Source organism: Arthrobacter sp. JB02-1C, assembly GCF_057748045.1.
The window spans coordinates 506,491-956,606 of sequence record NZ_CM173235.1; the positions used below are offsets into that span (position 1 = coordinate 506,491).

Consider the following 450,116-nt stretch of genomic DNA (forward strand, 5'->3'; position numbering starts at 1 on the left):
GTAGTACTCCACCGGCTGGTTGGCCAGCTGTTCCTCGGTCATCTCGGGGATGATTTCGGTGACGTAGGCGCCGTAGCGGCCGTTCTTGGCCACCACGGTGTGTCCGGTGTGCGGATCCTGGCCCAGCACCCGCTCCTCAGGGGCAGCCGTTTCCATCAGTTCGATCGCCTTGGCGGCCGTGAGCTCGTCCGGGGCCAGGTCCTCGGGCACGTTGGCCCGGGCAGACTCGACCACCTCACCGGTTTTCGGGTCAACGGTCGCGACGGAGCTTTCCAGGTACGGGCCGAACTTGCCCACCCGCAGGGTGATCCCGTCTGCGACCGGGATGGAGTTGATCTCCCGGGCATCGATCTCGCCCAGGTTGTTGACGATGCTCAGCAGCCCGGGCTCGGAGTCGGCGCCAAAGTAGAAGTGCTTGAGCCAGGCCGGTCCGGCCGCCTCACCGTTGGCGATCTTGTCCAGGTCCGCTTCCATGTCCGCGGTGAACTCGTAGTCCACGTAGTCATGGAAGTGCTGCTCCAGCAGCCGGATCACGGAGAACGCAATCCAGCTCGGTACCAGCGCCGAGCCCTGTTTCCGGACATAGCCGCGGTCCTGGATGGTGGAAATGGTGGAGGCGTACGTCGACGGCCGGCCGATGCCCTTCTTTTCCAGCTCGGCGGTCAGCGACGCTTCGGTATAGCGCGGCGGCGGCGACGTTTCGTGCCCGACGGCGGTGATCTCCGAGGCGGTCAGCGCATCGTCCTTGGCGACGTTCGGCAGCCGGCGGGCATCGTCGGAGTCGTCGTCCCCGCGGCTTTCGTCCTTACCTTCTTCGTACGCCGCAAGGAACCCGGGGAAGGTGATGACGGTGCCGGAGGCGGAGAACTCGGCGTCGCGGCCGGCGGCGGCCCCGCCCACGGTGACGGCACCGAGCCTGATGGTCGCGGTGGAGCCCTTGGCGTCGGCCATCTGGGAGGCCACGGTGCGCTTCCAGATCAGTTCGTAGAGGCGGAATTCGTCGCCGGAGAGCTGCTTCGCGACCTGCGCCGGGGTGCGGAAGGAGTCACCGGCGGGCCGGATGGCCTCGTGCGCCTCCTGCGCGTTGGCTGCCTTGCCGGAGTAGACGCGCGGCGAGGCCGGGACGTACTCCGGGCCGTACAGCTCGGAAGCCTGGCGCCGGGCCGCGGTGACGGCCTCGTTGCTGAGCGCGGACGAGTCCGTACGCATATAGGTGATGTAGCCGTTTTCGTAGAGCCGCTGCGCCACCTGCATGGTGCTCTTGGAGGAGAAACGCAGCTTACGGCCGGCCTCCTGCTGCAGCGTGGAGGTGGTGAACGGCGCCGCAGGACGGCGGGTGTACGGCTTGGTGTCGACCGAGCGGACCCGGAAGTCCGCGTCCTGCAGGCCGGCAGCCAGGGCCGTGGCGAGTTCTTCGTCCAGGTGCACGACGCCGCGCGAGGTGAGCGCGCCGTCGTCGTTGAAGTCCCGGCCGCTGGCGACCTTGGAACCGTCGACGGCGGCCAGCTTGGCCTTGAAAGAGCCGGAATCCGCGCCGAACTGGCCGGTCAGATCCCAGTAGGAGGCCGACTTGAAGGCCATCCGTTCGCGTTCGCGGTCCACGACCATCCGGGTCACGACGGACTGCACCCGGCCGGCCGACAGGCCGCGGGCCACCTTGCGCCACAGCACCGGCGAGATCTCGTAGCCGTACAGGCGGTCCAGCACCCGGCGGGTTTCCTGCGCATCCACCAGGTCCTGGTCCACGTCGCGCAGGTTGTCCATGGCGCGGTGGATGGCTTCCTTGGTGATTTCCCCGAAGGTCATCCGATACACCGGAACCTTCGGCTTGAGGACCTCCAGCAGGTGCCACGCGATGGCCTCGCCCTCGCGGTCCCCATCGGTTGCGAGGTAGAGCGCGTCAGCGTCTTTGAGTGCGGCCTTGAGTTCGGTGACTTTTTTCTTCTTGTCCGGGGAGACGACGTAGTACGGCTTGAAGTCGTTTTCGATGTCGACGGCGAACTTGCCCAACGGCGTTTTCTTCAGATCTGCAGGGAGCTCCGAGGGCTGCGGAAGGTCGCGGATGTGACCGATCGAGGCCTCAACGATGAAACCCTCGCCGAGGTACTTGGCGATGGTCTTGCTCTTGGCGGGAGACTCCACAATCACGAGTTTCTTGCCGGTGGGGGCCTTGCTTGGCACGGTGCTCCTACAGAAAATGATGGTTCGGGCAGATGCGCCCATACCCGCCTAGTTCACCATATTTTGCTGGATCCCGCGCATCCGGGCCCCGAAAACCCTGCGGCTCCGCCGTTCGTTTTGGCTGCTGCTGCCACCGCTGCCGATCTGGAAAGACGCTTTTGGTCATCGTACATTCGTTGCATCGAGCAACCCCTCCCGGTGCTACCTCCACCCAGCAGCCGGCGGCGGATGCTTTGCTTCTCGGGGGTGTTGCCTGCGGCCGCCACTCCCTTTGCGGGGCATTTGTTCCCGGGCTGGTGCCAGCGCCCAGGAGCACCGCCGGGTAGCGCACCGGGCCCGGGTATTTTTGGGCGAGGGACCCTGTACGGCGGGTCCGCTTGCTGATACACCTTGACGCGGGCAACGATCCGTCGGCCGGGCCCGGCCGGAATGGGAGGACGACCATGGTGGACCGCATTGCCGAGATCTGGGGCGCGAGGACCCCTTATCAGCGGGACGGGCTGTGGCCGGTGCGGGTCGACCAGGCCATGGCCGAAGGCGTTCCCGAGTCCGACGTGGACCGCTGGGTGCAGTCCGCGTGCGTGCTCTGCAGCAACGGCTGCGCCTGCGACATCGCGGTCAAGGACGGCGCGATGGTCGGCATCCGCGGCCGCGCCGGAGATCTGGTGAACCACGGGCGGCTGGGACCGAAGGGACTGTTCGCCAGCTGGCAGGGTGTTGCGCACCGGGACCGGCTCACGCGGCCGATGATCCGGGTGGACGGCCGGCTGGTCGAATGCGACTGGGACACGGCCATGACCCGGATCACCGAACGGAGCCGTGAGTTGCTGCGGGAGCGCGGTCCCCTGAGCCACGGGTTCTACACCAGCGGGCAGCTCTTTTTGGAGGAATACTATGCCTTGGCCATCATCGGCAAAGCGGGCGTCGGGACCCCGCATATGGATGGCAACACCCGCCTGTGCACCGCCACCGCAGCAGCGGCGCTGAAGGAAACCTTCGGCGCCGACGGCCAGCCCGGGTCGTACACGGACATCGACAGCTGCGACGCGATCTTCCTGTACGGACACAACATGGCCGAAACCCAGACCGTGCTGTGGTCCAGGGTGCTGGACCGCCTTGCCGGACCGGACCGGCCGAAGGTGGTCTGCATCGACCCGCGGGAGACGGAGGTGGCCCGGTACGCGGACGTCCACCTCGCCGTCCGGCCCGGGACCAACCTCGCCCTGATGAATGCCCTGGTCCACGAGGTCCTGGCGAACCGCTGGCTGGACGAGGAGTACCTGAAGGCGCACACGGTGGGCCTTGAACAGCTCCGGGCGACCGTCCAGCCGTGGACCGCGGAGGCCGCCGCCGGGGTCTGCGACGTCAGCGCGGCGGACATCAGGGAGGCGGCCCGCATCTTCGGGACGTCGGGGCGGGTGCTGTCCACCGTGCTGCAGGGTTTTTACCAGTCCGCGCAGGCCACCGCCGCCTCCTGCCAGGTCAACAACCTGCACCTGTTGCGCGGGCTGATCGGCCAGCCGGGCTGCGGAATCCTGCAGATGAACGGGCAGCCGACGGCGCAGAACAACCGTGAGTGTGGCGCGGACGGCGATCTTCCCGGCTTCCGGAACTGGGAGAACCCGGAACACATCCAGGAACTGGCTGACCTCTGGGATGTCGATCCGCTGACCATCCCGCACTGGGCGGCGCCGACGCACGCGATGCAGATTTTCCGCTACGCCGAGCAGGGCTCCATCGAGTTCCTCTGGATTTCGGCGACCAACCCGGCCGTTTCGATGCCGGACCTCCCCCGGATCCGCGGCATCCTGGCCAAGCCGGAACTCTTCGTGGTGGTGCAGGACCTGTACCTGACGGAGACAGCGCTGGCCGCCGACGTCGTCTTGCCCGCTGCGGGCTGGGGCGAGAAGACCGGCACCTTCACCAACGTCAACCGCACCGTCCATCTCTCGGACAAAGCGGTGGAACCCCCCGGGGAGGCGCGCAGCGACCTGGACATTTTCCTGGATTACTCACAGCGGATGGGCTTCACGACCCTGGAGGGCGGCCCGCTGCTGGACTGGACCGGCCCCGAGGACGGCTTCAACGCCTGGCGCGAATGCTCCCGCGGGCGGCCCTGCGACTACAGCGGCATGAGCTATGACCGGCTGCGCGGCGGCAGCGGCATCCCGTGGCCCTGCAATGAGCAGAACCCGGACGGACGGGTCCGGCTCTATGCCGACGGGGTTTTCCCCACCGACCCGGACTACTGCGAAAGCTACGGGCACGATCTGCTGACCGGCGCCAGCGTGGGCGCGGAAGCCTTCCGCGCCGGCGTCCCGGCCGGCCGGGCGATCCTCAAAACCGCCGATTACTCCCCGCCGCATGAGGAACCGGACGGCCGCTACCCGCTGCGTTACACCACGGGACGGACGGCCTACCATTTCCACACCCGCACCAAGACCGGCAGGTCCCGTCCCCTGACGCGGGCCGCGCCGAGCGCCTGGGTGGAACTCGCGCCGGTCGACGCCGAACGGCTGGGCATCGCCGAAGGCGACCTGGTCCGGGTCACCTCACGGCGGGGCCGGATCGAGGTCCCGGCGCGCGTCAGCGACATCCGCGCCGGCACCGTCTTCGCCCCGTTCCACTACGGCTACTGGGACGGGAACGGCACGCCCGGGGAGCACCCCACGGCCGCCAACGAACTCACCCTCACCGAATGGGACCCGGTGTCCAAACAGCCGGTGTTCAAGAACGCCGCCGTGCAGGTGGAAAAGATCGCCGACGGCGCCGGCCCGGCCCCGGCGCCGACCACAACGGCGTCCCGTCCGGCCCGGTCGCGCACGACGGCGGTCCCGCCCACCCGGGGCGGCAGCGCCGCTGAAGCGACGGAACGTCTCGATGCGGCGCCACCTCCCCGTTTTCCCGAGGCAATCAACGCCGGCGCGGCCGCCGGCAACGGACAGGAGCATCGGGCATGAATCTGAGCATCTACCTGGGTATGCTGCACCAGGCCGAGGTCACCTTGGCGGCGTCGTTCCGGCAGGTGGCAGACGGCCACGGCGCCGAACCGGACGTGCATTTCCTCTGCCATACCCTGGCGCTGCAGTGCGAGGAGCACAGCAGGCTGCTGCTTCCAGTGGTCCAGCGCTACGGCGAGGACCCTTCCGACAACGAACCCGAACGGCTGCATGCCGAGGGGCTGTCCAGCACCCGGCAGGGCCCGGTGGGGCTGCTGCGGGACCTGCAGGACCTGTATCTGCTGGCGAGCCTGGTCGACGTGACCTGGACCATGGTCAAGCAGGCGGGCTCAGCCCTGCGCGACCGCGAACTCCTGGCCGTGGTCTCCCGGTGCGACGGCGAAACCGCTGTGCAGTTGCGCTGGCTGCAGACCCGGATGAAGCAGGCCGCGCCGCAGGCCCTGGTCGTGGCGCGCTAGACGGATTGACAGCTAGGCACTCCCGCCGTCGCCACCGGCGTCGTCTTGGATCCGTTGGCGTTGCCGTTCGATTTCTTTTTCGCCTTCGTTCTCGGCGTCATACAGCTTGGCGTTGCTGACCTGGAGCTCAAGCATAAGGGCGTCGAGCTTCAGGTGCAGGGCAGCGGTGTCCCGGTTCTGCGTGTTCTGGATGATGAACACCATCAGAAACGTGACAATGGTGGTTCCGGTGTTGATCACCAACTGCCAGGTGTCCGAGAACCCCAGCACCGGCCCGGTGCACGCCCAGATGATCAGCGCGGCCACCGCCGCGATGAAAACCCAGGCGTGGCCGAGGACCTTCGCTGTCCGGGTGGTGAACCGGGTGAAGATGTCGGGCCGGTCGTCGTTAGCTTTTCCGGGTCGCGTCACTTCCTGCCTGCTTTCCTTCATGCCGGACCCGCTGGCTCATCAGGAGCCCGCTTGGTCAAACGCCCGCTTGGCCGCAGCCTGGGCATCGGCGAGGGCCTTGTCCGGGGCTTTGGTGCCCAGCAGCGCCGAGGCAACCGCGTTGTTCAGTTCCGTCTTGATCGTCTGGCCGGCGGGTGACGCTCCGAGGCTCTTCCCGGACGGAAGAACGTCGTAGTAGGTCTGGATGGCCTTGTCGAACCCCTCGTTGCCGCTGGGCTTGACGTACTTGTCGCGGATAATTTTGTCAGCGGAGGGGGAACCGGTAAAGAGGCCGGTGTTGATCCCGCCCGGCGTGCCCGCAATCTTGTCGGCCCGGGCCGCGCCTGCCGCGGACCAGGCGTCGTCGGTCACCAGCGAGGTCATCCAGGCGCACGCGGCGTCGGCATTCTTGGCTCCGGCGGGGATCACGAACGACGTGCCTCCGGCGACGGTCAGCGGCTTGCCGTCCTTGCCCTTGAACGGCGTCGCCGAAATGTTGAGGGTCTGCGAGTAGGGGGCCAGGACGTTCACATACCACTGGGCATTGACCTGCGCGCCGACCTGGTTCTTCACGAACTGGTTTTGCTTCCCGAACGTGTCGAACGAATCCGAGAAGCTCTTGGCCTTGGCATAGCCGCCCTGGGCGTCGTAGATCTGCTTCAAAAAGGACAAGGCCCCGACGTTGGCCGGGTCGTCAAGGGCCGGAGCGCCTTTGTCGTCCATCAACCGGCCGCCCTGGCCCAGGATCCATAGCTCGGCCTGGCCGCCGGCGACCGGGTCAAACCCGAGGGTCGCCGGATTCCCGCCGTCGGCCTTGGAAGCCTTGGCCACGGCCGCAAGCAGCTTGGCCTGGTCCGAAGTGTCGATATCCGCCGGGGACACGCCTGCCGGCTGCAGGACGTTCTGGTTGAGGATGATGGCTGCCGGCTGGTAAAACTGCGGAACGGCCCACACCTTGTCCTGATACCTCACCTGCTGGGTGACCGCCGGGTAGAACTGCTTGGCGGGATCCATGTCATGGGCCTTGAAGCAGCCGTCCAACGGCTTGATCAGCCCCTGGGCGGCGTAGGTGGCGACAAAAGCCCGGTCCATTTGCACCACATCCGGCACCTCACCGCTGGCAGCCCGGGTGGTGAACTTCTGCGCGTCGAAAGGCGTCTGGTCCATCGTGACTTTGACGCCGGAAAGCTGTGACTGGGCGTACTGCAGGCGGGCCTTGCCGACGTCGTCGGCGTTGTCGAAGGCCCAGGCGGTCATGGTCCCGCTCGCATCCTTCTTGAAATCCGCCGTCGCGGCGGGGCTGGCAGCGCCGCCCCCGCAGGCCGTGAGCCCTAGTACCGCCAAGGCCAGGACCGCAACACTCTTCTCCCGGACGCGCATCCGCATTCTCCCTTTCCCCAATGACTCCGTGGTCCGCAGGCCCTCGGCCAATCGCACTTTAACTGTCAAACTGTAAGTAAGCTTGCTAAATCGAAAGCTAGCCGAAGCCGTGGGGGGAAAGCAAGGGCGCGCCGGACCAGGCGCACCCCGTCCTGCGGCAGGCTACGCTGCAACTGTCGCAACGATCGGGGGCCCGAGTGGGAGTCAAGTCTTCAGGAAACGCCTCGCGCGGACCGGGCGCCAGGAAACGGCCCGCCCGGAACAAGTACAACCGGCGTGAAGCGCTGGCCGGCTACCTGTTCATCTCCCCCTGGATCATCGGCTTCGTCGTGTTCATGCTCGGCGCGATGGCGTACAGCCTGGTTATCTCGTTTAGCCGCTACAACCTTGCGACGAACGTTGCCCGGCCGGCGGGCACGACGAACTACCAGCTCCTTTTCGCGGACCCCAAGGTGGCATCGTCATTGGCCAACACGCTGTTCTACGCGGTGATGGCCGTGCCCCTGGAGATCTGTGTGGCCCTGGGCCTCGCACTCCTGCTCAACCGGGTAGGACGGGGAGCCGGCTTCTTCCGCACGGTGTACTACCTTCCCAAGATGACGCCGTCGGTTGCGACCGCCGCGGTGTTCCTGCTGCTGCTGAACGGCAACACCGGTGCGATCAATCAGGCGCTGGGATTCTTCGGCATTTCCGGTCCGCAGTGGCTGATTGATCCGGCGTGGGTGAAACCCTCGATTGTCCTGATGACTCTCTGGGGCGTCAGCGGCACCATGGTCATTTTCCTCGCGGCACTCAAGAGCGTGCCGAAGGAGCTTTACGAGGTCGCCTCCCTTGACGGCGCCGGCCCCGTCCGCAAGTTCTTTTACATCACGGTCCCGATGATTTCCGGCGCCTTGTTCTTCAACGTGATCGTGCTGACGATCGCAGCGCTGCAGGTCTTCGACCAGGCCTACCTGCTCTTCTGGCGGGACCAGACGAGCACGTCTCCCGAAGCGTCATTGTTTTACGGCATCTACCTGTTCCAGCAGGCGTTCCGCGAGTTCAACTTCGGCTTCGCCGCGGCCATGGCCTGGGTCCTGTTCGTCTTGATCCTGCTGATCAGCCTGGTCCAGGTCAGGGTAGGAAACCGGTTCGTCTACTACGAGGGGGACAAACGCTGATGGCAACCACTGGCACCCAAGCTGCCGGCGCCGCATCGCCAGGCGCCCACCAGCAGGCACCCGAATCGGAAAACCAGCCCGCCAGCGCCCGGCGGCGGCGAGCTTCCCTGCCGCCCCGGGCAAAGGCCGCCTGCGTGGTGCTGTGGACGGCGTTGATTGCCGTCAGCGCCGCGTTTCTCTACCCGCTGGTGTGGCTCATTGCCGCCAGCCTTAAGCCGCGCTCCGAGGTCTTTGACAACGCACTGATCCCCCGCACCTTTACGCCGCAGAACTACCTGCAGGTGTGGGACCAGCTGCCGCTGGTGCACTGGGTGACAAACAGCTTCCTGATCGCCGTACTGGCGGCGTCGCTGGTGACCGTCTCCAGCGCCATGGTGGCGTTCGGCTTCGCCTATTTCCGGTTTCCCGGGAGGAATATTCTCTTCGGACTTGTCCTGGCCACGATGATGCTGCCCGGCGCAGTGACCATGGTCCCGCAATACCTGATCTGGAAGAACCTGGGGGTGCTCGGGACCTGGATCCCCCTGTTCGGGATGAACCTGTTCGGTTCAGCGTTCTACATCTTTTTGCAACGGCAGTTCTTTCTCGGGCTGCCCCGGGAACTGTTCGAGGCGGCGCGCATCGACGGCGCCAGCTACTTCGGACTCTTCCGGCGGATCGCCCTGCCGCTGTCGATCCCTTCGCTGGTGGTGATCTTCATCTTCGAGTTCCAGGCCAGCTGGAACAACCTGCAGTCCGCCCTGATCTATCTGAACGCCGGATCGGTGGAAGGCTTTACGGCACCTCTCGGCATCGCCTATGCCATGACGAAGTACAGCCCCACCAACGGCGGCCAGGGCGACTACCAGTACGTGATGGTCGCCACCCTGCTCATCACCCTGCCGATGCTCATCCTGTTCGCCTTCGGACAACGGCACTTCATCGAGGGGGTCGCCACGGAAGGGCGTAAAGGCTGACCGACGCCTCCGATCCCCTCTGGCCAGCGACGGCGTCTCCCGATACAGTAAGCCTACTGATGATTTTCATCCAGCCGGTTCTGTCCCAAACCAAAAGGAGACATCTATGAGCACCAACGTTGAAAAGCGCATCCTGGTCAACGTCCCCGTGAGTGTGGCCTATAACCAGTGGACCCAGTTCGAGGACTTCCCGCAGTTCATGGGCGGCGTGAAAAGCGTGAAGCAGCTCAGCGACGACCGCCTCGAATGGACCGCAGAAATCGCTGGCGTCCGGCGGCAGTGGCAGGCCAGGATTGTGGAACAGGTCCCCGACCAGAAGGTGTCCTGGGCGGCCACCGAGGGCGCGACAAATGCCGGCGCCGTGACTTTTGAAGACCTGGGCGGCGGCCAGACCTCAGTACAGCTGACACTCGAATACGAGCCCGAGGGAATGGTGGAAAAGGTCGGCGACAAGCTGAACGTGGTGGAGAAACAGGCGGAGAACGACCTCAACCGCTTCAAGGAGTTCATCGAGGACGCCGGCTACGCATCCGGAGCATGGCGCGGAACCGTCGGCGAAGGCTCCGCCAACGGCTCGCCGGGCGTTGACGACGCCGCGGCATCACGGGGCGACAGCGGAAAGGCGGGCGTCTCCGGGAAGCTGATAGCCGGCGTCGGGGTGGCCGCCGCGGCGGCCGTCGGGCTCGCCGCTGCCTCCGGCCGCAAGGACGACACCGACGCCGCGCCCGCAGGCCCGGTCCAAACCCCTCCGGTAACGCCCCGCACGACGCCTCCGACGACCATTCCACCCACCGGCACCGCGGGAAGCGTCTTCCCCGGCGAAGGGCTCGAGCAGGGCCGCGGACCGGGCGCGAGCGGGACCGTCCCCGCCGGCTCCGCCGCCGACCGGCCCGATGCTGCTCCCTTCGACCAGACGAATGGCCTGGTTGACACCGAAGGCGACTCGGACGGGACCGCCGCGAGCGACACCGCCAGCGCGGCAGAGCGCGAGGCAGGTACCAAGCGCGTTTCCGACACCCTGCCTCCGGCCGGCGGAAGCCTCGGCCAGCACTAGGCAAAAAATTCATAAGTATGCTTGCCAAGAATGTACTAAGCATGCTTATGGTTAATCCGGAGGCCCCGCAGTAAAGCCTTCATTCCATCGCAGAATCAGATTGCAACTCCAAGGAGACACCATGATCGCCAAGGAACACATCGACGAGCTGCTGAACCGCAACGGCCACATTCTTTCCACCGACGGCGACAAGATCGGGTCCATCGGACAGGTCTACGCCGACGACGAGACCGGCCAGCCCAGCTGGGTGACCGCCAAGACCGGCCTGTTCGGGACATCGGAAAGCTTTGTCCCGCTGGAAGGCGCCCAGGTCCGGGGAGACGACCTCGTCGTCCCCTACCCCAAGAACCTGGTTAAGGACGCGCCGCGGGTGGACGTGGACGGCCACCTGGAACCGTCGGAGGAGGACCGCCTCTACCAGCACTACCAGCTCGGCGGCGGCGTCCGGACGTACACGGAGGCCACCGACGACCGTGACAGGGGGGTGGCCGACTCCGGCCGCACGGACAGCCGGACGGCGGCCGGCACCACCTCCGGCCGTGACACCGTCGGGCATGACACCTCCGGCCCCACCACGGACGACGCCATGACCCGCTCCGAGGAACGCCTCAACGTGGGCACCGAAAAGCAGGAGGTGGGCCGGGCCCGGCTGCGCAAGTACGTGACCACCGAAAACGTCACCCAGACTGTCCCGGTGCAGCGCGAGGAAGTCCGGCTTGAGCGCGAACCCATCACCGAAGGCAACCGGGGCCAGGCCATGTCCGGACAGGACATCAGCGAGGAGGAACACGAGGTGGTCCTGCACGAGGAACGCCCCGTCGTGGACAAGGAGACCGTGCCGGTCGAACGCGTCCGCCTCGGCACGGAAACCGTCACCGACGAGGCGACCGTCGAGGAGGAAGTCCGCAAGGAACACATCGACACGGACGACGCCGGGGGCACCCGCCGCTAGGCCGCTCGCGGCGGGACAGCCGCGAACCCTGGACAAGGGCCGGGGCGGGGACGCAATCCCCGCCCCGGCCTTTCCGTGCCATATTTCCGCCCGGCGCTGGTCCCGCACGGCGTTCTGTCCGCCACCCGCGGCGGGCAGCGCGGGCCGCCCCACACCTTAGCCGGCAGCTCCCGGGCCCCGGTCGTCCGGGATCAGGGACCACATGGTGGCCACCCGCTGGGCACCTTCCGGGATGCGGTCCGGATCCTCGAGTTCGTAGTCCTTGAGCAGGTCGAACAGCCGCTCGTTCAGTTCTGCTCGCTGCGCCGGCGTCAGGTACAACAGATTGCTCGCCAGCACGACCGAGGACGGCGCTTCGCCGGCCTCCCCGCGCTGGCGCCGCTCATCCCTGCTTCGGGCGTAGGCCCTGACCCGCCGGCGGTAGGCGTCCAACTCAAGGTCCAGCACCGCAAACTCCGGACTGGCCGCCCCGCCCCCGGAATTGATGGCGAAATCGGTACCGGCAGCCTTCCACCGGCGCTCCCTGGCATCCCCCGCGGTGGCGGCCGGCACCACAATGCCCCACTTCTGCAAGGCCCGCAGGTGATAGCTCATGGCGCTCGGCGTCAGGCCGGTCTGGGCGGCCAACTCGGTGGCAGTGCGGCTGACCTGGGTCGAATACAGCTCCGAGATGACCTCCAGCCGCGCGGCGTGCGCCAGCGCCCGGATCGCCTTGGGATCGGTGATCTCCACCTTTTGTTCCAGCCGGCCCCGGCGCCGTGGGGAAGCCGGAGCCGCGTCCGGCGTCGGGTTGTCTGCATTCACGGTTCCAGTCTAGCCGCGGGACCCAAACTATGAAAGAAATGCTTGACACTGGGCGGACAGGCCGTTAACTTCCCTATTATGAAGCATTCATTTCATAGCTCGTCCGGTTCCGCGGCCGGTTTCCCGCTCTGGCGCCAGCGCGACTTCCTGCTCGCCAGCAGCTCCCGCTTCCTCGGCACCGCGGGGATGGGCGCCGTCGTTGTGAGCGTGATGCTGCGCCTGCAGGAGGAGTCCCCGGACGCCGCGGGGCCGTGGCTTGTGGCCGCCTACCTGCTGTGTTCGGCCTTGCCGCTGGTTCTGCTTGCGCCGTGGGCCGGCCGGCTGGCCGACACCCGCGATTCGCGCACGCTTGCGACGGCGGCTTCGGCCGTGAGCGCACTGGCCGTCACGGGTATGGGGCTGGGCCTGCACTTTCTCGACAACCCGGTTCCGGCGCTGTTCGCCATGACGTTCCTGCTCGACGCGGCGCAGGCCGTGGCGGGTCCGGTCTGGCAGGCCCTGCTTCCGCGGATTGTCGGGGAGGAGCGGACGCCGCGGGCGATGGGCACCATGCAGGCCACCATCATGATCGCCGGAATGGCCGGTCCTGCCGCCGGCGGCGTGCTGACCGGGTGGGGCGGCTCCGGGCTGGTGTTCGGCGCCGCCGGCGGCTGCTACCTGGCCATGGGCGTCGGGGCCAAGCTGATCCGGGCCCGCCGCGGAACGGCCGCCGAACGGGCGGGCCGCGAGGCACCGCAGCTGCTGGACGGGCTCCGGCTGATCCGGCGGGACAGCCTGGTGTGGGCGTTGGTGCTCGGCGCCCTGTTCTTTATCGTGCTGGGCGAGGCCACCAATGTGCTGGAAGTCTTTCTGGCCAGGCAGGAACTGGGCGCCACCGAGGCCGAGTACGGACTGCTGGCGGCGGCCTTCGGACTGGGCATGGCGGCCGGCGCTGCCCTCGCGGGCCGGCTCAGCACGTCCGCGGCCCGGCTGCAGGTGCTCTGCGCTTCGATGGTCCTGACCTCGGCGTTCCTGGCGGTCATGGCGCTGGTCCCCAACGTGGGCTGGCTGTTTGTGGCCTACACCGCGCTGGGCCTCGCCTGCGGGTCCCTTAACGCGTGCTTTGGCGCGATCGTCATGTTGCGGATCCCCGAAGGCAGCCGCGGCCAGGGGATGGCCATCATCGGGGGCATGACGCGTGCTGTCTCCATTGCCGCGCTGGCTCTGGGCGGATTGCTGGGCGCCCTGTTGCCGGTCCGGGTGGGCTTCCTGCTCACGGGCGCCGGCGGCGTGCTCGTGGCCCTGGCGTTCGCCGCGCGGATGCTGCCCCGTTTTGCCCGAAGAGGCCTCCAGACCCTTCCCGAAGCGTGTGCGGTACTCCCGGGTTCAGGCGGGGAGCAGGAAACCGTCGCGCACCAGGTTGCCGACGTCGTCAAGCAGCACCCGGCGGAAACTGCCGCCGTCGTAGCCATCGAAGCCGCCCAACAGGGCATCAAGGGCCCCGATGATCTGCCCGACGGTGAGCTCGCCGTCGCAGGCTGAGACGAACCCGGCCAGCTCCGTGCTCAGCAGGTTCGTGCGCCGCAGCCCGGCGCCCTGGCGGAGCAGGATGACGCCGGGGTGCTCGGCACCGGGCCGCTGGTGGCGCTCTTCGGTGACGTCGTCGGCGACGAGCAAGTGTGCGGCTTCCAGGTCGTGGGCCGCCAGCCAGTCCGCCCGCTCGACGGCGGCGGCCAGGTGCGGCCCGACGGGTTGTTCGATGGGATAGGTGATTTCCTCGAAGCGGGAGATTACCGGGGCGGCGCCGTGGGCAGGCCGCCGGAGCCAGATCATGCCGAAGCCGATGCCGTCCACGTTCCGGGCAGCAAAGTCGTCCAGGTAGGCGGCGTACGAGTCGCGGTAGAGCTGCCGGTCACGGGCCTCGGAGGCGTCCTGCAGCCAGGTCTCGGCGTACTGTTCCGGGCCGACCTGTTCGCGCTGGATAAACCACACGTCGGTGCCAGGGGCCGCCCAGCTCCGCGGCCGGTCCGACCAGCCGGTGCCGGCGGGAATTTCCCAGTTGCCCAACAGCTGGGCGGTCCCGCCCGGTGCCAGGACCGAGGGCAGGTCCCGGACCAGGGCGGCGACGATGTCGTCGCCCGGCAGGCCGCCGTCCCGGTAGGTGAACCGGTCTGCGCCGTTCTCCCCCGCCCCTGTCCGCGGGGTAATGACGAACGGCGGGTTGGAGACCACCAGTTCGAACTCCTCCCCGGCCACGGGGGCCAGCAACGAGCCCTGCCGCAGGGTCACCCGCGAGGCCAGGTCGTCAGGATCCAGTTCCAGCGCCGCGGCGTTGAGCAGCAGGTTGAAGCGGGTGAACGCGAGCGCCCGGGCGGAGATGTCGGTGGCGGTGACATGCTCGGCGTGGTGCAGCAGGTGGAAGGTCTGGATGCCGCAGCCGGTGCCGAGGTCCAGGGCCCGCGCCACGTGCCGCCGCGCGGTGACCTGGACCAGGGTGGTGGATGCCTGGCCGATGCCCAGGACGTGGTCGCGGCGCAGCACCCCCGGGCGCTGGTGTGCTGCCAGGTCGCTGGCGACCCAGAGGTCGGCGCCCCCGCTGACGGTTCCGTCGTCTGCCTCTGCCGGGTCCCAGCCGTAGGGACGCAGGTCGGCTTTGGCCCGGATAAGTCCCTCGTCCGGCTCGACAAGTCCCAGCCGGAGCAGCCCCTGCGCCCCGAGCCGGGGCATGGCGGCGTCAACGGTCCCGGACTCCTGCGGCTCGGCCAGCAGCCAGAGCCGGACGACGGCGGCGAGCGCGGCGGTCGCCGCCCCGCGGCCTGCTGCCTCGGTGACGATCAGCGCGGGAACCAGCTGGTCCCGGGCCAGGGCTGCGTGGGCGGCATCGCCGAGCAACTCCGCGACGCCGTCGACCGTGTAGTGAATGGCAGCCAGATCAGCGGCGAGCGCCTCCAACAGGGCGGGCAGGTCGCTGCGCGGGGCGTCCGGGGTGTTGCCGGCAGTAAAAAGCGTCGAGGGAGTCACCGGACAAGTTTAGGGCGCCCGGCGCCGGCCCCGGGTGTCAGCGCAGCCGGCGCGCGTAGGCGAGCAGCGCGTCCCGGACGAAGACGGCCCCGCGCTCGCCGCCGTAGTTCGCCGCGAAGCGCGGGTCCGCCACATACATCTTGCCGAGTCCGACCAGATAGTCCGGGAGCTGGGCCCCGCCGGAAGCTGCCGGGGTGCCCGGGATGCCGGCCAGCCATTCGGCGTGCCGCCGCGCGAGGTCCTGCGCTTCCGGGCTGTCCGGCGAGGCGCCCGCCTCCGCCGCTGCGCGCCAGTCTGCGGCGAGTTGCCGGGAGCGTACCGTCCAGGCCTCCCGGTCAGCCGTGCTCATGCCCCGCCACCAGGTGTCGCCCTGGGCATAGGCGTCCTTGCCCCAGCGTTCCTGCACCTCGTCCTTGTAGTGGGTGTGGTCGAAGCCGTCGAACATGTTTTCCGCCATGATTTCCTTCCCTTCCTGTACCGCTTCGATGGTCCGTTGGACCGACGCAATCTGCCGGGCCAGCCTGTCCTGTTCCTGCTGCAGCCACTCAAGGTGGCCGGCCAGCGCCTTTTCAGCCCTGCGCTCGTGCTCCAGCACCTCGGCGACGACGGGCAGCCCCAGCCCCAGCTCCCGCAGCAGCAGGATGCGCTGAAGCCGCAGCAGGGCCGGCTGGTCGTAGTACCGGTAGCCGTTGGCTCCGGTGCGGCTGGGCTTGAGCAGTCCGACGCTGTCGTAGTGGCGGAGGGTCCGGCTGGTGGTGCCGGCGATTTTCCCGATCTGCTGTACGGACCATTCCATCTGGCCCCTCCTTCTGGCTGCTGGCATCCGGCTGCTGGCACCGTTTGTGGGCCGCTGTCTTGAGCATAAAGCTTGACGTTGCGTCAAGGTCAAGGCGTCCTGCTGGTCCGTGGCGGCTGTGGCGCCCCCGTGCTTCCGGGAGGGAACGCGCCGGCAGGCGTAGCATGGACGGATGCAGAAGCAACAGCGATTTATCAGCCCTCGGCCGCTTCCCGGCCGCACGGGCTTCATGTTGCGCGCCTAACTGCCGCCGGGGTCCGTCCGGCGCAGCGGCTGAGGGTGATCTCCCCTCCCGCCCTGGATATTAAGGACCCCCGCCATGAAGACGTACCTTGCCTTGCCCGAGTTGAACGCTGCCCTCACCCTGAGGGACCTCTCCGATCCCGCCCAGGGACCACATGCCGTCCAGCTGTTGTTGGATGAAGTGGTCGGCGGCCTGACCCGGCTCTGGGACCTTCCCGTCTCGACGCACCGCAACAGCCCGCTGGTAGCCACCGCCGACAACTATGACCGCCTGGGCTATTCGGCCGACGACGTGACCCGGGACTCGCGCTACTCCCGCCATGTGAGTCCCACGGTGATGCTGCGCAGCCACACCTCGGCCGGAGTGCCGGCGCTGCTGGACACCCTTCGCGGGGAACTCGGCTACTACGACCGGCTGCACGTGCTGCCGGGCCTGGTGTACCGGCGCGACGCGGTGGACCGGACCCACACCGGCGCACCGCACCAGCTGGATGTGTGGCGGCTGAAGGCCCGGGGGCTCCTCGGTCCCGCCGATCTGGACGCCATGATGGCAGCGGTCGTGGAGGCCGTTCTGCCCGCCGCGCAGTATCCGGACGTGCAGTGGCGGGCGACACCGGCACGGCACAGCTACACGGCACTCGGTCAGCAGCTGGACGTCCTGGTCACCGGCCCCGGCGGCGGCCAGGAGTGGCTTGAACTGGCCGAGTGCGGGCTCGTGGCGGCACAGCTCCTGCGAGCTTCCGGCCTGGACCCACGGCGCTGGGGCGGCCTCGCGCTCGGCCTCGGCCTGGACCGTGCCCTGATGCTGCGCAAGGGGATCGGCGACATCCGGCTGCTGCGCGCGGAGCATCCGGAGATCCAGGCGCAGTTGCAGGACCTCCAGCCCTACCGGCCGGTCTCGGCCATGCCTGAGGTACGGCGCGATCTGTCGTTGGTCCTTGGCTCGGCAGCGGACGCGGACGGTGAGCTGCTGGGCGACCAGGCCCGGACGGCGCTCGGAGCCGACGCCGAGCTGCTGGCCTCCCTCGAGGTCCGCGCCGTGACCGCGGCGGCGGCACTCCCGCCCGCCGCCGCCGGGCGCCTCGGGCTTCGGCCGGGCCAGGTGAATGCTCTGGTGCGGCTGGTCCTGCAGCCGCTGGACCGGACGCTGACCGACGCCGAGGCGAACCGGCTGCGGGACCGCGTCTATCTGGCGCTGCACCGGGAAAAGGTGCTGGAGCTGGCTGCCGGTTGACCGCGGAGCATGTCCAGCGGCGGGGTGGGTCCTGGGGCGGAGCACCCGGTAGGTTGGAGGCATGCTTTTCGCCTTCCCGCTGCAGCCCCGCCGGCACGCCGCCCGGCACCTCTTCGGCGCCGCCGTGGGCGCCGCCGTCGTGATTGCCGCCTCGGCCTGCTCTGCCGGCGGTTCCATCGAATCCACCGATGTGGACGCCTGGAAGGCGACCGCGTTGCCGTCCCGGAGCGGGACCGTCCTGGCGGACGCCGGCAAGATCCTCAACCGCGACCCGGTCAGCAAGGACGCTCCGGTTTCCGCCGGCAGCTACACCCTGACGATGACCTGCGACGGCGGGGGCAAGGAATTCTTCGACGTCGTCCTCGACGGCAAGCGCCTGACCGAAGCCGGCGCTGCGTGCAACGGAAGCCGCGAAACGGCACGCATCACGGTTCCGGCCGCAGGCAAACTGACGATCAGCGCCTCCAGCGTGGACGCCCCGCTTATCTTTGCCTATCAGCTGGTGCCCGCCACCTGAACCGTGCCGGCGGCCGCTGCCAGTAGGCTCTGGGCATGGTTGCTCGTTGGGGAACGCGAAGGGTCCGCTCGGTGCTGGCGTTGGCGCTGCTGGCAGCGGCGCTGTCCGGCTGTGAAGTCGCGGACGACGTCGGGCCGCCGGCTGCACTGCGAAGCCCGGCAGCCGCGCCGTCGGCCAGCAGGGCGCCGCTGCCGTCCTTCGATCCGGACGTAGCGGCCAAGGAATCCCGGAACCGCGCTGAAGTTGAGCGGGTTCTTGGAGCACCGCCGTCTGCACTGGTCAGCGGAAGCGGCGGCGGGATCGGAGGGATCGGCGGGACCGGCCTCCGTTCGTCCTTCGGCGGCCTGGATAAGGGCAGCTACGCCGTGACGGTCGCCTGCGCCGGAACGCCGAGCGCCTTCCTGGTGGTTTCCCAGGACGGCCAGCGGGACGGCGGCCGCACGGAGCTCAATTTCGAATGCGGACAGGCCGTCGAGGCCGTGGTGGACCTCGAACCCTGGCGGGCCACAGTGTCGATCTTCCCCAGTACCCGAAACCCCGGCCTAGGCGCCGCGGCGGGCTTCCGGCTGGAGCGCCGTCCGCCGCCGTAGAACCGGCGCGGACCGGCGCCGGAGCGTGCTGTCCTGCCGGGGTGCTGGTCCGGCAGGGAAGGCAGGCTTAAAGTCGGAGTATGCCCACCGCGCAGGCATCCCGGCTGCGCCGGTCACGCGGCGCAGCAGCCGCCGCGCTGGCCGCCGGTTTGGTGTGCGCTGCGGGGCTCTGCGCGTGCGAGTACCAGTACGACGACGGCCGGTCCGCCAGCACGGTGCCCTCCCCCACCGCGAGCTTTAGCGACGCCGCGCTTCCTTCGGATCCGCGCCTTAGCCAGCCGGTGAGCGGGGAGGCACTGAGCCGCTGGGTCACCGAGGCGTTGCCGGACACCCAGGGCCAGGTGTTTCACGCCGGCTCCGGGTTGCTGGGCGCCGCGGCGTCGCGCACCGAGAGCACGACGCAATTGCCGAGCGGCACGTACGCCCTCACGCTGGCCTGCCGGAGTACGCGGCGGGTGTCCTTTACCGTCGGTGACGGGAACAGCGCGCTGGTGGACTTGAGCCTGCTGTGCGGAGCCTCGCGGGTCAACGTGGTGCAGCTCGCCAAGGACACGGTGCTATCGGTCCGGATCGACTCGGTGGCGCCGGCCGATTTCGCCTACCGCGTGGTCCGGCTTTAGCCCGGCTGCCTTCTCAGCCGGCGCAGCCGCCAGGGCAGCGAAGCGTCGCCGGGTCGGAGGCACAGTCGGCGCAGTACAGGGTGAGTGTGCGGCAGCTGGGGTTCGAACAGTTCTCGAACTTGCTGGTGGGCGCCGCGCACCGGACGCACCGTCCGATGGTGGCCGCGTCCTCGCTGAACTCGAGATGCATCCGTTTATCGAACACGTACAGCGAGCCCTCCCACAGGCCCTGGTCCTTGAAGGTTTCGCCGTAGCGGACAATCCCGCCGTCGAGCTGGTAGACCTCCTTGAAGCCGCGGTTGACCATCAGGCTCGAAAGCACTTCGCAGCGGACGCCCCCGGTGCAGTAGGTCACGACCGGTTTGTCCTTCAGCGCGTCGTACTTGCCCGATTCGAGTTCCCTGATGAAGTCGTGGGTGGTCGCGACGTCGGGCACCACGGCGCCCTTGAACCTGCCGATCTGGGCCTCGAAACCGTTGCGCCCGTCGAAGAACACGACCTCGTCGCCGGCCTGCTCCTTCTGCGCGACCAGCCGGTGCAACTCCTCCGGGGCCAGATGCGTCCCGCCGCCGACGACGCCGTTCTCGTCCACTTTCAGCTCGCCGGGGGCGCCGAACGAGACGATTTCGTCGCGGACCTTGACGCTGAGGCGGGGGAAGTCCGCCGCCCCGCCGTCGGACCATTTCACATCGATGCCGCGGAAGCCCTGGTACTCGCGGGTGGTCTTCACGTACTGCTTGACGGCGCCGATCTCGCCGCCGACGGTCGCGTTGATGCCGTCCTTGGAAATAATGATCCGGCCCGTCAGGCCGAGCTTTTCGCAGAGCGCCCGCTGCCAGAGCCGGACGGCCTCCGGGTCCGGGAGCGGGGTAAAGCCGTAAAAGAGCACGATTCGATTCAAAGCCACGTCTTTAAGCCTACTGGGCGGGGCAAAACCTGCCTGCGGAACGGGCCTCTGTTGCTTGCGCCGGGGCTGGAATACGCTCGTCTCATGAGTCTTGACGCCATGGTTGGAGACACCGCGCATCTCCTCGAGCTTTGGGTTGCCGGGTGGGCTGGTTGCCGGGGTTATGAGACGCGCCGGGAGGGCCGCTTTCCGGCGGTCCTGCGGGCGGACACGACCCACGAATGGGAATATTTCGCCCATGATCCCTCGGATGCCGAATTCGCCGCACTGGCGGCCAAGACGGCCGAGGCGCCTGCCCGGATACTGACGATCCTCACCAACGACGCCGCCCGCTACACCGCCCTGGCGGAGCGGAGCGGGCTGAAGGTCACCTCGGCGTCGCAGACCATGATGGTCGTGGATATGGAAACCCAGGACTCCGAGGACCCCTGGCTGCCCGACGATGACCTGCGGTGGGTTCCTTCCGGCGCGGGCGGGTCCCATCAGGCCGTCGTGTACTCCGGGGAAGAGGTTGCCGCCAGCGGGCAGGTCTTCGTCGCCGATCACACGGCGGTGTTCGACAAGATCGTGACTGAGCCAGGCTTCCAGCGGCGGGGCCTGGGCAGCTTCATCATGCGGGCATTGGCCGCCCAGACCTTCGAGCACGACGTCGACGCCGGGCTGCTGCTGGCGTCGCTGGACGGCCAGCAGCTTTACTCGCACCTGGGCTGGACCACGGTGTGCCACGTGCTGATGCTTTCCTCCTCGGACGAGGGCGCCGACCTGTCCGTGGAGTGAGGCGGACCCGGCCTGCCCGGGGGGCGGCGTGCCCGGTGCCCGGCGGCGATTTGAGCCCGGGTGAAACAATGTTGAAGTGAATCCACACGAGTCCCTGATCCCGTTGCTGGGCCGCGGCCCGGAGCCGGAACAGTTGCGGCACGTCCGGATTATCCCGGCCCGTCAGGCCGTCAATGAGCCATGGCCGGCCTGGGTCCACCCGGATCTGACCCAGGCATACGGGGCACTCGGCATCCACGAGCCCTACCGCCACCAGGTGCAGGCGGCCGACCTGGCGCACGGGGGCGAACACGTAGTGATCGCCACCGGCACCGCCTCGGGCAAATCCCTGGCCTACCAGCTTCCGGCGCTGGACGCGGTCCACCGCTCCGAGCTGCGGGTGGCGGCCGATCCCGGCAAGATCCACGACGACGGCGCCGTCGCCCTGTACCTGTCACCGACCAAGGCCTTGGCTGCCGACCAGCTGGCCGCCATCCGGGCGCTGCAGCTCCCCACAATCCGCGCTGAAACCTATGACGGCGACACCGACCCCGCGTCCCGGCGCTGGATCCGGGACCACGCCAACGTCATCCTCGCCAACCCGGACATGCTGCACTTCGGCATCTTGCCGAACCACGCATGGTGGGCCCGGTTCTTCCGCCGGCTCCGCTACGTCATCGTCGACGAGGCGCACAGCTACCGTGGCGTGTTCGGCTCGCACGTGGCCAACCTGATGCGCCGGCTGCGACGGATCTGCGCCTACTACAGCCCCGCGGGCGGCCCCGGACCGGTATTCATTGCCGCCTCCGCCACGGCCTCGGACCCCGGAACCTCCTTCGGCCGGCTCATCGGCGCCCCGGTCCGGGCGGTGGCCGAGGACTGCTCGCCGCACGGCGCCACGACAGTGGCTTTCTGGGAGCCCGCCCTGACGGAACTCCGGGGCGAAAATGGGGCCAAGGAGCGGCGGACCGCCGTCGCCGAGACCTCGGACCTGCTGGCCAACCTGGTGTCCTCCCGGGTCCGGACCATCGCGTTCATCAAGTCCCGCCGCGGCGCCGAAACGATCGCGTCCATCACCAAACGCCTCCTCGACGAGGTGGATCCCAGCCTGCCGCAACGGGTGGCGGCCTACCGCTCCGGGTACCTGCCGGAGGAACGCCGGGCGCTGGAACGGGCGCTGCGCTCGGGCGAGCTGCTGGGCGTCTCCAGCACCTCCGCCCTGGAACTGGGCATCGACATCTCCGGCCTCGACGCGGTCCTGGTCGCCGGCTGGCCGGGGACCCGCGCATCCTTGTTCCAGCAGATCGGCCGCGCCGGGCGGGCCGGGCAGGACGCCGTCGCCGCCTTCGTAGCCAGCGACGATCCGCTGGACACCTATCTGGTCAACCACCCGGAAGCGATTTTCGACGTCTCGGTGGAGGCCACCGTCTTCGACCCGTCAAACCCGTATGTCCTGGGCCCGCACCTGTGTGCCGCCGCGGCGGAACTGCCGCTCGGCTACGCCGAACTGGACCTGTTCGGCGCCACGGCGGAGAAACTCCTGGCCCGGCTGGTGGCGCAGGGCTACCTCCGCAAGCGCCCGGCGGGCTGGTTCTGGACCCACCCGCAAAGCGCAGCCGCGATGGTGAACCTCCGGGCCGACGGCGGCGGACCGGTCAGCATTGTGGACGCGGACACCGGTTCGCTGCTTGGCACGATGGATTCTCCCCAGACCCACTACCAGGCCCACACCGGTGCAGTTTATGTCCACCAGGGTGAGAGCTACGTCGTCGAAGACCTGAACGAAGACGAGCACTGCGTCGTGGTGCGGCGGGCCAACCCGGACTACTACACGACCGCCCGCGACGTGACCCAGATCGAGGTGCGGGAGACGCTCCGCACGACCCAGTGGGGAGACGTGGCAGTGCATTTCGGCGACGTCAAGGTAACCACTCAGGTGGTCTCCTTCCAGCGCAAGGCGCTGATTTCGAACGAGATCCTCGGCGAGGAACCGTTGGAGCTGGGCGCCCGTGAGCTGTTCACCAAGGCGGTCTGGTTCGTGATGGACAACCGGTCCCTCACAGGTGCCGGCCTGATCGAGGCACAGTTTCCCGGCGCACTGCACGCGGCCGAGCACGCCGCCATCGGGTTGCTCCCGCTCGTGGCCTCCAGCGACCGCTGGGACATCGGAGGCGTCTCCACCGCCATCCACGCCGACACCGGGGTGCCAACGATCTTCGTGTACGACGGCCATCCCGGCGGTGCCGGCTTCGCCGAACGCGGTTATGACAAGGCCAAGGTGTGGCTCTCTGCGACCCGCGATGCCATCAGTGCCTGCGAGTGCGAGTCAGGCTGCCCGTCCTGCGTGCAGTCCCCCAAATGCGGCAACAAGAACAACCCGCTGGACAAGGATGCGGCGGTCCTGCTGATCGAGGTGCTGTTGACCGACGCCACGGACGCCATGGGCAGTTCCGCCGTCGGGCCCGGCGGCGCGGCCGGGCCAGCGCCGGCCGGGCCAGCGCCGGAACCCGCCACTGGCCGGAGCGCGGGGCAGGTGGCCGGCCAGGCGGCGGAGCGGCCGGCTAGTCCGGCGGCTAGTCGGGCGGGCCACTAATCGGGCGCCCCAACGGGTCCCTTTCCCCACCGTTCCAGGGCGCAAGACAGCTATGCCGGCGGAGGTCCGGCGCGGGCCCGGCCCGATGCCGTGCCGAAGACAGCCCGGAACTGTAGTTCCGTCTCGACCTGGACGGTGTCCCCGGATTCGATCAAACAGCCCACCAGCCGGGCACCGTGTCGGCCGGCGACCTCGGCGGCGACCGTGCAGGGCTCACCCGGGGTAAGCCCTCGGGCGCTGTCCGCCGCGGCGAGCGCCGCCAGGTCCGCGGCCGTCGCGGCCTTCGCCGCCATCACTGCGCCCTGGCCGAGGGCCACTACGGCGGTCATCGCCAGCAGCAGCACCAGGCCTAAGCCCAGCGCGAGGACGGTGCCGGCACCGAGCTCCGGGTTGGGCGCGCACTCCACGCTCCGCGCCGGCTTCGCGGCCCCCTGCTGCTCCGCGGTGCGCACCGACAAGCCGTCCACAGCCGCCCTGACGCGCCGCTCCGTCATCACGCCGCCAGTTCGAGGGCCCGGAAGGTCGTCCGGGGAGCGCTTACTGCCGCGGCCCCGGCGGCCTCGCTGCGGGCCCAGGCCCGCGCCGTGAGGGACCACGGGATGACTGAACCTACAGACCCTTCGACGCTTCCGGTCACCGTCACGCTGAGCCAGCCCCCGTCCGCTGTCACGGCGGCCCGCGCCGAATCCCCCGCGAGCTGCCTGACGATACCGGCCACCGTGGCAGCGTCCTCGCCGCGGGCGAGCGCTCTGGCGCCCGCCCGGGCGGCTTCTTCGAGCCGGAGTTGCGTCAGCCCCGCCGCGGAGCCGGCCAGCAGCAGGCCGAGGACCAGCAGGACCGCGGGCAACGCGACCGCAAACTCGGCCGTCACAGCGCCCCGGCTCCGCCCACGACGCCCGCGACGGAGAGCCTGCGCTCCGTGGTTGGCTGGCCGGCAGGCTGGGTGGAGTCCCGTGCGCCGCAGGAGGCGGGAGCCGGTGCGGCAACCCACGGGACCGATCGGCCCGCGGATCATGGCATCGCCAGGGCAGTGCGGATCACGTTCAACAGGAATCCCCGGACCTCCTCGCTGCGCATGATCAGCACCAGCAGGCCGGCAAATCCGACCGCGGCCAATGTGGCGATGGCATATTCGGCCGTCGCCATTCCGGCTTCGGAGACTCGCCGCCGTCCCTCGGCCGCTGCCGGCGCCCGAACGGGTGGGTCCTGCCGGGCGCCCGGATAGAGCTCGTGGACGTCCGCGTCGGCCCCGGCGCCAGGGATGTCAAGGCCGGGCGAGGCGTTGGGGTGATGTGTCATTGGTGATCCTCTCAGGAGTCGCCGGCGCAGTCACCGGCTGTTTCCAATCTGCGTCTCCGCGTCGGGGCGGGTAAGTCGGCTCCCGGGCCAAGTGGAAAAACCCGGGTGTGGAGGACGAGTCGGGCCGGTCAGGAGCTGAGGGGAAGCATGGCGAGCAATACCGGCACGATCCCCAGGCAGACAAAAGCCGGCAACGAACAGAGACCCAGCGGAACCACGAGTTTCACGCCCAGGGCGGCGGCGCGCCGTTCGGCGGCGCGGAAGTGTTCACGGCGCAATCGGGCGGCCTGGGCGTACAGGATGGCCGACGACGGCACCCCGGTCAGCGCAGCGAACCCGAGGGCATCGCGGAGCGCCAGCACCTCCTCGGGTGCGTCCGCGGCGTTCCGCCACGCGGTGTCCCAGTCGGCGCCAATCGCCAGGGCGGACACGACCGGGCCCAGCCGGCGCGCGAGGTCAGGTGCCACATCCGACGACACCAGCTCCAGGGCCCGGCCCAGCCCGGCGCCGGCATCCAGCATGGCGCCCATCAGTTCGAGCAACAGCGCCGGGTCCCGCAGTCCGGCGTTCGGGTCCGGCCCCGGTCCGCCGCGGCCGCATTCCCCGGGCTGGCCCCCGGAGTTCGATCCGCCGGGACCTGCGCAGCTGAGCCGAACCCAGCGCCGACGCGCGCGGCCCGGGCCTGCGAGCGCGATGAGCACGGCAACTGCCAGCAACGCCACCACGCCGAGGCTGCCCGGCTGCACGTTCACCGTTGCTGGCCGGCAGCCGACCGGATAAGCCGTGTAGACCAGATCCGGGCCACGACGGTGAGGGCGATCCCGGTAACCAACGACGCTAATCCGAACGGGCTGCCGAGCAGGACTGCCCAGGGGTCCGCACCGAGCAGCAGCCCGAGCCCCAGGCCCAGAAAGGGCAGCCAGGTCAGGATCCGGGCCGTGGCCCGTGGCCCGGCGAGCGCTGTCTGCCGGGCGTCTGCGGCGTCGTCCTCCGATTCCAGATGGGCGGCAAAGCGCGTGAGGACGTCGGCGAGCGGACAGCCGCTGGATTCGGCCACGTCGAAGCACGCCGCCAACTCCACCCAGACCGCCCGTTCCCGCCGATCACGGCTGCCGGCTGCGCGCCCGCCCGACCCTGGCTTGCCGGGCGTGGCGGCGCTGCTCCGAATGGCCGCGGCCACCGGGGAGCCCCGAAGCGCCGCGGCCCGCGCGGCGGTGAGGATCTCCTGTGACGCAGGGCCCAGGCATCCGCGACGCCCGGCATGGCGGAGCCTGGCCGCACGACGGAGCCTGGCCGCACGAAGGGGCGAACGGGGCGGGACGGGCGGCTGCTGCGGCCGGCCCGCGTACAGCAGCCACACTTCCTCCCACAGCCGGGCCGGTGAGCGGCCGCCCGTCAACAGCGCCGCCAACTGGTGCACCAGCACGGTCATGGAGATTTCCGGTCCGGCACGGTTGCCGAACCACACCGGGAGTCCCGGAAAGCGGCCCGTCCGCCGGAAACCAGCCGGCTGCTGGCGGCCCGGGGCCGGCCGGCGTGAAAGCAACCGGCGAAGCCTGCGGGCCGAGCCGCCCGACGGATCCAAGGCCAGGCACAGGGCCAGCGCCAGAAGACAGGCAACAACCGCGGTCATGGCGGACCATCCCCGGTGGCCGGCAGGCCGGCTCCGGCGGCGCCGGGCAGGGCAACCGGGTCAATGCCCAGCCGGGCCGCCAGCTCCGGCCAGGCGGGGCCGGCCCGGGTCTCGCCGCTGGCGGTTTCCAGCGCCGCTGCCACAGCCAGCCCGGCCCCGCTCCCCCTGAAGACACCGATCGCTGCCACCCGCCGGCCCAGCCTGCTGCGTTCCAGATGCACCACGGCATCCAGCGCGCTGGCCGCCTGAAGGCGGACGGCGTCCGGGCTCATGCCGGCAAGCGCCCCCAGCGCCGTCAGGCGGGCAGGGACCGCGGCAGCAGCGTTGGCATGGATGGTCCCCCCGGCCCCGGCATGTCCGGTATTCATCGCGGAAAGCAGCTCACGGACCTCGGCGCCGCGACACTCCCCCACGACCAGCCGGTCGGGGCGCATCCGCAGTGCCTGCCGCACCAGTTCGCCCAGGTCCACGGTGCCGCCGCCCTCGAGGTTGCTGTGACGCGATTCGAGGGAGACCACATGCGGATGAACCGGGTTAAGCTCCGAGGCGTCTTCGATGAGCACGAGCCGCTCTGCCGGCTGGCACAGGCCCAGCAGGGTGGCGAGCAGCGTGGTCTTCCCCGAGCCGGTCGCGCCGCTGACCAGAAAATTCAAGCGGCAGGCGATCATCCGCGCCAGGACCTCCCCGACAAACCTGCCGAACATGCCGCTGCGGCCCAGCTCGTCCAGCGAGAACACGGATGCCCTCCTGATCCGAACGCTCAACAGCGTGCCGGCAGTGGAGATTGGCGGCAGCACGGCATGGACCCGGTAGCCGCCGTCGAGCCGGACGTCCACGCAGGGCGAGCCGTCGTCCAGCCGTCGGCCGCCGGCTGCAACAAGGCGGGCCGCCAGCGCCCGGACCTGCGCCTCGCCGGCGAACATGACGGGGGCGCGTTCCAGCCCGCGGCCCCGGTCCAGCCACACGGACTCGGGGCCGTTGACGAAGATGTCCGTGACCAGCGGGTCCCTGGTTAACGGCTGCAGCGGTCCCAGTCCGTTCAATTCGGCGCTGATGCTGTCCACCGCTGCCAGCGCGCCGGCGGTGCCCAATACCCTTCCGGTTGCCTGCACGGCCGCCGCGACCCGGGAAGCGGTCACGGGACCCGCCTCGGCCATGACCGAGGCTCGGACGGCCTCGAGCAGCCGCGCATCCACCCGCTGCTGGGGGCCGCGCAGCTGCCGCCGGGGCCGCGGGCTGTCGGCCGCCGCCGTCTCCCGCGGCTCCGGTGCTGCCGGCGGGCTCACGGGTAAGCGTCCACGCTGAAGTCAAGGACGGCGTCGGTGAAGCGCTGCACGGGGCGGCCCCGGGCGGTGTCGAGCAGGCGGCCGAGTTCGGTAGCCGCGGACGTGCCGCGCACCTCAGGCAGGATGGCCTGCACCGGCAATCCCACGGCGTCGGAGATGAGCTGCACGTCCAGCGCGGCGCCGGGCTTCGCCCTGATCACCAGGGCAGTGTCCACCGGCGGGAGCTCCGTCACCAGGCGGGCGGACGCCACGGCGGCACGGAGCTGGGCCGGCAGAACGACGAGGACGCGGTCGCATTCCCAGGCGAAGGCACGCACGGCATCGCATCCGCGGCCGATGTCCAGCACCACCAGCTCGTAGCAGCGCCGTGCCGCGTCGAGCACCCCGGCAACGGTTGCCGGGTCGATGCCCCTGGCACGCTCCCGGTTGCCGGGCCAGGACAGGAAGGAGAAGCCGCCGGCTTCCGGCAGGGCCTCATGGAGCTGATCGGGGTCAATGCTGCCGCTGGCTTCGGCGAGGTCCGGCCAGCGCAGCCCCGGCACATCTTCGGCAGCCAGGGACAGTTCGAGGCCGCCGCCCCACGGGTCACCGTCGACCAGGAGCACCCGGGCACCGAGTGCTGCCGCCGCGCGGGCCAGCCAGACCGCGCCGGTGCTGGCTCCGGCCCCGCCACAGCCGCCGACCACCCCGAGGACGTGTCCGCCGGGATCGGGTGCCTGTGAGCGGCTGAGGTACTCCGCCAGCCATGGGCCCCCGTCCGGGAGGACAGCCACGCGTTCAGCTCCCAGGGCGGCGGCCAGCTGCCACAGGCTGCCACCTTCACCGCTGAGGCCGACGAGGACAGCGGGAGCACGGCGCCGGGGTGGCAGTTCCCGGACGTCACTGCCCAACAGCACGGTGCCGGCGGAATCCCAGTATGGGGCCGCCTCCGCCGCATCCTGCGTCACTTTCAGCTGCCGCCCGGCGGCGGCGGCGATCCGCTCCACCTCATTCCGCAGGAGCTCAGAGCCGCTGACCAGGAGCGTTTCCGTGGCGCTGCCGGGAAGCCACGGCCCTGGCGCCGAATGGGACGGCCCGGCTGACGGCCCGTCGAATCCGGGGGCGGCGGGTTCAGGTAGCTGGTGCCGGCTCATGGCCCCAGTCTGCGCGGGTCCGGCGCCGTCCGGGGCCCTGGCGCACAGCTATGTGGACAACCGCCGACCGCTGCCGGCAACTGCCGGCCGGTCGGCAGGGCAGAATTGAGGCTATGCATCTGCTGCTCGCCGCCCACCCCGACGGCGCAGTCCTGCAACGGCTCACCCGCGGCGGCGCCCCCGATCCCGCCGCGCCCACCCCGCGCATCGTCAGCAAGGCCGAATTGCCCGGCGTCGTGCGTGCGCTGGAACAGGGCCACCCGCGCTGGATCTGGCGCCGCACTCAGGACTGGTACCCGGACCTGCTCGCCGCAGGCGTAGAACTCGAGCGCTGTTACGACCTGACCCTGTGCGGCGCGATTCTGGCGCACTCGGAGTTCACCGCGCATACTCACTACGCGCGCAATGCCGAGAAGCTGACCCAGGACGACGACGTCGAGCAGCCGCCGCGGGCGCTGCGGCCGCCGCCTCCCCCAGCTGACCAGGGCGCGTTGTTCGGTGACCCCGGCGCGTCCGCGGCGCCCCGGCTCTCAGCCGAGGACCTCCGCGCCGAATACGCGGCCCAGCAAGGCGCTTTGGCCGACGCCGACCCCGGCGCCAGGCGGCAGCGGCAGCGCCTCCAGCTCCTGCTCGCCGCCGAATCCGCGGGGGCGATGATCGCCGTCGAGATGCAGCACGCGGGTGTGCCGTGGCGCGAGGAGCTCCATGAACAGATCCTCGCGGACCAGCTCGGCCCGCGGCCGCCGCACGGACACCGGCCCGCGAAACTGGAAGCCCTCACCAGCGACTTGCGCCTGCTGCTGCAGGCCCCGGCGCTGAACCCGGATTCCCCGCAGGAGTTGATGCGTGCGCTGCACCGCAACGGCATTGAAGTAAAGTCCACCCGCCAGTGGGAGCTGAAGGAGTCCCGCCACCCGGCGATCGAGCCGCTGCTGGCGTACAAGAAACTCGCCAGGCTTCACGCCGCCAACGGGTGGGCATGGCTGGATGCCTGGGTCCGGGACGGCCGGTTCCAACCGGAGTATGTGGTGGGCGGCGTGGTGTCCGGGCGCTGGGCCTCACGCGGCGGCGGGGCGCTGCAGATTCCGCGCCAGATCCGCGGCGCTGTGCACGCCGATCCGGGCCACAAGCTGATCGTCGCAGACGCGTCCCAGCTGGAACCGCGGGTGTTGGTGGCGTTGGCGCAGGATTCACGGATGGCCGAGGCCGCCCGTGACAAGGACCTCTACGCCGGCATCGCCGCGCAAGGCTTCGGCGGCGACCGGGCCAAAGCCAAAATGGCGCTGCTGGGTGCCATTTACGGCGCCACCACCGGCGAATCGGGCCGGTTGATGCCCCAGCTGGCCCGCACCTATCCGCGCGCCGTCGGGTTTGTCGAGCAGGCCGCCCGCGCCGGCGAGGCCGGGGCAATAGTCACCTCCCGGCTGGGCCGGAGCAGCCCGCCGCCGTCGGAGCGGTGGCGGCAAAGCCAGCGTTCCGCCTCCGCGGAGGAACAACGCCGGGCCGACGCGCTGGCCCGGTCACGCGGAAGGTTTACCCGGAACTTCGTGGTGCAGGGCTCCGCCGCCGACTGGGCCGCGTGCTGGCTGGCGGAACTGCGACGTCGGCTGCGGACCCTGCGGGCCGCGGGTTCGCCGGCCGGTGAGCTGGTCTTCTTCCTGCACGATGAAGTCATGGTCCACTGCCCGGATGATGCCGTTGCCGCCTGCCGTCAGGCCATTGAGGAATCCGCAGCCGCCGCCAAGGAACTGCTGTTCGGCACGATCCCGGTGGACTTCCCCGTGAGCATCGCCGTCGTCGACTCCTATGACAACGCGAAATAAACCACCCGGACCGGGTGCGGCACGACCGCTGTGGACACCACTGTGGACACCGGGGGTAATGTACCCGCCAGTAGCGTTGCCGCCGCAGAACTAGCCCCGATACGCTCAACACGCCCCGGCCGCGCGGTCCGCGTCGGCGGGGCAAGAGGCACTGAGGCAAGGAACTGGGGAGGCAGCAAAGTGGCTGGCGTATTCGAGATTGCAGCAACTGAGGACGAGTCGTACTTCTTTAAGCTGACTGCACCGGACGGGACAGTTCTTGCTGTTTCACCACCGTTTAATTCGGTCCGCGGCGCGGCCGCAGGCATCACCGCGGTACGGGAAAACGCCGCGACCGGGCTGGTGGTTGACCGGTCCCGGCACTGAGCCCCACGCGGGTTACGCGTCGATGTCGTGGAGCCGGCTGCGGTCCCACGGCACGGCCCAGCCCAGCTGTTCGAACAACTGGTTGAGAATCATCCCGGTGAACCCCCAGACCACGACGCCGTTTACCGTGAAAGCCGGACTCTGGAACGTCTGTCCGGCGCGGCTCACGGTGGCCATGACCCGGTTGTCCGGGTCCAGCAGGTCCCGGACGGGGACCCGGAACACCTGGGCGGATTCCCCGTAATCCACCACCCGGACCGGTGACTGGGCGGCCCACCAGCCAAGCACGGGGGTTACCAGGAAGTTCCCGCGCGGCAACGCCAGCTCGGGCATGACCCCCAATACCTCCACCCCGGCGGGATCCAGGCCGGTTTCCTCCTCGGCCTCCCGCAGCGCGGCCTCGGTGGCCGACTCGCCCGGGTCAATGCCGCCGCCTGGGAACGCCACCTGGCCCGGGTGGTCATCCAGGGTCTGGGCGCGCTGCAGCAACAGCACGTCCAGATCGGCCGGTGCCAGCAGTTTCACCGACGTTGCCGGGACGTCGTCCAGTGACCCGAACAGCATCAACACCGCCGCCCGGCGCACCCGCGCTCCCGGCTCAACGACGAGTTCACGCCAGCGCGGATCCGGCTCGGGCGCGGTGCCGGCCAGCACTGCGGCGGCGTGGTCAATCAGGTCCTGGCGGGCGGTCATTGTGGCCTTCTTTGGGATTCCATCCGGATTTCCGCGGCGCGGTGGGTTTCCGCGAGGAGCTTCGCGAGCAGTTCCTCCTGGCCGGGGGCAAGTTCGTACTTCAGCAGCTTCCGGGCCCGCTGCGGGTCGGTTTCGCCGGCGCCGTAGCTGGGACACCAGTTCGCCACCGCGCACGCGCCGCAGGCAGGCTTGCGGGAGTGGCAGACGCGGCGGCCGTGGAACACCACCCGGTGCGAGAGCATCGTCCAGTCCCTCGGTTCGAAGAGTTCGGCGACGTCCGCCTCCACCCGGACCGGATCCTCCGACTCGGTCCACCCGAAGCGCCGTGCCAGCCGGCCAAAGTGGGTGTCCACCGTGATGCCGGGGATGCCGAACGCGTTGCCGAGCACAACGTTCGCGGTCTTTCGGCCCACCCCGGGCAGCTTCACCAGGTCTTCAAGCCGGCCCGGAACCACGCCATCGTAGTCGTCGACGAGCTTGGTGCACAGCGCCATCAGGTTGCGCGATTTAGCGCGGAAGAACCCGGTGGGTTTGATGATGGCTTCCAGGTCGGCCGGCTCGGCTTCGGCCATGCTCCGCGCATCCGGATACCGGGCGAACAGCAGCGGCGTGATCTGGTTGACCAGCACATCCGTGGTCTGCGCGGACAGCACCGTAGCCACCACCAGCTCGAACGGGTTGCGGAAGTCCAGCTCGGCGTGCGCATAAGGGTATTGCTCGGCCAGCGCCCGGTTGATCCGGCGGGCGCGGCGCTTGAGCCCCAGCGGTGATTCCCCCGTCCGGGCCGTCAGCCCGGAACCAGACGCCGGGTCCACGCTCCCGGGTTCGATGGCCACGGTCCTGCTAGCCGCGTTCGACGTTGCTGAGGTCCCGCAGGACGCCGACGCGGCCGTCGGTGTGCTGGACCAGGAACTCGTGGCCGCGGTCTTCCAGCGCCAGGACCCAGCCGCCGGGCTCGACGACGAACGCCGGGGCGCCGGTGCGCTCGTCCACCGCGGTGCGGGGCTGCGGGACAGCGAACCAGAAGGCCTCATACGCCGGCTGTGACGCTTCGGGCCGGCTCGCCGGGTCCACCGTGGCGCCGATCGGCTCCGCCGAACGCACCTGCGAGGTGAGGGCGGTGGGCAACTCCTGGCGCGCGGCCGGCGCTCCGGCAGCGGTCGGCACAACCGGGGCCGCCTGGGTTTCTTCGGGACCGGCAGCAGCCGGCACGACCGGGGCCGCCTGCGTTTCTTCAGGACCGGCAGCGGCCGGCGCGGCTGACGGGTGCGCCGCGCCCGGGGCGGCGGCGGCCGGGGGGACGACTCCCTGCGCCTGGGTAGCGGGCTCTTCAGCCGAGGGCCGGGCGCCGCCGACGCCGGCAGCGGCACCTGCCGCCGAAGCACCGGCGGCGCTCGCTCCGGCGGGGGCATTGCCTACCGCTGTGGCGCCGGCGCCCTTGTGGGCACCTGCGAATTCATGACTGGCCGGAACGTGTTCCGCCGCAGCGCCGGACTTGCCGGGAACCATGCGTTTGGCCCAGCCGGCGAGCGTGCTGTTCCCGGTCTTGGCAGCCGCCGGACCACCGGTGGCCTGCTGAGTCTTGGGGACTTTGGGGGCACGCGGCCTGCGCAGCGGGGCGGCAGCTTCCCGGGCGACGACGTGCGCCGGGGTCTCCGCGCGGTGCAGGAAGTCGCCGGCGAGGGCGGGGATCAGCCGCGCGAGCACGGTAGCGGTGAAGAGTCCCGCCGCCCCGAGCAGGGCCAGCAGCAAGCTCGGCACGAAGGCGCCGGCGGCCGCGAGGAAGAAAAAGGCGAGGCTGAAGGACGCCACGACGGAGGCGAACTGGTCAATGGAGAGCGACCCGATCCGGATCCTGGTGCCGGGGCTGACGCGGCGCGCCACAAAGAGGGCCGCCACGATCAGCGGCAGCACGATTCCCAGTCCCAGGAAGAAGAGGCTGCCCAGGTTCCACAAGTTGTACTGGATGGCGAACATCGGGATCAGGGAGGCGACGAAGAGGAGCAGCGTCGAGCCAAAGACGGTGAGGTCCCGGACGGTGAATGAACCCAGGACGGCTTCGTTGTTCTTGATGTTTGGCTTGTCGACCGTAAAGCGCGGCTCGGCGCCCTGCGCGCTGCCCTGCGGGGCGCCGGCCGGTCCTTCGCCACGGAAGGGCGCGCGGAGCTGCCCATTGCCTTGTTCGTTCATTCTGTTCTCCTTAGCGTGGCCGCACTCCGAACTGCGCTGCCTGGCGGCGGCGCACACGGGACGGCCAGCAGTCCTGCCGCGCCCTTCGGATGTCACAACTTCATCTCAGCCTAGTCACCTGCCGGGGCGATCACTAGCTGGCCCGCCGTCACTCCAGCACCAGCGGCGGCTGCTTTCGCCCTCCGCGTAAAACCGGCTGTGCGGGCTTGGGTTGGATGCCGTGGCAGCTTCCGTGGTGCGTGCCGGGATCCCCAGCTGCGGGCCCGTGGCGTGCCGGGCGAGGTAGCCCTCGCAGCCGCCGGCGTCGGGCAGCGGATCTGCCATTCGTCGCTTAACACAGACCGTTCACTGCGGCCCCGTGTGACGGGGCGCACGTTCTGTCGGACCTGCGCGTTAGGGTGTATTCCGGAACAGCTCTTTGCGGTAGACCCGTGACCAGCCGCTGTCCGGTGCCGTGCAGGCGGGCCGGAACGGCGGCCGCAGCGGGCCGTCCGCGCAGCACGGATCGATGAATGATGAGGTCACCCATGTCCCAGCAGGCCCCCGGCTCCGCCCCGACCACGCCCTCGCAGGGCGATGCGTTCGAAAATCTGTCGCAGGAGAACCGCAGGTTCGCCCCCTCGGCAGAGTTCGCCGCAAACGCCGTCGTCACCGCCGCCGACTACGCGGAGGCGGACGCGGACCGGCCAGCCTTCTGGGCCAAGCAGGCGCGCGGACTGCTCAGCTGGGACAAGGACTTCAGCCAGACGCTGGACTGGACGAATCCACCGTTCGCCAAATGGTTTGTCGGCGGGGAGCTTAACGCGGCGTACAACGCGCTGGACCGGCACGTGGAGGCCGGGAACGGGGAACGGGTCGCGATCTATTTCGAAGGCGAGCCCGGCGACACCCGCACCTACACGTATGCCCAGCTCACTGAGGAGGTCAAGAAGGCGGCCAACGCCTTCGAATCCCTCGGCGTCGCCAAGGGCGACCGGGTGGCCGTGTACCTACCAATGATCCCCGAGGCGGTCATCACCCTGCTGGCCTGCGCCCGGATCGGCGCCGTCCACTCCGTGGTGTTCGGCGGCTTCTCCGCCGACGCGCTCCGCTCCCGGATCGACGACGCCGAAGCCAAACTGGTGGTCACCGCCGACGGCACCTACCGCCGCGGCAAACCCAGCGCACTCAAGCCCGCCGTGGACGAGGCCCTGGCCCACGACGGGCACACCGTGCAGAACGTTGTGGTGGTCAAGCGCAACGGCCAGGACGTCGACTGGCACGAGGGCCGCGACCACTGGTGGTCCGACACCGTCGATGCGGCCTCCGCGGAGCACACCGCCGTCGGGCACGACGCCGAGCACCCCCTGTTCATCCTTTACACGTCCGGCACCACGGGCCGGCCCAAGGGCATCCTGCACAGCACCGGCGGCTACCTCACCCAGACCGCCTACACCCACCGGGCGGTCTTCGACCTGCACCCCGAAACCGACGTCTACTGGTGCACGGCCGACGTCGGCTGGGTCACCGGCCACTCCTACGTCGCCTACGCCCCGCTGCTCAACGGCGCGACCCAGGTGATGTATGAGGGCACACCGGACTTCCCGCACCAGGGCCGCTGGTGGGAGATCGTGGAAAAGTACAAGGTCTCCATCCTTTACACCGCCCCCACCGCCATCCGCACCTTCATGAAGTGGGGCAAGGAGATCCCGGCCAAGTCGGACCTGTCCTCGATCCGAGTCCTCGGCTCGGTAGGGGAACCGATCAACCCGGAGGCATGGATGTGGTACCGGGAGGTCATCGGCTCCAACGCCGGGCCGCACGGCGAGAAGAAGGAGCACCCGGCGCCCATCGTGGACACCTGGTGGCAGACCGAAACCGGCGCGCAGATGATCGCGCCGCTGCCCGGCGTGACCGCGACCAAACCCGGCTCCGCGCAGGTCCCGCTTCCCGGCATCGCCGTCGACGTGGTGGATGAGGCCGGCGAATCGGTGCCCAACGGCCACGGCGGTTTCCTGGTCATCCGGGAACCGTGGCCTGCGATGCTGCGCGGCATCTGGGGCGACCCGGAGCGCTTCAAGGAAACGTACTGGTCGCGGTTCGACAACATGTATTTCGCGGGCGACGGCGCCAAAAAAGACGAGGACGGCGACGTCTGGCTGCTCGGCCGGGTAGATGACGTCATGAACATTTCCGGGCACCGGCTCTCCACCGCGGAGATCGAATCCGCACTGGTGTCCCACCCCGCGGTAGCGGAGGCCGCCGTCGTCGGGGCCGCGGACGAGACCACCGGGCAGGCCGTCGTGGCGTTCGTGATCCTGCGCGGCGACGCGACGGATTCAGGCGACGCCATGGTCCAGGAACTGCGCGCCCACGTGGGCAAGGAGATCGGGCCGATCGCAAAACCCAAGACCATCCTGATCGTCCCGGAGCTGCCGAAAACCCGCTCCGGCAAGATCATGCGCCGGCTACTCAAGGACGTCGCGGAGGGCCGCGAGGTGGGTGACGCCACCACCCTGGCGGACAACACCGTGATGACCCAGATCGCGCAGTCGCTCCGGAAGTAGGCGGCACCCCCCGGCCCGGGTGCGGGCCGGGGGCTGCCGTGACGCGATACATTGGCTGGCATGAGCGAAGTCACCCCCGCGGGCGCCCCCCGCGCCACCATCCTGGTTCTGAACGGACCGAACCTGAACCTGCTGGGCACGCGGGAGCCAGAAAAGTACGGCACGGCGACGCTGGCGGACGTCGAACAGCTTGCCAAGGACGCCGGCACGGCGTACGGAGTCGACGTCGAGTGCTTCCAGTCCAACCATGAGGGCGCCCTGGTGGAGGCCATCCACGCAGCCCGTGGAAAAGCCGCCGGCATCGTGCTGAATGCGGGCGCCTACACGCACACCTCGGTGGCCATCCGGGATGCGATCACCGCGGTGCAGCTGCCCACTGTCGAGGTTCACATCACCAACGTGCACGCCCGCGAAGGGTTCCGGCACCACTCCTATCTCTCCGACGTCAGCGCCGCGGTGATCGCCGGCGCCGGAATCCTGGGCTACCGCTTTGCGGTCGAATACCTCGCCGAACGGCAGGCCGCCAAGGCCTGAGGCCTTCCTGGGCCACGGAATCCGTTACTTCTTGATGCACTGCCCCGGTGAAACGGCACTGCTCAGCCCGGCGGCTTGCGCCGCCACCGGTCCAAGGTCGCTCATGGTGATGGCGAAGCCGAGCGAGGCTTCCGAAGTGGACTTGGCGAAGACCACTCCGGCGACCTGGCCGTCCGTGGTCAGGAGCGGGCCGCCGGAATTTCCGGGCTGCACGTCGCCGGCCAGCCGGTAGACGTCCTCCGCCGCGGCGTTGTTGCCGTAAATGTCCGGCACCAGGACGGTAGCAATGTCCCGGACGGTGGCGGGTTTGGACTGGAACGGTCCGCCATGCGGATAGCCGGCAAACGCCGCCGGGCTGCCCGGGGGAAGATTGGCGCTCAGCGGCAACGGCGCGGACGGCAGCCCGCCGACGGCCAGGACTGCCAGGTCGTGGCGGCTGTCGAAGTAAACAACCCGGCCCGGGAGCGCGCCGCCGCCCGGGACCTCCACGACCGGCTCGGGCACCCCGGCGACCACGTGGGCGTTGGTCACCACGCGGCCGGGCGCAACCACGAATCCGGTTCCGGTCTGGTTTTGCCCGCACTGGTAGGCCGTGCCGGCGATTTTCAACACCGAGGTGGCTGCCTTGTTGAGCGCGGGGGTGTCGGTGCTGGCGTTCGGAACCGGAACCGGCTGGCCGCCGATGCCCTCGAACAGGGTCGGGATCCCATCGCCGATGACGGCAGAGCGCAGCTGCGCCATGGAGGTCTTCAACGGCTTGGGTGTCACCCCGTCGATGAAGCCGATGACCCTGGAATCGGCCAGCTGCTGGGACACGAACGGAACGCCGAGGGCGCTGATGCTGAACGCCAGCATGGACATGACGAGGGCGGAAACGGCGACGTTGACGCCGCCGCCCGCCACCCGGTCCACCAGGCGGAGCGGGCTGATCTTGACCACGCTGCGGAGCCGCCGCCCGATCGCGGTGCCGAGGCCGTGCCCGAGCATCATGAGCACGACGGCCGTGGCGATGATCGCGGTGAGCCGCCAGGTGGGGTCTCCGACCAGTTTGCTGACGAGCGGCACGGACAGGAACGCGGCCACGGCACCGGCGGCGAATCCGGCCAGGCCACCGAGGGTCACGAGGAAGCCGTTGCGCAGGCCGTAGATCAGGTAGGACAGCAACGTCAAAATCAGCGCCAGGTCCAAAATGGTCAAGCCGAACACGGGGCTCCTTAAGACTCGTAAGACCCACATTCTACCGGCGCACTCCGACAGTTGTCCGTGAGTCCCGGCTGCGGGCGGCACTCCCGGCCGGGGCAGACTCCCGGCCGGGGGCGTGCTATGGGGCGTGCGGTGGGCGTGCTTCGGGGCGTGCTACGGGGCGTGCGGTGGGCGTCGCGGACCGGTGTGCCACGATGGTGCTGCGGCGGCGTTTGGCGCGGCTGGGTGCCAACTACGTCACAGAAGCGGCAAAATTCTGAAACAATGGCTGGAGCGCCCCAGCCGACACAGCAAGTCAGGAGTTTTCATGGATATCGAGGTATTGCGCCGCGCACCCCTTTTCGCCACGCTCGACGACGAGGCCTTCCGTCTGTTGACGGACGAACTCACCGAGGTGGACCTCTCACGCGGAGCCTCGGTTTTCCGGGAAGGCGACCAGGGTGACCAGCTGTACTTCATCGTCTCCGGCAAGGTGAAGCTCGGCCGCACGTCCCCCGACGGCCGCGAGTCCCTGCTCGCCATCCTGGGCCCGGGCGAACTCTTCGGCGAAATGGCCCTGTTCGATCCCAGCCCGCGCACGGCAACGGCCACCGCCGTCTCCGAAACCCGCCTGGCGGGGCTCAAGAACGAGAGCCTGAACGCGCTCCTGCGGACCCGTCCGGAGGTCTCCGCGCAGCTGCTGCAGGCCCTCGCCCGCCGCCTGCGCCGCACCAACGACTCACTCTCCGACCTGGTCTTCTCCGACGTTCCCGGTCGTGTCGCGAAGGCGCTGCTGGATCTGGCCGACCGCTTCGGCCGCCCGGCGACCGACGGCGTCCTCGTTGCCCACGAGCTGACCCAGGAAGAACTGGCGCAACTGGTCGGCGCCTCCCGGGAGACCGTCAACAAGGCCCTGGCCGAGTTCGTCCAGCGCGGCTGGCTCCGGCTCGAGGCGCGCGCCGTCGTGATCCTCGACATGCAGCGCCTCCGCCAGCGCTCCCGCTAAGCATCTGCGCAACGCAGCAGAGGCCGGCCCGTGGCAACGGGGCGGCCTCTGGCGGTTAAGCGGGTCTGCGCGGGCAAGGCACGAGTGGACATGCCCACCCTGCGGGCAGGGGCGTGGACATATAACCATCCTGTCCACCGGTCCGCGCCAGCGTTGGACATGTCCCCACTCCCGCAGGGCCAGAGACGAGTGGACATGCCCAGCGTGCGGGCAGGGGCGTGGACATATAACCATCCTGTCCACCGGTCCGCGCCAGCGTTGGACATGTCCCGACTCCCGCAGGGCCAGAGACGAGCATGCCCAGCCTGCAAAAAGCCCGAGCAGCATGCCCAGCCTGCGGAACGCCCGAGCAGCATGTCCAGCGGCCAAACGCGTGGCGCGTGGCAAACGGCCGGTGCAGGCGCGGTCCAGGTGCCGTGTCAGGCCTTGCCGACCCCGCGCGGGGGTTCGCCGACGACGGTGTTGGCCGCTTCGACGGCGAGCATGAGTTTGCCGTCCTGTTCCAGGAGCATCGGCTGATAGGCATGGGCGGTGCGGTTGTGGCTGAGGTAGGCGATGCACCCGTTGGCTGCGGCCATCTTCTCCAGCATGATCTCCGAGCCCGGGACCAGGAGTTGGCCGAGGGTCCGGCCCACGGTATTCGGCTGGCCCACCTCGTCGCCGAGGGCGGTGCTGTCCCGTTCGGCGACCACCTTGCGGACGCAGACCCAGCGCGCCCAGAGGCCCTTGCTGGCCAGCAGGGATGGCTGCTGGTTCACCGGGACTGTCGCGGCGAAATAGCGGGTGTTGAACCGGCGGTGCGAGAAGTCCGGGCTGAGCCAGTTCACCAGCGGCTTGAGCAGGTCGGTCCGCAACGACAGCCCGCGCTTGGTGAGCACGTCGATGAAGGAAACTTCCTGGCCGGCCACCGCTTCCCGTGCCCGCATCCATTCGGCAGTGGAGTTCGCCTCCACCGTCGCGGACAGGTCCGGACCTGCCAGCAGGACGCCGGTTTCCTCGAAGAGTTCGCGGATCGCCCCAACGACGTGCCGGCGCGCCAGCCCGACGTCGGCGGTGCCCATCTTCTCGGCCCACTGCTGCGGGCTGGGACCCAGCCAGCCGACGGCGCCGTCGTCGGATGGTTCCACTGAACCGCCCGGGAAGGCCAGCACCCCCAACGGGGAGGTGCCCGGCCGGTAGCCCAGCCAGGTCTCAAGCCCGGTAGGCGAGTCCCGGAGCAGCACCACGGAGGAGGCATAGCGGGGTGCCCGGGGCGTCCGCTCGCCGTTTTCAAGCCAGCTGCGGGCTGCTCCCTCGAGATCCGGGGGGAGCACAAACAAGCGTCGTGCGAGGTGCGGCAAGGGAAACTACCAGGCCTTTAGGTAAATTCAGCGATCAGTTCGACCTCGACCGGCGAGTCGAGCGGCAGCACCGAGACGCCCACGGCGGACCGCGCGTGCTGGCCGGCGTCGCCGAGAACCTTGCCCAGCAGCTCCGAGGCGCCATTGATGACACCGGGCTGCCCGGTGAAGGAGGGATCGGAGGAAACGAAACCCACCACCTTCACGATCCGGGTGATGCGGTCGAGGTCGCCAATGACGCTCTTGACGGCGGCCAGCGCGTTCACAGCGCAGACCTCGGCGTAGCGTTTGGCGTCTTCGGGGGAAACGGTGGGTTCATCGGTGGCGGCCTCGGAGCCGGACGAAACCTTGCCGGTGGCCTCCAGCTGGCCCCCAATGAAAGGCAACTGGCCGGAGGTGTAGACGTGGTTGCCGGAGACCACGGCCGGAACGTAGGCGGCCACCGGAGCGGCAACGGCCGGAAGGGTCAGGCCAAGTTCTGCGAGGCGCTGTTCGACGGCGGACGACGCGCCGGAGGCGGCACTGTTTTTGCCCGCGACCGCGGTGTCCCCGGCCCGCTCGGAGGGGGCCGTTGATGCCGCCGGGGCGGCCGTTTCGGGGGTGCTCATGACTGGTTCTTCTCCCGCTTCAAGTAGGCAACGAGGCCGTTCCCGTCGGGGCCCTTGACGACCTGCACCAGTTCCCAGCCGTCGTCACCCCACTGATCCAGAATCTGCTTCGTCGCGTGGATAATGAGCGGAATCGTGGCGTACTCCCATTTGGTCATGAAGTAAAGCCTAGTCCTTGCCGGTAAAGTGGAAAACATGGCGACTGGCAAGAACCCTTTATTCGACACGGCCACCACTCTCGGAAAGATCATTCTCTTCCTTGGCGTGAGCGCTATTTGTGGTGTCCTCGTCGCGGGCCTGCTGGTCCCGGCAGCTGCCCTGTCGGGCAACACGGCCAGCGGCTCGATCAAGTTCTTTGAAACCCTGCCGGCCGAGCTGCAGGTCGATCCGCCGAGCCAGTCCACCACCGTCCTCGCCTCCGACGGCAGCGTCATCGCCAGCGTCTACTCGGAGAACCGCACCCGCGTGGCGCTGGACCAGATGTCGCCGTTCATCAAGGACGCGGTGATCTCCATCGAGGACAGCCGCTTCTACGAGCACGGCGGCGTGGACACCACCGGCATCCTGCGCGCACTGGTCAGCACCGCGCGCGGTAACAAGCAGGGCGCGTCGACCATCACGCAGCAGTACGTCAACAACGTCATCAACTCCTCGCTGGAGTCCGAAGGCAAGAGCGACCAGATCCTGCTCAACGGTGTCAACAAGGGCGTCGGGGACAAGCTCCGCGAGATGAAACTCGCGATCGCGCTGGAGAAGAAGTTCAGCAAGGAGCAGATCCTCGAGGGTTACCTGAACATCGTCTTCTTCAACCGGGACGCGTACGGCATTGAAGCGGCCTCGAAGTTCTTCTTCAGCACCAGCGCCAAGGACCTCAGCCTCCCGCAGGCCGCCCTGCTGGCCGGGCTCGTGAACAGCCCGTCCTTCTACGACCCGATCACGCATCCGGACAACGCCAAGGTGCGGCGCGACCTGGTGCTCAGGGCAATGCTGAACCAGGGCAAAATCAAGCAGGCCGACTACGACGCCGCGGTCGCCACCCCGGTGGAGACCAAGGTCACCCAGCCCAAGCAGGGCTGCGCCAACGCCGCCATGGCGCCGTATTTCTGCGACTACGTGCTGCACCTGCTGCAGAACAACCCCGCCTACGGCGCCGACCCCGACGCCCGGCAGCGGAAGATCTTCCGCGGCGGCTTGACCATTAAGACCACCCTGGACCCGAAGGCCCAGGCCGTGGCCCAGGAGCAAGTCAACGCGTCCGCCGGAGCCAACCCGGACAAGTGGGGCGCCGCCCTGGTCTCGGTCGAGCCCGGCACCGGCAAGATCACCAACATGGCGCAGAACACGTCTTTTCTGGCCGCCGATGGCAAGTTCAACACCGAAGTAAACTTCAGCGTCGACCAGCTCGATGCCAAGGGCAATGACCTCGGCGGCCTCGGCGGCGCCCAGCCCGGTTCAACCATGAAGCCGTTCACGTTCGCGGAGTGGCTGAACGAGGGCAAGTCGATGAACACGATCCTTGACGGGTCAGTGCGTCGGTACCCCTTGAACTTCCCCTGGCGGAACTCCTGCGGTGTGACCACGGGAGCGTACAGCACCCCCGAGCACAATGCGCAGCTCGGTGCCGCGGAAGACCTGCAGAACGCCGAAGAGACCTGGTACCGTCCGCTATCTGTGCTCGAAGGCCTCTACAACTCGATCAACACCATCACCTTCGCGTCCGCCGCCCAACTTGACTTTTGCGGCATCCAGAAGACGGTTGATGCAGTAGGGCTGCACTCCGGCCTGCCGGCTAAAGACGCGGAGCAGAAGATCATTCTGGACGCGAACGGAAACATCGCGGACCCGCACCCGAAGATCAACATGTTCACCACGGCGAACCTGCTGGGCTCCACCCAGACCTCACCGCTGACCATGGCCAGCGCCTTCGCGACGTTCGCGAACGACGGCAAATACTGCGAGCCGATCGCCATCACCTCGGTGACGGACGCCACCGGGGCGCAACTGCCCGCCCAGAACACCAACTGCCGGGACGCGATCAAGCCCGAGGTTGCGCGCGGCGTCAATTACGCGCTGCAGGAAGTCCTCAACCGTGGGTCGGGCGCGCTCATCCAGCCCCGGATTTCCACCCGGACCAGCTTCCCGATCGCGGCCAAGACCGGTACCTCGAACAACAACGGCTCCACCTGGGTGGTGGGCCACACGACCGGCCTGGCGACCGCGTCCTGGTTCGGCGACGCGCTGGGCGACCAGAGCCGTGCGGGCCAGAACGTCACCATCAACGGCCAGTTCTACAAGGGCATCGACGGCTACATGATTGCCGGCCCGCAGTGGTCCAATTTCATGGCGCAGGTCGCCCCGGCGTATGGTACCAACCCGTTCCCGGCCCCGCCCTCGAATATGGTTTCCGGACCTTACACCGCGCCGCGGGCGACGACGCAGGCCACGGCGCCTGCCGCGCCTGCCGCGCCTCCCGCCCCCGCTCCCGCCCCGCCACCGGCCCCGAGCGACAAGCCCGCACCGCCACCGGCCCCGAGCAACAAGCCTGCACCGGTCCCGAGCACCACTCCGGGCCAGGGATAGCGCATGGCCGCAATCAACGTACTGGCAAGCCGCGCCCGGAGCATCGGGCGCGGCTTCGCCGTCGGCACCGCCGTCGGAGCCGCCGCAGGAGCCGCCGCAACTGGCTATGGTCTGTGGGAAATGAACCAATTCACGCTGCGGGAAGAGACCGTGCCGGTCCTGCCGCCGGGCTTCGGGCCGTTGCGGGTGCTGCACCTCAGTGACATCCATTTTGTTCCGGGCCAACGGCGCAAGGCCGCGTGGCTCCGGTCGCTGGCCGAGCTGCGGCCGGACCTGGTGGTCAACACCGGGGACAACCTCAGCCACCCCAAGGCCGTGGACCCGGTGCTCGAGGCCCTGCAGCCGCTGCTGGAGTTCCCCGGCGTCTTCGTCCCCGGATCGAACGACTACTACGCCCCCACGCTCAAGAACCCGGCGTCCTACTTCCTTGGTCCTTCCAAGCGGCCGGCAAGCCCGGTGGAGCTGGATTGGCCGCGGCTGCGTTCCGGCTTCGGCATGGCCGGCTGGGTGGACCTCACCAACCGCTGCCAGTCCCTTGCCTTCAAGGGTCTGCGGGTGGATTTCTCCGGCGTGGACGATCCGCACCTGGGCCTCGAACGGTATGCCGGCTGGCCCCGCGGCACCCGCGGGCAGGACTCCGTACCGCACCTTCGGATCGCCGTTGCCCACGCCCCCTACCAGCGGGTGCTGGACCACTTCACCGAGGACGGCGCGGACCTGCTGCTGGCCGGCCACACCCACGGCGGACAGATCTGCGTCCCCGGCTACGGCGCCCTCGTATCCAACTGCGACCTCCCCACCTGGCGCGCCAGGGGGCTGCACGACTGGGAAAGCGACGGGCGGACGACGCCGGTCAACGTCTCCGGCGGCATCGGCACCTCACGCTTCGCCCCGGTGCGGATCGCCTGCAGGCCCGAGGCTGTTCTGCTCACCCTCACCGCCCGCGCCTAGTACGGGGCGGCCGGCCGGGGCCCCGCACGTGTGAAGCTGGTCACTCGATGGCATAGGGTAGTTGCTACAGGAAACTACCCCCAGTTGCGTGAACCCTTTCGCAGTTGCATCGAAGAAGCAGGCATGGCCAAGCAGACCTCGTTTTTCTCCTCCGTCAGCCGTCTCTATCCCCACGTCAGGCCGATTTTGCCCCGGCTCATCATGGGCCTGCTGTGCGCACTGTTCGCCAGCGTCGTCGCCCTGGCCGTTCCCCAGGTGCTGCGGGTGCTGATCAACAGCTGGCTGACCCCCGGCGGCAACGGCCAAGCCGTGTGGGTGGCGTCCGGGGTGATCCTGCTGCTGGGCATCGCCGAGGCAGGGTTCGTGGCGCTGCGGCGCCAGTTCGTCATCAACCCGGCCACCACCGTGGAGAACCGGATGCGGGTCTCGCTCTATGGCCACCTGCAGGACCTGACGGTTTCCTTCCACGACCGCTGGGGGTCCGGTCAGCTGCTCTCGCGTGCCATGACCGACCTGAATTTTCTCCGCCGCTGGATGGCGTTCGGCGCGATCATGCTGGTGGTCACCACGCTGACCGTGGTGATCGGCGTCGTCGTGATGTTTTCCATGAGCTGGCAGCTGGCGCTGATCTTCCTGGCCGCCGCCGTACCGATCATGCTGTACGGTTTCCGCTTCCGCACCCGGTTCAGCAAGGTGGCCCGGCGCAGCCAGGACCAGGCCGGTGACCTCGCAACGACGGTTGAGGAATCCGTGCACGGCATCCGCGTGCTGAAGGCCTTCGGCCGCAGCCAGGAGGCGCTGGAGAACTTCAACGAGCAGGCCCAGGAACTTCGGCTCACGGAGATCGCCAAGGCGCGGCACCTGGCCGTTTTCAGTATGGTCGTCACGCTGCTGCCCGAGCTGGCCCTCGGAGCCGGGCTGGTTGCCGGCGTCCTGCTCACGGCCGACGGGCAACTCAGCATCGGCGCCCTGGTGGCGTTCTTCGCCACCGCCGCCGTGATCGCCGCACCGGTGGAAGCCTGCGGGCTGCTGCTCGCCATGGCGCTCACCGCGAAGTCCGCGGTTGACCGCCACTTCGAAGTGATGGATGCCGTCAATACCATTACGAGCCCGGATCGGCCGCGCCGGCCGGGACCGGTCGAGGGTGCCTTGAGCTTCCACAATGCCAGCTTCGGCTATGAGGACGCCCCGGAGAAGCCGATCCTCCGGGACATCAGCCTCGACGTCCTGCCGGGCGAGACCATGGCCTTGGTGGGTATCACGGGCAGCGGCAAAAGCGCCCTGCTGCAGCTGGTGCCGCGGTTGTTCGACGTCACGGCGGGTTCGGTCACGATCGACGGGGTGGACCTGCGCGACTTCGACCTGGCGGAACTCCGCAGCATCGTCGCGGTGGCCTTCGAGGACACCACGCTGTTTTCAAGTTCCGTCCGGGACAACGTGTTGCTGGGCGTGCCCCCCGATGAACCTGCAGAGCAGCGGGAACAGATCCTCACGGAGGCGCTGGAGACCGCCCAGGCCCACTTCGTGTACTCCCTGCCGGCTGGCCTGGACACCCTGATCGGCGAGGAGGGCCTGAGCCTGTCGGGCGGCCAGCGGCAGCGCATCGCCCTGGCCCGCGCCGTGGCGGCCCGGCCTAAAGTGCTGGTCCTGGATGATCCGCTCTCCGCCCTGGACGTGAACACGGAGGAACTCGTCGAGGCCCGGCTTCGGGAGGTGCTGGCCGATACCACCACCCTGATCGTGGCCCACCGGCCGTCCACCGTGGCCCTGGCCGACCGGGTGGCTTTGCTGGAAGACGGCCGGATCGCCGCCGTCGGCACGCACACCCACCTGCTCGCCACGAACAGCCACTACCGCTACGTGATCGCCAGCCTGGACCCGGAGCCCCGGGATCTGGACTCCGAATTGTCCGGCCTCGGCGCCGAGGAGATGTCCCAATGAGTACCGCAACCTTCGGCACCGCCAATGAGGACAACGCGCACCTGTCCAAGGCGGAGAGCAAGGCGGTCCGGCGCCGCTCCCTGGCGCTGCTGGGTTCGCTGATCCGTCCCGTCCGGCTGCGCTTCTGGCTGACCATCGCCGCCGTCGTGCTGTCCCAGGCCGCCCGGGTGGCCGGGCCTGCCCTGATCGCGTTCGGGATCGACCGGGCCCTGCCCGCCCTGCGCTCCGGCGACAGCATCCCCCTCGTGCTGGCCGGCAGCGCCTACCTCGCCGCGGCCGTCGCCACGGCATGGCTTACCGCCCTGTACGTGACCTCGACGGCGCGCCTGAGCCAGGCGATGCTGCTGGACCTGCGCGTCCGGGTCTTCCGCCAGACCCAGCGGCTGAGCCTGGAGTTCCACGAGAACTACACCTCCGGCCGCATCATCGCCCGGCAGACCTCGGACCTGGAGGCCCTGCGGGACCTCCTCGACTCAGGGGTCAGCTCGCTGGCCTCCGGACTGCTATTCATGCTGTTCACCGCCATCACGGTCTTCGCCCTGGACTGGCGCAGCGGGCTGCTGGTGCTGGCCGCCGGCGTGCCGATGTATGCCCTGTCGCGCTGGTACCAGAAGCACTCGCAGATTGCGTTCCGGGAATCCCGGGTGGTCTCGGCCCGGCTGATTGTGCACTTCATCGAAACCATGACCGGCATCCGCGCGGTCAAGGCCTTCCGCAAGGAGCGCCAGAACGCCGGGCGGTTCGCGGAACTCTCGGAGGAGTACCGCAAGGTCACGGTCCGGTCGATCAACCTCAACGGCATCTTCCAGCCCGGACTCGTCCTGATCGGCAACGTGTGCGTCGCCGTCGTGCTGCTTTTCGGCGGCTTCCGGGTGCTCAGCGGTGATCTGGCGGTGGGCGTGCTGCTGGCCCTGATTCTCTCCGCCAAGCGCTTCTTCCAACCGGTGGACCAGATGGCCATGTTCTACAACTCCTTCCAAAGCGCGCAGGCTGCGCTGGAAAAGGTTTCCGGGCTGCTGGAGGAAGTTCCCACCGTCCGACCGCCCGCCAGCCCGGTGGCACTGCCGGAAGCCACCGGCCGGATCAATTTCGAGCAGGTCGAGTTCCGTTACGGCGACGGCCCGGTCATCATCCCGCCCCTGGACCTGCACATCCCGGCCGGCCAGACGGTCGCCCTGGTAGGCCAGACCGGTGCGGGGAAGTCCACGCTGGCCAAGTTGATCGCCCGGTTCTACGACGTCTCCGCCGGCTCCCTGACGCTCGACGGCGTGGACCTGCGGCAACTCTCGACGGCGGACCTGCGCCGGAACATCGTCATGGTCACCCAGGAAGCGTTCCTCTTCAGCGGCTCCGTCGCCGAAAACATCGCCCTCGGCCGCCCGGACGCAACCCGGCAGGAGATCGAAGACGCCGCCAGGGCCGTGGGCGCCGACGGTTTTATCAGCGCCCTGCCGGAGGGTTATGACACCGACGTCAACAAGCGCGGCGGCCGGGTCTCCGCCGGGCAACGGCAGCTGATCAGCTTCGCGCGCGCCTTCCTGGCCCGGCCGGCCGTCCTGATCCTCGACGAGGCCACGTCCTCCCTGGACATTCCCTCCGAGCGCCTGGTCCAGGCCGGGCTCGCGCGTCTGCTCCGCGGCCACGGCGGGGTGGCCGACGGCGCCCGCAGGGTGACCGACGGCGCCGACAGCGGCCCCGGAGCCGACGGGACCGCCACGCACAGCCGCACGGCGCTGATCATCGCGCACCGGCTCTCCACAGTGGAAACCGCCGACCGGGTGCTGGTGGTCCATGACGGGCGCGTGGTGGAGGATGGCACACCTGCGGAACTGATCGGCGGCGGCGGCCGCTTCGCCAGGCTGCACGGGGCGTGGAAGGAATCGCTGGTCTGAGCTCCCCGGGGGCCGGTTCGGCCCCGGGCCCGAATTCGCATCCGGGGCCGGAATCGGATACTCTTGTGAAGTTGCTTTTGAAGTAACGGATCGGGATGTGGCGCAGCTTGGTAGCGCGCGTCGTTCGGGACGACGAGGTCGCAGGTTCAAATCCTGTCATCCCGACCAGTCAAAAGAGGGCCCTCCATTCGGAGGGCCCTCTTTTTTGTCCCCCGCCTCAATCGGGAAACGCAGCGGGTTATAGGACAAAACGTGTGTAAATCCCGGGTGTGTCACGGGCGTCCTGCCCAGCCTGTTCGGGCCCAGAGGCCTTCTTCTGCGGTAGCGGCATTGCCGTATTCCGCGGGTCCGTGGGGTTGTTCGACGGCGGTCTGAGCCGGTGGGCGTGCGGGGGTGTGGTGCGCCGGTCGGATGAGCCGGGCCGGCGGGACCGGGCTTTCGCTGTGGAGGTAGAGGTACCACTCGATGGCTCGTTTTTGGTGTTCTTCGCTCATGCCGCGGTGGGCCCGCAGCAGCAGACGGAGCTGGGCGTTGGTGCCGCCTTCGATCCGGTTGGTCGTGGCAGCGATTTCAAGGCCCGCGAACTCGGTACGCAGGTAGGTGAACAGCGTCCCGGCCTGGCTGAGCCGCTCCAGGAGGCGGTAGGCCTTCCGGAGCCGGTCATGGGTGAACCACCAGGTCTGATTCGCCCGCACCCACGCCGGGGCGATGGTGTTGCCATTGCGATAGGTCCGGGCTTTGACCAGATGCCCGTAGGTCTGGTGCCAGTCGTTCAGGCCGCCCAGCCACGCCGCCGCTTCCGCCCCGGTTGTGATCCTTGTCAGAGCCCGCCCCAGCCGCAGCAGCGCCTTGCCCGCCTCGGTCCTGGGACGGCCGGTCAGGTAGGTGCGGACGTTGCGCTGGACGTGGACGAGGCAACGCTGGACCGCGGTCGCGGACCAGCACTCAGACAGGGCTGCGGCGATCCCCGAACCACCGTCGGTGATCACCACGGTCGGGGCCGGGAAGCGTCCCAGCAACGCAGCCCACGCGGCCTTTTTCTCGGTGTCACACCACTGCCAGCCCAACACGTAATCGCCGCTGACGGCGATCAGGCAGCACCACGAGCCCACGTAGATCCCGTCGACCTGGATCTGGTCATGGACCTCGCCCGTGACCGGGATTTGCGGGGCGATGTTCCAGCACCACGCCGTGCGGCGCCGGAAAGACCGGGCCGTTCCGAACGAGTCCACCAGCGACTGGCTCCCGGTGCCCAGCAACCAGCCGAGAAACGCGTCCAGCTCCGCCCGCCGGCTCACGTCAGGACGCGCCCCCGACCGGCTCCCACCGCAGCCCAGACACCGGTAACGCTGCTTTCCGGCAGCCGTTTTCCCGTTCCGAACCAGCGCACGACCACAAATCAAACACTCAAGAGATATGCAAGCACCCCAGCCACCTTAAGCTCCAAAAGCTTAGCTACCCCTGATTTCCCCCGCCGTCGCTGGGAAGCGGGCCCCGGCCATACACACGTTTTGTCCTATAACCCAACGCAGCAGCCCCGGGACTCGTGGCCGGATCCCGGGGCTGCTGCGGATTGCGGTTGCTTCTGGCTACATCGGGTCGGGCCAGTTTCCGATATTGGTCGAGTAGGTCATGGGGTCCGGCCAGTTGCCGATCGCGGACAGGCTGCCCTGGCCCGAGCCCATCGGATCCGGCCAGTTTCCAATCGCCTGGCTGCCGGTACCCATGGGATCCGGCCAGTTACCGATGGCGCTTACTGACAGCACTGCGGGAGCCGCAGCGGAGAACGCCAACGCCCCAGCCAGGGCGACAGACGCGGCAATCTTCTTCAACATGTGGGTTTCCTCAATACGAGTCGGAAATACGAGTCGGATAGTTACAAAGCCAGCACGAGCCCTTGTTGACATACATTGTAAAATTACTTGCACAGACAGTGTCAAGCATTTAGTACAAAGACTGTCCGGAATGAGGAGGAAGCCGTGGGGAACGGATTCGGGGAGAAACTCCGGGCGGAGCGGCTGGAGCGCGGCCTCACGCAGGCGGAACTGGGACGGGACAAGTACTCGCCCAGTTACATCTCGCTGCTCGAAACCGGCCGCCGCGAACCGACCGCGGACGTCATTGAGGAGCTGGCCAGGCGGCTCGAACTGGCCCCCAAGGCCCTCGAAGCGTGGAGCCAGCCCGTGTCCGTCAGCGACGCCGAATACGTCCTGGCCGGACTGTACGCACGGCAGGCGTGGGACCTGCGCGACTACCCGCTGGCCGCCAGCCACGCCGCCACCGCGGCGCAGATCGCGCTGGAAGGAAAAAACACCAGCGCCTGGTGGAACATGACCTACATGCAGGCCGAGTGCCTGATGAAGCAGGGCCAGCTCAAGGAGTGCCAGGACCTGGTGCAGCGGCTGCTGGACCACCCGATGGCCGCCGAGTCGGCCGGCCTCGGCGTGCGTGCCCGGCAGATGCTGGCCGCGGTGTGCCACGGCCAGGGCCAGCTGGCGGTCGCCGTCGAACACGCCCAGGAGGCGGTGCGGCTCTGCGACCAGTTGCCCCAGGGATCCACGCTGATCATCGGCGCGCTGCGGGCGCTGATCGGGGCGCTGGCCGAAAGCGGCCGGCTGGACGAAGCCTGGCAGTACTGCCAGGAAATGAATGCGCAAATGGACGACCAGTCGATGTCCCAGCTCGCCGGCGAGGTCGCCTGGGTGATCGGGAACGTGGCCTTCATGCGCCACGACTACGCCGAGGGCATCAAATACCACGAGAAGGCGGCCACGCTGCTCTCCCCCGCGCATGACATCGACCTTTGGGCCCGGTTCAACAAGGCGTCCGCGGCCGTCCGCCTCTCGTCCGGCATCGTGGAACCGGAGACCCTGTCCTCGATCGAGCGCGCCGAACTGGCACTTTCGATCGTGGGCGGCAACAAGACCGACTACCTGGAAGTCGCCTTCATCCGGGCCCGCTGGCTGTACCTCACCGGCGACATCGTCGGGGCCGTGCAGAAGCTGCGCGAAATCCACAGCGAACGCGACGCACTGGCCAAACACGTGGCCGGCGAGGTCGCCCTGCTGCTGGGCAAGGCGCTCAAGGCAGCCGGCGAAGCCGAGGAAGCACTCGTCTACCTGGCTGAGGCCCAGCAGGAGTTCAGCGCGGCGGGCGCCTCGGACCGGGTCCAGCAGGCGATGGACGCCGTGCTGGAGATCCGGCTGGCCCAGCGCCGCGCCGAAGCCGCCGCCACGGGCAGTTAGGCGAAAGCGCGCCCGGTCAGCAGCTCGTAGGCCTCCACGTAGCGGCTCCGGGTGCGGTCGACGACGTCGGCCGGCAGGGGCGGCGGCGGCGTGTCCGAGGAACGGTCCCAGCCGGACGCCGCGGAGGTGAGCCAGTCGCGGACGTACTGCTTATCGTAGGACGGCTGCGCCCGGCCGGGCTCGTAGGTGCCCGCGTCCCAGAAGCGGGAGGAGTCCGGGGTCAGCACCTCATCGCCGAGGGTGATCACGCCCGTGGCCGTGTCGAGGCCGAATTCCACCTTCGTGTCGGCCAGGATGATGCCGCGGCCGCGGGCGACTTCCTCGGCCTTGGTGTAGATCTGCAGCGTCAGTTCACGCAACCGGTCGGCGATATCCTCACCCACCAGGTCCACGACGGCGTCGTAGGTGATGTTTTCGTCGTGGTCGCCGACGTCGGCTTTGGCGGACGGCGTGAAGATGGCCTGGTCGAGCCGGGACCCGTCCACCAGCCCGGCCGGCAACGGGATGCTGCACACCGTGCCGGACTGCCGGTATTCTTCCAGCCCGGAGCCGGTCAGGTAACCGCGGGCGATGCATTCCACCGGGAACATCTCGAGTTTCTTGCAGATCATGGCACGGCCCTCGACGGCGGCGGGAACCCCGCCGTCGACGGTGGCGGCAAGGACGTGGTGCTCGACGCCGAGCTGTTCGAACCACCAGAGGCTCAACTGGGTGAGGATGCGACCCTTGTCGGGGATCTCGCTCGCCAGGACGTGGTCGTAGGCGCTGATCCGGTCGCTGGCCACCACCAGGACGCACTCGTGGCCGAGGCGTTCGGTGACGGCCGAATCCGACGGGATGTACAGGTCCCGGACCTTGCCCGAGTACACGTGGGTCCACCCGGGGAGGTCCTGCGCCGGGGTGGCGAGGCCGCCCGGGCGCCTTGCTGCTTCGTTTCCGGGCATGTTCACGCCTTTCCCTTGGCGCCGGCCGCGGCGGCCGGCCCGGAGACCCGGATTTCGCCGCGCGCCGCTTTGCCGGCAATGTCGGTGCGGAACTGCGCCCCGTCAAGCTGGACGAGTTCGACGCCGTCGTACGCCCGTTCGCGGGCTTCGACGAGGTCGGAGCCGAGTGCCACCACGGCCAGGACGCGGCCGCCGGCGGACACCACCTTGCCTTCGCCGTCGAGCCGGGTGCCGGCGTGGACCACATGGACGCCTTCGACGGCTTCGACCTTCTTAAGGCCTCGGATCCGGTCCCCGGTCCGTGGCGTGCCGGGGTAATTTTCGGCGGCGACGACGACGGCGACCGCGGACTCCCGGGCCCAGCGCAGCGGCTGGACCTTGTCCAGGCCGCCCTTCGCGGCGGCCATCAGCAGTCCGCCCAGCGGCGTCTTGAGCCGGGCGAGGACGGCCTGGGTCTCCGGGTCACCGAAACGCACGTTGAACTCAATGACGCGGGTACCGCGGGAGGTCAGGGCGAGCCCGACGAAGAGCACTCCGACGAAGGGCGTGCCGCGGTGGGCCATCTGGTTCACGGTGGGCTGCGCCACCCGGTCGATGACCTCCTGGAGCAGCCCTTCCGGCGCCCAGTCCAGCGGCGTGTAGGCGCCCATGCCCCCGGTGTTGGGGCCCTCGTCGTTATCGAAGATCCGTTTGAAATCCTGGGCCGGGGACAGCGCCAGGGTGGTGGTGCCGTCGCACAGGACAAACACGGACACCTCAGGCCCGTCGAGGAATTCCTCGATCAGCACCGTGCCGCCGGCGTCGAAGCAGGCCTGCGCGTGCGCCAGCGCCTCGTCGCGGTTGCCGGTGACCACCACGCCCTTGCCGGCAGCCAGCCCGTCGTCTTTCACCACGTAGGGGGCGCCGAAGGTGTCCAGCGCGTCTGCGGCTTCCTCGGCGTTGGACGCCACCCGGGCCATCGCGGTCGGCACTCCCGCCTCGGCCATGACTTCCTTGGCGAAGGCCTTGGAGGCCTCCAGCTGTGCGGCGGCCTTGCTTGGCCCGAAGACCGGGATCCCGGCCTCGCGGACCGCGTCGGACACGCCGGCGGCGAGCGGCGCCTCGGGGCCCACGACCACCAGGTCGACGGCGAGCCGGGTGGCCAGGGCGGCGACGGCGTCGGGGTCGTTCGTGTCGACGGCGTAGGTGGGGACCAGCTTGGCGATGCCCGCGTTGCCCGGGGCCGCGTGGACCTCGGAAACGTTCGGGTCGGCGAGCAGGGAACGGACAATGGCGTGTTCTCGGCCGCCGGGGCCGATGACGAGTACCTTCACAGTTCCCAAGGGTACTTTGTGGACCCGGCAGGCTCATAAGCCGTGACCCCCGCGGGACATGCCCAGTCCTGGCCGCCCGTTCCACGCCATCCCCGCGGGACATGCCCAGTCTTGGCCGCGGCCACTGGACATAGGGCCCAGATGCCCAGTCCTGGCCGCGGCCACTGGACATAGCGCCCACATGCCCGGTCCGACCCGCGGGACATGCCCAGTCCTGGCCGCGGCCACTGGACATAGCGCCCACATGCCCGGTCCGACCCGCGGGACATGCCCAGTCCTGGCCGCGGCCACTGGACATAGTGCCCACATGCCCATCCGTGCCACCCAGGGGAGCGCATGTCCACCTCGCCGGACAATCCCAACACCCCGCCGCTCCGAAGACCGGGTATGAAGACGCTCAGCACACAGAAGCCCGGCAGCAGCCCGCAGCACCGGAATCAGGCTGCGGGCCGGTCCGGTTCCACAGCCCTGGCCGCGCTGGCCGGGGTGGTCTCGGCCGGCGTCGTCCTGTCCGTCGCGGAACTGATCGGCGCATTCTTCACTACGCGAGCCACCCCGCTGATCGCCTTGGGTTCCACCTTCATTGACTTCACGCCGCTATGGATGAAGAACTTTGCCGTTGAAACGTTCGGCACCAATGACAAGGCCGCGCTGTTCGTCGGGATGGCTGTCACTATCCTGCTCCTCGCCTGCGTGCTGGGCATCGCGGCGTACCGAAAATGGGCGCTGGGCGTGGCCGGGGTGCTGCTGATGGGCGCCGTCATCATCGCGAGCGTGGTGACCCGGGCCGGCGTGAAACCCTACGACGCCATCCCTTCCCTCATCGGCACGGTGGCCGGGCTCATCGTGCTCCGGCTCCTGACCACCAGGCTCTGGCGGCTGCGGACGTGGCCGGATGCCGCGGCGTGGCCGGATGCCACGGCGGACCGCGGCGCCAAGGAACCGGACCGCCCCGCCACCACCCGGCGCGCCTTCTTCACCGCCACCGGCATCACCGCCGTCGCTGCCGGCGCGGCCGCCACCGGCGGACGGCTGCTGAGCGCCGCCCGCAGCAACGTGGCCCAGGCCCGGGAGGCCCTGAAACTGCCGGCTCCGGCCAGGGCTGCCGCCGCGGTACCGGCCGGCGTGCAGTCCCAGGCTGCGGGGGTCACCCCATGGCTGACGCCGAACAAGGACTTCTACCGGATCGACACGGCGCTCAGCGTGCCGGAGATCAACGCCCCCGACTGGGAGCTGCGGGTTCACGGCCTGGTCGAACAGGAGCTGCGGCTTAGCTTCCAGGACCTGCTGGACGCGAAGCTGATCGAAGCCCATGTCTCGCTGACCTGCGTGTCCAACCCCGTCGGCGGCAACCTGGCCGGCAACGCCAAGTGGCTGGGCATGCCCCTCCGGGACGTGCTCAGGATGGCCCGGCCAAAGCAGGGTGCGGACATGGTGCTCTCCACCTCGATCGACGGTTTCAGCGCCTCCACCCCGCTCGAGGTACTCCAGGATGACCGGGACGCGATGCTGGCGATCGGTATGAACGGCGAGCCCCTGCCGCTCGAGCACGGCTACCCGGTGCGGATGGTGGTGCCCGGGCTGTACGGCTTCGTCTCGGCCACCAAATGGGTGGTGGACCTGGAGGTGACCCGGTTTGCGGACCACAAGGCCTACTGGACGCAGCGGGGGTGGTCCGAGCGGGGCCCGATCAAGACGATGGCCAGGGTGGAGGTGCCCAGGTCGTTCGCCAGGGTCCCCGCGGGACGGGTCGCGGTCGGTGGCACGGCCTGGGCGCAGACCCGCGGCATCACCAAGGTGGAGGTCCAGATCGACAACGGCCCGTGGACCGAAGCGGTGCTTTCCGCGGAGGCGTCCGTGGTGACCTGGCGGCAGTGGTCCTTCGACTGGACCGCCACCCCGGGCCCGCACTACATCAAGGCGCGCGCCACCGACCGGACGGGCGAAGTGCAGACGGACAAGCGGGCGGATCCGGTGCCGGACGGCGCCTCGGGCTGGCAGTCGGTCATGGTGACCGTGGAGTAACCGGGCTGGACGGGGACGGCACCATAGACTTGCAGCATGCCCCTGAACCCGCACGCCACCTTCACCGTTGAGTCCGCCGTCGAGCTCGCAGTCGTTGAACGCAGCGGCTTCGTTGAGTCCCGGCACATCGGCTCCGCCGTCGTGCTGTCCGCGGACGGCCAGGTTGTTACCGAACTTGGCGACATCAGCACTCCCATCTTTGCGCGTTCCACGCTCAAGCCGCTGCAGGCCCTGGCCTCGATGCAGTCCGGCGTGCCGCTGCGCGGCGCCCAGGCGGCGATCGCCTGCGGCAGCCACGTCGGCTCACTGGACCACATGGACGTGGTGGAAGGCATGCTCAAGGCCGCCGGCGTCAAGGAAGACCAGCTGCAGTGCCCCGCGGCCTGGCCCGAGGATGAGACGGCGCGGACCTGGCTGGTGCAGACCGAGCGCGGCAAGACCCGGCTGGCCTTCAACTGTTCGGGCAAGCACGCCGCCTTCCTCTGGGCCTGCACCGAAAACGGCTGGGATACGCACAGCTACCTGGAACCAAATCACCCGCTGCAGCAACGGATCCGCTCCGTGATCGAGGAGTACTGCGGTGAGCCGATCGCGCACCTCGGAATCGACGGCTGCGGGGCCCCGGTCGCCGCCGTCTCGCTCACCGGACTGGCCCGCGCCTTCTCCCGGCTCGCGAAGGCGCCCGGGGACAAGAATTCAAACGCCCGCGCCGCCACGATCGCCACGTCCATGCTGGACTACCCGTGGGCCGTGCAGGGCCGCGGCCAGGCCAACACGATCGTCATGGACGAGCTCGGCATCATCGCGAAAGTCGGGGCTGAAGGGGTGCTGGTGATGGCCACCCCGCAGGGCGTGTCGGTGGCGATCAAGGTCCTCGACGGCAACATCCGGGCCACCACCCTGGTGGGCCTGACCCTGCTCGCCGCCGCCGGCGCCGTGGAGATCCCGGAGGTCTCCAGCGTGCTCGAAAAGGTCGTCGAGCCGGTACTCGGGGGCGGCCGTCCGGTCGGCAAGATCCGCCTGGGCCGCGCCGTGTCGGCGCTGCTGGACTAGGCCGTGGCTGTCTCCCGCCGGCGGATCCCGCTGGAGGAGGGTGCCGCGGCGCTGGCGGCCTGGCGCGAGGCCACCGCGCCCGCGACGGCATCCCCGGGCCCGCCCGCGACGGCATCCCTGGAGGCGGCCTCAACGGTGCCGGCAGCCCAGACCGCGGCACCGGTGTCCCGGAGCACCCTCGCGACGGCGGTGCGCTACACCCTGGAGGAGGTCACCGCCCGGGCTCCCGGGAACTCGGTGGAGGTCCGGGTGCCCCCGTTCGGGGTGACCCAGTGCGTCGAGGGCCCGCGGCACACCCGCGGCACCCCGCCCAACGTGATCGAGTGCGACGCCGCCACCTGGCTGGCGATGGTCAGCGGCCGGCTCAGCTGGGCGGACGCAGTCGAGGCCGGCCGGGTGGCGGCTTCGGGGCTCCGCGCGGACCTGTCCCGGCTGCTGCCGCTCTAGCCAGGGGCCGCCTGGCCGCCCACGTTACTCAGCCGCGGCCGATAAAAGGCATCCCCGCGGCGGTGATCACCAGCGAACCCACGCTCGCGGACGCCGGCATGCCGGCCATCAGCACCACGGCGCGCGCGGCGTCCTCCACCGGGAAGGTCGGCTCGACCCGGCGGCTGCCGTCGGCCTGGAGCGCCCCCTCGCCGACACCGAGCGCGGTCATCAGTTCCGTCGCCGTGTTCCCGATGTCGATCTGGCCGCAGCTGATCCCGAAGCCGCGGCCGTCCAGGTCGATGCTCTTGGTCAGTCCGGTGATCGCGTGTTTCGTGACCGTGTAGGCGACGGTGCGTGGCCGGGGTGAGTGCGCCGCGATGGACCCGTTGTTGATGATCCGGCCGCCTTGCGGCGATTGTGCCTTCATGGCCCGGACCGCGGCGGCGGCGCACAGCAGGGAGCCGGTCACGTTGACCGCCAGGGTGGCATCCCAGTCTGCGACACTGATTTCGTCGACCGAGGCAGCCGGGCCGACGACGCCGGCGTTGTTGAACAGCACGTCCACCCGCTCCCAATGCTCAAGCACCACGGCGAAAAGCCGCTCGACGTCGTCGGCCTGGCTGACGTCGCAGGTCACCGCGAGCGCCTGCGCATGGCCGGCGCCGGTCTCCAGCAGGGGCGCCTCCCGCCTGCCGACCAGCACCACACGGTAGCCCTCCGCCAGCATGAGCCGGGCCACGGCCCGGCCGATCCCGGAGCCTGCTCCGGTCACGACGGCGACCCGGCCGGGGCGGTGCTGGTGCTGGTGCTGGTGAGTCATGGGGGCTCCTGATGTGCGGACGGCGGTGCGGTCCCGCCAGCCTATGCCTGGTCGGGCTGCCGCGGCAGGATGCGCGAAACATTAACCCACAACAGCCGCCGGGAGGCGCTGCGCACGCCCTTCCGGCGACGTACAGTGAAGCGTGGCAACCACCGCCGGTGAGGCCTTGCTGGCCTACCTTGAGCAGCAGTTCAGCGAACTGTGCCGCCACGCTGCCGGCGTCCGCGCCGGGCAGGCCGAAGAGGTCCACCTGATGCGCGTCGCCGCCCGCCGGCTCCGGTCATTACTGGCCTCCGGCCGCCCGCTGTTCGAAGCCGACGCCGTCGAACCGGTCCGGGCCGAGTTGCGCTGGCTCTCCGGATTGCTCGGTGCCGCCCGGGACCCCGGCGTGGTCCGCGACCGGCTCAGCCCGCTGCTCGAGCACGAGCCCGAATCGCTGCGCTTTGGTCCGGCCGCGGAGCAGTTCGATGCCGAGCTTGGAGCGCTGGCGGAGGCCGGGATGGCGGCGGCCCGGGAGGCGCTGCAGGGCGGGCGCTACGCCCGGCTGCTGGCGGACGCCCGGCAGTTGCTTGCCGAGCCGCCGCTCTCGGCCAAAGCCGCCACGGCCCCAGGAGCGCGGATCGCGAAACTGACGGCCAAGGACGACCGCCGGCTGCACCGCGCCGTTGATGCCCTGCCCCCGGCGGGCGGGGACGCCGGCGCCGCGCACGACGCCGGCCTGCACGAGGTCCGCAAGGCCGCCAAACGACTGCGCTACTCGGCCGAACTGGCCGCAGTGACCGGCCGGGATGGCACCGCGCGGGCCGGAAAACGGCGCCGCCGCGCCAGAAAAGCGGCCAAGGCCGCGGGCAAGATCCAGCGCCTGCTCGGACAGCACCAGGACAGCGTCGTGGCCCGGGCCCGGCTCGCGGACCTGGCCCGCCGGACGCCGGACGGCGGCGCCGGCTTCAGCTTCGGCCGGCTCCACGCCAAGGAAGAGGCCCTGGCGGCCGACGTGGAACGCAACTTCCTCAAACTCTGGAAGAAGCGGTTCCGCGGCCGCTAGGCCTGCCCGCCGCTAAACGGGTCCGCAGGCCCCGTGCCGTCAGGGCTTGAGCACCACTTTGATGCAGCCGTCCTGCTTCTTCTGGAACTTCTCGTACATGGCCGGGGCCTCATCGAGGCTGGCCCGATGGGTCACCAGGTCCATCACGCCCAGCGGGTCGGCGTCGGCCTCCACCAGCGGCATCAGGTCCTCGGTCCAGCGCCGCACGTTGCACTGGCCCATCCGCAGCTGGATCTGCTTGTCGAACATGTGCATCAGCGGCATCGGTGAGGCCGAGCCGCCGTAGACGCCGCTAAGCGAGACGGTGCCGCCCCGGCGGACCGCGTCCAGTGCGGTGTGCAGCGCGGAGAGCCGGTCAACGCCCACGGTTTCGAAGGCCTTCTGCGCCAACTTATCCGGCAGCAGTCCGGCCGCGTGCTGCGCGAACGACGCCACCGGTGAATCGTGCGCTTCCATGCCGACGGCGTCCACCACCGAGTCGGCCCCCCGGCCCTCGGTCATCGAGCGCAGCTCGTCGGCGGTGTTCTTGGAAAAGTCCAGGGTCTCGACGCCGTGCCGCTCCGCCATGGCCCGGCGCTCGGGTACGGGGTCCACGCCGATCACGCGCAGGCCGAAGTGCTTCCCGATCCGGGAGGCGAACTGCCCCACCGGGCCCAGTCCGAGGACCGCCAGCGTGCCGCCGTCGGGCACGTCCGCGTATTTCACGCCCTGCCAGGCGGTCGGGAGGATGTCCGAGAGGAAGAGGTAGCGCTCGTCCGGGAGTTCGGAGCCAACCTTGATCGGCCCATAGTCCGCGTGCGGCACGCGCAGGTATTCTGCCTGGCCGCCGGGCACCGAGCCGTACAGTTCGGAGAAGCCGAAGAGCGCAGCTCCGGTTCCCTTTTCCTTGACCTGCGTGGTCTCACACTGGGACTGCAACCCGTGGCTGCACATGAAGCAGTGCCCGCAGGAGATGTTGAACGGGATCACCACCCGGTCCCCCTTTGCCAGGTTGGTGACCGCGCTGCCGACCTCCACCACGGTGCCCATCGGCTCGTGGCCGATGATGTCGCCCTTGTGCATGTAGGGGCTGAGGACCTCGTAGAGATGCAGGTCGGAACCGCAGATGGCCGTGGACGTGATCCGGACGATCGCGTCGGTGGGGTTCTGGATGACCGGGTCGGGGACTTCTTCGACGCCGATGGAGCGTTTGCCCTGCCAGGTAAGTGCCTTCACGTGGATGCCTTTCGATGGTGGACGGAAATCTCGGGTGCCCGGGACCTGGACACGGAACGCCGGGAGGCGCGCCGCTGCCCGGGAGGTCAGTGGCCGTGGACGCGGGCGGCGAGCCTCCCGATGGCGCTGCCGGCCAGGTTCTGCAGCAGTGCGCGCGGGCTGTCGTAGACCTCGGCGGCGCCGGCGGCGCGGAGTTCCGCCTCGCTGGTGCCGCCGCAGGTCAGGCCGATCGTCGGCATATCCAGGGCACCGGCGGCCATGACGTCCCAGACGGCGTCGCCGACGTAGACGGCGTTGTCGGCGGGAACGTCGACGGCCTTGAGCGCAGCGATGAGGATGTCCGGCGCCGGTTTGCTTTCCTTCGCGTCGGCCGAGCTGGTGGCCGCGTGGATGTAAGCGTCCGCGCCGATGGCGCCCCTGAGCATCTCCAGGTCCCGGTCCCGGGCGGAGGAGGCGAGGGCGACGGCAAGCCCGCTGTCGAAGCACTGGGCCAGGAGTTCCCGCGCACCGTCGAGCCGGCGCAGGGCGGGCCAAAAGGTAGAGAACACGGCCGCGTGGGAGGTCATGATGTCCGGGTCCGCGGCCGTGTCGCGGTCCTGCGGCAGGAGGTGGTCCAGGACCCGGTCCCCGCCCATGCCCACCGCACGGTGGATGCTCGCCATCGGCACGTCGTAGCCGGCCTGCCGGAACGCCTGCCACCAGGCAAGGGTGTGGAGGTAGGACGAATCGACCAGCGTACCGTCGACGTCGAAGAGAACGGCCGCCCGGTGCTGCCCGGCGGAGGGCGTGTCAGTTGTGGGCACGGGTGCGCTTCACCGCCGCCAGGGTTCCTCCGGTCAACGATGAGCCGCGTCCCGCGCCACCGCCGGTCCGCCGCTTGGCCAGTGCGGTCACGACTGCTGACTGGCTCTCGCCGCTGCGGTCCCGGACCAGTCCGGTCCCGGCGATTTCGCGGGTCTGTGCGATGCCTGCAACGGCTGCCCGCTTGGTCGGAAACGTCACGGAGACAGCCATCAGGCTACCCACCGCGTCCATCATCCGGATCCGGTAGCCGCCGTCGGGCGCGTCCACGAGCTCGAAATATCCAGCCATCGCATACTCCTTCAATCCACACCCCAAACGGGGGTGTTAGTAAGTATACTTATCTATGCGCTGGATAAAAGTCCTGGCCCGCCAGTAACAGTCCAGTCAGGAACAGTCCAGTCAGGAACAGTCCAGTCACCGTCCAGTGCCGGGGCCGGGACCGGCCCGTGGCGGCCGCCAGTCCCGGGCGGAGTGCCCGGTTCAACCGTCGGCCTCGAGTTTCAGCGCGCTGTGTACCAACGCAAAATGGCTGAACGCCTGCGGCACGTTGCCCAGTTGCCGCGCCTCCTCGACGCCCCATTCCTCGCTGAGGAGACCGACGTCGTTGCGCAGCGCGAGCAGCCGGTCAAACAGCTCCCGCGCTTCCCGGCGCCGGCCGGCGCCGAGCAGGGCGTCGACGAGCCAGAAGGAACACGCCAGGAAGACCCCCTCGTCGCCCGGGACGCCGTCGTCGCTTTGATCCTGCCGGTAGCGGAGCAAGAAACCGTCCTGGTTGAGCTCGCGCTGTACGGCGTCGATGGTGCCGACCACCCGGGGGTCGTCCGGGGGCAGGAAGCCCACCCGCGGGATGAGCAGCAGGCTGGCGTCGAGTTCGGGGCGGCCGTAGGACTGCACGAAGGTATTGCGTTCCGCGTCGAACCCGTGGGCCATGACCTCGGCATGGATGGTGTCCCGGAGAGTTTCCCAGCGGTCGGCCGGGCCGGGCAGGCCGAAGTCCCGGACGCCCTTGACCATCCGGTCCGCAGCGACCCAGGCCATCACCTTCGAGTGGGTGAAGTGCCGCCGCGGACCACGCATCTCCCAGAGCCCGTTGTCCGGTGCGGTCCAGGCGGTCTCCAGATGCTCCATCAAGGCGATCTGGACGTCCCAGGACTCGTCTTTTTGCCGCAGCAGCGAGGTCCGGGTGAGGGCCAGGCCGTCCAGGACTTCCCCCCATACGTCCAGCTGGAGTTGCCCGGCGGCGGCGTTTCCGATCCGCACCGGCGTTGACCCCTCGTAACCGGGCAGCCAGTCCAGGGTCATCTCCGGCAGCCTGCGCTCTCCGTGCAGCCCGTACATGATCTGCAGGTCGGCGGGGTCCCCGGCCACCGCGCGCAGCAGCCAGTGCCGCCAGGCCGCCGCTTCCCCGGAGTATCCGGAGGCGAGCAGGGCCTGCAGGGTCAGGGTCGCGTCCCGCAGCCAGCAGTAGCGGTAGTCCCAGTTCCGTTGGCCGCCGAGTTCCTCCGGCAGGGACGTGGTCACAGCCGCCACAATGCCGCCGGTCGGGGCGAAAGTGAGGGCCTTGAGGGTGATCAGCGAGCGCAGCACGGCGTCGCGGTAGGGACCCGTGACCCGGCATTGGGACGACCACTGCCGCCAGAACGCCTCCGAGTCTTTGAGGACCTGCTCGGGGTCCACCGAACGCGGGCGGGCCAGGTGGCTGGGCGACCAGGTCAGCACGAACGGGAGGCGCTGGCCGGCGGTGACGGTGAAATCACTGGTGGTCTCCATGTGTTCACCGCGCAGCGGGACATCCGTGACAAGGTAGGCCGCATCCGGGCCGGCGACGGCGTGGATCCCGTGCTTGTCGTGCCTGACCCAGGGCACAACATGCCCGTAGTCAAACCGCAGGACCAGTTCGCCGCGCATCCGGACGGTGCCGCGGAGCCCGACGACGATCCGTACGATGTCCGCGGCCCCGTCCCGCGGCGTCATGAAGTCGATGACCCTGACCGCGCCGTCGGGGGTTTCCCAGTCCGATTCGAGGATCAGCGTGTCGGGACGGTAGCGGCGCCGGGTGCACTCGCCGCCGGTGGCCGGGGCCAGCAGCCAGCGCCCGGCGTCCGGGCCGCCCAGCAGGGAACTGAAGCACGCCGGCGAATCGAAGCGCGGCAGGCAGAGCCAATCGATGGAGCCTTCCGTGCTGACCAACGCGGCGGTGTGCAGGTCGCCGACCAGTGCATAATCCTCGATCCGAGCCATGCGTCCTACAGTGCCATATGACGCACCGCCGCACGAGGACGCCGCGGCAGGCTAGGATCCCATCATGCCGGAACAGGACGCGGGGGCGGCGCCAGCATCGCCGCAGGGAGCTGAACCGCAGCAGACCCGGCGCGGCGTGGCACAGATCGGCACGAGCGGCTGGAGCTACGACCACTGGGAGAACGTGCTGTACCCGCCCGGACTCCCGGCCCGGGACCGGCTGGCCCGCTACGTGTCCCGGTTCAGCACGGTGGAGCTGAATGCGAGCTTCTACCGGTGGCCGCGCGAAAGCTCCTTCGCCAGTTGGCGGCAGCGCCTCCCGGACGGCTTCACGATGTCCGTCAAGGCCCCGCGCGGACTCACCCATGGCAAGAAACTCTACGAACCGGAGGTGTGGATCGAGCGGATTGCCCGGGGCTGGCACGAACTGGCGGACAAACGCGCCGTGCTGCTCGTTCAACTTCCGCCGGACCTGGCCCGCGACGATGCCCGGCTGGACTACTTCCTGGCCCGGCTGCCGGACTGGATCCGGGTGAGCGTGGAGTTCCGGCATGCCAGCTGGGACCACCCGGCGGTGTTTGACGTGCTGGAACGGCACGGCGCCGCGTACTGCATCATGAGCGGCGCAGACCTGCCCTGCATCCTGCGGGCCACCGCACCGTTTGTCTACGTCCGGCTGCACGGCCCGGACCGGAACCAGCTGTACGCCGGCTCCTACTCCGATCACGATCTGGGCTGGTGGGCGGACCGGATCCGCGAGTGGCAGGGCAACGGCCAGGACGTCTACGCGTATTTCAACAACGACGGCGGCGGCAACGCCGTGCGCAACGCCTTCACCCTGCGCGGATTCCTCGACGGTCGGTGACCGGCCGGGCAGCCGCCGGCGGTGCCACGACGCGGGCCCCGTGGGGCTACCGTGCGGCCGCCGGGGGCCGCTGCGGGAGAGCCGTGGGGCCGCTGTGGGAGAGTGGAGCTATGGAATTGGCGTCGCAGCAACCAGCCCACGAACCGCCTCCGACCGGGAAGGTCTCGGGTGGCAGGGCCTTCCGGCTGGCGCATCTGGTCTCCGACACGGTCAACCACCTGCGGCTGAAGGCTGCGAGGAGCTGGAAGTTCGGTCCGCAGACCATCGCCTACCAGGGCTACGGCTCCACGGAGTGGGTCCGCGTGCTGGGCCGGGTGGTGCTCACCAGCAGGGCCGCCCCCGGGAGCCGGGCGGAGCAGGCAGCCCAGAACGGAAACCAGAATGTCCGCGGCTGGCGCGCTTTTACCTCAGTCCCGATCCAGTTCGCCGAGGTGGACATTGAAATCGGCGGCACCACCACCCGGGTAAGCGCGGACCGGGGCGGCGTTATCGACACCATCGTTCCGGTATCCCTGGCACCCGGCTGGCACACCGCCGTGCTGCGCGCCGAGGGCACGGAGCCGGCCGAGGCGATGATCTTCGTGATCGCCCCGGACACCGAACTCGGCATCGTCTCCGATATCGATGACACGATCATGGTCACGGCCCTCCCCCGGCCGTTCCTGGCCCTGTGGAACACCTTCGTGCTCAACGAACGGGCCAGGATGGCCACCCCGGGCATGGCCGTGTTGCTGGACCGGCTGCTCGTGGAGCACCCCGAGGCGCCGGTCATTTACCTGTCCACCGGTCCCTGGAATGCGGCGCCGACGCTGGCGCGCTTCATCGCGCGCAACATGTACCCTTCCGGCACGCTGCTGTTGACCGACTGGGGCCTGACCAACGACCGCTGGTTCCGCAGCGGCCAGGAGCACAAGCGCCGCAACCTTGAACTGCTGGCCCAGGAGTTCCCCAACATGCGCTGGCTGCTCTTTGGCGACAACGGCCAGCATGATGAGGCGATCTATTCGGAGTTCGCGAAGCAGCACGGCAACAGGGTTGCCGCGATCGGCATCCGCCAGCTCTCCGCCGGCGAGGCCGTGCTGGCCGGCGGCCATTCCGAAAACGGCGACCACACCGGCTCGGCCGTCCCCTGGGTCTACTCGCCCGACGGCGCGGGCCTGGCCAAGCGGCTGCGGGAACTGGACATCCTCTAGCCGGCGGGGGCCGCGGCGTCGGCGCTTCCCGCCTCGTGCTCCGGCTCGGCCACGGCTTCGGCGCTGCCGGTGTCCGCCGCGGACTCCGGCCGGTTGCGGGCCGCCAGGAGTTCCCGGAGCCAGTGGAAGGACGCCTTCGGGGTGCGGACCATTGTGTCCCGGTCGACGTGCAGGAGGCCGAACTGCTGCTTGTAGCCGGCGGACCACTCGAAGTTGTCCAGCAGCGACCACACGTAGTAGCCGCGCAGGTCAATCGATTCGGCCGCGCCGCCGGGCGAGGTCGCCGCCAGGGCGGCTTCGAGATGTTCAGCCAGGTAGCGCACCCGGCGCTCATCGGGAACGATCAGGCGGCCCTCGGCGTCGTGGATCTCCAGGTCCTCGAAACTCGCCCCGCCCTCGGTGATGTAGACCGGCGGCAGGTCCGGGTACCGTTCCGCCATTTCCGCGAGTGCCACTGCCATGTAGTCAGGCTTGATCGGCCAGCCATAGGCGGTGATCTCGGTGTCGGGGAAGCTTTGAATGTGGAACGGGGTGCCGGCTCCGCCGTTCAGGTCGTTCCCCATTGCCTCGGCCATCCCTTCAGGGACGGTACCGTCCCCCGGACCGGCACCGACCCGGGTGGGCATGTAGTAGTTCAACCCGTAGAAATCCACCGGCTGCGAGATGAGGTCCATATCCTCGCTGGACGGGCTGAACGAGGAGAAGAACGTGGCGGCGCGGACGGCATCCGGGTATTTCCCCAGCAGCACGGGGTCCGCGTACAGGCGGTTCTGGGCCACATCCATAAGCCCGGCGCTGACCTTGTCCAACGGGTTGATCGAGGCCGGCACCATCGGGGAGTAGACGTTGGTGAGTCCGACGTCCCCCGGGACCTTGGCTGCGCGTAGCGCCTGCAGTGCAAGCCCGTGGCCCAGCAACTGGTGATGGACGCTCGGCAGGGCCTTGAGCATGTGCGCCTTCCCGGGCGAATGCAGGCCCAGCATGTAGCCGTTGGCGCTGACCGTGGCTGGTTCGTTGATGGTCACCCAGCGCGCCACCCGGTCGCCGTAGGCCGCTGCCGCGATGGCGGCGAACTCGCCCAGCCGGTAGGCGGTGTCCCGGTTCATCCAGCCGCCGGCCTCGTCCAGCTCCAGCGGGGTGTCCCAGTGGTAGAGGGTGGCCATCGGGGCAATGCCGTTGGCGAGCAACAAGTCGATCAGCCGGTCGTAGAAGTCCAGCCCCTTAGGGTTCACCGGCCCGCTTCCGCCGGGCTGGATGCGCGGCCAGGACAACGAGAACCGGTAGGAATCGACCCCCAGCTCCTTCATCAGTGCCACATCTTCGGGCATCCGGTGGTAGTGGTCGCAGGCTATCGCCGGGCTGTGGCCGTTCACGATCGAGCCCGGCTTGGCCGCGAAGACGTCCCATCCGGAGGGTCCCCGCCCGTCTTCGTCCAGCGCTCCCTCAATCTGGAAAGCGGCGGTGGCCACCCCCACGGTGAAGCCGGCGGGCAGCAGGGCGGCCAATTCGTGGGCCGAAGCGTTCATGTAGCGGATCCCCTATGCAGTTAGTGGCAGTTGGTCGATTTTAGGCTGTGGCAGGGTGCCGCGCCACAATCGGCGCGCTGCCGCGCCGAACGCAGCCGTGGCACAGCGTCAGGGCGCCAACGGTTCCGGCCCGAACAGGAACTCCTTCGCGTGCGCCACCGCCTTCTTGAAGGCATCGTTTCGGAGGGTCAGGAGTTGTTCCGCGTCACCCTGCGCGGGTTCCAGGTAGCCGGTGAACCCGGGCCTGAGCACCCAGATGTCGCCGGCCGGCGGCAGATAGAAGACGCCGAAGGACCGCTGTTGGCTTTCATCGTCGGACCAGATGGGCACCACAGCCAGGGCCGCCCCGGTGTCGACGTTGATCCACTGGGCCCGGGGAAGCGGCAGTTCGTGGGCTTCGGGGTCAAGGAACGGCGCGGTGCCCGCGCCCCATCGCTGCTCGAACCTCTCGTGGAACGCCGGGATCAGATGCGAATCGTAACGCCGCCATCCGCTCATGGCCTGCCTCTTTCTCTTCCTGCTTCACTGTGAACTCCGCTCAGGGCGCGCACCGGGCTGCCTCACTCCGGGCCGCGCTCCCAGCGGACCGGGGTCACGCGCAGAACCGGCTGCCGGCCGCGGTGCAGCCGAACCGGGATGTCCCGTCCCACGGCCGCGGCGGGCCCGGGCTGGCGATGCGCCAAAGCCGGGTCGTAGGCCGCACGCGACTGCGGATTCCTGAGCACCGCGAAGGACTCGAGGATGCGCCCCACCGCCTCCCCGTCCGGGACGCCGCCGGCGGATGCACCCGGCACGCCGTCGGCGGACGCGTCAAGATCAGGGTGGTGGCGCCGCATCAGGGCACGGAAGGAGCGCTGGATCTCCGCCGGTGTGGCGTCCGGCGTGACCTGCAGCGCAGCGTAAAAGCCCTGTGGATCGCGGTTCATCACTTCCCCCTGCTGGCGTGGCTGCTGGCGGCGCGGGTGGGATCCGGTGCTGCCAGCCGCTTCCACGCCGGCCGGCCGCACCGGATCCCGTGCTGCCTTCACTTCGTGCGGCAACCCCCGCGGGCTACTTCCCGATTTCCTGCATCTGCTCCTGGCTGTGGGTAATTTCAATTTTCCGTGGCTTCGCCCGCTCCAGCACGGGGATGCGGAGGGTCAGCACCCCGTCGGCGTAGGTCGCCTTGACCTTCTCGGTGTCGAGCGTGTCGCCCAGAATGAGCTGGCGGCTGAAAACGCCGCGCGGCCGTTCGGACGCAATCAGCTCTACGTTGGGCTGCGTCGGCTCCCGCCGCTCCGCCTTGACAGTGAGGACGTTGCGCTCGATGTCGAGGTCCACCGAGTCAACGCTGACACCGGGCAGGTCGAAGGCGACGACGAACTCGCCGTCCTCCTGCCAGGCATCCATCGGCATGGTGGCGGGCCTTGCCGCTGTTCCGAAAACCTGCTGGGTCAACCGGTCCAGTTCACGGAACGGGTCCGTACGCATCAACATCATTTCCCACTCCTTCACACCTGAGTCTTGAGATTCTCTTTCCGTATCCACCGCTCTGTTATCTATGGTGGTGGATATAGATTTTTTATAGCACCAGTGCGAGACTGATGCAAGAGAAATACCGGGCCGATGCCATGGAGCACGGCCCCGGCAGGACGGACGACAGCGGGGAGCACCGTGACGGAAGACGGCCAGAAGCTGGGCCTCTACGCGATTTCGGTAGTGGCCGACCTGGTGGGGACGGGTCAGCAGAACATCAGGCTTTACGAGCGGAAGGGGCTGCTGACGCCGGACCGCACCGCCGGAGGGACGCGGCAGTACAGCAACGCAGACCTGGCCGTGCTGCGGCGGATCGCCGAACTCCTCGAGGAGGGGCTGAACCTGGCCGGCGTGGCCAAGGTGCTGGAGTTGGAGGCCGCAAATGCCAAACTCCGCGCCGAACTTAAGCGGCGCCGCCAGCCATAGCCGGAGGGCCTACTCGGCGCCGGTCTCCTGTTTGGATAGCTTGCCGGTGACCTGTTCCCCGGGAATCCGCACTGTCCGCCAGGTGTCCAGGAGGATCACGGCACCGAGAATCACGAAGGACAACGAAAGCGACGCCAGCGCGTCGGTGGTCCAGTGGTACCCCAGGTACAGCCGGCTCACCGCCGCGAAAAAGATGCCGACGCCGGCCAGCAGGAAGCCCGCGACGGCCGCCTTCGGGTTCTTGCGCCGCGAGAAGACCAGGAAGGCTGTGATCAGGAGGAAGTCGCAGGCCCCCAGGACGTGCCCGGACGGAAAGGAGAACGTGGTGTCTGCGCCGAAGAGCATCAGGTCCACGGGCGGCCGGTGCCGTTCGACGCTCCGGCCGATGATCTGCGCCAGGATGACGCCGGTCAGCATGCCCCCCGCCAGCACCATCGGCCGCCAGGCGTGTTTGGCCAGCAGGCCCCAGGCCACCGTAACCACGAGGATGATGATCGGCAGGCCGATCGGGCCAAAGATGATGGCCAGGATGATCATGATGGTCGTGGCCGGTTCGCTGCGCAGGGAAACGAGTCCGGATCGCACCGGTTCGTCGACGACGCTGAGGCCGTCGCGCTGCAGCACGCTGACCAGAATGACGGTGAACAGCACGGCGCCGAGGGCCATCAGGGCGACGCCTGTCCGGTACAGGTTTCGCCGCGATTCCACGCTTAGGTAGCGCTCTTCGACCACAAACTTGTCGTGGAAGACCTGCCACCACCCGGACGATGTTCCCGATCGATCCTGAGCCATTGCCCGCGTCCGCCTTTGCGCAGAGAAATTGAATACTGAGTCAGTGAACTTTACCGCGCCTGGCTGGGCGCACGGCCGCCTCAGGGCGTGTGCCGGCCCCGCGGCTGCCGCCGGCGGCACGCCGTGCAAAATCTCCCTGCGTGGTGAGTTGACTCACGTTTAAATCAGACGTTATCCTCGAGGCAGCCGCCGGTGGTCACCCGGCATCACTTCCAGGAAAGACAGTACGATGACGACTGCTAGCGAGTGCATTGAGATCCGGGTCGACAGCCGCCTGCTGCTGGATGAGCGCCTCAACGAGGCAGTCCTGGGGCTGCAACAGGTCGCCATGGCGGCGGGCACGCACGGCATCCTGCTGACCCGGCACAAGCCCGGCCACTACACCGCGGCACTCTCGGACCAGGTCCCGTTCGGCCTCACCCGGGAACTCATCCACTAGGCCCGCGCCCCGCGGCCTGGGCCGCGTCGGCCCGCAAAGACCAGGTCCCGGGCGGCTGAGCATCGACTCGCCGCCCGGGACCTTTTTGTACCCGCGGCCGTCCGCACAGCCGCTGTCAGCGGCCGCGCGGACGGCAACCCTGCCGGGCTTACCAGTCGTGGACCGTTCCGTCGACGAGGCGGTTGTAGGGCAGGTAGGCCTGCTGGTAGGGGTAGGCTGCGGCGGCTTCCTCGTTGAATTCCACCCCGATGCCCGGCGCCTCGCCCGGGTGCAGGTACCCGTCGGTGAAGGTCATGGACTGCTCGAAGACCTCGTTCGTCGCGGCCGAGTGCTGCATGTATTCCTGGATCCCGTAGTTGTGAATCGCCAGGCCCACGTGCAGCTGCGCGGCGAACCCGACCGGGGAAATATCCGTCGGGCCGTGGAACCCGGACTTGACCTGGTACTGCGCGGCATAGTCCATCACCTTCTTCAACGGGCTGATCCCGCCAAAGTGCGTCGACGCGGCCCGGACGTAGTCGATCAGCTGTTCCTTGATCAGGGCCTGGAAGTCATAGACCGTGTTAAACACCTCACCGATCGCCAACGGCGTGGTGGTGTGGGAGCGGACCAGCCGCAACGCCTCCTGGTTCTCCGCCGGCGTGCAGTCCTCCAACCAGAACAAGTCATACGGCTCCAGCGCCTTGCCCAGCTTCGCGGCCTGGATCGGCGTCATCCGGTGGTGCCCGTCATGCAGCAGCGGCAGCTCCGGACCGAACTCGTTCCGGACCGCCTCAAACACCGACGGCAGGTGCCGCAGATACGCCCTCGTATCCCAGTCCTCCTCCTGCGGAAACGCCCCCCGCCCGGCCGGCTCATAGTCATACCGCTCCCCCGACGCCTGCGCCTGCGCCGCGACCCCGTACACGGCCTTGATTCCCGGAATCGCGGTCTGGATCCGGATCGACTTATACCCCAGCTCCAGGTGCTCCCGGACCGAATCGAACAACGACTCCAGATCCGAGCCCGACGCGTGCCCGTACGCCCGCAACCCGTTCCGCGACGCACCACCGAGCAACTGGTACACCGGCAACCCTGCGACCTTGCCCTTGATATCCCACAACGCCATGTCCACCGCCGCGATCGCGGCCATCGTCACCGGGCCCCGGCGCCAATACGAGGACCGGTACAGGAACTGCCAGGTGTCCTCGATCCGGTGCGGGTCCTTCCCGATCAGCAGCTGCGCCACATGCTCCTTCAGATACGCCGCCACCGCCAGCTCACGGCCGTTCAACGTCGCATCCCCGATCCCGGTCACGCCATCATCGGTAGTAATCCGCAACGTCACGAAATTACGGGACGGACTGGTCACAAAGACCTCAGCGGCAATAATCTTCACAGCTGTTCCAGCTTTCTGTCGGTCGGATCCGGGTCCGGGTTCGGAGACGGGGGTGGTGCTTAACGCTGGGTGCTTCCGTCCAAGGCGGCACCCAGCAGGGTCAGTTCGGCGGCACTGGGCAGGCCCTCGCAGTCGCCTGCGGTGCTGACCGCGAAGGCGCCGGCGAGGGTGCCTCGCCGCAGCCGCGCGGCGACGTCGCCGCCGTCGAGCAACGCGGAGAGGTAGCCGGCGGTGAAGGCATCCCCGGCACCGACGGTGTCGATACTGGTCACGGCGACGGCGGGGGCTTCCCAGCGGCCCCCGGCAGTGTGCACCCCTGCCCCGGCCGCGCCGCGCTTGACCACGACCTCGCGGACGCCCCCGTCCAGCAGTTCGGCGGCCATGGCCAGCTCGGCTGCCTCCGGGCCGTCCGTGCCGTCCGCCGCGCCGCCGGCGACGAGATCGAGCTCATCGTCGGACGCGATCAGGACAGCGGCGTGCCGGGCAAGCGGGGTGAGGACTGCGCGGGCCTCCTTCCGGGACCACAGCTTGCTGCGGTAGTTGACGTCCAGGGACACTGAAACGCCTTCGGCGGCGCCGCGCTCGGCCGCGTACTCGACGGCGCGGCGGGCGTCCGGGCCCAGCGCTGCCGTGATGCCGGTCAGGTGCAATGCCTTGGGCGCGGCGGCAAAAGCCCGGTCCACGTCCTCACGGCACAGTGCCGAGCCGGCGGAACCGGCCCGGTAATAGTAGGCGCGGCTGACGTCGGCCGTGCGGCGTTCGAGGAACATGACTCCGGTGGGGCGGTCCGTCGTTACCCGGTGCTGTACCGCGATGCCCTCCGCCCGCAACTGGCGCAGGATGAACTCCCCGTGCGGGTCCGCGCCGACCACGCCGGCCCAGCCCACGCTGTGGCCCAGCCGGGCGACACCGACGGCGACGTTGGACTCCGCCCCTGCCACGTGCATGCTGAGGCTGCCGCCGGCGGACAGCGGCCCCGCGGACCGCAGCGAGACCATGGCCTCGCCGAGCGTGAGCAGGTCCACGCTCACCGCAGCGGCTGTGCGGCGCTCCGCCGCTCGTAGTCGGCGGCGAGGCCGAGGAAGGCCCGGGCGCGCTCCCGCATCCGGTCGAGTCCGCCGCCGGACCCGGCGTCGCCGAAGAGCGGTCCGCCGAGCCCGACGGCGACAGCGCCGGCGTCCCAGTAGCCGGCGGCGCCGTCGAGGCCGACGCCGCCCACCGCGATGAAGGGAATGCCGGGGAAGGGGTCCCGGAGCGCTTTAAGGTACCCGGGGCCGCCGATCGATGCGGGGAAGAGCTTGACGGCGGTGGCGCCGCGGTTCATCGCCTCGTAGGCCTCGCTCGGGGTCAGCGCCCCGGCGAGGACCGGGAGCCCAAGCCGGGCGGATTCCTGGATCGACGCCGCGAGTGAGGGTGTCACCGTGAACTGGGCACCGGCGGCGGCCACGGCGGCCACATCGGCCTCCGTCAGGACGGTGCCGGCGCCCACCAGGCAGCCGTCCGGCGCCGCGGCCCGTACGGTGCGGATCGCCGCCAGCGCGTCCGGGGTGGTCAGGGCGATTTCGACGTAGCGGAACCCTTCCTCCATGGCCGCGAGCGCGGCCCTGGCGGCGGCGCCGCCGTCGGTGCCGCGTACGATCGCCACGAGGCGGGTCCGGCGGATGCCGGCGAGCAGCTCTTCGGGAGTCAAGGCGGGGGCCAGTTCGGCTGTCATGTCGTTCACCATTCTGCGAAAGCGCCGTCGGGGTGCCGCCAGACGGGGCCGCGCCAGGCGTGGCCGCGCTTGTCCGCGGCACGGACCACGGCCTCGTCGATCTCGATGCCGAGACCGGGGCCGGTGAGCCGCTCAATGTGCCCGTCGACAAACTTCAACGGGGTCTTGTCCAGCACGTAGTCCAGCACCTCGGCGCCCTGGTTGTAGTGGATGCCGATGCTTTGTTCCTGGATCAGGAAGTTGGGCGTCGCGAAACCCACCTGCAGGCAGGCGGCCAGCGCCAGCGGGCCGAGCGGGCAGTGCGGAGCCAGTTGCACCTCGTAGATTTCGGCCAGCGAGGCGATCTTGCGGACCTCGGTGATGCCGCCGGCGTGCGAGAGGTCCGGCTGTGCCACGGCGATGCCGGCCTGCAGCGCCGGCAGGAACTCCTGCCGGCTGTAGAGCCGCTCGCCGGTGGAGACCGGCGTCGTGGTCGAGGAGGTGAACTCCCGCAGCAGGTGGGTGTTTTCCGGGACCACTGGTTCCTCGAGGAAGAACGGCCGGTACGGCTCCAGCAACGGCGCCACGCGCCGGGCGTTGGCCAGGCTGAAGCGTCCATGGAAGTCGACGGCGACGTCGCGGTGCTCCCCGAGGACCTCGCGGGCGGCGGCGACCCGGCGGACGACGCCGTCGAGCTCTGCCACCGAGGCGATCGGGCTCATCCGGCCGCTGGCGTTCATCTTCACCGCGGTGAGTCCGACTTCCAGCTGCGCGCTGATCTGGTCCGCCACCTCGTTGGGTTCGTCGCCGCCCACCCAGCCGTACATCCGGATCCGGTCACGGACGTGGCCGCCCAGGAGCTGGTGCACGGGGGTGTTGAAGTGTTTGCCGGCGATGTCCCACAGGGCCTGGTCCAGGCCGGAGACGGCACTGGCCAGGATGGGCCCGCCGCGGTAGAAGGAGCCCTTGGTCATGACCTGCCAGTGGTCCTCGATCCGCAGCGCGTCGTTGCCGATCAGCAGCTCGGAGAGCTGGTCGACGGCGGTGCGCACGGTTTCGCTGCGGCCCTCGCAGCTGGCCTCGCCCCAGCCGACGATCCCGCTCTCGGTTTCGATCCGGACGAAGAGCCAGCGCGGGGCGACCAGGAAGGTTTCAATCCTGCTGATGCGTGTCATCGGTGGCCTAGCCCTTGGTGGCGCCGGCGGTGAGGCCGGAAACGATGTACTTCTGCGTGAAGAGCGCAATGATCATGATCGGGATGGTGACCACGGTGGCCGCCGCCATCAGCCCGCCCCAGTCGATGCTGGCGTAGGAGACGAAGTCGAAGATCGCGACCGGAAGGGTCTTGGTCTTGGACCCGGAGAGCACCAGGGCGAACATGAAGTTGTTCCACGAGAAGATGAAGGACAGGATCCCGGCGGTGGCAATGCCGGCGACGGACAGGGGCAGCGTGATGCGCCGGAACGCGCCGATCGGGGTGAGGCCGTCCACCTGGGCCGATTCCTCAAGTTCGAGCGGCATGGAATCGAAGTAGCTCATCATGATGTAGACGATCAGCGGCAACGCCACAAACATGTGGCTGAGGATCAGCACTTCGAAGCCGCCGACCATCTTCAGGTTGGAGAAGACGTAGTACCAGGGCACCAGGAGCGAGACGCCGGGGATGACGCGGGCCATCAGGACCACCAGGGCCGAGCGGTGCATGGTGAACCGGCTCATCGCGTACGCCGCGGGGACGCCGAGGACCAGCGAGAGCACGGTGGACGCGAAGGCCACCCAGAAGCTGTTGAAGATGAAGACGAAGTAGTTGTTCCGCTGCAGCACGTTCGCGTAGTTCTCGCCCGTGGGGGTGAAGACGAACGATTTTGCCGTGTCGTAGATGTCCACGTTGGTCTTGAAGGAAGCCAGGAGCATCCAGAACAGCGGGGCCACCAGGAAGAGAACCACCGCGATCAGTGCCACGACCCGGAATACCTTGTAGGCGCGGACCGCCAGCGGCTTGCGCCGGCGCGGTGCCGCCGCCGGGGCGGCGGTCCGGGATGCAGTGTTTTCAGTGTTTTCGTTCAGGACGGTCATTTGCTTCCCGCTTTCTTGCGCATGGTCAGCAGCCACATGGTGATGATGATGAGCATGAAGAACAGGATCAGCACCGCGGAGGACAGCCCGTACTGGTTGTAGTCAAAGCTCAGGCCGTAGGCGTAGACGTTGAGGGTTTCCACCTCGTGGAAGGATCCGCCGCCCTTGCCCTTGGTGGCGTAGAGGATGTCGAAGGTCTTCAGGGCGTCGATGCCGCGCAGCAGGATGGCCACAATCACGGTGGGCATCATCAGCGGCAGGGTGATGAAGAAGAAGCGCTGGAACGCGTTGGCGCCGTCCATCCGGGCCGCCTCGTCCGGTTCCTCCGAGAGTGAGGTCAGGCCGGCCAGCAGGATCAGCACCACCATCGGAGTCCACTGCCAGATGTCCATGAAGATGGTCGTGCCCAGGGCGGTGTCCTGGCCGGAGAGCCACGGCTGCGGCGGAATGCCGATCATGCCGAGCAGCTGGTTGACGAAGCCGATGTTCGGGTCGAAGATCAGCCGCCACATCATGCCGACGGCCACGGGGGTGGCGACCAGCGGCAGCAGGATGGCGACGCGGACCCATTTTTCGCCGCGGAAGGGGCGCCAGAGCAGCAGGGCGATGCCCATGCCCAGAACAACTTCGCAGACCAGTGCGACGCCGGTGAAGGTCAGCGTGCGGCCGACGGCAGGCCAGAACCGTTCGACGTCGGAAAGCACGGTCAGGTAATTCTCCAGGCCGATGAATTCAGACGCGGCGCGGACCGAGCCCTGCGAGTCGGTCAGGCTCAGGTAGAGCGTCCAGGCCAGCGGGAAGACGATCAGGACGCCGACGAAAATCATGGCCGGGGCGGCGAAGAGCCATTTGCGGTGCCGGTTGGCCCAGGCGGAAAAAGTCTTCCGGCTGCCGGGCGTGCGGGGCGCGCCGCGGCCGGCGGTCCGGGAGGCGTCCCCGGTGCTGGCGCCGCGGGAGTTGTTCAGTACAGACATGGTTCACCTAAAGAGTTGGGGGTGAAGTGAAGAGCTGCCGCGGCGGGACGGCGTGTGGGCCGTCCCGCCGGGCGGTGGTGCGGTTGCCTCAGGCGCGGTGCGCCGGGGCGTTATTTCTTTTCGCTGTCCAGGAACTTCTGGAAGGCATCGTTTGCCGAGTCCGCGGCGGCCGACGTGTCGGCCCCGGTGATGGTGGCAACGATCGGGGCGCCGACGATCTCGCGGGCCTTGCCGACGGTGACAACCTCGGGACGGTCGTGGCCGACGCCGGTCTTGGCGCTGGCGGCGATGGCCTCGGCCAGGTCCTTCGGGTAGGTGGAGGTACCGGCCGGGTCAGCCCAGACGGAGGCACGCGGTCCGGGAACGCCGGCCTTCTGTGCGGCGAGGGTGCGGTCCTTGCTGGTGGCCCACTGGATGAACTTCCAGGCGTTGTCCTGGTTGTTGGACGCCTTGTTGACGGCCAGGCCCCACGACGGGATGTTGTACGGCTTGGAACCGGCCGGCCCTGCGGGCAGGGCGGCGAAGCCGACCTTGTCGGAGACCTTGGACTTGGCCGGGTCGGTGGCGTTCTTGTAGAGCGAGTCGGCCTCGGTGTAGAAGGCTGACTTGCCCTGGGTGAAGATGGCCATCGCCTCGGGCCAGCTCATGTCCGTGCTGACGTTCTTGGGGCCGTAGTTCTTGATCAGGCCGCCGTAGAAGGAGTAGGCCTTCTTCGCTGCGTCGCTGCCGACGGCGGACTTGCCGCTGGCGTCGGTGAAGTCGCCGCCGAAGCTGTACAGGAAGCTGGAGAACTGGGTGACCGCGGCGGACTTGCCGGTGCGTGCCACGAAGCCGGCGGTGTCCGGGTTGGACGCGGAGATCTTCTTGGCGGCAGCCTCGAGCTCATCCATGGTCTTCGGGACCTGGAGGCCGGCCGCCTCCAGCAGGTCCTTGCGGTAGTAGAGGACTTCGCGCTCGGTGATGATCGGGACGCCGACCACCTTCCCGTCCACGGTGCTGGCCTTGACGGGGCCGTCCTGGTAGTCCTTCCAGTCCCAGTTGGAGTCCGCGGACACCTTGGACGTCAGGTCGGCCAGGTAGCCGTTCTTTGCGAACGCCTTGCCCTCCTGGAGCGGGCGGTACATCATCACGTCGATCTCATCGCTGCCCGCGTTGAGCTTGACGTTGTACTGGTCGGACAGCTGGTCCTCGCCAAGCTGCGTGAGCTCGACCTTGAGGCCGGTGGACTTTTCAAACTCCGGGATGGCGGCCTTGATGCCGTCGGTCCACACGTGGTTCGCCAGCGTGACCCGGACCGTGCCGGATGACTTGGCATCGCCGCTGCCGCTGCCGCCGCCACACGCGGTGACGCCGAGCGACAGCGCCGCCGCTACGGCCGCGTACTTCACAATTGAACGCCGCTTCATTACGACTCCCTTGCCTTCAGGGCCGGTTCATCCCCAGCCGTCTGCCGATGCATCGTTACATCTGCTCTGGAGCGATCTTAGAGAAATAAAGCAGACATATACAACCCCCTTGCGCTCGTCCGTATGATTTATTTATGCAAACCCCAAAGGCGGAGTCTTCGGCTGACCTGCACTCCGCGCTTGTCCAGACCCTGGGGCTCGCGATCGCCGAGGGGGACCTGGCGCCGCACTCGATCCTCCGGCTGGACGAACTCGAAGCCCAGCACGGCGTATCGCGGTCCGTGGTGCGCGAGGCGACCCGGGTGCTCTCTTCGATGGGCATGCTGGAATCGCGCCGCCGGCTTGGGACCGTGGTGCAGCCGGAGGAATCCTGGAACCTCTACGACCCGCAGGTGATCCGCTGGCGCCTCGCCTCATCCCGACGGGTCGACCAGCTGCGCGCCCTGAACGAGCTTCGCGGCGCCGTCGAGCCGCAGGCCGCACGGCTGGCGGCCGAACGCGCGTCTTTGGACGCAGCCAGCGACCTGGTCTCGCAGGCCGCCCGGCTGTGGGCGGCCGGCCAGCGGGGGGACCGGGATGAGTTCCTGCGGCTGGACATCGAGTTCCATGCCGCCGTGCTGCAGGCCTCCGACAACCCGATGTTTTCGCAGCTCCACAATCTGGTCGCGGAGGTCCTGACCGGCCGGACCGAGCACGGCCTGATGCCCCAGCTGCCGCAGCACGAGGCGCTCCAGCTGCACGTGGACGTCGCCAGCGCCATCCAGCGCGGTGACACGGACGCCGCGCATGTTGCGATGCGCCGGATTGTGGAACAGTCCACCGAGGAGATCGGCGATATCTGGTCCAGCCATCAGGGGTCCGAAGCCCCGGTGCCGCTGCGCCGTGAGGTCGGCTAAGTCCGTTCAGGCACGCTCCGGCGTTTGCCCGAAAGCCGTCCCGCGTCAGTCCTCGGTCGGGGTGGTGCGCAGTGAATGGAAGTTGCGCCAACTGTGCTCCGGCGCGTACCCCAGGACCCGCATGGCCTTGTCGATCGACAGCAGCGTCTCGTGCTCGCCCAGGTCCTTGACCACGGTGACGCTGGGAAAGACTTCGGCGGCCAGGTCACTGCTGGGCCGGCTCATCACCGTGTCCGCGGCGGCAATAATGAAGGCTTCAAAGCCCGGGCGCCCCTGCTCCAGGGCGCGCGCCACGGCCTGGGCCCCGTCGCGGCCGTCGATATAGGCCCACAGGTTCCACTTGCGCGCCCGGGCATCGGCGTCGAACGACGGGAACTGCTCGTAGTCCTCGGGGTCCATCACGTTCGAGAACCGCAGTGCGGTGATGCTCAGGGCGGGATCCCAACGGGTGAGCTGGGCCGCCATCTGCTCTTCGAGGTGCTTGACGAGCGAGTAGGTGCTCTCCGGCCGTGCGGGGTACTCCTCGTCCACCGGAAGGTACGGCGGGTCGACGTCGAACGGGAGTCCCAGCACCGTTTCACTTGAGGCGTAGACGACCTTCTTGATACCGGCACGGCGCGCGGCCTGAAACACGTTGTAGGTGGCCTGCATGTTGTTTTCGAACGTCGCCGCGTCCGGGGCAAGGCCGGGTGCCGGAATCGCGCCCAGGTGGACGATCGCGTCGAACCCCGCGTGCCGGTCATCCAGGCCGAGGATGACGTCGAGAACCTGTCCGTAGTTCCTCAGGTCCACCCTGGTGAATCCGGGGCCGCGCTCCCCCGCCTGGTCCAGGCTGGTGACCTGATGGCCGTCATCACGAAGCCGCCGCACCACACTCCTGCCCAGCTTTCCGCTTCCTCCGGTCACTGCAATTCTCATCAGGCTCTCCTCGGCGTGGGACAACGTTGTCCGTTCAGCCTAAAGCGGAGCCCTCCGCGACACGCCAGTCCGCGCGGCCCCGGCGTATGCTGATGGTTCGTTCCGCGTTTGCGAGTTACGGAGGGCACCGCCATGAGCACCTACCATCCCGAAAACGACCCGGCCAACCCGGACCCGCCCCGGCCCGCGGGCGGCACCAAGCGTCCGGAGGAGCCGAAGCAGCACGGGGACGGGGCCGATCCGGCCGCCTCGGCGAACCCCGATCCGCTCAGCGGCAAAATCACTGGACTGGAACCGGGCGGTGGGGTGCCCCCGGGAGAGACACCCCCGGCCGAAGACCAAATGAGCGGCGACCAAGGACACGAAGAGTAGGGCCGGCCTGATGAGCCCGGCGCAGGGGTCTTCCGGCTCGTTCCGGAGGCCCGAGCCGCACCGGCCCCGGGCCGGCCAGGAATCGGTGTGGGACTACCCCCGCCCGCCACGGGTCGAGGCCGGCCCGGAGCGGGTCGTGGTGCGGCTCGGCGGCCAGGTCATCGCCGACACCACCGACGCTGTGCGGGTCCTGGAGACCAGCCATCCGCCGGTTTACTACTTGCCCCTGGCTGCCTTTGCGGCCGGAACCCTGGTGCCCGTCGAGGGCACCAGCTTCTGCGAGTTCAAGGGGGAGGCGCACTACTTCGACGTGGCCGCGGGAGGCGTCCGGGCGCGCCGCGCGGCGTGGACTTACCCGGAGCCGGCCGCGGGTTTCGAGGCGCTCAGCACCAGGGTGGCGCTCTATCCGGAGCGGATGGAGGCCTGCGAGGTCGACGGCGAGCAGGTGACGTTTCAGGAAGGCGATTTTTACGGCGGCTGGATCACCAGCCGGATCGTGGGTCCGTTCAAGGGCGGACCCGGCACCGCGGGCTGGTAGTTCAGGGAGCTGCTAGTTCAGGGGTCTGCCGGGCCTGCGGCATCGTCCGCCGCATGTCCTTCTGCCGGTTCCTCCGCGTGGACGCGCTCCGCCTCCGAGGCTTCGGCCGCGTCGGTGTCCTCGCCTTCGGCCGGTGCCTCCGAATGGCGGCGTTCGTTGGTTTCCGGCGTTTCACTCATGAGAATTCCCTTCGGTACGGTTCGAGCGTGTTTGGCACGCAGGGTTCACCCCGGTCCGGCCGGCGCGCCTGGCGGCACCAGGAATTCGTTGAACCAGTCCCGGGCCAGGATGGCAGCCGCTGCCAAGGTGCCGGGTTCCTCGAACAGGTGGGAGGCGCCCTGGACTACTGCGAGTTGGCTGGGGCAACGCATCGCGGCCTTGGCCCTGCGGTTGAGCTCCAGGACTTCGGTGTCCAGGCTTCCGACGATCAGCATGGTGGGCGCCCGGACGGCGGACAGGCGCGGGCCTGCCAGGTCGGGACGTCCGCCGCGGGAGACGATGGCGCTGACGCGGGCGGCAGGCTCTGAGGCGGACCACAACGCGGCCCCGGCTCCCGTGCTCGCGCCCAGGTAGCCGACGGCACTGGCGGCGGTGTCTGCCCGGCTGCTGAGCCAGTCAGTGGCCGAGGAGAGCCTGCGGGCGAGCAACTCGATGTCGAAGACATTGGCGCGGTCGCGTTCCTCGGCCGGAGTGAGCAGGTCCAGCAGCAGGGTGCCGAGGCCGGCGCGTTGCAGGAGTCCGGCCACGAAGCGGTTCCGCGGGCTGTGCCGGCTGCTGCCGCTGCCATGGGCGAAGAGCACGACGCCGCGGGCCGGCAGGGTCAGGTGCAGCTGGCCCTGGAGCCTGACGCTGCGCGACGGGATCTCCACTTCCTCATCGAATTCTCCGGGGTCCTCGTCCGGGCTGGCGGTGCGGTTCGGCGGTGCATCCTGCAGGCGCCGGGCGGCGTCGTCGAGGAGCTGGACCACTTCTTCGTCCTCAGTCGGGGAGAAGTCGCGGTAGTGGTAACCCACGGCGGAGAACTCCCGGGGCGTCGCCAGGCAGACTATCTCGTCGGGTCCGCTCAGCTCCGCCAATGTGTCGGCCGGGGCCACCGGGACGGCGAGCACCACCCGGGCGGCGCCCAGTTGCCGGGCTATCCGGCAAGCCACGCGGGCCGTGGACCCGGTGGCTACGCCGTCGTCGACGATCACTGCGATCCGTCCGGTCAGGTCCTGCCGCGGGTGCCCTTTTCGGAACCGGGCCACCCGGTCCGCCAGGACGGCCCGTTCGCGGTCCTCGACCGCAGCCAGCTCCCGGTCGCCCACCCTGGCCTGGGCCAGGACGTGCTCATCGAGGACCCGTGTCCCGCCCTCCCCGACTGCCCCCATGGCAAGCTCGGGCTGGTACGGCAGTCCTAGTTTCCGCACCACGATCACATCCAGCGGAGCATCCAGGGCGGCCGCAACCTCGAACGCAACCGGCACGCCGCCCCGCGGCAAACCCAGGACCACGACGTCCTGGCCGCGCAATCCCGCCAGACGCCGGCCGAGTTGCCGCCCGGCATCGACCCGGTCTTCAAAAACGCTCATTGTCGTGGCTTCCCCGTCAAATGCGGGCCAAGGTTCGTCCAGCGCTGCAGGGGGCTGGGAATCGGACCAGAGGGCCGTTTCTTCCACTATCAGTCAGGAACCATGGCGATGTGAGGGCCCTAATACCCGGTTTGTTTTGCCGCCCCTCGGCCCGGCTGCAGCAGGAAAACCGGCGAGGCAAAGCATGCCAACTCCTGTATATAATCTGTCTCGGTACGGTTTAGCAGAAAGCCGTTGGATAGTTCTTCGATCCGGCTTTGCTGCCTCCGCCGCCGCCAGCTGACGCCGCTGCGGGTGTCGCGCCGCCGGATCGGTTTGACCCGAGCGAAACGGCATCAGGCATAGTGGTACGCGAGTCACCTGCAGAATCGATCACAAAACACCTACATCAACTGGTGCTAAACAGCGCCGACGTCGAGGAGTTCCTGGGGGAACTGGCCCGGGTCTCGGCGCGCAGCCTCTCGGAGCCTGACGACGACGTTCTGTGCGGGATAACGCTGCTCCGGCAGCGCAAGGCCGCCACCGTCGTCAGCAGCAGCCCGGCGGCCCAGGCCATGGACGAGATTCAATACGCCTTCGGCGACGGTCCCTGCGTCACGGCATCCCGGGAACAAGTCACGGTGTACATCGCGGACCTGGCAACCGACGGCCGGTGGCCAGACTCTGCCGCGCAGGTCCGGAAACACGGAATGCGTTCCATCCTTGCGGTGCCGTTCCTGCTCGACGGCGACACCCAGGCCGCCCTAAACCTCTATTCGCACCGGCCGAACCGATTCGACGGCCGGGCCGGGGAGCTGGCGCAGATTTTCGTCAGCCAGACGTCGATGGCGCTTCGGCTGGCCGTGCGCTTCGCCCAGTTCAGTGAAACAGCGGAGAATCTCAAGGCCACCCTGGAGACCCGCACCGGGGTCGACGTCGCCGTCGGCATCATTATGGCGCAGAACCGGTGCAGCCAGGACGAGGCCTTCGAGCTGCTCAAGGCGGCGTCGAGCTCACGGAATGTCAAGCTGCACGCGGTGGCTGCCAGTGTCGTGGAGGCCCTCGGGCGGGGGCCGGCCCGGACCCACTTCGAGGACTAGCGTCTTCAGCCGGCCTCTGCCAGCACGGTGCGGAGCGTGATCTCGTGGGCCAGGACGCGGAAGTGGCCGCCGGTCTCGAGCCGGACGTTCCGGGCGCCCGGCAGGACGCTTCCCTCCGGGATATGCGGATCAAAAATTCCGTAGATGGACGTGATGCGCTCGTTGACCTGCTGCTCGCGCGCCAGCTGCAGCGTGACGGCGTTGCGCGGCGAGAGGGCCCGCAGGCTCGGCAGGAGCATGAGGCTGGCGTAGCGCGAGCCGGAGAACGGCGCGCCGACCGCCACCATCCGGGCGATGCGCCGTTCGGGATCGAGCGCGGTCATGGCGTACTTGCCGATCAGCCCGCCTTTGCTGTGCGCGACGATCAGCGCGTCCTTGAGGTCCCGCTCGGCCAGGTAGTCGGCGATCAGGGCGGCGGCGTCCGGGACGGCGAGTCGGTTGCGTTGCAGTACGGTGACCACGTGAACCGGGTGGCCCGCAGCATGCAGTTCCCGGATGAGCGGCAGCATGAAGCGCCAGTCCTCAAATATTCCCGGGATCACCAGGACGGGCCTGCCGGTACCGCCGGCGAACTGGTCGGGGCGTGCCCGCGAGGCAGCGCTCCGTACCTGCCGGCCCAGGGCGTAGGCGTAATCGAGGGCCCACCAGCCGGCGGCCCGGAACAATCCGCTCACGCGCTGAATCCCCGGGGTGCCTGGCTGGCGGGCGCGCCGGCGCCGGCGAACGCCACGATGGACTCGGCCACCTGTACCGCCCGGTTGTGCTGGACCACGTGCCCGCTGCCTTCGATTTCCCCGCACCGCGCCTGTGCCTTGGCCGCCAGACGCCGGCACCAGTCCGCCGGGGCTACCGGATCGTGGCTGCCGCGCAGCACGAGCACGGGTGCTTGCACGCCAGTGACCCTGTCTTCGATGCGGTACTCCATCATGAGCCTGAGGTTTTTGAAGTACCAGGTTGGCCCGCAGCGCAGATAGTCCGTCAGGACCAGAACGTTGGAGCTGGGACTCTCGAAGAACAGGCTGTCACGGCCGAGGTCCAGGGCCTGCCGGACCACTGTGCGGCGCCGGTCGTTGACCACCGGGCCCATCAGGACGGCATGCGAAACCCGCTGCGGCTGCTGCAGCGCGGCTTCAACCGCGAACTGGGCGCCCATCGAATGGCCAACGATTACGAACTCCAGCACCCCAAGCTGCTCCAAAGCACCGAGCAGGTACGTCGCCTGTTCCTGCACGCTCAGCGTTTGTTTGGGTCTGGGCGTCGCCCCGAAACCCGGCAGGTCGATCGAATAGGTGTCCATGGACCGGGCCAGTTCCCGGTGGAGCCGCTGGAGGTAGCGGTGCGAGGCCCCGATGCCGTGGATAAGGACGACGGAAGCGGCGGTGCCGGTCCTGCCGGCGGGGCCCTTGGAGGCAAAGACATGGCCGACCGCACCTGCTGCCTCGACCTCGAGGCGCCCCGGTCTGCCCCTGGATGATTCTCGTTTCCGTGCGGCACTCATAACCCATACTAAGCATACTGACGATGCGGCGGGCTTCGGCCACTTCGACGGTTGCCTGCACAGAAGGCGCCTGGAAGCACCGGGTGCGCAGGGAACCGTCGAAACGGCTGCGGCCATGAGTATTAGCTGGCGGCCGGACCGAGGCGCGCCGGCGTTTCTGACGGGTCCGGTCGCGGTTCTTTGAGCTCGACGAAGACCGTGTGCGTCTCCGTGGCGCCGGTGTTTTCGCCGGAATGCGTCTGTGCCGGCAGCCACCGCGCCAGGCCGGAGGCGAGTTCGACGTCGAGGTCCTGGCCGTTGGCGGAGAGTCTCCGGCGGAAGCTGCTCAGTGTGATCATCACACTGTCGGGGTGGGCGTGTTCCACGCTCTTGTCCCCCGGAGCGTCCAGGTATTCGAGCACGCGGACCCGTTCGTTTTCGAAAAGCACGCGGTACAAGCCGGGGTTTGTGTCCACCGGATCGAGGTTCATGGCCGTATCCTAGCCCTGCGCGTGGCGGGCCGCCATCCCAGGGGGCTCCCCCAATCGGCGGCCTGTACTCCGACGCCGGGGCCGCTGTAGCTTGGAAGCGAGGTACGGAAGGTACCAGCCCACCGAAGCCAGCATCGGAGGAACCTATGAGCAACCAGCCGAACGATCCGAAAGACACCGTGAGCGACGGGGTGCAGGATGACCGGCGGCCCGTCCCCCGCGACGACGCAGGCGAAGGAACGGCTCCGACGTCGTCAGCTCCGGAGGACCGGGCGGCGAGTGAAGCCTCCGCCAAGCGGGACACCCAAAAGGTGCCCGGCCCTGCGGAGGAACAGGACGAAAAGTCCGCGGATGACCGCGGACTCACCACTGACACCACCCCGGACTAGATCCGGCACCGCCCGACACAACGGGGCCCGGCCGATTCGGCCGGGCCCCGTTGTGCTGTCGGTTAGTTCGCGGTTCCGGTCTCGGGGGAAATGTTGACCAGCCAGTCCACGCCGAACTTGTCCTTGCACATGCCGAACGTGTCACCCCACGGCGCCTTTTCCAGCGGCACGGTCACGGTGCCGCCGGCGGACAGCTTGTCCCAGTAGCCGCGCAACTCGGCCTCATCCGCGCCGCTCAGGGACACCGAGAAGTTGTTGCCCGGCGTGTAGTCCATGCTCTTGGGCGTGTCCGCGCCCATCAGCACGAGCCCCTTTTCGCCGGTCAGCATGCCGTGCATGATCTTGTCCTTCTCGGCAGGGTCGTCGCTGGCGTTGAACTCGGCGAAGGTGCTCATAGTCAGCTCCCCGCCAAAGACGGACTGGTAGAAGGTCATGGCTTCCCTGGCATTGTCACGAAAGCCAAGGTAGGGGTTGAGCATGGTCATTTCCGGGCTCCTTGCTAGCTGGTCGCGGCAGGGCGGGCGTCACGGGCAGGCCGCGCTCTGGTGCTTACACGGCATATCCTGCCCGATATCCGGGCCGCTTCATAGGGTTGCCCCGGACCCGGTCCCGCGGCTCAGGCGGTCTGGCCCGCGTGCTCGCCCTCGGCAATTTCCTCGAGCATCTTGTCGTTGAACGCCGGCAGGTCGTCAGGGTTGCGGCTCGTCACCAGCCCCTGGTCCACCACCACTTCCTGGTCCGTCCAGTTGGCTCCAGCATTCTTGAGGTCGACCTCCAGCGTGTAGTACGAGGTCAGATTGCGTCCGCTGACCACGCCGGCGTTAATCAACAGCCACGGGCCGTGGCAGATGGACGCCACCGGCTTGTGCTGCTCGAAAAAGCTTCGGGCGAAGGTCTGCGCGGCCTCGTCCACCCGGAGATGATCGGCATTCACTACGCCGCCGGGAATCACCAGGGCGTGGAAATCGGCGGCGTCGGCCTGATCGAGGGTGAGGTCGACGTCGAACGTTTCGCCTTTGTCGGTGCCGTCATAGCCCTGCAGTTTGCCGCTCTTGGGCGCCACCAGCGTGGGTTCTCCGCCGGCGTCCTTGACTGCGTTCCAGGGGCTGGTCAGCTCCACCTGCTCGACGCCGTCAGTGAGCAGGAATGCGACCTTCTTGCCTGCAATGTTGTGTTCCGACATAGGTCCTCCTTCAGCCTGCGCGAGGGTCCGCCAGCCCTTCAGCCGGCCGTGTCCCACGCGGTGAGATTGGTGCGTTACAGCTCCAACTCTAGGAAGCCCAAAAATAATAAGCAAGCTGACCAAAGGGGTTGGGCTGCAGCCGCCAGGCGACCAGCCGGTCGGCGGACGGCGCCGCGGCCTGTCGGCCGGGGCGGCCTCTGGCCATGGCCGTGGACCGTGATTACGCTGGCGGTGACCATAGTTTCAGGATCGCAGGAAGCAGGACACCATGGACGAACAGGACATCCTCCAGCGCATCACCTCCCTGGTCGAAGAAGAGCGTGACCTCCGCGAACGGGCCGAAACAGCCAGCGCGGACCATGACCACGTTCCCGACCGGCTTCGGCTCACCCAACTCGAGCAAGACCTCGACCAATGCTGGGACCTGCTGCGGCAGCGGCGCGCCAAGAAGCAGTACGGCGAAAACCCTGACGAAGCGGCAGCGCGGCCGGTCACGCAGGTGGAGGGCTACAACGGCTAAGCCCCGGGCGGGACGGGCACCTCCCGGGACCGCCGGCGCCGATCACCTCCTGATTTTTCTCCGCCGCGGGCCTACCATATGGACGGGGGGCACTCGAAAGCGACAACGCTTACTGGAGGCCGCAATGTTCACCACTGCCCGCAAGTATCTTCCGCAATTGCTTAAAACATTGGTGGCCTCCGTGTGGCGCCATCCCGGGCCCGGCGCCGCTTCGCCCCCCGCCCGGCAAGCCCTGCCCCGGCACGCGCTGGCGGGCCTGACCGCCGTCGTCCTCGCCGCAGCCGGAGGCACTGCCCTGGCCGCGCCCGCGGCGGCGGACCCGGAACAGAGCTACATTGTTGTCCTCAAGGACGGGGCGGGGGACGCCGGGGCAATAGCCGCCGCGCAGCAAGGCAGGTTCGGGGTTTCCGCCACCAAGGTCTACCGGGACGCCGTCAGCGGCTACGCCGGCACCATGACCGCGTCCCAGGCCAAGGGCGTCGCAGCCGACCCCAGCGTGGACTTCGTTACGCTCGCCCGGCAGTTCGACAAGCCCTCGGCGCCGCAGGCACCGAATACCGAGATAGCGCCTTTCTGGTGGCTACGGATCGGCGGGGACATCGACCGCGCCAGGGAAGGTGCGACCAAGCGGGCCAGCGACTCGAATTCAAACGTCAACGTGGCGGTTATCGACAGCGGCATTGACAGCACCCACCCCGACCTCAACGTCCGGGGCGGGATCGACTGCACCTCGGGCGCCCCGGTCAAGGTAAAGCCGGTCGACGTGCTGGGCCACGGGACCGCGGTGGCCGGCGTGATCGGGGCCCGCAACAACGGCTCCGGCATCGTCGGTACGGCGCCGGGAACGCCGCTGTGGTCGGTCCGCGTCGTGTCCGACGCCGGGACCATCTCGGAGGCGAGCCTGATCTGCGCCATTGACTGGGTGACCTCGACCCGGCGCGATCAGGACAGGTCCAACGACATCGACGTCGCCAACATCAGCATCGCCGGGCCCGGCTCCAACACCGCCAACTGCGGCAAGGGCACCGACCCGATGCACTACGCCATCTGCCGCTCGGTCCGGGCCGGCGTGGCGTACACCGTTGCTGCCGGCAACGCGGCCTCGGACCTTGCCGGTACCGTGCCCGCGGCCTACCACGAGGTGATGACGGCAACTGCCATGGCCGACTTCGACGGACACCCCGGCGGCCTCGCGCCAAGCACCTGCGGCAAGGATGACTGGACCGTCCTGGGCCAGCGGGACGACCAGCCCGCGTTCTTCTCAAACTTCGCCGTCAACGCCGCAGACCAGCGGCACACGGTCGCGGCGCCGGGCGTCTGTATCCTGTCCACGGCGCGGGGCGGAGGCTACGGGGTCAACCACGGCACCAGTTTCGCCAGCCCGGCTGTGGCCGGCGCGGTGGCCCTGTGCATCAGCCAGGAGGTCTGCCAGGGTTCGGGCGCCGATGTCAGCGAGCAGTTTATCGAGCTCGCCGAATCGTACAACCAGCGTCACCACGACTTCGGCTTTGCCGGGGACCCACTGCGCCCCGCAGGGACGAAGTACTACGGCTACCTCACCACGATCAGCAAGTTCTAGGAGGCCCCGGTTTCGCGGTTCACGGCGGGCATGATTTCGGTGGCCAGCAGTTCGATCGAACGCGCGGTTTCAGCGAATGGCAGCCCGCCGAGCCCGATTTGAGCCAGGTACCGGCTGTTGCCCAGGGTCGCCTGGATCTCGAGGAGCTTTTCGGTGATTTGCTGCGGGCTGCCCACCAGGAGTCCGCCGCCCGGTTCGGTCCAGTCGTCGAAGGTCGAGCGCGGGAAGTGGTCCACCGGTCGCGGCATGTTCTGCTCAAAGTAGGCAGCGTAGTGCGGGTAGAACGTGTCACGGGCCTGTTGCGAGGTTCGCGCCGCATAGAAGTGTCCGCCGGCCCCACCTGCAGGGCGGCAGCCTCGTGACCGGCGTCGGCGGCGCTTTGGCGGTACAGCTGCACAAGCCGCCGGAAGCGCTCCGGCCCGGAGAGCAACGCGACGAACAGCGGCAGGCCCAACCGGCCGGCCCGGGCAAAGCTCGCTGGCGTGCCGCCGACCCCCACCCAGACCGGCAGCTTGTCCTGCAACGGGCGCGGAACGACGTCCAGTCCCGTCAGGGTCTGCGTCAGTTGCCCCTGCCACTGCACCACCGCATCATCCCTGAGTTCCAGCAGCATCCGCAGCTTCTCATCAAAAAGGGCGTCATAGTCCTCCAGGCGGTGGCCGAACAGGGGGTACGACTCCACGAAGGCGCCCCGGCCCGCAATAAGTTCGGCGCGCCCGTCGGAAATCAGGTCAAGGGTGGCAAACTGCTCGAACAGCCGGACCGGGTCCTGGGTGGACAGGACGGTAACGGCGGTCCCCAGCCGCAGGTTTTTGGTCTCCCGGGCGACCGCGGCCAAGACGATCTCCGGGGCCGAGAGCGCGAAATCCCGGCGGTGGTGCTCCCCCAGGCCGAGGAAACCGAGGCCCGCCTGGTCCGCAAGTTTAGCCAGTTCGATGATGTCCTTCAGGCGCTGCTGCGGGGAGAGCGCCGTGCCGGTGCCGGGGTTGCGGGTCAGTTCGCCGAAGGTAAAGATGCCAAAGTCCATATTGATTGAACATTCAAGCAGTGGGTTTCATTCCAAGCCCGCGGCGCCGGCTGAGAGAATTGCCAGATGGAACTCGCACTTGGTTTGCTGGTCCTCGTAGCGGTGGTCTGCGCCGGGAGTGCGCTGGGCCGGAAACTCAACATATCCGTGCCGCTGCTGCTGGTCCTGGCCGGGATCGCGGGGTCGTTCCTGCCCTTCATCCCGCCGGTGGAGCTGAATCCCGAGCTGGTGCTGGTGGGTCTGCTGCCGCCGCTGCTCTACGCCGCCGCGCTGCGCGCCTCGCTCTTCGACTTCCGCTCCAACCGGCGGGCCATCGCGTTGCTCTCCGTGGGCTACGTCATTTTCGGGACGCTGGCGGTGGGCGCCGTGGTCTGGCTGCTGTTCCCGGAGATTCCCCTGGCCGCGGCGATCGCCCTCGGCGCCGTCGTCGCGCCGCCGGACGCCGTGGCCGCGACCGCCATTGCCCGGAAGGTGGGGATGCCGCGGCGGATCGTCACCATTCTGGAGGGTGAATCGCTGCTCAATGACGCGACAGCACTGGTCTGCCTTCGCGCCGCCATTGCCGCGCTGGCAGGTTCCGTGTCAGCGGCCGGGGTCGCCGGCGGCTTCTTGGTCGCAGCCGGCGGCGGCCTCGTGGTGGGGCTGGCGGCAGCCTTCGTCCTGACAGCACTGCGCAAGCGGATCCGGAACGTCGCGATCAACACCTCGACGTCGCTGATGGCCCCGTTCGTCGCCTACCTCCCGGCGGAGGCGATCCATGCCTCGGGCGTGCTCGCCGTCGTCGTCGCCGGGCTCGCGATGGGCACGAAGGCGCCGTCGATGCCCAACGGGGCCGCCCGGCTGAGCCAGCGCAGCAACTGGGACACAGTGCAGTTCCTGCTGGAAAACTCCGTGTTCCTGCTGATCGGCCTGCAGGTCCGGACCATCATCAACGGCGTCCAGGACGACTCCCTCGGCCCCGGCCGGATCTGGGCCGGGTGTGCGGTGATCTTGATTGCGGTCCTGCTGCTGCGGCCGGTCTGGGTCTTTCCGGCGACGTACCTGCCCCGGTTGATCCCATCCGTGCAGCGCGCAGACCCGGCGCCGCCCTGGCAGTTTGCCGCCATCGTGTCCTGGGCGGGGATGCGCGGGGTGGTCACCCTTGCGGCGGTCCTGGTGCTGCCGGCCGGACTGGAACACCGGTCGGTGCTGATCCTGGCCGCCATGGTGGTGGTGGCGGGCACGCTGACGCTGCAAGGATTCACGCTGCCGCCGCTCGTCCGGCTGCTGCGGTTGCCCGGGCCGGACCAGCGTGAGGACGCCTTGCACCAGGCGGCCTTGATGCAGCAGGCCACGGCAGCCGGGGTGCGGCGATTGCAGGAGCTCCGCACCGACAACGACCCGCCGGAAGTGGTGGCCATGCTAAAGCGGCGCACCCAGGAGCGGGGGCTGGCCTCCTGGGAACGGCTGGGCCGGCCGAACGCCGAGGCCGCCACTCCCAGCCAGCGCTATGCCCAGCTCCGGCTCGCCATGCTGGAAGCCGAACGCGCCAAGGTCCTGGAGCTGCGGCGCGGCGGCGGATACGCGCACGAGGTCCTCAGCGAAGTCCTGGAGCGCCTGGACGTGGAGGAATCCATGCTCGACGTCGCGCTGGTCGAGCTGGAGTCCCCAAGCGAAGATTCCGGCGAGGGGATCGCCCGCCCCGGCGGGGCCTGCGGGCACCTGCAGGCGGCCCCGCAACCGGAGGTTCCGCTGGAGCCGTTCTGCCCCGACTGCCGCCGGGAAGGCACGACGCCGGTGCACCTGCGGATGTGCCTGGCGTGCGGGACTGTGGGCTGCTGTGATTCCTCACCGGGGACCCATGCGACCCGGCACTTCAGGGCGAGTGGCCATCCGGTGATGAGGAGCATCGAACCGGGCGAGAACTGGCGCTGGTGCTACGAGGACGAGCTGCTGGGGTGATGCCAAGGCCGTCCGGCGCGGCGTAACCTCGGTTTGTGGACATCGTTGAGTTCCTGTCCGAGCGCATCTCCGAGGATGAGGCGGCGGCCCGGACGGTGCTCAGCGACCGGGCCGTCTCCAAATCCGGCGAATGGTACGAACAACGGCTGCTCCTGGAATGTGAGGCGAAACGGCGGCTGATCGGTGTGGTCGAAGCGGCCCGACAGTCCGCGCTGGCCGCGATGGTCAGCGATCCGTTCCAGGAAGCCGACTGGGGTCCACGGTCACTCGATTGGATGGAGCGTTCGCTGCAGGCCCTGGCGCTGCCGTATTTCGACCACCCGGACTTTGAGCAGGACTGGCTGCGACGCTAGGTCCCGCGCTGGGCTTCCGGCGCTTGGGCTTCCGGTGCGGGGGTCCCGTGCCGAAAGGTCCCGCGCCGGGCGCTGAAATATCCCCGGCCGCGCAGCTGTTGGCGCTGGTATGACAACAATTGGAATCATCGGCGCAGGACACATTGGCAGCCAGGTCGCACGCAAGGCGGTGCAGCTCGGCTACGACGTCGTGATCAGCAACTCGCGGGGCCCGGAAACCCTGAGCGATCTGGTCGACGAGCTGGGACCGCACGCCACGGCGGCAACGGCAGCCGAGGCCGCGGCGGCGGCCGACTTCGCCGTCGTCACCGTTCCGCTGAAGAACCTCAAGGCCATCCCGGTCCAGCCGCTGGCCGGCAAGATCGTGATCGATACCAACAACTACTACTGGGAACGCGACGGCCGGTACCCGGAGCTGGACAACGGCGAGGCCACCACCTCGGGCCTGCTCCAGGAGCACCTGCCGCAGTCCAAGGTGGCGAAGGGGTTCAACCACATCATGGCCGCCCAGATCACCACCGACGGCAGCCCGGCAGGCACCGAAAACCGCCGCGCCCTGGCCACCGCGAGCGACTTTCCGGAGGCTGCGGAACTCGTCACGCGGTTCTACGATGAGTTCGGCTTCGATACCGTCAACATCGGCCCGCTCTCGGAGAGTTGGCGGGTGGAACGTGACCGTCCCGCGTACGGCGTCCGCCAGAACGCGGCCGAACTGAAGGAAAACCTGGCGCGGGCGCCGCGCACTGTCTAAGCGCGGCTCCTTCGCCGAGGTGGCAGTTCACGGCAATGTTCGCCGCGGACATTGCCGTTAGCTGCCAACTCGAACGGCCTTGTTCCGCCAGGAAGCGGCCAGCAACCACACGGACCAGGCCAGGATCAGGGCAATTCCGGCCAGGGTCGGGACGGTGTTGGCCGGAGAAAAGCCTTCGGCCCCGATGATCCAGCCCTGGGCAAGGTACGCGACGCCGGACAGCGCCATGACGTACCCGGCGGCCCTGGCGGGCAGAGCGCTGCGGGCCAGCGCGACTCCGGTCAGGAGCAGCGCTGCGCCAAGCAAGTAGGTTTGGTAGCTCCGCATTCCCCACTCAAGCCAGCGGATGCCCTCCGCCGTCGCATAGCGGGCGGACTTTTCCGGCCCGTCGGCGGCAACCCAGGCATCCACGGCATGCTTGAGCGCGACGCCGTCGACCGCCTGCAGGGCCGCGTAGAGGGCCAGTGCGGCGACGGCACACGCGGTAGCAGACCGGACCAGCAAGGCACCGGCGCCGTCCCTGGTTTGCAGGACGGCCAGCAGGATCAGCAGACCCGCGATGAGTAGTGCCATGCCCGCGAACTGGCCCAGGTGGACAGCAGTCCACGTGCTGCTGCGGGCGTACTCGGCGAACGCTGCCGGGTGGTCGTTTGCGTTCGCCGAATCCGGATGAAACAACCCAGCGACCACGGACACCGCGAACCCGGCAAAGGCCAATCCGGCGGCCAGGCGCAACTGCGCGCGCGCCAACGGTTGCGCTTCTGTGGCCGGCCCGGCGGGGACCCGGCCGTGACCACCCTCGGTTTGGGAATTGCTCATGGACATGGACCACCTCGGTCCGGCGCGTCGGAAGATCTCTTCTGAGGGCAGGCTACGCCCCTTGCCCCGGCCGGACCAGCGGCACCGGCACCGAGGTGGCGCTTCACGGCAGTGCGGGCCGCGGACATTGCCGTGAACTGCCAACTCGGCGCGGCCGTGCGACGCTAGAGGCATGGATCTCGAGGTGTCCCCCGCGCTGACAATTCCGGCGTCGGAGCTGGCCTGGCGGTTCTCGCGGTCCTCAGGTCCGGGCGGACAGCACGTCAACACCACGGACAGCCGGGTTGAGCTGTCCTGGGACGTCGGCGCGTCGGCTGCCCTGTCAGGTGAGCAGAAGCTGCTGTTGCTGACACGCCTCGGAAAGCGACTCAGCGAGGGGGTGCTCACGGTGGCCGCGTCGGAGCAGCGGTCCCAGTTCCGCAACCGGGAGCTTGCGCTGGCCAAACTCGCCGACCTCATCGCGGACGGCCTCGCTCCGGCGCCGGCCAGCCGTCGGGAAACCAAACCCACCCGTGGCTCCAAACGCCGGCACCGGGTGGCAAAGCAGCAGCGGGCAGCGACAAAACTGCAACGAAGGCGGCCGTCCGCCGAATAGGGTCCGGCGTCAGCGCCGCCGGAACCGCCGCCACCACCGTTGCTGTGGCTCCGGGTCGGGCGGGGTCGCCGCCGCGGCTGTTGCACGGCGGTCGCGCCACCGGGCCACCTCGGCGTCGACATCGCGGGTCTTGGTGATGACCGGCGGGCCGCCCTGGAGCTGGCGGCGGGCTTCAATGACCCGGGTGTTGAAGTCGGTGAGGATTTCCCGCACCTGCTGTTCCGAGAACAGGGTATCCAGGCGCGCGTCGAGCCCGGCGTCTTCGGTCCGCAGCAGGATCGCCGCCGGGCCCAGGCCGGTGACGTTCTCGCGCTGCAGCAGTCCTTTCACCCACCAGTCCGGGTCGTAGACTTCGCCGAGTCCCGGGATGGGTTTGCTGGCGTATTGCAGGTTGTCGAACTTACCCTGCGCCATGGCGTCGCGGATCAGATACTCGGCCTTGGCGGCGTCATCCACCTTGGCCCGTTTTTGCCGGAGTTCCTCCTCCGCGGCGGTCAGCTGGTCGTGCTCGTGGACAGTGCTGCCACTGGACCGGATGGATCTCAGTTCGGCCGCCCGTTCCACCCGGCGCCGGAACGCCGAGCTTCCCCCGCTGGTCATCGGCCATCACCCTTCCGCTGCCGCACGTTCAGATCTGTCTTCCAGTATGCGCAGCCGCCCGCCCCCGCGAAAAGACGCGGTCCGCTAAAGGCGGCCCCGGCGCCGGAAATGGTGGCGCCTCTGCGCGGGGCTGCCCCTGCACCGGCCGCCCCTACAGCCCGGGCAACACCTGGTCGCGCACCTGCTTGCGGAGGATCTTGCCGAGCATGGACCGCGGCAGATCCGCCACCGGGACGACGCGGCGCGGGACTTTGTAACCGGCCAGGTGCTCGCGGCAGTGGGCGCGCAGCGCGTCCTCGTCCAGCTCGACGCCGGGTTCGAGTTCGACGGCGGCCACCACCATTTCGCCGCCGCGCTCGAGCGGCTTGCCCACCACGGCCGCGTCCTTGACGTCCGGGTGCAGCCGCAGGACGGCTTCCACCTCGGTGGGTGAGACGTTGAAGCCGCCGGTGATGATCAGTTCCTTGGCCCGGTCCACCACGGTGGTGAAGCCGTCCTCGTCCACGGTGACGACGTCGCCGGTACGCAGCCAGCCGTCGGCGGTGAGCGCCTTCGCTGTTTCCTCGGGGTTGTTCCAGTAACCCTGGAAGACCTGGGGACCCTTGAGCAGCAGCTCTCCCGGCTGGCCCTGCGGCACCTCGACGGCGGGGTCGTCGACGTCGACCACCTTCATCAGGGTGGACGGGAACGGAACCCCGATAGTGCCGGTGCGGCGGGTGGGATGGAAGGGGTTGCCGAGCGCCACCGGGGAGGATTCGGTCATGCCGTAGCCCTCCACGAGCAGGCCGCCGGCGACCGATTCCCAGAGTTCCACCACATGGTCCGGCAGATTCATGGCCCCGGAGATGCAGTACTTGCAGGACCGCAGCGAAACGCCCTTCTCCCTCGCGGCCATGGCGGTGCGTTCGTAGATCGGCGGGACGGCGCAGTAGACGGTGGCGGGCGATTTCTTCATCGCAGCCAGGACCAGGTCCGGGTCGAACTTGGGGAAGAGCACCAGCAGGCCCTGTTTGCGGATGCCGTAGGTCAGGTAGAGCGTCATGCCGAAGGCGTGGAACATCGGCAGGATCGCGTAGAAGACCTCCTTGCGGTACTCGGCGCCGGCCATCCAGGCCTCGCCCTGCAGTGCGTTCGAGTACAGGTTGAAGTGCGTGAGCATCGCGCCCTTGGGCCGGCCGGTGGTCCCGGAGGTGTACTGGATGGCGGCCAGGTCGTTCACCGAGGGGCGCGGGTGGGCGGCGTCGATCCTGCCGTGGCCCAGGAGTTCCTTCCACGGCATGGTCCCGGGCGCCGGGGCGGTCAGCGAGGCCCGCGTGGCGCGCAGTTTGGGCAGCGGCAGCCCCAGCGCCGCCCGCTTGGCGGCCGGGAACGCGTCGAGCAGGTTCACGGAGACCACGTGGTCAATCTCGATGTCGGACGGAAACTCCCGGACCGCTGCAGCGGCCTTGTCCCAGGCGATCACCACGCGGGCCTGGTGGTCCTCGAACTGGTGGCGGAGTTCGCGGGAGGTGTAGAGCGGATTGTGTTCGACCACGACGGCGCCCAGGCGCAGCACGGCGTAGAAGGCCACCACGTGCTGCGGGCAGTTGGGCAGGATCAGCGCCACCCGGTCGCCGGCCCGGACGCCGAGCCGGCGCAGTCCCTCGGCTGCCCGGTCCACCTGCTCACCGAGTTCGGCGTAGCTGGTGCGGCGGCCGAAAAACTCGAGCGCCGGGGCCTTCCCGGCCTCGGCCACCGACCGTTCCAGCATTGCCACCAGCGATTCGGTGGGCAACTCAATCTCGGCCGGGACACCCGGCTGGTAGTTCCTGACCCAGGGCTGCTGGTCCGTTTGCTTCATGCCCACATCATTTCGCGATCTCCGGCCGGGGGCGAATCACGGCCCGGTACGCCCCGCCCCACTGCGAGTTAGTGGGGTGCCCGCAGCGCGGAACCGTGGCCGGTCCAGGCGGCCCCGAACCAGGTCGGCAGGTGGCGGAGCAGGTCCTCCTGGTCGTCGCCGATCCAGGCGACGTGCCCGTCGGGCCGGAGCAGGACCGCCGGCACGCCGAGGTCCGCGCCGGAGTCCGTGACCAGGTCGATCCGGTCGGCCCAACCCTGGACCGAGAGTTTGCCGGTCCGGTCCAGCAGGAGTCCGCGGCCTGCGTGGGTGAGCTGATATAGCCGGCCCTGTGACAGCGTGATGTCGCGCAGCCGCCGGCCGAGGAGCTCCGGTCCCTCGCCAAAGTCATAGCGGACCCCGATCGAGGTGACCTTCTCGGCCAGGAAACGGCGCACGTCGTCGAAATCCATCAGCTCCGCCAGCAGCCGGCGCACCGCCTGGGGCCCCGGCTCGGGCGACAGCAGCTCGCTCTGGGCCCGGGTGATGGTCAGGACCCCTTCCGCCACGGGGCGGCGCTCGGCGTGGTAGCTGTCCAGCAACCCGTCCGGGGCCCACCCGTTGACCTCTGCGGCGAGCTTCCATCCGAGGTTAAAGGCGTCCTGGATGCCGAGATTCAGCCCCTGTCCTCCCAGCGGCGGGTGGACGTGTGCGGCGTCGCCGGCGAGGAACACCCGGTCTACCCGGTAGTGTTCGGCAAGCCGGGTGGCGTCGCTGAAGCGGGACAGCGAGCGCGGCGCATGGGCGCCGAAGTCGGTGCCCGCATACGCCCGCAGCTGGTCGCGGAACTCCTCCAGGGTGGGCGGGACAGTCCGGTCTTCAGCCACGGTCGCCGCCGGTACGACGGCCCGGTACAGCCCGTCGCCGGCCGGCCCGATGCCGAACCCCTGGTGGGTCTGGCGCACCTCCGCCGCCACCGTAGCGAGTTCGTCCGGCGGGGTGGTCACCGCCACCTCGCCCAGAAGCCACTCGGTTCCGGCCGGTTCGCCGGGGAATCCGATGCCGAGCAGCCGGCGCACCAGGCTCCGGCCGCCGTCGCACCCCACCAGCCAGCGCGACCGCAACGAGCCGCCATCGGCGAGCTCGACGGTGACGCCGTCGGCGTCCTGGCTGACCCCGGTCACCTTGGCGCCGCGGCGGATCTGGGCGCCAAGTTCGTCGGCGCGCTCGGTCAGCAGCCGGTCGGTGACTGGCTGCGGGATGCCCAGGATGTAGCTGTGGGCCGTGTCCAGGTCCGCCGGCGGTTTGTCGATGCCGGCGAAGCGGCCGACGCCGCCCGGATACTGCTGCCCGTGGGTGAGGAAGCGTTCCAACAGCCCGCGCTGGTCCATGATCTCGATGCTCCGGGGATGCAGGCCGAGCGAACGGACGGCCGGGCTCGGCTCGGCGCTCTGCTCCAGCACCACGACGTCCACGCCGTGCAGCCGAAGCTCGCTGGCCAGCATCATCCCGGTGGGCCCGCCCCCGCTGATGGTCACGTCAAACATGCAACGCCCCGTCTCTGCCGCCCGGCAGGGAGGACGACGGCGGGAGGTCCCGCCGTCGTCCTCCTCCTGTTCCTGTTTGTTGTGGCCGCAGGTCAGGCCGTGGCATGTTCGGCGAGGATGGCGTCCACCTGGCCCAATGCCTGCATCATGCCTTCCTCCATGCCCATGGCCACGATTTGCTCCATCTGCTCCTCCGCCTCGAAGGTGGACAGCACTGTCATCCGGGTGCGGTCCCCGATCGGCTCCAGCGTGACCACGCCGTGGATGGTGCCCATCTCCGCCACCGGGTTGCCGTCGTCGTCGGAGAATCCGTCGTCGAATTCGAGGCGGTGCGGGGCTTCGATGGCGGTAAAGCGCCACCAGCCACGCGCTTTTTCCCCGTCCGGGCCGGTCATGTAATAGCTGGCTTCGCCGCCCGGGACGAAATCATGCTTCTCGAAGGTGGCCGGCCAGGTGGGCGGTCCCCACCAGCGCTCGAGCTGGCGCGGGTCCTCCCAGACCTGCCAGACACGCTCGACGCCGGCATCAAACTCGGCGACGAGGCTGAGGCTGAGTGCCTCCAGGTTCTTGATTGAATCGATAACGGTCATGTCCAACCCTTCCTATCCTGCTGCTTCGCTGGTTCTGGATGGCCTGCTGGTCTATGGACTCTTGTCGGCCGGGTTTTCGGAGAGCAGGCCTGCGATCCGCTCACTCCGCTGCCGCCAGATGAGTTCGTACTCATCAAGCAGCCGCCGGGCCCGCTGCAGTCCGTCATGGTTGGCCCGCACGATCTGTTCGCGCCCGCGTTTCTCCTTTGTCACGAGGGCAGCGCGTTCGAGCACCGCCACGTGCTTCTGGACTGCGGCAAAGCTCATGGCGTAAAGCGCTGCGAGCCCGGAGACCGAGTACTCCGCCCCCGTCACCCGCCGCATAATGTCACGACGGGTGGCGTCGGCGAGCGCCTGGAACAGGCGGTCCACGGTTTCGTCATCCAACTGATCTACAACCATTTGGTTGTAGGCTAGTCCGGCCGCCGCGGGGTGTCAATGAAAAATTCCTGGCGCCCCAAACCTCATGGACGCCAAACTCTTCCTGGTCCTCGACCTAAACGACATCGACGAAACGCTGATCCCGGCGATCTGAATCGGGCAGCGCCTACCGCGCCCCGGGGGTGAGGACAGCGATTCTCCCGTTGTCCGCGCCACCGGCCGCAGCAGCGTCCGGGCCGGCATCCGCGTCGCCGTCCGCGGCGAGGAAACCCTGCAGCCAGGCGAGGGCCGCCTCACGTGAGGTGAAAAACTCGTGCGGGTACCGGGTGTCCCTGCTGGTCGCGGCGGCCACGACGCGGTCCACCGCGCTGGATCCCAGGACGGCGATGGCGGTGACATCGACCGACTTGGCGAACTCGTACCTGGCCGCGGCGCTGATCTCGACGTCGGTCATCACCGAAAGCATTGGCCGCTGGCCGCCCTGGCAAACCAGCTCTGTGGCCCGCATGGCATCGCGGGCCTCCTCGACGTCGACAAAGGACCCGGGAACCCAGACGGATTCGATAATGCCGCCCCGCACGGTCAGGGTGTTTTTCCCGTTCGCCGCGAGGAGCGGTTCCGGCCCGGTGCCCGGCGTCACCGCACACCCGCCCGCTTGCGGCGGTCCGTGCTGCCGCGGAGGTCCCGGTTCAGCCGGCGGTCGCCGTGGTACAGGATGGACTCCCAGTCAACCTCGGTGGGCGACTTCGGGATGATCTGCGGCGGCGCCGGCGCGGCCTGCTTTGGCTTGACGTAAAGCCAGCCCAGCACTCCCAGGAACATGTCGACAATCGAGTTCCGGAGTCCGATGTAGGCCCGGATGGCGTAGGCGGCCATGACCGCGTTGAACGCCGCGAAGGCCGCGTTCGTCCAGTTCTGCTGCGCCAGGTCGCGCCACACGGTGAAGAGCGAGAACGCCACGATCGCGAAGGGGGCGAGGACGTACAGGGCCGGTGCCGCCGTGCGGTCCTTGACCTTCGGGGTGCGCGCGAACGGGATCTTGTCGCCCGTCAGGGCCTGCTGCAGGGACTTCACGACGCCGGCCAGGTTGACCGGCATCAGCACCAGATTGAAGCCGTAAATCCGGAAGATGTCGCTGAAGCGGTGGCCGGAGTCGCGCAGGTCGCTGCCCATCGCGAGGAAGTACGGGAACGCGGCGGCGAATACCAGCGGGCTGAGCAGCCTGCTGTCGTACGGGTAGGCCAGCAGGAAGAGCAGTCCGAAGCTGGCCCAGGTGATGGAGGCCATGTAGTTCACGCGGAGCATGACTTCGCGCGACCTGACCGCTTTGTCGCCGCCGCGCCGCTGCCGGATGGTTTCCCAGAGTTTGGGCAGGATCAGCAGGCCGCCGTTGGCCCACCGCCGCCGCTGCACCACCAGGGAGCCGAAGTCGGGCGGGGTGGCGCTGTAGCTCAGGCGTTCCGGGTAGTTCACCAGGTCCCAGCCCTCACGGCCCAGGTCGACGCTGGATTCGGTGTCTTCGATGACGGTCCGGTCCTGGATGTAGGTCCGCACCTCGAAGCCGCCCTGGGCGGAGACCTCCACGATGTCTTCGAGCGCAATCTTGCGGATGACGGCGTTGGCCCCCACCCAGAAGGTGGCTCCGTACCGCGTCATGCCCTGGTGCTGGATGTGCTGCAGGTCCGTGGTGGCCCCGGCAACACGTTCGATCCGGGTGGGCGCGCCTCGGAAGGACGAGTACGGCGTCTGCGTCACCGCGACGCGTTCGTTGCCGGGTGACTCCAGGAAATGCACCAGCCGCAGGCAGTAGTCGCGCAGCAGGAGCGAATCGGCGTCGAGGGTCAGGACATAGGTGCTGTCCTCGATCACGAGGTCATCGGCGGCGGGTTCGACGGCGGCGCGGAGCACCGTTCCGTCCGCGGTCTGTTCCCGGCGCCACCGGTGCCCCATGAGGCTGATGTAGGCGTTCAGGTTCATGGCCTTGTTGGCCTCGTGGGACAGGCTGACGAATCTCTTGCGTTCGAAGGTGGAGACCCGGACGTTGAAGATCCAGGTCAGGCGGGCGTAGAGCTCCCGCATCCGGGCCTGCTCCGGTTGCGCGCCCTGCGCCTGCGCCGCGTGCAGGGCGGTCAGGACCAGCCGCAGTTCGCGGGCCAGGCCCATGAGGACGAGATCGACAAAAAATTCGTCGACATGGTCCTCGACCCGCTCTGTCTCGGCCATACCCTCCAGCCAACCGGCGGCATACTCGTACTCGTTAATGAGTGCAGCCAGCTCGCCGGACATGTCTCCGTCGCCGACCCGGCGGTTAAAGGCGTCGCTCGCGGCGTTCAGGCGCGAGGCAGGCTCCTTCAGGGTGGCGGTGATGTCGGCGGCGAGATCGCGGGTGGTTTGCAGCCGGCGCTGGTCCTCCGGGTCGGTCGGGGACGGCGGGTCGTCGACCAGCAGAACAACGGACAGGTCCGGGAATTCCTGCAGCGCGGCGGACCAGAGGGTGGCCCGGACCACCTGCGGCTCCTCGGCGTAGGAAGGGACCAGCACGGTGATGCCGTGCTGGTAGTCCGTGAAGTGCCGGTCCAGTTCACCGCGCGGCACCCGGCGGTGCTCACGGAAGCGGGTCAGGGCGCCCTGGCGGGCGAGCAGGTACATGAGCGCCGAAAAAGTCAGGAAAGTGACGACGATGACGTAGGACACGGCCTCGGCGCGGAACCGGAATCCCGCCGTCGGGTCATCAACCAGGGTGCGGATCACGGTGGTGACGACGTAGGCTGCCCAGGCGAGGACTGTGATGACGATGCCAAGCCGGCCAAGAATGATTTTCCGGGGCGACGGTTCGGGATGCACAATGGCGAGTGGTTCCGAGCGGCGCTCCGCACCCCATTGGCGCCTGCGGCTCTTTGTTGCCGGATCGTCGGCGACAGCATCGTCAGGCCGCGGCACGACCAAGAGGTCAGACATATTTCCCCATCCACATCATGTGTACCCCCAGCGGACACACGGCAGACCGGCTACTTCCGTCCATCTCGGATGCGGTCTGCCATTATACTAAGCGCACGACCCGAAAAAAGTTGTCCTCCGGCGCCACTATGTTGTCGGCAGGAAACCAATTTGGCCGCGAATCCGCGTGGATGGGTTGGAGCACGTTCTCTGACAAGTATTGGGGTACTTCTGTGTCGAATCGATTTCCCGGGCGCCGCCTCTCAAAGTTGCGGCTCGGGATCCTGCTCATTGTTCTCATCGCACTGACCGGAGGGTCCTACCTGGGGCTGCGTTCGTTCCAGGACGCCACCGCGGCCTCCTCGATTCCGTCGGTCTTTTCCGGGTACGTGGACGTAACAGCCACCCCCCGGTTCGCCTTTGAAGCGCCCACCAGTCCGGAGGCCAAGGGCGCCGTCCTGTCCTTCATCGTCTCGGACCGCCAGAGCCCCTGCACCCCCTCCTGGGGCGCCGCCTACAGCCTTGCCGGAGCGGAATCAGAGCTGGACCTGGACCGGAGAATCGCCCGACTCCGCCAGATCGGCGGGACTGTCTCGGTCTCCTTCGGCGGCCTGAACAACAACGAACTCGCCGTGGACTGCACTGACCAGTCCAGGCTCACCAGCGCCTACCGTGAAGTCGTCAACCGCTACGACCTCCGCTCGATCGACCTTGACATCGAGGGCACCGCTATGACGGACGCCGCATCGATCGACCGCCGCGGCGCAGCCCTGGCCGCCGTTCAGCAGGACCGGAAGACCAGCGGAAAACCGCTGGACGTGTGGCTGACGCTGCCCGCGGACCCGGCCGGCCTCACCCAGCCCGGCCGGGACCTGGTGCTGAGGACCCTGCGCACCGGCGTCGAACTGGCCGGCGTGAACATTATGACGATGGACTTTGGCGGCAGTAAACCGGCTACGCAGAACATGTACCAGGCGTCGGTCTCCTCCGCCGACGCCGCGCACACCCAGTTGCAGGCCATCTACCGCCAGAACGGCCAGGACCTGGGGTCGGACACCGCCTGGCGCAAGCTCGGGATCACCCCGATGATCGGCCAGAACGACATTGCCGGCGAAATCTTCACGCTCGACGACGCGGCCGCCTTGAACGGATACGCCAAGGCCAAGGGCGTAGGCAGGGTCTCGATGTGGTCGCTCAACCGGGACCGGACCTGCGGCAGCAACTACCCGGATGTCACCAAGGTCTCGGACAGCTGCAGCGGCGTTGCCCAGGGCAGCGCCTTCTTCTCGACGGTCCTCGGCGCCGACGTCATCCCCACGCGCGCGGCACAGGCGCCCGCCCCGACCAAGGCTACGGCCACCCCGACGGCAATCGATGATCCCGCCACCAGCCCTTACCCGGTCTGGAAGGAGTCCGCCCGGTACGTCTCCGGTGACCGCACGGTGTGGCACGGCAACGTCTATGAAGCAAAGTGGTGGACCCAGGGTGACAGCCCGGACAATCCCGTGGACCAGGGTGCCACTGTTCCGTGGAAGCTGATCGGCCCGGTCCTGCCCGGTGACCGGCCCAGCCCGCAGCCGACCATCTCCGCGGGCACCTACCCGGACTGGTCCCCCACCGCCGCGTACCAGCGCGGCTCCCGCATCCTGTTCGACGGCAATGCCTTCGAGGCGAAGTGGTGGACGCAGTCGAACAGCCCCCAGGCGGCGCTGGACGGCGCCCCGGACTCGCCGTGGCAGAAGCTGACCGTGGCACAGCTCCAGACCCCTGCGGCGAAGTAGGCCACCGGTGCCGGCAACCGGACCGGAACCCGGCGTGCGGGACGGGTTCCGCCACGTTCGCCCGGCGTTCACGTTTTGTTTGCTCGCCGCGGGTAGTCAGGATCGGTGACCACTGAATCCGGCGAATCGGGCCGGCCTGCGCGCGCCGCGGCGCCCACCCTTGGCGATCTCGGTCAAAGGGCCCTGGTCCTGCCCGGCAGCACTCCGTCGCGCGACATCGAGGCGCTCTTCCGTGAAGACCGCAGGCTGCGCGGCGTCGCGGTGGACGTGGACGGGTCACTATCCCTGCTGACCCGTGACCAGCTCGACCATGAGATGACCGGCCGCCTCGGGTATGGCCGGGCGCTGAACTCCCGGGGCTGCGCCGCGGCGTTGCTGTCGGAGGCCAACCAGGGCCTGCCGCCCGGCCTGGACCTGCAGGCAGCCGCCGTCGCCGTGCTCAGCCGGCCGGAAGCGAGCCGCTATCAGGACCTGCTGGTCCTCACCCCGGAGGGCCCGCGGATCGTCCCGGTGTCCGAAGTGTTTGAGGGCCTGTCCGACGTGTTCCGGCATGCTGCCCTGCATGACCCGCTGACCGGGCTTGCCAACAGGCGCCACCTGGAGGAGCGCGGGCCGGCCCTGCTGGGCGGCCACGGTCCGGCGCAGGCCGCCGTCCTGTACGTCGACCTGGATGACTTCAAAGTCGCGAACGACACCTTCGGACACCGGGCCGGGGACGCCGCCCTGGCGGACTTTGCCGTTCGGCTGCAGGCCTGCACCCGGGCCGCGGACCTGGTTGCCCGGATCGGCGGGGACGAATTCGCCCTGGTGATGGTCGGCATCGACGAACCCACGGCGCGCTCGGTGGCCTACCGGGTCCTGCGCTGCCTGGAAGATCCGTTCCGGCATGAAGGGCACGAATTCCGCCTCTCGGCCACCCTGGGACTGGCGATGTGGGCCGACATTGCGGCCGACGACCCCGAGGCCCGGCTGGAGCTCATGTTCAGGCACGCCGACGCCGCCATGCTGCAGGCCAAACTCGAAGGCAAAGGCCGTCTGGGCAGGATCGACCCGTTCCGGCCCGTCACCCGGTTCGCCCGCCAGGCCCTGATCCGGCGGCGGCTCCCCCACGTCCTCACCAACGGGGGCCTGAGTCTGCACTACCAGCCGCTGATGGACATCGCCACCGGCACGTGCCCGGGGGTCGAAGCCCTGCTGCGCTGGGACGACGTCGAACTGGGCAAGGTGGGGCCGGACGAATTCATCCACGTTTCCGAACAATCGGGCGATATCCACGAGATCGGGCGTTGGGTCATCGACCAGGCCTGCGCGCAGGCCCGGCGCTGGGCCGACGCCGGGACACCGCGGGCGATCTCCGTGAATGTCTCCCCGCTGCAGCTGGCGGCAGGCAGCCTGGTCCAGGACCTTCGCTCGGCGCTGCAGCGGCACGGGGTGCCGACGTCGTTGCTCAACATCGAGATCACCGAAAGCACCGCCGTCGTCAATCTGCAGTCCGCCACGGAGCAGCTGCGCACCCTGATCGACGGCGGGATAGCGGTGGCCCTGGATGACTACGGCACCGCCTACTCCTCGCTCGCCATGCTCCGCGACCTCCCGCTGACCGCGCTCAAGCTGGACAAATCCTTCATTGACACCATCGACACGGATCCCGCGTCCGCCATCCTCGTGTCCGGCGTCATCGGACCGGCCAAAGCCATCGGGCTCAGGACCACTGCGGAGGGCGTGGAGCGGGAAAGCCAGCTGGCCGTGCTGCGTGAACTGGGTTGCGACACCGCCCAGGGCTACCTCATCTCGCGCCCGCTGCCGGCGGCGGAGCTGGACCAGTGGGCCCGGGCTAGCTCAGGGGAATCGGCTGCGTACGCACCGGCGCCAGGAAGCTGACCACCACGACGGCGGTGATCGAACCGGCCGCCATGATGGAGGCCAACACCACGATCTGGAACATCCCGGCCTGGAGCGGTGAAATGCCGCCGAAGATCGCGCCCACAAAGGCCCCCGGCAGGGTGACCAGTCCGGTGGTCCTGCTCTGGTCGGTGGCCGGGATCAACGCGGAACGGACCGCAGCCCGGGCGAGTTCGGCCGTGGACTGGCGCGGGGTGGCGCCCAGCGCCAGCCAGCCCTCCACCTCGTCCCAGCGCGAGAGGACCGTTTCGTTGAAGTGCCGGCCGGCGAGCGTGGCAATACTCATCGCGTTTCCGATAACGATCCCGCCGAGCGCCAGGGCGTACCGCGGTGTCAGCTCGACGGCTCCGCTCGCGAAAACGATCGCAAGGGTCGCCACGACGCCGGCGCCCATGGCCGCGCTGACCCGGCCGAAGCTCCGCCAGTCCTTGCCGAGGCGCCGGCTGGCCGTCGCCGAGGCCACCGTGAACATGACCAGCAGCGCCACTGCCACCCAGACCGGGCTGGTGATGATGCCGCTGAGGATCAGGCTGATGGCGGCCAGTTGCACGGCACCGCGGAGAATGGCCCAGGCGGGGGCGAACCTCCGCGGCACGCGGTACAGCGCCAGCACGCCGATAGTGAGCAGCACCAGCAGTCCCACGCCCAGCAGGGTGGCGGCAAGATCACCGGGGCTGATCATGACGCCAGCCTAGCCTTATCAGGCGGTGGGCGAGCCCACCTCGGCAGCGGCCTCGCTGAGCCGCCGCCCGTTGTCGATCGGATGGACGCCGCTACGATCAATGCTCGGCTGAAAACCCAGATGCGTCCCAATGGGGTCGCTCTAACGAGAAGGGCTAACCATGTTGCTCGTGATCAGTGAAGTCAGCCATGAGGGTTCAGATCGAGCACGTAGTGCAGTAGTTCGTACTCGATGCCGTTCTGCAAGACCGTTGCCGGATTTTTTGGCACTCGGCTAAAGCCCGACCGCTCCAAGACTCGCTGTGATGCAGCATTGGCGAGCGTCGTCATCGCGGTGATGGTCTGCAATCCACGCTCGCGCGCAAATACGCCAACCATCCTGACTGCGCGTCCAGCATGTCCCAAGCCCGCCGCTTCCTCTGCCATGCGGTACCCGAGCGAGGCCGAACCGTCTTTGACATCGACCAGGTTGACCCGCCCGACCAGCCGGTTCGTTTCGTCGCGCACAACGAAGAAGAAGCAGTCTCCCGCTGATTGTTCGTCCAGGAGCGACTGATGGCGCGCCTGGAACTGCGAGAAGTAGTCGTCACCGCGGTCCGGCACCCACTCGGCGGAATACTCGCGGTTGTCTCGTTCGAAGGAGAGCAGTTCCGAACGGACTCCGACGCTCAATGGTTCTATCGTCGTCGAGGTCCCGAATGCTTGTGGCATGTCAGCATGCTATCCCTACCCCGGGCGGCAGCGCCCTGACCGCTGCCGCCTGTCTGGCCAGCATCCCGGCATGCTCTGGCCAGACTCATCTTCCACGGCAGGAGAGGCCAGATACGGCAGTCCTACCGGGAAGGCCAGGAAGACCAGCTCGGCGCCTTGGGCCTGGTCCTGAACGCCGTCATCCTGTGGAACACCCGCTACACCTTCACGGACGATCCCGCCGGAGCGCCGCTTCGACCCTTCCGCCACCCGGACGAGGACCGGGAGACCTGACCGGGAAAACGGTGAACCGCTCTGCTGTCCCGCAAGGCGGATCCCTTACCGTCCGCTCGCAGCATTCTGCTTAGTCGGCGGCTACGAGCTCTATCTCGAAGCCGTCGGAGTTGAACAAGTAAGCGGCATAGTGATCAGGGCCGCCAGCGTGCGGGTACTTGTCCTGGAACAGCTGCATCCATCCATAACGAGGGCCTTCCACGGCAAGCGCATCTACGTCTTTCTGGCTTCCCGCGTGGAACGCCAGGTGGTTGAGGCCTGATGCCGTGCGCTCGTATTCACTGCCACTCAAGGCTGGTGACTGTTCGACCACGATGTAGGTCGCGCCCAGGCGCCAACTGATTCCTGAGTCCCAGCTTTGGAAAGCGGAGTATCCCAGTCGGGCCAGAATCCAACCCCACTCCTGCTTGGCGCGGTCGATGTCAGGGACCCATAGCTCGACATGGTGCAGGGTGCCCTTGGAAGGCGTATTCACGAATGTGAGTCTTTCATGCTCGATCACAGCCTTCCGCAAGCCGATCCTCTACCGAACCCGACGAGGGTGGCTAGTAGCAAGTACCGAAACGGTCTGGCTGGGGTGCCTGCCCAATCCCGAGCAGAGCAACGGCAGGTAACACCACTTTTCCACCGCTAGTCATGGGCGCGACGAGGCGCAAGTATTCGTACCGCATTGTGGACTGCATCGACGGCGACTGACTGGTTACGATTTTGCCGATTCCTCCCACGCCACCGGCCGGGCCCGCCCACAAATCCTCAGCATCGATAGCAAAATCCCAGGCAAGAGTCTCCGTCCGCACCCCGTCCAGACCTGCACCCACAAGCAGTTCATTCAGTCCCCGGTCGGTACGGTCAAAGTCCTTATCCGCCGGCAGTCTCTGCTGGCGTGGAGCAGCTGCCCCGCTGGCTTCCACCACGTCTGACCAGAGCCTGTTAATGGTGGAGAGTTCAGAGGGCCATATCGTCACAGCGACGGCGCCGCCCGGTCGGCAGACTCGCTTGAGGTCAGCCACAGCGGCACGAGGGTCGTCGACGTGATTGACGACAAAGTTTGCCACAACTGCATCAAAAATATCTGGGGCGACGGGCAAATTCGGTACCCCAACTAAGAGCAGTTCCGCTTGAGGTGCCGTTACGCGGGCTAAGGCGAGCATCTCGACATCAGGATCGATGCCGGTCACCTCTGCACCTCGACCGATTGCACGGGCCGTGAGGTTACCGGTTCCACACCCGACGTCCGCCAGACGGCAGCCTGCGAAACTGCCTAATACAGCTTCTGTCGCGTCCAGCAACGGCACAATTGCCCCGGCGCACAGGTGCGCAAAGCTCTGTGAGTATGGGCGGCCAACGCCGGCCCAGTTGCTAACGCCTCGTTGATCCGTACCAATGGTCGTCAAGTGATTTCCGCCCCTAGGACTAGTCATCCATTCCTCGGCCCAAGTCTGGGCCAACACGGCTGAGACTCTTGCTCACGCCTTGCACCGGCGCGTCGGACAACACACCCCGAGGAGGATTCCTGACCGGACGCAATTAGGGTTCGACCCTCTGGTGTCTGGCGTTGGCCGAATGAGAGACCTATATGCCCAGGATTAGTTTAGTGAGCCTCTTAGGTTGGCTGATGAAGGGTGAATGGCTCGAGTTCCAACTGACATTGTTGGTGCATCGGCGGGCCATACGTTCCTGAAGGACGGGGCTGAGCGCCTTGTCCAGTTCGCAGTTGATATATGTGCTCTCGGTGGTTGCCCAAGCAATACGGCTGGGTACGCCACGACCATGACCAGGTTGTTGAGGCACGAGGAGCGAGGTTGCCCATGCGCTGTCGGCTTCGGAGCAATCGTCGTAGAGAACCTCGCGAGCCCGTTCCGGATGGATGCTGGTCGACCGGTCCTCGTTGTGCCGGACGGCGTCGTGGACCAGCGCTGAGGGCCCACCTAACATCGCGCCGCTTTCACCGGCTGCTGGCACGAACGCCGCAACATACAAGAGGTGCCTGGCCCGTTCGAGGCCCGTGATGACAGATCCACCGTACGAATGGCCAAGAACAACTGGCATCCCCAAACAGCCATCGACTACTTCCTGTACGACTGCAGTGTCCGCAGCCAGCGAGCCCCTGCGCAGACGAGGAACATGGACACTCGTGCCTTGGCTGCGTAAGTCGTCCGCCAACCGGTCGAAGTGGGCCGGCTGATGCCATAGCCCATGGACGAGTACGACTTCGTTCCGCTGATTCATTCAGCCAGCCTACGTTCGGAGACGCAGCTTGTAGTGAGAATGGGAAAGCATGGATAGGTCATTGAGCTAACTGACAGGCCGCAACGACCTGCCCGTAAGCCGGTCCGCAGGAGGAACGGCGGATTCAGGCGGTCATTGCAACAGGAGTCCTTCGATCAATTCGATCGGTTTTCTGAACTCTAGTCTTTTCCGTGGCCGGTCGTTGAGCTCCTGTGCGACCCAGTCGAGGTCTTCGGCGCTGTGGATGCTCAGGTCCGTGCCTTTCGGGAAGTACTGGCGCAGCAGGCCATTCGTGTTTTCGTTGATGCCGCGCTGCCACGGTGAGTGCGGGTCGCAGAAGTAGATGTCGATGCCGGCGTCCATTTTCACGGTTTTCCAGTCCTGCATTTCGATGCCCTGGTCCCAGGTAAGGGAATGCCTCAGCGCCTCGGGGAGCGTCTTGATCTTGGCAGCCAGGGCGTCACGCATTTGTTCAGCTTTGTACCCGTCCGGCAGATGAACGAGCATCGTGTAGTTGGTGGTTCTCTCCACGAGGGTCCCGATCGCGGACTGGTTGCCTTTGCCGATGATGAGGTCGCCCTCCCAATGCCCCGGCACCGCACGGTCCTTAACCTCGGGCGGGCGTTCGGAGATATTGATCATCCCCGGGATCCGGTTCTTCCGCTGGCCGGCCTTCCTGCAGGGCTGCCTGAGCGCACGTCCGGTGCGTAAACACGCGGCCAGATCACGGTTCAGCGCTCCGCGGGACTGAACGTAGAGGGACTGGTAAATGGTCTCAGGTGACACCCGCATCTCCGGCTCATCGGGAAACTCAACCCGCAGGCGTCCTGCGATCTGCTCCGGCGAGTACTTCTTTTTCAGGTCCTCTTCCACCTTCGCACGCAACACCGCGTTCGTGTGCAGTTTCGCCGGTTTCGGCCGCGAAGCCCGCTCATACGCCAGAGCATGAGCCGACGTCGCCCGGTAAGGCAACCCCGCCACCGAATTGCGCCGCAGCTCCCTGGACACCGTCGAGGCCGACCTGCCGATCACGGCCCCGATCCGGCGCAGCGACTGTCCCTGGGCGCGCAGCACCGCGATCTCCTCACGCTGGGCGAAGGTCAGGCACCTGCCCTTCAGATCCCGGCCCCGGCGTGGCCTGACACCCCCGGCCTCGGCCAGGACCCGGCGCCCGGTCCGCCGGCTCGTATTGATCGGCACAACCGCGTCAGTGATGAAATCACCGGCCTGCATCCCGGCCCAAAACAGCTGCAAAAGATCCGGCCTTACGTAAATCGAATACCTCGCCACGACAACACCCATCCGCTAAGTGTTGCAATCACCGCAAGAACCCAAGGAACCTTCTGCGGGACACCCCACCATTCCGAAAGCGGCGCGGCTTACGGGCAGTCCAGGGCGAACGCTACAGATAACCCCGTGCCGCAGTCTACGGGTTGACCCCATGACGGAAGAGTCGCGGGACCCCCAGAAGGCCGTTGAACTTATACGAATAGTGCGGCGTCGTCTTGCCCTCAAAGGATCGCTCACCGGAGAATTGGCGGCGCCTCAGAATATCGTGAAGGCCTCGCCCTCTCTTCCCTCTAACCCCGGGTTACCCTGCCAAATCTAGGGCAATTCCGTAGTGGCGTTTGCGGGTCTTAAGCGGGAGATGGCGTCGTAAGGACGCCTATTAAGGCGTAGAGAAGAAGACCAATCGAAATGACCGTGGCGATCGCAACAGCAGTTCGACCTCGGAAAGGTTGGCCGTCTGATGAGCGCTTGGATCGTGTGTAGAGCATGCAGGCCCCAAGGATTAGGAGACCTGCAAACAGCGGAATCAGGGGCCAATACGTCATCAAATCACCGTTCCCCGTTTTTGGCGCTCCGGCGAGCACCTAATGATCATCAGTCACGTTTTCTTTCGGGGCAAGATCTAAACGCCATCGCTCTTGCCACCATCGATGAACTGGTAGCGGCGAGGATCCCCGTCTCATGACCTGCCGGAGCAGCACCTAGCCGGCGGGACAGCCCACGTAAAGCGCTAAGCAGGCCATTTCAAGTTGCGAGGGGCAGTTCTCAGCTACGCGTCCTCCCGTTAGCCGGTGGTCCAGCCGGCGCTCCTGCGTTCGATAGGGGATCCCTCTACGGGACGCCTTCGTGACGCGGTGGTGCCCTCGATGGCTCGTACGGCGCCGGTTTACTGCTGCTCACGGGGAGTACACCAGAGCGATCCTGTCGTCTGGCGGGTGCTTCGGCTGTGACTTGCGTTCGAGGCCCGAGCGGGTAGGCTCGCGGCATGTCACGAGATTGGGCTGTATCTGGAGCCGGACAACCGACCCAGGCAGTACACCGAGAGGAAACCAATGAGTAGTCGACCCGCACTTCCGGGGCTTGTTGCTGGGGTGTTCTTCCTGGTCTGGGCGGCAATCTTTCTGACGTGGGCGCCAGTGGACACTCTGCGCCTGGTCACTGGCATTGTGTTCGTGCCGATCGGTGTGGCTCTGATCCTCAAGTACTTCATTGGGCGCCGACCCACGAAACGCGGGTACTCCGCCGGTGGAATGTTTGGATGGAAAGTAACCCGCGTCTTGTTCTCCGTCGGCACCATGTCGGTTCTGACCGGGATTTTCCGCATCGCGCTGGATGGGTCACAGGTGTTCCCGTGGGTTATGGCCGCCGTCGGTCTTGGGTTGGTGGCACTTTCAACCCGTGGCCCGTGGGACAGCGAAACCAGCGGTCGAAATCGTTCGGTTCTGGGTTTCAGGGCGCGCTCTGGTAATCCTCTGGCGAGGTTCCACAAAGGCACGATCCACCAGCCCACAGAACGGGGGAAATGATGACCGCAGGACGATGGGGACTCCTCGTCGTTGCCGCAGTGCTCCTGATCGTCTCCGTAGTTCTCGCCCTTCAGGGATCAACGGGTCTCTGGTTCACCGCAGCGGCTATGGGCATCCTGATCTTCGCTACCCTGCGTTCAGGACTCAAAGAATATCGCCGGTCCCCAGACAGCCATAGGTAGACCCGATCCGGCAGCTTTCTGTCAAAGGCCTCCGTGTGAGTACGTCAATCTGATGCAGCACCGGTCGGTCTGATTCAGGACGTCCCTGGAGACCGGAGGACGGTAGGCACTCCTGCGGGTGCCCGCATGCCGATCGTTGATCGGGACGCTCGGGCGGTGTTACCGTGAGGGCGATTGGGGAGGCATAGTGCTATTGCTCGGGTGGGTGTTGTTGGAGCGCTTTGTCCACGCCGACGTTGCGGTCCGCACGACGGTCAGCGCGGGTGTTCCCCCGGTCACGGCTCTCCTTCTCGTTGCTCTGGCCGTGGCCCTGACGATCCTCATGGCTTGCGCCTTGCAAGCGCTACTTTGCACCCTTCTGGCTACAAGGGCCCACTCCGACCCCCCGGGACTGGAGGACCAGCACGGCCTAGTCTCCTTGTCTTTGGTTCGGTCCGCACCCGTCGGCGGGACAGGTCCTCGCGCTCCAGGCAGATCTCGCCGCCGCCCCGGGAGCCTCCGCACAGCCCTCTAGAATCCAACCTTTGCCGGCAATCCGGCCACGGCTGGAACATGCCTACGCGCTGCGTGCGCCACTGCTCCCGGGTGACCTCAGAACACTTCTCTGACTGCCGCCACAAGGAGCCCATTGCCATGTCCCCTAATACCCTCGCCGTCTCACTCCGCAACACGCCCCCGCGATACCGCTCAACTGCTCACCGTCGCCTTGGACTGCTGTGGACGCTCGCCCGTCGGGCAATCCGCCGGGTGGCTATGCGAGCCACTCTGTTCGGTGGGTGGGTCTGGTTCGCGGCCGGCTCGCTGATTGGGTTTGAGGCGTTCGACATCGTCTTCGGCACGTTCGCCCTAGCCCCCGAGCTGCTTCCGCTCGTTATCCTCGGCCTCGCACTCGCTTGGTATTTTCGCGGTCAGATTCGACGAGTTTCAGCACGTGCCCGCGCGTACCGGCGCCTCAGGCGCATGAATCGCGATCTCAGCTGACTCTGCCGGCAGTCCCAATGGTCGGCGGCACGGTCCGCTAGGCTCCGGACTATGCCTTCCTCCTGGACCGTTCTGATCTCACTTCACGCAATCGCAGCCAGCTACTCACTGATTTTCGGGGCCGTGAACCTGCTGCGCCGGACCAAAGGCGGCAGCGTTCACCGGGTCGTGGGCCGAATCTGGGCCGTTGCCATGTACGTCGTGGTGCTGACCTCGCTCGGCATCAGAACCATCGACGGAGGGTTCAATTGGCTCCACGCACTCTCGTTGTTGACGTTCTGCACACTAACAGCAGGGCTGTGGGCCATCTGGAAGAGAAACATCCGGGCCCACCGCAGTTTCATGACCGGTAGCTACTTCGGTCTGGTCGGCGCCTTTGTGGGCGTTCTGGCAGTGCCCTCGCGCCGCATTCCGCAGCTCGCCATCCACGAGCTCCCGCTGCTGGGGCTGTTGATCCTGGTCCTGCTGGGCACAGCCGCACTCACTATCATCGGCATTGCCCAGCTCCGCAAGACAAGGGTCCCCCTCGCCTAGCCCGGCCGAATACCCGCGACAGGGACCAAAGGCAGGAACAGGCCATTGGCGGACCGCGTCGCTGCAAAGAGTCCATGGCACGTAAGCCGATCGGCTGGCGGGACGTTTCGAAGCTGAATTTCATTTGCGGAACTCGCCTGCACGGAACGTCCCGCGTCGCCTTCACCCGCGGGCCACCCCGAACCACCCCACTTCCGGGCAATCGCTCAGCCCAGCCAGGTCCGTGGATTCACATGAACCGAGTTGCTGACACGTGACTCGTCTAGAAGACTGCAGAGATGATGCTGGGGGAAGACTCGAAACCTGTGGAATTCCGGACATTTACACCTCGGCGGTACCGTGCCGTGCTGGCTGCTGTCGGAATTGCAGCTGTGTCCATTCTCTTGACTGCCACTCCTTGGCCCGGGCTGGCGGTGCTTGTGGCGGCGGTTTTCGTTGCTGTTATGACGATGTCCGTCCGGATTCGACTGGACGAAGAATGCCTGTCGATCCGCGTTGCCGGTGCCTTCGCGACCACGATCCCGTATCGGGACATATCAGGAGTCTCCGCGGGACGAAACACCGGTTTTGTCCAAGGCATGGGTTTGCGCATTCTCCCCGGTGGAGGCACGGGCTACCTCGTTGGCGGCCCATCCGTGCGGATCCAGTGCGGCAACACCGCGGTGTTGGTCTCGTGCGCTGACCCCCAGGGGCTCGTCACCCGGATCGGCGCCCACATTCCGTGATGACGGCTTCCTTGCACGGGGATGCGGTGATGACTCTCAGTTGAAGGGTGGGCAGTGCTAGCCTCTGAGACTTGCGCCGTAGATCGGGCGCACCAAATAACTGGGGGCTTAGCGTGGTGTCGTTTGGAATACTCGGAATTCTTTACTCGGTGGTGATGGTGGCAATCGCTGTGCTGGCTGGGTACGCCTTGGTGCTCGTCATCATCTTCCTCCGCCTCCGTATCAAGGAGCTCCGGAGAGCACCCCTTCTGGGTCCGTACAAGGAACCCTAGGACACCCCTGAATCGCCAACCCGTACCCGCTCACTGATGTCCGGCGGTCAGGTTGGACCCTGCCAGTTGTGCCGGTTGGCAGTCTGCTTCCTTCCAAGGGAGCCTCCTTCCTCGGGTTCGCTGGAGGATCGGCCACGGGCTCGTGCCCATCTTGAAGGTTCGCACGCAAGTCGGTACGACCGTCGCTGTCCCGTAAGAGGACCGCCCGCTAACTGTCCCGTAAGCCGGTCCTCCACCGGTCGCACACCCCGCTGAACTGCATCATTGCGAATTGGGATCCGTCATCGTCCCGTAACCCCCATCCAGTGAAGCAACCGGTGACGGGGCGTGAAAGTGAACGCCGGCTAGACCCGACGCGCCGGCCAGGGCGGTGGGGCCGGCCGCCGCTGGTATAGGCGGGGCTACTGCGACTTGAGGAGCTTCGTGCCGTCGGGCCGCAACTCCCCTGCCGGCGAGACGTGGCGGTAGGGGGTTTGCCTGGTGATACCCAACTCTTCGCACAAGGCGCCGGCATTCATGCCCTTCAGGCAGGGCGCCAGTTGAGGGCGGTCGTCCTTCTTCCCCGGGGCATGGTCCTCGGAGAGCTTCAACGGGTCGACGCCCGCGGCCAGCAGTGCGTCGCGCTGCACATTGCGGCGCTCGGCGTCGCATCGCAGGCGGTTGGTCGTTTTCGACGCAGTAGTCGCGATCGCTCTCTGCTCGATCGTTCGGACCAATGCCGCTTCATCCACTTGCGCCTCCCGCTCGTGGAGCCGCGCCAAGGCGTGCCTGTGCTCGTTGCGCGCCCGGTACCGGAAATAGCCGAATTTCCGCCCCCGCGTTCCCGCTGTGATGAGAGTCACCCGCAATAATCGCCATCTGGCTTGAGCCGGCAGGCCCGCACTCGGCATCATGAAAAAGCACGGAGGGCACCGACGCCCACGCTGCGGGACACCCGGAATCACGAATGGAACTCTGAACAATGACGTTTGAAACTGCCCACTCTGTCACCCACAAGCTCTGGGACCGCGCCACGATGCACCACGAGCTGGACGCCCTGATCCATGACCTTTCGGTCCGGCACAACACGGCCAAGTCCAACATCGCGGTCCACGCCAGCGGCCCGAACACCTTTACGCTCAGCCTCAACGGCGCCCCCGCCGCCCTGGACGGGGCTTCCGCCTAGCAGCAACAGCGCGAACCAAAACGACGACGGCGGGAGTCTTCCCGCCGTCGTCGTGTCGTATCTGGTTAAGCGGCGCTTAGAGTACCTTGCTGAGGAAACCTTGGGTACGGGCATGGCGAGGCGACGAGAAAATCTGCTCCGGCGTGCCCTCCTCGACAATCAGCCCCTGGTCCATGAACAGCACCCGGTCCGCGACTTCCCTGGCGAAACCCATCTCGTGGGTCACCACCACCATTGTCATGCCTTCGCTGGCCAGGTCCTTCATCACGGTAAGCACCTCCCCGACAATCTCCGGGTCCAGAGCGGACGTGGGCTCGTCAAAGAGCATGATTTTCGGATTCATGGCCAGCGCACGGGCGATGGCGACCCGCTGCATCTGCCCGCCGGACAGGCTCCCCGGGAAGACGTCCATTTTGGCCGCAAGGCCGACCTTCGCCAGGAGGATCTCCGCTTTCGCCCGGGCTTTTTCCTTGGAGACTTTGGCTACCTTGAGCGGTGCAAGCATGACGTTGTCGATAACTCTTAGATGCGGGAAGAGATTGAAGTGCTGAAAGACCATGCCGGCCTGCTGCCGCACCAGGTTGATATTGGTTTTTGAATCATCGAGCCGGTGCTTGTTGATGACGATGCTGCCGGAGGTGATTGACTCCAGTCCGTTCATGCACCTCAGGAACGTACTCTTTCCCGAACCCGAGGGTCCGATGACACACACGACCTCCCGCTCGCGGATGTGGCAGTCAACTCCCTTGAGCACGTGGACGGGTCCGAACTTCTTGTTCAGGTTCTCAACGAAAATCACTTATATCCACCGATCTAGAGGCCCGCAGGCTCTGGGAGTTTGAGAGGGTCGACGTGGATGCCTGTCCGTTTCTCATACAGCCGTCCCAACCAGGAGATGCCGTAGCAAATGACGAAGTACATGGCCGCCACGACCAGGAACGTCTTAATCGGGTCGCCGGTCAGATTAGTGACAACGTTCCCTGCGTGGGTCAGTTCCAGCAGGCCGGTGACCGTGACCAGTGACGAGTCCTTGACCAGACCGATCAGGAACCCAATTCCGGGCGGGACCATGATCCTCACGGCCTGGGGCAGAATCACATACCGGAGCTTCCGCCAATAATCGAGGCCCAAAGCATCGGCCGCCTCGCTTTGTCCCTTGGCGACGGCTTCGATGCTGCCGCGGACAATTTCTGCAACATAGGCGGCGGCGAAGCAGGTCAGCGCTATGACAGCCGAGGAGAACTTGTCCGGTTCGAGGCCGGGGAACAGCAAGGGAATTCCGAAGAAAACGAAAAAGATGATGACCAGGACGGGGATTCCACGCACAACGCTGATGTAGGTGGTGCTGATCCAGCGGGCGATTTTGCTCGGGGAGGTCCGGGCGATCCCCAAAACCAGGCCAAAGATGACGCCGAGGATTCCGGACAAGAAGCAGAGCTGGATTGTCAGCCATGCCCCCTCCGCCAGGGGAACGAGGTCCTGCCAGTCAAAGGGCCTAAACATGGGAAGTCACCGCCCAACGGAACAGCGTTGTTTCGGCACGTTTGGAGGCGAGCGACATCAGCGCGGAGACACCCAGGTAGAGGAGGCCGCCCACGGCGAGCACCTCAACGGTCCGGTACGTGGTGTTGCTTACGCTCATGATCGCGTTGGTCAGTTCGGGAAGCGAGATGATGGATCCGATCGACGAAGCCAGGAACAGCAGGATGAGCTGGTTGGTCAGTGCCGGAAAGACGCTCCGCGTGGCCGGCAGCAGGACGATGTAGCGGACAATCTGGGACGAAGTCATCCCCAGCGCCCGGCCGGCCTCCCGGAGGCCGAGGGGCACGGATTCGAACCCTGCCCGGTAGATCTCAGCGGTGTAGGCGGCATTGTTCAGCGTTAGGCCGATCACGGCAGCCCAGACCGGCTCAAGGTTGATGCCCAGCGACGGCAGGGCAAAGTAGATCAGGTACAGCTGGACGAGCAGGGGCGTGTTGCGGATGGCCTCGATGTAGCAGGTGCAGAGGATGCGAACCAGCCGTCCGGTGCCCACCTTCCCCAGATAAACGAAGATGCCGAGGGCACTCCCAGCCACCATGGCCACGACAGTGATGTAAAAGGCAGTCCAGAGCCCCTCCAGGAGCAATGAACTGTAGGGGAGAAGGTCTCCGAAATATAAAGCCATGAGCAAAGGGTCCTATCCGTGAACAGCAGCATGGGCGGAGAATTTCCTGTCCTCCGCCCACGCCGGCGGTCGCGTCCGAATACTGTTAGTGGGCTAGGAAGGGCGGAAGACTCAGCCCGAACCACTTCTGCAGGGAGGCCTCGTTCTGTCCGGAAATGTTGTAGTTCCGGATGAAATTGTTGAGGTAATTAAGCCACGTCTGGTCGCCCTGCTTGACCCCAATGGAGAACAAAGCCGGCTTGATGGGGTCACCCTTAAGGAGCCTAAAAGCAGAGGGGTCGTTCTTCACCAGCCCGCCCACGATGGCGTTGTTCTCGATCAACGCATCGACTTTGCCGCTCTTCAGCGCCTGGATAGAGTCCGCGGTCGTGTTGAACCCGGTGATTTTGGCATTCGGGAAGGTGGACTTCAGGATTTGTTCGCCGACGCTTCCGCGCGAGGTGGCCACGGACTTGCCGTCCAGGTCAGCGTAGCTGTTGATCTGGCTGCCGGACGGAACCATGAAGACGGTGGAGCTGGCGGCATAGGGGTCGGACATTTCCACGACCTGGGCGCGGGCATCCGAGGCGGTGAACGTCGCGATTACCGCGTCCGCCTTGTCGGTCTGCAGGAGCGGTATCCGGCTTTCGTTCGTGGCGGTGACGAACTCGATTTTCGCGCCCAGGGAGGCCCCGAGGGCGTTGGCGAGGTCGATGTCGAAGCCTTCCCGGGCGCCGGACGAGTTCATTACTCCGTAGCCCGGAGAGTCGGCGCTGACGGCAATCTTGATCGTCTTGGACTTCAGAATCTGAGTGAGGCGGCTATCCGCGACGGATGTCGTCCCGGCACCACCGGCGTTCGCCGCACCGCCGGACGTGCAGCCCCCTAGCAACAGGGCCAAAGCGACAGCCGGAACAAGAAGCAACTTCGGTGTTGCTCTGAACATGGGAACTCTCCTGTGATTGTTACTGCGAAATCGGAAATAGGCGCTTGGTATCCCCTGGTTCTGCTCCATCCGAATCAGAATCATATAGGAATAGGTAGTATCATATATGCAATGTGACGCAGGTCAAGCCTTGTCCATCAAGGGGCCCATTACAGCGCCATCAGGCAGACAACACCGGACCACAGGGCCGCAGGGCAGCGAGGGGAACACACATGACGGCACCAACCAGGAGCGCCTCAAAGACGTCCAAGGCAGCTGCTGGCGCAGTCCATACAACGCTTCGCCAGGCGATCCTTGACGGACAGATCACGCCGGGCACGCGGATCAACATCGACGCCGTCGCCCGGCAGCTCGGCGTCTCCCACACCCCTGTCCGAGAGGCGCTGCAGCGCCTAGAAGGCGACAATTTGCTGACGTATTACCCCGGCAGGGGTTACAGCACCACGCCTCTGCTCAGCCTCACCGAGCTCCGTTCCCTGTTTGAGTTCCGGCTTCTCGTTGAGCCCTGGGCGGCGCGCTCCGCCGCGGTCGAACGGCTGTCCAATCCCGCGGCGTCCTTGCGGGTGGAACTGGCGGAGCTCGAACGTCAGGTCGCGGATCCGGAGAATCCCGGCCAGGGCCTCTGGGCCCACGATGCGCGCTTTCACGGCCTCATCCTGGCCTCCGCCGGCAACGAGATCGTCCAGCAGGCCTACGTCCAGACCCACTGCCATCTCCACATGTTCAGGCTCTACCCCGCAGACCTGGACGGCCGGGTGACCCTGCAGGAACACCAAGTAATCCGGGACGCCATCGCCGCCCGGGAACCAACCGCGGCGGAGAAAGCGATGAGCGAACACCTTCGCAACTCGTTCGGCCGCTTCGCCCGGGCCTTTGACGAGGTCCCCGTGGCGCTGGCCGCAAGCCGGACAGTGCAGATGACCTCCTAATCGGTGATCGTTGGCGTGAAGTCAAAGCATCACGTCCAGCCAGACCAGCGGCCCGGGCAGGACGGCTAACGGGCCGCGCGCAGCCGCAACGCCTGCATGCCGCCGTCGACCGCGAGCTCGGTGCCCGTAGTGGAACCGGCGAGCGGACTGGCAAGGTAGGCGATCGCTGCGGCGATTTCTTCGGGGGCCACCAGCCGGCCATGCGGCTGGCGGGCCTCGAGCGCCGCGCGCTCCGCCGCAGGGTCGGCTGCCTGGTCAAGCAGCCGGCCGACCCATGGGGTGTCGGCGGTGCCTGGGTTGACGCAGTTAATCCGGATGCCTTCCCTGATGTGGTCTGCCGCCATGCTCATCGTCAGGGCACGGACGGCCCCCTTGGTGGCCGCGTAGAGCGCCCGGGCCGGCAGCCCCGCGGTCGCCGCGACAGAGGCGGTGTTGACGATCGCCGCGGCCGGCGACTGCCGGAGATACGGCAGCGCAGCACGGCTGACCCGCACCGCACCCAACACGTTGACGTCGAAGACGCGGTGCCATTCGGCATCATCGTTGTCCTCGACGGTGCCCTGCGCCCCGATTCCGGCGTTGTTCACGACGACGTCGATTCCGCCAAACTCCCGGGCGACCAATTCGACCGCCCGCCGCACGGAGGCATCATCGGAGACGTCGCACACGATCGGAAGCGCCGGGGCAGGCACTGCCCCGGTATTCAGATCCAACACCGCGACCCTGGCGCCGCGGCGCAACAGGTGCGACGTCGTAGCGGCACCGATTCCCGAGGCGCCGCCGGTGACGATGACCCGAATACCCTCGAACTCGTCCGCTGGCTGCCCGCTCATGCTACGAACTCATGGCGCTGGCGGCCCAAGCCTTCAATTTCCAGTTCCACGACATCTCCCGCTTGCAGGTACGGGTAGCGGCCGGAAAGCGCGACCCCTTCCGGTGTGCCCGTGCAGATCAGGTCACCCGGCTCGAGGACCATGTATTGGCTCAAGTTCCACACAATGGTGTCGACGTCAAAGATCATGTCGGCGGTGGACGAATCCTGGCGGAGTTCGCCGTTGACCCAACTGCGCAGCCTCAGATCCCCTGCAGCCACCTCGTCCGGCGTGACGAGGTATGGCCCGGTGGGGCAGAATCCCGGCGAACTCTTGCCTTTGGACCACTGGCCGCCGGAGACGCTCAGCTGGAAGTCCCGTTCAGAGAGATCGTCGACCACCACGAACCCGGCGATGTGGTCCCGCGCGGCTTCCGGGGAGTCCAGGTAGGAGGCGCGCTTGCCGATGACCACCCCGAGTTCAACTTCCCAGTCGGTCCTGGTTGATCCACGCGGGATCTGCACGGTGTCATCCGGGCCTGAGACCGTGTTGGGGGTCTTCAGGAAGATGACCGGGTGCACCGGGGGCTCCGCACCGGATTCCTTAGCATGGGCGGCGTAGTTCAGGCCGACGCAGATCACAGCCGAGGGCCGCACGATGGGGGCACCGTAGCGGACGTCCTCGGCGCTCACTTCCGGAAGCGTTCCCGCTGCCAGGGCGGCGGCCGCGGCAGCCGGACCGCCCTGGGCAAGGAAGTTTCCGTCGATGGCCGCGGTCACGCCGCTCAACGAATAGTGCTTCTCCTCGTGGATGACAACGGGCTGTTCGACGCCCGGAGCGCCGATCTGGGCAAACCTCATGAATAGTCCTTTCGTGCAGTGGTGGTAAGGCAGGAGCGCTGCTCCTGCAGGTAGCAAAAGAGGTCCCGGAGACCGTAGGACCATTCCGGCAACTCTTCGGCCGCGCCCACCCGGTTCACCAGGGCACCCAGGTGGTTGCTGCGGATGGTTACCAGGTCACCGGGCCGGTGCGTGAAGCCCTGGCCGGGCTCGTCCCGGTCCTGCGTGGGTGCGAACAGTGTCCCGGTGAAGAGTGCGAACCCGTCGGGGTACTGGTGGTGTTTACCGAACGTCGCCGCGACGAGTTCTTCAAACGGGCGGCTGATCCTGGCCAGGGAGTTTCGTCCCTCCAGTGCGTAGCCGTCTTCTCCTTCGACGCGAAGCGTAATCTCTTCGTGCCGCAGCGTCTCCAGGGTGAACTCGTCGTCGAACAGCCGGATCAGGGGGCCCAACGCGCTGGACGCATTGTTGTCCTTCGCCTTACCGAGCAACAAGGCACTGCGGCCTTCCACGTCCCGGAGGTTCACGTCATTGCCGAGCGTTGCCCCGACAACGGCGCCCTTGGAGGTGACGATGAGCACCAGTTCCGGCTCCGGGTTGTTCCAGGAGGAGAAGCAGGGAATGCCTACGCCCGCACCGAGGCCCACCGAGGAGAGTACGGGGGCCTTGGTGAATACTTCGGGGTCCGGCCCGATGCCAACCTCAAGGTACTGCGACCACATCCCCTCAGCCAGCAGCACCTTTTTGGCCTCGGCTGCCTCCGCGGAACCCGGGCGGATGGCGCCAATGTTGCCGCCGAGTGCCCGCCCCACGAGCTGGCGCATTTCGAGGGCGCGGCTGGCGTCTCCGCCGCAGCGTTCCTCGATGACGCGCTCGATCATGCTGTCGACGAAGGTCACCCCGCAGGCTTTGATGACCTGCAGGTCCACCGGCGCCAGGAAATGCGGACGGTCCAGCTCCTGCGCCAGGGAGGCGCTGACGACGTCGGCGGTCGCCCAGCGCGGCTGCGCCAGGGCGGCACGCACCGCCGCGGCCAGGTCCGGAAGTTCCAGCAGTTCGGAGACCGTTCCGGCCAATCCGGTCAGGTCATAGACGTCCTCCGCCTTGACCACGACCACTCTTGGCCCTCCCGTTGCCGGGTCCCAGAGCCGGCCGACCAGCAGGGCAGAGGCGGCATCTGCGGGCAGGACCGCTGCCAGGGCATCATCCACCGGCGCGTTCACTGCTCCCCCGCATTTCCGCCGGCGCCGCCGGTAGCGGCGGCCCGCCGCCAGGCCCCGTCGACGCGCTGCGGCACATTCCAGGGGTTGCTGTCGCGGAGCGGTTCCGGCAGCTGGTTTTCCGGGAAGCTCTGGTACGCCACGGGACGCAGGAAGCGGCGGATCGCAGCCGTTCCGACCGAGGTGGTGGCCGAGGTGGTGGCCGGGTACGGGCCGCCGTGGTGCTGGGCGTAGCTGACGGTGACGCCCGTGGGCCAGCCGTTCCAGAGCACCCGCCCGCTGATGTCCACCAAGCGCGCCGCGAGCTCCGGGAGGTCATCCTCCGGCTCTGCCTGGAGCGTGGTGGTGAGCTGGCCCTCGAGGAGTTCGGCGAGCGCCGGGAGTTCGGATTCGTCGCCGTACTCCACCAGTATGCTGGCGGGTCCGAACATCTCCTGCCGCAGGATCGAGGGATCGTGACGCACGGCGGAGGCTGTGGTGTGCAGCAGCGTGGGCGCCGGCGTTTCGGCGAAGTCACCTTCGATCAGGACGTCGACGCCGGCCTCGCGTTGCAGGGCGTGCACCGCTTCGGTGAACCCCTCGTGAAGCCGGTTGCTGAGCAGCCGGGCCGGCGCGAAGCCTGCCAGGGCCGCGCTGAGGACGTCCCTGACCTTCTCGGTCTGGCCGCCGGGGACGAAGAGCAGCCCCGGTTTGGTGCAGAACTGGCCCATCCCCAGGGTGAAGGAGCCGGCGTAGCCCTGCAGGATCTCGTCGCGCCGTGCGGCCCAGGCCTTCTCGGTCACGAAGACCGCGTTGATGCCGCCGAGTTCACCGAAAAACGGGATCGGCTCGGAGCGGGCGTTGGCGCGGTCAAACAAGGCCCGGCCGCCCGCCGTCGAGCCGGTAAAACCGATCGCTCTCACCAGCGGATGGTCCACCAGGGCCTCCCCGGCTGCCCTTCCGGTGACGAGCGAGAACAGCCCCGAGGGTGCCCCTGCCGCGTCGAGCGCATCGACGACGACGGCGGCCGTGCGGCGGGCAAGCTGCCGGTGGGCGTCGTGGGCCTTGTGCACCACGGCGCAGCCGGCGGCCAGTGCGGACGCGCTGTCCCCGCCCATCACGCTGAAGGCGAAGGGAAAGTTGGAGGCCCCGAACACGCCGACGACCCCGATCGGCACGTTAACCCGGCGCAGGTCCGGCCGGGGACCCATGCCCCATTCCGGGTCCGCGTGGTCAACCGTGGCGTCGAAGTGTTCGCCGGCGCGGATTTCCGCTGCAAAGAGGCGGAGCTGGAACACGGTGCGGTTCAGTTCGCCCCGCAGGCGCTGCTCGCCGAGGTGTGTTTCCTCGACGGCGATCTCCACCAGGGCGTCGGCATCGGCTGCCAGTGCGTCGGCCACCGCCTCCAGCCAGGTTCCCCGCGTGCGGGGGTCCGCAGCCCGTCCTTTCTCGAACGCCGTGTGGGCCGCTTCTACTGCCGTGTTGAGTTCCGCCACCGCCGTCGTCATCGGATCCCCCCGGCGGCCGTCGGCGCGCCGCCGGTGACGGCGGCCCGGTTTCCGACCTCCAGCCAGCCGGCGCCGCCGGGGAATTCCCACCGGGAGCGGGATGCGGCGAACATTTCCGCGCCGGTGCCGGGAAGCTGCGGGGCTGCATAGCGGCCGTTGACGATCCGCACCGGCTCGGCGAAGTGTTCGTGGAGGTGGTCGACATACTCAATCATGCGGCCGTCCTGGCTGCGGCTGATGGCCGCGTAGTCGAAGAAGGAGAAGTGCTGGACGAGCTCGCACAGCCCTACCCCGCCGGCGTGCGGGCAGACGGGCACGTCGAAGCGGGCAGCGAGCAGGAGGTTGGCGATGTTCTCGTTTACTCCGGCCACCCGGGTGGAGTCCAGCTGGAGCACGTCGATGGCCCCGGCCTGGAGCAGCTGCTTGAAGACGATGCGGCTGGCCACGGCTTCGCCGGTGGCAACCCGCACGGGGGCAACGCCTTTGCGGATCTCGGCGTGACCCAGAATGTCGTCGGTGCTGGTGGGCTCTTCAATCCAGTACGGGTTGAATTCCGCGAGCTGGTTGACCCAGTCGATGGCTTCCGAGACTTCCCAGCGCTGGTTGGCGTCGATGGCGATGGGCAGATCGCCGACGGCCTGCCGCGCCAGGGCCATCCGGCGGCGGTCATCTTTGATGTCGCCGCCCACCTTGAGCTTGATCATGGAGAAACCGTCGGCAGCTGCCTCCTTGCTGAGCCGGACCAGCTTCTCGTCGCTGTACCCGAGCCAGCCGGGCGAGGTGGTGTACGCCGGAAAACCGTCCACTTTGAGGGACGCGATACGTGCGGCCTTGCCGTCCTCACCGGCACGCAGGATGTCGAGCGCCTGCTGCGGGCTCAGCGCATCGCGGATGTGGGTGAAGTCGACGACGTCGACGATCTCCTCGGCGGGCATCTCGCTGAGCAGGAGCCACAGGGGCTTCTTTTCGCGCCGCGCGCGGATGTCCCAGAGGGCGCTGACCAAGGCGCCGCAGGCCATCTGGGTCACGCCCTTTTCCGGGCCCAGCCAGCGCAGCTGGGAATCGTGGACGAGGCGCTTGGAGGCCGCGCCGAGGTCGTAGATCAGTTCGTCGATGTCGCGGCCGAGGAGCAGCTTGGCGTAGGCGTCGATGGCGTGGGTGAGGATTTCGTTGCCGCGGCCGCAGCTAAAAATGAAGCCGTGGCCCTCGTCGCCCGCGTCGGTGCGGATGACGACATAGGCGGCCGAGTAGTCCGGGTCCACGTTGACCGCGTCGGAGCCGTCGAGCTCAAGGGACGTGGGGAAGCGTACGTCCTGGGTATGGATGGAAGTAACGGAAGGCACGGTTCTCTTCTCTCTGGGGGTCGACGCAAGGGAGCGCAGTTCCTATATGAATCTCTACAATCATATAGGAACTGTGATCTGGATCAAGGCCAAAGAAAAACCCCGGCCAAAAGGCCGGGGCTTCGTTTTACTCGACGATGTGCCTGCGCGACGGGCCGCCGGCTTCCAGCGGCGGGAGGTCTTCATCCCCGTCGAAAGCCTTGGAAAACCGGCTGAACGAATTCCTGATATGTTCCGCCATCGCCTGCTCCGCCTGGTCGGGGAGGCATGCCGAGATGGCATCACGGACGGCCGCGTGTTCCGCCACCGTAATCGCCCCGTCGATGTCGGCAGGGTAGAGCCGGAAAGTGTGCAGGTGGCAGTGGGTCTGGGCGAACGCATGGCGCACCACCGGATTGCCAGCGGCGGCAAGGATGGCGTCATGGAAACGGGTGTCGTGGGCCACCAGTTCCTGCCGCAGCTCCCCCGCCGTGTCCATGGTGGCGCGGAAGGCGGCCAACTCGCTTTCGAGGGCGGCGGCCGGATTGGCGAGGCGGTCAACGGCCACCGAGCGCGCCGCCCACGGTTCCACCAGGAGCCGGAACTCAAAGAGGGCCCGCAGCGCCGGCAGGTCCAGCAAGGGCGTGGTGCTGTACCCACGTCCCGGGCTGTACACCACCAGGTTGTCGCCTTCCAGGCGCTGAAGGACCTCCCGCACCGGGGTCTGCGAGACGCCCAGGCTCCGCGAAACCGCATCGATATTAATGTGGGCCCCGGGCTCTAGGTCGCCCTTGAGAATGGAAGCCCGCATTGAAGCGTAGACGTCGCTGACGGCCGGCTTACTTTTCGACGGAGCAGACAGGGGACGTTGGGGCACGCGGTTACCTCTTAATGCTGGTTGGACGAAGTCGCTGGAGGAATCATAAGGCACGACTCTGGGAGACGACCCGAACCGTCCGCCCGAAGGGCCTAGCGCTGGCGGGCCAGCGGTGCTCCGGCCGGCGGGGCGCTGCTCATCTCGGTCTTCACGCGGTACATGTCCTGGTCCGCGGCCAGCAGCAGTGCACTGTACAGGGCCTGAAGGTCCGCGTCCCCGGCGTCGGCTGCGACCGTGGTCTGCGCCTGGCCCACGGCCATCCCGAGGCGGAGCTGCCTCCCGCCGGCCGTCACAGCCTCGTCCAGGCACCTTCGCACCCGCCCGGCCACGGCGTCGAGCTCCTCCGGCTGCCGGATCCGCGGGACCAGGACCACAAACTCGTCCCCGCTGTAGCGGGCCACCAGGTCAGCGCCGCGCACGGTTCCGGCCAGGCGGGCCGCCACGTGTTCGAGCACCTGGTCCCCCACCGCGTGGCCCAGCGTGTCATTGACCTGCTTGAAGCTGTTCACGTCGCAGAACAGCAGGCCCACCCCGTGGCCCTGTGCACCGGCGCGGGCCAGCGCGGCCAGCAGGCTCTCCCGGAGCTTGCGCCGGTTCGGCAGTCCGGTCAGCGAGTCATGCAGCGCCCGGTGCCGTGCCTCCTGGAGCAGCCGGGCGCGTTCGGCCGCCGCGTCTTCGAGCTGCCGGTGCGCGGTGGCCAGTTCGCGCTCGTAGCGCCGCCGCTCGGGCGCCGCGAAGAAGATCATCAGGTCCCGCGGCTCCGGCCCGTCCGTGCTGCGGGTGACCGTGAGCAGGACCGGCCGACGCTGACCGTCGGAACCCAGCAGTTCGACCGCGAGTTCGGCCAGGCCGCCGTCGCGTTCCAGCTTCGGCCCGGCGTGGGTGCGGAACATCAGCCGGTCGCCGGCCGGCATGAGATCCAGCAGGCGGGTGCCCTCCAGGCTGTCCACGCCGGTCCAGGCGCGGATCGTGGCGTTCGCCGCCAGAATGGTTCCGTCCGGCCCGGCCACCAGATAACCGGCGGGCGCCCGGTGGAAGAGCTCGCCGTAGTCGAGGAGCTCCCCGGCTGACCGGGTCAAGGCTGCTTCAGGTAGTCGAGGATGGCCCCGGCGGTCTCCGCCGGGGCGCTGCTTTGCGGGAAGTGCCCGGTGGCGGCGAGCCGGACCAGCGTGCTGTTGGCGAGCTCCGCGTGCAGGTAGGTGCCCACGTGGTCCGGCGTGACGACGTCGTCGGTGCTCTGCAGGATCAGCACGGGAACCGTGACCTCGGGGAGCAGGTGCCGCACGTCGGAGAGGAAGGCCACCCGGGCAAAGTCGCGCGCGACGCGCGGGCTGATCCGGCCGAAGCTGCCCTGGATTTCGTGCTCAAGTTCGGGCGCGTGCGGGGTGTTCATATAGACCGGCGCCATGGAATCGGCCCAGACGAGGTAGTTGGCGTCCAGGGATTCGAACACGTCGTCAAGATCCTGGCGCGAAAAGCCGCCCTCGTACCCGTCCTCGGGGTAATCCATGTAACTGGGTGAGGCCGTCAGCAGGACGAGGCGGCCGATGCGGCCGCCCTGGTCGCGGACAGCGGCGCTGACGGCCATCATGGATCCGACGCTGTGGCCGATCAGGGTGGCGTCCTGCAGGTTGAGTTCGGCAAGGACGTCCAGCAGGTCATCGACGTAGGTGTCGAGGCTGGCGTAGGCGGCCGAGTCGTAGGCCGACTGGTCGGAGCCCCCGGAGCCGACATGGTCCAGCAGGACCACGCGGTAGCGGTCGGTGAACCACGGCAGGACCCGGCCCCACATCGTCTGGTCGGTACCGAAACCGTGCGCGAACACCAGCACCGGCGCCTCCGCCGGCCCAAAGACCTTCACGTTGTTCCGCGCTATCGCACCAGACACCAGCTGCCTACCCACGCTCATTTCACCCCACCCGTTGACCCCCAACAGCACCTCAGGCCCCTCCGGCCCCGTCCATCCTAGCCGGTCGGTGATCGGGGACATATGCAGGGCTCTGCGAACTTCAACTGGATCCTGCGCGCTCCCGGGGCGATGATGGGAACATGATCGCCGAGCTGCGCATTATCCCCGACTGCCCCAACGGGCCGGAGTCCCGTGAGCTCTTTGCCACGGCCCTCAAGCTGGAGGGATACGACGCCGGGACCCTCACCGTCCGCAGCGTTCACAGTGACGAGCAGGCGCAGGCGCTGGGCTTCCACGGCTCGCCAAGCTTCGTGCTCGACGGACGCGACTTGTTCCCCTCGGACGCCGCGCCCGCCGTCGCCTGCCGGGTCTACCCGACTGAACTGGGGCTGCGCGGTACACCCTCCCTGGAAACGCTGCGCCGGGCTCTGGCCGACGCCCGGCCCGGTGAAAGCAAGGCGGACGCCGCTGCGCCAGGTCGCTAGAACCGGAACTAGGCCTGCAGCCTTGAGTCGAAGAGCTCTTCGGCCAGCCGGATGAGGTGTGACGGGGCATGGGATTCTTCACCGTGCGGCCCGTGGCCCAGGAAGACGGCGGTCCCGTTGAACGCGTCCTCCAGATCCTTGCCCGCCTCGCGCATGAGGACTTCGGCGCGGTTGTTCTGCGGGAGGCGGCCGCCCTCGTCGTTGACGTAGACATGCCAGCCCCTGCTGGCGATGGCCTCGACGTTCCCGCCCACCAACTCCTGCAGGACATCGACGTCGGGATCCAGCCTTTCAATGCGCACCGGCTGGGTCAGTTGCGCCGGGACGATCAAGGCGTCGTACGTGGTATTCATGGCTCTGGTTTCTTGTGTCCTTGTGACGTACCGGAAGAAGCGGCGGCCAGCCCGGCTACAGTGCCGTGGCGGCAGAAGTGGGAGCGGGCGGCCGAAGGGCTAGGAGTCTCGCAGCGGCCGCCCGCGGCATGTTAGCGCTGGTTCTTGCGCGGCTTGGCGAAGAGGCCGTCGCTGGATTCGCTCTTAGCCTTTTTTTCGGCCCGCTTTTCGAGAATGGTCTTTCCCGTTTTTTTGGCACTTCCGCCCTTGAGCGATTTTCCCGACAAAGGAATCACACCTTTCTGTGCTTGCGTGTACCCAATACCATACACACTTATATTTTTTATGCCAGTTTCCGGAAAAAGCCTCAGAACCGGGGGTCGGGAGCCTCACAGCGAACAGCGCGGCGGCGGTGCAGCGGCGGCACAGCCCAGCAACGGCGCGGCGGCTGGACCCGCAAGCGCTTCCAAAGAAATTGCCCGGCAGAAAAAAGGGAAATTCATCAAAAGATCGTGGCTTGGGGCACAAAAGCAGCCCCCGCAAAAGTGCAGGGAGAAAACCGGACATGTTTACCTAAGGTCTACTCAACAATGCCTTTAGGAAACGGGATCGCTGCGAATTCTTCCGGCTTCCCGGCCGAGCCGCTGCAAAATGTGGCGCAGCAAACCCTTGTCGCGCCACATTCACCGATATATCGTTAACTATCGTCGAACATCGGCGATGTTACAGCCCATCAGTCATTCGGAAGGACGATGCCGCTATGAAAGGCATTCACGACGACAAATTTTCCGGCGCCGGACCCGGTGAGGGACGCTACGGGCGCGGCCGGAGCAGGCGCGGACCCCACGGGCACGGCGGCTTCGGACCGGGCCGCGGCTTCGGCGCAGGCTTCGGTCCCGGATTCGGTCCCGGATTTGGTCCCGGCGGCCCGCGCCGCGCCAACCGGGGGGACGTCCGCTCGGCGATCCTGTCCCTTCTGGCCGAGGCGCCCTCCAACGGCTACGGCCTGATCAAAACCATCGCCGAAAAGACCTCGGGAGCCTGGCGCCCCAGCCCGGGGTCGGTGTATCCGACGCTGCAACAACTGGTCGACGAGGAGCTCATTGCGCCCGTGGGCGACGGACGGCGCACCGAATTCACACTCACGGACACCGGCAAGGAGTACGTGGCGGCGCACGCGGAAGAACTCGAGAACGCGTGGAACACCGAGGGCCAGGGTTCGGGGCCAGCGTTCCACCAGAGCATCGCCAAGCTGATGGGCGTCATCCACCAATTCCGATTTTCGGCAACGGAGGAACAGCGCACCGCCGCGATCGAAAAGATCGACGAAACGCGCCGCGCCCTCTACCGCATCCTCGCGGACTAGCGCGTTCCGCCGCCGCGTTATCGTTGATCAACCACATCACTTCAGGAGGGCACATGCCGTACGTAGTTGACTTCAAGGACGTTTCCACTGTCGGCCTGGAGTCCTCCCCGGTGGCCGACGCCCTTGCCGGTCTGCGCGCCAACGAGGCCCGCTATTACAGCAACAAGTACGCCCATGCCTTCACTGTCAGCCCTGCCGGCGAGGTGCCGGAGGTGGTCGAGCGGGTCAGCCGCATCCTCAAGGAGGAACGCGACATCGTCATTGGCTCCCGCCCGCTCGAGGCGACGAGTTTCGAGGTCGACGGACTGCGGATGGACTACGTGTTCTATGAGTCCGGGCTGTCCATCAACGTCATGTACAGCATCGAGGACGGCGGCAAGCGCGCCGTCGGATTCAAACTGTCCGATGGGATGGACGTCCCGGAAGAACTCGAAACGCGCTTCAAGTTTGCCCGGCAAAAGTCCAAGCTCGCCGGCACCATCCGCGGCTCCTACTTCGTGATCAAAGGCGAGTACTAGCCGGCTGCGGCTCAGGCCGGATACCGGCCTGCAAGGCGCCGAGAATTAGTTCCAGCCCGGAGGCGAACTCGTTTCCGTAGTCGTAGCCGGGCTGCATCACCACTTGCGTGGCGATCTCCACCATGTGCGGGTAATCCCCCGTGGCGAACCGCTCCATGATGGGACCGGCCACCTCCGCCATGGGTTCACCGCCGGCTATCGGCAGGGCGGCCTCCTGGAGGGCGAACCCATAGATATAGCTGTCCAACAGCGAGTAGGCCCGCGCGGTTTGCTCCACGGTAAAGCCGCCCGCGCGCAGGGTGGCGAGGGTGGCCTCATGGTGCTTCAAGGTTGCCGGCCCCGGAGCCTTGCGGGATTCCAGCAGCCCGATCGCCCACGGATGCCGGCGCAGCGCTTCCCGTGCCGAGTGGGCACGGCGGCGCATCTGTTCCTGCCACGCCGCCCCGGCCTGCGGCGTATCGATTTCGGCAAACACCAGGTCCACCAGCCCGTCCAGGATCTGGTCCTTGTTGGCCACGTAGTAGTAGAGGGTCATCGGCTTGGTGCCCAGACTCCGGGCGAGAGCGCGTATTGACAGTGCCGCTATACCGTCCCTGTCGGCGAGCTCCAGCGCCGTCTGCAGGACCTTCTCGCGGCTCAGCTCGGGCCGTCCCCCGCCGCCCACGGCTGCTTCAGTCATGATGTTCCTCCCGCACCCTTCCGCTTTCGTACATCGTACGGTACCGTGCGTCGTACAGTGTACGAAGCGGCGGGAACGAAGGAGCAAGATGACTACGCAGGAGCAATCTCTTGAGAACAACCACAGGGCCGTGGATGGCATGCGCGCCCTTGTCCGGGAGACCTACGGGGGGCCGGAGGTGCTGCGCCTTGCCGTGGTGCCGGCCCCGGTGGTCAAGGGCGATGATGTGCTGATCCGCGTCCATGCGGCCGGCGTCGACCGGGGCGTCTGGCACATGATGACCGGCCTGCCGTACCTGGGCCGGCTCGCATTCGGTCTCCGGAAGCCCAGGCGCACGGTGCTGGGACTGGATTTGGCAGGAACCGTTGAGGCTGTGGGTCCGGACGCCAAGCGTTTCGCCGTGGGCGACGCGGTGTTTGGCAGCGGCCGTGGTTCGTACGCCGAGTATGCGCTTGCCTCCGAAGCCACCCTGGCGCCCAAGCCTCAGGCCCTCTCCTTCGAGCAGGCCGCTGCTGTGCCCGTTTCCGCGGCCACCGCCCTCCAGGGACTACGGGCCGGGAAGATCCGCGAGGGACAGAAGGTGCTCATCACCGGCGCCTCCGGGGGCGTCGGCAGCTATGCTGTCCAGCTCGCCACGGCGTTCGGCGCGGAGGTTACCGGGGTGTGCAGAACAGACAAGGTCGAGTTTGTCCGCTCCCTCGGGGCGAGCCATGTCATCGATTACACCCGGGACGACTTCGCAGCCGCTGGCCCGTACGACCTCATCCTGGACGTGGCCGGCAATCCGCCGATCTCACGCCTGCGCCGCGCCCTCACCCGCACCGGAACCGCGGTCATCACCGGCGGTGAGGGTGGCGGCAGGCTGACCGGAGGCCTGCACCGCCAGTTGGGCGCCCTGGCGTTGTCACCCTTCATCAGCCAACGGTTGACCATGTTCCTGGGCCTGGTCCGTGCCGCGGATCTGCAGGACCTCGCCCCGTTCCTCGAGGCTGGCACAGTGGTCCCGGCCCTGCACCGCTCCTTTCCCCTGGCCGAGGCGGACAAGGCAATCCGCTTCCTGGAAAGCGGCCAGGTGCTCGGCAAGGTGGTGATCACGGTCTGACGGAAAATGAGGCAAGTCACGCTACCGTGGGGGCATGGATTTGCAGCTGAGGGACCGCGTCGTGCTCGTTGTCGGAGGAACCGGGGTGATCGGCGCGGCGGTGGTGGCCCGGCTTCGTGCCGAGGGCGCCGTCGTGGTGCCAGCGTCCCGCAGCGGCCGCGACGGCGTGGTGCTGGATGCCCGTGACGATGCGTCTGTCACCGCGGGCATCGCCGAGGTGCTCGACGCGCATGGGCGCCTGGATGGCGTCGTTGTCGCCGCCGCGCCCAGTGCGCAGACGCTCGACCCGGCCCGCAATTCCGACCCTGCGCAAGTGTTGGAAGCGGTCGACGCGAAGGCGCTGGGCTTCCTTCGGGTCGCGAACGCAGCGCTGTCTGTCATGACCGAGGCCGGCTTCGGCCGCGTCGTCGGCGTCTCCGGCCAGAATGCCTTCCTCACCGGCAACGTCACGGGGTCGGTGCGCAACGCGGCGCTGATCATCACCGCGAAAAACCTCGCGGACGCCGTGGCCGGTACCGGGGTCACGGTCAACACCGTGAGTCCCGGCGTCGTTAGTGAGGATGCGGCTCCCGGAGCGGAGCCCGGCAAGGCGGGTGAGGCCCGGCCTTCGGAGGTCGCCGATCTGATCGCCTTCCTCGTTTCCCCGATCGCGGGGGCCATCTCCGGGGAGTCGATCGCCGTCGGCCACCGCGTCCGCGGCGTGACCTCCCTGTGAGTGCAAGCGGCCGGGGACGGCATTGCAGGCGGCACCAGGTTCGGCCCGACACGGCACCTGCAGGCCAAGCAAGGCCGCAGCTTCGTAGACTCTAGGGAGATCCGACCGGTCTCCCCCTCTGGAAGCCGGTCCGCCACAGGAAGAGCATCGATGAAGATTGTCGTCCTAGTAAAAGAAGTCCCCGACACCTACGGGGATCGAAAACTGAACCTCGAAACAGGCCTCGCCGATCGTGACGCCAGCGAAACAGTGATTGATGAGATCGGCGAACGGGCCCTGGAACTCGCGCTCAAATATGCCGACGCAAATGAAGCCACCGAGGTAGCCCTCCTGTCCCTCGCGCCCGAAAGCGCGACGGCCATCATCCGCAAGGGCCTGGCGATGGGGGCGGGCAGCGCCACCCACATCTGCGACGAAGCGCTGCGGGGCGCCGACCTCGGACTGACCGCGGAGACCCTGGCCGCAGCGGTCCGCCGCATCGGGTTCGACCTGGTGATCACCGGCAACGTCTCCACCGACGGATCCGGAGGCATGATTCCGGCGATGCTTGCCGAACTGCTGGACGTCCCGCATGCCACCGGGCTCAGCACCGTGCAGCTCGGCGAAAGCGCCGTGTCCGGCACCAGGCCCGTTGATACCGGCGTACAAAACGTGTCCACGGCTCTGCCCGCGGTCATTTCGATTACCGAGGCGCTTCCCGGGCCGCGCTTCCCGAATTTCAAGGGCATCATGGCGGCAAAGAAGAAGCCGCTGGAAACGCTGACGCTCGCTGACCTCGGGATCACGGCGGAGGACCTGGAGGCGGCGCGCTCGATCATGTTGGCGGTTGCGGAAAAGCCCCCGCGCGCGGCAGGTGTGAAGATCGTCGATGCGGGTGACGCCGGCGAGAAGCTGGCTGATTTCCTGATCGAAAACCGGCTGGCATAAGGAGCGAACGACATGGCTGATTATCCTTCTGACGCAATCCTCGTCGTCGTCGAAGCCGGGGCTGCCGGAGAACTCGAGAAGGCAGCGGCTGGACTCTTCGGCGCCGCCGCCGAAGTCGGCACCCCGGTTGCGCTGGTCCTGGCCGCGCCCGGCGCCGGGAGCGCCGCCGCCACGGAGGCCGCCGGTTTAGGTGCCGTCCGTGCCCTGGTGGCCGAGACCACGGATCCCGCCGCGCTCGGCGTGCCTGGCGTGGACGCGCTGGCCGCCGCCGTCGAACGGGTGCAGCCGGACGCCATCCTGATCTCGCACTCGCTGAATGGGCGTGACCTTGCCGGCCGGTACGCCGCCCGCTCAAGGGCGGCGGTGTCCGTGGATGCCGTCGGCGTCTCCCGTGACGACGAGGGCGTCGTGGCATACCACTCGGTCTACGGCGGGGCTTACACCGTGACGTCGACCGCCACGTTCGGTCCGCCGGTGATCACGGTCCGGCAAGGCTCCATCGAGGCGCGCGCCACGGCCCAGCCGGAGGTCGCGGAGACGCTGGCCGTCACGCCGTCCGGGAAGCCGGCCGCGCGGATCGATTCGTTCGAGGAAGTCGTGGCCGCCACCTCGCGGCCGGAGCTGCGCGGGGCCGCGAAGGTGGTCGCGGGCGGCCGCGGCCTGGCCTCGAAGGAACAGTTTGCGCTGGTCGAACAGCTCGCCGATGCCCTGGGCGCAGCGGTGGGCGCGTCGCGTGCCGCGGTGGATGCCGGCTATGTCCCGCAGACGGCGCAGGTGGGCCAGACCGGGGTTTCGGTGTCCTCGCAGCTCTATATCGCCCTCGGCATCTCCGGCGCGATCCAGCACCGCGCCGGCATGCAGACGGCCAAAACGATCGTCGCCATCAACAAGGACGCGGACGCGCCGATCTTCGAGATCGCGGACTTCGGCGTCGTGGGCGACCTCTTCAAGGTTGTCCCGCAGCTGATCAGCGCCCTCGAGGCCCGGAAGAAGTAGCGATGGCACCTCAGTCTGGGTCCATCCGGCGGGGCCTGCCGCGCGTTCCCGGCGGCGAGCCGTGGCCCCCGGCGGGCGAGACCCCCGCCCGCGCCGTCGCTGCAGCAGCCGCGCTTCCGGTTGCGGCGGCGGTTCGGGAACCGGTGCAGGCCACGACGACGTCGGCGTCCGCTCCGCCCCCCGCGGCTCCGTCCGCAGCAGCCGTGCAGTCCGGCAGCGCCGGGGTGCAGAAGCTGCGCCGTGGCCTGCCGCGCGTACCGGGTGGTGAGCCGTGGCCCCCGGCGGGCGCAGCGTCAGTGGCAGCAGCGGCTCCCGTTACAGCCGCCCAGCCCCAGCCCGCACAAGTCCCAGTTGTTGCTGCCCAGGGGGCGCCGCCACCTGCCGTTGCCACGCCGGCCGCGGTCCCGGGCGCTGCACCATCCGCTGCGCCGGGTTTTGCACCGGGTTTTGAGCCGGGCACGACGACGGCGCGAACCGTTGCGCTGCGCCGCGGGCTCCCCCGCGTCCCCGGCGGTGAACCCTGGCCGACCGAAGGATTCGCGCCCGCCGCGGCCCCAACGGCTGCCACCCATGCAGCCACACCAGCCGCCGCCGAGGCACCGGCCGCAATGGTGCCCGAAGCCCCAACGCCCCAAGCCCCGGCGCCCGCTGTTGCGCAGACGCCTGTCCAGGCGGCACCTGCACCCGTGGCGACTGCCGGCGTCGTACCCTCAGCAGCGCCGGCCGCGCAAGGGGCAGCGGCCGCGCAACGGGCGACGGCCGAAAAACCGGCCAAGGCCGCAGCCGGGGCAAGGCTTTACCGGGATCGCACCCTTGGCCAGTGGATCAAACGCGTGGTCCTCCTCGCGCTGGGGGCCGTGGTTGCCGCCGGAATCCTGGTGCTTGCAGCCCGCGGCGTGACGACGCTGCCCGGCGTGCCGGGCTTCCTCGAACGGTACCCCGGCCTGTATGCCCTGCCCGCTGCGGCCGAGCCCGGCTTTCCGTGGTGGGCGCAGTGGTCGCACTTCCTGAACCTCTTCCTGCTGGTGCTCATCATCCGCTCGGGCTACCAGGTCCGCACGCAGCAGAAACCGCCGGCGTACTGGACGCCGCGGCGCGGCGGCAAGAAAATCAGCATCACGCTGTGGCTGCACCAGTCGCTGGATGTCCTGTGGCTGGCCAACGGCCTGATCTTCGTGGTGCTGCTGTTTGCCTCCGGGCACTGGGTGCGGATCGTGCCGACCAGCTGGGACGTGTTCCCGAATGCGCTCTCCGCGCTGCTGCAGTACCTGACGCTCGACTGGCCCGCGGAGACCGGCTGGGTGAACTACAACAGCCTGCAGCAGCTGATGTACTTCATCGTGGTGTTCATCGCCGCCCCGCTTGCCGCCCTCACCGGCGCGCGCATGAGCGAGTTCTGGCCCAAGGATGCCAAGCGGCTGAACCGGATCTACCCGGTGGAGGCAGCCCGGGCAGTGCACTTCCCGACCATGCTGTTCTTCGTGCTGTTCATTCTCATCCACGTGTTCCTGGTGTTCGCCACCGGGGCGCTGCGCAACCTGAACCACATGTTCGCCGGCACCGACGAGCTGAACTGGGTGGGATTCTGGCTCTTCGCGGCCGCCATCGCCATCACGGCGGCCGGCTGGTACGCCGCCCGTCCCCTCGTGCTGGCAGCCATCGCCCGGGCGTTCGGCTCGGTGAGTAGCCGGTAACGCCGGATCCCGGACGGCGGCCTGGCCTGGGCCGGGCGGGGACCTGACCGCGGACGCAGCCGGGGCCGGCGTCCTAAAATGGGCGGATGAAGGCTACGGTACGGGGAGTGCCGGTGCATTACCTCGAATTCGGCAGCGGTACGCCGGTTCTGGCGCTGCACGGCGCCGGCGTGGATCACCGCGAAATCGCCGGCGCCCTCGAACCGATGTTCGCGGCCGCTCCCGGCTACCGGCGCCTGTACCCGGACCTGCCGGGGATGGGCCGCACCCCGGCACCCGCGACGATCGCCAGCAACGACGACGTCGTGGACCTCCTACTCGGCTTCATCGACTCCACCATCGGCAGCGGCCCCCTCCTGCTGATGGGCCACTCCTACGGCGGGTACCTGGCGCGGGCCATCGCCCAGCACAGACCGGGGCAGGTCATCGGGCTGGCGCTGGTCTGCCCGGTGGGCGCGCGGACCGGCACCGTACCCGAACACGAGGTTCTGGTGTCGACGGCGGAGCGCGCCGGAGACCTCGGCCCCGAACTTGAGGCCTCCTACCGCGGCTACTTCGTGGTCCAGACAGCCGAGACGCTGCGCCGGTTCCAGGACGTCGTCGCGCCGGCAGCGTCACTGGCCGACGAGCCGGCGCTGACGCGGATCTTTTCACGCTGGGAGCTGCAGGACAGCGCGACCGCCGCCTATCGTCATCCCGTCCTGATCCTGGCCGGTCGGCAGGATTCCACCGCGGGCCATGCCGCCGCGGCGGAACTCGCCGGCCGCTACCCGCGCTGCACCCTGGCCGTCCTCGATCACGCCGGCCATGGCCTGCTCCATGAGCAGCCGGCCCTTACCCGGGCGCTCGTTGTTGACTGGCTCGCACGGGTGCGCGGGCACTCCCCCGCCTGAGCCGCCGCCCTCAAGCGGACGGCTGGCCGCCGGCCGCTGGATTCCCCCTCCGCGTCCGCCGCGCCTTAGGCGGGCTTTAAGGTGCCGTGTTCCAGACTTCTTCAGAAACGGGGATCCACCAGTCCCGGGCCTTGCCTTCGCCGATGTAGGCAGGCCAGCGGAAGTCCGTGGGCGCCGTGAATTCGGCGGGCAGGAGTGGGGCCACCGAGCCGCGGCGGATCTTCTCAGTCTCAAACTCGGCCTTCGCCGCGGCCAGGAGGTCCGGCCGGGTCATCAGGTCCAGCACCATCCCGGCGATCATCTTGCCGGTGGCGGTGATGGTGGGATCGATGGTTTCCGGGATGCCGCCCAGGGCTGTCATGGCCCAGCCCGGATACGCAGTGCCCTTGCCGTCCGGGGCAAGCGTCGGCCTGGCCGTGTAGAAGCGGATGGTAGGGGCGTACCACGTCATCTCCACATAGTCGTCGCTGGTCCAGTTCTGCTGCGTCGCCGGAATGTGCCGGCGCAGTTCCGTCTCGGCCTCCTGCGGGCTGATCAGTTCCGCCGTGGCCGGGTGGAACGGGTTCTCCATGGGCTCCACCCCGCACGAGGCCTGGATTTCCCGGCCAATCTCCCGGGCCCGTTCGTCCAGGACCGGCGCCCCGACGGCGGCGATGTTCTCCCAAGCCAGCTGCGCCACTGTGTGGTTGGCGATGCCCGGCCGGTTGCGCGCCACCCAGCGTGAGCTGACGGTGCAGTGCGAGGCCGCCGCGGCCAGTTCGGCATTGCGGTCCAGCACTGCGAGTACTGAATCCGCTTCAGCCAGGCTCGGGCAGCGCCAGGAGTACTGGATCTGGGCGATCCCGGCGGGCTGATTGTCGGCGGTTGCCTGTCCGGCGGTGAGGATCGCCTCGGACAGCGACCAGCCGCCGGCCTGCGGCAGCATGGAATCCTGCGTGGTCTTGGTCAGCGAGAACATCGTGAACAATGCGGCGTCGGCGCCGGGAGCACGCGCCGCGGAATGCGAGGACGGGATGGGGCTGTCCCCGTAGGTGTTGTTCCAGCCTTCCGGGTTGTCGCAGGTAAAGGTGTAGATCTTGCTGTAGTAGGAGCCGCAGTGGGTGTCCCAGCGCGCGGTATTGCACAGCGGCATCATGTAAAACGGGTGGTACGAAATGATGGCGTCGAGGTTGTCGTAGTAGCCCCGCAGTCCGTGGACCACTTTGGATCCCTGGACCTTTTCGGCCGGCTCGCCCGTATACACCAGGGTGCCTGGGATGTTGTGCCGTTCCATGGCGTCCTTGGCCGCCAGGAACCCGGCGAGCGTCGAGATGCCGAGGGCGGAGTGGGGGTCCGTGTGGCCCGGCGCAAACCGGGACATGCCGGCGCGGGGCTCGCGCTTGGTGGACGCGGCCTGGCAGTTGCCGGGGATGGCGTCGTATTCGGCGTAGCCCAGGATCCGGGCGCCGGCTCCGGCCGGGCTGGTCCACTCGGCGGCGAAGGCTGTGGGCATCCCGCCGCTGCCTTCCTCCACGGTGAAGCCGTGCTCGCGCAGCGTCTTCACGTACCAGGCGCAGGACTCGTACTCGCGCCATGCCGGTTCGGCCAGTTCCCAGATGTTCGTGTGCCAGGCGGAGAGCTGTTCCTTCTGCCCCTCAACCCATTCCCACGCGCTGGACTTCGCTCCGGCGTTCTTGGTCTCGCTCATTGCGTTCCTTTCTCAACAATTTCAAAGATTCACAGGCCGCTTCAGCGGACCAGCAGCTTCCGGTTCACGAATTCGTCCATGCCAAGCGGCCCCAGTTCCCGTCCCACGCCGCTGTTCTTGATCCCGCCGAAGGGCAGCGCGGCCGACGACGGCGCCAGCCGGTTGACGCTGACCATGCCGACTTCCAGCCGCTCGGCGATGCGCTCCGCCCGGCCGGCGTCGGCGGTAAAGACCGAGGCGCCCAGACCGTACGGGGAATCGTTGGCCAGCCTGACGGCGTCATCCTCGTCTTCGGCCCGGTAGACAACGGCCACCGGGCCGAACAGCTCCTCGCGGTAGGCCCGCATTCCGGGCTGGACACCAATCAGCAGTGCCGGTAATACGTAGGCCTCCCCGGCCGCTGAGCTGACCCCGCCGCAGAGGAGCGTGGCACCTTCGGCCACAGCGCCCTCCACCTGGGCCAGCAGCGTCCGGGCCGCCGCCGCGGACGACATCGGGGCCAGCCGGGTGGCCGGGTCAAGCGGGTCACCGGGCACGTACTCGGTCAGCGCGGCCGCCAGCCCGGCGACGAAGTCCTCGTACAACGCGGCGGCCACAATGAAGCGCTTGGGCGAGGTACAGGCCTGGCCAGCGTTCTCCATCCTGGCCGCCGCGGCCAGGCCCACCACGGAATCGAGGTCCTCACTGTCCAGCACGATGAAGGCGTCCGAGCCGCCGAGTTCCAGGACGTGCTTCTTCAGTCCGGCCCCGGCCAGGGCACCCACGGCTGCGCCGGCCTGTTCGCTGCCGGTGAGCGAGACACCCTGGATCCGGGGATCGGACACGATCGCGGCGGTCTGTTCGACGCCGGCAAGCACGGTCCGGTACACCCCTGCCGGCAGGCCGGCGTCGAGCAGCAGTTCTTCGAGGGCGAGGGCCGACCGCGGACAGGCCGGCGCCGGCTTGATCAGCAGCGTGTTGCCCAGCATGAGGTTCGGCGCGGCGAAGCGGGTGAGCTGGTAGTACGGGTAGTTCCACGGCATGATGCCGAGGATGGGCCCCAGCGGGCGTCGCTGCAGCGTTGCGCCGGGGTAGTCCAGTGTTTCGCCGGCCAGGAATCCCGGCCCGTGCTCGGCGTAGTACGCGAAGATCTCGGCGCAGAGCTCCACCTCGGCGACGGCTTCGCCCAGCAGCTTGCCCATTTCCTCGGTGGCGAGCCGGGCGAGCTTCTCCTTCCGTTCAAGCAGCAGACCGGACGCGGTCCACAGCACCGCGGCACGCTCTTCCGCCGTCGCCGGTCCCCACCGGGCAAAGGCACGGAGTGCGGAGTCGATGGCGTCTTCCACCTCCGCTGCCGTAGCCTCCGCGTGTTTGGCGAGCACCTCGCCTGTGGCGGGGTTCAGCACCCGGAACGCGGTGCCAGCCGTGGTCTTGGTGTTCACGGGATGCTGACGTGGACGAGGCTGGGGCCCTTGACCGCGAGCGCCTTGGTGACGGTGTCGGCCAGGACGTCGAGGGAGTCGACATTGAATGCCGTGAGGCCGAAGCCTTCCGCCAGCCGGACCCAGTCCGGCTGGGTCAGGTTCACCCCGACGGGCGCAAGATCGCGGTCCTTCATGTTCTGCCGGATTTCGCCATAACCGCCGTTGTTGATGCAGATGATCGGCAGGTCCACGCCCTGTTCGACGGCGGTGATGAACTCCTGGACCGCGAACATGAGTGCTCCGTCGCCGATGAGGCCCACCACGGGGCGGTCCGGCGCGGCCAGCTTGGCGCCGATCGCGGCCGGCAACCCGTAACCCAGGGTGGCGTACGCCGGCGTGTACAGGAGCTGGTGCGGCTGCTGCATGGGGAAAAAGGACGTGGTGCCGAAGTAGGTTACCTGCGAGGAATCGCCGGCAATGACGGTGTCGGCCGGCAGCACAGCGGCGAGGATCTCGTTGATCCGGGCCAGCACGGGCGCCATGGACCGGGCAACGCCCTGCAGTTCCCCCCGCAGCGGGGCCAGGTCCGGCGCCGCGGCCGGCACGTGCCCGGCGAGGGCCGCGAGCAACTGGGGCACCACGGCGGCCGCGTTGCCCAGGAGTTCCAGATCCGGGCTGAGGTTGCAGTGCAGCTGGCCCGGGTCAATGTCGATGCGGATGCTGCCGCCCTGCGGGAGGATCTTGCCGCCCCACATTTCGGACTCGCCCAGTTTGCTGCCGATGACCAGCAGCGCATCGGAGGAGTTGCAGAGGTCCTGGGCCGCGGCGAGCCGGATCTCCGAGCCGAGGGACAACGGGTGGGCTTCCGGGATGGCGGCCTTGCCGTTGATGGTCGTGACCACCGGGGCCTGCAGGAGCTCTGCGAGCTGCACCAGGGCCGGTCCGGCACCGAGCGACCCGCCCCCGGCCAGGAACACCGGGTTGGAAGCGTTCCGGAGCATGGCAGCGGCCGCGGCGACGGCATCGTCGTCTGCTTTCTTCGGCGCGCCCAGGGGGCGGGCCTCCAGGGCTGCGGGCGCGACGTCCGAGGCGGACTCCAGCACGTCCAAAGGGATCTCGATGTGGACGGGGCGCGGGCGGCCGTGGGCGAAGGACGCGAACGCCTCGTGGATCAGTTCCACTGCCTCCGTGCCGCTGGCCACCCGGGTGCTGCGCCCGATCAGGGCCCGGACGGCCCCGGTGGGGTCCTTCGTCTCGTGCAGCAGTCCAATGTCCGAAAATTCGCTGCCGCGCGGCGCGCCCGGGGACAGGATGATCATGGGCCGAGATTCACAGTACGAGGTGGCGGCGGCGGACATCGCGTTCAGCAGCCCGGGTCCGGAGGTGGTGATCACGACGCCGGGCAGCCCCTTGAGCTGGCTCCAGCCGTCGGAGCCGTACCCGGCGCCCTGTTCGTGGCGGGTGGTGACCGCGCGGATGCCGAGCGGCTGCAGGTGCCGGTAGAACTCGAGGTTGTGCGTACCGGGGATTCCGAAGATCGCGTCGATCCCGTAGTTCCGCAGGGTGGTCATCACGGCGAGGCCGACATTATTGGTGGGAATGGCAGTGGTCACGGTTGGGTCCTTTGTTTGTGGGAGGGCCGGTGGGCTAGCGCTTGTAGACGCGCGTCCCGTCCACCCAGGTCTCCACGACGTCGATGCTGCTGATGTCTTCGGCGGGCGCCGCCAGCGGGTCCTCGGCGAGGATCACGAAGTCGGCGAACTTCTGCGGTTCCAGGGAACCGAGGTCCTTCTCGCGTCCCAGGGCGCGGGCACCGTTGATGGTGTGGGCGCGGAGGGCGGCCGTTGCGTCGATCCTGAGCGTGTCCGGGCCCAGCTGCACACCGGAGCGGGTCTTGCGGGTCACGGCGGTCTGGATGGCCTCAAGGGGGCGGGGATCAGCTACGGGGGCATCGGAGCTCATGGTCACGGGAAGTGCCGCAGCCACGAACTCACCGAGAGGGTTGAAGCGCTCCCCCGGGCTGCCGATCGCGTCAAGCACGCCGGGACCCCAGTTGAAGTAGTGCTGGGGCTGGTTGACCGGGAGGATGCCCAACTCGGCCATCTCTGTGATCTGTTCCGGCGTGGGGAGGCCGCAGTGCTCCACCCGGTGCCGGTGGTCCGCCCGCGGTGACTCGGCGAGGGCCTCCTTCACGGCGTCGATGACCAGCTGGATCGCGGTGGGCGACTGGGCATGGGTGGCGGTCTGCAGCCCGGCGCTGTGGGCCCGGAGCACGAGTGAGCGGTATTCCGCCGGCTCGTGGTACAGCGAACCCGTGCGGCAGGGGTCGTCCCGGTAGCCCTCGGGGAAGTAGGCCGTCCAGCCGCCCAGGGTTCCGTCGGCGTAGAGCTTGATGCCGGCGAAGGACAGGAGGGAATCACCGAAACGGTCCACGAGCCCCAGCTGCAGGACCTCGTCCAGGAGGCTGGAGAGGAAGTAGGCATTGATGCGGGTCACCAATTCGCCGCGCTCCACCAGGTCCAGGTAGGCCGCGAATTCCCGCTTGGTCACCTGGGCGTCGCCGATCATGGTGACGCCGTGGCTCAGGAACTCACTCTGGGCCCGGAGCAGCTGGCCGCGGTGCTGTTCCTTGCTGTCCGCGAGGTGGAAGTTGGGTCCGTGGTGCCCGAGCTTCACGCCGTCCTCGCCCGTGAGGATGTCGCAGGCGGCGTCCGAAAGCTCACCGGTCAGCCCGCCGTCGGAGTCGCGGAAGAACGTGCCGCCGGGCGGGTTGGGGGTGTTCGAGTCAATCCCGGCCTTTGCCAGGACAAAGGAGTTCACCACGCCGCCGTGGCCGCTGGCGTTCATGACGTAGACCTCGCGGGTGGTAGAAACTGTGTCGAGTTCCTGCCGGGTCGGGTGGCGCTGCTCGGCCAGGTTGCGGTGCTCATACCCGTAGCCCCGGATCGGGCCGTCGCCGGGATGCTCCGCGGCGGCCCGCGCCAGGCGTTCGAGCATGGTCGGGATGTCCGGCGCGGCAACGGGACCGCAGTCCACCCAGGACAGCAATTGCCCGTACATCAGCGGGTGGGCGTGCGGGTCCACGAAACCGGGAACCAGGGCGCGGCCCTCGAGGTCCACGAGCTCCGGAACGGAGGTGCTCAGTTCCCGCGCCGCCGAGCGGCACTCCTCGGCGGTCCCGACGGCGGCGATGCGGTTGCCGATCACCAGCATCGCCTCGGCGACGGAATCCTCGGCGTCGACAGTGCGGACGGGGCCGCCGAAAAACAGGGTGGCCGGCGGTGCTGCCGGGGACGTTTCAGGGGAGGTGGGGAATGACACGGTATGTCCTTACGTGTAGGAAGAGGGCGGTGCCGCAGCGGGCAGGTGGGCACTCAGCGGGCGGGTTCCAGTTCGAACAGCGCAGTGTCCGGAACGCCGGTGCGCGCGTGGGTGATGACGTTCTGGGCCTGGATCCTGATGTACTCGGCCAGGGTGTGGTCCGAGAGGAAGCCGATGTGCGGCGTGACGAGGATCCGGGGATGGCCCATGAGCGGGTGGTCGGCCGGGGCGGGCTCGACGTCGAGCACGTCCAAGGCCGCCGCGCGGATGTGTCCGGCGTCGATGGCTGCGCGGAGCGCGCGGTCGTCGATCAGTTGTCCCCGGCTCACGTTCACCAAATAGCTGCCTGGCCGCATGACAGCGAGGCTTTCGGCGTTGATGATGTGCCGGGTTTCCGCCGTGAGCGGCACATGCAAGGAGACAACGGCGGATTCTGCAAGCACCTCATCCAGGCCGGCCCGGCGGATGCCCGCCTCGGCCAGCATGTCCCGGGTGGCCGGGGTGTCCGGGAGATAGGGGTCGTAGCCGACGACTTCGCCGAAGACGCCGGAGGCCAGCTGGCCGAAGCGGCTGCCGATGCGGCCCAGGCCGATCAGGCCAAGCCGCTCCTGGCTTAGCCGGAAGACAGTGGACCCGGGGCGCGCGTTCCAGTCGCCGGCGGCCACGCGGCCCTGGAAGAACGGGATCTCGCGGGTGAGCGCCAGAGCCAGGGCCAGCGCATGCGAGGCCACTTCCTCGGTAGCGACGCCGGGAAGGTTCGTGACCCAGATGCCGCGCTCCTTGGCGGCGCCCAGGTCCACGTTGTCGAACCCCATGGAGACCAGCGCAATGATCTTCAGTCCCGGGATAGCATCCATCACCTCGGCGGTAACGCAGGCATAGCCCACCAGCAGGGCTTCGGCGTGCCGGGCCTGGTCCATGATGACGGCAGGGTCCCGGGTGCCTAGATACCGGACCTCGTAGCCGTTCTCCTCCAGCAGGGCGACGCCCGCGGAGTAGTCGATGTCCTCCATGTCCGTGTAGACGGCCAGCGGCCGGGATGCCTCCTCGCCGTGAGGACTGGAATCAAGGGATGCCTTAGTGGACATGGCTGAGGAACTTTATAGTGCGCTGGTGCTGTGGGTTGTCGAAGAACTCATCCGGGGAGGCCTGTTCCACGATCACGCCGCTGTCGAACAAGGTGACCTGGTCCGCCACGCGGCGGGCGAACCGGACCTCGTGCGTGACCACGATCATGGTCATGCCGTCGTTGGCCAGACCCTCCATGACGTCCAGCACTTCGCCAACCAGCTCGGGGTCCAGGGCCGACGTCGGCTCGTCAAAGAGCAGCACGGACGGATTCATGACCAGGGCCCGGGCGATGGCCACGCGCTGTTGCTGGCCGCCGGATAGCTCGGAGGGGTAGTGCCCGGCGCGGTAGGACAATCCAACGCGTTCAAGCATGGCCATCGCGCGTTCCTCGGCTTCCTTGTGCGGAACGCTTTGGACCGAGGTGAGGCCGAGCATCACGTTCCGGCAGGCGCTGAGGTGCGGAAACAGATTGAACTTCTGGAACACCATGCCGATGTCGCGCCGTTCCTTCGCAAGTTCCCGTTCCGGCAGCGGCACCGTGCTGGTGCCGCGCTCCCGGACGCCCAGGCGGCGGCCGCGGAGCAGGATTTCGCCGCCGTCGGCCGGTTCCAGCAACGCCATCAGGCGCAGCATGGTGGACTTGCCCGAGCCCGAAGGGCCGAGGACGGCCTTCACCTGGCCCTGGTGGATGTCGAATTCAACGCCGCGCAGGACGTGCTGGTCCTGGTAGCTCTTGTGCAGGTTGCGCACCTGGAGCACGGGCTCGGCAGGGGTCCACACCGCGGCTTCAGTTGGCTGTGGCATCTGGCTCATGCGGGCACTCCTTGACCGATCGGTTCCAGCGTGGAAGGCTTCTTGGATTTTGACCGTGAGGTCCATAGGAATTTCTTCTCTACGTAGTTCTGGAGCAGGGTCAGCAGGCTCACGATGATCAGGTAGTAGACGATGGCGGCCGCATAGTATTCCGCGTACCGGAAGGTGATGTTGACCCCTACCTGGGCCGTGGTCAACAGTTCCTGCAGGGAGATCACGGAGGCCAGGGAGGAGAATTTCACCAGGCCGATGAACTCGTTGCCGGTGGGCGGCAGCGCGATGCGGATGGCCTGCGGCAGCACGACTTTGAGCATGACTTTCGCCGGCGACATGCCCAGTGCCCGGCCGGCCAGGTTCTGTCCCTCATCGACGCTCAGCAGGGCGGAACGAATGATTTCCGCCATGAAGGCTGCTTCCACGGCACCGAGGCCGATGAACGCTGCGATGAACGGGGTGAACCAGTCCTGTCGCAGCACCGGAAACAGCTGCGGCAATGCGTTCCAGATGATGAGCAGGACCAGCAGCGCCGGAATGGCGCGGAAGAACCAGGTGTAGAACCCGGCCGCGCCCTGGGCCATGCGGTTCCGGGACGTACGCCCGAGAGCGACGACGAACCCGACTGCCGTGGCCAGCAGCAGCGACAGCACGGCTACCGACACGGACAGGAAGGCACCATAGAGGTAGCTCGGGTTTACGAGCTGCTGGCCGAAGATACCGATATCGAATTCCATCGGAGTCCCCTTTCGAGTGGGGCCGGGACCACGGCACCGTGGTCCCGGCGCGATAACTAGGGAACGTCGACGATTGCCGGATCGAGCTTGTTGTCCTTGGCGATCTGGGCCAGAGTGCCGTCCTTGTGCAGAGCCTTCAGGGCCTGCGCGAGGACCGGGGAGATGGGATCGTTCTTGCGGGTGAAGACGCCAAAGGTGGTGTCCGCCTTGAAGACGCCCGGGGCCACCGCCAGCTTGCCCTCGTTCTGGGCCGCCATGTAGGCCGCGGCAACGTTGGTCTCGATCAGGGCGTCGGACTTCCCGTTGAGGACGGCGAGGACGGTTTCGGCCGTCTTCGGGTATTCGGTGAGCTTGGGCTCGTCCTTGCCCGCAGTCTTGCACTCATCTTTGAGTGCCGTGATCCGCGCCGCGTTGGAGGAGGCCGACTGCGCGGCGACGCTGTGGCCACAGAGGTCCAGGGGCTGCTTGAACTGACCCGCCCGGGCGGGCGCTGCCAGAATCGAGGGGCCGGCGTTCATGACGGCGGCAGCGTCGGCTACGGCCAGGCGTGCCTCGCTCATGTAAAGGCCGCCAAAAATGGCGTCACAGCGGCGGGACTGAAGTCCAGGCATGAGGCCGTCAAAGGTGGTTACCTCGAATTTGGCTTCCAGGCCCCAGTGCTTGGCGAGCGCCCGCGCTGCGTCGGCGTCGAAGCCGATGATGTTGCCGCTGGAGCCATTGGCGTAGTACTCCAGGGGCGCGTACTCGGGGTCGATGCAGAGGGTGAGTTTGCCGCTCGTGGTGAGCCCCTTGGGGGCCTCGGCGGCGGCCGGCGCCTTGGTCTCGGAAGTCGTGGATGCGGCTGCGGAACAGCCACTCAACAGGATGACCAGGGCGGCTGCCCCCATGGCGGCTTTCGTGAACTTGAGCATGTGCAGATCTCCAATGATCAGCTGATACGCGGGTGGGTAGGAAAAGCTGTCGCGCCGATGTGGCGCTGGTCACGATACTAGCCAAGTTCAGTGTTTAAGCAAGCGATTCCATCGTCTACATGGGCTTCTACGCGCAATTCGCAGAATTATTACGGCTGTACGCATCAAATCCGCTGAAAGTGGCCAAGCGAGTGGAACAATTGTGTTCAGTGAAGGTTCTGCTTTACCCGCCTGCCCTGGTGTGCCGCGGCAGCGCCCAAGGAGAAGAGGCGTCTATCGTGAAGACCATGCATGACCTGGACAATCAGCTGATCCGGCTGCTGCAGGCGGACGGCCGCGCGTCGTTCAGTGACCTGTCCAAGCAGCTCGGCGTGACCCGCTCCGTGGCCACGGCCAAGGTCAACGAACTCATCTCTTCCGGGGAGCTGCGCATCGTTGCCGCCGTCCATCCCCGGCTGCTGGGCCTCAACGCCGTCGCGCATGTCTCTATTCAACTCAATGGTTCCTCCCGGCCGGCTTTGGACAAGCTGAGCACCCTGGACGGGGCCGTCTTCGCCTCGCTGACCACTGGCAGGTACGGGATCATCGCGGAGCTGCGGCTGCCCACCGTGGAGCGGCTCTACGAAAACGTGGAAGCAATCCGGCTCTCCGAAGGGGTGGCAGGCGTCGACGTGCTGATGTACAAGGAAGTAGCCCGCAGCCTCTTTCTCGGCAAGGAGCCACCGGATCCAGGACTGGAGCTGGACGACGCCGATCTGCTGATTCTGGGCGAGCTTCAGCTCGATGGCCGGCTGGGCTTCGAGGCACTCGGCGAACGGGTTGGGCTGTCGGCCAGTGCGGCAAGGAACCGTGTCATGCGACTGCTCGACGCCCGGGTCATGCAGATCGGCCCGATCCGCAGCCGCTCCGGTTCCTCCCGTGCCATGGCCTTTGGGTTTGGCATCTCGACGTCGACCGGCACGGAGGAAGCCATCGCCTTCTTTTCCGCCACCCCCGGCGTGGAGTTCATTGCCAGCTGCTTCGGCCGGTTTGACCTGGTGGCCACCGTCGGCGTGAGCTCGCTGGATGAGATGCAGGAAATCCTGGACAAGGCGCGCGCTATGGCGTCCGTGGCCAGCGTCGAGTCGTGGCTGCACCTGAAGATCGTCCAGGAGCGCTACGCCAAGCCCCTGGACAAGATGCTGGCCATGCGCGCCCACGCAAACGGCCAGCCACGGGCTTAAGGTCGCACTGCCCGGACTAAGGCGCGGGGTGCCAAGTCGGCTTTGCCTAGAATCGCCCTTCAGAGTCCATCCTCGCTAGCTGGCTGGACTGATTGAGCCCGACGACGGCAGCCAGCCGGCGCACCCCCTCGACCAACCGCTCCTCAGTCTCGAAGGAAAAGGCCACGCGCAGCTGGTTGGTCCCCGCAGAGGTGGAAAAGAACGCACTTCCGGGCACGAAGACGACGCCTGCGTCGATGGCGGGCTGCAGGAGACTCTCAACGGAGTGCCCCGCCGGAAGCGTAATCCAGGTGAAGAATCCGCCAGCGGGGGTGGTCCAGCTGGAACCTGCAGGCATGTGTTCCTCCAGCGCCCGCATGACAGCCTGGCCGCGGCCGGCGTATTTGGCGCAGGCTTCTCGCAGGTGCTCGCGCCAATCGAACTGGGAGATATAGCGCTCCACCAACATCTGGCCCAAGACGGAGGGGCAGATGGTGGTTGCCTCCGCTGCCAGTTGCAGGCGCCGGCGGACGTCTGTCGGGGCCAACACCCAGCCCACACGCAGCCCGGGCGAAAAGATCTTGGAGAACGAGCCCAGGTAAAACACGTTGTCCGGGTCCAGGCAATGCAGCGCTTCGTTGTAGGTGCCGTCAAAACTCAGCAACCCATAGGGGTTGTCCTCCACGATGGCGATCCCCTCGGAACGGCAGATGGTGACCACCTCCCGGCGCCGATGCGCGGCAAGAGTGATACCTGATGGGTTGTGGAAGTTGGGGATGCAATACAGGAACTTGATCACCCTTCCCTGGGACTTCAACTCATTGATGGCCGCCTGCAAGAGAGCAGGTACGAGCCCATCGCTGTCCATGGCGATCTGGACCACGTCAGCCTGGAGTCCCTCGAAGGTTCCCAGCGCTCCGACATACGTGGGACCTTCGGCCAAAATCACGTCGCCCGGGTTGCAGAACAACTTCGTGACGAGTTCCAGGGCCATCTGGGAACCTGAAGTGACCTGGACGTTGACCGGATCCGCTGCAATGCCCTCCAGCGCCATGACTTGGCAGATCAACTCTTGCAACTCCGCCGTTCCGGCGCCTGAGCCGTACTGCAGCGAGTCCAGACCATGTTCAGCAACAATCGCCTGGACCGAATCTGCAATGCCCCTCAACGGCAACGCGGTAAGGTCCGGGTTGCCGCCCGCCAGGGAAATCATGCCGGGGCGCATGGATACCTCGAACACCTCCCGCACAGGGGAAGGGCGATAGCCCTCCGCCCGGTCTGCGAAACGGCCGGCGTGCAGCGAGTTGGTTACGACGGTCATGGCTTCCTTCGGGTCGTTGTATCTGTAGCTGCGGGCCGCCTTACCACTCGGACGGCGCGTCGCCCGTCAGGCTGCACTGGGTTTACGGCTGCGCTTGTGCTTCACGAATTCCGTCACGTCGATGCCGCACTCGTGCGCGGCGAAACGCTGCAGCGTTTGGATCATTGTTCGCGGACTGTGGTCGTAGATGCCGTTGAGTGTCTGCATCGCGAGCCCATCGACAACGGCCAGCAGCAGGGTCGCCAGCGACTCGGCGTCGTGGAACGGGCTGATCAAGCCCTCGGCTTCCGCCTCCTTGAGGAGCTCGACGAAGATCCCCCGCCAGGCCAGCAGCGCGTTGGCCACGTGGACGCGGATGTTGGCATCCTTATGGGCAGCGGCGTAGACCTCCACCCAGAACCCCCAGGCGTCTTCAAAACTCGCTTCCCCTTCAACGGCAAACGTCAGAAGATCGTGCAGCCGTTCCACCGCACTGCTCCCGGCAGCATGGAGGTCCTGCCATTCCCGGACCGATGCGTTGGTCCGGTACTCCACGGTCGCCAGCAGCAGTCGCTCACGGGTACGAAAATGATGCTGGATCATGCCGATGCTAAATCCAGTCGCATCTGAGACGGCACCGAAAGAGCAGTTTTCAACCCCGGCACTGGCAATAATCCGAGCCGCCGCAGCGACGATGTGTTCCCTTCGCTCGGCGATGGCTTCCTCCGTCACCGCATGCGTGCGCTTCCGTGGTTCGGTCGACATGGTCCCTCTTCCCTGCCGGAGCCCGCATGGATCGGGCGGCCTGGCGGCAACAGCTAAAAATCCTTGACAGGTGTTCCCCATCACACCAATAATAAGTCCAACATATTATTTTCACAACCCATTCCCTTGACTCCGGAGACAAGATGACCAAGCGAATCATCCTCACCAAGTTCAGCCTGATTGCCGCATCAGCCCTGCTGGTCGCCGTCTCAACCGGCTGCACCAACTCTGAGACGCCCGCGGCGGCGGCGAAGCCCTCCGGCACGGCGCAGCCGGCGCTGGGCGAAGGCGGCCAACAGGCAGCACAGGCTGTGAAAGCCGATCCCGCCGTGGAGGCTCTCGTGCCTTCGGACATCAAGTCCAAGGGCACCATGCAGTTGGTCACCGATCCGACCTACGCACCGATCGACTTCACGGACAACAGCGGAGAGATCATCGGGTTGGAGCCGGATCTGGCCTTGGCCGTGGCCAACAAGATGGGGATCAAGATCAGCATCACCAAGGGTGACTTCAACGGCATTCTGGCCGGGCTCCAGTCCAAACGCTACGACGCTTCCTGGGCGGCTTTCTCCATCACCCCCGAACGGACACAGGTTGTGGACATGGTCAGCTTCATGCAGAGCGGAACCTCCGTGATGGTTAAGAAGGGGAATGAAGGCCAGTATCACGAAGTGTTGGACCTCTGCGGCAAAACCGTGACTGCGCAGACCGGTACGACACAGGCCCTGAGTGTCCTGCCCAAGTTCGAGAAGCAGTGCGCCGACGCGGGCAAGCCGGCCATCACACCGCTCCTCCTGCCCCAGCAGGACAGCGCAAACCAGTCCATCGCTTCCAACCGCGCTCAGGCCATGCTTGCCGATAACGCCCTGACCGCCTATTACTCCCAGATCCAGCCCGATGCCTTTGCACAGATTGACTCCATACTGGTGGAACCGTCGCTTGCCGGCGTAGCCATGCCGAAGGGCGACGGAGGACTGTCGAAGGCCTTCCAGAAGGCCCTCCAGTCACTAATTGATGACGGCACCTACGCCAAGATCATGTCGGCTTGGAACCTCACGCCCTCCGCGGTCAAGACCGCCCAGATCAACCCCCGCGTGGAGGGCTAAGTGGGAAACCCGCAACTGCTCAGCTCTGCGGACACGGACCACGATTATCTTGCGCTGACCAGGAAGCCGGTGCTGCGCCGGCGTCGTCCCGGTCAGCTCATCGCCGTGGTCGTCGTACTGTTCATCATCATTTACGGCGTCTGGACCCTCATCACGAACCAAGGGTTCGGGTGGCCGATCGTCGGCAAGTACCTGCTGGATACGCGCATTCTGGGCGGCCTCCTGGTCACGCTGGAACTAACCGTGATCGCCATGGCAATAGGCTTCGTGGTCGGCCTCGGCGTGGCAGTGATGCGGATGTCCGATAACTGGCTATTGCGCGCGGTGGCGGGAGCCTACATCTGGTTCTTCCGGGGCACACCGCTCCTGGTCCAGCTCCTGTTCTGGGGGTTTTCGGCCGTCCTGTTTCCGAAGATCCGGCTGGGCATCCCCTGGGGCCTCACGTTCGTGGAGTGGAACACCAACGACGTCATCTCCCTCTTCGGCGCAGCGATCCTGGGCTTGGGTCTCAACGAGGGGGCCTACATGGCAGAGATCGTGCGCGCCGGGCTGCTCAGCGTACCCCCGGGACAGTCGGAAGCCTCCCGGTCCATGGGGTTCAGCCAACTGCACACCCTGCGCTTCGTCGTCATTCCACAGGCCATGAAAGTCATCATCCCGCCGGTAGGCAACGAGGTCATCTCGATGCTGAAGACCACCTCACTGGTCATCGTCATCGGCGTCGGGGATCTGCTCTACAACACCCAGCAGATCTATGCGCAGAACCTCCAACAGATCCCGCTGCTGATCGTCGCCAGCATTTGGTACATTCTGCTGACCTCCATCCTGACACTGGCCCAGACCCGGCTCGAAAAGAAGTATTCCAAAGGCAACGCCCTCCTGCTTGGAAAGGTCCAGCGCTGATGTCCGAAGTCAAATTCCTGAACGTGCACAAGAGCTTCGGCCAGGTCGAGGTCCTCAAAGGAATCGACCTGACCGTGCGGAAACAGCAGGTGGTGTGCCTGATCGGACCTTCCGGCTCCGGAAAATCCACACTGCTGCGATGCGTCAACCACTTGGAGGTCACTGCATCCGGCGCGATCACCGTCGGCGGTCGCATGATTGGCTACGACGTCCGCGGCGGACAGCTTCAGGAGGCCTCCCAGGCGGAGATCAACAAGCGGCGGTCCAAGATCGGCATGGTTTTCCAGTCCTTCAATCTTTTCGGCCACATGACCGCCAAGGAAAACGTCATGTTCGGACCAGTGAAACTGCTCAAGATGGCTAAAAAGGACGCCGAAGCCCATGCCCGTGAACTGTTGAGAAAGGTGGGCCTGGCGGACCGGATGGACAACTACCCCTCCCAGCTTTCCGGCGGCCAGCAGCAGCGAGTGGCGATCGCCCGGGCACTGTCAATGAACCCGGAAGTCATGCTGTTTGACGAACCAACCTCGGCGCTGGACCCGGAACTGGTCGGCGAAGTCCTGGATGTGATGAAGCAACTGGCACGCGACGGGATGACGATGATCGTTGTCACCCACGAGATGGGTTTTGCACGCGAAGTGGGCGACGTCGTGGTCTTCATGGACGACGGTGTGATCGTAGAGCAGGGTGACCCGCGTGAGGTCCTCAGCAACCCCCAACACGAGCGCACGAAGTCATTCCTCTCAAAAGTCATTTGAGCATTCCTGCAGAAAGGCCGGCCGCATTGAGCACCGGAACAATCGAAGGCCTTAAGGCCGAAGCGGAAGAGGTCCTCCGCAAAAACCTTGGCGTCGTGCTGGACTTCAGCCACAGGCTCCATGAGCATCCGGAGACCGGGTTTGAGGAATACCAAGCGGTGCAGTGGCTGGCCCGGGAACTCGAAAACGTCCCGGGTGCAAAGGTTCAGGTCGGGTTGGGGACATTGCCCACTGCCTTGCGGGCCGAAGTGGGAAGCGGGGACCTGGTTCTGACCATCTGTGCCGAATACGACGCCCTGCCGGGGCTTGGGCATGCCTGCGGGCACAACATCATTGCTGGCGCAGCCCTCGGAGCCTTTATCGCGCTGGCCCCGGTGGCCGATGAACTGGGTATCACCCTACGGTTGCTGGGCACGCCCGCCGAGGAAAACGGTGGCGGGAAGGTCCTGATGCTTGAGCAGGGCGACTTCGACGGAACGCATGCAGCGATGATGATCCATCCGGGCGACGTCGACGAAGTGGAGATGCTCCCTTACGCCTGCGCCGGCTACCGGGTGAGCTTCCATGGCCGCAGCGCCCATGCATCGGCCCGTCCTTGGGACGGGATTAACGCCCTGGACGCGATGACCGTGGCACTGACCGCGCTCGGTCTGGCCCGGCAGCAGCTGGAACCGGGTCAACAGATCCATGGCTGCGTGCAAAGTGCGGGAACGGCACCGAACGTCATCCCGGAGTTGGCGACGGGCCTTTGGATGACCCGCGCTCACGACGTCGATTCACTCGGCCGGGTTACCGCGGTGATGCGCCGCTGCCTCGAAGCCGGCGCTTTGGCCGCTGGTGCACGGCTGGAAATTGTCCAGGAAGGACCGGACTATGCCGAGCTACGCACTGACGCCCCCATGGCCGCGATCTTCGCCCGTAATTCCGCCGCTCTGGGCCGGCCGATGGAACCAGCCAGCCGCCGTGGAGGCTCCACCGATATGGCCAACGTGTCGCACCTATTCCCGACCATCCACCCCATGGTCAGCCTCGGACCGGGGTGCCCGCCCATCCACAATGCGGCCTTTGCCGATGCCGCCGCATCGACCGACGGAGACAAGGCACTGTGGGACGGTGCCCTGGCGATGGCCTGGACCTGCATCGATCTGGCCGCCGACGCCGCAACACGGGAGGGGTTGCTTAACCCGACGGGCGCGCGAGTCTGACGATGTGGAAAGTGGGCCGGCGGTTTCGCTGGAACGGTAGGTCTGGAGCGTGAGTGCAAGTTAGGGGCAATGAACTGGCCAGGGTCGTTCGTTACGGGCGCGAGGCCCCCGGCCGTTCGGACACGCCGGCCTCGGCGATGGCGTGGAGTGGCCCGCTGCTGTGGATGGTGTCGATCAGTTCGCCCGTGCGTTCAATGAAGTTCGTGCGTCCGGCCAGCTCCCCTCCCAGCAGGTGGTGGTCGCTCAGGACTCGTGCCGCCAATTCGCCGCCGGAGCGCGATTGGGCTGCCAAGTCAGAAAGCAACTGGCGGGCGGGATCCTGCATGGCATCTGCCTGCGGCCCGGGGGCGAAGCCGTTTAGCGGCGCGATGCAGGACAGGTACGCGGCGACGGTAAGGGCCAACAGCTGAGGCATCCGGCCTTCGCCAAGCATTTTCAGCGCCGGAAGCGGGATGCGCTGGCGGAGCTTAACGGATCCGTCGGAGCCGACCTGGCTGGTCCGGTGTCCCAGAGCGGAATTACGCCAGCGGGAGAACAGCTGTTCCTCATAGACACCGACGTCCACTCCGGCCGGCACCGAGACGCTGGGCAGGTAGTCGTTGCGCAGTACCAGGTGCGCAGCTTGTTCGATGGGCCTCTGCGCCACGGAGTCCGGGATGGTTGCGGCGCCGGAAAGGGCGCCCAAGTACGCGATCAGGGAGTGGGTACCATTGAGCAGCCGGATCTTGAGTTCCTCAAAGCTGGCCACCTCGTCGGAGAAGACGGCGCCCCCAGCTTCCCACGCCGGGCGCCCGGCGATGAAGTCGTCTTCCATGACCCACATGGAGAACGGCTCGGCCGGAACCGGGATGGCGTCCAGGTACCCTCCCTGGTCGGCGACCAGGCTCCGGTAGTACTCCGTTGTGGCAGGGACGATCCGGTCCACCATCGAGGCCGGGAAACTTGTGTGGGTTTCGATCCAGGATAGTGTTTCTGCTGCTTCAGCAGCGGGGAGCAGCGAGGCGAACTCACGGACGAGTCGCTGCGTGTGGCGGCCGTTTTCAGCGAGATTGTCGCAGCTGAGGACGGTGATGGGCTCGGAGTGGGTCCGGGCCCGCTGCTGCAGCCCGCGGACGATCTGGCCGATGGGAGTGCGCGGCGCCGCAGCATTGGTGAGGTCGTACTGCACGGCCGGGTCCTGCACGTTCAGCGCACCTCCGGCCGGTGCGTAGGTGTAGCCCTTCTCGGTAACCGTCAGCGTGACGATGCGAGTGGCGGCGGCCCCTATGACCGCGGGAACGCGCTCCGGGTTGGCCGCAGCCGCAAAGGCGTCCGTGTGAACGCCCGGGACACTGAGCTTGGAGCCTTCGGGCGAGATCTCCACGACCGTGTAGCGCATGTCCTGGGCGTGCATGGCGTCGGGAATGACCGCGGAGCGGCTGGAAACGCCGATGATGCCCCAGTCTCCGCCGTTGGCCGCGATTGCGGCGCGAGTGTAGACGGCTTGATGGGCGCGGTGGAAGTTGCCAAGGCCGAGGTGCACGATTCCTGGGGCCGGTGCTTCCGGCCGGTTGTCGATGCGGTCCAGAGTTGCACTGGATGGCTTGTGGCGGAGCATCGCGGAGCTCGCTTTCTCCGCGGTCAAGCGGTGAGATGTGTGTGGCTGGGTTGGTTTACTGTGGGCAACCGGAGGTGCCGCACGGCGAACCGAGGTGCAAGCACCCGGGCCAGCGGAGGCGCAGCCCGGGAAACCCTCAGATGAAGCTGAGGAGCACTTTCGATGAACCGGTCTCGCGGTCTGCAGCCACAGCAAAAGCCTCCGCGACATCACCAACGTCGAACGTATGCGTCAGCAGAGGTTCGATGTCCAGACCGTCGGCCAGGTACGCCAAGGCTTCGTCCATTTCCTCTGCAAAGCGGAACGTCCCGCGGTAATCAATCTCTCGGAAGACGAGTGCGGCGAGTTCGGCCGTCACCGCCCCTGCGGGCAGGTTGCCCACCTGGACCACGGTGCCCCCGCGGCGCACGGCAGCGAAGACACCACCGAGGCTGCCGGGAGCGCCTGAGGCCTCGAACGCGACCTCCACCTCGGGGAGGTGCGCCCCGGAACCCACCAGCACGACGTCGTCGGCTCCCATGCGTTTGGCAATCGCTAACGAGGTCTCCGAGAGGTCGCTCGCGATGACTCTGGACGCGCCAGCCCGCCGGGCCGCGGCCACCACCAGAGCGCCGATTGGCCCGGTGCCGTTGACCAATACCTCCTTGCCGGTGACGCTACCGGCTCGGCTGACGGCGTGGATCGCTACGGCGAGCGGCTCGGCGACCGCAGCCTGCCGGGTGGTCACGCCGTCGGGCAGTCTGCGGAGCTGACCTGCCGGTACGGCCTTCCGGGAGGCGAACGCACCGTCAGTGTGGGGGTCGAACGCGGCACTCCCGTAGTAGGTGGCCTGCTGGCATAGGTTGGTGCGTCCTGCGCGGCAGTCACCGCAGTCACCGCAGTAGACAGCCGGGTGGACGGTTACGGCGTCACCCACTTCGAAGCCGGCCACGCCGTCGCCTAGTACGGAGATCCGGCCCGCCACCTCATGGCCCAGGACCATCGGATGGGTCAGGATGCTGAGGCCGGAGGCCCCGTGGCTCACGTAGTGCAGGTCTGAGCCGCAGATCCCGCCGTATTCGACGTCGACGATGACCGACCCAGCCGGGCAGGCCGGGTCCGGGCGGTCCTCAAGACGAAGGTCACCGACCGAATGGACAACTACGGCCTTCATACAGCGTCTTCCACGAGGGTCAGGTCGCGGCCCTTGGTTTCCGGAGCCAAGAACGTGGCCACAAAGGCGATGGCCGAGTAAAGGACCATCATTCCGGCAACCGGCCACCAGGAATTGGTGAACAGGGCCAGTAGACCCGCAGCGATAATCGGGGCGAGACCGCCGGAGAGCACGCCACCGATTTCCTTGGCCATAGCCAGCTGGGTGTAGCGGTTGCGGGAGCCGAAGAGTTCGTTGACGTAGGCGGACTGGACCGAGAACATGCCCAGCACCGAGACGGAGAGGCCGATAATGAGGGCCAGAGAGACCAGGAACGGGTCACGGGACTGCATCATCAGCAGGGCCGGGATGGCGAAGAGCATCTGGAAGCCGGACAGGGCGCGGTACATGGTGCGGCGGCCGAGCTTGTCGGACAGCCAGCCGGCCAGTGGGACCGTGGCGAAGCCGAGGAACGAACCGATCAGCAGTGCGAAGGTACCCACGCTCTTGTCCATGCTCAGGCCGGTGACGATGTAGCCGATGAGGAAGGTCTGGATCATGGCCGAGTTGCCCGATTCGCCGATCCTCAGGGCCATGGCCAGGAAGAACGCCTTACCCTTGCGCGTGGTTTTGGCAGCAGGCGCAGCGGGGTGCGCCGTGGACTGCCCTGCGACGGCGGCGGGGGTCGCAGCATTGGCGGCGGCAGCGGCGGCGTCGGTGATTCCCTGCTCCCGTGTGGCCTCGAAGACGGGGCTTTCCTTCAGGTTGCGGCGCATCCACAGGGCGTACAGGGTGATGCCGATACTGGCGATGAAGGGCAGGCGCCAGCCCCAGCTCATGAGGGCCTCTTCGGGCAGGAGGGTCAGCAGGACCCACAGGCCCGAGGCCAGGAGCGTTCCGGAGTTCGTTCCGAGACAGACGAAAGAGGCGATGAGACCGCGCTTCTTGGGTGGGGCGTATTCGGCCAACATGACCGAAGCACCGGACAGCTCAGCGCCAGCGCCGAAACCCTGGGCAAGGCGGAGGACCACTAGAAGGATTGGCGCTGCGAGTCCGATCTGGGCGTAGCCGGGCAGGAAGCCGATGAGCATTGTGGAGATGCCCATCATCATGATGGTGATGACCAGGACTTTCTTGCGTCCCACGCGGTCGCCCATGCGGCCGAAGAACCAGGCGCCCACCGGGCGGGCAAGGAAGCCAACGCCGTAGGTGATGAAGGCAACCAGCAGGCCCACCACGGGGTCAAAGTTGGGGAAGAAAATCTTGGGGAAGATGATGGCTGCAGCCAGCGAATAAAGCTGGAAGTCCATGTATTCCATGGCGGTTCCGAGCCAACCGGATACTGCCGTTCTGATCAGGTCTTTGGATGAGCGCTGGGTGGCGCCGATCTGGATTGTTGCCGTCATGAACCCCTCTGTTCTACGGGTCTGGCCCATGCCCAGCTTCTCTGATGCGGCACGGCGAGACGTGTTTCATTGTCCCCACGCTGGAACAACGACTGCCATTCAAGCACTGCCATACCAGACTGTCAATGGAAATGGGACTTTTGAGCGGCTGCCCACACGGCGGTACCGGTGGGCAGGCCCGACTACTGTGGAAGCATGCCTGAATCCAACACCACCCCGCGTATCTCCGCCCGGATGATGGCATACGCGCAGATCCGCGAACGCATCATCACCGGCGAGGACGCGCCAGGCACCCTCCTCTCCGAAAACGAGTTAGCACACCACCTGGGCACCAGCCGGCAGCCCATCCGGGAGGCGCTGCTGCTCATCGCCCAGGAAGGGCTGGTGGAGATTCGTCCACAGCGCGGCACATACGTCACCTACCTCGACCCCGACACTGTGGCGCAGGCCCAGTTCATCCGGGAAGCCATCGAAGTCGCGTCGCTGTCCGACTGTGCCCGCAATATCACCCCGGACGCGGCGGCCGCACTCTATGAACTCCTGGACCGTCAGGATGCCTGCAGCAGCCGTGACGAGTTCTATCCACTGGACGAGGACTTCCACCGGGCGCTGTTAGCCATAGCCGGCCACGAAACAGCGTGGGCCACCGTCTCAAACGCCAAGGGCCACCTGGACCGCGCCCGCTATCTGGGGCTCAGCGGCTATCGCGGCATCACCGAATATGCGGCCGACCACCGCCGCGTTCTCGACGCCATCCTCACCGGCGACCTCACGGCCGCCGAAGATGGCCTGCGCGGCCACCTGCGTTTCGTCCTGGACGACGTCACGAGCATGCGGGCATCGCGGCCTGAACTGTTCTCGGCGCCTTCCACACCGGAGCGCCGAACGGGACGTCCAGCCCGGGCCTGAGCGCTGCGGGCCTTCGACGCAGCGCGTCGAGATTTCATGGCGGGTTCGGTGGCGGTGTAGCAGCAAGGCTCGCGTGTCGCATGGTTTCTAACCCTGTGGAGGGGCGCCTGCCCCAGGCTCCGCCCTGCAGCTCGGGGCCAACAGGTCAGCGGTGCCCGGCCAGGGCTTCGGCGGATTCCTCGAGCACCGCCTCGAGGTCGTGGTGTTTCGGCTCGCGGATGGCAGTGATGACCAGCACGGCGACGGCGGCGCAGAGGGCCGCCGCGACCCACAGGCCACCATGCATGCCGTCGACAAAGGCACCGTTCACGGCCGGAAATCCGTCGAAGACAACACCGGCGGAAGCACCCTCGATGGCACCGGCGGGAAGCGTTGTCTTTGCGACGGCAGGGATCACCTGGCCGGCGACGATTGCGGACAGGATGGCCGTACCGATGGCACCGCCGACCTGGATGCAGGTGGTCTGGAAGCCGCTGGCCACGCCGGCCAGGTGAACCGGAGCGCCGCCGACGATCAGGTCGGCCCCCGACGGAATGGCGAAACCGGAACCGAAGGCGATGACAACGAACGGGACCGCCATCATCCAGTAGGGCGTGTCGACGTCGACCAGCGTCAGCAGCGCCAGGCCCGCCGCCATCAGGCCGAGGCCCAGGGCCGCAACCCTACGCGGACCGACCTTAGCGGTAAGGAACGCCCCGAGGGGCGCGGACGGGATCGCGAAGAAGCTCATGGGCAGCATCATCAGGCCTGCCGTGGCCGTGTCCCTGCCAAGCGAGTTCATCAGGAACAGGGTCAGCAGGAAGGTGACGCCGAGGACCGAGAAGAAGTTGGCCACGAAAACCAGTCCGCCAACGCTGACGCCGGCCGATTTGAAAAGATCCAGCGGGAGGAGCGGGTTCGCCACGCGGCTCTCAACGATGACGAACCAGGCGAACAGCACGACGGCGCCGGCGAAGACGCCGATGGTCGCGCCGCTCCCCCAGCCCCAGCCTTGCGCCTGGACCACGCCGAAGACAACAGCAAACAGCGCCGCCGCCAGCAGGATGATACCGAGGACGTCGATGCGGCCGCCCTTTTCGCTGGCTGTTTCCCGAACGACCAGGGCTGCAATGACGATGCCGATGACGGCGATCGGGACGTTGATGTAGAAGACCCACTGCCAGCCGGCACTCTGCACCAACAGGCCGCTCACCAGCGGGCCGCCGGCGATGGATACGGACGAGACGCCGCCCCAGATGCCCACAGCCATGCCGAACTTCTCCCGCGAAAACGTCGACCGGAGCAGGGCGATTGTCTGCGGCATGAGCAGCGCCGCACTGACGCCCTGCAGGGCACGGAAGACGAGCACGCCGTCAATGCTGCCGACGAGGCCGATCGCGACGCTGGTGACGGCGAACAGGAAGACACCCAGGATGTAGATTTTCTTGCGGCCGAAACGGTCCCCGAGCTTGCCTGCCGGGATGAGGCAGACGGCCAACGCCAGGAGGTAGGCGTTGATGATCCACTGCAGCTCGCCGAAGGTGGCGTGGAGGTCGGCCTGGATTGCCGGGTTGGCGATGTGTACGACCGTGGAGTCGAGCCCCACCATGAAGAGGCCGAAGCACACAGCGATGAGGGTCAGCGCAGGGTTACCCTTGCGCTGGGAAGGTGGAAGGCCGATTTCGGGGGGAGTGGATGCGGACGCGACAGACATACTCTTCTTTCCTCAGCAATGTATATATAGTTATATAACTATAACTGATTGATTGGACGCCATGACAACCCCGCCGCCACCCACGCCCGAACAGCTGGCCGCATTGGCCGACGCCATCCTTGACCTCGCGCACAAGCTCGACATCCGAAACCCCCTGCTGCGCGACGTCATCCCGCTGACCGGCACGGAGATCGCCGTGATCCGGGAGCTCCACCGCACCCCCCACATGACGTCGTCGCAACTCGCGGCAGCGACCGGGCTGCGGCGGAGCAACATCAGTACGACGGTGCGCACGCTCGAGGCGGCGGGCCTGGTGGTGCGGGAGCAACTCCCCGACGATGCGCGCTCAAGCACCCTCGCGCCGACCGAACTCGCCGCCGCGAGCATCGCGCGGATCAACGATTACTGGGTCGGCCGCCTTTCCGAGGCGCCAGCCGATTCCCTGGCCGATGCGGTGGCAGCCCTGGATTCACTCCGGCATATCGCTCAGGCGGTCGGCGAGCGTCAGGCGTAACCGCCGGCCCCACTGCGGGCGAACCGGACGCCAACGCGCACTAGTCTGGGCCTCACAGGCTTAAACGGAAGGATCGGAACCATGAGCTTTACCTCCTTTGGCCGCGTCCGGACTCCTGTCCTGGACATCGGCTATGAGTCCGCCGGTGATCCGCGCGGGACGCCGGTCATCCTCCTCCATGGGTTTCCGTACGACGTTCGGGCCTACGACGACGTCGCCCCGATCCTCGCCGCCGAGGGCGCCCACGTGCTGGCGCCCTACCTTCGCGGCTTTGGCCCCACCAGTTTCCTAGACGCGGCGACGGCGCGCTCAGGACAACAGGGCGCCCTCGCGCAGGATCTCCTCGACTTCATGGATGCCCTGGCGCTCGGGCGGTCCGTCGTGGCCGGGTACGACTGGGGCGGCCGGGCGGCGTGCATTGTGGCGGCGCTGGAACCCGGCCGGGTCACCGGGCTAGTGTCCGCCAACGGCTACAACATGCACAACCTGGCCCGTTCCGGCGAGCCCACCAGGCCGGAATGGGAGCGAAGCTACTGGTACCAGTACTACTTCCACTCCGAGCGGGGTCGCCGCGGGCTGGAACAGAACCGGGACGAACTGTGCGAGCTGCTGTGGCGCACCTGGTCGCCCGGCTGGGCAGCGGCGCACCAAGCATTTTCGGCCAGCGCCCCGAGCCTGCACAACCCCGATTTTGTGGACGTCGTCATCCACTCCTACCGCCACCGCTATGGACTGGCCGACGGCGACCCCCGGTACCAGCGGCTCGAGGACCTGATCGCCAAGGAGCCGAGCATCACCGTTCCCACCGTGGTGCTGGAAAGCGGGGACGACGGCGTCGGCGGCCCCGGCGCGGCAGCCGGTCGACACCACTTCACCGGCCCCTACCGCGAAATCCTGCTGCCACGCATCGGACACAACGTGCCTCAGGAGGACCCGGGCGCATTCGCCGAGGCCGTGGTGGGCATGCTCGAGTAGCCGCTAGTGCTTCGGTTCCAACGCTTGCTCGATCCGTTTAGCGGCCTCGATCACTTCCTTGCCGTAATCCCTTCCCGGGGACTCGGCGACCCGCGCCAGCGGCATGGCCAGGCACACCGCGGCGATGATTCCCTGGCCGGTTTGCACAGGGGCACTGACCGAGCCGAGGCCAGGTGTTCGCGCTCCGACGGACTCGGTCCAACCGACCTCTGCGAGCCGGGCGAGGGCATCGTCGTCCGCTGCGAGAATCCCTCCGGCGGACCCTTGAGGGAGGGCCAGCCGAGAACCGGCCGGCAGGGTCGCGCGGAGCTCCTGGCGGCTATCGGCGCTCAGCAGGCAGACGCGTTCGTCGCCTCTCCGCGCCCATAATTGGACCGTCTCACCGGTGAGGTCCCGGAGGTCTTGGAGGACAGGCAGGGCTGCTGTCTCGAGCGCCGACCGCACGAAGCGGTCACCAAGCCGGAACGCCCCATTCTCAGTCCGCCGAAGGAATCCGTAGTCAGCCAACTGCAGGGCAAGCCGGTGAGCCGTCGAAAGTGACAGACCGGTCCGACGTGACAGCTCACTAGCCGACGCGGAGGACCGGCCAACGGCGTCGAGAAGAGCAGCCGCTCGTTCGAGCGTGCGGTTGCTTCCATTGGTGTCAGGAGAAGTCATGAGGCCAGCCTACGATGGCACCGGTTGCCTACTTTGTAGCGCTCATCGACTCGGCCATGTATTCGGCCACTACTTTCTGCGAAATAGCCGCGTCCAAGACAAATACGCCTTCATCGTGGGAGGACAGCCAGCTTTGAAGCCGATCCAGGTCCGCCAGCCCGTGAGCCTTGACCCCAACCGCACCAAGGGCCCGCCCGATGGCCGCGAAGTCCACTTCATCGATGAGCATCGCCTGCTCGTGGAGGCCTCGGGCCGCGTACTGATGGAGCTCGGCGCCATAGGCGGAGTCGTTGAGTACGACGACCACACCTCTGCGGGTAACGCGGATGAACGTTTCGAAGTCGGCAAGCCCCATTAGCCCGCCGCCGTCGCCGCTAACCAGGACAGTGGTGCGCTCCGGCCGTGCCACGGAGACGCCGGCGGCGGAACCGAAGCCAAGGCCGATGGACTGGAAGGCGGTGCCTACCAGGATCATCGCCTGCGGGTCGGGTACCGACAGGTACATCGGGGCCCAGCCGATGAAGTGTCCGCCGTCCATCACTACCGAGCGTTCGGCCGGCAGGATGCGGTCCAGGGCGGCGACGACGGCGCGGGGGTTGAGCCTGCCGTCGGGGCCGAACTCGGCAGGGTCTTCGTCCGGTTCGGAGGAACGAAATTCTGCTGTGGCGACCTCCGGGACGCGGTCCCGCCAGGTGGACGTGGCGGCGGGTATCTCTTGCAGGAGTTCTTCGACGAATGGGAGGATATCGGCTCTGATGTACTCGACCGTTGCCGAGTGTGCCGCGTCCGCTTCATTGTCGATCCGGATAATCCGGGTGCTCTCCGGGAACAACGTTCCGTAGCGGGTCTGGAACTTGTTCAGGCTGGCCCCGACCACCAGGACGAGGTCGGCTTGGCGTGCGACAGCAAGGCGGTGGAGGCGGGTGAAGCCGCCGGCGATGCCCAGGTCCCATGGGCTGTTGAAGGCGTTGGCTGCCATCACCGAGGTCATGAAGAGTGCGCCGAGCCGGTCACCGAGTTCCCGTACCGAATCGGCGGCGCCGGCCAGGACTACGCCGCGCCCGGCCAGGAGGAGGGGACGCTCGGCCGCGGCCAACAAGGCCGCCACGCGCCGCAGTTCGCCAGGCTCGGCGTTCCTGGGGGCCTTGGCGGGCAGGGGTTCCAAGGGTTGTGGGGCGGCAGGCGCGGCGGTGGCCAGGTCATAGGGAATGGCCAAGACAACCGGCTGGACAGTCTGGAGGGCGAGGTCAAAGGCACGGTGGGTGATGGCGGCGGCATTCGCCTTGTCAGCGACCAAAGTAACCACCCCCGCGGCTTCTGCTGCTTTCGTCTGGTCGACATCAAAGGGCCGCCGGCCCGTCGATGGAGCATCACCGACAACCATGACCAAGGGGATACGCGCGATGCGAGCCTCGGCGAGCGTTGTGTAGGCGTTTGTGAAGCCCGCCCCGTAGGTGGTGGTTGCGGCCGCGATGTTCCCCGTTGCCCGGTAATAGGCATCAGCCATCGCAACAGTCGAGGCTTCGTGCCGGGCGGCCGAAAACGGGAAGCCGCGGCGGGTCAACCGGCTGATCAGATGGGCGTTGCCGTTACCCAGCAATCCGAACAGATGCCCGGCGCGCTCCGCAACCACGTCAGCGATGACGGCAGCTACATGGCCTTCGTCGGGGAGGGTAGAAGTCTTTTCAGTGCTCTGGGACTCGATAGTCGTGCTTGTCATGGCTTCTTTCACGGTTGACGCTGAACAGAGTTGGTGGAGCTTTTTGCGCGCAGGGCAAGCAGCGCTGACCAATCGAAGGTTCCTTAGGTAAGGAACGGGACGATCAGGGAGGTGACAAAGAGGACGAGTGCGCCACCTAAGCGGTTTGTCAGGGCGGCGAAGGGCATAAGGTGCATTCGGTTGGCGGCGCTGAGGACAGAGACGTCTCCGCTGCCTCCCGTGTCTGCCATGACCAGGCCGGGCGTGATGGAAGCTTCTACGAAGTTGAACTTCACAAGCCATCCGAGGATGCCGGAGGTCAGGGTCGCGATGATCACGGTGCAGATCGTCAGGAGTATGAACAGGGGGTTGCTCAGCGAGGCGAGGACATCGGTGATGTTAATGTAAGTGAGACTCACGCCCACCAAGAGCGCGGGGACCAGGACGGCGCCCAGCAGATCACCCCAATCTGCCGTGGAATCCTCGACGTCTTGGGGAAGCAGCCCGAAGATCTTAAAGGCCGCCGCTGCGATGATGGTCCAGGCGTAAGGGTGCAGCCCCGGAACGAAAGCGCCCAGCAGATTCCCAAAGACGAACAGGCTGCCGGCGATCAGCAGGCCCTTTCCCAGTGCTATAAACGAGGATGCGTCGCGCTTGGCCGGCAGAGTGAGCTCGTCGGAACGACCCTTGATCCGCAGCAGCTGGCCGTGTCCGTTGAAGCCGACGAAAAGCTGCTTTTTGCGCTTCCCCAGGCCGTTGTAGATGCCGGCGATGAGGATGCAGACGACATTGGCCATGACGACGGCGGACATCAGGTCGCCCATGAAACTGGCGGAGTCGACACCGGTCTCGGAAGCGTACATTTTGGACATCGGCAGGGCCCCGACGCCGAGGCCACCCGCCATGATGGGCGCAGCCACGAAGAGGATGCCTTGAATGAACCCGAAGCCCGTACCGGCGGCGATGAGCCCCACTAGGACGAACGTAGCGATGAGGCACCCGACCACAGGTACCGCAAAACGTGGCCCTGCCTTCAGGAGGAGCGCTCGCGGCATGCCGAGGATGGAGCCGGCGATGATGCCAACCACAAAGAAGTCCAGGAAGCCGTGGCCGTCGATAAAGTTGCGGACCACTGTGACCAGGTTTTCCGGCATTAAGCCGAGGTACGCCAACGTGGCGGGGGCGAAGGTACACAGGATGGTAGGCAGCCCGAAGTCGCGAACCACCGGGAAGAGGTTGCCGATCCAAATGAAGAGTCCGCCAAGCAGGATGGTGGCGGCAAAACCAACCACTATGGTGTCCGGCAGGTTGCCTGTGATGGCAGCGATAAGAACCAGGGCGGCGAGGACGAGATAGAGCGGGGCGGGAAGGCTGGCGATCTTTGACCCGAGCCGGCCTGGGTAGTGGGTACCGGGCCGGGGGCCGGCCGTGCGGGCTACCGGATATTCGATGCCGACCACCGGGCCGGCGGTGGTTTCGCTCACGGCACTGTCTGCTCCGCCGCGGGCGCGTTCCGTGGTGCCTGTACCTTTAGACATCGTTGTCTCCATGCTTTGAATGAGAATTGGCAGCCGCCGGGGAATAGGCGACTACGTCGCGGGCGAGGCGAACAGCCTCCGCCAAGCGGTCCTCGTCGACACCAGTCTCGTGCCCAGCATCGTGCAGGTGCCTTACAAGCTCTTCGGTAGCTATGTTGCCATGGGCGCCCGGGGCGAACGGGCATCCTCCGTAGCCGCCGAGCGCCGCGTCAAAACGGAGGACGCCGGCATCCACTGCCGCAATGGCGGTCTCGAGGGCCTGTCCGTGCGCGTTGTGGAGGTGGAGAGAGTAACCCAGGTCGGGCTCGGCAGCACGGACTTCTCCCATGACGGCCAACACCTGCCCGGTCGGAGTGGTGCCGATGGTGTCGGCAAGGCCAATGTCGTGGATGCCCATCCCTTTGAAGGCACGGACAACCCGCAGGAGGTATGCCGGGTCAATATTGCCCTCGAACGGGCAGGTGAAAGCCGTGGAAATACCGGCGACAAAGCGCGTCTCCGGAAACCTGGCAACTGTAGCGGCCAGTCCGGCCAGGGCTTCCTCGATGGACTGCCCCGCGTTGGCGCTGCTGTGGGCCTGACTGGCGGAGGCAACCACCGCAACCTCCGTTGCACCGGCGCCCACCGCACGTTCGATACCCTTGCCGTTCAGGGCCAGGCTTGTGTAAGTGACGCCCACGGCCTTCGGCAGGGAGGAGATCACGTCGGCGGCGTCTCCCATCTGCGGAACCCGCTTCGGGTTTACGAAGGACGCAGCTTCGATCCGCTTGATGCCGGCGGCGATGAGTGCCTGGGCGACTTCCAGCTTGTGGGCTGTGGAGACGATGACCGGCTCGTCCTGGAGCCCGTCGCGCAGGAAAACGTCCGTGATTTGAACCTTCATTTAGCGAACCTCCTGCAGTCCAAGGGCAGCGATCGCGTCGGCGTCCATGCCGGCCAGTTCGCGCAGGACCTCCTCCGTGTGCTGTCCCAGCTCCGGACCCATCCACTTAACCTGGCCCTGGTGGCCCGGGATCTTGGGTACAACGCCAGGAAAACGAATCAGTTCGGGTTCCTTGTCGATGACAACTTCGTGGGTCTGAATCATGTCCCGCGCCAGATAGTGCTTGTCGACGGCGATGCTGGGTGCGTCGTAGACCGGACCAGCGGGAACGCCGGCTTCGTCCAGCTTGTCGAGCACCTCGCTAAGGGGCAGGCTTCCCGTCCAGGCCGAGATCGCGCCGTTCAGTTCTTCTTCACGTCCGCCGCGTGCTTCGGTGGTGAGCAGACTTTCGTCCTCGGCGAGATCACCGCGGCCGATGGCCGTCATGAGGCGGACGAAGACAGAGTTCGAGTTGCCCCCGATGACCACCTCAAGGTTGTCCTGGCAGAGGTAGGAGCCCGTGGGTACGACGCCGGGGAGCGCGCCGCCGGTTCGCTTACGGATCATGCCGTAGGCGTCGTAGTCGGGGACGAGAGATTCAAGCAGACTGAAGATGCCTTCGTAAAGCGCCACGTCCACGACCTTGGCCGTACCGGCGTCGATTCCGCGGGCCTTCTGGAACATCAGCATCAGGGCCCCGATAACGCCGTAGAGACCGGCAACGGTATCGCCCATGCTGGCTGCGGCACGGCCGGCAGGGCGGTCCGGTTCGCCGGTGATGTAGCGCAGGCCGCCAAATGACTCCGCGGAACTGCCGAACCCGGCGCGGTTCTTATAAGGGCCGGTCTGCCCGTAGCCGGAGATCCGCACCATAATCATCTCGGGATTGAGTTCCTGCAGAATGTCGGGGCCCAGGCCCCACCTTTCCAGCGTTCCCGGCCGGAAGTTCTCGATGACGACGTCACAGTGGGCTGCAATCTTTTTTACTGCCTCGCATCCGGCTTCTGAGCGCAGGTCCAAGGCAACAGACTTCTTATTCCGGCCGATCGTGCGGAACAGCATCGATGTAGTGCCGCGGGTCTTGCGCCAGTCGCGCAACTCGTCACCGCCCTGGGGCTTTTCGATCTTTATGACCTCGGCACCGAAGTCACCAAAAAGACGTGCCGCGAAGGGCGCCGCGATGAAGCTGCCAAGCTCCAGCACGCGTATGCCTTGGAGCGGGAGGGTGTTTCCCTCCAGATGAAGTTCCTGCGTCATGTCATTCCCTGCCTGCGTCGTGGAGCGCAATATTCCCACTGTATGGGAGCTATATATCATTGGGCGGAGAAACAATAGCAGTGCTTCACTGTGACCGCAACGCCGACCGGCGTCTCATGCACCCAGGCCGGAGGGACGGTCGCGCCAGCCTGGGGCGGGGTTGAATGCATGGGCGGCATCAGGTTGCGCGTGTCTTGCATCACTGCTACTGTCTGGTCGCCAAATGACACACGCTTCCCATTCAGTGGGAATTGCGGCGTGAATCGACAACGAGAACCAAGCCCGATGGGCCGCTGGGACCCTCGCTGGTAGCGGCGAAGAACACGGAATGGGCGCACCGTTGCGCCCCTCAACCGGCGAATTATTCACAACAGAAGTATCCGGAACAGGAGAACCATGAATCACGTCCGTTTCGGACTGAGGGGGGCCCGACCATGACGCAGATCCTCCACCGGCGCCAGGTGAAGACCCAGAGGAGCCCGCAAGGGGCACCGGCGCCCATGAGGTCGGTAGGAGTTAAGCCCTGGGGTCAGTGGGCCGCCGCCGCCGCCGTCGCCGTCCTGCTCGCGAACGTCCTGGTCTCGCTGGCCAAAAACAAGAATATTCACTACTCCACTGTCGGGGACTTCCTCTTCTCGCAGCCTGTCCTGGAGGGGCTGTACAGGACGTTCACCCTTTCGCTCATCAGCATGCTCGTGGGCGTGTTGCTCGGCGTCCTCATCGCACTCATGAAGATGTCCCGTAACCGGGTCCTGGAAGGCATCGCTTCCGGCTACGTCTGGTTTTTCAGGGGTGTGCCGTTGCTCGTGCAAATGCTCGTTTGGGGCAACTTTGCACTTCTTTTCCCGCAGCTAGGGATCGGGATCCCCTTCACGGACATCATGTTCCTCCAGGTCAAGACGAACAGTGTCATCGTGCCGTTCGTCGCAGCCTGCCTCGGGCTCGGGCTCCACGAAGGGGCTTACATGGCCGAGGTGGTGCGCGGTGGCTTCCTCGCGGTCGATCGCGGCCAGCAGGAGGCCGCAGCCGCAATCGGAATGAAGCACAGCATGATGATGCGCCGCATCGTCCTGCCCCAGGCGATCCGGGTGATCATCCCCGCCACCGGCAACCAGTTCATCTCCCTCGTGAAGGCCAGTTCCCTCGTCTCGGTTATTGCCGGCGGCGAACTCCTAACCGCCGTCCAAAACATTTCCGCCTCCAACTACCAAACCATCGAGCTGCTGTTCGTCGCCAGCTTCTGGTACCTGGTGTTCGTGACCGTGCTCAGCATCGGTCAGTTCTTCCTCGAAAAGCGCGCCTCGAAAGGCCATGTGCGATGACCGAAATCTCTCCCAAACCGATGGCCGAGGCGATCGGCATCCATAAATCCTTTGGTCCAGTGCACGTCCTCAAGGGTGTCGACCTGCAGATACCGGACGGCAAAGTCGTCTGCATCATCGGCCCGTCCGGCTCCGGCAAGTCCACGTTCCTGCGCTGCTTCAACCGTCTCGAGCAGCCGGACAACGGGGAAATTTGGGTCAAAGCCGAGCTCATGGGCTACCGCAAGGACGGCGAGCTCTACCGCGACCTCTCCGATGGTGAAGTGGCCAGACAGCGCCAAAACATCGGGATGGTATTCCAGCACTTCAACCTGTTCCAGCACATGACCGTCCTCGAAAACATCATCGAGGGGCCCGTCAGAGTCAAAGGCATTCCCCGGAGTGCGGCCATCGCCCATGCAGACGAGCTTCTTAGGCGGGTCGGGCTCACCACCCACCGTGACCACTATCCGATTCAGCTCTCGGGCGGCCAGAAGCAGCGCATCGCGATCGCGCGCGCGCTGGCCATGCGGCCGAAGCTCATGCTTTTCGACGAGCCCACATCTGCACTCGACCCGGAGCTCGTCGGAGAGGTCCTGGACGTCATGAAGGAGCTCGCCAAGGAGGGGATGACCATGCTCGTGGTCACCCATGAGATGGGCTTTGCCCGCGAAGTAGCTGACGAACTCGTGTTTATGGACGGCGGAGCCGTCGTCGAGCGCGGAACCCCGGAGGAGGTCCTGGGCAATCCCCAGCAGGAGCGAACCCGCAAGTTCCTCGCAGCCGTCAAGGCCTAACGCCCGCGGAGTGATCCTCCAGGCATCCGAACCAACACCAACCACGCATTAACCAGAGAGGCTGACAATGTCGTCAAAGAAGAAGAACAGCGTGCTCACCGCAATTACCGGCCTAGCGGCGGTCGCGATGATGCTGACAGGCTGCGGCGGAAGTTCCCCGGCCGACGCCGCCCGCCCCGCGGAGAGCGGAAGCGCCGCAGACCCAGCGATCCGCGACCTGCTGCCGAAGAACATTAAGGACGCGGGCGTGATTCGGAATGCCATGCCGGTGAACCTGCCGCCATACGCGTTCAAGAAGAACGGCACTGAGCTGACGGGTCTCATCCCCGAGCTCACAGCAGCCGTCGGGAATGTGCTCGGTGTGAAGTTTGAGGCGGTGGATACAGCCTTCCCCGGAATCGTCCCAGCTCTTAAAGCGGACCGCGCGGACCTCGTCTGGTCCGTCATGACGGACTCACCAGCCCGGGAGAAGGACCTCGACTTCGTCAACTACTTCCTCGCCCCGGCCGGGTTCATGGTCCCCAAGGGAAACCCCAAGAACATTCACTCGATCGACGACATCTGCAGTCTTCAGATCGGTACGCTCCGCGGGAACTCGAAACTCCCGGCACTGGAGGAACAGGGTAAAAAGTGCGAAGCAGCGGGCAAGCCGACGGTGAGCGTCAAACTTTACGATGAGACCGGCGCCGGACAAACCCAGCTGCGCTCGGGGAACATTGACGCCTGGTTTGGCGGAGTCACTGAACAGGAGTACCTCGCCCAGGCGGTGGACAACGGCTCGGTGTTCGAAGTAACCGACGCCAAGGTCGGCCACACCGCCTATGGCGTCGGCGTGCTCAAAGGCAACGACGCGCTCGTGAAGGCCGTACAGGCGGCCACGGTCAAAATCATCAACTCCGGCGAGTACGACAAGATCCTTGCCAAGTGGAACGCCAAGGCCGGCGCGCTCAAGGTCGACGGAGTTGTGGTCAACGGTGCCGGCAAGGGCATCTACGAGTAACGTCGGGCAGCCGCACCCGGCACCGCGCGATGCTGCTCTCCATAGTCGGGGGAAGTTCGCGGCGCGCCGGTGGCTAAGTCCCCGGATGTGACGGGCGAGGGCCTCTCGCATCGTTTGAGTGATCCCACTCCAACGATGCATGAGGCCCTCGTCTTTTTGCCAACCCTTCTGCGCGAGCTGCCGGTGGGTGCGGTCACTTCCTCACACGGAAGCCACGCCGTGAGGCACTTCGAAGCGAGCTGGCAGCCGGTTATGTGGAGCACCGAGCCCTGCGAAGACTGGCGCTGATGCTATCAGGACGACCTGCTGGGATGACGGCAAGGGGTGCTGGAGGCTGCGCAGACCGTCGACCGCCCAGCGCCTCCCGGTAGGGCCGGAGGGCGAATGCGCGACGGCGGGAGGTCCCGCCGTCGCGCATCGCTCCGCTAAGTGCGCCGTGACGGGACTATTCGCCGCGAAGCTGACCGTTGATTCGAAGTGGGACGCCCAGCGGGCTTTCGTCCCTGATGGCCTCCGGCAGCAGATGCTGGGGGAACCCCTGGTATGCCACCGGGCGGAGGAAACGCGTAATGGCGGCGGTCCCCACGGACGTGCTCTGGGAAGCCGATGTCGCCGGGTAAGGGCCGCCATGCTGCTGAGCGTAGGTGACGGACACGCCGGTAGGCCACTGGTTCCACAGGATGCGTCCAGCGCGTTTGGCCAAAAGCTGCAGGAGGTCCTGCACGTCGTCGTCAGCCTCGCCGTGAACGGTCGCCGTCAACTGCCCTTCCAAGACACGGGCCACAGCGATGAGCTGAGCTTCATCCTGGTAGGTGACCACGAGGGATGCCGGACCAAAGCATTCGGCTAGCAGCGTGTCCGGATCCCGAAGGAGGTCCTCGACAGTGGTGGCGAGAATTGCGGACGTGGGGAGCTGGGCGGCTGTACCGGGGGTTTCAGCGAGTACTTTTACGCCTGCGTGGGACACCAATTGCGTGAGAGACTCGCTGAAGCCCCTCGAGATGCGGTCATTGAGTAGCGGGCCAGGTGCCGGCAAGGACTGGGAGCTGAGGTGGGCCAGAATGTCGGATTCCTCGGGCACCAGCAGCACGCCTGGCTTCGTGCAGAGCTGGCCGGCGCTGGAGGTGACAGAGCCGATGAACCCCTGGGCAATCTCCTCCCCCCGGTCCGCGGCGGCGGAGCGCGTGACGAAGACGGGGTTGACGCTGCCCATCTCGGCGAAGAAGGGAATGGGCTCGGGACGTGAATTTGCCAAGTCCAGCAGCGCCCGGCCAGCCGAAATTGACCCGGTGAAAGACGCTGCCTTCACGCGCGCATCAGTGAGTGCGCTCCTGCCGGCGTCGGTCCCGAAAATTAGGGAAAAAAGGCCGGAGGGTGCGCCGGCTGCTGCTAGGGCGCCAGTGATGACCCTGCCGGTGGCTTCTGATAGGTCAGGGTGACCGGAGTGAACCTTGAGCACCACTGAACAGCCGGCCGCCAGGGCCGACGCGGTGTCTCCGCCCGCGGTGCTGAAAGCGAAGGGAAAGTTGCTCGCTGCGAAGACAACCACGGGACCAAGCGGTATGAAGACGCGCCGCAGGTCGGGACGAGGGGCCCCCATGGGCCACTGTGCGTCAGCGGGGTCAATTCGCGCTTCAAGGTAGGAACCCTCGGCGAGGACTTCTGCGAAGAGCCTCAACTGGAACGTCGTCCGCTTAAGCTCGGACTGGAGCCGTGCTTCCGCGAGGTGAGTCTCGCGCTGGGCGATCGGGATCAGGTCCGAGGCTGCCTCGCCCAGGGCATCTGCGACTGCCGACAGGGCTTTTCCGCGGGCAGAGGGCGACGTCGCGGCCCATTCATCGGATGCCGCGGCGGATGAAGCCAGGATTTTTTCGAGTTCATTCGGTGTAGTTTGCGGGAAGGCCATGGGTTTAGCTCCAATTCAGGGTGTTGATTCGGCAGGACATCTGGTTGCATGGCGACGCCGGCCTAGTTCATTCGTTAGTGGCGCTCTTGGCGCGAGCGGCTAGGCCTTCGCCTCGGTCAGCCGGCCGGCCGCGGCGGCTTCCAGTTCCACGAGGTCGGTAGCGACCGTGACGAAGGTGAACCCCTGCTGCACACGACGCCGGGCCGTGGCCGCATCCAAGGTGTGGATTCCGGCGATCTTCCCGGCTGCCTCGACGGCAGCGAGGACGCGCTTCAGCCCCTCCTCCAGGGAGTTCTCGACGTCGGGGTCAAGTGGGTACCGTCCGCCGAGTGCCAGCGAAAGATCGTAGGGTCCCACGTAAATGCCGTCCAGATCGTCCACGGCGCAGATCTCGTCCAGATTGGCAAGTGCCTCTGCCGTCTCCACCATCACCAGCACGAGCACGGCGTCGTCCGCCTCGGCTGGCGTTGGACCAATCCGAACCCCGGAGCGCATCGGGCCGAAGGAGCGTTGCCCGGTTCCGGCCGCACGGGGATAGCGAGCTGCAGCCACTGCGGCTCTGGCCTCCTGGGCGTTGTTGATCAGCGGGACGATAACTCCGCGGGCGCCGGCATCCAAGGCACGGCCAATGGCGGCTGCGTCATTCGCTCCCACACGCACGACTCCGGCCGCCCCATGGCCAGCATCGATAGCCATCAGATTCTGCAGAATGCCTGCATATCCCATCAGCCCGTGCTGGGCGTCCAGGCACACGTAGTCGTATCCGAGTCGGGCGATCCGTTCGTTGGACGCCGGCGCGTCTAGGACGGACCAGAACCCGAAGATCGGCTGCTTGTCCTTCGCACGCCTTATTGCCTCGGCTGCGGGGTGGGTGGTTGCCGTCACTGAATTTGCTTTTCTCTGGGGGCGCCGGCACTGGTGTCGTCCCGTTGCCGTTTGGATGGGTGGATGGCTAGGTGCGCTCGGGATGGTCCCTGCGGGCGGAGCAGCCTTGGCGGCTCCGCCCGCAACCGGTTAGTCCAGTTCCTGGTTGTGCCGATCCTTGGAGAAGGACACTGCCACAAGCGAGACACAGCCGCAAACGATCACGAAGATGCCAACCGGAACAAAGCTCCCGCCGTAGGCGGCCATGAGCGCAGTGGCGATCAGAGGTGCCGGGCCGCCTGCGATGGCTGCGCCGAACTGGTATCCCAAGGAGGCGCCCGTGTACCGCACGTCCGGCGTGAAGCTTTCGGCAATCAGCGTTCCGAGGATGGAACCATAAGTGGGCCAGATGATGGTAAACCCGAAGAAACACGCGATGGCGAGGTGCAAAACCGACTGCTGATTGATCAGCCAGAGGTACGGCAGGATGAACACCATAACGGCTACTGTGCCGGCCAGGAAGACCTTCTTGCGCCCTATCCGGTCCGACAGGGCACCGGCCGCAAGCATGGACGGAACTCCGAGCACCGCTGTGATGAGGAGTGTGGTGAGGACCTGGCTGCGCTCATATCCGAGCGATACGGCGTAGGACACGGTGAACGTGGCGAAGATGAAGAACGTGGACGTCTCGATAACCTTCGCCCCCATGGCGATCAGGACTGCGCGCCAGTGGTGGCGGAGCGTCTCGACGAGCGGAACGCGCTTTTCGTTGCCCTCTGCCTTTACCTTACGGAACGACGGCGTTTCATCCACGCGGTGGCGGATCCACAGGCCGACACCGAGCAAGACGGCGGACAGAAGGAACGGGATGCGCCAGCCGAAGGTGAGGAACTGCTCCTTGGGGAAGATACTGTCAGCAAAGACCGTGGCAATATTGCCCAGGGCCAGGCCCAGAAGAGCGCCGGTCTGGGGAACGGCGCCGTAGAATCCTCGCTTTTCCTTGGGAGAGTACTCAACAGCCAGGAGCAACCCGCCGCCCCATTCGCCGCCCAAGGCCAGCCCTTGCATGAGTCGCAGGACGGTCAAGAGGATCGGCGCCCAAACACCGATGGCAGCGTAAGTCGGCAGCAGACCCATGGCCACAGTGGCAACGCCCATAAGACTCAGCGTGACGACGAGCGTCTGCTTGCGCCCGATACGGTCACCGATGTGGCTGAAGATCACCCCGCCGAGCGGGCGGACCAAGAAGGCGAGGGCGAAGGTTGCGAGGGCGAGAAGCTGACTGACTGTGCCGTCCGCGGACGGAAAGAACAGCGGTCCGAAGACTATGCCGGACATGGTTCCGTACAGGAAATAGTCGTACCACTCGATGGTGCTGCCGACCGCACTGCCCCACAGGGCCCTGCTTCTATCCTTCTTCGTTACGGTGAGGGCAGGTGCTAGTTTTGTTTGAGTTTCCAAGATGATTTTCCTATTCCAACGCCACTGTTGAATATCAAATGAGGGCCGCTACTTGAAGACAGCGGCTAGTTTGGGACTATGACCGAGCGGCCGACGGACCCCGAACTGAGGTCAACGAGCGCTTCCTGGACCTGATCCAGCCGGTAGGTTTCTCCGAGCAGCTTGTCCAGCGGGAGTCTGCCGGAGCGGTACAGCTCTAGAATTTGCGGAACCTGCACCCAAGTGTTTGATGAGCCGTACAGGCTGCCCTGTAATGATTTTTCGGACTGCACCAGGTTGTTAAGCGGCACGTTAACCACATCGTTGGGGTTACCCAGCCCGACTGCGAACGTGGTTCCTCCGGTGCGCAGGCTGGCCATGGCCTGCTGGATGGTGGCCTGTTTCCCGATGGCTTCGATGACCCAGTGGACGCCGTCACCGGTAATGTCCTTCACCGCTGCGACGAGATCTTCCGTGCTGGAATTGATTGCGTGAGTGGCGCCGAGTTCCAGTGCCTTATCGAGCTTGTCGTCCGCGATGTCGGCCACGATGATGGGCGAGGCACCCACGAGTTCCGCGCCGATCACGGCAGAAAGTCCGACTCCGCCGGCACCGATGATCAGCACTCCCTGGCCGGCGGCGCCCGTCATCCGGTTCAGGACAACACCCATGCCGCTGATGACCGCGCAGCCGACGATGGCTGCGATCTCCGAGGGGATGTCGTTGGGGATCTTGATAATCGACTCTTGCGACACCACGCACGCCTCGGCGAAACAGGAGACACCCATCAGGTGGTGCACCGGGTCACCGCCAAGCGAGAGCCGGGTGCCTCCTCGAAGGAGGCCGTTCGACTCCCCGTGCACGCTGCCTTGAACGCAGAGCGCCGGTTTGCCACTGGAACAAAACTCGCACTGCCCGCAACGCGGACGCCAGGTCAGCACCACTTTGTCCCCCGGCCGGACGGAACTGACGCCCGGACCGATTTCTTCTACGATGCCCGCTCCCTCGTGGCCAAGCACGATCGGTGTCCGGCAGGCAAGGTCACCCTTCGTGTAATGCAGATCGCTGTGGCACACGCCGGCCGCCTCGATCCTCACCCGCACCTCGCCCGGGCCTGGGGCGGCCAGGGCAAGATCTACCACGCTCAGCGGCTCATTGGGTGCACGCATTACGGCAGCTTTCACCGTTTCTCCTTCATAGTCTGAACCCGTCAGGACTGCGGCTGTGATCCGCGTCATTCGGAGCTGGTTCCGAAACTATGGGTGAGTAGATCAGGTGGCGTCAAAACATCGTCCCGCTCACCGAGACACCAAATCAGGCTCCGGGGTGGCCGCGTGGATTTGGTTACAGGCCGTCAGAGCTGGCCGAGGAATGTGCTGGCGCGCAGCTGCCGGTTCAGTCCAAGCGTGGCCGCCTGAACGGCCGGGCCCACCAACCTCATGTCGATCGTTCCCACGGGCGCGGTGATGGAAATTGCGGCGATGGGCGAGGAGTCGCCGCGGAGCAGTGGGCTCGCGGCGCAGGCCAGCCCTGGACTGGACTCTTCCTGCTCGTAGGCGATTCCTTGGTCGCGTACCGTTACCAGCTCGGCGCGGAGCGCCTCTTCGGTAGCCAGCGTGTTGGGGCCGATTTTCCGCATGCCGCCTGCGAGGGCCCGCTCAAGCACGGCGTCGCCGGAGAACGCCAGGAGTGCCTTGCCTCCAGCTGTGGCATAGGAAGCCACCCTTCCGCCGACCCTCGACGGAATTACCAGATCGGCATGCTTGCCGCGGAGGATTTCGATGTAGACAACGTCCGACCCATCGAGGACTCCCAGTTGCACGGTCAGCCCCGTCGCCTGGCGAAGATCGGCCATGGTGGCCAGCGCCATCCGCCGAAGATCCTTGGGCTTTTGCGCCAACTGGCCCAGCTCGAAGCACTTGATGCCGACCCTGTACCCGCCCGGGGTCCGCTCCAGAAAATCGAAGTCCACCAGATCCCGGACGATGCGTGCGATGGACGCCTTCGGCAGGCCAACGCGCCGGGCTATTTCGGACGCGGACAGCTCCGGCTCTTCCGGTCGAAAGGCGCCGACGACCGCCGAAATCCTGGCAATCATGGACGATGGGCTGTCTCGCTCAGTAAGACGCATGGTCGAAGTATGGAAGAACCGGCGTGCGGATTCAAATTGCTAGTCGCGGCCACGAGCCCGGCGCAGTGCGGCAACGATTTCACGGACCGCGCACGTCGCCTTCGTCGCCTCCAGGATTTCCGCCTCGGAAGCGCCGCGTACGCGCCACCCGCCTCCAGCAGTGAAGCATGATTCCCCTGCTCGACGATCTGGCCGGTTTCCATCACCAGGATGAGGTCGGCGTCGCGGATGGTGGAGAGGCGGTGGGCGATGACGAATGACGTCCGGTCGGACGGCCGGGCCGGGAACACCGCCCGCGCAATCGTCAGCAACGGCTTTCCCCAGGGATTTATCGAACCGGTCCACGTACGTCGCCTTCGCCGCCTCCAGGATCTCGGTTTCCGTAGCGGAAGGCCGGCCGTAGGCGATGTTGTCCCCGATGGCCCCCCGAACAGCCAGGTATCCTGCAGCACCATGCCATCCGTCAGCGCAGCTCGTGGCGGGACTTCGCGGCGACGTCCACGCCGTCGAGCACGATCCGTCCGGCGTCGAGCTCGTAGAAGCGGCTCTCTGCGGGCCAGGCGGCGAGAAAACGCCTGCCTTACCAGTTCACCTCGCGCCTGAAGGCATTTCCGTCCCGCTTACTACCGCACCGCCACGTAGGACGGCCACAAGCCCAAAGTCCTGGTCAACCACAACTACGTCAGCTCGCATGCCGGCGCGGAGGCTGCCGATCTCGGCTTCTTGGCCGAGGACCCGCGCCGGAACACAGGTTGCGGACGCGACGGCCTCACCGGGGCCCACGCCCGCTTCGATGGTCCGCCGCACCACGTCCAGCAACATGGCGGTGCCTCCGGCCAGGGTTTCGGTTCCCTGCAACGTGGCCGTGCCGGCCCGCACGGAGACGGCTGACCGCCCCAGAGCATAGTCGCCGTCGGGGAGCCCGGCCGCAGCCATCGAATCGGTCACCAGAAGGATGTTGTCCGCTCCGATCAGCGCGAAGACCATCTGCACCGTCTCAGGGGCCAGATGGACGCCGTCGGCCACCAGCTCGACGGCCACCGTGCCGGCGCCGGCCAGCCGGAGACACGCAGCCAGCGGTCCGGGTTTCCGGTGGTGCATCGGCGGCATTCCGTTGAACAGATGGGTCACCGTCGGCCGCGCCGAACGCCCCTCCCACAAATCGAGCCCGGCGGATGCCGCTTCCAGCGAGGCGGCGGCCACCGAGGCGTCCGCGTCGCTATGTCCCAGTGAGGGCGTGACGCCGCTGTCGATCAACATCCGGACGAGCTCGTCGGCACCAGGCAATTCAGGAGCGTAGGTCATCGTCTTCAACCACCCGCCAGCCTCCTGGAGCAGCTGGTGCAGCAACTCGGGGCCAGGATTCCGCAGCCACTCAGGGTTCTGCGCGCCGCACCGGGCTTGGGACAGGAACGGCCCCTCGGCATGGATGCCGGCAATTAGCCCCTCGTCCGCCAACCCCTTCAGCGTCCGGACACCCCTCAGCAGGTCCTCCGACGCTGCCGTGACCAGGCTTGCCAGCAGCGTGGTGGTCCCGTTCCGGTGCAGGAAGTCCACCGCGGCACGGCTGCCGCCGTCGTCCCCGGAAGGAAAGTCGCCCCCGGAGGCCCCGTGGCAATGCAGGTCAGGCGAGGAACAACAGCGTCGCCCAAGTGACAAATAGCGCCGCCAGAACGCCGCCATTTATCGTCGCGAGTCACACCTGTTGCTTTTCGGAGGCTCCCGATGGCGGGTCAAAAACGGTCGTTATTGATGTTCTCGACGAGCCCGTTCCCCTGGCGTTCCAGTGATGGCGGGATCGCTGTGGTCTTGCCGTCCAGTACGCAAACCAGACGTTTACGCTCGCCTCAGGCGAGTAGGGTCAATCCCACTTGATGTATCTGCGACGATATGGTTAGACAAACTTGAAGGAGAAGTGATCGACCGTGGCAAGGGCTGACCTCCTGCTGGCCCTCGTTAAATCCGGGGCTGGTACCGATGACCTTGCTTTCAGGCGCGCAGCTGAGGCCTTGATTGCAGAAGAAGAAGCAAAAAAACATGGTGTTCTGGCGCACCAACTGACCGATGCACTCACGCGCAGACGTCCGTCCGCTTCGAAAGTGACCACACTCGGTCGAAGTGACGAAGCGTCTGGCCTCCTCCACGAGCGAGAGCCGGAACGACGCCTCGCTGATTTAGTTCTGCCGGGGCTAGTTCGTCAACAGTGCGCCGATCTCCTGGAGGAGCATCACCGCAGAGATCTTCTACGTAGTCACGGCGTAGAACCCCGTCACCGACTCCTATTCATAGGCCCTCCTGGCGGCGGTAAAACTTCCCTTGCCGAAGCCGTTGCCACAGAGTTGGCGGTCCCGTTACTGACCGTGCGCTACGAAGGCCTTATTGGCAGCTTCCTCGGCGAAACAGCTTCAAGAATGGAAGCTCTCTTTTCCGCAGTTCGAGTGCGCCCCTGCGTGCTGTTCTTTGATGAGTTCGATGCCGTTGCCAAAGAACGAGGTGATACGCACGAAACGGGAGAAATCAAGCGTGTGGTCAGCTCATTGCTTCTTCAAATCGACAAGCTCCCAAGCCACGTAATTGTCGTAGCCGCCACCAATCATCCTGAACTACTCGACCGCGCTGTGTGGCGCCGGATGCAAATACGCGTCGAGCTTCCTCATCCAACTCGGGCCGGAAAAGTTGAATGGTTGAAATCGTGGTCGGCTAAGACCGGACTCGATTTTGGACTCGCAGCCAGAACAGTTGCGGACCGTCTGCCCGACATCAGCTACGCGGAACTCGAAGAGTTCGCCTTGGATGTGCAACGGAAGACGATCCTGAGCGGACCAGACGCCAGTAGCGGACGAGAAGCGACGCAGCAGCTCTTGGAGCAGTGGACAAAGCGGGCAGGAGCCGACATTGAGTCTTGATGCCACGGGGTCACCGTCCAGCCGGCCTGTTCTCTTCGGTTCCGTAAGTCGGCCACGGTCGGTGAAGGTGACGGGTCGGGGCTCATCCAAAGTTGCATTCCACAACCAAGGTGACCGTATTAGGCGCCTCGGCGAACGTTTCGAAGAAGCAATGGCGGACTTCGGGACTCAGGTTGCGCTCTCTCAGTCCCTCCACGCCACAGACCCACAGCTGGTCCTTGTCTTCGAAGCTCTCGATGAGCAGACAGACCTGGGCAAGGTTGCTGACAGACTGGGATTTGAGATCCTGAACGAGTCCGAAGGTTCCATGTCACCAACTGATGACTTTGGCTTAATATCGGATTCCCCTAGGGATCCTGAGATCAAAACTTGCCTCCATGCTGTCTGCCTAAATCAATCTGCAATGACGCGGTTACTCGCTCTCTGGAAGGAGTGGACCAGAACCGGGCGCGTTGAACGCGGCTATGGCCCGCTCAAGGAGCTTTTCAGTCATCTGAAAGATGTCCGGCCCTGGGGTCCTGCGGACAGATTGAAAGCAATCGATTGGGACCAATACTTCGCCGAGCGTCTGCCGGATCAACTGCATACGTTAGAGATTGAACTTTGGTATAGAAAGTCGCCTGCGCTGCGGCAGAATGCCCAATTAGAAGTCGGAGAACTTGTCAGAGCCGCCGGCGGGACAGTTCTTACTTCGGCAATCATCGGCGCGGTTGGCTATCACGGAATCAAGTGCACCGTTCCCGAAGACTTTGTGCAGAAACTGGCCCAACGCGAGTTCACTCAGGTGCAGGTGGTCAAGTCAGCAAACGTGATGTATCTGCGACTGTCTGGTCAAACTGTTCGGATCGAATCTCCGTCTACAGATGCCGAAACCCCGGATGTGCCGATGCCAACCGGAGTTCCGGTTGTGTGTCTTTTGGACGGCGTACCCGCAGCCAACCATCTCTTGCTATCCGGCCGCGTCATAGTGCACGATCCCGACGATTTGTCATCCGATTCGCAGAACACAGTCGAAGATCGCAAGCATGGCACGTGGATGGCCTCCACAGTGGTGTGGGGCGACAGAGGGGCCAATGAAGCTCCGCTGAATAGGCCTGTACTTGTACGCCCAATATTGTCACCGGCCGCCGACACCGTGGATCGTATTGAAGAAATCAAAGCAAACGATCTAACCCCGGATCTAATGCAACGCGTCTTCCGCGAACTGTATGAGGGCATCGATGGGCAGAACGCAGTGGCCCCCGAGATCGTCGTAATCAATCTGTCAGTGGGAGACCCGACGACGCCCTTTGACTCCGTTCTGTCCTCGTGGGCCCGAACTCTCGACTGGCTAAGTTTTCGATATGGCGTCTTAGTTGTCGTGTCTGCGGGCAACTACGGTGAACTTCCCCTCGGGCCGCTGAAATCGGATTCCATCCAAGAATTGAAGGGCGAAGATCGTAGAGAATCCATACTTGCAGCCCAACACCAGGATCAAGCAAACAGAAGGCTGCTCTCCCCCAGCGAGGCCATCAATGCTCTGACCGTGGGAGCGATGCACGACGACGCGTCTGATCTGAAGCCTGTCGGATACGTGTTTGATCCAAGTGATGGGCTTGCGACCGTAAGCCCTGTAAGCGCGCTTGGGGGAGGATACCGAAGGAGTATCAAACCAGAGGTAACAGCCCCAGGTGGCCGGGTGCTCTTTACCTCGCCCGTGGTCCCCAAGGGGTCACTCACAGTTGCCCGAGCCACCTCGAAAGGCCCAGGTATTCGCGTCGCTTCGTCCACTATTGGACAGGAGTCTTTCACCACCGGCACGAGCCCCGCCGCAGCGCTCGTCACTCGGCAGGCATCACGACTTCATGATGCACTAGACGAAATCGTCAATGGCGTCCCTCTTTCCCGCCATGAACGCGCGGTGGCTATCAAGGCGCTACTGGCGCACGGCGCTCGTCACCCGGAGGGATTCAAAAGCAATTCCTTGCCAGTTGAGAGGGCAATAGGCTTCGGTTCGATCAACCGAGACTACTCGCTGGGATGCTCCGCCAATGAGGCGGTAATTCTTTACCTTGGTAGTTTGGGGGCCGCTGAAGAACAGGATCTTCTGTTACCACTTCCCGAAGGGTTGAATGTCAGGGAAACGAAACGCATCACGGCAACTCTTGCATGGCTGAGTCCGGTCAACTGGCAACATCGCCAATATCGGAGGGCCGCCATGAGTTTCACTAAGCCCACGGGAACGCCAAAATTGGACACTCCTGTCGACCTCTCAGACGATGACGCTAAGCGCGGCAGTGGCACCATCAAGCATCTGACATGGGAGACCGAGAAGGCCTTCGCCACGGGCCAAGGATCCAATGTGGCCCTCAAGGTGAAGTGCTTGGAGCAAGCCGGTGGACTGGCGGGAGAACGAATACCCTACGCGGTGGCGCTATCGCTGTGGGTGGCGCCAACGCTAAACGTTGACGTCTACGCCCAAGTCAGACAACAAGTCATGCCTCAAGTGACCGTGCGTCCAGGCATCTGAGCAGGACAAGTGCTGTTCCGTATCGGGCCGGCGCAAAAATTGAAGCAGGGCCGACTTGAGCCTGCTCGGCCCTGAATTTCGGTCGCGCAGCAGCTGCGCGACGCGCAGGAGCTGATCGGTTCGTCCATGATGACGGATTCCAGTTCCTAGGTCGCGTCCTAGTTCCCGTCAAACTCGGCCATGATGAGCGCCTCATCGATGGTGTAGCCCTTGCCGAGGGCACCGGATTAGTTCTAATGCGATGGAACGTGAAATTCTTCGACCTAAAGATGCGCCTGTGCCACTTCATGACGCATGTCGTAAGCGCTCAACTTCAGCACCGCGGCGGTCAGGTTCAGTGGGGTCAAACAGACAGATATGCTGGCTGGAAACAGCATGGCTACAGGTAGCCGGTAGCGTTTCCCACTAAGAGCCCTGTGCTCGTGCGTCAAGGAGAGTCAGAGACGTGGTCGAAAAGTCCTGGGTGGATTTTGCCCAGTTCAGCCTTAACCTTTTCCTTGCGATAGTCACTGTCTCTTTGTTCATCCAAGGACAGGGGGACAGACGACGGATAGCTGAGGATCGCAGGCGTGAACAGGCCTCCAAGGTCAGTGTCCACCGGTTTGATCGCTCAGAGCAGTCAAGATCTGATTCTTATCGCATACTTGGAACGCGTGTCGAAGTTCGCAACGACTCGGACGCTTCAATTTCGAGAGTCCATGCAGTCCACATGACTCTGCCATGGTGGCACGACGTTAAGAACGCTCGCGGTAAAGACCGCGTTGACCCCTGCCGAAGGCAAGACATACGCTTCGCTGGCCATGCCGAACCCGGTTTCAACGACATTTCGATCCCCCCGGGACAGAACGTTCACTATGACGGCGCCCCTCTTTCCGGCCAAAGCATCCTGCTGTACTTCACAGACGGGGCGGGTATTCAGTGGGTCAAGCGAGACGGCCAACTCTGGAGATTTACCACGGACACACACTGGCTAAGTCGGCTGTACCAGTGGATTTATTTCAGACGGGGAACGCGATGGCTTGTTGGTTGGCTACTTCCCTACGCGCGACTGAGGTTCAACAAGATGGCGCCGGCTGTCCCGTTGTCGGCCCGGGCGGCCACGTTCCTTCTAGGCACAACCCCTGTCCCAGGTGGCGTGAGTGAGCCGTGGCTGATGCCTCTCAAGGCTCCAGAGAAGGACTGGCCGTACGAAGAGTGGATCAACGCAATTTACGTCAACCGGGCAGGCAGCGCAGATGCCGCTGCCGATCACGTCGACGCTGGCGAAACGCCTCAACCCTAAACGATTGCAAACACTGTCCTATCTCCCTGGAACTGGAACACCCAGTGAGACGACGATCCCCGCGGAACGGGTCCGCGATATGACTGGTAGCCCCAAGGCGGTTAAAACGCAGCTTGGAATCGTTGAAGAGAGTAGGAGACCCAATGTGTGCTTCATATTCTCAGTTTGACGATGGAAACTGTCGGCCCGCGGGGAAGAATCAGGCTGCCAGCAACGAAGACCTGGGAACCAAACAGACCTGCCTTGGTGCGTTCGGAAAGCCCGTTCCCCTATACTCGGGCAAGGCAGGCGAAAGTGTCGAAATACGATCTTCCCGCAAGGAGCTCGGCGTACTCAGCCGAGGCTCCGAGGGAAGGGGAAAGCCCATCACCTCTCCCCTAGCAGCTTCACAAGGGCGGCAACGCCTCGGCTTCGTCCCCGTTCTTCATCGATCTGCAGGTCTACTTCTGCCTCAAGTTCAGCTGCGAGCTCGCTAAGGATCCGCTCGAAGTCTTCGAACTCTGACTCGAAGTCCGCCAGGGATTGAAACGCGGTCAGCGCATCCGGACACCTTCGTGTCCCGCCGGCCCACTCGTCCCATCGCCTGAGGATGGCCCAGGTTGGAATTCTTGGTTGCGGACCGAAACCTGCAGGAGACCGGTAGGCCATGCGAATGATATCCATCTCCGAGAAGTCCGTGCGACGCAATGCGGCCAGAAATTGTCGAGAGTATCCAAGCATTTCGTGTGTGCGCCCGACCCTACTTGCGATGTAGTCGGCAATCAGCAACGGCAACTCCTCCAACACAAGATCTCGCCGCAGCGCCATCGCCATCTGAGCCTGCAACTCGGAGCCAGAGTCGTAGGAGCCATCCGCTAATGCCGGAGGTTCCATCTCCATACGCTCATAGATGCGAGCCCGTGTGGCCAAAGAATCGCGACCCCAAGAACGGGTCCGCGGCCTGAGCAAGTCCAGGAACTCCGCCGTAATCGACGCATATAAGTGCGCTACGATTCGCAACGCTTCCGGACGGCGTTCTTCGCGGTGATACATCTCATTGCGGTACTCGTGAAGCCGTGAGATAGCCCTGACGTATTCAGCAGGAATGTCGCCGTGCCAGGCAAGGAAGCGAAGCTTCTCGCTGAAGTCCTTTTCAATCTTTCCGATCTGGCTCTTCGATAATGACCAATGAACGTGCTCACCCTCACCGCGCATTGCCTTCTCTGACTGAATCTGCGTCGTATCCCTCAGGTCAGCTTTCACTTGCCGATCCGGGGGGATCCAGCTGGGCGTAACGGAAGTAAACTGCCATCGAGACAGCTCTTTGATCTTCCGAACCATCAAGGTTTCGATAGCACTGTCAAACAAGAGAAATCCCACGCGAAGATCCTCCGGTGTGCCCCGTCGTATCAGGTCCTTTGCGGTGAAGACCTGAGCTGAAATTTCGGCTGCTCGTTGCATATGCCCTGTTCCTATCGACAAATCCCGGCGGCGAGAGCGCTGGGCACCACCACCGCATCGGTGATCGCCATCGTCGACACCCTTTTTTGGTGAGCCTCTGCACCACGGACCGGAGTGGTTGGGCCCCCGTTAGCAGTCCAGCGTCTATGCGATAGCTAATTGGTTTTCTTGGGTCCAGTTTTCCCAGTAGCGTTTCGGCGTCATGCCGTCCAGGGATCCGTGGGGCCGTTCATGATTGTAGATAGCTTTCCATTCCTCGGCCAAATACTTCGCTTCGGCCATGGTGTCCATGATTTCTCCGGCGAGTTGTTCCCTTCTGAATTGGGCGTTGAAGGATTCGATGAAGCCGTTCTGCCAGGGTGAGCCCGGGTCGATGAATGCGGTGTCGACCCCGGCGGTGTTGCACCACTCGATCAGTGCGGCGGCGGTGAATTCCGGACCGTTGTCGCAGCGGACGTATGTCGGGGAGGTGCCGGTTTCGGCGATGATGTTCTCCAGCACCGCGACCACGTCGGTGGCTTTGAAGGACCGGCGCGGGATGATGGCCAGCGCGGTGCGGGTGTACTCATCGATGACGTTGAAGAACCGGATGTGCCGGCCGCAGGAGGTCACATCGGACTGGAAGTCGAAGCTGACCACGTGCATCGGGTACTCGGCCGTGAGGCGCTTCTGTTCACCGGCGCCGGGCCCGGTGCGGCGCTTCTTCCGCGCCCTGGGTTTACAGACCAGGCCTTCGTCGCGCCAGAGCCGCCGCACCCGCTTCCGGTTCAGCGCCACGCCGTCCCACTCTGGCTGGGCGAGCAGGTGCCAGCGGGCCTTCCGCCAGCCCCACGCGGGGTGCTGCCCGGCGACGGTGCGCAGGGCTGCGCGGAGCCGGGCTTCCTCAAAGCCCATGTCGGGTTTCTTCTTGCGGAACGCTGACCGGTTCTGGCCCAGTAGCGCGCACGCGAAGCGTTCGGACGCCCCGAACTTCTCCACCGCCATGCGCACGGCACGGCGGCGGGGTTCGGGGCTCAGAATTTTCCCTTGGCCACCTCGTTCAGGATGTCGATGGCCAGTTCCTTCTCCGCCAGCAGCCGCTTGAGCCGGGCGTTCTCCTTCTCCAGCTCCTTGGTCCGTTTGGACGCCTCGGCGTTCTTCTCGGACCCGTACTGGTTCAACCAGCGGTACCAGGTCGCCTCGGTGATTTGGAGCTCCTTGATGACTTCGACCATAGGGCGCCCGTCGTTGAGCATCTTCTGGCCCTGCCGGACCTTGGCGATGACCTGCTCGGGGGTATGTCTGCGTGCCATGATTCGTGAATTTCCTCCTGTGTCCATTCTCGGACACGAAACTCACACAAACACTGGACTCCTACCCGGGGACCCAACCAGGAGGTCGTCCAGGTTCTCCGGGCGAGGTGGTCCATACTGTGTACGACGAGGGTATCGCCTTCGCCGCTGGAAGGAGGACGTTCCTCGAGCTGGGGCCGTTCGGTGTCCTTGTCCGTGAAGATTCCGTCTCGCTGAACACCTTCGAGCCGACGCTGCGTTTCGGTAGGCTGGACCGTGATGTATCCGATGTGCTGCCCGGTCATTTTCGATTCCTGGCGAAGAGTGTCAGGTTGAAATCTGAGATGCCGGGTATCAAGCGTCAATAAATGTCCAATGTCAACCCAACCTGACACCGATGACTGCACCTCCCTGACGTCCAGCTGAGATATGCCCTAACCAAACAGCCACGAGATGGAAGAGCCGGAGTGCCGATCCGGGGCGGGTGAGAGCATTCGCCCAAGTGGCTGCCCGTTGGAAAAGACCAGCAGAGTGCCGATCTCGCCTCCCGCCCGCTGTCGTACCGTGGATACACTCTCGTGCATCGCACCTGACGGGCAGGCGGCCCAGCGGTCCACCGCTTTAGACCTCCGCCACGGGAGCCGCGAACTGGGCCTCGTACAGCGCGGCATACGCCCCGCCCGCCTCCAGCAGTGACGCGTGCGTCCCCTGCTCCACGATCTGGCCGGCCTCCATCACCAGGATGAGGTCGGCGTCGCGGATGGTGGAGAGCCGGTGGGCGATGACGAACGATGTCCGGTCCGAGCGAAGTGCGCTCATCGCCTTCTGCACCAGCACCTCGGTACGGGTATCCACCGAGGACGTCGCCTCGTCCAGGATCAGCACCGAGGGCCGGGCCAGGAACGCCCGGGCGATGGTCAGCAGCTGCTTCTCCCCCGCCGAAACGTTGGCTCCCTCGTCGTCGAGTACCGTGTCGTAGCCCTGCGGCAGGGATTTCACGAACCGGTCCACGTAGGTCGCCTTCGCCGCCTCCAGGATCTCCTCCTCCGAAGCGCCGGGACGGCCGTAGGCGATGTTGTCCCGGATGGTCCCGCCGAACAGCCAGGTGTCCTGCAGCACCATGCCCATCCGCGAGCGCAGCTCGTGCCGGGCCATCGCGGCGACGTCCACGCCGTCGAGGGTGATCCGCCCGGCGCCGAGCTCGTAGAACCGCATCATCAGGTTCACCAGCGTGGTCTTGCCCGCCCCGGTCGGGCCCACGATCGCCACGGTCTGCCCCGGCTCCGCCACCAGGCTCAGGTTAAAAATCAGCGGCTTGTCCGGCGAGTACGCAAAGGACACGTTCTCGAACACCAGCCGGCCCCGGCCCCCAGAAGGCGCCTCACCGGGGACCGGATCCGCCGACTGCTCCTCGGTGTCCAGCAGCTCGAACACCCGCTCCGCCGACGCCACCCCGGACTGCAGCAGGTTCGCCATCGAGCCCAGCTGGGCCAGCGGCTGGGTGAACTGCCGCGAGTACTGGATGAACGCCTGCACATCCCCCAGCTGCATCGCCCCGGACGCCACCTGCAGCCCGCCCACCACGGCGATCCCCACATAGACCAGGTTCCCGATGAACGTCATGGCCGGCATGATCAGGCCGGAAATGAACTGCGCACCGAAGCTGGCCTGATACAGCTCCGCGTTCTTCTGCCGGAACCGCTCCTCCACCTCGCGCTGCCGGCCGAAGACCTTCACCAGCGCATGCCCGGTGTAGGTCTCCTCGATCTGGCCGTTCAGCTCACCGGTGTTCTTCCACTGCGCCACGAACAGCTTCTGCGAACGCTTGGCGATCACCGCCGTCGTCACCAGGGTCAGCGGGATGGTCACCAGGGCAATGATGGCCAGCGTCGGCGAGAGGATCACCATCATCACCAGCACGCCGGCCACGGTCAGCACCGAGGTCACCGCCTGGCTGATGGACTGCTGCAGGCTCTGGGAGATGTTGTCGACGTCGTTGGTCACCCGGCTGAGGAGCTCGCCGCGCTGCACGGTGTCGAAGTAGCGCAGCGGAAGCCGGTTGATCTTCGCCTCGATCCGTTCGCGCAGCCGGTACACCGTCCGCTGCACCACGCCGTTGAGGATATATGCCTGCATCCACATAAAAGCGGACGCCAGCACGTAGAGCGCCAGCGCCCACAGCAGCACCGAGGACAGCGCGGCGAAGTCGATCCCGGTCCCGGGGGTCAGCGCCATGGCACTGAGCATGTCCGCCTTTTGGTTCTCCCCCGCGGCCCGCAGCTGCGCGACCAGCTGGGCTTTGCTCACCCCGGCAGGCAACTGCTTGGACACGACGCCGGAGAAGATCAGGTTGGTGCCCTCCCCGAGCAGCCGCGGCCCGATCACGGAGAGCGTCACGCTCACGACGGCGAGGAGCAGTACCAGCGTCAGCCAGATCCGCTCGGGGCGGAGTTCGCCCAGCAGCCGTTTCGCGGACGGGCCGAAGTTCATCGCCTTCTCCGCCGGGACGTTCATCCCGGCGAACGGTCCGCCGCGGCCCGGACCGCCGACCGGACGCGGAATCCGGGGCGGCGGCTCGCTCGACGCCGCCGGAGCCGGCGCCTTATCGACCTTGCTCATGCCGCCTCCTCCGCCGCCAGCTGGGAATTCACGATCTCCTGGTAGGTCTCCGAGGTCTCCAGCAGCTGCTCGTGCGTGCCGTGCGCGACGATCCTGCCGTCGTCGAGCACCAGGATCTGGTCCGCGTCCGCGATGCTGGAGACCCGCTGGGCGATGATCACCAGCGTCGCGCCGGCGGTGTGCTGCTTGAGCGCCTGCCGCAGCCGGGCGTCCGTGGCCGTGTCCAGTGAGGAAAACGAGTCGTCAAAGATGTAGAGCTCGGGCCGTTTCACCAGCGCCCGGGCAATCGCGATCCGCTGCAGCTGCCCGCCGGAGACGTTGGTGCCGCCCTGTGAGATGGGCGCGTCCAGCCCGCCCTCCATCGCGCGGACAAAGTCCTCGGCCTGCGCGATCGCCAGTGCCTGCCAGAGTTCGTCCTCGGTGGCGTCCGGCTTGCCGTAACGCAGGTTGCTGCGCACCGTGCCGGAGAACAGGTACGGCTTCTGCGGGACCAGGCCGATGTGCCCCCAGAGCAGGTCCGGGTGCAGTTCGCGCACGTCCACGCCGTCGATCCGCACCGCGCCGGAGGTGGCGTCGAAGAGCCGCGGCATCAGGTTCACCAGGGTGGTCTTGCCGGAGCCGGTGGACCCGATGATCGCCGTCGTCTGCCCGGCGCGGGCGGTAAAGCTCACGTCCGAGAGCACCGGCGCCTCGGCACCCGGGTAGGCGAACCCGACGTCGCGCATCTCCAGCTCGCCGCGGGCAACCCGGCCGGACAGGCTGACGGGCTGCGCGGGCGGCCGGACACTCGATTCGGTGCCCAGCACCTGCCCGATCCGGTCCGCCGAAACCGCGGCCCGCGGGATCATGATCGCCATGAACGTGGCCATCATGACGGACATCAGGATCTGCATCAGGTAGCTCAGGAACGCGATCATGGTGCCCACTTGCATGGACCCGTCCTCGATCCGGTACGCGCCGAACCAGATCACCGCCACGGACGAGACATTCAGCACCAGCATCACGGTAGGGAACGCCAGCGCCATCAGCCGGCCGGCGCGCAGCGCGGTGTCCGTGACGTCCTCGTTGGCGCGGGCAAAGCGGGCTGTTTCCACCTCTTCGCGGACGAAGGCGCGGACCACGCGGATGCCGGTCAGCTGCTCGCGCAGCACCCGGTTGACCGAGTCGATCCGGGTCTGCATCAGCCGGAACAACGGCACCATGCGGGTCACGATCAGGCCGACTGCGATCAGCAGCACCGGCACGCTGACCGCGATCAGCCAGGACAGCTGCACATCCTGCCGGATGGCCATGATGACGCCGCCGATGCTCAGCATCGGCGCGGTGACCATCAGGGTGGCGGACATCAGCACCAGCTGCTGGACCTGCTGGACGTCGTTGGTGGACCGGGTGATCAGGCTGGGCGCGCCGAACCGGGTCACCTCCTGCTCGGAGAACTCCGCGACCCGGCCGAAAATGGCTCCGCGCACGTCCCGGCCCAGGGCCATCGCGGCCTTGGCGCCGAAGTAGACGGCGGTGATGGTGCACGCGATCTGCAGCAGCGTGATCATCAGCATCATGCCGCCGGTGCGCAGGATGTAATCAGTGTCCCCGCGCGCCACGCCCTGGTCGATGATGTCCGCGTTCAGGGTGGGCAGGTACAGCGAAGCGATGGACGCCGCCAGCTGGAAGACGACGACGGCGAGCAGCAGCCGGCGCTGCGGCCTCAGGTATTCAACGAGCAGTTTCCAGAGCATCCGGTCTCCACTTCACGCGTCCACACACCATGCCGCCAGCCCCCACACGGTGATCCGGAGGTCAGTTTACGTCCGGAAGCTGGGCGTGTGCCGGGTTCCTCTCAGGGCGGATTCCGGCGGCCCTTGCCGGTCCGCAGCCGTGGTGCTACTACGTACCTATCGGCCGGTACACCGCCGCCGAGCACAAAGTCTTTGGATGTGGTTTCCGATGGATCAGGCCACCCTTCTGCTGTACGCAGCAGGTTACGTCGCGGCGGTGGTTACGGCTTTTCTGATCTATCTGCCGCTGCTGCTGGGCGTCGTCCTGATGCTGGCCGTCACCGGCGTGATGTCCCTGGCGGTGGTCCTGGTCAAGGCCGTCGCCGTCGGGCTGTTCCGGCTCCTGGCCCGCGGGTTCCGCAGCATTGCCGCGCACCTGCACGGCGTCCCGGGAGGCCACGGACTGGCGCCGCGCTGACGGCGGCCCTCTTGCGCGCCTCCCCATGGCGCCCTAGCGTGAGGGGTCCCGGCCGGAACACTACCCTCCGCAAAGGACGCGCGATGCAAGACACCAGCAGCTTTGAGCCTGCCCCCGCGCTCGTCACCGGCTCCGACCGGCGGGACAGCTAGCGTGGCGCTGCGCATCGGGTCCATCGTGATCCGGGTGGACAACCTCGAACGCCAGCTGGATTTCTGGCAGGCCGCCCTGGGCTATGTGCCGCGGCAGGAACCGGAGGACGGGTTTGTGATTCTGCAGCCGCCGGGCGGGAACGGCACCTGCATCTCGTTGGACCGCGTACCCGCGGCCCGGCAGATTCCGCCACGCCTGCACCTGGACCTGTACGCGGAGGACCAGGCCGCCGAGGTGCAGCGGCTCCTCGGCCTGGGGGCCACCCGCGTGCAGTGGGATAAGCGGCCCGCGGACGCGGACTACGTGATCCTCGCCGATCCCGAGGGCAACCGGTTCTGCGTGGTGGACACCGCCGGCACAGGCACCCCGCCGGGATAGGATCGGGCCGCATGACGCTGCGACTGGTCCAGGTGAACTTCAAGGCCCGCGACGACGACGCCCTCGGCCGGTTCTGGGCGGCGGCGCTCGGCTGGAGTGTCTCCAGCGAGGGGCCCGGCGTGACCAACGTGGAACCGGTGGGGTTTAACTGGCCGGACCCCTCGGCCGTCTGCGTCGATGTCGTCACCGTGCCGGATCCCGACACTGTGCGGTACCGCGCGCAGCTTGGGCTCGCCAGCACATCAGCGGCGCAGCACGCGGCGCTGGTGGCCCGGCTGCTGGAGCTGGGCGCGACACGGCCGGATGCCACCCCAGCCGGTGCAAACCCAGCCGGTGCGACCCCTGCCGGTGCCGCCGACGGCGAGTTGCCGTGGACCGCACTGGCCGACCCGGAGGGCAACCTGTTCCGGGTGCTGGCGCCGCGGGAGGTGTACCGGGACACCGGACCGATTGCCGCCGTCGTGGTCGACTGCGCGGAGCCGACCGTCCTTGCGGAGTTCTGGGGTGAGGCGACGGACTGGGTGCTGCATGAGCTGACGCAGGACCGGGCGCGGCTGCGCTCGGCGCAGGGCGTCGGCCCGTACCTGGAGTTCCGCCGCGTGCCCGCCGCGGAGCCGGCGCCCGGCCGGGTCCACCTCGACCTCAAGCCGTACCCCGGTGCCGACCAGGCCGCGGAAGTGGCCCGGCTGCTGGCGCTGGGCGCGATGGAGGCCAACGTCGGCCAGGGTGACGTGTCATGGGTGTGCCTGGCCGATCCGGAGGGCAACGAGTTTTGCGTCCTTGCCCCGGGCTGAGCCCGCCGGCTTAGCCGTTCAGCACCACGTTGACCGGCGGTTTACCGGCCAGCATCAGGTCGATCTGGCGCTGCAGCAGCCGGCCCATCCGTGGGGGCATCGCCGAGCTGGCGCCGCCCACATGCGGGCTGATGATGACCCCCGGAATGTCCCAGAGCGGGTGGTCCTGTGGCAGCGGCTCCGGGTCCGTGACGTCCAGGGCGGCGCGGAGCCGGCCGGAGGCGGTGTGCCGGACCAGCGCATCGGTGTCCGCGACGGGCCCGCGGGCCACGTTGACCAGCAGCGCGCCGTCGGGCATCGCGGCGAGGAAGGCGTCATCGACGAGGTGCCGGGTGGAGTCGCTGAGCGGCACCACGACCACCACGATGTCGTGCTCCGGCAGCAGGGCGGGCAGCGCGGCGATGCCGTGGATCCGGCCGCGGTCGTCGGTGCGCTCCCTGCTGGCCACCCTGGTCACGGTGGCCTCGAACGGCAGCAGCCGGTCCTCGATCGCCTTGCCCACGCCGCCGTAGCCGATGATCAGCACGCGCTGGTCCGCCAGGCTCGACGTCGGCCGGCTCTCCCAGATCCGCTCGCGCTGGTTCTGCAAGGTCCGCGGAAGGTCCCGCTGGCTGGCCAGGATCAGGGCGAGGGTCAGCTCTGCGGTGGCCGTTTCATGGACGGTGGAGGCGTTGGCGAACAGCCGGCCGGCGGGCAGGAACTCCTCCACGCCGTCGTAGCCGATTGACTGGCTCTGCACCAGGCCGCTGTCCACGGCGTCCAGCGCGCGCAGGACCTCCTTGGATCCCATGTACGGCGGAACCACGATGTCGATGCGCGGCTGCGGCGGCGCTCCGGTCAGGTCCCACTCCAGCAGGGTGACCTCCGGCTGCGGGGTGAGATACTCGCGCAGGGTCGGATCCGGCAGGCTAACAGTAATATTCCTCGGCATAGCTGCCAGCCTAGCGGCACCCAGCGGTGCTTTTGGCGCAAGGGGGGTGACGCGGGCCCCGTCGCAGGAGCACCATGGGAGGACACCGGATCCATCACCACTCACGGATGCCGGACCTCGCACACGGATGATCGCCATGTCCGCACTACGCCCGCCTGATGGGCAGACCGGGGCTGCTGGGGCCCCTGACCTTCCTCCCAGCTCATGCAGGAGACGCCACAGATAGCTAGCAGGCCTGACGTTCCGGGGCCCGCGGGGAGCACCGTCCGGTGCGCCCGGCGGCCCATCCCGGAGCCGGGCATTTCTCTGGAGTCGACGTGATCCGCATCCTTATCGCCGAAGACGAAGAACGCATCTCCCGGTTCATCGAGAAGGGCCTGCGCGCCGCCGGATTCGCCCCCACGGTCGTGACCGACGGGGTGGCGGCCGTGGACTACGCCGCCAGCGGCCAGTTCGATCTCCTGATCCTGGACGTCGGACTCCCCCGGCTCGACGGCTTCACCGTCCTGGCTGCGCTCCGCAAGAACGGCGTCGACCTTCCGGTCATCATTCTCACCGCCCGGGGCTCCGCGGCGGACACAGTCGCCGGCCTGGACGGCGGCGCGGACGACTACATGACCAAACCGTTCCACTTCGACGAACTCGTTGCCCGGATCCGGCGCCGGGTCCGCCCCGGGGAGAACAACGACCCGCCCGCGGACCACCTCCTGCGCTACGGGGTCCTGGAACTGAACCTGCACACCCGCACGGTCAGCGTCGGGGACAAGACCATGGAACTCTCGGCCCGCGAGTTCGCCCTGGTTGAAATGTTCCTGCTCAATCCCGGACAGGTCCTGAGCCGGCAGCAACTGCTCAGCCACGTGTGGGGCTATGACTTTGACGGGACCTCCAATGTGGTGGACGTCTACGTCCGCCAGGTGCGGCAAAAGATCGGCGCGGACCGCATCGTCACCACCCGCGGCGCCGGCTACCGGCTCGCCGGGGAAGCGAACCCGTGACGGCGCCCGACCCCGCCGATCTGGGCCCGTCCGGCTGGAGCGCGAAGTTCCACTCGGTGCGCTTCCGGGTGGTGGCCGCCATGCTGGGCATGATGTTCGCCGGACTGGTCACGGCCGGACTGATCGCCTTCATTGTCCAGTTCCAGGACTCGGACGCCCGCGTTGACCAGGCGATCCTGGACAAGGGCAACACCCTGATCAAGCTCGTGAACGCCAACAGCGACGGCAGCAGCACTTCCTACAGCAGCCGGCTGCGTGACGCCGCCGAGGACATCGCACCGCGCAGCAACGAGGTGATGGCCGCCATCGTCGACGGCCGCGTCGCCTGGATCATCGAGGGGAATCCGGACAAGCCCCTGCTCGGCGATGCCCTGCTGCCCGCCGTCGCCCGCCTCCCGGACCCGGCCGGCGCAGCCTTCGACGCCTACGATTCGGACGGCGATCCGCTCCGGACCGTGGTCCTGCCGGTGAAGGGGACGGCGGGTCAAAGTACCGGCACCTTCCTGCTGCTGGGCCGGGACGCCGTGGACCAGCGGGACCACAACGTGGCCTCGGTCCAGACCTATTCCCTGGTGGCCGCGGGGACCCTGCTCGGCGCGGCCCTGATCGGCGCACTGGTGGCCGGCCGCCTGCTGGACCCGCTGCGGCGGCTGCGCGAAGCGACCCAGGTGGTCAGCCATGAGGACCTCACCCAGCGGGTGGACGTGCGCGACGGCGAGGACGACGTGACGCTGCTGGCCAAGACCTTCAACACCATGCTGGAACGACTCGATGACGGCGCCCGGCAGCAGCAGCAGTTCCTCGACGACGCCGGCCACGAGCTGCGGACGCCGCTCACCATCCTGCGCGGACACCTCGAACTGGTGTCCGTCGAGGACCCCGCCGATGTGATCGCCACCCGGGAGGTACTGCTCGAAGAAGTGGACCGGATGCAGCGGCTGGTGGACGACCTGCTGGTACTCGCCAACGCCGGCCACCCCGACTTCATCCGAAGAACCCCGGTCCTGGTCCCGGAGCTCCTGCACCAGGTAATGGAGAAGGTCCGGGTCCTCGCGGACCGCCGCTGGCAGCTCGACGAAAGCGCCGACGTCGTGGTGGAGGCAGACGGGCAGCGCCTCACCCAGGCGCTGGTCCAGCTGGCTGCCAACGCGGTCAAACACACCGGGCGCTCCGCCACCATCGCCCTGGGCAGCCGGATCGAGGGGCCCGCAGCGGCCGGTGGCGACACCCTGGCGCTGTGGGTCCGGGACACCGGGGCGGGCATCGCCGAAAAGGACCAGCAGCGGATCTTTGAGCGTTTCGGCCGCGCCGGGACCGGCCGCGGCGAGGAAGGCTCCGGCCTTGGCCTGGCGATCGTCACCGCCATCGCCGAAGCCCACGGCGGCACCGCCAGCGTCGAATCCAGCTCCGGCGAAGGATCCCGCTTCCTGATCCGGATCCCGCTGCAGGCCGCCCGCGCGAAGCTCTGACCGGCAGCCTGCCCGCCCCGCAGACATTATGAAGACTCCTTAATCCTGCCCTCATCCGGTCCTCACGATCGCGGAGCACGCTGGTCCTTGAGATCAACTTCCGCCGCAAGGAATGCCCCTGTGCCGCGGACCGTGGGTACGGAGGACCACCATGGAGCCGATGCGAATAGTGCTCTACTCCCACGACTCGGTGGGGCTGGGGCACATGCGCCGGAACCTGGCACTGGCGCACGCGCTGTCCAACCAGCTTCCAGGGCTGACCGGCCGCGCCGTGACCGGCATCCTCATCACCGGCACCGCGCATGCCCCCGCGTTCCAGGCGCCGGACGGCTGGGACTGGGTGCTGCTGCCCGGCGTGGGCAAGAGCCCGGAGGGCTACCTGCCACGGAACCTCGCCGTACCCATGCACGAGCTCGTCGCCATCCGCGCCCGGCTGCTGAAGGCGGTCCTGGCCGGGTTCAGCCCGCAACTGGTGATTGTGGACCGCCACGCCACCGGGGTGCACCGCGAACTGGAGTCCGCGCTGCGGCGTGTGCGCGCCCGCGGGCCGGTGCGGGTGGTGCTGGGCCTTCGCGAAGTCCTCGACGCCCCCGATGTGGCCTTCGCCGAGTGGGCCCGGTTCGGCGGGCCGCGGCTGGTCAAGTCCCTGTTCGACGAGATCTGGATCTACGGCGACCCCGCCGTCCACGACCCGGTGGCGGCCGGCGAAATTCCGTTCTCGCTGCGCAAACTCATCCGCTACACCGGCTACCTGGCCGCCGGCCGGCCGCCCGGCTCCGGCACCAGCTGCATGCCCGGGCCGTACTGCCTGACCACGGTCGGCGGCGGCTCCGACGGCCATGCCCTGGCTAGCATCGCCGTCGCGGCCCGGGTGCCGGAGGGCCTGGGCCACCTGATCGTGGCCGGGCCCGAAATGCCCCTCGCCGAGCTCCACGACCTGCAGCGGCAGGCCGGCCCCGGCGTCAAGGTAGTGCCCACCGTGAACGACCTCATCTTCCATCTCCGGCACGCCTCCGCCGTCGTGTCGATGGGCGGCTACAACACCGTGTGCGAGATCCTGAGCACCAGCGTCCCCGCCCTGATCGTGCCGCGGACCCAGTCCCGGGCCGAACAGCGCATCCGGGCGGAGTCCCTGGCCGACGCCGGGTACCTGGAACACCAGGACATCGGCACCCTGACCCCCGAGGTCCTGGCCGGCTGGATCGCGGCGCGGCTCGGCACCACGGTGGACCGCCGCCGGGCCGTCCTGGACGGCCTGGTCCGCGCCCCGCAGCTCGCGGCCCAGCTGCTCCAGCCCCTGCTCCGCGCCGAGGCCGGCGAACCTGCGCTCAATCCAAAGGAGAGTGCCAGCCGTGTCGCAGTGTGAACCGGCCACCGCGTATGTCCTCAAGATGTACCCGCGCTTCTCCGAGACCTTCATCGTCTCGGAGATCCTGGCGCGGGAAGCTGCCGGCGACAGGATCGAAATCTTCTCCCTGCTGCCGCCCAACGACGCCAGGTTCCACGCCGAACTCGCCAGGGTCCAGGCACCGGTGACCTACATCGACCGGCCGCTGAAGACCTCCGAACTATGGGACTGCTTCCGCGCGGCCGAATCGGCCGGGCTCACCGGGGCGCTGGGCAGGACTTTCGGCGAGCTTACTGCCGCCCCGGTCGACGACGCCGTCCGCGCCGTCAATCTCGCCGTCGCCCTTCAGGCCCGGAACATCCGGCACATGCACGTGCATTTCGCCTCCGGAGCGACCAGCGTCGCCCGGCTTGCATCCGCCGTTACCGGGATTCCCTTCTCCTTCACCGCGCACGCCGTGGACATCTTCCATGAATCGGTCAGCAGCGACGACCTCAGGATCAAGCTCGAACAGGCGCACCACGCCGTCACCATCAGCCGGTTCAATCTGCGCTACCTCCGCCGCCGGTTCCCCGCCGCCACGGCGCGGCTGCACCTGGTGCGCAACGGCCTGGACCTGGACCGGTTCCCGTACCGGGATCCGCGGCCGGCCGGGACCACGGTCCGGGTCGCCGCCGTCGGGCGCCTGGTCGAAAAGAAGGGCTTCCAGTATCTGCTGCCGGCCGCGGCCGAACTGGTGGACGCGGGCTTGCGCCTGGAGGTCCGGATCGCCGGAACCGGCGCGCTGGCCGAAGAGCTCGAGGACGCCATCGGGGAGCTCGGCCTGGACGGCCAGGTCCGCCTGCTCGGGGCCCAGACCCAGGACCAGGTCCAGGAACTGCTCGAATCGTCCGACATCTTCGTCGCCCCGTGCGTGGTCGGCGCGGACGGCAACGCGGACGGGATGCCCACCGTGCTGCTGGAGGCAATGGCCACCGGCGTTCCCTGCATCAGCACCGCCGTCACCGGGATCCCCGAAGTGGTCCGGAATGGTTCCACCGGAATCCTGGCCCCGCCGGCGAACGCCCACGCCCTCGCCCGGGCAATCCGGCAGCTGAGCTCCCCCGCCACGGACCGGGCGGCGATGGCCCGGAACGCCCGGGCCCTGATCGAGCAGGACTTCGACGTCCGGCGCCAGGCCGAACTGCTCCGGGCCCTCGCCCGCCCGGAAAGGAGCGTCGCCTGATGCGTGTGGCCTATATCTGCGCGGACCCCGGGGTGCCCGTTTTCGGCACCAAAGGCTCCTCCGTGCACGTCCAGGAAATCGTGCGGGCGTGGCGGCAGGCCGGCGCCAGCGTCTCCGTCTACTGCACCCGGCTCGGCACCGACCGCCCCACAGACCTGGACGACCTCGACGCCGTCGAGGTCCCCGCCGCCGTCGTTCCGGGCCGGGCCCGCGAACAGTCGCTCGAGGACGCCGCGCTTGCCCTGGTGGACCTGGTCCTGCACCGCGGCTGCGACCTGGTCTACGAACGCTACTCCCTGTTCAGCCCGGCGCTGGCCGTGCTGGCCCGGGTCCTTTCGGTCCCGTCGGTCCTGGAGGTCAACGCCCCGTTGATTGAGGAACAACAGAAGTACCGCCAGTTGCTGGACGTCAGGAAAGCCGAGACGGTGCTGCGGCGCAACGCCGGGACGGCCGACGTCGTGGCCTGCGTGTCGGAGCCGGTGGTCCGCTGGGTGCGGCAGCGGGTGCCCGGGGCACGGACGGCCCTGACGCCCAACGGCGTAAACGTGGACCGCATCACGGCCCGGCCGCCGGGCCGGCAGCACGCGGGCCATCTGACCGTGGCGTTCGTGGGGACGCTGAAACCCTGGCACGGGGTGCCCGATTTGCTCGAGGCCGTCGCGCTGGCCAACTCCTCCCCCGCGTTCCCCTGTCAGCGGTGGGCGGTGCGGATCATCGGCGATGGGCCGGGCCGGCCCGAACTGGAGCGGCTCGCCGGCGCACTGGGTGTCGAGGCGGAATTCACCGGAGCCGTCCTGCCCGCCGACGTTCCCGGCCTGCTGCACGACTGCGACGCCGCTGCGGCACCCTATCCGGCAGAGGAGCAGGGGCAGGACGACTACTTTTCGCCGCTCAAGGTCTACGAGTACATGGCCGCCGGGATGCCGATCATCGCCAGCTCCGTGGGCCAGATCCCCGCGATCGTGGATGACGGGCGCACCGGCATCCTGGTCCCGCCCTCGGATCCCGCGGCCCTGGCCGGGGCGTTGGCCCGGTTGGCGGGCGATCCGGCCCTGCGCCGCGCCCTGAGCAGCCGGGCCCGCGACGACGCCGAACGGCGGTTCAGTTGGAGCGGGGTGCTGTCGCGCATCACCTCCGGGCTGCCGGCGCCGCGGCAGGCGGCCCGGCCATGACCGGCGCAAGGCAGCCAGCCCCCGGCAGCCCGGCCTCGGGGCTGCGGCGGACCCTGCGATGCGTCTGGCCGCACCTGCGGGAACACCGGTTACGGATGGCCATCGGTTTCCTGGCGCTCGCCGCCGACGTGCTTTTCCGCCTGCTGGAGCCGTGGCCCGTGAAGCTGGTGATCGACGCTGTGACACGCTCGCTCGGCGCGAGCATCCGCCGGCCCGGACCGGCCCTGGAAGCCAGCATGCAGACGCTGCTGCTGTGCGGCGGCGCGATCGTCATCATCAGCGTCCTGCGGGCGGTGGCCAACTACTGGTCCGCGATCTCCTTCGCCCTCGTAGGATCCCGGGTCGCCGCGGACCTCCGCGCCCGCACTTTCCGGCATGTGCAGGGCCTGTCCATGCGCCACCACACGCGGGCGTCCGCCGGAGACACCGTCCAGCGGCTCGTCAGCGACGTCTCGCGCCTGCAGGACGTGGCCGTCACCGCCGGCCTTCCGATGCTCGGCAACGCCGTGACGCTCGTGGCGATGACCGTGATCATGTTGTGGCTCGACCCGATGCTGGCGCTCGTCGTCTTCCTGACCGCCGGCAGTTTCGCCATCCTGTCCCGCCGCAGCTCGGGCTCCATCACGAAGGCGGCGGGCCGGTCCCGGAAAGGCGAGGGAGCCCTGGCCACCACCGCCGCGCAGACCCTCGGCGCCATGCGTGAAGTCCAGGCCTACGGGCTCGAGGACACCATCAGCTCCAGCTTCCGGAAGAGCAACGCGGCCACCCTCGGCACGGGCGTGGCCGCCCTCCGGCTCGCTGCCGGCCTGGAACGCCGCACGGACGTGCTGATCGGCGTCGCCACCGCCGTCGTCCTGGCCGGCGGCGGCTGGCGCGTGCTGGACCACTCCATCAGTCCCGGGGACCTCGTCGTCTTCCTGACCTACCTCAAGACCGGCATGAAGCCGCTGAAGGATCTCGCCAAGCAGACCAGCCGGATCGCCCAGGCCACCGCGTCCGGCGAGCGCGTCGCGGACCTGCTCGAGGCCCAGACGGACCTGCCCGAACCCCCGGACGCCCGGCCCTTGGACAATCGCCACCCGGACATCGTGTTCGACGACGTCTCCGCCGGCCACGGGGAGGGAACCACCGTGCTGCACGGGATCAACCTGACGATCCCGGCCGGCGAACGGCTCGCCATCATCGGCCCGTCCGGCGCCGGCAAATCAACCCTGGCCAGCCTGATCCTGCGGATGATCGACCCGACCACCGGCACGGTCCGGGTGGGCGGGGAGGACCTCAGGCAGCTGCAGATCGCCTCGGTGCGTTCGCATGTCTCGATCCTGCTGCAGGATTCCGTCCTGTTCGGCAACACGGTGCGGGAGAACATCAGGTTCGGCCGCCTGGACGCCTCCGACGAGGACATCGAGCACGCGGGCGCCCTGGCGCAGGCCGACGACTTCATCCGGGCCCTTCCCGCCGGCTACGACACCGTCCTGGGCGAAGCGGCCAAGGACCTCTCCGGCGGCCAGCGGCAACGGATCGCGATCGCCCGGGCCATCCTCCGTGAAGCGCCGATCGTGATCCTGGACGAGGCAACCGCCGGGCTGGATCCTGCCTCCCGGGAATCCATCCTGGCTGCCCTGGACGTCCTGACCCGCGGCCGGACCTCCATCACCATCACCCACGATGCCTTCGCCGCGCGCCTGTCCGACCGGGTCATCTGGCTCGAGGACGGGCGCATCCGCGAAGAAGGCAGCCCGCTGGAACTGCTGCGCGACCCCGACAGCCGGTTCAGCAGGTGGCTGGGAGGTCCGCCCGCCGCCCGGGCAGCGAAGGAGGAAACGGCCGAGGAGCACGGGCAGCGGGTGGAGCTCCGGGACGTTGAGGTGCCGACGTGAATGCGGTGCGAAGGCCCTTGCGTGAGGCGGACCTTGAGCTCGCCCGCCGGGACGGGCGGCTGCCGGGGCTCGCGGTAGTGCTCGACGACGACCTGCTCTCCGAGGTCCTGGGCGAGGCCGCCCACGTCACCCGGGTCCGCTACAAGCCGGGTACGTCCGCCCTGGTGGCCTTTACCCGCACCCTGGAGGGTAGGGAAGAGTACGGCTGGGCCCTCACGACCCGTGGGAACGTCAAGCTGGAGGGACGCGCCCGGACGTCGGCGCGGCGCGGCGGGGGCCTGCGTCTCCTGCGCGCTCCCCCTCCCCACACCGACGCCGTGATCGCGGTCGGCGGCATCGAAGACGACTGGGCCCTGTACAAGAACCTCCGCTGGCTGGCCGGCCGGGGGCTGGCAGAGCTCGGCGCCGTGCCGGGTCCCGGGACCGGACCCGTAGGCGCCAGGGTGCTGCGCTACAAGCCGGAGCGGCGCGTGGTCCTGCTGGAGCAATCCCGGGATGCGCCGATCGTGATCAAGCTCGCGGCCCGTCCCGCCGCCGGAAACACTGACCGGTTCCACCAGCGCCTGCGGGACCATGACGTTCCCGTGCTTCCCGCGCTCGGCGGCGCTGATTTCCAGGACCACGGCACCAGCGCCAGTCCCCACTGGGGTGACCGCGATCTGGCGGCCAGCCACGACGCCGAAAGCGCCCGCCGGGCCGGTGAGGCCCTCGCCCGGCTCCACCGCATCCCGGCGGACGACGACGGCGGACCCGCCGCCGGGTCCGGGACCCTCGTGGAGCGCCAACTGGCGGTGACCTGCGCCATGGTTACGGCCCTCGCCCCCGCACTGGAACTGGGCGCCGCACGAGTGGCAGCCCGGATCCGACGCAGTCTGGACGGCGCCGATCTGAACGGCGACGACCTGAACGGCCCCTACGGCGGGCGTCCCGCCGTCGTCGTCCACGGGGACTTCTCCGCTGATCAGGTCCTGGTCAGCGGGTCCGAGGTCCGGCTGATCGACTTCGACCGCGCCCGGGCCGGACTTCCGGAGAGCGATCTCGGCTCCTTTACCGCCGTCGAGGAGATGGCGCGCTGGCGGGAGGCCACCCGCAAGGACGTATCCCTCCAGCCGCGCTTGGCACCCCTGCTGGCGGGATACGTGCACGCGGGCGGCCGGTTCGCCCCCGACGCGGTCGACGCCTGGGCGGCGCTGAGACTGTTCGCCAGCAGTGTCGATCCTTTCCGGGACCGTTGCCCTGACTGGGCCGCCGATCTGGCCCGGCATATCGACCGGGCCTGGGAGCTGGTGGCATGAGCTGGCTCCCGCCGCTCCCCAAGTCCGCCGTCGACGACCGCGGCCGGACCTGGCACGTCCGCCGGGCGTGGCCGGACAAGATCCCGGGGGACTACAAACTCGAGGTCACGGTTCCCGGCCGGCCGGGCGTCAGGGCAGGCCACCTCCGGTCCGGACACTTTGAGCTGGTGCCCCCGGACGACCCCGGGCTGCCGTCCCTCCTAGCCGCGGCGCGGCAGGGGGAAATCATCGCGCACCGGCCGCACACCCGCGCCGTGGTGCGGGCCGAGTCGTGCTACATCAAGGTTTTCCGGCCCGGCGAGGCGGCCGTCCCTGCCGCACGCAGCGCGCAGGTCCAGGTCCTTCTGGGCGACGGCACGTTCGCGGCGCCCCGGGTGCTCCGAAGCTCACCGGATGTCGTGGTGGCCAGCCCGCTGCCCGGCCGGACCTTCGGCGAGCTGGGCCCGGACCAGGCTGCCATCAGCGATGAAGCGTACGCCCGTCTCTGGGGCGACTGGTCCCAGCGCTGGTCCGCGCTGGTCGGCGCCCTGCAGGATGGCGCCCTGCATGACGCCGTCCGGCTGGATGCCCTGTCCGCGCTGCCGGTCCGTTCGGCCGCGGACGAGGCGGCCGACCTCCAGCGCTGGCTGAAGCGGTGGCTGCGGCACTACGGGAACGTCCCGCAGGCGTCGGCAGCGCGCGTGGCCTTGTGCGCCCGGGCCGAGGACGTGGTGCAGAGGCTGGTCCGGCAGGCCCCGGACCCGCTGGGGTGGGCCCACGGGGATTTCCACGACAAGCAGATCATCGCGGTCGACGGCGGCGGCCTGGGCCTGCTCGACTTCGACGACACAGCCCGGGCCGAGGCCGCCCTGGACATCGCCAGCGTGGATGTGCACCTGGAGTTCCTGGCCCGCCAGCAGCGGCTCGCGCCGGCCCGGTATCTCGCCGCCCACCGGCAGGTCCTGGCCGCCGCGGACCGGCTGCGGGTGAGCCCGGAGCGGTTCACCGCCTATTCGGACGCCGCCTGGCTGCGGCTGGCCTGCTCTCCCCTGCCCGGGCGGCTGGCCCTGGCCCTCGCCGCACTTCAGGAACGTGCCGCGCAGCCGGACGGGACCCCGGACGCTCCGCCGGTCCAGGAGCTGACGGCATGAGCTGGCACCCGGAGGTCCCCGCCGCCGTCCGGGACCCGGACGGCGCACCCTGGCAGGTCCGGCGGGCGTGGCCCCAGCCCGCCGCCGGGGATTACACCCTGGAACTCGCGGGCCCTGGCGGCACCGGCGTCCGCGCCGCGCACCTCCGTGCCGGAGCGCTGGAGCTGTTGCCCGCAGGTCGTGACCGGCGGCTGCCCGGGCTGGCCAAGGTGGAACCGCTCGGCGAGGTGCTGGTGCACCGGGCCCACAAACGGGCGGTGGTCAGGGCCGGTGACCGGTATTTCAAGATCTTCCGGCCCCGCCAGTCCGACGACGCCGTGCAACGCCACCTCCGGTCGACCACGTTCCTGGCCGTCGGCGACTTCCGCAGCCCCGCCGTCGTGTCCTATACCGAGGGCTGCCTCCTCCTGGCCGCGCTTCCCGGCCGGTCCCTGTTCGACCTGGGCAACGACCCCGCAACCGACGACGCCGAGTTCGCACGGATCTGGCAAAACTGGGCCCAGGGCTGGGCCCGGCAGCAGGCCCTGGCCGGCACGCCCGGGTACCGGGCGTCGCTGGCGGCCCTGACTCCCCACACCGCCGCCGTCGAACTGGAAAGCCTGCAACGGATGGTGGGCCTGTGGCTGCTGCATGCCCGGGACATCCCGGCGGCCCGGGTCCAGCGGGACGCCATCCGGGACGCGGCGGCGGGGATCGCCGAGGAGCTGGTCCGGACCCCGCCGGATCCGCTGGTCTGGTTCCACGGAGACCTCCACGACAAGCAGATTTTCGCCACCACACCGGATGCTCCCGTGGGCCTGCTGGATTTCGACGACGCCGGGCTGGCGGAAGCCGCCGTCGACCTCGCCAACCTTGCCGCGCACCTTCACTTGCGGCTGCGGCAGGGGCGCCTGACGGCGGAGCGCTACCGCGCCGCCCGCGGCCAGGTCATGGCCGCCGCCGAGGAACTGCGGGTCACCCCGGCCCGCTTCAATGCCTATGCCAAGGTGGCCTGGCTCCGGCTCGGCTGCCTCTATTCCTTCCGGCCCCAATGGGCAACGCTGGCCGAGGATCTCCTCCGCGAGGCCGCAGCGGACCAGGCACCTGTCTGCGCTGCCGGGACCCCGGACGCCAGGGTCTGACGGCCGCCGCGGGCGTGCTTTTCCCTTTCCGGGCTGTCACCAGCCTCCAGTGGCGATCAGTTCCGCCAGGCCGCGCTTGAAGTCGGCCCGGCCGCCGTGTGCCGGGTGCCTGATTTTCGGAGCCTCGAACCCGGTCCGCTGCAGGCTGCGGTGCGCCACGTTGCCGACGGCCACCACCGTCCGGATCGAGAACTCCTCCGCAAGCGCCTGCCAAAACGGCGTCCCGAGCGCCGCCTCCGAGGTTGTGGGAGTGCGGTTGGACAGCGGCAGCCCGGGCCGGTGGGTGTGCCACGGGCAGGCGCTCCAGAGCAGCGGCAGGAAGTCGAGCTCTGCCAGGACCTCCCACATCACGGTCGCGGTCGGTTCGGCGGCGATACCCGCGGCGTCCGGCGGCAGCTCGTACCCCTTGCCCGGCCCGAACAGGCCGAGCCGGTTGGCGGGCGCCTCGAGAATGGTGCGGCTGGTGAAGGGGACCCCGGTGATCTTCATGCCCCGGAAGCCCGGCGCCTCGCCCAGCAGCAGCACCGTCGGGGAACGGCGCAACATCTCCTGCAGGTAGATCGTTAGGTTCCGCCGGCGCACGGCGTTCGCGGGCACCGCATGATCGAAAAAGTTGGCGCAGGCCGGTCCCGTTTCCACCGCGGCAAGCCGGTCCACGAAGTTCTCGATGGCGGCTGAACCCACCGGGGCCCTCCTCACGGCGACTGGTAGATCACCCAGAGTATCCAACGGCCCCGGCCCGCCGCTCCGGTCGCTGCTACCGTTCCGGCGGTTCCGGCCGGCTCTGGCCGGGGTGCGCCTAGCATGGGCAGATGACGGACATCACCATCCATACGGTGGGGCACTCCACACATCCCATCGACGAGTTCATCGGCATCCTCAAGGCCCACGGCATCAAGAAGCTCATCGATGTGCGCACGGTGCCGAAGTCGCGGCACAATCCGCAGTTCGCCGAAGAGGCGCTCGCCGCGAGCGTGCGGGCCAGCGGGATCACCTACCGGCGGATGGCGTCCCTGGGCGGCCTGCGGCACACCACCAAGGACTCTCCCAACGGGGCGTGGCGGAATGCGTCGTTCCGGGGTTACGCGGACTACATGCAGACCGAAGAGTTTGCCGCCGCCGTCGACCAGTTGCTCGAACGCGGCCGGAACAGCGACGCGGCGATCATGTGCGCCGAAGCGGTTCCGTGGCGCTGCCACCGGTCGCTGATCGGGGACGCCCTGCTGGTCCGCAACGCCACGGTGCTGGACATCATGACGGAGAAGTCCGCGAAGCCCCACACCCTGACGTCCTTCGCCCGGGTGGACGGCCTCCGGGTCTGGTACCCGCCGGAGTAACTGCCCGGCGCGCGGCGACTGGAGGCTGACTTGCGCCGGCTTGCTAGCCTGAAACCGTGAGGTACGAGTCGCTGTGGATCGGCATGCTGGTTGGCGCGGCCATCGGTTTTGCCGTCGGCGTAGCCACTGTGGACAAGCCGTTCACCGGGATGCTGATCGGACTGGGCATCGGGGCGCTGGTAGGCCTCGCCGCCCGGAAGGACCCCACGAAAGGCTAGGACACCCGCTTACGCCGGAAAGAACCCATGACGTATACCGTGAACTGCTCCATCCTGCTGACCGAACTGCCACTGCTGGAACGGCCAGCCGCGGCGAAAGCGGCCGGCTTTGACGCCGTCGAGTTCTGGTGGCCCTTCGCCGGCGCCGTGCCGTCCGACGCCGAAGCGACCGCCTTCGAACGGGCCATCACCGACGCCGGGGTGCAGCTCACCGGGTTGAACTTCGCCGCCGGCGACATGCCCGCCGGCGACCGCGGCCTGGTGTCCTGGCTTGGCCGGGACACCGAATTCCGGGACAACATCGACGTCGTGGCCGGCATCGGCGCGCGGCTGGGCTGCACCTCGTTCAACGCGCTTTACGGCAACCGGGCCGACGGCGAAGCACCGGAAAAGCAGGACGAGCTCGCCCTGCAGAACCTCGCCGCCGCCGCTGCCGGCGTCGCCCCGCTCGGCGGCACCGTCCTGGTGGAACCCGTCAGCGGTGCGCCGCGCTATCCGCTGCGCACCGCGGCCGACGCCCTGGCCGTGGTCACCCGGGTGCGGGCCGAGACCGGCGCGCACAACATTGCTTTCCTCGCGGACTTCTACCACCTCGCCGTCAACGGCGACGACGTCGGCGCGGTTGTGGAGCGGCACGCCTCCGAGTTCGGCCATGTGCAGATCGCGGACGCCGCTGGCCGCGGCGCCCCCGGTACAGGCTCCCTGCCGCTGGGACGATGGCTGAGCCGCAGCCGTGAACTGGGATACGACGGTCTTGTTAGTCTCGAATGCATCGGTCCCGCCGATGCTGCGTTCGACTGGGCACGCCGGCACGCTCTTTGAGCCGCGAGTCCCACGGGCGCCGGGACGCCTGCCCTCGCATGTCCCGGCCGCGGCGGCTGTCCTCGGTGGAATACCGAAACGACGAAACGTGTTCTCTCCCACAGACGATTTTCCCACCCCCAGCGAAGGATTACCCATGAGCCAGAACGCCACCGTGAAGCTGCAGCCCGGTACCGCTGCCCCTGATTTCACCCTCCCCGATGCTCAGGGCAAACCGGTATCCCTGGCCGACTACCGCGGCAAGAACGTCATTGTGTACTTCTACCCGAAGGCCGCCACGCCGGGCTGCACCACCGAAGCCTGCGACTTCCGCGACAGCCTGGCCTCGTTGCAGGGCTCCGGCTACGAGGTCCTGGGCGTCTCCCCGGACGCACCCGCGGCCCTGTCGGAGTTCACCGGCGACTACGCCTTGACGTTCCCGCTGCTCTCGGACGAGGACCACGCCGTGGCCCGGGCGTACGGCGCCTGGGGCGAGAACCTGATCCGCGGCGAGATCACCGAAGGGCTGGTCCGGTCCACCGTGGTGCTCGATCCCGAGGGCAAGGTGCGGCTGGCCCAGTACAAGGTCAAGGCCGAGGGCCATGTCGCCGCGCTGAAGGACGAGCTGGGGCTCTAGCGTCCGCCGGCCCTACCCCCGCGTGCCGGCCACGATCGTGGCCGTCGACCGCAGCCGGAGCGCGCCGGCGTGCTCGTAGCGGCCCAGCAGCTGGAACACGTCCGAGCGGACCAGCGCCCGGGCTTCCTTGTCCGCCGTCGCCAGGCCCATGGCCACCGTCGTGGCTAGATCCTCCATGAACTCCCAGTAGCCCTCCGGGGAGGCGTGGACCAGGTCCGTGCTGACGGTCCGCTCGGCCACCTCCAGGAGGCCGGCCTCCCGAAACATCCGGGTCATGAACCCCGGCGCCGAACAGCGGAACAGCCCCGGCGTCCCCGGGGGCGGCTGCGGCAAGTCCGTGTGCTGCGCGAGCGTGCCCAGGATCAGGCTCGCCCACGGATTCCCGGCAGCCTTTCCCCAGACGGCGGCGCTGATCCTCGCCCCGGGCTTCGCCGTCCGGACCATCTCCCGCAGCGCGGCCCGCATCTCGGGAAAGTAGGTGAACCCGAAGCGGCACAGCACGGCGTCGAACGTGGCGTCCTCGAAGGGCAGTTCCGCTGCCGGGCAGACGTTGAAGCCGACGTTCACGAGTCCCCGGGCCGCTGCCTTTTCGGCGGCCACCTGTAGCATTCCGGCCGAGATGTCCGTCAGGATCACCTCGCCGTCGGGCACCAGTGCGGCCGCGGTGAGGCCTGGTTCGCCGGAACCCGCCGCGACGTCCAGCACCGCCGAGCCGGGGCGAAGCCGGGCCTCCGTGATCAGGGCGTCGCCGAAGGGGCGGTGCCAGCCAAGCACCTGGGCGTCCCACTTCTTCCAGCCCGCCGCGAACTGGTCCCAGATGATGCGCTGCTGGTCACGGATATTGTCCGCTGAGACTGACATGGTGCGTCCTCACAACCTGGACCGCACCCTCCCCCATCCCATAGTCTGCACCGCCAGCCGCGTTCCCGCTAGGCTTCCCGGTTTCGGCGGCAGGATGGGTCGGCGGCGGCCCGGATCCGCCCGCCGTGGGCCCGGGGCAGGAGCGAAAAGGAGCGGGTCCCCGGGCAGTAGGCTTAAGGGCATGGCTTCCGAAGAAACCCCCGACCGCCGCGCTGTCACCGTCCGCCGCGCACCGAAATACGTGCCGTTCCTGATCGCCGGTGCCCTGGTGGGTGTGGCCGCGGCCGCCGTCATCGCGTACGGCATGCCCGCCGACGAGGGGTACAACGCCAACGCGGTCTTCGGCTTCTTCGTGACCTTCTGCGCCGCGGGAGGCGCCGTCCTGGGCGCCGTCGCGGCCCTGTTGTTGGACCGGCGCAGCGTGCGCCGCTCCGAGCGCGCCGTCGTCGAGTCCGTCCCGGATTCCGTGCCGGATACCGACGACGACGGCCCCGCCTAGCTGGGACGAGCCCCTCTTCCAGCGCAGCCGTTCCGTTCCAGGTGCGGATGGATGGTCTCTGACCTCGTGCATCAGCGCAGCGGCTGGGGAAGAATGGGCCCATCGGCCTAGTGAAATCGGCCCAGTGAAGAGGAGAACGAAATCTCATGACATCCCGCGACCCTTACGAAGCACTTCCCCAGCTTCCGGAATTTCAGCTGACCAGCACCGACATCCAGGACGGTCATACGCTTCCCCCGGCGCAGCGCAGCGGGAAGATGGGCATTGAAGGCGGCCAGGACCGCTCCCCGCAGCTGTCGTGGTCGGGGTTCCCGGCGGAAACCAAGAGTTTCGCGGTCACCGTCCTGGACCCCGACGCTCCCACTGGCAGCGGTTTCTGGCACTGGGCTGTCTTCAACGTGCCGGCGTCGACCACCTCCCTGACCTCCGGTGCAGCGGAGACCGGCTTGCCCGCCGGCGCCGTCCAGCTGGCGAACGACGCCGGCTTCCGCGGCTTCGTGGGCGCAGCGCCGCCCTCCGGCCACGGCGTGCACCACTACCACGTGGTGGTGCACGCGCTGGATGTGGAGAAGCTCGACATCCCCGCTGAGGCCAGCCCCGCCTACCTGGGCTTCAACCTCTTCTCGCACGCCATCGGCCGCGCACGACTGGTGGGTACCTTCGAACAGCCCTGACCCATTCCCGTCAGCGGTCCGGCAGGTCATAAACCGGCCGCCGGAGAAGACCTACCGCACGACGTGAGATAATCGACCAGTGGCACGCGGCGATGGAAAACTTTCTCATGATCTTCTCCCTGGCGAAAAAGGCCCGCAGGATGCCTGTGGCGTCTTCGGCGTCTGGGCTCCCGGCGAAGAGGTAGCAAAACTCACCTACTACGGGCTGTACGCGCTGCAGCACCGCGGTCAGGAGTCGGCTGGTATAGCCACCAGCGACGGCAAGCGGATCAACGTCTACAAGGACATGGGCCTGGTGTCCCAGGTCTTCGACGAGACCACGCTGAACACCTTGACCGGGCACCTGGCCGTCGGGCACTGCCGCTACTCCACCACCGGCGCGAGCCACTGGGCCAACGCGCAGCCCACCCTCGGCGCAACCGCCACCGGCACGGTGGCCCTTGCGCACAACGGCAACCTCACCAACACCGCCGAGCTCAAGGCCATGATCACGGACCGCGACGGCGACCAGCTCACCGGCGAGATGAAGCAGGGCAACACCTCGGACACGGCCCTGGTCACCGCCCTGCTGGAGGGCGAGGCCGGCAAGACCCTCGAACAGACCGCCATGGACCTGCTGCCCAAGATCAGGGGTGGCTTCTGCTTTGTCTTCATGGATGAGGGCACCCTGTATGCCGCCCGCGATACCTACGGGATCCGCCCGCTGGTCCTGGGCCGGCTGGAGCGCGGCTGGGTGGTGGCCTCCGAGCAGTCGGCCCTGGCCACCGTCGGCGCCAGCTTCATCCGCGAAATCGAGCCCGGCGAATTCATCGCCATCGACGAGCAGGGCGTCCGCTCGCAGCGCTTCGCCGAGCCGACGCCGGCCGGTTGCGTCTTCGAATACGTCTACCTCGCCCGCCCGGACGCCGCGATCGCCGGCCGCTCGGTCTACGAGTCCAGGGTGGAGATGGGCCGCCAGCTGGCCCGCGAAAACACCCAGGAAGCCGACATCGTCATCCCGGTCCCCGAGTCCGGCACCCCGGCCGCCGTCGGGTATGCGGAGGAATCCGGCATCCCGTTCGCGCACGGCTTCGTCAAGAACGCCTATGTGGGCCGTACCTTCATCCAGCCCTCGCAGACCCTGCGACAGCTCGGCATCCGGCTCAAGCTCAACGCGCTGGAGTCCGTGATCCGCGGCAAGCGCGTGGTGGTGGTGGACGACTCGATCGTCCGCGGGAACACCCAGCGCGCCATCGTGCGGATGCTGCGGGAGGCCGGCGCCGCCGCCGTGCACATCAAGATTTCCTCGCCGCCGGTGAAATGGCCCTGCTTCTACGGCATCGACTTCGCCTCCCGCGCCGAGCTGATCGCCAACGGGGCCACGATCGACGAGATCTCCCAGGCCATCGGCGCCGACTCGCTCGCCTACATCTCCGAAGACGGCATGATCGGCGCCACCCGGCAGCCGCGCGAACGCCTCTGCACCGCCTGCTTCACGGGCCAGTATCCGATCGAACTGCCCGGCGCGGACAAGCTTGGCAAGAACCTGCTCGAGCGAACCGACTCTGTCGGACAACCTGTCGGCCTGCCCAAGGGCACCGCCGGCCAGGTCGCCGCCGGCACGGACCCGGCGGAGAAGGCCGGCGCCACCGGCTGCGACCCGGGCCCGGACGCCGAATTCGAACAACTGCTCACCGACGCCGACCGCGTCCCCGCCGACAAGCCTGATGCCGACAAGAAAGAGCCAGTATGACTTCCGCCTCCCCGGCCGCTGACACGAACGACGCCGCCAACACCGGCATCACCTACGCCTCCGCCGGCGTCGACGTGGAAGCTGGCGACCGCGCCGTCGAACTCATGAAGGACGCCGTCAAGGCGACCCACAACGCCTCGGTGATCGGCGGCGTCGGCGGCTTCGCCGGGCTGTACGACGTCTCGAAGCTGCTGACCTACAAGCGTCCGCTGCTGGCCACCTCCACCGACGGTGTGGGCACCAAGGTGGCCATCGCGCAGGCCATGGACATCCACGACACCATCGGCTTCGACCTGGTGGGCATGGTGGTGGACGACATCGTGGTGGTCGGTGCCGAGCCGCTGTACATGACCGACTACATCGCCTGCGGCAAGGTGGTCCCGGAACGGATCGCCGACATCGTCCGCGGCATCGCTGCCGCCTGCTCAATCGCGGGCACCGCCTTGGTGGGCGGCGAAACCGCCGAGCACCCCGGGCTGCTCGGCGAGCACGAGTATGACGTTGCCGGTGCCGCCACCGGCGTGGTGGAAGCCGACGCCCTGCTTGGCCCGGACCGGGTCCGTGCTGGCGACGTGGTGATCGGCATGGCGTCCTCGGGCCTGCACTCCAACGGGTACTCGCTGGTCCGCCGCGTGATCAACCATGCAGGCTGGGCCCTGGACCGCGAGGTCTCCGAATTTGAACGCACCCTGGGTGAGGAGCTCCTGGAACCCACCCGCGTGTACGCGGCGGACTGCCTGGACCTGGCCCGCACCTTCCCGGTGGACGGCAGTGCGTCCGGCCGCGCCGTCCATGGCTTCAGCCACGTCACCGGCGGCGGCCTGGCCGCCAACCTGGCCCGGGTCCTGCCGCAGGGCCTGCTCGCCACCGTGGACCGCAGCAGCTGGGAACTGCCCGCCATCTTCAAGCTGGTCTCGGAGCTCGGCAACGTCCCGCTGGCCGATCTCGAGCGCACGCTCAACGTCGGCGTCGGCATGGTGGCGATCGTCTCCGCCGAAGCAGCCGACGCGGCAGTGAACCACCTGAACGCCCGCGGCCTGCCCTCGTGGGTGATGGGCACCGTCGGGACAGATTCCGACACCGGCCTGAAGTCTGGTCCGGACTACGTCCAGGGCGCCAAGGGCGTCGACGGCGGCGCCGTCCGGATGGTCAACGCCTACGCCTAACCCCTCATCGAGTGCTCCAAAGGTGCCGTTTAGACCCCTCATAACGGCACCTTTGGAACACTCGATTGGTTTTTAAACTTCCAGCAGGCTGAACACCCCGCCCTGCGGGTCCCGCAGCGTGGCTACGCTGCCGTCCTCCCCTGCCCCGTCCGGTTCCACCAGCACGACGCCGCCCGCCGCCCGGGCCGCCGCCACGGCTTCCGCCACGCTGGGAACGCCGAAGTAGAGCTGCCAGCCGGGCTCAAGTTCGCCCTCGGTCGCTGGCACTCTCGCGATCCCGGCCACCTCGGCACCGTCCACCATCAGCGTCGTGTAGGTCCCGCCGTCGTCCTGTGGATATTCGGTTACCTCGTGCCGGAACAGCTGCTGGAAGAAGCCGACGGCGGCTTGGGGCTCGGCCGTCAGCAGCTCCACCCAGGCCAGGGCCCCCGGTTCTTCGGCTCGGGCCGCGCCGAAGTGCGATCCCGGTTGCCATGCCCCGGTGCTCCCGCCGCCGGGCGGAGTAAAGAAGACCATGACGCCGGTATCGCCGATCGCCTCTGGGCCGAAGTCGAGGGCCCCGCCGGCCGGGCTAATTTCGCTGGCCAGCTGGCCGGCGTCGTCGACGGAAAAATACACATTCCAGTGGCCCGGCCCCCCGGCCCGCTGCTGCGGCGGGGTTTGCGGGGCGATCACCGTCACCAGTTCCCTGCCCAGGAAGGCCCGGGAAAAGGTGCGGCCGTCCGGAGTGGGCTCATCCTCGTAGCGCCAGCCGAAAAGTGCAGCGTAGAACTCCTTGGCTGCCGCCACATCCGGGGTCTGCAGGTCAGCCCAGCAGACTTCACCGACGGCGTAAGCGGAACGAATGGCCATGGAGGTCCTTCCCTAGTGGGGCGCCGGCGATCCCGGCAGGTCCAAGCTAGCCCGGCGCCAGGGATCGGGGCAACCGGCCGGCTGCCCCGACACCGGGTGCACGGCTTCCCGATTCGACGGTTCCCTACCCATTCGACGTCGGCCGCCAGCGAGTGGGCAGGGAACCGTCGAAATGGCCGGGGAGGAGGGCCTTCGCCAGCGGAGCCGCCGCGCCATCTGCACGCAAGAAACCCGCCGGCCGCACCTCAAGGGATGCGACCGGCGGGTCGAGAATGCTAAGGGCGGCACTCCACAGGGAAGGAGCGCCGGAGAAGGATCGACTAACCTATCCGACGAGTGTTTACCTCGTCGTCGTCTTCTTCCACATCGTCCGCGTACTTATCCACGTAGGCCGAGTAGTCCGGGTCGACCGGGTCGTCAGCGAAGTGGCTCGTGGCACGACTTCCCGGGCCCCTGAGCTCACGCTGGAGGGCCGAATAGTCAGTGTTCGGGGAATAGTACTTAATGTCCCGAGCCTGCTTGGTAGCTTTTGCCTTTTGACGGCCGCGCCCCATGGCGTGACCCCCTTTTGTACTTGGACCGGAGGTGGTCACCTTGGCTATCGGTGAGGCCCCGGAATGTTTGGTCAATTTGTCGTACACCTAGATTACATGCTTTCGGCCGGGACCGCTCGCCGCCCGCGGCGCTGTGGACAGCGGCGCGGGCCGGCAGCACGCACGGCCCGCCGGACAATCGCCATACTCCCCTGCCCGGCTTGTTGGGTAGAGTTCTGGTTGGGCCGCTGCATTCGGGCCCGGCCGGGCGGCCAGCCCCGGCAAAAACCGCACGAAGAGGTGAGTTCTCCAGTGACTGAAGAGCCTGCGAGCGCCCCGAAAGTCAGGCCCGACGTCGACGGGCAGCCTTACGGTCCCGGCGACGGTGACCACGACTCCGGGCGCGTCCCGGACCAGGCCACGGCGGCACCTCGTTCCGTGCACGTGCCTCCCCGGCCGTCCGCGCCACCGACCTCCGCCCTGCCTGTCGCGTCCGGCAGCGCAGCCCCCGCGGCCCGGCCCGAGAGGACCGGCGGCGCAGCCCCCGCGGCCCGGCCCGAGAGGACCGGCAGCGCAGCTCCGGCGGCGCGGCCCGAGAGGACCGGCAGCGCAGCTCCGGCGGCGCGGCTCGAGAGGACCGGCGGCTCGCACCGCAGAGTCTCCGGCGCCGCGCAGGTGGGCAGGATGCTTTCCGCCCGGGCAAGACAGCTGCAGGCTGGACAACTCGGGCCGCGGGCCCGGGAAACGGCGCGGACCGCCTGGGCCGGGACCCAGCGCCTCGGGCCGGCGAAGCTCGGAGCGGCCGCGGCCGCCGTCGTGCTGCTGGCCGTCCTGATCTGGTGGCTGACCACCCTGGGGGCCGGCTCACAGGCACCGGCAGGCACCCCGACCGCCCCTGCCACCGAGGCCTCGTCCACCCCCGCTGCCCGCGGTGCGCTGCCGCTGGCAGGGGTAAATCCGATGGATTTCCGGCTCGGCGACTGCTTCAAGGACTTTGACCCGAACGCCCCGTCCTCCACGGTGGTGGCCTGCGACACCGGGCACTCGGCGCAGTTGGTGGCGGTGGAGTCCTACGCCGCCACGGACGCCTACCCGGGGCGTGATCCGCTCAAGCAGCGGGCGCTGGGCGCGTGCAAGGCCGCGGTGCTGACCGAGAAGTCCAACGACTACGCGCTCAGCTACAAGCTGGCCTATCCGAGCTCGTCGAGCTGGGGCAGCGGCGACCGGCGGGTGGACTGCTACGTGGCCGCCGACGGCGGAAACGTCCTCAAGGAGTCCTTGCTTCCCTGACCGTCCTCCGAACACGCCAAGGGCGCCGGCCGCACACCGCGGCCGGCGCCCTTCGCGCTTCCTGGACTCTCAGTCCTTGCGGCGGACGGACAGGCCGCTGCCGGTGGATGCTCCGCCGTCGGGCCGCGCGGAAGCGTCCGGGCCGCCCATGGTGAGTTCCATCAGGTCCGGCGCGGTATCCACCAGCACGGTGTCGCCGTCGGTGATCTCGCCGGCCAGGATGGCCTTGGCCAGGCGGTCGCCGATCTCGCGCTGGACCAGGCGGCGGAGCGGCCGGGCACCGTAGGCGGGGTCGTAGCCGGTGACCGCCAGCCACGCGCGGGCCCCCTCCGTGACCTCCAGGTTGAGGCGGCGGCCCTTGAGCCGTTCGCCGAGTTCCTTGACCTGCAGCTCGACGATTTCGGCCAGCTGCTCGACGGTGAGCGGATCGAACAGCACCACCTCATCGAGCCGGTTGAGGAATTCGGGCTTGAAAGACGCGTGCACCGTGGCCATCACCGCCTCGCGTTTGGCGGCGGCGTCCAGGCCCGGGTCCACGAGGAACTGGCTGCCCAGGTTGGAGGTCAGCACCAGGATCACGTTGCGGAAGTCCACGGTGCGGCCCTGGCCGTCGGTGAGGCGTCCGTCGTCGAGCACCTGCAGGAGGATGTCGAAGACCTCCGGGTGGGCCTTCTCCACCTCGTCCAGCAGCAGCACGGAGTACGGACGACGGCGGACCGCCTCGGTCAGCTGGCCGCCCTCCTCGTAGCCCACGTAGCCCGGAGGGGCACCGACCAGGCGGGCCACCGAATGCTTCTCCGAGTACTCGGACATGTCGATCCGCACCATGGCGCGTTCGTCGTCGAAGAGGAAGTCGGCCAGGGACTTGGCGAGTTCGGTCTTGCCCACGCCGGTGGGGCCGAGGAAGAGGAAGGAGCCGGTGGGCCGGTTGGGGTCGCTGATCCCGGCACGGGCCCGTCGCACGGCGTCGGACACGGCGGTGACGGCCTTGGTCTGGCCGATCAGCCGTTCGCCCAGGACGTGCTCCATGTCCAGCAGCTTCTGGCTTTCGCCCTGCAGCATGCGGCCGGCCGGGATGCCGGTCCAGGCCGAGATGACCTCGGCGATGTCGTCCGCGGTGACCTGGTCCGCGACCATCTGGCCGGATTTATCCGGCACGGCGGCCTCGGCTTCGGCCGCGGCCTTGAGTTCACGTTCCAGGGCCGGGATTTCGCCATAGAGGATCCTGGAGGCTGCCTCCAGGTCGCCTTCGCGCTGGGCCTTGTCCGCGGTGGAGCGGAGTCCGTCGAGCTTGGCGCGCAGGTCGCCCACCCGGTTCAGGCCGGCCTTCTCCGCCTCCCAGCGGGCGTTCAGGGCCGCGAGCTCTTCCTTCTTGTCCGCCATGTCGGCGCGCAGAGCCGCGAGGCGTTCCACCGAGGCGGGATCGGACTCGCCGCTCAGCGCCAGCTCCTCCATGGTCAGCCGGTCCACCTGGCGGCGCAGCTGGTCGATCTCTTCCGGCGCGGAGTCAATTTCCATCCGCAGCCTGGACGCGGCCTCGTCCACCAGGTCGATCGCCTTGTCCGGCAGCTGCCGGCCCGAGATGTACCGGTTGGAGAGGGTCGCGGCCGCCACCAGGGCCGAGTCGGAGATGGAGACCTTGTGGTGCGCCTCGTAGCGTTCCTTGAGCCCGCGCAGGATGCCGATGGTGTCGTCCACGCTTGGCTCACCGACGAAGACCTGCTGGAAGCGGCGTTCCAGGGCGGGATCCTTTTCGATGTTTTCGCGGTACTCGTCCAGGGTGGTGGCACCGATCAGCCGCAGCTCGCCGCGGGCCAGCATGGGCTTGAGCATGTTGCCGGCGTCCATCGAGCTGTCCCCCGTGGCGCCGGCACCCACCACGGTGTGGATCTCGTCGATGAACGTGACGATCTGGCCTTCGGATTTCTTGATTTCCTCCAGCACCGCCTTGAGCCGCTCCTCAAACTCGCCGCGGTACTTGGCGCCCGCCACCATCGAGGCGAGGTCCAGGGCGATCAGGGTCTTGCCGCGCAGGCTTTCGGGCACGTCGCCGGCCACGATGCGCTGGGCCAGGCCTTCGACGACGGCGGTCTTCCCCACCCCGGGTTCGCCGATGATCACCGGGTTATTCTTGGTGCGCCGGCTCAGGACCTGGATGATGCGCCGGATTTCGGCGTCGCGGCCAATCACCGGGTCCAGCTTGCCGGAACGGGCGATGGCGGTCAGGTCGGTGCCGAACTTTTCCAGCGACTGGAAGGTGTTTTCCGGGTCGGCGTTGTCCACCTTGCGGTCGCCGCGGACGCCGGGCAGCGCCGCGAGCAGGGCTTCGTGCGAGGCACCCGCGTCGCGCAGCAGCCGCCCGACGGCGTCGTTGCCGGCGGCAAGGCCCAGCAGCAGATGCTCGGTGGAGACGTACGAGTCGCCGAGGCGCTCGGCCTCGTTCTGGGCGTTCTTGATGGCCTGCATGGCCGTCCGGGACAGCTGGGCCTGCTGCACTGAACTGCCCGAGGTGGACGGCAGCGCCCTGATCGCACTGCTCGCCTGCACGCTGACTGAATCCGGGTCCGTCCCGGTGGCCCGCAGAAGCGCGACGGCGACTCCCTCACGCTGGTCCATCAGCGCCTTGAGCAGGTGCGGCGGTTCGAGTTGCGGGTTGCCGGCGGTCGAGGCGTTCATGGCCGCCGCCGAAAGAGCCTCCTGGCTCTTGGTGGTGAATTTGGTGTCCAAAGAGAGCTCCTTCCGGGAACAACGATCGTCAAGCTTGAGTCTACTCCGCTCAACTTTGGATTTTGTGCCGCTAGATTCCATGTTTGCCCACGGCGAAACGGCTGTCTAGGGGCCCGCGGCGCGGCGGGCGCGCCGGACATGCCCAACCCTGAACCGCAGGCCTGGACATGCTCCTCCCTGGCCCGGACCACTGGACCTAATCCGAATATGCCCATCGCTCGACCCTGGGGCCGGACAAGCCCCGCGTGCGACCAGGGCCGAAGGATGGGCATGTCCCCCCGACGGCTGCTAAAACCGGGATGCGCGATGCCAAATCACTTAACGTTGCTTAACGTTGCGAAGGCTAATTACTGTAACTGAGGTCACTACGACCGCAACCAACGCGAAGGAGGGTCAGAATGCAGGAACAAGCCACCACCGTTGCCGCCGACGGCCCCGTCGCGCCTGTCTCCGCGGCAGCTGTGGCCCGCGCGGCAGGGGTGTCCTCCGCAGCGGTGTCTTACGTCCTCAACGGCAAGGGCGGCGTCTCCCCCGAGACCCGGCGCCACATTATCCACGTGGCGAACGAGCTGGGCTTCAGGCCCCGTAAGTCCTCCCAGTCCACCGATCTGCAGCGCACCCGCGTGATCGGCCTGATCCTGCCGAACATCATCAACCCGATGTTCCCGCGCTGGGCCCAGGGCGTTATTTCGGCGGCCGCCGACTCGGGCTACGAAGTCTTTGTCGCCACCACGCAGGACGATCCGGAGGTCCTCGCCCAGGTCACCGCAACGCTCGCGAACCGCAACGTGGACGGCGTCATCCTGGCCGCTTCCCTGCGCGACGACGCACGCGCCCTCCGCACCCTGAGGGCCGCCCGGATCCCCTACGTCTGCCTGTCCCGGCGGGCAGATTTCCTCGATTCCGATTTCGTCGGGATCGACGACGACGCCGCGGCCACCCTGCTGATGCAGCACATGCTTGGCCACGGCTACACCGAGATCGCCACCGTGATCGGCCCCCGCTTCTCGACCGCTTCGCTGGCCCGGGAACAGGCCTTCGTGCGGACGGCGGCCGCCGCCGGCGTCGTTATCAGCGGGGACCGCAAGATCAGCACCCGGGTCAACAACGAAGGCGGCCAGCTCGCCGCGGAACGGATCTTCGCCTCCGGCACGCCTCCGCAGGCTGTGGTCTGCGGCAGCGACGAGCTCGCCATCGGCGTGATGGAATACGCGATGACCCGCGGGCTGCGGATCCCGGAGGATGTGGCCGTGGCCGGTTGCGACGGGCTGCCGCACAGCCGCTCGGGACTGATCAACCTGACCAGCATTGTCCAGCCGCAGCAGGAGATGGCCGACGAGGCCTTCGCCATGCTGCTCAGACGCATCGAAGCCCCTTCCCGCAGCTACACCTCACTGGTGTGCCGGCACCGCTTACATGTCGGCCGTACCTGCGGCTGCGCTCCCGCCCGTACCTAGACCACCACACCAACCGAATCACCCGAAGGCACCACTCTGGCAGCGTCCACTGCTGAGCGAAACGCTGCCGGCTGTCCACCCTGACCATCAATCCTGACCCCAATTCGAGGACGAAGACCCATGTCAGTTGTATCCGCACCAACGAAGATGCGCACACCGCAGGAAATTAACGGCGTGATCCTCCGCCGAGTCATGCCGCTGCTGATCGGCGCCTACATCATGGCGTTCCTGGACCGCACCAATATTGGTATGGCCAAGGACCGCCTGCAGATCGACCTCGGCATTTCCGCCACCGCCTTCGGCATCGGCGCCGGCCTGTTCTTCCTGACCTACGCCCTCTCCGAAATCCCCTCGAACCTGATCCTGCACAAGGTCGGCGCCCGCTTCTGGATCATGCGGATCATGATCACCTGGGGTCTCATTTCCGCGGGCATGGCCTTCGTCCAGGGCGAGTGGTCCTTCTACATCATGCGGATGCTGCTGGGCGTCGCCGAGGCCGGGCTCTTCCCCGGCGTGATGTACTTCCTCACCCAGTGGTTCGTGGTCAAAGACCGCGCCAAGGCCAACGGCATGTTCCTGCTGGGCGTCTCGATCGCCAACATCGTCGGCGCCCCGCTGGGCGGACTGCTGCTGACCCTGGACGGCCTGGCCGGGCTGCACGGCTGGCAGTGGATGTTCCTGGTCGAAGGCCTCCCCGCCTGCCTCCTCGCCTACGTTGTGTGGAAGAAGCTCCCGGACCGGCCCAGCCAGGCAAAGTTCCTCAGCCCCGAGGAAGCCGCCGACCTTGAAGCCCGGATTGCCGTCGAAGAGCGGGCCGGCGCCGAGGCATCCGGCAACCACCGCCTGCGCGACGCACTCAAGGACAAGCAGATCCTCCTGGTGGTGGGCGTCTACTTCACCCACCAGATCGCCGTTTACGCCCTGTCCTACTTCCTGCCCTCCATCATCGGCACCTACGGCAAGCTCAACCCGCTGCAGATCGGCCTGCTGACCTCCATTCCGTGGATCTTCTCCGCGGCCGGCGCGCTGCTGGTGCCCCGCTTCGCCACCGATGGCAGGCGCTCCCGGCTGCTGGTCACCGGCACCATGATCGGCATCGTCGCCGGCTTCGCGCTCGGCGCCGTCGGCGGACCGGTGCTGGGCATGATCGGCTTCTGCCTCGCCGCGTTCAACTTCTTCGCCCTGCAGCCGATCCTCTTCACCTACCCCGCCACCCGGCTCAGCGGCGCCTCCCTGGCCGGCGGCATCGCCCTGGTAAACACCATCGGCCTGCTCGGCGGCTTCCTCGGCCCGTACGTCATGGGCTTCATGCAGGATGCCACCGGCTCCAAGCTGTCCGGCCTGTGGTTCATCGTGGGCATGTGCATCATCGGTGCGCTGCTGTCCCTGATGCTCAAGCGCGGCACCGAGAAGCCCGACGTCGTCCCCGCCGCCCACTAAGACCCCACCCAACGCATCACCGTTACCGCTCCGCCGGCGCCCTGGCGCCGGCGGAGCGGACCCCCGAACCACCACTGCAAGGACTACCCCATGGATTTCACAGCAAAGCGCGTCCTGGTCACCGCCGGCGCCAACGGCATCGGCCTGGCCATCGCCCAAAAGTTCCAGGAACTCGGCGCCGCCGTGTTCGTCACCGACATTGACGCCGACGCCGTCGAGAAGGCACGCGTCAACGGCCTCGCGGCCGCGGTCAGCGACGTCTCCGACGAGGCCCAGGTCCGTGAACTCATGGCCACGGTGGCCGAGGAACTGGGCGGCCTGGACGTGCTGGTCAATAACGCCGGGATCGCCGGGCCCACCGGTCCGCTCGAAACGCTCGACGCCGCGGCATGGAAGGCCACCTTCGATGTGAACATCCACGGACAGTTCTATTGCATCAAGCACGCCCTGCCCCTGCTCCGGCAGGGCTCCGGCGCCTCGATCGTGAACCTCTCCTCCGCGGCCGGCCGGCTCGGCATGGCCGGACGCAGCGCCTACTCGGCGTCCAAGTGGGCCGTCGTCGGGCTGACCAAGACGCTCGCGATCGAGCTGGGTCCGGACCGGATCCGGGTCAACGCGATCTGCCCCGGCGCCGTCAACGGGCCCCGGATCGACGCCGTCATCGCCGCCAAGGCGCAGATGCTGGACCTCCCGGCGGAGCAGGTCTCCGAGCTTTACCACAACCAGTCCTCCCTGGGCCGGCTGATCGAGGCCGAGGACATCGCGAACATGGCCGTCTTCGCCGCGAGCGACCTGGCCCGCAACGTCAACGGCCAGGCCCTCGCCGTCGACGGCAACACCGAAAAGCTTTACTGAGCCCCGAAGGAGCAAGCCCCATGGCTGCTGTACGCAAAGTCATCATCACCAGCGCCGTCACCGGCGCCATCCACACGCCGTCGATGTCCCCGCACCTGCCGGTGTCGCCGGATGAGATCGCCGACGCCGCGATCGGCGCCGCCGAGGCCGGCGCCGCGATTGTGCACATGCACGCCCGCGACCCCAAGGACGGCCGGCCCTCCCAGGACCCCGAGCACTTCGCGCCGATCCTGGACAAGCTCAAGCGCAACACCGACGCCGTCATCAACATCACCACCGGCGGCTCCCCGCACATGACCGTGGCGGAGCGGATGCAGCCGGCGGCCCTCTTCAAACCCGAGCTTGCCTCGCTGAACATGGGGTCGATGAACTTCGGCCTGTACCCGATGCTGGAACGGTTCACGGAGTTCGGCCACGAGTGGGAGCGCGAGGGCCTCGAGAAGAGCCGCGACCTGGTCTTCAAGAACACCTTCCAGGACATCGAAACCATTCTCGGCATCGGCAACGAAAACGGCACCCGGTTCGAATTCGAGTGCTACGACATCTCGCACCTGAACAACCTGGCCCACTTCCACGCCCGCGGTCTGGCCCGCGGCCCGCTGTTCGTCCAGTCCGTCTTCGGCCTGCTCGGCGGGATCGGCGCCCACCCGGAAGACCTCATGCACATGCGCCGCACCGCGGACCGGCTGCTGGGCGACGACTACGAGTGGTCCATCCTGGGCGCGGGCAAGAACCAGATGCCGCTCGCAACGATCGGCGCGGCCATGGGCTCGCACGTCCGGGTGGGTCTGGAGGACTCGCTCTGGATCGGCCCGGGCCAGCTGGCCACGTCCAATGCCCAGCAGGTCACCCGGATCCGTACCATTCTGGAGGCGCTCAACTTCGAGATCGCCACCCCGGACGAGGCCCGCGAAATGCTGCAGCTCAAGGGGCGCGACAAGGTGGGATTCTAGGCCAGTGAGCATCCTCGTTGCCCCGGACAGCTTTAAGGGGACCTTCGCGGCCGCGGAGGTCTGCGCCCACATTGCCGCAGGGATCCGGGCTGCCGGCGCGGCCGCCGTCGAACTCCCCGTGGCCGACGGCGGCGAGGGGACCTTCGAGGTGCTGGTCCGGGGGCTCGATGCCCGTCCGGTCCGGGTCCGCACGGTGGGCCCCTGGGGCGACGACGTCGAGACTGTCGTCGCGCTGGCACCGGACGGCACCGCCGTCATCGAACTCGCCTTTGCCAGCGGGCTGAACCTGCCCACCTCCGGCGAGCGGGACCCCGTACAGGCCAGCACCTACGGCACCGGGGTGATGATGGCGGAGGCCGTCCGGCTCGGGGCGCGGCGCCTGCTGGTGGCCGCCGGCGGCTCCGCCACGACCGACGGCGGGGCGGGGGCCATCGCCGCCATCGAGGAGCGCGGCGGTCTCCGCGGCGCCGAGGTGGTGGTCCTCAGCGACGTCACCACCCGCTTCGCCGACGCCGCCCGGGTCTTCGGCCCGCAGAAGGGCGCCGACCCGGCCACGGTGGAAGCGCTCACCCGCCGGCTCGGGGAGCTGGCGGACGGATTTGCCCGCGACTTGGGCCGCGACCCGCGCCCGGTGGGACGCACCGGGGCTGCCGGCGGGTTCTCGGGCGGCATGTGGGCGAAGTACGGCGCCCGGCTGGTGTCCGGCGCGGACCTCGTCCTGGACCTGCTCGGCTTCGATGCCCAAGTCGCCGCCAGCTCCGCGGTGGTGGTGGGCGAGGGCCGGCTGGACTCCCAGACCAGCCAGGGCAAGATCATTGCCGCCATCCTGGCCCGGAGCGGCACGACGCCGGTATACGCCGTCGTCGGCTCCGTCCATGAGGACCTGGGTGACTACGCGGATAACTTCGCGGACGTCATCGTTGCCAGCGGCGCCGACGCCCTGATGGCAGCGGGGTCGCGGCTGGCCCGCGCCAGCGGACTCGCCCAGAGCTGACTCCGGCAGATGGACCTGCCCGTCACTGCCCGCGCCCCTTTGGACACAATCCGCATATCTCCGCTCGCCGAACACAGGGGTTAACATGTCCGGCGGAGGCCGCCGCAACTGCGCATGTCCAGCGCAAAAGGCGCGATCCGGCGACCGGGTCCCCCAAGGAACCGGTCGCCGGATCGAAGCACGGCTACGTATGGAGTTTGTCATACGTGTGACACGTTTGTCACATCAGCGGTGCGGGACGCGCCGGTATCTGCCGCTGGAAGATCGGTACTCTGGGAGGCATGGATGAGACTTCGGCCCCCGCGCCCAGCAACCGCAGCGTTTTCCTGGACAAGGAGCACCCCGCCGCCTGGCGCGCGCTCAACGGGCTCGGCCTGAAAGCCAAGGAAGCCGCCACCGGCGCGGGCCTGGACCAGAGGCTGGTGGAGCTGCTCAATGTGCGCATCTCGCAGATCAACGGCTGTGCCTACTGCCTGGACATGCACGTGACAGATGCCGTAAAGAACGGCGAGTCCGGCCAGCGGCTGGCCGTCCTCCCGGCCTGGCGTGACACCACGCTTTTCAGCGAGAAGGAACGCGCCGCCTTGACGCTGGCCGAGGCCATCACCAACATCTCCGACGCCGCCGCACGGGAACACGAAGGCCGGCAGGCGCGCCGGCACCTGAACGAAGCCGAGTTTTCCGCTGTCAGCTGGCTCGCCATCACGATGAACGCCTTTAACCGGGTGTCGATCGTCAGCCAGCACCCGGTGCGTGGCAAGGACTAAACGCAGAAACTGAGGAGTGCCGGCCGGAACCTGCCCCCGCACCGGCACCGGAACCGCCCCGCCCGCTCCGCACGGACTACGCGGGGTAGATCGCTACCGCGGCTGCCTTGACCACAAAGTAGGCCCGCGTCCCGGGCGCCAGGCCGAGGTCCGCCGACGCGGCCGGCGTGACGTCCGCGGACAGCTCGCCCGCCCGGACCCGGATCTGGTCGCCGTGTGGTTCCAGGTCCGTGACCGTCACCGCGAATGAGTTGCGCGGACTGCCGTGGGCCTCGCTGAGGAAAATGGAAACGGCCGACGGTGGGAAGGCCGCCACACCGTCCTGGCCGGGCAGCAGCGGTTCCTCGTGCCGGCCGGCGAACTCCAGCCCGGTATCCGTCACCAGTCCGGTGGCGGTGGCGGTGCCGGCCACGAGGTTCAGTCCGGCCAGCCCGGCGGCGAAGCGGCTTCGGGGCCGGGCCAGAACCTCCCTGACAGGACCTTCCTCGGTGATCCTGCCGTCTTCGATCACGATCACCCGGTCAGCGAGCATGTAGGCGTCGAGCACGTCGTGCGTAACAATGATCGCGCGGCGTCCGGCCAGGACCCGCTTCAGCAGCCGCCGGAGCAGCGGCGCGGCGTGCACATCCAGGGCCGACATCGGCTCGTCCAGCAGCAAGAGTTCAGGGTCGGCGGCCAGGGCCCGGGCCACCGCGACCCGCTGGGCCTGCCCGCCGGAAAGTTCTCCGGGGCGGCGCCGGGCGAGGTCGGACGCATCGACTTCCGTGAGCCAGCGCCGCGCGATCTCCCTTGCCTCGGCCCGGCCAGCCCCGGCGCTCCGCGGCCCGAAGGCAACGTTTTCAAGGGCGGTCAGGTGCGGAAACAGCAAAGGCTCCTGCGCCAACAGCGCGGTACCGCGGCGGTGCGGCGCGGTCCACGTCCCCGCCCCGCGGCCCAGCTCGAACAGCAGCCGGCCGTCCACCTCCGCCCGGCCCGCATCAGGTCGGAGCAGTCCGGCAATGACCGAAAGCAGGGTCGATTTTCCGGCACCGTTGGGCCCGAGCACCGCCAGCGTTTCGCCCGCGCCGAGGCTCAGCGAGACGTCCAGGCCACGGGCCGCGACCGCTGCCGAAAGTGTGAACGTCATGGCCGTGGCCGTCCGGCTTCGGTGCGGCCATCCGCCGGGCGGTGTTCGGGCCGGGCCGGCGGACTGCCGGGCACGCCGCCGCTCCGGCGGCCGCTGGCCGGGCGCCGCACGGGGCTGCCGGCCGACCCCGCCCCGCGGTAGCTGAGCCGGACGACGATCACCGCCACCGCGACCAGCAGCAGCGAAAGGGCGACGGCGGCGTCGGCGTCGGTCTCGCGCTGCAGGTAAATCTCCAGCGGCAGGGTGCGGGTGACGCCCTGCAGGCTGCCGGCAAAGGTGAGGGTGGCGCCGAATTCGCCGAGGCTGCGGGCGAAGGAGAGGACCGCACCGGAGGCAAGGCCCGGCAGCACCAGCGGCACGGTGACGCGCCGCAACACGGTGGTGGGGCGGGCGCCGAGGGTCGCCGCCACGGCCTCGTACCGGCTGCCGGCGGAGCGCAGGGCCCCCTCCAGGCTCACCACCAGGAACGGCAGCGCGACGAAGGTCTGGGCGAGCACCACCGCCGTCGTCGAGAACGCGATCTGGATGCCGGCGACCTGGAGGCTGCGGCCCAGCAACCCCTGCCGGCCGAAGGTGTAGAGCAGCGCGATGCCGCCCACCACCGGGGGCAGGACCAGCGGCAGCAGCACGAAGGAGCGCAACAGGCGCTGGCCGCGGAAGCTCCCCCGCGCCAGCACCAGGGCCAGCGGAATGCCGAGCAGGACACAGAGCGCGGTGCTTGCCGCCGCCGTGCGCAGGCTCAGGGCCAGGGCGGTGAGGGACGCCTCGGAGCTGATGAGCGGGATGAACTGCTGCCAATTGACCCGGAGCACCATGGCGGCCAGCGGCAGCAGGACGAACAGTGCCCCGGCCGCGGCGACCCCGAGCACCCAGCGCGGGATCCCGCTGTAGGCAGGCACGTTCCGGTGATTCACGGTGCCTGCGGGGTGCCGAAACCGGCGTCGGCCAGGACTTTTTTGCCCTCGGGTCCGGTGACGGCGGCGATGAACGCGGCCGCCAGGTCCTTGTTCTTGCTGCCACGGACGGCGGCGATCGGGTAGGTGTTGACGGCCCTGGCCGCTTCGCTGAACGGGACCTCCTTCACCCGGTCCCCGGCGGTCCTGACATCCGTGACGTAGACGAGTCCGGCGTCGGCCTCTCCGGAGCTGACCTTGCCCAGCACATCGGTCACGGATGACTCCTCGCTGACCGGCTTGAGGGTGACTCCGGTGGCCGTTTCGATGCTTTTCGCGGCGGCACCGCAGGGGACCTGGCTTGCGCAAACGACGACTTTGACGCCCGGCCTGGCGAGATCCGCGAAGGATTGCACCGCTGCGGGGTTCGACGGCGGCACGGCGATGGTCAGCAGGTTGGTAGCGAAGCCGGCGGGGGTTCCGTCCAGCAGCGAGGCGTCGGAGAGCTTGGCCATGTTCTTGGTGTCCGCGGAGGCGAACACGTCCGCCGGCGCACCCTGGCTGATCTGGGTGGCCAGGTCTGAGGAGCCGGCGAAGCTCAGGGCCACCTTGGTCCCCGGATTCCTGGCCTCGAATTCCCCGGCCAGTTTGGTGAAGGTGGCCTTGAGCGAGGCCGCAGCGAAAACCGTGATGCTCCCTGACTGCTTGCCCGGCTCCGCGGCCCCGGCCGTCGCGGCGGCAGCGGTCGCGGCGGACGAGCCCGGCGGCGCCGCCGGTCCGCCGGCTCCGCACCCGGCGAGGCCGACAGCCAGGGCCACGCAGCCGAGCAGGACCCGCGGGCCGGCTGCCCGGGCACCTGGGGCGCGGGCACTCTGAACGCGGCCACCTCCGGCGCGGGCACTGTGGGCGCGGGCACTGTTCACAGGACGCTCTTCCCCGTCGAGGTTTCAATGATCACGGTGGTGGCTTTGACGACGGCGGTCGCCACCCCGCCCAGCTCCAGGCCCATCTCCCGGACGGCCTCGCTGCTCATCAACGACACCACCCGGAACGGCCCGCACTGCAGTTCCACCTGGGCCATCACAGTGTCCGCCGTGATCGCGGTGACCAGTCCGACAAAGCGGTTCCGGGCCGAACTGCCGGCGCGCGCCGGGTCGTCCGGCAGCTTCGCCTGTTCCCGGGCCAGCCGGGCGAGCTCGAGTCCATCCACGGCAAGCCGGCCGGACTCGTCCTTGAGCGGCGTGAGGCTTCCGTTCTCGGTCCAGCGGCGCACGGTGTCATCACTGACGCCCAGGAACCGGGCCGCTTCGGAGACGCGAAAGCTGGGCATAGGCTCACTCTAACCCGCATTTGCGAAGTTTTGCCGCCTAAAGTCCCTGAACTTCGGAACCGTTAAACGTCCCTGCTGCCGCCGCGGGCTCGTAGACTTCCACCATGGCCGTCTTTCTCGATCCGCCGCTCTGGCCCGCCCACGGAACCCATTTTTCGCACCTGGTCTCGGACTCGTCGCTGGAGGAACTGCACACCTTCGCGCGGGCCGCGGGGATTCCGGCGCGGGCCTTCGACGGCGACCACTACGACGTGGCCGAGGACCGTTACGCGGCCCTGGTCGCGGCCGGTGCCCGGCCGGTGGAGGGACGTGTCCTGGTCCGCAAGCTGATCGCGAGCGGGCTGCGGATCCCGGCCCGGCGCCGCAACGGTTCGCTGAAGCTGCCGCTGCTGACCCGCTGGAATGACGTCTTCCCCGGGCACGACGCGCTCTTCCTCGACCTGTGGGACCGGTGGGGCGAGCAGCACCGGAAGTACCACGGCCGCACCCACCTGCTGGCCGTGCTGGAGGCCCTGGACCGGCTCAGCGCGCCGGAGCGGCCGAACCGGACCGTGCTGCTGGCCGCCTGGTTCCACGACGCCGTGTACCGGGGCATCGCCGGCGACGACGAGGAAGAGTCGGCGCTGCTCGCGGAGGAGCGGCTCGGCGCGGCCGGCCTGCCCGGGAACGAAGCCGCGGAAGTGGCCCGGCTGGTGCTCATGACTTCGGACCACCGCCCCGACCCGGGCGACGAGCCGGCGGCCCTGCTCAGCGACGCGGACCTCTCCGTCCTCGGCGGGGAGCCGGCGGCCTACGCGCGTTACCTTGCGGCCGTCCGGGAAGACTTCGCGCACATCGGCGACGCCGATTTCGCTGCCGGACGAGCCGCCGTCGTCCGCGGCCTGCTGGACCTGGATCCCCTCTTCCGCACCGTGCGGGGCCGCGAGTTATGGGAGTCCGCGGCGCGGCGGAACCTTGCGGGCGAGCTTGGCTGAGCCGGCCCTGCGGCCGTGCGGCACCGGACGGCGCCGGGGCGGCCCGGGCCAAGACAGCTAGGGCGCCCGTCGAAGATGTTCGGCCAGCCGGTCGAAGGACTCCCGCCAGCCGGCGCCGTGGCTGTCCCGGCTCTCCATGGACTCGAACGGCCCCTGGGTGAACGTCATCCGGGTGCCGCCGTCGATCTCCTCCAGCCGGAACGTCACTTCCGTTTCGAAGCCCCGGGTACCGTCGGCGTTGTCCCAGGCATGGGTGAAGACCAGCAGGTTGGGCGGTTCGATGTCTGTGTTGACCCCGCTCCACCAGAGCTCCTGGCCGGTGGCATCCTGCACCATCCGGGCCCGGTATATCCCGCCCACCTCCAGGTCCTCGTCAAGGGTTGCGCGCGGCGTGTGGAAGCCCCGCGGGCCCCACCAGGCGGGGGCCTGGTCCGGGTCGGTCAGGGCAGACCATACGGCCGCTATCGGGACCTGGAATTCGCGGGTAATCACCAGCATCAGGCCCTCATCCGCGGTTCCCGTTCCCGGGTCGGGTGACTCTGCCATTGCGCTGCCTCGGTTTCTTTGTGCCGGCCGGCGGGGCCGGTCCTAACGGTAGCGGCCGGCGAAGTTCCGGTTCGTGGGCACAATCTGCTTCCCCAGCGGCATCAGGGACACCGGAATGAGTTTGAGGTTGGCGATGGCCAGCGGGATTCCCACAATCGTGACCGCCATGGCACAGGCAGTCACCACATGTGCGATGGCGATCCAGATTCCGGCCACGACCAGCCAGATGACGTTGCCCAGCAGCGAGAACACCCCGGTGCCGCCCGGCCGGTCCACCACGGTGCGGCCGAATGGCCACAGCGCATAGGACGCAATCCGGAAGGAAGCCAGGCCCCAGGGGATGGTGACGATCAGGACGCAGCAGACGACGCCGGCGAGGAAATACCCCAGTGCCAGCCAGAGGCCGCCGAACAGCAGCCAGATGAGGTTGAGCAGTGTCTTCATGACATCATTCTCTCCCGCCGACGTTGGCTTCGGGGTGAGGGTTCGCCCTGACCGGACCCTGATTTCGGCCGTCACGGCCGGTGGGAGCCGGGGGGAGCCGGGGCCGGGTGGCCCGGGCCAGGGGCCGCCCGGGGCCGGGCGGCCCTTGGCCCGTCGGTCAGGCCTGCTTGACCATGGCTGCTTCGACGTTGATTTTGACCTTGTCGCTCACCAGCAGCCCGCCGGTCTCGAGGGCTGCGTTCCAGGTCAGGCCGAATTCCTTGCGGCTGATGTCCGTCTCGGCGCTGAAGCCGGCCCGGGTCGCGCCGAACGGGTCCACCGCCACACCGGTGTACTCGACTTCCAATTCCACCGGCTTGGTCACGCCGCGGATGGTCAGTTCCCCGGCCAGCACGTAGTCGTCGCCGTCGCCCCGAATGGAGGTCGCCCGGAACGTCATCTCCGGGTAGTTCTCGACGTCGAAGAAGTCCGGTCCGCGCACGTGGCCGTCACGGTTCGTGTCTCCCGAATCGAAGCTGGCGGTCTTGACGGTGGCGTGCAGGCTCGCGTCGGCCAGCGAATCTCCGAGGCGAGCTTCGGCCGCGGCTTCGGTGAAGCGTCCGCGGACCTTGCTGATGCCGGCATGGCGGACGCTGAAGCCGATCTCGCTGTGGGACGGGTCCAGGGTCCAGACTCCGGGGGTCAATCCTTCTGGCAGGGTCATAGCCGTTCTCCTTCACAATCGTGGCGGGCGGGCCGCCGGTTCGGAAGTACCAAGAAGAATGCTAACGAGGATGGCCGCGCGGCGATAGGTGCCGGGAGTGTCCCGGGCTTGTTCGGCGTGGTCTCACGCGTCCTTGGCCGCTGTCACGAAGGCCCGGACCTTGCCGACGTCCTTGATCCCGCGCGAACTCTCGACGCCGGAGGAGACGTCCACCCCCCACGCGCCGGCGGCCGACGCGGCTGCTGCCACGTTTTCCGGGGCCAGGCCGCCGGCCAGCAGCCAGCGCCGTCCCGCGAGCCCCAGCGCCCGGACCGAGGCGTAATCCCACGCTTCTCCGGATCCGGGGACTGCCGCATCGATCAGCAGCAGGTCCTCGCCCCAGTCCGCAAACTCCTCCGGTCCGGCCGCCATGGTGACAGCGCGGATGACCTTGAGCCCGGCCTGCTGCACAGTGCCGACATCATCCGGGGTCCGCCGTCCGTGCAGTTGCACCCATTCCAGCCCGGCTTTCCGGGCCAGTTCGACGGCGTCGGCGGCCGCTTCATTCCGGAAGACGCCTACGGCGGCGACTCCGGCCGGGACGCCGGCACGCAAGTCATTGGCCCGCTCCGGTGCCACCTCGCGGGGGCTCCGGGTCAGCACGAAGCCAACCGCGTCGGCCCCGGCGTCCACCGCGGTGCGAACCGACTCGGGGGTGCTCAGACCGCAGACTTTGACAAACATTCCGGCTCCTCGACTGCTGTGGTTGGTTCTTTGACGTTAGCAAGCCTGCCGGGCCTGCGCCTGCGTTACGGCCGGGCGCCCGGACCGGGCGGGGAAGCCGGGCGGCCGGGGCGGGCGGGGAAGCCGGGCCGCCGGGGCGGGCGGGGAGGCCGGGCGGCCGGGGCGGGCGGGGAAGCCGGGCCGCCGGGGCGGGCGGGGAGGCCGGGCCGCCGGGGCGGGCGGGGAAGCCGGGCCGCCGGGCAGGTCCGCCGGCCGGGGCGGTTAGGCTGGGCGGATGAAAATCATCCGCTACGCCGAGCTCAAGGCCCGCCCGGGCCGCAACCGGGAAGGGTCCACCCGGGAGCTGGCGCGTTTCCCCGCATCGGCAGCCCCGGGTTCGGCGGACGGAAACTGGGACTGGCTGGTCAGCATCACCGACCTCAACACGGCCGGACCGCTCGCCCCCGTTCCCGGCACGGAGCGGGTGCTCACCGTGATCGACGGCGAGCTGCTCCTACTCAGCGTCGACGGCGCCGAGCACCCGCTGGAGAAATACCGGCCGTTCCGGTTTCCCGGTGATGTCGACTCTGCCGGAGCGCTGCCCACCGGCGACATCCGCGAGCTGAGCGTCACGGCCCGCACCGGTGTCTTCAAGGGCTACACCTCCATCGTCGAGCTGTCCAAGAAGCGCGCCCACCCGGTCTTCGCGGGGCAGCTCGGCATTCTGCTGCAGGGCAAGGCCGAGGTACAGCCCGGGGATGCACCGGCCGACGGCGGAGCGGAGCAGCTGGGACGGTACGACGCCGTCGTCGGCTCCGACACCGGCACGCCGGAAATCCTGGGCCGCGGCTTCCTCGCCGTCGTTTCGATCGACCCCGCCGGCGACTAGCGAGGCCAGCCGCCTCCCGCGGCCGTCCCCGCACCCCAGCCACCGGCCGCCGGCCGCCGGCCGCCGGCCCCACCGGCTGTTTGCCCGGGTTCGTCTCCCCCGGTCCGGCGTTGCTAGGCTGGAATGAAGGCCCCTCTCCCGGCGGCCTCCGGACGACGGATCAGTACCCGGAACGCGACAAGACTGGCCAAAGGATCTGACATGTCGTGGTTAATTCTTGTCCTCTCGGGAGCGCTCGAAGCTGTCTGGGCAGCTGCCCTGCACGGGACCGCCCAGGCCAAGGGCCGCGGCCGGCTCCTCCCCGGCGCCCTCTTCCTGGTCTCTGTCCTGGCCAGCACCGGCGGCCTGGCGGTCGCCATGCAGTCCATCCCGACCGGCACCGCCTATGCCGTCTGGGTGGGGGTCGGTGTGGTGCTGACCTCCGCGTATGCGATGGCCAGCAAAGTCGAGCCGGCCACGCTTGGCCGCGTCCTGCTGCTCAGCGGCATCGTCGTCTGTGTGGCCGGCCTGAAGGTGGTGGCATGATCATGGCAACCGAACGCGCCTCTCGAACCACCAGGACCCCCTCGGCCACCGTGGCCTGGTTTATCCTCCTCGGATCGGCCGTGCTGGAAGCTGTCTGGGCGACGGCCCTGGGGCTGTCCGACGGCTTCTCCCGGCCGGCGCCCACGCTGGTGTTCGCGGTGGCGGCAACGCTGAGCATGGTCGGCCTCGGCATGGCCGTCAGGCTCATCCCGCTGGGGACGGCCTACGCCGTCTGGGTCGGGATCGGAGCGGCGCTGACCGTCGGCTGGGCGATGGGCACCGGCGTCGAACCCGCCAGCCCCCTGAAACTGCTGCTGATCGCAGGAATTGTGGGCTGCGCGGCGGGACTGAAACTGCTACCAGCCGCCCAGCCGGCGGGCGGCCCGACGCTCCCGCCCGGTTAGTATCCCCCCGGCAGCTGATCCGGGCGCGACACGCCGTGTCCCGGGCCGGCACCGGCCGGCAACTGGGCGGGAACGCCGGAAGCGCCGGGCTACTGCGGCGTCGCAGCCTGCAGTAGCCCGCCGCGCTCAGCGGGTGCGGACGAGCTTGTGGTTGACGAATTCCTCCATGCCGTACCGGCCCAGCTCCCGGCCGACGCCGGAGCGCTTGACCCCGCCGAACGGGAGCTCCGCCGCGCTGCCGGCCGCCTCGTTGATCGAGACCATCCCGGCGGTGATTTGATCCGCGACGCGGGCCGCCCGGTCAGCGTCGCCCGAGTGCACCGAGGCGCCCAGTCCGAAGGGGGTGTCGTTCGCGATGGCAATGGCCTCCGCCTCGGAGCCGGCCCGGAAGACCATCGCAACCGGCCCGAACAGCTCCTCATAATAAACGTCCATGTCCGGGGTGACGCCGGCGAGGACCGCGGGGCGGAAGTAGGCCGAGTCCTCAGCAGTTTTCCCACCGCCCAGGAGCACTGTCGCCCCACCGGCCACGGCGGTGTCGAGCTGGCCCTGCAGGGTGTCCGCGGCGGCCTGGGAGGAGAGCGGGCCGAGGAAAGTCGCGGGATCCGTCGGGTCGCCCGGCACGATGGCGGCGAGTGCGGCGGTGAACTTTTCCACGAACTCGTCGTAGACCTCGTCGAGGACCACGAAGCGCTTGGCAGCGTTGCATGCCTGTCCCGCGTTGCCGAGCCGGGCGACGACGGCACGCTTGACCAGCCGGTCCATGCCGGCCCCGTCCGCGTCGAGGACCACGAACGGATCCGATCCGCCGAGCTCCAGCACAACCTTCTTAAGGTTCCGCCCGGCCACCTCGGCGACTGCAGCGCCCGCCCGCTCCGAGCCGGTAAGCGAGACCCCGGCCACGCGCCGGTCCGCGATGACGTCCGCGACCTGGCCGTTGGTCGCGAACAGCGTTGCGTAGGCGCCGTCGGGCAGGCCCGCGTCGCGGAAGATCAGTTCCATGGCGAGGGCCGACTCGGGACATTGCGGCGCCGGTTTGAGCAGGATGGTGTTGCCGATCATGAGGTTGGGTGCCGCCAACCGGGCCACCTGGTAGTAGGGGAAGTTCCACGGCATGATGCCCAGCAGCGGCCCCAACCCCTCCTTGCGGACGACGGCCGAGCCGCCGGCCGCCGGCTCCAGCACATCTTCGGCGAGGAAGCCGGGTCCGTTCGCTGCGTAGTACCGGTAGATGGACACGACGAGGTCAACCTCGCCAAGTGACTGGCCGATCGGCTTGCCCACCTCGCGGGTGATGATCGCCGCGAGTTCGTCCCGGCGCTCGTGGTGCAGGTCCGCGACCCTGTGCAGGAGTGCGGCACGTTCGGCAGGAGTCAGCCCCGAGAGGACGGCGAACGCCTTGTCCGCTGCGGCAATCGCCTCCTGCACCTGCTCATCGGTGGCGGCAGGATACTCGGCCTCGGTCTGGCCGGTGGCCGGATTGGAAACGGTGTACTGGGTCATGGAGTCACCTTACGGCAGGTTGATCGACGGGTCGGCGATGACGTGGATGAGGGCGGGCTTGCGCTGTTCGGACACGGCCTTGAGCGAACGTTCGACGGCGCCCGCGGCCTGGTCGTCGGCCGTCACCGTCTCGCCGTGGGCGCCAAAGGCGCGGGCGTAGGCGGCGAAGTCAGGGTTCGTGAGCTGCGTGCCGGAGACCCGGCCCGGGAAGTGGCGCTCCTGATGGTCACGGATGGTGGCAAACTGGCGGTTGTCTAGGAGGACCGCCAGGACAGGGACGCCATATTGTGCCGCCGTGGCCAGCTCTTGGCCGTTCATGAGGAACTCACCGTCGCCGCACACGGCCACCACGAGCCTCTCGGGCGATTCTAGGCCTGCGGCGACGGCGGCGGGAATGGAATAGCCCATCGAGCCGTTCCGGGTGGCCAGCTGGGACGGGTAGACGTTGGTGGGAATGAACTGCTGGGCCCACATGGTGTGGTTGCCCGCCCCGATCGTGTAGATGGCATCCGCGGGGAGACGCTCGAGAAGTTCGCCGACAACCACGGACATGTGGGCCGTCCCGGGCGCAGTGGCCGGGAGGTTCTTGGCCTCAGCAATCTGAGCGAACGCCAGATGGGCGTCATGTCCGCGGCTACGCCACCGGTCCCACTCGGTTGCACGACCGAGTTTCAGGCCCTCGATCGCGTTTGTGAACGCCACCGGCGAGGCGAGTACGTGGCCGGTCACAGCACCGGAGCGGCCGCGCAGGGCGGAGTCGATGCTCACGAGCCAATTGACGGCGTCGGGGTCCTGACGGAGGGTGAACCCGTCCGTGGGGACGTCCGTCGGAAGGGCTCCGACGGCGACGACGACGTCCGCCTCGTCGAACATTGCGGCGGCCGCGTCACCGCGCCCGTACCCGAGCGTGCCGATGTTGACCGGGGAGTAAAACGGGATGCGGTCCGAAGCGTGCCAGTCCTGGGCCACGGGGATGCCGTTGGCTTCGGCGAAGCGCGTAAGGGCAGCGGCCGCCTCCCGGGTCCAGCGCTGTCCGCCGACGAACAGGAGTGGTTTGTCAGCGCCTGCGAGGGCCGCCGCGACCGCAGCAAGGTCAGCTGTCGAGACAGCACCCTCCGCGACCGGGATCGGGGCGACGAGACGGCCCGAGAATTCGTGCGTAATGACGTCTTCGGGCAGGCCTACTATCACGGGCCCGGGGCGCCCGGACTTCGCGGCGAAGAATGCCTCCGCCACGATCTCGGAAGTCCGCTCTGCCTGGTCGAGGACGAACACGCGCTTGGCCTGCGAACCGAACCAGGCGTTGGGGTCGAACTCCTGGAAGGACTCGCGCATCCGGTCCGCAATCGGCACGAGGCCCACGAACAGGACCATCGGGGTGGCATCCTGCCACGCCGTGTGGACGCCCACGAACGCATTCGCCGCGCCCGGACCGCGGGTCACCATGGCCACGCCCGGCTCGCCGGTGAGCTTGCCGTGGGCTTCCGCCATGTAGGCGGCCCCGCCCTCCTGGCGGACGACGACGGTGTCGATGTCCGTGCCGTGCAGGCCATCAAGGACCGCGAGGTAGGACTCACCGGGGACAGCGAAGACGCGCTTGACGCCGTGAAGGGCTAGGGAGTCGACAATGGCCTGGCCGGCGTGGCGGGGCTTGTGGTTCACGGGTGGTCTCCTGGGCGGCTTGATCTTCTGTGGCGTAGATCCCAGTCTGTTCCGCCTCTCCAATGCCGTCCAATAGAAACTTCGCAGGGCCTTCATGCCCGAATTGCATAGCAGAGCAGTCCGGGCGCGCTCTGCGGGTTCCCCTACCCGGCGAGCGTGGTGCCGCTCTCGCGCAGGAATGCTCGGATACGGGCGGCGATGGCCGCTATTGCTTTCTCAGCGAAGTGCCCCGGCAGCCACGCCACGTGAAGGGGCAGCGCGAGCGGACGCCCGTCCCCGCCGGCGTCGTCCAGGACGAGGATCGGGTGGGCGCCGTACCGAGGCCGATCGGTCGAGAAGCCCACGCCCCGGCCGGCGGCTGCAAGGGCGAGGATGGTCTGGCCGTCGTCGCACTCCGTCACGGACGGGAACACGATTCCCGCCCGTGCAAGCGCGTCGTCCAGGACGTAGCGGCTCGCGCTGTGCCGGGTGGCAATGAGCGCCGCTGACCCCCCGAAGGCGGACAGTGGCAGCTGGGTGACGCCGGCACGCGCCCACTCATGGTCCGCGGAGACGAAGGCCATGATTGGCACCCGGCCCAGCGGGGCAGTGACAAGTGAGCCGTCCGGAGCGGCCGGGGACACTGCCAGGTCGCAGCCGTGGCGCAACGCCTCCGTCATCTCGAAGTGGCCCACCTCGCGGGTCGTTATCTTGGGGTCCTCGGGACCGATGGTGGCAATGAAGGGCGCGAGGAAGGAGCGCAGGGACGCACTGGTTGTCGCGGCAATGAGTTCTTCAACGCGACCCGTGCGCAGCGCGGAGGCTGTGCCGTCAAACGCACGTGCCTCTGCCATGAGGCGGCGCGCCGACGCCACCAGGGCGCGGCCCGCCGAGGTCAACACCAGCCGGCTCCCCTGCGGTTCGAAGAGCGCGAGCTTCAACTCCCGCTCCAGGGTCTTGATCTGCCGGCTTAGGGCGGGCTGGGCGACATGAAGCCGCTCGGCCGCCGCGGTGACGGTCCCGGCGTCCACCACGGCGAGGAAGCACTCGATTCGTCGAAAGTTCATGCCACCATCATGAGGCACATCGCACAGACTATGCGTAGGCGGCATGGGATCCAGCCAAAACTTGTCTTAGACAGCATGAGACCCGGGCGGCGATAGTTGGCTCACCCGGGTGATAGAGGTCGCCCGCCTTACTCGGAAAGGAGCCCTGCCCGTGACGCCCTCCCCGACGACGACGTCGCCGCCCATCGAAGTCTCGGACCGTGTGGCGTCCGGCGCGTCCTCGGAGGTGCGGAAGATCTTCCAAACGGCTCTGAATCGTCCCGGCATCATCTCGTTCGCGAACGGTTCGCCGTTCCTGGGCCAGTTGCCCTTCGGCAGGCTCGCCGACGACGCGCACCGGATCCTCAGCGAATCCGGGGCGGCTGCCCTTCAGTACGGGTCGAGCAACGGCATCCCCGGGCTCCGCAAGCACATCGTCGACCTGATGGCCCTTGAAGGCATCACCGCGGATCCGGATTATGTGCTCGTCACGGCAGGATCGCAGCAGGCGATCGGCTTCGCGGCGCACGCGACCATCAACCCGGGCGACGTGGTCTTCACCGAGGGCCCGTCCTACGCCGGGGCCATGGCCGTGTTCGCCGGCTACGAGGCAGAGATCGTCCATGTGGCAACGGACGGGGACGGCCTCATTCCGGCAGACCTTGAGCGGCGGGTGGCCGCGGCCCGCGCTGCGGGTAGGAGGCCGCGGGCCCTGTACACCGTCCCCAACTTCCAAAATCCGGGCGGGATGAACCTCACGGCCGGACGCAGAAGCTTGCTCGCCCGGATCTGCCGAGAGCAGGAATTGCTGCTGTTCGAGGACAATCCCTATGGTCTCCTCGGCTTCGATGGCAGCACGATGCGGGCCATCCAGCCGGATGCTCCCGACCGCACGTTCTACTTCGGCTCCTTCTCGAAGATGTTCGCGCCGGGCCTTCGACTCGGCTGGGTCCTGGCACCCCGGGCCCTGCACCCGCACCTGACCGACATCGCCCAGACGGGGGCACTCAACCCGTCGGTGTTCAACCAACTCATGATGACCGCCTACCTCGACAACCCGTCGTGGACGGAGTCGCTGGCTGCTTACCGGGCCCTCTACCGGGCCAAGCTGGAGGCGCTCGTTGGCGCCCTCACGGAGCACATGCCAGCAGGAACCACGTGGAGCCGCCCGACCGGCGGTTTCTACCTCTGGGTCACAGTACCGCCGGGCATTGACACGCACGAGCTCGTGCATGACGCCATCGAGCGGGGCGTCGCCTACGTTCCCGGCACCGCGTTTTACACCAACGGCGCCGGCCGCTCGGAGCTTCGCCTGAGCTTTTGCCTCCCTTCGGTTGAGGAGATCCGTGCCGGCACGGCGATCCTTGGCGCTCTGTTCACGCAAGTCCTCGCCTGAACCCGGCGGCCGCTAATGGTCCCGGTCCCGCCCCCTTTTCCGCACCCTCAATTGGAGATTTTCATGTCACAGCATGTCCTTCCGCCCGCAGGCACCGCCACGGCGCGGCTCGATGCGGCCAAGATGAAGAAGATCGCGATGGCCAGCGTCATCGGCACGACCGTCGAATGGTACGACCTCTTCCTCTTCGGCACCGCCTCGGCGCTCGTCTTCAACAAGATCTTCTTCCCCTCCTTCGACCCGCTGGTCGGGACCCTCCTGGCCTTCGGCACGTTCGCCGCCGCGTACCTCGCCCGCACCGTCGGCGCCATCATCTTTGGGCACTTCGGCGACCGGCTGGGCCGCAAGTCGATGCTCCTGGTCTCACTCCTGACCATGGGCGCGGCGACCTTCGCAATCGGCCTGGTCCCGGATTACAACACGATCGGCGTGTGGGCACCCCTCCTGCTCCTGACGCTCCGTGTCATACAGGGCCTAGCGCTCGGCGGCGAGTGGGGCGGTGCGGTGCTCATGACCGTCGAGCACGCGCCGTCGCACCGCCGCGGCTTCTACGGTTCGCTCGTGCAAATCGGCGTCCCGGTTGGAACGCTGATCGCCAACCTCGCGTTCCTCCTGGTGGCCGCGACCGTCTCCGCGGAAGCCCTCGTCAGCTGGGGCTGGCGGATCCCGTTCCTCGCCTCCGCGCTGCTCGTCGCGGTGGGCATTTACATCCGGCTCAACATCGAAGAGACCCCGTCCTTCCACGCGGTCCGTGAGGCCGGCGCGAAGGCCAAGCTCCCGTTTGCCTCGCTCATGCGGGACCACTGGAAGCAGGTCCTCCTGGGCGCCTTTGCCACGCTGTCGACCGGCTCGACCTTTACGCTCATCACTGCCACAGCAGTGGCGTACGGCAAGAAGGACCTCGGGCACTCGGACACGACGATGCTGATGGCGGTCATGGCCGCCTGCGCCCTGTGCTTTGTGCTCATCCCGTTCTTCGGACGACTGAGCGACCGGGTCGGCCGCAAACCCGTCATTCTCGCCGGCGTCGTAGCCGAGGCGCTCGTCGCCTTCCCAATGTTCTGGCTGATGGACACCAAGTCCGTCCCGTTGCTCTTCATCGCCTACCTGGCCATGATGACCGCCTTCGCTGCCCACTACGGCCCACTCGCCACGTTCCTAGCGGAGCTGTTCGGCGCCAAGGTCCGGTACTCCGGCCTCTCGCTCGCGTACATGCTCTCGGGCCTGCTCGGCTCGGCGACGACGCCGTTCGTGACCACCTGGCTGCTCGGCGCCACGCACCAGAGTTCCTCAGTGGCGTGGTTCATCCTGGTCAGTGCCTGCATCTCGCTGGCCGCGCTCCTGATTCTCGCCGAGACCCGGCGCAGCAACATCGACGTTGTCGAAGGCGTCCCCGCAGAAACCCCGCTCCCCCAGAACCGGCTCACCGAAACGGAAGTGCACTGAAAATGCAGAAAATCGCCCACGCCCCCGGCCTCGCCGACGCCATTGGCCCGTTCTCCCAGGCCATCGTGGCCAACGGTTTCGTCTTCGTTACCGGGCAGATGGCCTCCGGACCGGGCGGCCTCGAAGACCAGCCCGACGGCTTCGAGGACCGCGTCCGCCGTACCCTGGAGAACCTCCGCTCGGTCCTCAATGAGGCCGGGACGGACCTGGAGCACGTGGTCCGCTGCAACGGCTACCTCACTTCGAAGGACCAGCTCGAGCCGTACAACAAGATCTATGCGGAGTTCTTCGGCGGCCACCGTCCGGCCCGGACGAGCATCTGCGTGGAACTGTGGGGACTGGACCTCGAGATCGACTGCATTGCCGTGCTGCCCGACAGCCAGGCCGCAGCCTCGTGACCGCTGTAGCCATGGAGACCGGCCGCCTCGTCGAAAGGCTCCGCGGAGTCACCGTCCCCACGATCGGGCACTTCCTCGAGGACGGCTTCCTCGACCCGGGGATCACCCGACTGGCCGGTTCGGGGACCATCGTGGGGCCCGCCCGCACGGTGCGGATCGCCGGCAACGACGCCGTCGCCATGAACCACGCGATCCTCGCCCTCGAACCCGGCGAGATTCTGGTCGTATCAATGTCAGGCGATCATCGCCACGCTCCACTAGGTGCGGTCACTGCGGCTGCGATCGTCGCCCGGGGTGGCCTCGGCGTCGTCGTTGACGGCGTGGTCACCGACATCCTGGACCTGCGGGGCTCGGGCCTCACGGTCCATGCACGCGGGACCGCGTGCCTCACCACCAAGCGGCACTACGGAACGGATTCTGAGCAGGGTGCCCCGGTCGAGTGCGGCGGCGTCCAGGTCGCCACCGGCGACCTGGTATTGGCCTCCGACGACGGCGTCGCGAGCCTCACCCGTCAGGCAGCAGCGGGCGTCGTAGGTCTCGCCGAGGAATCCGACGCGGCCGAGCCCGAACTGCTGGGCCGTATCCGCGGCGGCGAACCGCTCGAAGGCCTGCTCGCGCATTGACCGCACCCGGTCCGCCCGGCACCCGTGTGCCGGGCGGCCCGACGCAACGTAAGGAACACACCTTCATGCCCCTCGCACCACACCAGCGGGACCGAATTCTCGCCGCAGTCGGCGCCGGGTTCGCGGACCAGCTCGCTTTTACCCAGGAGCTAGTGCGGCGTCCCTCGACGCGGACGCGCGAGCGCACAGCCCAGGACCTCGTCTATGAGGCTCTCCGGGCGCGCGGACTGGAGCTGGATCGCTGGCAGCTCGACGCGCAGGAGCTTGACGGCCACCCCGGCGCGGGTGTCGTGGAAGTCTCCTACGAGGGGGTTGAAAATGTCGTCGGCACCTACCACCCGGCTTCGGATACCGGCCGGTCCCTGATCCTCAATGGCCACATCGACGTGGTGCCGGAGGGGCCCCAGGACCAGTGGTCAGGTTCGCCCTGGGACGCGCAGATCCGGGAAGGATGGCTGTACGGGCGGGGCGCCGGTGACATGAAGGCCGGACTCGCGGCGGCGATTTTCGCGTTCGACGCCGTCCGGAACGCCGGCCTCTGCCCCACCGGACGGATCCATGTCCAGTCGGTCGCCGAGGAGGAGTGCACCGGTAACGGTTCGCTCGCCGCGCTCCTGCGGGGCTACACAGCGGACGCGGTGGTCATCCCGGAACCCGAGGAGGACATGCTGGTCCGCGCCAACGTCGGGGTCATCTGGTTCCGCGTCCGCGTCGCCGGCCACCCCACGCACCCCCGCGAAATGTCCTCCGGCTTCAATGCGATCGACGCCGCGTACTACGTCCTCGCGAAACTTCGCGAACTCGAGCAGGAGTGGAACGCGGAGAAGGCCCATCACCGGTACTTCGAGGATCTCGAACACCCGATCAACGTCAACGTCGGCAGGATCAATGGCGGGGACTGGGGCTCCAGCGTGCCGGCGTGGTGCGAGCTGGACCTGAGGATCGCCCTCTACCCGGGCACCGCCCCGGACGACGCGTGGCTCGCGATCAGCCAACTTCTCGCGGGGATCGGAACAGATGAGTCCGGCCACCCGATCCTGGCCACGGCGACGCGGACCGGTTTCTACGCGGAGGGCTATGTCCTGGAAGAAGGCGGCGACGCCGAGGCTGTCCTGCGGTCCAGCCACCGCCAGGTCTTCGGCGAGGAGTTGAAAACCTTCACCACCCCGGGCTATCTCGACGGCCGTGTGTTCGTCCAGTACGGCGGGATCCCGGCGCTGGTGTACGGCCCGGTTTCCGAGGACATCCACGGCTTCAACGAGCGGGTGAGCATTGAGTCGGTCCGCCGGATCACGCAGGCCATCGCCCTTTTCATCGCGGAGTGGTGCGGGGTCGAGGAGTCGCGGGCGGCGTATTCGTACGGATTCGCCGGGGCGACAGGCCGCGAAATACCACTGCCCGGCGGCAGTCACCCTGCCACCATTGAGGAAACCCGCTGAGAGCCATCTCACAGAGCCAACGGAGCAGCATGAGCACTACAACGGCAACGCAGGCCGGCCTTCCTATTGATGAGAAGGTCACCCAGCGCGTCGCACTCGGGGCCCTGGTCGGCACCGCCCTTGAGTGGTACGACTTCTTCCTGTTCACGACCGCCTCCGCGCTCGTGTTCAACACGCAGTTTTTCGCCACCAAGGACCCGATCCTGGCGGGCATGTTCTCGTTCGCGACCCTGGCGATCGGATTCGTTGTCCGACCCATCGGCGGCGTCGTGTTCGGCATGCTCGGCGACCGGATCGGGCGCAAGAAGATCCTGATGGCCACGATCGTCGGCATCGGCGTCGTGACCGGCCTGATCGGCATCCTGCCGAACTATGCGGCGATCGGCGTTGCGGCGCCCGTCCTGCTCGTCCTCCTGCGCATCGTCCAGGGCCTCGCCGTGGGTGGCGAATGGTCCGGCGCCATGGTGATTGCTGTCGAGAACGCCCCCGTGGCCAAGCGCGGCCGGTACGCGGCGCTCCCCCAGCTTGGCTCCCCGATCGGCACCATCCTCTCTTCGGGAGGCTTTGCCCTGCTCGCCCTGCTGATCAGCAAGGACAGCTTCGACGCCTGGGGCTGGCGCATCCCGTTCCTAGTCGCGATCCCGCTGCTTCTCGTCTCGCTGTGGATCCGATCGAAGCTCTCCGAGTCCCCCGAGTTTGTCGCCCTCATGGAGGCCGAGCAGGTCGAAAAGTCCCCGCTGCGCGGCGTGCTCAGGAATTCGTGGAAGCAGATCCTCGTGGGCATGGCCTCCGCGCTCCTGGGCGTCGGCGGCTTTTATCTCATCACCACGTTCGTGGTCTTCTACGGCACCACTGTGCTGAAGATCGACCGCAACCTCATGCTCACAGCGACCTTGATCGCCGCCGTCTGTGAGGTCCCCGCGCTGCTGGCGGGCGGCCGGCTCGCGGAGCGCTTCGGCGCCAGCAAGGTGATCCTCGGCGGCGGCCTCGCCACCGTCATCGTGGCCTTCCCCGCGTTCCTCGGGGTCGAAAGTAGGAATCCCGCCCTCGTGATCGTCGGCATGACCGTCGGCGTGATGGCGTTGTCCATCCCCTACGCCGTCAGTGGCGTGGCCCTGTCCGGGATGTTCCCCACCCGGATCCGCTACACCGGCGTGGCCATCGCCTCCAACCTCGCCGGGCTGCTCAGCGGATTCGTGCCGATGATCGCCACCGCCACGCTCGCCGCGAGCGGCAGCTCCTGGGTTCCGAGCGCCTGGATGCTCGTGGGCATCGCCGTTCTCACCGCTCTGTCCGGGCTCGCGATCCCCGCGCTGAGCATCAAGCAGGAGGGCCTGAAGGCGTGAAGCTCGACCTCGTGATCCGCAATGCGGACATCATCACCATGGACCCGGCCCGGCCGGCAGCGAGTTCCCTGGGGATCCTCCACGGACGGATCCTCGGGCTGGACGAGGACATTCGCGGGCTCGCCGCAACCGAGGTCCTGGACCTCGGCGGGCGGACCCTCGTCCCGGGTTTCATCGACGCTCACTGCCACACACCCTGGTTCGGGCTCGGCCTGATCGAACCATCGGTCGAAGGCTGCACCGGCTTTGAGGAGCTCTACCGCCTCCTGGTCCGCTCCGCCGCGGAAGTCAGCACCGGGACGACGGGCGAGGACTGGCTGATCGCCTCCGGCTTCAACCACGAACTTTTTGGCGGGGCCTTCCCCACGCTGGAAATGCTCGACGCCGCGACCGGCGACGTGCCGCTGTTCCTGCGCCACAACTCCGGGCATCTCGCGGTCGTCAACACCGCCGCACTCAAGCGTGCGGGACTGGCCGAACCAGGTTCACCGGACCCGGACGGCGGCAGCATTGTGAGGGACGGGGCCGGGCGGCCCACCGGTGTCGTCGAGGAGACGGCGCAGCGGACTTTCCAAGCCTTGTTCCAGCCCCGGCCGCTTGCGACGCTCCAGACTGCGATCGAACGGGCCACGAAGGTGTACGCGTCGCAGGGCATCACGTCCTTCACCGACGCCGGAATCGGCGGCGGCTGGATCGGGCAGAGTCCCGTCGAATTCGCGGCGTTCCAGCGCGCCGCAGCCGCGGGGACACTGGCGGCGCGGGCCCAGGTTATGCCCGTCCTCGACGCGCTGAGGCCGCTTTCGGGGCACGCCTCGGACGGCCTCGGCACCGGCCTCGACTTGGGCATGCACTCGGGCTTCGGCTCGGACCTGCTCTCGCTCGGCCCGGTCAAGGTCTTCCTGGACGGTTCCCTGCTGGGCCGCACCGCCGCCGTGTCGGAGCCCTACTGCGGACACGGAACCGGGCACGGGCACGGGAATGGGCAGGGGAATATCGGCTATTTCCAGGGCGACTCCGAGGGCCTTAAGACGGCCATCGAGGCCGCGTACCGCTCCGGTTGGGCGATCGCAGCCCACGCGATCGGTGACCGCGCCGTGGACCTGGCCCTGGAACTATTCGAAGACCTCCAGGCCCGTTATGCCCGCCGGGGTCTGCCGAACCGTATTGAGCATGCCTCGATTGTGCGCCCTGACCAGCTCCCCCGCCTCGCCGCGGCCGGGATCGCCGTGACCCCGCAGTCAAGTTTTTTCCACGACGGCGGCGACGGCATGACCGCCTCCCTCGGCCCCGAGCGGGCCGCTTGGGCGTACCGAGCGGCCTCGTTCCTCGCTGCCGGGGTCACCGTGGCCGGCAGTTCCGACCGTCCGGTGGCTGACGGTGACGTGCTCCGGGGCATGCAGGCCTACGTTGACCGCCGCACCTCCTCCGGTGCGGTGTTCGGCAACCCCGCCGAGCGCCTCACGCGCCGCGAAGCGCTCGCCCTGTACACCACCCAAGCAGCCGCGGCTACCGGAGCGGCCGGGACCAAAGGAATGCTTTCGCCCGGCAGACTGGCGGACGCCGCCGTGTTATCGGCGAATCCGCTGGACGCACCGGACCTGACCGCAATCACCGTCGAGGCTACGTTCCTCGGTGGGAACCCGACCTACTCTCACGCCCTCGAAGGAGTGCCCGCATGAACGCCCCACTGCCCACCAACCAGGACTTCCTTGCCGATTTCGCCACGATGGGTACGTTTGGCGCGACCGGAAACGGCGGTGTGGACCGCCAGGCGGCCACCGCGGCCGACGGCGAGCAGCGCCGCTGGCTCGAGCGGGTCCTCACGGACCACGGCTTCACCGTCCGGTATGACCGGATCGGCAACCAGTGGGGCCTGCTTGAGCTCGTGCCGGGCGCCCCGTACGTTGTCGCCGGCTCGCACATGGACTCCCAGCCCACCGCAGGCAAGTACGACGGCGCGTACGGCGTCCTCGCCGCTGCCCATGCGGCGTTCCGGGTCGCTGGGCGCACCGGCTCCCACGGCGCGGCCGGGGGTCGGGAGCCGGTGGCCAATATCGCCGTCGTCAACTGGTTCAACGAGGAGGGTTCGAGGTTTCAGCCGTCGATGATGGGCTCCTCCGTGTACACCGGCAAGCTCACGCCTGAGGATGCCCTGGCGGTGCAGGACGCCGCGGGCGTCACAGTGCACGATGCCCTTGACGCGCTAGGGTTCCGCGGTGACTGGGACGGCCCCGAAGCGGCGGCGTGCGTGGAGATCCACGTCGAGCAGGGCCGGTCGATGGAACGCGACGGAGTGACGATCGGGCTCGTGCACTCCAACTGGGCTGCGAACAAGTACGAGTTCGTGGTGCACGGCGAGCAGGCGCATACGGGTTCGACCGCCATCGCAGACCGCCACGATGCCCTGCTCGGCGCTGCGATGCTCGTGGTCGCAGCCCGCGAGATCGCCGATGCCTTCCCCGGCGTGCTGCACACGTCCGTGGGGCAGCTCAACGTGTACCCGAACTCACCCGTCGTCGTCCCCAGCCGGGTGAGCCTCCTGCTCGACCTGCGTTCCGCGGATGAGTCGGTACTGGCGGAGGCTGACGCGCTGCTGCACGAACGCGTCAGCCGGATCGAGGCGGAGGCGAGCGTAACCATCGAGCGGCGGATGTCGCACTCTTGGCCCGTTACGCCGTACCAGCCGGAGGGCGTCGAGCTCGCGGCCAAGGCCGCGGCAAACCTCGGCCTGGCGCACCGGCCCGTCATGACACTCGCCGGGCACGACTCGACGAACATGAAGGACATCGTCCCGACGGTCATGCTCTTCGTCCCGAGCGTGGACGGCATCTCGCACAACGAAAACGAATTCACGCACGACGCCGATCTGCTGGCCGGGCTTGCGGTGCTCACCGATGTCCTGGAGCGGCTTGTTGCCGGCGAGCTCGGCTCCGCCGCAGGAACGACGGCGGGTACAGGCCGGTCACAGGAACGCCCGAGCTGAACCCGTAGAGCCGGAATAGCCACCGGCCGCCCGGGTTCTGGGCAGGAACAGCACCACCCGGCAGGGCAAGATGCTGGCGGACGATGGTGACACTCGAGCCTAGTGATCGGCAGACGTCTCGAGGTCCTTCAGGGTTTCCGGATCCTCACGGAAGGAAGGGACGATCACGGAGGTGGACAGTGGACCGGCCAGCCAGCCGCCCGGCCAGCGGACGGGTCTGCGCTCCCGCCCGGTTAGTATCCGCCCGGCAGCTGATCCGGACGCGACACGCCGTGTCCCGGGCCGGCAGCGGCCGGCAACTGGGCGGGAGCGCCGGGAAGAACTGGGCGGGAGCGCCGGAAAGACTGGGCGGGAGCGCCGCGAAGCACTGGGCAGGAGCGCCGGAATAGCCACCGGCCGCCCGGGGTTCTTGGCAGGAAGAGCACCACCCCGGCAGAAAGAGGAGATCCAAGATGATGGCGAGAGTTGAGCTCGGCGATGGCCTGCAGGTCAGCCCGATGGGATTCGGCGGCATGGCCCTGACCCCGGTGTACGGCGAGGTGGACCCGGCGGAGGCGCTGGCCACCCTGCACCATGCGGTGGATTCCGGCATGAGCTTCATCGACACGGCGGACATCTACGGCGGCGGCAGCAATGAGGAACTGATTGCGCAACTGCTCAAGGAACGCCGCGGCGAGGTGCAGCTGGCCACCAAGTTTGGCCTGGTGGGCACGCCGTCCACGGGCTACTCGGACATCCGCGGCGACGCGGGGTACGTCAAGCAGGCAGTGGACCGCAGCCTGCAGCGCCTCGGCACGGACACCATCGACCTGTACTACATGCACCGCCGCGACCTCCGCGTTCCGATAATGGAAACCGTGGAAGCCATGGCGGCGCTGGTACGAGCTGGAAAGGTGCGGCACCTTGGCCTGTCCGAGGTGACGGCCGAGGAGCTCCGGGAGGCCAACAGCGTCCACCCGATCGCCGCGGTCCAGAGCGAATGGTCCATCTGGAGCCGCGACGTGGAACGCAACATCGTCCCTGCGGCGGCCAAACTTGGCGTCGGTTTTGTGCCGTACTCGCCGCTTGGCCGGGGATTCCTCACCGGCACCGTGGACGCCTCGAAGCTGGGCAGCAACGACTTCCGCCGCAACATCCCACGCTTCGCCGACGCCGCCCTGGACGCCAACCAGGCCGTGGTGGCCGCGATCCAGGCCGTTGCCGCCGAGCTCAGCAGCCCTGGAAACACCGCGACGCCGGCCCAGGTGGCGCTGGCCTGGCTGCTGGCGCAGGGCCGGCGGCTGGGACTACCCGTGGTCTCGATCCCCGGCACCCGCAAAGCGGACCGGATCGACGAGAACCTGGGCGCCCTGACGCTTGTGCTGAGCCCGGCGCAACTTAAGCGGCTCGACGCAGCCGCGGACGCCGTCGTCGGTTCCCGGTCCGCAGATCCGAACTGGGTGTCCCAAGGCCGCGAATAGCACCGTCCTAGACTGATGCCATGGACTCACTTATGCATTCGCTCCGTGACATCACCATCCGCCGGATTTCGGTCAGCGAGATGGACAACAACGTGTATCTGCTCACGGCCAAGGCATCCGGCGCGCAGCTCCTGATCGATGCGGCCGATGATGTTGCCGCCATCCAGGGGCTGCTCGCGGACGCCGCGGCTGATACCCGGGCGACGCCGAAGCTGATGTTGGTCGCCACCACGCACCAGCACTGGGACCATGTCCGCGCGCTGCCGGCCCTGGTGAAGGCTACCGGCGCGAGGACGGCGGCCGGCCGGGATGACGCAGCCGAACTGCCGGTGCCGGTCGATGTACCGCTGGATCACGGCGACGTCGGCAACTTCGACGGTTTCGACGTGACGGCGGTGCACCTGCGCGGCCACACCCCGGGTTCGGTGGCCTTCGTGTACCAGGACCCGGAGGGCCCGGCGCACGTTTTCTCCGGCGACTCGTTGTTCCCGGGGGGCGTGGGCAACACCCAGAAGGATCCGGCCCGGTTTGCCCAGCTGATCACCGATGTCAGCGAGCGGCTGTTCGACGTCTACCCGGATGACACGGTGGTCCACCCGGGACACGGCAAGCCAACCACCCTGGGCGCGGAACGCCCGCACCTGGAAGAGTGGCGTGCCCGCGGCTGGTAAAACCTAAAGCCCTCATCGAGTGCTCCCCACCGGCCCCCTCGCCTCGCAAGCTCGGCCAGGGAACTCTGCCGGCGTGGGCCCAAACTGCCGTTATGAACCTTCTAAACGGCCGTTCTGGAGCACTCGATGGTGGTTAGGGAGCGGTTGGACCTTAGCGGCTGCGGCGCTCGTTCGATGCCGGTGCCGACGCGCGGCGGGGACCGCTGCTGCGTCCCGGACGGCCGCTGCCCGAGCGGCCGGTGCCGCCGCCCGCGTAGGATCCGCCCGAGGTGCCGCCGGTGTTGGACGACCATACTGCTGCGGACCCGCCGGACTTGGCGCCGGCAGCTGCGCGCTGGCCGGTTGCCGGGCGCCCGCCGCGCTGGCCGCCGGTGGCGCCGCCCGTGCGGGGCGCGCCGGTGCGCGGAGCGCCGCTGCGGGGTGCCGCACCGCCGCGGGAATCGCCGCGGCCCTCGGCAGCGCGTCCGTCCGAGCCGCGGCCGTCCGACCCACGGCCAGCCGAAGCACGGCCGCCGGCTGCAGGTACGTCGTTGTGGTGTCCGTAAGCAGTGGCGCGGCCGCGGCCCCTGGCGTTACGGCGTTCGGCGCGCTCGGCGTCGGCGCGGTCCTGGTTCTGTTCCGCGACGCGATCGGCTGCGTTCCGGGCAGCGGCCTGGCCCTCGTAGGCCACCGCGCGGCGCTCCGAACGGGGAAGGTCGGTGCGGGGGGCCTCGGCGGACACCCGTCCGCGCCCGCCCCGGCCACCCCGGCCGCCCGCGGTGGGGGCAGCCTGGCGGCGGGCGCGCTTGCGCTCGGCGTTGGCACCGGTGGAGGTGCCGCCGCCCTGCTGCGTGGCCTTGGCGGCCAGCAGCGCGGCGCGGGTGCGCGGATCGATCTTTTCGGCCATCTCGCCGACCAGCTTGGCCACCAGCGGGGAGTTGGCGGTGACGCGCTCGAAGCTGACCTCGACCCCGGCAGCCTTCATCAGCTTCTTCACGTCCGACTGCTGCTCCGGCAGGGTCAGCGTCACCACAGTGCCGTCCGAACCGGCGCGCGCTGTGCGGCCGGAGCGGTGCAGGTATGCCTTGTGCTCGGTGGGCGGATCCACGTGGATGACCAGCTCGACGTCGTCGACGTGGACACCGCGGGCGGCGACGTCGGTGGCGACCAGGACGCGGACCTCGCCGGAGGAGAACTCGGCAAGGTTGCGGTCACGGGCGTTCTGCGAGAGGTTGCCGTGCAGGTCGACGGCGGGGATGCCGGCGTCGGTGAGGGTCTTGGCAAGCTTCCGGGCGTGGTGCTTGGTCCGCATGAACAGCACCCGGCGGCCGGCGCCGGAGGCGAGCTCGACGATCAGCTGCTTCTTGACGGTCTGGTCGTTGACGACGAGGACGTGGTGTTCCATGGTGGTCACCGAGGCCTGCGGGTCGTCCACCGCGTGGGTCAGCGGGTTGGACAGGTAGCGCTGGACGATTTTGTCCACGCCGTTGTCCAGGGTGGCGGAGAACAGCAGGCGCTGGCCCTGGCTGGGGGTCATGTCCATGAGCTTCTTGACCACCGGGAGGAAGCCGAGGTCGGCCATGTGGTCGGCCTCGTCCAGGACGGTGATCTCGACGGCTTCGAGGGTCACGATGCGCTGGCGGATCAGGTCTTCCAGGCGGCCGGGGCAGGCGATGACGATGTCGACGCCGGCGCGCAGGGCCTTCTCCTGCCGGGCCTGGGAGATGCCGCCGTAAATCACGGTGGTGGTCAGGCCCATGGCCTTGGCCATCGGCTCGATGGTCGCGTTGAGCTGGGTGGCCAGTTCGCGCGTCGGAGCCAGGACCAGGCCCATCGGGCGGCCGGGCTTGCGGAAGTGCTTGGCTTCCCGCTCAGCGAGTCGTGCTACAAGCGGGATGGCGAAAGCGATGGTTTTGCCGGAGCCGGTGCGGCCGCGGCCCAGGACGTCGCGTCCGGCCAGGGTGTCCGGCAGGGTCTTGACCTGGATGGGGAACGGTTCGAGGATCCCCTGGGCGGTGAGGGTGTCGGCGAGAGCCTTGGGCGTGCCGAGGGCAGCAAAAGTAGTCATGTTTTTCAAAAGGTCTTTCAGGCGGTATCCAAGCGGATATCGGCCCCCGGCGCCGGTTGGACCAGGGGTTCGCCGAAGAAAAGTCAGGTGGTCAACCGGGCGGCCTGCAAGCTTACGCAGGCCGTCGGGACCAAATAGAACGCGTTCATCGACGCAGGATGTGCCTCTCACATGAATAAAGCCCGCCAAGCTCGTCTGGATCGCCGGTAGCCGGCTAAACGAAGTCGTTGGGCATCACTGCACATCAAGTTCCCCAAGTCTATCATCTGCGGCGGCCCTCTCGTTTCAGCCGGCCGCAACGGCCGCTACAGCCCGCGGGACGGACGCCTGCCCGTTACCCGCGGCGCGACCAACGCCGCAGCGACGCCAACCAGGGCGGTCATGGCGAAGACGCCGGCAAAAGGGGCCGCGCCGGAGCCGGCCACCGTCGCGACGGCCGCGAAGACAAGACCGGTACCGGCCAACGACAGGGCCCCGCCGAGCGAATCGGAGATGGACATGGCCGAACTGTTGAAGCCCTGGTTCGTCCGGTCCGACAGCGCCAGGGTCAGCACGCTCAGGCGGGCATACATCAGGCCCATGCCCGCGCCGGCAACTACCCACGCGGCGATCGCGACGGCGGCGGACCAGTTCAGCACGGTGGTGGCGAGGACCAGGACGATGGCGGCCAGCACCATCGCCGCTCCGGCGCGGACCGCGCTGCGGTGCTCCAGGCGCTCTCCGAGCCGGCCCTGGACAGCGGAGCCGGCAGCCCAGGCGACGGCACCGCCGGTGAGGGCGAGGCCCGCAAAGGTGGGTGAAAAGACGTAACGGTCCACCAGCAGGTAGGGCAGATACACCTCGGCGCCGAAGAAGGCGGCAGAGGCCAGGCCCCGGGTAAGGATCACGCTGGGCAGGCCCCGGCGCGCGGTCAGCGTCCCGGGCGGCACCAGCGGCCGGACGGCGAACAGCGCGACGGCGACCGCCGCGACGGCCACGATGCCGCCAATGCCCGGAACCCGGTCCGAGAGGTTCAGGCCGAGCACCGCGAGGGCCGCCAGCGCCGCCCACGCCAGCCTGCCGTAGCCCTGGGGCCGGCGTGCGCCGGCCCCGGGCCCGGTCTTGGCCCCGCTCCCACGCCCGCTCCCGACGGCTGTCTCCGTCCGCGGCGCGGTGTCTTCGGGTTCCCCCGGCCCGGCACTTCGCGCGCCGGGGGAACGGAGCCGGCCCAGCGCCGGAACGATCATCAGCAGCGCGGGAACCACCAGGCCCACCACGCCCAAGAACACCCAGTGCCAGCTCGCCAGCTGCGCCACCAGGCCCGCCGCGAAGGGCCCCACCAGCGAAGGAATCACCCAGGCGGCCGAGAACGCCGCGAAGATTTGGGGATGCAGCACCGGCGGGTAGACCCGGGCGATCACCACGTAGAGCGCCACCGTCATGGCCCCGCCGCCCAGGCCCTGGACCAGCCGGCCAGCCACTAGGGCGGGCATGCTCGCGGCGGTTCCGGCGATCAGCAGGCCCAGGACAAACAAGGCGACCGAGGCGTACAACGGCGCCACCGGCCCGCCCCGGTCGGACCAGTTTCCGGCAGCGACCATGCCGATCACGCCGGCGGCCAGCGGTCCGGCGAAGGCCAGCGCATAGAGACTTGCCCCGTCCAGTTCGCGGCTGACCACGGGCATGATGGTGGTCACCGCGAGTGATTCGAAGGCGGCCAGGAAAACCAGGGCGAGCGCGCCCACGGTCACCAGGAGATAGCGGCGGTGGAAGATGCCTTCCGGGGCGGCATTAGCCTCCGACAAACCGGTTCCGCCCTGCCTTGTAGCCGAAAGCTGCGGCCAGCGTCCCGACGATCAGGAACAACACGCCGGCCGCAGCAAAGGACCCGGTGGCCTGGTGCAGCTGACCCACCAGCAGGGTCCCGACCGAGCCGACGCCGTAGCCCACGCCCTGCATCATGCCGGACAGGTGCGCGGCGGCGTGCGCGTCGCGGGTGCGCAGCATGATCAGGGTGAGCGCCGCCGCCGTCAGGCTGCCCTGGCCGAGGCCCAGCAGCCCGGTCCACACCCAGATGAAGTCCAGCGGCCCGAGGATGCTCAGGACGAAGCCGCCGCCGGTCATCAGCGCCACCACTGTATTGATGGCCCGCTGGTCCCGGAACCGCGCGGCGAGCGCGGGGGCAAACAGCGAGCCGAGCATCTGCAGCACGATCGACGCGGACACCATCAGCCCGGCCGTGGCGCCGTCGACCCCGCGCTCCCGCAGGATCGGTGCCAGCCACGAGAAAACGCTGAACGACATCATCGCCTGGAGCACCATGAAGCCGGTGACCTGCCAGGCTATCGGCGAGCGCCAGACGCTGACCCCGTCCGGCGTCCCGTGCTGCCGTCCGTGCCGTTGCCGCACCGCCAGCGGCAGGAACAACAGCAGCACGACGCCGGCCGGCAGCGCCCAGAACCACAGCGCCGAGGTCCAGTGCCCGGTCGCGCGGAACAGCGGGTAGGTGAACCCGGCACCTAGGGCGCCGGAGGCACAGATCGACATGGTGTACAGGCCGCCCATGAGCCCCACCCGATGCGGGAAGTCGCGCTTGACCAGGCCGGGGAGCAGCACGTTGCAGACGGCAATCGCGGCCCCGCAGGCGGCGGTGCCGGCCAGCAGCGCCGGCAGGTGGCCCGGGCCCGGCAGCTCGAGGGGACGCAGCAGCAGCCCCGCGGTCAGCACGGCCATGGCTCCGAGCAGGACCCGCTCGGCCCCGAACCGGCGGGCCAGGCCCGGCGCGAGCGGCGCGAACACACCCAGCAGGGTCACCGGCGCCGTCGTCAGCGCAACAACGGCCCAGCCCGGCAGGCCGGCGTCGGCGGTGACTTCCGGAAGCACCGCGCCGAAGCTGGAAAAGACGGTGCGCAGGTTCAGTCCGATCAGCACCAGGCATACGGCCAGGAAGGCCAGGGCGCGGCGGCTGCCAGGCAGCGTCGGACCGGCGGGCGGCACGGCGTCGACCTCGGCGTCCACCAGCGGGTCCGGTGCGGTGGCGGTGGCGGCGCGGTCCGGCCGTGGCGCTCTGTTGGGTGTGGTCACGGACCCATTGTGGCAGGCCGCCGCGGGCCCGGGAGCCCGGCTGCGCCTTCCCGGCCGGGACCGGAACTTCGGAACTCCACTATTCTGGAGGTGATGAGCGAAGCACCAGAATCCCCGCAGCAGCCGCAGCCTTCCCGCGCTGTCACGCCCGGCACCCAGGCGTCCTTCGGGACCTACGGCGGCCGGCCGGTCAGCTTCGTGCGGCGCGGCACCCGGCTGCAGGGCAGGCGGCAGGCGGCGTGGGAAGAGCACGCCGGACGGTGGGCCGTCGATGTCCCCCGGCACGTCGCCAACACCTCCGTGGACCCGGACTACGTGTTCGACGCCGAGGCCGAGTTCGGCCGGACGGCACCCCTGATTGTCGAAATCGGCTCCGGCCTCGGCGACGCGGTCTGCCACGCGGCCGAGCAGAATCCGGACACTGACTTCCTGGCCGTGGAGGTCTACACCCCCGGCCTGGCCAACACCCTGATCAAGATCAACAGCCGCGGCCTGGGCAACGTCCGGGTGGTGGAGGCCAACGCCCCGGAGGTGCTGGCAACCATGCTGCCGGCCGGTTCCGTGACCGAACTCTGGGTGTTCTTCCCCGACCCGTGGCACAAGTCGCGGCACCATAAACGGCGCCTGATCCAGCCGGCCTTTGCAGACCTCGCTGCCCGCGCCCTGAAGCCCGGCGGCCTGTGGCGGATCGCCACCGACTGGTCCAACTACGCCGTGCACGTGCGCGAAGTCCTGGCCGGTTCGGCCGACTTCGAAAACCTGCACGCAGGCGAGCGCAGCGGTGCCGACAGCCCGCTGACGCAGGTGTGGGAGTCGGGGGTGGAATCCGTAGTGGGCGGCGCCCCGGTCAAAGAGGGCCGGGCACCGGTCAGCACCGAACACACCGGGCCCAACGAGGGCGTGGACGCGGCCGGGGGCTGGGCGCCCAGGTTTGAGGGGCGGATCCTGACGAGCTTCGAGAACAAGGCGCATGAGGCCGGCCGGCTGATCTTCGACCTCTGCTACCGGCGCCGCTGACGGTCCGCCAGGGAGGGCACCCCGGACGTCCGCGTGGTGCGGGGGGCTTCCTGCCGCACCGCGGAATCTCGTGGCACGATTACGGAATAATGCAGCCCCGGCGGGAATTCCGCCGTCGCACGAACCACAGAACGCAAGGAACGGCCATCAAAAAAGAATTGAAGGACGCGGCGGACGTCGCGGAAGACGTCACCAATTCCAAGCCCCTGGAAATCGCGGCCCGCGCCGGGTTCGCGGTCTCGGGACTGCTGCACTTCCTGATCGGGCTCGTTGCCATCCGGCTCGCCATGGGCGGGCAGGGGCGTGCGGATTTCAGCGGCGCCGTGGCCGAACTGGCCGCGCAGCCCGCTGCCCCCGTGCTGCTCTGGACCGCCTGCGCGGCCTGCGTGGCCCTGGCCATCTGGCAAACCAGCGACGCCATCTTCGATTTTGAGCACCTGCCCACGAAGAAGAAGGTCGGGAAGAAGCTCAGGGCCGCGTTGCAGGCCCTGGTCTACACCGGCTTCGGGCTGACGCTCGCGTCCGTCGCGGTCGGCGCACAATCGGACCAGCGCCGGTCCACAAGCGACCTCACCCTGCACCTGATGAGGGCGCCGGGAGGCACCTTCCTGCTCATCCTCGTCGGCGCGGCCGTCGCCGTGACCGGGATCGTCTACGCGATCCGCGGCTTCCGGAAGTCTTTCGTCAAGTACATCCGGATGCCCTCCAACGATCAGGCGCGCACCGCCGTAACGGCCACCGGGATCGCCGGTTACGCCGCCAAGGGCATAGCCCTGCTGCTGACCGGGCTGCTGGTCATCATCGCCACACTGAAGGCGGACCCGTCGCAGTCCACGGGGCTCGACGGCGGCCTGCGGGCCTTGCGGGAGCAGCCGCTGGGCGTGTACATGCTCGCCGCCGTTGGCGCCGGCCTGATCTGCTACGGCATCTTCATGGCGGTCCGGGCCCGGCTCGCCCGGATGTAGCGGAACAGGACGCGGTCTGAATCGGGCTGGGCGTAGGGTGGGCGTTAGACGGAAGGAGCACTTCATGAAGAAAATCCTCATGGTACTGACTAGCGTTTCCGAGATCGGCGATACGGGCGAGAAGACCGGCTACAACGTGGCCGAGGCTGCACATCCCTGGAAAGTCTTCAAGGATGCCGGGCATTTCGTCGACTTCTCATCCATCCAGGGTGGCCAACCACCGCGCGACGAGGTGGACAAAGAAGATCCCATCCAGGTCGCCTTCACGGAGGACGAGGCCACGCGGGCCGGCCTCTACAACACCGCCCGCGTCGACGTCGTGGATCCCGACCAGTACGACGCCGTCTTCCTCGTGGGAGGCCACGGCACCATGTGGGACTTCCCGGATAGCGAAGGCTTGCAGAACCTCGTTGCCAGCGTCTACAACGCCGGTGGCCTGGTGGGCGCGGTCTGCCACGGCCCGGCCGGCCTGCTGAACGTGGAACTGGCCAACGGGTTTCGCCTCGTCGAGGGCCGGAAGGTGGCTGCCTTCACCAACGACGAGGAGGTTGCCGCAGGGAAGGACAAGGTCATTCCGTTCTTTTTGGCAGACCGGCTTGAGGAACAGGGCGCCACCCACGTCTCCGCCGGTGTCTTTGAGGAAAAGGTCGTGGTTGACGACCGGCTGGTGACCGGTCAGAACCCGGCCTCAGCGGCCGGGGTGGCCAAGGAGATGGAGAAGCTTTTCGCAGCAGTCATCCACCAGGAAAAAGCCGAGGAACAGCACGAGACGGAGGCTCTGCGCGCCGAGAAGGACGCGGAGAAGGCTGCCGAGAAAGCTGCCGCAGAAGCGCAGCACTAAGACCAACAGCGCGCTGAAACGGACGGCCACCCCGGCAACGGGGTGGCCGTCCGTTTTCGTCCGTGCGCTCGCAACGACACTGTCCAGCGCCTCGCCGCCCGGCCAAGTTCATGACGCCGGGTGGGCGGTTATGTGGCGCGCTAGGAGCGTTTATTGCAGAACGTGTCGTAATGATTGGTCAATCGAAGATTCTGCGGCAAAGTAGGGGTTACCTCGACCCACAAGGGTTGCGGGAACGAAAAAAGCCCCCCTGGGCGAATAAACAACCATCCAGATCGGCTGAGAGACCTGGCTCGATGACGCCGTAGCAACCACCCTTTCGGGCACGGTGCTAATGCCAGGACCGATGGAGATTGCCAAGATCCCGCGTTCCAAACCGGCGCCCTGCGGCGGCCGGCTGGACCCGTGATTCTGGAGTTCCTTGGTCATGACCGAGAGGATCCACGATGGATACCAACGAATCACGCACCGCCGCTGCGAACGCGAAAGCAAAACGCCGCCCGCTGCGTTTGCTCACGCTGATGGGCGCCGCGGCCCTGGCCCTGAGCGCCTGCGGCGCCAACACAGCCGGTGCCCCGGCACCGCAAACCCAGGATGGAACGCCGGTGCAGGGCGGAACGTTCGTGTTCGCCGAAGTCACGCCCATCAACAACTTCCAGACCCAGGCGGCGCGCTTCTACGAAAAGGCCAACGTCCTGAACAGCGTGCTGGACCGGCTGACCTATTTCGATGCCAAGAAGGGGGCGCTGGTCCCCTGGATCGCCAGCAAGTTCACCGCGAGCGAGGACCAGACCAAGTTCACCTTCACGATCCGCCCGGGAGTGAGCTTCAGCGACGGAACGCCGCTGGACGCCAAAGCGGTCCAGGCCAACTTCGAGGCGCTGGGGAAAGGCATCGAGAGCGCCAAGATCCAGCCCAACGTGGACTTCTCCACGTACCAGTCCTCACGGGTCATCGGCGAGGACCAGGTGGAAGTAACGCTGTCCTCCCCCGATGCCAACTTCCTGCGCGCCACTTCCTCCGTCACCGCCGGACTCGTTTCGCCGAAAACCCTCACGCTCGATAACGCCGGCCAGTCGGCCATCGCGAAGATCTCGGGATCGGGTCCCTTCACCTTCGAGTCGGAGAAGGCCGATGAGGAAATCGTCCTGGCAAAGCGCTCCGACTACGCCTGGGCCCCGGAAGGCGCCGCCAACCCGGGAGCCGCCTACCTGGACAAAGTCGTCGTGAAGTACCTGCCGGAAGTGGCACACCGTGCCGGGGCCGTGCAGACCGGCCAGGTTGACCTGGTCCGTGGCCTGCAGCCCGCCGATGAAACCTCCCTCGCCGGGAGCGGCAACCAGGTCCTGCCGGCCAAAGGCATCGACCTGACGGTAAACATGGCCGCCGTGCGCGTCGGCAGCGGCAAGCTCGCCGACGTGAAGGTCCGCCAGGCACTGCAGCTTGGAATCGATCGGCAGACACTCAAGGACACGGTGCTCTCCGACAGCTACGAACTCGCTGGCTCCGTTTTGAACCGCGAAGCGCCTGACTTCGTTGATCTCTCCTCCGACCTGGCCTACAACCCGGAGAAGTCCAAGAGCCTGCTGGAGGAGGCCGGCTGGGCAGTTGGCGCCGACGGCACCCGCGCCAAGGACGGCCAGAAGCTTGAGGTCACGGTCACGTCATCAAACAACTCGGTTGTTATCAAGCCCGCTTTCGAACTCATCGAGCAGCAGTGGCGCAAGATCGGCGTGAAGCTGGTCAACCGCGCGGCGGACAACGCCTTCCTGGCGACCGCCATGAAGGACCCCAACGTGGAATTCTTCGGAACCCGGCAGTTCGCGTACGGCGGCCTGGGGCCGGTCTTCGGCCCCGCAACCAACACGCAGACACTGAATGCGGACTCCCAGCTCAATAAGCTCTTCGCCACGGAACGCGCCGCTACCAGCGCTGCCACGCACAAGCAGGCCGTTGCCGAAGAACAGCGCGCGCTGGTTGTCGACCAATCGCTGGCCCTCGTTCTCTGGGACGAAGTCCAGGTCTATGGTGCCAATGCCAAGTCGCATGTCGAATTCACCTCGGGCACCGCACCGATCTTCCAGGGTGCCTGGAAGACCAGCAAATAGACCGCCATGGGCCTCTACTTCGCGCGGCGCCTCGGGCAGGCGCTCCTTGTCATCTGGCTGGCGTACACCCTCGTCTTCCTGGCAGTGCAGCTGCTGCCCAGCGATCCGGTCACGATTTTCCTGTCGGCGGACGCGGCGGCCGACCAGGCAACGATTGATGCCATGAAGGCGCAATACGGCTACGACCAGCCGCTGCTGGTGCAGTACTTCAACCAGTTCGGGCAGTTGCTCCGCGGTGACGTGGGGTACTCCCTGGCCTCCGGGCAGTCGGTGGCGACGCGCATCGGCGCGGTTGCCGGATCCACCGTGGCACTGGCATCCAGCGCGTTCGCCTTGGCCGTAGTCCTTGCGCTGGCCCTCGTTGCCGCCGCCACTTTGAGCCGTTCGACGGCGCTGAAGCGGTTGATCACCAACCTCCCGCCGTTGTTCGCAGCGGTTCCGGTCTTCTGGCTCGGCCTCGTGCTGCTGCAGCTTCTGTCCATCCAGCTCGGCGTGATGTCCCTGTTCCCGGACGGTTCCTTCGCGTCACTGGCAGTCCCCGTCCTCGTCCTGGCCCTGCACGTTTCCGCCCCGATCGCGCAGGTACTTCTTAAGAGCATCACCCACGTGTATGAGCAGCCCTTCATCGACGTGCTGCGGGCCAAGGGCGCCTCCCCGGCGTGGATCTTCTACCGCCACGCCCTGAAGAACGCGGCGGGTCCGGCGATGACAATTGCCGGTATCACGGTCGGAACCCTGCTCGCGGGTTCCGTCATCACGGAGACCGTCTTCGCCCGCTCCGGTCTGGGATCGGTGGTACTTCAGGCGGTCACAGTCCAGGACGTCCCGCTGGTCCAGGGCCTGGTGCTGCTGACGGCTTCGGCATTCGTTGCCGTGAACCTGATCGTCGACCTGCTGTACCCGCTGTTGGATCCCCGCATCCTCAAGAGCAGCACCCACGGCTCACCACGAGCACTGACCGCCTGAAACCGAACGGAGAATCTTGTGAGCCTCGAGCTACTGCAAACAGACCCCGTCCATGAAGTCTCGTTGCCCCCGGCCGCCGCCGTGGCCGCCGTCCCTACTGGCCAGGCGAAACGCGGAGGAACCATCCTGCGCCCAACGGGCCTGTGGCTGACCGTCATTCCGTTGCTGGTTGTCGTGGGGTGGGCCGTCCTGCCGGGCCTGTTCAGCGGCTTCGACCCCATCAGCGGCATTCCGAAGCAGAAATTCCAGCCTCCAAGTTCAGGGCACTGGTTCGGCACGGACCACCTGGGCCGGGACGTCTATGCGAGGGTCGTCCACGGCACCTCCCAGACGCTGCTCACCGCGGGGCTCGCTGTCCTGATCGGCGCCGTGGCGGGAACGGCCCTGGGCCTATTCGCTGCGACGGCCGGCCGGGCCGCCGATGCCAGCACCATGCGCCTCGTTGACGTGCTCCTGGCAGTGCCAGGGTTCCTGATCTCGTTGATCATCGTGACGGCGTTTGCGCCCGGACCCATCTCCCTTGGGGTGGGCGTGGGCATCGCCTCGATTGCCTCGTTCGCCCGCGTGGTGCGCTCGGAAGTCCTCCGCGTGCGCAACCTGGACTACGTCGAAGCCGCCTTCCTCAACGGGGGATCCTACTGGTCCGTCATCTGGAGGCATGTTCTGCCGAACTCCTGCGGCCCGGTCCTCGCCCTGCTGGCAGTGGACCTCGGCGCGGCGATTCTGGCAATTTCCGGGCTCGGCTTTCTCGGCTTCGGCGCTCCTCCTCCCACCCCGGAATGGGGGTTGCTGATCTCTGAGGGCCGGCAATACCTCGCCGGCGCGTGGTGGATGACCACCTTGCCCGGCCTCGTCATCGTGCTGACGGTCGTTCTTCTGGCCGGTCTCGGCCGCCAACTTCTCAAGATCTTCCGGTTCTAGTCAGGAGCCCCCATGACAACCAACCCAGTGAAACCCAGCCCCGACGCCGCACCTCTGCTCGACGCCGCGCCTTTGCTTGAGGTGCGTGGACTACATGTCGAATACGGCCGCGGCGCAGGGGCCATCGTGGCTGCAGACTCCCTTGGACTCGTCCTCAAGCCGGGTGAAATCGTTGCCCTGGTCGGCGAATCCGGGTCGGGCAAAAGCACGCTCGCAAAATCGCTCATCAGGCTGCTCCCCGAGTCGGCCACCGTTTCTGCCGGATCCATTCTCTTCGACGGCCTTGACCTGGCCGGCCTTTCCGAACGCGCAATGGAGAAGATCCGTGGCCGCCAGATCGGTATGGTTCCGCAGGATCCCGGGGCCTCGCTGGACCCGGTGAAGACGGTGGGATCCCAAGTGGCCGAGGTGTTCCGGCTGCACCCCGAGGAAGGCAAACGTTCCAAAAGCGAGATCCGGGCAGAGGTCATCCGGCTGTTCGAACTGGTAGGCATCGACCGTCCGGCGGAGCGGCTGAAACAGTATCCCCACGAACTCTCAGGCGGACTGAAGCAACGCGTCCTGATCGCGATCGCCTTCAGCCTCGGGCCGAAGCTGCTGATTGCCGATGAGCCGACCTCGGCGCTGGACGTCACCGTGCAGCGGCGCGTCCTCGAGGTCTTCAGCAGGCTGGCCCGGGACCACGGTACGGCCGTCATTTTCGTGACGCACGACCTGGCCGTCGCAACCGATCTGGCCGACCGGATTGTGGTGATGCAGCAGGGACGAATCCGCGAAGACCGTCCGGTCAGCGACATCCTGGCGCATCCGGAGGACGACTATACGGTCAGGCTGCTCCAGGAGGCCTCTCCGGCCGCCCCCAAGGAGGTCCCGGCCGTCGTGGATGCGGCCCGGGATGAGCCCGTCGCGGCGATCGACGTCCGCGGACTCACCAAGGTCTTCGGCCGGGGCGGCACCGAACATCGCGCGGTGGATGACGTCACTTTCGCGGTGCGCCAGGGAACCACCTTCGCATTGGTCGGCGAATCCGGCTCAGGCAAGTCGACGACTGCCCGCATGATTATGCGGCTGCTGGACCCCAGTTCAGGCACGGTACAGGTGCACGGCACCGACGTCACGCCCATCCAGGGCAAGGACAAACGGGAGCTGTGGCGCACCCTGCAGTTGGTGTACCAGAACCCGGATTCGGCGCTTGACCCGCGGCTGACGGTCCGGGACATTGTTGCCGAGCCCCTGGTCAGCTTCCGGGTCGGGTCGCGATTGGAACGCCGCGCCCGGGTGGCCGAGCTCCTTGACCAGGTGAACCTGCCGGCGCGCGTCACCGACAGCAGGCCCAAGGAGCTCTCCGGCGGCCAGCGCCAGCGCGTGGCCATCGCCCGCGCACTGGCCCTGGGCGCCCGCACCATCGTGCTTGACGAGGCCCTCTCCGCCCTGGACGTCCTGACGCAGGCCCAGATTCTGGTCCTGCTCGAAACCCTGCAACGCGATTTGGGACTGTCCTACCTTTTCATTTCCCACGACCTGCACGTGGTTGAACGCTTCGCCCATGACGTCGGCGTGATGAGTCGGGGGCGGTTGCGGGAAGTCGGCCCGACCGCGCAGGTCTTTGCCAACCCAGAGAGCGAATACACGCGTTTGTTGCTGGACTCCAATCCCGGGCGGCGTCTGCGCGAACTCGTTCCGTCACCCGCCCACTAGAAACTCCTTGATCTCAGAACCATGTCCACGATAGGAACAAGATGACAAGCACAACAGATGTACGGGAACTCAGCGACGAGGCCCGCTACCGGGCGTTGTCCGCCAGATTCCAGGCGGTATTCGCGCGCATCGCAGACGGCGCCCTGGAACGCGAGGCGAACCGCGTCCTGCCCTTTGAACCTGTCGCCTGGTTACGGGAAAGCGGCTTCACCGCACTCCGCGTCCCCGCCGAGCACGGAGGGGACCCGGTCAGCTATGAGCACCTGAGCCGGCTGCTGATCGAACTCGCCGCCGCGGACTCCAACGTTTCGCATCTGCTGCGGTCCCATTTCTCGTTCGTGGAAACCATTGCGCTTCAACCCGTCGAATTCCGCAGCCGCTGGTTCCCCCGGGTCCTGGCCGGGGAGATCTTCGGCAACGCCGCCACGGAACGTTCCGGCAACGCGCTCGGCACCACCCAGACGAAACTCCGCCAGGAGAATGGCCGCTGGTTGCTCAAGGGCGAAAAATACTACACAACCGGCAGCATCTTCGCCGACTGGGTGGTGGTCATGGCGAGCACCGAGGGACTGGAAGGCCGGCAGTATGCGTTGGTCCGCGCGGATGACCCGCAAGTCACGATCCTCGATGACTGGGACGGCTTCGGTCAGCCGCTGACCGGCACCGGAACGGCCATCTTTGATGACGTGGTGGTCGACCCCAAGGACATCCTTCAGCGCAAGGTCACCAGCACCCTGGAACCGGCCTTCTTCCAGCTCGCACTGCTGAGCGTGCTCGTCGGTATCGGTCACGCGGCGCTTCGCGACGCCAGCGCGCTGGTCCGGGAACGCACGCGCACCTTCAACACCGGCTCCGGTTCGCTGTTCCGCGACGATCCGCTGATTCAGGAACGCGTCGGACAGATCGCCGCCGGCGTCTACGCCGCCCAGTCCATCGTGGTGGCAGCCGCACGCGACCTGGACGCCGCCGTCGATCCTTCTCTTGGGCTTGATGAGGAGGCAGCCTTCGTCCGGGCCGAGCTGGGAGTGCAGCAGGCCCATGTGACGGTCCCCGCCCTGGTCCTGGCCGCCGCCAACGAGCTTTTCGACGTCACCGGCGCCTCCTCGACCAGCCTCAGCAAGGGGCTGGACCGGCACTGGCGCAACGCCCGGACTGTGGCCACCCACAACCCTGTGGTGTTCAAGGCGCGGTCCGTCGGCGACTTTCACATCAATGGGACCATTCCCACCGGTCTGCACAGCATCGGCGATGCCGTACCGGGAACCACGACCAGCCAAAGAACCACGACCAGCAAGGGGAACGATTCCTGATGGGAACCTTTGACGAACGTCCGCGCCTGCTCCTGAGCGCTTTCGTGATGAACACAACCAACCACATCCTGGGCGGTCAATGGCGTCATCCGGAGGCGCAACAGCACCGCTTCAACGAGCTCCAGTTGTGGGTCGAGCTCGCCCGCGAGCTGGAGGAGGCAAAGTTCGATGCAATGTTCTTCGCCGACGTCGTGGGGCTGTACGGCGATCACGAGGGTGGATGGGCTTCCCTGCTCCAGCGGGGGCTGCAGGTACCTTCGAATGATCCACTGGTTCTCTGCTCCGCCCTGGCGGCGGTAACTCAGGACATCGGGCTGGCCATGACCAGCTCCGTGATCCAGTCCGATCCGTTTCAGCTGGCCCGTCAAATGTCGACCCTGGACCATATTTCCAATGGCCGGGTTGCCTGGAACATCGTCACCAGCGTGCTGGAGAACGCCCACCGGAACTTCGGTAACGCCGGACTCACTCCGCACGACGACCGGTACGACTGGGCTGAGGAATACACCGAGGCCGCATACAAGCTCTGGGAGGGTTCCTGGGACGACGGCGCGCTGCTGGCGGACAAGGTCCGCGGCATCCACGCGGACCCGACCAAGGTCAACAAGATCAACCACCGCGGGTCCCGTTACTCCATTGACGGCCCGCACCTGGTCTCGCCGAGCCCGCAGCGCACCCCCTTCCTGTTCCAGGCCGGGAGCTCGTCCCGCGGCAAGAAGTTCGCCGCGGAGAACGCGGAGGCAACCTTTCTCTTTGCCCCCAACGTTGAATACGTGAAGAAGCAAGCCGCCTCAATCCGCGCCCTCGAAGCCGCGGCGGGCCGGGCGGCCGGCGACGTCAAGATCTTCGGCGGCCTGTCCTTCGTGATCGGCGGGACCGAGGCCGAGGTCGCCCGCAAGCAGTCCGACTATGACGACTACCTGGATCTCGACACGATCATCGCGCATATCGGCGGCGGGATCGGCGTCGATTTGGGCGGCCTGCCGCTCGACACCCCGCTGGGCGAGATCGAGACCGAGGGCGCCCAGGGCGTACTCCAGGCGGCGATTGCCTCCGTTCCGGGCGGCAAACCAACGATCGGCGACCTGGCCCGCTACCGCGCCAAGGCCCAGCAGATCGCCGGCACGCCGGAACAGATTGTCGACGAACTGGAACGCTGGCAGGATGCCGGGATCGACGGGGTGAACATCATCAACCAGATCATCCCCGGTTCCTACACGGACTTTATCCAGGGCGTGCTGCCGGAGCTGCAGCGCCGCGGCCTGGTCCAGACGGAATACGCTCCGGGCACGTTGCGTGAGAAGGTCTTCGGCCGCGGCCCGAGACTTGAGTCCAGCCACCCGGCAGCACGATACCGCGGGGCCTTCAGTGATCTGTCGGCGGCGGCAACGGTGAAGCCGAGCGACGCGGCTCCACTCCCGGCCTAGCAACGGTGCGGCGCCGGTTCACAGCCGCCGGGCTGATGGCACCTTCTGCCCCGGCGGCAGGCCGATCCCGGCCTAGCACGGGTGCGGCGCCGGTTCACAGCCGCCGGGCGAAGCCCGGGACGTGGTGGAGCACCACGATCATGAGCCAGGTGGCGAGGATGTACGGCCAGGTGTAGACGGGGAGCGCCGTCAAACCCATCAGCCAGGCGAGTGTCGATGAGATGACCACGCCGACAACCGCGGCGACCCACGGCTGCCAGGTGCCGTGCAGATACACCACTGCCAGCGCGATGGCCGTGAGCACCCCGGAGTAGCCGAGGAGGCCGTGGGCGAGGGCCTGGACATCGGAGCCGGTCAACAGGTCCATCATGGCTTCGAGGAAACTGCCCAGCAGCGCCGCTGCGGCCACCTTCCAGTTCGCGATGAGCAGCCCGAGGAGGATGACGCCACCGGCGACGGCGGAGTCGACCAGAACCACTTCGGAGATGTTCGTCAGGATGGCCTGGCCCAGGTTGGCCACCAAATTCTGCGGCACCTCGCCCAGGTCGGTGCGGGGGCCATGCAGCGAGGTGTGCACGGCGAAGAGCACCCCGCCGACGAGACAGAACGGGGCGGTGGTGACCGGCAGCGAGTACTTGCGGATGGACGGGTGGTGGAACAACCAGGCGACCCCCACCGTGACGGGCCCGCACGCCAGTCCGCCGAGGACGGCAAAAACGGCCGAGGGCCAGGTGAAGCCCAGGGCGGAATACTGCGCGGCCCCCACCAGCGCTCCGCAATAGCCGTGCAGGCCGTTGCCCAGCTCCTCCCTGGTCCGGCGGCACAAAACGCCGCTCAAGGTTGAGAACAGCAGCCCCACCACGGCCAGGACGGCCATCCGCCAGTTGGCGATGGCGAATCCCGCCAGGACGGCAAGACCCGTCCAGGCGTTGGCCTGGAAGTAGATCTGGCTCAATCCCCGGCTCGTCACCCCGAACCAATTCAGCGCGCGGATGGTCTCGGGATGGGTACCGCGGAGAATCACTTCGGGCGCCTCCGGCCAAGCAGTGCGGCAACAATCCAGGCAACAGCGAACGCGGCAACCAGGGTCAGCCCGGCGTCTCCGAGGTCGATTCCGGCCAGCCAGGTGGTGGCCGGGTCATCCAGGCCCAGAGCGCCGTTGAAAAACCCGCCCAGGGTGATGAGCGAAATGAACAGCGCCGAGAACGCCGATAAGCCCGTGATCACGGCGTTGAAGCCGAGCTTGCGCTGCGGGTTGTCGATGGCGGATTTGTACATCCGCATCATCGCGGCCCCGTTCACGGAGTCGCACAGGGTCATCGCGGCCGTGAATGCCAACGGAATCGTCATCAGCGCCCAGGCGGACACGCCGGCAAGCGTCGCAGCGGCGGTCATGAGCAGCAGGCCGATGGTGGTGGCAGTGTCGAACCCGAGCCCGAACAAGAAACCCACCGCGTAGATGCTCCGTGGCCGCTCCACCCTGGCCAGGGGCCGGGCCAGGAGCCTGGCGATCAAGCCCTTCACCTCAAGGTCTCCGACGCCGATGTCTCCTCCGCGTGCCGCTTTTCGGTAGGTGCGGGCAGCCCCGAGGAAGGCAGCTCCGTTGTAGCAGCCCATGATCAGCAGGAACAGCCCGGAGACGCCGCTGCCGATCAGCCTCAACAGCAGGTTGCCGGTGCTGCCCTGCTGCATCAGCTGGGCGACCAGGCCGGCCCCGGAGACAACCAGCGCGCCGGCCAAAACCACCACGGAGCTGTGGCCGAGGCTGAAGGCAAATCCGACGCTGACCGGGTCCTTGCGCTGCGCGACGAAGCGGCGGGTGGAGTTGTCGATGGCAGCGACGTGGTCCCAGTCGTAGCTGTGCTTAATACCGGCGAGGTAGGCGGCCAGGACCAGGCCGACGGCCAGCGGCTGACCGGCGGCGGTGTTGCCGAGTACCAACAACGCGGCGGCAGCGCAGTGGAGCACGGCGACGGCGAGGGCGACGAACAGCATCCGGGTCCTGGCGGGCAGATACTCGCGCCGGCGGTAGAGGAGCGTGAGGGCGCCGAGTGCCGTCATCAGTACTTCCTGAGGTCCACGGGTGCCTGCCCGTACCAGCGGTCCCGCAGGAGCCCCGTGCAGGCTCCCAGCAACTGGTTGAGTTCGCCGGTGCTGTTGGACAGGGACCGGAGGACCACTCCCCGGGTTCCCCCTTTACTCTCGGTGAGCGATAGCCCGGTGTAGGCGTCGTATCCCGCCGTGATGGCGTGCAGTTCGTCGGTGAGTGCCTGATCCACCCGGGCGTCCACGACGATCAGTGACCCAAGGTGGCTGAAGCCCTCCATGAACCCGGTGCCGGTGACATCCCCCAGTGGCGGCCGGATCAGCAGGTTGTCCAGGGCGAGCAGTTCGGCGCCCTGGGGTGTGGCAACGCGGACCTCGTTCCGGAGCCGGAGTTCCTCATACTTAAACGAGGAACCGTCGGGAGACCAGCCGGGGGTTACCACTTCGGCCATCACCAGGGTCGATGAGGGCTGCACGGTGATCTGCGTGGTCTGCCGGTAGCTGGCCTCCCGGTACGCGATGAGCTGGTCCGGCACCAGTTCCAGCTGCGCCCGTTCCGCCAGGTTCACGCTCATCCGCTGCTCCGCGAAGGAGCCGGGGGTCCGGTAGATCTTGGTCGCCGACTGCGTCGTCAACAGCAGCCGGGCCCCGGCCTGCACCTCCACCTCGATGACGTAGAGATCGGCGCCCAGGTAGGCTCCGCCGGGGTTGACCATGACATAGCAAACCTGGCCGGAGTCATCGAGGTAATGCGGCCGCAGGACCCGCAGGGCGCCCCGGTGGAACTGGCGCGAGGCGATCGAGCGACCCCCGCGGTCGGCGATTTCAAGCTCAAGACGGCCCCGCTCCGGCCGGGCTGCGGTTATCGGGGTTATCGGGGCGGCGGAGTCGCAGAGCGCCGCGGTGCCGGCTTTCACCGCGACAGGTCGAGCATGAGGACGTCGCGGCGCAGCCAGTCGATGACCCCGTCGAGACCTTCGTCGGTCTTGAGGTTGGTGAAACAAAAAGGCTTGTCGCCGCGGAATTCCTTGGAGTCTCTTTCCATGACCGAGAGGTCTGCGCCGACGTAGGGGGCGAGGTCGGTTTTATTGATGATGAAGAGGTCCGACTTGATCATCCCCTGGCCAGCTTTGCGGGGGATCTTCTCGCCCTGGGCGACGTCGATGATGTAGATGGAAAAATCCACCAGTTCGGGGCTGAAGGTGGCCGAGAGGTTGTCACCGCCGGACTCAATGAAGATGACCTGCAGGTCCGGGTGCCGTTTTTTGAGTTCCTCAACGGCTGCCGTGTTCATGGACGTGTCCTCACGGATGGCGGTGTGCGGGCACCCGCCGGTCTCCACCCCGATGATCCGGTCCTCGGGCAGGATGCCGTTGGCGGCCAGGATCTTGGCGTCCTCGATCGTGTAGATGTCATTGGTGATCGCGGCCATGGAAATTTCCCTGCTCAGATGGCGGGTGAGGCGTTCCACCAGTTGGGTCTTGCCGGCCCCGACGGGACCGCCGATACCGATGGTGATGGGTTCTGTCATGGTGTCCTCCTCAGTCAAAAAGCACAGCTAACTCATGAACATGCGCGCACGTTGGCGTTCGTGCCGCATCTGCGAAATTTCCAGGCCGGGGCTGACGGCCCCGAAGTCCTCCGGCGTGAGGCGCGCGATGTGCCCGACGGCGGCAGCAACGTCGCCGGCCGCCCGCCCCAGCAGCCGCTGGCCGGCGTTCTGGCCCAACGGGATGGCACGCACGGCATTCTGGGTGAGCGCCGTGACTGTGGCGAAGAGGTACGCCGGCAGCGCCTCCTCGAGCGGGACGCCCAGGGACCGGGCGACGACGGCGAACGCCAGCGGCTGGTGGCCGGCGGCACGGCCACCAGCCACCAGCGCCCGGTACACCCCCAGCCCGGCCGAAGGAAAGACTTCGGCGCCGATCTCCAGCAGCCGGTTCCCCATGGTGACGCTGGCCTCGCGCACCTGCCTGGGCAGGAGCTGCCCGGAGAGCAGGACATCAAGCTCCTGCACGTCCAGGCCCTCGTAGAGGAACCGGATGGCCAGTCCGTCGGAGTACGTCAGCTGCTGCCCGACAAACGCGGTAAGCCAGATCCCGAACGACTCCGCATCGTGGACCAGGCCGCGGTCAAGGTAGGTCTCAAACCCGAGCGAGTGGGCGAAGGCCCCGTTCGGCAGGGCGGAGTCCGTCAGTTGCTGGAGCGCGAGCTGGTAGTTAGTGGCTGTGTTCGGCATGGCGGAAAGGAACAGGCATGACCCGTTCCTGCCGGTCGTAGGGAACACCGACGTGCTGGAGGTAGTCCTCCACGGTGTGGTCGTAGGCGCAGACCATAACCTCAGCGCCGTACTCGGAGGCCGCGTCGAAGAACTGGGCCTGCAGGTGCCGGTTACCCAGGGAGTGCGCCACCACGCCCATTTCGTGGATGGACCGTGGTGCGATGACCAGGACGTCGGTGGCCAGGACGGAGACCACGATCATGTTCGTCCCGGCTACGTGCAGGATGTCGCCGTCGCGCAGGTCGGCGGAGCCGGCAGGGAGCCGGATGCCGAGCTCCTTGCCGTGGTCGGTGGTGACGCGCTGGATCCGCTTCACCAATTCGGCGCTGGGCAGGACCACCTTCTCCCGGTGCAGGCCCGCGTACTCCCCGGCGTCCGGCGGCAGGTCGTGCAGGTTGCCCAGCACCTTTTCGATAATCACCGCCGGCTCCTAGAAGAGGAAGTAGCGCTGGGCCATGGGCAGAACGTCCACGGGGTCGCAGGTGACTTCCTCGCCGTCGACGGTCACCTTGTACGTTTCCGGGTCCACCTCGATGTCCGGGGTGACATTGTTGTGCTTGAGGTCCGCCTTGGTCAGGGAGCGGATGCCGGAAACCGGGCGGATGACCTTCTCCAGTCCGAGTTCTTCCGGCACGCCGGCCTCGATCGCGGCCTTGGACAGGAACGTGATGGAGGACTTCTGCACGGCCTTGCCGAACGTCGCGAACATGGGCCGCATGGTGCGCGGCTGCGGGGTGGGGATGGAGCCGTTGGCTTCGCCCATGACCGCGTACGCGATCTGGCCGCCCTTGAGCACAAGGCCCGGCTTGACGCCGAAGAACGCCGGGTCCCACAGCACCAGGTCCGCGAACTTGCCCTCTTCAACGGAGCCGATGGAGTCCGCCATGCCCTGCGCGATGGCGGGGTTGATGGTGTACTTCGCGATGTAGCGCTTGATCCGGAAGTTATCGCTCTCGGCCCCGGCGCCGTTCTCGGCACCGTGAGTGCCGGCTGTGCTGTCGTCCTGGGGGTCCTTCAGCACGCCGCGCTGCCGCTTCATCTTGTCCGCGAGCTGCCAGGTGCGGGTCACCATTTCGCCCACCCGGCCCATGGCCTGGGAGTCGGAGGACGTGATCGCGAAAATGCCCAGGTCCTGCAGGACGTCCTCGGCGGCGATGGTCTCCGCGCGGATGCGGGAATCGGCGAAGGCTACATCCTCCGGGATGGCCGGGCTGAGGTGGTGGGCCACCATCAGCATGTCCAGGTGCTCCTCGACGGTGTTGCTCGTGTAGGGCAGCGTCGGGTTGGTGGATGCCGGCAGGACGTTGGGCAGCCCGGCGATCTTGATGATGTCCGGGGCATGGCCGCCGCCGGCACCTTCGGTGTGGAAGGTGTGGATGACCCTGCCATCGATGGCGCGGATGGTGTCCTCCACAAAGCCGCACTCATTGAGGGTGTCGGTGTGGATGGCCACCTGGACGTCGTACTCGTCGGCCACTTTCAGGGAGTTGTCGATGGAGGAGGTGGTGGCGCCCCAGTCCTCGTGGACCTTGAGCCCCACGGCGCCGGCGCGGACCTGTTCGGCCAGCGGCTCGGTGGCGGACGCGTGGCCCTTGCCGAATATTCCGATGTTGATGGGAAGCCCTTCCACGGCCTGCAGCATCCGCTGGATGTGCCACTTCCCCGGCGTGACGGTGGTGGCCTTGCTTCCTTCGGCCGGGCCGGTACCGCCGCCCACCATGGTGGTGATCCCGTTGCACAGCGCGGTGGGGACCTGGTCCGGGGAGATGTAGTGGATGTGGGTGTCGATCCCGCCGGCGGTGAGGATCCGCCGCTCACCGGCGATGATTTCGGTGCTGGCCCCGATGACGATGTCGACGCCGTCCGAGATCTGCGGATTGCCGGCCTTGCCGATTTTGAGGATGTGTCCGTCCCTGATGGCGACGTCGGCCTTGTAGATGCCCGTGTAGTCCACGATGATCGCGTTGGTGATGACCGTGTCCGGCACTCCGTCACCGGAACCAGAACCGTCCCTGGTCACCTGGCCGTTCTGGCCCATGCCGGCACGGATGACCTTGCCGCCGCCGAACACCACCTCTTCGCCATAGACCGTGAGGTCTTTTTCGATCTCGAGGAACAGCTCGGTGTCCGCGAGCCGAATGGAATCTCCGGTCGTCGGTCCGTACAGATCCGCGTACTGCCGGCGGGGAAGCTCAAAGCTCATTGTCCTGCTCCTTCGGTTTTGCCCAGGGCACCGTTCACAGCGTTGCTCAGGCCGTACACTTCCCGGGTTCCGCCGAGTTCAATGAGCCGCACGTGCTTTCGGTCTCCGGGCTCGAACCGTGCTGCCGTCCCGGCGGGGATGTCCAGCCGTCGGCCGTAGGCGGCTTGCCGGTCAAAGGTCAGGGCGGAGTTCGCCTCGGCAAAGTGGTAGTGCGATCCGACCTGGACAGGCCGGTCGCCGGTGTTAGTCACGACGACGGATACCGCGTCGCGGCCCTCGTTGATCATCACCGGCTGGGAACGGAGGACATACTCTCCTGGGATCATGGCCGTACTCCTAGCGGATCGGATGATGGACGGTGACCAGCTTGGTACCGTCGGGAAACGTCGCCTCGATCTGGACGTCGGGGATCATCTCCGGGACGCCCTCCATGACGTCGTCCCGGGTCAGCAAGGTGGTGCCGTAACTCATCAGGTCCGTCACCGTCCGGCCGTCACGGGCACCTTCGATCAGTTCGTAACTGATCAGCGCCACGGACTCCGGGAAATTCAGCTTCAATCCCCGGGCCTGCCTGCGGCGGGCCAGGTCGGCAGCAACGACGATCAGGAGTTTTTCCTGCTCACGGGGCAAGAGGTGCATCAGGTCTCCTCAGGAAGGCGGGAGTAGCGAAGCCGGCCGTCCGGTCCCTTAAAACGTGGGACGGTTGAAACGTGGGACGGCGCGGGGGTGCGGGGCCGCCCTTTCTCCCGGCCACGGCCGGTTCCTGCCTTTCCAGGTTCTCGGGCTCCACGTGGGGCGGACCGCCAAGGCATCACCGACTTTACAGAGCCCTGTGCCACGACTTAAAGGGCTAAAAGACTCTGTGCAGGGCGGGCCCGGCGGAGGAACCTGCGGCGGGCAGAACTGCTCCTACGGGTGCGGAACGGTGATCACCGCGACGGTCTGCTGCCGGGCGTTGCGCATCTCGATGCTGCCGATGCTGGCCAGCTGCAGCGGGGTGGCCCCGGTGATGCGCACCTTGCCGCTCGGGGTTGCCGTCCATGCACACGCCCGGTCCTCGCCGCCGTCGCGGCCCTTGACCCACAGCGAGAGGGTCCCCTCCACCGGCATGCTGGTGCCGTCGACGGCCAGCTCGGTGCCCCAGGTTTTCTTCAGGAGGTCCACGGTGAACTGAGGCCCGTTGGCCGCCGCGACCGAATAGCTGGCGTCCGGCCCGGGCCGGTGGACCAGCAGCGGGCCGGCCAGAGTTCCGAGGGCCAGGCAGGCGGCGGCCACCGCCGCGAGCGCGCCGGACCACAGCAGCCTGATCCGGCGGCGGCGTGCCGCGAGCGCCGCCAGCAGCGCACCAGGAAGCACCGCCGGCGGGTGCGCCGGCGCCGGCGCACCGTCCGGCGTCCGGCCGGATGCGGCGAGCGCGACGGCGTCGGGCACCGGGACCGCATCCAGCAGGGCCGGCAGGCTGGCCAGTTCATCGAGCTCCGCCCGGCAGTCCCGGCAGCCGGCCAGATGCCGTTCGAAGCCAGCAGCATCAGCCGGGTCGAGGCCGCCCAGCAGATAGGCCCCGAGCAGCTGATGGACTTCCATTCCGCTCACCGTTGTACCCCCAGTTCGTCGAGAATGGTCCGCAGCGCCCGGATGGCGTAGAAGGCCCGGGACTTCACCGTGCCGGCGGGAATGTTCAAGTCCGCCGAGGCCTCCCGGACGGTGAGGCGGCGGTAGTGCAGGGCCACCAGCACGTCCCGGTGTTCGGCGCTGAGGCGCAGCAGGGCCTCCTCCATGAGGACCCGGTTGAGCAGTTCGTCGATATGCCCGGCGGTTCCGGCCGGGCCGGCCACGTCGCGTTCAGCGGTTTCCCGGGGCCGGCGCTGCGCCTTGCGGTAGTTATCGATCATGATGTTGCGCGCGGTCCGAAACAGGTAGCTTCGCAGGCTGCCGGTGACCTGCGGCGCCTGCTGCCAGACCCGCAGCACCGTTTCCTGCACGACGTCGTCCGCCAGCTGCGGGTCGTGGCAGGCGCCAAGGACGAACCGCCGCAGGGCGGTGCCGTGGTCGCGGTAGATCGCGGCCACCACGTCTTCATCCAGGGGCATGCGGCACCTCCACGGCTGGTCCTGCCCTCTAAGACGTACGCGCCGGCGCAAAAGTTCAACGTCCCGGCGTTGAACCATTCTTTACCCGGCGGCGTCGTATCAGCTAGCCGGACCGCGAGACGGCCGGCACCCAGCCAAGGAGTCATCATGACTAAGCACTTCGGCGCCACCCTTTCTGCTCTTGCCCTCGCCGTCATCGTTTCCGGCTGCGCTGGGGGCAGCGGGACCACGACGACGGCGTCCCCCGCCCCCGCGACGACGGGACCGGCCGCGGCGGCAACCCCGGCGCCGGCGACACCCGCCACGGACGCCGAGCCGGCCGCGGCCCCGGACCTCAAGACAGCATCCACCAGCGCCGGGCTGGCGGTGGTCGATGCGAAGGGCATGAGCGTCTACGTCTTCGCGAAGGATACGAAGGACTCCGGCACCAGCGCCTGCACCGGATCCTGCATGGCCAACTGGCCGCCGGTGCTCGCCGGCTCCGGCGCCCCCGCGGTCCAGGGCGTCACCGCCAAGGTGGGCACCATCGCCACCCCGGACGGCAAGAAGCAATTGACCATCAACGGGATGCCGGCGTACCACTTCGCCAAGGACCAGGCCCCCGGTGACGTCGCGGGCCAGGGCGTTGGCGGCGTCTGGTACCTCGTGAACCCCGCCGGCGACATGATCAAGCCCGCCGCCGTCGGCGGCTACTAGGCGCCGGCGGCTACCGGGCGCCGGACGCTACTCGGCGCCGGCCTCCAGCTCGTCGTCGTCCTCGAACTCGAACTCGACCGCCGCCACGATTTCCCGGGTCTCCGGGTGGATCATGTAGGCCTCCTCGTCGTCCTCCACCATCAGGAACTCGCCCTGGTCCGTGGCGAAGTGCCAGGCCAGCACCCGTTCGCCGTTGTGGTCGTGGTTCGGGTCCCCCATGGTGATCTTTACCAGGGTCTGGCCGGCCACCTCGCACAACTCCCGGATGATCAGTTCAAACTCGGGAGCGCTCCTGAGTTCTTCCTCGGCTGCCTCCGCCTGGCGCTCGGCCAGGTTGGGGATCCGGGACACCCGTTCGTGGATGTGCCGGTCGAGTTCGTCCGCGTCCAGGACCAGCAGGTCCGGCTGGCTGCGGAGCCAGGCCGCGTTGAGCGCGACAATATCCTCGGTTTCCAGCAGCGGCTCGAATGTGTCGTCCAGCTGCTCCAGGAGCTGGACCGCCTCCGGTACCACCGCGTCGGTACCGTCGGTACCGTCGGTACCGTCCCCGTCGTCGGAACCGTCGCCGGTACCGTCGGCGTCGTCATCGAAGCCCAGCTCGGCATCGCCGTCGAGGTAGGCGTCAGCCTCCTCATCCGAGAGCGAGTCGAAGGCTGCCACGCTGCGGTTGAACAGGTCCAGGTGCGCGGTGGCGCCCATGCCGGCAAGTCCTTCGCGGACGTAGCTGTCGACCTCCTCGCGCTCCGGCACGGTGAACACGTACTGGGCGAACCCTCCCCCGAGAGCCTGCGTCAGGTAGAAGTCGACGTAGTAGCTGCGCAGGGCGTTGGGCGCGATCTCATCCGCGTCGAGCAATTCCGCGTACATGGCGTTGACCACGTCCACATTCGCATCCACCACGTCCACGTTGCCTCCGTTGAGGCTTTCCACGGTCAGGACCGTGGGGTGTTCGGTGACGGTCGGGCTCGAGGTCAGGTTGCTGCTCATGGGATTCCTCACGGTAGTGGCGGCGGGTGGTGCTCCGTTCCCTTCCACGGTAGGGCCGGGCGGATCAGCACGGTCCGAGGCCGAAGTGAACGTCAGGCGAAGTTTCCGGGCGGCGTCGGGCTGGCTAAGATGGATCAGATGACCAACCGCTGAAAGTAGTGCCCACATGCCATCCCATCCGGACGAAAGTGCGGCACTGGCGATACAAACCCCCGCGATCAACGACCGCTCACTCGCGGCCGGGCTCGCCTACGCCATGGGAAGCCGGGTTTCCGGCATGTCCTTCGACGCCGGCACCGGCCTGATGCTCGGAAAGGTCCGCGGCGGCGCTCCGCTACCCTATTCGACGACGGCGAAACTGGTCCGCAAGGGCGGCGGCTGGAGCTGCACCGTCGGCGTCTGCAGCTGCCCGGTGCGCAAGGACTGCAAGCACGTCGCCGCCCTGCTCTTCGCCGCCGAGGACAACCCCGCGATCCGGGTCCAGCTGCTGGCCCCGACGGAGTCAACCCGGCTGGCGCGCCGGGCCGCGGGGCAGGAGCTGCCGGACTGGGAGCAGGCGCTCAGCCCGTTGCTTGCCAAACCCGGCATCACCAAGTCAACCAACGGCGTCCCGCTGGCGCTGCAGTTCGAACTCGAGGAACCGGCCCCGCACTTCTCCTACACCGGGCGCCGCGATCCGCTGCGGAGTGTGCGGCAGCTGAAAGCACGGCCGGTCATCATGGGCGCCAAAGGCAAGTGGATCCGCGGCCATGTGTCCTGGAACACCCTGAGCTACCTGAACTACCGGCGCGAATGCAACGAAGCCCACGTGGAGTGGATGCAGGAATTCCTCGCCTCGCACACCGCCGTCGCGAACCGGCAGCACGCCGGCACTGCCCCGTGGCTGGGGCTCAACACCTACGCCGGCAAGAACCTGTGGAGCCTGCTGGCCGAGGCCCGGAAGATCGGCGTGGCCCTGGTCCACGGCCGGGGAGACGCCCCTGTCCGGCTGGCCGACCAGCCGGCCGCCGTCGGGCTTAACCTCACCCGCTTCGGCGCGGAGGCGCCCGGGGACGACGGCGGTTTGGCCCTCGCGCCGACCATCACCGTCGCAGGGGAGGAGGTGGATCCGGCCTCGGTGGGGACCATCGGCCGCCCCGCGCACGGCATCTTCCTGAGCTCGGATCCCGGCAGCCTGCCCGGGGCGGCCCCGGCGGACGCGGCGATTACGCTCGCGCCGCTGGAAGCCGGACTGAGCGACGAACTCCTGACGTTCGTCACCGCCGGCACCACGTTGCACATCCCGGCCAGGGATGAGGCCCGGTTCCTGACCGGGTTCTACCCCAAGCTCAAGCAGACCGCCCGGGTGACCGCCTCCGACGAGTCGGTGGAGCTGCCCGCCCTGGCGGTCCCTACCCTGTCCCTGCTCGCCAACTACGGCGCCGACCACCGGGTCCGGCTGCACTGGGAGTGGCACTACAAGGCGGGCGCGCTGGTCACCGCCCAGCCGCTCTGGCGCCACCCCGGCGACCACGGCTACCGCGATGACACCGCCGAAGCCGTCATCCTGGAGGCCGTCGGCCAGCCGTGGGACGTGGTGCCGAAGCTCGGTGAGTCGGCCACGGGCGGCTGGGGCACCCCCCGGCTTGCGGCGTCCGCGGAACTCGGCGGCCTGGACACCCTGGCGTTCACCGAAGAGGTGCTCCCCCGGCTCCGCACCCTTCCGGACGTGTCCGTGGACACGGCGGGTGACATCGCCAACTACCGCGAAGCCGAGGAAGCGCCGGTGGTGAAGCTTTCCACCACGGCCACCGACAGCCGGGACTGGTTCGACCTGGGCATCGTCATCACCCTCGAGGGCCAGCCGGTGTCCTTCGCGGCGCTGTTCTCCGCCCTGGCCGCCGGCCAGACCCGGATGTTGCTTCCCAGCGGCGCGTATTTCTCGCTGGACCTGCCCGAGCTGCACCAGCTTCGGGCCTTGATCGACGAGGCCCGCATCCTGCAGGACAACCAGGGCAAGGACGCGCCGCTGCAGATCAGCCGGTTCCAGGCCGGACTCTGGGACGAACTCGCCCAGCTGGGCATCGTGGACCAGCAGGCGGCTGCGTGGCGGGAAGCCGTGGGCGGCCTGCTGGCCGGCGGCATCAACGGCCTGCCGCTGCCGGCCTCGCTCAATGCGGAGCTGCGGCCCTACCAGCTCGAAGGCTTTAATTGGCTGAGCTTCCTCTACCGGCACGGCCTCGGCGGGGTGCTGGCGGACGACATGGGCCTCGGCAAGACCGTCCAGGCCCTCGCGCTGATCTGCGCTGCGAAGGACGCGGCCGGCGGTCTGGACCCGGCCCCTGCCGTGCTGCCCGCCGCCGACGACCCCGATGCCTCCGTGCCCGCCGCCGGCGCGGCGCCGTTCCTGGTGGTGGCGCCCACCAGCGTGGTCGGTAACTGGCAGGCCGAGGCCGCCCGGTTCGCACCGGGCCTGACGGTCCGGGCGATCAGTGAGACCTTCGCCAAGAGCGGCTCACTCCCGGCCGAGGCGATGGCCGGCGCCGCCGTCGTGATTACCTCCTACGCCCTGTTCCGCATCGATTACGAGGCCTACGCCTCACGGACCTGGGCCGGCCTGGTGCTGGACGAGGCGCAGTTCGTCAAAAACCACCAGTCCAAGGCCTACCAGTGCGCCCGGAAACTGCCGGCCGGCTTCAAACTGGTGATCACCGGCACGCCGCTGGAGAACAACCTGATGGAGTTCTGGGCGCTGACCTCGATCGTGGCCCCGGGACTGTTCGCCAGCCCCAAGCGTTTCGCCGAGTACTACCAGAAGCCGGTGGAGAAGAACGGGGACCGGGCCCAGCTGGACAAGCTCCGGCGCCGGGTCCGCCCGCTGATGCTGCGCCGCACCAAGGAACAGGTGATCCAGGACCTGCCGCCCAAGCAGGAGCAGGTCCTCGAGGTGGTCCTGAACCCGCGGCACCAAAAGGTGTACCAGACCCACCTGCAGCGTGAGCGGCAAAAGATCCTGGGCCTGATCGAGGACGTCAACAAAAACCGCTTCACGATCTTCCAGTCACTGACCCTGCTGCGCCAGCTCAGCCTCGACCCCTCGCTGGTCGACCCGTCACTCTCCGGGGTGCGCTCCAGCAAGCTCGACGTCCTGTTCGAGCAGCTGGAGGACCTGGTCGCGGAGGGACACCGGGCCCTGATTTTCAGCCAGTTCACCGGCTTCCTGGGCAAGGTCCGGGAGCGGCTCGTCGCGGAGAACATCGAATTCTGCTACCTCGACGGCAGCACCCGGAACCGCACCGACGTCGTCAACGAGTTCAAGAATGGCGCCGCACCCGTCTTCCTGATCAGCCTCAAGGCGGGCGGCTTCGGCCTGAACCTGACCGAGGCGGACTACGTGTTCCTGCTGGACCCGTGGTGGAACCCCGCCTCCGAAGCGCAGGCCGTGGACCGCACGCACCGGATCGGCCAGTCACGCAACGTGATGGTCTACCGGCTGGTCGCGAAGGACACCATCGAGGAAAAGGTCATGGCGCTCAAGGCCAGGAAGTCCCAGCTGTTCGCGGACGTCATGGCGGGCGAGGCACTCTCTTCCGGGACACTGACCGCCGAGGACCTGGCCGGGCTGTTCAACGACTAAGCCGCGGCGGGTGCGGTCACTGTCCGGGAGGCGGTCTGGTTTCGGAACCAGGTGGCCAGCTTCTTGCCCTTGCCCTTCCACCAGTTGTCCTCATCGCCGCCGTGGCGCCAGCGGAAAATCATCATGACCATCACGAAGACTCCGCCCGTGACGTTCAGCCACGTCCCGCTGGCGGCATAAATCAGGGCCGAGACTCCGCTGATGACGATGGAAGGCCAGGCCAGGGTCGTAAAGACCGTGGTTGCCACGTAGCGGCGGTGGGACCGCGGCACCGAGAGCGCGCGAACCATGTCGAAGCAGACGCATACCACCACAACTGTCTGGCCCACGGACAGCAGGACCAGGCCCGGCAGTGATCCAGCCAGGAGGGCCAGGGAACTAAGCCCGGAATTCATGGCCTGCCCGCGCTCAGTGCGGGTCCGGGCACCGAGGCACCCGGCGCTGATGGATCGAAGGTTCGGTGATTCAACATGCGGTGCCCCCCCGGCATCTGCCACTGTTCGAATTGCCAGCTCCGGTGCCTGGCCATCTCAATTGAACAGTCTGGCCGGCCGCGAGGTCCCGCGAGGCAGGTACTCGACTTTCCGGCTTGCTGCTACGTGGGCAGCTGAACGGTGTACTCAGTTCCTCGTTTCGAAGCACTCGGCAGCCGGCACCAGCCGTCGGCCGACCCAGACGGCCGAACCAGACGGCCGGCCCCGTCAGTCCTTGACCTCGGCGTCCGGGCCCGTCGCGCCGCTCTCCACTGCCGCCTGGACCTGGGCGATCGCGCCGGTGGGCGGCGGCGTGGGCGTGAGCACGGAAGCGTAGTCATGCTGGCTTGAGTACGTCAGGAATCCCAGGTGCGCCTCGTAGCGGTCCAGGACGTCGTCAATGACCTGCTGGTGCGTCACGCCCATCAGGTCATAGCCTTCCGAGCCCGTCTGGGTGAAGACCTCCACCCGGTAGTACACGTCGGTTTCACGGGACATGCGGCCGCCGAACATGGGTACCGGCGCTTCCAGGGCCTGGACCTGGTAGTCGAAGTCGCGGTGGTCCGGGATGTGCACCACCAGGCGGTAGCTGGAAATGCCGGTCTCCTCGTTCGGGACGTTTTCCAGCGTGGCCTGGTAGCCCTGGTTGGTGAATTCCCTGAGCACGTCGGCAAGGGCCGGCTGCGCCACGCGTTCCATGAACTGGGCCACCTGCTTCTTCGACGGGTAGGAGCGCATCCCCGCCAGTCGCTGGCGCCAGCTGCGCTCGGGCACCAGGCCGCCGTGCGCGGCGGTGGCCTGGCGGCGCACGACGTGGCCCTCGCGCTCGGCCCGCTCCATCCGCAGGGCCTTGGAGAAGGAGGCCATCACCAGGAAGGCAATGATGGTCACCGGCAGCGCGAAGATCAGCGTGGCGTACTCCATGGTGGTTACACCGCCGGCCACCAGCATGGCGATGGTCAGCAGCGCGGTCAGCATGGCCCAGAAGACCCGCAGCCACTTGGCGCCGTCCTGGGACGGGTCCGGGATCGAGGAGGAAAAGTTGGACATCACCATAGCGCCGGAGTTGGCACTGGTGAGGTAGAACAGCAGCCCGGACAAGGTGCCCAGGCCGATCAGGAAGCCGGCGCCGGGGAACATCTCCAGCAGCGCGTACCAGCCCTGCTCCGGGCTGCTGATAGCCAGCTCGGCGAACGCGGTGTTGCCGGACAGGACCTCATGCATGGCGCTGTTGCCAAAGATGCTCACGATCAGGAAGTCGCACAGCACCGGGGCCGTGATGGCGGCGATCACGAATTCGCGCAGCGTGCGGCCCCGGGAGATCCGGGCCAGGAAGAGCCCCACAAACGGGCCCCAGGCCATCCAGAACGCCCAGAAGAACAGCGTCCAGCCAGCCATCCATTCCGAGCCGCCGGCCTCGTAGGCGAAGGTCTGCAGGGTGCGGTCGGGGAGGGTGAAGATGAACCGGCCGATGTTCTCGACCAGGGCATTGAGCAGGAAGGAGGTCTGGCCGGTGACCAGGATGTAGAGCAGCATGGCGGCCGCGCTCCAGATGTTCAGCTCGGAGATCCAGCGGATTCCCTTGTCCACCCCGGAGGTACACGCCGCGATGGTCATCACGACGGCGACGATCACCAGCGCGATCTGCAGTCCCAGCCCCTGCTGCAGTCCGAACAGCAGGGAGAACCCGACGTTCAGCAGCACCACGCCGATGCCCATGGAGGTGGCCACGCCGAAGACGGTGCCGACCAGGGTGAGGATATCGATGGTGTCGCCGATCCCGCCGCGGACCCGCTTGCCGAGCAGGGGATAGAGCGCTGCCCGGATGGAGAGCGGCATGCCCCAGCGGTAGGCAAAGTAGCCCATCGCCATGCCCAGCAGGGCATACATGGCCCAGCCGGCGATGCCGTAGTGGAACATGGTCCAGACGACGGCGTCCTGGGCGGAGGCAGCCGTCTGGCCGGGGCCGGACGGCGGCGTGATGTATTGGCTGATGGGTCCGGTGACCGAGAAGAAGAGCATGTCGATGCCCACGCCGGCGGCGAAGAGCATGGCCACCCAAGTGAAGAGCTTGTATTGCGGGCGTGAGTGGTCCGGTCCGAGCCGCACCGATCCTTCCTTGGAGAAGGCAACCCAGAGGACGAACCCGATGACGACGGTGATGGTGAGGACGTAGAACCAGCCGACGTTCTGCGCGATCCATGCCACGACGGTCTTCATGGTCGCGGCGGCACCGGCCGGCATCACCATGGTCCAGGCGGAAAAGGCAATGATGACGGACGAGGCAATAATGAAAACGCGCCAGTTGACCTTGGGCTTGCGGTCCTCGATCAGCTCGGCCGGCCCCCTGCTGAGCTCCTCGCTGGAAATCGGCGGGCGGTTCTCGAAATCGGGCAGGTTGGTGCGTCGGTCGGTGCCGCCAAACAGGGTCCGCTGGACAGGTGTCTTATGGGGACCGTCGCCGGGACGGTGGGCTTTTGCTTCTTCAGCCATGGGGTCCTCCTCCGGTTGGCACGCGGGCCGGCGTCAGAGAATGGGGACGTCGGCAGGCCCCGATCCGGACGGATAGGCAGCCGTACTCAGGGCGCGCGGTGGCGCGTGGCCTGCATAATCATGCTAGTACATGGCCCAAAACAGGCCCCGCCCCGGGGCTGCAGGGACAGCCCCGGCTACTGGTCCAAAACTCGCGGGCGCCACAGTACGAGGGCCTGCGAACGGGCGCGCGGCCGCTGGCCGCGGGCGAGCGTGACGACGTCGCCCGCGGCACCGGCGGCGAAGATTCGGGAGTCGGCCGGCTGGCGGCGCCGGCCGAGTTCCTCGGTGAGTTCGCCGACCCGGCGCTGCAGCGCGGCGACCTGGTTCTCGAGTTGCAGGATCCGCTTGATGCCCTCGAGCGAGACCCCCTCCTGGGAGAGCCGCTGCACCTCCCGAAGCCGGTTCACATCCCGCTGGGAGTACCGCCGGGATTTCCCCGGGGCGCGGCGGGGCGAGACAATGCCCAGCCGGTCGTACTGCCGCAGGGTCTGCGGGTGCATGTCTGCCAGCTCCGCGGCGACGGAGATGACGAAGATCGGCTGATCGAACTCGATGTCCATGGCTGGACTCCTACAACCGGGCCTTGGCTGCCAGCCCGGCGCGGACGTCCTCACCGGAGGTCGCGGCGGCGAACGCCTTCACGGCTTCCTCCGCGTCCTTGTTCAGCTTCTTGGGAACGGCGACGTCGATCGTCACCAGCAGGTCGCCGGTCGCCTTGGAGTGCTTGACGCCGCGGCCCTTGACCCGCAGTGTCCGTCCGGCGGGGGTGCCGGCGGGAACCCGGACCTTGACCTTCTCGCCGTCGATCGTCGGGACCTCGATGTCGGCGCCCAGGGCAGCCTCCGCAAAGGTGACCGGGACGTGGATGCGCAGGTTGTCGCCGTCGCGGGTGTAGAAATCGTGCGGCTTCACGCCGACGGTGACCATGAGGTCACCGTTGCCGGCCGGACCGTACTGGCCCTTCCCGCGGACCCGGACCTTCTGGCCGTCCTTGATGCCCGCGGGGATGCGCACGTCAATGACTTCGCCGTCCGGTTCGCGCAGGCCGATCGTGGTGCCGCGGATGGATCCGGCGAAGGAGATGCTGGTGGACGCGGTGCGGTCGGCGCCTTTTTGGGGGGCGCGCTGGAACGACTGGCCGCCGCCGCCGAAGCCCCCGCCGAAGAGGTCGGCGAACTCGGGCGGGATTCCGCCAGCGGTGCTGTACCCGCCGGAGTGGCGTCCGCTGCCGCCGGTAAAGAGGCCGCCGAACAGGTCTTCGAACCCGGCGCCGCCGCCCGCGCCGCCCGCACCGCCGGGGGCAAAGCGCGCGCCGCTGCCCATCGCCCGGATCGCGTCGTACTGCTGGCGTTCATCGGGGTCCGAGAGGACGGAATAAGCCTCGGAAATGTTCTTGAACTTCTTCTCCGAAGCAGTGTCCCCCGCGTTGGTGTCCGGGTGGTGCTTCCGCGCCAGCTTCCGGTACGCCTTCTTGATGTCAGCGTCGGAAGCGTCCTTGGCAACACCAAGGATCTTGTAGAAGTCCTTGTCCACCCAGTCCTGGCTAGCCAATGGCGTTTCCTTTCAAATCTGTGTGCCGAGATGACAGTTCACGCCAATTTTTAGAACAAACACCGGTGCGAACTGCCATCTCGATGGCGTGTGGTTACGCCGGGACCGCTACGACGACCTGCGCGGCGCGGAGGACCCGCTCGCCGGCCCGGTAGCCGGCCCGGAGGACCTGGCTGACGGTGTCCGTCTCGACGTCCTGGCCGGGCTGCTGGACGAGCGCCTCGTGGATCGTGGGATCGAAGTCCACGCCGGTCTCGTTGATCCGGACCAGGCCGTACGTCTTCAGCGTGTTCTCCAGCTTCACGGCGATCGCGGCGAACGGGCCGTCCTCGAGGTCACCGTGCTGCCGGGCGGCGTCGACGTCGTCCAGCACCGGAAGCAGGGCGTTCAGGACGCCGACGACGGCCATCTCCCCGGCGACGGCGCGGTCGCGTTCGACCCGTTTGCGGTAGTTGACGTACTCGGCCTGCAGCCGGCGGAGGTCGTTCTTCAGTTCCTCCGCCTCCCCGGCGTTGACACCCTGTGCCACCGAGTCCGCTGCCGGAACGTCGACGCTGTTGAGGATGTCCTCGGCCTGGGACAGCGCGTCTCCGGACTCCGGAGCGGCGCGTTCCTGGTCGGGGTGCCGCGCCTGGCCAGTCTTCGGATCAACCTTGCGGTTGTCGTGGATGACCGGCTTCTGGGCGTCATCCCGGTTGGCGTCCCGCTGCTGCGCGTCGCTGCGGTCACCCGCGGCGCTGTGCTCTTCTTCGTTCCCGTGGTGCGGCATGGCTACTTCTTCTCGTCTTCGTCAACGATTTCGGCGTCGACGATGTCGTCATCGCCGGCGGCCTGCTCGCCGGCCGGCGCACCCTGGGCACCTGCGGCGCCGTCAGCAGCTCCGGGCTGGGCGTAAATGGCCTCGCCGAGCTTGGTCTGGGAAGCCTGGAGCTTCTCAAATGCGGTCTTGACGGCGGCGTCGTCCGTGCCCTCGAGAGCCTTCTTGAGCTCGTCGACGTCGCCCTGGACCTCGGTCTTGACCTCTTCGGGCAGCTTGTCCGCGTTGTCGGCGATCAGCTTGTCCACGGAGTAGGCGAGCTGCTCGGCGGTGTTGCGGGTGTCGGTCGCCTCGCGGCGGGCCTTGTCCTCGGCGGCGTGTTCCTCGGCGTCACGGACCATGCGGTCGATGTCTTCCTTGGACAGGCTGGATCCGCCGGTGATGGTCATCGACTGCTCCTTGCCGGTGCCCTTGTCCTTGGCGGACACGTGCACAATGCCGTTCGCATCGATGTCGAAGGTGACCTCAACCTGCGGGACCCCGCGCGGCGCCGGCGCGATGCCGGTCAGCTCGAAGGTGCCCAGCGGCTTGTTGTCGCGGGTGAATTCGCGTTCGCCCTGGAAGACCTGGATCGCCACGGACGGCTGGTTGTCGTCCGCCGTGGTGAAGGTTTCGCTGCGCTTGGTGGGGATGGCGGTGTTGCGCTCGATCAGGTGCGTCATCACACCGCCCTTGGTCTCGATGCCCAGGGACAGCGGGGTGACGTCGATCAGCAGCACGTCCTTGCGCTCGCCCTTGAGGACGCCCGCCTGCAGTGCGGCGCCGACGGCGACGACCTCATCCGGGTTCACGCCCTTGTTCGGCTCCTTGCCGCCGGCGAGCTCCTTGATCAGTTCGGTCACGGCCGGCATCCGGGTGGAGCCGCCGACCATCACGATGTGGTCGATGTCGGAAAGCTTGATGCCGGCTTCCTTGATGACGTCGTGGAACGGCTTCTTGGTGCGCTCCAGCAGGTCCTTGGTCAGGTCCTGGAACTTCGCGCGGGTCAGCTGCTCGTCCAGGTGCACCGGGCCGTCGGGGGTGACGGAGAGGTACTGGAGGGAGACGTTGGTGCTGGAGGAGGAGGAGAGTTCCTTCTTGGCCTGCTCTGAAGCCTCGCGCAGGCGCTGCAGGGCGATCTTGTCCTTGGACAGGTCGATGCCCTTGACCTTGAGCTGGTTCAGCAGGTAGTCGACGACGCGCTGGTCCCAGTCGTCGCCGCCGAGGCGGTTGTCACCGGCGGTGGCGCGCACCTGGATGGTGGAGAAGTCGTCTTCATCCTTGCCCACTTCGAGCAGGGAGACGTCGAAGGTTCCGCCGCCGAGGTCGAAGACCAGGATGAGTTCGTCCTCCTTGCCCTTGTCCAGGCCGTAGGCCAAGGCGGCCGCGGTGGGCTCGTTGACGATGCGCAGCACCTTCAGGCCCGCGATCTCGCCGGCTTCCTTGGTGGCCTGGCGCTCGGCGTCGTTGAAGTAGGCCGGGACGGTGATCACCGCGTCCGTGACCTTCTCGCCGAGGTAGGACTCGGCGTCGTTCTTGAGCTTCATCAGGATGCGGGCGGAAATTTCCTGCGCCGTGTACTTCTTGTCATCGATCGCGACGCTCCAGTCGGTGCCCATGTGGCGCTTGACGGAGGCAATGGTGCGGTCGATGTTGTTGACGGCCTGGCGCTTGGCGATCTCGCCGACCAGCACCTCGCCCGACTTGGAGAACGCAACAACCGACGGCGTGGTCCGGCCACCCTCGGCGTTGGCAATGACGGTGGGCTCGCCACCTTCGAGAACGGAGACGACGGAGTTCGTGGTTCCGAGGTCAATACCTACTGCTCGTGACATGTCTTGCTTCCTTCTTTCCTTGGAAACTTGCTCTCCCGCGCCCGGGCGGTGCCCGCGGGCCCGGTCGGATTGCCGGGAGTCGAGCCCGTTCAGGACGGGGCGCGCCCACTCATTGAGCGCTCTGCACTCAACCTTACTCAGGACGAAAGGGATGTCAATCCAAAGTTGAGCGTAACGCACTCAACTTTGAGCCAGGAGTGCGATACTGGCTGACGGAGGGGGCCGGGATACTGCGGTATTTCCGCGGCTTCCCGCGGTTTTCCGCCGATTTCCGCTCGGCTCCGGGCATCGGCAGGCGCCGCGGCCGATCCTGTTCGCCCAGCGTGAACGGGGCTCAGCTCCCCGGGATCTCGCCCTCCCGGCCGGCCTCCCTGCCGTCGTCGCTGCTGGCAGCCACAGCATCATCCGACGCCGCCGGGCCCCTCCGCCCGGGGCCCGCGGCGCCGGCATTGCCGTAGTCGCCTTCGGGGTACTCGCCCTCATCCGCGGCGCCGAGGTCCGGTCCGGTGGCGCCGGCGAGGCCGTAGTCCCCTTCGGGATAGTCACCCGCTTCAGCACCCACGGTGGTGCCGCCCGCCACCCCGGCATTGCCGTAGTCACCCTCGGCATACTCGCCTTCCGGCGCCCCGGCCGGGTTTTCGCCCGCTACGCCGGCATCGCCGTAGTCGCCCTCGACGTATTGGCCGGCAACCTCCTCGACCGCGTCCGCGCCGTCGCCCGCGGGCCGGACACTGTCCCGGATGGGCGCGTCGCCACCGAGCGGTGTACTGCCAGAGCGCCTCTCTGCTGCTGCTCGATCAAACTCACTGTGTTCAGACATGTTTGGATCCCTCCTGCAAGCGTGGGGCGCGTCACTGGGCGCAGTGGCAAGTCTAGCCAGCGCCTCCGACAGGCAACAGGGGTCCGGCCGGGCTCCTCAGCATGGATCTGGCCGGGTTCAGGACCGCAGCCCGGCGAGCCGCCCCAGCTGCGCAAGGTGGTGCGCGAAAAGTTCGTCCGGCGCACGGAAGGTCTCGGCTCCGTACTGGCCAAACACCTCGAAGCTGATAGCACCAAACAGCGACGTCCAGACCAGGGCGCCCGTCGCCAGCGCCGCGTCGGGCACGGCCAGCCCCATCTCGCCGCGGATTTTCGCCAGGTCCGCCGCCAGCGGTGCCGTCACCCCGACGGCGGAGGCTTCCGGGCCCGCCTCGGAGAGTTCGCCGGCCCGCCACGCACCGTCCAGGATGGCCGCCAAGGCGACGAGCACCCGCGTCCCGGGGCTAGTGGTCCGCTCCGCCGGCGCGTTGTAGCCGGGCACCGGGCTCCCGAAAAGCAGCGCGTAGCTGGCCGGCTGCACCAGCGCCCAGCTCCGGACGGCGGTCCCCAGCGCCTTGAACCTCCCGGCGAAATCATCCTCCGGACGGGCGGCGACGGCAGTGTCCACCGCGTCGCCGAGTTCGTTGTAGGCGTCGATCAGCAGCAGGGTCAGCAGCTCGTCGCGGCTCTCCACGTAGCGGTAAACAGCGGAGGAGACGACGCCGAGATCCCGGGCGACGGCGCGCAGGGACAGGCCGGCGGCCCCGTGGAGGGCCAGGTGCTCCCGGCCGATGCGCACAATGTCCTCCAGGGTCCGCGCGCGGGCCCGCTCCCGGGGCGTGCGCCGGGCGCTTCCTGCGGCGAGGCCATCGTCAGTCATGGGTCCAGCATTGCACAATGCAGAGCGGTGTCAACTATTGCGAGCAGTGCTCTTGACGGGAACCGGGCGGGGTGTGCAGACTTGGGAGAGCAGCGCTCTCAAAACTCTTGGAGGGGAAGTCATGAACGAAACGTACGTTGTCACTGGAGGAGGGCCGGTTGGCTGGACTGTGGCAGAACAGCTGGCCGAGCAAGGCAACCGCGTAAGAGTCCTGACCCGCTCGGGCAGCGGCCCGGAGCATCCGCTGGTGGAGCGGGTCGTGGCAGACGTCCAGAACCCTGCCCTGGTCCGGGCCGCCGTTTCGGGGGCCGCCGCCGTCTTCCACTGCATCCACGGCTCGTCCTACACTGCGGACGCGTGGCGGGCGGAGCTTCCCACGGCAGAACAGGCGGTGCTGGCCGCGGCGGGAGAGGCGGGCGCCGTCGTCGTCTTTCCCGAAAGCCTCTATTCGTACAGCGCGCCGGAACGTCCGATGACGGAGGCGGGTCCGCGAGCGGCCGAAGGCGGAAAGCGGGGGGTCCGTACCGACCTGCTCCGGGCCAGGGAAGTCTCGTCAACCAACACCGTTGCCATGGTCGCGGGCGACTTCTTTGGTCCACGCGTCAGGACCTCCCATGCCGGCGAGCGGATGATCCGGCCGGTCTTGGCTGGGAAGAAGTTGTGGGTGGTCGGGAGCGCCGACCAGCCGCACGCGTTCACCTATGTGCCCGACCTTGCGGCCGCCATGATCCGCGCCGCCCAGGCGCCGCAGCTGTGGAACAAGGTATGGCACACACCCTCTGTGCCGGCCGTTACGCAGCGCCAGTTGGCAGCGGCGTTCGCTGAGGCTGCCGGCGCCGCAAAGCCCAAAGTTGGCGCCGTGCCGGGCTGGGCACTCCGGGCCTTTGGCTTGTTCGCACCGGGTATGCGGGAGGTGGCCGAGATGCTCTATCAGTTCGAGAAGCCGTTCGTGATGGACTCCGCCGCCAGCCAGGCCGGCCTGGGGCTGCGGCCAACGCCGCTCAGGGAAGCAGCCGCCGCCACCGTGGCCTGGTGGGGGAACCAGGGACGGTAACGACGGCTGCGGTCGACACCAACCAATTGTGGCGCCGGATCGCGAGATTCGGTGATTGACTGGGGCGATGACGGACGCAGTGAACTTTTTGGGGATGAGCATTGCAGACTGGGTCTCGCTTGCACCCGCTGCGATAGCGATCTACGCCGTTTACAGCGCATGGCGGGCGCAGCCGGCATGGCTGCTGTTGCGGAGGCGACATGCCGCACTGAAGACCCTCGGCATCGGCCGGCGCGAGTCGAAGAAGAGGGTCAGACAGATCATGCACGGCGCCCCAAGTGCTCCGTCCGACGAACTCAATTGGCTCGCCACAGGTTACCCGGCCAGCCTCGGCGGTGCAGCCCGCGGCCCAGGCAACCCCATGCCGCTCACATTTGCGGCCACAGCAGCGGAATTGGTCAGCCTCTCCGAAGCCTACTCCCGGTACGCAGCGGATCTCAGCCGCGGCTCCTTCCTGGGGACAACCTCTGTTCCGGTCGTCGAACGGGAGGCGGCAATGGCGGCAAAAACCTCCAGGGTCCTAGCCGAGGCCGCGGCGGGCGGAGGCTACGGGGGAGAACGTCCCAGCCGCCACCTTAGGATCGAATCACCGACTCTGGGTCGTGAACTCGATCTTTGGCAGTTGCCCGACGCCGCCTCCGGAACACTCGCCTACGACACCTTCGTCAGCTACCGCCGGCACCGGTACAGCCCCGACCTAGTTGACCGGCGGATCCCGGTAGCCGGCCTGCCCTCATCGCTGGAGCTTCCTGGTCTGGAAGAGGCACCAATGCTGGCTTCGGATGCCGAAAAACAGTTCCTCCGGAACAAACTCAACTCGCAGCATGCCTTCGACGGGATCCTACCCCGTCTCGTTGGGTGGCGGACAGAGCGAGATAACGGCAACGGGCGGCTCCGACTGCACTTGGCCATGGCCGAAACCACCTACGGCGCGGTTCTGCTGGACCACTATCCGGACGCGCTCGGCGGCTTTGTCCGCAACGTGAGAGGTGAACGGGCCAAACTCCTCACCCTGTCCGCGCTCGTTGTTACCTCCGACCGCAAGATATTGTTCGCGGGCCGTTCGCGGCTCGCCGGCTCGCACCCCAACCAGTTCGGTCCTGCAGTAAACGGCAATCTCGAACTCCGCCCCCGCAAGGGAATCCTTCCGGACAGCGACGAGTTCGGCCTACCCGACCCGCGACGGGCGCTAGCGAGGGAAGCCGCCGAAGAACTCGGTCTGACGATGGATTCCCAACGGATCCAGGTACTCGGCATGGGACGCTTCAGCGTTGGCGACAAGGAACGCGGCACCCACGTTCTGCTCGCACTCGCCCAGCCGGATCTAACGGCAGAGGAAATCATCTCGGGCATCCGGGATGCCGATCCGATGGAGGGCCGGTGGGAGTTGGGCGGAGAGTTCCTCGCAGTACCGTTACCGAAACCCGGCGAGGAAGTTGACCAGATATTGTCATGGATCCTGAATGATCCAAGGCTGACGCCACACGCCGTTCTCAACGGAGTCGCCGCAATTGCCCGCTTCTTCCCAGTCACTGCCGAGCGGATACAGGCACTCACCGATGCGCCGCCGAGCCCACTTTTTACCCCGGAGAGCTTACCGCTTGACTGCTAGCTAGAGCTCGCAGCGCCAAGCAAGCAGCCGCCGCCACCGTGGCCTGGTGGGGGAACCAGGGACGGTAACGACGGCTGCGGCATCAGGGCCGGGACATGCCCGGGTTAGCGCACGGGGGTCAGCGCACGGGGGTCAGCGCACGACGGCCTCGGCAGACTCGGGTTCCCCCGCCGCGGGCCGCGCCGCCGCACCGGCCGCGGGACGCCCCGGCTTGCCGGGCCACCAGATCCGCGGCCCGATGTCGAAGGCGAGAGCGGGCACCAGCAGGGAGCGGACCAGGATGGTGTCCAGCAGCACGCCGAAGGCCACGATGAACGCCAGCTGCACCAGGAACATGATCGGGATAACGCCGAGGGCAGCGAACGTTGCCGCGAGCACCACACCGGCGGAGGTGATCACGCCGCCGGTGACGCCCAGGCCGCGCAGGATGCCGGGACGGGTGCCGTGCTTGATCGACTCCTCCCGCACCCTGCTCATCAGGAAGATGTTGTAGTCCACTCCGAGGGCGACGAGGAAGACGAACCCGAACAGCGGCACGGTGGCGTCGGCGCCCGGGAACCCGAAGATGTGGTTGAACACCACGGCGGAAACACCCATGGCCGCGCCGTAGGAGAGCACCACGGACAGGACCAGCAGGACCGGGGCCAGTACGGAGCGCAGCAGCAGCATCAGGATCACCAGGATGACCGCGAGGATCACCGGGATGATGGTGACGAGGTCACGCTGCGCGGTGGTGTTGGTATCCAGGGCCGTCGCGGTCACGCCGCCGACGAGGGCGCCCCCGTCGATCTGCTTGAGATCCTGGCGGAGGGTGACCACGACGTCCTCGGCCTGGTTCGAGTCCGCCGCGAAATCCAGGGTGGCGTTGATCAGGACCTTGCCATCCCGCACGGCGGGAGCCGCCGGCGCACCGGCCGCCGGCGCACCGGCTGCCGGGGCGCCAGGGGCTGGCTGGATAATGGGCACGCTTCCCTCTGCCAGAAGGTACGCGTCGCCCACCCCGTCGGTTGCCTTGGTCCTGGCCAGCACCTCCGCGGCTTTCGCCTGGTCGGCCACGATCACTGCGGGGCTGCCGGAGCCGGCGTCGAAGTGCCGGGCCAGCGCATCCTGGCCGTCGACGGCGTTGGAGGCGGTAAGGATGACGTCGGTCTGCGGGACGCCGTTGGCTTTCAGCTGCAGGACGCCGGCGGAGGCAACCAGGAGCAGCAGCACGGAGGCGACCCAGACGGTCCGGGGCCGGCGTGAGACCAGCGATCCGGTGGCCCGCCACAGGCCCTTCTGGCCCTCCAAGCCGGTGACGATTTCAGGCTCGCGCTCAGTCTCCGGGAGCAGCCTGGGCCGGAACGGCCAGAACGCGCCCCGGCCGAGCAGGGCCATCATGGCCGGGAGCAGGGTCAGCGCCGCGAACAGTGCGCACAGGATGCCTGCGGCTGCCACCGGCCCCAGCCCCTTGTTGGAATTCAGGTCGGAGAACAGCAGGCACAGGAGGGCGATGATGACCGTGGCTCCGGAAGCCAGAATGGGCTCCCAGGACTTCTTCCACGCCGTCAGGGCAGCGGCCGTGCGGTTGGTGGTGTGCGTCAGGGCCTCGCGGAAGCGGGCCACGTAGAGCAGCGCATAATCGGTGGCGGCGCCGATCACCAGGATGGATAGGATCCCCTGGCTTTGGCCGTTGAGCTGGATCCAGCCCAGCTTGGCCATGCCGAAGACCAAGAGGATAGCGGCGCAGAGCGCGAAGACGGAGGTGAAGAGCACGGTGATCGGCAGCAGCAGCGAGCGGTAGACGACCAGCAGAATCAGGAACACGGCCCCGAGCGCCACCAGCAGCAGAATACCGTCGATGCCTGCGAACGCGCTGACGAGGTCGGCGGTGAGGCCGGCCGGACCGGTCACGTAGGTCCGCATTCCCTGCGGCGCCGACGCCGATACCTCCGCGCGGAGTTCCTTCACGACGTCCTTGACCACCGCCGCAGAGTCAATGGGGACCACAAACTGCACGGCCTTTGAATCCTTTGAGGGAATCGGCCCGATCACGGTACTGCCGAGCTTCAGGTTCTCGAGCCTGCCTTTGAGCGCCGCTGCTTCGCCGAGCTGGGCACGGGAGAAGGCCGTGTCACCCTCGACGACAATGACGGCGGGGATTTCCTTCGAGTCGCGGAACTTGGCCTGCCAGTCCTGGGCAGCCGTGGCTTCGGCGCTGGCCGGCAGGAAGGACGCCTGGTCGTTGGAGGAAACTTCACTCAGCCGTCCGAAGGTAGGGCCGCCGATGCCCGCGATGGCGAGCCAGGCAACCACCAGCACCACCGGGACCAGCCAGCGAAGCCAAAACGGGACACGGGCGGCAGGCTTGACGTTACTTTTCATGGCGTCCTTCGGAGTGCGGCCGGCTAAGCGTACAATTGAGTCCATCATAGACTATCTCCACCATAGAGATAACCCTCGGAGGATGACCCGCTTGGCGGGCCGCCCGCTCCGCCGCCAGCTCAAGTAAACTCCGGAGGGCACGCGGGTGCCGGCAGGAACAGGAAGGAGGCCGGGCCATGTCAGCCGAAACACCAGAGCGACCGCAGCAGGCCGGGCCGCCGCCGCTGGTCCGCCTGCTCCAGGAGTTCAGCCTCGAAGCCAACCGCTACGCGGATGCGGCGAGCGGGAGCAACGACATGCACCGCACCGACCTCAATGCCCTGTCCGTGATCATGCAGCACACCGCCAGGAACCAGGTGGTCACGCCGGGCGTGCTCCGCCGGGAACTGCACCTCAGCTCCCCCGCGACGACGGCGCTGATCGACCGGCTGGACAAATCCGGGCATGTGGTCAGGGAACGGCAGGGCTCTGACCGGCGGCAGGTTCAGCTGCGGATGACTCCCAAGGCCTACCGCGACGGCGGTGCCATGTTCCGGCCCCTCGCCCGGCACATGGGCGCCGCGCTGGAGGCCTTCACGCCTGCGGAGCTGGAGGTGGCCACCCGGTTCCTGCAGGCCATGATCGAGGCGACGGTCAGCGCCGGAGCGGAAGCGGCCGGGGGCGACTCCCCCGCACCGGCGCCCTAACCGACAAAAGGGCGAGTCAGTTGGGCTGTTTCCGGGGGTGTACGGCGTAGCGTTTCCCTATGAGCGCCCAGCAGCCCGACGACGATGTCTACACCCACGGCCACCACGAGTCGGTGGTCCGCGCGCATGCCGCCCGCACGGCGGAGAACTCCGCGGCGTTCGTGCTCCCCTATCTCACCCAGGGGGCGTCGGTACTCGACGTCGGCTGCGGCCCCGGCACCATCACCTGTGATTTCGCCGCGCTGGTTGCCCCGGGCCAGGTCACCGGACTGGACCGCTCGCCCGAGGTCATCGGCCAGGCAGGCGCCCTTGCGGCCGAGCGCGGGGTACCCAACGTCGGCTTTGTCACCGGCAACATCTATGACCTCGACTTCGAAGACGAGGCGTTCGACGTCGTGCACGCGCATCAGGTGCTGCAGCACCTGACCGACCCGGTGGCCGCCCTGCGGGAGATGCGCCGGGTCACTCGCGCCGGCGGGATCGTGGCGGTCCGCGACGCGGATTTCCACGGGATGAGCTGGTACCCGGCCTTCCCCGAACTGGACGAATGGATGGAGCTCTACCAGCGGATCGCGCGCCGCAACGGGGCCGAGCCCGACGCCGGGCGGCGGCTCGTGTCCTGGGCGCAGGCCGCCGGTTTCACCGACGTCGCGCCATCGAGCAGCAACTGGCTCTACGCGACCGGGCAGCAGCGCCGCTGGCAGGCCCGGGTGTGGGGCGAACGGGTGCTGCATTCAGCGTTTGGGGACCAGGCGCTCGAGTACGGGTTTGCCACCGCGGCGGACCTGGCCCGGATCTCCGCGGGCTGGCACCGCTGGGGTTCCACCGAGGACGGCTGGTTCCTGATCCCGAACGGCGAAGTGATCGCGCGGGCCTGAGCCGCGTTCGGCGCAGCCATTCCCTGCGTCCCGATCTGCCGCTAGGGTGCTGTCCACAGACCCGAACGGTGAGGAGTCCCATGCGCAAAGTAGTAGCCGGCCTGTTCAGTTCCGTGGACGGCGTGGTCGAAGACCCCTTCCTCTGGCAGTTCGACAGCTTCGACGAGGAACTCGGGGCGGAAATGACCAAGGTGACCGGCCGGATCGACACCGGGCTCCTGGGCCGGGTCGGCTACCAGCAATGGGCGGACTACTGGCCCAACGCCGACCCCGAGGACGACTTCGGCAAGTTCATCAACCCGCTGCCCAAGTTCGTGGCATCGCGGACGCTGTCCGGCGGGCTGGGTTGGCAAAACTCGCAGCTGATTCAGGGCCCGCTGGAGGATTTCGTCGCGGAATTGAAGGCCGGCGACGGCGGGGACATCGGGATCTTCAGCAGCATCTCCCTGGTCCGCCAGCTGATGTTCGCCGGGCTGCTCGACAGCCTGATCCTGATTGTGCATCCCGTGATTGCGGGCAGCGGCAGGAAGCTCTTCGACGGCGCCGATCCGCTGACCCGGATTGAGCTCCAGTCGTCCGAGCAGACCAGCAAGGGCAACATGATCCTCAGTTACGGTCTTCGCGCCGCTGACCCTGCCGCCGCTGACCCTGCCGCCGCTGACCCTGCCGGGCGCGGCATGGAAACCCCGACGGGCGCCTAGGAGGCCCAGTCGGCATCGCCGAACGGGCGGCCGTGAAAGTGGGCCCGAAGATACTCCCCGACGACGGCGGCCCCCAGTTCCTCCGCGTCCGGGGTGACCACCCGGCCGCCGACCCGGCGCACCAGGCGCCGGACGAACCGCTCAAGCCCCGGGTCGTTGCCGAGCCGGAAAACCGTTGCCTGCGTCCCCGCCCGGCCCAGCCGGTCGAGCTCGGCGATGGTGACCCGGACGGTCTCCGGGTCCGGCGGCCAGGAGAACCAAGACTCGCCCTCCGGCAGCAGGTGGGCTGTCGGTTCGCCGTCGGTTACCACCAGCAGGACGGGCTGCATGGACGGGTGCCGGCGGAAGAACCTGCCGGCCAGCAACAGCCCGTGGTGCAGGTTGGTGCCCTGTTCCTGGCGGGGCGGCATCGCCGTGAGCTCGCCGATGTCCATGGTCTGGGCGTAGCGGCCAAACGTGATCAGTTGCAGCCGGTCACCGCGGAAACGGGTCGAGACCAAGTGGTGCAGCGCCAGGGCGGTCCGCTTCATCGGCACCCACCGCCCCTCCGCGGCCATCGAGAACGACACATCCACAAGCAGGACGACGGCGGCCTGGGTGTTGGCCTCGGTCTCGGTCACCTCGATGTCGCCGACACCGAGCCGGAGGCCACGGCCCGGGTCGCCCCCCTCGGCTACGATGCGGCGGATCGCGTTGGTGACCGTGCGGGTAACGTCCCACGGTTCGGCGTCGCCGAACTGCCAGGGCCGGCTCGAGCCGGTCTGCTCTCCGGAGGCTCCGGCAGCCCGCGTCTCCCGGCGCCCCTGCCGGCCGGACAGTTGCTTGGCGGCGTCGCGCAACAGTGATCTGCCGAGCCGGCGCATGGCCTGCGGGGACAGCCGCAGCTCCCCTTCCGCCCCGCGCCGCAGGTAGCCGCCGTCCTGCATGGCACGTTCGATCTCGGCGAGGGTTCGGGCGGTGACAGCGGCGTTCTGTCCGAGCTGGCGGGCGAGGGCGTCCAGATCCAGGTCGTCCAGACGCGACCCGTTGTAGGACTGGGACAGCTGCTCGGCCAGCTCGTCAAGTTCCGCGAGGTCCTGCAGGACGCCGGTGCCGTCGCCAAGCCCCAGCCCTTCCTGGCCTTCGAAACGTTCCGAGCCGGACCAGTCCTCACCCGGCCGCAGCGCGCGCAGGCTCGAGTCAAGCTGGTCCAGCTGGGCCATCAGTTCCGGTGAGCCGAACGCCTGCGCCGACAGGCCCATCAGCTCATCGCGCTGCTCGGCCGACATGGATTGGAGGAGCCGCTGGGCTGCGGCCGAACGCTGGGCGAGGGCGTCAATCAGCTCCTCGACAGACTGCGGATTCTCCGGGAAGAACTGGCCGTGCCGTTCCATGAACTGCTCGAAGTCGGCCCCGGTATCTTCGCCCCGCCGGTGTTTGTCCAGCAGCTCGTTGAGGTCGGTCAGCATTTCGCTGACCGCGGCGCGGTCCTCGTCGGTGGCGTTCTCCAGCGCCTGCTTCATTCCGGCGAACCGCTGGTCCAGGACCTCCCGTCCCAGCAAATCCTTGATCCGCTCGTACGCCTCCCGCGCCGTGCTCGACTGCCAGTCGTAGGAGGCCAGTTCGTTGACCGCCGCCGCCGTGGAGGCGGGCAGGTTTTGCAGCTGCATCTCCCGCAAGGCGCGGTCGGTATTGTCCATCATGGCGTCGCGGGCCAGCTGCTTGCGTTCCTCCAGCACCGCCGAGTCGAGCAGCTTCCGGACTTCGTCCAGGGTGCCGTCCAGCCGGTGCCTGCCCAGCAGCTCGCGGCGGCGCTGCTGGACCCGGCCGGCGAGGTCATCGAGACCTTCCCTGCTCGGGCCGCCGCGCCGCAGGAATTCCTGCAAGGCGCTGCGGGGCGAGTACCCGGCCATGACGTCCTCCGCCACGGCGTCAAGGGCCTCGGCCAGGTCGACCGGCGGGGCCAGCGGGTCGGGGCCGCCGGTGTACCGGCCATACCTGGACCGGTGGTGAACGCTCATGGTGGTGCCTGTCGGTAGGGCTAGCCGTAAATGGTGGCTTCGTCGTCGGACTCCTTGGAGATCCGCCGGGCCAGGTAGAGGCCCTCCAGGGCCAGTTCAATGGCGGCGGCGCGTTGTCCGTCGTTGGTGGCCGCCAGGCGGCCGCTGATCTCGTCGTAGAGTCCTGACCCGACCAGTGCCGGGAGGTTCTCCAGGAACTCCCGGGCGGTCACCTGCTCTCCGGTGGTCACGGTCGTGTGGCCGTTCAGCGCCGCCACCAGGGGGCCGAGGTCCAGTCCGTGGTAGTGCGCGCGGACGGCTTCGGCGGTGGCGGCGCGCAGCAGATGGTCCAGCACCGCCTGTTCCCGTCCCTCCTCGCCGGATTCGAACTCGATCTTGCCGGTGAGGACTTCCACGGCGCTCTCCAGGTCAACGATCCGGGCTACGGCCTGTTCCTCCCCGCGCATGCTGGCGCGCCGGGCCGCCGCCGCGGCAACGGTTTCGGCGCCGGCTATGGCGAACCGGGCGGACACCCCGGAGGTCTGGTTGACCGCCGGGGACTGCCGCAGCGCACGGGTGTAGCGGGCCAGGATCTCGAGGATCACGGGCGGGACGTCGGCCATCAGGTGTCCCTCCTGGTGGATGACCGCGACCTCGTCCTCCAGCTCTATCGGGTAATGCGTCCGGATTTCGGCGCCGAAGCGGTCCTTCAGCGGCGTGATGATGCGGCCGCGGTTGGTATAGTCCTCCGGGTTCGCGGAGGCGACCACCAGCACGTCGAGCGGCAGCCGCAGCACATAGCCGCGGATCTGGATGTCGCGCTCCTCCATCACGTTGAGCATGGCCACCTGGATCCGCTCGGCGAGGTCGGGCAGCTCGTTGATGGCAATGATGCCCCGGTTCGAACGCGGAACCAGGCCGTAGTGGATGGTTTCCGGGTCCCCGAGCAGGCGGCCCTCCGCCACCCGCATGGGGTCCACGTCGCCGATCAGGTCCGCGACGGAGGTGTCCGGCGTGGCCAGCTTCTCCACATAGCGTTCGGAGCGGTGCCGCCATGCCACCCGCAGCCGGTCCCCCTCCGCGAGCGCCGCGGCGCGTGAGTGGTCCGAGATCGGCTGGTACGGATGCTCATTCAGTTCCGACCCCTCAATCACCGGGGACCACTCGTCCAGCAGTCCCACCAGGGTGCGCAGGAGCCGGGTCTTGCCCTGCCCCCGCTCACCGAGCAGGACGACGTCGTGTCCCGCGATCAGCGCGCGTTCGAGCTGGGGCAGGACCGTGCGGCTGAAGCCGAAGATTCCCGGCCAGGGGTCACGGCCGGCGGCGAGCGCGGCCAAGAGGTTGTCACGGATCTCGTGGCGCAGGTCCTTGTGCACGTGGCCGGCGGCACGCAGCTCGCCGACGGTAAAGATAGCGGGGCGATCGCTCACCCCTCCAAGGTAAGCCCGATGCCGGGGCTGAATCGAGGAAAATGCGAACAATTTTCCCCGCCGGCCCGGCCGGCCGGCCGCCGGGGGAGCTGCCGCCAGGTCTGCCGGGTCCCGGCCGGTCCGGCGCGCTACGCTTGGGGTGATGACTGCGCCAGATCCGACGCCGAAGCCCACCAGCACCCTCCTGCTGCTGGTGCGCCATGGGCAGACCCCGACGACGGGCAAGGTGCTGCCGGGCCGGGCGCCTGGGCTCCACCTGTCCGACGCCGGCCGCGCGCAGGCCGAACGCGTCGCGGAACGGCTCACCGGGCTGCCGCTCGATGCCGTGTACGCCTCGCCGCTGGAACGCGCCCGCCAGACCGCGGAGCCCACGGCCGCCGCAGCCGGCCTGGCGGTGGCGGTGGACGAGGGCCTGCTCGAGTGCGACTTCGGTGCCTGGACCGGCGCGGAGATCTCCAGCCTGGCGGCGTTGCCGGAGTGGCAGACCGTCCAGCACCGTCCCTCGGCCTTCCGCTTCCCCGGCGGCGAGAGCTTCACCGAAATGCAGGCCCGGATCGTCGACTCACTGGAGGCATTGCGCGCCGCCCATGAAGGCGGCGTCGTGGCGTGTTTTTCCCATGCCGATCCGATCAAGGCCGCCGTGGCCTACGCCCTGGGCACGCCGCTGGACCTCTTCCAGCGCATCTTTATCAACCCGGGGTCGGTGTCCGTCATCGCGTTCACCGCCGGTGAGGATCCGGCAGTGCTGATGGTCAATTCCACGTCCGATCCCTTGAGCGGGCTGAGGACGACGTGAACCGGGACCGCCGGTGGCCGGCCGCGAACTGACCCTGCTGGCCGGGGGCCGGGTCGAACTGCTGGGGCTGATCCCGCGCAGCAGCAATGCCACCTTTATCGCCCAGGTGTCCTGCGGGGACGATTCGGCCTGGGCGGTCTACAAGCCGGAGTCCGGCGAACGGCCGCTGTTCGACTTCGAACCGGGCCTCTACCGCCGGGAACGCGCCGCCTACCTGCTCAGCGAGCATCTGGGCTGGGGCCTCGTGCCGCCAACGATCATCCGCGAGGACGCACCCCGGGGGGTCGGGTCGCTGCAGTGGTTCATCGACTGCGACTTCAGCCAGCACTACTTCACGCTCTACGAGGACGACCCGCAGACACATGGCGCCTTGGCGCAGATCGCCCTGTTCGATTGCGTCACCAACAACACGGACCGCAAGAGCGGCCACGTGCTCCGCGGCCGCGACGGGCGGATTTGGGGCATCGACCATGGTCTGTGCTTTTCCGCCGCGTTTAAACTCCGCACCGTGATTTGGGAGTTCGCCGGCGACCCGATCGAGCCGTCGCTGCTCGAGGACATCGCCGCCCTCGCCGACGCCGTGCCGCCGGACATCGCCGAGCTGCTGGACCCGGCCGAGGTCGCCGCTTTGCGGCACCGCGTTCAGCGCCTGCTGCACGACGGGGTGATGCCGGTGGACCACAGCGGCCGGCGCTACCCCTGGCCGCTGATTTAGCCGGGCCGCCCAGCCCGCCGGACGCGCCTGGGCCTGGCCGGGCCGCGGCGAGCCCTAAACTAACTCAGTGCAACCTTCCCTTTGGCTGGCCTTGGCCGGCGCCGGCGTCCTGATCAGCTTCACCCCGGGCGCCGGTGCCATCAACACGATGAGCAACTCCCTCAACTCGGGCTTCCGCCGGTCCATCTGGGGAATTCTGGGCCAGCAGGCCGCCCTGGTGGTGCACATCCTGATCGTCGCGCTCGGCGTCGGCGTGCTGGTGGCGAGCTCGCCGCTGGCCTTCAACGTGATCCGCTACGCCGGCGCGGCCTACCTGGTGTACCTCGGCATCCAGCAATTCCGCCACACACCGGACCTGGACCAGGAAAAGGCCGCCGCGCTCCGCAATGAACCGGCCGGCTCCATGTTCCGCCGCGGCCTCTGGGTCAACCTGCTCAACCCCAAGGCGATCGTCTTCTTCCTGGCCTTCATGCCACAGTTCATCCGGCCGGAACAGCCGCTGCTGCCGCAGTACCTGGTCCTCTCCGTGACGGTGATCGTGATCGACATCCTGGTGATGTGGTTCTTCTTCGCCGCCGCGGCCACGACCTTCCAGCGTTTCACCCACGACGCCCACGGCCAGCGGATCCTGAACCGCACCTTCGGGGTGCTCTTCATGGCCGTCGGCGTCCTGTTGGCGCTCCTCCACTGACCAGCTCCCGCCGCGCCGGCGGCCGGACAAGCTCAGACGGCGCCGGAGGTCATCTTCCGCAGGTCCGCCTTCCGGATCTTGCCGCTGGCGGTACGGGGCATCTCGGCGACGAAGACCACCGACCGCGGGATCTTGTACCGCGCGAGCCGGCCGTCCAGGTGGGAGCGCAACTGCTCCTCGGTAAGCTTGGCTCCGTCCCGCAGCAGCACCACCGCCCGGGGCACCTCGCCCCACTTTTCGTCCGGCACCCCGATCACGGCCACACTGGCGACGGCGTCGAGCTCGGCAATCGCCTGCTCCACCTCGGCGGGATAAATGTTTTCCCCGCCCGAGATGATCATGTCCTTGAGCCGGTCGGAAATGAAGACGAACCCCTCCGGGTCCTTGTAGCCCATGTCGCCGGACTTGAACCAGCCGTCCGGCGTATAGGACTCGGCCGAGGCATCCGGCCGGTTCCAGTACTGGTGGATGACGTTGGGTCCCTTGATCTGGATTTCACCCACCGTCCCGGTGGCCGCGAGACCGGCCTCCGGATCGAGCGGATCGGCCACCCGGACGTCGGTGAAGAAGTGCGGCAGCCCCGAGGATCCTGCCTTGTCCCGGGACCGCGCGGCAGGCAGCGTGGTGGCGCCGGGTGCCGTTTCGGTCATCCCGTAGCCGTTCGAGAACCGCAGCCCGCGCCGTTCGTAGGCATCCAGGACCCGCATCGGCACTGCGGAGCCGCCGCAGGTCAGCTTGTTGAGCGAGCTCAGGTCCGTGGTCTCCCAGTCCGGGTGCTCACAGAGCATCTGGTACGTCGTAGGCACCCCGCTGATGGTGGTGGCCCGGTGCTGTTGGATCAGGGCGAGCGTCCGCCCCGGGTCGAATTTGGGCTCCAGCACCACCGTGCCGCCCTTCAGCAGCGTGGGCAGCACCCCCATGTCCAGGGAGGCCACGTGGAACATGGGTGAAATCATCAACGCCACGTCCGACGCGGCGAAGTCGAAGTCCACCAGCACGTTGATGCAGTTCCAGGTGACGTTGCCGTGCGTCAGCAGCGCCCCCTTGGGGTTGCCGGTGGTCCCGGAGGTGTACAGGATCATGGCGCCGTCGTCGAGGCCCACGGACTCGTCCGGGGCCAGCGGGTCACCGGAGGCCAGCACGTCATCGAAGGCCTCGGCCCCCGCCGCACCGGTCCCGCCGTCGTCGACCACGATGCGGTGCCGTACCGTGGTTTCCGCCGAGCCGCGCTCCGCGAGTTCAGCGAGCGTGGCGGCATGGACCAGGACGGCTGCCCCGCTGTCCTGGAGCTGGAACCGGACCTCAGGCGGCGCCAGCCGGGTGTTCAGCGGGACAAAGACCGCCCCGAGCAGCCCAGCGGCAAACAGTGTCTCCAAAAAGGAGGGATCGTTCTCGCCGAGGTACGCGACCCTGTCGCCCTTGCCCACCCCGCGGTCGCGGAAGGCGTTGGCCAGCCGCGCGGACCGCTCGGCGAGGTCCGCGTAGCTGAGTTCCCGCGTTCCGGTGATGACGGCAGCCTTCGTTCCCGATTTCGGGCGGCGCCGCTGCAACCACGAGCCGATGCCGAGATTCTCCACGGCTGTTCCTTTCAGTGAGATGTTGAGGGGTGGGTGGCACGTGGTGCTGGGGGACGGCCTATTTGTAGAAGCGGGCTACTTGTAGAAGCGGGCGAGGAATTCCGCCACGACGGCGGGGCGTTCCTGGCCTTCAATCTCGATGGTGCAGGCGACCTTGATCTGGGCGCCGCCCTTGACCTCGCTGACCTCGGCAAGGCTGGCCCGCATCCGGATCCGCGACCCCACCTTCACGGGTGAGGTGAAGCGGACCTTGTCCAGGCCGTAGTTCACCTTGGTGGTGACGCCGTCGACGTCGAAGAGCTCGCCCCAGAACGGGATGACGAGCGAGAGCGTCAGGAAGCCGTGCGCGATCGGGGCGCCGAAGGGCCCGTCCTTGGCGCGTTCCGGGTCTACGTGGATCCACTGCGCGTCGCCGGTGGCGTCGGCGAACTTGTTGATCTGGTCCTGGGTGATTTCGCGGTAATCGGTGGCACCGAGGTCGGTGCCGGCAAGAGTGAGCAGTTTGTCGAAGTCGACGACGAGGTTGGGCATCTGTGGCTCCTGGCGTGGTGATGTGGACGACGGCGGCCGCGGCGTCGGGTGCCGCGTGCGGGATGGCTGACGGGGTTAGCGGGTGAAGGCGCTTTCGCCGGTGAGGGCGCGGCCGATGATGAGGGCGTTGATTTCGTGGGTGCCTTCGTAGGAATAAACGGCTTCGGCGTCGGCGTGGAACCGCGCGACGTCGGTCTCGAGCGTGATGCCGTTGCCGCCGGCCACTTCGCGGGCCAGCGCCACGGTCTCACGCATCAACAGGGAGGTCTGCATTTTGGCCAGGGCGGAATCCTGGTCACGGTAGATGCCCCGGGCCTGCTGCTCGGTCAGCCGGACCACCAGCGACAGCGCCGAGGTGACGTTGCCGAGCATCCGGGCGAGTTTCTCCTGCACCAGTTGGAAGGAGCCGAGCGGGCGGCCGAACTGCTGCCGTTCCGTGACGTACCGCAGGGCGGCCTCGAAGGCGCCGGCGGCCATGCCGGTGGCAATCCAGGCGACGTCCGAGCGCATGGCCCGCAGCATCGCGGCCACGTCCTTGAACGAGGTGACGTTGTGCAGGCGCATCGATTCCGGGACCCGGACGTCCTCCAGCGTGATGTGCGCATTCTGCATCATCCGCAGCGACGTCTTGCCGTGGATCTTCTGCAGCCCCACCCCGGCCGCCTCCCGCTCCACCAGGAAGGCCTTGACCTGGCCGTCGGCCTCGTCGCGGGCAAACACGGCGAGCACGTCGGCGCTGGCCGCGCCGCCGATCCAGCGTTTGGCGCCGTTGAGGACCCAGCTCTCGCCGTCCCGGCGGGCACTGGTGGACAGTCCGCCGGCGATGTCCGAGCCCGAGTCCGGCTCGGTCAGGGAAAACACCCCCTTGAGCGAGAAATCCAGGACCTTGGGCATCCACCCGGCCTGCTGCTCCGCGGAGGCGCCGACCCGGATGGCGGTCCGGAACAGGCCGGCCTGGGCGGTGTAGAAGGTGGCCAGCGAGGCATCCGTACGGGCGAGTTCGAAGATCCGGAAGCCCTGGTAGATGCCCCGTGCGGGTGTTTGCGCCGCCCCGGGTCCACCGGTCAGCTCGGCGGGTTCCATCAGGTCCAGGTCGATCAGCGGCCGGGCCAGCTGGTCCGGGAATTCGCCGCGCTCCCAGTACTCGGCCAGCAGCGGCCTGGCCTGTTCGTCGAGGAATCTCCGGAGCCGACCCAGCACCCGGCGCTCGGGATCGGTGAGCAGTGATTCGGCATCGTAATAGTCGCAGACCGCGTAGAGCCGCTCCTGCCGGGCCGCGACGGCGGGGTCAAGGCCCATCTCAGTCCGCCAGCCCGAGCAGCCGGACGGCGTTGGCCTTGAGGATCTTCGGCCGCACCTCGTCCTTGAGCGGCAGGTCAGCGAAGGCGCTGAGCCATTTCTGCGGGGTGATCAGCGGGAAGTCGGTGCCGAACAGCACCTGGTCCTGCAGCACCGAGTTCGCCATCTTCACCAGCGACTCCGGGAAGTACTTCGGGGACCAGCCGGACAGGTCGATGAACACGTTCGACTTGTGCGTGGCGATCGAGTTGGCCTCGTCCTGCCACGGCACGGACGGGTGGGCCATGATGATCTGCAGCTCGGGGAAGTCCGCAGCCACCGCGTCCAGCAGGAGCGGGTTGGAGTAGGCCAGCTTGATGCCGTACCCGCCCGGCAGGCCTGCGCCCATGCCGTTCTGGCCGGTATGGAAGATCGCCGGCAGGCCAAGATCCTGCAACGTTTCCCACAGCGGGTAGAACTGCTCGGCGGAGGGGTCGAAGCCCTGCAGGCTGGGATGGAACTTGAAGCCGCGGACGCCGAGGTCCTCGGCCTGGTTCAGCGCGCCCCGGATCGCCTGCGGCCCGGTCCGCGGGTCCACGCTGCCGAACGGAATCAGCACGTCGTTGTTCCGGGACGCGCCCGCGACCAGGTCGGGGATGCTGTTGGGCTCATGCTTGAGCTGGGTGCGGGCATCCACGGTGAAGACCACCGCAGCCATGTTCAGCCCGCGGTAGATCTCCGCGATCCGGTCCAGCGAGGGCGTGCGGTCCTCGGTCTTGAAGTACTTGGCCGAGGCCTCGGTCAGGGCCGGCGGCAACGATTCGTGGCCGTGGCCGTCGATCTCGAGGTGCACATGCATGTCGATCGCGTCCAGCTTTGCCGCATCGACAGCCAGTTCATAGCGCGTCCCGGCCATCTCAGCGGACCTCTACTGCTGCGGGGCCAGCCGGTTCGGGCTTGAGTCCTTCGGGCAGCGGCAGGAACTCCTCGCCCACGCTCTGCAGCTTGTCGCCGAAGAGGGCGTCAAAGTTTTCCACCAGGTCCTGGTAGCCCCAGCCGCCCTCGCGGTACTCGGTCGCGGCGGACTCGGGATGGGTCCAGACCTGCAGCCGGTCCCCGCCCGCGCCGAGCGCCTGGCCGGTGACTCCGGCGGCCGCGTCCGAGGCGAGGAAGGCCACCAGCCCGGCGACGTCGTCGGCGGTTCCGAAACCGAGGTCGTGGCGGAAGAAGGCCGGCATGGCTTCGCCGCGCTCGTCGGCTTCCACGGCCTTCTGGAAGTAGGGAACGGTCTTGGTCATCGCGGTGGCAGCCACCGGGATGACGGCGTTCGCGGTGACGCCCGCCTTCTTCATCTCCAGCGCCCAGGTGCGGACCATACCGACAATGCCGGCCTTCGCCGCGGCGTAGTTGGTCTGGCCGAAGTTGCCGCGCTGCCCGGTCGGGGAGCCGATGGTGATGATGCGGCCGGGGATCCCGTTTTCCTTGAAGTAACCGAATGCTTCCCGGGCGCAGGTAAAGGTGCCTTTCAGGTGCACGTTGATCACCGCGTCGAAGTCGTCGTCGGTCATCTTCAGCAGGCTCTTGTCCCGCAGGATGCCGGCGTTCGTGACCAGGATATCCAGCCGGCCAAACTCCGCCACGGCCGCCTGCACCAGTTGCCTCGCGACCTCGGAGCTGCCCACCGGGGCGACGACGGCGGCCGCCCGGCCGCCGCCGGACCGGATGGTTCGGACTGCCTCGTCCGCGACGGCGGCGTCCACGTCGTTGACGACCACGGCCGCTCCCTGCCGGGCCAACTCGCGGGCGTAGGCCAGGCCGAGGCCCCGTCCGCTTCCGGTGACGATTGCAACTTTTCCTGCCAGGCTCATCGCTGCTCCTTTGCTAGCCGTATGCACCCTGCCGCTCGGCATGCGATGCTGTCCTAGGTCCATGAAATTATGGATAATTGACAATGTCAATGATTTTTCTTATCGGATTACTGGGAGAGGCATGACGACCGAAGTAGACGACCAGCCGCCGACCCGCGCCGCGGACAAGCTCACCGCGGGGTCGATCAGCCGGGATGCGGGCTTCCTGCTGGCCAAGCTCCACGCGGCCGGGTCGGTCCTCAACAACCGCGCACTGGCCGAGTTCGGACTCAAGGAACGCTCCTACTCCGTACTCGCCCTGGCCAACGGCGAGTTGGAGCCCACGCAGCGGGAGATGGCGGAGTTCCTCAGTTTGGACCCCAGCCAGATCGTTGCGCTGATCGACGAACTCGAACAGCGCGGCCTGGTGATCCGGGCGCCCGGAAAACTGGACCGCCGGGCTAAGATTGTCTCCACCACGGCGGCCGGGTCCGCCGTCTTCCGCCGCGCCGAGTCCGCCGTCCAGGCTGCGGAGTCCGAGGCCCTCTCCGGCCTCAGCAAGGCAGAGGCCGGCGCCCTGAAGGGGCTCCTCCGGAAGGCGCTCTGGGGCCCGGACGCCTGACGTTCAGCCTGCGGCAGGCCAGCGCCCGCCGCCGCCACCAGATCCGCGGGCCAGCCCGCCGGCCCTGTCCCCCACCGAGAGGCGCGAGATGAAAATTGGAATTATTGGAGCAACCGGCAAGGCCGGGCGTGCCGTCGTCGCGGAGGCTCTCTCCCGCGGCCACGACACCACGGCGATCGTGCGGAACGAGGCCCGGGCCATCGAGGCGCTCGGCCCGGATGCGCCGGTCCTGCTCCGCGACGCCTTCAACCTGACGGCGGCGGACCTGGCCGCGTTCGACGCCGTCGTCAACGCCTTCGGCACATCGCCGGACCAGGCCCACCGGCACGTCGAATTGGCCCGCCACCTCGTGGAAAGCCTTCGCGGCGGACCGGCCGTCCGGCTGGTCTTCATCCTCGGCGCCGGCAGCCTGACCACCGGCCAGGACGGGCACCTCTTCGTCGAGGACATCCGCAAGCTGCCGGGCGCCGACGCCTGGGTCTCGATCCCGGAGAACCAGCTCAAGGAACTTGAGTACCTGCGCACCGTGGCTGACGTCGCCTGGGTGGGCCTGTCGCCGTCCGCCGCGTTCGAGCCCGGCGAGGCCCGTGAGCCGGTCCTGGGCACTGACGAGCTCCTGGTTTCCGGGGACGGCAGCTCGCACACCACCACCGGGACCATGGCCGTGGCCATCCTGGACGAGATCGAGCGGCCGGCGCACCACAACCAGCGCTTCACCGTCGGCGACCGCTGAGCCGGCCGCCGGGACACCTGCCTGGTCCGGCCGCCGGGTACGACGAAAGGGCACCGGGTACGCTCTAAACCATGAGCCTCGCACCCGTCATCATCGCCATCGACGGACGCTCCGGCGCCGGCAAGACCACCCTGGCGATCGAACTCGCGGCGAGGCTCCGCGAACACCGCAGCGTCGCGCTCTTCCACCTCGAGGACATCTACCCGGGCTGGGACGGCCTGGCCGCCGGCATCGAACGCTACGCCACCACCGTGCTGGCCCCGTTGCGGCGCGGCGAGCCGGCCCACTGGATCAGCTGGGACTGGGAACGGCATTACGACGGCGAGCCGCGCGTCACCCGGGCCGCCGAGGTGGTCCTGGTCGAGGGCGTCGGGGCAGCTGCGGCCGCCGCCGCGCCCTTCCTGGACGCGGTGATCTGGGCGGACGCCGCCGACCAGGACCGCCGCGCCCGGGCACTGGCCCGCGACGGCGAAAGTTACGAACCTTACTGGGACCAATGGGCGGCCCAGGAGGACGCGTGGCTCGCCGTCGACGACGTACCCTCCCGCGCCGACATCCGGCTCCTGAACCTCGCCGACGGGTCCGCCCCCGGGCAGGTCCTGCAGGCACTCCAGCACCTGCCCGCGGTGGCGCCGGCGCTGCTCCCCGAGCTCGCAGCCCGCCGCGGGCTGGAACTGGTGGCCGAACGGCTCGACGCGGACCCTGACGCCGCCCGGCTCTTCGCGGCGCTCTACGGCGGCTCCCCCAACGCCGTCTGGCTGGATTCCTCGCTGCCGGCAACCGGCCTCCCCGGCGAAGCCGCCGAGCGCAGCCGCTTCAGTATCATGGCCGACGACGGCGGCAGCTACGGGCAGTCGGTCCTGCACAGTGCCGGCCGCACCCGGGTCACGGCCGGCCACGCCACCGCGCAGACCGAAGGCCCCTTTTTCCGCTGGCTCGACACGGTGTGGGGCGGCAGGGAACTGCGCGGGCCGGAGGGTTATGCCTGCGAATTCACGCTGGGCTGGCTGGGCTGGCTGGGCTACGAGCTCAAGCGTGAAACCGGCGGCAGCGACGTCACTGCTGCCACCCCGGATGCGGGCCTGATCTTTGCCGGCCGCGCCGTGGTCCTGGACCACCGGGAGCGAAGCGCCTGGCTGCTGGCGCTGGATGCCCCGGAGACGGGCGCGTGGCTGGCGGCGGCCCGGGCTGCCGTGGAGTCGGCGGCTGCCGGCGAGTCGATGGCCGGTGGCGGCGGTCCCGTCGGCCGCTCCGGGCCGAACGGCGCCCCGCCACCGTTCTGCGCCCGGGACTCCGAAGCCGTGTACAAGGCCAAGGTCGCGGCGGCACAGGACGAGATCCGCGAGGGCAACACGTACGAGGTCTGCCTCACCACCGCGTTGTCGGCGACCGTGCCGGCAGGAGCGCACGACCCCTGGCAGACCTACCTGGCCCTCCGCGAGCGCAGCCCCGCGCCCTTCGCGAGCTTCCTCCGGCTGGCGGAAGTCACCGTGGCCAGCACCTCACCGGAACGGTTCCTCCGGATCACCGCCGACGGCGCGATGCGTGCCGAACCGATCAAGGGGACCCGGCGGCGCGACCCCGATCCGGCCCGTGACCAGTTGCTGCGCCAGGACCTGCAGTCGTCCGCCAAGGACCGGGCCGAGAACATCATGATCGTGGACCTGCTGCGGAACGACCTCAGCCACTTCGCGGCACCGGGCACGGTCACCGTCGGCCGGCTCTGCGCAGTCGAAAGCTACGCCACGGTCCATCAGCTGGTCAGCACCATCGATGCCCGGCTCCGGCCCGGGATGCCGCGGGCCGAGGCCGTGGCCGCCTGCTTTCCCGCCGGCTCGATGACCGGCGCGCCGAAGGTCAGCACCATGGAGATCCTGGACCGGCTGGAGGGCGCGCCGCGGGGCATCTACTCCGGGGCGATCGGCTACTTCTCGCTCAGCGGCGCAACGGACCTGGCGGTGGCAATCCGGACCCTGGTCATGACCCGCGCCGCGGACGGCGGCGCCGCGCTGAGCCTCGGCGTCGGCGGGGCTATTACCGCGGATTCCACGCCGCACGAGGAGTACGAGGAAATCCGGACCAAGGCGTTCGGCGTGCTCGCAGCCCTCGGCGCGGAGTTCCCGCACGGCTAGGAGCCGGCTCGCTATTGCAGGGTGGACGTCAGCCGCGCGACGTTGTCCACGTACTTGACGCCGATCGGCCGTTTCATCCAGTCCTCCAGCGTCAGTTCGCGCGAAATTTCCCGGTAGCTGTCTTCCACCGCGCGGATCCGCTGCACAATGTCTTCGCCCAGCAACATCACCGAGACCTCAAGGTTCAACGAGAACGAGCGCATGTCCATGTTGCTGGAGCCCAGCACGGCCACCTCGTTGTCCACGGTGAAATGCTTGGCGTGCAGCACGAACGGGGCTTTGTAGAGGTAGATCCGCACCCCCGCTTCCAGCAGCGCCTCGTAGTAGGACTGTTGGGCGTGGTGGACCAGGAACTGGTCGCCCTTTTCCGAGACGAACAGCTCGACGTCGACGCCGCGCTGGGCCGCGGTAGTCACCGCGTAGAGCAGGGAGTCGTCCGGGACGAAGTACGGGCTGCAGATCGAGAGCTTGTGCTGGGCGGAGTAAATGAGCGTGTTGAACAGGCGCAGGTTGTTCTCGGTGATGAAACCGGGTCCGCTGGGGACCACCTGCGCGGTGATCCCGCCCGCCCCGGCTTCCGGCTCGTGGGCCAGTTGGTGTTCCAGCGACTCGTCGGTCTCGCTCAGCCAGTCGGTGGCGAACACTACGTTCAGCGTGGTGACGATCGGACCGCGCATGCAGGCCATCAGTTCCACCCACTCGCGGCCCACCTTGCGGTGCCGCGGGTTGTTGTAGGACGGTTCGATCAGGTTCTGTGACCCGGTGAAGGCGACCTCGCCGTCGATCACCATGATTTTGCGGTGGTTGCGCAGGTCCGGCCGGCGCCACTGGCCGTGCACGGGGCGCAGTGGCAGCATCGGCCGCCAGCGGATCTTGCTGGCGTCGAGCCGGGCCGTCAGCTTGCGGTAGCCCTTGATCCGCAGCGAGCCGAGGTGGTCGAACAGGATCCGGACCTCGACCCCGCGCTCGGCAGCTTCTTCGAGGGCGGTCAGGAGGTCATCGGTGACGTGGTCCGAACTCATGATGTAGAACTCGGCGTTAATGAAGGATTTAGCTTCCCTGGCTGCCGCGGCCATCGCCTTGATCGAGTCCGGGTAGCCCGGCAGCAACTCCACGCTGTTGCCGTCCACCATGGGAAGCGAACCGAGGGTCTGGTTCAGTTCCGCGGCCGAGCACACCCACTCGGGCCCGGCATACCGGCTTGCGGTCGCGGCCAGTTGGGAGGTCCCCGCCCGGACCCGCGTGTTCACGGCCTGCTGTTGGGCGCGGCGGCGGCGCGAAAGCCTGAAGTTGCCAAAGAGCAGGAACAGGACCAGGCCCACGACCGGCAAAAAGAAGATGCCCAGCAGCCACGCCATGGCGGTCGTGGGACGCCGGTTACCAGGGATGATGCCCAGGGCCAGGACCCGGATCACGAGGTCAACGAGGGTCAGGAGCAGGACCACCCAGGACGGGAGTGTCTCCACCAGCGAAATTGGCCACAGCACAGGCGCATCCTTCAGGTTCCAGACCCGCGGAACAATTCCGGAACGGGCAACCCGCAAATCCTATCCCGGCGCCCCGCACTAAGCTGAAGCCATGACTACCTCCGCCTCTGTTCCGGCCCGCACCACCGTGCTGGTGTTCCTTGACCCCGGCTCTGAGAACGGCCGCATCGCCGACTCGTCCAGGCCGCAGCTGATGGCCACGGACCAGGGAGCCACCCGGGGCGACGGCGTCTTCGAGTCGCTGCTGGCCGTGGGTGGAACCCCGCGCAAGCTGCAGGCCCACCTGAGCCGGTTGGCCGGTTCAGCCCGTGCGCTGGAGCTGGACATTCCGGCCGAGGACACCTGGCGCCGCGCCATCGGGACCGCGCTCAGCGAGTTCCGCGGCCCGGCCGGCGGGGCAGGCAGCGGGACCGATGAGGTGGTGGTGAAGCTGATCGCCACCCGCGGCGTCGAGGGTGCCGCCACGCCGACCTGCTGGGTGCAGGCCTCCCTGCCGCCGGCCGCCGGACGCGAACAGCGCGAGACCGGCATCGACGTCATCCTGCTGGACCGCGGGTATGACAGCGAGGTGGCCGAACGCGCGCCGTGGCTGCTGCTCGGCGCCAAGACGCTGTCCTACGCGGTCAACATGGCGGCCCTGCGCTACGCGCACCACCAGGGTGCCGACGACGTCATTTTTACCTCCGCCGACGGCCGGGTCCTGGAGGGCCCGACGTCGACCGTGCTGCTGGCGCATCTGGAAACCAGCGACGACGGCGCCGGCGGCGTCCGTACCGTCCGCCGGCTGATCACCCCGCAGCTGGACAGCGGCATCCTCCCCGGCACCTCACAGGGCGCACTGTTCACCGCGGCGAAGGCCGCCGGCTGGGAGCTGGGCTACGGTCCGCTGGTGCCCGCCGACCTGTATGACGCCGACGCCGTCTGGCTGATCTCGAGTATCCGGCTCCTGGCCCCCGTGAACCATATCGACGGCAAGGAGATCGGCACCCCGGACCTGCGCCGGCAGCTCACGGCCGAGCTGAACGAGCTGTTCGCCACGATCGAGTAGGAACACCGGCCGCCCGGCGGCGCTCCCGCGGCTACCCCGGGAGCCCGGCGGCCTCCCGGACCAGTTCGCCGGACAGGTCCCCGGCCAGGTCCTCGACGACCTGGTCGAACAGCAGCGCCCCCTTGGCGGCGCTGGATCCGGCTGCGGAGGAGAGGCAGCCGGTGGCCGGGGTCCGCTCCGGCACGACCGGCAGCCGGTCGAAGCGGGGCAGGACCGCGGCAGGCCCGTCCACCAGGCGGTCCATCGCGACCCGGCCGGGCTCCAGGTGCAGCATGAGCGAGGTCTCCAGGACTCCGCCGTGCTCGATGTCCCAGCCCGGGAACCCGTCGGGGTAGACCCGGGCGAGGGTGTCCTGGCTGACGAAGTCCCAGTAGGACAGCAGCAGCACGCTCTGTTCCGCGCCGGGGCCGATCCGCAGGTCCTCCAGCGCCAGGTCGATGCCCTCGTACAGGAACTGGTAGTTTTCGAAGTGCCCGTTGACGAAGACCACGTTGCGCACGCCCTGGTTTAGAAAGGACTTGACCAGGTTGCGGGCCACGCTGATCAGGGTTCCGCCGTCCAGGCTGGTGGTCCCGGACAGGTGGTTGCCGCCGCCGGACTTCTGCTGCGACTTGTACCCGTAGGCGATCGGCTGCGCCACCAGCCCACCGAGCCGCCTGGCCACACCCTCCGCGAAACGCGAGGACAGGATCGTGTCGGTGCCCAGCGGCAGGTGCGGACCATGTTGTTCCAGGGACCCGACGGGAATCAGGACGATCGACTCTCCGGAGGCCAGTGCCTCCCGGTAGGCGAACGCATCCAGGTCTTCCAGAAATACTGACTTGTCCATGCTGCTGGTGCTCCTCAGTTGTACGGCATAAAAAGCGTGGCGGCGGCCGGCGGCCGCCGCCACGGGGTCAGGCGCTGATGATCGGGCGATCCTAGGCGCTGATGATGTTGTGTTCCGGTCCGAACGGGAACTTGGTGATGTTTTCGGCGCCGTCTTCGCCGACGACCAGGATGTCGTGCTCGCGGTAGCCGCCGGCGCCCGGCTGGCCGTCCAGGACCGTGATCATCGGTTCCATCGAGACCACCATGCCCGGTTCCAGGACGGTGTCGATGTCCTCGCGGAGTTCCAGCCCGGCCTCGCGGCCGTAGTAGTGGCTCAGGACGCCGAAGGAGTGGCCGTAGCCGAAGGTCCGGTTGGCCAGCAGTCCGTGGGATACGTAGATCTCGTTCAGTTCCGCGGCGATGTCCTTGCAGACCGCGCCGGGCTTGATCAGTTCCAGGCCCCGGCGGTGGACCTCCACGTTGATGTTCCACAGTTCCAGGGACCGGGCGTCCGGTTCGCCGAGGAAGAGGGTGCGCTCCAGGGCGGTGTAGTAGCCGCTCGTCATCGGGAAGCAGTTCAGCGACAGGATGTCGTGCTCCTGGAGTTTGCGCGTGGTGGCCCAGTTATGGGCGCCGTCGGTGTTGATGCCGGACTGGAACCAGACCCAGGTGTCCCGGATTTCGGAGTCCGGGAAGGTCCGGGCGATCTCGTGGACCATCGCCTCGGTGCCGATCAGGGCGACTTCGTATTCGGTGATGCCGGCGGTGATGGCGTTGCGGATGGCTTCGCCGCCGAGGTCGCCGATCCGGGCGCCGTGCTTGATGACGGCGATTTCCTCGGCGGACTTGACCATGCGCTGGCGCATGGCGTCCTGCGCGACGTCCACCAGGGTGGCGCCGTCGAACGCGGCCTGGATCTTGTCGCGGTTGGCCAGGGGCAGGCTGTCGTCCTCCACGCCCAGGCGGCGCACCGCGACACCGCGGGTACGCAGGGCCTCCTGGATGGCGAAGATGTAGTTGTCCCGGCGCCAGTCGGTGTAGACGATGTTCTCCCCGTAGCTGCGCCGCCACGGCATGCCCGCGTCGATGTTCGCGGTCACCGTCACCGTGTCGTCGGCGGTGATGACCATGGCGTAGGAGCGGCCGAAGTAGGTGAAGAGGAAATCGGAGTAGTACTTGATCGAGTGGTAGCTGGTGAGCACGACGGCGTCCAGGTCCTTGGCCGCCATGATGCTGCGCAGGCCGGCGATGCGGCGCTCGAGCTCGGCGTCGGAGAACGTCAGCTTTACCTTCTGACCGTTGTGCAGGACCTTCAGGCGCTCCAGTTCGGAGACGTTCGAGGCGGGGGCAGTGGTGGAAATGGTCATGGGGTAATTCCTTTGCGTGTTGATGGTGTAAATCGTGCGGTCTTGCGGTTGGTAGGGGTCAGGCCAGGGGCGCAGGCTCCGGTTCGTGGGTCTTTTCCTCGCAGGCGTCGCCATGTTCTGCCAGCACCGCGTCGTCCGCCAGGTCGAGGCGGACGCCGATCGGAACGCCGGCCCGGATCCGTGACCGGAAGCGCGGGTAGCCGAGGGCGAAGTAGATGGCCGAGGAGGTCAGGGTCCCTGCCAGCCAGGAGAGGTCAATGCCGCCCATGGCCGTGGCGATGGGGCCCTGCAGGGCCGGGAGTCCGCCGTACATGAACAGCCAGGTCATCAGGATGCCGGCGAAGAAGGCGATGAACGCCGAGGGGTTGATGGCCTTCAGGGAGGTCTTCTTCGAATCCAGGAACAGGTAGGAGAAGTCCTTGTGGTGCCGTTCGAAGATGAAGTAGTGGACGGCCATGATGCCGCCCCAGGTCGCGACCCAGGCCACGATGGCGCCGAGCCAGGAGTCCAGGATCATCGCGAAGTCCTCGGCGAACATGAAGCCGATGACGGCGCCCATGGACAGGATTCCCACGATGATGGAGAGCTTGCGCCGGGAGATCTTGACGTCCAGGGCCTGGAAGGCGACGCCGAAGGTGTACAGGTTGATGATGTTGGTGGCGATCGGCCCGTGGATGACCAGCAGGATGACCGGGATGGCCAGGCTGCCGAAGTTGGAGACGATCAGTTCGCCGGGATCGGCCTGTCCGTTCTTGGTTGCGAGGCTGGCGCCGAGGATGCCGAGCCAGACGACGGGGAGGAACTGGCCCAGGACGCTGACCAGGAACAGCTTGCTCGGCTTGACCTTGCGGCTGACGAAGCGGGAGTAGTCCGGAGCATAGGTGAACCAGCCGATCCCCCAGCCGATGCCGATGACGGTCATGATGCCGGACATCGCTGCAAGGCGGGGCATCCCCTCCAGGACGGCTCCGGCCGGGCCGGCGTAGCTCCAGTTGATGTCCAGCTGGGTCCACGCGACGATCGACATGCCGATCAGGACGAGGATGGTGGGCGGCATGGTGATCCGCTCAAACTTTGAAATGGCACGGTAGCCGCGGTAGCAGATGGCGACCTGGACGGTCATGATGACCGCCGCGACCAGGATGCGTACCGGGATGTTTTGCTGGGTGGGATCAACCCAGCCAATCATGCCGAACAGGGCCAGGATCAGGTCCAGGATCACCCAGGTGTTCACGGCGGACCAGCCGATGGCGATGGTCGCCTGGATGGCGGCCGGCAGATAGGCCCCTCGGCGGCCAAAGGCGCCGCGGGCCAGCAGCATGCCGGTGGCGCCGGTGCGCTGGCCGAGGATGACGAAGAAGCCGAAGCCCGCCATGCCGATGAGGTTGCCAACGATCAGGACCAGGAGCGTGTCGCCCAAGCCCAGCCCGAGCTGGATGCCGAGGGCCCCGAGGATCCAGTTGATCGGGGCGACGTTGGCCCCCGCCCAGATCCAGAACTGGCCGGACAGTTTCGTGGTCCGGGCGGATTCGGGGATGGGTTGCAGTACATCTTCAACTTCGACGGTCGCCACTTCATGGGACCGTTGCTGTGCTTGGTTCATGCGCGTCTCGATTCACTACGTTGTGATGCCGAACGGAAGATGATTTCAGCTTATGGGTGACGGACACCACAGCCTAGATTCGTTATGATTACACTGAAGTCAGATGAGGCGACTATTTGTCGCGTGCTTGACCGGAGGTAGCCATGATCACCCTCGCAGCAGTCCTCAGGTCCCAGCCGATGTGCGATGCGGATCCGGTGGTCTGCTCCAGTGTCCCCGGCACCTTGGACCGGGCGGTGCGCTGGGTGCACTCGAGCGAGGTGCTCAAGATCGCCCCGCTGCTGCGCGGCGGCGAGCTGCTGCTCTCCGGTGGCGAGGCGCTGCTGGCCCTTCCCGCGCAGGAGCAGGAGGACTACATCAGCAGCCTCGCCGGCCGGGACATCGCGGCGCTGGCGGTTCAGACGGCCGGGCAGCCGGCGCCGATGCCGGCGCGGCTCATTGCCGCCGCCAACCGGCACGGGCTGCCGCTCATCGACCTGCGGGCTGTGGTTCCCTTCGTCGATGTCGCCGAGGCGGTGAACCGCATGGTCGTCAACGAGCAGGCCGCTGCACACCTGGTGGTCGACGACGCCTCCCGCCGGATCGCCCGCCTGATCACCGACCGCGGGCCCCACCTCCCGGTAATCCTGGACCTGCTGGCCACGGCCCTGGGGGCAGAGGTGTCCCTGGCGGCGCCGGACGGATCGCCGCTGGGACATGCCGGCGAAGCGGCTGAAGCGGAGCACCGGGACAGCGACGGCGAACCCGGCTCCAAAGCCATCGCGGGCATCGTGGTGGGCGGGCAGTTGGCGGCGCAGCTGACACTCCGCTCGGCCTCGCCTGATCCGTTCCTGCTGGAGCTCGCCGCGGACCGGCTCTCCGGCATCCTCGCCCTGGCGCTCGCGCAGGCGTTTCGTCCCACCCCGGCCCAGGTGGCCGACGCGCGGCTGCTGGAGGCCATCATCGAGGGCGGGGACGCCGGCGGCTTTGCCCAGCTGTGGCTGCAGGCCGGGCTGAAGCCGGGACTTGCCGCCGTCGTCGCCGTCTTCCGCACCTCGGGCCGCGACGCCAACTTCTCCGCGGTCGAGCGTGCGCTGGCGCTGCCCGGGGTCAGCGTCAAGTCGCATCAGCGGGACGGGGAACGGGCGGTGCTGTTCGCGGTGGCCCGCAAGGATGCCCACGCCGCGCGGGAGTCGCTGCTCCGGGCAGCCCGGGGCGCGGTTGCCGGTTCGGAGGACTACGCGGCCTTCGGTCCGACGGTGCCGGACGGGCTGCGGGCACGCGAGTCCTACGTGGAGGCCCAGGAAACGCTCCGACTGGGCCTGCCGGCAGCGGGCGACGTGCTCGATGCCATGGACTTCCTGGGCCGGCGGATCCTGGATGCCGTCCCGGACCACGGCTTCCTGGACTCCTACGTGGAATCGAGCCTGTCCGAGTTGCTGGCCTGGGACCAGAAGCACGGGACCGCCCTGTTGGAGACCCTGCTCTGCTGGCTCGACTCGGGCTGCAACACGACGGCCTCGGCACTTACCCTGAGCATTGAGCGGCAGACCATGCATAAGCGGCTGAACAACATCCACGCCCTGCTGGGCGGAGACCCGAGGACATCCGGCCGGCTGCTCGCGCTGCACATCGTTGCGGCCGCCGCCGCCGCCGACCTGTCCCCGGCCCGCCGGGCGCCCTAGAGGACCTTGCGGATGGTCTCCTCGAAGCTGGTCACATGCGCGAGCGCCAGGCCGGCCGCCCGCTCCGCGTCGCCGTCGGCAATGGCGTGCAGCAGGTCCACGTGCTCGGTGATGTGCCCCGCCACCGAGGGAATCTTGTCCAGCACCAGGCACCAGATGCGGGTGGCCAGGTTGTCGTACCGGATCAGGACATCCTCAAGGTGCGGGTTAGCGGCGGCCGCGTAAATCTGCCGGTGCACCATGATGTCGAAGCGCATCAGCGTGTGCTGGTCGGCGCCGGCAGGCTGTGAGCCCGTGATGTCGTCCGCCAGTTCACGCAGCCGGGCCCGCATTCCGGGGCTGGCGCTGCGCGCGGCCCGCCGCGCCGCGAGCGGCTCCAGCAATTCGCGGATTTCCGAAATGTCCGCCAGCTCCGTGATGTCGACCCGGGTCGCGAAGGTTCCCCGGCGCGGGTAGGAGACCACCAGGTGGTCGCTTTCCAAGCGCTTCAGCGCCTCGCGGACCGGCGTGCGGCCAAATCCCAGCCGGGCGGCCAGCACCGAGTCGTTGATGGCCTCGCCGGGGCGGATCTCCAGCATGATCAGCTGGTCCCGCAACTGCCGGTAGGCCTGCTCGGACAGCGGAAGGTCAGTGCCCCCCACTTCCATGTCCTCCACCGCAAGGCTCATCATGTCCCCTCCTCGGGTCTCTTCGCGCTAGTGCCGCTCCCGCTGGGTGCTGCCAAAACAACACCCTTGACGTGGAGTGAGCCACAACATATTGTTGCATTCAATCTAATATATCAGTCATGTATTAGTTGGCTAGCAGTTCACCCTTGATTTGAAAGGAGCAAGCCATGGCAGATGTGCTCACCGGCACGCTCTCCAGCGTCGACGCCGAAGTCGACGCAGCCATCGCCCGAGAGCTCGACCGCCAGCAGTCAACGCTGGAAATGATCGCCTCGGAAAATTTCGCCCCTACCGCCGTGATGACGGCCCAGGGCTCGGTGCTGACCAACAAGTACGCCGAGGGCTACCCCGGCAAGCGCTACTACGGCGGCTGCGAACACGTGGATGTGATCGAACAGCTCGCGATCGACCGGGTCAAGGCACTCTTTGGCGCCGAGGCGGCCAACGTCCAGCCGCACTCCGGCGCGCAGGCCAATGCCGCGGCGATGTTCGCGCTGCTGGATCCGGGCGATACCATCCTGGGCCTGGACCTCGCCCACGGCGGGCACCTGACCCACGGCATGAAGATCAACTTCTCCGGCAAGCTGTACAACGTAGTGCCGTACCACGTGCGTAAGTCCGACATGAGAGTGGACATGGCCGAGGTGGAGGCCCTGGCGCTGGAACACCGGCCGCGGCTGATCGTCGCTGGCTGGTCCGCCTACACCCGCCAACTCGACTTTGCCGAGTTCCGCCGGATCGCGGACGCGGTGGGCGCCTACCTGATGGTGGACATGGCGCACTTCGCCGGCCTGGTCGCCGCGGGGCTGCACCCGAACCCGGTGCCGTACGCCGACGTCGTCACCACCACCACGCACAAGACGCTCGGCGGACCGCGCGGCGGCGTCATCCTCAGCCGTGAATCGCTGGCCCGCAAGATCAATTCCGCGGTCTTCCCCGGCCAGCAGGGCGGCCCGCTCGAACATGTCATCGCGGCCAAGGCGGTGTCCTTCAAGATCGCCGGAACCCCCGAGTTCAAGGACCGCCAGCAGCGCACCCTGGAAGGTGCCAAAATCCTGGCCGAGCGGCTGCTCGCGCCCGACGTCGCCGACTACGGCATCTCCGTGGTCGGCGGCGGCACCGACGTCCACCTGGTCCTGGTGGACCTGCGCAACTCCGAACTGGACGGCCAGCAGGGCGAGGACCGCCTGCACCGGATCGGCATCACGGTGAACCGTAACGCCGTCCCGTTCGACCCCCGGCCGCCAATGGTGTCCTCCGGTCTCCGGATCGGCACGCCTGCCCTGGCCACCCGCGGCTTCGGTCCGGCCGAATTCGCCGAGGTTGCCGACATCATTGCCGAGGCGATCAAGGGCGAGCTCAGCGACGAGTCCGCCGTGCTGCTCCGTGACCGGGTCACGGTCCTGACGCAGAAATTTCCGCTATACCCGAACCCTCCTTATCCGGACCCTGCCGGGGACGCCGGAACCACCCCGAACGGAGTTGCCCAGTGAGCACCCAGCACCTTCCGGAGCACCCAGAATTCCTGTGGCACAATCCGGAGCCGAAGTCCTCGTATGACGCCGTCATTGTCGGCGGCGGCGGCCACGGCCTCGCCACCGCCTACTACCTGGCCAAAAACCACGGCATGACCAACATCGCCGTCCTGGAAAAGGGCTGGCTCGCCGGCGGCAACATGGCCCGGAACACCACCATCATCCGGTCCAACTACCTCTGGGACGAAAGCGCCGCGATCTACGAGCACGCGCTGAAACTCTGGGAAATCCTGCCCGAGGAGCTCGACTACGACTTCCTGTTCAGCCAGCGCGGGGTCATGAACCTGGCCCACACCCTGGGCGACGTCCGCGAAAGCATCCGCCGGGTGGGCGCCAACAAGCTCAACGGCGTGGACGCCGAATGGCTGGACCCGAAGCAGGTGAAGGAACTCTGCCCCATCCTGAACATCAACGACGACATCCGCTACCCGGTCATGGGGGCCACCTACCAGCCCCGGGCCGGCATCGCCAAGCACGACCACGTGGCCTGGGCGTTTGCCCGCAAGTGCGATGAGCTCGGCGTGGACATCATCCAGAACTGCGAGGTCACCGGGTTCCTGAAGGACGGCAACCGGGTGGTGGGGGTCAAGACCAACCTCGGCACGATCCACACCGAGAAGGTCGGGCTTTGCGCCGCCGGCCACAGCTCGGTGCTGGCGGAGATGGCCGGCTTCCGGCTTCCGGTCCAGTCACACCCGCTGCAGGCCCTGGTCTCCGAACTGCACGAACCCGTCCACCCCACGGTGGTCATGTCCAACCACGTCCACGTGTACGTCTCCCAGGCGCACAAGGGTGAACTGGTCATGGGCGCCGGCGTGGACTCGTACAACGGCTACGGCCAGCGCGGCTCCTTCCACGTGATCGAGCACCAGATGGCGGCCGCCGTCGAACTCTTCCCGATCTTCGCCCGGGCCCACGTGCTCCGGACCTGGGGCGGAATCGTGGACACCACCATGGATGCCTCCCCGATCGTCGGCACCACCCCGGTGGAGAACATGTTCGTGAACTGCGGCTGGGGTACCGGCGGCTTCAAGGGCACCCCGGCCGCCGGTCTGACGTTCGCGCACACCATCGCCACCGGGGCCCCGCACCAGCTCAACAAGCCCTTCGCACTGGAACGTTTCGAAACCGGTGCCCTGATCGACGAACACGGCGCCGCTGCCGTGGCGCACTAAGAGAGGCTCGGACATGCTCCTGATTTCCTGCCCCAACTGCGGCCCCCGGGACGAGACTGAATTCCACTACGGCGGCCAGGCCCACGTGCCCTACCCCGAAAACCCTGCAGAACTGACCGACCGTGAATGGGCCGAGTACCTGTTCTACCGCGACAACACCAAGGGCATCTTCGCCGAGCGCTGGCTGCACAGCACCGGCTGCCGGCAATGGTTCAACATGCTCCGCGACACCGTCACCTACAACATCCAGGCCGTCTACCCGATGGGCCAGCTGCGTCCCGCCACGGGAGCGACCGCCCCGACCGTCGCCAGCCCCGTCTCTCCGGAAGGAGCAAACTCATGACCGCTCAGCCCCAATCCGCGCGCCTCGCCACCGGCGGACGCATCGACCGCAGCGTCACTTGGCGCTTCACCCTCGACGGCCAGGACTACACCGGCCACCCGGGAGACACTCTCGCCTCGGCGCTGCTGGCCAACGGCCGGCTCCAGGTGGGCAACTCGCTCTACGAGGACCGGCCCCGCGGCATCATGTCCGCCGGCGTGGAGGAATCCAACGCCCTGGTCAAAATCGCCGCACGCTTCCCGGGCCACGTCGCCGAGTCGATGCTTCCGGCGACCACAGTCTCCCTGGTCGACGGGCTCAGCGCCGAGCTGCTCAACGGGCTGGGCAAGCTGGATCCGGCCGAGGACCGCGCCGAGTACGACAAGAAGTACGTCCACACCGACGTCCTGGTGGTCGGCGGCGGGCCGGCCGGCCTGGCCGCGGCCCGCGAAGCCGTCCGGGCCGGGGCCCGGGTGATCCTCATTGACGACCAGCCGGAACTCGGCGGGTCGCTGCTGTCCGGTTCCACCGACCCGGCCCTCGCCGAAACGATCGAAGGCCAGCCCGCCCTGGACTGGGTGGCCGACGTCGAGGTCGAACTGATCTCCGCGGCCGAGTGCAGCGTGCTGAACCGCACCACCGCCTTCGGCTCCTACGACTCGAACTACGTGATTGCCGCGCAGAACCGGACCGACCACCTCCTCACGCCGGCCGCTGACGGGGTGTCCCGCCAACGGATTTGGCACATCCGTGCCACACAGGTCATCCTGGCGCCCGGCGCCCACGAACGCCCGCTGGTCTTCGAGAACAACGACCGTCCCGGGATCATGCTCGCCTCCGCGGTGCGCAGCTACCTCAACCGGTACGCCGTCGCCGCAGGCTCGAAGGTCGTCATCAGCACCACCAACGACAGCGCCTACGCCCTGGCCGCAGACCTCCGCGCCGCCGGCATCCGCGTCGAGGCCGTCGTGGACGCCCGGCCGCAGCTGAGCGACACCGCGGCCGCGGCCGCCGCCGCCGGCACCCGGGTGCTGGTGGGCAGCGCCGTCAGCAACACCAGCGCCGCCGCGTCCGATGACGGCCGGCTGCGCGGCGTCACCGTCCGAAGCATTAACGACGACGGCGAACTCACCTCCGGCGTCGAACAGCTCGCCTGCGACCTGCTCGCGGTCTCCGGCGGCTGGTCGCCGGTGGTGCACCTGCACTCCCAGCGCCAGGGCAAGCTGCGCTGGGATGACGACCTGGCGGCCTTCGTGCCCGACAGCGTGGTCCCCGACCAGCAGGTGGCCGGAGCGGGCCGCGGCAGCTTCGCCCTCGGGGACTGTGTGGCCGAGGGCATTGCCGCCGGTGCCGCAGCCGTCCTCGCCGCCGGCTTCGATGCCGCCGGTTCCGCTGCCGCGCCGGCACCGCAGGCAGCCCCGCGCGCCCTGGCCCCCACCCGGCAGCTCTGGCTGGTTCCCGGCGAACAGGGCGGCCCGGAAAGCTGGCATCACCACTTCGTCGATTTCCAGCGCGACCAGTCGGTGGCGGACGTCCTCCGGTCCACCGGCGCGGGCATGCGGTCCGTGGAACACGTCAAGCGGTACACCTCGATCAGCACCGCCAACGACCAGGGCAAGACCTCCGGCGTCAACGCCATCGGCGTCATCGCCGCGGCCCTCAAGCACGGTGCCGACTCCGCCGGCGCCGCCCGCAGCGTGGGCGAAATCGGGACGACCGCGTACCGTGCCCCGTTCACCCCGGTGGCGTTCGCCGCGCTGGCCGGACGGCAGCGCGGCGAACTCTTCGACCCCGCGCGCCTCACCTCCATCCACCCCTGGCACGTCGCCCGCGGGGCCCGCTTCGAAGACGTTGGGCAGTGGAAGCGGCCGTGGTTCTATCCCCAGGACGGCGAGGACATGGACACTGCCGTGCTGCGCGAGTGCGCCGCCGTGCGGGACTCCGTGGGCTTCATGGACGCCACCACGCTGGGCAAGATCGAGATCCGCGGCAAGGACGCCGGCGAATTCCTGAACCGCGTCTACACCAACGCGTTCAAGAAGCTGGCACCCGGCTCCGCCCGGTACGGCGTGATGTGCACCCCGGACGGAATGATTTTCGACGACGGCGTCACCCTGCGCCTGGACGAGGACCGGTACTTCATGACCACCACCACCGGTGGCGCCGCCAAGGTGCTCGACTGGCTGGAGGAATGGCTGCAGACCGAATGGCCCGAGCTGGATGTGCACTGCACCTCGGTCACCGAGCAGTGGACCACGATCGCCGTCGTCGGGCCCAAGTCCCGGGCGGTCCTCGCCAAACTGGCACCGGAGCTGGCCGCCGGCGGCGGCCTTGAGGCCGACGCGTTCCCGTTCATGACCTTCCGCGAGACCACCCTCGCCTCCGGGGTCCCGGCCAGGGTCTGCCGGATCTCGTTCTCCGGCGAACTGGCTTTCGAGATCAACGTGCCGGCCTGGTACGGGCTGAGCACCTGGGAAGCCGTGGCAGCGGCCGGCGCCGAATTCAATATCACCCCCTACGGCACCGAGACCATGCACGTGCTGCGCGCCGAGAAGGGTTACCCGATCGTCGGGCAGGACACCGACGGAACGGTCACCCCGCAGGACGCCGGCATGGACTGGGTGGTCTCCAAGGTCAAGGACTTCATCGGCAAACGCTCCTACGCACGCCAGGACGCGGCCCGCGCCGACCGCAAGCACCTGGTCAGCGTCCTTCCCGTGGACGGCAGTGTCCGGCTGCCGGAGGGTACCCAGCTGGTGGAACAGGGCATCCCGATGGATCCCGCGTCCGGCCCGGTGCCCATGCAGGGCTTCGTGACCTCGAGCTACCACAGCGCCGCCCTGGGCAGGTCCTTCGCGCTGGCCCTGATCAAGAACGGCCGCAACCGCATCGGCGAAACCCTGGTGGCCGCTGCCGGCGACCAGCTCGTCGACGTGGTCGTGGCAGAAACAGTACTTTTCGACTCTGAAGGGACCCGTAAAGATGGCTGACACAGCAGCACTCGAAAACGCCAAGAAGATCCAGACGCTGCGGCGGAGCCCGGCATCGAGCCTGGCGGCGGATTTTTCCGCCGGCTCCGTTGCCGGCGTGGTGGAACTGCACGAAGTGCCCTTCCTGACCATGGCCGGAATCCGGGTGGACCCCTCCAGTGCGGCCGGCGAACGCGTGGGCGGCCTCACCGGCGCACTCCCGGCCGCGTCAGGAGAGGTGAGCAGCAGCGACGACGCCGCGGTGCTGTGGCTCGGGCCGGCGGAATTCCTGCTCGTCGCGGCGCCGGAGTCGCATGAAAGCCTGGGCGGAAGCCTTCCCCGGTCGCTGGTCGAAGCCCTCGGGGACGGCGAAGGCCAGGTGGTGGATCTGTCGGCCAACCGGACCACGCTGGAGCTCACCGGTCCGCGCGCCCGGGCCGTGCTGGAAAAGGGCTGCGCCCTGGACCTGCACCCCCGGGTGTTCAAAACCGGTACCGCGCTGTCCACCGAAATCGGCGGGATCCCGGCCATTCTCTGGAAGACCGCGGACGAGACCTACCGGATCCTTCCCCGGGCCTCCTTCGCGGAGTTCCTCAGCCGCTGGCTGCTCGACGCCATGCGGGAGTTTGCCAGCACCGAGGTGCCCTGATGGCGCTCAGCGTCCTTGACCTGTTTTCGGTTGGCATCGGGCCGTCCTCCTCCCATACGGTCGGCCCGATGCGGGCGGCAAAACGCTTCTCCGACGGGCTCAGGCTTGATGGCCTGCTGGGTTCGACAACCCGGGTCCAGGCGGAACTGTTCGGTTCGCTCGGGGCCACCGGCCGCGGCCATGGCTCGGATAAGGCAGTGGTCCTGGGCCTCCAGGGACAGGACCCGGAAACCGTGGACACGGCAACGGCCGATGACCAGGTCGCGGCCGCAGCCCTCGACGCCGAACTCAGGATCGGCGGCGACCACCGGGTGGATTTCAACTGGGAGGAGGACGTGCTCCTGCACCGGCGCAAGTCGTTGCCGGCGCACCCGAACGGGATGACGTTCCGGGCGCTGGACCACGCCGGGGCGGTGCTGCGCGAACGTAGCTACTACTCGATCGGCGGCGGGTTTGTCGTCACCGGCGACGCCGCCGGCACGGACAGCGTCGTTGCGGACAGCACGGTCCTTCCCTACCCCTTCACCACGGCGGACGAACTCCTGGCGCTGTGCGCCCGGGAGGGGAAATCGATCTCGGACATCATGCTCGCCAATGAACTCGTGTGGCGCAGCGAGGCGGACCTCCGCGAACGCCTGCTGAAGATCTGGGCCGTCATGCGCGAGTGCGTGGACAACGGCTGCGCCGCGGAGGGAATACTGCCGGGCGGTCTCAACGTCCCCCGGCGGGCACCCGCGCTGTTCAGGACGCTCTCCGCCACGGACGCAGGGCTCGACGGCGGCCCCTCCGCCGACCCGCTGCTGGCGATGGAGTGGGTCAATCTGTTCGCCCTTGCCGTGAACGAGGAGAACGCCGCGGGCGGCCGGATCGTCACGGCGCCCACCAACGGTGCCGCCGGCATCGTGCCGGCGGTGCTGCACTACTACCAAAAGTTTGTCCCGGGGGCCGACGACGACGGCGTGGTCCGCTTCCTGCTGGCCGCCGCCGCCGTCGGTATCCTCTTCAAGATCAACGCCTCGATCTCCGGGGCGGAGGTCGGCTGCCAGGGCGAAGTGGGCTCGGCGTGTTCGATGGCGGCAGCGGGGCTCTGCGAGGTGCTCGGCGGAACCCCGGCGCAGGTGGAAAACGCCGCCGAGGTCGGGATCGAACACAACCTGGGCCTCACCTGCGATCCCGTCGGCGGCCTCGTGCAGATTCCCTGCATCGAACGGAATGCCATTGCCAGCGTCAAGGCCATCAACGCGGCCCGGCTGGCCCTGCATGGCGACGGCAGTCATAAAGTATCCCTGGACAAAGCCATCAAAACCATGCGAGAAACAGGAGCGGACATGAAGACCAAGTACAAGGAAACGTCCCGCGGCGGCCTCGCGGTCAACGTGATCGAGTGCTGAACCGGTGACCGCCATGAACACCCTGGAAACGGAAGCCCCGCAGCCGGCCGCCGTGGAACACGTGCTCACGCTCGACTGCCCCGAGCAGAAGGGCATCGTGCACGCCGTCTCCGGCTTTCTGCTGGAACACGGCTGCGACATTGTCGACATCAAGCAGTTCGGGGAACGCACGGCGGGGCACTTCTTCATGCGCGTCCACTTCAGCTCGGAGGGCGACGCCCGAACCACGGCACAGCTCCGCGCGGCATTTCCCGCAGTGGCTGACCGTTTCGCGATGAACTGGCAGCTCGAACGCCACGGTTCCAAGCGCCGCGTGCTGATCATGGTGTCCAAGTACGGACACTGCCTCAATGACCTGCTGTTCCGGGCCAGGGTCGGGGAATTGCCGGTGGACGTGGTGGCTGTCGTGTCCAACCATACGGACCACCAGGCCCTGGTCGAATGGCACGGCATCCCGTTCTTCCACATCCCGGTCACCGCCGCCACGAAACCCGCGGCGGAGGCGCAGCTCCTCGAACTTGTCGACCAGCTGGACGTGGAGCTCGTGGTGCTCGCACGCTACATGCAGGTCCTCAGCGACGACCTGACCCGGCGCCTGGATGGCCGTGCCATCAACATCCATCACTCCTTCCTTCCCAGCTTCAAGGGTGCCAAGCCGTACCACCAGGCCTACGCACGCGGCGTGAAGACCGTTGGCGCCACCGCGCATTACGTAAACGCCGAGCTCGACGAGGGGCCGATCATCTCCCAGCAGGTGATCGAGGTGGACCACACCTACGGCCCGGAGGAACTCGTCGCGGCCGGCCGCGACACGGAATGCAAGGCGCTCTCCAACGCCGTCCGCTGGCACTGTGAAGGCCGGGTCATCCTGCAGGGCAACCGGACCGTGGTGCTCCGCTAGCTCCTCGGGCCTGGGCAGACCAGGGCGCGGGGAGCGAAGCCCACCCGGTACCCGGCGCGGCGCACCCGGCTGACTGGCTCAAGCTGGGCGGCCGCCGGGCCATCGTCCAGGAAACCCCCGGCGTGTTCCAGCACCTCCCGGGGGAAGGCCACGATGCTGCCCGCCCCCGCCGGCCCGCCGTGCCGGGCCGGGGCACGCCGCAGCAGCTGTCCGGCCGGAACCACGGCGCCGGTGTCTTTGTCGGTGAAGCCCTGGAGCAGGCGTTTGACCGTGTCCCGGTCAAACCTGGAATCGGTACCGGCACAGACCAGGACCTCGCCGGTGGCGTGCCGCAGGGCCAGGTTCAGCGCTGCACTCCGGCCGGCTGCGGACCGGCCCGCCAGTTTGATCCACGGGTCGGCCGCGGCGAGGCCCGCCATCAGCTCCCCCGTCCGGTCGGTGGAGCCATCGTCCACCAATACCACTTCGTAACGGTCGTAACTGGTGAGCTGGATGGCCCGGACACAGTCCTCGATGGTGCCTGCCGCGTTGCGGGCCGCCACCAGGACCGACACGGTTGGCCATTCGTCCAACCGGGTCGGCGCGCCCCGGCGGCGGCGCAGCGCGCCGCCGAGCTCAGCCCACGGCCACACGGGCGTAGGTGGCCGGGCGCTGCCGGAAGGACGCCGGATTGAAGGCGGGCAGCACAAACGATGACAGCACGGCGTCCAGCAGTTCCGGGGCAAGCCCGCTATGGGCACCAAACCGGGCATCCACCGCCAGCACCACCGGGCTGCCGTCGGCGCGGCGGCGGATGCTGACCTCCGCGGGCCCGGTCAGGCCGAGCACGCGGACCGCGGCAAGGGCCAGGTTCCCGACGTCAATGTCCTCGCCCGCCTCGGCGCGGCGGGCCGCCAGGGCAGTGCCCACCTCACCCCGGTTCCGCTCCACCGTTTCGAGCACGACGACGAACGGGGCGGCGGCGTTGCGCGGCGGGGTACCAAAGACCACAGGGAGATATTCAGCCCCGGGAATGTATTCCTGCACGATCTGCCCGTCCGGGAGCCGGTGCCAGTCCACGTCCCGGCTGCCGTCGATCAGGACCGACCCCAGGAAGGCATGGGACGCGCGCGGCGTGACCACCACCGGGCCGCCCAGCGCGTGCATGGCGGCATCCGCACTGGGGTAGTCGCGGGGAACGCCGAAGCGGGGAACGGGGACGCCTGCCGAGCGAAGCTGCCAGGCCGTGTAGAGCTTGTCGCTGGCGACGGCAACGGGCCCCGGGTCCCCGATGATGACGCGGACATCGGTGCCGAAGCCGGCCCGGAACGCGGCCAACTGCGGCAGCTCTGCACTGACCGTGGGGATGACCAGGTTCACACCTTCCGCGGCGACCAGCCGGCGTAACACGGATACCAGCTCCGGGTCCGCTGCCCCCGGGACGCGCACCACGGTGATGCCCGCCCCGGCCGGAAGCTCGCGGACGTCGGTGCCCAGGACCGGGATTCCCCGCGCTTTCAGCTGCGTGGCGACGGCGTGGGCCGCCACACCGCCGGCGCCGGTCACGAGCGCGCGGGGCTTCACCGCGGGCCTTCCGTCGGGAAAGGAACCATGGGTATCCACTTTCTACGCTGAAGTTCCGGCCCCAGAGCTGCGCCGGCACCTTGGTGAATGCATGTTCACCCCCAGTAAAGGCGAACGCCGCGCCGGACCGCCCGAGTAGGTACTACGCGCTTCTGGACGGAGGGCCACGTGGATCGCTGCCCCGGCAGCCCTCGCCGGCGTGCTTTGGCGGTCCGCTGCGGTTAGGCGTTGCGGTTACGCGCCGCGCGCCGTGACGCGCACCGCATGCGCGACGACGGCCGCAAGCCCGGCGTCGTCCAGCGGCGTGTCCTGGCCGGGGGCCCGGAGTGCCTGGCGTTGCAGGTCCGAACCGGTGCCCTCGGCCAGGACCCGGTCCACACCGCACCGCACCAGTTCCAGCTCCCCCTGCTCCTCTAGAACGGGTGCCAGGAAGTCCACCAGGGCACGGACCACCTGCCCGGCGGGGGCCGGGCGGAAGCTGCCGAAGTCCAGCAGCTCGCTGCGCAGCCCGCAGTTGCTGGCCTGCCAGGCTGCCATTTTCAAGAGCACTGTCGGGACCGGGGCCGGGTCCACTCCGTCCCGCCACTCCCGGCCGGCGGATTCGACGAGGGCGCGGACCAGCACGGCGATCAGCGCCGCGTCCTCGGCCCGCAGACAGACGTCCGCGACCCGCACTTCCACCGTGGGGTGGTATCTGGCCAGCCTGGCGTCAAAATAGACCATGCCCTCGTCAAAGAGGACCCCGCTCTCCAGCAGCCGGGCAATGACCCGGCGGTAGGCGGGCAGGCTGCCGAAAATCATCGCGGGCCCGGCGGCCGGCCACCGGTTCCACGCCTGGGTGCGATAGCTTTCGAACCCGCTCTCCGTGCCGTTCCAGAAAGGCGAGTTGGCGCTGAGCGCCAGCAGCACCGCGAGCTTGTCACGGATCCGGTCCATCACGGCCACCCCCTCCTCCGGGGACTCGACCAGGGTGTGGACATGGAAGCCGCAGGTGAGCTGCTCCTGCACCGTGAGCCCGAAGCGGTGCTGCATGGAGGCGTACCGCGGGTTCGGCGTCGTGTGCGTGGCGGACGCCAGGGGTGAGGTGGCCAGCGCCGCCACCCGGGCGCCGTGGGCAGCGGCGGCCCGGTCCGCGCACGCCCGGGAGCGCCGGATCTGCTGCAGCAGGTCCGCGTGGTCCAGGCACGGTGCGGTCTGGGTCTCGATCTGCTCCAGCTTCAGCTCCAGACTGAAGCCCGGGTCTGCCTGCCCCGAGGTCTTCGGAGCGCCCCGGCCCGCCCGCGCCGTGGCCGGCGATCCGGCAGCGGCGGTGCCGGGACCGGACTCAAGCCCGTGCAGCAACGCGTCGGCCAGCGCCAGCGGGACCCCGGTGGCGGGGTCAACGATCAGCAACTCTTCCTCGACGCCGAAGGTGCGCATGTACCTATTGTCCTCAGCAGCCGACCCGGCGCGCTACCCGGGCGGAGCCGCAGTTCAGGCGGCGCAGGCGGCGTGCAAGGACCGCAGGCTCAGTCCTGGAAGTATTCGATCTTGGCGCCGATGGTGTTGAGCCGTTCGGCCAGGTCCTCGTAGCCGCGCTCGATCACGTAGATGTTCCGCAGCTCGGAGACGCCCCGTGCGGCGAGCATCGCCAGCAGCAGGCACGCGGCCGGGCGCAGCGCCGGCGGGCAGCCGACTTCCGCCGCACGCCACCTGGTCGGACCGTTGACGTAGATCCGGTGCGGGTCCAGGAGCTGGACCTGCGCTCCGAGCTTGTTCAGCTCGGTCAGGTAGATGGCCCGGTTCTCATAGACCCAGTCATGGATCATCGTCTGGCCGTGCGCGTTGGCGGCGATGACGGCGAAGAACGGCAGGTTGTCGATGTTCAGCCCGGGGAACGGCATCGGGTGGATCTTGTCCTCGGGGGCGCGCAGTTCCGACGGCGTGGTGGTCACGTCCACCAGCCGGGTGCGGCCGTTGCGCGCCGTGTATTCCGCTGACACCTTCAGCCGCTGGCCCATCTGCTCGAGGGTGGCCAGTTCAATTTCCATGAACTCGATCGGAACCCGGCGGATCGTCACTTCCGAATTGGTGACGATCCCGGCGGTGAGCAGGCTCATCGCCTCGATCGGGTCCTCCGACGGAAAGTACTCGACATCCGCGTCGATGACCGGGCGGCCGACGATCGTGAGCGTGGTGGTGCCCACGCCCTCGATCTGCACGCCCAGCATCTGCAGGTAGAAGCAAAGATCCTGGACCATGTAATTGGGGCTGGCGTTGCGGATGATGGTGCTGCCGCAGCGGTGCGCGGCAGCCATGATGGCGTTTTCGGTGACCGTGTCGCCGCGTTCGCTCAGCACGAAGGTCCGGTTATTCCCGTCGGCCGGGGGTGCCTGCACGGTGTAGAAACCGGATTTCGCCTCGACTTTGAGCCCGAACTGGCGCAGCGCCTGCATGTGCGGCTGGACGGTGCGGGTGCCCAGGTCGCAGCCACCGGCGTACGGCAGCCGGTATTCGGCGGACTCGTCCAGCAGCGGGCCCAGCAGCATGATGACGCTGCGGGTGCGGCGGGCGGCTTCAACGTCCATGGAGGCCAGGTCCAGCACGGCGGGCCGCCGGATCTGCAGGTCGTTCGCGTTGAGCCAGGTGCATTCGACGCCGATGCTGGTCAGCACCTCCACGATGCGATTGACCTCCTCGATCCGCGCCAGCCGGCGCAGCACCGTGGTGCCGCGGTTGATGAGGCTGGCACAGAGCAACGCCACGCCGGCGTTCTTGCTGCTGTTGACGTCCACGGCACCGGACAGCGTGCGGCCGCCCTCCACCCGCAGGTGGGTCATCTGGGGCCGGCCGACCTTGACGATGCTGCGGCCGAAGATCGACTCGAGCCGCTGGATCATTTTCAGGCTCAGATTCTGCTTGCCCTGTTCCATCCGGGCAATGGCGCTTTGGCTGGTTCCCAGTTCCGCGGCCAGCCTGCCCTGGGTCCAGCCCTTCTCGCCGCGGGCGTCCCGGAGCACGGCGCCAACGTATTCAGCAGTCTCTTGAGTCATAGTCCATATATATCATCGATGATATTTTCATGGCGGTCTTGCCGCGCATTGTGCAATTAAGCTCACACCAATATCCGCCAGGTGCGATATCAGCAACCTGGATTCGCTTCTGGAATGACGCGTTACTGCGGGCCCAGGAAGACCGTGTTCCACGTCCCCGCGGCGACCGCGGCCGCGACCGCGCAGCCGGCGATCAACACCCCGCCGAGGACCACCCAGGTGTCCTCAGCGCGGAACCTCGCCTGCCGCGCCCAGGTGCGCCGGTCGCCGCCGAAGCCCCGCGCTTCCATCGTCACCGCAAGCCGGGCGGCCCGGCGGACCGCCTGGACCAGCAACCCGAACGCCTGCCCCAGCGTGGCTCCCAGCCGTTGCGCCGGGCCGCCATGGGAGCCCACACCGCGGGCACGCCGGGCCATCCCGATGGTCTGCCATTCCTCGGCCATCAGGCCGACCAGCCGCATCGCGGCGAGGGTGCCGAGTACGAACCGGTGCGGCAGCTTGGCCTGTTGCGCAAGGGCATCGGCCAGGTCCGTTGGATCGGTGCAGCTCATCAGCAGGATGGCCGGCAGGGCGATGGCGAGCCCCCGCAGCAGGAACGCCAGCCCCAGCTGCAGTGAGCCTTCACTGATGGACCAGATTCCGACGTCGAGGAGTGTCCGGCCGTGGTCTGCCGAAAGGATCGCGGTGCTCCAGCCGCCCACCGCCGCCGCAAGGATGAGCGGCCAGCCCCGCTGCCACAGCAGGGCGAGGGTCAGGCCGGCCAACGGAATCAGGAGGACTTCGAAGGCGAGGGCAACGGCGGCCGATACCCAGTCGATGGACAGCGCGAGGACCACGGTGATGAGCAGGACGCCGGAGAACTTGGCCAGGGGGTTGGCCCGGGCCAGCGGGGCGGTGTTTCCGCCCAGGGTCAGGGCTTCCCTCATGGTGCCGCCACCCCCGGCGTCGACCGGCCCGGGAGGGTAGGTTCCGGTGCGCCGACCTTCAGCTCGGTCCCGCCCAGGACGCCGCTGAATTCCGCGTCGTGCGTCACCGATACCACGGCGGTACCGTCGTCCAGCAGTTCGGAGAGGAACGAGGCCAGTTCCGCCCAGGTGTTTGCGTCCTGGCCGAAGGTCGGCTCGTCCAGCACCAGAACCTGCGGGTGCGCGGCCAGCACGGTGGCGACCGAAAGGCGCCGTTTTTCGCCGCCGGACAGTGTATAGGGGTTGGCTTCCACGAGGTCCGTCAGCCGCAGCCGCTCCAGCAGCTCGTCCACCCGGTCTTCGCCGCGGCCCAGCTGGCGCGGCCCGAAGGTGAGCTCGTCGAGCACCCGGCCGGTGACAAATTGATGCTCGGGTTCCTGGAAGACGGTCCCGATCCGGGAGATCAGTTGCCGGGCCTTCCAGCGGTAGGGATCGATTCCCGCACCCGCGCTCAGTTCGGTCGTGGCGGACACCGCCCCGGTGACGGGCGCCAGCAGGCCGGCCAGGGTCAGGGCCAAGGTCGACTTTCCGGAGCCGTTGGGCCCGGTGATGGTCAGCGCCTGGCCGGCCCGAACCTGCGCCGTGATCCCGGACAGCACTGGAACGGGAGCAATAGGCCGGAAACCCTGCCGCAGGCCGGAGCGGCGCGGACGTTCGCGGGAGACGGCGAGATCCTCGGCGGCCAGCAGCAGCTGCCCGGCCCCCGGCCCGCCGGGCCCGGCCGCGCCGGTCCCCTGCCCGGAGCGCCGGGCCCGTGTGCCGGGCACATATCCGGGCACCCAGATTCCCGCCGCGATCAGCAGCCCGCGGGCCTGTTCCAGCACCCGGTCCGGGGCGCCGTCGAGCAGCACGGCGGGTTCGGTCCCCGTTCCGGGCTGCAGCACGACGATCCGGTCCACCAGGTCCTTCCAGATGGCCACGCGGTGCTCCACCACCACCAGGGTGGCTCCGGTCCGGTCCAGGCAGCGTCCCACGGCGTCGCGCACCTCGAGGACGCCGGCCGGGTCGAGGTTGGCCGTTGGCTCGTCCAGCAGCAGGAGCCCCGGCCGCATCGCAAGGATGCCGGCCAGGGCCAGCCGCTGCTTTTGCCCGCCGGAGAGCGCGGACGTGGGATGCCGGAGCGGCAGCCCGGCCAGGCCGACGTCCTCAAGCGACTCGGCGACCCGGTGCCAGATGTCGGCCGGGGGGACGGCCAGGTTTTCGGCACCGAATGCGACGTCGTCCCCCACCCGCGACAGCACCACCTGCGTCTCCGGGTCCTGCTGCATCAGCCCGGTCCGGCCGCGGCGGGCACCGGGCGGGGCGCCGTCGATCAGCAGGGAGCCGGTCTCGTCCGCGTCCGCGGCGTCCCCGGCCAGCCCGGTTGAGCCGGAGGCGGGGCCACCGACGGCGGTGCTGTCGCCGAGCACCCCGGCCAGGGCGTGCAGCAGCGTGGACTTGCCGCCCCCGGACGGGCCGAGCAGCAGCACCCGCTCGCCCGGGCGGATGTCCAGGTCCAGGCCGCTGATGGCGGGCCGGGCCCGGCCCGCGTGCCGCCAGCCCCAGTTGCGGGCGATGATCCCGGCCGGGCGGACGCCGTCGTTTGTTTTCATGCCTGCGCGGACATCAGGAAAACACGGGTTCCGATGCCGCCTTGCGGGAGGCGAAGGAGCCCAGCACCCCGGTTTTGGCCAGGCCGCGGGTGGCCAGCCAGGACAGCGCCCCGGCAATCACCGCGCCGGAGACCGCGCAGAGCAGGATGTAGGCGAGCTTGTCCCCGGCTTCGTAGGCGATGTTCCAGCCCCACGGCAGGAAGGAATCATTCAGGGCGCCGAACACCCCGGCGCCGGCGCCGGCCAGCAGCGAGACCGGCAGATTGAACTTCCGGTAAAGGAAGGCGGCGAAGATCAGTTCGGCACCGAGTCCCTGCACGAAGCCGGAAAACAGCACCGAGGCCCCGTACTGCGAGCCCATGATCAGCTCTCCGGTGGCGGCCACGGTCTCGCAGAACAGCGCCGCGCCCGGCTTCCGGATGACCAGCATGCCCAAGACCGCCGGTATCATCCAGCCGCCGCCCAGAATCCCGGTCAGCGGCGGATAGACGGCGTTCAGCGGCACGGACACCAGGTTGGCGCCCTGGGACCAGGCCCAGAAGATCACGCCGCCGGCCACCGCGATGAGTGCTGCCAGGACAATGTCCACCACCCGCCAGGCCTGCCTGCCGGTGGTCCCGGTGCGCTTTGCAGAAATATCAGTCATAACATCCTCCTGAGGTACAGGAGGGGAGGGCATTCCGGCAGCACGGCGGCTCGCACCGCAATGGCCGGGTACCCCGAGAACTCGACTCCCTTGCGCCGGTACTAACCGGATCAGGTTCGAGGGTCTGCGGCTGTCCGCACTCTCAGCGCCCACCTGCGGTTCCCCTGGATTGCTCCAGTGGTGCCCGACGGCGGCGCTCCCCTGTCGTATTTAGAATTGCCCATGTGGGCTGGCCCAGTTTACACCCTCCGGCGGGTATCCGCCGGGGAACGGGACGTTAGGCTAGGGGCAGCCCTGTTTCCTCCCGCTAGGAGTACGACGCATGAACATCCTGATCAAACTGCTTGGCACCGGCATCAGCCTGGCGGCCGGTTTCGTCGGCACCAAGGTGGTCGACACGGTCTGGGAAAAGGCCACCGGAAACAAGCCGCCGAAGGGCCACGACGACGACGTGCCCACCACGCTGCGTTCGGCCCTGACCTTCGCGCTCATCTCCGCCTCGGTCAGCGCGGTTATCCAGGTCCTCGCCAACCGCGGCACGCAGCGCGCGGTCACCCGCTTCGCCAAGACCCAGGATCTGGTCTAGCAGGAACCTCAGGTGCCCGGCCCGCGCCCGTCGTCGGTGAAGCCGCGTTCACCGGCTGCCTGCTGCACCACGGCTTCGAGCTCGTCGGCGCTGAGCAGTTCCGGGTGCAGGTGCTTGGTGCGGTAGCCGGCCCTGCCCACCATATGGGCCGAAACCGGCACGGTGAGCAGCTGGAAGATCCACGCCACCACCAGCACCGGCCAGACCCACCAGGTGCGCAGCTGCAGCCCAAGGGCGCAGAGCAGCAGGAACAGTCCAAGCACCTGCGGTTTGGTCGCGGCGTGCATCCGGCTCATCAGGTCCGGGAACCGCAGGAGACCAATGGCTGCGCCCAGTGACATCAGGGCCCCCACAACCATGAACACCGCAGAGACCGTGTCAATGACGGCGTCGACGGAAAGTGCGTCAGGACTCATGGGGGTGCCTCCTCCGGTCGGCCACGAAGCGGGCGACGGTCACCGAACCGACGAAGCCGATCAGCGAGATGGCCACCAGCAGCATCAGGTTGTTCAGGTTCCGGTTCACGGCCATGTCGATGCACAGCGCCGCTCCGAGGATGGCGAGCAGCACGTCGGCGGCGAGCACCCGGTCCAGCAGCGACGGACCGCGGGCAATCCGGATGATCGCGCCGCCGGCGGCGAGTGAGAGTACGACGGCGCTAATGGTCAGGACCAGCGGCATCATGTGCCGACCTCCTGCTGGAGAGCTGACAGTTCGGCCCGGCTGCCCATGACCCGGATCAGGCCGGCTTCGGTGTCCCGGACTTCCTGCCGCAGCTTTGCGGCATCCCCGGCGTCGCGGATATTGATCCCGTGGATGTAGAGCGTGGAGGAGCTGCGGTCCACCTCCACCACCAGGGACCCCGGGATCAGGGAGATCACATGGCCGGTGGCGGTCACCAGCAGGTCCGAATGGCTTCGGAGCGGAACCGCGACGACGGCGCTGATCACCCGCGGCCCGCGGACCACGGCAAGGTAGAGGACCTGGAAACTGGCCGCCACGACCTTCACCAGGAACATCCCGGCAAAGCCGGCCGCCCGCACGACGTTGAACCGGCCGCTCAGTTCCACCGGCGGAAGGTAGAAGAGCCGCGCCACCAGTACCGCGATCAGCGCACCGAAGAGCAGGTTTCCGGCGCTGAAGTCCTGCCAGAGGGCGCCCCAGACGATGACGAGCCAGACCAGCAGGGGCAGTTCCTGGCGCAGCGAGATCCGCTTGCGGCTCATCTCTTTCCCTCCTGCGGTACGGGCTGGGCGATCACGGGCACCGGCGCCTCGTCGCCGAGCACCGCCTGGATGTACGAGGACCGGCCCAGCATTTCCTCGGCGGACTGCCCCGAGACCCGGAAGAGGGGACCCGCGAAGATTGTCAGGCCCACCCCGAACAGCACCAGGGCGAGCGTGGAGCCCACCATCGTCCGCGGCAGCAGGTTCACGTTCCGCTGCCCTGCCCGGTCGCCGGTGGCGGCATCGGCGGGGGCGGCGAGCAGCACCGGATCCGGGTGCTCGGCGTCCTCCGGCTTCCGCCAGAAGGCGCGGTTCCAGACCCGGGCAATCGCGAGGAGGGTCAGCAGGCTGGTCAGCACCCCGCCGGCCACGAGGGCGTAGGCCAGCGGTGTTCCGAGCGCCACGCCGGCCTGCAGCAGGCCGAGTTTGCCGAGGAACCCGGAGAACGGCGGGATGCCGGCCAGGTTCATGGCCGGCACGAAGAACAGGACCCCCAGCACCGGAGAGAGCTTGGCGAGCCCGGCGATCCGGTCAATCGACGAGCTGCCGGCCCGCCGCTCGATCAGTCCGGTCACGAGGAACAGGGACGTCTGGATCGTGATGTGGTGCACCACGTAGAACACCGCGGCACCCAGCCCCGCCACGGACGACATCGCCAGCCCGAAGATCATGTAACCGATGTGGCTGACCAGGGTGAAGGAGAGCAGTCGTTTGATGTCGCTCTGCGCGAGCGCGCCCAATATTCCCACGATCATCGTCAACAGCGCCGCGACCATCAGCGGGGTGTTGAAGGAGTCGCCGGGGAACAGCAAGGTCTCGGTGCGGACGATCGCGTAGACGCCCACCTTGGTGAGCAGCCCGGCGAACACGGCGGTCACCGGCGCGGGCGCCGTCGGGTACGAGTCGGGGAGCCAGAAACTCAGCGGGAAGACGGCGGCCTTGATCCCGAAGGCCACCAGCAGCAGCACGTGCAGCAGGTTGCGGGTGCCCTCGTCCAGCCCGGCCAGCTTGATCGCCAGGTCCGCCATGTTGATGGTCCCGGTGGCACCGTAGATCATGGCGATGGCGAGCAGGAACAGCACCGAGGACACCACGGAGACCACCACGTAGGTGACGCCGGCGCGGACCCGGGGCCCGGTCCCGCCCAGGGTCATGAGCACGTAGCTGGCGGTGAGCAGGATCTCGAAGCCCACGTACAGGTTGAAGAGGTCGCCGGAGAGGAAGGCGTTGGAGACCCCGGCCACGAGGATCAGGTAGGTGGGGTGGAAGATCGACACGGGGGCGTCGCTGTCGCCGTCGGCCATGCCTTGGCCGGAGGCGTAAATCAGCACGGCGAGGCTGACCACCGAGGACACCACGAGCATCAGCGAGGAAAACTGGTCCACCACCATCACGATGCCCCAGGGCGGAATCCAGCCGCCGATGTTAACTGCCGCCGTCCCCCCGTCCCAGACGGACACCAGCAACCAGCATTCCAGCAGCAGGGTCAGCGAGAGGACCGAGATGCTGACGGTCCGCTGGGCCCGGGAGTGCCGGATCAGCAGGAAGGCCAGGGCGGCACCCAGGATGGGGAGGACGACGGCGAGCGGGGCAAAGCTGGCGATGTTCACTCGGACCCTCCTTCCGGGCGGGGAGCGGGTTTGCGGGAGCCTGGCTGTTCTTCGGCCTCTGCGGCCAGGACGGTGCCGGCCGGGACGGTGTCCGGGGGGTCGCCGGGGACCAGCGGAAACTCGGAGGTTTCCACCGGGATGACCGCGTCGTCTTCCGCGTCGAAGCTGGGCGTCTCGGCGACGCGGCGGTCCTCGGCGTCGTCCTGGATTTCGTCCTGCCGGGCCAGCACCCAGGTGCGGTAGATGATGCCGAGCATGAAGGCCGTGACGGCGAAGGAGATCACGATCGAGGTCAGGATCAGCGCCTGCGGCAACGGGTCGCTGTAGTCCCCGGCCGCGGTGTCCTTGTTGAACAGCGGGGCGAGGCCGGCGTAGCCGCCGGTCGTGAGGATCAGCAGGTTGGTGGCATTGGTCAGCAGCATCAGGCCGAGCAGGACCCGGGTGAGGCTGCGTTCAAGGAGCAGGTAGATGCCGCACGCATACAGGGCTCCCATGACCGTCAGCAAGGTCAGATTGACGCTCATGGGTTCCCCCCGGCGGTAGATTCGGCCGGCACGCCGTCGGCGTCCAGCTCGTCGGACGGCTCCGCTTCCCCGGCCCCGGACTGCTGCTCGAAGTTTTCGTCGATTTCCGCGCCGAGGCTGCGCAGCACGTCCAGGGCCAGGCCGACGACGACGATGTAGACGCCGATGTCAAAGATGGTGGACGTGACGAACTTGATGTCCCCGAAAACCGGCAGCCACAGTTCGATCACGGCGGTTTGGAAGACCTGTCCGCCCAGCAGCAGCGGGACCAACCCGGAGGCTGCCGCGGTCGCCAGTCCGATCCCCAGCAGCGCGCCGGCGCTCACCGGGGTTGCTTCGCGGAGCTCGAAGCGGCCGCCGGCGAGGTAGCGGACCGCGAGCGCCAGGCCTGCCAGCAGGCCGCCGGCGAAGCCACCGCCGGGAAGGTTGTGGCCGGCGAGCAGCAGGTATACGGAGAAGACGATCATCGAGTGGAAGATCAGCCGGGCCACGACTTCGAAGATGATCGACCGGCGCTCCGGCGCGAGGGTGCGCCCGGCGACCAGCCAGGCGTCCCGGGTGGAGGCCGCGAACCGGCGGCTCATCGCCAGCTCGGCCCGGTCACGCGTATGCGCGCTCACGGCGGGCCGCCGGCCCACGATGCCCTCCGGCACGGACGACGACGGCCGGATCCGGTCGCCGCGGCCGCGGACAAAGATCAGGCTCGCGACACCGGTGGCGGCGAGCGCCAGGACCGAGATTTCACCGAAGGTGTCCCAGGCACGGATGTCCACCAGGGTGACGTTCACGATGTTTCGTCCGCCACCGCCCTCGTAGGCCAGCTGCGGGAACTGGAGCGAGACCGGAGCCGCCACCCGGGCGCCCAGGGCATGAATCGCGACGAAGATCATGGTGATGCCGAACGCCGCCCCGATAATCACCCGGATCACCCGGTACTTGCCACCGGTGCGGTCCCGCAGCTCGGCGGGCAGGCTGCGCATGCCCAGGACAAAGGCCACCAGGATGATGGTCTCCACCAGCATCTGGGTCAGCGCCAGATCCGGGGCGCCCTGGAGCGCGAACATCAGCGCAATGCCGTAGCCGGTGACCGAGACCATCAGCACCGCCAGGAAGCGTTTGTTGGCGCGCACCGCTGCCAGCGCCCCAATGACGGTCGCGGCCCCGACCACGGGTTGCAGCGGCGAGCCGGGGTCCAGGAAATACAGTCCGCCGGGCAACGGCTTGTTGGCCAGCAACAGGGCGGTGAGCGGCAGGACGAACGCGACACTCAGGATCACGGCCAGGTAGAAGAAGAGCGAGCCGCGCTGGGTGCGGCCGGTGACCCACACGGCGGCGTCGTCGAGGGCGCCGATGGCCAGCTGGTAGGCCCGGTCACCGTCGACCCAGCCCGGCACCAGGGCCTGGACCCGGGAGACGGCGTTGCGGCCGTAGAACATGGCCAGGCCTACGGCGAAGGTGACCGCCGTCAGGCCCAGCGCAGGGGTGAAGCCGTGCCACAGGGCCAGGTGCCCGGCTTCGCCGGATGCTCCCGCGGCGGCCCCGCCGGCGAACAGCGCCGCGTAAGGCTGGATCCAGGCGTCGGCCGGCGCCGGCCACAGCCCGGAAAGAATGGTCAGCAGGGCCAGCACGGCGGGGGCGGCCAGGAAGGCGGGGTTGACTGCCTTGAAGGGCGTGGCGGGGACGCCGGGTTTCACCGCGAAGGCGCCCCACATGAAACGCGCGCTGTAGGCGAAGGTCAGGATGGAGCCGAGCACAACGCCCACCAGGATGACCGGCCCCCAGGCACCCGCGCCGGCATGGTGCACGAACGCCTCGAGCACGGACTCCTTCGCCACGAAGCCGGCCAACGGGGGCACCCCGGCCATCGATGCCGCCCCGATGGCGGCCACCACGGCCAGGGCCCGGGAGGACTGGTAGACGCCGGAGAGCTTGCGGATGTCGCGGGTTCCGGCCTGGTGGTCGATGATGCCCACCACGAGGAACAGCGTGGCTTTGAAGAGTCCGTGCGCCAGCAGCATGGCCAGGCCGGCGAGCGCCGCGTCGGGCGTGCCGAGTCCCACCACCATGGTCAGGAAACCCAGCTGACTGACCGTGCCATAGGCGAGGATCAGCTTGATGTCGGTCTGGCGCAGGGCCCGGTATCCGCCCACCAGCATGGTGGCCAGGCCAAGGCCCAGCACCACCGGCAACCAGAAGGTCGTCTCCGCGAACCCCGGCGCAAGCCGCGCGACGATGTAGATACCGGCCTTCACCATGGCGGCCGCGTGCAGGTAGGCACTGACCGGCGTCGGCGCGGCCATCGCGCCGGGCAGCCAGAAGTGGAAGGGGACCAGCGCCGACTTGGTGATCGCGCCTACCAGGATGAGCACGACGGCGGCCGCCACCAGGTCCGCGCCGGGGCCGGCCACCAGCGCCGGCGCCTGCTCCATGATTGCGGAAATCCGGTTGGTTCCGGCGGCCGAGCCCAGCATGATCAGCCCGACCAGCATGGCGAGGCCGCCGGCCGTCGTGACGATCAGGGCCTGCAACGCCGAGCGCCGGGCCGAGAGCCTGGTGCGGGCGTAGCCGATCAACAGGTAGGACAGCACTGTTGTCAGTTCCCAGAAAATGAACATCAGGAGCAGGTCGTCGGCGGTGACCAGCCCGAACATCGCTCCGGCGAACGCCAGCAGCTGGGCGCCGAAGCCGCCAAGATAGCTGTCCGTGTCCTTGAAATACCGGGCGCAGTACACCAGCACCAGCGCGCCGACGCCCAGGATCAGCAGCGACATGACCCAGGCCAGCGCATCCATCCTGAAGGCCAGCTCCAGGCGAAGGTCCGGGATCCACGGGACCACCAGGTCAACGGAACCGGCACCGGAGTACACCGCGCCGTGCTGGAAGGCCAGCCACACGAACGATCCCGCGGGCACTGCGGCGAGGGCAAAGAACGCGTTCCTGCCGAATCTGCGGAAAAGCAGGGGCGCCAGGGCAGCCACCGCAAAGTGCACGGCAAGGACTGTAATCACTGGTATCTCCGCAACGTCAGGAATTCGAGGTCAAAAGTTAGAGCAGGCGGGGCAAAGGTTAGGTTCGGTGCCGCCAGTTTACCAAGAGCGCCCAGTTCCTTCGCCCTCGGCGGCCCGGCTGGCGGTTACTATCAGGCTATGAATTCCGCCACAGCCTCCGAGGCCACGGGTCCGGTTTCGGAGCTTGAGTCCGGCAGCCCCATCGCCAACAAGGGCCGGGTCATCGCTTGGGCTGCTTGGGACTGGGGCTCCGCCGCCTTCAATGCCGTGATGACCACGTTCGTCTTTACCGTGTACCTGACGTCCAAGGCTTTCGGCGGCGAAGACGAAGCCTCCGCCGTCCTGGGTTCCGCCCTGGCCATCGGCGGCGCTGCGATCGCCCTCCTGGCCCCCGTCACGGGGCAGCGCTCAGACAGCGGAGGCCGGCGCAAGCTCTGGCTCGGCGTCAACACGGCCGCCGTAGCGCTCCTGACCGGCCTCTGCTTCTTCGTCTTCCCGCGCCCGGAGTTTCTGCTCCTCGGCGTGACGCTGATCGCGCTGGGGAACGTCTTCTTCGAATTCGCCGGGGTCAATTACAACGCCATGCTGGCCCAAATTTCCACGCCTGCGAACATCGGCAAAGTGAGCGGTTTCGGCTGGGCAGCCGGCTACCTGGGCGGCATCGTGGCGCTGCTGATCGTGCTGCAGCTTTTTGTGCAGCCCAGCGTCCACTGGTTTGGCGCCTCCACCGAGGACGGCCTGAACATCCGACTCGTGGCAGTGTTCTCGGCGCTCTGGTTCCTGGTCTTCGCCATCCCGGTCATGTTCGCCGTTCCCGAAGTGCCGAGGGCCAAGCGGCCGGCGCTCGGGTTGGTCGCCTCGTACGCCCTGCTGATCCGCCGGATCCGCGCCATCTACCGGACCAGCCCGCACACCATCTTCTTCCTCCTCGCCAGTGCCGTCTTCCGCGACGGTCTCGCCGCGGTGTTCACGTTCGGCGGCATCATCGCCGCAGGCACCTTCGGCTTCGAACTGAAAGAAGTGATCTTCTTCGCGATCTTCGGCAACATCGTGGCCGCGGCCGGGGCTCTCGCCGGCGGGTTCCTGGATGACCGGCTGGGTCCCAAGGCCGTCATCATCGGATCACTGGTCGGCCTGCTCATCGCCGGCTGCAGCCTCCTGGCCCTGGGCAACGGAAGATATTCCGTCCTTGGCATGGACTGGTCCGGAGCCACGACGTTCTGGGTGTTCGGCCTGTTCCTGTGCCTGTTCGTGGGGCCGGCGCAGTCCTCATCCCGGGCCTTCCTCGCCCGGCTCGCCCCGCACGGCGAGTCCGGCGAACTGTTCGGCCTGTACGCCACCACCGGCCGCGCGGTCAGCTTCCTGGCACCGGCCCTGTTTACGCTCTGCATCACCATCGCCACCCCGTTCGTCGCCCCCGGGGAGGCCCAGCGCTGGGGCATCGTCGGCATCATGGCGGTCCTGCTGGCCGGCCTGCTGGTCCTGCTTCCGGTCAAGCCGCCGGGGGAGACGGAAATCGCGGTCGTGCCGGACGCCTGAACCACACCGGATACCGCACCGGCGCACTAGGCTGAAGCCATGAACGTGGATGAAACAGACCTGCCCGGCCTCGGCCGGCGCAAGGACTTCATGACCGCCTCCGGCCGCCGGATCGGCGTCGTCGAGTACCGCGAGGGCCAGACCGAGCTGATCGTCTCCACCTGGGACGATCCGGACACCTGCCAGGCGTCCATTCCACTGACCGCCGACGAGGCGGCTGCGCTGGGCAACCTGCTCGGCGGCCAGCGACTGGCCATGCAGCTCTCCGAAGCACACCGGGAGGTCCCCGGGATCGTCACCCGGCAGTTCTCGATCGCCGCGGACTCGCCGTTCCAGAACCAGCCCATGGGCAAGGCTTGCATCCGGACGCGGAGCGGCGCCTCGATCGTGGCGATCATGCGTGAGGGCGAGGTGCTTCCGTCGCCGGGGCCGGACGTCGTCCTGCACGCCGGTGACCTGCTGGTGGCTGTGGGCACGCAGGAAGGCCTGGATACGGCCGCCGGCATCCTGCGCAACGGATAAGCGGTATGGATCCGCTCGCCCTGACCCTCATCGAACTGGGGGCCGTCGTGTTCTGCCTGGGCCTGCTGGCCAGGCTGGCCGGGCGGATCGGCATGTCCCCCATTCCCCTGTATCTCATCGGCGGCCTGTTCTTCGGCGCCGGCGGCATGGTCAAGCTCGAAGGGATGCAGGATTTCGCGCACCTCTCCAGCGAGATCGGCGTCATCCTGCTCCTGCTTATGCTCGGCTTGGAATATACGGCGTCGGAACTTGTGACCGGGTTGCGGCGCTCGTGGCAGGCCGGGGTGCTCGACCTGGTGTTGAACTTCCTTCCGGGCGCCGGCCTGGCGTTGCTGCTGGGCTGGGGCGTGGTGGGAGCGATGGTGATGGGCGGCGTCACGTATATCTCCTCGTCCGGCATCGCGGCAAAGGTGATCACCGACCTGGGGCGGATCGGCAACCGCGAGACGCCGGTGATTCTGTCCATCCTCGTCTTCGAGGACCTCGCCATGGCCGTCTACCTGCCGGTCCTGACGGCCACGCTTGCCGGCGTCAGCCTCCTGGTGGGACTGCAGACCGTCGGAATCTCCCTGGCCGTCGTCACGCTGGTGCTGGTGGTCGCGTTACGGCACGGCCACCACGTCTCCAAAGCCGTCCACAGTGAAAATTCCGAGGTATTCCTGCTCAATCTTCTGGGTGCTGCGCTGCTGGTCGCGGGACTGGCCGCCGCCATGCAGGTTTCCGCTGCGGTAGGCGCGTTCATGCTCGGGATTGCGATCTCCGGAGCCACCGCGCACAACGCCACCCGGATCCTGGAACCGCTGCGGGACCTTTTCGCGGCGATCTTTTTCGTCGTCTTCGGCCTCAACACGGATCCGACGACGATTCCGCCGGTCCTGGGCTGGGCACTGTGCCTGGCCGTGCTGACGGCAGCCACCAAGATGATCACGGGGGTCTGGGCGGCAAAGCGGGCCGGCATTGCGGTACCCGGCCGGTTCCGGGCCGGCGCCGCCCTGATCGCCCGCGGTGAATTCAGCATCGTGATCGCGGGGCTCGCCGTGGCCTCCGGCGCCGTCTCCCGCGACCTTGCGGCCCTGGCCACCGCCTACGTGCTGATCATGGCCGTGGTCGGTCCGCTGGCAGCCCGGTTCGTGGAGCCGGTCGTACAATTGCTGCGCCGGCCCGCCCGGCGGTCGGCCACCCCGCTCCGCCCCGCCGGGTAGCGGGAGCCGCACGCCGCGGGCGGTTACACGTTGGTGCGGTGGAAGTTCAGGTGGCTGCGGCTGGCCGTCGGGCCGCGCTGACCCTGGTAACGGTTTCCGTACTCGCCGGACCCGTACGGGTGTTCTGCCGCCGAGCTCAGCCGGAAGAAGCACAACTGGCCGATCTTCATGCCAGGCCACAGCTTGATCGGGAGGGTCGCCATGTTGGACAGTTCCAGCGTCACGTGGCCGGAGAAGCCTGGGTCGATGAATCCCGCCGTCGAGTGCGTCAGCAGCCCCAGCCGGCCCAGCGAGGACTTGCCTTCCAGCCGCGCCGCGATGTCCTCGGGCAGGGTGACGGTTTCATAGGTGGAGCCGAGCACGAACTCGCCGGGATGCAGGATGAAGGGCTCGTCGGCGTCGACCTCCACCAGGCGGGTAAGCTCCGGCTGATCCTGCGCGGGGTCAATGTGCGCGTACTTGTGGTTGTCGAAGAGCCGGAAGTACCGGTCGATCCGCACGTCCACCGACGAGGGCTGCACCATGGCGGGGTCGAACGGCTCGAGCACGATCCGTTGGGAAGTGATTTCGGTACGAATGTCGCGGTCTGAGATCAGCACAGGATCAAAAGTACCGCACTCGTTGCTGCGTGGCCTGACTTACGAAGAGTTCCGGGGCGCAGGTTGTCACGCTTTCAGCCCGACCACCTCGCCGCGGTCGGCGTGGGCGGGCCGGAGGGGCGCGGCGTCGTCGCGCTTCGCCACTGGCCGAATGTCGCCCGGGAGCGGGGCGCCGTATCCGGCCACGTACGCGGCGCTGGCGTCCGGGCCTCGACGCGGGATCCGGTTTTGGACGACGCCCAGGATGCGGGCGTCAACAAAATTGAGTTGATCGATGGCCTTGGCCACGCTGTGCTGGCTCACTTTCTTCGTCCCCACCACCAGCAGCACGCTATCCGTGCTCCTGGTCAGCACGCTGGCATCCGCGACCGGAAGAATCGGCGGCGTGTCGATGATGATCAGATCAAACTTGGTCTGCAGCTCCTCCAGAAGCCGGACCATGGCAGTTGACCCGAGCAGTTCGCTGGGGTTGGGGGGCAGCGGCCCGGAGGCGAGGAGCGCCAACCCGTCGTCGGACCAGTATTGAATGCTGTCGTCAAGACTTGAAGCTCCGACGAGCACGGTAGTTAGGCCCACCCCGCCCTCGATTCCGGTGGCGGCGGCGACCGAGGGCAGCCGCAGGTCGGCGTCCACTAAGATCACTTTTTGGCCCCCTTGGGCGACTGCGACAGCTAGGTTCAGCGCCACCGTGCTCTTTCCCTCGTCGGCCGACGCCGAGGTCACAACGATTGAACGCAACGGCCGGTTCACGCCGGCGAACTGCAGGTTTGTGCGGAGTTTGCGGAAGGCTTCGGCGCCCGCGCCTGTCAATATGGACGGAGCCGTGCCGGACTGACGTCCCGCAGCCTGTTCAGCGACCCCCGCCAGAAGTGGAAGATCGGTCATCTTGCGCAAGTCTGATTCCGTCCTGATGTTGCGGTCCAGGACGTGCCGAAGCACGGCCGCCGCGATTCCGGCCCCGAGTCCGCAGAAGAGGCCCAGCGCCAGATCGAGCTTCACGTTCGGACTGGATGGTTCGGTCGGCGTCGTGGCGTGATCCACGAGGCTGAGCCGGATCGGGGCCGGGGTCCCGTTCGTCGGCCGTTCCAGGTCCGCGACGGTCGTGATCAGGCTCGCGGCCACCGCGTTAGCAATCTCGGCGCTCCGTTGGGCGGATCTGTCCCGGGCTTCGACGTCGATGATCACCGTATTGCGCGTGGTTGACACTTTGATCTTGGCGGCCAGCGCATCCGGTGTCGTGCCGAGATTAAGCTTGTCGATGACTGGCTGGAGAACTGCGGGTTTCGACGTGACGTCAACGTACGACTGCACGCGAGCCAGCGCGAAGACGCTCCCCTGCTGCAGTTCTGCCGAGGTTTCCGAATTCTGCGTGGAGACGAAAAGGCTGGTGGACGCCGTATAGTACGTTGGCGTCAGCAGGGATGCCGTTCCTGCCACGATCGTTCCCATCAGCGCCATGACTGCGATCAGAAGCCAGCTGCGTCGAAGTACGAGCAGTTGTTCACGGACGTCCATTGTCGGTCCTTCCCGCTGTCACGGTCGCTGCGGTTACTAGGAATCGGTGCGCTTTCATGCCGCCAGCCAGGTGTAACAGCCGACCGATGCCACGCTGGCCGTGCCGGGCGGAATGGTGACAGCGGACTTGCCGTTGGATTGTGCCAGCGCTTTTCCGGCCGCGTCAAAGGCGGTCAGCTGACACGTACTGGAAGGATTCCACGCCTGGTACGTGCCCGAAGAGATGGTGCCCTTGGCTGCCTTTGGAGCGGCTTCACCAATGCCGTATTCACCGTCGGTGAAGCCGCGCCCGGCCGCCTCGAGCTCGGGCTTGAGCCCGGGGCAAAGATCCGCTACGGCTGCGGCACTGTCGGCGTCGTCTTTCTGGATCAACTGGGACACGACAGCATTCGGATCAACCGCCTTCGCCGCCTCAAGCCGGGCACATACTTCCTGGCCGGCTTGAAGCACGGAGTTAGGGTCGGTGCCCTCGGGGACCCGCGAGGCGAGGTAGTTCTGTTCAGGCGGGGCAAAGGTGGGTTCCGGTGCCGGCTGCGGCTGCTGGGCCTGGGCATCGGAAGCAGTCGTTGGAGAGTCGGTTGGTGCGCTCGACGCCGTCGCTCCCGACGACTGCGTTGACACTGAAGGGCCCAGTGGCTCAGGCGGTGATGACGGTCCAGCGGCAGAGGCCGCCGTGGATGAAAAAATGACGTGTGGGCTTCCTGGAGAGGTGCAACCGGTGGCTGCGAAGACCGCAGCCACCAGAAGCATCGTTCCCATCGCCCGTGAGAGACCTTTATTCATGGGGTGTTTTCTTTCGAGAGCGGTTCTTGTCTAGGCGTTAGGCTCGAAGGTCAAGACCAGCGCTGGCTGCCTCGCTGCTGCGGCTTCCCGCGAGAAGAACCACATGTTGTCGGTTCCACTGCCCTGCAACGAAAAGTTGATATCGCCCGCCAAGGCCGCCGAGATCGCAGCCGCGTCGAGATTTATCGCATACGTTGAGTTCGGCGCGGTGGGACCGGCAAACGCCCCAAGCACGGCGCCGTTGGTTTGCGGACGGTTGTTGTACGTACTCGTCGCCTCCGACCAGTCACCGGCCATCGCTACAATCTGTTGCGGATCGGTCGAACCGGCGAATGAGTCACCGGTGGTGGTGAACCGCAACGACGCCGACACCAGGTGCTGGCCCGCCGGGACCCGCCCCGACGCGTTAAACCTCATGTAGGTGATGTAGGCGAGAGACCCCCTCGTGGCCAGGGCAGAGCTGGAGCCAAAGGCGGTATTCGGAGCGCCGGCATTGACGTAGGTATCCGCGGTAGGAGCCAATGTGAGTGTGACGCCCTGGGGCTTCGGGGCCACCGTGGCTGCGGCTTCGTTGGACGGGCCGCTGACGTTGCCGGCTGCATCGGTGGCGAGAACCTGGTAGTAGGAGGTGCCGGCAGGACGGGCCGGATCCGTCCAGGTGAGGATACTCCCGTCGACGGTGGAGACGCGGGTCGCGGCGCCCGGTGTAAATCCGCTTACCGCAGACCTGTGGACCTCGTACCCGGTAACGCCAACATTGTCGCTGGACGCGTTCCAGGAGATTTTCACATCTCCGCCGTTGACGGCGGTAGCAACTCCGGCAACCGGCGCCGGCGGCTGCGTCTCCGGAGCGGGCGCCGTACCAATCGAGTAGTGTTCACTGACTTGACTGGCTGAGAGTGCGGTCGGATAGACGGCGAATTCATCGAGGGAACCGGCAAAGTAGTTGCTGGTGGGGCGCAACGGCCAACCGTTCATCTCGTCCCCGCCCAGCTTCCACGACCCCCAGTATGATTGAGCCGTCGTCTGAGTCGGCAGCACGCCGATCAGCGTTCCGTCAACGTAGAGCCGGAGGCCGTCGCTCCCTTGCGTTCCTACTGCGTGATGCCACGCATTGTCGTTATAGGGGGTAAGCGTCGAGATCGTCCGTGCCCCGTTGACATACACACCGAAGATCAAAGTCCCAGCGTCGGTCATGTAGAGCTGGCGGTCGTAGTTTCCGCTGAGCCCGGCGTTGGTTCCGAGCCTGTTCGGCTGCCCATTGCCGAAACCGAAGATCTTTCCGCCGCTGGTCGTGTTTGTCTTGAACCAAACTTCTGCGCTGTAGACGTTGGGTGCCTGTCCGCGGTTCTGCCCATAAGCAAAAGCACTCGTGCCATTGAACGACGTCGACCGGCTGGGGTCAGTGGGAATGGCACCGGTATCGCCGGCGAAGCCCGGTCCGCCGTAGCTCAGTTCCAGGTTGTTCCCGGGCGAGCTGTCAGCGCCCACGGTCGGGCCGGGGTTGTCCAGCCGCCAGTAGGTGCTGGCCCCGGCCCCAAGGACCGCCGCCGGGTAGGCAGCGTTGGCCGTGGCAGTAGTTACGGCCACGGAGGCTGAGAGGGGCCCGAAGTTTGTGCCGTCGGTGGCCTGAACGCGATAAGTGTAGCGCTGACCTGGCACGGCCGTTTTGTCCGTGTAGGACGCCTGGCCGGTGGACCACCATAGCGAGCTCGCCTTGACGGTGGCCAGCGCGGTGGCCGAACCGTTCCGGAAAATGTTGTACGTCAGTTCGGAATCGTCGTTGTCGCGGCTGGTCCGCCACCTGACCTGGTTTTCGCCCGTTCTGAGGCTCTCGGCGCTGACATTGGTCGGTGCCGAGGGTGCTGCTGTTCCGGGGCCGGGACCGAACCGCGCTAGGCCCTGCTGGGCCTTGCCGTTGGTGGTGGTGAAGCCGCCCGAAACCCACAATACGTCGTCAGAGCCCTTGGTGGTGTGAACCAGCGCTCGAGGGCCTACGGGTTCGCCGATCCCATCATTGGTGTCAGGGCTCCAGCCGAGCTGCGGCGCCGGGTTGTCGATGCTTTGGGCGGTAAGGTGTTGCCGCGAACCATCGGCCATCTCATTCATGCTGCTGCAGTCATGCTGGTGATGTCCCGCGTAGAGGACTCCCTGATAGACGTCCACCGCCTGGGTGGCCCCAAGGCACGTGTCCCGCCACACCTGGTTGTAGTCCGTCAGGCTGAACCTTGCCCGACCGTCAAAGACACCGCCGCCGGTCCCCTCATTGCCGATGTAGAAGTTTTGCCCATCGTTGACAATGGTCATCGTGACTGAGGTGGCAGGGATGAAATTGCTGCCATAGGTCTTCACGTTCGCGCCTGTGGTGGCATCCACGACCGCGAGCGCCTGCGAAGCGACGCCGTTGACCGTGGCGAAATCACCACCGATCACGGCGACGTCGCGGCCTTCGGGGACGCTGAGTGCCCGGCCCGGCGCATTGACAGCCGGAGCCCAGGGCAACAACGCCCCATTGCGGTCCACGGCTGCGAAACGGCTGCGGGCTTCGGCACCCACGCTTTGGAAGTCTCCGCCGAAATAGACGGCGGAATTTGTGGCCGCGATGGTCCTCACATAAGAGGACACCACGGCGGGTCGGAACGTCGTGTCCACCGTGCAGCCGGGGAGCTTGATGGCCGCGATGCGGGTCACATTGACGCCGTTGATCGTGCCGAAGAGGCCGCCTACGTAGAGGCGGCTTCCGTCAGGTGTGACGGCCAGGGCCCTCACGGTGGCGGCGCCGCCAGTGACGGACAGCGCGCATGAGGTCGGATTCCCGGTGTACGCATCAAAGGCAGCGAAGTTTACGGCGCTCCTCGATTCGGCGCTGCCGGCGGCAGCACCGGGTGGCCGGATTTGGGTGAAGGTACCGCCGGCGTAAACAACTCCGTTTGACTGCGCCAAAGCCCAGGGAATGCCGTTAGTTTGCCAGGTGGGGAGGTCGTTGGCGGAGAAGGCCACTCCCGGGGATAAAGCTTGGGCAGGAATGGTCGTTGCCACTAACGGCGCAACGGCAAGAGCGATTCCGGCCAGTACTGCTGGAATTTTGTGACGCATAGAGTTCCCCCGTACGTAAGCATAACTTCGGTGCTGAAGCTAGAAAGATCCAATCAGCAAAGCCCAACGGCAGGAAGCGTCGTTCCTACTAGCCTTTCGGACGGCCCTACTTGTCTTGCTGACGCCACTACTTGCTTTTGCGGTGGGTCCACCCGTTTCTCCCGGAATTGCTTTTCGCAAACTCGCGGTACCGTCAGTATGGATTCGGGGGGACCAGTCCAGCGCCTCGACGTTTGGATGGTGCCTAGCTCACAATTCGGCATCAGTAAAGAATCGAGTTCGCCATGACCGTTCGTATCGGCTACGCATCGGGGATCTACGACCTGTTTCATATCGGTCACCTAAATCTTTTGAAGCATGCCAGGCAGCACTGTGACTATTTGATTGCCGGAGTCGCGTCCGCCGAGGCATCCAAGCGCCAGAAAAACAAGAACCCCGTCATACCCCTCCATGAACGTCTCGAGATCGTGCGGAATATCCGGTTCGTCGACGAGGCTGTCGTGGACGAGTACAGCGATAAAGTCGATGCCTGGCGTGCCTATGGCTTCCACGTCTTCTTCAAAGGTGACGACTGGCGTGGAACCGAAAAGGGCAACCGTCTTGAGGCGGGAATGCGCGCCGTCGGAGTCGAGGTGGTGTACTTTCCGTACACGATGCACACCTCCAGTACCATACTTCGACAGACTTTGAATTTGCTGGGCGGAACCCCCGAAGATGGCAAGCCGTTAGAGGCTTAGAATGTATTTTTCTAGCACTTTCAGAAAGCAACGGGCGAGCCCCGCGGACGCTTCGACGACATCAGAATTCCTCTCACGCCGCCAGGCCATCATCCTCGGAGCATCGGGGCTTCTTCTTACCGGCTGTAGTTCTGCGGCACCACCCGCGACGAAAACCGTTCCAACTCACACAATCACGAGCCTTTTTAGGGAAGAGCATTTCCTTGTGGCTCACCGCGGCTCGGGAGATAACTGGCCCGAACACACGATGCAAGGCTACTCAGAATCGATAAAACTCGGTGTTCCTGCGCTTGAGGTCTCGGTGAATTCGACGCGCGACGGGGTGCTCGTCTGTCACCATGACAAAGACACTTTGAGGTCCACTGGTCACGACAACCAAATCGCAGAGCTGAGCTATGCGGAGCTGAGCAGTCTTAGGGTCGACGCACGCGCTTGGCTTGGTCCAGCGACCGCACTGCAGCCCATTCCAAAGTTAGCGGAGGTTCTCGACCGCTATGCTGCCTCGCATGTAATTTTCATCGAAGACAAGCAGGGCACTAACACCGCGGCGCTGCTTGACCTGATGGACAGCTATCCAGCCTCCACGGATCACTTTGTGTGGAAACAAGCAGCGCCTGCCCTTCAAGTGGGGGCCGCCGCCAGACGGGGATATAAGACGTGGGGATATTTCATGCCCGACGCCCTGCCGCGGCTGGGCGAACTGGCTTCAAGCTTTGACTATCTGGGCGTCCCGCATACGACGGATTACGCGACGATTGGCCACGTCGTTGGATACGGTAAGCCCGTCATCTGCTGGGAAGTCCACACCCGCGCCGTCCGTGACCGCGTCGCCGCCCTCGGGGTTCAAGGCTTTATGTGCTCCAACATCCCTTATGTCATGTCCTCTAAGGCAGCCGACACAAGAGACCGCTTCGCCACGGGCACCCGGGCGGCCGGCGACCTTCCTTGGACAACTGACCAGGGTTGGGGCGTTCAGCCGTTGATCGACGCAGCGTCCGCATCGTTGGTGCTGGGCCAGAGCCAAAACTGCAGTTACCGGCCCGGCTCGATGGCCCCCATCGCGTCCGAAATCCATACACTCTCCTTCGAGATGTGCTGGCCGCACGAGCTCCCGCCGGAGTTGCTCCACGCGGGCCTGGCCTTCGGTCAAGAGAACGACGCTCCCTATCGAGTCCTAGTTCCGGCCCCCGTTGGCGGTTACCACCTGATAATTCGACCTACGGGGGAGCTCATCCTGCACCGGCGCGATCCGGGCGATGCCGCTGGCACCCGCTTGCAAACCATCATGACGGCACCCGTGCGCCCCGGGGAGTGGATGCGTTTCGCGATCGAAGTCTCGCCGTCGTCCATCCGGTTTTCGAGGCAGGACGGCAGCGGCTGGTCCGGGTTGGCGATGGACCACAAATACCGAGGCGGCTACTTCAGTCTCTGCAAAAACTACCCGGCGCCCGTTCCAGTGCATTTCCGGAACCTGTCCGTCGGCTAGTCCGGACCTCGGTTCTCTTTCGCGGTCATGCCTAGCTGTGCGGGGCACGCCCTATCTCGCGTCCGCGGCGGACCGCAGTTCCGCCTCGATCGTCTCCGGCTGGCGCCCGGACTCCGTCCTGGCCCGGGACAGCGACACGCCGGTGGCGACGGCGGCAGCAACTGTGGCGACCGACACCGCAAGAGTGAATGCCCAGGCCGAGGCCACTGTGCCGCTCACATACGCGAGGCTAAGCGGCAGGACAAGTGTCAGCGAGGCTAGAGTCGCTCGCATGAGAGTGGATTGCTTGTCCGCTTGGACCGACCGGTAATAGGCGAGCAAAACCGTATACGGAACCATGGCGAGGTATTGCGCCAGATAGGGCAACCGCAGTTCTGCCGCTGATTCCCACGTTGTGCCGAGCACGAGGGTCCCCACCGAGGAGGGCAGGAGCATGACGGCCGCGCCCCAGGCTACGGCCAGGCCTGCCACGACGGCAGCCGTCTCGGTGATCCGCTTGCGGAAGGTGGGGGTTCCCCTGGTACGGACCAATTCGGGGATGACGGCCGTACGGATCGCGGAAAATGCGGTGTTGAGCGGGGAGAACAGCAACTGGGCGGCACGCAGCGCGCCCACGCCGGCGGCGCCGAGGGGCAGCGCCAGGAAGTACAGTACGGCTAGGGCTGAAGCGTTCAAGGCTGAAAATTCACCGAGGTAGCGCAGCCCGGGTTGGCGGTTCGTACGCAGCCAGCGCCAGCCGCTGCGGGGCGCGGGCAACACCCTGCAAAAGATGAGTCCCAAGGCAAGCGCTGCGCCGGCGCCCGCACCCCAGCAGAACACGACCGCCCAGACGGTCCGGCTGCTCGACACCACAACCACCATAGATCCCAGTGCCACGACCGCCCACACAGCGTCCACGAGCAGGGCCGCCCACGCACGGCCCTCGCAAATGAACAGATATCTGAGTACGTCCTGGAGGAGCACCAGCGGCAGGCTCCCGGCGATCACGAACCAGAGGAGGCGGGAAGGTTCCTCCGCGACGGCACCACCGGCAAGAAATAGGGGCACTCCCATCGCGCCCACCAGCACGCTCGCTCCCATGGCACCCTTGCGGGACGCAACAGCTAGGCTTCCCGTGCCGGAGTGCTTGACCAGCAGCGTCTCGCCGATGAAAGCACGCTGAGATCCGAGGAAGAGGAGCAAACCCGCGTACGCCAGGGAGAACTGCCCGAACTGGTCAACCGTCGCAACGTGTGCCACAACCGCCACGGCGGCGAAGTTCGAGATGCTGGAGACCGCCTGATCACCAATTGCGACGTATCGTCCGAGCCTCGCCATTCAGCCCATCCTCGCTAAAGCACGGAAGCATTTCGTTACGTAAGCTGCGCCGAACAGGCAATGCAGGAGTGCCAGTGCCGCATAGCCTGGCAGGAAAAACGCTCCCCATGGGACCGTCACCAGCAAGAGGCACGTGCTGCCGTAATCGACCGGCAACATCAGTACGGATCGTTTCAGGGAGGCCGCGGCGCCGTGACTTCCAGTGGATGGCGCGGTTGCTGCGTTCCGGATCAGTTGGTCGAAAAGTGAGCCGGCGAAAAAGATCGTGGAGCTGGCCAAAAGGAATACCCCGCACAGGGCTGCTACCGGCAGGACCGGCAGAGTGCTGGTTCGCAGTAAAAAGCAGAAGACGGAGCCGTGCAAAACAACGATTCTCCCACTGTCCAGCACGTGGTCCAGCCACTCACCCAATCTAGAACTGCGGCCTTGGAGCCTTGCCAGCTGCCCATCGGCGGAATCAAGAACAAAGCCGACCGCGAGAACCAACCCCACAGCAGCAGACCCTGCATCGGCCGGGGCGCCGAATGCCAGCCACAGTAGGGCTCCGTAAGTGAGGACGGCACCAGTAATCGTGACTTGGTTGGGTGTAATCGCGCTGTTGCGGAGTGCAGCAGCCAGAACACGGCCCGCGGGCCTGTTGATATACAGGCTGTAGAGCGGGACGCCTTTCTTGCCCTTCTGCGCCAGCCGCAGCTCGCTGAAGGATTGGGCGAAGTTGGGCGCTTTGCTCCCCGGGTGTCCATACTTGGCAGTGCTCATTTTCTCAACCTTGACTTTCGATTGACCGCCGCCGTCAGGCACGCGATGGATAGGGCAAGGATCATAAGCCGGCCCATTGATTGCAGGAGGGAGCCGCGCAGCAGGATGAACATGTACCCGGCGAGGACGGAGACTCCGAGGTAGCCCACCTCGTTCGGTGACCACTCCGACGCCCTGAAGCCTGAATCAAATTTCCTGCTTACGAGGCCCAGCAGCGCCAATGTCACGACGACGCCGACAGCCCCGAAGTTGATCCAGGCCTCGGCCCACAGGGGGGAAGAAAGGTTGACGTTGGCACTGCTCATCCATTGCCCGACCTCGACCCCGCTGTCCAGTGGTTTCGTGGGCCAGATGACACGCGGCACCCAGAACAGGAGCGGTCCCAGGAACTGGTATCCCCACGCAAAGCCCTCATCAGCGGTGAAGCCAAGTGTGTTGGCCAACATACTGAACTGGTCGTAGTCCTTCGTTGAAATCATCCGCCACACCGAGTCTGCTTGAACCATGAAACCGGCCCCGGCTCTCCTGCGCGTGATATCACTCAGCGGAAAAACTACAATCGCCGCCACAATTCCGCCGATAATCGCGACGTTGAACCAAGTTTTTCGGAACCGTATCAGCGGCATGATCAAACCGAATAGCACAGCCAATGCCCAATACCGAGAGTTGGAAATCGGGTTGTTGACGACAACATTCATCCCAACCAGGACAACCAGCAGGCAGGGGTCCAGGAGATTCAAGGAATCGCGCATCAACCGCAGGACGTGCAGATAAAAGATCAGTGCCACCAGGCAGGTGACGGAGCCGAAAGCGGAAATGATTGCTCGGACCGCCTGCCCGCTGTCCGGGCTTAGCTGATCGAGTGCCTGGCCGGCCTCCTGTCGACTGGCGAAGAACACGCCGAGTCCCCCAATCTGAGCGACGTAGATAAGCCCGCCAAGAATCGCGACCGCAGCAAAGGCCCGCAAGGTTGCCATGCTGCGCAGTGTGCGGAGGGGAGCGGACCGGCCCAGGTTCCGGAAGAGCCGCAGGTTGTACGCAAGGTCGAAGCTGACGCAGCCGAGCAAGGTGAGGGCAGTCGTGGCGTGCAGCGTCGCATCGTCGACTTGAAAAGCCAGCATGGTGGACGCTCCCGTTGACAACTGAGCGAGAGGGACAACGCCCATGCAGATGTACACGAACATCCAGAAGACGCCGGCTACCGGTATGACGGGCTTCCTCCACACGATGACGCTTATATGGGTGGCCGCATACAGGACAACCAAGTACCGGAGGAGGAAGTCCGTCTCGGTGTAGCGGGCCTCCGCCGTCACCCGGAGGATCACGGGGATGGCAACGGCGAAGCCCAGAAAGGCCAAAATCGAGAGGGCCGGCCGGAGCTGGGCCGGCGGTTGTATCTCGCCCCGCACTTCAGTTCTGGCCCGCGTAGATTGACCCTGGCGCGAGGTACTCGGCAGAACCGCCGCGGACCACGTGGCGGTCCCGGTGCCAGTTTCTTCCTTCATAAGCAGAACGGGTTCCGGGACCTTGTTCATTCGATGCCCCCTACGAGTGAATTGCAGATAGTCTTTGCGCATGGATTTTCTGAAGCGCGAAACACCGAACAGATCATCCTTCCGTGCCGGTCATGGGAAAGTACTTGGCCTTGGCCTGTTGGCCGCGGCAGCCGTCATCATTGCGGTGCTGGCGCTGACCCCGCGGGACGCCGGGGTAAGGCCGGCAGCGGTTCTGCCGTCCGCATCGTCCCAGGCAAGCCGGCCAAGCGTGCCAAATATCGACATCATCGGCGACTCTTACGTCGGCGGCTCCGACCAGGGCGGCTACGGAGCAGCGAACTGGACCAAGGTGGTCGGGTCGCGTTTCTATCAGGAGGGTTCGCCGGTTGACATGAACGTCGTCGCCGTACCTGGTGCCGGCTATATCAGCCGCGGGCCAGGCAAGGCGACGTTCGCCGAAGCAACTACGTCCAGGCTGCGCTCCTCGGCGGACCTGGTCCTGGTCTTCGGCAGCCGGAACGACGGCAAACAGGACCCCGTAACCATGGCGGCGGCCGCGAAGGACCTCTACGGGAAGATCCGCGAGCGAGCGCCACACGCGAAACTGGTCGTGGTGGGGCCGGCATGGGTCGACGAGAACGTACCCGAGTCCATCACGAGTAACACGAAAGCGATGTCCGGTGCAGCGTCTGCCGCCGGCGCCGACTTCGTCAGCCCGCTGAGCGATGGCTGGTTCTTCGGCGCCGACGCAAAGCTCATCGGCGCCGACGGCGTCCACCCTACCGATGCCGGCCATCAGTACATGGCCGTAAGGATGTACGCCATAATCACTTCGGCCCTGGCCTCCATGGCTACGTCCTAGAGCGCGGTATGGGGTCTGCAACGTCGCCGTCACGGAATCGCTCCTTAATCACATAGGGTGCGCCGGCCCCGCCAAAAACAGCGTTTGCGGGAACGGCGCCCCGGACGACGGTCAGCGGCTCCACGAGGGCTGACCGGCCGATGTGGGCCCCGCCGAGGACCAGACAACGCGAGGTGACCCAAGCGCCGTCGTCGATGCGCACGGGCTTTGTTACCAGACCCATATCGGTGCGGGCCCGGTGACTGCCCGTGGTGATGAAGCATTCCTGGGAAACCACCACGTTAGAGCCGATGATGACGTGATCTTGGTTGTGGAACCACACTCCTTCGCCGATCCAGCATCCGGACCCGATGTGTAGCTTCCACGGAAATGCGACCCGAGTACGGGGCCGGAAGGTCACGCCCATTCCAATCTCCGAACCGAACGCACGCAGCGCGGCCACTCTCAGTCGCGAGCTCACCTGCCACGGGTTGCTGACGAATATGAGTTCACAGATCCGCCACGCGTACACCACTGCCCGCGGCCGGTCCCATGCCTCCCCCGCCCCGGGCGCCTCGGCCAGCTCAATTACCGGAGGTTGGTGGGTGCCGATTCCGGGTGCCTCCACGCCTGATTGAACCTCGCTCGAACCTTCCGAAAGCCCACCGGCTCCCGTAACAAGTGCGGTCATTGCTTTGCCTTTCCCGTCCGTAGAACAGTGACCTTCGAATTTAGAAACCCTCGACCGGTTAGTAAGCCCCGACCGGTTTCAACAGCATTTTTGCTGTGCGCCAGAGGATGATCAGGTCGCCGACCAGCGACCAGTTTTCGACGTAGTACAAATCAAGGCGGACACTGTCGCGCCAATTCAGTTCGGACCTGCCGTTGATTTGCCACATGCCCGTAAGCCCCGGTTTGATGTACAACCGGCGGAGGACCTTGCGCTGATATTTGTCCACCTCGCACTGCAGCGGCGGACGTGGACCCACCAGGCTCATGTCGCCCTTAACGACGTTCCAGAACTGTGGCAATTCATCCAGGGAGTACTTCCGCATCCACCGGCCCACCTTGGTGACCCGCGGATCGTTCTGCATCTTGAAGAGCACGCCCGCACCCTCATTGTGTTCCAGGAGCCCGGCGAGGTCGGCCTCGGCGGTTTCGACCATGGACCGGAATTTAAGCATGTTGAACTTCTCGCCACCGCGGCCGACCCGCTCCTGCCTGAAGATCACAGGGCCCGGACTGTCACGCTTGATCAATGCTCCGAGGGCGAGGAAGACCGGGATGAGTGCCACCAGGGCGCTAAGAGCCAGAGTGACGTCCAACAACCGTTTCAAGGCGTGCTTGACGCCGGAGTATTGCGGCAATTCGACGTGCATAAGAGGAAGCCCCTCGACGGGCCGGGAATGAATCCGCGGGCCGGCGACATTGGTCAGCCCGGTGGTGAGGATCAGCTGCGTTGAAGACTGTTCCAGCTTCCACCCCAGCCTTTGGATGTAGCGGCCGCCCCCCTTCATTGAGCCGGCCACGACGACGGCGTCGGCGTCCACGGACGCTACGGCTTCGACGACGGTCCGTTCGTCGCCCACCACCGCGAAAGTCTTGCCGCCCTGTGTAAAGGCGGCCGGACCGTGCCGTCCGGCGAGCGCGACACCCACCACCCGGTAGGCGGCACCGGAGTTCTTTTCTATCTGGCCAACGACGTAGCGGACGTCGTTCGGCCGGCCCAGGACGATCACGCGCGAGAGGTAGTGGCCGTGAACGCGCTGCCTGGACAACCACCGACGCAGGCTCCAGCGAGCCGCTATCAGCCCTGTTAAGCCCGCCGGCAGGGCTAGGGCGAAGAATCCGCGCGCTATTTTGATATCGAGGACGAAGCAAGCCAGCGCAATGAGGCCCAGCAGCATGGCGCTGGCGCTGAGCACGCGCCTGTACTCGTCGACACCGATTCCAACGATCCGGGAATCCCGGCTCTTACAAAGACCCAGCGCAAGCATCCAGGCGGTAGCGATGATCACGGTGATTTGCAGATAACTGACTGTGAAGGTGCCCACTTCCACCAAATTCACGGTGCTCAACCCGAAGCGTGTGATGTGAGCGGCGGCCATGACGGCGACGATCACCAGCGCGTCTGCGGCCGCGAGCAGGTTCCTGTAATGGCTTGCCCAACGGATGCCTTCACGTGCAGGCGTTCTCGCAAGGCCGAATCTGGCGGGCCGGAAGTCTGGAAATGCGATGGGCTGGGATGACAGGGCTGCGGCGCCGGCGGGTACATCCGGGGTTAGCGACGGAACCCGGAAACGAGTCGGAGTATGAAACCCTGCGTGGACGGGTGCCCGCTCCTTGAGCTCACTCATGCCTAACACGCCCGGAGCGCACGGCAGCCGGCGAGGGCACCGGCGCGCAGGCTGCAACGACGCCCCGCGTGCAAGTGCCGCGGCCGTTCCGGGGCTAGCCACGGCGGTCCGCCAAGGCCGCCCGCTGCCCATAATGACGGAATCATCATCAACGTCCGACGAAACATAGTGAGACCCTCTAACGACTTGGCTGGCTGCGGTCCCCCAAGCTAAATAGATGACTTTTGGACGCACACGAGTGCGCTCTACCCTTTTTGGGAGGGTCGGCCACTCACCACTACCCGCTGGTAGTACTTGGATCTGAGACTGCACTACGTATTCCACGGCCCGATTTGGATCGTGCTTTGTCGCTGGTCTGGGCGCACAGATCGAGTTCGCGCGCGCCAGAATTTCGAATTGCAACGCCCGCGCAGGATCGGACCGTGCACAGGCCAGGTGTGGCGCGACGCATCACGACGCGTGATTGTTCAGGGAAGTCCCCCGGCTGGGGTAAGGTAAAGCTCGTGTTCCGCGGGACACGATCCAGGTTTCTGGCTAGTCACACTGCGGCTCACTGCGGCTGTAGCTCAATGGTAGAGCGCTAGCTTCCCAAGCTTGATACGCGGGTTCGATTCCCGTCAGCCGCTCCATTTCGCCCGTGTGTTCCTCTCCCGCAGCGCGCGCCGCAGCCGGGTTACGTGGCTACCCAGCCGGCAATCGCCAAGAAGCTGACGGTGACAGACGCGACCGGGGTTCTCCGCGCCGACACCGGAGGGCCGCTACCTGGATCTGCGTAGCGGGTGACCCGATTCGGCGCGGAACTTTGGAGGGCTGACGCGCATGCAGGACCTTATACCTGTCTGAAGTACTCGTTGTGTCAACAGGTATTTGGGCCATTGATGCCTCGGTGTACTTGCCCTATTCTGACTGTGTGGCAGGCCAAGCAGGGCCTGCTCCTAGGATTCGAAAAATCGAACGTTGTGCCTCGTTGGCGCGCTCGGCGTTGGCGTCATATCGCGGCAGACGCTCGGGATAGGCCAGCAATGACGCCAGCCACAAGCGGTCCAGATCATGTTCTGCGGGCGGGACACCTGCCGGTTCCCGGGCAGCCCCTCACCGCAGCCGGCCGCCTCGAAAGCATGCCGCATGTGGTACTCGGCCGCCGCGACCCGCACCCAGGCGCCGCCCGCAGCGACGACGACTACGCCGGCATCCCCTACTGCGACCGGTGCGGGACTGACGAGTACGTCTATCTGGAGACGTTTGTCCCGGTCAAGCACCACCGCGACGGCACAATCAGCAGGCTCGGCGAGGTGACGTACTTCTGCTCCGGCTGCGAGGACTTCTCCGCGCACGCCGTACCAGCGTCCTGGGTGCCGCCCGGCTGGTACCTCGGCTGAGGTCAGGCGGCGCCCGCCAGGCTCGCGGCCGCCCGCAGACGTCCGCTGCCGGCGCCCGCAGACGACCCGCACCGCCGGCGGGCGCTTGCCGGCACCGCCTGCCTCAGACGGTTCCCGCTAGATCAGGCCCTCCGAGAGATGGTTGGCCGTGCCGAAGCGATGCGCCGTGATGCTGATTGCCTGCTCGTGCAGGAACGGCAACAGCTCAACCCGGCCGGCTTCGGTGACTGGGTGGGCGTAGACGGCCAGGTCCGGGCGGCCGCCGGTCACCTCGGCCAGGGCCTTCGCGTCGCCGCCGATCAGGCGGATCCGGGGGGTTGTGAGCCTCGGCGCAGAGGCGAACCGGCCAGCGGAAACCAGCCACGCGGCGTCGTCTTCCACAGCGGCGCCGATCCCCAAACCGGCAAAGACGGCCTGCAGCTGGGTGGGAAGTTCGAGGGCGCTTGAGACTGCGAGCCGCGACCCGGCCCGGACGCCGGCCGCCACCACGCGCACCAGGGCGCCCAGCGGCTCCCCTTCGGAGAGGCGCACGGTGACCGGGAGCGGGCGGTAGCGGAAGACGTTGCGTTCGGCGGCCAGCCCGGAGACATCCTTGGCGGTACCAAATTCGTCCGCCCAGGCGCGGGCATCGGAGGCCAGCGAGCGCTGCAGCGTCACGGCCTCGTCGGTGGCCAGGAAGCCCATGGCTGCATCCTCAAGACGGCGCACGCCAGCGTGGGGCGTGGCCGCGCCGTACCCGGCGGCGCCCTGCGCTCCAGATGCACCGCTTTCGCCGGAGGCGCCGGGCTTGCTCACCCAGCCGCCGAGACCCGCGAGGTAGTTGGGCCCGCCGGCCTTGGTACCGGCGCCGACGGCGGATTTCTTCCAGCCGCCAAACGGCTGCCGCTGCACGATGGCGCCGGTAATCCCCCGGTTGATGTAGAGGTTGCCGGCCTCGACCGTGTCCAGCCAAAGGGCAAGTTCGTCCGCGTCCAGCGAGTGCAGGCCGGAGGTCAGCCCGTACTCAATCTGGTTCTGCAGCGCAATGGCGTCCTCCAGGGTCGCTGCGGTCATGACACCCAGCACCGGGCCGAAGAATTCGGTGAGGTGGAAGTAGGAACCGGGCCGGACGCCGTACCGGACCCCGGGGCTCCAGAGCCTTCCGGAGTCGTCCAGCTTCCGCGGCTCCACGGCCCAGGACTCGCCCTCGCCCAGGGTGGTCAGCGCGTCGAGGAGCTTGCCCCCGGCGGGCTCGATGATCGGGCCCATCTGGCTGGTCGGGTCCTCCGGGTAGCCAACCTTGAGCGAGGTCACGGCGTCGATCAGCTGGTTGTGGAAGCGCCTGGACCTCGCAACGGAGCCGACCAGGATCACCAGGGAGGCCGCGGAGCACTTCTGGCCGGCGTGGCCGAAGGCGGAGTACGCCACGTCCTTGGCGGCAAGGTCCAGGTCCGCGCTGGGCGTGACGATGATGGCGTTCTTGCCGCTGGTTTCAGCCAGCAGGGGCAAGTCCTTGCGGAAGGAGCGGAACAGCTCGGCGGTCTCGTAGCCGCCGGTCAGGATGACGCGGTCCACGGCCGGGTGCGAGATCAGCTGCTGGCCCAGTTCCCGCTCGCCCAGCTGCACCATGGTGAGCACGTCGCGCGGCACGCCGGCTTCCCAAAGGGCCTCGATCATCACGGCGCCGCTGCGGCGGGCCTGCTTCGCGGGTTTGATCACGACGGCGGAACCTGCGGCGAGCGCCGCCAAGGTGGACCCTGCGGGGATGGCCACCGGGAAGTTCCACGGCGGTGTCACCACGGTCAGCTTCGCCGGGACGAACGTTGCGCCGTCGACGTCGTCGAGTTTGCGTGCCGATTCCGCGTAGTAGTGCGCGAAGTCCACTGCTTCGCTGACCTCGGGATCACCCTGGTCGATGGTTTTGCCGGTTTCGCTCGCCATGACTTCGAGGAGGTCGGCGCGGCGGGCTTCGAGCACGTCGCCGGCGCGGTGCAGGATCTCGGCCCGTTCCGCCCCGGTGAGGGCGCCCCAGGCCCTGCCCTTCTCGACGGCGGTGTCGATGACAGCGTTCAGGGTCGCCTCGTCATTGATCGTGGCGGCCTCGACGGCGTCGTTGCCCAGGGTGGAACCCGGCACCCTGCCCAGGATGGCCCGGCCCCAGTCGCGGTTTGCCGGCAGCGACGGATCGGTGTCCGGGGTGTTCCCGAACGAGTCGCGCGGCAGCGGTTCTGTCGGGAGGGCACGGTTCTGCCGGCGGTTCGGGGCCGGAACCTCGTCGTCGAGCTTGGCGAGCGAGGCGAGGAAGCGCTGCTTCTCACGCTCAAACAACTTTTCGTTGTCGCTGAGCTCGAACACCGCGGACATGAAATTGTCCTGGCTGGCTCCTTCTTCGAGCCGGCGGATCAGGTAAGCGATGGCGACGTCGAACTCGGCGGGGTGGACTACCGGCGTGTACAGCAGGAGGGACCCCACGTCCTTCCTGACCGCTTCGGCCTGGCCCTGTGCCATACCGAGGAGCATCTCGAACTCAATGCCGGACTCAACACCGCGCTGCTTGGCCAGCAGCCAGGCGAAGGCAATGTCGAAGAGGTTGTGGCCGGCGACACCGATCCGGATGTTGTTGATCCGGTCCGGCTGCAGCGAGTAGTTGATGACGCGCTTGTAGTTGGTGTCCGAGTCCTGCTTGGTGCCCCAGGTGGCCAGCGGCCAGCCGTGCAGGGACGCTTCCACCTGCTCCATCGGCAGGTTGGCGCCCTTGACCACACGGACCTTGATCGCGGCGCCGCCGCGGGCACGGCGGGCCGCAGCCCAGTCCTGCAGCCGCATCATCGCCGACAGGGCGTCCGGCAGGTAAGCCTGCAGCACGATGCCGGCCTCGAGGTTCTTGAACTCGGGCTTGTCCAGGATCCGGGTGAAGACCGCGATGGTCAGATCCAGGTCCTTGTATTCCTCCATGTCCAGGTTGATGAACTTGGCCTTCTGGCCTGCGCCGGTGGCGAAGGCGGCGGCACGGGTGAAGAGCGGCGTGAGCTTCTCCACCACGTGCTCCACGGCCTCGTCGAAGGCCCACGCGGAGTGCGGGGCGACGGTGGAGGACACCTTGATCGAGACGTAGTCCACATCCGGACGGGAGAGCAGGATATCCGTTCCCTCGAGCCGGCGGGCGGCTTCATGCTGGCCAAGGACAGCCTCACCCAAGAGGTTGACGTTCAGCTTGATGCCGTCCTTGCGGATTTTCGAGATGGCCGGACCAAGCTTGGCGTCGGTCGCGTCAACAATCAGGTGGCCGACCATCTCACGGAGCACCCGGCGGGCGACCGGGATGACGACCTGCGGCACTACCGGGGCCAGGGCACCGCCGAGGCGGACAGCGCTGCGCATGTACCAGGGCAGGAACGCCGGCACCTTGGGGGCCAAGGCGGCGAGGTTGCGGGCCGCAACCTGCAGGTCCTCGGGACGCACCACGCCGTCCACGAATCCGACCGTGAAGTCCAGGCCGTTGGGGTCCTTGAGGACCCCGGCGAGCTGCTGGGCGGACGCATCGACGGGCACCTCGGCCGCCGCCGCCAGCCAGCGGCGCACCAGTGCGATGGATTCCGCGGCCAGCCCATCGGCCGCCAGCGCTGGGCCACTGACGACGGCTCCAGTGCCGGCCTGTCCGCTGGAAGCGTCCTCACGGGCTGGGGAGCCGGCGCTGTGGACGGGATCGGTGGAGGTGTGGGTCATGGCTGCACGCGTTCCTTCGCAAGATGTGGACGTTCTCAAGATCAGTATCGACTGCGACTCACATAAGATAAAGCGATGTTTTCCGAGCGATACTGATCAGCAAAAGTGATGGTTCCGGGCATCACCCGACGTGGCGGTGCATCTCCACGGCCTCTTGGTGCCGGGGACTGTCCGGGTTCATCAGGGAGTGCTTCCGTCCGTAGCCGAAGTAGATGGCCAGGCCGATAATGAGCCAGACAACGAACCGCAGCCAGGTCTCCCAGTGCAGCTGGACCATCAGGAACGCCGAGGCCAGCATGCCGAAGAGCGGAACCACCGGCATAAACGGAAGGCGGAACGTCCGGGGGGCATCCGGCTTCTTGTACCGGAAAATGATCACGGACAGGCAGACCACGACGAACGCGGCGAGGATGCCGATGTTCGTCAGGTCTGCCACCGCCTTGATCGGAAAGACACCGGCCAGCAGTGCCGAGGCAGCGCCGGCAATCCAGGTCACGCGTTGCGGGGTGCCGTGCCGGTCCGTCCTCGCAAACCAGCCGGGCAGCAGACCGTCGCGGCTCATGGAGAACCAGACCCGGGTGACGCCGAGCAGGAAGGTCAGCATCACCGTGAGGATGGAGAGGACGGCGAAAACGGAGATAATCGTGGCGATCACCGGCAGGCCCACGCCATTAAACGCGGAAGCGAAGCCGGCTTTCGGGTCGATTTCGCGGTAATTCTGCATGCCCGTCAGGACAAGGGTCGCGGCGACATAGAGCAGCATGGCCACAATCAAGGACAGGATGATCGCCTTGGGCATGTGCTTCTTGCCGTCCGTGGCTTCCTCGGCCGCCGTGCTCATGGCGTCATAACCGAACACAGCGAAAAAGACCGTGGCAGACCCCGCCAGGACCGGGCCAAAACCGCTCGGCATAAACGGGTTGTAGTTGTTGGTGTTGATATAGAAGACGCCCAGTCCGATGATGAACAGGATCAGGACCACCTTGATACCGACAGCCACCAGCTCGAAGCGGCCGAACGTTTTGGTGCCGCGCGAGAGGATCCACGTCACGATCAGGCAGACAACGATTGCCGGGACATTGACCACTCCCCCGGTCCCCTCATCGAACGTTGAGGTCATCGAGGCGGGCATATGGAGGCCGACGCCGGCGAGGAACGCGTCGAAATAGCCGGAGATACCGATCGCCACCACGGCCACGATTGCGACATACTCCAGAAGCAGATCCCAGCCGATGAACCAGCCGAACACCTCCCCCAGGGCCACGTATCCGTAGGTATAGGCGGACCCTGCCCGCGGCACCATGCCGGCGAATTCGGCGTAGGAGAGCGCCGCGGCCGCGGACGCCAGGCCGGCGATCAGGAAGGAGAACAGCACTGCTGGCCCGACGCCGGGCTCGCTTGCACTGCCGTGCGCCACCAGCCCCGCCAGCGAGAAGATGCCGACGCCGATGATGCCGCCGACGCCGATGGCAGTCAGCTGCCACAGCCCCAGGCTTTTGAATAGCCCGCTGTGCTTGTTTTCCTCTTCGATGTCGTTGATGGGCTTGCGCCGCATCATCGACGTGGTCAGGTTTCTGTTGCTCATCGGGGCCTCCCGTAGTAGAGGTGTCGCCCATCAACCCCGCCCTGTGATGGGGCTTACTCGGTCAGACCAGTATGCAAGTCCAATTGCATTAGATAAAGTGAATTCTCCTAATCAATAACCGTTATAATTCACGAAGGAATTTCCGATGCTGGACGTCCGGAGACTGCGCCTGCTGCGCGAACTGCAGATCCGGGGCACCCTTGCCGAAGTCGCCGAGGCATTGCAGTACAGCCCCTCCTCGGTGTCCCAGCAGCTGGCGCTTTTGGAGAAGGAAGCCGGCGTCGAACTCCTGCGCAAAACGGGCCGCCGTGTGCAGCTCACCCCGCAGGCAGAAGTGCTGGTGGCCCACACCGCCCAGCTGCTGGAGACGCTGGAACAAGCCGAGGCCGACCTCGCTGCCTCATTGACCACGGTCACCGGCACGGTCCGGATCGCCGTATTCCAGTCCGCCGCCCTGGCGCTGATGCCCGACGCGCTGACCAGGATGTCGGCCAGCTACCCGGAAGTCCGGGTCGAAATGACGCAGCGGGAACCGGAAACCGCGCTGCACGAAACCTGGGCCCGCGACTTCGACCTGGTCATCGCCGAGCAGTACCCAGGCCATGCGGCGCCCCGCTATGCAGAATTGGACCGGCTCCGGCTGACGAGCGACGCCATCAGGCTGGCGGTCCCGCCGGAGCCAGCCTGCGGCCGGGCCATCACGGGCCTGGCGGACACCGCCGACCTGCCCTGGGTCATGGAACCCCGGGGCGCGGCGTCCCGGCACTGGGCGGAGCAGGCCTGCCGGAGTGCCGGGTTCGAACCGGACGTCCGCTTTGAGACCGCCGACCTGCAGGCCCAGATCAGGCTTATCGAGTCGGGCAACGCGGTGGCCCTGATGCCAGACCTGGTCTGGACCGGACGGGGCACCACCGCCCGGTTGCTGGAGCTTCCGGGCAACCCGCACCGCACCGTTTTCACGTCGGTCCGCCGGTCCAGCGCCAAGCGTCCCGCCATTCTGGTGACCCGCGAGGTCCTGGCCCAGACGGCCGCATCCGTGGCCCCGGGAGTGTGAAGCGCCAGCCGGCGCCTGTCTGCCGGCTCACAGCGCAGGGTCGACGCCGGCGCTAGACTGGTGCTGTTATGAATCGAACAATATTCAAGTCCAAGATCCACCGCGCCACGGTCACCCACGCGGACCTCCACTACGTCGGCTCGGTCACGGTGGACCTGGACCTGCTGGAGGCGGCCGACATCCTCCCGGGCGAACTCGTCGCGATCGTGGACGTCACCAACGGTGCCCGGCTCGAGACATACACCATTGCCGGCGAGCGCGGTTCCGGCGTCATCGGCATCAACGGGGCGGCTGCGCACCTGATGCACGAGAACGACCTGGTCATTCTGATTACCTATGCCCAGATGACTACGGAAGAGGCCAAGGCCTACACCCCCAAGGTCGTCCATGTGGACAAGGACAACAAGGTGGTGCAGATCGGAAGCGATCCGGCCGAGGGCCACAGCGCGGGCCTCCTGCGTCCGCCGCACGCCCTGAACAACGCCGCCCTCAACTAGCGCAACGCAGCCCCGCACCGGCCTGTGCGCCGCGGGGGCGTGCTTCCGGCGTGCCGCCGGCCTGCCTCGAAACAGCGCCGCTAGGCTGTAGAAGGCCCGAACCAGGGCCGAATGCTGCTGGGACTTGGGGGATATATGCGTACTGCCACTCAAACGCGCACCGGGGCGGCCGACTGGGTCGCTGCCGGCATCGCCGGACTCGTGCTGGTGGTTGCCACCGCCTGCGCGGGCCCAGGGCCTGCCGCCGGTCCGGGAGGCTCTGAGCAGGCCGCACCCGCAACCTCCGCCGCGTCTTTGACGCCGTCGGCATCACCTACGGTCACTGCCGAGCCGGGTGCGCCCTTGGACCCGGAGACCGCCCCCACGGTCACCTTGTCCGGCGCGATGGCCCCGCACCAGCAGCCTGCTTACGCCAGCAGGGCATCGGACGTTTTGGCTACCCTGCCCATCAAGGGCAGGGCGCCGAAAACAGGGTATTCCCGCGACCAGTTCGGGCCCGCGTGGTCCGACGTTGACCGCAACGGCTGCGACACCCGCAACGATGTGCTCCGCCGCGACCTGACGTCCGTCGCGTTGAAATCCGGTACCCGGGACTGTGTGGTGCTTTCGGGCGCCCTTGCCGATCCGTACACGGCGAAGCTTATTAATTTCGTCCGGGGAAACAGCACCAGTACGGCGGTCCAGATCGATCACGTCGTGGCGCTCAGCGACGCCTGGCAAAAGGGCGCCCAGCAACTCAGCGCCGCACAGCGCCTCGCCTTTGCCAACGATCCGCTGAATCTCCTGGCCGTCGACGGTCCCGCGAACATGCAAAAGAGCGATGGTGACGCCGCCACCTGGCTCCCGTCCAACAAGTCCTACCGTTGTCCGTACGTGGCACGGCAGATCTCGGTCAAGGCCAGCTACGCACTGTGGGTCACCCAGGCCGAGCACGACGCCATGGCCCGGATTCTGGCCGACTGCCCGGACGCTCTGGCACCCACCAACGCGCAGCCCCCGGCCCAGGCGGCCCCGGCTCCGGCTCCCGCTCCCGCTCCAGCCCAGGCCGCCCCGGCTCCTGCGCCCGCCCCGGCTCCGGCTCCGGCCGTGGTGCCTGCGGTGCCTGCGCCGGCAGCCGTTTATTACGCAAATTGTGCGGCCGTTCGCGCCGCCGGAGCCGCGCCCATCCGGCGCGGGCAGCCCGGGTACAGCAGCAAACTGGACCGCGACAACGACGGCATCGCCTGCGAGTAGCCGCGCCCGCCCGACGTCGGAGCAGCGGGGACTTAGACCCGGGCCAACCCGGCGGCTTCCGCGAGGAGTTCCACGGAGCGGAGCCTGTCGGCCACGCCGTTGCTCTGGTGCGCGACGATCAGTTCATCGGCGTCGGCGTGCCGGGTGAATTCCTCGAGGTATTCCAGCACCACGTCGGGAGTGCCCACCGCGGAATACTTCATCATCTGCGCCATGTGCTGCCCCTGCGGTGAATCCAGGATCATGTCGGCCTCGTCGTCGGTGAAGACCCGGCCGTTGCCGAAAAACAGCGAGACCCGGGCGCGCTTCGTCGCCTGGAACATCTCCTGCGCGTGCGCTGCCGAGTCGGCGGCGACGACGTTGACACCGGCGATCACATGCGGCGTTTCGAGCTGCTCGGAGGGGCGGAACTCGCGGCGGTAAAGCGACACGGCGTCCTGTAACGCGTTTGGCGCAAAGTGCGACGCGAAGGCGTACGGCAACCCCAACTGGGCCGCCAGCCTGGCCCCGAACAGCGACGAACCGAGGATGTAAAGCGGCACATTCGTGCCCTTCCCCGGGGTGGCCTCCACCCCGGGAATCCGGCTCGGGCCGGTCAGGTAGCCCTGCAATTCCAGGACATCCTGCGGAAAGCTGTCCGCGCTCATCGGGTCACGCCGGAGGGCCCGCATGGTGTTCTGGTCGCTGCCGGGCGCCCGGCCGAGGCCGAGGTCGATCCGGCCCGGGTGCAGGGTCTCCAGCGTTCCGAACTGCTCGGCGATAGTCAGCGGTGCGTGGTTCGGGAGCATCACCCCGCCCGCCCCCAGCCGGATGGACTTCGTGTGCGCGGCGATGTGGGCAATCAGCACACTGGTCGCCGAGGAGGCGATGGAGGACATGTTGTGGTGTTCGGCGTACCAGATCCGCCGGTAGCCCAGCTCTTCGGCGCGCTGCGCCATCGTGACACTGCCGGCGAAGCTTTCCGCCGCAGTCTGACCCTTCCCGATTACTGCCAGGTCGAGGATGGAAAGCGGAACAGTCACGGAAGTGCCGGCCTTTCGTTGCGTTGCATGGTGTGGTGAAGCGGTGGCGGCTCTGCCGGGATCCGCCGGCCGCTCACTGATGCCAACGACGCCGGACGCCGCCTTATTTCAAGCGGGCGGCCGGTGTTGCGCGCACCACAGGCCCTGCCGGCTTAAATATCCCTGCCCGCGCCGGCTCGCCGGCAACCGGACGCGGCTATGCTAACGGCATGGCCATGAAATCCACCGCAGATAAAGTCGCCACCATCCAGAAGGGTTACACCCTGGAAGGGCCCACCATCGAGCTGGGCGCGGCCATCGTCGACGGCGAGCTGCACAAGGACGCCCCGGTCCGCCTGCCGCTGTCCATGATGAACCGGCATGGCCTGGTTGCCGGCGCGACCGGCACCGGCAAGACTGTGACGCTGCATATGATGGCCGAACAGCTTTCCAATGCCGGCGTTCCGGTGTTCCTTGCGGACATTAAGGGCGACCTTTCGGGCCTCGCTACTGCCGCGACGGCCAGCGACAAGATGACCGCACGTACCCAGAGCATCGGCCAGGCGTGGGCAGGAAAGACCTTTCCGGTGGAGTTCCTCGCCCTCGGCGGGGACGGCAACGGCATCCCCGTGCGTGCCACCATCACCTCCTTCGGCCCGATCCTGCTCTCCCGCGTCATGGAGCTCAACGACACCCAGGAGTCCAGCCTTCAGCTGGTCTTCCACTTCGCGGATCAGAAAAACCTTGAACTGATCGACCTCAAGGATCTCCGGGCCGTCATCCAGTTCCTCACCTCGGATGACGGCAAGGACGAACTGGCCGAGCTGGGTGGACTCTCCAAAGCCACCGCGGGCGTGATCCTCCGCGAATTGATCAACCTCGAAGCGCAGGGCCTGGAGAAGTTCTTCGGCGAACCTGAGTTTGATACCGCCGAACTGCTCCGCACCGCCCCGGACGGCCGCGGCGTCATCACCTGCTTGGAACTGCCCACCCTGCAGACCAAACCGATGCTGTTCTCGACGTTCCTGATGTGGCTGCTCGCGGACCTGTTCCACGACCTCCCGGAGGCCGGCGACCTGGACAAGCCCAAGCTCGTGTTCTTCCTGGACGAGGCCCACCTGCTGTTCAACGGTGCGTCAAAAGCCTTCCTGGACGCGATCACCACCACCATCCGGCTGATCCGGTCCAAAGGAGTAGGCATCTTCTTCGTGACGCAGACCCCGAAGGACGTTCCCGCAGACGTCCTCGGCCAGCTCGCCAACCGGATCCAGCATGCGCTGAGGGCGTTTACGCCGGAAGATGCCAAAGCCCTGAAGGCGACAGTTTCCACCTTTCCGGTCAGCGACTATGACCTTGAGGAAACACTCACGTCAGCCGGGATCGGTGAGGCGGTGGTAACCGTCATGAACGAGAAGGGTGCGCCGACGCCGGTGGCGCTCACCCGGCTGCGCGCACCGGAATCCGTGATGGGGCCCAGTGCGGACGACCTCGTCAAGAGCACGGTCGCAGCTTCCGCGCTCCTCGCGAAGTACGGCACGGCCGTGGACAACCTCTCCGCGTATGAGAAACTCTCCGGGAAAGGCGCTGCCCCCACCGGGGAAGCCGCCCCGGGCGAGCCCCCGGTGGCCGGCGGCTACGATCCGCAGGCCGTGGACGCAGACGCCCGGCGGATCGAGGCGGAGATCCTGGGACGGCCCAGCAGCCGCCCCGCCCCCGGTCCGGACAGCAGCCGGCCGGAACCGGCGCCAGGCCACGCCCCGGCCGGGCCGGCGGGCGGCGTGGCCGGTGATCTGGCCGGCGCACTGGGCGGCGCCCTCGGGGGCGGCCTCAAGAGCATGGTCCGGTCCATGGGTACCCAGCTGGGGCGCGAGCTGCTTCGCGGCGTCTTCGGCACCTCCTCACGCCGTCGCCGCTAGGCCAGCACCCGCGGGCGCGGGAGGGCGCCGACCACCCGCCGGCGACGGCCAACTCAAGGATTTGATGGCCGTACCGGTAATCTAAAGTACGTGCAGATGAGTCAGGCGTTAGTCAGGATGGCAGCCGGGTGGCTGCTGGGCCTGATGCTCGCCGTGGCCGGCGCCGTCGTCGCGGTCAACCTCGTCAACAGTTCGGTGGCCAGCCCGCAGCAGCCGGTCCGCGAGTACCTGGACGCCCTGCACAAGGGCGACGGTGCCCGGGCCCTGGGCCTGCTGAGGGCCACCGTGCCGCAAAGCGACGCCGCGATGCTGGACGGCGAAGCCTTGAAGGTTGCGGCAGCGAAGATTTCCGATGTGAAGATCGGTGATGCCGAGGACCGCGGCGGGAACCAGGTCATGGTGCCCGTCGACTACAGCATCGACGGAAGCCAACTGCATACCGAATTCCAGCTGCAAAGCTCGGGAACGCAGTGGCTCTTCTTCCACGACTGGTCCTTCGTCCCGGCCGCGCTGCCCGTGCTGGACGTCACGGTCGTCAACGCAAACCAGGCGTCGCTCAACGGGGTTGCGGTGAACATGCCCAACGGACGCAACTCGTTCGCGGTGTTCTACCCGGGCCGGTACGAGGCGTCCCTGAACGGCACGTTCTTCACCGCGCCGGCGACGCAGGTCACCGTCTCCGGCCGGGAGACCCCCAGCGCACCGCTGAGCCTGCTGACCCAGGCCACGGACGGACTTAAGAACGCCGTGGGCACCAAGGTCAAGGAATTCCTCGACACCTGCGCGGACGAGGCGGACAAAAAGCAGCAACTCCAGCCGGCGTGCCCGTTCTATCACACCACCAACAACCGCATCGTGCCGGGGACGATCGACTGGAGCATCACCAACTACCCGTCCGTCAGCATCGAGCCGTTCGGCGGCCGCTGGGTGGTCGCTCCGCTGGACGGCAAAGCCCGGATCAAGGCGCGGCAGGAGGACCTCTTCACCGGCGCCATCACCAACCTCGATGCCGTCCACGAATTCAGCTTCACCACCCGGCTGGACATCGACGGCGACACGGTCAGGCTGACCCCGCAGCTGAACAGCTAGGTCACCTGAACCAGGGCCAAACGCCAGGCCGAGCCACCTTGCCGCCCTGCAAGCAGCCAAAAGGCTGCCGCCCATGACCCGGAGTCACGAACGGCAGCCTCAGGACGCCGGTCCGGCGCGTCAGTCCATCCCGCGCAGGTCGAGGACCAGCTCGGTGTCGCCATCTGCCTGCAGAAGCACGGGGATGCCCCAGTCCTGCTGGTAAAGGTGGCAGGCTGCGTGGTCGGGAATTTCCCCATCATCCTCGGGACCGTCGCACGCGGCGGCCCGTGCAGTGATGTGCAGGACACCCTCGGGCACATTGCTGGCCAGCTCCAGGGTGCGGAGCAGGCCCACCGACGTGCCACCGCCAGCCAGCAGCAGTTCCGGCGGCGTGGAGGAGATCTTCAGCTGCGTGGGGTCGCCCCAGCGGTCATCGAGCTTCTGCCCGGTCGGGGCGGAGAAACGCACTGTCAGGGACAGAAGTCCGGGGGCCACGGGGCTCTTGGGCCGCTGGGTCTGTGAGGCACCTTCGTCCACCTGCTGGGCTTCCTTCGGGATGGGCACGTACACGAGTTGGTGCTTGTTTGCCTCGACCACCACCAGCAAGGGCTCCGCGCCGGCCGCCTGGGTGTGGTCCACAATCACGTCGGAGGGCTCGGACAGCCCGCGGGCCAGGGTGGAAACGGTGCCGGTTGCAGGGTCGTAGCGCCGCACCGCACCGTTGTAGGTGTCGGCGATGGCCACGGAGCCGTCGGGCAGGACTGTCACTCCGAGCGGGTGCTGCAGCCGCGCCTCGGCGGCCGGGCCGTCCCGGAAACCGAAGTCGAACAATCCCTTGCCCACCGCGGACTCGACGGTGATGCTGCCGTCGTCCGCGATCACGAGCTTGCGCAGGGCCGACGTTTCGGAATCCGCCACCCAGATGTTGCCGTCTGCGTCTTCGCCCAGCCCGGAGGACTGCGCGAACCAGGCTTCCGCGGCCGGGCCGTCCAGCAGGCCCTCGAGCCCGTTGCCGGCGGCGATGGACACCGCACCGCTGACCGGGTCGAAGCTGAAGATCTGGTGCACCCCGGCCATGGCCACCACGACGGCGTTGAGCTTGCGGGACCATACGACGTCCCAGGGCGAACTCAGGGAGACCTTCAAGGGGTCCTCTTCCAGCCGCCCGCCGTAGGCGGCGCCTTCCTCGTCCACGCGGGCCGGTCCGGTCTCCAGCAGCCGCTGCACACCGTTTCCGGCGAGGGTACTGACGGTCCCGTCGGACAACGACAGTCCGCGGAGCCTGTGGTTGACGGAGTCGGCGATGACGACGTCGTAACCGGCCTTCGCCGCAACGTCCGGCGGGAGCAGGACCAGGCCCTGCGGTTCGTTGAAGCGGGCGTCCGCCGGGGCGCCGTCGGCGTGACCCTTCTGACCCGAGCCGTAGGTACCCAGTACGGTGTCGAAATCGGTGGACAGCTCCACCAGCCGGTGGTGGCCGGTGTCGGTCACCAGCCAGGAGCCGGCGTCGGGGTCAGCCCCGGCGGCGCCGCGGCCGGGCGGCAGGTGCAGTGCCTTGCCGGGGAACCGCAGCGTGCCCGACGTCGGCTCCGGGGCCACGTAGGGGCCGTCGCCGCGGTGCAGGGTGCCCTTCGCCTCATGCTCGGCGATCAGTTCCGGGATAAGCACAGCCAGCCCGTCCGCATGGCCCTCACCGGAAAGGTGCGCGACGATGTACCCCTCGGGATCGATCACCACCAGCGTCGGCCAGGCCCGGGCCGTGTACGCCTTCCAGGTGTCCAACTCGGGGTCGTCCAGCACGGGGTGCCGGATCTCGTAGCGCTCGACGGCGGCGGCCAGCGCGACGGGGTCCGCTTCGTGCTCGAACTTGGGCGAGTGCACGCCCACGGTCACCAGGACGTCCGAGTACTGCTGTTCGAGCGGACGGAGTTCGTCCAGGACGTGCAGGCAGTTGATGCAGCAGAAGGTCCAGAAGTCGAGCAGGACGATTTTCCCACGCAGGGCGTCAAGGTCCAGCGACTTGCCGCCGGTGTTGAGCCAGCCCCGGCCCACTAGTTCGGAGGCCCTGACCCGAAGGTGGGTGCGTACTGTTTCGCTCATCAGCGTCCTTCCAGCTTTGAGTTGCGTTCGGCCAGCCGTGCGTCGCGCGCGGCGAGTTGGGCGAACATATCGTTGTAAGCGGTGAGGTCGGCGTCGTTATTCCTGTCCGCCGCCCGGTCGGTGCGTTTGGACTCCCGCGCATCGGAACGGGACCACATGACGGCGACGCCGATGGCCACCAGCAGGGTGGGCACCTCCCCGATCCCCCAGGCGACGGCGCCGCCCATCTGCTGGTCCAGCAGCGCGGAGGGCCCCCAGGTGCGGCCGAGGTTGCCGAAGTAGTCGGCGGCCAGCAGGCCGGTGCCGCCCATGATGGACACGCCGAAGAACGCGTGGAAGCCCATCGTGGCCAGCAGCAGCAGCAGCCGCATCGGGTACGGGGCACGCCGCGGCAGCGGGTCGGTGCCGATCATGGTCAGCACGAAGATGTAGCCCGTCAGGGCAAAGTGCAGATTCATGAGTTCGTGGCCCACATGGTCGCGCATGGCGTACCCGAAGGCATCCGAGAAGTAGAACAGCACAATCGACCCTGCGAAGTTCGCGGCGGCGAACAGCGGGTGCGTGACGAGTTGCGAGAATTTTGAGTGCACGAAGATCAGGAGCCACTCGCGCGGGCCCCGGGAACTGTCCCGGCGCGGGGTCAGCGCGCGGAGCGCCAGGGTGACCGGAGCTCCGAGGACCAGGAAGATCGGTGCCACCATGGTCAGCGCCATGTGGTCCATCATGTGGGCGGAGAACAGGATCCGGCCGTAGACCGACGCCGGGCCGGACGTGACGTAAGTGAGCACGATCAGGCCGATCATCCAGTTCACCGTGCGGAACCAGGACCAGGAATCGCCGCGTCGCCGGACCTTTCGGACCCCGAAGACGTAGGTGACCAGGCCGAAGGCGGCCACCGCAACCCACAGCCAGTCCGGCCGCCATTCCGTCAGCCACCGCTGGGGGGTCAGTTCGGGGGGCAGTTCGTATCCGGAGAGGATGAACGCCGGAGAGGCGTCGGGCGCGAAGGTGCGCGGCTGCGGCGGTGCGGACCGGCCCAGGGCGACGGCGATCCCGGACGTCGCCCCCATAATCAGCAGCTCCACGAAGACGAGTTGCCAGATCACCCGGCGGGCCGAGAGGCCGGCGCCCTTGGCTCCGAGCTGGGGAATGACCCACTGCCGGTGCATGAGGCCAATGCCGCCGAGCACCAGCGTGGCGACCGCCTTGGCGAGGATGAGCTGGCCGTAGGCGGATCCTAAAAGATCCGCCCAGCTGGTGAGCCGGATGCTCGCGTTGATGACGCCGGAAGTGAAGACCAGCGCGAACGCGAAGCCCGCCAGTGCGGAGAACCGACGGAAAGTGGGCTCCGTGATGTCTTCCGGTCCGCCGGGGCGGCCCTGCGCGCCCGCGGCCAGGATGCCGGAGAGGAGCACCAGGACGATGATGCCACCCACCCAGGCGGACACTCCGACGAGGTGCAGGCCCAGGGAGTTGATGGCTCCTTCATGGTCGCTTGAGCTGGACGAGTGCCCGATCAACGCAGCCGGGACCAGCCCGACCATGGCCAGGATCAGAGTCAGCGCCAGGGCACCGCGGGAACGGACGCCGAACAGGGCGGTGGTGACCACGGCGGCGATGATGACGACAGCGAGCCAAGCCCTGCCAGTTTCGATGTCGGTCATGAAGTAGACCAGGGACCGGGTAAACTCCGGGTCCCCGGAAATCGGTTGGCCCGCGATGTCCGAATAGCTCAGGACCAGCACGGCAACAGCGGACAATGTCCAGACGGCCCCGGCGATCGCGGCAACGGACAGCGCGCGTGCAAAGGCGGGATGTTCCAGACCGTCCTTGGCCTTGGACTGGCGGCGGCTGAGGTTCCTCGGCAGGATCCCGACGGCGAAGATCAAGGCTCCGATGACGGTTGCCAAGGCGACGTTATGAAGAGCCTTGCTGACGGGCAGGCCCCACCGGACCAGCGCCCCGGGGTCGGAGACGGAGCGTGCACCGGCCGCGCCGGAGAAAAGCAGTGCCGCCACCAGGCCAAGGAAGAGGGCAGCGAGGCCGGCCAGCTGCCAGTTCCGCGGGATCCCCCGCGCGCCGCCGACGACCGGACCTGCCCCGGTCGGGGCGGGCGCTGCTGGGGTACGGGGGTTTGCTGCTGAAGGCACAATTCCATTGTCCGCTACGCCCGGCCGGGTGCCGAATCCGTGCGCTGGCGGTGAACGCGAAAGGAGCGGCACCCCTGTGGGGGTGCCGCTCCTTTCAGGCGTTCGAAGAACTACTTCTTCTTGGAGACTGCAGCCTTCAGCTTGGAGCCGGCAGTCAGCTTGACGCTGTGGCCCGCCGCGATCTGGATGGTCTCGCCGGTCTGCGGGTTGCGGCCGGTACGGGCTGCGCGGTCGGTACGCTCGACGGCGAGCCAGCCCGGGATGGTGATCTTTTCGCCCGCGGCGACAGAGGTCTCGAAAACCTCGAACAGTGCATCGAGCACGGAGTTGACGGCTGCCTGGCTGGTGCCGGCCTTGCCAGCTACCTCTGCAACAAGTTCACTACGGTTCTTAGCCATTTATGTCCTCCTGGACGGTTTAATTTCTGAAGCCTGCACGCGGCGTGCATGCAAGCCACTCTTCGAAAACTTACCAGCTTGCCGGCCGCAAGGCCGCAAATTCCGCGTGTTTTCGCGCTTTTTTGGGAAAATATCCGGAATTGAAGACCTTTTGGCATCCCAGTTCAGCCCTCAGCGGACGCGGTACCGTTCATGGCGCGTCGCGGAGACCGCTACAGCCTCCCTGACCAGCCCGTGCAGGGCCGCTTCCGCATCCGCCGCGGCACTCCGAACCTGCTGGATTCAGCCGGACGCGGCCGGCCCGGCGTGAGCCGGGGATGAGCTTGGCATGGGGCTGCTGGCCTGTGTTTCCCTGAGCGGGTCGGGTGGTTAGATCGGGTGGTTAAAGGGGGAGAGCCTCCAACCTGGTGGTTGGAGGCTCTCGACCTAATTAGTGTCCGGCGGTGACCTACTCTCCCACACCCTCCCGGGTGCAGTACCATCGGCGCTGTGGGTCTTAGCTTCCGGGTTCGGGATGGGACCGGGCGTTTCCCCCACGCTATGACCGCCGTAACTCGTGCTCCGCACCGTTCCGCCCTGTGGGGGTGGTGGTGGGAAATCTGTGGGTTACAACATGTGGTGTTGTTATGTAGTTGTTGGTTCCTGCAACGTGCCCTGGTGTTGGGTTTGTTGTTTGGGAACCACATAGTGGACGCAAGCAGTCTTGTTTCTTTGTACCGCCCGTTGGTGGCAAACGCTTTTGAACCCGTTTGCCCCGGGTGGTGTGTGGTGTAAGTTATCGGCCTATTAGTACCGGTCAGCTTCACGAGTCGTTAGTCCTCGCTTCCACATCCGGCCTATCAACCCAGTGGTCTGGCTGGGGGCCTCTCACACACAAGGTGTATGGAAATCTCATCTCGAAGCGAGCTTCCCGCTTAGATGCTTTCAGCGGTTATCCCATCCGAACGTAGCTAATCAGCGGTGCACTTGGCAGTACAACTGACACACCAGAGGTTCGTCCGTCCCGGTCCTCTCGTACTAAGGACAGCCCTTCTCAAATTTCCTGCGCGCGCAGCGGATAGGGACCGAACTGTCTCACGACGTTCTAAACCCAGCTCGCGTACCGCTTTAATGGGCGAACAGCCCAACCCTTGGGACCTACTCCAGCCCCAGGATGCGACGAGCCGACATCGAGGTGCCAAACCATGCCGTCGATATGGACTCTTGGGCAAGATCAGCCTGTTATCCCCGAGGTACCTTTTATCCGTTGAGCGACGGCCATTCCACAATGTACCGCCGGATCACTAGTCCCGACTTTCGTCCCTGCTCGAGATGTCTCTCTCACAGTCAAGCTCCCTTGTGCACTTACACTCGACACCTGATTGCCAACCAGGCTGAGGGAACCTTTGGGCGCCTCCGTTACTTTTTAGGAGGCAACCGCCCCAGTTAAACTACCCATCAGGCACTGTCCCTGACCCGGATTACGGGCCGAAGTTAGATGTCCAAAGTGACCAGAGTGGTATTTCAACGATGACTCCACCCGGACTGGCGTCCGGGCTTCCACGTCTCCCACCTATCCTACACAAGCCACTCCGAACACCAATACCAAACTATAGTAAAGGTCTCGGGGTCTTTCCGTCCTGCTGCGCGTAACGAGCATCTTTACTCGTACTGCAATTTCGCCGAGTTTATGGTTGAGACAGCGGGGAAGTCGTTACTCCATTCGTGCAGGTCGGAACTTACCCGACAAGGAATTTCGCTACCTTAGGATGGTTATAGTTACCACCGCCGTTTACTGGGGCTTAAATTCTCAGCTTCGCCTTGCGGCTAACCGGTCCTCTTAACCTTCCAGCACCGGGCAGGAGTCAGTCCGTATACATCGTCTTGCGACTTCGCACGGACCTGTGTTTTTAGTAAACAGTCGCTTCCCCCTGGTCTCTGCGGCCCCGCCACGCTCCGGACAGCAAGTGTCCATCACGGTAGGGGCCCCCCTTCTCCCGAAGTTACGGGGGCATTTTGCCGAGTTCCTTAACCATAATTCTCTCGATCGCCTTAGTATTCTCTACCTGATCACCTGTGTCGGTTTGGGGTACGGGCGGCTAAAACCTCGCGTCGATGCTTTTCTCGGCAGCATAGGATCACCGGATCCCCCCATACGGGGGTCCCATCGGGTCTCAGGCATCATGAACGGCGGATTTGCCTACCGTTCGCCCTACATCCTTAGACCGGGGCAACCATCGCCCGGCCCGGCTACCTTCCTGCGTCACACCTGTTAATACGCTTGCCTCCCGGGATCAGGTCCCGCGCTCCACCAAAACCCTCACACCACAAGGGCGCTCGGGCAGGCTTCGGGCGGTTAGTATCCCCCGTTCAACATGGGCGGTTTTTCGCCGGTACGGGAATATCAACCCGTTGTCCATCGACTACGCCTGTCGGCCTCGCCTTAGGTCCCGACTTACCCAGGGCAGATTAGCTTGACCCTGGAACCCTTGATCATTCGGCGGACGGGTTTCTCACCCGTCTTTCGCTACTCATGCCTGCATTCTCACTCGTGTAGGCTCCACCGCTGGTTTACACCGCGACTTCACCGCCCACACGACGCTCCCCTACCCATCCAGACGCCTGAACCACAAGGGCTTAGCAAAAATCTGAATGCCACAACTTCGGCGGTGTACTTGAGCCCCGCTACATTGTCGGCGCGGAATCACTTGACCAGTGAGCTATTACGCACTCTTTTAAGGATGGCTGCTTCTAAGCCAACCTCCTGGTTGTCTTCGCAACTCCACATCCTTTCCCACTTAGCACACGCTTAGGGGCCTTAGTTGGTGGTCTGGGCTGTTTCCCTCTCGACTATGAAGCTTATCCCCCACAGTCTCACTGCTGCGCTCTCACTTACCGGCATTCGGAGTTTGGCTGACGTCAGTAACCTTGTAGGGCCCATTAGCCATCCAGTAGCTCTACCTCCGGTAAGAAACACGCAACGCTGCACCTAAATGCATTTCGGGGAGAACCAGCTATCACGAAGTTTGATTGGCCTTTCACCCCTACCCACAGCTCATCCCCTCCATTTTCAACTGAAGTGGGTTCGGTCCTCCACGACGTCTTACCGTCGCTTCAACCTGGCCATGGGTAGATCACTTCGCTTCGGGTCTAGATCACGCCACTGCAACGCCCTGTTCAGACTCGCTTTCGCTACGGCTTCCCCACACGGGTTAACCTCGCGACGTAACACTAACTCGCAGGCTCATTCTTCAAAAGGCACGCCGTCACCACAACACAGCAAGCTATGATGGCTCCGACGGATTGTAAGCACACGGTTTCAGGTACTGTTTCACTCCCCTCCCGGGGTACTTTTCACCTTTCCCTCACGGTACTGGTCCGCTATCGGTCATTAGGGAGTATTTAGGCTTATCAGGTGGTCCTGACAGATTCACACGGGATTTCTCGGGCCCCGTGCTACTCGGGATACCTCCCAGGCGGCATGACAGCATTTCGGTTACGGGGCTCACACCCTCTCTGGCCGGCCTTTCAAGACCGCTCACCTATGCCCATGCAACACACCCCACTGTCCCGGCAGAGACAGAACGGAAAGTCCCACAACCCCGACCATGCAACGCCCGCCGGCTATCACACATGGAACGGTTTAGCCTGATCCGCGTTCGCTCGCCACTACTAACGGAATCACTATTGTTTTCTCTTCCTGCGGGTACTGAGATGTTTCACTTCCCCGCGTTCCCCCCACGCACCCTATGTGTTCAGATGCGGGTCACCAGGTAACTCGCGCCCCTGGCGGGGTTTCCCCATTCGGACACCCTGGGATCACAGTCCGGTTATCGACTCCCCCAGGCTTATCGCAGATTCCTACGTCCTTCTTCGGCTCCTAATGCCAAGGCATCCACCGTGTGCTCTTAAAAACTTGACCACAAAAGATCAAGGAGTAATTCACGAGAGAACCACGAAACCAACCCCACACCCACAAGGGCATGGAACCAGATCCAGGTTCATATTCTTGGAAATTGCTTCTTATAAAAGATGCTCGCGTCCACTATGTAGTTCTCAAACAACAACCCCGTACCACACACCCCACCCACGTCAACGCGCGTGATCGATGCAGCCAGGAAACCAGAAACAAACCAGCCCCACAGCACCAACCAGGCCTCCCCCGAAAGGAAAACCCCGCCCATGCCATGGTCCTGTTGCCTCAGGACCCAACAGTGTGCCAAACACTAAACCGCCCATCCCCTCCCCGCACCGTTCCAGGACAACCCGCCCCCCGAAGGGAACAAGTGACCGTACTGGGTGCCGGCAGAAAACCAGCGGCCGCTATTTGTTGATATTCCACCCGTGAGCACCCGCCGCAGAACAATCGCCTGCGCAACGGGCCTACTCCTGACAACACCACCACACAGACATAACGCCTGGCGTGGTTGTTGTAGGTGCTCCTTAGAAAGGAGGTGATCCAGCCGCACCTTCCGGTACGGCTACCTTGTTACGACTTAGTCCCAATCGCCAGTCCCACCTTCGACAGCTCCCTCCCACAAGGGGTTAGGCCACCGGCTTCGGGTGTTACCAACTTTCGTGACTTGACGGGCGGTGTGTACAAGGCCCGGGAACGTATTCACCGCAGCGTTGCTGATCTGCGATTACTAGCGACTCCGACTTCATGGGGTCGAGTTGCAGACCCCAATCCGAACTGAGACCGGCTTTTTGGGATTAGCTCCACCTCACAGTATCGCAACCCTTTGTACCGGCCATTGTAGCATGCGTGAAGCCCAAGACATAAGGGGCATGATGATTTGACGTCGTCCCCACCTTCCTCCGAGTTGACCCCGGCAGTCTCCCATGAGTCCCCGCCATAACGCGCTGGCAACATGGAACGAGGGTTGCGCTCGTTGCGGGACTTAACCCAACATCTCACGACACGAGCTGACGACAACCATGCACCACCTGTAAACCGGCCACAAGTGGGGAACCTGTTTCCAGGTCTTTCCGGTTCATGTCAAGCCTTGGTAAGGTTCTTCGCGTTGCATCGAATTAATCCGCATGCTCCGCCGCTTGTGCGGGCCCCCGTCAATTCCTTTGAGTTTTAGCCTTGCGGCCGTACTCCCCAGGCGGGGCACTTAATGCGTTAGCTACGGCGCGGAAAACGTGGAATGTCCCCCACACCTAGTGCCCAACGTTTACGGCATGGACTACCAGGGTATCTAATCCTGTTCGCTCCCCATGCTTTCGCTCCTCAGCGTCAGTTAATGCCCAGAGACCTGCCTTCGCCATCGGTGTTCCTCCTGATATCTGCGCATTTCACCGCTACACCAGGAATTCCAGTCTCCCCTACATCACTCTAGTCTGCCCGTACCCACCGCAGATCCGGAGTTGAGCCCCGGACTTTCACGGCAGACGCGACAAACCGCCTACGAGCTCTTTACGCCCAATAATTCCGGATAACGCTTGCGCCCTACGTATTACCGCGGCTGCTGGCACGTAGTTAGCCGGCGCTTCTTCTGCAGGTACCGTCACTTACGCTTCTTCCCTACTGAAAGAGGTTTACAACCCGAAGGCCGTCATCCCTCACGCGGCGTCGCTGCATCAGGCTTCCGCCCATTGTGCAATATTCCCCACTGCTGCCTCCCGTAGGAGTCTGGGCCGTGTCTCAGTCCCAGTGTGGCCGGTCACCCTCTCAGGCCGGCTACCCGTCGTCGCCTTGGTGAGCCATTACCTCACCAACAAGCTGATAGGCCGCGAGTCCATCCAAAACCACAAAAAAGCTTTCCACCCCCCACCATGCGATGAGGAGTCATATCCGGTATTAGACCCAGTTTCCCAGGCTTATCCCAGAGTTAAGGGCAGGTTACTCACGTGTTACTCACCCGTTCGCCACTAATCCCCCCAGCAAGCTGGAGATCATCGTTCGACTTGCATGTGTTAAGCACGCCGCCAGCGTTCATCCTGAGCCAGGATCAAACTCTCCGTTGAAGTAAAACAGACACACCATGCGCCCCCGGGAAAACGGGATGCACACAATGCACAAAATTTGAAACCAGCTGTAAAAACCATGCCATCCACGGGGTGGACAACACAGCCAAAACAACCAATCAATAAAACAATTGGTATCAACAAACTTGGCACACTATTGAGTTCTCAAACAACAGACACACCCGACACCACCCAAACCCAACGGTCCAGGATCGCTCCGGAGCAACTTTTCAAACTTACCCGGTTTCGTCTTCCGAAGCAAATCCGGTTTTCCGGATCCGCATCAGCGGACGAACCAGCCCCAACCGAATTTCACGGGCGACAGATCGCCAAATGAACTTTGGTTTTGAAATATCTTCGGGGGATTGGCCGCCTCCGGTCACCAGCCTTGTGGGCTGGTCTCCCTCGTGGCGACTTAGAAAACGATACACCTCCTCGGCCTCCAGTGCAAACCCGCGCGTTGACTCACAAATAACCTCCGCGTAGCCGGATACGTTGCCTCAGGAGAAAACCTCCGGCAGGGGCGGGCTGGGGCGGAGATCCTTGAGGGATGGGATTGACGATGGGTGAGCGCAAGGCGGTGACGAAGCATTTGGCTGAGTCTTACCGGGCCGGTGACCGTGCCAGGAAGGGGCGGATCCTGGATGAACTGGTCGAGTTGACCGGCTGGCATCGGGACCATGCGCGGGCGGTCTTGCGGCATGCGCTCGATCCGCCGCGGCCACGGCCGGTCAGGCCCGGGCGCGCCCCGGTGTACGGGGCGGACCTGCAGGCCGGGCTCGTGGTGTGCTGGGCTGTGTTGCGGGGGCCGGCGGGCAAGCTGCTGGCACCGATGCTGCCCGATCTCGTCCCGATGCTGCGGGCTGAGAAGGCCCTGGACATCACCGACGCGCAGGCGGCGCTGCTGTCCCGGATGAGCGCGGCGACCATCGACCGGCGGCTGGCGGGCCAGCGGGCGAAACTGCTGCCCCACGGCCGGTCCCATACCAAGCCCGGATCGCTGCTGAAGTCCCAGATCCCGGTCCGGACCTGGGCCCAGTGGGACGGCGCGGTGCCGGGTTTCGTGGAAATCGATCTGGTCGGCCACGACGGAGCGAACAGTTCCGGCCAGTTCTGCTTCACCCTCACGGTCACGGATATCGCGACCGGCTGGACCGTGAACCGGTCCGTGCCGAACAAGGCGCAGAAGCACGTCTTCGCAGCCCTGCAGCATGTCCTGGCGGTCTTCCCGTTTCCCGTGGCCGGGATCGATTCGGACAACGGCAGCGAGTTCATCAACAACGAGCTCTTCGAGTTCTGCCTGCAGCAGCGCATCACCTTCACCCGGTCCCGTCCGGGCAACAAGAACGACGGCGCGCACGTGGAGCAGAAGAACTGGTCCCGGGTCCGTGAGCTGGTCGGCTACCTCCGCTATGACACCGCCGCGGAACTGGATCTGCTCAACCAGATCTGGGAGCTGGACCGGATCTTCACCAACTACCTGCTGCCCCAGCAAAAACTCATCGCCAAGGTCCGCCACGGAGCCAAAGTCAGCAAAACCCATGACCGGGCAGCCACCCCGCACCGGCGCGCAGCCGCCCACCCGGCCCTGTCACGGATGCCCGTGATCCGGATGAACGCCCAGTACAAGAAGATCCGCCCCGCCGCCCTCTCCCGGCAGATCCTGGCCCTCACCGGCCGGCTCGAAACCCTCGCTACCGCCAAACAACCGGCCCCGATCAAACCCGCCGTGAACGAACGATGGAACCACCGCGACAACCGGAGGTTTTCATCTGAGGCAACGACTGCACCTTCCCGGAGGTATTGACATGAGGCAACAGGACCCGCCGGGGTTGGCCAGCCCGCCGTTGCGATCCGTGCGATCCCCGCGGAACCCGCGCCGCACCGGCCTTTGTGGCTGCGGTCCAGGCCGCCGCTAGAGGACTTTCGCGAGGAACGACTTGGTTCGCTGTCCTTGGGGGTTGAGCAGCACGTCAGCCGGAACGCCGGACTCGACGATGACGCCGGCGTCGAAAAAGTGGACGGTGTCCGCCACTTCGCGGGCGATCGCCGACCGCTGCTGCTGGCCACCGGAGAGCTGGTTGTGGGCGCTTGTGCGCATGTTCAGCGAGGCCAACTTTCGCCAGCTCCTTCAGGGCGCGGGCTCGGGCGGCGGACTTGGAGATTTTGCGTACCTCAGTGAGCGCACAGGCTACATTCTCCTCGGCGGTGAGGCGCCCCAAGAGGTTCAAGCGCTGGATCACCATGCCGTCCCTCCACCAGCAGCGTGCCGTCGTCGTAGCTTTCCAGCACGTTGAGGCAGCGCAGGCAGTGAAGGAGGTGTCCTTGGCGCCGGCGCCTTTGCTGCCCGTGGCCGAGAGCGACTGTCCGCAGGGCGAAACCGGCCTGGTCCTGCCGCGGGGCGTCCAACGTAGCGGACGCCGTGTTGACCAACGCCGGCCTGCACCCCCGGATCGCGCCTGTCAGCGACGCCTTCCATGCCACTCTGCGGCTGGTAGCAGCCGGACACGGGGCCGCACTCGTGCCGCAGCTGGCCACGACTTCCCGGCCGCCCGGCATCGGGCCGTGCAGGTCCCGGAATTGAAGCTCTCCCGCAAACTCATGGGCCTGTCTGCGGAGGACGGGCTGGCCTGTGTTTCCGGGTCGGGTGGTTAAAGGGGGAGAGCCTCCAACCTGGTGGTTGGAGGCTCTCGACCTAATTAGTGTCCGGCGGTGACCTACTCTCCCACACCCTCCCGGGTGCAGTACCATCGGCGCTGTGGGTCTTAGCTTCCGGGTTCGGGATGGGACCGGGCGTTTCCCCCACGCTATGACCGCCGTAACTCGTGCTCCGCACCGTTCCGCCCTGTGGGGGTGGTGGTGGGAAATCTGTGGGTTACAACATGTGGTGTTGTTATGTAGTTGTTGGTTCCTGCAACGTGCCCTGGTGTTGGGTTTGTTGTTTGGGAACCACATAGTGGACGCAAGCAGTCTTGTTTCTTTGTACCGCCCGTTGGTGGCAAACGCTTTTGAACCCGTTTGCCCCGGGTGGTGTGTGGTGTAAGTTATCGGCCTATTAGTACCGGTCAGCTTCACGAGTCGTTAGTCCTCGCTTCCACATCCGGCCTATCAACCCAGTGGTCTGGCTGGGGGCCTCTCACACACAAGGTGTATGGAAATCTCATCTCGAAGCGAGCTTCCCGCTTAGATGCTTTCAGCGGTTATCCCATCCGAACGTAGCTAATCAGCGGTGCACTTGGCAGTACAACTGACACACCAGAGGTTCGTCCGTCCCGGTCCTCTCGTACTAAGGACAGCCCTTCTCAAATTTCCTGCGCGCGCAGCGGATAGGGACCGAACTGTCTCACGACGTTCTAAACCCAGCTCGCGTACCGCTTTAATGGGCGAACAGCCCAACCCTTGGGACCTACTCCAGCCCCAGGATGCGACGAGCCGACATCGAGGTGCCAAACCATGCCGTCGATATGGACTCTTGGGCAAGATCAGCCTGTTATCCCCGAGGTACCTTTTATCCGTTGAGCGACGGCCATTCCACAATGTACCGCCGGATCACTAGTCCCGACTTTCGTCCCTGCTCGAGATGTCTCTCTCACAGTCAAGCTCCCTTGTGCACTTACACTCGACACCTGATTGCCAACCAGGCTGAGGGAACCTTTGGGCGCCTCCGTTACTTTTTAGGAGGCAACCGCCCCAGTTAAACTACCCATCAGGCACTGTCCCTGACCCGGATTACGGGCCGAAGTTAGATGTCCAAAGTGACCAGAGTGGTATTTCAACGATGACTCCACCCGGACTGGCGTCCGGGCTTCCACGTCTCCCACCTATCCTACACAAGCCACTCCGAACACCAATACCAAACTATAGTAAAGGTCTCGGGGTCTTTCCGTCCTGCTGCGCGTAACGAGCATCTTTACTCGTACTGCAATTTCGCCGAGTTTATGGTTGAGACAGCGGGGAAGTCGTTACTCCATTCGTGCAGGTCGGAACTTACCCGACAAGGAATTTCGCTACCTTAGGATGGTTATAGTTACCACCGCCGTTTACTGGGGCTTAAATTCTCAGCTTCGCCTTGCGGCTAACCGGTCCTCTTAACCTTCCAGCACCGGGCAGGAGTCAGTCCGTATACATCGTCTTGCGACTTCGCACGGACCTGTGTTTTTAGTAAACAGTCGCTTCCCCCTGGTCTCTGCGGCCCCGCCACGCTCCGGACAGCAAGTGTCCATCACGGTAGGGGCCCCCCTTCTCCCGAAGTTACGGGGGCATTTTGCCGAGTTCCTTAACCATAATTCTCTCGATCGCCTTAGTATTCTCTACCTGATCACCTGTGTCGGTTTGGGGTACGGGCGGCTAAAACCTCGCGTCGATGCTTTTCTCGGCAGCATAGGATCACCGGATCCCCCCATACGGGGGTCCCATCGGGTCTCAGGCATCATGAACGGCGGATTTGCCTACCGTTCGCCCTACATCCTTAGACCGGGGCAACCATCGCCCGGCCCGGCTACCTTCCTGCGTCACACCTGTTAATACGCTTGCCTCCCGGGATCAGGTCCCGCGCTCCACCAAAACCCTCACACCACAAGGGCGCTCGGGCAGGCTTCGGGCGGTTAGTATCCCCCGTTCAACATGGGCGGTTTTTCGCCGGTACGGGAATATCAACCCGTTGTCCATCGACTACGCCTGTCGGCCTCGCCTTAGGTCCCGACTTACCCAGGGCAGATTAGCTTGACCCTGGAACCCTTGATCATTCGGCGGACGGGTTTCTCACCCGTCTTTCGCTACTCATGCCTGCATTCTCACTCGTGTAGGCTCCACCGCTGGTTTACACCGCGACTTCACCGCCCACACGACGCTCCCCTACCCATCCAGACGCCTGAACCACAAGGGCTTAGCAAAAATCTGAATGCCACAACTTCGGCGGTGTACTTGAGCCCCGCTACATTGTCGGCGCGGAATCACTTGACCAGTGAGCTATTACGCACTCTTTTAAGGATGGCTGCTTCTAAGCCAACCTCCTGGTTGTCTTCGCAACTCCACATCCTTTCCCACTTAGCACACGCTTAGGGGCCTTAGTTGGTGGTCTGGGCTGTTTCCCTCTCGACTATGAAGCTTATCCCCCACAGTCTCACTGCTGCGCTCTCACTTACCGGCATTCGGAGTTTGGCTGACGTCAGTAACCTTGTAGGGCCCATTAGCCATCCAGTAGCTCTACCTCCGGTAAGAAACACGCAACGCTGCACCTAAATGCATTTCGGGGAGAACCAGCTATCACGAAGTTTGATTGGCCTTTCACCCCTACCCACAGCTCATCCCCTCCATTTTCAACTGAAGTGGGTTCGGTCCTCCACGACGTCTTACCGTCGCTTCAACCTGGCCATGGGTAGATCACTTCGCTTCGGGTCTAGATCACGCCACTGCAACGCCCTGTTCAGACTCGCTTTCGCTACGGCTTCCCCACACGGGTTAACCTCGCGACGTAACACTAACTCGCAGGCTCATTCTTCAAAAGGCACGCCGTCACCACAACACAGCAAGCTATGATGGCTCCGACGGATTGTAAGCACACGGTTTCAGGTACTGTTTCACTCCCCTCCCGGGGTACTTTTCACCTTTCCCTCACGGTACTGGTCCGCTATCGGTCATTAGGGAGTATTTAGGCTTATCAGGTGGTCCTGACAGATTCACACGGGATTTCTCGGGCCCCGTGCTACTCGGGATACCTCCCAGGCGGCATGACAGCATTTCGGTTACGGGGCTCACACCCTCTCTGGCCGGCCTTTCAAGACCGCTCACCTATGCCCATGCAACACACCCCACTGTCCCGGCAGAGACAGAACGGAAAGTCCCACAACCCCGACCATGCAACGCCCGCCGGCTATCACACATGGAACGGTTTAGCCTGATCCGCGTTCGCTCGCCACTACTAACGGAATCACTATTGTTTTCTCTTCCTGCGGGTACTGAGATGTTTCACTTCCCCGCGTTCCCCCCACGCACCCTATGTGTTCAGATGCGGGTCACCAGGTAACTCGCGCCCCTGGCGGGGTTTCCCCATTCGGACACCCTGGGATCACAGTCCGGTTATCGACTCCCCCAGGCTTATCGCAGATTCCTACGTCCTTCTTCGGCTCCTAATGCCAAGGCATCCACCGTGTGCTCTTAAAAACTTGACCACAAAAGATCAAGGAGTAATTCACGAGAGAACCACGAAACCAACCCCACACCCACAAGGGCATGGAACCAGATCCAGGTTCATATTCTTGGAAATTGCTTCTTATAAAAGATGCTCGCGTCCACTATGTAGTTCTCAAACAACAACCCCGTACCACACACCCCACCCACGTCAACGCGCGTGATCGATGCAGCCAGGAAACCAGAAACAAACCAGCCCCACAGCACCAACCAGGCCTCCCCCGAAAGGAAAACCCCGCCCATGCCATGGTCCTGTTGCCTCAGGACCCAACAGTGTGCCAAACACTAAACCGCCCATCCCCTCCCCGCACCGTTCCAGGACAACCCGCCCCCCGAAGGGAACAAGTGACCGTACTGGGTGCCGGCAGAAAACCAGCGGCCGCTATTTGTTGATATTCCACCCGTGAGCACCCGCCGCAGAACAATCGCCTGCGCAACGGGCCTACTCCTGACAACACCACCACACAGACATAACGCCTGGCGTGGTTGTTGTAGGTGCTCCTTAGAAAGGAGGTGATCCAGCCGCACCTTCCGGTACGGCTACCTTGTTACGACTTAGTCCCAATCGCCAGTCCCACCTTCGACAGCTCCCTCCCACAAGGGGTTAGGCCACCGGCTTCGGGTGTTACCAACTTTCGTGACTTGACGGGCGGTGTGTACAAGGCCCGGGAACGTATTCACCGCAGCGTTGCTGATCTGCGATTACTAGCGACTCCGACTTCATGGGGTCGAGTTGCAGACCCCAATCCGAACTGAGACCGGCTTTTTGGGATTAGCTCCACCTCACAGTATCGCAACCCTTTGTACCGGCCATTGTAGCATGCGTGAAGCCCAAGACATAAGGGGCATGATGATTTGACGTCGTCCCCACCTTCCTCCGAGTTGACCCCGGCAGTCTCCCATGAGTCCCCGCCATAACGCGCTGGCAACATGGAACGAGGGTTGCGCTCGTTGCGGGACTTAACCCAACATCTCACGACACGAGCTGACGACAACCATGCACCACCTGTAAACCGGCCACAAGTGGGGAACCTGTTTCCAGGTCTTTCCGGTTCATGTCAAGCCTTGGTAAGGTTCTTCGCGTTGCATCGAATTAATCCGCATGCTCCGCCGCTTGTGCGGGCCCCCGTCAATTCCTTTGAGTTTTAGCCTTGCGGCCGTACTCCCCAGGCGGGGCACTTAATGCGTTAGCTACGGCGCGGAAAACGTGGAATGTCCCCCACACCTAGTGCCCAACGTTTACGGCATGGACTACCAGGGTATCTAATCCTGTTCGCTCCCCATGCTTTCGCTCCTCAGCGTCAGTTAATGCCCAGAGACCTGCCTTCGCCATCGGTGTTCCTCCTGATATCTGCGCATTTCACCGCTACACCAGGAATTCCAGTCTCCCCTACATCACTCTAGTCTGCCCGTACCCACCGCAGATCCGGAGTTGAGCCCCGGACTTTCACGGCAGACGCGACAAACCGCCTACGAGCTCTTTACGCCCAATAATTCCGGATAACGCTTGCGCCCTACGTATTACCGCGGCTGCTGGCACGTAGTTAGCCGGCGCTTCTTCTGCAGGTACCGTCACTTACGCTTCTTCCCTACTGAAAGAGGTTTACAACCCGAAGGCCGTCATCCCTCACGCGGCGTCGCTGCATCAGGCTTCCGCCCATTGTGCAATATTCCCCACTGCTGCCTCCCGTAGGAGTCTGGGCCGTGTCTCAGTCCCAGTGTGGCCGGTCACCCTCTCAGGCCGGCTACCCGTCGTCGCCTTGGTGAGCCATTACCTCACCAACAAGCTGATAGGCCGCGAGTCCATCCAAAACCACAAAAAGCTTTCCACCCCCCACCATGCGATGAGGAGTCATATCCGGTATTAGACCCAGTTTCCCAGGCTTATCCCAGAGTTAAGGGCAGGTTACTCACGTGTTACTCACCCGTTCGCCACTAATCCCCCCAGCAAGCTGGAGATCATCGTTCGACTTGCATGTGTTAAGCACGCCGCCAGCGTTCATCCTGAGCCAGGATCAAACTCTCCGTTGAAGTAAAACAGACACACCATGCGCCCCCGGGAAAACGGGATGCACACAATGCACAAAATTTGAAACCAGCTGTAAAAACCATGCCATCCACGGGGTGGACAACACAGCCAAAACAACCAATCAATAAAACAATTGGTATCAACAAACTTGGCACACTATTGAGTTCTCAAACAACAGACACACCCGACACCACCCAAACCCAACGGTCCAGGATCGCTCCGGAGCAACTTTTCAAACTTACCCGGCCCCGCGGTCCTTTGCAAATCAACGTTTCCGCGATTACCAGTCCCACACACCAGGCCCCCACCCGAAATCAGCACGCAAATTCGCGAACCATTTTCCAGGCCGTTTAGAAGGGGGTCGGTCGCTATCTTTCCGCTTCAGCGGCGGCGACTCGAACTACTTTACACACCAAACCGACCCGGAACAAATCGGCCGGCAAAGGCGCCGCGGCCGGCAGGATCCGCGGAAAGACGGGCCAAAACAGGCCGCCAGGCTCCGAACCGCGGCCCCCGGCGTCGAAAGCGTCCGGTGTGCGCTCCATCACCGCCGCCCTCCCGGGATGCCGCCGGACTGCAACGGGGCTTAACAACAAAAGGGGCCGGCAACCATATGGTTGCCGGCCCCTTTTCCAAGCCACTGGCTTCAGGGTGCTGAATTACCAGGAAGACTTCGTGATGCCCGGGAGCTCACCGCGGTGAGCCATGTCGCGGAAGCGAACACGGGAGATGCCGAACTTCTGGAACGTACCGCGGGGGCGGCCGTCGATGATGTCGCGGTTGCGGAGGCGCACCGGCGAGGCGTTGCGCGGCAGCTTCTGCAGGCCGAGGCGTGCCGCTTCGCGTGCTTCGTCGGTTGAGTTGGGGTCAACCAGAGCCTTCTTCAGTTCGAGGCGCTTGGCAGCGTAACGCTCGACGATGACTTTACGCTGTTCGTTCTTAGCGATCATTGACTTCTTAGCCATGTGTTTAGCGCTCCTCTCGGAATTCGACGTGCTGGCGGATTTTGGGATCGTACTTCCGCAGGACCATGCGGTCCGGGTCGTTACGACGGTTCTTGCGCGTCACGTAGGTGTAACCCGTGCCCGCGGTCGACTTGAGCTTGATGATCGGACGTACGTCCTTGTCCTTTGCCACTAGAGCTTCACTCCTCGCGCCAGGATTGCGGCGACGACGACGTCAATGCCGCGTACGTCGATGGTCTTGATGCCCTTTGCAGAGACCTGCAGGGTGACATTACGGCGCAGGGACGGAACCCAGTAGCGCTTCTTCTGGATGTTCGGGTCGAACCGGCGCTTGTTGCGTCGGTGCGAGTGCGAAATGCTGTGTCCAAAGCCCGGCTCGGCTCCGGTCACCTGGCAGTGTGCTGCCATGACGACTCTCCTCAGGAAAATAAATGAAAACGGCTACGGAGTTCCCGTTGACCGTGCGTCAGGCGACGTCCGCATCCAGTCATGCCGCATGTCTCCTACAGGTTGCAGTGGCCATTGAAGCGGCTGCAGTCCCTACGGCGTTGAAGATCATGGGCAACGGTCACCGGCAGATGGCAAGGAAAATCAGCCACCGCGAAGTGCCGCATACTGGGCGAATACAGGAGTGCACGCAACTTGAGCCCCTAACTACCGGCCGGAGGGAGTGCCTTAGCTGCAAGCATTTTCCACCAACCGGAGCAATTGCACACGCTCCGCGCCACCTAGCGCCTACCAAGTCTACGAGCTTGGCGAATTAAAGACCAATCAACGGTCCCGGCGCATGCCCGGGACGGGTGTGACGGGTCCGCCGGGGGCCGACGGGAAAGACTCAAGCGAGGCGCAGTTCTTTCACAGCAAAATGATAGGCAGTGGGTTGATTCTGGATGCATGAACACGTCAACCGAGCCCGCACTCCGGAGCACCGCCCGCTGGTCGCCCGACGCGGCCAATCCCTTCGAGGGGCAGCACAGGCGAAGGATGCTCGGTGCTGACCTCCTCACGGTAATTGCCTGGGCCTCTGTTGCCGCGGCGGTGGCGTTGTGGTTGGCCGACGGCGGCGCCGCGGGTTTCACCAGCGTTGCCGGCGCTTTCACCGCCGCCGGAATCGTTGCCGGGCTCGCCGGGATGGACCTTGTCCTGCTCATGTTGCTCCTCGCGGCCCGCCTGCCGGTCATCGACGGCACGTTCGGCCATGATCGGGCGCTCGAGTTCCACCGCAAGCTCGGGAAGCCGTCGCTGTACCTCCTCCTGGCACACGGAGCCCTGTTGTCCGTCGGCTACGGGCTGGCCGAGGGGCTTGATCCGGTCAGCGAGACCGTGTCGCTCTGGAACAACGTTCCGGACATGTGGCTCGCGTACGTGTCAACGGTGTTGTTCATCGCCGTGGTCGTCACCTCCCTGGTGACGGTCCGCCGCCGCTTTCCCTACGAGTTCTGGTACGCCGTACACCTGCTCACCTATGCGGCAGTCCTGACCTCCATACCCCACCAGTTCAGTGTGGGCGGGCTCTTCGCAGCGGGAACGTGGCAGCGGTGGTACTGGATCGCGGTGTGCATCGGCACCGGCGCCGCGCTGCTCCACTACCGGGTTCTGGAACCGATCGTGGCAACGTTCCGGCACCAGCTGCGCGTCAGCCGGGTGGTGGCCGCAGGCAGTGGTGTGGTCAACATCGAAGTGGCGGGGCGGCACCTCGACGAACTGGTTGGCGCCGGCGGTCGGTTCTTCATTTGGCGGTTCCTCGCACCCGGCCAATGGTGGCATCCGCACCCGTTCAGCCTCTCCGCGGAGCCGGTGCAGTATGGCACCAACGGCAGCGGCCGGCTGCGGATCACGGTCCGCGACCTGGGCCGCGGCTCGGCTCGGCTGGCCCACCTCCGGCCGGGCACCCGGGTTGCGGTCGAAGGACCGTACGGACTCTTCAGCACCGCGTCCCGCAGCCGGAAACGGGTGGTTCTGATCGGCGCGGGCATCGGCGTCACTCCGATCCGGGCGCTGCTGGAGAGCACCCCCTTCGCGCCGGGCGACGCCACCGTGATTCTCCGCGGCCATAGCCCGTCCGGGTTGTACCTCGCCGACGAAATCCTCGCCCTGTGCCGGCGGCGTGGCGCAACTCTCTTTCATTTGACGGGGCGCCGCGCTGCCGGCGTGCCGACGTGGCTGCCGGAAGCAGAAGCGCGGTCCGGCTACCGGCTGGCGAGCTACGAACCACACCTCGCCGACGCCGACGTCTACATCTGCGGCCCGTCGGCCTGGGCACAACAGGTCCTCGCTGACGCACGGCAGGCCGGCGTGCGTCCGGAGCAACTCCACTACGAAAGGTTCGACTGGTGAGAATACGTGCGGTAGTTTCAGCAACCCTGGCCTCGGCGGGGATCCTTCTGCTCGGCTGGCAGTCGGGAAACCATGTCAGCACTGCCACCAACAGCGCCGGCACCCCGGCCGGAACCACTGGAACCGGCAGCAGCGGGGCGGCTCCAGGCGCACCCGGGTCGTCGGCCCAGACAGGCGGCACCTTCGCCGGCCAGGTGGTGCAGACCCGCTTTGGCTCCGTTCAGGTGCAGATCACCGTCGGCGGAGGCAAAATCTCAGACGTCACCGCCCTGCAATTGACGGACGAGGACCGCAGATCGGTGCAGATCAGCAACTACGCTGCACCCCTGCTGCGCTCCGAGGTGCTTCAGGCGCAGTCGGCGAACGTGCAGACCATCAGCGGGGCCACCGTCACCAGCTCCGCCTACCTGACCTCACTGCAGGCGGCCCTCGATGCAGCCCATCTCTGAGCTTGACCGGCCCTCCCTGCGGGCGCGGACTTTCCACTGCATGGGAACCGTCATCAGCCTTACGGTGCCGGCGCCAGGGGTCCACCGGAGCGCGCCGGCAGAGGCGGCACTGACTGATGCGACCGCCGTCGTCGAACGACTCTTCCAGGACCTCGACGCGCGGTTCAGCCTGTACCGCCCCGAGTCGGAGGCCAGCCGCCTGGGCCGCGGCGAGCTGTCACTGCAGCGTGCCTCCCGGGAATTCCGGGACCGGTACGCGGAGGCCGCGGAATGGCGTCTGCTCACCGAAGGCGCGTTCACGCCGGAACGCCCGGACGGCGTCCCGGACCTGTCCGGGCTGGTAAAGGGTTTCGCCATCAACGCGGCCGGCGACTCGCTGCGGGCGCTCGGGCTCACCGACTGGTGCCTCAACGCCGGCGGCGACGTACTGGTGGCAGGTTCGCCGATCCTGGGCAGCGACGCCGCCTGGCGGGCCGGGATCGTGGATCCGCAGGACCGCGCAGCCCTGATCGCCGCGTATTCGCTGGGCGGAAACGGCAGGTTCACCGCCCTTGCCACCTCTGGTTCGGCCGAACGGGGCGACCATATCTGGGCCAAGGGCAACGGGACCAGCGAATTCCACCAGGTCTCCGTTGCCGCCGCGGACATCGTCAGCGCGGACGTCCTTGCCACGGCGATTGTCGCCGGCGGGGTTCCGATGCTTAATCTCGCAACCAGCCGCTGGGGCACTGACGTCCTCGCGGTCCGGAACGACGGCGGCATCCTCGCTACCGCCGGCTTCCGCGCCTAGGCCCGTGCCTGCCCCGGCGGTCAGTTCGCTGGCTGCGCCCCGACCGGGAGGGCGTTCGATGCCGCGACCCGCGCGTACCAGCGGCCGCTCGCCTTGGGAATCCTGCGCTGCGTCCCGTAGTCCACGCGGACCAGGCCGAAACGCTGGTGGTAGCCGTAGGCCCATTCGAAGTTGTCCATCAGGGACCAGGCAAAGTAGCCGCGGACGTCCACGCCGTCGGCGAGCGCGGCATGAACAGCGCGCAGGTGGGCGTCGAAGAAATCGACCCGCGCGCGATCGTCGACGTAGCCCGCCGCGTCCGGGACGTCCTCGAAGGCTGCGCCGTTCTCCGTGATGTAGATCGGAATTCCCGCCGGACCGGTGTACTCGCGCTGCAGCCGGACCAACAGCCGGTGCAGGCCGTCGGGCTGCACCTCCCAGCCCATCCCGGTGACGGGCAACCCGCGCGGTACCTGCCGGACGCCGTCGGCGGCCACCAGGGGCGGGGGCGGCACTGCCGGGCGCCCGCCCGGCTCCATGGTGAAGGCGTCACCGTGATAGTAATTCACTCCCAGGACGTCCAGCGGTGTTGAAATGACGTCGAGGTCGCCCGCGAGGACCACGTCGGCCATGCCGAACCGGGCGACATCGGTGAGCACGTCCGCGGGGTACTGTCCCCGGAACAGCGGGTCAAGGAAGAGCCGGTTGGACTGGCCGTCCACGCGGCGGGCCGCGTCCCGGTCCTGCTCCTGGGACGGATCCGCCGGATCCGGCACGGTCAGGTTCAAGGTGATGCCAAGGGTTGCCTGCGGGTCGTGGCGGCGGAGTTCCCGGGTGGCGAGACCGTGGCCGAGCAGCAGGTGGTGGACCGCTGCGAGCGCCGCGCCAGGATCCCGCCGCCCCGGAGCGTGCACGCCGACGGCGTAGCCGAGGAAGGCGGAGCACCAGGGCTCGTTGAGGGTGGTCCAGAAACGGACCCGGTCCCCGAGCGCGTCATGCATGAGCGACGCATAGGCGGCGAAGCGCTGGGCGGTTTCGCGTACCGCCCAGCCGCCAGCATCTTCCAGAGCCTGCGGCAGGTCCCAGTGGTACAGGGTGACCCAGGGGGTTATGCCGGCCGCCAACAGTTGGTCGACGAGCCGGGAGTAGAACGCGATGCCCTCGGGATTCGGCGTCATCCCGTCCGGCATGCAGCGGGCCCAGGAGATGGAGAAGCGGTAGGCGGCCAGGTTCAGCTCCGTCATCAGGCTGATGTCCTGGGCCGTGCGGTGGTAGTGGTCGCACGCGACGTCGCCGGTGTGCCCGTCGGCCACCGCGCCCGGCACCCGGCAGAAGAGGTCCCAGATGGACTCGCCGCGGCCTCCCTCCCGGGCGGCTCCTTCGATCTGGTAGGCGGCGGTGGCGGAGCCCCACAGGAAGCCGGCGGGGAAGGTGAGCGGGCCGTTGGTCATCCTGTGCTGCTCCTTGCGTGGTGCTAGAGGCGGGTGAGCCGAGGATACCTCGGCGACAACCCGTCGCCAGAGGACCTGCCGGTGACCCGGCGCATGACCCAGGGCGCGGCGAATTCGCGCACCCAGCGCGCATTCGCGCGGACCGCTTCGGCGCGGCTGAGTGCCGGTACGGGGGTCATCGGCGGAACGTCGATCGAGTGCTCGTGTGCCAGCACCGTCAGCACCCGCTTGGCCATATTGGCGTGGCCAGCGGCGGACATGTGCATCCGGTCGGTATCCCACATGCCCCAGTCGTAGTACTCGCTGAACCGCCAGTAGTCCACCAGCAGCGCGCCGTGATCCCCGGCGATGCCGCGGACAAGTTCGTTGTAGATTGCGGTGCGACCGCGCATGGTTCCGAAGACTTTCGAGCCGCGGGCGTCAAAGCCGGTGAACATCACGACGGTGGCGCCGGTGGCCGCCAGCCTGCGGATGCCGGCGTCGTACTCCACCAGCAGGTCATCGATGTCGACTTTGGGCCGCAGGATGTCGTTGGCGCCGGCATAAATGGTCACCAGGGTGGGGTTGAGGGCGATCGCGGCGTCGACCTGCTCGGCCAGGATCTGGCGGAGCTTGCGCCCGCGGATGGCCAGGTTGGCGTAGCCGAAACCCGGGTCCGCGGCACCCAGCTGTTCGGCGACGCGGTCCGCCCAGCCCCGGACCCCGTTGGGGCGGGCCGGATCGGCGTCGCCGACGCCCTCGGTGAAGGAGTCCCCGAGGGCAACGTAACGGGTTGTGAACGTCATGGCCCCAGTCTGCCATCTGTTGCTAAGGGCAACCAAGCGGGTGGGAGGGGCGGCGGGGGTCAGTTACCGCGCAGAATCCAGTGGTCAGCATCGAGGCGGGAGACGATTTTCTCGCCGATCCTGGCCATCACGGCGACGTCGTCGGGGTCCAGGGCGTCCAGGAACAGCGCGCGGACGGCCTGTACATGTCCCGGAGCGAGGTCCACGATGGTGGACATCCCGGCCTCGGTGAGGTGGGCCGTGGTGACGCGGGCGTCGCCCGGGTGCGGGCGCCGCTCCAGCCAGCCGCGGTTTTGCAGTTTGGTCACCACATGCGAGAGCCGCGACAGCGAGGCACTGGTACGCGCCGCCAGCTCGCTCATCGGCAGGAACTGGCCTTCGGCCTCGGAGAGCATTGCGAGGACGTTGTAGTCGAACAGCGAAAGCTTTCCTGCCGCGTGCAACTGCGTGTCCAACGCGGCGGGCAATAGGGTGTTGATGCTCAGCTGGGCCAGCCAGGCACGGCGTTCGTCGGCACTGAGCCAGCGCGGTTCGGTCATGGACCTATTCTATGAGCCTTGTTGCTTGACAGTTCAACGTCGGGCCATTGCGGGCTCCAATGCCGTTACCGGCAGCCGGCCGCGGCGGCGGGGCCAGGAGGTAGGCTGGCGCTATGTACGTAGTCTCGCTGACCTACAAGGTGCCTGAGGAGATCGTCGAATTCCACCTTCCGGCCCACGTCGCCTGGTTGCAGGAGGCCTTCGACCAAGGGATCTTCATGGTCGCCGGCCGTAAAATTCCGCGCACCGGCGGCCTGCTGCTTTCGAACGCCGACCGGGAGGCCCTGGACTCCGCCCTGGTCAAGGACCCTTTCTATATCAACGGGGTGGCGGACTTCGACGTCGAGGAGTTCCACGCCAGCCGGGTCGCGGCCGGCTACGAAAACCTGCTGGACCGCTGACTCAGCCGGTCAGCAGCTTCTTGAGGCCGCCTTTGCGCGGCACCTTCACCGGTTCGGGCCAGCGCGGGTTCAGTTCGTCCCCGAGCGTGACGCCCCGCAGTTTGCGGCCGAATAGCGGCAGCACCCAGTCGTGCACCCAGCGGCGCTGGCGCCGTTCCCACTCGCGCAGCCCCAGCCGGGCGGGCGGGTCCCATTCCTTCGGGCTGATGTTGTGCGGCACGCCGAGGTGGTCGAGGACCTGTCCGGCGAGGTACTTGTGGCCGGCTTTGGACATGTGGAGCCGGTCGGTGTCCCACATCCGGGGGTCGTGGAAGGCTTCAAAGCACCAGTAGTCGACGAGGACCGCGCCGTACCAGGCCGCCAGCTCCCGGACTCGCCGGTTGTAAAGGTTGTTGCGCCGCTTGAGCGGCTCGAGCAGAACCGAGACTTTGACGTCGAAGCCGGTGAAGAGCACGACCGTGGCGCCGCTGGCGGCAAGTTTGGCCACCAGGTATTCATAGTCGTCCATCAGGTCTTCGATGTCCGTCCCAAAGTCCAGGATGTCGTTGCCGCCGGCGTACAGGGTGACCAGCGTTGGTTCCATGCCGAGGGCGGGTTCCAGCTGCTCGGCAATAATGTGCCGCAGCCGTTTGCTGCGAATGGCCAGGTTGGCGTACTCCCATCCCGGCTGGGCCTTGGCCAGTTTCTCGGCCACCCGGTCAGCCCAGCCCCTGACGCCGTTCGGAAGCCTCGCGCTCTGGTCCCCCACGCCCTCGGTAAACGAGTCCCCGAGGGCGACAAACACGCGACGCCCATTCCGGTCCGGGAGCAAAGGAAATGAAGCCACCCCCGTACGCTAGCGAAGCTAGAAAGCGGGCAGGGAAAGATTGGACGAACGAGAGATGACCGCTCCGCCGAAGGTCAGCGCAGCACGATGTCCACCGGGTTGGCTTCGGACCGCCACCGGCCCGTTGAGCGGGGGCCGGGGGCGATCACCGGGGCGGTGAGGACGCCGGAACGGTTGGTCCGCTTGTCCCGAAGAATTTCCGTGACCGAGCCGAGGTGGCGGGACAGGTCAATCACATTTTCCGGTGCGGCCAGGAGCAACTGGAAGCCGAACTCGTGCAGGGCCTTGATTCCCGCGCCGGCGAATTCCTCGGAGGCCAGCACGAACGCCTCGTCCATCATCACCGTGCCGTAGGTGGTGAAGCCCTGCTCGGCGATCCCCAGCTGGTAGCTCAGCGCCGCTGCCATGATGAACGCGGTGAACCGTTGCCGCTCGCCGCCGGACATCGAGCCGGTGTCCGCGTGCATGAAGACTTCGGTCCTTTTCCGTTCGGCGCCGTCTGTTCCCGGCACCCGTACCTCGCGGTGCTCCTTGCACTGGATGAACAGGTGGCCGCGGACATCCAGCACCTCGGCACGCCAGCGCCGGTCCTCGGGGGTCTGGGACCCGAGCCGCTTGACGAGCGTTTCCAGCGACTTGTAGCGGTTGGTGAGTTCGGCGTCGTCGTCGGTCTCCGCGGCGGGGGCGGCGGGGGCGGCAGCGCTGGCGGCTCCGCCGGTCTTGCCGGCGCGGGCGTGCCGGACCTTCAGCGCGTTCTGGATGGCGTCCTTGAACTGCTTCGCGGTGGCCGGCAGAGTCTGCTTGATGTCGAGCTCGAGGAAGCTGCCTTCGTGGAAGTTGACCTCGGAAAGGATTCCGTTCAGCGGCAGGATCCGGCTGGTAATGGAGCGCCGCTCCTCGTCCAGCAGGTGCAGGAGCGTGCTGAACGACTCATGCGTGCGCTGGTTGAAGAACTGCCGGAACTCGGCCTCCTGGGCCGGTAGCCCGTCACTGACAATCGCGTGGTAGCGGGATTCGAATTCGCCGGCGGCACCGATCGAGGTGCCGTGGTCAGCAGAGATGGCGGTGCCCCATTCACGCACGAAGCCCTCGAAGATCCGGGTGAGCCGCTCCGAGATCGCCTGTCCGCGGGATTCTGCGGCGTGCAGCTCGGCCAGCAGCCGGGTCCGGACCTGGCTGGCCAGGTTGTCCAGCTCGTGCATCTCGAGCAGTTCGCCAAACCCGGCGAAGTACGGCTCCAGCGCCGCCACGGTGGCTTCCGACGGGGGCTGCTGGGCCAGACGCTGCCGGGCCGCGTCCAGCAGCGAGTCCGCCGTCGTGAGCTGGCCGTCGAGGGCTTTATATTCGCTCTGCAGCACGGCCGCGGCCTCGGTGCTGGACTGGTGCTTCGCCCGGGCGGCCTCGATGTTGGCACGCAGGGGCTCCAGGTCCGCCTGCGCCGCGAGGGCATCGTTGAGCCGGACCTGGATCCGGCCCAGCTCCTCGGCAGCCACCTCCGCTGACACCTGTTCCCAGGGCCGGTGGTCTTCCGCGACCCGCCGGAGCGCGTCCAGCTGGCGGGTCATGCCCTGGTGCGACTCTTCCCGGCTTTGCGCGAGTTCGGCTGCCGTGGCCAGTTCCAGCCGGAGCTCCTCGACCTGCGCCGCGACCACTTCGAGCTTGGCAGCATTGTCGAAGCCCAGGACATAGTCCTGCCAGGCGGTGAAGCGGTCATCCTTCTCCACGGTATGGCGGTTCCGCTTGACCACGCCGCCCAGGCTCAGGCCCTTGTCCAGCCGGGCCAGCTCGTCCGGATCCGCCACGCAGGGGTAGGCAAAATCGAGCGCGATCCGTTCCCGGATCCACTCCCCCGCCGCGGCGAAGGAGCTGCCGGCGGGCCCGGCCGTCAGGATGTCGAGCTTGGTCAGCAGATCGCCGTCGGCCGCGTCCTGCACGGCGAGCGCGCCGCCCGCGAGCGGCTTCGAGATGTCCACGGCGCGCAGCGCGCCGCGGACCGGGTGGTCATTGAGGTAGCGGGTCACGGCGCCGAAGTGCTCGCCGGGCACCAGCAGCGTGGTGGCCAGGCTCCGCAGCGCCCGTTCAGCCGCGGGCCGCCACTGCTCGTGCCCGTCGGCGAGGTCGATCAGCTCGCCGCCGAACGGCATCTGCTCCTCCGGGATGCCTGTTGCCGCGGCGATGGCGCTGCGGTTTTCAATGCTCGACGGCGGGAGCAGGGACTTGCGGGACTTGAGCGAGAGCAGTTCCTGCTGGGCCGCCGCGAGTTCCCGCTTCCTGGTCGCGTGTCCGTCGAAGGCCTCGAAGCGCAACTCCTTGAGCGCCTCCGAGTCGTCACGGAGCGCGGCCGAGCGGGCGGCCGCCTGTTCGTGCGCCTGCTCCCAGCCAGCGGGCGTCCACTCGAGCTCCAGGCCCGCGTCGGCCAGGGCAGTACGGGCGGCTTCCTCGACCTGCTCGCGGAGCTTCAGGCCCACCCGGGCGTTCTCGAGCGCCTGCTCGATCGCGGAGATGGCGTTGCCGCCCTGGTTGTTGTAGTCCGCCTCAAGCTCCCGCAATTCCTTGGCCAGGCCGTCCCGGACGCCGCGCTCGGCGCCGAGCTGCCGTGCCTTGTCCTGCGCCAGCGCCTTGAGTCGCTCGAGCGTTTTCGCGTGCACCGCGACCGCCAGCTGCTGCTTGTAGGCCTCGAACTCCTCGCCCGCGAGTTCCCGCAACCGGTTTGCGTCGAGCAGGGAATGGGCGTACTCCTTGTTCAGTTCCGGAACCGGAGCGAGCTGGTCGCGCTGCTGGCGGACATCCTCAAGCCGCTGCCGGATCGACATCAGGTTGCTGAATTCCTCCACGACGTCGTCGGCGGCGGCCAGCGTGGCGGGGGCGTCAAGGACCTGGTCGCGGAAGAAGGTGTTGACGCTGCCGCCCAGTCCCTTGCCGGCCTGGATGACGCGCAGCAGCGGCAGCGCCTGGTCCGAACTGATGCCCAGCAGGCGGCGGAAGCGCTCCGCGAAGGCCTTGTGCACGTCGAAAACCTGGGCGTCCGGGAAGATCCCGTCCAGGGCGGACTTGGTAAACCGCTTCTCGGCGATACCCTCCAGTGCGGCCAGGTCCAACGGCTTGTTATCGATCAGGTAGAACCGGCCGACGCTGGACTCGGTTCCGTTCTTGGGCACATCGAACAACGCTGAAATGGTCACGCGGGTGCCTGCGGCGTTATCAAACGTCAGCGCGACGGCGGACCAGGTCGCGCCCGGCCGCTGGAACGCGCTGGCCGACCCGTCGCCCACGGCCTTGTCCCCCACCTTGCCGCGCATGTAGGTGAACGTGGTCCGCTTGTCCTCGACCGCCCCGCCGGCGCGCTGGGCTGCGGCCTCGTTGGAACGGGGCCGGGCATCGAAGACGCGCAGCATGGCATCGAACAAGGTGGACTTGCCGACGCCGGAATTGCCGGTCAGCAGGGTGCCGTTGCGGTCCACGTGCATGGTGTGGGCGCCGTGGAAGGTACCCCAGTTGACCACCTGGACCAGGGCCAGGCGCATCTGGCCGGGGTTCGTGAGCTCGCCCAGCGGGAGCATGGTCGCGATGCTCATTCGGCTGCCTCCGTGATCGTTTCGTTGGGGGCCGCCGACGGCGATGCCGCCCCGGGAGTGGCACCGGGGGCATCGGCGTCGTCGTCCGAGTCGTCCTCTTCTGCGGGGCCGTCGCCGTCGAACTCCAGAAGCGGTTCGGTGCCGGCGGGGTCGGTGGAGGCGGCGACGAGGGCTTCGATCTGGGCCGGGATATCGCCGATGTTTTCAAACGGGAGGGCCAGCGGGAGGGCGTTGGATATGGTGTAGACCTCATCCAGGCCGGTGCTGAGAAGCAGCTGGCGGGCGAGGAGTTTGCTGATGGCCCGGTTGACCACGTCGGAGTCACGCAGGGCGTCCTGCTGGCCCGACGGCTGGTAGTGCGCCACCAGGTCGGCAATCTCCTCCCGTGTGATGGTGGGGTCGGTCTGGGCCGTTGCGTGGCGGTCCAGGAGCAGCCGCAGCCGCAGCAGGACGATGGTTTCGACCCTGCTGAGGGCCCGTTGCTGGCGCAGGATGCTGGAGCGGGTGTTGCCGCCGATCGCCTCCGGGTCCACCGGACGCAGCACGGCTATCTTCCGCTCGTGGTCCAGCTGGAGGGTCAGGAAGACCTCGGACAGCCGGCTGCGCAGGATCAGCTGGTTGTCCAGCAGGGTGGTCCAGAGCTTCTCGTCGCGGCCGCCGTCGATGTACGGGCCCTTGAGGAGTTTCACGAGGGCCTGGCGGACCTTCATCGGGAGCACGCCGGTATCGCCCGGGAAGAGGGCGGCGCCGTCGACGAAGGTGTCGCGCGGGGTAACGGTAAACGGGTCGCTGCGGACGTGGTCGCCCGGGTTGTCCGTCGCTGCCGGCGCGGATGGCAGGTCCGCCGTCGTGGTCTCTTCGGTCATCGTCAATCCTTCTTGAGCGTAACGACGGGCAGGTAGGCGGTGCGCCCGGAGCCGTCAATCTGTTCGAACTCGAGCGCGGCCCAGGCCTCGCGGTCGAAGCCGGCACCCTGGTGCAGGGCGTGCGAGAGCAGAGCCCTGATGGAGTTGAGGTGGCGTTCGTCCCCGGGCAATTGCTCCCAGGCCTCGGCCAGGGTGGAAGCTCCGGCGAACGCGGCCCGGATCACCTCCGGTTTTGCCTTGCCGGTCCTCGGCGAGCGCACCCGGTCCACGTCACTGAACGCAATCGGGTCCGCCAGTTTCGGCGGCGCGGCGAACTCATCCGGGTCAAAGAGCTTGACCATGGCCAGCGATTCAAAGCCGGCGTTGAAGAGCACGGGCCCGCGGACCAGGCCGGGGCGTTCGCGTTCGTAGGGCAGCGACCGGATGGCCTGTTCGGCCTCCCGCAGGACCTTGCGGAGGCGGACGGATTGACGGTAGTCGTCGCTTTGGACGTAGGTGTTGAGGCTTTCGCTGAGTTTTCCGTAGATCCGCTGGATCTGGCTGTGCTGGTGGCGGAGCTCGGCGACCAGGTTCTTCAGGGTCTCGCGTTCCTCCGGGCGAAGGTCATCGGCGAACTGCCGGCTCAAGACCTCCCCGATCGCGGACCGGAAGCGCACTTGCTGCTGCGGGTCCTCCAGGAATGCGGTGAACGAACGGAACGTCCGGCCTTCCGGGCTCTGCCGCAGCCGCTTGTCCGCCTCCAGCACCTGGGCCATGGTGGCGCCCTTGCTGAGGGATTCCTCGATGATCTGGTTCCGGAGCTCGCCGACCAGTTCTTCGATCCGGTCCCGCATCTTCTTGTAGTCAGCGGGCAGGCTCGCGGCCAGGTCCAGGATGTTGCCCGCGGCTTCGACGGCTTCCTCGTCGTCAAGCAGTCCATCGAACTCGCCCGAGCTGATCTCGGCAATCAGCTGGCGGCGTTCGCCGATCTCCACTTCCAGAGATTCGAGCCGGGCGCTCTGGTCCGGGTTGGTTTCGTTGGCCAGCTTCTCCACATCGCCCAGGAGCGTCCCCAGCCGGGAACCGTTCAGGGTGGAACGCTCGCTGGAGAGGCTGTCCAGGAACGCCAGGACGCGGGCCGCCGGCTCGGTGACCTCGTAGACGATCTGGCCGGACTGGTTGCGCCGGGTCAGGAAGTACTTCCGGGTCCACTCATCCCCGAAAGCCTTGCCGTTCGCCGAGCCGCCAAGGCCCGGGTCCTGGCGGCGGAGCTGTTCCAGGAAGGCATCGACGTCGGCGTGGAACTGTTCCAGCGGCAGCTGCGGCCGGGTGCGGGTAAAGGACGCCTGCAGCACCGCGATCACCCACGGCGCCGAGCGGGTCAGTGCCCAGGCCGGGCCTTTGGTCAGGAGCTCAAGCTCCCGGAGCCGGGCGCTGATGGCGTCGGCAGAGGACAGGGCCGAACGGGACACGCAGTTCTCCTCTCGCTGCCGGAAAGTGGGGTCGGGCAGCGGATCACGGAAAAACTGCCAACTACAAGGTTAACTCAGCGCCTCACGGAGCACCGTTGAACCTGCCCCGCCGCGGGAGGACACTGGGAGGAGCAGGTGGGAGGAGACCGTGATGCGGATCAGGACAGCATGGATCATCGGAGCAGCGGCGACGGCGGTGGCCTTGGCCGGGGCGTCAGCGGCCGTCGCAACGGACGGGTTGCTGGGGCCGGGCGTTCCGGTGCCGGGGGTGAGTATCGCTCCGCACCCCACGGACAGCCAGGACCCGGACGACGCAGCCCTCCAGCCCTGAGCCCCGAGCGGCCCGGCCGGCACGCAACAAGGTACCGCCGCCCGCGGCGTGACGCCTGTTACTCGTGAGGTTTTCGCGACCTGCCCGTGACCTACCTCCGGGTAGCATTTCGATCCCGTATCAAGACGTCCTGACGCGCGGCCCGGCTCTGGCTGCGCACCCTCCAGCACCCTACGCTCGTTGCCACTGGCTCAGCCGAAGCGATGGTGCAGGAGGAAGAATGCAGCTCGATCTAAGCACGGTGGAAACCGCAACACTGGTCTTCGTTGGGACGCTCGTTTTCGCTTTGTTGATAGCAGTCTTTGTCTGCAGCGCCGCGTTCGCCGCGTTGGCGCTGCTGGGGGCGGGCCGGCTTGGCTGGCTCCTTTCGACCAGGGTCCTGCTGGGCCTGGTGCACGGCATCAATGCAGCCTGGGACCGCCTTCTCCGTCACACGTCCGGAGTGGACCTGCCAGATGGCTTCCCGGGTGAAATTCTGCGCCAGCCCTCCCCTAGCACCGGCACCTACCCGCGGGTAGTATTGCGGGACAGCTGAAGGGTCCTCCACCCGCGGCGGATCCAGGGCTCGAGCCGGTCACCCGGTTAGAGGAGATGCCCAGTGAGCTCCGCCGTCGAGAACCCGCCCACCGAAGATCCGGCCGCTGAAGATTCGGCCGCCGGGAATCCCGCAGCAGCCCGCCTCGGTCCCGAGGCCACCGCTGCGGATGCCCGGGCCGTCGCGGAAGCCGCCCGCGAAACCAGCTGGGAGCGCCCCAGTTTCGCCAAGGGGCTTTACCTGGGCAGCTTCGACCTGAGCCTGGTTCATCCGTGGCCGCAGGCTCCGGCGGATGAGGCGGAACGCGGTGAGGAATTCATGGCACGGCTCACGGCCTACTGCCGGACGCTGTCGGGCAGGGCCATCGAGCGGGACGCCTTGATCCCGGACGCCTACTTGTCCGGGCTTGCGGAGCTCGGCGTCTTCGGCATGAAGATCCCCCGGGAATACGGCGGCCTGGGCCTGTCGCTGGTGTATTACGGCAGGGCCCTCGCGTTGCTGGGTTCCGTGCACCCCAGTCTCGGCGCGCTCCTGTCCGCCCACCAGTCGATCGGCGTCCCGGAGCCGGTCAAGGTTTTCGGCACCCCGGAGCAGAAGCGCGAGTACCTTCCCCGCTGCGCCGCCGGCGCCGTGACCGCTTTCCTGCTCACCGAACCCGACGTCGGCAGCGACCCGGCCCGGATGGGCAGCACCGCCGTGCTTTCCGACGACGGCAACTCGTACCTGCTGGACGGCGTGAAGCTGTGGACCACCAACGGGGTGATTGCCGAACTGGTGGTGGTGATGGCGGTCGTCCCTGCGCACACCGACGCGGACGGCACCGAGCACCGCGGCGGAATCAGTGCCTTCGTCGTGGAGATGGACACCCCCGGCATCACGGTCGAAAACCGCAACGCCTTCATGGGTCTGCGTGGCATCGAGAACGGTGTCACCCGGTTTCACCAGGTTCGGGTGCCGGTCGGCAACCGGCTCGGCCGGGAGGGACAGGGGCTGAAAATTGCGCTCACCACGCTGAATACCGGGCGGCTCTCCATCCCGGCCCTGTGCGTTGCCTCCGGACGGTGGAGCTTGAAGATCGCACGTGAATGGTCCAACGCCCGGATCCAGTGGGGGCGCCCGGTGGGGCAGCACGAGGCGGTGGGGAAAAAGATTGCCTTCATTGCGGCCAGCGCGTTTGCCCTGGACGCGGTCTTCGAGCTCTCCGCCGAGCTGGCGGATGCCGGGCAGAAGGACGTCCGGCTCGAGGCCGCCCTGGCCAAGCTCTGGTCGACCGAGATCAGCTGCCTGATCGCGGACGAGTTGGTACAGATCCGCGGCGGCCGTGGCTTCGAGACCGCCGATTCGCTCGAAGCCCGGGGCGAGCGGGCAGTCCAGGCAGAGCAGCAGGTGCGGGACATGCGCATCAACCGGATTTTTGAGGGATCTTCGGAAATCATGCGGCTGCTGATTGCACGGGAGGCGGTTGACGCCCATCTGGCCGCCGCCGGCGCCCTGGCATCGGCGGACGCCAGCCTGTCCGACAAGGCGAGGGCAGCCATCGGCGCCTCCGGCTTCTATGCCCGCTGGCTGCCGAAACTGGTGGCCGGCAGCGGCATGGATCCGCGTTCCTACGGCGACTTTGGCCGGCTCGGCAGGCACCTGCGGTTCGTGGAACGGGCGTCACGGCGGCTTGCCCGGCAGACGTTCTACGGAATGGGCCGCTGGCAGGCCGGGCTTGAGCACAAACAGGCCTTCCTGGGCCGGATCGTCGATATCGGGGCCGAGCTGTTCGCGATGTCGGCGTCCTGCTCCCGGGCGGAGATGCTGCTGCGGACCTCGCCGGAGCGCGGCGCCACGGCCTACGAACTGGCGGATGCCTTCTGCGAACAGGCGCGGGTGCGGGTGGAAGAGAACTTCGATCGGCTCTGGCGCAACACCGACGATGGCGACCGCGGCCTCACCCGCCGGGTGCTCGCCGGAGACTACGAGTGGCTCGAGGCCGGCGTGCTTGACCAGTCCGAGGGAACAGGGCCCTGGATCGCCGCCGCCGGGAAGGGCCCCTCGGAGAAGGCGAATTTGCACCGAAAGTACCGCTGACGTGCGGAAACGGCATGTCAGCCCCGCGGAAGATCATTAGTAAGCAGGCTTGCTATCGCTGCGGCGGACGTGGTTAGGTGGAATCAAGACCTGATGACGGTCGAAGCATTGCAGTGCCCGGCCGGTTATGGTGCGGGTCAATCAATGAAAGCGAGCAGCCATCATGAGTAGCCCCGTAGGACCCGAAGACCGCACCTCCCGGCGTGACCGGGAGGACGCCGAACCGGACCGGGCACCCAGAATCCATGACGCCCGTGAGGACAACGCGGGAACGGAACGCCCGCTGGCCCCCGGCGCGAGTGCCGAAACCACCGCGGAACGCCGTCCCGACCACAATGCCGGGGCGCGCGCCGAACGCCGTCCCGACCACAATGCCGAGGCCCGCGTGCAGGGCGACGGAGCGCGTTATAACGACACCCGCACGATTCCTGCCGCGCCGGTCCCGCGCGCCGCTGCGGATTCCGCGGAAACCCGGACCATCCAGGGTTCGAGGGCTGTCCGGGACGGCGGCTATGAGCAGGACACTGTGCTCGAGGAGGTCCCCACCCGCCAGACCGTCGTTGCCCGGGAAAAGGAACAGTTCGGCGGCGTCAAGGTCGGTTCAGCGTTCTTCGGCTGGCTGACCGCCACCGGCATGGCCGTGCTTTTGACGGCCCTGGTCGCCGCCGCCGGCACCGCCGTCGGGCTGGCCACCAACACCAACGTCAACGACGCCGTCAACCAGGCGTCGAACAACCAGAGCGTGGGGATCGCCGGCATCATTGCCCTGCTGGTGATTCTCTTCGTGTCCTATTACTGCGGCGGCTACGTGGCCGGCCGGATGGCCCGCTTCAACGGTGCGCGCCAAGGCCTGATGGTGTGGGTCTGGGCGCTCATAGCGGCGGTCGTCGTGGCCGTCCTGGCCCTCACCGCCGGACAGCGCTACAACGTCCTTGCCAACCTGAACAGCTTCCCGCGGATTCCCGTCAATGAAGGTGACCTCACCACGGCCAGCGTGATCGCGGCGGTGGTGATCGCCGTCGTGGCGCTTATCGGAGCGATGCTGGGCGGCCTCGCGGGCATGCGTTTCCACCGGAAGGTGGACCGTGCAGGTTTCACCCCGGCGGACACCCTCGAGGAGGGTTAGCCCGCGGTGCCGCCGTCGAGGTAGTACCAGCACCCACCCTCGCGCCGGAACCGGCTCGCTTCGTGCTGGACTCCGCTCACGCCGTCGTGGCGGAAGTACGCTTTGAACTCGACGAAGCCGACAGTGTCCAGCGGGCCGCCGCGGCGGGTTGAGACGATGTCCAGGCGGCGCCACTGGACGGCCGGGTCGAGGTCCAGCCCGGGAGGCCGGGTGTCGGTGTGCCAGGTGCGCAGCAGGTACCTGGCGTCCTGCACCGCAAACGCCGCATAACGTGCGCGCATGAGCTGCTCCGCCGTCGGCGCCTCCGCTTCGCCGCGGTGGAACCGGCCGCAGCAGTCGTCGTACCGTTCGCCGGAGAGGCAGGGGCAGCGTCCCCCGAACGGCTCCCCGGAAGACTCGGCCCGGCCTTCCTGGTGCTGCGTCACGGTTCTCCTTCCAGTGCGCCGGAAGCACGGCGCCGGCTGCCTTCGACTATAGCCGCCAGCCGAATGTCCGCCGCTGAAGACTGCTGCGGCAGCCCGCCGCCGCGAAGGTATCAGCTTGGACACATCCTGCCGCCCCGGGCAGTTTCGGCGCGTTTCGGCGTGCCGGTGTCCGTAAGGTTAACGGGGGCTGGTGCCTGGTGAGCGGACGGCACTGGCCTCGCACGCTGGAATGGAGAGGTGAAGTGGAAGACCCGACAACGATCGCCATGAATCTGACCTTTTTCGGCACCCTCGCCCTGGGCCTCGTCCTGTTCCTGGGCGTCTTCATCGCTTTCATCATCACGTTGCTGCTGGCCGGCGTCGGGCGGCTGCTGGCCGTTGCCGTCACGGCCGTGGCAGTCGGCTGGTCGGCCGCTCGCGAAGCCGGCGGCAGGAATCCCCGCGGGCCCGCGCAAGCAGCCCGGCCCGCCACCGCACAGCCAGCCGTGCGCTCGGCTCCGCCGGCAAAGCCCGCCCGGCCGGCCCGCAGGGAACCGCAGCTTTCTCCCGAGTGGACCGCGGCCGTGGCGCGCGCGGACGAGCGGGCCCAGGCCCGGGCCAAGGCGGAGGCAGCGCCGGAGATCTCGGTGTCCGTGCGCGAACTGCCCAGCCCGAAGGCGCCGGTGCAGGAAATCGAGGCGGTGGGCCCGCTCGTCGAATCCGCGACCGACCGGAACGGCAGCGCCACCGCCTCTGCTGCCCCGCGGGCTTTCGCCAAGCCGCCGCTGCCGCCGGCGAGCCCGGTCCTGGACACCGGATCTCTCACCATGCTCAAGCACCGGCCGGGCCGGCCGGACCAGCAGCGGAAGGCCAGCTAGGACCTTACCCCTGGCCGGCATCTGGGCTACGTTGGGACCCATGGAATTCAGATACCTGGGCAACAGCGGCTTCAAAATCTCGGAGATAACCTTCGGCAACTGGCTTACCCACGGCTCCCAGGTGGAGAACGACGTCGCCACCCAGTGCGTGCGGGCTGCGCTCGACGCCGGGATCAGCACCTTCGACACCGCCGATGTGTACGCCAACACCGCCGCGGAAACGGTGCTGGGCGAGGCTCTGAAGAATGAGCGGCGTGAGTCCGTGGAGATCTTCACGAAGGTTTTCGGACCCACCGGGCCGAAAGGCCACAATGACGTGGGCCTGTCCCGCAAACACATCATGGAGTCCATCAACGGGTCGCTGTCCCGGCTGCAGACGGACTACGTGGACCTTTACCAGGCACACCGCTACGACGTCGAGACCCCGTTGGAAGAGACCATGCAGGCTTTTGCCGACATTGTCCGCCAGGGCAAGGCCCTGTACATCGGCGTCAGCGAATGGACAGCAGAACAGATCCGCGACGGCCACGCCCTCGCCAAGCAGCTCGGCTTTCAGCTGATTTCCAACCAGCCGCAGTACTCCATGCTGTGGCGGGTGATCGAAGCGGAGGTGGTGCCGGCGTCGGAGGAGCTCGGCCTCTCCCAGATCGTCTGGTCCCCCATGGCACAAGGCGTTCTCAGCGGCAAGTACCGGCCGGGCCAGCCGGCGCCGGAGGGCAGCCGTGCCACGGACGCCAAGGGCGGGGCACAGATGATCGAACGATGGATGTCCGACGAGGTGCTCACCGGTGTGCAGCAGCTCAAGCCGATCGCCGATGAGGCCGGGCTGACCATGCCGCAGCTGAGCCTGGCCTGGGTGCTGCAGAACAAGAACGTGGCGTCGGCGATCATGGGCGCCTCCCGGCCGGAGCAGATCGCCGGGAATGTGGCGGCGTCGGGGGTCAAGCTGGACGCGGAGATCATGGAAAAGATTGATGCCGCCATCGGCTCCCTCGCCGAACGCGACCCGGCCAAGACCACGTCGCCCGCCTCACGGCAGGCCTGACCCGTGGAAGCCCTGCCGGAACTCGCCGTGACCGGATCCACCGGCCACCTCGGCGGCAACGTGGCCCGGATGCTGGCAGCCGCCGGCATTCCCCAGCGGCTCCTAGTGCGCGACGCCGGGCGCGTCCCGCAACTCGAGCACGCTGTTCCGGCGGTAGCCAGCTACGCGGATGCGGCCCAGGCCGAATCCGCCCTGGCCGGGGCGAAGACATTGTTCATGGTCTCCGCAGCCGAGGCCGAGGACCGTCTTCAGCAGCATTACACGTTTGTCGATGCGGCTGCCAGGGCCGGCGTGCAGCACATTGTCTACACGTCGTTCTTCGGCGCGGCCCCGGACTGCACCTTCACGTTGGGGCGGGACCACTACGCCACGGAGGAACGGATCAAGGCGTCCGGGATGGCGTACACGATTCTGCGGGACAACTTCTACCTGGACTTCTTGCCCCTGCTGGCCGGCGAAGACGGCGTGATCCGCGGCCCGGCGGGAAGCGGTGTGATGGCAGCCGTCGCCCGGGTCGATATCGCCCGCGCCGCGCTGACGGTACTTGGCGAACCCGCCCTGCACACGGGCCGGAGCTACGACCTCACCGGACCGGATGACCTCTCCCTGGCCGCGGCCGCGGAACTGCTCACCGCGGGCACCGGGCGGACCATCAGCTACCGCAACGAAACCCTGGAGGAGGCTTACGCCTCCCGGGAGCCCTACGGTGCGCCGCGGTGGCAGGTGGACGCCTGGGTCAGCACCTACACCGCTATCGCCGCCGGCGAACTGGCCGGCCCGACGTCGGCCGTGCACGAGCTCACCGGCCGGGAACCACTGGGGCTGGCAGCCTTCCTGCGGGAATCCCAGATTTAGCCCTCCCGGCCGCGTTTTGGTGTTGACGCGTTCCGGGTCGGCGGCGTAGAGCTAAAGCCAGGCGTCACACAGAATCGCAGTCCAATGACCGAACAACTTCCCAATCAACTTTCCGTGCACACCCCGGCCGGCCCGCCGGGCCTGACCGCGAGCCTGCCAGCACCCACACCGGGTCCGCACCCTGCCGAGCCCAGCCACGGCCCGCTTACCGCCGAAGAGTTGCAGCTGGCGGTACGGAATCATTCGATGCCACTCGAGGCTCTGCGGCACGACGTGACCCCACCGGGACTGCATTACCTCCTGGACCACTTCGACATCCCGGCCATCGACGGGGAGAGCTGGCACCTGAGGCTAGGCGGGGCCGTCCGGCAGTCGCTGGAACTGAACCTCAGGGCGCTGCGCCGGGCGCCGAGCATCAGCGTTCCGGTCACGCTGGAGTGCGCCGGCAACGGCCGCTCCCTGCTGGACCCGCGGCCGCTGAGCCAACCCTGGACGCTGGAGGGTGTCGGCACGGCCGTCTGGACCGGGGTCCCGCTGGCATACCTGCTGGCCCGGGCCGGCGTGGAAGACGACGCGGTGGATGTCTCGTTCACCGGGGCGGACGCCGGGATCCAGGGCGGGATCCATCAGCACTACGCGCGCAGCCTGCCGATCGCGGAGGCGCTGCGCCCCGACGTCGTGCTGGCGTACCGGATGAACGGCGTTGACCTGCCGCCCCAGCACGGCTACCCGCTGCGGCTCGTGGTGCCCGGCTGGTATGGGATGGCGAGCGTCAAGTGGCTCTCCTCAATCAAGGTGTTGACCCGGCCGTTCGACGGTTTTCAGCAGTCCGTCGCGTACCGCTACCAGCAGGATGCGGACGACGCCGGCACTCCGGTCACCTGGATGAAGGTGCGTTCGCTGATGGTCCCGCCGGGCGTCCCGGACTTCTTCAGCCGCAGGCGCTTCCTGCCCGCGGGTCCGGTGATGCTGACCGGGCGGGCCTGGTCCGGCCAGGGCGCTGTCCGTCGGGTCGAGGTAGGGATCGACGGTAAATGGGCGCCGGCGCAGCTGGACCAGCCGGCGGCGCCATTCGCCTGGTCCGCCTGGTCGATGCCGTGGGTGGCGGATCCGGGGGACCACGAACTGTCGTGCCGGGCCACGGACGCCGGCGGCGCCACCCAGCCGCTTGAACCGGTCTGGAATTACCAGGGCATGGGCAACAACGTGGTGCAGCGGATCCAGGTCACCGTGGAAAGCGCTGCCTAGGAGAAACCCCGCCTAGACGATATGAAGTGTGGTGGTTGCCTGACGTAGGACTGGAACCTCGGGTTCAAAGAGGTTCGTGGGTTGCCAGTCAGGCCACTGTTCCGCGCCGAAGCGCGGGGGGTGTGGACTGGTAGAGCCACATTTGAACGTCTGGAGGTTCCAGCCATGAATAAGCGTACTTATGTCGGTTTGGATGTCCATGCGCGCAGCGTGAAGGGCTGCGCGATTAACCATGAAACGGGCGAGATCCTGAGGCAGAGCCTGGCCGCCAGCGATGCCGGGATCGCCGAGTGGGTTTCCGGATTGCCGGGGCCGGTCCTCGTTGTTTATGAGGCAGGCCCAACCGGATTCGGTTTGGCCCGGCTGTTGGTCGATGCAGGGGTCGAGTGCCTTGTGGCTGCGCCCTCGAAGCTTCAAAGGCCGTCCGGGGACCGGGTGAAGACCGACGCGCGCGATGCCGAGCATCTGGCCCGGTTGGCACTGCTCGGACAGATTACGCCCGTGCGGGTTCCTGGCCGAGCGGATGAAGCGGCGCGTGATCTGGTGCGCGCCCGCGAGGACGTCCGTGCGGACCTGATGAGGGCCAGGCACCGGATCTCGAAGCTGCTGCTCCGCCACGGGCTGGTGTATTCCGGCGGCCATGCCTGGACCGGCGCCCACCACACCTGGCTGCACCGGCAACGATTTGACGATCCGGCCCTGCAGGCCGCCTACGAGGCAAGCCTGGAGACCGCGGAACTGACGCTGGACCGCAGAAACCGTCTGGACTCCAAGATCACCGAGCTGGCGGCAACCGACCGGTATGCCCCGGTGGTGCGGGCCCTGATGTGTCTGCGCGGCATCTCGGTGCTCACCGCCGTCGGCCTCGCAGTGGAAATCGGTGACTGGAACCGCTTCACCGGCAACACCATCGGCGCCTATCTGGGCCTGGTTCCCTCGGAACATTCCTCCGGCGCTTCCCGGTCCCAAGGCGGGATCACCAAGACCGGCAACACCCATGCCCGCCGCCTGCTGGTCGAGGCCGCCTGGCACCACCGCCGGCCCTACACTCACGTCAGCCAAGAGATGCGTTCCCGCTGGGACATCGCGGATGAAGCGTCCCGGGTCCGCGGCCATCAGGGCAACCACCGGCTGCACCGCAAGTGGGAGCAGTTCGAGGCCCGGCACAAACGCCGGGTCATCGCGAACGTCGCCGTAGCCCGGGAACTGGCTGGCTGGTGCTGGTCCCTCGCCGCCCCGATCCAACAGGAACAGCCATGGACGGATGAATAGACGTGTGCCGTTCCCGACCCGGCCTGGATGGCTCGGCAGCGTGGAGGAGACCCGCGATACACCTATGGACAACCGGCCAATCACCCGGTGACGCCCGACATTGCTAGACCAGCGGCACCCCTCCAGCCGAACACCTCGTCCTGCGGTAACCAACCCGCGCATATCAGCATGACAGCGCCTCACGTCGATCACGACGCGCCAGCCAACCGGAGACCACGCAGGGAACGGACACAAAAGAGCGGTCCAGGACAAACCAGCCCTGGACCGCTCACCCTTGCCCTCTTGACAAGGAACGCCTACATATCAGGTGTATTGACCTGAGAGGTTGGTGACGCGGCTGGCGGGTGGTTGACCCTTGAGTGAAGTGTGGCCTCGGTGATGATTGTAGTGATGGAGCCAATCGCTGAAAGCGGCAACACGCTCTGATTCTGATCCGTAGGGTTTGGCGTAGGCCCACTCGTCCAGCATGGTGCGGTTGTAGCGCTCGACTTTGCCGTTGGTCTGCGGACGGTAGGGGCGGGTCCGTTTGTGCGTGATATCCGGACCCAAGGCGTCTTTGAACGCGTAGGAGCGGTAGCAGGAGCCGTTGTCCGTCAATACCCGTTTCACGGTAATCCCGCAGGACTCGAAGTAGGCGTTGGCGCGTTCCCAGAACCCGGCCGCGGTTTCCTTCTTTTCATCGGCCAGGATCTCGGTATAGGCCAGCCGGGAATGGTCATCAACGGCGTTGTGCAAGAACGCGTAGCCAGGTCTCCGGTTCGCCGCCGTGCCGGTCTTGTTCCGCCTGCCAGCGGCCCTGCCCACGCTCCGGTGACCGCCTCCGTCCGGGATCCGCCCGAGCTTCTTGATGTCCACGTGGACCAGGTCCCCGGGGCCCTCGTGCTCGTAGCGGCGGATCACCCGGCCGGTGGCACGGTCCAGCCAGGACAGCCTGGCCAGCCCGAACCTCGAGAGCACCCGGTGCACGGTGGACGGGTGGATCCCCAGCAGGTAACCGATCCGCGCCGGGCCCCACCGGCGGTTGACTCTGATCGCAATGATCCGCCGTTCCCGCCGGGGGCAGGTCCGTCGCGGCGAGGTTCGGGGCCTACTCGAGGCATCCTGCATGCCGGCCTCACCATGGTCGCGGTAGCGGCCGGCCCACCGCGATGCGGTCGTGACCGAGACCTGGAACCGTTCAGCCGCCCGCCGCAGCGGCCATCCGTCATCAACGATGCATCTGGCCAGCCGGAGCCTGCCCTTAGGCGTGAGGATCGCGTTAGCATGGGACATTGAAGACCTCCTTGTGAACTGGACTCTCGACAAGCCCAACTCCACTCGGAGGTCTTCTTTTTGTCACCCAACCACGCCGGTGTTCCTAACGTCCGTGGTCAATACACCTGATATGTAGGCGTTCCTTGTCAAGAGGGCAAGGGTGAGCGGTCCAGGGCTGGTTTGTCCTGGACCGCTCTTTTGTGTCCGTTCCCTGCGTGGTCTCCGGTTGGCTGGCGCGTCGTGATCGACGTGAGGCGCTGTCATGCTGATATGCGCGGGTTGGTTACCGCAGGACGAGGTGTTCGGCTGGAGGGGTGCCGCTGGTCTAGCAATGTCGGGCGTCACCGGGTGATTGGCCGGTTGTCCATAGGTGTATCGCGGGTCTCCTCCACGCTGCCGAGCCATCCAGGCCGGGTCGGGAACGGCACACGTCTATTCATCCGTCCATGGCTGTTCCTGTTGGATCGGGGCGGCGAGGGACCAGCACCAGCCAGCCAGTTCCCGGGCTACGGCGACGTTCGCGATGACCCGGCGTTTGTGCCGGGCCTCGAACTGCTCCCACTTGCGGTGCAGCCGGTGGTTGCCCTGATGGCCGCGGACCCGGGACGCTTCATCCGCGATGTCCCAGCGGGAACGCATCTCTTGGCTGACGTGAGTGTAGGGCCGGCGGTGGTGCCAGGCGGCCTCGACCAGCAGGCGGCGGGCATGGGTGTTGCCGGTCTTGGTGATCCCGCCTTGGGACCGGGAAGCGCCGGAGGAATGTTCCGAGGGAACCAGGCCCAGATAGGCGCCGATGGTGTTGCCGGTGAAGCGGTTCCAGTCACCGATTTCCACTGCGAGGCCGACGGCGGTGAGCACCGAGATGCCGCGCAGACACATCAGGGCCCGCACCACCGGGGCATACCGGTCGGTTGCCGCCAGCTCGGTGATCTTGGAGTCCAGACGGTTTCTGCGGTCCAGCGTCAGTTCCGCGGTCTCCAGGCTTGCCTCGTAGGCGGCCTGCAGGGCCGGATCGTCAAATCGTTGCCGGTGCAGCCAGGTGTGGTGGGCGCCGGTCCAGGCATGGCCGCCGGAATACACCAGCCCGTGGCGGAGCAGCAGCTTCGAGATCCGGTGCCTGGCCCTCATCAGGTCCGCACGGACGTCCTCGCGGGCGCGCACCAGATCACGCGCCGCTTCATCCGCTCGGCCAGGAACCCGCACGGGCGTAATCTGTCCGAGCAGTGCCAACCGGGCCAGATGCTCGGCATCGCGCGCGTCGGTCTTCACCCGGTCCCCGGACGGCCTTTGAAGCTTCGAGGGCGCAGCCACAAGGCACTCGACCCCTGCATCGACCAACAGCCGGGCCAAACCGAATCCGGTTGGGCCTGCCTCATAAACAACGAGGACCGGCCCCGGCAATCCGGAAACCCACTCGGCGATCCCGGCATCGCTGGCGGCCAGGCTCTGCCTCAGGATCTCGCCCGTTTCATGGTTAATCGCGCAGCCCTTCACGCTGCGCGCATGGACATCCAAACCGACATAAGTACGCTTATTCATGGCTGGAACCTCCAGACGTTCAAATGTGGCTCTACCAGTCCACACCCCCCGCGCTTCGGCGCGGAACAGTGGCCTGACTGGCAACCCACGAACCTCTTTGAACCCGAGGTTCCAGTCCTACGTCAGGCAACCACCACACTTCATATCGTCTAGGCGCCAAAGGGTCCGGCCGGGTACCGCCGGGGTCAGCGGCCGCGCCGCAGGTGCTCGGCATTGAGGGCGTCGAGTTGTTCGTCGGTCAGCTCATCGAAACTGCGCGCTTCGCGCTTGTCACTCCGGGAAAAGCGCATGAACATCAAGATAATCAGGGGCAGGTCGACGATTTCGCAGATGAACCACAGGAGGTCACCGGCCAGTTGCTGGTCGCGTAAGGGATCCGGGAACCACGGCACGGCAGACCGTCCGGTGACGTGGTCCAGGACCTGGCCGTTCAGGCGCAGGAGAATGCCTGGGACCGCGTCAATAAGCAACTCGATGAAAACGAAGAGAATCTCCAGGGTGATGAACGTACTGGAGCGGCGAAAGTCTTCCTCTTCAATGATCGGGAGCGCCATCAGCAGGCCCAGCAGCGGTATCCCGACGGTCAGGAGTGCCTCCGCCAGCGGCTCTGCGCGCAGGGTGTAAAACGCGGGCGTAAGGAAGGTGGAGAAAAGCGCCAGCCCCAGCAGCGGTGCCACCATCGAGTTACTGATCAGCCGGACCAGTCGATATGCCAACACGCGGTCAAGGCGGGCACCCCCTGCCGCGGACAGTGCCGCCCGGGCCAGGGAGAGGGGCTTCCCCAGCCCGATCAGAAGCGGCACCACGAATAGCATCAGCGCGATCTTCAGGGTGAACGCCCAGCGGAGCTGGGCGCTGTACACGCCCGGAAATCCGCAGGTAAGCACGGTCAGCGAGCCAAGGCCGAGGAGGTAGAAGGCGAGCGTGCGCCACAGGGGCCAGCGGCGTCCCTTGCCGGCCGCCGCCTTCAGCGCGATCGCGTACAGCACGCCGGAGCTGACAATGGCGGCGAGCGCGGTCCAGTCGGCCCGCCAGGAGGTAAGAACGACGTCGAGGGGCGGCATCGGCTCAGGATAACCGCTCTTGCTTGGAGCAAGGCCGGAACCCGGTGCCCCGGCTGCCTGCCCGCCAGGTGCTCACTCGGCGGCCCTGCCCGGCTCGGCGACGGGCCCGGGCGAGGCCTGCTCGATGACGGCGGCGATCCGCGCCTGGAGGTAGTGTTGCCCGGCGACGGTGGGATGGTCGCCGTCGGGGCCGATCAGGTCCTCCGCGTCGTCGCTGATCCAGCCCTCCGCGATCGGGTCGACGAACGCGGCGCCGGCGCCCTGCGCGGCGGACTTGAGCTGCGCCCGGATGCCCAGCAGCCCTGCCCCTGGGTCGCCCGAGTACGACGGCGGTCCGACCACGATGATCTTCGCCGACGGGGCCAGGGCCTCGGCGTGGCTGATCGCGGCGGAGGCGGCGTCTCCGACGGCGGCAGGAGTGTAGCCGAGGTCGTTTTCGGAGCCGAAAAAGACGACGATCCCCGTCTGCGCGGTGACAAACTGGTCCACCTGGGTCCCGAAGGTGCCATCGAGATCGCCTGGCTGGACGTAGCCACTGCCGTTTTCCGCGGCGTTCACCACCCGGACTCCGGCGAGCAGCGGGTCGGTGCCCAGCAGTGCGGGCCATGCCTGTTGCGGCGAAGTGCCGTGGCCGGTGCTGAGTGAGTCCCCGACAACTACCACCCGGGCCGAGGGAGCCGCGGCGTGGGGTTCTCGTGCACCGGCCGCCGCCGGCAGCGTGAGCACGCACAGCATCAGGCCCGGCACCGCAAGCCGTGGCCGGAACGCGCGCTGCGGCGGACTTTTTCGCATCGATCTGCCTCCCACCGGCGACTCCTGGGGCGCCGGTCCGGCACCCGTTCCTGCTATTGTCCCCCGTTGGCTGTTTCCGCGGTATGGCTGGCAGCCCGGTCCGGGCAGCCCCTAGTAGTCGACGATCGCGCCGCTGGAAAGGTTGATGGTGGCGTCGGTGATGGCTCCGGCCTTGTCCGAGGCGATGAAGCTAGCCGCGTTGCCCACGTCCAGCAGGGTGGCGGTGCGGTTCAGGTGGGCGGACGCCGCGATTGCCTTCACGATCTCCTCACGTTCCGGCACCTGCCAGGGAATTGTCTCAATGATGCCGCCGGAGACCAGGGTGATGACCCGGACGCCGGATTTGCCCAGCTCGAGGGCCCACTGGCGCCGCTGGCCCTCCATGGCGTCCAGTGCCACTTTAAAGCCTCCGAGCCCGGCCAGGGTCTGTGGTCCGGAACCGCCGAACATCAGAACGACTCCGGACTTTTGCTTGACCATGTAGCCCGCGGCAGCCCGGGTGGTCAGGAAGTGGGTGCGGGCGGCGACGGTGATCGGCCGGGTGAAGTCGTCAACGTCGATCTCCAGCAGCGGGCGCTGGACCTCGCCCAACGAAATGAGGTTGAAGGAAATGTCGATCCGTTTGGTCTTTTTCGCCACGGCGCCGACGAAGGCGTTTACCTGGTCCTCGTTCAGGGCGTCGACGACGGCGGTCTCCGCCTTCCCGCCCTTCTCCCGGATAGCGCGTGCCACCTTTTCCAGCGGCGCTTCGGTCCGGCCCGCGAGGTACACGGCGGCTCCCTCGGCGGCAAAGGCCTGTGCCACTGCGCCGCCGATCTCACCGCCCGCTCCGTAGACCAGGGCTGTCTTGCCTTGCAGCAGGCCGCCGGTGGGTGCTTGGTTTGTCTGCATCGGTCCTGCCTCCCGCCGCGGGTGGTAAATTCCCTCCACTATGTTCTCGCCGGGGGCAGGTGGCAAGGGGGAACCGGCCCCGGGTCAGGGCGGAGGCGGTGCCTGCTCCGGCGGCACTGACGCGGACGGACCGCCGATGCCGTAGAAGCCCGGCGGCAGCTGCGGATTCCCAGCGGAGTCCTGCTGGCCAAAGCCGGGGGCTGCCGGCGGTCCATCGCTCGGGACCCGCTGGCGGTCGCCCGGGTCGGTCGGTCCCAGGTCCAGGTGGAACGGCGGGTACTCATCCCGCATCAGGGCCACGTACGCGACGACGCGGTAGATCCAGCGGTTCAGACCCAGCAGCAGGTCGAACAGGCCGGGCCAATACCGGCCGGTGAAGAGCAGGATGACGCCGGCAATGAGCACCAGCAGCCCGATCAAGGAGATGCCGGCATTCTGCTGGATCCACTGGCCGTCCGCCCGGTACCCGTCGGCGCCCCAGCCGCGCGTGGTCCCGGTGAGGATGCCGATGATCAGCAGGTGCGGGATGGCCAGCAGCCAGGACTTCACCAGCACCAGTCCGTGCGAGAGCTTTTCCGGGTAGTCGACGTCGAAATCCGCCGGATAGCCGCCGCGGGCCAGCGTGAAGGGCGGGTACTGGTCCGTCCCGAGGGCCGAGTAGGAATAGAAGGCCACCCGCCAGTTCCAGCGGATCACGCCGACGTTGAAGTTGAACAGCGAGCGCGGATAGCGGCCGGTGAACAGGATCGCGAACCCTGCCACGATGGTGGTGACCACGAATGCGAACCACAGGAAGAACAGCACAATGAAGTGCGGGATGGCCAGGAACCATTTGACCAGCCAGAGCCAGCGGGACAGCTGCGGGTCCAGATAGCCGCTGAGCCGCGCCGGATAGACGTAGCCGCCGGGCGGGGCGGCGGCGGCCAGGGAACCGGGCGGCGCCTGTGCCTGTGCCTTGACGTACGGCGGGCCGGAAGGCGGGCCGCCGCGGTAAGGGCTGGGAGCGGGGCCAGCGGCCGGCGTCCCTGGGTACGGCTGTCCCGGTTGCGGTTGCTGGCCCGGTCCCTGCGGCGGCCCGCCGCGGCCCAGGCCCACGGCACCGGCCACGATCAGCGGGACGCCGACGGCCAACAGCACCACGCCGCCGATCAGCAGCCCGAGGAAGACCGGCCAGAGCAGTTCGGAGCGAGCACCGCCGCGCAGGTCTACCGACACCGGGCTGCTGGCATCGGCGTTCATGATCACCACGGCCCAGTTCCCGGAGCGGAGGTCCCATCTGAGTTCCTGGGTGCCGGGACCGGTGGCCGACGCTGTCCAGAATTTCTGGTCGGCGGGCCGGGCGGGCGGTGTCGTGCCGGTAACGTCACGGTATTGGACCCGGAAGGGTGAAAAGTGGACCTCGGTGAGTTCGGAGTGTTTGACGTCGCTGAGATACGCGGCCACATCCGCCTGCGGTGCGATGCCGATGAAGATCTGCTGCGCGGAGTTCGCAGCGGAACCCCGCAGCAACACGCTGCCCGCCAGCGCGGCCGGGTCCACGCCGGAGGGGCCGGCGTCGATCATGACGTTTAGCCGCGGTGACGTCAGGGCGTAAGAGTCCACCATGTAACGCTCGGACGGTGTGGTGAAGAAGCCGCCGTCCCGCTGTTGATAGTTGGCCCAGCCGGTGAAGGCGGCGCCGGCCAGGAGTCCCAGGCCCAGCAACGCAGCGAGCGTGCCGAGCACCAGCATGACGATCCGGCCCGGTCTCATGGCCCTTCCGGCACCTCCCGCAGCGACGCCCCCGGTGCTGTCTGGCAGGCCCTCATGCGCTGATCACCACTTTCAGTGCCTTCGTTTCGGCGGCTCGGGCAAAGGTGTCGTAAGCGTCCAGGAACTGGTCGAACGTGAAATGGTGCGTCGCGAACTTCTCGGCCGGCACCTTGTGCTGCGCGACCAGCTTGAGCAACATCGGGGTGGTGTTGGCGTTGACCAGGCCCATGCTGATGTTGATGTTCCGGATCCAAAGGTCTTCCACGTGCAGTTCCACCGACTTGCCGTGCACTCCCACGTTGGCCACGTTGCCGCCGGGGCGGACGATCTGGGTACACATGCTGAACGTGGCCGGGATGCCGACCGCCTCGATGGCCACGTCTACTCCCTGCCCGTCGGTGCGGGCGAGAACCTGGTCCTTCCAGTCGGCGTCGCCCGAGAGCACGACGTCGGTGGCTCCGAACTCACGGGATTTTTCCAGCCGGTTCGCGTCAAGGTCGACGGCGATGATGGTGGCGGCGCCGTAAAGTCCTGCCGTGGCAATCGCGGCAAGCCCGACCGGGCCCGCGCCGATCACGGCCACGGTATCGCCGGGCTTGACCCGACCATATTGCACACCGATCTCAAACCCCGTGGGGAGGATGTCGGACAGCATCACGGCACGCTCGTCGCTTACACCCTCCGGCAGCAGGTGCAGCGAATTTTCGGCGTAGGGGACACGGACATATTCGGCCTGGGTGCCGTCGATCAAGTGGCCGAACACCCAGCCGATTCCCGGTTGCCCCTCCTCACCCATGCAGTGCGAGTAGAGACCCGTCTTGCAGTTGGCGCAGTGCCCGCAGGACTTGATGCAGGAAATGATAACTCGGTCCCCCACCTTGAGACCGGTCACGGACGACCCGATCTCCGTGATGGTTCCGACGCCTTCATGGCCGAGAATCCTGCCCTTGGTGACAGCCGGCACGTCGCCCTTCAGGATGTGCAGATCTGTGCCGCAGATGGTGGTGGTGTCCACCTTGACGATCACGTCGCTCGGATTTTGGATCTTCGGATCGGGGACCTCCGTCCACGACTTCTGGTCCGGACCGCCATACACGAGAGCTTTCATGCAAGTTCCCTTGTTCGAAGGATCACCGGCGGATCGACGATCCGCAGGCGGCAAGGCATGACCGATGTATCGATGCCGGACGACACGATGGCCCGGCTGGCATGTTCCCGGAGCTCCTCAAGGGCCGCCGCGGTGACCCGGGCATGAGCGAGATCCACAACGAGTTCATAGCCGGCGAGCTTGGTGGCGACGCGGCGGCAAACGACATACAGCGCGCGGATGTTCTCGGTGGTGACGACGCCCCGCGCTTCCACGCGGGCGCACTCTCCGATGGGGTCGATCCGGATGACGACTTTGATCCGGGGATCGCCGTGGGAGGGGTGGGCGTGGAACGACCGGGCGCGGCTGGCGTGATTCCAATGGCGCAAATTACTCTGTGGCATCAGCGCCCGCCTGAAATGTCGACGCGGGGCTGCGTATGCGGGGGAAGCTGACGTCGTGGAGGGTTTACTGAGATCAAGGATGGAATACTCATCGTGGCCTATGTCCTGCCTTTCCTACCCAAGCTGGAAAGTGCAACCGCCATTTCCCCACTCCAGGTCCTAGTGAGACCGCTACTTGTAGGGGGCGGTTCTCCCCCAATTGCCGTGCAGGAACCGCCCCAACTCCACAATGGCTTCGCCGTCGGTCCCGGACAAGGGGGCTTAAGCCCCCTTGCACGTGAGGGGAGGCCTCCGGGCAAGGGACTCGCGGGGGTGCAGTGGCACGTGTGATGAAAGTTGCTGGCCGCAAAACCCGGCTCTAGCCTGTCCCTATGCCGAAAACCGCCACTTTTCCCGCCCCGCCGGACGTCGTGCTCTCTTCGGTCCAGCAGCCCGGCCAAGGCCGGCTTTGTGACATTTTCATTACGTCGGGCGTCGTTGCGCAGATTGTGCCGTCGGATTCAGCCGCCTGCATGGCGGCGGCGCAGCGAGGCGCGCGGGTGGTGGACTTCGAGGGCCGCGTCGTCATCCCAGGGTTGTGGGACGAGCATGTCCACATGACCCAGTGGGCCCTGTCCGCGGGACGGATTGACTTATCCGGCGCCTCATCCGCGCGGGAGGCCGCTGCGGCCGTGGCCGCCCGAGCAGGCAAACACCAACCCGACGGCCCAACCCTGGTGGGCGTGGGGTTCCGGGACGCCGTCTGGGGGGACCTGCCCGGTCTGGAACTGCTCGACGGCGCCGCCGGCGGTGTCCCGACGGTGCTGATCAGCCATGATCTGCACTGCGTATGGCTCAACAGCGCCGCCGCCACGCGCTACGGCGTGAGAGTGGGGGCGGACGGGCTGCTCCGCGAGGATCCGGCGTTTGACCTGACCCGCGAACTGGGGCGCCTCCCGGACGACGCGGTCGACGCCATGGTCAGCGACGCCGGACGGGCAGCGGCCGCACGCGGCATCGTGGGAATCGTGGACTTTGAAATGGTCTGGAACCGCGAGCCCTGGCTGCGGCGGTTCGCACGCGGGTTCGACTCCTTCCGGGTTGACGCCGCCGTCTACCCGCAGGATCTCGACCGCGCCGTCGGGGCAGGGATGCGCAGCGGCCAGCCGGTGGACGGCAGCGGCGGCCTGCTCCGGGTCGGGCCGCTGAAGGTCCTGATCGACGGTTCGCTGAACACCCGCACGGCCTACTGCGTGGATCCGTACCCGCACGGCGGCCGCGGGCTGCTCACCGTGAGCGAAGCCGAACTGACGGCACTGCTGGTCCGGGCCGGCGGCGCGGGGTTCGTACCGGCGGTACACGCCATCGGCGACGGCGCCAACGAGGTGGCACTGAACGCGTTCGCGGCGGCCGGGATCGGAGGCAGGGTTGAGCATGCCCAGTTCGTCCGGCAAGAGGACTTTGCGCGGTTCGGCGCCCTGGGCCTCACTGCCAGCGTGCAGCCCGCCCACGCATTGGATGACCGCGACGCCGCCGACGCCAATTGGCCGGGCCGCACAGAGCGGGCCTTTCCGCTGCGCTCTCTGCTCGACGCCGGAGCCACGCTGGCACTCGGCTCCGACGCCCCGGTGGCGCCGCTGGAACCGTGGACGACGATGTCCGCCGCCACCACCCGGGCACGCCGGGACGGCCGCGGGCCGTGGCATCCGGAACAGGTCCTAACCCGGCCGGAGGCGCTGGCGGCATCAGCCCGGGGGCGGCGGCGGATCAGCGTCGGCGACCCGGCCGACGTCGTCGTGCTCGACGCCGACCCGCTGACCGTATCCGAGGAGGTTTTCGCCGCGATGCCGGTCGCTGCGACACTGGTGGCCGGGCGATTCACGCACGGGGGCGGGCTTTAGCTGCGGGCTCTACGGGCGGCATTCAGCTGTCGGTGCCGGTCAGGCGCCTTTGGCCCGGGCCTGGACCAGGTTGGCGAACGGCAACCTGCCGTTCTCCTCGACGAACGCAGCGTGGTAGCCGGCTTCGGCCGAGGTGAGCTGGTCCACCGGCAGTTCCTTCCAGGCGATCACCAGCTTCTTCGCGCAGGCCAGCTGCCAGATCAGCCGTCCATCCCAGTGTCCCGGCGGCTTGCCCGCGCCGAAGTCGACGAACTCCTGGATCTGCCGGCGCAGCCCGCGGTTGCCCTTGCTGCCGGGGCCGGCCTTACCCAGGTAGAGAACGTCGGCGCCGTCGACCCACTCGGCGTCGAGCGTTTCGGCCTTCAGGGTCGGGTCCTTCTTCTTGAAGACGCCCGCGGTGCTCTTGGCGAGGAACTCGGGACGGGCGTTGCCCGGTCCGTGGCGTTCAGGCAGGAACACGGCGAAGATGCCGGGTTTCTGCGGGATCCGGTTGATGTCCAGCGCGCCGAGCGCCCGGAACCCCGTGAAGCCGTCCGATTTGAGTGACTGACGGTTTATCGGCATGGGTTCCTTGGCTCGGGACTGGTTTGAAGACGTTTCTGCGGAGCCGGCGATTTGCGGCTTCCTTAATTGTCGGTGGTCACGGGGACACTTTAAGTGTGGACGACAAGCAGGGGTCCGGAGTGGCTTCCAAGCCAGAGCTTATGGTGGCGATCGGGGAAATGATTCGTGACCTGGCTGGTGCACGGCCGCCAGCGGACAGCGCCGCGCTGATCGACCTGCTTCGGAACCTGGAAGATCTGAAGTCCGCCGGAGCCGCGCTGCAGGCCCGGCTCGCCGTCGCCTTCGACCTTGCCCAGCGCCGTGAACAGGCCGACGCCGGGATCCCCGCCGACCAGCTCGGCACCGGCGTCGGGGCGCAGATCGCGCTGGCCCGGCGCGAATCCCCCGCCACCGGCAGCCGGCTCCTCGGCCTCGCCAAGGCCCTCGTCACCGAAATGCCGCACGCCCTCGCGGCGCTGGAAACCGGGCAGCTGAACGAATGGCGCGCCACCCTCCTGGTCCGCGAAACCGCCTGCCTGGCCGCCGCCGACCGGACAGCCGTCGACGAAGAACTCGCCGCCGACACCGGAAACCTGAACGGCGCCGGCGACCGGGCTCTTGTGGCCACAGCCCGGGCCGCCGCCTACCGCCGCGACCCCCGCTCGGTCACCCAGCGCGCCGCGCACGCCGAAACCGAACGCCACGTCAGCCTCCGCCCGGCCCCGGACACCATGTGCTACCTCACCGCCCTGCTGCCCGTCGCGGCCGGCGTCGCCATGCACGCGGCCCTCAGCCGGCACGCCGACACCCTGCGGTCCGCCGGAGACACCCGGTCCCGGGGACAACTGATGGCCGACGCCCTGGTCGAACGCACCACGGGCGCACCCGGCGGGATCAGCAGCGTCGAAATCCAGCTCGTCATGACCGACCGCACCCTCTTCCAGGCCGACAGCGAACCCGCCCGCCTCCCCGGCTACGGCACCATCCCCGCCGGCTGGGCCCGGACCCTGCTCCGTCCCGAGCGCGAGCAGCCCCTGAACGTCTGGCTCCGCCGGCTCTACACCGCCCCGGGCACCGGCGACCTCATCGCGATGGACTCCCGCGCCCGGATCTTCCCACCCGGGCTCCGCCGCTTCATCCAGGCCCGCGACCACACCTGCCGGACCCCGTACTGCGACGCCCCGATCCGGCACCTGGACCACATCGTGCCCTGGCGCCAGGGCGGCACCACCAGCAGCGGCAACGGCGCCGGACTCTGCGAAGCCTGCAACCACACCAAAGAAACCCCCGGCTGGAGCAGCCAACCCCGCACCGGACCAGGACCCCGGCCCGGCAGACACACCCTCCAACTCACCACCCCCACCGGCCACACCTACCACTCCACCGCGCCACCCCTGCCCGGAACGGCGGACCCGGCGACGGCAGCACTTCGCCACCGGCGCGAGCTCCGGCATCTCGCCAAAGCACTGAAGCGTGGCAGACCTAGGGCCGCCGCCGCTCCTGCGGCCTGAGGTGTGGTTGCCGTCGGGCTCCTTATCCGAGCGGCACCTGCACGGGCTTGAACCGGAAGGGACCGCCACAAGCGGGCCCGTACGGGTGCTCCCCGGTCGATTCCGATTCGATCGGCAGGACGCGGGAGATGCGAGCGCCTGAGATGTCCGTTGCTTCCACGGAGATGGATGTGACGCTGACGGGCGGTGTCAGGTACGGCTCAGACTGCGGCACCAGCCATCTTCCGTCCGGTCCCGCCGACACGGGTTGAGGGGTGCAGCCGTCCCCGAGGCAGGCAGCCACGGATGCCGGCTGCGTGGGAAAGACGAGCTCGACCGGGCCCGTGTAGGCGTAACCGATGGCTGGGCAAACCACCGGCACTCCTGGCAGGCGCCCGGCCATGACCGCGACCAGCACCAAACCGGCCGCAACCACACCGAAAGCAAGCAGCAGTATCCCCCGAAGCCTCATGCCGCGAGCCTAACCTGCCCGGCCAGCCGGCCGACAGCGTCCCGTTACCTGGCGGCGTCGTGCTGGACGCGGGCCACGAACGGCGCGCAGATAATCGCTACCAGTCCTAGGGTCCCTCCCACAGTGAAGGCGACCCGGACACCGGTGACCGGCGGGATATTGTCGGCGACGTCGGGACCCGCTGGAGCTGTCCGCCCGGGTCTGTGAGCAGTTGCGGCGGATGCGGGTCAGTTGGGTGCCGCCGGCGCCCACGTACGACGGCGGTCAGTCGGCTTTCGTGCGGGCCTGGACGAGGTTGGCGAAAGGAAGACGGCCATGGTTCCGGACGAACTCTGCGTGGTAACGTGCTTCCGTCGCGTCGACTTCGGACCCGGGCAGGGCTTTCCAGGCGACCACGAGCGACTGCGACTCGGCCAGCTGCCAAATGAGCCTGCCACCCCAGTGGCCCACGGGGACACCCCGGCCGAAATCTGCGAACTCCCGGATCCGCTTGGCGAGCCCGCGCCTGCCCGTCTTTTCGGCGCCTGCCTTACCGATGTAAAGCACGTCGGCACCGTCAACCCATTTGGCGGCCAATGCGGTCACGGGGAGGGACGGATCATTGCCCTTGAAGTGCCCGCCATCGCTTCTTGCCAGAAACCGCGGAACAAAGCCCTCCGGCAGCAAAACGGCGTAGATCCCGGGCACCTGGGGTACCTCAGCCAACTCAAGCGCCGCAAAGGAACGGAAACCGGAGAAACCGTCCGCGGCTAAGGCATGCCTGTTGAAGTTCATGGTCCTAACCCTGCAGCAGTTTCTCCAGATACGGTTCGCCCACCACCGGGATGCCATAGGTTCTGGCCTTGTTTGCCTTGCCGGACAGGCTGTCGGGGTCGGCCGCCACCACGAGTTTGACCGCCTTGGTGACTGCCGGGTGGGGGACAAACCCGGCAGTGCGGAGGGCTCCTTCAATGTCGGCGCGGTCGCGGGACATTTCCCCGGTGAGCACGATCTTGTCGCCCGCGGCCAAGACGGCTGTCTGCGGGGCCGCGCTGGTCGCACTGGTCGCGCCGGTCTTACCGTCGCGGCCGGTGATCGGCGCCGCGAGGGAGCGAGTGACCGATTCCTGATCGACGTCCAGGAGGGTGGCCACAACGCGGAGATTGGCTTCTTCCTCCGGGGTGATGACCCCGTCTTCCCAGGCTGCCGCCAGCATCGCGGCCATGTAGTCGAGGTGAATTTGCTGTGCGGGGCTGCGGCCGATGCCCAGATCATCGGCCAGCGCCACAAGGCCGTTGGCCTCCGATGCAGAGATCTGCCGGTCCATGAGCGCACGATCCAGCATCGCCAGGTAGGCGCCGTGCTCGTCGGGGCCGGCCACTTCGGGCAGCCGGTTCACCAGGCGCTCCAGGAAGTGCGGCCGCGGCTCCTGCGCCGCGCGGCGTAGGGCCGGCGGCACGCGCTTGGGCGTAACCGTCGGCCAGGATGCGAAGTAGGCGCGGTCCAGGGCGCTGAACCAATCGGGGTTGTCAGCATCCATCCGGAGATAGTTGCCCAGCACGTGGGCGGCGGCTTCGGCGTCGTCGCCCGCGCAGTGTGCGTTGTCAAGGCTCACGCCGAAGCTGTCACAGCAGTCCTTGAGCGACCGGCCAGCGCCGGGCAAGTACTGCCGCGCCAGCTTCATGGTGCACAGGCAATCATGGACCTCGAACGGCAGGGCAAGCCCTGCCCGCCCCAGTTCGTGGGAAACGAAACGATAGTCGAAGTGGACGTTATGGGCCACCAGCACCCGGCCCGAGAGCAGGTCCATCACGTCGTGGGCTACGTCTGCAAAGACCGGGGCGTCCAGCACATCGGCGGCGCGGATGCCGTGGATGTGCTGCGGCCCCAGGTCTCGTTCCGGATTGACCAACGTCTCCCAGCGATTGCTGACCGTTCCGTCCGGTTCGACATGGACGACGGCGATCTCGGCAATACGGTGGCTGCCCGGAAAGAGCCCGGTCGTTTCGACGTCGACGACGGCGAATCCTGCGTTCATTTGTTCCCCCAACTTTTGGCCTCTACTGATTGTCCAGGAGCTTCCTACTCAACCTAGAGGCGACCTCCGACAAAGTCTTTCGCCGGGGCGCGGCGGGGTTAGGACTTCGGCCGCCCGTTTGCAGGTGAACTGCTGGCACAGTCGATTCGGCCGTGAACCACTGATGAAGAACTGGCTGCCGCTATAGGGGGAGGTGATCCTGCTCTGGCAGCTGAGAAGTTGGTCCCTATTCCCTGGCTCCGTGTTTGCCGGTACTGCGACCAGGAGGACAATCTCAGGCGGATTGCGCTCCCCTTAAACACAGGACCTGCAGGTACCTTCGCGATCTCGCTACGAGACGGCTCGGACATTTGCATGTCCAGAACGACCCGGCTTCATCAGTGGTTACCTGCAGGTGCGCTTTAAGCGTACGCCGGCTCAGAGGCTCCTGCCTAGTGCTCCAAGGGTCCGGCAAAGGCCCGCAAAACGTCCTCCGGCCCGAAAGCGTAGAGTGGAGCGAGACGCCTGATTCTGGACGCCGAGTGCTGAGGGAGAAATCGTGACGATTGACTGGGACGAAAAAAAGGCTCTGCTGCAGGAACCTAACATCGCGGCCGTGACGCAACTCTGCGACGAACTGATGGAAAAGAAGCCAGGGTCCGTGGTCCCCTACATCGACCCCGTCCATGATGAGGACGAGTGCCGGATCGTCACTCTCCACGTCGCACCGGGCAACGGCACCGAGTCGGGGTTCGTGTCCCATTTCAACGATGACGAGGCGGCCCGCCGTGCCACCTCCATCTATGAGGCCGTCGAACTCGACCCGCGCTACGTAATGCCGTGGAACGCCTACCCCTGGGTTCGTGACCCCGAACTGCCCTCCGCCCTGAACGTCCAGGAAAAAACCGACGGACTGCGGCCTTTCCGCCAGTTCATGAAGATCAACAAGCGCACTTCGGCAGTCATCGCGCACGGGGCCGACGCCCACGCCTTTCTGACGCTCTTCGAGAAGACGTACCATTCCTCGCTGAAGAACCGGGGCGTGAAGATCTACAAGGCCACCGCCCTGGGCGGCCGCGCTTTCGCCGTGTCGCCGACCAAGCAGGAGGAACTCCTGGCCAAGAACGTCGCGGTCTATAAGGACGCAATCCAGCGCGCCGGTATTCAGCACCTCTAGGGGACCCACGACGCCGCCGGCGGTCGCCTGCCGCCGCCGCCCTTGGGCACAACGGCCCTGCCCTACCCCGCCTTCCGCCGCCATGCTGGGAGGGCCCGCTGGATGACGGCGGCCCGTCGCGGACTCCGGCAGCGCTGACGGTCGAGGCTCGGAAGGAACCAGCATGGGACGGTTGGACGGCAAAGTCGCCCTGGTCAGCGGCGGTGCCCGCGGCATCGGCGCAGCCATCGCGCGGCGCTTCCTGGCCGAGGGCGCGCAAGTCGTTGTCGGCGACGTCCTGGACGACGACGGCGCCCGGCTGCTCGCAGAACTGGGCGGCCGCGTCCGTTTCGTGCACCTGGACGTCACCCAGCCGGCGGATTGGGACACCGCAGTCAACGAGGCGGTCACCGCGTTCGGCGGCCTCAGCGTCCTGGTCAACAACGCCGGCATCGTGAATTTCGGCCGGATCGACGAGTATCCGCACGAACACTGGGCGCGGATCCTTGACGTGAACCTCACCGGCGTCTTCAACGGCATCAAGGCCGCCGCCCCCGCGCTGGCCAGGGCGGGGTCCGCTTCCATCATCAACGTCTCCTCGATCGCGGGACTTCGCGGTTATGAGGGCCTCGCCGGGTACACCGCCTCGAAGTTCGGTGTGCGGGGCCTGACGAAAAGCGCCGCGCTGGACCTGGGGCGGGACGGGATCCGGGTCAATTCCGTGCACCCCGGCGTCATCCAGACCCCCATGACCGAAGGCATGAGCTTCGACACCGGCCACGTCCCGCTGCACCGGATCGGCCAGCCCACGGAGATCGCGGACCTGGCCGTGTACCTGGCCGGCGACGAATCCTCCTTTGTCACCGGCGCCGAATTCGTCATCGACGGCGGCGAGACGGCTGGCACCGTCGCAACCCCGGCCGGCTGAACGCCCACGGTGGAAATGCCCATGTCCGCACAGTCCGGTTCCAAACTCGCCGTCATCGGCGCCGGGAGCGTCGGCACCTCGCTGGCCTACGCCGCCCTGATCCGCGGATCGGCCAGCCACGTCGCGATCTTCGACGTCAACGCGACCAAGGCCGAGGCCGAAGTCCTGGACCTGGCGCACGGCACCCAGTTCACCGCCGCGGCGGCGACCGTCAACGGCGGCGGAGACATCAGCGTGACCGACGGCGCCGACGTCGTCGTTATTACCGCCGGAGCGAAGCAGGCACCGGGCCAGACCCGGCTGGACCTGGCCGGCACCAACGTCCGGATCCTCGAACAGCTCCTGCCGCAACTGCTGGCGCACGCCCCCGACGCTGTCTACGTCCTGGTCACCAATCCGTGCGACGTGCTGACCGTCGCCGCGAAGAAGATCACCGGGCTGCCGACGTCGAGAGTCTTCTCTTCCGGCACCGTGCTGGACACCTCGCGGCTGCGCTGGCTGCTGGCCCATGCCGCGGGAGTGTCGGTGAGCAGCGTCCACGCCAGCATGGTCGGCGAACACGGCGACACCGAATTCCCGGTCTGGTCGGGTGCGACCATCGGTCCGGTGCCCATCCGTGACTGGACGGTCGGCGGCGAGCGGATGTTTACGCCCGGCTACCTCGCCGAGACGGCCCGCGAAGTCACGCAGGCCGCATACAAGGTGATCGCCGGCAAGGGCGCCACGAACTACGCGATCGGGCTCTCGGGAGCCCGGATCGTGGAGGCGCTGCTGCGTTCCGAGAACGCGGTCCTGCCGGTATCCACCGTGATGAGCGGGCAGTACGGGATCGACGGTATCGCCCTGTCGCTGCCCAGCATCGTGGGTCGCGGCGGCGTGCACGCGGTCCTGGAGACGCCTCTGGACGAGGGCGAACGCGCCTCCCTCCACCACTCGGCCGAAAGGCTCCGGCAGAGCCTCGCCTCCCTGGGGATCTGACCGGGGCGGCCCGCAGTCGGGGAAAGCGGCCCGCGTAACGCAACGCCGCACCGGCGCCCGGGGACCGCGGTTCGCCTAAGCTCGGAGGGAGAAGTTCCACCTGGCTCAACGACGAACCACCCGGGAGAGACCACATGACCAACTGGCGGATCAGGGATTTCCACTCGGCCGACCTGGACGGCATCCTGCACCTCTGGGAATCCCTCAAGGCCACCAATGTCGAGCCGGTCTACGCCCTCTCCGAGGTCCTCGCCTCCTGCGAAAAGGACCACGCCGTGGTCGCGGTGCTGGGCGACCAGGTCGTAGGTGCCGCCGTCGGCCGCGCTGCGCACGACCAGGGCTGGATCGTCTTCCTGGCCACGCTTCCCGAATTCCGTGGCCGCGGCATCGGCACCTCGCTGCTGGCCGCGGTCGAAAACCGGATGGCGCCGCACGGGCTGAACAAGCTGTCCGCGCTGATGCCGGAATCCGAAACCCGCGTCGAGGCCTTCCTGGGCCGCGGCTTCGTGCTGAAGAAGAACCTGCGCTACTTCGAACGGAAAATCCCCGTCCAGCGGCAGGAACTCGAACCGCTGGGCCAGCTGGGCGGCCGGATCCTGGCCCGCGACCTCTGGGAAAACGTCGCCGGCATGCACCGTGAGAAGGAGCTCCTGGAGCGCCGCCTCGTCCTGCCGCTGGCCGAGGCCGACCTCGCCGACGAGTACGGCGTTGTCCCGCCGCGCGCCGTCGTGCTGTTCGGGCCGCCCGGAACCGGCAAGACGACTTTCGCCAAGGCGATCGCATCCCGCCTCGAGTGGCCGTTCGTGGAGGTCTTCCCGTCCCGGCTCGCCGCCGACCCCAAGGGCCTGGCCGGCGCCCTGCGCGAGACCTTCCTCGAAATCGCCGAGCTGGAGCACGCCGTTGTCTTCATCGACGAGGTGGAGGAGATCGCCTCGCAGCGCGCCGGGGATCCGCCGTCGCCGCTGCAGGGCGTCACCAACGAACTGCTCAAGATCATCCCGGCGTTCCGCGAACAGCCCGGCCGGCTGCTGGTCTGTGCCACCAACTTCATCCGGGCGCTCGACTCCGCCTTCCTGCGCCACGGCCGGTTCGACTACGTGATCCCGATCGGGCTGCCGGACCGTCTGGCCCGCGAGGCCATGTGGCAGCGCTTCATCCCTGCCGCCGTGGTGGACGACGTCGACGTGGAGCTGCTGGTGGACCGCACGGAGGGCTTCTCCCCCGCGGACATCGAGTACGCGGCCCGCAGCGCCTCGCAGCGGGCGCTGGAGAACGCCGTTTACGGACTGGACGGGGACGGCGGCGCGGCCTCCGGGGGCGATGTTTCCCTTCGCGAGGCGGTCCGGAAGGGCCCCGCCACGCAGGACTACCTCGACGCGATCGCGGATACCCGGACCACCGTCAGCCCGGAGGTCCACCAGGACTTCCTCGAGGACATCGACCTGCTGGGCCGCGTCTAGCTAGTCCCCGGCCGCGTCCTCGTAGGAAAGGTTCTCGTAATCGGTGTCGTCGGCCGCATCCAGCTGGGCATCGAATTCGTCCAGCAGCCAGGGGTTGATCCGGGCCAGGATCTTGCGGGTTTCCTCCACCGGGACGGCCGCGTAAAGTACCGGCCGGGCGTCATCGTAGCGGGTCACGGGCGGTTTGTCCGGCCACTTCTCGGCCAGCGCCTTGACCCGCTCGGGGAGCGAGTTGTGCGCGTTGTCGGCGATCTTGACCAGGGTAGCGTCGTGGTCCTCGGCGATGTAGCGGATGCCGGCGGCGTAATCGTCCGGGTTTTCGTGGAAGCGCTTCGTAACCCGCTCGATGATGTCCACGGCCCGGTGGGAGACGCCCATGTCCAGCAGCGCCTGCCGCGTCATCGGCGTATCCTCGGCAATGTCGTGCAGGTACCCGGCGATCCGGATGTCGTCGTCGAAGTCAGCCAGCGCGTCGCCGACGGCGATCACATGCTCGCGGTAGGGCCGCTTGAGCTTGTCCTTTTGCCGGTTGTGGGCCACCTCGGCGAGGACCCTTGCCGTCTCGACGGTAAAGCGGGGCTCCGGGCCGCGCGCATCCATAAACTCTGGTTCAGACATGGGTCCAGCCTACGCGTCGTGGCTGACCGTCCCGGGCCACACCCACGGCTGCCGCGGCAGCACCGCCGGGTCGAAAGCGTCGAGCGCCTTGTGCAGGGGGCCTGCGGGCAACCCGAGCGAGGCCAACAACTGGTCCCGCACCTCCTCCGTGCTGATTCCGGCGGCAGCCAGGTCCGCCAGTGTGACGGCGCCGTCGCGCTTGGCCAGCCGGGCGCCGTCGGCGTTCAGAACCAGCGGAACATGCGCATATTCCGGAACGGGAATATCTAGCAGCGAAGCCAGGTAGGCCTGTCTCGGGGTGGACGGCAGCAAATCGTCGCCGCGGACCACCTGGTCGATGCCCTGCGCGGCGTCGTCCACCACCACGGCCAAGTTGTACGCGGTGACGCCGTCATTGCGGCGGAGGACGAAATCATCCACCACGCCGGTGAAACTGCCATGCAGGACATCCTGCACCGTTGCTTCCGTGACGTCCGCGCGAAGCCGGAGCGCCGCCGGCCGCACGGCGCGTTTGGCAGCACGCTCGGCGTCCCCCAGGTTGCGGCAGGTCCCCGGATACGCGCCCTGGGGGGCGTGCGGTGCCGACGGCGCCTCCTGGATCTCGCGGCGGGTACAGAAGCACTCATAGCTCAGCCCGGCGTCGGCAAGCCGCTGGATGGCCGCAGCATAGAGGGGCTCGCGGTCCGTCTGGCGGACGACGCCGCCATCCCAGCTCACGCCGATCGCGGCCAGATCGCGGAGCTGCTCCGCCTCGGCCCCTGCGCGGGCCCGGTCGAGGTCCTCGACCCGCAGCAGGAAGCGCCGGCCAGTCGACCGGGCGAACAGCCAGGCGAGGATGGCGGTGCGGAGATTGCCCACGTGCAGCTCACCGGAGGGGCTGGGGGCGAAGCGTCCGGCGGTTGTCATGGCACCAGCCTATGCCGGGCAACACAAGAGCCCCTCAGCCACCGATGACTTCGGAGGATCCGACGTCGGGGGCTCAGGGGCTCTTGCCGTAAAGGGTGTGCGGAAAGACGATGCGTGAACAAGAGTCAATCAGCGGCGGGCTCCTTGCGGGGGCCTCATCCAGGGTCCGGGAGGTGTGCCGGGGAATCTGTAGCCTTCGGGTGCGGGCGGTGGCCCGCATCCCGTGTTGCCACTATTTGAGCAGTTCCCCTACAGTTGGTGCAACGGGCAATGCCTTGGCTGGTCAGAATGATCACCCGGCCCGGAAATGATCGGCAGGAAGTGGTCAGATTGCAGCAGCTGGACGCGACGGACCGGCGGATTCTGCTGGCGCTCGACGAGGATCCCCGGACACCCATCATGGTGCTGGCCCAGCGGCTCGGCCTGGCCCGCGGCACCGTGCAGTCCCGGCTGGAGCGGATGTCCGATTCCGGCGCCTTGCGCCCGAACAGCAGCAGGGTCCTGCCCGCGGCCCTGGGCCGCGGCGTGGCGGCGGCCGTGAGCGCGGAACTGGACCAGAGCCATCTGAATGAGGCCATCGCTGCGCTGCGGAAGATCCCGGAGGTCCTGGAGTGCCACGCGCCCGCCGGCGACACAGACCTGGTCATCCGCGTGGTGGCCACCAGCCCTGACGACCTTTACCGGGTGTCCGAGGAAATCCGGCTGTGTCCGGGAATCGTGCGGACCTCCACGAGCATGTTCCTGCGCGAGGTCATCCCCTACCGGACCACGGGCCTGCTGGACAGCTGAGCGCCCGGCTCAGGCCGACGGGTCAGACGGGTGGTCCGGCGTTGGCCTTCAGGCTCTTCATCACCAGCGTCGACGTCAGCCGCTCGACGCCGGGCAGCGAGGTCAGTTCGGCGTCGTAAAAGCGCTGGTAGGCCGGAAGGTCCTCGGCAATGACCTTCAGCAGGTAATCGGGTTTGCCGAACAGCCGCTGGGCCTCGACGATGTTCGGGTCCGCCGCCACCCGGTTCTCAAAGATCTCCATGGTGCCGCGGTCCACCTGCCGGAGCGTGACGAAGACGATCGCCTCGAAGCCCAGGCCGACGGCGGCCGGATCGATGTCCGCGCGGTAGCCGCGGATCACCCCGGAGGCCTCCAGTTCGCGGAGCCTGCGGTGGCAGGGCGCCACGGTGAGCCCGACCTTCGCCGCAAGGGCCGTGGCGGTAATCCGTCCGTCTTCGCGAAGGTAGCGCAAAATACTTCTGTCAACATGGTCGATCACGCAAGAATCTTACCGTTGAGGCGGGTATCCGAGCGAAATCGGTAAGCACTTATGCGGCGTAAATTCGTAGGCTGGTGGCTGTAGCCGCACCCTCCAGGAGATCCCGCCGTGAACCCCCAGCTTTTCCTTGCCTTTATCGGCGTGGCCGTGGCCCTCGCCTGCACCCCGGGCGTGGACTGGGCCTATTCCATCTCGGCCGGGCTCAGGGAGCGCAGCTTCGCGCCCGCCGTGGCCGGCCTGTGCGGCGGTTACGTCGTCCACACCGCGCTGCTGGCCGCCGGCCTGGCCGCGGTGATCACCCGGCTGCCGGGGCTCCTCGGCTGGCTCACGGTCGCGGGCGCCGCGTACCTGCTGTGGCTTGGCATCAGCACGGCGCGGTCCTGGCGGGGGGCCAGCTTTAGCGCGCAAGGTGCCGGCGGATCGCAACTGCAGTCCAACCAGTTCCGCGTCTTTCTGCAAGGCGTGGGTACCAGCGGCATCAACCCGAAGGGCCTGCTCTTCTTCGTTGCCCTGGTTCCGCAGTTCGTCAGCCCGGACGCGGCGCTCTCGGTGCCGCTGCAGTCGGCCCTCCTGGGCCTGACGTTCGTGCTGATGGTGGCCGTCGTTTACACCTGCGTGGCGTTGCTGGCCCGCAAGCTCCTGCACTCCCGGCCCGGAGCCGCACGCCGGGTCACGCTGGCCAGCGGGGTCATCATGATTGCCCTGGGTGTGGTGCTGCTGGCCGAGCAGCTGGTGCCGGTGGTCGCGGGCATGGCCTGAGGGCAGCCCTGCAGCCTCCGCCCGCAGGGATCACTCCCGGTTCAGCTGCTTCCATTCCTGCTCCCAGAGCCTGCGTTCTTCCACGTCCTTGCGGATGACGTCGAAGGTTTCGAGCTCGGCGGGACGGCCCCGCAGCCAGTCGCGGGGATTCAGTGATTTGCGGCCGCTCTCCAGCAGCAGCAGGGCGCGGTCCGTGAGGGCATCGTTGCGGAGCACCAGGTGGGTCTTCCGTCGGCGAAGGACCTCCTTCAATGCCGCCTGGGCGGCTGCAGCGGCACCAAGGCGGCGCAGGGACCGGGCGCGGACCAACAGGAGTGCGGCGGAGAGGTCGTCGGCGTTGAGCAGCCCTTCCGTCCAGACTGCCACTTCCTTGTCCCGGCCTAATGAGAAGGCCACCGAGCACCGGGCCAGGGCTGCGGGCAGCGACGGCGGGAGCGACGTCACGGTCTGCAGCGCTGCCTCGAGATTGCCGGTCTCCCGCAGCGAGTGCGCCAGCGCCAGGAACACGGCTTCCTCGCTGAAGAGGACCGGAACCTCGATGCGCTCGGCCACTTCGACCCGGGTGACCAGACGGGTCAGATAGCCGGATGCGAACTGGTTGGCGTCGTCGTCGTTCCGGGTGGTGAGGCCGCGCTGGAGGAGCTCCGAGGCACGCAGGTAGCCACCCTGCTGGTGCGCCAGGAGCCCGGCCATCACGTAGCAGAGCCCCGCCCAGCCGGGGTAGGCGCGGCCCGTTGAGATCAGCTGGTTGGGGTCGGCGTTGTGGAAGATTGCGTCGTACACGGCCCTAGCAGCTTTTCCGGGAATCAGCTTAAGCCGGGGGATGGCACCATCCACTCTCAGCAGCGCCCCGTTCCGGCCGCCCAGGGCGGTGTGCACGATGCCGCCGACGCCGCCAGCAATGTCCCGTACCGGCGTGCGGACCAGCGGGCTCCCGAACGGGGTGAGGTCACGGGAATCGCGATAGATGGGTCCTGCGGACTGTCCGGCGCTCATTGTTCCATGCTAATGGTGCAGGCTTTGCGGCCACTGGAGGGGCTAGCCCGCGGCCGTCACCCAGACGCCGATCAGCCAGGTGCTTGCCGCCAGGCAGCCGAGCCCGAATTCGGCGATCATCCCGAGACCGGTCGCTTTCAGGGCCGCCCAGCTCGACCGCACAGCGCTGCGCCAGGCCCGGGTGCGGTGCAACTCGCTGAGCAGCAGTCCTGCCGCGAAGCCCACGAACAGGCCCACCACCGGAATCAGGAACATGCCGACGACGCCGAACCCCACGCCGGCGAGGACCGAACGGCCCGGGACGCTGTGCTGCTTGAGTTTTCGGCCGGTCAGGACCGCGCCGGCGGCCATCCCGGCGAGCACCAGCACCAGGCCGACGCCAAAGACCACCCATCCCGTGGCGCCTGCCCCGCCCCACAGCGCCCAGGCCAGCAGGCTGAGGCCGATCAGGACGCTGCCGGGCAGGACCGGGATGACGATCCCGGCCACGCCCACCAGCATGGCGAGGCCGCAGAGGATGGTGACGGCGACTCCGGGATTCATCCCCCCAGTCTAGGGTTGGCTCCTGCGCTGACCCGCTACTGGGCCTCCACGGCCGCGGCGACGGCGGCCGAGACGGCGGGTGCCACCCGCGGATCGAGCGGGCTCGGCACGATGTAGTCTGCCGACAGCTCGGCCTCAGCCAGTTCGGCAATGGCACGGGCGGCCGCCAGCTTCATCGCCGGGGTGATCCGGCGGGCACCGGCGTCGAGGGCGCCGCGGAAGATGCCCGGGAAGGCCAGCACGTTGTTGATCTGGTTCGGGAAGTCGCTGCGGCCGGTGGCGACAACAGCCGCGTACTTGGCCGCGACTTCCGGCAGCACCTCCGGGTCCGGGTTGGAGAGCGCGAAGACGATGGCGTCCTGGTTCATCAGCTTCAAGTGGTCCTCATCCAGCCGGGACGAGGAAACGCCGATGAACACATCAGCGCCCAGCAGGGCCTCGCCCGGCCCGCCGCTGATGCCCCGGGGGTTGCTGCGCGCGGCCAACTGCGCTTTCTTGCTTTCGGGGTCAGCGGCGATGTCCGCACGGTCGCGGTGGATCACACCGCGTGAGTCGAGCAGTACGACGTCGTCGATCCCGGCGGCCAGCAGGATTTCGGCGACCGCGATGCCGGCCGCGCCGGCACCGGAAACCACCACGCGCAGGCCTGCCAGTTCCCGCCCGGTGACCTTCGCGGCGCCGGTCAGCGCGGCGAGGACGACGACGGCGGTGCCGTGCTGGTCATCATGCATGACCGGGCAGTCGAGGGCCTCGATCAGCTTTTCCTCAAGCTCGAAGCAACGCGGGGCCGACACGTCCTCGAGGTTAACCGCGCCGAAGCTGGGGCGCAGCCGCACCAGAGTCTCGACAATCTCGTCGACGTCGGTGGTGTTGAGCACCAGCGGGATGGAGTCGAGGTCGCCGAAGGCCTTGAAGAGGGCCGATTTGCCCTCCATGACCGGCAGCGAGGCGCTGGCGCCGATGTCGCCGAGGCCCAGCACGGCAGTGCCGTCGCTGACCACGACGACCAGCCGCTGGGCCCAGGTGAGCGACTTTGCCAACTCGGGGTCGGCTGCGATCGCGCGGCTGACCTGGGCGACGCCGGGCGTGTAGGCAATGGAAAGGTCACGCTTGCTGGCCAGCGGGACGGTGCTGGAAATCGAGAGCTTGCCGCCCTGGTGGGACGCGAAGATCTCGTCGTCGCTGAGCGCCGTTGCCGGCGCCGCGGGGGAATCTGGGCGGGAGGATTTAATGGTTTCGATGGACACGTCGTTGTCTCCTGGGGCTCACCGTGGGCACACGGCACTTGGCTGCTTGGGCACAGGCGTGCCCAAGATGGTCTGGGAAGCTACGGCGGCGGCCTGAGGGTGGCGGGCCGCCTGCGGCGAAGCTTCCGGAAGTGCTGGCGCTGGCGCCGTCCTGTTCCGCCATGATAGACAACGCCGCACCCTGGTACGGACTTCGCCGGACACATTGGGGTAACTGGTCTAGACCGGAGTGGAGGCCGTGCGCGCATCGCAGAGCAGCGAACACGCCCTTTTCAAGTCTTCCTCGGCCTCGAACAGCGACAGCCGCCGGCAGCGGACGGCCTGGACCAGGCCCGTGACGGTCAACAACAGGACGCGGGAGACGGCAGCGTCGCCGCTGAGCTGGCTGACGGCCTTCTCCGCCGTGGCATCGATGTCCCGGAGGAGGCGCGTGGTGTCCGTGTCCTTTGCGTAGACCACCCGGTTCAAGCACTGCTCCACTGCCGGCTGCATGAGCCGCATGTGGAAGATCTCCATCACCACTCCCGCCAGCGCGTGCGCCGGAACCTTGGTCCCGGCCGGCCATTCGCCCAGGTGCAGCTCGCCGAGCTGCCGACGGTACAGGGCCAGCATCAATTGCGTCGGGGAAGGGAAGTAGCGGTACAGCGTGCCCAGCGGCACATCAGCCTTGGCCGCCACCTCCGAGAGCACCACAGAATCGAGGCCGGTACGGGCGAAGCTGGCCGCGGCATCGAGGATCCGCGCATAGCGGCGGCGCTGCCGGGGCAGGGTGGGCGGCGGGGCCATTGGCGGAAGATCCGAAGGGAGTTCAGGCATCAGCAGTGTTCCGGGGTCGATTTTCTCGGCAGCCGGAAGGTCGCTCCACAGCGCTGCCGCGGCAATGCCGTCTACTATACGTCACCTCGCAGGGCGGGTTGCCGGTCACCGGAACGGCGCGGAAGCGCTAGGCGACGCCCCGGATCTTGACCACGAAAACCGCCCCCAGCAGGCCGATGGCCGCGGCCGCGAGGTACAGCGAAACGTACCCTCCCCACAGGGCGACGAAGGGGTAGGCAATGAGGGGTGCGAGGACCTGCGGCAGTGAGTTTGCGATGTTGATGATCCCCAGGTCCTTGCCCCGGTCCAGCGCCGTGGGCAGGACCTCGGTGATCAGGGCAAAGTCGACGGCCAGGTAGCAACCGAACCCGACTCCCAGCACCGTCGCACCAACCAGGGCGCCGGGCCAGGTCGGCGCAAAAGCCAAAATCAGCGCGGCCACGGCAATGACGCCCGAGGAGAGGATCACCAGCGGCTTTCGGCGGCCCATCCGGTCGCTCAGCCGGCCGCCGATCACGCTCGTGACGATGACCGTGACCGCATAGAGCCCGGTGAGGATCAGGACGCCGAGTTCGGCAGCGATCCCCTCCGTCTGCCGCAGCCGAACGGCGTCGGTCAGGAAAAAGAGCAGGTACAGCGTCACCATGTGGTTGCCGGTGTTCACCAGCAGCCGGGTCAGCCAGGCCCACGCGAAGTCCGGGTACCGGGCCGGAGCAATCCAGAAACTCCGGGCGAACGCTGCCGGCCTGAACCGGCTGCGGGCCTCCGGCGGGAGCGCGACGTCGTCGTTCTCAAAGAAATACAGCACGACGCCGGCCAGCAGCGCGGCCGCGCAGAACAGGTAGCCGAGCCCGAAATTCCCGGCAACGACGGCGGCGATCACCGCGCCGACCAGAATGCCTGCCGTCTGGCCCATCGCGGCGAGGCCACCCACGGTGGCACGCTGCCGGACCGGCACCCGGTCCGGGATGGCGGCGGTGACCGCGGCGTAGGCGGCGTTGCAGCCCGCCTGGACCAGGCACCAGAGGACGGTCATCACGGCAACGTTCGGCGCTCCCGCAAGCGCCACCAGCGCCGCAGCGCCGAGGACGGCGCCGGAAAGCACCCACGGCACGCGCCGGCCCCGGCGGGCGGTGGTGCGGTCGCTGAAGGCGCCAAACAGGGGGTTCGCGACGAGCGAAACTGCCGCCCCTGCCCCGGTCACGAGGGCCAGGATGGCTTCCTTTTCTCCCGGGCTGAAGCTGGCGGCCTGCTGGCCCAGCAGGACCTGGAGCGGACCGAAGAAGGCCGCGTTGATTCCCACGTTGACCAGAACCACACCGGCGGTCCAGACGGGCCGGACCGGGCGCTCCGGCTCCGCCAGGGCGGCAGCGGCGTCGCTGCCGGCGCCGGCGCCCGACCCGGCCGCTGCGGCCGGAACTGCTCCGGGCCGATCGGACAGGCTCATATGGTCCCCCGAACTGAAGTCAGCAGCTGATGATCGGTCTGCGCCCAGACTATCGTGGGCTGCAACGATCACGCCGGGAGAAACCCGCCCCACAGCAAGGAGATCCAATGCCCGAGCCCTCCGTGAATTCCGCTAGCCCCGTCAATACCGCCGACCTCTTCGACGAGCGCGGCCCCGAGCTGGACTCGATCGCCCTGCAGTTCCAGTCCTTGGGCGGCAGGACACACTTCAGCGGGCCGGTCCGGACTGTCCGCTGCCTGGAGGACAATGCGCTGGTCAAGTCACTGCTGGGCACGCCGGGAAACGGCGCCGTGCTGGTCGTCGACGGCGGCGGCTCGCTGCGCAGCGCACTGATGGGGGACCTGATCGCGGCGAGCGCCGTCCGGAACGGCTGGGCCGGCGTCGTGATCAACGGCGCGGTCCGGGACCGGGTGGCGCTTGCGGGACTGCCGCTGGGGGTCAAGGCCCTCGGCAGCAACCCCCGCAAGAGCTCCAAAACCGGGGCCGGCGAGAGCGACGTGGCGCTGGAAATCGACGGTGTGGCCGTCCGGCCCGGGCAACGGATCTGGTGCGACCCGGACGGCATCCTGCTGGAGCGCTGAGCCCGGCATGACGTGCATGCCCGGGCGTGCCGGTGGTATGACTTGGATATGACACCCGCCAAGGACGAGCCCGCACCCAAAATCCCAGGCCGCGTCATTTGGCTCGCCGTGGCAGGCGCCGTGGGGGGCTTCCTCTTCGGCTTCGACTCCTCCGTGGTGAACGGCGCCGTCGATGCAATCAAGCAGCAGTTTGCGCTCAGCGAAGCCGTCACCGGCTTCGCCGTGGCCGTCGCCTTGCTCGGCTGCGCGGTGGGCGCCTACATGGCCGGGCGGCTCGCTGACCGGTACGGCCGCATCCCAGCGATGAAGATCGGCGCCCTGCTGTTCCTGGTCAGCGCCTTCGGCGCGGGATTCGCCTTTAGCGTCTGGGATCTTGTCTTCTGGCGCCTCGTGGGCGGCCTGGGTATCGGCCTGGCCTCGGTGATCGCGCCCGCCTACATCTCCGAGATCTCTCCCCGGCGGGTCCGCGGCCGCCTCGCTTCGCTCCAGCAGCTCGCCATCACCACCGGCATATTCGCGGCGTTGCTCTCCGACGCCGTCTTCGCCAACTCTGCCGGCGGCGCCGGACATCCCCTATGGTTTGGCGTCGAGGCCTGGCGCTGGATGTTCGTCGCCGGGGCGGTACCCGCCATTGTTTACGGCTGGATCGCCTTCACGCTCCCCGAATCACCGCGCTTCCTGGTGTTCAAGGGCAAAGAAGACGAAGCCCGCAAAGTGTTCGACTCCATCGCGCCGGAGGAGGACACCGACCGCAGCCTGCGTGATATCAAGGCCGCCATCAAGGAGGACACGCAGGCCGGCAAGAAGGGCTCGCTGCGGGGCAAGGCACTGGGGCTGCAGCCGGTGGTGTGGATCGGCATCATCCTGTCCGTGCTGCAGCAGTTCGTCGGCATCAACGTGATTTTCTACTACTCCACGACGCTCTGGAAAGCGGTGGGCTTCCAGGAGAAGGACTCGCTCACGATCTCGGTGGCCACGGCGGTCACCAACATCCTGGTGACACTGGTGGCCATCGCCCTCGTGGACCGGGTGGGGCGCCGCCCCATCCTGCTGACCGGCTCCATCGGCATGGCCGCCTCGCTGGCGACGATGGCCGCCGCGTTCAGCTCGGCCACCGGCTCCGGCAGCGACATTACGCTCCCCGGCTCGTGGGGCCCGGTCGCCCTGGTGGCCGCAAACGTCTTCGTGATCAGCTTCGGCGCGTCCTGGGGGCCGCTGGTGTGGGTGCTGCTGGGCGAGATCTTCCCGTCCCGCATCCGCGCCCGGGCGCTGGGACTCGCCGCGGCCGCCCAGTGGATTGCCAACTTTGCCATTACCCTGAGTTTCCCGGTGATGGCGGCGG

Annotated in this window: 402 protein-coding genes, 2 tRNA genes, 6 rRNA genes, 4 pseudogenes and 3 riboswitches (2 of these 417 only partly in view); of the genes and pseudogenes, 184 read left to right on the forward strand and 230 right to left on the reverse strand. The window is 67.2% G+C overall.

Annotated features, from left to right (window positions below; all coding sequences use genetic code 11):
* Window positions 1-2,181, reverse strand: partial view of a type I DNA topoisomerase gene (gene topA / locus AC3ANP_RS02420; RefSeq protein WP_488331770.1) — the 5' portion only. Its footprint begins 555 nt before the window's first position; only the first 2,181 of its 2,736 coding nucleotides appear in the window; its start codon is at window positions 2,179-2,181; the stop codon falls past the left edge of the window.
* Window positions 2,182-2,624: 443 nt separating this feature from the next.
* On the opposite strand from topA, the gene AC3ANP_RS02425 reads away from it, so the two are divergent.
* Window positions 2,625-5,141, forward strand: coding sequence for a molybdopterin oxidoreductase family protein (locus AC3ANP_RS02425; protein WP_488331771.1), 2,517 nt, complete (start codon window positions 2,625-2,627; stop codon window positions 5,139-5,141).
* A complete protein-coding gene (locus AC3ANP_RS02430) occupies window positions 5,138-5,599 on the forward strand; it encodes a hypothetical protein (protein ID WP_488331772.1) in 462 nt (153 codons plus the stop codon). Before AC3ANP_RS02425 ends, AC3ANP_RS02430 begins: the two co-directional genes overlap by 4 nt.
* Window positions 5,600-5,611: 12 nt before the next feature.
* On the opposite strand, the gene AC3ANP_RS02435 is transcribed toward AC3ANP_RS02430, so the two are convergent.
* Both AC3ANP_RS02435 and AC3ANP_RS02440 read right to left on the reverse strand, forming a co-directional pair.
* Complete coding sequence (locus AC3ANP_RS02435; protein ID WP_488331773.1) at window positions 5,612-6,010, reverse strand: low affinity iron permease family protein; 399 nt, start codon at window positions 6,008-6,010, stop codon at window positions 5,612-5,614.
* A gap of 39 nt (window positions 6,011-6,049) precedes the next feature.
* Window positions 6,050-7,408 carry an ABC transporter substrate-binding protein gene (locus tag AC3ANP_RS02440; RefSeq protein WP_488331774.1) on the reverse strand — a complete coding sequence of 453 codons (1,359 nt, stop codon included), beginning with the start codon at window positions 7,406-7,408 and terminating at the stop codon, window positions 6,050-6,052.
* Window positions 7,409-7,605: 197 nt separating this feature from the next.
* Between AC3ANP_RS02440 and AC3ANP_RS02445 the strand changes: the two genes are divergently transcribed.
* The 4 genes from AC3ANP_RS02445 to AC3ANP_RS02460 all read left to right on the forward strand — a co-directional run bounded on the left by AC3ANP_RS02445 (window position 7,606) and on the right by AC3ANP_RS02460 (window position 11,530).
* Window positions 7,606-8,568: a carbohydrate ABC transporter permease gene (locus AC3ANP_RS02445; protein ID WP_488331775.1), complete on the forward strand. Its 963-nt coding sequence runs from the start codon at window positions 7,606-7,608 to the stop codon at window positions 8,566-8,568.
* Window positions 8,568-9,524 (forward strand): carbohydrate ABC transporter permease, encoded by a 957-nt coding sequence (locus AC3ANP_RS02450; protein WP_488331776.1) that lies wholly within the window; start codon window positions 8,568-8,570, stop codon window positions 9,522-9,524. Before AC3ANP_RS02445 ends, AC3ANP_RS02450 begins: the two co-directional genes overlap by 1 nt.
* Window positions 9,525-9,630: 106 nt before the next feature.
* Window positions 9,631-10,578, forward strand: coding sequence for an SRPBCC family protein (locus AC3ANP_RS02455; RefSeq protein ID WP_488331777.1), 948 nt, complete (start codon window positions 9,631-9,633; stop codon window positions 10,576-10,578).
* Between the two features lie 121 nt (window positions 10,579-10,699).
* Complete coding sequence (locus AC3ANP_RS02460) at window positions 10,700-11,530, forward strand: DUF2382 domain-containing protein (protein WP_488331778.1); 831 nt, start codon at window positions 10,700-10,702, stop codon at window positions 11,528-11,530.
* A 156-nt stretch (window positions 11,531-11,686) separates the two neighbouring features.
* On the opposite strand, the gene AC3ANP_RS02465 is transcribed toward AC3ANP_RS02460, so the two are convergent.
* Window positions 11,687-12,334, reverse strand: a complete 648-nt coding sequence (locus tag AC3ANP_RS02465) for an ArsR/SmtB family transcription factor (RefSeq protein WP_488331779.1) — start codon at window positions 12,332-12,334, stop codon at window positions 11,687-11,689.
* 210 nt (window positions 12,335-12,544) lie between these two features.
* Here AC3ANP_RS02465 and AC3ANP_RS02470 point away from each other — a divergent pair.
* Window positions 12,545-13,585, forward strand: a pseudogene (locus tag AC3ANP_RS02470) (MFS transporter); the annotation flags it as partial.
* Window positions 13,586-13,699: 114 nt separating this feature from the next.
* On the opposite strand, the gene AC3ANP_RS02475 reads toward AC3ANP_RS02470, so the two are convergent.
* Both AC3ANP_RS02475 and AC3ANP_RS02480 read right to left on the reverse strand, forming a co-directional pair.
* Complete coding sequence (locus tag AC3ANP_RS02475; RefSeq protein WP_488331780.1) at window positions 13,700-15,334, reverse strand: DUF7059 domain-containing protein; 1,635 nt, start codon at window positions 15,332-15,334, stop codon at window positions 13,700-13,702.
* Between the two features lie 37 nt (window positions 15,335-15,371).
* On the reverse strand, window positions 15,372-16,130 hold the full coding sequence (locus AC3ANP_RS02480) for a MerR family transcriptional regulator (protein ID WP_488331781.1): 759 nt from the start codon (window positions 16,128-16,130) through the stop codon (window positions 15,372-15,374).
* 319 nt (window positions 16,131-16,449) lie between these two features.
* On the opposite strand from AC3ANP_RS02480, the gene srmL reads away from it, so the two are divergent.
* The 4 genes from srmL to AC3ANP_RS02500 all read left to right on the forward strand — a co-directional run bounded on the left by srmL (window position 16,450) and on the right by AC3ANP_RS02500 (window position 19,334).
* A complete protein-coding gene (srmL, locus tag AC3ANP_RS02485; protein WP_488331782.1) occupies window positions 16,450-17,607 on the forward strand; it encodes a PheS-related mystery ligase SrmL in 1,158 nt (385 codons plus the stop codon).
* Window positions 17,608-17,668: 61 nt separating this feature from the next.
* The gene (locus tag AC3ANP_RS02490; RefSeq protein ID WP_488331783.1) at window positions 17,669-18,124 is read left to right on the forward strand and encodes a DUF6023 family protein; all 456 of its coding nucleotides are present in this window, start codon (window positions 17,669-17,671) and stop codon (window positions 18,122-18,124) included.
* A gap of 35 nt (window positions 18,125-18,159) precedes the next feature.
* Window positions 18,160-18,714, forward strand: a complete 555-nt coding sequence (locus AC3ANP_RS02495) for a hypothetical protein (protein ID WP_488331784.1) — start codon at window positions 18,160-18,162, stop codon at window positions 18,712-18,714.
* An 80-nt stretch (window positions 18,715-18,794) separates the two neighbouring features.
* Complete coding sequence (locus tag AC3ANP_RS02500) at window positions 18,795-19,334, forward strand: DUF6023 family protein (RefSeq protein ID WP_488331785.1); 540 nt, start codon at window positions 18,795-18,797, stop codon at window positions 19,332-19,334.
* Between the two features lie 13 nt (window positions 19,335-19,347).
* Here the strand turns inward: AC3ANP_RS02500 and trhO are convergent, their stop codons facing one another.
* On the reverse strand, window positions 19,348-20,241 hold the full coding sequence (trhO, locus tag AC3ANP_RS02505) for an oxygen-dependent tRNA uridine(34) hydroxylase TrhO (RefSeq protein ID WP_488331786.1): 894 nt from the start codon (window positions 20,239-20,241) through the stop codon (window positions 19,348-19,350).
* Window positions 20,242-20,325: 84 nt separating this feature from the next.
* On the opposite strand from trhO, the gene AC3ANP_RS02510 reads away from it, so the two are divergent.
* Window positions 20,326-21,018, forward strand: coding sequence for a GNAT family N-acetyltransferase (locus AC3ANP_RS02510; RefSeq protein ID WP_488331787.1), 693 nt, complete (start codon window positions 20,326-20,328; stop codon window positions 21,016-21,018).
* Between the two features lie 76 nt (window positions 21,019-21,094).
* Window positions 21,095-23,590, forward strand: a complete 2,496-nt coding sequence (locus AC3ANP_RS02515) for a DEAD/DEAH box helicase (protein ID WP_488331788.1) — start codon at window positions 21,095-21,097, stop codon at window positions 23,588-23,590.
* Between the two features lie 50 nt (window positions 23,591-23,640).
* On the opposite strand, the gene AC3ANP_RS02520 is transcribed toward AC3ANP_RS02515, so the two are convergent.
* The 7 genes from AC3ANP_RS02520 to ssd form a co-directional block, all read right to left on the reverse strand.
* Entirely contained in the window at window positions 23,641-24,084 is a 444-nt protein-coding gene (locus tag AC3ANP_RS02520) for an Rv3654c family TadE-like protein (protein WP_488331789.1), read from the reverse strand.
* Window positions 24,084-24,461, reverse strand: a complete 378-nt coding sequence (locus tag AC3ANP_RS02525; RefSeq protein WP_488331790.1) for a TadE family type IV pilus minor pilin — start codon at window positions 24,459-24,461, stop codon at window positions 24,084-24,086. Before AC3ANP_RS02525 ends, AC3ANP_RS02520 begins: the two co-directional genes overlap by 1 nt.
* 140 nt (window positions 24,462-24,601) lie before the next feature.
* A complete protein-coding gene (locus AC3ANP_RS02530) occupies window positions 24,602-24,889 on the reverse strand; it encodes a DUF4244 domain-containing protein (protein ID WP_488331791.1) in 288 nt (95 codons plus the stop codon).
* 128 nt (window positions 24,890-25,017) lie between these two features.
* Window positions 25,018-25,635, reverse strand: a complete 618-nt coding sequence (locus tag AC3ANP_RS02535; protein ID WP_488333126.1) for a type II secretion system F family protein — start codon at window positions 25,633-25,635, stop codon at window positions 25,018-25,020.
* Between the two features lie 2 nt (window positions 25,636-25,637).
* Complete coding sequence (locus AC3ANP_RS02540) at window positions 25,638-26,522, reverse strand: type II secretion system F family protein (RefSeq protein WP_488331792.1); 885 nt, start codon at window positions 26,520-26,522, stop codon at window positions 25,638-25,640.
* A complete protein-coding gene (locus AC3ANP_RS02545) occupies window positions 26,519-27,808 on the reverse strand; it encodes a TadA family conjugal transfer-associated ATPase (RefSeq protein WP_488331793.1) in 1,290 nt (429 codons plus the stop codon). Before AC3ANP_RS02545 ends, AC3ANP_RS02540 begins: the two co-directional genes overlap by 4 nt.
* Complete coding sequence (gene ssd, locus AC3ANP_RS02550; RefSeq protein WP_488331794.1) at window positions 27,805-28,794, reverse strand: septum site-determining protein Ssd; 990 nt, start codon at window positions 28,792-28,794, stop codon at window positions 27,805-27,807. The genes AC3ANP_RS02545 and ssd overlap by 4 nt, the downstream gene beginning before the upstream one ends.
* Window positions 28,795-29,054: 260 nt before the next feature.
* Between ssd and AC3ANP_RS02555 the strand changes: the two genes are divergently transcribed.
* Window positions 29,055-30,764, forward strand: a complete 1,710-nt coding sequence (locus AC3ANP_RS02555; protein ID WP_488331795.1) for a bifunctional 3'-5' exonuclease/DNA polymerase — start codon at window positions 29,055-29,057, stop codon at window positions 30,762-30,764.
* Window positions 30,765-30,944: 180 nt separating this feature from the next.
* Window positions 30,945-31,130 (forward strand): YegP family protein, encoded by a 186-nt coding sequence (locus AC3ANP_RS02560; protein WP_488331796.1) that lies wholly within the window; start codon window positions 30,945-30,947, stop codon window positions 31,128-31,130.
* A 12-nt stretch (window positions 31,131-31,142) separates the two neighbouring features.
* On the opposite strand, the gene AC3ANP_RS02565 is transcribed toward AC3ANP_RS02560, so the two are convergent.
* Genes AC3ANP_RS02565 through AC3ANP_RS02575 form a run of 3 tightly spaced genes read right to left on the reverse strand, consistent with a single transcriptional unit; the run spans window position 31,143 to window position 34,013 of the window.
* On the reverse strand, window positions 31,143-31,823 hold the full coding sequence (locus AC3ANP_RS02565) for an NUDIX hydrolase (protein ID WP_488331797.1): 681 nt from the start codon (window positions 31,821-31,823) through the stop codon (window positions 31,143-31,145).
* A complete protein-coding gene (gene nth / locus AC3ANP_RS02570; RefSeq protein WP_488333127.1) occupies window positions 31,820-32,653 on the reverse strand; it encodes an endonuclease III in 834 nt (277 codons plus the stop codon). Before nth ends, AC3ANP_RS02565 begins: the two co-directional genes overlap by 4 nt.
* 13 nt (window positions 32,654-32,666) lie before the next feature.
* The gene (locus AC3ANP_RS02575; RefSeq protein WP_488331798.1) at window positions 32,667-34,013 is read right to left on the reverse strand and encodes a hypothetical protein; all 1,347 of its coding nucleotides are present in this window, start codon (window positions 34,011-34,013) and stop codon (window positions 32,667-32,669) included.
* A 527-nt stretch (window positions 34,014-34,540) separates the two neighbouring features.
* On the opposite strand from AC3ANP_RS02575, the gene acs reads away from it, so the two are divergent.
* Together acs and aroQ are read left to right on the forward strand one after the other, a co-directional pair.
* A complete protein-coding gene (gene acs, locus AC3ANP_RS02580; RefSeq protein ID WP_488333128.1) occupies window positions 34,541-36,559 on the forward strand; it encodes an acetate--CoA ligase in 2,019 nt (672 codons plus the stop codon).
* A 60-nt stretch (window positions 36,560-36,619) separates the two neighbouring features.
* Window positions 36,620-37,093, forward strand: coding sequence for a type II 3-dehydroquinate dehydratase (gene aroQ / locus AC3ANP_RS02585; protein WP_488331799.1), 474 nt, complete (start codon window positions 36,620-36,622; stop codon window positions 37,091-37,093).
* Between the two features lie 24 nt (window positions 37,094-37,117).
* On the opposite strand, the gene AC3ANP_RS02590 is transcribed toward aroQ, so the two are convergent.
* Complete coding sequence (locus tag AC3ANP_RS02590) at window positions 37,118-38,299, reverse strand: MarP family serine protease (RefSeq protein ID WP_488331800.1); 1,182 nt, start codon at window positions 38,297-38,299, stop codon at window positions 37,118-37,120.
* 304 nt (window positions 38,300-38,603) lie between these two features.
* On the opposite strand from AC3ANP_RS02590, the gene AC3ANP_RS02595 reads away from it, so the two are divergent.
* Window positions 38,604-39,281: a Crp/Fnr family transcriptional regulator gene (locus AC3ANP_RS02595; protein ID WP_011693220.1), complete on the forward strand. Its 678-nt coding sequence runs from the start codon at window positions 38,604-38,606 to the stop codon at window positions 39,279-39,281.
* 419 nt (window positions 39,282-39,700) lie between these two features.
* On the opposite strand, the gene AC3ANP_RS02600 is transcribed toward AC3ANP_RS02595, so the two are convergent.
* Genes AC3ANP_RS02600 through sp36 form a run of 3 tightly spaced genes read right to left on the reverse strand, consistent with a single transcriptional unit; the run spans window position 39,701 to window position 41,387 of the window.
* The gene (locus AC3ANP_RS02600) at window positions 39,701-40,621 is read right to left on the reverse strand and encodes an NUDIX hydrolase (protein WP_488331801.1); all 921 of its coding nucleotides are present in this window, start codon (window positions 40,619-40,621) and stop codon (window positions 39,701-39,703) included.
* Window positions 40,622-40,638: 17 nt separating this feature from the next.
* Window positions 40,639-41,229 (reverse strand): RidA family protein, encoded by a 591-nt coding sequence (locus AC3ANP_RS02605; RefSeq protein WP_488331802.1) that lies wholly within the window; start codon window positions 41,227-41,229, stop codon window positions 40,639-40,641.
* Window positions 41,226-41,387, reverse strand: coding sequence for a Sp36 family protein (gene sp36, locus AC3ANP_RS02610; RefSeq protein WP_488331803.1), 162 nt, complete (start codon window positions 41,385-41,387; stop codon window positions 41,226-41,228). Before sp36 ends, AC3ANP_RS02605 begins: the two co-directional genes overlap by 4 nt.
* Window positions 41,388-41,424: 37 nt before the next feature.
* Between sp36 and AC3ANP_RS02615 the strand changes: the two genes are divergently transcribed.
* From AC3ANP_RS02615 to AC3ANP_RS02635, 5 genes are all read left to right on the forward strand, one after another.
* Window positions 41,425-43,809: a transglycosylase domain-containing protein gene (locus AC3ANP_RS02615; RefSeq protein WP_488331804.1), complete on the forward strand. Its 2,385-nt coding sequence runs from the start codon at window positions 41,425-41,427 to the stop codon at window positions 43,807-43,809.
* 3 nt (window positions 43,810-43,812) lie between these two features.
* Window positions 43,813-44,760, forward strand: coding sequence for a metallophosphoesterase (locus tag AC3ANP_RS02620; RefSeq protein WP_488331805.1), 948 nt, complete (start codon window positions 43,813-43,815; stop codon window positions 44,758-44,760).
* Window positions 44,761-44,883: 123 nt separating this feature from the next.
* Window positions 44,884-46,701 carry an ABC transporter ATP-binding protein gene (locus AC3ANP_RS02625; RefSeq protein WP_488331806.1) on the forward strand — a complete coding sequence of 606 codons (1,818 nt, stop codon included), beginning with the start codon at window positions 44,884-44,886 and terminating at the stop codon, window positions 46,699-46,701.
* Window positions 46,698-48,593, forward strand: a complete 1,896-nt coding sequence (locus AC3ANP_RS02630; protein WP_488331807.1) for an ABC transporter ATP-binding protein — start codon at window positions 46,698-46,700, stop codon at window positions 48,591-48,593. Before AC3ANP_RS02625 ends, AC3ANP_RS02630 begins: the two co-directional genes overlap by 4 nt.
* A 91-nt stretch (window positions 48,594-48,684) precedes the next feature.
* Window positions 48,685-48,761 (forward strand) — tRNA-Pro (locus tag AC3ANP_RS02635).
* A gap of 104 nt (window positions 48,762-48,865) precedes the next feature.
* Here AC3ANP_RS02635 and AC3ANP_RS02640 read toward each other — a convergent pair.
* Both AC3ANP_RS02640 and AC3ANP_RS02645 read right to left on the reverse strand, forming a co-directional pair.
* Window positions 48,866-49,996: an IS1249 family transposase gene (locus AC3ANP_RS02640; RefSeq protein ID WP_488331808.1), complete on the reverse strand. Its 1,131-nt coding sequence runs from the start codon at window positions 49,994-49,996 to the stop codon at window positions 48,866-48,868.
* Between the two features lie 186 nt (window positions 49,997-50,182).
* Window positions 50,183-50,428 (reverse strand): hypothetical protein, encoded by a 246-nt coding sequence (locus AC3ANP_RS02645; RefSeq protein WP_488331809.1) that lies wholly within the window; start codon window positions 50,426-50,428, stop codon window positions 50,183-50,185.
* A gap of 144 nt (window positions 50,429-50,572) precedes the next feature.
* On the opposite strand from AC3ANP_RS02645, the gene AC3ANP_RS02650 reads away from it, so the two are divergent.
* Complete coding sequence (locus tag AC3ANP_RS02650; protein ID WP_488331810.1) at window positions 50,573-51,838, forward strand: helix-turn-helix domain-containing protein; 1,266 nt, start codon at window positions 50,573-50,575, stop codon at window positions 51,836-51,838.
* On the opposite strand, the gene AC3ANP_RS02655 is transcribed toward AC3ANP_RS02650, so the two are convergent.
* The gene (locus AC3ANP_RS02655) at window positions 51,835-52,782 is read right to left on the reverse strand and encodes a phosphoribosylaminoimidazolesuccinocarboxamide synthase (protein WP_488331811.1); all 948 of its coding nucleotides are present in this window, start codon (window positions 52,780-52,782) and stop codon (window positions 51,835-51,837) included. The two genes, AC3ANP_RS02650 and AC3ANP_RS02655, sit on opposite strands and share 4 nt — an antisense overlap.
* 2 nt (window positions 52,783-52,784) lie before the next feature.
* Complete coding sequence (gene purD, locus AC3ANP_RS02660) at window positions 52,785-54,095, reverse strand: phosphoribosylamine--glycine ligase (RefSeq protein WP_488333129.1); 1,311 nt, start codon at window positions 54,093-54,095, stop codon at window positions 52,785-52,787.
* 387 nt (window positions 54,096-54,482) lie between these two features.
* On the opposite strand from purD, the gene AC3ANP_RS02665 reads away from it, so the two are divergent.
* Genes AC3ANP_RS02665 through AC3ANP_RS02675 form a run of 3 tightly spaced genes read left to right on the forward strand, consistent with a single transcriptional unit; the run spans window position 54,483 to window position 57,620 of the window.
* A complete protein-coding gene (locus AC3ANP_RS02665) occupies window positions 54,483-56,120 on the forward strand; it encodes a molybdopterin-dependent oxidoreductase (protein ID WP_488331812.1) in 1,638 nt (545 codons plus the stop codon).
* A 36-nt stretch (window positions 56,121-56,156) separates the two neighbouring features.
* Window positions 56,157-57,173, forward strand: coding sequence for an asparaginase (locus AC3ANP_RS02670; RefSeq protein WP_488331813.1), 1,017 nt, complete (start codon window positions 56,157-56,159; stop codon window positions 57,171-57,173).
* A gap of 3 nt (window positions 57,174-57,176) precedes the next feature.
* Window positions 57,177-57,620, forward strand: coding sequence for a sterol carrier family protein (locus AC3ANP_RS02675; protein WP_488331814.1), 444 nt, complete (start codon window positions 57,177-57,179; stop codon window positions 57,618-57,620).
* Between the two features lie 28 nt (window positions 57,621-57,648).
* On the opposite strand, the gene AC3ANP_RS02680 is transcribed toward AC3ANP_RS02675, so the two are convergent.
* Entirely contained in the window at window positions 57,649-58,422 is a 774-nt protein-coding gene (locus AC3ANP_RS02680) for an SDR family oxidoreductase (RefSeq protein WP_488331815.1), read from the reverse strand.
* A 142-nt stretch (window positions 58,423-58,564) separates the two neighbouring features.
* On the opposite strand from AC3ANP_RS02680, the gene AC3ANP_RS02685 reads away from it, so the two are divergent.
* Window positions 58,565-59,467, forward strand: coding sequence for a CHAD domain-containing protein (locus AC3ANP_RS02685; RefSeq protein ID WP_488331816.1), 903 nt, complete (start codon window positions 58,565-58,567; stop codon window positions 59,465-59,467).
* Between the two features lie 39 nt (window positions 59,468-59,506).
* Here AC3ANP_RS02685 and AC3ANP_RS02690 read toward each other — a convergent pair whose 3' ends face one another.
* The 4 genes from AC3ANP_RS02690 to AC3ANP_RS02705 form a co-directional block, all read right to left on the reverse strand.
* Entirely contained in the window at window positions 59,507-60,682 is a 1,176-nt protein-coding gene (locus AC3ANP_RS02690; RefSeq protein ID WP_488331817.1) for a zinc-dependent alcohol dehydrogenase, read from the reverse strand.
* Window positions 60,683-60,768: 86 nt separating this feature from the next.
* Window positions 60,769-61,485, reverse strand: a complete 717-nt coding sequence (locus AC3ANP_RS02695; protein WP_488331818.1) for an HAD family hydrolase — start codon at window positions 61,483-61,485, stop codon at window positions 60,769-60,771.
* Entirely contained in the window at window positions 61,472-61,774 is a 303-nt protein-coding gene (locus tag AC3ANP_RS02700; protein ID WP_488331819.1) for a YegP family protein, read from the reverse strand. Before AC3ANP_RS02700 ends, AC3ANP_RS02695 begins: the two co-directional genes overlap by 14 nt.
* Window positions 61,775-61,966: 192 nt before the next feature.
* Entirely contained in the window at window positions 61,967-63,727 is a 1,761-nt protein-coding gene (locus tag AC3ANP_RS02705; RefSeq protein ID WP_488331820.1) for a glycoside hydrolase family 15 protein, read from the reverse strand.
* Between the two features lie 64 nt (window positions 63,728-63,791).
* On the opposite strand from AC3ANP_RS02705, the gene AC3ANP_RS02710 reads away from it, so the two are divergent.
* Window positions 63,792-64,592 carry a DUF72 domain-containing protein gene (locus AC3ANP_RS02710; protein WP_488331821.1) on the forward strand — a complete coding sequence of 267 codons (801 nt, stop codon included), beginning with the start codon at window positions 63,792-63,794 and terminating at the stop codon, window positions 64,590-64,592.
* Window positions 64,593-64,702: 110 nt separating this feature from the next.
* Window positions 64,703-65,785: an App1 family protein phosphatidate phosphatase gene (locus AC3ANP_RS02715; protein WP_488331822.1), complete on the forward strand. Its 1,083-nt coding sequence runs from the start codon at window positions 64,703-64,705 to the stop codon at window positions 65,783-65,785.
* On the opposite strand, the gene AC3ANP_RS02720 is transcribed toward AC3ANP_RS02715, so the two are convergent.
* The 4 genes from AC3ANP_RS02720 to AC3ANP_RS02735 all read right to left on the reverse strand — a co-directional run bounded on the left by AC3ANP_RS02720 (window position 65,782) and on the right by AC3ANP_RS02735 (window position 68,787).
* Window positions 65,782-67,311: a GH1 family beta-glucosidase gene (locus AC3ANP_RS02720; RefSeq protein WP_488331823.1), complete on the reverse strand. Its 1,530-nt coding sequence runs from the start codon at window positions 67,309-67,311 to the stop codon at window positions 65,782-65,784. The two genes, AC3ANP_RS02715 and AC3ANP_RS02720, sit on opposite strands and share 4 nt — an antisense overlap.
* 108 nt (window positions 67,312-67,419) lie before the next feature.
* On the reverse strand, window positions 67,420-67,809 hold the full coding sequence (locus AC3ANP_RS02725; RefSeq protein WP_488331824.1) for a hypothetical protein: 390 nt from the start codon (window positions 67,807-67,809) through the stop codon (window positions 67,420-67,422).
* A 62-nt stretch (window positions 67,810-67,871) separates the two neighbouring features.
* Entirely contained in the window at window positions 67,872-68,237 is a 366-nt protein-coding gene (locus AC3ANP_RS02730) for a J domain-containing protein (protein WP_488331825.1), read from the reverse strand.
* Window positions 68,238-68,361: 124 nt separating this feature from the next.
* A complete protein-coding gene (locus AC3ANP_RS02735; RefSeq protein WP_488333130.1) occupies window positions 68,362-68,787 on the reverse strand; it encodes an Hsp20/alpha crystallin family protein in 426 nt (141 codons plus the stop codon).
* 177 nt (window positions 68,788-68,964) lie between these two features.
* Here AC3ANP_RS02735 and AC3ANP_RS02740 point away from each other — a divergent pair, with 177 nt between their 5' ends.
* Complete coding sequence (locus AC3ANP_RS02740) at window positions 68,965-69,252, forward strand: MerR family transcriptional regulator (RefSeq protein ID WP_488331826.1); 288 nt, start codon at window positions 68,965-68,967, stop codon at window positions 69,250-69,252.
* Between the two features lie 9 nt (window positions 69,253-69,261).
* Here AC3ANP_RS02740 and AC3ANP_RS02745 read toward each other — a convergent pair whose 3' ends face one another.
* Window positions 69,262-70,044, reverse strand: coding sequence for a phosphatase PAP2 family protein (locus tag AC3ANP_RS02745; RefSeq protein ID WP_488331827.1), 783 nt, complete (start codon window positions 70,042-70,044; stop codon window positions 69,262-69,264).
* A 229-nt stretch (window positions 70,045-70,273) separates the two neighbouring features.
* Here AC3ANP_RS02745 and AC3ANP_RS02750 point away from each other — a divergent pair, with 229 nt between their 5' ends.
* Window positions 70,274-70,483, forward strand: coding sequence for a hypothetical protein (locus AC3ANP_RS02750; RefSeq protein WP_488331828.1), 210 nt, complete (start codon window positions 70,274-70,276; stop codon window positions 70,481-70,483).
* A 148-nt stretch (window positions 70,484-70,631) separates the two neighbouring features.
* Here AC3ANP_RS02750 and manD read toward each other — a convergent pair whose 3' ends face one another.
* The 7 genes from manD to AC3ANP_RS02785 all read right to left on the reverse strand — a co-directional run bounded on the left by manD (window position 70,632) and on the right by AC3ANP_RS02785 (window position 78,010).
* Window positions 70,632-71,861: a D-mannonate dehydratase ManD gene (gene manD / locus AC3ANP_RS02755; RefSeq protein ID WP_488331829.1), complete on the reverse strand. Its 1,230-nt coding sequence runs from the start codon at window positions 71,859-71,861 to the stop codon at window positions 70,632-70,634.
* 59 nt (window positions 71,862-71,920) lie between these two features.
* On the reverse strand, window positions 71,921-72,892 hold the full coding sequence (locus AC3ANP_RS02760) for a sugar kinase (protein ID WP_488331830.1): 972 nt from the start codon (window positions 72,890-72,892) through the stop codon (window positions 71,921-71,923).
* On the reverse strand, window positions 72,889-73,575 hold the full coding sequence (locus AC3ANP_RS02765; protein ID WP_488331831.1) for a bifunctional 4-hydroxy-2-oxoglutarate aldolase/2-dehydro-3-deoxy-phosphogluconate aldolase: 687 nt from the start codon (window positions 73,573-73,575) through the stop codon (window positions 72,889-72,891). The genes AC3ANP_RS02760 and AC3ANP_RS02765 overlap by 4 nt, the downstream gene beginning before the upstream one ends.
* A 5-nt stretch (window positions 73,576-73,580) precedes the next feature.
* On the reverse strand, window positions 73,581-74,729 hold the full coding sequence (dgoD, locus tag AC3ANP_RS02770; protein ID WP_488331832.1) for a galactonate dehydratase: 1,149 nt from the start codon (window positions 74,727-74,729) through the stop codon (window positions 73,581-73,583).
* A 7-nt stretch (window positions 74,730-74,736) separates the two neighbouring features.
* A complete protein-coding gene (locus tag AC3ANP_RS02775) occupies window positions 74,737-75,630 on the reverse strand; it encodes a carbohydrate ABC transporter permease (protein ID WP_488331833.1) in 894 nt (297 codons plus the stop codon).
* Window positions 75,627-76,604, reverse strand: a complete 978-nt coding sequence (locus AC3ANP_RS02780; RefSeq protein ID WP_488331834.1) for a carbohydrate ABC transporter permease — start codon at window positions 76,602-76,604, stop codon at window positions 75,627-75,629. Before AC3ANP_RS02780 ends, AC3ANP_RS02775 begins: the two co-directional genes overlap by 4 nt.
* A 110-nt stretch (window positions 76,605-76,714) precedes the next feature.
* Complete coding sequence (locus AC3ANP_RS02785) at window positions 76,715-78,010, reverse strand: ABC transporter substrate-binding protein (RefSeq protein ID WP_488331835.1); 1,296 nt, start codon at window positions 78,008-78,010, stop codon at window positions 76,715-76,717.
* 134 nt (window positions 78,011-78,144) lie between these two features.
* On the opposite strand from AC3ANP_RS02785, the gene AC3ANP_RS02790 reads away from it, so the two are divergent.
* Window positions 78,145-78,906 carry a FadR/GntR family transcriptional regulator gene (locus AC3ANP_RS02790; protein WP_488331836.1) on the forward strand — a complete coding sequence of 254 codons (762 nt, stop codon included), beginning with the start codon at window positions 78,145-78,147 and terminating at the stop codon, window positions 78,904-78,906.
* Between the two features lie 45 nt (window positions 78,907-78,951).
* On the opposite strand, the gene AC3ANP_RS02795 is transcribed toward AC3ANP_RS02790, so the two are convergent.
* Window positions 78,952-79,824 (reverse strand): NAD-dependent epimerase/dehydratase family protein, encoded by an 873-nt coding sequence (locus tag AC3ANP_RS02795; protein WP_488331837.1) that lies wholly within the window; start codon window positions 79,822-79,824, stop codon window positions 78,952-78,954.
* A 132-nt stretch (window positions 79,825-79,956) separates the two neighbouring features.
* Between AC3ANP_RS02795 and AC3ANP_RS02800 the strand changes: the two genes are divergently transcribed.
* Both AC3ANP_RS02800 and AC3ANP_RS02805 read left to right on the forward strand, forming a co-directional pair.
* The gene (locus AC3ANP_RS02800) at window positions 79,957-80,196 is read left to right on the forward strand and encodes a DUF6480 family protein (RefSeq protein ID WP_488331838.1); all 240 of its coding nucleotides are present in this window, start codon (window positions 79,957-79,959) and stop codon (window positions 80,194-80,196) included.
* 10 nt (window positions 80,197-80,206) lie between these two features.
* Window positions 80,207-80,734: a DUF427 domain-containing protein gene (locus tag AC3ANP_RS02805; RefSeq protein ID WP_488331839.1), complete on the forward strand. Its 528-nt coding sequence runs from the start codon at window positions 80,207-80,209 to the stop codon at window positions 80,732-80,734.
* Between the two features lie 17 nt (window positions 80,735-80,751).
* Here AC3ANP_RS02805 and AC3ANP_RS02810 read toward each other — a convergent pair whose 3' ends face one another.
* Together AC3ANP_RS02810 and AC3ANP_RS02815 are read right to left on the reverse strand one after the other, a co-directional pair.
* Window positions 80,752-80,913, reverse strand: a complete 162-nt coding sequence (locus tag AC3ANP_RS02810) for a hypothetical protein (RefSeq protein ID WP_488331840.1) — start codon at window positions 80,911-80,913, stop codon at window positions 80,752-80,754.
* A gap of 45 nt (window positions 80,914-80,958) precedes the next feature.
* On the reverse strand, window positions 80,959-82,305 hold the full coding sequence (locus AC3ANP_RS02815; RefSeq protein WP_488331841.1) for a phosphoribosyltransferase family protein: 1,347 nt from the start codon (window positions 82,303-82,305) through the stop codon (window positions 80,959-80,961).
* A 395-nt stretch (window positions 82,306-82,700) separates the two neighbouring features.
* Between AC3ANP_RS02815 and AC3ANP_RS02820 the strand changes: the two genes are divergently transcribed.
* Window positions 82,701-83,384, forward strand: coding sequence for a GAF and ANTAR domain-containing protein (locus AC3ANP_RS02820; protein WP_488331842.1), 684 nt, complete (start codon window positions 82,701-82,703; stop codon window positions 83,382-83,384).
* Between the two features lie 5 nt (window positions 83,385-83,389).
* Here the strand turns inward: AC3ANP_RS02820 and AC3ANP_RS02825 are convergent, their stop codons facing one another.
* From AC3ANP_RS02825 to AC3ANP_RS02835, 3 genes are all read right to left on the reverse strand, one after another.
* Window positions 83,390-84,058, reverse strand: a complete 669-nt coding sequence (locus tag AC3ANP_RS02825) for an esterase/lipase family protein (RefSeq protein WP_488331843.1) — start codon at window positions 84,056-84,058, stop codon at window positions 83,390-83,392.
* Window positions 84,055-84,882, reverse strand: coding sequence for an alpha/beta fold hydrolase (locus tag AC3ANP_RS02830; protein ID WP_488331844.1), 828 nt, complete (start codon window positions 84,880-84,882; stop codon window positions 84,055-84,057). Before AC3ANP_RS02830 ends, AC3ANP_RS02825 begins: the two co-directional genes overlap by 4 nt.
* Before the next feature lie 122 nt (window positions 84,883-85,004).
* Entirely contained in the window at window positions 85,005-85,352 is a 348-nt protein-coding gene (locus AC3ANP_RS02835) for a cytoplasmic protein (protein WP_488331845.1), read from the reverse strand.
* 146 nt (window positions 85,353-85,498) lie between these two features.
* Between AC3ANP_RS02835 and AC3ANP_RS02840 the strand changes: the two genes are divergently transcribed.
* Window positions 85,499-85,741 carry a hypothetical protein gene (locus AC3ANP_RS02840; RefSeq protein WP_488331846.1) on the forward strand — a complete coding sequence of 81 codons (243 nt, stop codon included), beginning with the start codon at window positions 85,499-85,501 and terminating at the stop codon, window positions 85,739-85,741.
* A 62-nt stretch (window positions 85,742-85,803) separates the two neighbouring features.
* On the opposite strand, the gene AC3ANP_RS02845 is transcribed toward AC3ANP_RS02840, so the two are convergent.
* Window positions 85,804-86,226, reverse strand: coding sequence for a VOC family protein (locus AC3ANP_RS02845; RefSeq protein WP_488331847.1), 423 nt, complete (start codon window positions 86,224-86,226; stop codon window positions 85,804-85,806).
* Window positions 86,227-86,357: 131 nt separating this feature from the next.
* Window positions 86,358-86,924, reverse strand: a complete 567-nt coding sequence (locus AC3ANP_RS02850; protein ID WP_488331848.1) for a type 1 glutamine amidotransferase domain-containing protein — start codon at window positions 86,922-86,924, stop codon at window positions 86,358-86,360.
* A 268-nt stretch (window positions 86,925-87,192) separates the two neighbouring features.
* Between AC3ANP_RS02850 and AC3ANP_RS02855 the strand changes: the two genes are divergently transcribed.
* Both AC3ANP_RS02855 and AC3ANP_RS02860 read left to right on the forward strand, forming a co-directional pair.
* Complete coding sequence (locus AC3ANP_RS02855) at window positions 87,193-87,444, forward strand: DUF2630 family protein (RefSeq protein ID WP_488331849.1); 252 nt, start codon at window positions 87,193-87,195, stop codon at window positions 87,442-87,444.
* A 124-nt stretch (window positions 87,445-87,568) separates the two neighbouring features.
* Window positions 87,569-89,023 carry a S8 family peptidase gene (locus AC3ANP_RS02860; protein ID WP_488331850.1) on the forward strand — a complete coding sequence of 485 codons (1,455 nt, stop codon included), beginning with the start codon at window positions 87,569-87,571 and terminating at the stop codon, window positions 89,021-89,023.
* On the opposite strand, the gene AC3ANP_RS02865 is transcribed toward AC3ANP_RS02860, so the two are convergent.
* Both AC3ANP_RS02865 and AC3ANP_RS02870 read right to left on the reverse strand, forming a co-directional pair.
* Window positions 89,020-89,271: a hypothetical protein gene (locus AC3ANP_RS02865; protein WP_488333140.1), complete on the reverse strand. Its 252-nt coding sequence runs from the start codon at window positions 89,269-89,271 to the stop codon at window positions 89,020-89,022. The two genes, AC3ANP_RS02860 and AC3ANP_RS02865, sit on opposite strands and share 4 nt — an antisense overlap.
* Window positions 89,272-89,417: 146 nt before the next feature.
* A pseudogene (locus AC3ANP_RS02870) lies at window positions 89,418-90,050 on the reverse strand (LLM class flavin-dependent oxidoreductase); the annotation flags it as partial.
* Between the two features lie 66 nt (window positions 90,051-90,116).
* Here AC3ANP_RS02870 and AC3ANP_RS02875 point away from each other — a divergent pair.
* The 3 genes from AC3ANP_RS02875 (at window position 90,117) to AC3ANP_RS02885 (ending at window position 93,095) form a co-directional block, all read left to right on the forward strand.
* Window positions 90,117-91,991 (forward strand): Na+/H+ antiporter, encoded by a 1,875-nt coding sequence (locus AC3ANP_RS02875; protein WP_488331851.1) that lies wholly within the window; start codon window positions 90,117-90,119, stop codon window positions 91,989-91,991.
* A gap of 35 nt (window positions 91,992-92,026) precedes the next feature.
* The gene (locus AC3ANP_RS02880) at window positions 92,027-92,344 is read left to right on the forward strand and encodes a DUF6221 family protein (RefSeq protein WP_488331852.1); all 318 of its coding nucleotides are present in this window, start codon (window positions 92,027-92,029) and stop codon (window positions 92,342-92,344) included.
* Window positions 92,345-92,453: 109 nt separating this feature from the next.
* Window positions 92,454-93,095: an NADPH-dependent F420 reductase gene (locus tag AC3ANP_RS02885; RefSeq protein ID WP_488331853.1), complete on the forward strand. Its 642-nt coding sequence runs from the start codon at window positions 92,454-92,456 to the stop codon at window positions 93,093-93,095.
* Between the two features lie 57 nt (window positions 93,096-93,152).
* Here the strand turns inward: AC3ANP_RS02885 and AC3ANP_RS02890 are convergent, their stop codons facing one another.
* Window positions 93,153-93,914: a hypothetical protein gene (locus AC3ANP_RS02890; RefSeq protein ID WP_488331854.1), complete on the reverse strand. Its 762-nt coding sequence runs from the start codon at window positions 93,912-93,914 to the stop codon at window positions 93,153-93,155.
* Window positions 93,915-94,086: 172 nt separating this feature from the next.
* Here AC3ANP_RS02890 and arfB point away from each other — a divergent pair, with 172 nt between their 5' ends.
* A complete protein-coding gene (gene arfB, locus AC3ANP_RS02895) occupies window positions 94,087-94,509 on the forward strand; it encodes an alternative ribosome rescue aminoacyl-tRNA hydrolase ArfB (protein ID WP_488331855.1) in 423 nt (140 codons plus the stop codon).
* A gap of 9 nt (window positions 94,510-94,518) precedes the next feature.
* Here arfB and AC3ANP_RS02900 read toward each other — a convergent pair whose 3' ends face one another.
* The 7 genes from AC3ANP_RS02900 to AC3ANP_RS02930 form a co-directional block, all read right to left on the reverse strand.
* Complete coding sequence (locus AC3ANP_RS02900) at window positions 94,519-95,109, reverse strand: DnaJ family domain-containing protein (protein ID WP_488331856.1); 591 nt, start codon at window positions 95,107-95,109, stop codon at window positions 94,519-94,521.
* Between the two features lie 151 nt (window positions 95,110-95,260).
* A complete protein-coding gene (locus AC3ANP_RS02905) occupies window positions 95,261-96,949 on the reverse strand; it encodes a long-chain-fatty-acid--CoA ligase (RefSeq protein ID WP_488331857.1) in 1,689 nt (562 codons plus the stop codon).
* Window positions 96,950-97,017: 68 nt separating this feature from the next.
* Window positions 97,018-98,475 (reverse strand): rifampin monooxygenase, encoded by a 1,458-nt coding sequence (rox, locus tag AC3ANP_RS02910; protein WP_488331858.1) that lies wholly within the window; start codon window positions 98,473-98,475, stop codon window positions 97,018-97,020.
* Between the two features lie 92 nt (window positions 98,476-98,567).
* Window positions 98,568-99,065, reverse strand: a complete 498-nt coding sequence (locus AC3ANP_RS02915) for an SRPBCC family protein (protein WP_488331859.1) — start codon at window positions 99,063-99,065, stop codon at window positions 98,568-98,570.
* Window positions 99,066-99,116: 51 nt separating this feature from the next.
* On the reverse strand, window positions 99,117-99,467 hold the full coding sequence (locus AC3ANP_RS02920; protein ID WP_488331860.1) for an ArsR/SmtB family transcription factor: 351 nt from the start codon (window positions 99,465-99,467) through the stop codon (window positions 99,117-99,119).
* Between the two features lie 145 nt (window positions 99,468-99,612).
* Window positions 99,613-100,086 (reverse strand): DUF7793 family protein, encoded by a 474-nt coding sequence (locus tag AC3ANP_RS02925; RefSeq protein ID WP_488331861.1) that lies wholly within the window; start codon window positions 100,084-100,086, stop codon window positions 99,613-99,615.
* Window positions 100,083-102,404 (reverse strand): glycosyltransferase family 2 protein, encoded by a 2,322-nt coding sequence (locus tag AC3ANP_RS02930; RefSeq protein WP_488331862.1) that lies wholly within the window; start codon window positions 102,402-102,404, stop codon window positions 100,083-100,085. Before AC3ANP_RS02930 ends, AC3ANP_RS02925 begins: the two co-directional genes overlap by 4 nt.
* 212 nt (window positions 102,405-102,616) lie before the next feature.
* Here AC3ANP_RS02930 and AC3ANP_RS02935 point away from each other — a divergent pair, with 212 nt between their 5' ends.
* On the forward strand, window positions 102,617-104,164 hold the full coding sequence (locus AC3ANP_RS02935; RefSeq protein ID WP_488331863.1) for a chitinase: 1,548 nt from the start codon (window positions 102,617-102,619) through the stop codon (window positions 104,162-104,164).
* A 105-nt stretch (window positions 104,165-104,269) separates the two neighbouring features.
* Complete coding sequence (locus tag AC3ANP_RS02940; protein ID WP_488331864.1) at window positions 104,270-106,045, forward strand: putative bifunctional diguanylate cyclase/phosphodiesterase; 1,776 nt, start codon at window positions 104,270-104,272, stop codon at window positions 106,043-106,045.
* Here AC3ANP_RS02940 and AC3ANP_RS02945 read toward each other — a convergent pair.
* Window positions 105,999-106,748, reverse strand: coding sequence for an ABC transporter permease (locus AC3ANP_RS02945; protein ID WP_488331865.1), 750 nt, complete (start codon window positions 106,746-106,748; stop codon window positions 105,999-106,001). The two genes, AC3ANP_RS02940 and AC3ANP_RS02945, sit on opposite strands and share 47 nt — an antisense overlap.
* A 182-nt stretch (window positions 106,749-106,930) precedes the next feature.
* Entirely contained in the window at window positions 106,931-107,458 is a 528-nt protein-coding gene (locus AC3ANP_RS02950) for a GNAT family N-acetyltransferase (protein WP_488331866.1), read from the reverse strand.
* Window positions 107,459-107,524: 66 nt separating this feature from the next.
* Between AC3ANP_RS02950 and AC3ANP_RS02955 the strand changes: the two are divergent.
* Window positions 107,525-107,731: pseudogene (locus AC3ANP_RS02955) on the forward strand (Tn3 family transposase); the annotation flags it as partial.
* Window positions 107,732-107,801: 70 nt separating this feature from the next.
* Here AC3ANP_RS02955 and AC3ANP_RS02960 read toward each other — a convergent pair.
* The 4 genes from AC3ANP_RS02960 to AC3ANP_RS02975 all read right to left on the reverse strand — a co-directional run bounded on the left by AC3ANP_RS02960 (window position 107,802) and on the right by AC3ANP_RS02975 (window position 111,262).
* On the reverse strand, window positions 107,802-108,206 hold the full coding sequence (locus tag AC3ANP_RS02960; protein WP_488331867.1) for a VOC family protein: 405 nt from the start codon (window positions 108,204-108,206) through the stop codon (window positions 107,802-107,804).
* Between the two features lie 70 nt (window positions 108,207-108,276).
* Entirely contained in the window at window positions 108,277-109,152 is an 876-nt protein-coding gene (locus AC3ANP_RS02965) for a class I SAM-dependent methyltransferase (RefSeq protein WP_488333131.1), read from the reverse strand.
* Between the two features lie 151 nt (window positions 109,153-109,303).
* The gene (locus tag AC3ANP_RS02970) at window positions 109,304-109,960 is read right to left on the reverse strand and encodes an alpha/beta hydrolase (protein ID WP_488331868.1); all 657 of its coding nucleotides are present in this window, start codon (window positions 109,958-109,960) and stop codon (window positions 109,304-109,306) included.
* A gap of 132 nt (window positions 109,961-110,092) precedes the next feature.
* On the reverse strand, window positions 110,093-111,262 hold the full coding sequence (locus AC3ANP_RS02975; protein WP_488331421.1) for an IS30 family transposase: 1,170 nt from the start codon (window positions 111,260-111,262) through the stop codon (window positions 110,093-110,095).
* Between the two features lie 1,040 nt (window positions 111,263-112,302).
* Here AC3ANP_RS02975 and AC3ANP_RS02980 point away from each other — a divergent pair.
* The 3 genes from AC3ANP_RS02980 (at window position 112,303) to AC3ANP_RS02990 (ending at window position 115,198) form a co-directional block, all read left to right on the forward strand.
* Window positions 112,303-112,776 (forward strand): hypothetical protein, encoded by a 474-nt coding sequence (locus tag AC3ANP_RS02980; RefSeq protein WP_488331869.1) that lies wholly within the window; start codon window positions 112,303-112,305, stop codon window positions 112,774-112,776.
* A gap of 1,214 nt (window positions 112,777-113,990) precedes the next feature.
* On the forward strand, window positions 113,991-114,473 hold the full coding sequence (locus AC3ANP_RS02985; protein WP_488331870.1) for a DUF2306 domain-containing protein: 483 nt from the start codon (window positions 113,991-113,993) through the stop codon (window positions 114,471-114,473).
* Between the two features lie 278 nt (window positions 114,474-114,751).
* Window positions 114,752-115,198, forward strand: a complete 447-nt coding sequence (locus tag AC3ANP_RS02990) for a hypothetical protein (protein ID WP_488331871.1) — start codon at window positions 114,752-114,754, stop codon at window positions 115,196-115,198.
* A 673-nt stretch (window positions 115,199-115,871) separates the two neighbouring features.
* Here the strand turns inward: AC3ANP_RS02990 and AC3ANP_RS02995 are convergent.
* A complete protein-coding gene (locus AC3ANP_RS02995) occupies window positions 115,872-116,312 on the reverse strand; it encodes a hypothetical protein (RefSeq protein ID WP_488331872.1) in 441 nt (146 codons plus the stop codon).
* A 119-nt stretch (window positions 116,313-116,431) separates the two neighbouring features.
* On the opposite strand from AC3ANP_RS02995, the gene AC3ANP_RS03000 reads away from it, so the two are divergent.
* Window positions 116,432-116,635: a hypothetical protein gene (locus AC3ANP_RS03000; protein ID WP_488331873.1), complete on the forward strand. Its 204-nt coding sequence runs from the start codon at window positions 116,432-116,434 to the stop codon at window positions 116,633-116,635.
* 76 nt (window positions 116,636-116,711) lie between these two features.
* Here the strand turns inward: AC3ANP_RS03000 and AC3ANP_RS03005 are convergent, their stop codons facing one another.
* The 4 genes from AC3ANP_RS03005 to AC3ANP_RS03020 all read right to left on the reverse strand — a co-directional run bounded on the left by AC3ANP_RS03005 (window position 116,712) and on the right by AC3ANP_RS03020 (window position 119,727).
* Window positions 116,712-117,434: an amino acid ABC transporter ATP-binding protein gene (locus AC3ANP_RS03005; RefSeq protein WP_488331874.1), complete on the reverse strand. Its 723-nt coding sequence runs from the start codon at window positions 117,432-117,434 to the stop codon at window positions 116,712-116,714.
* A gap of 14 nt (window positions 117,435-117,448) precedes the next feature.
* Window positions 117,449-118,138 carry an amino acid ABC transporter permease gene (locus AC3ANP_RS03010; RefSeq protein WP_488331875.1) on the reverse strand — a complete coding sequence of 230 codons (690 nt, stop codon included), beginning with the start codon at window positions 118,136-118,138 and terminating at the stop codon, window positions 117,449-117,451.
* On the reverse strand, window positions 118,131-118,802 hold the full coding sequence (locus AC3ANP_RS03015) for an amino acid ABC transporter permease (RefSeq protein ID WP_488331876.1): 672 nt from the start codon (window positions 118,800-118,802) through the stop codon (window positions 118,131-118,133). The genes AC3ANP_RS03010 and AC3ANP_RS03015 overlap by 8 nt, the downstream gene beginning before the upstream one ends.
* Window positions 118,803-118,887: 85 nt before the next feature.
* The gene (locus AC3ANP_RS03020) at window positions 118,888-119,727 is read right to left on the reverse strand and encodes a transporter substrate-binding domain-containing protein (protein ID WP_488331877.1); all 840 of its coding nucleotides are present in this window, start codon (window positions 119,725-119,727) and stop codon (window positions 118,888-118,890) included.
* A 212-nt stretch (window positions 119,728-119,939) separates the two neighbouring features.
* On the opposite strand from AC3ANP_RS03020, the gene AC3ANP_RS03025 reads away from it, so the two are divergent.
* Entirely contained in the window at window positions 119,940-120,656 is a 717-nt protein-coding gene (locus AC3ANP_RS03025; RefSeq protein ID WP_488331878.1) for a GntR family transcriptional regulator, read from the forward strand.
* Window positions 120,657-120,721: 65 nt separating this feature from the next.
* On the opposite strand, the gene AC3ANP_RS03030 is transcribed toward AC3ANP_RS03025, so the two are convergent.
* From AC3ANP_RS03030 to AC3ANP_RS03065, 8 genes are all read right to left on the reverse strand, one after another.
* The gene (locus AC3ANP_RS03030) at window positions 120,722-121,489 is read right to left on the reverse strand and encodes an SDR family NAD(P)-dependent oxidoreductase (protein WP_488331879.1); all 768 of its coding nucleotides are present in this window, start codon (window positions 121,487-121,489) and stop codon (window positions 120,722-120,724) included.
* Complete coding sequence (locus tag AC3ANP_RS03035; RefSeq protein WP_488331880.1) at window positions 121,486-122,328, reverse strand: fumarylacetoacetate hydrolase family protein; 843 nt, start codon at window positions 122,326-122,328, stop codon at window positions 121,486-121,488. Before AC3ANP_RS03035 ends, AC3ANP_RS03030 begins: the two co-directional genes overlap by 4 nt.
* Window positions 122,325-123,530 carry a fumarylacetoacetate hydrolase family protein gene (locus AC3ANP_RS03040; RefSeq protein ID WP_488331881.1) on the reverse strand — a complete coding sequence of 402 codons (1,206 nt, stop codon included), beginning with the start codon at window positions 123,528-123,530 and terminating at the stop codon, window positions 122,325-122,327. The genes AC3ANP_RS03035 and AC3ANP_RS03040 overlap by 4 nt, the downstream gene beginning before the upstream one ends.
* Entirely contained in the window at window positions 123,527-125,014 is a 1,488-nt protein-coding gene (locus AC3ANP_RS03045; RefSeq protein WP_488331882.1) for an aldehyde dehydrogenase (NADP(+)), read from the reverse strand. Before AC3ANP_RS03045 ends, AC3ANP_RS03040 begins: the two co-directional genes overlap by 4 nt.
* Window positions 125,011-126,357 (reverse strand): enolase C-terminal domain-like protein, encoded by a 1,347-nt coding sequence (locus AC3ANP_RS03050; RefSeq protein ID WP_488331883.1) that lies wholly within the window; start codon window positions 126,355-126,357, stop codon window positions 125,011-125,013. Before AC3ANP_RS03050 ends, AC3ANP_RS03045 begins: the two co-directional genes overlap by 4 nt.
* 127 nt (window positions 126,358-126,484) lie before the next feature.
* Window positions 126,485-127,147, reverse strand: coding sequence for a GntR family transcriptional regulator (locus AC3ANP_RS03055; RefSeq protein ID WP_488331884.1), 663 nt, complete (start codon window positions 127,145-127,147; stop codon window positions 126,485-126,487).
* Between the two features lie 158 nt (window positions 127,148-127,305).
* Entirely contained in the window at window positions 127,306-128,292 is a 987-nt protein-coding gene (locus AC3ANP_RS03060) for a diguanylate cyclase domain-containing protein (protein WP_488331885.1), read from the reverse strand.
* Window positions 128,289-129,122 (reverse strand): alpha/beta fold hydrolase, encoded by an 834-nt coding sequence (locus AC3ANP_RS03065; protein ID WP_488331886.1) that lies wholly within the window; start codon window positions 129,120-129,122, stop codon window positions 128,289-128,291. The genes AC3ANP_RS03060 and AC3ANP_RS03065 overlap by 4 nt, the downstream gene beginning before the upstream one ends.
* A gap of 140 nt (window positions 129,123-129,262) precedes the next feature.
* Here AC3ANP_RS03065 and AC3ANP_RS03070 point away from each other — a divergent pair, with 140 nt between their 5' ends.
* The gene (locus tag AC3ANP_RS03070) at window positions 129,263-129,607 is read left to right on the forward strand and encodes a hypothetical protein (RefSeq protein ID WP_488331887.1); all 345 of its coding nucleotides are present in this window, start codon (window positions 129,263-129,265) and stop codon (window positions 129,605-129,607) included.
* Window positions 129,608-129,615: 8 nt separating this feature from the next.
* Here AC3ANP_RS03070 and AC3ANP_RS03075 read toward each other — a convergent pair whose 3' ends face one another.
* The gene (locus AC3ANP_RS03075) at window positions 129,616-129,960 is read right to left on the reverse strand and encodes a DUF3846 domain-containing protein (RefSeq protein ID WP_488331888.1); all 345 of its coding nucleotides are present in this window, start codon (window positions 129,958-129,960) and stop codon (window positions 129,616-129,618) included.
* A 131-nt stretch (window positions 129,961-130,091) separates the two neighbouring features.
* Window positions 130,092-130,271 carry a hypothetical protein gene (locus AC3ANP_RS03080; RefSeq protein WP_488331889.1) on the reverse strand — a complete coding sequence of 60 codons (180 nt, stop codon included), beginning with the start codon at window positions 130,269-130,271 and terminating at the stop codon, window positions 130,092-130,094.
* Between the two features lie 428 nt (window positions 130,272-130,699).
* On the opposite strand from AC3ANP_RS03080, the gene AC3ANP_RS03085 reads away from it, so the two are divergent.
* Complete coding sequence (locus tag AC3ANP_RS03085; RefSeq protein ID WP_488331890.1) at window positions 130,700-131,305, forward strand: PadR family transcriptional regulator; 606 nt, start codon at window positions 130,700-130,702, stop codon at window positions 131,303-131,305.
* Window positions 131,306-131,358: 53 nt separating this feature from the next.
* Window positions 131,359-131,823, forward strand: a complete 465-nt coding sequence (locus AC3ANP_RS03090; protein WP_488331891.1) for a phage tail protein — start codon at window positions 131,359-131,361, stop codon at window positions 131,821-131,823.
* On the opposite strand, the gene AC3ANP_RS03095 is transcribed toward AC3ANP_RS03090, so the two are convergent.
* Window positions 131,807-132,502, reverse strand: coding sequence for a TetR/AcrR family transcriptional regulator (locus AC3ANP_RS03095; RefSeq protein ID WP_488331892.1), 696 nt, complete (start codon window positions 132,500-132,502; stop codon window positions 131,807-131,809). The two genes, AC3ANP_RS03090 and AC3ANP_RS03095, sit on opposite strands and share 17 nt — an antisense overlap.
* An 88-nt stretch (window positions 132,503-132,590) precedes the next feature.
* Here AC3ANP_RS03095 and AC3ANP_RS03100 point away from each other — a divergent pair, with 88 nt between their 5' ends.
* From AC3ANP_RS03100 to AC3ANP_RS03125, 6 genes are all read left to right on the forward strand, one after another.
* Entirely contained in the window at window positions 132,591-133,604 is a 1,014-nt protein-coding gene (locus AC3ANP_RS03100) for an NAD(P)-dependent alcohol dehydrogenase (protein ID WP_488331893.1), read from the forward strand.
* Window positions 133,605-133,638: 34 nt separating this feature from the next.
* Entirely contained in the window at window positions 133,639-134,319 is a 681-nt protein-coding gene (locus AC3ANP_RS03105) for an SDR family oxidoreductase (RefSeq protein WP_488331894.1), read from the forward strand.
* A 150-nt stretch (window positions 134,320-134,469) separates the two neighbouring features.
* Complete coding sequence (locus AC3ANP_RS03110; RefSeq protein WP_488331895.1) at window positions 134,470-135,246, forward strand: electron transfer flavoprotein subunit beta/FixA family protein; 777 nt, start codon at window positions 134,470-134,472, stop codon at window positions 135,244-135,246.
* Between the two features lie 12 nt (window positions 135,247-135,258).
* Window positions 135,259-136,242 carry an electron transfer flavoprotein subunit alpha/FixB family protein gene (locus AC3ANP_RS03115; RefSeq protein WP_488331896.1) on the forward strand — a complete coding sequence of 328 codons (984 nt, stop codon included), beginning with the start codon at window positions 135,259-135,261 and terminating at the stop codon, window positions 136,240-136,242.
* A 686-nt stretch (window positions 136,243-136,928) separates the two neighbouring features.
* Entirely contained in the window at window positions 136,929-137,936 is a 1,008-nt protein-coding gene (locus AC3ANP_RS03120) for a cytochrome b/b6 domain-containing protein (RefSeq protein WP_488331897.1), read from the forward strand.
* A gap of 86 nt (window positions 137,937-138,022) precedes the next feature.
* Window positions 138,023-138,829 carry an alpha/beta fold hydrolase gene (locus AC3ANP_RS03125; RefSeq protein WP_488331898.1) on the forward strand — a complete coding sequence of 269 codons (807 nt, stop codon included), beginning with the start codon at window positions 138,023-138,025 and terminating at the stop codon, window positions 138,827-138,829.
* 76 nt (window positions 138,830-138,905) lie between these two features.
* Here AC3ANP_RS03125 and AC3ANP_RS03130 read toward each other — a convergent pair whose 3' ends face one another.
* Genes AC3ANP_RS03130 through AC3ANP_RS03165 form a run of 8 tightly spaced genes read right to left on the reverse strand, consistent with a single transcriptional unit; the run spans window position 138,906 to window position 148,766 of the window.
* Window positions 138,906-140,516 carry a zinc-binding metallopeptidase family protein gene (locus tag AC3ANP_RS03130; RefSeq protein WP_488331899.1) on the reverse strand — a complete coding sequence of 537 codons (1,611 nt, stop codon included), beginning with the start codon at window positions 140,514-140,516 and terminating at the stop codon, window positions 138,906-138,908.
* Window positions 140,517-140,557: 41 nt separating this feature from the next.
* Window positions 140,558-141,937 carry an aldehyde dehydrogenase family protein gene (locus AC3ANP_RS03135; RefSeq protein ID WP_488331900.1) on the reverse strand — a complete coding sequence of 460 codons (1,380 nt, stop codon included), beginning with the start codon at window positions 141,935-141,937 and terminating at the stop codon, window positions 140,558-140,560.
* Window positions 141,934-143,532, reverse strand: a complete 1,599-nt coding sequence (locus AC3ANP_RS03140) for a thiamine pyrophosphate-binding protein (protein WP_488331901.1) — start codon at window positions 143,530-143,532, stop codon at window positions 141,934-141,936. Before AC3ANP_RS03140 ends, AC3ANP_RS03135 begins: the two co-directional genes overlap by 4 nt.
* Before the next feature lie 34 nt (window positions 143,533-143,566).
* Window positions 143,567-145,240: an amidohydrolase gene (locus tag AC3ANP_RS03145; RefSeq protein ID WP_488331902.1), complete on the reverse strand. Its 1,674-nt coding sequence runs from the start codon at window positions 145,238-145,240 to the stop codon at window positions 143,567-143,569.
* A gap of 53 nt (window positions 145,241-145,293) precedes the next feature.
* Complete coding sequence (locus tag AC3ANP_RS03150) at window positions 145,294-146,328, reverse strand: C-terminal binding protein (RefSeq protein WP_488331903.1); 1,035 nt, start codon at window positions 146,326-146,328, stop codon at window positions 145,294-145,296.
* Window positions 146,318-147,124 carry an amino acid ABC transporter ATP-binding protein gene (locus tag AC3ANP_RS03155; protein WP_488331904.1) on the reverse strand — a complete coding sequence of 269 codons (807 nt, stop codon included), beginning with the start codon at window positions 147,122-147,124 and terminating at the stop codon, window positions 146,318-146,320. Before AC3ANP_RS03155 ends, AC3ANP_RS03150 begins: the two co-directional genes overlap by 11 nt.
* A complete protein-coding gene (locus AC3ANP_RS03160; RefSeq protein ID WP_488331905.1) occupies window positions 147,121-147,855 on the reverse strand; it encodes an amino acid ABC transporter permease in 735 nt (244 codons plus the stop codon). Before AC3ANP_RS03160 ends, AC3ANP_RS03155 begins: the two co-directional genes overlap by 4 nt.
* Window positions 147,856-147,911: 56 nt before the next feature.
* Complete coding sequence (locus AC3ANP_RS03165; protein WP_488331906.1) at window positions 147,912-148,766, reverse strand: transporter substrate-binding domain-containing protein; 855 nt, start codon at window positions 148,764-148,766, stop codon at window positions 147,912-147,914.
* A gap of 209 nt (window positions 148,767-148,975) precedes the next feature.
* On the opposite strand from AC3ANP_RS03165, the gene AC3ANP_RS03170 reads away from it, so the two are divergent.
* Window positions 148,976-149,989, forward strand: a complete 1,014-nt coding sequence (locus AC3ANP_RS03170; protein ID WP_488331907.1) for an Lrp/AsnC family transcriptional regulator — start codon at window positions 148,976-148,978, stop codon at window positions 149,987-149,989.
* A 46-nt stretch (window positions 149,990-150,035) separates the two neighbouring features.
* On the opposite strand, the gene AC3ANP_RS03175 is transcribed toward AC3ANP_RS03170, so the two are convergent.
* Complete coding sequence (locus tag AC3ANP_RS03175; protein ID WP_488331908.1) at window positions 150,036-151,289, reverse strand: aminotransferase-like domain-containing protein; 1,254 nt, start codon at window positions 151,287-151,289, stop codon at window positions 150,036-150,038.
* Between the two features lie 66 nt (window positions 151,290-151,355).
* Window positions 151,356-152,033: a TetR family transcriptional regulator C-terminal domain-containing protein gene (locus AC3ANP_RS03180; RefSeq protein ID WP_488331909.1), complete on the reverse strand. Its 678-nt coding sequence runs from the start codon at window positions 152,031-152,033 to the stop codon at window positions 151,356-151,358.
* Between the two features lie 143 nt (window positions 152,034-152,176).
* On the opposite strand from AC3ANP_RS03180, the gene AC3ANP_RS03185 reads away from it, so the two are divergent.
* The 4 genes from AC3ANP_RS03185 to AC3ANP_RS03200 are packed head-to-tail and all read left to right on the forward strand — an operon-like array spanning window position 152,177 to window position 156,005.
* Window positions 152,177-153,139, forward strand: coding sequence for an ABC transporter substrate-binding protein (locus AC3ANP_RS03185; RefSeq protein WP_488331910.1), 963 nt, complete (start codon window positions 152,177-152,179; stop codon window positions 153,137-153,139).
* Window positions 153,140-154,042, forward strand: a complete 903-nt coding sequence (locus AC3ANP_RS03190) for an amino acid ABC transporter permease (RefSeq protein WP_488331911.1) — start codon at window positions 153,140-153,142, stop codon at window positions 154,040-154,042. It begins immediately after the preceding gene.
* Entirely contained in the window at window positions 154,042-154,800 is a 759-nt protein-coding gene (locus AC3ANP_RS03195; RefSeq protein WP_488331912.1) for an amino acid ABC transporter ATP-binding protein, read from the forward strand. Before AC3ANP_RS03190 ends, AC3ANP_RS03195 begins: the two co-directional genes overlap by 1 nt.
* A 26-nt stretch (window positions 154,801-154,826) precedes the next feature.
* Window positions 154,827-156,005 (forward strand): amidohydrolase, encoded by a 1,179-nt coding sequence (locus tag AC3ANP_RS03200; protein WP_488331913.1) that lies wholly within the window; start codon window positions 154,827-154,829, stop codon window positions 156,003-156,005.
* A gap of 91 nt (window positions 156,006-156,096) precedes the next feature.
* On the opposite strand, the gene AC3ANP_RS03205 is transcribed toward AC3ANP_RS03200, so the two are convergent.
* The 3 genes from AC3ANP_RS03205 to AC3ANP_RS03215 form a co-directional block, all read right to left on the reverse strand.
* The gene (locus tag AC3ANP_RS03205; protein WP_488331914.1) at window positions 156,097-157,629 is read right to left on the reverse strand and encodes a mannitol dehydrogenase family protein; all 1,533 of its coding nucleotides are present in this window, start codon (window positions 157,627-157,629) and stop codon (window positions 156,097-156,099) included.
* 109 nt (window positions 157,630-157,738) lie between these two features.
* On the reverse strand, window positions 157,739-158,755 hold the full coding sequence (locus tag AC3ANP_RS03210; protein WP_488331915.1) for an L-idonate 5-dehydrogenase: 1,017 nt from the start codon (window positions 158,753-158,755) through the stop codon (window positions 157,739-157,741).
* Window positions 158,752-160,140, reverse strand: a complete 1,389-nt coding sequence (locus AC3ANP_RS03215) for an MFS transporter (RefSeq protein ID WP_488331916.1) — start codon at window positions 160,138-160,140, stop codon at window positions 158,752-158,754. Before AC3ANP_RS03215 ends, AC3ANP_RS03210 begins: the two co-directional genes overlap by 4 nt.
* A gap of 195 nt (window positions 160,141-160,335) precedes the next feature.
* Here AC3ANP_RS03215 and AC3ANP_RS03220 point away from each other — a divergent pair, with 195 nt between their 5' ends.
* Entirely contained in the window at window positions 160,336-161,049 is a 714-nt protein-coding gene (locus tag AC3ANP_RS03220; protein WP_488331917.1) for a GntR family transcriptional regulator, read from the forward strand.
* 145 nt (window positions 161,050-161,194) lie between these two features.
* On the opposite strand, the gene AC3ANP_RS03225 is transcribed toward AC3ANP_RS03220, so the two are convergent.
* The gene (locus AC3ANP_RS03225; protein ID WP_488331918.1) at window positions 161,195-162,742 is read right to left on the reverse strand and encodes an MFS transporter; all 1,548 of its coding nucleotides are present in this window, start codon (window positions 162,740-162,742) and stop codon (window positions 161,195-161,197) included.
* A 61-nt stretch (window positions 162,743-162,803) separates the two neighbouring features.
* Between AC3ANP_RS03225 and AC3ANP_RS03230 the strand changes: the two genes are divergently transcribed.
* Both AC3ANP_RS03230 and AC3ANP_RS03235 read left to right on the forward strand, forming a co-directional pair.
* Window positions 162,804-163,256 (forward strand): MarR family winged helix-turn-helix transcriptional regulator, encoded by a 453-nt coding sequence (locus AC3ANP_RS03230; RefSeq protein ID WP_488331919.1) that lies wholly within the window; start codon window positions 162,804-162,806, stop codon window positions 163,254-163,256.
* Window positions 163,257-163,337: 81 nt separating this feature from the next.
* A complete protein-coding gene (locus tag AC3ANP_RS03235; protein ID WP_488331920.1) occupies window positions 163,338-164,231 on the forward strand; it encodes an alpha/beta fold hydrolase in 894 nt (297 codons plus the stop codon).
* Between the two features lie 3 nt (window positions 164,232-164,234).
* Here the strand turns inward: AC3ANP_RS03235 and AC3ANP_RS03240 are convergent, their stop codons facing one another.
* The 5 genes from AC3ANP_RS03240 to AC3ANP_RS03260 all read right to left on the reverse strand — a co-directional run bounded on the left by AC3ANP_RS03240 (window position 164,235) and on the right by AC3ANP_RS03260 (window position 170,244).
* Window positions 164,235-164,888 carry an IclR family transcriptional regulator gene (locus AC3ANP_RS03240; protein ID WP_488331921.1) on the reverse strand — a complete coding sequence of 218 codons (654 nt, stop codon included), beginning with the start codon at window positions 164,886-164,888 and terminating at the stop codon, window positions 164,235-164,237.
* 28 nt (window positions 164,889-164,916) lie between these two features.
* Window positions 164,917-166,608 carry a thiamine pyrophosphate-binding protein gene (locus tag AC3ANP_RS03245; protein WP_488331922.1) on the reverse strand — a complete coding sequence of 564 codons (1,692 nt, stop codon included), beginning with the start codon at window positions 166,606-166,608 and terminating at the stop codon, window positions 164,917-164,919.
* Between the two features lie 83 nt (window positions 166,609-166,691).
* Window positions 166,692-168,125, reverse strand: coding sequence for a 2-hydroxycarboxylate transporter family protein (locus AC3ANP_RS03250; protein ID WP_488331923.1), 1,434 nt, complete (start codon window positions 168,123-168,125; stop codon window positions 166,692-166,694).
* Complete coding sequence (locus AC3ANP_RS03255) at window positions 168,118-169,008, reverse strand: hydroxymethylglutaryl-CoA lyase (protein WP_488331924.1); 891 nt, start codon at window positions 169,006-169,008, stop codon at window positions 168,118-168,120. Before AC3ANP_RS03255 ends, AC3ANP_RS03250 begins: the two co-directional genes overlap by 8 nt.
* Complete coding sequence (locus tag AC3ANP_RS03260) at window positions 169,009-170,244, reverse strand: CaiB/BaiF CoA transferase family protein (RefSeq protein WP_488331925.1); 1,236 nt, start codon at window positions 170,242-170,244, stop codon at window positions 169,009-169,011. It lies immediately after the preceding gene.
* Window positions 170,245-170,744: 500 nt separating this feature from the next.
* On the opposite strand from AC3ANP_RS03260, the gene AC3ANP_RS03265 reads away from it, so the two are divergent.
* From AC3ANP_RS03265 to AC3ANP_RS03275, 3 genes are all read left to right on the forward strand, one after another.
* A complete protein-coding gene (locus AC3ANP_RS03265; RefSeq protein WP_488331926.1) occupies window positions 170,745-171,566 on the forward strand; it encodes an amino acid ABC transporter permease in 822 nt (273 codons plus the stop codon).
* Window positions 171,563-172,342, forward strand: a complete 780-nt coding sequence (locus AC3ANP_RS03270) for an amino acid ABC transporter ATP-binding protein (RefSeq protein WP_488331927.1) — start codon at window positions 171,563-171,565, stop codon at window positions 172,340-172,342. The genes AC3ANP_RS03265 and AC3ANP_RS03270 overlap by 4 nt, the downstream gene beginning before the upstream one ends.
* A gap of 91 nt (window positions 172,343-172,433) precedes the next feature.
* Window positions 172,434-173,342: an ABC transporter substrate-binding protein gene (locus tag AC3ANP_RS03275; protein WP_488331928.1), complete on the forward strand. Its 909-nt coding sequence runs from the start codon at window positions 172,434-172,436 to the stop codon at window positions 173,340-173,342.
* Between the two features lie 445 nt (window positions 173,343-173,787).
* Here AC3ANP_RS03275 and AC3ANP_RS03280 read toward each other — a convergent pair whose 3' ends face one another.
* The 7 genes and pseudogenes from AC3ANP_RS03280 to AC3ANP_RS03310 form a co-directional block, all read right to left on the reverse strand.
* Window positions 173,788-175,248 (reverse strand): aldehyde dehydrogenase (NADP(+)), encoded by a 1,461-nt coding sequence (locus AC3ANP_RS03280; protein WP_488331929.1) that lies wholly within the window; start codon window positions 175,246-175,248, stop codon window positions 173,788-173,790.
* 99 nt (window positions 175,249-175,347) lie between these two features.
* Complete coding sequence (locus tag AC3ANP_RS03285) at window positions 175,348-176,133, reverse strand: HpcH/HpaI aldolase family protein (RefSeq protein ID WP_488331930.1); 786 nt, start codon at window positions 176,131-176,133, stop codon at window positions 175,348-175,350.
* A 129-nt stretch (window positions 176,134-176,262) separates the two neighbouring features.
* A complete protein-coding gene (locus AC3ANP_RS03290; RefSeq protein ID WP_488331931.1) occupies window positions 176,263-177,573 on the reverse strand; it encodes an MFS transporter in 1,311 nt (436 codons plus the stop codon).
* Window positions 177,574-177,638: 65 nt separating this feature from the next.
* A complete protein-coding gene (locus AC3ANP_RS03295; protein ID WP_488331932.1) occupies window positions 177,639-178,736 on the reverse strand; it encodes a zinc-binding dehydrogenase in 1,098 nt (365 codons plus the stop codon).
* Window positions 178,737-178,906: 170 nt separating this feature from the next.
* Window positions 178,907-179,683 carry an IclR family transcriptional regulator gene (locus AC3ANP_RS03300; protein ID WP_488331933.1) on the reverse strand — a complete coding sequence of 259 codons (777 nt, stop codon included), beginning with the start codon at window positions 179,681-179,683 and terminating at the stop codon, window positions 178,907-178,909.
* Window positions 179,684-179,811: 128 nt separating this feature from the next.
* Window positions 179,812-179,949, reverse strand: a pseudogene (locus AC3ANP_RS03305) (ABC transporter ATP-binding protein); the annotation flags it as partial.
* Window positions 179,950-180,271: 322 nt separating this feature from the next.
* Window positions 180,272-181,366 carry an N-acetylglucosamine-6-phosphate deacetylase gene (locus tag AC3ANP_RS03310; RefSeq protein ID WP_488331934.1) on the reverse strand — a complete coding sequence of 365 codons (1,095 nt, stop codon included), beginning with the start codon at window positions 181,364-181,366 and terminating at the stop codon, window positions 180,272-180,274.
* 242 nt (window positions 181,367-181,608) lie between these two features.
* Between AC3ANP_RS03310 and AC3ANP_RS03315 the strand changes: the two genes are divergently transcribed.
* Together AC3ANP_RS03315 and AC3ANP_RS03320 are read left to right on the forward strand one after the other, a co-directional pair.
* On the forward strand, window positions 181,609-182,589 hold the full coding sequence (locus tag AC3ANP_RS03315) for an AAA family ATPase (RefSeq protein ID WP_488331935.1): 981 nt from the start codon (window positions 181,609-181,611) through the stop codon (window positions 182,587-182,589).
* 151 nt (window positions 182,590-182,740) lie between these two features.
* Window positions 182,741-185,098 carry a S8 family peptidase gene (locus AC3ANP_RS03320; RefSeq protein WP_488331936.1) on the forward strand — a complete coding sequence of 786 codons (2,358 nt, stop codon included), beginning with the start codon at window positions 182,741-182,743 and terminating at the stop codon, window positions 185,096-185,098.
* Window positions 185,099-186,746: 1,648 nt separating this feature from the next.
* On the opposite strand, the gene AC3ANP_RS03325 is transcribed toward AC3ANP_RS03320, so the two are convergent.
* Window positions 186,747-187,820 (reverse strand): hypothetical protein, encoded by a 1,074-nt coding sequence (locus AC3ANP_RS03325; RefSeq protein WP_488331937.1) that lies wholly within the window; start codon window positions 187,818-187,820, stop codon window positions 186,747-186,749.
* Window positions 187,821-187,964: 144 nt separating this feature from the next.
* A protein-coding gene (locus AC3ANP_RS03330) for an IS3 family transposase (RefSeq protein ID WP_488329972.1) occupies window positions 187,965-189,112 on the reverse strand; the annotation gives its coding sequence in 2 pieces (ribosomal slippage) (window positions 187,965-188,839 and window positions 188,839-189,112; 1,149 coding nt in all).
* A 119-nt stretch (window positions 189,113-189,231) separates the two neighbouring features.
* On the opposite strand from AC3ANP_RS03330, the gene AC3ANP_RS03335 reads away from it, so the two are divergent.
* Window positions 189,232-189,459: a hypothetical protein gene (locus AC3ANP_RS03335; protein ID WP_488331938.1), complete on the forward strand. Its 228-nt coding sequence runs from the start codon at window positions 189,232-189,234 to the stop codon at window positions 189,457-189,459.
* A 253-nt stretch (window positions 189,460-189,712) separates the two neighbouring features.
* Here AC3ANP_RS03335 and AC3ANP_RS03340 read toward each other — a convergent pair whose 3' ends face one another.
* Window positions 189,713-191,710 (reverse strand): ABC transporter ATP-binding protein, encoded by a 1,998-nt coding sequence (locus AC3ANP_RS03340; RefSeq protein ID WP_488331939.1) that lies wholly within the window; start codon window positions 191,708-191,710, stop codon window positions 189,713-189,715.
* Window positions 191,707-193,446 carry an ABC transporter ATP-binding protein gene (locus tag AC3ANP_RS03345; RefSeq protein ID WP_488331940.1) on the reverse strand — a complete coding sequence of 580 codons (1,740 nt, stop codon included), beginning with the start codon at window positions 193,444-193,446 and terminating at the stop codon, window positions 191,707-191,709. Before AC3ANP_RS03345 ends, AC3ANP_RS03340 begins: the two co-directional genes overlap by 4 nt.
* Window positions 193,447-193,654: 208 nt before the next feature.
* On the opposite strand from AC3ANP_RS03345, the gene AC3ANP_RS03350 reads away from it, so the two are divergent.
* The 3 genes from AC3ANP_RS03350 (at window position 193,655) to AC3ANP_RS03360 (ending at window position 195,228) form a co-directional block, all read left to right on the forward strand.
* Complete coding sequence (locus AC3ANP_RS03350; RefSeq protein ID WP_488331941.1) at window positions 193,655-193,903, forward strand: hypothetical protein; 249 nt, start codon at window positions 193,655-193,657, stop codon at window positions 193,901-193,903.
* Between the two features lie 153 nt (window positions 193,904-194,056).
* Complete coding sequence (locus tag AC3ANP_RS03355; protein ID WP_488331942.1) at window positions 194,057-194,434, forward strand: VOC family protein; 378 nt, start codon at window positions 194,057-194,059, stop codon at window positions 194,432-194,434.
* A gap of 11 nt (window positions 194,435-194,445) precedes the next feature.
* Window positions 194,446-195,228, forward strand: a complete 783-nt coding sequence (locus tag AC3ANP_RS03360) for a VOC family protein (protein WP_488331943.1) — start codon at window positions 194,446-194,448, stop codon at window positions 195,226-195,228.
* 10 nt (window positions 195,229-195,238) lie between these two features.
* Here AC3ANP_RS03360 and AC3ANP_RS03365 read toward each other — a convergent pair whose 3' ends face one another.
* Window positions 195,239-196,159: a 2-hydroxyacid dehydrogenase gene (locus AC3ANP_RS03365; RefSeq protein ID WP_488331944.1), complete on the reverse strand. Its 921-nt coding sequence runs from the start codon at window positions 196,157-196,159 to the stop codon at window positions 195,239-195,241.
* A gap of 317 nt (window positions 196,160-196,476) precedes the next feature.
* Here AC3ANP_RS03365 and AC3ANP_RS03370 point away from each other — a divergent pair, with 317 nt between their 5' ends.
* From AC3ANP_RS03370 to AC3ANP_RS03410, 9 genes are all read left to right on the forward strand, one after another.
* The gene (locus AC3ANP_RS03370; protein WP_488331945.1) at window positions 196,477-197,157 is read left to right on the forward strand and encodes a response regulator transcription factor; all 681 of its coding nucleotides are present in this window, start codon (window positions 196,477-196,479) and stop codon (window positions 197,155-197,157) included.
* Entirely contained in the window at window positions 197,154-198,626 is a 1,473-nt protein-coding gene (locus AC3ANP_RS03375) for a sensor histidine kinase (protein ID WP_488331946.1), read from the forward strand. Before AC3ANP_RS03370 ends, AC3ANP_RS03375 begins: the two co-directional genes overlap by 4 nt.
* A gap of 151 nt (window positions 198,627-198,777) precedes the next feature.
* Entirely contained in the window at window positions 198,778-199,992 is a 1,215-nt protein-coding gene (locus AC3ANP_RS03380) for a glycosyltransferase family protein (RefSeq protein WP_488331947.1), read from the forward strand.
* Window positions 199,979-201,199, forward strand: coding sequence for a glycosyltransferase (locus AC3ANP_RS03385; protein ID WP_488331948.1), 1,221 nt, complete (start codon window positions 199,979-199,981; stop codon window positions 201,197-201,199). Before AC3ANP_RS03380 ends, AC3ANP_RS03385 begins: the two co-directional genes overlap by 14 nt.
* Complete coding sequence (locus tag AC3ANP_RS03390; protein ID WP_488331949.1) at window positions 201,199-202,371, forward strand: glycosyltransferase family 4 protein; 1,173 nt, start codon at window positions 201,199-201,201, stop codon at window positions 202,369-202,371. Before AC3ANP_RS03385 ends, AC3ANP_RS03390 begins: the two co-directional genes overlap by 1 nt.
* Window positions 202,368-204,251 carry an ABC transporter ATP-binding protein gene (locus AC3ANP_RS03395; protein ID WP_488331950.1) on the forward strand — a complete coding sequence of 628 codons (1,884 nt, stop codon included), beginning with the start codon at window positions 202,368-202,370 and terminating at the stop codon, window positions 204,249-204,251. The genes AC3ANP_RS03390 and AC3ANP_RS03395 overlap by 4 nt, the downstream gene beginning before the upstream one ends.
* Window positions 204,248-205,546 carry a phosphotransferase gene (locus tag AC3ANP_RS03400; protein WP_488331951.1) on the forward strand — a complete coding sequence of 433 codons (1,299 nt, stop codon included), beginning with the start codon at window positions 204,248-204,250 and terminating at the stop codon, window positions 205,544-205,546. Before AC3ANP_RS03395 ends, AC3ANP_RS03400 begins: the two co-directional genes overlap by 4 nt.
* Window positions 205,543-206,676: an aminoglycoside phosphotransferase/kinase family protein gene (locus AC3ANP_RS03405; protein WP_488331952.1), complete on the forward strand. Its 1,134-nt coding sequence runs from the start codon at window positions 205,543-205,545 to the stop codon at window positions 206,674-206,676. The genes AC3ANP_RS03400 and AC3ANP_RS03405 overlap by 4 nt, the downstream gene beginning before the upstream one ends.
* Window positions 206,673-207,797, forward strand: coding sequence for a phosphotransferase (locus AC3ANP_RS03410; RefSeq protein ID WP_488331953.1), 1,125 nt, complete (start codon window positions 206,673-206,675; stop codon window positions 207,795-207,797). The genes AC3ANP_RS03405 and AC3ANP_RS03410 overlap by 4 nt, the downstream gene beginning before the upstream one ends.
* A gap of 36 nt (window positions 207,798-207,833) precedes the next feature.
* On the opposite strand, the gene AC3ANP_RS03415 is transcribed toward AC3ANP_RS03410, so the two are convergent.
* A complete protein-coding gene (locus AC3ANP_RS03415) occupies window positions 207,834-208,481 on the reverse strand; it encodes a uracil-DNA glycosylase (RefSeq protein WP_488331954.1) in 648 nt (215 codons plus the stop codon).
* Window positions 208,482-208,609: 128 nt separating this feature from the next.
* Here AC3ANP_RS03415 and AC3ANP_RS03420 point away from each other — a divergent pair, with 128 nt between their 5' ends.
* From AC3ANP_RS03420 to bcp, 4 genes are all read left to right on the forward strand, one after another.
* Window positions 208,610-209,134, forward strand: a complete 525-nt coding sequence (locus tag AC3ANP_RS03420) for a DUF488 domain-containing protein (RefSeq protein WP_488331955.1) — start codon at window positions 208,610-208,612, stop codon at window positions 209,132-209,134.
* A gap of 56 nt (window positions 209,135-209,190) precedes the next feature.
* Complete coding sequence (locus tag AC3ANP_RS03425; protein ID WP_488331956.1) at window positions 209,191-209,352, forward strand: hypothetical protein; 162 nt, start codon at window positions 209,191-209,193, stop codon at window positions 209,350-209,352.
* Between the two features lie 27 nt (window positions 209,353-209,379).
* Window positions 209,380-210,174 carry a hydroxypyruvate isomerase family protein gene (locus tag AC3ANP_RS03430; protein WP_488331957.1) on the forward strand — a complete coding sequence of 265 codons (795 nt, stop codon included), beginning with the start codon at window positions 209,380-209,382 and terminating at the stop codon, window positions 210,172-210,174.
* Window positions 210,175-210,310: 136 nt separating this feature from the next.
* Window positions 210,311-210,790 (forward strand): thioredoxin-dependent thiol peroxidase, encoded by a 480-nt coding sequence (gene bcp, locus AC3ANP_RS03435; RefSeq protein WP_488331958.1) that lies wholly within the window; start codon window positions 210,311-210,313, stop codon window positions 210,788-210,790.
* 12 nt (window positions 210,791-210,802) lie between these two features.
* On the opposite strand, the gene AC3ANP_RS03440 is transcribed toward bcp, so the two are convergent.
* Complete coding sequence (locus AC3ANP_RS03440; protein ID WP_488331959.1) at window positions 210,803-211,651, reverse strand: class I SAM-dependent methyltransferase; 849 nt, start codon at window positions 211,649-211,651, stop codon at window positions 210,803-210,805.
* Window positions 211,652-211,832: 181 nt separating this feature from the next.
* Here AC3ANP_RS03440 and AC3ANP_RS03445 point away from each other — a divergent pair, with 181 nt between their 5' ends.
* The 4 genes from AC3ANP_RS03445 to purM all read left to right on the forward strand — a co-directional run bounded on the left by AC3ANP_RS03445 (window position 211,833) and on the right by purM (window position 215,722).
* On the forward strand, window positions 211,833-212,150 hold the full coding sequence (locus AC3ANP_RS03445) for a hypothetical protein (protein ID WP_488331960.1): 318 nt from the start codon (window positions 211,833-211,835) through the stop codon (window positions 212,148-212,150).
* Window positions 212,151-212,296: 146 nt separating this feature from the next.
* A complete protein-coding gene (locus AC3ANP_RS03450) occupies window positions 212,297-212,824 on the forward strand; it encodes a YbhB/YbcL family Raf kinase inhibitor-like protein (RefSeq protein WP_488331961.1) in 528 nt (175 codons plus the stop codon).
* Between the two features lie 79 nt (window positions 212,825-212,903).
* Window positions 212,904-214,556, forward strand: a complete 1,653-nt coding sequence (gene purF / locus AC3ANP_RS03455; protein ID WP_488331962.1) for an amidophosphoribosyltransferase — start codon at window positions 212,904-212,906, stop codon at window positions 214,554-214,556.
* Complete coding sequence (purM, locus tag AC3ANP_RS03460) at window positions 214,553-215,722, forward strand: phosphoribosylformylglycinamidine cyclo-ligase (protein ID WP_488331963.1); 1,170 nt, start codon at window positions 214,553-214,555, stop codon at window positions 215,720-215,722. The genes purF and purM overlap by 4 nt, the downstream gene beginning before the upstream one ends.
* A 72-nt stretch (window positions 215,723-215,794) precedes the next feature.
* Here the strand turns inward: purM and AC3ANP_RS03465 are convergent, their stop codons facing one another.
* Together AC3ANP_RS03465 and AC3ANP_RS03470 are read right to left on the reverse strand one after the other, a co-directional pair.
* Window positions 215,795-216,574: a VOC family protein gene (locus AC3ANP_RS03465; RefSeq protein ID WP_488331964.1), complete on the reverse strand. Its 780-nt coding sequence runs from the start codon at window positions 216,572-216,574 to the stop codon at window positions 215,795-215,797.
* A gap of 320 nt (window positions 216,575-216,894) precedes the next feature.
* Complete coding sequence (locus AC3ANP_RS03470) at window positions 216,895-217,128, reverse strand: DUF3073 domain-containing protein (protein ID WP_488333132.1); 234 nt, start codon at window positions 217,126-217,128, stop codon at window positions 216,895-216,897.
* Between the two features lie 291 nt (window positions 217,129-217,419).
* On the opposite strand from AC3ANP_RS03470, the gene AC3ANP_RS03475 reads away from it, so the two are divergent.
* Window positions 217,420-218,397 (forward strand): hypothetical protein, encoded by a 978-nt coding sequence (locus tag AC3ANP_RS03475; RefSeq protein ID WP_488331965.1) that lies wholly within the window; start codon window positions 217,420-217,422, stop codon window positions 218,395-218,397.
* Window positions 218,398-218,466: 69 nt separating this feature from the next.
* Here AC3ANP_RS03475 and clpB read toward each other — a convergent pair whose 3' ends face one another.
* Window positions 218,467-221,124 (reverse strand): ATP-dependent chaperone ClpB, encoded by a 2,658-nt coding sequence (gene clpB, locus AC3ANP_RS03480; protein ID WP_488331966.1) that lies wholly within the window; start codon window positions 221,122-221,124, stop codon window positions 218,467-218,469.
* Window positions 221,125-221,522: 398 nt separating this feature from the next.
* Here clpB and AC3ANP_RS03485 point away from each other — a divergent pair, with 398 nt between their 5' ends.
* From AC3ANP_RS03485 to AC3ANP_RS03510, 6 genes are all read left to right on the forward strand, one after another.
* Complete coding sequence (locus AC3ANP_RS03485) at window positions 221,523-222,581, forward strand: LacI family DNA-binding transcriptional regulator (protein WP_488331967.1); 1,059 nt, start codon at window positions 221,523-221,525, stop codon at window positions 222,579-222,581.
* A gap of 120 nt (window positions 222,582-222,701) precedes the next feature.
* Complete coding sequence (locus AC3ANP_RS03490; RefSeq protein WP_488331968.1) at window positions 222,702-224,021, forward strand: MFS transporter; 1,320 nt, start codon at window positions 222,702-222,704, stop codon at window positions 224,019-224,021.
* Window positions 224,022-224,111: 90 nt separating this feature from the next.
* Window positions 224,112-224,876: an SDR family oxidoreductase gene (locus tag AC3ANP_RS03495; RefSeq protein ID WP_488331969.1), complete on the forward strand. Its 765-nt coding sequence runs from the start codon at window positions 224,112-224,114 to the stop codon at window positions 224,874-224,876.
* A 20-nt stretch (window positions 224,877-224,896) separates the two neighbouring features.
* Complete coding sequence (kce, locus tag AC3ANP_RS03500; RefSeq protein WP_488331970.1) at window positions 224,897-225,829, forward strand: 3,5-dioxohexanoate:acetyl-CoA acetone transferase; 933 nt, start codon at window positions 224,897-224,899, stop codon at window positions 225,827-225,829.
* A gap of 4 nt (window positions 225,830-225,833) precedes the next feature.
* The gene (locus AC3ANP_RS03505; RefSeq protein ID WP_488331971.1) at window positions 225,834-226,823 is read left to right on the forward strand and encodes a glycerate kinase; all 990 of its coding nucleotides are present in this window, start codon (window positions 225,834-225,836) and stop codon (window positions 226,821-226,823) included.
* Window positions 226,824-227,104: 281 nt separating this feature from the next.
* The gene (locus tag AC3ANP_RS03510; RefSeq protein WP_488331972.1) at window positions 227,105-227,590 is read left to right on the forward strand and encodes a carboxymuconolactone decarboxylase family protein; all 486 of its coding nucleotides are present in this window, start codon (window positions 227,105-227,107) and stop codon (window positions 227,588-227,590) included.
* A gap of 76 nt (window positions 227,591-227,666) precedes the next feature.
* Here AC3ANP_RS03510 and AC3ANP_RS03515 read toward each other — a convergent pair whose 3' ends face one another.
* The 4 genes from AC3ANP_RS03515 to AC3ANP_RS03530 all read right to left on the reverse strand — a co-directional run bounded on the left by AC3ANP_RS03515 (window position 227,667) and on the right by AC3ANP_RS03530 (window position 230,939).
* Window positions 227,667-228,716 carry a sulfate/molybdate ABC transporter ATP-binding protein gene (locus AC3ANP_RS03515; protein WP_488331973.1) on the reverse strand — a complete coding sequence of 350 codons (1,050 nt, stop codon included), beginning with the start codon at window positions 228,714-228,716 and terminating at the stop codon, window positions 227,667-227,669.
* Window positions 228,713-229,615 carry an ABC transporter permease gene (locus tag AC3ANP_RS03520; RefSeq protein WP_488331974.1) on the reverse strand — a complete coding sequence of 301 codons (903 nt, stop codon included), beginning with the start codon at window positions 229,613-229,615 and terminating at the stop codon, window positions 228,713-228,715. The genes AC3ANP_RS03515 and AC3ANP_RS03520 overlap by 4 nt, the downstream gene beginning before the upstream one ends.
* 11 nt (window positions 229,616-229,626) lie before the next feature.
* Window positions 229,627-230,439 (reverse strand): molybdate ABC transporter substrate-binding protein, encoded by an 813-nt coding sequence (gene modA / locus AC3ANP_RS03525; RefSeq protein ID WP_488333133.1) that lies wholly within the window; start codon window positions 230,437-230,439, stop codon window positions 229,627-229,629.
* A gap of 89 nt (window positions 230,440-230,528) precedes the next feature.
* The gene (locus AC3ANP_RS03530; protein ID WP_488331975.1) at window positions 230,529-230,939 is read right to left on the reverse strand and encodes a TOBE domain-containing protein; all 411 of its coding nucleotides are present in this window, start codon (window positions 230,937-230,939) and stop codon (window positions 230,529-230,531) included.
* Between the two features lie 104 nt (window positions 230,940-231,043).
* Between AC3ANP_RS03530 and AC3ANP_RS03535 the strand changes: the two genes are divergently transcribed.
* On the forward strand, window positions 231,044-231,913 hold the full coding sequence (locus AC3ANP_RS03535) for a DUF4031 domain-containing protein (protein ID WP_488331976.1): 870 nt from the start codon (window positions 231,044-231,046) through the stop codon (window positions 231,911-231,913).
* Between the two features lie 57 nt (window positions 231,914-231,970).
* Here the strand turns inward: AC3ANP_RS03535 and AC3ANP_RS03540 are convergent, their stop codons facing one another.
* The 4 genes from AC3ANP_RS03540 to AC3ANP_RS03555 form a co-directional block, all read right to left on the reverse strand.
* Window positions 231,971-232,459, reverse strand: coding sequence for an SRPBCC family protein (locus AC3ANP_RS03540; RefSeq protein ID WP_488331977.1), 489 nt, complete (start codon window positions 232,457-232,459; stop codon window positions 231,971-231,973).
* 42 nt (window positions 232,460-232,501) lie between these two features.
* On the reverse strand, window positions 232,502-232,903 hold the full coding sequence (locus AC3ANP_RS03545) for a YccF domain-containing protein (protein ID WP_488331978.1): 402 nt from the start codon (window positions 232,901-232,903) through the stop codon (window positions 232,502-232,504).
* 157 nt (window positions 232,904-233,060) lie between these two features.
* The gene (locus AC3ANP_RS03550) at window positions 233,061-233,606 is read right to left on the reverse strand and encodes a YceI family protein (RefSeq protein ID WP_488331979.1); all 546 of its coding nucleotides are present in this window, start codon (window positions 233,604-233,606) and stop codon (window positions 233,061-233,063) included.
* Window positions 233,607-233,729: 123 nt separating this feature from the next.
* On the reverse strand, window positions 233,730-234,329 hold the full coding sequence (locus AC3ANP_RS03555; protein WP_488331980.1) for a phosphoribosylanthranilate isomerase: 600 nt from the start codon (window positions 234,327-234,329) through the stop codon (window positions 233,730-233,732).
* 274 nt (window positions 234,330-234,603) lie between these two features.
* On the opposite strand from AC3ANP_RS03555, the gene AC3ANP_RS03560 reads away from it, so the two are divergent.
* From AC3ANP_RS03560 to AC3ANP_RS03570, 3 genes are all read left to right on the forward strand, one after another.
* On the forward strand, window positions 234,604-235,197 hold the full coding sequence (locus AC3ANP_RS03560) for a HutD/Ves family protein (RefSeq protein WP_488331981.1): 594 nt from the start codon (window positions 234,604-234,606) through the stop codon (window positions 235,195-235,197).
* 124 nt (window positions 235,198-235,321) lie between these two features.
* A riboswitch (guanidine-III (ykkC-III) riboswitch) is annotated at window positions 235,322-235,389 on the forward strand.
* Window positions 235,390-235,398: 9 nt separating this feature from the next.
* Window positions 235,399-235,722: a DMT family transporter gene (locus tag AC3ANP_RS03565; protein ID WP_488331982.1), complete on the forward strand. Its 324-nt coding sequence runs from the start codon at window positions 235,399-235,401 to the stop codon at window positions 235,720-235,722.
* Window positions 235,719-236,126, forward strand: a complete 408-nt coding sequence (locus AC3ANP_RS03570; RefSeq protein WP_488331983.1) for a DMT family transporter — start codon at window positions 235,719-235,721, stop codon at window positions 236,124-236,126. The genes AC3ANP_RS03565 and AC3ANP_RS03570 overlap by 4 nt, the downstream gene beginning before the upstream one ends.
* Window positions 236,127-236,252: 126 nt before the next feature.
* Here the strand turns inward: AC3ANP_RS03570 and AC3ANP_RS03575 are convergent, their stop codons facing one another.
* The 3 genes from AC3ANP_RS03575 to AC3ANP_RS03585 all read right to left on the reverse strand — a co-directional run bounded on the left by AC3ANP_RS03575 (window position 236,253) and on the right by AC3ANP_RS03585 (window position 240,337).
* Window positions 236,253-237,629, reverse strand: a complete 1,377-nt coding sequence (locus tag AC3ANP_RS03575; protein WP_488331984.1) for an NAD-dependent succinate-semialdehyde dehydrogenase — start codon at window positions 237,627-237,629, stop codon at window positions 236,253-236,255.
* A gap of 9 nt (window positions 237,630-237,638) precedes the next feature.
* Window positions 237,639-239,291: a thiamine pyrophosphate-dependent enzyme gene (locus AC3ANP_RS03580; RefSeq protein ID WP_488331985.1), complete on the reverse strand. Its 1,653-nt coding sequence runs from the start codon at window positions 239,289-239,291 to the stop codon at window positions 237,639-237,641.
* A 143-nt stretch (window positions 239,292-239,434) separates the two neighbouring features.
* The gene (locus tag AC3ANP_RS03585; protein ID WP_488331986.1) at window positions 239,435-240,337 is read right to left on the reverse strand and encodes a LysR family transcriptional regulator; all 903 of its coding nucleotides are present in this window, start codon (window positions 240,335-240,337) and stop codon (window positions 239,435-239,437) included.
* Window positions 240,338-240,488: 151 nt separating this feature from the next.
* Here AC3ANP_RS03585 and AC3ANP_RS03590 point away from each other — a divergent pair, with 151 nt between their 5' ends.
* The 10 genes from AC3ANP_RS03590 (at window position 240,489) to AC3ANP_RS03635 (ending at window position 252,078) form a co-directional block, all read left to right on the forward strand.
* Window positions 240,489-241,712, forward strand: coding sequence for an aminotransferase-like domain-containing protein (locus tag AC3ANP_RS03590; RefSeq protein WP_488331987.1), 1,224 nt, complete (start codon window positions 240,489-240,491; stop codon window positions 241,710-241,712).
* A 63-nt stretch (window positions 241,713-241,775) separates the two neighbouring features.
* Window positions 241,776-243,158 (forward strand): MFS transporter, encoded by a 1,383-nt coding sequence (locus tag AC3ANP_RS03595; RefSeq protein ID WP_488331988.1) that lies wholly within the window; start codon window positions 241,776-241,778, stop codon window positions 243,156-243,158.
* Between the two features lie 2 nt (window positions 243,159-243,160).
* Entirely contained in the window at window positions 243,161-243,556 is a 396-nt protein-coding gene (locus tag AC3ANP_RS03600; protein WP_488331989.1) for a RidA family protein, read from the forward strand.
* Window positions 243,553-244,179 (forward strand): RraA family protein, encoded by a 627-nt coding sequence (locus tag AC3ANP_RS03605; protein ID WP_488331990.1) that lies wholly within the window; start codon window positions 243,553-243,555, stop codon window positions 244,177-244,179. Before AC3ANP_RS03600 ends, AC3ANP_RS03605 begins: the two co-directional genes overlap by 4 nt.
* Before the next feature lie 65 nt (window positions 244,180-244,244).
* The gene (locus tag AC3ANP_RS03610) at window positions 244,245-245,618 is read left to right on the forward strand and encodes an ArgE/DapE family deacylase (protein WP_488331991.1); all 1,374 of its coding nucleotides are present in this window, start codon (window positions 244,245-244,247) and stop codon (window positions 245,616-245,618) included.
* A gap of 29 nt (window positions 245,619-245,647) precedes the next feature.
* Complete coding sequence (locus AC3ANP_RS03615) at window positions 245,648-246,964, forward strand: MFS transporter (protein ID WP_488331992.1); 1,317 nt, start codon at window positions 245,648-245,650, stop codon at window positions 246,962-246,964.
* A complete protein-coding gene (locus AC3ANP_RS03620; protein WP_488331993.1) occupies window positions 246,961-248,643 on the forward strand; it encodes an amidohydrolase in 1,683 nt (560 codons plus the stop codon). Before AC3ANP_RS03615 ends, AC3ANP_RS03620 begins: the two co-directional genes overlap by 4 nt.
* On the forward strand, window positions 248,640-249,947 hold the full coding sequence (locus AC3ANP_RS03625) for a M20 family metallo-hydrolase (protein ID WP_488331994.1): 1,308 nt from the start codon (window positions 248,640-248,642) through the stop codon (window positions 249,945-249,947). Before AC3ANP_RS03620 ends, AC3ANP_RS03625 begins: the two co-directional genes overlap by 4 nt.
* A 452-nt stretch (window positions 249,948-250,399) precedes the next feature.
* The gene (locus tag AC3ANP_RS03630) at window positions 250,400-251,407 is read left to right on the forward strand and encodes an aldo/keto reductase (protein ID WP_488331995.1); all 1,008 of its coding nucleotides are present in this window, start codon (window positions 250,400-250,402) and stop codon (window positions 251,405-251,407) included.
* A gap of 20 nt (window positions 251,408-251,427) precedes the next feature.
* Entirely contained in the window at window positions 251,428-252,078 is a 651-nt protein-coding gene (locus AC3ANP_RS03635; RefSeq protein WP_488331996.1) for an MBL fold metallo-hydrolase, read from the forward strand.
* Window positions 252,079-252,229: 151 nt separating this feature from the next.
* Here the strand turns inward: AC3ANP_RS03635 and AC3ANP_RS03640 are convergent, their stop codons facing one another.
* The 3 genes from AC3ANP_RS03640 to AC3ANP_RS03650 form a co-directional block, all read right to left on the reverse strand.
* Window positions 252,230-254,125, reverse strand: a complete 1,896-nt coding sequence (locus AC3ANP_RS03640) for a DEAD/DEAH box helicase (protein WP_488331997.1) — start codon at window positions 254,123-254,125, stop codon at window positions 252,230-252,232.
* Between the two features lie 305 nt (window positions 254,126-254,430).
* Window positions 254,431-255,789, reverse strand: a complete 1,359-nt coding sequence (locus tag AC3ANP_RS03645; protein ID WP_488333134.1) for an MFS transporter — start codon at window positions 255,787-255,789, stop codon at window positions 254,431-254,433.
* A 106-nt stretch (window positions 255,790-255,895) separates the two neighbouring features.
* The gene (locus AC3ANP_RS03650) at window positions 255,896-257,125 is read right to left on the reverse strand and encodes an MFS transporter (RefSeq protein ID WP_488333135.1); all 1,230 of its coding nucleotides are present in this window, start codon (window positions 257,123-257,125) and stop codon (window positions 255,896-255,898) included.
* Between the two features lie 156 nt (window positions 257,126-257,281).
* Between AC3ANP_RS03650 and trmB the strand changes: the two genes are divergently transcribed.
* From trmB to AC3ANP_RS03695, 9 genes are all read left to right on the forward strand, one after another.
* Window positions 257,282-258,205 (forward strand): tRNA (guanosine(46)-N7)-methyltransferase TrmB, encoded by a 924-nt coding sequence (trmB, locus tag AC3ANP_RS03655; protein WP_488331998.1) that lies wholly within the window; start codon window positions 257,282-257,284, stop codon window positions 258,203-258,205.
* 158 nt (window positions 258,206-258,363) lie between these two features.
* The gene (locus tag AC3ANP_RS03660; protein WP_488331999.1) at window positions 258,364-259,170 is read left to right on the forward strand and encodes a DUF1206 domain-containing protein; all 807 of its coding nucleotides are present in this window, start codon (window positions 258,364-258,366) and stop codon (window positions 259,168-259,170) included.
* Between the two features lie 64 nt (window positions 259,171-259,234).
* A complete protein-coding gene (locus tag AC3ANP_RS03665; RefSeq protein WP_488332000.1) occupies window positions 259,235-260,011 on the forward strand; it encodes a type 1 glutamine amidotransferase domain-containing protein in 777 nt (258 codons plus the stop codon).
* Window positions 260,012-260,274: 263 nt separating this feature from the next.
* A riboswitch (SAM riboswitch) is annotated at window positions 260,275-260,364 on the forward strand.
* A gap of 93 nt (window positions 260,365-260,457) precedes the next feature.
* A complete protein-coding gene (locus AC3ANP_RS03670; protein WP_488332001.1) occupies window positions 260,458-262,119 on the forward strand; it encodes an ABC transporter substrate-binding protein in 1,662 nt (553 codons plus the stop codon).
* Between the two features lie 6 nt (window positions 262,120-262,125).
* Window positions 262,126-263,085 (forward strand): ABC transporter permease, encoded by a 960-nt coding sequence (locus tag AC3ANP_RS03675; RefSeq protein WP_488332002.1) that lies wholly within the window; start codon window positions 262,126-262,128, stop codon window positions 263,083-263,085.
* A gap of 18 nt (window positions 263,086-263,103) precedes the next feature.
* Window positions 263,104-264,006: an ABC transporter permease gene (locus tag AC3ANP_RS03680; RefSeq protein WP_488332003.1), complete on the forward strand. Its 903-nt coding sequence runs from the start codon at window positions 263,104-263,106 to the stop codon at window positions 264,004-264,006.
* Between the two features lie 12 nt (window positions 264,007-264,018).
* Window positions 264,019-265,704 (forward strand): dipeptide ABC transporter ATP-binding protein, encoded by a 1,686-nt coding sequence (locus AC3ANP_RS03685; protein WP_488332004.1) that lies wholly within the window; start codon window positions 264,019-264,021, stop codon window positions 265,702-265,704.
* A 41-nt stretch (window positions 265,705-265,745) separates the two neighbouring features.
* Window positions 265,746-267,014 (forward strand): acyl-CoA dehydrogenase family protein, encoded by a 1,269-nt coding sequence (locus tag AC3ANP_RS03690; protein ID WP_488332005.1) that lies wholly within the window; start codon window positions 265,746-265,748, stop codon window positions 267,012-267,014.
* Complete coding sequence (locus AC3ANP_RS03695; protein ID WP_488332006.1) at window positions 267,014-268,441, forward strand: NtaA/DmoA family FMN-dependent monooxygenase; 1,428 nt, start codon at window positions 267,014-267,016, stop codon at window positions 268,439-268,441. Before AC3ANP_RS03690 ends, AC3ANP_RS03695 begins: the two co-directional genes overlap by 1 nt.
* Before the next feature lie 94 nt (window positions 268,442-268,535).
* Here AC3ANP_RS03695 and AC3ANP_RS03700 read toward each other — a convergent pair whose 3' ends face one another.
* The 11 genes from AC3ANP_RS03700 to AC3ANP_RS03750 form a co-directional block, all read right to left on the reverse strand.
* A complete protein-coding gene (locus AC3ANP_RS03700) occupies window positions 268,536-269,465 on the reverse strand; it encodes an urea transporter (protein ID WP_488332007.1) in 930 nt (309 codons plus the stop codon).
* Window positions 269,462-270,502, reverse strand: a complete 1,041-nt coding sequence (locus tag AC3ANP_RS03705) for a HoxN/HupN/NixA family nickel/cobalt transporter (protein WP_488332008.1) — start codon at window positions 270,500-270,502, stop codon at window positions 269,462-269,464. Before AC3ANP_RS03705 ends, AC3ANP_RS03700 begins: the two co-directional genes overlap by 4 nt.
* A complete protein-coding gene (locus tag AC3ANP_RS03710) occupies window positions 270,502-271,362 on the reverse strand; it encodes an urease accessory protein UreD (protein ID WP_488333136.1) in 861 nt (286 codons plus the stop codon). Before AC3ANP_RS03710 ends, AC3ANP_RS03705 begins: the two co-directional genes overlap by 1 nt.
* Before the next feature lie 38 nt (window positions 271,363-271,400).
* Window positions 271,401-272,018 carry an urease accessory protein UreG gene (gene ureG, locus AC3ANP_RS03715; protein ID WP_488332009.1) on the reverse strand — a complete coding sequence of 206 codons (618 nt, stop codon included), beginning with the start codon at window positions 272,016-272,018 and terminating at the stop codon, window positions 271,401-271,403.
* Window positions 272,019-272,045: 27 nt separating this feature from the next.
* Window positions 272,046-272,726, reverse strand: coding sequence for an urease accessory protein UreF (locus tag AC3ANP_RS03720; protein ID WP_488332010.1), 681 nt, complete (start codon window positions 272,724-272,726; stop codon window positions 272,046-272,048).
* A complete protein-coding gene (ureE, locus tag AC3ANP_RS03725) occupies window positions 272,707-273,189 on the reverse strand; it encodes an urease accessory protein UreE (protein ID WP_488332011.1) in 483 nt (160 codons plus the stop codon). The genes AC3ANP_RS03720 and ureE overlap by 20 nt, the downstream gene beginning before the upstream one ends.
* Window positions 273,190-273,198: 9 nt before the next feature.
* Window positions 273,199-274,971, reverse strand: coding sequence for an urease subunit alpha (ureC, locus tag AC3ANP_RS03730; protein WP_488332012.1), 1,773 nt, complete (start codon window positions 274,969-274,971; stop codon window positions 273,199-273,201).
* On the reverse strand, window positions 274,968-275,297 hold the full coding sequence (locus tag AC3ANP_RS03735; protein WP_488332013.1) for an urease subunit beta: 330 nt from the start codon (window positions 275,295-275,297) through the stop codon (window positions 274,968-274,970). Before AC3ANP_RS03735 ends, ureC begins: the two co-directional genes overlap by 4 nt.
* A gap of 10 nt (window positions 275,298-275,307) precedes the next feature.
* On the reverse strand, window positions 275,308-275,610 hold the full coding sequence (locus tag AC3ANP_RS03740; protein WP_488332014.1) for an urease subunit gamma: 303 nt from the start codon (window positions 275,608-275,610) through the stop codon (window positions 275,308-275,310).
* Window positions 275,611-275,880: 270 nt separating this feature from the next.
* Window positions 275,881-276,564: an anti-sigma factor family protein gene (locus AC3ANP_RS03745; RefSeq protein ID WP_488332015.1), complete on the reverse strand. Its 684-nt coding sequence runs from the start codon at window positions 276,562-276,564 to the stop codon at window positions 275,881-275,883.
* Window positions 276,561-277,061: a sigma-70 family RNA polymerase sigma factor gene (locus tag AC3ANP_RS03750; RefSeq protein ID WP_488332016.1), complete on the reverse strand. Its 501-nt coding sequence runs from the start codon at window positions 277,059-277,061 to the stop codon at window positions 276,561-276,563. The genes AC3ANP_RS03745 and AC3ANP_RS03750 overlap by 4 nt, the downstream gene beginning before the upstream one ends.
* A 147-nt stretch (window positions 277,062-277,208) precedes the next feature.
* Between AC3ANP_RS03750 and AC3ANP_RS03755 the strand changes: the two genes are divergently transcribed.
* Complete coding sequence (locus tag AC3ANP_RS03755) at window positions 277,209-277,757, forward strand: COG4315 family predicted lipoprotein (RefSeq protein ID WP_488332017.1); 549 nt, start codon at window positions 277,209-277,211, stop codon at window positions 277,755-277,757.
* Window positions 277,758-277,784: 27 nt separating this feature from the next.
* Here the strand turns inward: AC3ANP_RS03755 and AC3ANP_RS03760 are convergent, their stop codons facing one another.
* Window positions 277,785-278,744, reverse strand: a complete 960-nt coding sequence (locus AC3ANP_RS03760) for a DMP19 family protein (protein ID WP_488332018.1) — start codon at window positions 278,742-278,744, stop codon at window positions 277,785-277,787.
* A 166-nt stretch (window positions 278,745-278,910) separates the two neighbouring features.
* Between AC3ANP_RS03760 and AC3ANP_RS03765 the strand changes: the two genes are divergently transcribed.
* Entirely contained in the window at window positions 278,911-282,360 is a 3,450-nt protein-coding gene (locus AC3ANP_RS03765) for a DEAD/DEAH box helicase (protein ID WP_488332019.1), read from the forward strand.
* On the opposite strand, the gene AC3ANP_RS03770 is transcribed toward AC3ANP_RS03765, so the two are convergent.
* From AC3ANP_RS03770 to AC3ANP_RS03805, 8 genes are all read right to left on the reverse strand, one after another.
* Window positions 282,357-282,755 carry a hypothetical protein gene (locus AC3ANP_RS03770; RefSeq protein ID WP_488332020.1) on the reverse strand — a complete coding sequence of 133 codons (399 nt, stop codon included), beginning with the start codon at window positions 282,753-282,755 and terminating at the stop codon, window positions 282,357-282,359. The two genes, AC3ANP_RS03765 and AC3ANP_RS03770, sit on opposite strands and share 4 nt — an antisense overlap.
* Window positions 282,756-283,061: 306 nt before the next feature.
* The gene (gene betT, locus AC3ANP_RS03775; RefSeq protein WP_488332021.1) at window positions 283,062-285,326 is read right to left on the reverse strand and encodes a choline BCCT transporter BetT; all 2,265 of its coding nucleotides are present in this window, start codon (window positions 285,324-285,326) and stop codon (window positions 283,062-283,064) included.
* Window positions 285,327-285,502: 176 nt separating this feature from the next.
* Entirely contained in the window at window positions 285,503-285,928 is a 426-nt protein-coding gene (locus tag AC3ANP_RS03780) for a heat shock protein transcriptional repressor HspR (protein ID WP_488332022.1), read from the reverse strand.
* Window positions 285,929-285,938: 10 nt separating this feature from the next.
* Entirely contained in the window at window positions 285,939-286,919 is a 981-nt protein-coding gene (locus AC3ANP_RS03785) for a DnaJ C-terminal domain-containing protein (RefSeq protein ID WP_488332023.1), read from the reverse strand.
* 94 nt (window positions 286,920-287,013) lie between these two features.
* Window positions 287,014-287,688, reverse strand: coding sequence for a nucleotide exchange factor GrpE (locus AC3ANP_RS03790; RefSeq protein ID WP_488332024.1), 675 nt, complete (start codon window positions 287,686-287,688; stop codon window positions 287,014-287,016).
* Window positions 287,689-287,690: 2 nt separating this feature from the next.
* On the reverse strand, window positions 287,691-289,550 hold the full coding sequence (gene dnaK / locus AC3ANP_RS03795) for a molecular chaperone DnaK (RefSeq protein WP_488332025.1): 1,860 nt from the start codon (window positions 289,548-289,550) through the stop codon (window positions 287,691-287,693).
* Between the two features lie 334 nt (window positions 289,551-289,884).
* The gene (locus tag AC3ANP_RS03800) at window positions 289,885-290,370 is read right to left on the reverse strand and encodes a hypothetical protein (RefSeq protein ID WP_488332026.1); all 486 of its coding nucleotides are present in this window, start codon (window positions 290,368-290,370) and stop codon (window positions 289,885-289,887) included.
* Window positions 290,371-290,487: 117 nt separating this feature from the next.
* Entirely contained in the window at window positions 290,488-291,228 is a 741-nt protein-coding gene (locus tag AC3ANP_RS03805) for a TetR/AcrR family transcriptional regulator (RefSeq protein WP_488332027.1), read from the reverse strand.
* 121 nt (window positions 291,229-291,349) lie between these two features.
* On the opposite strand from AC3ANP_RS03805, the gene AC3ANP_RS03810 reads away from it, so the two are divergent.
* Entirely contained in the window at window positions 291,350-292,282 is a 933-nt protein-coding gene (locus AC3ANP_RS03810; protein WP_488332028.1) for an NAD-dependent epimerase/dehydratase family protein, read from the forward strand.
* A gap of 67 nt (window positions 292,283-292,349) precedes the next feature.
* Window positions 292,350-293,894, forward strand: a complete 1,545-nt coding sequence (locus tag AC3ANP_RS03815) for an NUDIX hydrolase (protein WP_488332029.1) — start codon at window positions 292,350-292,352, stop codon at window positions 293,892-293,894.
* Between the two features lie 132 nt (window positions 293,895-294,026).
* Here AC3ANP_RS03815 and AC3ANP_RS03820 read toward each other — a convergent pair whose 3' ends face one another.
* Entirely contained in the window at window positions 294,027-296,258 is a 2,232-nt protein-coding gene (locus AC3ANP_RS03820; RefSeq protein WP_488332030.1) for an MMPL family transporter, read from the reverse strand.
* A 176-nt stretch (window positions 296,259-296,434) separates the two neighbouring features.
* Here AC3ANP_RS03820 and AC3ANP_RS03825 point away from each other — a divergent pair, with 176 nt between their 5' ends.
* The 3 genes from AC3ANP_RS03825 (at window position 296,435) to AC3ANP_RS03835 (ending at window position 298,523) form a co-directional block, all read left to right on the forward strand.
* Window positions 296,435-296,944, forward strand: a complete 510-nt coding sequence (locus AC3ANP_RS03825; protein ID WP_488332031.1) for a MarR family winged helix-turn-helix transcriptional regulator — start codon at window positions 296,435-296,437, stop codon at window positions 296,942-296,944.
* A gap of 59 nt (window positions 296,945-297,003) precedes the next feature.
* Window positions 297,004-297,822 (forward strand): methyltransferase domain-containing protein, encoded by an 819-nt coding sequence (locus AC3ANP_RS03830; RefSeq protein WP_488332032.1) that lies wholly within the window; start codon window positions 297,004-297,006, stop codon window positions 297,820-297,822.
* Between the two features lie 80 nt (window positions 297,823-297,902).
* The gene (locus tag AC3ANP_RS03835) at window positions 297,903-298,523 is read left to right on the forward strand and encodes a dihydrofolate reductase family protein (protein WP_488332033.1); all 621 of its coding nucleotides are present in this window, start codon (window positions 297,903-297,905) and stop codon (window positions 298,521-298,523) included.
* Here the strand turns inward: AC3ANP_RS03835 and AC3ANP_RS03840 are convergent.
* Together AC3ANP_RS03840 and AC3ANP_RS03845 are read right to left on the reverse strand one after the other, a co-directional pair.
* The gene (locus AC3ANP_RS03840) at window positions 298,520-300,523 is read right to left on the reverse strand and encodes a vWA domain-containing protein (RefSeq protein ID WP_488332034.1); all 2,004 of its coding nucleotides are present in this window, start codon (window positions 300,521-300,523) and stop codon (window positions 298,520-298,522) included. The genes AC3ANP_RS03835 and AC3ANP_RS03840 overlap by 4 nt on opposite strands.
* A 20-nt stretch (window positions 300,524-300,543) precedes the next feature.
* Window positions 300,544-301,932 carry a sigma 54-interacting transcriptional regulator gene (locus AC3ANP_RS03845; RefSeq protein ID WP_488332035.1) on the reverse strand — a complete coding sequence of 463 codons (1,389 nt, stop codon included), beginning with the start codon at window positions 301,930-301,932 and terminating at the stop codon, window positions 300,544-300,546.
* Window positions 301,933-302,074: 142 nt separating this feature from the next.
* Between AC3ANP_RS03845 and AC3ANP_RS03850 the strand changes: the two genes are divergently transcribed.
* The 3 genes from AC3ANP_RS03850 (at window position 302,075) to AC3ANP_RS03860 (ending at window position 304,134) form a co-directional block, all read left to right on the forward strand.
* Window positions 302,075-302,728, forward strand: a complete 654-nt coding sequence (locus AC3ANP_RS03850; RefSeq protein WP_488332036.1) for an MSMEG_4193 family putative phosphomutase — start codon at window positions 302,075-302,077, stop codon at window positions 302,726-302,728.
* A gap of 13 nt (window positions 302,729-302,741) precedes the next feature.
* Window positions 302,742-303,443 carry an SCO1664 family protein gene (locus AC3ANP_RS03855; protein ID WP_488332037.1) on the forward strand — a complete coding sequence of 234 codons (702 nt, stop codon included), beginning with the start codon at window positions 302,742-302,744 and terminating at the stop codon, window positions 303,441-303,443.
* Window positions 303,444-303,510: 67 nt separating this feature from the next.
* Complete coding sequence (locus AC3ANP_RS03860) at window positions 303,511-304,134, forward strand: LysE family transporter (protein WP_488332038.1); 624 nt, start codon at window positions 303,511-303,513, stop codon at window positions 304,132-304,134.
* Window positions 304,135-304,166: 32 nt separating this feature from the next.
* On the opposite strand, the gene AC3ANP_RS03865 is transcribed toward AC3ANP_RS03860, so the two are convergent.
* From AC3ANP_RS03865 to AC3ANP_RS03885, 5 genes are all read right to left on the reverse strand, one after another.
* Window positions 304,167-305,711: an acyl-CoA synthetase gene (locus AC3ANP_RS03865; protein ID WP_488332039.1), complete on the reverse strand. Its 1,545-nt coding sequence runs from the start codon at window positions 305,709-305,711 to the stop codon at window positions 304,167-304,169.
* Between the two features lie 75 nt (window positions 305,712-305,786).
* A complete protein-coding gene (locus tag AC3ANP_RS03870; protein WP_488332040.1) occupies window positions 305,787-306,242 on the reverse strand; it encodes a MaoC family dehydratase in 456 nt (151 codons plus the stop codon).
* Window positions 306,243-306,317: 75 nt separating this feature from the next.
* Entirely contained in the window at window positions 306,318-307,541 is a 1,224-nt protein-coding gene (locus tag AC3ANP_RS03875; RefSeq protein WP_488332041.1) for an acyl-CoA dehydrogenase family protein, read from the reverse strand.
* A gap of 1 nt (window position 307,542) precedes the next feature.
* Window positions 307,543-308,436 carry an amidohydrolase family protein gene (locus AC3ANP_RS03880; protein ID WP_488332042.1) on the reverse strand — a complete coding sequence of 298 codons (894 nt, stop codon included), beginning with the start codon at window positions 308,434-308,436 and terminating at the stop codon, window positions 307,543-307,545.
* Between the two features lies 1 nt (window position 308,437).
* Window positions 308,438-309,388 (reverse strand): SDR family oxidoreductase, encoded by a 951-nt coding sequence (locus AC3ANP_RS03885; RefSeq protein WP_488332043.1) that lies wholly within the window; start codon window positions 309,386-309,388, stop codon window positions 308,438-308,440.
* 121 nt (window positions 309,389-309,509) lie between these two features.
* Here AC3ANP_RS03885 and AC3ANP_RS03890 point away from each other — a divergent pair, with 121 nt between their 5' ends.
* The 3 genes from AC3ANP_RS03890 to pabB all read left to right on the forward strand — a co-directional run bounded on the left by AC3ANP_RS03890 (window position 309,510) and on the right by pabB (window position 312,854).
* Window positions 309,510-309,989, forward strand: a complete 480-nt coding sequence (locus AC3ANP_RS03890; protein WP_488332044.1) for a MarR family winged helix-turn-helix transcriptional regulator — start codon at window positions 309,510-309,512, stop codon at window positions 309,987-309,989.
* 88 nt (window positions 309,990-310,077) lie between these two features.
* Window positions 310,078-310,722, forward strand: coding sequence for an NAD(P)-dependent oxidoreductase (locus tag AC3ANP_RS03895; RefSeq protein ID WP_488332045.1), 645 nt, complete (start codon window positions 310,078-310,080; stop codon window positions 310,720-310,722).
* Window positions 310,723-310,793: 71 nt separating this feature from the next.
* The gene (gene pabB / locus AC3ANP_RS03900; RefSeq protein WP_488332046.1) at window positions 310,794-312,854 is read left to right on the forward strand and encodes an aminodeoxychorismate synthase component I; all 2,061 of its coding nucleotides are present in this window, start codon (window positions 310,794-310,796) and stop codon (window positions 312,852-312,854) included.
* An 11-nt stretch (window positions 312,855-312,865) separates the two neighbouring features.
* On the opposite strand, the gene cls is transcribed toward pabB, so the two are convergent.
* Complete coding sequence (gene cls, locus AC3ANP_RS03905; protein WP_488333137.1) at window positions 312,866-314,338, reverse strand: cardiolipin synthase; 1,473 nt, start codon at window positions 314,336-314,338, stop codon at window positions 312,866-312,868.
* Between the two features lie 94 nt (window positions 314,339-314,432).
* Here cls and AC3ANP_RS03910 point away from each other — a divergent pair, with 94 nt between their 5' ends.
* Window positions 314,433-315,389: an aminodeoxychorismate lyase gene (locus AC3ANP_RS03910; protein WP_488332047.1), complete on the forward strand. Its 957-nt coding sequence runs from the start codon at window positions 314,433-314,435 to the stop codon at window positions 315,387-315,389.
* A gap of 31 nt (window positions 315,390-315,420) precedes the next feature.
* Here AC3ANP_RS03910 and AC3ANP_RS03915 read toward each other — a convergent pair whose 3' ends face one another.
* From AC3ANP_RS03915 to AC3ANP_RS03925, 3 genes are all read right to left on the reverse strand, one after another.
* Entirely contained in the window at window positions 315,421-316,218 is a 798-nt protein-coding gene (locus AC3ANP_RS03915; RefSeq protein ID WP_488332048.1) for a creatininase, read from the reverse strand.
* 91 nt (window positions 316,219-316,309) lie between these two features.
* On the reverse strand, window positions 316,310-317,566 hold the full coding sequence (locus tag AC3ANP_RS03920) for a M24 family metallopeptidase (RefSeq protein WP_488332049.1): 1,257 nt from the start codon (window positions 317,564-317,566) through the stop codon (window positions 316,310-316,312).
* A 58-nt stretch (window positions 317,567-317,624) separates the two neighbouring features.
* On the reverse strand, window positions 317,625-319,169 hold the full coding sequence (locus tag AC3ANP_RS03925) for a purine-cytosine permease family protein (protein WP_488332050.1): 1,545 nt from the start codon (window positions 319,167-319,169) through the stop codon (window positions 317,625-317,627).
* 143 nt (window positions 319,170-319,312) lie between these two features.
* On the opposite strand from AC3ANP_RS03925, the gene AC3ANP_RS03930 reads away from it, so the two are divergent.
* On the forward strand, window positions 319,313-320,833 hold the full coding sequence (locus AC3ANP_RS03930) for a PucR family transcriptional regulator (RefSeq protein ID WP_488332051.1): 1,521 nt from the start codon (window positions 319,313-319,315) through the stop codon (window positions 320,831-320,833).
* Here AC3ANP_RS03930 and AC3ANP_RS03935 read toward each other — a convergent pair.
* On the reverse strand, window positions 320,830-321,501 hold the full coding sequence (locus tag AC3ANP_RS03935) for a GntR family transcriptional regulator (RefSeq protein WP_488333138.1): 672 nt from the start codon (window positions 321,499-321,501) through the stop codon (window positions 320,830-320,832). The genes AC3ANP_RS03930 and AC3ANP_RS03935 overlap by 4 nt on opposite strands.
* 167 nt (window positions 321,502-321,668) lie before the next feature.
* Between AC3ANP_RS03935 and glyA the strand changes: the two genes are divergently transcribed.
* Genes glyA through purU form a run of 7 tightly spaced genes read left to right on the forward strand, consistent with a single transcriptional unit; the run spans window position 321,669 to window position 330,443 of the window.
* On the forward strand, window positions 321,669-322,994 hold the full coding sequence (gene glyA, locus AC3ANP_RS03940) for a serine hydroxymethyltransferase (protein ID WP_488332052.1): 1,326 nt from the start codon (window positions 321,669-321,671) through the stop codon (window positions 322,992-322,994).
* Window positions 322,991-324,211, forward strand: a complete 1,221-nt coding sequence (locus tag AC3ANP_RS03945; RefSeq protein ID WP_488332053.1) for a sarcosine oxidase subunit beta family protein — start codon at window positions 322,991-322,993, stop codon at window positions 324,209-324,211. Before glyA ends, AC3ANP_RS03945 begins: the two co-directional genes overlap by 4 nt.
* Window positions 324,212-324,224: 13 nt before the next feature.
* On the forward strand, window positions 324,225-324,554 hold the full coding sequence (locus AC3ANP_RS03950; protein ID WP_488332054.1) for a sarcosine oxidase subunit delta: 330 nt from the start codon (window positions 324,225-324,227) through the stop codon (window positions 324,552-324,554).
* Complete coding sequence (locus AC3ANP_RS03955) at window positions 324,551-327,523, forward strand: 2Fe-2S iron-sulfur cluster-binding protein (RefSeq protein ID WP_488332055.1); 2,973 nt, start codon at window positions 324,551-324,553, stop codon at window positions 327,521-327,523. The genes AC3ANP_RS03950 and AC3ANP_RS03955 overlap by 4 nt, the downstream gene beginning before the upstream one ends.
* The gene (locus tag AC3ANP_RS03960; RefSeq protein WP_488332056.1) at window positions 327,516-328,151 is read left to right on the forward strand and encodes a sarcosine oxidase subunit gamma; all 636 of its coding nucleotides are present in this window, start codon (window positions 327,516-327,518) and stop codon (window positions 328,149-328,151) included. Before AC3ANP_RS03955 ends, AC3ANP_RS03960 begins: the two co-directional genes overlap by 8 nt.
* Window positions 328,151-329,542, forward strand: coding sequence for an L-serine ammonia-lyase (locus tag AC3ANP_RS03965; RefSeq protein ID WP_488332057.1), 1,392 nt, complete (start codon window positions 328,151-328,153; stop codon window positions 329,540-329,542). Before AC3ANP_RS03960 ends, AC3ANP_RS03965 begins: the two co-directional genes overlap by 1 nt.
* A 13-nt stretch (window positions 329,543-329,555) precedes the next feature.
* Window positions 329,556-330,443 (forward strand): formyltetrahydrofolate deformylase, encoded by an 888-nt coding sequence (gene purU / locus AC3ANP_RS03970; RefSeq protein ID WP_488332058.1) that lies wholly within the window; start codon window positions 329,556-329,558, stop codon window positions 330,441-330,443.
* On the opposite strand, the gene AC3ANP_RS03975 is transcribed toward purU, so the two are convergent.
* The 7 genes from AC3ANP_RS03975 to AC3ANP_RS04005 form a co-directional block, all read right to left on the reverse strand.
* Window positions 330,440-331,075: a glycosyltransferase family 2 protein gene (locus tag AC3ANP_RS03975; RefSeq protein ID WP_488332059.1), complete on the reverse strand. Its 636-nt coding sequence runs from the start codon at window positions 331,073-331,075 to the stop codon at window positions 330,440-330,442. The genes purU and AC3ANP_RS03975 overlap by 4 nt on opposite strands.
* Complete coding sequence (locus tag AC3ANP_RS03980) at window positions 331,059-332,006, reverse strand: ATP-grasp domain-containing protein (RefSeq protein ID WP_488332060.1); 948 nt, start codon at window positions 332,004-332,006, stop codon at window positions 331,059-331,061. Before AC3ANP_RS03980 ends, AC3ANP_RS03975 begins: the two co-directional genes overlap by 17 nt.
* Window positions 332,007-332,240: 234 nt before the next feature.
* Window positions 332,241-333,425, reverse strand: coding sequence for a glutamate--cysteine ligase (locus tag AC3ANP_RS03985; protein WP_488332061.1), 1,185 nt, complete (start codon window positions 333,423-333,425; stop codon window positions 332,241-332,243).
* Window positions 333,426-333,514: 89 nt separating this feature from the next.
* Window positions 333,515-335,038: a UDP-N-acetylglucosamine 1-carboxyvinyltransferase gene (locus AC3ANP_RS03990; protein ID WP_488332062.1), complete on the reverse strand. Its 1,524-nt coding sequence runs from the start codon at window positions 335,036-335,038 to the stop codon at window positions 333,515-333,517.
* A 122-nt stretch (window positions 335,039-335,160) separates the two neighbouring features.
* On the reverse strand, window positions 335,161-335,964 hold the full coding sequence (locus tag AC3ANP_RS03995) for an energy-coupling factor transporter transmembrane component T family protein (RefSeq protein ID WP_488332063.1): 804 nt from the start codon (window positions 335,962-335,964) through the stop codon (window positions 335,161-335,163).
* Window positions 335,961-337,595, reverse strand: coding sequence for an ABC transporter ATP-binding protein (locus tag AC3ANP_RS04000; RefSeq protein ID WP_488332064.1), 1,635 nt, complete (start codon window positions 337,593-337,595; stop codon window positions 335,961-335,963). Before AC3ANP_RS04000 ends, AC3ANP_RS03995 begins: the two co-directional genes overlap by 4 nt.
* A gap of 13 nt (window positions 337,596-337,608) precedes the next feature.
* Complete coding sequence (locus AC3ANP_RS04005) at window positions 337,609-338,241, reverse strand: ECF transporter S component (RefSeq protein ID WP_488332065.1); 633 nt, start codon at window positions 338,239-338,241, stop codon at window positions 337,609-337,611.
* Between the two features lie 69 nt (window positions 338,242-338,310).
* Window positions 338,311-338,454, reverse strand: a riboswitch (TPP riboswitch).
* Between the two features lie 109 nt (window positions 338,455-338,563).
* Here AC3ANP_RS04005 and AC3ANP_RS04010 point away from each other — a divergent pair.
* Window positions 338,564-338,827 carry a DUF4235 domain-containing protein gene (locus tag AC3ANP_RS04010; RefSeq protein ID WP_488332066.1) on the forward strand — a complete coding sequence of 88 codons (264 nt, stop codon included), beginning with the start codon at window positions 338,564-338,566 and terminating at the stop codon, window positions 338,825-338,827.
* Between the two features lie 8 nt (window positions 338,828-338,835).
* Here the strand turns inward: AC3ANP_RS04010 and mnhG are convergent, their stop codons facing one another.
* Genes mnhG through AC3ANP_RS04040 form a run of 6 tightly spaced genes read right to left on the reverse strand, consistent with a single transcriptional unit; the run spans window position 338,836 to window position 345,195 of the window.
* Window positions 338,836-339,243, reverse strand: a complete 408-nt coding sequence (mnhG, locus tag AC3ANP_RS04015) for a monovalent cation/H(+) antiporter subunit G (RefSeq protein WP_488332067.1) — start codon at window positions 339,241-339,243, stop codon at window positions 338,836-338,838.
* Window positions 339,233-339,511, reverse strand: a complete 279-nt coding sequence (locus AC3ANP_RS04020) for an MrpF/PhaF family protein (RefSeq protein ID WP_488332068.1) — start codon at window positions 339,509-339,511, stop codon at window positions 339,233-339,235. Before AC3ANP_RS04020 ends, mnhG begins: the two co-directional genes overlap by 11 nt.
* Window positions 339,508-340,053, reverse strand: a complete 546-nt coding sequence (locus tag AC3ANP_RS04025) for a Na+/H+ antiporter subunit E (RefSeq protein ID WP_488332069.1) — start codon at window positions 340,051-340,053, stop codon at window positions 339,508-339,510. The genes AC3ANP_RS04020 and AC3ANP_RS04025 overlap by 4 nt, the downstream gene beginning before the upstream one ends.
* Window positions 340,050-341,663: a Na+/H+ antiporter subunit D gene (locus AC3ANP_RS04030; RefSeq protein WP_488332070.1), complete on the reverse strand. Its 1,614-nt coding sequence runs from the start codon at window positions 341,661-341,663 to the stop codon at window positions 340,050-340,052. Before AC3ANP_RS04030 ends, AC3ANP_RS04025 begins: the two co-directional genes overlap by 4 nt.
* A complete protein-coding gene (locus AC3ANP_RS04035; protein ID WP_488332071.1) occupies window positions 341,660-342,187 on the reverse strand; it encodes a Na(+)/H(+) antiporter subunit C in 528 nt (175 codons plus the stop codon). Before AC3ANP_RS04035 ends, AC3ANP_RS04030 begins: the two co-directional genes overlap by 4 nt.
* Window positions 342,184-345,195, reverse strand: a complete 3,012-nt coding sequence (locus AC3ANP_RS04040; RefSeq protein ID WP_488332072.1) for a Na+/H+ antiporter subunit A — start codon at window positions 345,193-345,195, stop codon at window positions 342,184-342,186. Before AC3ANP_RS04040 ends, AC3ANP_RS04035 begins: the two co-directional genes overlap by 4 nt.
* Before the next feature lie 138 nt (window positions 345,196-345,333).
* On the opposite strand from AC3ANP_RS04040, the gene AC3ANP_RS04045 reads away from it, so the two are divergent.
* The 3 genes from AC3ANP_RS04045 to AC3ANP_RS04055 are packed head-to-tail and all read left to right on the forward strand — an operon-like array spanning window position 345,334 to window position 348,458.
* Window positions 345,334-346,734 (forward strand): MFS transporter, encoded by a 1,401-nt coding sequence (locus AC3ANP_RS04045; RefSeq protein WP_488332073.1) that lies wholly within the window; start codon window positions 345,334-345,336, stop codon window positions 346,732-346,734.
* A gap of 39 nt (window positions 346,735-346,773) precedes the next feature.
* On the forward strand, window positions 346,774-347,256 hold the full coding sequence (locus AC3ANP_RS04050) for a cation:proton antiporter regulatory subunit (RefSeq protein ID WP_488332074.1): 483 nt from the start codon (window positions 346,774-346,776) through the stop codon (window positions 347,254-347,256).
* Window positions 347,257-347,261: 5 nt separating this feature from the next.
* Window positions 347,262-348,458, forward strand: coding sequence for a cation:proton antiporter (locus AC3ANP_RS04055; protein ID WP_488332075.1), 1,197 nt, complete (start codon window positions 347,262-347,264; stop codon window positions 348,456-348,458).
* Window positions 348,459-348,481: 23 nt separating this feature from the next.
* On the opposite strand, the gene dcd is transcribed toward AC3ANP_RS04055, so the two are convergent.
* The 4 genes from dcd to AC3ANP_RS04075 form a co-directional block, all read right to left on the reverse strand.
* Complete coding sequence (gene dcd / locus AC3ANP_RS04060; RefSeq protein ID WP_488332076.1) at window positions 348,482-349,057, reverse strand: dCTP deaminase; 576 nt, start codon at window positions 349,055-349,057, stop codon at window positions 348,482-348,484.
* Window positions 349,058-349,123: 66 nt separating this feature from the next.
* Window positions 349,124-350,572: a tyrosine-protein kinase domain-containing protein gene (locus AC3ANP_RS04065; protein ID WP_488332077.1), complete on the reverse strand. Its 1,449-nt coding sequence runs from the start codon at window positions 350,570-350,572 to the stop codon at window positions 349,124-349,126.
* Window positions 350,573-350,626: 54 nt separating this feature from the next.
* Complete coding sequence (locus AC3ANP_RS04070; RefSeq protein WP_488332078.1) at window positions 350,627-351,193, reverse strand: hypothetical protein; 567 nt, start codon at window positions 351,191-351,193, stop codon at window positions 350,627-350,629.
* A gap of 192 nt (window positions 351,194-351,385) precedes the next feature.
* Entirely contained in the window at window positions 351,386-354,451 is a 3,066-nt protein-coding gene (locus AC3ANP_RS04075) for a CBM96 family carbohydrate-binding protein (protein WP_488332079.1), read from the reverse strand.
* Between the two features lie 284 nt (window positions 354,452-354,735).
* Here AC3ANP_RS04075 and AC3ANP_RS04080 point away from each other — a divergent pair, with 284 nt between their 5' ends.
* The gene (locus AC3ANP_RS04080) at window positions 354,736-355,188 is read left to right on the forward strand and encodes an FAD synthase family protein (protein ID WP_488332080.1); all 453 of its coding nucleotides are present in this window, start codon (window positions 354,736-354,738) and stop codon (window positions 355,186-355,188) included.
* A gap of 1 nt (window position 355,189) precedes the next feature.
* Entirely contained in the window at window positions 355,190-356,674 is a 1,485-nt protein-coding gene (locus AC3ANP_RS04085) for a glycerophosphodiester phosphodiesterase (protein WP_488332081.1), read from the forward strand.
* A gap of 51 nt (window positions 356,675-356,725) precedes the next feature.
* Here AC3ANP_RS04085 and AC3ANP_RS04090 read toward each other — a convergent pair whose 3' ends face one another.
* Genes AC3ANP_RS04090 through AC3ANP_RS04100 form a run of 3 tightly spaced genes read right to left on the reverse strand, consistent with a single transcriptional unit; the run spans window position 356,726 to window position 360,285 of the window.
* The gene (locus AC3ANP_RS04090; protein WP_488332082.1) at window positions 356,726-357,991 is read right to left on the reverse strand and encodes an MATE family efflux transporter; all 1,266 of its coding nucleotides are present in this window, start codon (window positions 357,989-357,991) and stop codon (window positions 356,726-356,728) included.
* Window positions 357,992-358,750, reverse strand: a complete 759-nt coding sequence (locus AC3ANP_RS04095) for a CDP-alcohol phosphatidyltransferase family protein (RefSeq protein WP_488332083.1) — start codon at window positions 358,748-358,750, stop codon at window positions 357,992-357,994. It lies immediately after the preceding gene.
* On the reverse strand, window positions 358,747-360,285 hold the full coding sequence (locus AC3ANP_RS04100) for a hypothetical protein (RefSeq protein ID WP_488332084.1): 1,539 nt from the start codon (window positions 360,283-360,285) through the stop codon (window positions 358,747-358,749). The genes AC3ANP_RS04095 and AC3ANP_RS04100 overlap by 4 nt, the downstream gene beginning before the upstream one ends.
* Before the next feature lie 40 nt (window positions 360,286-360,325).
* Between AC3ANP_RS04100 and AC3ANP_RS04105 the strand changes: the two genes are divergently transcribed.
* The gene (locus AC3ANP_RS04105; RefSeq protein ID WP_488332085.1) at window positions 360,326-361,108 is read left to right on the forward strand and encodes an SGNH/GDSL hydrolase family protein; all 783 of its coding nucleotides are present in this window, start codon (window positions 360,326-360,328) and stop codon (window positions 361,106-361,108) included.
* Here the strand turns inward: AC3ANP_RS04105 and AC3ANP_RS04110 are convergent.
* Window positions 361,098-361,778: an LbetaH domain-containing protein gene (locus AC3ANP_RS04110; protein WP_488332086.1), complete on the reverse strand. Its 681-nt coding sequence runs from the start codon at window positions 361,776-361,778 to the stop codon at window positions 361,098-361,100. The genes AC3ANP_RS04105 and AC3ANP_RS04110 overlap by 11 nt on opposite strands.
* Before the next feature lie 58 nt (window positions 361,779-361,836).
* Window positions 361,837-363,444 (reverse strand): sugar transferase, encoded by a 1,608-nt coding sequence (locus AC3ANP_RS04115; RefSeq protein ID WP_488332968.1) that lies wholly within the window; start codon window positions 363,442-363,444, stop codon window positions 361,837-361,839.
* 555 nt (window positions 363,445-363,999) lie between these two features.
* Here AC3ANP_RS04115 and AC3ANP_RS04120 point away from each other — a divergent pair.
* Both AC3ANP_RS04120 and AC3ANP_RS04125 read left to right on the forward strand, forming a co-directional pair.
* Window positions 364,000-364,073 (forward strand) — tRNA-Gly (locus AC3ANP_RS04120).
* Window positions 364,074-364,562: 489 nt separating this feature from the next.
* Window positions 364,563-364,823, forward strand: coding sequence for a hypothetical protein (locus AC3ANP_RS04125; RefSeq protein ID WP_488332087.1), 261 nt, complete (start codon window positions 364,563-364,565; stop codon window positions 364,821-364,823).
* A gap of 117 nt (window positions 364,824-364,940) precedes the next feature.
* Here the strand turns inward: AC3ANP_RS04125 and AC3ANP_RS04130 are convergent, their stop codons facing one another.
* Together AC3ANP_RS04130 and AC3ANP_RS04135 are read right to left on the reverse strand one after the other, a co-directional pair.
* The gene (locus tag AC3ANP_RS04130; RefSeq protein ID WP_488332088.1) at window positions 364,941-368,528 is read right to left on the reverse strand and encodes a proline dehydrogenase family protein; all 3,588 of its coding nucleotides are present in this window, start codon (window positions 368,526-368,528) and stop codon (window positions 364,941-364,943) included.
* 121 nt (window positions 368,529-368,649) lie between these two features.
* Complete coding sequence (locus AC3ANP_RS04135; RefSeq protein WP_488332089.1) at window positions 368,650-370,113, reverse strand: amino acid permease; 1,464 nt, start codon at window positions 370,111-370,113, stop codon at window positions 368,650-368,652.
* Between the two features lie 145 nt (window positions 370,114-370,258).
* Here AC3ANP_RS04135 and AC3ANP_RS04140 point away from each other — a divergent pair, with 145 nt between their 5' ends.
* From AC3ANP_RS04140 to AC3ANP_RS04150, 3 genes are all read left to right on the forward strand, one after another.
* Complete coding sequence (locus AC3ANP_RS04140; RefSeq protein WP_488332090.1) at window positions 370,259-371,167, forward strand: LysR family transcriptional regulator; 909 nt, start codon at window positions 370,259-370,261, stop codon at window positions 371,165-371,167.
* Between the two features lie 68 nt (window positions 371,168-371,235).
* Window positions 371,236-371,664: an aspartate 1-decarboxylase gene (gene panD, locus AC3ANP_RS04145; RefSeq protein WP_488332091.1), complete on the forward strand. Its 429-nt coding sequence runs from the start codon at window positions 371,236-371,238 to the stop codon at window positions 371,662-371,664.
* A 135-nt stretch (window positions 371,665-371,799) separates the two neighbouring features.
* Complete coding sequence (locus AC3ANP_RS04150; protein WP_488332092.1) at window positions 371,800-372,897, forward strand: GmrSD restriction endonuclease domain-containing protein; 1,098 nt, start codon at window positions 371,800-371,802, stop codon at window positions 372,895-372,897.
* Between the two features lie 32 nt (window positions 372,898-372,929).
* Here the strand turns inward: AC3ANP_RS04150 and AC3ANP_RS04155 are convergent, their stop codons facing one another.
* The gene (locus AC3ANP_RS04155; protein WP_488332093.1) at window positions 372,930-373,919 is read right to left on the reverse strand and encodes an LLM class flavin-dependent oxidoreductase; all 990 of its coding nucleotides are present in this window, start codon (window positions 373,917-373,919) and stop codon (window positions 372,930-372,932) included.
* Window positions 373,920-374,128: 209 nt separating this feature from the next.
* On the opposite strand from AC3ANP_RS04155, the gene AC3ANP_RS04160 reads away from it, so the two are divergent.
* Entirely contained in the window at window positions 374,129-375,814 is a 1,686-nt protein-coding gene (locus AC3ANP_RS04160; RefSeq protein ID WP_488332094.1) for a helicase HerA-like domain-containing protein, read from the forward strand.
* 96 nt (window positions 375,815-375,910) lie between these two features.
* Window positions 375,911-376,903 carry a hypothetical protein gene (locus AC3ANP_RS04165; RefSeq protein ID WP_488332095.1) on the forward strand — a complete coding sequence of 331 codons (993 nt, stop codon included), beginning with the start codon at window positions 375,911-375,913 and terminating at the stop codon, window positions 376,901-376,903.
* Window positions 376,904-377,023: 120 nt separating this feature from the next.
* Here AC3ANP_RS04165 and AC3ANP_RS04170 read toward each other — a convergent pair whose 3' ends face one another.
* From AC3ANP_RS04170 to AC3ANP_RS04195, 6 genes are all read right to left on the reverse strand, one after another.
* The gene (locus tag AC3ANP_RS04170; protein ID WP_488332096.1) at window positions 377,024-378,985 is read right to left on the reverse strand and encodes an NHL domain-containing thioredoxin family protein; all 1,962 of its coding nucleotides are present in this window, start codon (window positions 378,983-378,985) and stop codon (window positions 377,024-377,026) included.
* Window positions 378,985-381,138, reverse strand: coding sequence for a bifunctional copper resistance protein CopD/cytochrome c oxidase assembly protein (locus tag AC3ANP_RS04175; protein WP_488332969.1), 2,154 nt, complete (start codon window positions 381,136-381,138; stop codon window positions 378,985-378,987). Before AC3ANP_RS04175 ends, AC3ANP_RS04170 begins: the two co-directional genes overlap by 1 nt.
* 107 nt (window positions 381,139-381,245) lie before the next feature.
* Window positions 381,246-381,533, reverse strand: coding sequence for an HU family DNA-binding protein (locus AC3ANP_RS04180; protein ID WP_024367639.1), 288 nt, complete (start codon window positions 381,531-381,533; stop codon window positions 381,246-381,248).
* Window positions 381,534-381,968: 435 nt separating this feature from the next.
* Window positions 381,969-382,085 (reverse strand): 5S ribosomal RNA (gene rrf, locus AC3ANP_RS04185).
* A 213-nt stretch (window positions 382,086-382,298) separates the two neighbouring features.
* Window positions 382,299-385,434: ribosomal RNA gene (locus AC3ANP_RS04190) — 23S ribosomal RNA — on the reverse strand.
* Window positions 385,435-385,959: 525 nt separating this feature from the next.
* Window positions 385,960-387,485, reverse strand: a 16S ribosomal RNA gene (locus AC3ANP_RS04195).
* The 16S, 23S and 5S rRNA genes sit together here, the layout of an rRNA operon.
* A gap of 550 nt (window positions 387,486-388,035) precedes the next feature.
* Between AC3ANP_RS04195 and AC3ANP_RS04200 the strand changes: the two genes are divergently transcribed.
* Window positions 388,036-389,292, forward strand: coding sequence for an integrase catalytic domain-containing protein (locus AC3ANP_RS04200; protein ID WP_488331162.1), 1,257 nt, complete (start codon window positions 388,036-388,038; stop codon window positions 389,290-389,292).
* A gap of 108 nt (window positions 389,293-389,400) precedes the next feature.
* On the opposite strand, the gene AC3ANP_RS04205 is transcribed toward AC3ANP_RS04200, so the two are convergent.
* The 7 genes from AC3ANP_RS04205 to rpmB all read right to left on the reverse strand — a co-directional run bounded on the left by AC3ANP_RS04205 (window position 389,401) and on the right by rpmB (window position 397,076).
* Window positions 389,401-389,586: a hypothetical protein gene (locus AC3ANP_RS04205; RefSeq protein ID WP_488332097.1), complete on the reverse strand. Its 186-nt coding sequence runs from the start codon at window positions 389,584-389,586 to the stop codon at window positions 389,401-389,403.
* Window positions 389,587-390,189: 603 nt separating this feature from the next.
* A 5S ribosomal RNA gene (gene rrf / locus AC3ANP_RS04210) occupies window positions 390,190-390,306 on the reverse strand.
* Between the two features lie 213 nt (window positions 390,307-390,519).
* Window positions 390,520-393,655: ribosomal RNA gene (locus AC3ANP_RS04215) — 23S ribosomal RNA — on the reverse strand.
* A 525-nt stretch (window positions 393,656-394,180) separates the two neighbouring features.
* Window positions 394,181-395,705 (reverse strand): 16S ribosomal RNA (locus AC3ANP_RS04220).
* Window positions 395,706-396,362: 657 nt separating this feature from the next.
* Window positions 396,363-396,668: a 30S ribosomal protein S14 gene (gene rpsN / locus AC3ANP_RS04225; protein ID WP_043485315.1), complete on the reverse strand. Its 306-nt coding sequence runs from the start codon at window positions 396,666-396,668 to the stop codon at window positions 396,363-396,365.
* Between the two features lie 4 nt (window positions 396,669-396,672).
* A complete protein-coding gene (rpmG, locus tag AC3ANP_RS04230; RefSeq protein ID WP_056737121.1) occupies window positions 396,673-396,840 on the reverse strand; it encodes a 50S ribosomal protein L33 in 168 nt (55 codons plus the stop codon).
* Complete coding sequence (rpmB, locus tag AC3ANP_RS04235; RefSeq protein ID WP_050687447.1) at window positions 396,840-397,076, reverse strand: 50S ribosomal protein L28; 237 nt, start codon at window positions 397,074-397,076, stop codon at window positions 396,840-396,842. The genes rpmG and rpmB overlap by 1 nt, the downstream gene beginning before the upstream one ends.
* Before the next feature lie 486 nt (window positions 397,077-397,562).
* Between rpmB and AC3ANP_RS04240 the strand changes: the two genes are divergently transcribed.
* From AC3ANP_RS04240 to AC3ANP_RS04250, 3 genes are read left to right on the forward strand one after another with little or no spacing between them, the layout of a single operon-like run.
* Entirely contained in the window at window positions 397,563-399,005 is a 1,443-nt protein-coding gene (locus AC3ANP_RS04240; protein ID WP_488332098.1) for a ferredoxin reductase family protein, read from the forward strand.
* On the forward strand, window positions 399,002-399,454 hold the full coding sequence (locus AC3ANP_RS04245) for an FMN-binding protein (RefSeq protein WP_488332099.1): 453 nt from the start codon (window positions 399,002-399,004) through the stop codon (window positions 399,452-399,454). The genes AC3ANP_RS04240 and AC3ANP_RS04245 overlap by 4 nt, the downstream gene beginning before the upstream one ends.
* Window positions 399,438-400,244 carry an FAD:protein FMN transferase gene (locus AC3ANP_RS04250; protein ID WP_488332100.1) on the forward strand — a complete coding sequence of 269 codons (807 nt, stop codon included), beginning with the start codon at window positions 399,438-399,440 and terminating at the stop codon, window positions 400,242-400,244. The genes AC3ANP_RS04245 and AC3ANP_RS04250 overlap by 17 nt, the downstream gene beginning before the upstream one ends.
* Window positions 400,245-400,264: 20 nt before the next feature.
* On the opposite strand, the gene AC3ANP_RS04255 is transcribed toward AC3ANP_RS04250, so the two are convergent.
* Genes AC3ANP_RS04255 through AC3ANP_RS04265 form a run of 3 tightly spaced genes read right to left on the reverse strand, consistent with a single transcriptional unit; the run spans window position 400,265 to window position 402,998 of the window.
* Window positions 400,265-401,674 (reverse strand): GH1 family beta-glucosidase, encoded by a 1,410-nt coding sequence (locus AC3ANP_RS04255; RefSeq protein ID WP_488332101.1) that lies wholly within the window; start codon window positions 401,672-401,674, stop codon window positions 400,265-400,267.
* Window positions 401,675-401,697: 23 nt separating this feature from the next.
* Window positions 401,698-402,459, reverse strand: coding sequence for an SGNH/GDSL hydrolase family protein (locus AC3ANP_RS04260; protein WP_488332102.1), 762 nt, complete (start codon window positions 402,457-402,459; stop codon window positions 401,698-401,700).
* A gap of 59 nt (window positions 402,460-402,518) precedes the next feature.
* On the reverse strand, window positions 402,519-402,998 hold the full coding sequence (locus AC3ANP_RS04265) for a MarR family winged helix-turn-helix transcriptional regulator (protein ID WP_488332103.1): 480 nt from the start codon (window positions 402,996-402,998) through the stop codon (window positions 402,519-402,521).
* Between the two features lie 113 nt (window positions 402,999-403,111).
* Here AC3ANP_RS04265 and AC3ANP_RS04270 point away from each other — a divergent pair, with 113 nt between their 5' ends.
* Entirely contained in the window at window positions 403,112-403,399 is a 288-nt protein-coding gene (locus tag AC3ANP_RS04270; RefSeq protein ID WP_488332104.1) for a YciI family protein, read from the forward strand.
* A gap of 1 nt (window position 403,400) precedes the next feature.
* Here the strand turns inward: AC3ANP_RS04270 and AC3ANP_RS04275 are convergent, their stop codons facing one another.
* The 4 genes from AC3ANP_RS04275 to AC3ANP_RS04290 form a co-directional block, all read right to left on the reverse strand.
* Window positions 403,401-404,183 carry an SGNH/GDSL hydrolase family protein gene (locus tag AC3ANP_RS04275; RefSeq protein ID WP_488332105.1) on the reverse strand — a complete coding sequence of 261 codons (783 nt, stop codon included), beginning with the start codon at window positions 404,181-404,183 and terminating at the stop codon, window positions 403,401-403,403.
* 116 nt (window positions 404,184-404,299) lie between these two features.
* Window positions 404,300-407,800 (reverse strand): ATP-binding protein, encoded by a 3,501-nt coding sequence (locus tag AC3ANP_RS04280; RefSeq protein ID WP_488332106.1) that lies wholly within the window; start codon window positions 407,798-407,800, stop codon window positions 404,300-404,302.
* On the reverse strand, window positions 407,797-408,666 hold the full coding sequence (locus AC3ANP_RS04285; protein ID WP_488332107.1) for a DUF4194 domain-containing protein: 870 nt from the start codon (window positions 408,664-408,666) through the stop codon (window positions 407,797-407,799). The genes AC3ANP_RS04280 and AC3ANP_RS04285 overlap by 4 nt, the downstream gene beginning before the upstream one ends.
* Window positions 408,667-408,668: 2 nt before the next feature.
* Window positions 408,669-410,117: a DUF3375 family protein gene (locus AC3ANP_RS04290; RefSeq protein WP_488332108.1), complete on the reverse strand. Its 1,449-nt coding sequence runs from the start codon at window positions 410,115-410,117 to the stop codon at window positions 408,669-408,671.
* 151 nt (window positions 410,118-410,268) lie between these two features.
* On the opposite strand from AC3ANP_RS04290, the gene AC3ANP_RS04295 reads away from it, so the two are divergent.
* From AC3ANP_RS04295 to AC3ANP_RS04310, 4 genes are all read left to right on the forward strand, one after another.
* The gene (locus AC3ANP_RS04295) at window positions 410,269-410,448 is read left to right on the forward strand and encodes a hypothetical protein (RefSeq protein ID WP_488332109.1); all 180 of its coding nucleotides are present in this window, start codon (window positions 410,269-410,271) and stop codon (window positions 410,446-410,448) included.
* Window positions 410,449-410,668: 220 nt separating this feature from the next.
* On the forward strand, window positions 410,669-410,983 hold the full coding sequence (locus tag AC3ANP_RS04300; protein WP_488332110.1) for a hypothetical protein: 315 nt from the start codon (window positions 410,669-410,671) through the stop codon (window positions 410,981-410,983).
* Window positions 410,984-411,046: 63 nt separating this feature from the next.
* A complete protein-coding gene (locus AC3ANP_RS04305) occupies window positions 411,047-413,059 on the forward strand; it encodes an acyl-CoA dehydrogenase family protein (protein ID WP_488332111.1) in 2,013 nt (670 codons plus the stop codon).
* Window positions 413,060-413,222: 163 nt separating this feature from the next.
* Window positions 413,223-414,185 (forward strand): YrzE family protein, encoded by a 963-nt coding sequence (locus tag AC3ANP_RS04310; RefSeq protein ID WP_488332112.1) that lies wholly within the window; start codon window positions 413,223-413,225, stop codon window positions 414,183-414,185.
* Here the strand turns inward: AC3ANP_RS04310 and AC3ANP_RS04315 are convergent.
* The gene (locus AC3ANP_RS04315) at window positions 414,182-414,610 is read right to left on the reverse strand and encodes a YchJ family protein (protein WP_488332113.1); all 429 of its coding nucleotides are present in this window, start codon (window positions 414,608-414,610) and stop codon (window positions 414,182-414,184) included. The genes AC3ANP_RS04310 and AC3ANP_RS04315 overlap by 4 nt on opposite strands.
* Before the next feature lie 242 nt (window positions 414,611-414,852).
* Here AC3ANP_RS04315 and AC3ANP_RS04320 point away from each other — a divergent pair, with 242 nt between their 5' ends.
* From AC3ANP_RS04320 to AC3ANP_RS04340, 5 genes are all read left to right on the forward strand, one after another.
* On the forward strand, window positions 414,853-415,467 hold the full coding sequence (locus AC3ANP_RS04320) for a hypothetical protein (RefSeq protein ID WP_488332114.1): 615 nt from the start codon (window positions 414,853-414,855) through the stop codon (window positions 415,465-415,467).
* A 40-nt stretch (window positions 415,468-415,507) separates the two neighbouring features.
* Entirely contained in the window at window positions 415,508-416,512 is a 1,005-nt protein-coding gene (locus tag AC3ANP_RS04325; RefSeq protein WP_488332115.1) for an aldo/keto reductase family protein, read from the forward strand.
* Window positions 416,513-416,515: 3 nt separating this feature from the next.
* A complete protein-coding gene (locus AC3ANP_RS04330) occupies window positions 416,516-417,367 on the forward strand; it encodes an SDR family oxidoreductase (protein ID WP_488332116.1) in 852 nt (283 codons plus the stop codon).
* A gap of 84 nt (window positions 417,368-417,451) precedes the next feature.
* Window positions 417,452-418,615, forward strand: coding sequence for a sulfite oxidase (locus AC3ANP_RS04335; RefSeq protein ID WP_488332117.1), 1,164 nt, complete (start codon window positions 417,452-417,454; stop codon window positions 418,613-418,615).
* 165 nt (window positions 418,616-418,780) lie between these two features.
* Window positions 418,781-419,887, forward strand: a complete 1,107-nt coding sequence (locus AC3ANP_RS04340) for an IS110 family RNA-guided transposase (protein ID WP_488332118.1) — start codon at window positions 418,781-418,783, stop codon at window positions 419,885-419,887.
* A 303-nt stretch (window positions 419,888-420,190) separates the two neighbouring features.
* Here AC3ANP_RS04340 and AC3ANP_RS04345 read toward each other — a convergent pair whose 3' ends face one another.
* From AC3ANP_RS04345 to AC3ANP_RS04380, 8 genes are all read right to left on the reverse strand, one after another.
* Window positions 420,191-421,159, reverse strand: coding sequence for an IS481 family transposase (locus AC3ANP_RS04345; RefSeq protein ID WP_488332119.1), 969 nt, complete (start codon window positions 421,157-421,159; stop codon window positions 420,191-420,193).
* A 414-nt stretch (window positions 421,160-421,573) separates the two neighbouring features.
* Window positions 421,574-422,680 carry an IS110 family RNA-guided transposase gene (locus AC3ANP_RS04350; protein WP_488332118.1) on the reverse strand — a complete coding sequence of 369 codons (1,107 nt, stop codon included), beginning with the start codon at window positions 422,678-422,680 and terminating at the stop codon, window positions 421,574-421,576.
* 185 nt (window positions 422,681-422,865) lie between these two features.
* Entirely contained in the window at window positions 422,866-423,744 is an 879-nt protein-coding gene (locus tag AC3ANP_RS04355) for a cytochrome c oxidase assembly protein (protein WP_488332120.1), read from the reverse strand.
* A gap of 72 nt (window positions 423,745-423,816) precedes the next feature.
* Window positions 423,817-424,536, reverse strand: a complete 720-nt coding sequence (locus AC3ANP_RS04360; RefSeq protein WP_488332121.1) for an SGNH/GDSL hydrolase family protein — start codon at window positions 424,534-424,536, stop codon at window positions 423,817-423,819.
* A gap of 111 nt (window positions 424,537-424,647) precedes the next feature.
* Window positions 424,648-425,427, reverse strand: a complete 780-nt coding sequence (locus AC3ANP_RS04365; protein WP_488332122.1) for an SDR family NAD(P)-dependent oxidoreductase — start codon at window positions 425,425-425,427, stop codon at window positions 424,648-424,650.
* Between the two features lie 84 nt (window positions 425,428-425,511).
* A complete protein-coding gene (locus AC3ANP_RS04370) occupies window positions 425,512-427,179 on the reverse strand; it encodes a DUF4389 domain-containing protein (RefSeq protein ID WP_488332123.1) in 1,668 nt (555 codons plus the stop codon).
* Between the two features lie 52 nt (window positions 427,180-427,231).
* Window positions 427,232-428,287 carry a zinc-dependent alcohol dehydrogenase family protein gene (locus AC3ANP_RS04375; RefSeq protein ID WP_488332124.1) on the reverse strand — a complete coding sequence of 352 codons (1,056 nt, stop codon included), beginning with the start codon at window positions 428,285-428,287 and terminating at the stop codon, window positions 427,232-427,234.
* Window positions 428,284-428,670, reverse strand: coding sequence for a hypothetical protein (locus AC3ANP_RS04380; RefSeq protein WP_488332125.1), 387 nt, complete (start codon window positions 428,668-428,670; stop codon window positions 428,284-428,286). Before AC3ANP_RS04380 ends, AC3ANP_RS04375 begins: the two co-directional genes overlap by 4 nt.
* A 371-nt stretch (window positions 428,671-429,041) precedes the next feature.
* Here AC3ANP_RS04380 and AC3ANP_RS04385 point away from each other — a divergent pair, with 371 nt between their 5' ends.
* Window positions 429,042-430,550, forward strand: coding sequence for an amidohydrolase (locus AC3ANP_RS04385; RefSeq protein ID WP_488332126.1), 1,509 nt, complete (start codon window positions 429,042-429,044; stop codon window positions 430,548-430,550).
* 39 nt (window positions 430,551-430,589) lie between these two features.
* On the opposite strand, the gene AC3ANP_RS04390 is transcribed toward AC3ANP_RS04385, so the two are convergent.
* On the reverse strand, window positions 430,590-431,114 hold the full coding sequence (locus AC3ANP_RS04390; protein WP_488332127.1) for a hypothetical protein: 525 nt from the start codon (window positions 431,112-431,114) through the stop codon (window positions 430,590-430,592).
* Between the two features lie 140 nt (window positions 431,115-431,254).
* On the opposite strand from AC3ANP_RS04390, the gene AC3ANP_RS04395 reads away from it, so the two are divergent.
* Entirely contained in the window at window positions 431,255-432,604 is a 1,350-nt protein-coding gene (locus tag AC3ANP_RS04395) for an HNH endonuclease (protein ID WP_488332970.1), read from the forward strand.
* Between the two features lie 715 nt (window positions 432,605-433,319).
* Here AC3ANP_RS04395 and AC3ANP_RS04400 read toward each other — a convergent pair.
* Together AC3ANP_RS04400 and AC3ANP_RS04405 are read right to left on the reverse strand one after the other, a co-directional pair.
* Complete coding sequence (locus AC3ANP_RS04400; RefSeq protein WP_488332128.1) at window positions 433,320-433,829, reverse strand: hypothetical protein; 510 nt, start codon at window positions 433,827-433,829, stop codon at window positions 433,320-433,322.
* A 4-nt stretch (window positions 433,830-433,833) separates the two neighbouring features.
* On the reverse strand, window positions 433,834-435,072 hold the full coding sequence (locus AC3ANP_RS04405) for an exonuclease domain-containing protein (RefSeq protein WP_488332129.1): 1,239 nt from the start codon (window positions 435,070-435,072) through the stop codon (window positions 433,834-433,836).
* 538 nt (window positions 435,073-435,610) lie between these two features.
* Between AC3ANP_RS04405 and AC3ANP_RS04410 the strand changes: the two genes are divergently transcribed.
* The 4 genes from AC3ANP_RS04410 to AC3ANP_RS04425 all read left to right on the forward strand — a co-directional run bounded on the left by AC3ANP_RS04410 (window position 435,611) and on the right by AC3ANP_RS04425 (window position 439,573).
* Window positions 435,611-436,228, forward strand: a complete 618-nt coding sequence (locus AC3ANP_RS04410; protein WP_488332130.1) for a uracil-DNA glycosylase family protein — start codon at window positions 435,611-435,613, stop codon at window positions 436,226-436,228.
* A 163-nt stretch (window positions 436,229-436,391) separates the two neighbouring features.
* The gene (locus AC3ANP_RS04415; RefSeq protein ID WP_488332131.1) at window positions 436,392-437,135 is read left to right on the forward strand and encodes a glucose 1-dehydrogenase; all 744 of its coding nucleotides are present in this window, start codon (window positions 436,392-436,394) and stop codon (window positions 437,133-437,135) included.
* Window positions 437,136-437,156: 21 nt separating this feature from the next.
* Entirely contained in the window at window positions 437,157-438,113 is a 957-nt protein-coding gene (locus AC3ANP_RS04420) for an L-lactate dehydrogenase (RefSeq protein ID WP_488332132.1), read from the forward strand.
* 134 nt (window positions 438,114-438,247) lie between these two features.
* On the forward strand, window positions 438,248-439,573 hold the full coding sequence (locus AC3ANP_RS04425; protein WP_488332133.1) for an ATP-binding protein: 1,326 nt from the start codon (window positions 438,248-438,250) through the stop codon (window positions 439,571-439,573).
* Here AC3ANP_RS04425 and AC3ANP_RS04430 read toward each other — a convergent pair whose 3' ends face one another.
* Complete coding sequence (locus tag AC3ANP_RS04430; protein WP_488332134.1) at window positions 439,574-440,191, reverse strand: HD domain-containing protein; 618 nt, start codon at window positions 440,189-440,191, stop codon at window positions 439,574-439,576.
* A 9-nt stretch (window positions 440,192-440,200) separates the two neighbouring features.
* Window positions 440,201-441,097: a tRNA glutamyl-Q(34) synthetase GluQRS gene (gene gluQRS / locus AC3ANP_RS04435; protein WP_488332135.1), complete on the reverse strand. Its 897-nt coding sequence runs from the start codon at window positions 441,095-441,097 to the stop codon at window positions 440,201-440,203.
* A gap of 330 nt (window positions 441,098-441,427) precedes the next feature.
* On the opposite strand from gluQRS, the gene AC3ANP_RS04440 reads away from it, so the two are divergent.
* Window positions 441,428-441,886 carry an Lrp/AsnC family transcriptional regulator gene (locus AC3ANP_RS04440; RefSeq protein ID WP_488332971.1) on the forward strand — a complete coding sequence of 153 codons (459 nt, stop codon included), beginning with the start codon at window positions 441,428-441,430 and terminating at the stop codon, window positions 441,884-441,886.
* Window positions 441,887-441,908: 22 nt separating this feature from the next.
* Here the strand turns inward: AC3ANP_RS04440 and AC3ANP_RS04445 are convergent, their stop codons facing one another.
* Complete coding sequence (locus AC3ANP_RS04445) at window positions 441,909-442,364, reverse strand: Lrp/AsnC family transcriptional regulator (RefSeq protein ID WP_488332136.1); 456 nt, start codon at window positions 442,362-442,364, stop codon at window positions 441,909-441,911.
* A gap of 108 nt (window positions 442,365-442,472) precedes the next feature.
* Between AC3ANP_RS04445 and AC3ANP_RS04450 the strand changes: the two genes are divergently transcribed.
* Window positions 442,473-443,123 carry a LysE family translocator gene (locus AC3ANP_RS04450; RefSeq protein WP_488332137.1) on the forward strand — a complete coding sequence of 217 codons (651 nt, stop codon included), beginning with the start codon at window positions 442,473-442,475 and terminating at the stop codon, window positions 443,121-443,123.
* A gap of 30 nt (window positions 443,124-443,153) precedes the next feature.
* On the opposite strand, the gene AC3ANP_RS04455 is transcribed toward AC3ANP_RS04450, so the two are convergent.
* The 5 genes from AC3ANP_RS04455 to AC3ANP_RS04475 all read right to left on the reverse strand — a co-directional run bounded on the left by AC3ANP_RS04455 (window position 443,154) and on the right by AC3ANP_RS04475 (window position 448,172).
* Window positions 443,154-444,119 (reverse strand): hypothetical protein, encoded by a 966-nt coding sequence (locus AC3ANP_RS04455; protein WP_488332138.1) that lies wholly within the window; start codon window positions 444,117-444,119, stop codon window positions 443,154-443,156.
* Between the two features lie 42 nt (window positions 444,120-444,161).
* Window positions 444,162-444,662, reverse strand: coding sequence for a DUF456 domain-containing protein (locus AC3ANP_RS04460; RefSeq protein WP_488332139.1), 501 nt, complete (start codon window positions 444,660-444,662; stop codon window positions 444,162-444,164).
* A gap of 35 nt (window positions 444,663-444,697) precedes the next feature.
* Complete coding sequence (locus tag AC3ANP_RS04465; protein WP_488332140.1) at window positions 444,698-445,909, reverse strand: NAD(P)-dependent malic enzyme; 1,212 nt, start codon at window positions 445,907-445,909, stop codon at window positions 444,698-444,700.
* Between the two features lie 219 nt (window positions 445,910-446,128).
* Window positions 446,129-446,725 (reverse strand): TetR/AcrR family transcriptional regulator, encoded by a 597-nt coding sequence (locus AC3ANP_RS04470; RefSeq protein WP_488332141.1) that lies wholly within the window; start codon window positions 446,723-446,725, stop codon window positions 446,129-446,131.
* Window positions 446,726-446,852: 127 nt separating this feature from the next.
* Entirely contained in the window at window positions 446,853-448,172 is a 1,320-nt protein-coding gene (locus AC3ANP_RS04475) for an MFS transporter (RefSeq protein ID WP_488332142.1), read from the reverse strand.
* A gap of 107 nt (window positions 448,173-448,279) precedes the next feature.
* Here AC3ANP_RS04475 and rraA point away from each other — a divergent pair, with 107 nt between their 5' ends.
* Both rraA and AC3ANP_RS04485 read left to right on the forward strand, forming a co-directional pair.
* Window positions 448,280-448,774 (forward strand): ribonuclease E activity regulator RraA, encoded by a 495-nt coding sequence (gene rraA, locus AC3ANP_RS04480; RefSeq protein WP_488332143.1) that lies wholly within the window; start codon window positions 448,280-448,282, stop codon window positions 448,772-448,774.
* 48 nt (window positions 448,775-448,822) lie between these two features.
* A protein-coding gene (locus AC3ANP_RS04485) for a sugar porter family MFS transporter (RefSeq protein WP_488332144.1) crosses the window boundary here: on the forward strand, window positions 448,823-450,116 show its 5' portion. It continues 149 nt past the right edge of the window; 1,294 of the gene's 1,443 nt are visible here — the first part of the coding sequence; it begins with the start codon at window positions 448,823-448,825; its stop codon lies off the right edge, out of view.

What these genes read in the sequence shown, in the direction of transcription:
- AC3ANP_RS02425 (WP_488331771.1), top strand. Translation starts at nt 2,625, where the DNA reads ATGGTGGACCGCATTGCCGAGATCTGGGGCGCGAGGACCCCTTATCAG.
- AC3ANP_RS02430 (WP_488331772.1), top strand. Translation starts at nt 5,138, where the DNA reads ATGAATCTGAGCATCTACCTGGGTATGCTGCACCAGGCCGAGGTCACC.
- AC3ANP_RS02440 (WP_488331774.1), bottom strand. Translation starts at nt 7,408, where the DNA reads ATGCGCGTCCGGGAGAAGAGTGTTGCGGTCCTGGCCTTGGCGGTACTA.
- AC3ANP_RS02450 (WP_488331776.1), top strand. Translation starts at nt 8,568, where the DNA reads ATGGCAACCACTGGCACCCAAGCTGCCGGCGCCGCATCGCCAGGCGCC.
- AC3ANP_RS02455 (WP_488331777.1), top strand. Translation starts at nt 9,631, where the DNA reads ATGAGCACCAACGTTGAAAAGCGCATCCTGGTCAACGTCCCCGTGAGT.
- AC3ANP_RS02460 (WP_488331778.1), top strand. Translation starts at nt 10,700, where the DNA reads ATGATCGCCAAGGAACACATCGACGAGCTGCTGAACCGCAACGGCCAC.
- AC3ANP_RS02480 (WP_488331781.1), bottom strand. Translation starts at nt 16,130, where the DNA reads ATGGAATGGTCCGTACAGCAGATCGGGAAAATCGCCGGCACCACCAGC.
- srmL (WP_488331782.1), top strand. Translation starts at nt 16,450, where the DNA reads ATGAAGACGTACCTTGCCTTGCCCGAGTTGAACGCTGCCCTCACCCTG.
- AC3ANP_RS02490 (WP_488331783.1), top strand. Translation starts at nt 17,669, where the DNA reads ATGCTTTTCGCCTTCCCGCTGCAGCCCCGCCGGCACGCCGCCCGGCAC.
- AC3ANP_RS02495 (WP_488331784.1), top strand. Translation starts at nt 18,160, where the DNA reads ATGGTTGCTCGTTGGGGAACGCGAAGGGTCCGCTCGGTGCTGGCGTTG.
- AC3ANP_RS02500 (WP_488331785.1), top strand. Translation starts at nt 18,795, where the DNA reads ATGCCCACCGCGCAGGCATCCCGGCTGCGCCGGTCACGCGGCGCAGCA.
- AC3ANP_RS02510 (WP_488331787.1), top strand. Translation starts at nt 20,326, where the DNA reads ATGAGTCTTGACGCCATGGTTGGAGACACCGCGCATCTCCTCGAGCTT.
- AC3ANP_RS02520 (WP_488331789.1), bottom strand. Translation starts at nt 24,084, where the DNA reads ATGACGGAGCGGCGCGTCAGGGCGGCTGTGGACGGCTTGTCGGTGCGC.
- AC3ANP_RS02530 (WP_488331791.1), bottom strand. Translation starts at nt 24,889, where the DNA reads ATGACACATCACCCCAACGCCTCGCCCGGCCTTGACATCCCTGGCGCC.
- AC3ANP_RS02540 (WP_488331792.1), bottom strand. Translation starts at nt 26,522, where the DNA reads ATGACCGCGGTTGTTGCCTGTCTTCTGGCGCTGGCCCTGTGCCTGGCC.
- AC3ANP_RS02555 (WP_488331795.1), top strand. Translation starts at nt 29,055, where the DNA reads ATGCATCTGCTGCTCGCCGCCCACCCCGACGGCGCAGTCCTGCAACGG.
- AC3ANP_RS02565 (WP_488331797.1), bottom strand. Translation starts at nt 31,823, where the DNA reads ATGACCGCCCGCCAGGACCTGATTGACCACGCCGCCGCAGTGCTGGCC.
- AC3ANP_RS02575 (WP_488331798.1), bottom strand. Translation starts at nt 34,013, where the DNA reads ATGAACGAACAAGGCAATGGGCAGCTCCGCGCGCCCTTCCGTGGCGAA.
- acs (WP_488333128.1), top strand. Translation starts at nt 34,541, where the DNA reads ATGTCCCAGCAGGCCCCCGGCTCCGCCCCGACCACGCCCTCGCAGGGC.
- aroQ (WP_488331799.1), top strand. Translation starts at nt 36,620, where the DNA reads ATGAGCGAAGTCACCCCCGCGGGCGCCCCCCGCGCCACCATCCTGGTT.
- AC3ANP_RS02595 (WP_011693220.1), top strand. Translation starts at nt 38,604, where the DNA reads ATGGATATCGAGGTATTGCGCCGCGCACCCCTTTTCGCCACGCTCGAC.
- AC3ANP_RS02605 (WP_488331802.1), bottom strand. Translation starts at nt 41,229, where the DNA reads ATGAGCACCCCCGAAACGGCCGCCCCGGCGGCATCAACGGCCCCCTCC.
- sp36 (WP_488331803.1), bottom strand. Translation starts at nt 41,387, where the DNA reads ATGACCAAATGGGAGTACGCCACGATTCCGCTCATTATCCACGCGACG.
- AC3ANP_RS02615 (WP_488331804.1), top strand. Translation starts at nt 41,425, where the DNA reads ATGGCGACTGGCAAGAACCCTTTATTCGACACGGCCACCACTCTCGGA.
- AC3ANP_RS02620 (WP_488331805.1), top strand. Translation starts at nt 43,813, where the DNA reads ATGGCCGCAATCAACGTACTGGCAAGCCGCGCCCGGAGCATCGGGCGC.
- AC3ANP_RS02625 (WP_488331806.1), top strand. Translation starts at nt 44,884, where the DNA reads ATGGCCAAGCAGACCTCGTTTTTCTCCTCCGTCAGCCGTCTCTATCCC.
- AC3ANP_RS02630 (WP_488331807.1), top strand. Translation starts at nt 46,698, where the DNA reads ATGAGTACCGCAACCTTCGGCACCGCCAATGAGGACAACGCGCACCTG.
- AC3ANP_RS02645 (WP_488331809.1), bottom strand. Translation starts at nt 50,428, where the DNA reads ATGTTGAAGAAGATTGCCGCGTCTGTCGCCCTGGCTGGGGCGTTGGCG.
- AC3ANP_RS02655 (WP_488331811.1), bottom strand. Translation starts at nt 52,782, where the DNA reads ATGCCCGGAAACGAAGCAGCAAGGCGCCCGGGCGGCCTCGCCACCCCG.
- AC3ANP_RS02665 (WP_488331812.1), top strand. Translation starts at nt 54,483, where the DNA reads ATGAAGACGCTCAGCACACAGAAGCCCGGCAGCAGCCCGCAGCACCGG.
- AC3ANP_RS02670 (WP_488331813.1), top strand. Translation starts at nt 56,157, where the DNA reads ATGCCCCTGAACCCGCACGCCACCTTCACCGTTGAGTCCGCCGTCGAG.
- AC3ANP_RS02680 (WP_488331815.1), bottom strand. Translation starts at nt 58,422, where the DNA reads ATGACTCACCAGCACCAGCACCAGCACCGCCCCGGCCGGGTCGCCGTC.
- AC3ANP_RS02700 (WP_488331819.1), bottom strand. Translation starts at nt 61,774, where the DNA reads ATGGCTGGATATTTCGAGCTCGTGGACGCGCCCGACGGCGGCTACCGG.
- AC3ANP_RS02705 (WP_488331820.1), bottom strand. Translation starts at nt 63,727, where the DNA reads ATGGCTCGGATCGAGGATTATGCACTGGTCGGCGACCTGCACACCGCC.
- AC3ANP_RS02710 (WP_488331821.1), top strand. Translation starts at nt 63,792, where the DNA reads ATGCCGGAACAGGACGCGGGGGCGGCGCCAGCATCGCCGCAGGGAGCT.
- AC3ANP_RS02715 (WP_488331822.1), top strand. Translation starts at nt 64,703, where the DNA reads ATGGAATTGGCGTCGCAGCAACCAGCCCACGAACCGCCTCCGACCGGG.
- AC3ANP_RS02720 (WP_488331823.1), bottom strand. Translation starts at nt 67,311, where the DNA reads ATGAACGCTTCGGCCCACGAATTGGCCGCCCTGCTGCCCGCCGGCTTC.
- AC3ANP_RS02725 (WP_488331824.1), bottom strand. Translation starts at nt 67,809, where the DNA reads ATGAGCGGATGGCGGCGTTACGATTCGCATCTGATCCCGGCGTTCCAC.
- AC3ANP_RS02730 (WP_488331825.1), bottom strand. Translation starts at nt 68,237, where the DNA reads ATGAACCGCGATCCACAGGGCTTTTACGCTGCGCTGCAGGTCACGCCG.
- AC3ANP_RS02735 (WP_488333130.1), bottom strand. Translation starts at nt 68,787, where the DNA reads ATGTTGATGCGTACGGACCCGTTCCGTGAACTGGACCGGTTGACCCAG.
- AC3ANP_RS02745 (WP_488331827.1), bottom strand. Translation starts at nt 70,044, where the DNA reads ATGGCTCAGGATCGATCGGGAACATCGTCCGGGTGGTGGCAGGTCTTC.
- AC3ANP_RS02750 (WP_488331828.1), top strand. Translation starts at nt 70,274, where the DNA reads ATGACGACTGCTAGCGAGTGCATTGAGATCCGGGTCGACAGCCGCCTG.
- AC3ANP_RS02765 (WP_488331831.1), bottom strand. Translation starts at nt 73,575, where the DNA reads ATGACAGCCGAACTGGCCCCCGCCTTGACTCCCGAAGAGCTGCTCGCC.
- dgoD (WP_488331832.1), bottom strand. Translation starts at nt 74,729, where the DNA reads ATGACACGCATCAGCAGGATTGAAACCTTCCTGGTCGCCCCGCGCTGG.
- AC3ANP_RS02775 (WP_488331833.1), bottom strand. Translation starts at nt 75,630, where the DNA reads ATGACCGTCCTGAACGAAAACACTGAAAACACTGCATCCCGGACCGCC.
- AC3ANP_RS02780 (WP_488331834.1), bottom strand. Translation starts at nt 76,604, where the DNA reads ATGTCTGTACTGAACAACTCCCGCGGCGCCAGCACCGGGGACGCCTCC.
- AC3ANP_RS02785 (WP_488331835.1), bottom strand. Translation starts at nt 78,010, where the DNA reads ATGAAGCGGCGTTCAATTGTGAAGTACGCGGCCGTAGCGGCGGCGCTG.
- AC3ANP_RS02790 (WP_488331836.1), top strand. Translation starts at nt 78,145, where the DNA reads ATGCAAACCCCAAAGGCGGAGTCTTCGGCTGACCTGCACTCCGCGCTT.
- AC3ANP_RS02795 (WP_488331837.1), bottom strand. Translation starts at nt 79,824, where the DNA reads ATGAGAATTGCAGTGACCGGAGGAAGCGGAAAGCTGGGCAGGAGTGTG.
- AC3ANP_RS02800 (WP_488331838.1), top strand. Translation starts at nt 79,957, where the DNA reads ATGAGCACCTACCATCCCGAAAACGACCCGGCCAACCCGGACCCGCCC.
- AC3ANP_RS02805 (WP_488331839.1), top strand. Translation starts at nt 80,207, where the DNA reads ATGAGCCCGGCGCAGGGGTCTTCCGGCTCGTTCCGGAGGCCCGAGCCG.
- AC3ANP_RS02810 (WP_488331840.1), bottom strand. Translation starts at nt 80,913, where the DNA reads ATGAGTGAAACGCCGGAAACCAACGAACGCCGCCATTCGGAGGCACCG.
- AC3ANP_RS02815 (WP_488331841.1), bottom strand. Translation starts at nt 82,305, where the DNA reads ATGAGCGTTTTTGAAGACCGGGTCGATGCCGGGCGGCAACTCGGCCGG.
- AC3ANP_RS02830 (WP_488331844.1), bottom strand. Translation starts at nt 84,882, where the DNA reads ATGAGTGCCGCACGGAAACGAGAATCATCCAGGGGCAGACCGGGGCGC.
- AC3ANP_RS02835 (WP_488331845.1), bottom strand. Translation starts at nt 85,352, where the DNA reads ATGAACCTCGATCCGGTGGACACAAACCCCGGCTTGTACCGCGTGCTT.
- AC3ANP_RS02840 (WP_488331846.1), top strand. Translation starts at nt 85,499, where the DNA reads ATGAGCAACCAGCCGAACGATCCGAAAGACACCGTGAGCGACGGGGTG.
- AC3ANP_RS02845 (WP_488331847.1), bottom strand. Translation starts at nt 86,226, where the DNA reads ATGACCATGCTCAACCCCTACCTTGGCTTTCGTGACAATGCCAGGGAA.
- AC3ANP_RS02850 (WP_488331848.1), bottom strand. Translation starts at nt 86,924, where the DNA reads ATGTCGGAACACAACATTGCAGGCAAGAAGGTCGCATTCCTGCTCACT.
- AC3ANP_RS02855 (WP_488331849.1), top strand. Translation starts at nt 87,193, where the DNA reads ATGGACGAACAGGACATCCTCCAGCGCATCACCTCCCTGGTCGAAGAA.
- AC3ANP_RS02860 (WP_488331850.1), top strand. Translation starts at nt 87,569, where the DNA reads ATGTTCACCACTGCCCGCAAGTATCTTCCGCAATTGCTTAAAACATTG.
- AC3ANP_RS02865 (WP_488333140.1), bottom strand. Translation starts at nt 89,271, where the DNA reads ATGCCGCGACCGGTGGACCACTTCCCGCGCTCGACCTTCGACGACTGG.
- AC3ANP_RS02875 (WP_488331851.1), top strand. Translation starts at nt 90,117, where the DNA reads ATGGAACTCGCACTTGGTTTGCTGGTCCTCGTAGCGGTGGTCTGCGCC.
- AC3ANP_RS02885 (WP_488331853.1), top strand. Translation starts at nt 92,454, where the DNA reads ATGACAACAATTGGAATCATCGGCGCAGGACACATTGGCAGCCAGGTC.
- AC3ANP_RS02890 (WP_488331854.1), bottom strand. Translation starts at nt 93,914, where the DNA reads ATGAGCAATTCCCAAACCGAGGGTGGTCACGGCCGGGTCCCCGCCGGG.
- arfB (WP_488331855.1), top strand. Translation starts at nt 94,087, where the DNA reads ATGGATCTCGAGGTGTCCCCCGCGCTGACAATTCCGGCGTCGGAGCTG.
- AC3ANP_RS02900 (WP_488331856.1), bottom strand. Translation starts at nt 95,109, where the DNA reads ATGACCAGCGGGGGAAGCTCGGCGTTCCGGCGCCGGGTGGAACGGGCG.
- AC3ANP_RS02905 (WP_488331857.1), bottom strand. Translation starts at nt 96,949, where the DNA reads ATGAAGCAAACGGACCAGCAGCCCTGGGTCAGGAACTACCAGCCGGGT.
- rox (WP_488331858.1), bottom strand. Translation starts at nt 98,475, where the DNA reads ATGTTTGACGTGACCATCAGCGGGGGCGGGCCCACCGGGATGATGCTG.
- AC3ANP_RS02915 (WP_488331859.1), bottom strand. Translation starts at nt 99,065, where the DNA reads ATGACCGTTATCGATTCAATCAAGAACCTGGAGGCACTCAGCCTCAGC.
- AC3ANP_RS02920 (WP_488331860.1), bottom strand. Translation starts at nt 99,467, where the DNA reads ATGGTTGTAGATCAGTTGGATGACGAAACCGTGGACCGCCTGTTCCAG.
- AC3ANP_RS02930 (WP_488331862.1), bottom strand. Translation starts at nt 102,404, where the DNA reads ATGTCTGACCTCTTGGTCGTGCCGCGGCCTGACGATGCTGTCGCCGAC.
- AC3ANP_RS02945 (WP_488331865.1), bottom strand. Translation starts at nt 106,748, where the DNA reads ATGATCAGCCCCGGTGATCTTGCCGCCACCCTGCTGGGCGTGGGACTG.
- AC3ANP_RS02950 (WP_488331866.1), bottom strand. Translation starts at nt 107,458, where the DNA reads ATGCCACAAGCATTCGGGACCTCGACGACGATAGAACCATTGAGCGTC.
- AC3ANP_RS02965 (WP_488333131.1), bottom strand. Translation starts at nt 109,152, where the DNA reads ATGACTAGTCCTAGGGGCGGAAATCACTTGACGACCATTGGTACGGAT.
- AC3ANP_RS02970 (WP_488331868.1), bottom strand. Translation starts at nt 109,960, where the DNA reads ATGAATCAGCGGAACGAAGTCGTACTCGTCCATGGGCTATGGCATCAG.
- AC3ANP_RS02975 (WP_488331421.1), bottom strand. Translation starts at nt 111,262, where the DNA reads ATGGGTGTTGTCGTGGCGAGGTATTCGATTTACGTAAGGCCGGATCTT.
- AC3ANP_RS02980 (WP_488331869.1), top strand. Translation starts at nt 112,303, where the DNA reads ATGAGTAGTCGACCCGCACTTCCGGGGCTTGTTGCTGGGGTGTTCTTC.
- AC3ANP_RS02985 (WP_488331870.1), top strand. Translation starts at nt 113,991, where the DNA reads ATGCCTTCCTCCTGGACCGTTCTGATCTCACTTCACGCAATCGCAGCC.
- AC3ANP_RS02990 (WP_488331871.1), top strand. Translation starts at nt 114,752, where the DNA reads ATGATGCTGGGGGAAGACTCGAAACCTGTGGAATTCCGGACATTTACA.
- AC3ANP_RS03000 (WP_488331873.1), top strand. Translation starts at nt 116,432, where the DNA reads ATGACGTTTGAAACTGCCCACTCTGTCACCCACAAGCTCTGGGACCGC.
- AC3ANP_RS03010 (WP_488331875.1), bottom strand. Translation starts at nt 118,138, where the DNA reads ATGTTTAGGCCCTTTGACTGGCAGGACCTCGTTCCCCTGGCGGAGGGG.
- AC3ANP_RS03015 (WP_488331876.1), bottom strand. Translation starts at nt 118,802, where the DNA reads ATGGCTTTATATTTCGGAGACCTTCTCCCCTACAGTTCATTGCTCCTG.
- AC3ANP_RS03020 (WP_488331877.1), bottom strand. Translation starts at nt 119,727, where the DNA reads ATGTTCAGAGCAACACCGAAGTTGCTTCTTGTTCCGGCTGTCGCTTTG.
- AC3ANP_RS03025 (WP_488331878.1), top strand. Translation starts at nt 119,940, where the DNA reads ATGACGGCACCAACCAGGAGCGCCTCAAAGACGTCCAAGGCAGCTGCT.
- AC3ANP_RS03030 (WP_488331879.1), bottom strand. Translation starts at nt 121,489, where the DNA reads ATGAGCGGGCAGCCAGCGGACGAGTTCGAGGGTATTCGGGTCATCGTC.
- AC3ANP_RS03035 (WP_488331880.1), bottom strand. Translation starts at nt 122,328, where the DNA reads ATGAGGTTTGCCCAGATCGGCGCTCCGGGCGTCGAACAGCCCGTTGTC.
- AC3ANP_RS03045 (WP_488331882.1), bottom strand. Translation starts at nt 125,014, where the DNA reads ATGACGACGGCGGTGGCGGAACTCAACACGGCAGTAGAAGCGGCCCAC.
- AC3ANP_RS03055 (WP_488331884.1), bottom strand. Translation starts at nt 127,147, where the DNA reads ATGCGGGCTTCCATTCTCAAGGGCGACCTAGAGCCCGGGGCCCACATT.
- AC3ANP_RS03065 (WP_488331886.1), bottom strand. Translation starts at nt 129,122, where the DNA reads ATGAGCGTGGGTAGGCAGCTGGTGTCTGGTGCGATAGCGCGGAACAAC.
- AC3ANP_RS03070 (WP_488331887.1), top strand. Translation starts at nt 129,263, where the DNA reads ATGATCGCCGAGCTGCGCATTATCCCCGACTGCCCCAACGGGCCGGAG.
- AC3ANP_RS03075 (WP_488331888.1), bottom strand. Translation starts at nt 129,960, where the DNA reads ATGAATACCACGTACGACGCCTTGATCGTCCCGGCGCAACTGACCCAG.
- AC3ANP_RS03085 (WP_488331890.1), top strand. Translation starts at nt 130,700, where the DNA reads ATGAAAGGCATTCACGACGACAAATTTTCCGGCGCCGGACCCGGTGAG.
- AC3ANP_RS03090 (WP_488331891.1), top strand. Translation starts at nt 131,359, where the DNA reads ATGCCGTACGTAGTTGACTTCAAGGACGTTTCCACTGTCGGCCTGGAG.
- AC3ANP_RS03095 (WP_488331892.1), bottom strand. Translation starts at nt 132,502, where the DNA reads ATGACTGAAGCAGCCGTGGGCGGCGGGGGACGGCCCGAGCTGAGCCGC.
- AC3ANP_RS03100 (WP_488331893.1), top strand. Translation starts at nt 132,591, where the DNA reads ATGACTACGCAGGAGCAATCTCTTGAGAACAACCACAGGGCCGTGGAT.
- AC3ANP_RS03105 (WP_488331894.1), top strand. Translation starts at nt 133,639, where the DNA reads ATGGATTTGCAGCTGAGGGACCGCGTCGTGCTCGTTGTCGGAGGAACC.
- AC3ANP_RS03110 (WP_488331895.1), top strand. Translation starts at nt 134,470, where the DNA reads ATGAAGATTGTCGTCCTAGTAAAAGAAGTCCCCGACACCTACGGGGAT.
- AC3ANP_RS03115 (WP_488331896.1), top strand. Translation starts at nt 135,259, where the DNA reads ATGGCTGATTATCCTTCTGACGCAATCCTCGTCGTCGTCGAAGCCGGG.
- AC3ANP_RS03125 (WP_488331898.1), top strand. Translation starts at nt 138,023, where the DNA reads ATGAAGGCTACGGTACGGGGAGTGCCGGTGCATTACCTCGAATTCGGC.
- AC3ANP_RS03130 (WP_488331899.1), bottom strand. Translation starts at nt 140,516, where the DNA reads ATGAGCGAGACCAAGAACGCCGGAGCGAAGTCCAGCGCGTGGGAATGG.
- AC3ANP_RS03150 (WP_488331903.1), bottom strand. Translation starts at nt 146,328, where the DNA reads ATGTCCACTAAGGCATCCCTTGATTCCAGTCCTCACGGCGAGGAGGCA.
- AC3ANP_RS03155 (WP_488331904.1), bottom strand. Translation starts at nt 147,124, where the DNA reads ATGAGCCAGATGCCACAGCCAACTGAAGCCGCGGTGTGGACCCCTGCC.
- AC3ANP_RS03160 (WP_488331905.1), bottom strand. Translation starts at nt 147,855, where the DNA reads ATGGAATTCGATATCGGTATCTTCGGCCAGCAGCTCGTAAACCCGAGC.
- AC3ANP_RS03165 (WP_488331906.1), bottom strand. Translation starts at nt 148,766, where the DNA reads ATGCTCAAGTTCACGAAAGCCGCCATGGGGGCAGCCGCCCTGGTCATC.
- AC3ANP_RS03175 (WP_488331908.1), bottom strand. Translation starts at nt 151,289, where the DNA reads ATGACCGTCGTAACCAACTCGCTGCACGCCGGCCGTTTCGCAGACCGG.
- AC3ANP_RS03180 (WP_488331909.1), bottom strand. Translation starts at nt 152,033, where the DNA reads ATGTCGACCGAACCACGGAAGCGCACGCATGCGGTGACGGAGGAAGCC.
- AC3ANP_RS03185 (WP_488331910.1), top strand. Translation starts at nt 152,177, where the DNA reads ATGACCAAGCGAATCATCCTCACCAAGTTCAGCCTGATTGCCGCATCA.
- AC3ANP_RS03195 (WP_488331912.1), top strand. Translation starts at nt 154,042, where the DNA reads ATGTCCGAAGTCAAATTCCTGAACGTGCACAAGAGCTTCGGCCAGGTC.
- AC3ANP_RS03210 (WP_488331915.1), bottom strand. Translation starts at nt 158,755, where the DNA reads ATGAAGGCCGTAGTTGTCCATTCGGTCGGTGACCTTCGTCTTGAGGAC.
- AC3ANP_RS03215 (WP_488331916.1), bottom strand. Translation starts at nt 160,140, where the DNA reads ATGACGGCAACAATCCAGATCGGCGCCACCCAGCGCTCATCCAAAGAC.
- AC3ANP_RS03220 (WP_488331917.1), top strand. Translation starts at nt 160,336, where the DNA reads ATGCCTGAATCCAACACCACCCCGCGTATCTCCGCCCGGATGATGGCA.
- AC3ANP_RS03225 (WP_488331918.1), bottom strand. Translation starts at nt 162,742, where the DNA reads ATGTCTGTCGCGTCCGCATCCACTCCCCCCGAAATCGGCCTTCCACCT.
- AC3ANP_RS03230 (WP_488331919.1), top strand. Translation starts at nt 162,804, where the DNA reads ATGACAACCCCGCCGCCACCCACGCCCGAACAGCTGGCCGCATTGGCC.
- AC3ANP_RS03235 (WP_488331920.1), top strand. Translation starts at nt 163,338, where the DNA reads ATGAGCTTTACCTCCTTTGGCCGCGTCCGGACTCCTGTCCTGGACATC.
- AC3ANP_RS03240 (WP_488331921.1), bottom strand. Translation starts at nt 164,888, where the DNA reads ATGACTTCTCCTGACACCAATGGAAGCAACCGCACGCTCGAACGAGCG.
- AC3ANP_RS03245 (WP_488331922.1), bottom strand. Translation starts at nt 166,608, where the DNA reads ATGACAAGCACGACTATCGAGTCCCAGAGCACTGAAAAGACTTCTACC.
- AC3ANP_RS03250 (WP_488331923.1), bottom strand. Translation starts at nt 168,125, where the DNA reads ATGTCTAAAGGTACAGGCACCACGGAACGCGCCCGCGGCGGAGCAGAC.
- AC3ANP_RS03255 (WP_488331924.1), bottom strand. Translation starts at nt 169,008, where the DNA reads ATGAAGGTTCAAATCACGGACGTTTTCCTGCGCGACGGGCTCCAGGAC.
- AC3ANP_RS03260 (WP_488331925.1), bottom strand. Translation starts at nt 170,244, where the DNA reads ATGACGCAGGAACTTCATCTGGAGGGAAACACCCTCCCGCTCCAAGGC.
- AC3ANP_RS03265 (WP_488331926.1), top strand. Translation starts at nt 170,745, where the DNA reads ATGAGGTCGGTAGGAGTTAAGCCCTGGGGTCAGTGGGCCGCCGCCGCC.
- AC3ANP_RS03270 (WP_488331927.1), top strand. Translation starts at nt 171,563, where the DNA reads ATGACCGAAATCTCTCCCAAACCGATGGCCGAGGCGATCGGCATCCAT.
- AC3ANP_RS03280 (WP_488331929.1), bottom strand. Translation starts at nt 175,248, where the DNA reads ATGGCCTTCCCGCAAACTACACCGAATGAACTCGAAAAAATCCTGGCT.
- AC3ANP_RS03300 (WP_488331933.1), bottom strand. Translation starts at nt 179,683, where the DNA reads ATGCGTCTTACTGAGCGAGACAGCCCATCGTCCATGATTGCCAGGATT.
- AC3ANP_RS03310 (WP_488331934.1), bottom strand. Translation starts at nt 181,366, where the DNA reads ATGGCGGCGTTCTGGCGGCGCTATTTGTCACTTGGGCGACGCTGTTGT.
- AC3ANP_RS03320 (WP_488331936.1), top strand. Translation starts at nt 182,741, where the DNA reads ATGGCGGACTTCGGGACTCAGGTTGCGCTCTCTCAGTCCCTCCACGCC.
- AC3ANP_RS03325 (WP_488331937.1), bottom strand. Translation starts at nt 187,820, where the DNA reads ATGCAACGAGCAGCCGAAATTTCAGCTCAGGTCTTCACCGCAAAGGAC.
- AC3ANP_RS03340 (WP_488331939.1), bottom strand. Translation starts at nt 191,710, where the DNA reads ATGAGCAAGGTCGATAAGGCGCCGGCTCCGGCGGCGTCGAGCGAGCCG.
- AC3ANP_RS03345 (WP_488331940.1), bottom strand. Translation starts at nt 193,446, where the DNA reads ATGCTCTGGAAACTGCTCGTTGAATACCTGAGGCCGCAGCGCCGGCTG.
- AC3ANP_RS03350 (WP_488331941.1), top strand. Translation starts at nt 193,655, where the DNA reads ATGGATCAGGCCACCCTTCTGCTGTACGCAGCAGGTTACGTCGCGGCG.
- AC3ANP_RS03360 (WP_488331943.1), top strand. Translation starts at nt 194,446, where the DNA reads ATGACGCTGCGACTGGTCCAGGTGAACTTCAAGGCCCGCGACGACGAC.
- AC3ANP_RS03365 (WP_488331944.1), bottom strand. Translation starts at nt 196,159, where the DNA reads ATGCCGAGGAATATTACTGTTAGCCTGCCGGATCCGACCCTGCGCGAG.
- AC3ANP_RS03380 (WP_488331947.1), top strand. Translation starts at nt 198,778, where the DNA reads ATGGAGCCGATGCGAATAGTGCTCTACTCCCACGACTCGGTGGGGCTG.
- AC3ANP_RS03390 (WP_488331949.1), top strand. Translation starts at nt 201,199, where the DNA reads ATGCGTGTGGCCTATATCTGCGCGGACCCCGGGGTGCCCGTTTTCGGC.
- AC3ANP_RS03395 (WP_488331950.1), top strand. Translation starts at nt 202,368, where the DNA reads ATGACCGGCGCAAGGCAGCCAGCCCCCGGCAGCCCGGCCTCGGGGCTG.
- AC3ANP_RS03405 (WP_488331952.1), top strand. Translation starts at nt 205,543, where the DNA reads ATGAGCTGGCTCCCGCCGCTCCCCAAGTCCGCCGTCGACGACCGCGGC.
- AC3ANP_RS03410 (WP_488331953.1), top strand. Translation starts at nt 206,673, where the DNA reads ATGAGCTGGCACCCGGAGGTCCCCGCCGCCGTCCGGGACCCGGACGGC.
- AC3ANP_RS03420 (WP_488331955.1), top strand. Translation starts at nt 208,610, where the DNA reads ATGACGGACATCACCATCCATACGGTGGGGCACTCCACACATCCCATC.
- AC3ANP_RS03430 (WP_488331957.1), top strand. Translation starts at nt 209,380, where the DNA reads ATGACGTATACCGTGAACTGCTCCATCCTGCTGACCGAACTGCCACTG.
- bcp (WP_488331958.1), top strand. Translation starts at nt 210,311, where the DNA reads ATGAGCCAGAACGCCACCGTGAAGCTGCAGCCCGGTACCGCTGCCCCT.
- AC3ANP_RS03440 (WP_488331959.1), bottom strand. Translation starts at nt 211,651, where the DNA reads ATGTCAGTCTCAGCGGACAATATCCGTGACCAGCAGCGCATCATCTGG.
- AC3ANP_RS03445 (WP_488331960.1), top strand. Translation starts at nt 211,833, where the DNA reads ATGGCTTCCGAAGAAACCCCCGACCGCCGCGCTGTCACCGTCCGCCGC.
- AC3ANP_RS03450 (WP_488331961.1), top strand. Translation starts at nt 212,297, where the DNA reads ATGACATCCCGCGACCCTTACGAAGCACTTCCCCAGCTTCCGGAATTT.
- purM (WP_488331963.1), top strand. Translation starts at nt 214,553, where the DNA reads ATGACTTCCGCCTCCCCGGCCGCTGACACGAACGACGCCGCCAACACC.
- AC3ANP_RS03465 (WP_488331964.1), bottom strand. Translation starts at nt 216,574, where the DNA reads ATGGCCATTCGTTCCGCTTACGCCGTCGGTGAAGTCTGCTGGGCTGAC.
- AC3ANP_RS03470 (WP_488333132.1), bottom strand. Translation starts at nt 217,128, where the DNA reads ATGGGGCGCGGCCGTCAAAAGGCAAAAGCTACCAAGCAGGCTCGGGAC.
- AC3ANP_RS03485 (WP_488331967.1), top strand. Translation starts at nt 221,523, where the DNA reads ATGCAGGAACAAGCCACCACCGTTGCCGCCGACGGCCCCGTCGCGCCT.
- AC3ANP_RS03490 (WP_488331968.1), top strand. Translation starts at nt 222,702, where the DNA reads ATGTCAGTTGTATCCGCACCAACGAAGATGCGCACACCGCAGGAAATT.
- AC3ANP_RS03495 (WP_488331969.1), top strand. Translation starts at nt 224,112, where the DNA reads ATGGATTTCACAGCAAAGCGCGTCCTGGTCACCGCCGGCGCCAACGGC.
- kce (WP_488331970.1), top strand. Translation starts at nt 224,897, where the DNA reads ATGGCTGCTGTACGCAAAGTCATCATCACCAGCGCCGTCACCGGCGCC.
- AC3ANP_RS03510 (WP_488331972.1), top strand. Translation starts at nt 227,105, where the DNA reads ATGGATGAGACTTCGGCCCCCGCGCCCAGCAACCGCAGCGTTTTCCTG.
- AC3ANP_RS03515 (WP_488331973.1), bottom strand. Translation starts at nt 228,716, where the DNA reads ATGACGTTCACACTTTCGGCAGCGGTCGCGGCCCGTGGCCTGGACGTC.
- AC3ANP_RS03530 (WP_488331975.1), bottom strand. Translation starts at nt 230,939, where the DNA reads ATGCCCAGCTTTCGCGTCTCCGAAGCGGCCCGGTTCCTGGGCGTCAGT.
- AC3ANP_RS03535 (WP_488331976.1), top strand. Translation starts at nt 231,044, where the DNA reads ATGGCCGTCTTTCTCGATCCGCCGCTCTGGCCCGCCCACGGAACCCAT.
- AC3ANP_RS03540 (WP_488331977.1), bottom strand. Translation starts at nt 232,459, where the DNA reads ATGGCAGAGTCACCCGACCCGGGAACGGGAACCGCGGATGAGGGCCTG.
- AC3ANP_RS03545 (WP_488331978.1), bottom strand. Translation starts at nt 232,903, where the DNA reads ATGAAGACACTGCTCAACCTCATCTGGCTGCTGTTCGGCGGCCTCTGG.
- AC3ANP_RS03550 (WP_488331979.1), bottom strand. Translation starts at nt 233,606, where the DNA reads ATGACCCTGCCAGAAGGATTGACCCCCGGAGTCTGGACCCTGGACCCG.
- AC3ANP_RS03555 (WP_488331980.1), bottom strand. Translation starts at nt 234,329, where the DNA reads ATGTTTGTCAAAGTCTGCGGTCTGAGCACCCCCGAGTCGGTTCGCACC.
- AC3ANP_RS03560 (WP_488331981.1), top strand. Translation starts at nt 234,604, where the DNA reads ATGAAAATCATCCGCTACGCCGAGCTCAAGGCCCGCCCGGGCCGCAAC.
- AC3ANP_RS03565 (WP_488331982.1), top strand. Translation starts at nt 235,399, where the DNA reads ATGTCGTGGTTAATTCTTGTCCTCTCGGGAGCGCTCGAAGCTGTCTGG.
- AC3ANP_RS03570 (WP_488331983.1), top strand. Translation starts at nt 235,719, where the DNA reads ATGATCATGGCAACCGAACGCGCCTCTCGAACCACCAGGACCCCCTCG.
- AC3ANP_RS03575 (WP_488331984.1), bottom strand. Translation starts at nt 237,629, where the DNA reads ATGACCCAGTACACCGTTTCCAATCCGGCCACCGGCCAGACCGAGGCC.
- AC3ANP_RS03585 (WP_488331986.1), bottom strand. Translation starts at nt 240,337, where the DNA reads ATGAACTTTCGACGAATCGAGTGCTTCCTCGCCGTGGTGGACGCCGGG.
- AC3ANP_RS03595 (WP_488331988.1), top strand. Translation starts at nt 241,776, where the DNA reads ATGTCACAGCATGTCCTTCCGCCCGCAGGCACCGCCACGGCGCGGCTC.
- AC3ANP_RS03600 (WP_488331989.1), top strand. Translation starts at nt 243,161, where the DNA reads ATGCAGAAAATCGCCCACGCCCCCGGCCTCGCCGACGCCATTGGCCCG.
- AC3ANP_RS03610 (WP_488331991.1), top strand. Translation starts at nt 244,245, where the DNA reads ATGCCCCTCGCACCACACCAGCGGGACCGAATTCTCGCCGCAGTCGGC.
- AC3ANP_RS03615 (WP_488331992.1), top strand. Translation starts at nt 245,648, where the DNA reads ATGAGCACTACAACGGCAACGCAGGCCGGCCTTCCTATTGATGAGAAG.
- AC3ANP_RS03625 (WP_488331994.1), top strand. Translation starts at nt 248,640, where the DNA reads ATGAACGCCCCACTGCCCACCAACCAGGACTTCCTTGCCGATTTCGCC.
- AC3ANP_RS03630 (WP_488331995.1), top strand. Translation starts at nt 250,400, where the DNA reads ATGATGGCGAGAGTTGAGCTCGGCGATGGCCTGCAGGTCAGCCCGATG.
- AC3ANP_RS03635 (WP_488331996.1), top strand. Translation starts at nt 251,428, where the DNA reads ATGGACTCACTTATGCATTCGCTCCGTGACATCACCATCCGCCGGATT.
- AC3ANP_RS03640 (WP_488331997.1), bottom strand. Translation starts at nt 254,125, where the DNA reads ATGACTACTTTTGCTGCCCTCGGCACGCCCAAGGCTCTCGCCGACACC.
- AC3ANP_RS03645 (WP_488333134.1), bottom strand. Translation starts at nt 255,789, where the DNA reads ATGCCCGTGGTCAGCCGCGAACTGGACGGGGCAAGTCTCTATGCGCTG.
- trmB (WP_488331998.1), top strand. Translation starts at nt 257,282, where the DNA reads ATGAGCGAAGCACCAGAATCCCCGCAGCAGCCGCAGCCTTCCCGCGCT.
- AC3ANP_RS03665 (WP_488332000.1), top strand. Translation starts at nt 259,235, where the DNA reads ATGAAGAAAATCCTCATGGTACTGACTAGCGTTTCCGAGATCGGCGAT.
- AC3ANP_RS03670 (WP_488332001.1), top strand. Translation starts at nt 260,458, where the DNA reads ATGGATACCAACGAATCACGCACCGCCGCTGCGAACGCGAAAGCAAAA.
- AC3ANP_RS03675 (WP_488332002.1), top strand. Translation starts at nt 262,126, where the DNA reads ATGGGCCTCTACTTCGCGCGGCGCCTCGGGCAGGCGCTCCTTGTCATC.
- AC3ANP_RS03685 (WP_488332004.1), top strand. Translation starts at nt 264,019, where the DNA reads ATGACAACCAACCCAGTGAAACCCAGCCCCGACGCCGCACCTCTGCTC.
- AC3ANP_RS03690 (WP_488332005.1), top strand. Translation starts at nt 265,746, where the DNA reads ATGACAAGCACAACAGATGTACGGGAACTCAGCGACGAGGCCCGCTAC.
- AC3ANP_RS03695 (WP_488332006.1), top strand. Translation starts at nt 267,014, where the DNA reads ATGGGAACCTTTGACGAACGTCCGCGCCTGCTCCTGAGCGCTTTCGTG.
- AC3ANP_RS03705 (WP_488332008.1), bottom strand. Translation starts at nt 270,502, where the DNA reads ATGACGGCACTCGGCGCCCTCACGCTCCTCTACCGCCGGCGCGAGTAT.
- ureG (WP_488332009.1), bottom strand. Translation starts at nt 272,018, where the DNA reads ATGACAGAACCCATCACCATCGGTATCGGCGGTCCCGTCGGGGCCGGC.
- AC3ANP_RS03720 (WP_488332010.1), bottom strand. Translation starts at nt 272,726, where the DNA reads ATGCCGAACACAGCCACTAACTACCAGCTCGCGCTCCAGCAACTGACG.
- ureC (WP_488332012.1), bottom strand. Translation starts at nt 274,971, where the DNA reads ATGAGCTTTGAGCTTCCCCGCCGGCAGTACGCGGATCTGTACGGACCG.
- AC3ANP_RS03735 (WP_488332013.1), bottom strand. Translation starts at nt 275,297, where the DNA reads ATGATCCCAGGAGAGTATGTCCTCCGTTCCCAGCCGGTGATGATCAAC.
- AC3ANP_RS03740 (WP_488332014.1), bottom strand. Translation starts at nt 275,610, where the DNA reads ATGCACCTCTTGCCCCGTGAGCAGGAAAAACTCCTGATCGTCGTTGCT.
- AC3ANP_RS03750 (WP_488332016.1), bottom strand. Translation starts at nt 277,061, where the DNA reads ATGCCCCTGGATGAAGACGTGGTGGCCGCGATCTACCGCGACCACGGC.
- AC3ANP_RS03755 (WP_488332017.1), top strand. Translation starts at nt 277,209, where the DNA reads ATGACTAAGCACTTCGGCGCCACCCTTTCTGCTCTTGCCCTCGCCGTC.
- AC3ANP_RS03760 (WP_488332018.1), bottom strand. Translation starts at nt 278,744, where the DNA reads ATGAGCAGCAACCTGACCTCGAGCCCGACCGTCACCGAACACCCCACG.
- AC3ANP_RS03765 (WP_488332019.1), top strand. Translation starts at nt 278,911, where the DNA reads ATGCCATCCCATCCGGACGAAAGTGCGGCACTGGCGATACAAACCCCC.
- AC3ANP_RS03770 (WP_488332020.1), bottom strand. Translation starts at nt 282,755, where the DNA reads ATGAATTCCGGGCTTAGTTCCCTGGCCCTCCTGGCTGGATCACTGCCG.
- betT (WP_488332021.1), bottom strand. Translation starts at nt 285,326, where the DNA reads ATGGCTGAAGAAGCAAAAGCCCACCGTCCCGGCGACGGTCCCCATAAG.
- AC3ANP_RS03780 (WP_488332022.1), bottom strand. Translation starts at nt 285,928, where the DNA reads ATGGACATCGAGTTCGATCAGCCGATCTTCGTCATCTCCGTCGCCGCG.
- AC3ANP_RS03790 (WP_488332024.1), bottom strand. Translation starts at nt 287,688, where the DNA reads ATGCCGCACCACGGGAACGAAGAAGAGCACAGCGCCGCGGGTGACCGC.
- dnaK (WP_488332025.1), bottom strand. Translation starts at nt 289,550, where the DNA reads ATGTCACGAGCAGTAGGTATTGACCTCGGAACCACGAACTCCGTCGTC.
- AC3ANP_RS03800 (WP_488332026.1), bottom strand. Translation starts at nt 290,370, where the DNA reads ATGTCTGAACACAGTGAGTTTGATCGAGCAGCAGCAGAGAGGCGCTCT.
- AC3ANP_RS03805 (WP_488332027.1), bottom strand. Translation starts at nt 291,228, where the DNA reads ATGACTGACGATGGCCTCGCCGCAGGAAGCGCCCGGCGCACGCCCCGG.
- AC3ANP_RS03810 (WP_488332028.1), top strand. Translation starts at nt 291,350, where the DNA reads ATGAACGAAACGTACGTTGTCACTGGAGGAGGGCCGGTTGGCTGGACT.
- AC3ANP_RS03815 (WP_488332029.1), top strand. Translation starts at nt 292,350, where the DNA reads ATGACGGACGCAGTGAACTTTTTGGGGATGAGCATTGCAGACTGGGTC.
- AC3ANP_RS03820 (WP_488332030.1), bottom strand. Translation starts at nt 296,258, where the DNA reads ATGAAAAGTAACGTCAAGCCTGCCGCCCGTGTCCCGTTTTGGCTTCGC.
- AC3ANP_RS03825 (WP_488332031.1), top strand. Translation starts at nt 296,435, where the DNA reads ATGTCAGCCGAAACACCAGAGCGACCGCAGCAGGCCGGGCCGCCGCCG.
- AC3ANP_RS03830 (WP_488332032.1), top strand. Translation starts at nt 297,004, where the DNA reads ATGAGCGCCCAGCAGCCCGACGACGATGTCTACACCCACGGCCACCAC.
- AC3ANP_RS03835 (WP_488332033.1), top strand. Translation starts at nt 297,903, where the DNA reads ATGCGCAAAGTAGTAGCCGGCCTGTTCAGTTCCGTGGACGGCGTGGTC.
- AC3ANP_RS03840 (WP_488332034.1), bottom strand. Translation starts at nt 300,523, where the DNA reads ATGAGCGTTCACCACCGGTCCAGGTATGGCCGGTACACCGGCGGCCCC.
- AC3ANP_RS03850 (WP_488332036.1), top strand. Translation starts at nt 302,075, where the DNA reads ATGACTGCGCCAGATCCGACGCCGAAGCCCACCAGCACCCTCCTGCTG.
- AC3ANP_RS03870 (WP_488332040.1), bottom strand. Translation starts at nt 306,242, where the DNA reads ATGCCCAACCTCGTCGTCGACTTCGACAAACTGCTCACTCTTGCCGGC.
- AC3ANP_RS03875 (WP_488332041.1), bottom strand. Translation starts at nt 307,541, where the DNA reads ATGGGCCTTGACCCCGCCGTCGCGGCCCGGCAGGAGCGGCTCTACGCG.
- AC3ANP_RS03880 (WP_488332042.1), bottom strand. Translation starts at nt 308,436, where the DNA reads ATGGCCGGGACGCGCTATGAACTGGCTGTCGATGCGGCAAAGCTGGAC.
- AC3ANP_RS03885 (WP_488332043.1), bottom strand. Translation starts at nt 309,388, where the DNA reads ATGAGCCTGGCAGGAAAAGTTGCAATCGTCACCGGAAGCGGACGGGGC.
- AC3ANP_RS03890 (WP_488332044.1), top strand. Translation starts at nt 309,510, where the DNA reads ATGACGACCGAAGTAGACGACCAGCCGCCGACCCGCGCCGCGGACAAG.
- AC3ANP_RS03895 (WP_488332045.1), top strand. Translation starts at nt 310,078, where the DNA reads ATGAAAATTGGAATTATTGGAGCAACCGGCAAGGCCGGGCGTGCCGTC.
- pabB (WP_488332046.1), top strand. Translation starts at nt 310,794, where the DNA reads ATGAGCCTCGCACCCGTCATCATCGCCATCGACGGACGCTCCGGCGCC.
- AC3ANP_RS03910 (WP_488332047.1), top strand. Translation starts at nt 314,433, where the DNA reads ATGACTACCTCCGCCTCTGTTCCGGCCCGCACCACCGTGCTGGTGTTC.
- AC3ANP_RS03915 (WP_488332048.1), bottom strand. Translation starts at nt 316,218, where the DNA reads ATGGACAAGTCAGTATTTCTGGAAGACCTGGATGCGTTCGCCTACCGG.
- AC3ANP_RS03920 (WP_488332049.1), bottom strand. Translation starts at nt 317,566, where the DNA reads ATGACCATTTCCACCACTGCCCCCGCCTCGAACGTCTCCGAACTGGAG.
- AC3ANP_RS03925 (WP_488332050.1), bottom strand. Translation starts at nt 319,169, where the DNA reads ATGAACCAAGCACAGCAACGGTCCCATGAAGTGGCGACCGTCGAAGTT.
- AC3ANP_RS03930 (WP_488332051.1), top strand. Translation starts at nt 319,313, where the DNA reads ATGATCACCCTCGCAGCAGTCCTCAGGTCCCAGCCGATGTGCGATGCG.
- AC3ANP_RS03935 (WP_488333138.1), bottom strand. Translation starts at nt 321,501, where the DNA reads ATGAGCCTTGCGGTGGAGGACATGGAAGTGGGGGGCACTGACCTTCCG.
- glyA (WP_488332052.1), top strand. Translation starts at nt 321,669, where the DNA reads ATGGCAGATGTGCTCACCGGCACGCTCTCCAGCGTCGACGCCGAAGTC.
- AC3ANP_RS03950 (WP_488332054.1), top strand. Translation starts at nt 324,225, where the DNA reads ATGCTCCTGATTTCCTGCCCCAACTGCGGCCCCCGGGACGAGACTGAA.
- AC3ANP_RS03955 (WP_488332055.1), top strand. Translation starts at nt 324,551, where the DNA reads ATGACCGCTCAGCCCCAATCCGCGCGCCTCGCCACCGGCGGACGCATC.
- AC3ANP_RS03960 (WP_488332056.1), top strand. Translation starts at nt 327,516, where the DNA reads ATGGCTGACACAGCAGCACTCGAAAACGCCAAGAAGATCCAGACGCTG.
- AC3ANP_RS03965 (WP_488332057.1), top strand. Translation starts at nt 328,151, where the DNA reads ATGGCGCTCAGCGTCCTTGACCTGTTTTCGGTTGGCATCGGGCCGTCC.
- purU (WP_488332058.1), top strand. Translation starts at nt 329,556, where the DNA reads ATGAACACCCTGGAAACGGAAGCCCCGCAGCCGGCCGCCGTGGAACAC.
- AC3ANP_RS03985 (WP_488332061.1), bottom strand. Translation starts at nt 333,425, where the DNA reads ATGCGCACCTTCGGCGTCGAGGAAGAGTTGCTGATCGTTGACCCCGCC.
- AC3ANP_RS03990 (WP_488332062.1), bottom strand. Translation starts at nt 335,038, where the DNA reads ATGACTCAAGAGACTGCTGAATACGTTGGCGCCGTGCTCCGGGACGCC.
- AC3ANP_RS03995 (WP_488332063.1), bottom strand. Translation starts at nt 335,964, where the DNA reads ATGAGGGAAGCCCTGACCCTGGGCGGAAACACCGCCCCGCTGGCCCGG.
- AC3ANP_RS04000 (WP_488332064.1), bottom strand. Translation starts at nt 337,595, where the DNA reads ATGAAAACAAACGACGGCGTCCGCCCGGCCGGGATCATCGCCCGCAAC.
- AC3ANP_RS04005 (WP_488332065.1), bottom strand. Translation starts at nt 338,241, where the DNA reads ATGACTGATATTTCTGCAAAGCGCACCGGGACCACCGGCAGGCAGGCC.
- AC3ANP_RS04010 (WP_488332066.1), top strand. Translation starts at nt 338,564, where the DNA reads ATGAACATCCTGATCAAACTGCTTGGCACCGGCATCAGCCTGGCGGCC.
- mnhG (WP_488332067.1), bottom strand. Translation starts at nt 339,243, where the DNA reads ATGAGTCCTGACGCACTTTCCGTCGACGCCGTCATTGACACGGTCTCT.
- AC3ANP_RS04020 (WP_488332068.1), bottom strand. Translation starts at nt 339,511, where the DNA reads ATGATGCCGCTGGTCCTGACCATTAGCGCCGTCGTACTCTCACTCGCC.
- AC3ANP_RS04025 (WP_488332069.1), bottom strand. Translation starts at nt 340,053, where the DNA reads ATGAGCCGCAAGCGGATCTCGCTGCGCCAGGAACTGCCCCTGCTGGTC.
- AC3ANP_RS04035 (WP_488332071.1), bottom strand. Translation starts at nt 342,187, where the DNA reads ATGAGCGTCAATCTGACCTTGCTGACGGTCATGGGAGCCCTGTATGCG.
- AC3ANP_RS04045 (WP_488332073.1), top strand. Translation starts at nt 345,334, where the DNA reads ATGAATTCCGCCACAGCCTCCGAGGCCACGGGTCCGGTTTCGGAGCTT.
- AC3ANP_RS04050 (WP_488332074.1), top strand. Translation starts at nt 346,774, where the DNA reads ATGAACGTGGATGAAACAGACCTGCCCGGCCTCGGCCGGCGCAAGGAC.
- AC3ANP_RS04055 (WP_488332075.1), top strand. Translation starts at nt 347,262, where the DNA reads ATGGATCCGCTCGCCCTGACCCTCATCGAACTGGGGGCCGTCGTGTTC.
- AC3ANP_RS04065 (WP_488332077.1), bottom strand. Translation starts at nt 350,572, where the DNA reads ATGGACGTCCGTGAACAACTGCTCGTACTTCGACGCAGCTGGCTTCTG.
- AC3ANP_RS04075 (WP_488332079.1), bottom strand. Translation starts at nt 354,451, where the DNA reads ATGCGTCACAAAATTCCAGCAGTACTGGCCGGAATCGCTCTTGCCGTT.
- AC3ANP_RS04080 (WP_488332080.1), top strand. Translation starts at nt 354,736, where the DNA reads ATGACCGTTCGTATCGGCTACGCATCGGGGATCTACGACCTGTTTCAT.
- AC3ANP_RS04085 (WP_488332081.1), top strand. Translation starts at nt 355,190, where the DNA reads ATGTATTTTTCTAGCACTTTCAGAAAGCAACGGGCGAGCCCCGCGGAC.
- AC3ANP_RS04090 (WP_488332082.1), bottom strand. Translation starts at nt 357,991, where the DNA reads ATGGCGAGGCTCGGACGATACGTCGCAATTGGTGATCAGGCGGTCTCC.
- AC3ANP_RS04095 (WP_488332083.1), bottom strand. Translation starts at nt 358,750, where the DNA reads ATGAGCACTGCCAAGTATGGACACCCGGGGAGCAAAGCGCCCAACTTC.
- AC3ANP_RS04100 (WP_488332084.1), bottom strand. Translation starts at nt 360,285, where the DNA reads ATGAACAAGGTCCCGGAACCCGTTCTGCTTATGAAGGAAGAAACTGGC.
- AC3ANP_RS04105 (WP_488332085.1), top strand. Translation starts at nt 360,326, where the DNA reads ATGGATTTTCTGAAGCGCGAAACACCGAACAGATCATCCTTCCGTGCC.
- AC3ANP_RS04110 (WP_488332086.1), bottom strand. Translation starts at nt 361,778, where the DNA reads ATGACCGCACTTGTTACGGGAGCCGGTGGGCTTTCGGAAGGTTCGAGC.
- AC3ANP_RS04115 (WP_488332968.1), bottom strand. Translation starts at nt 363,444, where the DNA reads ATGAGTGAGCTCAAGGAGCGGGCACCCGTCCACGCAGGGTTTCATACT.
- AC3ANP_RS04125 (WP_488332087.1), top strand. Translation starts at nt 364,563, where the DNA reads ATGCCGCATGTGGTACTCGGCCGCCGCGACCCGCACCCAGGCGCCGCC.
- AC3ANP_RS04130 (WP_488332088.1), bottom strand. Translation starts at nt 368,528, where the DNA reads ATGACCCACACCTCCACCGATCCCGTCCACAGCGCCGGCTCCCCAGCC.
- AC3ANP_RS04135 (WP_488332089.1), bottom strand. Translation starts at nt 370,113, where the DNA reads ATGAGCAACAGAAACCTGACCACGTCGATGATGCGGCGCAAGCCCATC.
- AC3ANP_RS04140 (WP_488332090.1), top strand. Translation starts at nt 370,259, where the DNA reads ATGCTGGACGTCCGGAGACTGCGCCTGCTGCGCGAACTGCAGATCCGG.
- panD (WP_488332091.1), top strand. Translation starts at nt 371,236, where the DNA reads ATGAATCGAACAATATTCAAGTCCAAGATCCACCGCGCCACGGTCACC.
- AC3ANP_RS04150 (WP_488332092.1), top strand. Translation starts at nt 371,800, where the DNA reads ATGCGTACTGCCACTCAAACGCGCACCGGGGCGGCCGACTGGGTCGCT.
- AC3ANP_RS04160 (WP_488332094.1), top strand. Translation starts at nt 374,129, where the DNA reads ATGGCCATGAAATCCACCGCAGATAAAGTCGCCACCATCCAGAAGGGT.
- AC3ANP_RS04165 (WP_488332095.1), top strand. Translation starts at nt 375,911, where the DNA reads ATGAGTCAGGCGTTAGTCAGGATGGCAGCCGGGTGGCTGCTGGGCCTG.
- AC3ANP_RS04170 (WP_488332096.1), bottom strand. Translation starts at nt 378,985, where the DNA reads ATGAGCGAAACAGTACGCACCCACCTTCGGGTCAGGGCCTCCGAACTA.
- AC3ANP_RS04180 (WP_024367639.1), bottom strand. Translation starts at nt 381,533, where the DNA reads ATGGCTAAGAACCGTAGTGAACTTGTTGCAGAGGTAGCTGGCAAGGCC.
- AC3ANP_RS04200 (WP_488331162.1), top strand. Translation starts at nt 388,036, where the DNA reads ATGGGATTGACGATGGGTGAGCGCAAGGCGGTGACGAAGCATTTGGCT.
- AC3ANP_RS04205 (WP_488332097.1), bottom strand. Translation starts at nt 389,586, where the DNA reads ATGCGCACAAGCGCCCACAACCAGCTCTCCGGTGGCCAGCAGCAGCGG.
- rpsN (WP_043485315.1), bottom strand. Translation starts at nt 396,668, where the DNA reads ATGGCTAAGAAGTCAATGATCGCTAAGAACGAACAGCGTAAAGTCATC.
- rpmB (WP_050687447.1), bottom strand. Translation starts at nt 397,076, where the DNA reads ATGGCAGCACACTGCCAGGTGACCGGAGCCGAGCCGGGCTTTGGACAC.
- AC3ANP_RS04240 (WP_488332098.1), top strand. Translation starts at nt 397,563, where the DNA reads ATGAACACGTCAACCGAGCCCGCACTCCGGAGCACCGCCCGCTGGTCG.
- AC3ANP_RS04250 (WP_488332100.1), top strand. Translation starts at nt 399,438, where the DNA reads ATGCAGCCCATCTCTGAGCTTGACCGGCCCTCCCTGCGGGCGCGGACT.
- AC3ANP_RS04255 (WP_488332101.1), bottom strand. Translation starts at nt 401,674, where the DNA reads ATGACCAACGGCCCGCTCACCTTCCCCGCCGGCTTCCTGTGGGGCTCC.
- AC3ANP_RS04260 (WP_488332102.1), bottom strand. Translation starts at nt 402,459, where the DNA reads ATGACGTTCACAACCCGTTACGTTGCCCTCGGGGACTCCTTCACCGAG.
- AC3ANP_RS04265 (WP_488332103.1), bottom strand. Translation starts at nt 402,998, where the DNA reads ATGACCGAACCGCGCTGGCTCAGTGCCGACGAACGCCGTGCCTGGCTG.
- AC3ANP_RS04270 (WP_488332104.1), top strand. Translation starts at nt 403,112, where the DNA reads ATGTACGTAGTCTCGCTGACCTACAAGGTGCCTGAGGAGATCGTCGAA.
- AC3ANP_RS04280 (WP_488332106.1), bottom strand. Translation starts at nt 407,800, where the DNA reads ATGAGCATCGCGACCATGCTCCCGCTGGGCGAGCTCACGAACCCCGGC.
- AC3ANP_RS04285 (WP_488332107.1), bottom strand. Translation starts at nt 408,666, where the DNA reads ATGACCGAAGAGACCACGACGGCGGACCTGCCATCCGCGCCGGCAGCG.
- AC3ANP_RS04295 (WP_488332109.1), top strand. Translation starts at nt 410,269, where the DNA reads ATGCGGATCAGGACAGCATGGATCATCGGAGCAGCGGCGACGGCGGTG.
- AC3ANP_RS04300 (WP_488332110.1), top strand. Translation starts at nt 410,669, where the DNA reads ATGCAGCTCGATCTAAGCACGGTGGAAACCGCAACACTGGTCTTCGTT.
- AC3ANP_RS04310 (WP_488332112.1), top strand. Translation starts at nt 413,223, where the DNA reads ATGAGTAGCCCCGTAGGACCCGAAGACCGCACCTCCCGGCGTGACCGG.
- AC3ANP_RS04325 (WP_488332115.1), top strand. Translation starts at nt 415,508, where the DNA reads ATGGAATTCAGATACCTGGGCAACAGCGGCTTCAAAATCTCGGAGATA.
- AC3ANP_RS04335 (WP_488332117.1), top strand. Translation starts at nt 417,452, where the DNA reads ATGACCGAACAACTTCCCAATCAACTTTCCGTGCACACCCCGGCCGGC.
- AC3ANP_RS04340 (WP_488332118.1), top strand. Translation starts at nt 418,781, where the DNA reads ATGAATAAGCGTACTTATGTCGGTTTGGATGTCCATGCGCGCAGCGTG.
- AC3ANP_RS04345 (WP_488332119.1), bottom strand. Translation starts at nt 421,159, where the DNA reads ATGTCCCATGCTAACGCGATCCTCACGCCTAAGGGCAGGCTCCGGCTG.
- AC3ANP_RS04350 (WP_488332118.1), bottom strand. Translation starts at nt 422,680, where the DNA reads ATGAATAAGCGTACTTATGTCGGTTTGGATGTCCATGCGCGCAGCGTG.
- AC3ANP_RS04355 (WP_488332120.1), bottom strand. Translation starts at nt 423,744, where the DNA reads ATGCCGCCCCTCGACGTCGTTCTTACCTCCTGGCGGGCCGACTGGACC.
- AC3ANP_RS04360 (WP_488332121.1), bottom strand. Translation starts at nt 424,536, where the DNA reads ATGCGAAAAAGTCCGCCGCAGCGCGCGTTCCGGCCACGGCTTGCGGTG.
- AC3ANP_RS04365 (WP_488332122.1), bottom strand. Translation starts at nt 425,427, where the DNA reads ATGCAGACAAACCAAGCACCCACCGGCGGCCTGCTGCAAGGCAAGACA.
- AC3ANP_RS04370 (WP_488332123.1), bottom strand. Translation starts at nt 427,179, where the DNA reads ATGAGACCGGGCCGGATCGTCATGCTGGTGCTCGGCACGCTCGCTGCG.
- AC3ANP_RS04375 (WP_488332124.1), bottom strand. Translation starts at nt 428,287, where the DNA reads ATGAAAGCTCTCGTGTATGGCGGTCCGGACCAGAAGTCGTGGACGGAG.
- AC3ANP_RS04380 (WP_488332125.1), bottom strand. Translation starts at nt 428,670, where the DNA reads ATGCCACAGAGTAATTTGCGCCATTGGAATCACGCCAGCCGCGCCCGG.
- AC3ANP_RS04385 (WP_488332126.1), top strand. Translation starts at nt 429,042, where the DNA reads ATGCCGAAAACCGCCACTTTTCCCGCCCCGCCGGACGTCGTGCTCTCT.
- AC3ANP_RS04390 (WP_488332127.1), bottom strand. Translation starts at nt 431,114, where the DNA reads ATGCCGATAAACCGTCAGTCACTCAAATCGGACGGCTTCACGGGGTTC.
- AC3ANP_RS04395 (WP_488332970.1), top strand. Translation starts at nt 431,255, where the DNA reads ATGGTGGCGATCGGGGAAATGATTCGTGACCTGGCTGGTGCACGGCCG.
- AC3ANP_RS04400 (WP_488332128.1), bottom strand. Translation starts at nt 433,829, where the DNA reads ATGAACTTCAACAGGCATGCCTTAGCCGCGGACGGTTTCTCCGGTTTC.
- AC3ANP_RS04405 (WP_488332129.1), bottom strand. Translation starts at nt 435,072, where the DNA reads ATGAACGCAGGATTCGCCGTCGTCGACGTCGAAACGACCGGGCTCTTT.
- AC3ANP_RS04415 (WP_488332131.1), top strand. Translation starts at nt 436,392, where the DNA reads ATGGGACGGTTGGACGGCAAAGTCGCCCTGGTCAGCGGCGGTGCCCGC.
- AC3ANP_RS04420 (WP_488332132.1), top strand. Translation starts at nt 437,157, where the DNA reads ATGTCCGCACAGTCCGGTTCCAAACTCGCCGTCATCGGCGCCGGGAGC.
- AC3ANP_RS04425 (WP_488332133.1), top strand. Translation starts at nt 438,248, where the DNA reads ATGACCAACTGGCGGATCAGGGATTTCCACTCGGCCGACCTGGACGGC.
- AC3ANP_RS04430 (WP_488332134.1), bottom strand. Translation starts at nt 440,191, where the DNA reads ATGTCTGAACCAGAGTTTATGGATGCGCGCGGCCCGGAGCCCCGCTTT.
- gluQRS (WP_488332135.1), bottom strand. Translation starts at nt 441,097, where the DNA reads ATGACAACCGCCGGACGCTTCGCCCCCAGCCCCTCCGGTGAGCTGCAC.
- AC3ANP_RS04455 (WP_488332138.1), bottom strand. Translation starts at nt 444,119, where the DNA reads ATGAGCGCCGGACAGTCCGCAGGACCCATCTATCGCGATTCCCGTGAC.
- AC3ANP_RS04460 (WP_488332139.1), bottom strand. Translation starts at nt 444,662, where the DNA reads ATGAATCCCGGAGTCGCCGTCACCATCCTCTGCGGCCTCGCCATGCTG.
- AC3ANP_RS04470 (WP_488332141.1), bottom strand. Translation starts at nt 446,725, where the DNA reads ATGCCTGAACTCCCTTCGGATCTTCCGCCAATGGCCCCGCCGCCCACC.
- AC3ANP_RS04475 (WP_488332142.1), bottom strand. Translation starts at nt 448,172, where the DNA reads ATGAGCCTGTCCGATCGGCCCGGAGCAGTTCCGGCCGCAGCGGCCGGG.
- rraA (WP_488332143.1), top strand. Translation starts at nt 448,280, where the DNA reads ATGCCCGAGCCCTCCGTGAATTCCGCTAGCCCCGTCAATACCGCCGAC.